The organism is Thioclava sp. JM3 (genome assembly GCF_002213185.1).
Lineage (GTDB): Bacteria > Pseudomonadota > Alphaproteobacteria > Rhodobacterales > Rhodobacteraceae > Thioclava > Thioclava nitratireducens.
The window spans coordinates 280,987-709,184 of sequence record NZ_NBOB01000001.1; the positions used below are offsets into that span (position 1 = coordinate 280,987).

A 428,198-nucleotide genomic window follows, 5' to 3' on the forward strand; every position below is an offset into this window, starting at 1 on the left:
CCAATTCCTTTTCCGGTTTGCGCCTGAGCGGAGGGTCTCAGGGCATATGCCCCAACCGGTGGACTTTTGGGGATGTCTCCCCCATCGGCCCGCCTCCGCCTGTGAAGTGCGCGCGATATAGACCCATCGCGCCGCCTTGGCAACCCCTACCGGTCATGGGCGTCCCCGGGAAAACCAAGGCGCGCGCGCCCGCTTCGGCTTGGTGTAAATATCCCGGGTGAATTCGCGTCAGCGAAGAGGGGCAGCGCCCCTGCCCCGTCTCCGGCCCGGCTTACAGCGCGCGGAACCGGTTGCGCTGACTGCCGGTCCATTCGACCTCGAAGGTCCACCCCTCTTCGGTCTGCGTCTCGCCGCGGATCACGTTCTGCTCGTGCAGCCAGGCGCGTTTGCGGCCATCCGCAAAGCCCAGCGTGATCTCTTCCTGATAGCGTTCTTCCGAAAGCTTCTCGTCGATCGCCGTCAGAAGCGCGTCGAGCCCCTCTCCGGTCAGCGCCGAGATCGCCTGCAGATCGGGCTCGCGTGCCTCCTGCACCAGCAGAGCGCGGCGCGGCTCGGGCGGTACGGCGTCCATCTTGTTCCAGACCTCGATCAGCGGCACTTCCTTGGCGACGCCGAGTTTGGTGAGAATGTCGTTCACATCCTCCGCTTGCTCCTCGGTCTCGGGATGCGAGATGTCGCGGACATGCAGGATCAGATCGGCTTCGAGCACCTCTTCCAGCGTCGCGCGGAAGGCGGCGACAAGCTGCGTCGGCAGGTCCGAGATGAAGCCCACCGTGTCGGACAGGATCACCTTGCGGCCCGTCGGCAGCTCCAGCCCGCGCATCGTCGGGTCGAGCGTGGCGAACAGCATGTCCTTGGCCAAAACTTCGGCCCCGGTCACGCGGTTGAACAGGGTGGATTTCCCCGCGTTGGTATAGCCCACCAGCGCCACGATCGGGAACGGCACCTTTCGGCGTGCGGCGCGGTGAAGCTCGCGGGTCTTCACGACCTTCGCAAGCTGGCGGCGCAGACGCACGATCTGCTCGTCGATGGCGCGGCGGTCGGCCTCGATCTGGGTTTCCCCCGGGCCGCCGACGAAGCCGAGCCCGCCGCGCTGACGCTCGAGGTGGGTCCAGGCGCGCACCAGCCGCGTACGCTGATAGCTCAGCGCGGCCAGCTCCACCTGCAACACACCTTCACGGGTGCGCGCACGGTCGGCAAAGATTTCGAGGATCAGCCCGGTCCGGTCGAGGAGCTTCACCCCCCATTCCTTCTCGAGGTTGCGCTGCTGCACCGGGGTCACCGGCCCGTCGATGAAGACGAGATCGACCTCGTGCTCCTCCAGCCGCGCCTTGATCTCGGCCAGCTTGCCCTGGCCGAACAGCTTGCCCGGCTCGGGCTTGCGCAGCTTCACGATCTCCTCGCCCACCACCTGCAGATGCGGCAGGGCGGCGGCGAGCGAAACCGCTTCGGCCAGCGCAAATTCGGGCAAGTGTCGCTGGCCCTCTCGCGACGGAATGTCGGGATGGATCACGTAGGCCCGCGTATCGGGCGTCTCGGTAGAGGTCGTTTCGCTCAAGATATGTATCGCTAAAGCCGCGCGCGGCGCCGCTTAGTCGTCGCCTTCGTAAAGCGAGATAGGTTGTCCCGGCATGATCGTCGAGATCGCGTGCTTGTAAACAAGCTGAGATTGCCCGTCGCGGCGCAGAAGCACACAGAAATTGTCAAACCAGGTGATGACGCCCTGCAGCTTCACCCCGTTGATCAGGAAGATCGTGACAGGAACCTTTGTCTTGCGCACATGATTGAGAAATGCGTCTTGCAGGTTCTGTTTGTCGCCAGCCATATTATTCTTGCCCTTGTTTTTCGTATCGCGTTTCGCATCGCGCGTGATCGGACGGGCCTGATTTGCCCTTTCTTCAAGTATGCAGCGCATAGCGGGAGATTCCAGCCCAAAAAACAGTTTGTTAGGCCCTGAGCCAGAAATTGCGTATCAAATCCGGGATTCAGGCGCGCCAGAATTCCGGGTTGAACAGGGCGATGATCGCCAATGTCTCGAGCCGGCCAAGCACCATGGCGAAGGCGAAAACGGCCTTGATTGGCTCGCTCAGATGGGCCCAGCTCAGTGGCACATCGGCCGCGATCCCCGCCAGCGGTCCGGTATTCGACAGCGCCGCGATGGTCAGGATCGTCGCGGGCTCGAACGACAGACCGAACAGCGACGCCGCCATCATCACCCCGGCGATGGAAATCGCGAACAGCATGAACACGATCCAGCTGATATAGGCGCCTTCGCGGCGCAGCCGCCTCGCCATCATGCCGCCGCCCGCGATGGAGTTCGGATAGATCAGCTTGTCGAGTTCGCGCTCGCCGTGACGCAGCAGCGCGTAAACCCGCAGCAGGCGCACCCCGCCCGCGGTCGTTGCGACGCCGCCCCCGATGATCGCAAGCCCCGCGAGGATCAGGCCCGGTGTGCCCAGCCCCGACCAGTCGCGCGCGTCGTGCCAGCCGTTCGATTCGAAGCCGGTCGTGGTCAGGAAGGACAGCGAGGTGAACAGCGACCCCCAGATCGAGCGGAAGATCGCACCGAAATCGCCCGGCGTGCGCACTTCCAGCGCCGCGATCCAGTGACGCAGGAACAGGAACAGCGGCACGAGGATCACCAGCCCCGCAGCCAGACGCAACTCTGGGTCGTCGATCAGCTTCGGCGAGGCGCGCAGCTCGCCGCCCCCCGGCCAGAGCCTGCGCGACAGCGCGGGCAGGAAGAACACGAAGATCACCATCTCGCCCGCCACCCCAGAGCGCGCATTGGCCATCCCGCCCACCGGCGAGATGCCGGAGGTCGAGAGCGTGGACATCGCATGGATCAGCGCCGTCAGCGACCGGTCCCCCGCCATCAGCAGGCAGACCCACAGCAGCACCGTCAGCCCGGTATAGATAGGAGCCAGCGAGACCGCGTAATGGGCGATGCGCTCGGACATCTCCGCGCCACCATCTGCGGCCGGGGCCGCGGCGGCCGGGGCGCCAGAGGGGCCACCCGAGAAGAACACTTCGAAGCCGCCAAGCCGCATCGGCGCCAGCACCGCGATTGCCATCACAAGGATGAAGAAGCCGCCCATCCACGCCACCAGCCCACGCCAAAGATGCACCGAGCCGACCAACCGGTCGGGCTCGTAAAGCGTGCCGCCCGTGGTGGTGAAGGCGGAGACCATCTCCCACCAGCTATTGAAAAACGACGTGTCGCGCACCGCGATATAGAACGGCACTGCCAGCATCACGGGCAGCACGGTGAAAGCGGCCAGCATGATCAGAAGGCTCGCCCGCCCCGCCCGCGCAGGCCGCGGGTTCGACCCGTTGGCCAAGCCGATCAGGGCGGTCGCGAAGAGAAACAGCGTCGCCGAATAGAAGAACGATCGCGCGGTATGGTGATGATGCGTCAGGAGCGCGTGGATCGCCGGCACATACATCGCCAGCGCCGAAACTCCCATCAGGAGTATCGGCAGCGGCAAGGCCTTGATCATGCGTTCCATCGCGGACCGGCCCTTAGAAGAAGTCGATGGAGACCTGCAACAGGCGCTCCACTTCGGGCACGTCGGAGGTCAGAGCGAAGAGAACCACGATATCGCCCTCCTCGATCCGGGTATTGCCGGTCGGTTTGACGATCTTGTCGCCCTTGCGGATCGCGCCGATCAGAACCCCTTCGGGGAAATCGACATCGCGCACCGCCTTGCCCGACATCGGCGAGGTTCCCATGACCTGCGCCTCGATCGCCTCGCCCTCGGCATCCCCGATCGAGTAGATCGCACGCACCCGGCCATGGCGGATATGGCGCAGGATCGACGACACGGTGGTTGCCCGGGGGTTGATATAGGCATCGATATCGAGCGCGCTCAGCAAGGGCGCCAGCGTCGGATCGTTGATCAGGCAGATCGCCATCCGGCAGCCCGCCTGTTTCGCGCGCACCGAAACGAGAATGTTCGTCTTGTCGTCATCCGTGATCGCCAGAACCGCGTCGGCGGTGGCGATATTCGCCTCCTCCAGCAGTTCCGAGCTCATCCCGTCTCCGTTGAGAACGATCGTACGGTCCAGCGCATCGGCGGCCTTCTCGGCCTGCGCGCGCGAGCGCTCGATGATCTTGGCACGCACGCGCTCGGTTCGCGCTTCGAGGGACTTGGCCACGCTGAGACCGACGTTGCCGCCGCCGATGATGACGATGCGTTCCTGCTTCTGCGTGGATTTGCCGAAGATATCGAGCGTGCGGTTCACGTCCTCGACATGGGCGAAGACATAGATCTGGTCGCCCGCGAAAAGCTGGTCACCCGGCTCGGGCGCGAACAGCCGCCCCTCGCGGCGAATGCCCACCACGACAGCGCGCAGCGTCGAGAACAGATCGGTCAGCTGCCGCAGCGGCGTGTCGAGCACAGGGCAATCAGCGTCCAGCTCGATCCCCAGCAACTGCAACTGCTCGTCGAGGAAGCTTTCGGTGTCGAAGGTCGAGGGCGCCGCCAGACGGCGCAGCGCGGCCTCGGCCACCTCGCGCTCGGGCGAGATGATGACGTCGATCGGCAGATGATCGCGGCGGTAGAGATCGGAATATTCCGGCTGCAGATAGCTTTGCGCCCGGATGCGGGCGATCTTGCGCGTGATCCCGAAGACCGACATCGCGACCTGGCAGGTCACCATGTTGACCTCGTCGGAATGGGTTGCGGCGATCATCAGGTCGCAATCGCGCGCCCCGGCCTGCTCGAGAATGTCCGGATGCGAGGCGAAGCCCACCACGCCCTGGACGTCGAGCGTATCGGCCGCGCGCCGCACCAGTTCGGGATTGGAATCCACGACCGTGACGTCGTTGCGCTCGCCCGCCAGATGGCGCGCGATCTGCCAACCGACCTGACCCGCACCGCAGATGATGACCTTCATGGCAAATGCCTCCGCGCCTTACTTGGCCCCTATCTAGGCCGCGTTGCCGGGGGTGGTCAAATGGCAAACACGCAAGCCGCATGTCAGCCTCGTAAACCTAAGCCCGTTCCTCTTGCCGAGAATGTCCTTGGGGGTGAGGCAGGATAAACGAACTTCAAGCGGACGGACGCCCCGCCGCACGCTCCGTAGCGCCAGAGAACGGCCGTGGCGAGCGGAGGCCGCCCCCCTGCTCAGCCCCCCTCGCAAAACCTAGCCGGTGCGCCCGCGCCGCGATCACCGGTCGCTCACGCAACATCCCATCCGCGTGTATCCGCGCCGGTCTCACTGAGCGGTGATGGCGCGTGAGCGGAACCGTCACCGAAGTGTCAAATGACGCCCCTAGCCAGAGGCCACGCCCCGTAACGCACGGGAAAGCTGCCATCTCAACGAGGGACTTCACATGATCGACACGCTCCGCCCGACCGGTGCCGTCAGCGCGCTCGCGCTGGCTTGCGCCGCCGCGACCGCCCAGGCTGCCACCGCCGCCGATACCCAGACCGCCACCCCGATCAAGCATCTCGTGGTGATTTTCCAGGAGAACGTCTCCTTCGACCATTATTTCGCGACCTATCCGAAGGCCGCCAACCCCAAGGGCGAGCCGCAATTCACCGCCGCGAAAGACACGCCCAAGGCCAATACGCTCGCAAGCGCCGGTCTGCTGAAGAACAACCCCAACAAGAGCAATGCCGTCAATGGCGCGAATGCCGCCGCCCCGTTCCGGCTCGACCGGACGCAGGCCGCGTCCGCCGACCAGAACCACGGCTACACCGCCGAGCAGGCCGCTTTCCACGGCGGCAAGATGGATGCCTTCCCGGCCAATACCGGCAAGGGCACGAAAGGCGGCACGGGCGCATTCGGCACCAAGGGCCAGGTGATGGGCTATTACGACGGCAATACCGTCACCGCACTGTGGAACTACGCGCAGGCCTACGCGATGAACGACAATGCCTTCTCGAGCACCTTCGGCCCCTCGACGCCGGGCGCGATCAACCTCGTCTCGGGCCAGACCAATGGCGCGGTGCTGCCAAAGGGCTACAAGCTCGAAGCCGACGGCACCTATGACAAGGGGCGCGTCGTACCCGACGGCAATGGCGGCTGGACCATGATCTCGGATCTCGACCCGACCGGCGATGTCTGCTCGAACCCGAAATACCCGACGACGCTTATGGGCGGCAAGAATATCGGCGATCTGCTGAACGCTAAACACGTTACCTGGGGCTGGTTCGAGGGCGGCTTCGACCTGACCGCGGTGAACGGCAACGGCACCACCGGCTGCGACCGCTCGTCGCTCTCGCAGGTGACCGGCGAGACCTCGAAGGACTACATCCCCCACCACGAACCCTTCCAGTATTACAAATCGACCCGGAACGTCGATCACACCCGTCCCGCCTCGGTCGATGTGATCGGCACGTCGGACGATGGCGGCGCGAACCACCAATATGACAGCAAGGATTTCTACGCGGCCCTGAAGAACGGCAACCTGCCGGCGGTGAGCTTCCTGAAAGCGCCCGCCTATCAGGACGGCCATGCGGGCTATTCCGACCCGCTCGACGGGCAGGAGTTCATCGTCAACGCGGTCAACGCGCTGCAGAAATCGAACGACTGGAAGGACACAGCGATCGTCGTGACCTATGACGACTCCGATGGCTGGTATGACCACGCGATGGCAGTGGTGAACGGCTCGAACATCCCGGTCGCGGGCTATGACGTGCTCAATGGCAGCAACTGCGCCAGCGACAAGACGCTGCCCGGGCTCGACGGCAAGCCCGCGCAGGGCCGTTGCGGCTACGGCACCCGCATCCCGATGCTGGTGATCTCGCCCTATGCGAAGAAGAACGCGGTGGATCACACACTGGTCGATCAGTCCTCGGTCACCAAGTTTATCGAGGATAACTGGCTGAACGGTCAGCGCATCGGTCAGGGCTCCTTCGACGCCCAGGCGGGCGAGCTGAACGGCATGTTCGACTTCTCGAAAGCGGCCAATGGCAAGCTGATCCTCGACCCGGCCACCGGCAACCCGAAAGGCTGAGGCGATGAGACTGCCGAACCTGAGATTGATCACTCCCAGAACGATCCGTTCGGCACAGGGGGCCGCGAGCATCACGCTCGCGGCTTTCCTTTCGGCCACCCCCGTCGGGGCAGCGTCCGACGCCGGTTCGAAAACGACCGCGCCCGGAGATGCCGATCTGAGCGCCGTGGCCACGATCGGCAAGGCGCTGTTTTCTGACCCCACGCTGTCAGCCAGTGGCCAAATGAGCTGCGCGAGCTGCCACGACCCGGGCAATCACTTCGCGCCCTCCAATGCCCGCCCGGTGCAGCTCGGCGGGGCGTATCTCGACCAGCCGGGACTGCGCGCGGTGCCATCGCTCACATACAAGCGCCAGACGCCACCCTTCACCTTCGGGATGCTCGACCCGACCTCGGAGGCGGGCGAAGCCGCGCCGCAGGCGGTCGCACAGCAAGGGACGGGCGCGAAAGGAGCCGCAGGAGCAAGCGCATCTACGCAGCCCGCGCCGCAAAAAACCGCCGGCACGCCCGCCGCCGCGAGCCCGGTGCCGCGGGGCGGTCTGTTCTGGGACGGGCGCGCGGATACGCTGCAAGAGCAGGCGCTGGCCGTCCTCTTCACTCATTTCGAGATGGCAGAGCCCGACCGCGCAACCCTCGCCGCGACCCTGCGAGCGCGCTATGGCGACCGCTTAGCGCGGCTCTTCGGCGAGGCGGTGCGTGACGACGACAAGATGCTGATCGACGAGGCCGCCTTCGCTTTGTCGCGCTACCAGACCGAGGCGGTGGAATTTCATCCCTATACCAGCAAATACGACGCCTTTCTCGCGGGCGAGGCGCAGCTTTCGCCGGCAGAGGCGCGGGGCCGTGCGCTCTTCGACGATCCGAAGAAGGGCAATTGCGCGGCCTGTCATCTCGACACCCGGTCCGCCGATGGTCGCCCGCCGCAATTCACCGATTACGAATACGAGGCGCTCGGCGTGCCCCGCAACCCGGCGATCCCGGCCAATGCCGATCCGCAGTATATCGATCTCGGTCTGTGCGGCCCGCTGCGCCACGACACGATTTCGACGCAGCCCGGCAATTGCGGGATGTTCAAGACCCCGAGCCTGCGCAACGTCGCGACCCGGCACGTGTTTTTCCACAACGGTGTCTACACCAGCCTGCAACAGGTCCTGCGCTTTTACGCCAAGCGCGACAGCGATCCCCGCGCGATTTACCCCACGCGCAACGGAAAAGTGGCGCGGTTCGACGACCTGCCCACTCGCTATCAGGGAAATATCGACCGCACCGACGCGCCTTTCGGACGCAAGCCCGGAGAAGGCGACGCGCTGACCAAGGCCGAGCAAGCAGATATCATCGCCTTTCTCGAGACCCTGACAGATGGCTACGCACCGCCGGAGGAGTAATCAGAGCCACTGGCGAGGGACCTCTTGCGAGGCCGCTTCCGCCTTCGAGCCATGCTGCACTCCGGCGACGGGGCAGCGCCCTATGCCTCTTAAGTTTTGTCGCCATCCGGCGACGGGGTCAGCGCCCCCTGCCCCGGTCACCGGAACAGAACGAGCGCTCCGGGCGACCATGCGACGCGGGTGCGGGTGCCGACTTCCAGCACGGGGCGGCCGAACACGTTGCGCATCGAGATACGGACCGGTTTTTCGGTGCCGTCGAGGCGCACGTCGTAATAGGTCATGTCGCCGTAATAGACGACCTCGTCGATCGTGCCGGGCGCTTCGCGGTCGGAGGCCTGTTGGCCTTCGTAAAGCAGCGTCAAGGTTTCCGGGCGGAAGCCCACCGCGGCGCCATCGCCCGCAGGTGCGATCGAGATCTGGCTCGGCGCGACTTCGAGCCGTCCGAGACCTGCGACCTCTGCGGTGACCGCTTCGCCGGGCCCATCCGTGACCGTCGCGGGCAGGAAATTCATCACCCCGATGAAATCGGCCACGCGACGCGAATTGGGGCGACCATAGAGCACTTCCGGGTCGGCGAGCTGGGCGATCTCCCCCTCGAACATTACCGCGATCCGGTCCGACATGACCAGCGCCTCTTCCTGATCGTGGGTCACGAGAACGAAGGTGATGCCGACCTCGCGCTGCAGCTTGATCAGCTCGACCTGCATCTGCTCGCGGATCTTGCGGTCGAGCGCGGAGAGCGGCTCGTCGAGCAACAAAACCTTAGGCTTAAGGATCAGCGCGCGGGCCAGCGCCACACGCTGCCGTTGCCCGCCCGAGAGCGCATGGGCCGCGCGGGAGCCGTAGCCCTTGAGTCCCACCATCTCGAGCGATTCCTCGACCAGCTTGGCCTTCTCCGATTTCGAACGCGGATCGCGTCGCAGGCCGAAGCCGACATTCTCGGCCACGCTCAGATGCGGGAAGATCGCGTAGGACTGGAACACCATATTGGTGGGCCGCTTGTTCGGCGGAACGCCCACCATCGTCTTGCCGTCGATCAGCACCGCGCCTTCCGATATCTCCTCGAATCCCGCGATGGTGCGCAGCAGCGTGGTCTTGCCGCAGCCCGAGGGACCGAGCAGCGAGAAGAACTCGCCTGCGCGGATCTCCGCGGTGATGCCGCGCAGCGCGTGATAATCGCCGTAATATTTATGAACGTCCTGAAAGGCGATCATCGGTTTATCGGTCACAGGAAACCTCCGGTATCCTTGGCGCCGGTCCGTTTGACCCCGCGCCGGCGGAAGAATTCGGCCACGCTCAGAAGCAGGATCGAGGCCGCGACGAGGCAGGTGCCAAGCGCCATGATGACCGGGATCGCTGACGGGAAACGCAGCTGGGAAAAGATATAGGTGGGCAGCGTGGGCTGATTGCCCGCGAGGAAGAAGGCCACGATGAACTCGTCGAGCGAGATCGTGAAGGAGATCAGGAAGGCCGAGATGATACCGGGCATTACCAGCGGCAGAACGATCAGGCGGAAGGTCGACATTCGCGTCTCGCCCAGATCGACCGCCGCCTCTTCCAGCGACTGATCCAGCGTCGCGAAAGCCGTCTGCAGGACCGCGATGGCATAGGGCAGCGAAATGATCACATGGCCGAGGATCACCGTCGCGATCGACAGGTTCACCTTCAGCACTTCGAGCATCACCAAGAGCAGCGACATCCCCATCAGGATATCGGGCAGCACCATCGGCAGCAGGATCAGCCCCATGATCCCGCCCTTGCCCTTGAAGCGGTAGCGCGTCGAGGCGCGGGCGGCGAAAACCGCGAGGATCGTGGCGCCCGCCGAGGAGGTCAGCGCGATGATCAGCGAATTCGACAGCGCGTGGCGCAGCGTGTCGTTCTCGGCCATTTTCGCGAACCAGTCGGTCGTGAAACCCTTCAGCGGAAAGGCAATGATCGTGCCATCGTTGAAAGCGAACAGCGGCAGCAGGAAGATCGGCGCGTAGAGGAAGATCAGGTAGGCGATCGCGTAAATCTTGAGGGACGGTATTTTCATGCGCGGCTCACTTTCCGACCTTCAGGAAGCGGCGGTTGAGCCACAGGAAGACCAGCGACAGGGCCGCGACCACGAGCAGCGAACTGACCGCAATGGCCGAGCCCAGCGGGCGATTGTCCAGGGGTAGCATCTGCGCCTGAATGAGGTTCGCGACCATCGGCATCTTGCCGCCCCCGATCAGCTCGGGCGTGACGTAATCGCCGACCGTCGGGATGAACACGATCAGCGTCGCGGCTACGACACCGGGCATCGCCAAGGGCAGTGTCACGCGCAGGAAGGTGCGCCAGCGGCTCTCGCCCAGATCCTGCCCCGCCTCCAGCAACGAGCGGTCGATCTTCTCGAGGCTCACGAAAATCGGCAGGATCGCGAAGGGCGCATAGGCATGGGCCAGCGTCAGCGCGATCGCCCCCACCGAATTGAGCATCTGCAGCGGATCGGCGATTAACCCGTTCGGCCCGATGATCCCGATCCCCTCCAACGCGGAATTGATCACGCCATTATAGCCAAGGATCACCTTCCACAGAAACACGCGGATCAGATACGACGTCCAGAACGGGATGGTGATCAGAAAGATCCAGCGCGCCTTGCGGTTCGGCGCCAGACCGAAGCTCAGATAATAGGCAATCGGGAAGGCCAGCGCGACCGTGACCAGCGTCACCAGCCCCGCCACCAGCAGCGAGCGAACCAGAATCACGCGAAAGATCGGATCGGTCCATGTGGCGATGTAATTCTGCACGGTGAATTCATGCACCACCGTCAGATAGCCATCCTTGAAGAAGGAATAGGCGAGGATCGTGACCAGCGGCGCGGCCAGCAAAAGAACGGCATAGAGGAAGGGGGGCGAAATCAGCGCATAGCCCTGCGCGGACTCGCTGCGCAGCCAGCTCTCCCCTTTACCCGCCATCCATCTCTCCCGATTTGCACCCGTCTCGGGCGTCGTTGGCTGTCACGAAAGCACAAGGGCGCGGGCGTGAAAAGAGGGCAAGCGCCCCTACTCGCGCAAGGGCAAGGCAGATGCCGTAATTTTGTGCAGCGCGCTTCGGCGGCGCGGCGTCAGGCCTCAGCCCTCAGACCGGCAGATCGTCGGGCATCCGCTCCAGCAGCCCCGTCAGCGTTCGCAGCGCGGTACGGAAGCGCTCTTCGGGGACCGAGCCCGCCATCGCGATGCGCACCGCGTTGGGCGCCTGCCCGTCCTGCACGACATATTCATCGGCCGAGCGCAGCAGCACGCCTTCCATCTCCGCCATGCGCGCGAAGGTGGAGCCACGCCAGCCCATCGGCAGCTTCAGCCAAAGGAAGCTCAGCCCCGGAAGCCAGTTGAAATCCTGTCCCGCCAGCGATTGCACCGTCATCTGCAACCGCCGACCCATTTCCTCCTGCGCGGCATAGCGCAGACGCATCGCCTCGCCGCTCTCGAAGAGCCGGGCGACCATGTCGGTGATCGGCCGTGCGAGGCCGAAGAAGCTGTGCTGGGCGGCTAGCCGCCCCACTTCGCCCATGCCTTCGGGGGCTGCGACGATGCCGAAGCGCATGCCCGCCGAGATCGTCTTCGACAGAGATGTGATATGCCAGCTGCGCTCGGGCGCGATCACCCGGAAGCTCGGCAGGCCGGTGACCGGCGCGGTGTAGCAATCGTCCTCTATGATCTGCAGGTCATGGCGGCGCGCGACCTCGACCAGCGCCTCGCGGCGCGCGACATCCATCCGGCCCGCCGTGGGGTTCTGTGCGTCGGGCGTGATGCAAACGATCTGGCCGCCATGTTTGCGGCAGGCCGCGTCGAGCGCATCGGGCATCATCCCCTGCTCGTCGATGGCCACGGGATGGACCTCTGCGCGGTTGAGCCGTGCGGCGTGACGGAAGCCGGGATAGGCCAGCTCCTCGATATAAACGCCGGGCCGATCGCCACGCAGGCAGGTCTGCATCACGAGGTTGATCCCGTTCTGCCCGCCATGGGTCAGCACAAGGTCATCCGCGTTCAGGATCGAGGCGAGCGAGCAATCTTTCGGAAACCAGTCGAGCACCGCCTCGCGGCAATAGGCGTCGCGGCGCAGACCGGGATATTGCAGGTAGGTCTTGCCGATCGAGCGCGCAGCTTCCTCCATCGCCCATTGTAAGGCTTTTGTCTGGCCGACATCGGGCAATTGTGGCGATCGAAGGTTGACCAGATCGTCCGGGGTTGCGTCGATCTCCTCCCCGGTATGGCGGTAAAGTGGCTCGCGCGGGCCGAGTCGCTGCGTTTGTGTCGATACAAAGGTGCCGCGTCCCACCTTGGCCTCCAGCAGCCCCTCCTGCGTGGCGATTTGGTAGCCCCGCGCGACCGTGCCGGGCGTCACCCCCAGTGACCACGCCAAGTCCCTGACAGTAGGGAGTTTTGCGCCCGGTTTCAGGTCTCCGCGACGGATCCCTTCGCGCAGCGCGCGCACCAGCGCGAGATATTTCGGTCCGGCGATATGGGCGAGTTGAGGAGACCAGCTTGTATCAGTCACAATATTTCTCTGGTTGCTTATTTTGAGATATTGTATCCCTCGTATAGCAACAAACGCCACTTTGTATCAATACAGAAAGGCATCGCAATGTTTACCCTGTCGCGGACTCGTCCCGTTCCCGCTCGTCATGGCCGCCTGAGCCTGATCGCGCGCGTTGCGCGCGTCCTCGAAGCGCGCCGTTCGCGGATGGCGCTGGAGAAACTCGATGACCATCTGCTCAAAGATATCGGAATCAGCCGGGAGATTGCCCGGCAAGAAGTGCGCCGCTTCCTGTGACGCGAACGATCCGGGCAATTCCCCTGACCGGAATCGTCTATTGGCCGGGCCTAAGTGCCCGGCTCTTTTTTGCGGTTGATGAAAATCACTCGGTGGGGTGCGTCTCGGGCAAGGCGGCCTCGGCGTCGCGCCGGGACAGATCGGGGCGCAGCGCCAGAAGCTCCGCCCGCTGCGCCGCATCGAAGCCCGCCAGCATCGCCAACTCCGGTCGGAAACTCTCGACCCATAGTCCGTCGCAGAGCAACATTTCCGGCGCGTCGAGTAGCAGTTGCAGATAGCGCACGCCGCCCGCCGCCCGCTCGGCCTCGACCCCGTCCAGCCCGACAAGCTCTTGCGCGGAAACGAGATTCCCCCGTAGCGGCGACATCAGACGGTGATTGGGTGATACGCACATATCCTGCACCGGATGCCCCTCGCCAAGCGCGCCCGCGCGGATACGCACCGGGCACAGCAGAGGATTGAGCGCGAGATCGGCAGCCGTGAACACTCGTGAACCGATCCAGCGCAGCGTCTGAACGCCGGACTCGCGCGTCACCAGCCGCGCACCGGGGCGCAAATCGCCCGCAGGAACACCGCCAGACTCGGTTGCGACCCGCGTCTCGGGCGTCACGCAGGGAATGGCCGCGCGAAACGCAGCGATGGAGCCGGAAAAAACCGTCTCTCCCGATGCGTCAAACCCACTGATGTGGCCGTCCGTCTCGTCATGGCTGTCGAATTCCAGGCGCAGCGACTCGGTGCGCGCCATCGCGGTACATCGCAGCCCCTGAGCCGGCGATTGCGCTAAAATCTCCGCGATATCCGTTGCGCGCATGCTCCGCGTCATCCGATCCTCCTGCCTCCCAGCAGTCGAGGCCCCCTTCCATCACACGATAGCGACAAAACCCTGAGGCGAAAACGCGTGATGGCGTCTCTACGTGCGGATTAGCGGAAACGAATTGTTCGAGTTGCGGAAACAACACGGCAGCGCCGCGCCCCGGAAACATCCCGGACGCGGTCGCAGTTATTGGGCTGGCGGGGCCTCTGACGAGGCCTGCGCGTCAGCTCATGCGCAGGACGTTGGCTTCATGCTTCTTGAGCGTCTTGCGCGCCGCCTGATAGGCCTCGCGGCCCTTCGCGGTCTGCAGTTCCGGGAAGATCTCGAAGATTTCCTGACGCTGCGAATTGCCCATCCCGCCGAGCGTCTGGTCGCCGGGCTGGAAGCTCTCGGTCCAGGCACCATTGGCGAGCAGGACCTCGTGGCGGTCGAACATGAAGTGCAGGTAGCTGGTACCCAGCGTCTCCACCGTGTCCACGCCCTGATTGCCGACGAGATGCTTGGCCGCGACGAGAACCTCGTGCTCTTCGAAATAGAGCGCAGTCTTGTCATTGGCGACGAGCATTCGGTGGTTCGGCGAGACCATCATGTCGCGCTCGGGCAGGTCGTTGCCGAGCGAGCCCTTGCGGATCAGCACCGGCTTGAGATGCGGTGCGCGCGCGAGCTGCTCATGCGTCATGTCGGCGCGGCCGGCCCAGCGGACCTCCTGAATGCCGTTATCGCGGGTCAGGACCTTGTCGCCTTCGCGCAGCGTCTCCACCGGAACCTCGCCACGCGGCGTCGCGATCAGAGTACCCGGCGTGAAGCAGGGGATGACCTCTTCCATGTTGGAGAATTCGAGCGTACCGGTGACATTGCCCGAGCCGTCGAGGAAGTCGACCGTCCCGGCATAGGTGCTGACACCCGAGACCGGATCGTAATCGGTGACCGTGGAATGAACACGCAGCGGCCCCGCGCCCTGCAGGTCGAGCGTGTCGTAATCGTCGCCGCCTTCGCCGCCGTCGAGCGTGTCTCCGATGCCATCGGTCGAGGACCCCACGATGAACAGATCGCGATCGTCGCCACCGGAGACGGTGTCCGCATCCGCGCCGCCATCGAGCGTATCGTTACCCTGGCCGCCATCGAGACTGTCCGATCCGTGACCGCCCTCCAGCGTGTCGTTGCCTTGCTGACCGTAGAGCACGTCATCGCCCAGACCGCCCATCAGGCTGTCGTCGCCGGGCTCGCCCGGATCATTTTCCACCGGGCAGGTGTCATAGGTCATGTCGGTGATCGAGATCGCCTGATCCGTCGCCCCGCCATTCGAATAGGCGATGCTCAGCTTTGCGGTCGGATCATTGATGGTGACCTTGACCGAACCGATCTTGTCGTCCTGATACAGGCTGCCGTCGTCCTGATCGCCACCGGTGATGGTGTAGGTGCCGTCGCCATTGTCGGTGACCGTCTGGTTGCCCTCGGGATCGATCGTGATCGCGACCGGGTTGCCGTCGGCATCGACGGCCGAGAGCGTCACGACATCGACATGGTCGTCATAGCTGTCCGAACGATCGAGATCGTTGATCCGGAAGCTCAGCCCCTGAACTTCACCGGTGTAATCGCTATTGTCCGAAGAGAAAGTCAGGACGGTCGTCGAGGTCGGCGACACACCGCCTTCGCAATCGCCGCCCGCACCGTAGAGCTGCAGCGCCGAGCAGCTGTCGAAGTTCTCGCCAGCTTCGGTATATTGCGCAGAGGTCGTCAGCGTCGCCTTCGCCCCGTAATCCTGCGACTGGAAGTCGAAATGGACCTTGGTCTCGCCCAGATCGACAGTCTGGTCCTTCACCTCGCCGCAATCGGTCTGGAAATGGCTCCAGTCCACGGTTTCCGAGACCGGATCGGCCGCGGGGCCACCGGCCGGATCGTTGTCGCCATAGATCGTGTCGTTTCCGGCATCGCCCGAGATCGTGTCGTTGCCGCCCTCGCCATAGATCAGATCGTCGCCCTGGCCGCCCTCGACGGAGTCGTCGCCCTGACCGGCATAGACCGTGTCATTGCCGTCGCCCGCGATGATGTAGTCGTCATTCGGCGCGGCGCCCGGGAGGATCGCGTCGTTATTGTCGACCATGTCGCCTTCGGGATCGCCGGTGTAATGATCGTCGATCAGGTCGCCGCCGGAGGTGCCTTCGACGATACCGTCGGGCGCGCTCACGTTGATCGTGACGGTCGCGGTGTCGTAACCGCCCTGCCCGTCATAGATCTTGTAGGTAAAGCTGTCGGTGCCGGAATAGTTGGGATCGGGCGTGTAGGTGATCGTGCCATCGGCATTCACCGTGACCGAGCCATGCGCCGGGTCGCTCGCCCACTGCACCTTGAGCGGGTCGCCATCGGGGTCGCTGTCATTCGCGAGAACGGCGATCGTCTGCGCGGTGTTGTACTTAACGCTCGCGCTGTCGTTGGTAGCATTCGGATCGGAATTCTTGTCGCAATCATCGTCGTCGTGATGATAGTAGAAATAAGTCATCCCCAACTCTCCTTTGCCGTCCGCTTGGCTCCCTGGCCCCGCGCCGTGGCGTATCTTCCCTAGGGCGCAAAGCGGCGGCGCCGTGACGTGTCCGGATCCGAAGTCCGAACGTGTTTTTTGAGAAGAATTGGCCAGCGTCGGCGCGCGCGGGCGCTGCCGGCAAAGTCGCCGCAGATCGCTCTGCGTCTCCTTTGCCCTCATGGTCGAGGCCGTTATGGATCGGTCCCCTTGGCAGCGCCGGGCGAGCTCTCTTTCGACAACTCTTCTCTTTGGCCACCCCCATGGCCAATCGCCCCCCAGCAGGGCTTGGCCTCAATCTGCCCTCGCGACCGCCACAAAGAAAAGGGGAATTTGCCGCTTTCTTGCCTCATTTCGAGGAAATGCCCGGGAAACGGTCATCAATAATCCGAATCGCGAAGTGACTGTTTTTAAACACCGTTTCCGTTTGCCAAAAGATCGACCTATCTTTTTGGACAGGAAATCTGCCTAAGTTTCGCCACATTTAAACCGGTGGTTGAAAGTTATTTCTCGGACCCGTTTCGAAAGGCGAAAAACTGTTTTCGATTTAGCGACAATAACCGGGCGAGTTTGTTTCCTGGGAGGCCCCCAATCGCAGCGATATTTCTCCCACGGATAAGTCTTAATTGTCCTCGACCGCGCCGCAATCCGGTATCTCACACCCGTTTGTTCTGAGAACGAAACGAGATTACTTCGAATCATCTTTTGCTAACCACGTTCCAAGACGCCGCTTTTCACCATGACGCCAAATTTGGACAAAATTTTGCGAGCCCGGAAAACGCGGGCCCGACAAGACATAGGAACGAAGATGCGCCGGCCGGGTCACCATCGGCGCGCGGATCTGTCATTTTGCGGAAGGTCTGGTGCCCGAGGTCGGACTCGAACCGACACGCCTTGCAGCGGCGGATTTTGAATCCGCTGCGTCTACCATTCCGCCACTCGGGCCCAGTCCGAATCCTCTAGCGCGCAGCCGCGCCCGAGGCAAGTACGCTTAGAGGTTACGCGTTGAAAACGTGTCGCATTGTTTGAGCTCACCGCTCAGATAGCCCCGCTCGAACCAGCGTTGCCGTTGAGCGGAGCTGCCATGGGTGAAGCTGTCGGGCATCGGCACCCGGCCGGCCTCGCGTTGCAGCGTATCGTCCCCGATCCGTGCCGCGGCATTGATGGCCTCCGCGATGTCGCCCGGCTCGATCGCGCCGATCTGATCTTCGGCGCGGCGCGCCCAGATTCCCGAGAAGCAATCGGCCTGCAACTCGATGCGCACCGAGAGCGCATTAGCCTGCGCCTCGGAGCTTTGCGCGCGCACTTCGTTAACTTTACCGAGAATCCCCAGCTCGTCCTGCACGTGGTGGGCCACCTCATGCGCCACGACATAGGCGGCGGCGAAATCGCCCCGCGCGCCGAGCTGCTGGCTCAGCGTGTCGAAAAACGCCGTATCGAGATAGATTTTCTGATCGCCCGGACAGTAGAACGGCCCCGTCGCGCCGCTCGCATTGCCGCAGGGCGATTGCGTGACCCCGCTAAAGAGTACCAGCACCGCCGGATCGTATTGCCGTCCCAGGTCGGATTGGAACACGCCCTGCCAGACCTCCTCGGTATCGGCCAGCGTCACCGAGACGAAATCGCCCATCGCCTTCTCGCGTTCGCTCAGCTCGCCCGATTGCGTGATCACCGGCCCCGAGCCCGACCCGCCATCGAGCAGCGGCGTCAGATCGACCCCGAGGAAATAGGCCACCACGATGATCGCGACCACGCCAAGGCCGCCGCCGCCCAGACGGATTGCGCCGCCCCCTGCCCTGCGCTGGCCGCGCCGGTCCTCGATATTGCGGCTGCCGCGCCGTCCACGCCATTGCATTTGCGAATGCCTCCCTCGCTTTTTCGTGAAGTCTAGCGCGAGGCCCGCAAAAGCAAAGGTGCGACGCGCGTGACTTGACCTTGCGGCCCGCGCGGGAGATGAAGCGATCCGAGCAGCAAGGAAAAGGATGCCGCCATGATCCGCCGCATCTACGACTGGACGATGGCCCGCGCGAGCCACCCGCATGCGATGTGGTATCTCGCCGCCGTCGCCTTCATCGAGGCCTCGGTCTTCCCGATTCCTCCGGATGTGCTGATGATCCCGATGATCCTCGCCCGGCCCTGGGCGGCGTGGCGCATCGCGCTGGTGGCGACGCTGTCGTCGGTCGCGGGCGGCTGTCTGGGCTACCTGATCGGTTATGGTTTCATGGACGCAATCGGCAGGCCGGTGCTGGACTTCTACGGCAAGGCGGACGATTTCAACACACTCGCCGCCCGGTTCAACCAGATGGGCGGCTGGGCCGTGCTGATCGCAGGTGTCACGCCTTTCCCCTATAAGGTGATCACGATCTTCGCGGGCGCCACGAACCTGAGCCCGGTTCTCTTCCTCGGCGTCTCCTTCATCGCCCGCGCGCTTCGCTTCTTCGTGGTCGCTGGCCTCCTTTGGAAATTCGGCGAGCCGATCAAGACCTTCATCGAACGTTGGCTCGGCCCGCTCTTCACTATCTTCGTCATCCTGCTGATCGGCGGGTTCTATCTTCTGAAATATCTCTGAGGCCTCCGATGCAAGATCGCCTGCAAACCCTGACCTCTTTCCGCGGCCTCGTCGGCCTCGCCGCCGCAGGCTCCGCCGTCGTGCTGGCCGGGGCCTTCGTGTTTCAGGCCTTGGGCTATGCGCCCTGCCACCTGTGCCTGCTACAACGCTGGCCGCATCTGGTCGCGATCCTGATCGGACTTGCGATCCTCGCCTTCCGCCTGCCCGGCTGGACTGCGCTTCTGGGCATGCTGGCGGCGCTGACGACCTCGGTGCTGGGCTTCTATCATTCGGGCGTCGAGCGGAAGATCTTCCAAGGTCCGACCGATTGCACCTCGAATGGCGTCGACACCACCGTCTCCGCCGCCGACCTGCTCAAGCAGATCAACGAGGCCCCGCTGGTGCGCTGCGACGAGATTCCGTGGGACATCTTCGGCATCACCATGGCGAACCTCAACGCAATCGGCTCGCTCGTTCTTGCGGGCATCTGGCTCTGGGCGTTCCTCAAGTCGCGCCGCGCCTGAGCCACCCGAGCGGGGGCCAAGCCCCCTTGCCCCGCTCCCGAAACCGCGCCAAGAACCGCGCATGAGCGAATCCAGACCTGATATTCTGTGCATCGGTTCGGTCCTGTGGGACATCATCGGCCGCGCCTCGGTGCATATGCACGAGGGCTCCGACGTGCCGGGGCGGATCGAGCGGCTGCCCGGCGGCGTTGCGATGAACATCGCGATGACGCTCCATCGGTTTGGGCTCAAACCGGCCGTGCTGACCGCGCTCGGGCGCGACAGCCAGGGCAACGACCTGATCCGGACCGCCGAGGTGCTGGGCGTCGATTGCAGCTATCTCTACCGCTCCGACGACCTTCCGACCGACCGCTACATGGCGATCGAAGGGGCGAACGGGCTGATCGCGGCCATCGCGGATGCGCATTCGCTGGAGGCGGCGGGCGAGAAGATCCTCGCACCGCTTTCCGACGGGCGGCTCGGCACGGAAAACGAGCCGTGGACTGGCGCCATCGCACTCGACGGCAACCTGACCGAGGCTCTGCTCAGCCAGATCGCGCATTCGCCGCTGTTCGCCAAGGCCGACCTGCGCGTGGCGCCTGCCAGCCCCGGCAAGGCGGAAAGGTTGATGCCGCTTCTGACGCATCCGGCGGCGACGCTTTACGTCAATCTCGAAGAGGCGGGCATCCTGTGCCAGGGCCGCTTCGACAGCGCCCAGCACGCCGCCGAAACGCTACTGGAGCGCGGGGCGCAGCGCGTGCTCGTGACGGATGGCGGCAAGGCGGCCGCCGACGGAAGTGCTGTCGCGGGCAACGTGATCGCCTCGGCGCCGCCCCCCGTCCTCGTGACCCGCGTGACCGGCGCGGGTGATACTTTCATGGCCGCGCATCTCGTGGCCGAACAGCGCGGCGCGGTTCGTGAGGAGGCGCTGGAGCGCGCTCTGACCGCTGCCGCGCGCTACGTTTCCGGAGAACTGGCCACATGACCGCCCCCCTCACCTTCGCCGCCGAAGTCGCTGATGCGAAAGCACAAAACCGTCCCATCGTCGCGCTGGAGTCGACGATCATTACCCACGGGATGCCCTATCCGCAGAATCTTGAAACCGCGCAGGCGGTCGAGGCCGAGATCCGCAAGGCGGGCGCGGTACCGGCCACGATCGCGGTGATGGGCGGCAAGATCCATATCGGGCTTGAGCCGGAGGAACTGGAGCAGCTCGCGCAGACCAAGGACGCGATGAAGGTGAGCCGCGCCGATCTGGCGGTGTGCCTCGCGAAGGGCGCGACCGGGGCCACCACCGTCGCCGCGACGATGATCTGCGCGAACCTCGCGGACATCGACGTCTTTGCCACCGGCGGGATCGGCGGCGTCCATCGCGGTGCCGAAGACAGCTTCGACATCTCCGCGGACCTTCTGGAACTGGCACAGACTCCGGTCAGCGTGGTCGCGGCCGGTGCGAAGGCGATCCTCGATCTGCCGAAGACGCTCGAAGTGCTGGAGACCCACGGCGTGCCGGTCATCGCCTACGGGCAAGACGCCTTCCCCGCTTTCTGGTCGCGCAATTCCGGCCTTCCCGCGCCTCTGCGCGCCGATAGCGCCGCCGAGATCGCCAAGTCACAACTCGCGCGCGCGTCGCTCGGTCTGCCGGGCGGCCAGCTGATCGCGAACCCGATCCCCGAAGAAGCCGAGATTGCCCGCGAAGAGATCGTGCCGGTGATCGAACAGGCGCTGAGCGAGGCCGAGGCGCAGGGCATCGCGGCGAAGGCCGTCACGCCCTTCCTGCTGTCGCGCATCTTCGAACTGACCGAAGGCCGCTCGCTCGAGGCCAATATCGCCCTCGTTCTGAACAATGCCCGTCTGGCTGCCGCAATCGCGGGCGAAATCATCACAGCTCGCGGCGCCTGATACGCGGACCATTGCTCATCGTGGCGGCGCTGCCTAGATAGCAGGCAACGCATCGCCACGAGAGGGCGCATCCTGACATGACCAAAGACGATTCCCATCCGCGCCGCCGCTCGCGTTTCGGCGCGCTGCGCGCCTCCTTCTTTACCGGGTTGATCGTCGTCGCGCCGATCGGCCTGACGATCTGGCTGATGTGGACGATGGCCGGTTGGGTCGACGGCTGGGTGCTGCCGCTGGTGCCGCCCGAGCTGCGCCCCGAACGCTATATCGGCATCAATGTACGCGGGCTCGGCGTCATCATCTTCCTGGTATTCACGGTCATCGTCGGCTGGCTCGCGAAGGGCTTCTTCGGCCGCACGATGATCCGCTTCGGCGAAAGCATCGTCGACCGGCTGCCCTTCGTGCGCACGGTCTATAACGGTCTCAAGCAGATCGCGGAAACGGTGCTCAGCCAGTCCGAGGGCAAGTTCGACCGCGCCTGCATCATCGAGTATCCGAGCGAGGGCCTGAAAGCGATCGCCTTCGTGTCGTCGACCGCGAAGGGCGAGATCGCGGCACAGGCCGAGGATGGCGACCCGCTGATCTCGGTGTTCCTGCCGACGACGCCGAACCCGACCTCGGGCTTCCTGCTCTTCGTGCCGGAATCGAAGGTCACCTATCTCCAGATGTCGGTCGAGGATGCGGCGAAGCTGATCATCTCGGCGGGTCTCGTCTATCCGCAGCCCAAACCGGTGAAGGAGCCGCGCAAGTCGAAGGCGAAGATTCAGTCGAACAACGCCTGAAGGTCGGTCGACGCCTCTTTGCCGATCTTGTCGGCGTGAGCTTCGAGCCAGCGATCCGCCGCCGCCCGGCCTGCCAGTTTCAGCTTTGCCAGCATCCCCCATTCGGGAAGGATCTTGGACTTCGCACCCAGCTCGGTCATGACGTCGTCATCGGCGATCATGTGGATCAGCACATCCTTCATCGACCCCTCCGGCAGCCGGTCTTCGCGGATCAGCCGATGCACGAAATTGATCGCGCGCAATTCCCGCAGCAGCGAGGTGTTGAAGCTGATTTCGTTGATCCGCTCGTCGATCTGCGCGGGCGTCCGGGGGATCTCGTCGCGCCAGAGGGGGTTGATCGAAATCACCACGACGTCGCGCGGATAGGCGGGTTCGAACAGCGGGAAAAGCGGCGGATTTCCGGTATAGCCGCCATCCCAATACGCCTCTTTGCGGCCCGTCTTCGGGTCGTCGATTTCGACCGCCTGGAAAATCTCGGGCAGGCAGGCCGAGGCGAGGATGGCATCCGCTGTAATTTCTTCGCCGGTGAAGACACGGACCTTGCCGGTGCGCACATTGGTCGCCGAGACATGCAGCCGTGGCCCCTCTTCCGCGCAGACATCGCGATAACGGAACCGTTCGACCACCGAGCTCAGCGGATTGACGTAGAACGGCCCTGCATCATAGGGCGAAAAGACGCGCGACATGCCGTCGATGAAGGCCGCAGGGGTGAAAGCGTCGAACCAGCGTTTCAGCGCCTCGGTGCCGGGCACTTGCGCGGGCATCAACCGCTCGAGCCGCAGATCGACGCTTTCGGCCACCTGGCTCCAAAGTTCGTCGAGCGACTCGCGCGCGCCCTGACGGCCAGCTCGCGCATAGCCCGCCTTGAACGCGGCCCCGTTCAGCGCCCCGGCAGAGGTGCCGGAGATCGCCGCGTAGTCCAGCCAGTCTTCATCCAGAAATCGGTCGAGAACGCCCCAGGTGAACGCGCCATGCGCGCCCCCGCCCTGCAATGCGAGATTGATGCTCTTGCGGTTCATCGGCTCGGCCCTTTCGCTGCCCGCCTCCCTGTCGCAGATTTATGCTGCGGCGCAGCAAAAGCAAGTCTCTCGCCCGGGCGGTCGCCTCAGCCTAGCAGATCGTGGCAGAGTTCCAGCGCGGAAATCAGCGCATCGGCCTCTTCGCGGGTGTTATACATCCCGAAAGACGCGCGCGCCGTGGCGGAAACGCCCAGCCATTCCATCAGCGGCCCGGTGCAATGTTGCCCCGCGCGCACCGCGACGCCCCGCTTGTCGAGGATGGTCGAGATGTCATGCGGATGCGCCGGCCCGTTCAGCGTGAGCGAGAAGATCGCGCCCTTGTCGGGCGCGGTGCCCTGCTGGTTGAGCCAGTTCAGCCCGCTCAGTTTCTCGGCCGTATAGTCGCGCAGATCGCGCTCATGCTCGGCGATGTTCTCCATCCCGATCCCCATCAGGTAATCGAGGGCGACGCCCATGCCGATCTGCTGCACGATGCCGGGCGTGCCAGCCTCGAATTTCATCGGCGGCGTATTGTAGATCACCGTATCGCGGGTAACGGTGTCGATCATGTCGCCGCCGCCAAGGAATGGGCGCATCTCGAGCATCCGGTCGCGGTGAATGAAGAGCGCCCCGGAACCGCTTGGCCCGTATAGCTTATGTCCGGTGATGACGTAGAAATCGCAGCCCAGATCGTCGATGTCGACGGGGCCATGCACTGCCGCCTGCGAGCCATCGACCAGCGTAGCGATCCCGCGGGCGCGCGCTGCCTGCGCGATCGGTTTCACATCGACCCGGGTGCCCAGCACGTTCGACATATGGGTGATCGCGATCAGCTTTGTACGCGGCGTGATCGCCTCCAGCACCTTTTCGGGCGGCAGCGAGCCATCGGCCTCGGGCTCCACCCAGACCAGCTTCACGCCCTGCCGCTCGCGCAGGAAATGCCACGGCACGATATTGGCGTGGTGCTCCATCACCGACAGGATGATCTCGTCGCCCGGCTCGAGGTTCGGCGCCCCCCAGGCGTAGCTCACTAGGTTGATCCCCTCGGTCGAGCCGGTGGTGAACACGATCTGCTCTTCATCTGCGACATGCAGGAAGCGCGCGACGATCCCGCGCACGCTCTCGTATTTCTCGGTCGCGATATTGGACAGCGTATGCAGCCCGCGATGCACGTTGGAATAGTCGTGCTCGTACATCTGCGTCATCGCGTCGATCACGACGCGCGGCTTCTGCGCCGAGGCCCCGTTATCGAGGTAAACCAACGGCTTGCCGTTCACTTCTCGCGTCAGGATCGGGAAATCCGCGCGGATTTTTTCGATATCATACATGGAGCACCTCAGAGTGACGCGGGGTCTGCGGGCATTTGCACGAGGCCGGTCGAGACCAGCACGATCCCCGCGATCATCGCCGAGCCCAGAAAGGTCAAGATAACCCCGAAGCCGGTCGCCAAGGGGTTTTCGAACCCGTGCAGAACCATCGTGAACTGCACCAGCAAGTAGAACATCAGCGCCACCAGCAGCACCGACATCAGAGTGGCCGAGATCGGGAAGAACACCATAAGCACGACCTGGATCATCTGACCAATCATCAGAACGAATTCAATCCAGGTCAGAAGCAGCAGCGCATCCGATAATTTCCCATTCCCGCCAAAGCGTTGGCCGACGAAAGACATAGCGAAGGCGCCATAGACCAGAAGGGCTGCCTGCAGCCCCACGACGGTCAGCGGCGGCGTCACCGTGCCGATATCGACCTTGGTGATGAACGAGAACACCAACTGCGCGAGCGTGCCGAGGATCGCCGTCATCACGACAACCAGCACCATCGCCATGAACCGCGCATTGCCGCTCAGATTCAGCCCGATCAAATCGCGCGCAACCGATTTGGGATCGGTGAAGCTGCGGATAAGCCATTCTTTAAGGTCGGGCTGCATCAGTTTGTTTTTCCTTCGAATTCCACCACCCGCAACGCTGCGCCCCATAGCAGGACGAAGGCTACGGTCACAAGCGCGGAGACGAGCGAAAGTTCCGCGCCGCGTCCGATGAACCCCGCGACCAGCCCTTGCAACAACATCAGCGGCGAGACCACCAGAAGCGACCAGAACAGCGCGACGCGCGCACCATACCAGCTTCCCTGCCCGCCAAGGAGGCGCAGCACAAGGTGGCTCAATGCCGCAATCGCGTAGAAAACGGGCACGGTGGCCAGCAGCGCCAGCACCGTGCCCATCATCAGCCCGACCATCGGCTGGTCGGGCATCTCATGGGCGATCCGCGACAACCGCGGCCATTGCGCGATGAAGATCACGGTCAGCGCCGCAAGCAGGAAGACCAGCGCGCGCGGCTCGGAAGCCGGGCGCGCGAGATGCTCGCGCATCACCACGCGCGGACGCCGGTAGCTGCGCCGGATATCGTCGGTCGCGGACATCGCGGCGCCTCAGCCGCGATGGCGCGAAAGCCACCCTTCCAACCGGGTGAGGATCGCATCGCGGAACCGCTCTTCCTCAATCTCTTCAATGGCATCGGCCACGAAGCTCAGAACCAGAAGCGCGGTGGCTTCCTCTTCCGGCACGCCGCGCGAGCGCAGGTAGAAAAGCGCCGTCTCGTCGATCGCGCCGGTGGTCGAGCCGTGCGAACACTGCACGTCATCGGCGTAGATCTCGAGTTCCGGCTTCGCGAGGAACTGGCTGTTCTCGTCGAGCAGCAGGGACTGGCTGATCTGGTAGCCATCGGTCTTCTGCGCGCCCGGCTTCACGAGGATCTTGCCCTGGAAGATGCCCTCGGCGCCGTTCTTCAGCACTTTCTTGAAGACCTGACGGCTCTCGCCGCGCTCGGCCCCGTGGGTGATGAAGACGGTGTCGTCGTGGTGGAACTTGCCGGTCTTGCCATCGCCAAGAGCCGCGCCCGCGACATGGGCGTTCGCGTCGTCGCCCACGATGTCGATCACGCATTCATTGCGCGTCAGCACCCCGTTCGAGGTCAGCGTGAAGCTCTTGAACAGGCCCTCTTCCGCGACGCGGGTGAAGATCGAGGTGATCGCACGACGCTCATGGTCGCGGCCCTGCACGCGGATGTGGTGGAATTTCGCGTGTTTCGCGACATCCACTTCCATCAGCTGGTTGAAGCGCGCCCCGGCCGGGCCGTTCTCCAGAACCGTGATCTCCGCGCCCTCTTCCAGCTTCACGAGGTGATGAAGGATCGGGTCGGAACTCTCTGACTCATGGGTATAAATCAGGCTCACGGGTTTCTCGGCGGCACCGGTCACGCGGATCAGCACGCCATCGGTCGCCGACGCGGTGTTGAGCGCCGCGAAGGGACGCTTCACCGGGTCCTGACCGTTGGCTTCCAGCGTGCCGTAAAGGCTGCTGGCCCAGTTCACGTCGGGCGCATCGGCAAGACGCAGGATTTCGACACCGGACATCGCCAGATCGTCGGAGGCCTCGGCATCGAAAACACCGTCGCGGAATACGATCTTCAGCCGATCGATTTCCCCGAAGATTTCGGGCTCGTCATCCGCGAAGGGCGCGGCGGGCACCGGATCGGGCGCGATGAAATCGGTCGGGTTGGTCCAGCGCCAGTATTCGTCGCGACGGCCCGGCAGGCCCATCGCGTTCAGACGGTCCAGCGCGGCGCGACGTTGCGGCCCGAAGCCCTCGGGCAGAGAAACGCGCGCCAGCCGCGTCTCGGCGGGGGTCATTTTCTCGACTGCCGACATTACGCCATCACCTCCGAGATCCCGTGTTTTGCGAGCAGGTCGGCATAGCCGTTCTTTTCGACCTCGAGAGCCAGTTCCGGCCCGCCGGTCTCGATGATGCGGCCATCCGCCATGATGTGGACGACATCGGGTTTGATATGGTCGAGCAGGCGCTGGTAGTGGGTGATCACGAGGAAGGAACGGCCCTCGTCGCGCAGCGCGTTCACGCCTTCGGCCACCAGACGCATCGCGTCGACGTCGAGGCCGGAGTCGGTCTCGTCGAGGATGCACATCTTCGGCTCGAGGATCGCCATCTGAAGGATTTCGTTACGCTTCTTCTCACCGCCCGAGAAACCGACATTGACCGGGCGCTTCAGCATATCGGCGTCGATCTTGAGCGATTTCGCCTTGCCGCGCACCAGTTTCAGAAAGTCGCCAGCGGAGATTTCTTCCTCGCCGCGCGCCTTGCGCTGTGCGTTGAGCGCGGTACGCAGGAAGGTCATGTTGCCGACGCCGGGAATTTCCACCGGATATTGGAACGCGAGGAACAGGCCTGCCGCCGCGCGCTCTTCGGGCTCGGAATCGAGCAGGTCGGTGTCGTTGAGATGCGCCTCGCCTTCGGTGACCTCGTAGCCATCGCGGCCCGAGAGCACGTAGGACAGCGTGGATTTCCCGGACCCGTTCGGACCCATGATCGCATGGACCTTGCCGGACTCGACGCTCAGGTTGACGCCCTTGAGGATCTGCTTGTCCTCTTCTTCCAGTTTGACGTGCAGGTTCTTGATATCAAGCATGGTTCTTCCTCAGGATACGGTTACAGCGGTGCCGGAGGCCGACACCATTAGCATGGATTGGCCGACGACCTCGTAGTCGAGATCGACGCCGACAACGGCATTCGCGCCCAGCTCGCGGGCGCGGTCTTCAAGCTCGCCAAGCGCCGTGGCGCGCGCGTCTTGCAATTTGGATTCGTAAGCGCCGGAGCGGCCACCGATGATGTCGGTGACCTGCGCGAAGATATCGCGGACGACATTGGCGCCCATGATGGCCTCGCCCACGACGATGCCATGATAGGTCGCGATCGGGCGACCCTCGATGGTGGGTGTGGTGGTGACGATCATGCGCTCTCTCCCCCTTGGCGACCCTTACGGGCCGCGGCGGGCGCGCATGGGGTCAGAAGCGGATCGTTGTCTCGGCGTAGCGCAGTGTGCGCGGCTCGAATTGCGCGGTCTGCTGCTCCACCCAGTCGGGCGTGAAGGCGAGCGCCGCCATATCCGGTTCCCAGAACGCGATATTGTGCAGCCCCACGAAGGCCAGCGCGACGCCCAGCAGCTGCACCGCCATCAGTTTCACCGAGGCGAGCCGCAGCACCATGCCAAGCCCGAAGGCCGTCAGCACCGCCGCGAACACGAGGACCAGATCCGGGTTGGAGCCGACCTTCTCGGCGAGTTCCGGCGTCAGAAAGCGCATCTTGAGCGCCGTCACGATCATCATCCCGATCGCGCCGACCATCAGCGCGGGCAGGACCTTGAACACGGCCAGCCGCGAGTGACGCGGCTTGGCGATGACCCGACGCAGCATCGCGGAATCGTTGGTCACCCAGGCTTCCTGATCGCCGATATGCAGCTGAATCCGGCCCTTCGCCGATTTCCGCGTTTTCTCGATCCGCGCGAGGCGATCGTTGAAGCTGGCGCTCGATATCGTCATGGTCCTCACCTATCCATTTGGACAGGTTAAGACATGCATAAGGATTATGCCCGAAATGGGGCAGATCCTCGGCAATTTCGATATTTGCGCGCGTGAAGATCACCCGACGCTCCCCTCCAGCGAGATCGCCACAAGGCTTTGAGCTTCCATCGCGAATTCCATCGGCAGCGCCTGAAGGACTTCGCGGCAGAACCCGTTGACGACAAGCGCCACGGCCTCTTCCTCGTCCATCCCGCGGGCGCGGCAGTAGAACAGCTGATCGTCATCGACCTTCGAGGTGGTGGCCTCGTGCTCGACCCGGCTCGAGTTGTTCTTCACCTCGATATAGGGAACCGTGTGCGCGCCGCATTTGTCGCCGATCAGCAGCGAGTCACATTGCGTGTAGTTGCGCGAGTCGGTCGCTTTCGGGTGCATCGAGACGAGACCGCGATAGGTGTTCTGCGCCTGACCAGCCGAGATGCCCTTGGACACGATCCGCGAGCGGGTGTCCTTGCCGAGATGGATCATCTTGGTGCCGGTATCGGCCTGCTGCCAGTTATTCGCGATGGCGATAGAGTAGAACTCACCCTGGCTTTCGTTGCCGCGCAGAATGCAGGACGGGTATTTCCATGTGATCGCGGAGCCGGTCTCGACCTGCGTCCACATCACCTTGGCGCGGTCGCCGCGGCAATCGGCGCGCTTGGTGACGAAGTTGTAGATGCCGCCCTTGCCGTCTTCATCGCCCGGGAACCAGTTCTGCACCGTGGAATATTTCACCTCGGCGTCTTCCTCGACGATGATCTCGACCACGGCCGCGTGCAGCTGCGCGGTGTCGCGCTTGGGCGCGGTGCAGCCTTCGAGATAGGACACGTAGGAGCCCTTGTCTGCGATGATCAGGGTGCGCTCGAACTGCCCGGTATTCTCCGCGTTGATGCGGAAATAGGTCGACAGTTCCATCGGGCAGCGCACGCCCGGCGGCACGTAGACGAAGGAGCCGTCCGAGAACACGGCGGAGTTCAGCGCTGCGTAGAAGTTGTCACCCTGCGGCACGACAGAGCCGAGATATTTCTTCACCAGCTCCGGGTGTTCCTGGATCGCTTCCGAGATCGAGCAGAAGATCACGCCCGCTTCGGCCAGCTTGTCCTTGAAGGTCGTGCCGACGGAGACGCTGTCGAACACCGCATCGACCGCGATCTGGCGATCTTCGAGGTTGATGTCCTCCGCCCCTTCGACGCCCGCGAGGATCATCTGTTCCTTCAGCGGAATGCCGAGTTTTTCATAGGTGGCGAGCAGCTTCGGGTCGACCTCGTCGAGCGACTTGGGCTTCTCGACCATGCTTTTCGGGCGCGCGTAGTAATACTGGTCTTGGAAGTCGATTTCCGGAACCTTCAGCAGCGCCCAGTTCGGCTTGGGCATATCTTCCCAGCGCGAGAAAGCTTGCAGACGCCATTCGGTCATCCACTCGGGCTCTTTGTTCTTGTCCGAGATCAGGCGGACGATATCCGTGTTCACGCCTTTCGGCGCGTATTCCATCTCGATATCGGTGTTCCAGCCGTATTTGTAGGTGCCCATATTCTGGACGGTCTCGACCGTCTCGCGATCGACGCCTTCACGTACTTCCACCTGATCAACGCCCGCCATATCCGGCTCTCCCATCTCTTACCCGCGCCGTGCGCGGTGTTTCGCTTCGCATTTCAGCCAGTGTTCGGCGAAACGCATGACATCTTCTTCGCGGCTCTGCGGCCCCAGCGAGACCCGCAATGCCGATCCCGCCTCGGTTTCCGAAAAGCCCATCGCGACCAGCGCGGCGGAGCTTTTGACCTTTCCGCTCGAACACGCGGAGCCTGCGGAGACCGCGAACCCGCCCAGGTCCATCTGCATCACCTGCGTCTCGCCCTTCCAGCCGGGCGTGATGAAGCAGGACGTGTTCGGAAGCCTGCGCGATTCATTCCCGACAAAAATAGTCTCGCTTGCCCGATCCGCAATGGCGTTTTCTAGAATGTTTCTAAGTTTTTCGATCTCGCGCCAGATTCCGCCCTCAAGATCACGCGAGGCTGCCTCGGCTGCCGCACCGAAGCCCGCGATGCCGATCAGGTTCTCGGTGCCGGCGCGGCGCCCCATCTCCTGACCGCCGCCCTTGAGCTGCGCCGCGATATCCGTGCCGCGCTTCACGATCAGCGCGCCGACGCCTTTCGGCCCGCCCAGCTTATGCGCCGAAACGATGCCGCAGGTGGTGCCGAGCCAGTTGAACGCAAACGGGAGCTTGCCAAACCCTTGGGTGAGATCGCTCAGATACAGGCCTTCGGGCAACTCCTGCACCACGCCGGTCTCGGAATTGGCCAGCTGCAGCGCCGAATTTGCGGGATCGGTGACGGTGATCCGCCCTGCCCGGTCCACAGGCAGATCCTCCACGCACCAGCTGCGCACCGCGTCATGCTCGACGCCCGCACAATGGACTTCGCGCCCGGCCAGCGCCAAGGCGGCGGCTTCCGTGGCGCCGGAGGTGAAGATCACGTCCTGTCCCTCTGCGCCCAAGGCGGCCGCCACCTGATTGCGCGCCCGCTCCATCAGTGCCTTCGCGGCACGCCCCTCGGAATGCACGGAGGATGGGTTGCCGACCACCTCCATCGCCTCGATCATCGCCGCACGGGCCTCGGGCCTCAGCGGCGTTGTCGCGTTCCAGTCGAGATAGCTGCGCGCCATGATACGCTCCGCGTGAATGAAATGTCGGATGCCTCCGGCGGGGATATTTGACCCAAGCCGAAGAAGAAAGGGCATGCCTTCGCCTCGGCGAAAATATCCCCCGCGAAGCGCCCGCGAGCGACCATCATGCCCGGACGGACGGGATCACTCGTCGACGACCGAAAACAGGCTCGGCACCGCCGGACAGGGTTTGAGCTGGTTCTTCACCACGTCTTCGAGCGTCGTCTGATGCAGGAAGACGAAGACCTGCGCCGAGAGGCTCTCCCAAAGACGGTTCGCCATCGACTGCGCCCGCGAACCCGAGATCGCGCCCGAGGCGCCGGCGCCGACATGCATCGCCGAGACGGTCTCGTCCACGGCCTCGAAGATCTCCGAGATGCGGATTTCCGCGGGCGTGCGCGCAAGACGGTAGCCCCCGCCGGGGCCGCGGACCGAATTCACCAGCCCCGCCCGGCGCAGCCGCACGAAGAGCTGCTCCAGATAAGGCAGCGAGATATCCTGACGCTCGGACAGCGCCGCCAGCGAGGTCCGGCTGCCTTCGCCCGCCAGCGCCAGATCGACCAGCGCGACCATCGCGTAACGGCCTTTCGTCGACAGTTTCATGCACCCTCCCCGGTCCGAGACCCATCCGAACCCGTATTTGACCGCAAATCGGCCCGAAAACTCTGCCCGCGCAGGAGTGAATCATTGCTAAAGCATTGACGCAAGCGCGAGGGCCGATTACCTCCACCAATGCCCGATCTCCCGGCATGGCGCCGGGGGTGGCTTTCTCCTAGGCCAGCCGCGCCGACCCGTCAAGAAAGGCGGATGCGCTGGCGGCCCCGGAACCCAGAGCTGGCGCAATAAAAACGAGAGACGATGCCCGAAGTCATTTTTCCCGGTCCCGAAGGTCGCCTCGAGGGGCGCTACCACCCGCAGCCCGCACCCGACGCGCCGATCGCGATCATCCTGCATCCCGATCCGCAGTTCGGCGGCACGATGAACAACCGCGTCGTCTACAACCTGCACTACGCCTTTTTCAAAATGGGCTTCACGGTTCTGCGCTTCAACTTCCGGGGCGTGGGCCGCAGCCAAGGCGAATACGATCAAGGCGTGGGCGAATTGTCCGATGCCGCCTCGGCTCTGGACTACCTGCAGGCGATGAACCCGAACTCGAAGCATTGCTGGGTCGCGGGCCATTCCTTCGGCGCGTGGATCGGCATGCAGCTGCTGATGCGCCGCCCCGAGATCACCGGCTTCATCTCCGTTGCCCCGCCCGGCCCGTCTTCGCCCGGCCCCGGCAATTACGATTATTCCTTCCTTGCGCCCTGCCCGTCCTCGGGTCTGATCATCAACGGCACGAACGACCGGATCGCGCAGCCGAAAGAGACCGAGCAGCTGGTCTCCAAGCTGCAGGAGCAGAAGGGCATCACGATCACCCATGAGGTCATCGAGGGCGCGGACCACTTCTTCAAGAACGAAGAAGCCCATATGCAGCCGATGATCGAGACCGTTCAGACCTATGTGCGCCGCCGGCTGACGGAGGGCACGCGCTGATGGCGCTGATCGACGAACTGGCCGAAAAGCTCGCCACCGACACGATGGAGGCGATGCGCAAATACGACGACGATCGCCTCTTCATGGAGGTGAGCAACTATATCGGCACGTCGTCGCCCTCCCTGCAGGAGGCCTACATGACCGCCTGTCGCCTGCACATGGCCGAGCAACGCGGCCGCGAATTCTTCGAGCGCAAGCTGGTGGAGTTGGAAAAACGCGCACAGGCGGCGGCGAAAACACCGGATTCCGGGACCGGGGCATGAGCCCGGGGGCGGCGCGCGTTCTCTTCGCGGCAGCCCTCTCCCTCGCCCTGTCGCTGATCATCGCGACGGCCTTTCATGCAGGCCAGATGCTCTGCGACGGCGACTGGGCCGGATCGCATTCGCGTGGCGAGGCGTTGCGGCTCGGGCTTGCAGACCTGCTCGCGCGGCCGCTGCACCTGATCGTCGTGGCGGTGCCGCTCTGGCTTGGCTGGACCGGGCTCCTGCTCGCCGCCGCGAACCGCGCGATCCCGCCGGTTCTGGGCATGGGCATCGTCGTTTTCTCTATCTTCGGCACGGTTCTGTTCTACGCTTTCGCGGCGCCGAACCTCGACTGTGCTGCCTATACCGATCGCGCGATGAGCTGGCGCGCGGGCGGTCTGTTCGCCTTCGTGGCGCTTCTTCTGCTTCTGCCCCGGCTCTGGAGACGTTCATGACCCGGCTCGATCAGCAATTCACCTTTCTCGCCGAAGCCGAGAAACTTAAATCGGTGACCCGCGCGACGCCGATCCACGACGCCTCGCGCCCCGAAAATTCCGGCGAGCATAGCTGGTCGCTCGCGCTTTATGCGCTGACACTGGCCGAGCAGGCGCCCGAAGGTGTTTCGATCGACCGGGTGATCCGCATGCTCCTGCTGCACGATCTGGTCGAGATCGACGTGGGCGACGTGCCGATCCACAGCCAAGGCGGCACGGCGCATGGCGCGGAAGACATCCAGAAGGCCGAAGCCGCCGCCGCCGAGCGCATCTTCGGACTGCTGCCTGAGGACCAGGGGGCAGCGATGCTGGCGCTGTGGCAGGAATTCGAGGCCAACGAGACCCCCGACGCGATCTTCGCGAAATCGCTCGACCGGGTGCAGCCGGTCCTGCTGAACCACCAGTCAGGCGGCGGCTCGTGGATCGATTACGATGTCAGCTTCACCCAACTCGAAGAGCGCATCGGCACCAAGATCTCCCGTGGCGCGCCCGCGGTGTGGGACTGGGTGCGCGATCGGGTCGAAGGCTGGTTCGCGGCGCGCAGCTGATGCGTGCAGCCCCTCAGCGCCCGTTGCATGGGGATTTCGGGCAACCTCCGTATACAATCGCATACCGTCTAGCCAAGCGCATCTGAATCGGGTAAGAGGCAGCAAACCGAGGCTTCAACCGAAGAGGGCTGTGCCATGAGCGACAAGAACACTCCTGACATCATTTACACCAAGGTCGACGAGGCCCCGGAACTGGCAAGCGCATCGCTGCTGCCGATCGTGCGCAAATTCGCGCAAGCGGCCGGGATTTCGGTGGGCACCAAGGATATCTCGCTCGCGGGCCGCATCCTCGCCACCTTCCCCGAAGCGCTTACCGAAGAGCAACGCCAGTCGGACGATCTGGCCTGGCTCGGCGATTACGTGAAAACGCCGCAGGCCAACGTCATCAAGCTGCCGAACATCTCGGCCTCGGTGCCGCAGCTGGTCGCTGCCGTCCGTGAATTGCAAGGCCAAGGCTACGCCCTGCCCGATTACCCGGAAGAGCCGAAGACCGATGAGGAAAAAGCCGTCCGCGCGAAATACGACTCGATCAAGGGCTCGGCCGTGAACCCGGTGCTGCGCGAGGGCAACTCGGATCGTCGCGCCGCCGCTGCCGTGAAGAAATTCGCGCAGAACAACCCGCACCGCATGGGCGAGTGGACCGCCGACAGCAAGACCCGCGTCGCCTCGATGTCAGAAGGCGATTTCTTCTCGAACGAAGTCTCGGCCACCCTGCCGAAGGCGGCCACCGCCAAGATCGTGCTGGAAGGCGCCGATGGCGAGACCGTTCTCAAGGACGGCGTGAGCTATCCCGAAGGCACCGTTGTCGACGCGACCTACATGTCGGCTGACAAGCTCGACGCCTTCCTCGCCGAGGAAATCAAGAAGACCAAGGACGAAGGCGTCCTGTTCTCGCTGCATATGAAGGCGACGATGATGAAGGTCTCCGACCCGATCATCTTCGGTCATGCGGTGAAGGAATGGCTCAAGCCGGTCTTCGAGAAATACGGTGACAAGATGAAGTCGCTCGGCGTCGATCCCGCCTCGGGCATGGGCGACCTGCTGGAGCGCGTGAAGGGCGAGCCGGAAATCCTGGCTGCGATCGAGGAAGTCCGCGACCAGCGTCCGCCGATGTATATGGTGAACTCGGACAAGGGCATCACCAACCTGCACGTGCCCTCCGATGTCATCATCGACGCCTCGATGCCCGCGCTGATCCGCGCCGGCGGCAAAGGCTGGGGCCCGGACAACAAGGAACACGACTGCGTCTGCGTGATCCCGGACAGCTCCTACGCGCCGGTCTATGACGCGACGATCGAGTATTTCAAAGCCAACGGCAAACTGAACCCCGCCACCGCAGGCACCGTTCAGAACATCGGCCTGATGGCGCAGAAAGCCGAGGAATACGGCTCGCACCCGACCACCTTCGAGATTCCGAACGACGGCACCGTGAAGATGGTTCTGGACGATGGCACGGTCCTGCATTCGCATGACGTGAAGAAGGGCGACATCTGGCGTTCGGCCTCGGCCCGCAAGGCGCCGATCGAAGACTGGGTGAACCTCGCCATCGACCGTCAGAAGGCGACCGGCTACCGCGCGATCTTCTGGCTCGACGAGACCCGCGCTCACGATGCGGAGCTGATCTCCTACGTGAAGCCGATCCTGGAAGCCAAGGGCGTGGCCGACAAGTTCGAGATCATGGCCCCGCGTGAGGCGACCATCGCCTCGCTCGAGACCATCACCAAGGGCGAGAACACCATCGCGATCACCGGCAACGTGCTGCGCGACTACCTGACGGACCTGTTCCCGATCCTGGAGCTGGCCACCTCGGCCAAGATGCTCTCGATCGTGAAGCTGATGCAGGGCGGCGGTCTGTTCGAGACCGGCGCTGGCGGCTCGGCCCCCAAGCACGTTCAGCAGCTGGTGGAGGAAAATCACCTGCGTTGGGACAGCCTCGGCGAATTCTGCGCCCTCGGCGAGAGCTTCAAGTTCTTCGCGGACCAGACCGACAACGCGAAAGCGCGCGTGCTGGGCGAGACGGTCGAGACCGCGACGCAGGGCATTCTCGACAACGACCGGTCGCCCTCGCGCAAGGTCGGCGAGCCCGACAACCGCGCCAGCCACTACTGGTTCGCCCGCTACTGGGCCGAGGCTCTCGCCGCGCAAGGCGACGATACCGAACTGGCCGCCGAATTCGCCCCGATCGCCAAGGCGCTGGCCGAAGGCGAGGCGAAGATCGTGGCCGAACTGGCAGAGGTTCAGGGCAAGCCCGCCGATATCGGCGGCTACTACCACGCCGATCCGAAAAAGCTCGCCGCGGTGATGCGCCCGAGCGAGACGCTCAACGCCATCATCGGCTGAGAGCACTGAGACCAGGGGGCGGCGCGGGCCGCCCCTTTCAATTCCCGGCCTCCCCGGCACACGAACCCGTGAATTAAGCCCGATCTGAAAAGGAACGCGCATGACCAAGATCAAGGTAGAGAACCCCGTCGTCGAACTCGACGGCGACGAGATGACCCGCATCATCTGGGACTTCATCAAGCAGAAACTGATCCTGCCCTATCTCGATATCGACCTGAAATATTACGACCTCGGCATCGAGAGCCGCGACGCGACCGACGACCAGATCACCGTCGATGCGGCCGAGGCGATCAAGCAGTACGGCGTCGGCGTCAAATGTGCGACGATCACCCCCGACGAGGCGCGCATGGAGGAATTCAACCTCAAGCGCATGTATCGTTCGCCCAACGGCACGATCAGAAACATCCTCGGCGGCGTCATCTTCCGCGAGCCGATCATCTGCAAGAACGTCCCGCGCCTCGTGCCCGGCTGGACCAAGCCGATCGTCGTGGGCCGTCACGCCTATGGCGACCAGTACAAGGCCACCGATTTCCGCTTCCCCGGCAAGGGCACGATCACGCTGAAATTCGTGGGCGACGATGGCGAAGTCATCGAGAAGGAAGTGTTCCAGGCGCCTGACGCAGGCGTCGTGATGGGCATGTACAACCTCGACAAGTCGATCATCGACTTCGCGCGCGCCTCGCTGAACTACGGCCTGATGAAGGGCTGGCCGGTTTATCTGTCGACCAAGAACACGATCCTCAAAGCCTATGACGGCCGCTTCAAGGATCTGTTCCAGCAGGTCTTCGAGGAAGAATTCGCCGAGAAGTTCAAGGAAGCCGGCATCTGGTACGAGCATCGCTTGATCGACGACATGGTGGCGAGCTCGCTGAAATGGTCGGGCGGCTATGTCTGGGCCTGCAAGAACTACGACGGCGACGTGCAGTCGGATACGGTCGCGCAGGGCTTCGGTTCGCTGGGTCTGATGACCTCGATCCTGATGACGCCCGATGGCAAGACGGTCGAAGCCGAGGCCGCCCACGGTACGGTCACACGGCACTACCGCCAGCACCAGCAGGGCAAGGAGACCTCGACGAATTCCATCGCCTCGATCTTCGCCTGGACCGGTGGCCTGAAGCACCGCGCCAAGCTGGACGGCAACGCGCAGCTTCAGACCTTCGCGGAAACGCTCGAGAAGGTCTGCGTGCAGGCGGTCGAGGATGGTCACATGACCAAGGACCTCGCGCTGCTCGTGGGCCCCGACCAGAAATGGCTGACCACGATGGGCTTCCTCGAGAAGATCGACGAATACCTGAACAAGTCGCTGTCGCTCTAAAGCGCGCGAAAGGGTTGAGGAAGGCGGGGTTCTCCCCGCCTTTTTCATTTGGCGAGCGACGCCCGACTGGCACGGGGCGACCAGCCCCGGGCCGCGCCCATTCGTCAGGCTTACGCCGCGCCACAGGCGCGACGGTCCCTCCTCATTCCCCCCGGGAGGGCGCATCGGCGGTGTCTCCGCAAGCACGCAGTCATTCGGGCTTGCGAGATAAGCCCCCCTCACACAGGCGGATCAAAGCGCCCACCCGAGGTCGGGCGCGCCCCTCATGTCCTTGCATGGGCCGGGCGCATCACACGCCCGACCCTTTCGTTTACCGCATCAAGCTCCACGGCTCTGGCGGAGGCTCAGCGGGCCCGAGCCCGATATCTCTGCGCAAGTGGTCGCTCAGCTGCCCGGCATCGAGCGGACGCGGCTTGTTTCCGCGGGAAATAAGCGCGAGCAGCGCCGAGCGCAGCACTTTACCTGCGCCGAACTTGGCGATCGTGGCTTCGATGGTGAAGGCGTCGTTCGGACGCTCGAGAGTCTGGATCATGTGATGTCCCGGCGCGGGTCCAATCCCGCAACCGGCCTTTCTTCGATTGATGTGAAAGAAGACCCGACAGGAACCGCGAGAGCGCGGCCAGGATGCGTCGCGACAGGATCGGGACGCGGAATTCGGGTCAGTTTGCGGGAGTGGGGCCTAGGCCCCGGGTCGGATCGGGACGGTCAGGCGAGGCGTCGTGCGACGCGGGCGGTGACCGAAAAACCGATACGGGTTTCGCAATACGCTGCGAGGGCTTGGTGATATGACATCATGGCGGCCCTCCTCTTGACTTGGGCGTTGCGAATGGCGCCACTTGGCCCGATCTCCGACAGCACGGCAACTCACGCGACGGTGTTTGGGAGGTATTGAGGCACCTCTGTTGCCGATGCGCCTCAGTTCTTGCGCTTGGCGTTGCCTCATGGCATCTGAGCGCCATGAGCCAGACCCGCATCCAAGACCCGCATCGTCATACCCTGCCCGAGGACACCCAAGGGCTTCTCTCCGGCACGCTGATGATGGCGCTCGCCGTAGCGCTGCTGCACGGCGCGGGCTTGTTTACCGGGCAGATCGCGGGGCTGTCGCTGGTGCTCTCCTACGTCACCGGGTGGAGCTTCGGTGCGATCTTCTTCACGCTCAACCTGCCCTTCTATTGGCTTGCCTTGCGCCGGATGGGGAAGCGATTCACGGTGAAGACGGTGATCGCAGTGGCCATCCTGTCTGTCTTTACCGAGATCTTGCCGCATCTTCTCAGCTTCGCCACCCTTCACCCCGGTGCGGCGGCTGTCTTGGCGGGGGTCGTCTCGGGCGCAGGGCTTCTGGCGCTGTTTCGCCACGGCGCGAGCCTTGGCGGCGTGGGGATCGTGGCGCTTTATCTACAGGACAAGACCGGGTTCAAAGCGGGCCGCACGCAGATCCTGTTCGATTGCGGCGTGTTCCTCTTCGCGCTGTTCGTGCTGCCGCTCGACAAGGTGCTGTGGTCGCTTCTGGGCGCGATGGTTCTGAACGTGATCATCCTGATCAATCACCGCCGCGACCGCTATATCGCTACCTGATCCGGACGCGATCGGCCGACCACGGGCCCGCGCGCCCTGCCCGACCCTTTCGAGCACTGCAAGGCGGACCTGCGCCCAGCGAGTTGGTAGGTCAGCGATTATGCCCTATTATTAGGTCATGACCACTGACGCACATATCACCGCCGACCAGATCGCAGCCAAAGAGGCGACCCGTCCGCATTACTCGAAGCTCGAGGATCTGCAGGGCCTTGTCGTGGCCGCTGCTCAAGCCGCGCTGGGAATTCACCTGCTGCGCGCCGCGGGCCTCGTGACCGGGGGCACCGCAGGCGCCGCGCTGATCCTGTCCTATATCACGGGGGTCAGCTTCGGGGTCGTGTTCTTCGTGATCAACATCCCCTTCTACGCCTTCGCCTATTACGCGCGCGGCGCAGGCTTTGCGCTGAAAAGCCTCGTGACCGTGACGCTCGTGTCGCTGATGGCCGAGGCGCTCAAACCCGTTCTGCATGTCGCGGATATCCACCCTGCCGTGGCCGCCGTGCTGTTCGGGATCTCTGCAGGCGTCGGCCTTCTCGGCCTCTTCCGTCACAAGGGCTCGCTCGGTGGCGTCTCCATCGTCGCCGTGATCTTGCAGGACAAGTTCGGCTTTCGCGCCGGCTGGACGCAGCTGATCCACGACCTGTGCCTCTTCGTCATCGCGAGCTTCATCCTCGCACCGCCTTTGGTGCTCTACTCGCTTCTGGGTGCAATCGTGCTGAATTTCGTCATCGCGATGAACCACCGCCGGGACTGGTATATCGCCGAGTGATCCGGCAGAGTGCCGGCCATGCTCAAGACCTATGTCATCCTGCTCATCGCGGTCGCTTTCGAGACCTTCGGCTCGGCCTGCCTGCAGGCCAGCCAGCAATTCACGCGGCTCTGGCCGACGGTGGGCGTGGCGGTGGGCTTCATCGGCGGGCTCTATTTCTTCACGCTGGTGCTGAAGGTGCTGCCGCTCGGGATCACCTATGCGCTGTGGTCCGGGATCGGCATGGTCCTGATCGCGGGCGTGGGCTGGCTGATGTTCAATCAGCGGCTGGATTTGCCCGCCCTGATCGGGATCGCGCTGATTCTGACAGGCATCCTCGTGATCAACCTGTTCTCGAAATCGCATTTCCACTGACACGATGCCGCATCGCGGCGAGATCGCCATGCTGGGGGCTAGCCGAGAGGCGATCTTTCCTTTATGGGCGGGGCAACTCAAGAACAGGACGACCTCCCATGGACCTTCGCAACATTGCGATCATCGCTCACGTGGACCACGGCAAGACGACGCTCGTGGACCAGCTTCTGCGCCAATCGGGCGCTTTCCGTGAAAACCAGGCCGTCGCGGAACGCGCGATGGACAGCAACGACATCGAGCGCGAGCGCGGCATCACCATTCTCGCCAAGGCCACCTCGGTGGAATGGGGCGGCACCCGCATCAACATCGTCGACACCCCCGGCCACGCCGATTTCGGCGGCGAGGTCGAGCGTATCCTCTCGATGGTGGACGGTGTCGTGCTGCTGGTGGACGCAGCCGAAGGCCCGATGCCGCAGACCAAGTTCGTGACCTCGAAGGCACTTGCGCTTGGCCTGAAGCCGATCGTCGTGCTCAACAAGGTCGACAAGCCCGCGGCCGAGCCCGACCGCGCGCTGGACGAGGTGTTCGACCTCTTCGCGAATCTCGGCGCCGATGACGAGCAGCTCGACTTCCCGCATCTCTATGCCTCGGGCATCGGTGGCTGGGCGGATACCGAGCTGGACGGCCCGCGCGAGAACCTCGACGCGCTGTTCGAGCTGATCCTGAAGCATGTCGAGCCGCCGAAGCAGGAATTCCGCGCCGACGAGCCGTTCCAGATGCTGGCCACCACGCTCTCGGCCGACCCGTTCATCGGGCGCATCCTGACCGGCCGTATCGAGGCGGGCACGCTCAAGGTCGGCGATCAGCTCAAGGCGCTCTCGCGCAAGGGCGAGCGCATCGAAGCCTTCCGCTGCACCAAGATCCTCGCCTTCCGTGGCCTGTCGCAGCAGCCGATCGACGAAGCCGTCGCTGGCGACATCGTCACCGTCGCAGGCATGACCAAGGCCACCGTCGCCGACACGCTCTGCGCGCCGGAAGTCGATACCCCGATCGACGCCCAGCCGATCGATCCGCCGACGATCTCCGTGACCTTCGGCATCAACGACTCGCCGCTCGCCGGCAAGGACGGCTCGAAGGTGCAGTCGCGCGTCATTCGCGACCGCCTGATGAAAGAGGCCGAAACCAACGTCGCGATCCGCGTCGAGGACACCCCGGGCGGCGAGGCTTTCGTGGTCTCGGGTCGTGGCGAACTTCAGATGGGCGTTCTGATCGAGAACATGCGCCGTGAAGGGTTCGAACTGTCGATCTCGCGCCCGAAGGTGATCTTCCGCGAGGAAGACGGCCAGCGCATGGAGCCGATCGAGGAAGTCATCGTCGACGTGGACGACGAGTATTCCGGCGTCGTGATCGAGAAGCTGACCGGCTACCGCAAGGGCGAACTGGCCGAGATGCGCCCGGCCGAGGGTGGCAAGACCCGCATCGTGGCCCATGTCCCCTCGCGCGGCATGATCGGCTATCAGGGCGAGTTCCTGACCGACACGCGCGGCTCGGGCGTGCTGAACCGCCTGTTCCATAGCTGGGCGCCCTACAAGGGCCAGATCGACGGGCGTCGTCAGGGCGTTCTGATCTCGATGGAGAATGGCGTCTCTGTCGCCTACGCGCTGTGGAACCTCGAGGAGCGCGGCAAGCTGTTCATCGGCTCGCAGGAGCAGGTCTATACCGGGATGATCATCGGCGAGCATTCGCGCGACAATGATCTCGAAGTGAACCCGCTCAAGGGCAAGAAGCTGACCAACGTCCGCGCCTCGGGCACGGATGAAGCGGTCCGCCTGACCCCGCCGGTGCGTCTGTCGCTAGAGGAGGCCATCGCCTATATCAACGACGACGAACTGGTCGAAGTCACGCCCAAGGCGATCCGCCTGCGCAAACTGCACCTCGATCCGCACGAGCGGAAGCGCGCAGCCCGCGAAGGCTGATCGGCTGCGGCACGGGCCGCGCCCCGATCGCCCTAACCTGACGTCACGAAGAAGGCCCCGCGCACCCGCCGGGGCCTTCTCCATGATTGCACCCGCCGCTTGCGGCCTTTATAAGGTTCCACAACAATATCTAGAATATCGAGGCGCGCGTGACCGACACTCCTGAACCGCCGGAAACCGAAGAAGAAGGCCCCGGGCGGCCCGCTTATCTCGGCCCCACCGTTTCCATCGCGGACGAGATGAAAACCGCCTATCTCGATTACGCGATGAGCGTGATCGTGAGCCGCGCGATCCCCGATCTGCGCGACGGTCTGAAACCCGTTCACCGGCGCATCCTCTACGCGATGCACGAGACCGGGAACACTTTCGACAAGCCCTATCGCAAGTCGGCGCGTCCGGTCGGCGACGTCATGGGTCAGTATCACCCGCATGGCGACGCCGCGATCTACGACGCGTTGGTGCGGATGGCGCAGCCCTTCTCGATGTCGCTGCCGCTGCTCGACGGTCAGGGCAACTTCGGCTCGATGGACGGCGATAACGCGGCGGCGATGCGCTACACCGAAGTGCGCATGGCGAAACCGGCCAATTACATTCTCGCCGATATCGAGAAAGACACGGTCGATTTCCAGGACAACTACGACGGCAAGCAGGAAGAGCCGACGGTTCTGCCCGCACGCTTCCCGAACATGCTGGTCAACGGCGCGGGCGGTATCGCCGTCGGCATGGCGACCAACATTCCGCCGCACAACCTCGGCGAGGTCTGCGACGCGACGCTGGCGTTGATCGAGAACCCCGACATGTCGGACGAGGCGATCATGGAGATCGTCCCCGCCCCCGACTTTCCGACCGGCGGCCAGATCATGGGGCGCGGCGGTGCGCGCAAGGCTTACCTCGAGGGCCGTGGCTCGGTCATCATCCGAGCGAAGACCCGCGTGGAAGAGATCCGCAAGGACCGCTTCGCGATCATCCTCGACGAGATTCCCTATCAAGTGAACAAGGCGGCGATGATCGAGAAGATCGCCGATCTCGTGCGCGAGAAGAAACTCGAAGGCATCTCGAACATCGCCGACGAATCCGACCGCGTTGGCGTGCGTGTCGTGATCGAACTGAAGCGCGACGCGACCCCCGATGTGGTGCTGAACCAGCTTTTCCGCTTCACGCAAATGCAGACCTCCTTCGGCTGCAACATGCTGGCGCTGAACGGCGGCCGCCCCGAGCAACTGACGCTGCGCCAGTTCCTCACCTATTTCATCAGCTTCCGCGAGGAAGTCGTCGCACGCCGCACCGCATTCGAACTGCGCAAGGCGCGCGAGCGCAGCCACATCCTCTGCGGTCTGGCCGTGGCGGTGTCGAACGTGGACGAGGTCGTGGCGACCATCCGCTCCTCGGCCGACGCGGCAGAGGCCCGCACCCGCCTGATGGAGCGGCGCTGGCCCGCGCATGACATCGTCGAATATCTCAAGCTGATCGACGATCCGCTGCATCCGGTCAACGATGACGGCACCTACAACCTGTCGGAAACGCAGGCCCGCGCGATCCTCGATCTGCGTCTTCAGCGTCTGACCCAGATCGGCGTGAAGGAAGTCACGGACGAGCTCGCCCAGCTGGCCGAGAAGATCCGCGAATACCTCGCCATCCTCGCCTCGCGCGAGCGGATCATGGGTATCATCGCCGACGAGCTGCGCGAAGTGCGCGAGCTGTTTGCCGTGCCGCGCCGCACCGAGATCATCGACTGGGCCGGCGACATGGCCGACGAAGACCTGATCGAGCGCGAAGACATGGTCGTGACGGTCACCCAGGGCGGCTACATCAAGCGCACGCCTCTGGCCGATTTCCGCTCGCAGAAGCGTGGCGGCAAGGGGCTGTCGGGTGGCGCGCTGAAAGATGACGACACGGTCACCACGCTGTTCGTCGCCAACACTCACACGCAGCTTCTGTTCTTCACGACCGAAGGCATGGTCTACAAGATGAAGTGCTGGCAGCTGCCGCTCGGCTCTCGCCAGTCGAAGGGCAAGGCGATCGTCAACATCCTGCCGATCCCCACAGGCGTGTCGATCGCCGCGATCACCCCGGTCGATCGCGACGAGGCGGAATGGGACGACCTGCAGATGGTCTTCGCGACCTCCAAGGGTACCGTGCGCCGCAACCGCCTGTCGGATTTCACCAACGTCATGCGAAACGGCAAGATCGCGATGAAGTTCGAGGACGAGAACGCCGGAATGCGCCTGATCAATGCGCGCATCTGTTCCGAGGACGACGACGTGATGCTGGTCACCGCCAGCGGTCGCGCGATCCGCTTCCCGGTGCCAGAAGTGCGCGTGTTCAACTCGCGCAACTCGGTCGGCGTTCGCGGCATCAAGCTGAAGGGCGATGACGAGGTCGTCTCGATGTCGGTGATCCGCCACTTCGAAGCCAGCTCGGAAGAGCGCGCCGCCTATCTCAAACAGCGTCGCCTGATGGCGGGCGTGACCGAGGACGAGGTCGAGCCCGACGAGGACGAGGAAACCGTGGCCGAGGGGCCGCTGTCGATGGAGCGCTATGCCGAGATGTCGGCGGCCGAAGATCTGATCCTGACGATCACCTCGAAGGGGTCGGGCAAGATCTCGTCGAGCCATGACTACCCGACCCGCGGTCGCGGCGGTCAGGGCGTGACGGCGATCGACAAGGCGATGCGGGGCGGCCCGCTGGTGGCCTCCTTCCCGGTCGAGATGAGCGATCAGATCATGCTCGCCACCTCGACGGGTCAGTCGATCCGCTGCCCGGTGGAAGACATCTCCTTCCGCTCGCGCTCTGCCGGTGGCGTGCGTGTGTTCAACACCGCCAAGGGCGAAGTCGTGGTCTCGGTCGCGCGGATCGCCGATCAGGGCGACGACGACGATCTGGATCCGGATTCCGATGGGTCGACCGATGGACCCGATGCACCCGATGCACCTTCCGCGCCGGACGCCTCCGGGAACGGCGGTGCGGAGGGTAGCGAAAGCTGATCCAGCGTAAGCTGCTCGCAATTCGCAACGGCTTCGCAAAAAAGCAATGAAATCAAGCCCCCGTTCCGCAAGGACCGGGGGCTTTCCCATTATGGCTTCCACGTTAGAAGAATAGTCGCGATGGCGAGTTCGATCTCTGGAACGTCGGCCTCCGCGTCACCCCTGGAAAAGGTTCGACCACGAACCTCTTCCGCCACAACCTCGCCTTCTGATCGCACGGAGTTTCGATGTTGCGGCTCAGCCACGTGCCGCACCGTTTCGACTCTTTGTTGCTCTCAATTCGCCATTTGCCCGGAACCACCCCTGAAGCCACCCGTTGCGGTTGCACTATTCAAAAAAGGGAGAGTTTCATGAAAGCCTTGGCAGATAGGCTCGGCCTAAGAACCGACCCGACGATTTTCTTCGTATCGGCAGGCTTCACGATCGTCTTCGTGCTCGCCCTTGTGATCTTTCCCGGCCCGATTGGCGACGCGTTCGCCGCGGGCCGTTCCTGGATCGTCGCCAATCTCGGCTGGTTCTTCATTCTCGGCGTCAATATCTGGCTGGGCTTCCTGATCTGGGCCGCGCTGTCGCGCCATGGCCATATCCGGCTCGGGCCGAAGGACAGCCGCCCGGAATATGGCAATCTGTCATGGTTCACGATGCTGTTCGCGGGCGGTATCGGCACGGTGCTGATGTTCTGGGGCGTGGCCGAACCGATCAGCCATTTCTCCGAACCGCCGCTGCCGGGCGTCGAGCCTTTTTCCGACGAGGCCGCGAAAGACGCGATCTCCATCGCGATCTATCACCTCGGCCTGCACACCTGGACGATCTTCACGCTGCCGGGGCTGGGGTTTGCCTATTTCATCAACCGCTACGACCTGCCGGTGCGGGTCTCTTCGGTGTTCTACCCGCTCCTGAAAGAGGGCATCAACGGGCCGATCGGAAAGGCGATCGACATAGCTTCGATCCTCGGCACGCTGTTTGGCGTCGCCGTCTCGCTCGGCCTCGGCTCCAGCCAGATCGCCGCCGGCCTCGATGCGCTTCTCGGTACGGGCGACGGCACCTTCGTCAAGATCGCGATCCTCACCGCGCTGACCGCCGTTGCGATCACCTCCATCGTCGCTGGGCTCGACAAGGGCGTGAAGCTGCTGTCGAATATCAATATCGGCATGGCGGTCGGTCTGATGGTCTTCGTGCTGATCTTCGGCTCGACCCTGTTCCTGCTGCGCGGGATCGTCCAGACCTTCGGGCTCTATTTCTCCAACCTGCCGCATCTGGCCTTCTGGAACGACATGCTGGCCAACGAGAACCCCGACACGCCCGGCTGGGGCTGGCAGGGCTCGTGGACGGTGTTCTACTGGGCCTGGACGGTGACCTGGTCGCCCTTCATCGGGCTGTTCGTCGCGCGCATCTCGCGCGGTCGCACGGTGCGCGAATTCGTCTTCGGCGTGCTGCTGGCGCCCTCGCTCTTCACCCTGATCTGGTTCGCGATCTTCGGCTGGCAGGCGATGGAGTTCGACGGCATCGGACAGGCGGCGCGCGCCGCGATGGGCGATCAGGCGGGGCAATTGTCGAAAGCGGTCTCCGATAGCGTTCCGCTCGCGATGTTCGCCTTCTTCGAGCATTTCCCCTTCGTCCATATCGTTCAGGGCATCGCCGTCGTCGTGGTGGCGATCTTCTTCGCGACGTCGTCGGACTCGGCCTCGCTGGTGGTCGACATGCTCTGCACCGGCACGCCGACGCCCGGCCCCGTCCATCAGCGCGTTTTCTGGGGCGCGGCCGAAGGTCTGGTCGCGGCGATGCTGATCGTACTCGCAGGCGATGCCGGGTTGACCGCGCTGCAACAGGTGATCACCGTCGTGGGCCTGCCGATCTTCATACTGGTGTCGATGATGATCCCTTCGATCATCAAGGGATTTGCGCTTGAAGACATCGACCATGTCTCGATCGGCAAGAGACCCAAGCTCGACGATTTCTGATCGCAAGAAACGGCCCGGGGATGCTCCGGGCCGTTTCCCGTTTTCCCTCCGCGGATCGGCCTTCCCTTTTGCCGCTTTGACCACTACATGAGCGGCCATGACAGAAGAACTCCATATCGTCGGCGGTGGCATGGCGGGCTCGGAAGCGGCCTGGCAGGCGGCGAATGCCGGCATCCGCGTGGTGCTGCACGAGATGCGCCCCAAGGTCGAAACCTTCGCGCACCAGACCGGTAACTATGCCGAGATGGTCTGCTCGAACTCGTTCCGCTCGGACGATCACGAACGCAACGCCGTGGGTCAGCTCCATTGGGAGATGGGCGCCGCGAACGGGCTGATCATGGAGACCGCGCGCAAGCACCGTCTGCCCGCAGGCGGCGCGCTGGCCGTGGACCGCGAGGCGTTTTCGCAATCGGTGACCGAGGCGCTTCGCGCCCACGAGAACATTTCCTTTACGGAGGAAGAAGTTACGGAGCTTCCTTCAGAGGGAAAATGGATCTTTGCGACCGGGCCTCTGACGTCTGAGAGCCTCGGCAAAGCTATCCTGCAAGCCACCGGCGAAGAGCGACTGGCCTTCTTTGACGCCATCGCGCCCATCGTCTATGCCGACACGATCGACATGTCCGTCGCATGGCGCCAGTCGCGCTACGACAAGGGCGAGACCGAGGAAGAGCGCACGGCCTATATCAACTGCCCGATGACGAAGGACCAATACGAGGCCTTCATCGACGCGCTGCTCGAGGCCGACAAGACCGAGTTCCACGAGGGCGAGACCGCGGGCTATTTCGACGGCTGCCTGCCGATCGAGGTGATGGCTGAACGCGGTCGCGAGACCCTGCGCCACGGGCCGATGAAACCGGTCGGCCTGACCAACGAGCACGATCCGCAGACCAAGGCTTGGGCGGTGGTGCAGCTGCGCCGCGACAACGCGCTCGGCACGCTCTACAATATCGTGGGCTTCCAGACCAAGATGAAGTACGGCGCGCAAGCTGCTGTTTTCCGGATGATTCCGGGGCTTCAGGATGCCAAGTTTGCGCGTCTCGGCGGGATTCACCGCAACACCTTCATCAATTCGCCGACGCTCCTCGATGCTCAGATGCGGCTCAAATCGCACCCGAACCTGCGCTTCGCGGGCCAGATCACCGGCGTTGAAGGCTATGTCGAAAGCGCCGCGATGGGCCTTCTGGCGGGTCGCATGGCCGCTGCGGAGCTTCAGGGCCGCGAGTTGCCGCCACCGGGACCCGAAACCGCGATGGGGGCGTTGATCACCCACATCACAGGGGGGGCCGAGGCGAAGACGTTCCAACCGATGAATGTCAATTTCGGGCTCTTCCCGCCGATCGACGCCAAGGGCGGGCGGCGTGGCCGCAAAGACCGCTACAAGGCCTATACCGATCGCGCCAAGACGGTCTTCGGCGACTGGCTGGCACATCAAGGAGAGACCGTATGAACTACGTTCTGGCCCTGTTTCTGCCACCGCTTTCGATCCTGCTGATCGGGCGCATCTTCCTTGCGATCCTCGTCTTCGTGATCTGGGTTCCGGCGATCATCTTCTCGGGCGGCCTGACGCATCCGATGTTCATCGCGCTCGCCTGGATCCTGATCTATCAGGCGCATGCGGATCGCCGCGCGGGCGGCTGATTTGGCAGGGTGCGCGCGTCGATGATCACACGCTTCGCCCCCTCGCCAACGGGCCCGCTGCATCTGGGCCATGCCTATAGCGCGATCCTAGCGCATGACATGGCGCGCAACGCGGGCGGGCAGTTCTTGCTGCGCATCGAAGACATCGACCAGAGCCGCGCGCGCCCGCACTGGGAACAGCAGATCTACGACGATCTACACTGGCTCGGGCTGTCTTGGGACGGGCCGGTTCTGCGCCAATCGGATCGCTTGAACCTCTATCGCGAAGCCCTTGAAAGACTTTGGGAAAGCGATCTTCTCTTTGCATGCTCCTGCACCCGCCGCGACATTGAGGCAGCCGCCTCCGCACCGCAGGAAGGCGCGCAATACGGGCCCGACGGGCTGATCTATCCTGGCACCTGCCGCGAGCGCGGCGCGCGCCGACCCGGGGCTCCGCTGCCTGAAAGCGCCTTGCGGCTGAATATGACCCGCGCCGCCCGCGATATCCGCTTCGAGGAAATCTGCGCGCTGCACAAAGGCACGCATCACATCTCTCGCGCCGATCTGATCGAGAAGGTGGGCGATGTCGTGCTTGCACGCCGCGAGATGGGTACGTCCTATCACCTCGCCGTGGTGCTAGACGATGCCGCACAGGGCATTACCCATGTCACACGCGGCGCAGACCTGTTCGACGCCACGCAGATCCACGTGCTGCTTCAGAGACTACTCGAACTTCTCACGCCAACTTATTGCCATCACGAGCTAATCCGAGACGAGAACGGCAAGCGCCTCGCCAAGCGCGACGACGCCCGCGCGATTGCGAAATACCGCGAGGATGGGGTCACCCCGGACGAGATTCGCCGCATGGTCGGGCTACCCGCTTCCTCTTGACGGAAATATCCTCCCCGAAGGGTCGCTCTCAATCTTCCATCGGCGTGAGGATCTCGACCTCCTCGCCATCGCGGATCGCGGTATAGAAGCACGACCGGCGATTGGTGTGGCAGGCCGGGCCTTCCTGCTCCACCAGCACCAGAAGCGTGTCGCGGTCGCAATCCACCCGCATCTCGCGCAGGCGCTGCACATGGCCCGAGGTCTCGCCCTTTACCCAGAACGATTGCCGCGAGCGCGACCAATAGGTTACGCGCCCTGTTTCGAGTGTTCTCGTAACGCTCTCAGCGTTCATCCATGCCATCATCAGGATATCGCCCGACAGCGCATCCTGCGCGATGGCGGGGATCAAACCGTTGGCGTCATAGGTCAAGCTGGCGGGATCGAATGGCATCTGCTCTTTCCTTCCTGTGGCTCAGGTCCTATCTACGCCGGACGGGCCGAAGGGGAAAGAGATGAGCGACACCGATCTGATCAAGCTCTATTCGCAGCGTATTCTGGCGCTGGCCGCCGATATGCCGGGCACCGATCCGCTGCCCGAGCCCGACGTGACCATGCGCAAGCGCGCGCCGCTTTGCGGCTCCACAGTCGAAGTCGCGCTGACCTGCGCAGACGGCCGCGTGACCGGCTATAGCCAGACCGTACATGCCTGCGCGCTGGGTCAGGCTTCTGCTGCGATCTTCGGGGCCCAGGTCGTGGGCCGCACGCGCGATGAGATCGCGAAGCTGCGCGATCAGCTGGCCGAGATGCTCAAGGGCGGCCCTGTCCCCGATGCGCCCTTCGGCGATTATGAAGTACTGCAAGCCGCGCGCGACTACCCCAACCGGCATGGCTCGATCCTGCTCGCCCCCGAGGCGACGCTCGAAGCGCTCGAGCAGTGCTGAGCCGCTAAACTCTCTTCTACGCGATAAAAAAAGCCGCCACTCGAAAGAGCGGCGGCTGAAGGTTGCGCTTTACGGACAGGCGGGCCTGGGGGACAGGCAAAGCCGCGGGTTTGGGACAGGTGCGGCAGCCAAAAAGCGCGAGGCAGTAACGATGAGACAGGTCGGGCTTAGAGGAGCCCCGGCAGCCAAAGCGCCATGATGAAGCTTGCGCAAAGCGCGATGCCCCCTACGGCGTCGGCCAGCAGCGTGCTGTGATTGCGGTCGAGAAGCTCCTTGATTTCCTTGGCCATCTGGCACCTCCATTCCCTCTGTTGCTACTTTGTTCTCATAATTGACGTCGCGTGTAAAGAACTTTTTAGGAACATTTGAGAACACTGGAGGAGAACGTGAGTCGAACCGGGCTCAGCCGATGCCGATCAGGCGGATCGCGCGGTCCTGTTCCATCAGCCACAGCAGCACCCGCGCCGCCTGTCCGCGCGGGCCGCTCAGCTCGGGATCGTCGGACAGGAGCTTGCGCGCATCCGACTGCGCCACCGCCATCAGACCGGCCTGACGTTCAAGGTCCGCCACGCGGAAACGCGGCAGGCCCGACTGCGCCGTGCCGATCACATCGCCCGCGCCCCGCATGGCGAGGTCTTCCTCGGCGATGCGGAACCCGTCCTCGCTTTCGCGCAGGATCGACAGGCGTCGTTCTGCCGTCTCGCTCAGCGGGCTCTGGTAGATCATCAGGCAGGTCGAGGCCGCAGCGCCGCGCCCGACCCGCCCGCGCAGCTGATGGAGCTGCGCGAGACCGAAACTCTCGGCCCGCTCGATCACCATGATCGAGGCGTTGGGCACGTTCACGCCCACCTCGATCACCGTCGTCGCGACCAGCACGCGTGTCTGCCCCTTCACGAAGGCCGCCATCGCGGCGTCTTTCTCGGCGGAGGGCATCTGGCCGTGAACCAGCCCCACGACATCGTCGCCAAGCGCTGCGCGCAGCGCCAGAAAGCGGTCGGTGGCGGAGCTCAGATCGACGCGCTCGCTCTCTTCGACCAGCGGGCAGACCCAATAGGCCTGCCGCCCCTCGGACACCGCCTTGCGCAGATGCTCGACCACCTCTCCCATCCGCTCCATCGCGACGAGCGCGGTCTTGACCGGCGTCCGACCCGGTGGCTTCTCGTCGAGAAGGCTCACATCCATGTCACCATATTGCGCCAGCGCGAGCGAGCGCGGGATCGGCGTCGCGGTCATGACCAGCACGTCGACCGCCTGCCCCTTGGCACCCAGCTCCATCCGTTGCGCCACGCCGAAGCGATGCTGTTCGTCGATCACGGAAAGCCGCAAATCCTGAAATTCCACGTCTTTCTGAAAAACCGCATGGGTGCCCACGAGGATACCGATCGCGCCCGAGGCCAGATCGACGAGCTTGCGCGCCCGCTCCGCCCCCTTGTCGCGCCCGGTCAGAATCTCCAGCCGGACGCCCGCCGCCTCGGCCAGCGGCGCCAGACCTTCCAGATGCTGGCGCGCGAGAATTTCCGTGGGCGCCATCATCACGCCCTGCCCGCCAGCCTCGACCGCCGTCAGCAGCGCCATGAAGGCGACCAGCGTCTTGCCCGCGCCGACATCGCCCTGCAGCAGCCGGTTCATTCGCCGCTCGGAGCCCATATCGCCCGCGATTTCGGCGATCGCGCGGGTCTGCGCACCGGTCGGCTTGTACGGCAGGCTGGCCAGAACCTGCGCCGAGAGCTTGCCCGTGCCGCGCGTCACCCGACCCTTCTTGCGCCGCGACTGGCGCCGGGCGAGCGCGAGTGTCATCTGATGCGCGAAAAGCTCGTCATAGGCGAGGCGCGCGCGCGCCGGCGCTGTGGCCGCGAGATCGTCAATCTTTTCAGGGTGATGCGCCGTTTGCACCGCGTCGCGCCAATCCGGCCAGCCCTCGCGGCGCTTGAGCGCAGCGTCGATCCATTCGGGCAGGTCCGGCGCACGCGCCAAGGCCCCCTCGGCCGCCTTCGCCATCAGCTTTTGCGTGACGCCGGCGGTGAGCGGATAGACCGGCTCGAAGCGGGGCATCTCGCCCGCATTTTCGGGTGGCAGGATGTAATCTGGATGCACGATCTGCGCCTGCCCGTCATAAATCTCGAGCTTGCCCGAAATGATCCGCCGCGCCCCGTTGGGCATCTGTTTCGCGAGCCAGTCGCCCCGCGCGCGGAAGAAGACCAGCGTGATGTCGCCCTGCGCGTCATGGCACAGAACCCGGTCTGGCGCGCCCTGTTTACGCGCAGGACTATGGGCTCCGATCGTCACTTCGACGGTGACAGTAGTGCCCGCGGGCACGCCTTGCACGGTCGCGACAGGACGGCGATCGATCACCGAATAGGGCAAGGTAAACAACACGTCGCGCGGGCGGGTGATCCCCAACCCCTCGAAATGCTTGGCCGTTTTCGGACCGACGCCCGCGAGACTGTCGAGCTCGGCGAAGAGCTCGAACAGTTCGGAGGGCCGGGTGCTCATGCGCCCCCCGCGAGCGCGATCCATTCATCCTCGTCGATGACGCGGATGTTCAACTCGGCCGCTTTCTTGGCTTTCGATCCAGCGCCCGGCCCCGCGACGAGCAGGTCGGTCTTGGCGCTGACGGACCCCGAGACCTTCGCGCCAAGCGCCTCCGCCCGCGCCTTCGCCTCGGCCCGGGTCATCTTCTCCAGCGTCCCGGTGAAAACGACGGTGAGGCCCGAAACCGGACTGTCGGATTTCGGCTTCTCGGCCTCCTCGACACTCAGATGCGCGGTGAGACGGTCGATCGAGGCGCGCTCGGCCTCTTGCTGGAACGTCGTCACGACCGAGGTCGCGAGCGTCTCGCCGACGCCGTCGATCGAGATCAGATCGTCCCATTCCGGGCCCTGGCCGCAGTCTGCCTGCGTCATCGCGGTCTCGAACGCGTCCCATGTGCCGTAATGTGTGGCAAGCATCCCTGCGCTCGTCTCACCGACATGACGGATGCCGAGCGCGAAGATCAGGCGTTGCAGCGGAATCCTGCGTTTCTCTGCGATGGCGGCAAAGAGGTTGCGCGCCGATTTCTCTCCCCAGCCCTCGCGGTTCTTGAGCTGCTGGATGCCCTGCCCGTAGCGCTCTTCCAGCGTGAAGATGTCGGCGGGTTCCTTGATCCAGCCATCCTCGTAGAATTGCTCGACCTGTTTCGCGCCGAGACCTTCGATGTCGAAAGCCGCGCGAGAGACGAAATGTTTCAGCTTTTCGACCGCTTGCGCGGGGCAGATCAGCCCGCCGGTGCAGCGGCGCACCGCATCGCCCTCTTCGCGGATCGCCTCGGATCCGCAGCGAGGGCAATGGGTCGGAAAGTCGTAGGGCACCGCATCTTCGGGGCGGCGCGCGAGATCGACATCGGCGATCTTCGGGATCACGTCCCCCGCGCGATAGACCTGCACCCAGTCGCCGACGCGGATATCCTTGCCGCCGCGAATTTCCGCGCCCTTGGAATCGCGCCCGGCGATGTAATCCTCGTTATGCAGCGTCGCGTTCGAGACGACCACGCCGCCCACCGTCACCGGCGTCAGCCGCGCGACCGGCGAGAGCGCGCCGGTGCGACCGACCTGAATGTCGATCCCTTCGAGCTGCGTCCAGGCAAGCTCGGCGGGGAATTTATGCGCGATCGCCCAACGCGGCGTGGTCGAGCGGAAGCCGAGGCGGCGCTGCAGCGCGAGGTCGTTCACCTTGTAGACGACGCCGTCGATATCGTAGCCGAGCGTGGCGCGCTTTGCCTCGATCTCGCGGTAATGGGCGAGCATGTCAGCAGGTCCGTCGCAAAGCTCGGTCAGCGGGTTGGTCTGGAAGCCGAGGGATTGCAGCCGCGCGATGGCCTCGATCTGGGTCTCGGCCAGCGGCGCGGAAAGCTCCCCCCAGGCATAGGCAAAGAACTTCAGAGGGCGCGACGCGGTCACTTTCGGGTCGAGTTGGCGCAAGGATCCAGCGGCGGCGTTGCGCGGATTGGCGAAACGCTTTTCGCCCGCGGCCTCGTTGCGGCTGTTGAGCGCGTCGAAATCGGCATGGCTCATATAGACTTCGCCGCGCACTTCCAGCACGTCCGGCGCATCCGCGATCGAGGTCGGAATGTCGTCGATGGTGCGTGCGTTCTCGGTCACGTTCTCACCGACCGCACCGTCGCCGCGCGTGGCGGCATGGATCAGCTTGCCCTTCTCGTAGCGGATCGAGAGCGACAGCCCGTCGATCTTCGGCTCGGCCGTGTAGTTCAGCTTTGCGTCGGATTTTAGACCGAGGAAGCTGCGGACACTTTCGTCGAACTCGGTCACCTCCTCGTCAGAAAAGGCATTGGCGAGGCTCATCATGCGGATCGCATGGGTGATCTTGCCGAAGCCTTCCGCGAGTTGGCCGCCAACCTGTTCGGTGGGCGATTGCTCGGATTTCAACGCGGGAAATTTCGCCTCGATCGCTGCGAGGCGTTGCTTGAGCGCGTCATATTCCGCATCCGAAATCTCGGGCGCATCATGAGTATGATAGGCGGTATTGGCCGCCTCGATCTTGGCGATCAGGCTGGGCATTTCTGCGCGGGCCTCGGCCTCGCTCAGCGCGTCGATCTCGGTGCGGCTTGGCTCGGACATGGAAAACCCCCTCGTGCTGACCTTGGTTTAGGCAAGCGCCGAGGGGGCGTAAAGAGCCGTGACGACGGAGATCGCCGGCTTTGTGAAGTCAGGCGCCCATGGCGATGCGCCGCTCCAACTCCGAAGGGTCGGGATCGCGCAGCACGTAGCCACGGCCCCAGACGGTTTCGATGTAATTCTCGCCTTCGGTGGCATCGGCGAGTTTCTTGCGCAGCTTGCAGATGAAAACGTCGATGATCTTCAATTCGGGCTCGTCCATGCCGCCGTAGAGATGGTTCAGAAACATCTCCTTGGTCAGGGTCGTGCCCTTCCGGAGGCTGAGCAGTTCGAGCATCTGGTATTCCTTGCCGGTCAGATGCACCGGCTTGCCATCGACCTCGACCGTCTTCGCATCGAGATTGACCGAGATCTTGCCGGTGCGGATGATCGATTGCGCATGGCCCTTGGACCGGCGGATGATCGCGTGAATGCGCGCCACCAGTTCCTCGCGGTGAAAGGGCTTCGTCATGTAGTCATCGGCGCCGAAGCCGAATCCCTTGATCTTGTTTTCGGTATCGTCGGCCCCGGTGAGGATCAGAATCGGCGTGTCGATCTTCGACAGGCGCAGCTGGCGCAACACCTCGTGCCCGTTCATGTCGGGCAGATTGAGGTCAAGCAGGATCAGGTCGTAATCGTAGAGTTTCGCGAGATCGATGCCTTCTTCACCCAGATCGGTGCAATAGACGTTGAGATTCGCATGGGTCAGCATCAATTCGATACTGCGCGAGGTCGTCGGGTCGTCTTCCACCAATAAAATACGCATTCTGGGTTCTCCGCATTAATCCCTCGATCAGGTCGAGACTTACATCAAATGGTTAACACCGGGTTACCTTCTCACGTTTCCGCGAGGGTGCAACCTAAAGCTGTTTGAGCTTCTGGATCGCGGTCACCTTAAGCCCTTGAATCCCGTGCCTTTCGATCGCTTCGATCCAGAGGTCGAGCTCCTCGTCGGAGAGCCCGTAGCGCTCCAGCACCTCATCGCGCGAGATCAGATCATGCGCGACCGCCTGCACGATTACGGCTTTTCGGCTGGCCACCCATCTTCGGGTTTTCGGAGAAGGCAGATCGGCACGGGTCAGGATCGTGCCGTCGGCGAGGGTCACCGCGCGCGGGCCGTCGACTTTCTTGAGATACATGGGCTCACCCCTTCAAGCTCTTCACGCCGGCCACATTGGTGCGCACGCCGTTAACACTGCGTGAAACGCGGGGTTGAGAGTGGGTCGCATTTTCCTATATTGCTGCACGTCTCGTTAAAGGACGCTTCATCATGCCCAAGGATCTGCCGCTCAATTCGCTCGGTTTCGCCAAACCGCCCGCGGACACCCGCGTCGTCGTCGCCATGTCGGGCGGCGTCGATAGCTCGGTCGTGGCCGCGAAACTCGCCGAGGAAGGCTATGACGTGGTGGGCGTGACGCTGCAGCTTTACGACCACGGCGCGGCGCTGGCCAAGAAAGGTGCGTGCTGCGCGGGGCAGGATATCCACGATGCCCGCCGCGTCGCCGAGGAGATGGGCTTCCCGCATTACGTGCTCGATTACGAGAACACGTTCCGCGAGGCGGTGATCGACGAATTCGCCGACGCCTATCTGGGTGGCGCGACGCCGGTTCCCTGCATCCGCTGCAACGAGCGCGTGAAGTTCAAGGATCTGCTGGAGACGGCGAAGGATCTCGATGCCGATTGCATGGCGACGGGCCATTACATCCAGCGCAAGGACGGCGCGGCCGGGCCCGAGTTGCATTGCGCGGCCGATCCGAACCGCGATCAGAGCTATTTCCTGTTCTCGACCACGCCGGAGCAGCTCGATTACCTGCGCTTCCCGCTGGGCCACCTGCCCTCGAAGGATGCGACGCGGGAACTGGCGGCGAAATACGGGCTGGCGGTGGCCGACAAACCCGACAGTCAGGATATCTGCTTCGTGCCGAACGGGAACTACGCAAGCGTCATCGAGAAGCTGCGCCCCGGCGCCGCCGATCCCGGCGATATCGTCGACATGGAGGGCAACGTGCTCGGCCAGCATCGCGGCGTGATCCATTACACGATCGGTCAGCGGCGCGGGCTCGGCATCGGCGGACTGGAAGATCCGCTTTACGTTGTGAAGCTCGACCCCGAGACGCGCCATGTCGTCGTCGGCCCCAAAGAGGCGCTGTCGACCCGCACCATCCCCGTGCGCGAGATCAACTGGCTAGGCGACGAGCCCTTCACCTCGCGCGCGGAATGGCACCTGAAGGTCAAGGTCCGCTCGACCCGCCCGCCGCGCGAGGCGATCATCCGCCCCGTCTCGGAGACCGAGGCCGAGGTCGAACTGGTCGTGCCAGAGGAAGGCGTCAGCCCCGGACAGGCCTGCGTGTTCTACGCGCCCGAGGACAGCCGCATCTTCGGCGGCGGCTGGATCTACAAGAAGTAAGCCCGCAAACTGGCCGCAAACGGCACTGCGCGCGGCGAGCCCCTCCGGCTTGCCGCGCCAACGCGTTTTCGGATCGCTCAGACCGGCACGCCGCCGAGGCTCACCCCGTGCTTGCCGACCCGAGGCGTCACTTTTTTCCGACCGCCTTGGCGAGCGCTTCGCCCTCTTCGGTGGCAGAGCGCACCGCGCGTTCCGCGATCCCCGTCATCGAGGTGGCGAGCTTGGTCATCTCGGCGGTGTAATCGCTGGCCGTACGCTGCCAGAACTCACCCCAGAGCGTCATCGCGCGCATCGGATCGGCAGTTTCCGACAGCTGGTTGACCATTTCCTGATCACGCTCGAACCGGGCTTTCAGGAATTCGAGCAGTTCGATGTTCTGCGCGATCATCGATTCCATCATTTTGAGCTGCGGTGCCATCACCGAGCTTACCGAACCCATATCCGGCACCGGCATGCAGCCGGCCATGTTCATGCCGGGTGGGGATTTCTTCTCTGCCATGTAAGCCTCCCTTGTGACTGGATAGCGTAACCCTAACATGGGCGCGCCGAAGATCGTTTGATTTGGAACAATCGTCGCGCGAAAAGCTTGCCCTAGGGCGATTGCCGAAAATTTGGGCCGGGCGCGCGCCCTCGCGTATGCATTTCGAGCGTTACCGTAAGTGAAAGACCGATGGCCGAGCCGCTTCTGATCCCGCGCCCCGAGGGGCTCTATTGCCCGAGCGGCAATTTCTACATCGACCCGAGTCGTCCCGTGGCGCGTGCGCTGATCACGCATGGCCACGCCGATCACGCGCGCGCAGGCCACGGGCATGTGCTGGCCACGCGCCAGACGCTGGAGATCATGGCGATCCGCTATGGCGAGGATTTCGCAGGACAGCGGCAGGCTTACGAGGGGCCGCTCTCGGTGGGGGGCGTGGATGTCAGCTTTCATCCGGCGGGGCATGTGCTGGGCTCGGCGCAGATCGCGATCACGCATCGCGGCCAGCGGATCGTGGCCTCGGGCGATTACGCGCGCGTCGCGAACCCGTCCTGCGCGCCTTTCGAGCCGGTGCCCTGCGACACGTTCATCACCGAGGCCACCTTCGCGCTGCCGGTCTTCAAGCATCCCGATCCTGCCGAAGAGATGGCGAAGCTGATGGCCTCGATGCGCGCAGCCCCCGAGCGACCGCATCTGGTGGGCGCCTATGCGCTGGGCAAGGCGCAGCGCGTCATCATGCTCGCGCGCGAGGCGGGCTATGACGCGCCGATCTACATCCACGGCGCGCTGCAGCGGCTCTGCGACTACCACCTGGAGCAGGGCATCCCCTTGGGCGATCTGCGCCCCGCCACGATGGACAAGGCAGAGGCGCGGGAGCTGCGCGAGGCGCTGGTGATCGCGCCGCCCTCGGCCTTTTCCTCACCTTGGGTACAGCGCTTCGCCGACCCGGTGATCTCTTTCGCCTCGGGGTGGATGCAAATCCGCGCCCGCGCCCGCCAGCGCGGCGTCGAGCTGCCGCTGGTGATCTCGGACCATATCGACTGGGTGGACCTTACGCGCACGGTGCGCGAGATCGACCCGTCCGAGCTGTGGATCACCCATGGCCGCGAGGAGGCGCTGATGCGCTGGGCGGAACTGGAGGGGCGCGTGGCCCGTCCGCTCCATCTTGTGGGCTACGAGGAGGAGCCGGAATGAAAGCCTTCGCGGTCCTTCTCGAACGTCTCGCCTTCACGCCCGGGCGCAACGCCAAGATCGACGCGCTGGCCGATTACTTGCGCCACGCGCCCGACCCCGAGCGCGGCTATGCGCTTGCGGCGCTCACCGGAGAACTGGAACTGGGCCGCGCGCAACCTGCGGTCCTGCGCGCGATGGTGGGCGAACGGGTCGATCCCGAGCTGTTCGCGCTGTCCTATGACTACGTAGGCGATCTGGCCGAGACGATCGCACTCATCTGGCCGCAGGAAAACACGCCCCAGGACCTCGATCTGGTGGAGATCGTCGAGACCCTGCAGGACACGCCCAAGACCCGCGTGGGGCCGCTGATCGCCGGGTGGCTGGACCGGCTCGAGCCCTCGGAACGCTATGCGCTCTTGAAACTCGCGACCGGGGGGCTGCGCGTGGGCGTCTCGGCGCGGCTTGCCCGGGTGGCTCTGGCCTCGCTCGGCACGCCCGAACTTGAGGAGATCGAGGAAATCTGGCACGGGCTATCGCCGCCCTATCAGCCGCTTTTCGACTGGATCGAGGGCGGCGAAAAGCCCGAGCGCGCAGGTTTTGCGCCGTTCCGTCCGGTGATGCTGTCGACTCCCACCGATCTCGACGCGCTCACCGATCTGACGCCCGACGACTTCGCCGCCGAGTGGAAATGGGACGGCATCCGCGTGCAGGCCGTGGCCGAGGGCGGCGAGAGGCGGCTTTATTCGCGCACCGGCGAGGATATTTCGGGGGCCTTTCCTGATGTAGTCGCGCATATGGCATTCGACGGCGCGCTCGATGGCGAGTTGATCGTACGGCGCGGCGATCAGGTGGCGCCATTCGGCGATCTGCAGAAGCGGCTGGGGCGGAAATCTCCGGGCAAGGCGATGCTCGCCTCCCACCCGGCGGCACTGCGGCTCTACGATATCCTGATCGCGGGCGAGGAGGACCTGCGCCCCCTGCCCTTCGAGGCCCGCCGCACCCGGCTGGAGGCGTTTGTTGCTGACCTCAACCCCGAGCGCTTCGACGTCTCGGAACTGCTGCCCTTCGACACTTGGGAGGATCTCGCCGAGTTACGCGAAGCGCCGCCCGAGGTGGTGATCGAGGGCGTGATGCTGAAACGTCGCGATACGCCCTACATGGCGGGCCGCCCCAAGGGGCCGTGGTTCAAGTGGAAGCGCGACCCGCGGATCATCGACGCAGTGATCCTCTATGCGCAACGCGGGCATGGCAAACGCTCGGGCTTCTATTCCGATTTCACCTTCGGCGTCTGGGAGGGAGAGCATCTCGTGCCCGTGGGCAAGGCCTATTCCGGCTTTACCGATGAGGAACTGCGCAAGCTCGACCGTTTCGTGCGCAATCACACGGTGGAACGCTTTGGCCCGGTGCGATCCCTGTCGCCCGATCTGGTGGTGGAGGTCGCTTTCGAGGGGCTCAACCGCTCCACCCGACATAAATCCGGCGTCGCGATGCGCTTCCCGCGCATCTCGCGAATCCGCTGGGACAAACCCCCAGGTGAGGCCGACCGGATCGAGACGCTGCGCGCGATGCTGCCCGAGGTCGAGCAGCGCTAGCGGGTCAGCACGTACGCCCCCGGCGCATCGCAGAGCGCGCGGTATTTGCGCCCCTTGCCCATCGGGGGCGGCGCGATCTCGGACCCGTCCCCGGTCTTGCGCAGCCATTTCGCCCAAGGCTCCCACCACGACCCGTCGCGGGGCGCACATTCCGAGGCCCAGTCCACGGCGGAGGGATGCGGCATGCCAGGGCGATGCTCCATCAGGCGGTAATGCGCCCGCGGCGCACCCGGCGGACGCACGATCCCGGTATTGTGCCCGCCCGAGACCAGCGCGAAATTCACCGCTCCCGGCAGAGACCATGTCAGCTTGAAGACCGAGTGCCACGGCGCGATGTGATCGGCCTCGGTCGCGACGGCGAAGACCGGCGTCTCGATATCCTGCAGGAAGACCGGCACGCCGCGCGTATCCATGCGTCCCTCTGCCAGATCATTGTCGAGAAACAGCCGGCGCAGATATTGCGAATGCATCCGGTAGGGCATCCGCGTCGCGTCGTGGCTCCACGAGGCCAGCGCGCTGTCCGTCTCGCGCTCGCCCATCAGGTAGGTATGAACCGCCTGCGACCAGATCAGATCCTTCGACTTGAGCATGGTGAAAGTACCCGCCATCGCGGTCTTGTCGAGATAGCCCTCCTCCCACATCATATCTTCGATCAGGCTCAGCTGGTCTTCATTGGTGAACAGGCTCAGCTCCCCGGCCTCGGTAAAATCGACCTGTGCAGCCAACATCGTCAGCGAGGCCAGCCGTTCGTCGCCATCGCGCGCCATCGCCGCCGCTGCGACCGACAGGAGCGTCCCGCCGAGGCAATAGCCCAGCCCGTGAACCTTCTCCGCACCCGTGATCGCACAGACCGCATCGAGCGCCGTCATCACGCCCTTCTCGCGGTAGTCGTCGAAGCCCAGATCGCGGTCGCCCTCGTCGGGATTTTTCCAAGAGATCGCGAAAACGGTAAAGCCTTGCCCCACGAGCCAGCGGATCAGCGAATTCGTCTCCTCCAGATCGAGGATGTAATATTTCATGATCCAGGCCGGCACGATCAGCAGCGGCACCGAATGGACCTTCTCGCTGCGCGGTTCGTATTGCAGCAGCTCGATCAGATCGTTGCGCAGCACCACCTTGCCCGGCGTCAGCGCCACATCGGTCCCCGGGATCAGCGTGGGTTCCGGCTTGGTATCGCCGGTGAGCGCCTTGACCGCATCCTCGCCCCAATAGCGCGCCCCGCGCAGGAGGTTCACCCCGCCTTCCTTCAACGTCCGCTCGATCACTCGCGGATTGGTCGCGATGAAATTCGTGGGCGCCACCATGTCGAGCCATTGGCGCGCGTAGAACTGCATCATCTGTTCGTGCCGGGCCTCGACCCCGCGCACGTCCGTCGTGGCGTTGTGCCACCATTGCTGGGCATGCAGGAAACTCTGCGCGTAGAGGGAGTACGGAAACTGCTGCCAGTCGGGCGCGGAGAAACGGCGGTCCTGCGGCAGCGGTTCGAGCGGCTGCGCCTCGACATCGTCGCTGCTGTGCGGCGCCATTGCGCGCAACAGGTGCATCCATTTGCGCCCGGCCTTCCAGCCAAGCTCGGCCTGTTTGCCGGGGCTGAGGGTCAGATGCGTCGCCCAATCGGCCCAGGCAAGGCTCAGCGAGATCGGAGACAGCCCGCCCTCGGCCCGGCCCATCAACGCGTGAGAGAGACGGTCGAGCGCCTCGAAGGAGGCCAGCGCCGCGCTGTGTTCCTCGGTACGGGGCTGATCGGCGCCCGCGAGCTTGCTCACCACATTGGCCGATCCCGCGCCCGCCGTCGCGCCCTTGCGCGGCGACCCCTTGCGTGACGTCCCCTTGCGCGGCGGCACCTTGTCCCCGGCCAGATCCTTCATCCCGCTGTCTCCTGCCTGTGCGATTCCACGCCAAACCTAGCGCAGAAAGCATGACATTGGTTTGACCTGACGCAAGGGAGGACGCGCCCGCGGCACCTCACGGAAAACCGGCGCGATCTCACATGAACGGGAGGCAAATGAAATATCGGAACTGCGGCATTGCTGCATCGGTTCTCCCTGCACATCTCGAGACGCAAGGGCATAGGCAAGATGGCAGGCCGGGATACGCCACCCCCCGGACATCGCCGTCGAGCGCAGATGCCTCGCGACATTCGGAAAGACCGGGTTTCTCTCTCTCCCCCTCCCTGCCCGGGTTTCCGCGACGACCTGCTTCCGGGTTCTCTCGTCTCTCCTGCCCGGAAGCAGGCCCCATCACTCCCAACTCCCCGCCCGTTCTCGGGCGGGGTTTTTCTTTACCGATCTCACCTGCGCGATAAAGCACGGCGCTCTGCGCGCGCCCGGCGGGGTGACACCGCGCGGCAAAGTGCTAGCTATGCCCGGTCATGCTGAGCAGGCTTCGCGAAAATATCATTCCGCTGACGGTGGCGCTGTCGCTCCTGATGGAGCTGATCGACGCGACCGTGCTGGCCACTGCGATCCCGGTGATCGCGCGGGACCTCTCGGTGCCGGTGCTGTCGCTCAAGATGGCGATGGCGACCTACCTGATCGCGCTCGCGGCCTTCGTGCCGATTTCCGGCTGGATCGCGGATCGGATCGGCGCACGACGAACGTTTCTGGCCGCGATGGGTGTGTTTCTCGTGGCCTCGCTCCTCTGCGCGATCCAGACGAGCGTGACGGGGCTCGTGCTGGCCCGCGCGCTGCAGGGCATCGGGGCCGCAATGATGAGCCCGGTGGGCCGGCTCATCGTGCTGCGCCACACCTCCAAGGAGGAGATGACCCGCGCGATGGTCTATGTCACCCTGCCCGCGCTGATCGGCCCGGCGCTGGGCCCCTTCGTGGGCGCGACGGTGACGACCTTCCTTGGCTGGCGCTCGATCTTCCTGATGAACCTGCCACTGGGCGCGCTGGCGATCTGGCTGACGCTGCGCCACATGCCCGCCGACGGCCCGCCCGAGCCGAAACCATTCGATTTTCCGGGCTTCGTGCTCTCTGCCGTAGGTCTGGCCTCCGTGATGACAGGGTTTTCCGCGTTGGGCGAGCATATCCTGCCGTGGCAGGCCGCAGTCGCCCTCAGCGTCGCGGGCGTGGCCCTGCTGGTCCTCTACTGGCTGCGCGCGCGCAATACGTCCGAGCCGCTTCTCGATCTGCGGCTGTTCCGGCACAGGACGTTCGACGTTTCGATTACCGGCGGGCTGATCTTCCGGCTGTCGAACGGGGCGATCTCGCTTCTGCTGCCGCTGTTCTTCCAGCTGGGGCTCGGCGCTTCCGTGATGGTCTCCGGCGCACTGACCGGGCTGAACGCGGTGGGCGCGGTCAGCCTGCGGACATTCGTGCCGCGCATCCTCGATCGGTTCGGCTTCAAATGGGTGATGATCTGGGCCGCCGTCATACGGGGCGCCACGATCTTCGGCTTCCTCACCGTGACCAGCATCCATGACTGGCAGTTGATCCCGCTTCTGCTGATCGGTGGCGCCGCGCAATCGGTGGTCTTCACCGCGATCAACTCCATCGGGTTTGCCGATCTCGACCTGCGCGAGATGAGCCCCGCCACCGCCTTCACCGCGATGAGCCGTCAGGTCTCGCTCGCGCTTGGCATCGCGCTGGCGGGCGTGGTGCTGGAACTGACCGCCGGGGCGGCCGCAACCACCACCGGGGCCGAGATGATCCCGATCCACGCTTTCCTCTGGGGATTTGCCATCGCAGGTGCGACGGGACCGCTCTCGGCGCTTTATTTCATGCGCTTGCGCCGGGGCGATGCCGACGGGCTGCGTCGCAAGCGCCGGACGGTCGAGCCCTACGGCTCCTCGCGCGAACGCTTCCACGCTCCGCAGTCGAAGGAGGCGCGCGAAGCGGCCGAGTGAGCCCCCAAGAGAGCAGCCGGAAAATCGGGGATGCACAAGGCGTTGAGCCGGTGTAGCGTGGCGCCATGATCAAGCTCGACCCCCGCGATATCGAAATTCTGCGCGTGCTGGCTCGCGAGGGCCGCATCACCAAGGCGGCGCTGGCCGAGAAGATCAACCTCTCGCCGACGCCCGCATGGGACCGGCTGAAAAAGCTGGAGAAGGCGGGCCTCATCGCTGGCTATCGCGCGACCTTCAACCTCAAGAAGCTCGGGCCGCATGTGACGCTGTTCGTGGCCGCCGAACTGGCCGATCACACCGCCGCCAGTTTCCAGACCTTCGAGCGGTCGCTCGATCAGCACCCTGAGGTCGTGGGCTGCTGGGCTCTGGGCGGCGGCTTCGACTACCTGATGCAGATCGTGACCCGCGACATCGACGCCTATCAGCGGCTGATCGACTCGATGCTTGACGCGCGGATCGGGATCGCGCGCTACTTCACCTATATCGTCACGAAAGAGGTGAAGAACGCCGCCATGCCGCCCTTCGACCTCTTCGCAGACCAAATGGACTGACGGTCGGCGGTATTTCAGCCCAAATGCGGGGCCCGCGCAGCCCATTTGGACTATTACTCTGTCAAAACGGGCGCAGAGTGATCTCAACCAAGGAGGTCTCTCATGCTCGATACCGCCATTTCCGCCCGCCCCGATATCGCCGACAAGCGCCTTCTGCGCAGCTTTGCCTATGTGAACGGTCGCTGGGTCGCCGGCGAGACGGGCGAGGTGATCCCCGTCACCAACCCCGCCAACTCGGAACGGCTGGGCGACATCACCGTACTCAGCCGCAGCCAGTCGCTAGAAGCCGTCGATGCCGCACAGCGCGCGTTTCTCGATTGGTCGACGACGCTCCCGCAGGAGCGCTCCGCGATTATGCGCCGCTGGTTCGATCTGATCATCGAGGCCAAGGATGACCTCGCGCGGATCATGGTGCTCGAACAGGGCAAACCGCTGAGCGAAGCCATGGGAGAGATCGACTACGCGGCGAGCTTCATCGAATATTACGCCGAAGAGGCCAAGCGCCCGAATATCGAGGGCGTCACCTCGCATCTGCATGACGCAGAGGTGGAGCTGTGGCTCGAACCCGTGGGCGTCGTGGGCCTCGTCACGCCTTGGAACTTCCCCGCCGCGATGCTCACCCGCAAGGCCGCCGCCGCCATCGCGGCTGGCTGCACCGTAGTCGCGCATCCCTCTCACGAGACGCCCTATTCCGCGCTGGCGCTGGCGGAGCTGGCCGAACGCGCAGGACTTCCCGCAGGCGTGTTCAACGTGCTTACCGGCCACGCCGCCGAGATCGTCGAGCCTTGGGGAGAAGACACCCGTGTTCGCGCGCTGTCCTTCACCGGCTCGACCGAAGTAGGCCGCCTGCTCTATCGCCAATCGGCTCAGACGGTGAAGCGACTGGTCCTCGAACTGGGCGGCCACGCCCCGGTCATCGTCTTCAAGGGTGCCGATCTGGACCGGGCAGTGGAAGAGGTCATCAAGGCGAAATTCGCAACCTCCGGTCAGGACTGCCTCGGCGCGAACCGCATCTATGTCGAGCGCCCCGTCTATGAAGAGTTCTGCCGTCGGTTCACCGAGGCCACACAGGCGCTGAGCGTGGGCATCGGCATGGACGACCCCGATATCGGACCGCTGATGAACGAAAAGGCCGTCGCCAAGCAGGAAGAGCATGTCGCCGACGCGCTGGCCAAGGGCGCGAAACTGGCCTGCGGTGGCAAGCGGCTCGACCGCGGCCCGCTGTTCTTCGCGCCGACCGTTCTCACGGATGTGCCCGACAGCGCGAAGATCATGCAGGAGGAAACCTTCGGCCCGGTCGCTCCGATCACCGTCTTCGACACCGAGGAAGAGGTATTCGATCGCGCCAACGCTACCGAATACGGGCTTGTGGCTTACGTCCATAGCCAGAACCCGAAACGCATCTACCGCGCCACCCGCGCGCTGCAATTCGGCATGGTCGCGGTCAACCGCACCAAGGTCACCGGCGCGCCGATCCCGTTCGGCGGCATGAAGCAGTCCGGCCTCGGCCGCGAAGGCTCGCGCCGCGGAATGGAGGAGTTCATGGAAATCAAATACGTCTGCCGCGACTGGGGCTGATCGCCCCGCCCGCCCGGACGCCCCAAGACAAGAAGAAGGAGAGAAAATTGCTGACCAATGACCAACTCGACAAGTGGGATCGCGAAAGCTTCTTCCACCCCTCGACCCATCTCGCCCAGCACGCGCGCGGCGAGTCCCCCAACCGCATCGTCACCGGCGGCAAGGGCGTCTTCATCGAGGATCGCGACGGCAACAAGCTGCTCGACGCCTTCGCAGGCCTCTACTGTGTGAACGCGGGCTACGGGCGCACCGAAATCTCCGAGGCTATCGCCGAGCAGGCGAAGGAACTGGCCTATTACCACGCCTATGTCGGCCACGGCACGGAAGCCTCGATCACGCTGGCGCATATGGTCCTCGACCGTGCGCCCGATCACATGTCGAAGGTCTATTTCGGCCTGTCGGGCTCGGATGCGAACGAGACCAACATCAAGCTGGTCTGGTATTACAACAACATCCTGAACCGCCCCGAGAAGAAGAAGATCATCTCGCGCTGGCGCGGCTATCACGGCTCGGGGCTGATGACCGGCTCGCTCACGGGGCTGGAGCTGTTCCACAAGAAGTTCGACCTGCCGCTGAGCCAAGTGGTCCACACCGAGGCGCCCTATTTCTTCCGCCGCCCCGATGAGGCGATGTCGGAAGAGGCCTTCACCGCCTATTGCGCCACGGAGCTGGAGCAGCTGATCGAACGCGAAGGCCCCGACACCATCGCCGCCTTCATCGGTGAGCCGGTTCTGGGCACGGGCGGCATCGTGCCCCCGCCGAAAGGCTACTGGGAGGCGATCCAGAAAGTGCTGAACAAATACGACATCCTGCTGATCGCAGACGAGGTCGTGACCGGCTTCGGACGTCTGGGGAGCATGTTCGGCTCGGATCACTACGGCATGAAGCCCGACCTGATCACCATCGCCAAGGGTCTGACCTCGGCCTATGCGCCGCTCTCCGGCACGATCGTGAGCGACAAGGTCTGGAAAGTACTCGAGCAAGGCACCGACGAGAACGGCCCGATCGGACACGGCTGGACCTATTCGGCGCACCCGATCGGGGCGGCGGCCGGTGTCGCGAACCTCGAACTGATCGACAAGCTGGGTCTGGTCGAGAATGCGGGCAAAGTCGGCAAATACCTCAATGACCAGATGCGCGCCGCCATCGGCGAGCACGCGAATGTCGGCGATATCCGCGGCGAAGGGATGCTCTGCGCGGTGGAATTCGTCTCGGATCGCGACAACCGCACCTTCTTCGACGCCTCCGACAAGATCGGCGCGAAGATCGCAGGCGCGATGGTCGAGCGTGGCGTGATCGGGCGCGCGATGCCGCAGGGCGACATCCTTGGCCTCGCCCCGCCGCTGTGCCTGACCGAGGCGGAGGCCGACAAGATCGTCGAAGTCACCGCCGATGCCGTGAAATCGGTGCTGGGCTAAGGCCCCTCGGCAGGGGTCGTCTTACGAGGCGAGCTCTGCCAGCCATGCGGCAATCGCCGCGCGGCTGTCGGGATCGGGCGAATGATGCGAGACGATGAAATCGTCGAGCCATTCGCGCCGCTCCTCCGGCGTCTTCGAACCGAGCGCCCAGCCGAGCCTTGCCATCAATCGCTCCGCATCGCGATGACAGCGCCCACAGGATTGCGTGAAAAGCGGCGCCGGATCGGGTTCGGCCAAAGCGCTTCCCGCCCAAAATATCAGCGTCATCACCAAAAAGACGCGCATCACGCCCTCCCGAGAAACTCCAGAACCGAACGCGCCGCACGAAGGCCGGGCGGTTCGCCGCCCTCGCCCAAACGGCGCATCACCTCTTCCATCGCGGCCATCTGCTCGTCACGCGCCGCGTCTTCTTCCAGCAACTCCAGCATCTTCGCCGAAATCTCGCGCGGCTTGCATTCTGGGCCGAGGAATTCCGGGATCACCCGCGTGTCCGAGACCAGATTGACCAGCGTCACCGTGTCGATCTTGAGCATCCGCGAGATAATATGCCAAGTCAGGAAATTCGCGTCATAGGCGATGACCATTGGCACCCGGTTCGCCGCCAGCTCCAGGCTGACAGTCCCCGAGGCCGCTAGCGCGATATCGGCGGCGGCGAAAGCCGCGCGCTTGTCATCGGCATTCTCGACCACGATCGGCGCGACCGGCCAGCGCGCCGTCATCTCGCGCACCATCGGCGCCACGCCCCGCACCGTCGGCAGCACGACGCGCAGCCCCGGCTCGCGGTCGCGCAGCTGCATCAGCGCCTCGTCGAACCGTGCCCCGAGCCGCTTTACCTCGCCGCGCCGCGAGCCCGGCAGACACAGCGCCAGCGGTTGATCCTCGCCGATCATATGGGTCTCGCGGAAGGCCGCCGCGTCCGCACCGGTCGCACGCGGTTCGGCGACGACGGGATGGCCCACGAAATCGCAACTCATCCCGGCGGCTTCCATATAGGGCGGCTCGAAAGGCAGCAGCGCGAGCACATGATCGACCACCCGCGCCATCTTCGCCGCGCGCCCCGGACGCCACGCCCAGACCGAGGGCGCGACATAGTGGACCACCTTGAGATCAGGGCGTTTTTCCTTCACCAGCCGCGCGACGCGAAGGCAGAAATCGGGACTGTCGATGGTGATCAGCGCTTCGGCGCCGCTATCGATCACATGATCCGCGGTCTCGGCGATGCGACGTTTCAGATGGCGGTATTTCGGCAGAACTTCCATCAGCCCCATGACCGAAAGCTCTTCCATCGGGAAGAGGCTGGTCAGGCCCTGCGCGCCCATTTCCTCGCCGCCAATGCCGGACCATTCGACCTGCGGCACAAGCTCGTTAATCCCCGCCATCAGGGCGCCGCCGAGCTTGTCGCCCGAAGCCTCGCCCGCGATGACGTAGAGCCTCATGACGCCCGCGCCCAGAGAAAGAGGCCCGCTTCCTCGGCGGCCTCAATGACCGCGTCGCGGTCGAGAAGCATCACGCCGCCCGCCTCGAAGGCGATGCCGGACAGGCCAGCAGCGGCGGCGTTCTTCACCGTCTCCACGCCAATGGCGGGCAGATCGGCGCGACGGTCCTGATCAGGCTTCGGCGCCTTGTAGAAGACTCCTTTCACCGCTTTAAGATCGCCGCGCAAGCCTTTGTGGTGACGCACGAAATCGAGCATTGCATCGGTGCCCGGCAGTGTCTCGACGGCAAGGCAAAGCCCGCGCCCAACGACCGCCCCTTGACCGATATCCGAAGCCCCAAGCGCGGCCACGATTTCGGCGCCACGCTCGGCGTCGTCTTCGTCCACGGCGGACGGTTTGCCGCACAGCACACCCGCCTCGGGCAGCAATGCCGGCACTATTTCATGCGCGCCGACGACCTCCAGATCGAACTCCTCGAAGACCTCGATCACCGCCCGCAACGTCGCATCGTCGCCCGCCTGCATCGCCATGGCGAGACGCGGCACCAGCTGCGCCGAGCGCGGATCGAACTGCTCGGGGTCGATCGCCGGTCGCTGCATCGCGCCGGCGAAAACCACCCGCTCGATCCCGCGATCGGCCAGTTCGTCGAGAAACGGCACCAGCCGCTCGATCCGGAATCGCAGGTGATCGCCGTCCAGATCGCAGGGCGCGCCGATCATCTCGCAAACGAGGATGTCCGGCACGGCTTCTTGCACGATCGCGGGCAGACGGCCAGAGCCGGCGATCAGCGCGGTATGCTTGCCCCCGCTCATTTGCCGGGCGTCAGGAAGCTGCGCTCGGACGGGCCGAGGATGAAGTCGAGCACTTCGCGTGCCAATTCGCCCTCGACACCCTCTTCGGAGAGGGTTCGCGCGCTTTCGCGGAAGCTGCCCTGACCGAGCGCCTCGACGGTCTTGCGCAATGCCGAGATTTCCTCGCGCGGGGTTCCACGACGCTTCAGTCCCACGAGGTTCAGCCCTTCGAGCCCGGCGCGCGGTCCTGCGACCAGCGCGTGCGGGATAACATCCGCCGTCACCATCGACAGCGCGCCGATGATTGCGCCGCGCCCGATGCGGACGAACTGGTGCACGCCCGAGAGGCCCCCGACGATCACGTCATCGCCCAGCACGCAATGCCCCGCCACCGCGACCGAATTCACCAGAATGACCCGATCGCCCAGCTTGCAGTCATGCGCGACGTGGCACGACGACATGAAGAGCCCGTCATCGCCGATCTCGGTCAGCCCGCCGCCGCCCTCCGTGCCGGTGTTCATCGTCACGTATTCGCGGATGCGGTTGCGCTTGCCGATCTTCAGCCGCGTCTTCTCGCCGTTGAATTTCAGATCCTGCGGGATCTGCCCGAGCGAGGCGAAAGGAAACACCTCCGTCTCGTCGCCGATCACGGTCGCGCCTTGCACGACGACATGGCTTTGCAACGACACGCCGCGGCCGAGCACGACCTCGGGGCCGACCACGCAGAACGGACCGATCCGGCAGTCCGGACCGATCACCGCCCCGGGCTCGACCACCGCGGAGGCGTGAATCTGCGCGCTTGGGTCAATGCTCATGCATTCAGCCCTGAAGGTCCATCATCGCGGTGAACTCGGCTTCGGCGGCCAGTTCGCCATTCACCGTACCCCGGCCCTCGAATTTCCAGATCTTGCCGCCGCCACGCTTCACGGAGACATGCAGCTCCAGCACGTCGCCCGGAACCACCTTGCGACGGAACTTGCACTTGTCGATACCCATGAAATAGGTCAGCAGCGGCTTGTCGATCACGTCGAGCGAAATCCCCACGACGACCGCCGAGGTCTGCGCCATCGCCTCGACGATGGTGACACCGGGCATGATCGGCTCTTCCGGGAAGTGGCCCTGGAAATGCGGCTCGTTCGCGGTGACGTTCTTGATTCCGACCGCGCCCTTGTTCGGAACGATGTCACGCACCTTGTCGATAAGCAGGAACGGATAACGATGCGGAATGATGCGCTTGATGAGCGACAGATCGGCTTCGGTATAGGGGGCGGGTTCGGTCATGAGCTGTCCTCGTTCTCGGGCAAATTGCGCCTGCGGCCGCATTAGGGCGCCGCATCACGCAATCGTCGCTTTTGGCTTGTTGCTAGCAATCGCGGCCTCGCTTGGCAAGCAGCGCGCGCCTGCTATTGCCCCGGCTTGGTGTCCGTCGGAGTGGCCTGAGTACCATCTACCACCGGCAGACCGAGCGGCAATCCGGGCGCATCGCGGGTCGCCCCGTCCAGCGTGGAATTGCCGTTGCCCTTGGGCTTCGTGTTCGGCGTCGTATCCACGAAAACGCCTGCCTCGCCACTCGAATCCGTCGTCGCGCCATTCGCAGGTTGATCCGGAGCGGGCTGGGAAGGCGCCGCCTGATCCGAAGGCGCGGGCGTATCGGTCGCCGCACCCGCGCTGTCATTGGAGGCGGGCGGGACCAGCGGTGTCACGCGCCCGGCCCCGTCGCCGATTTCCTTATCGACCCGCGCGCCGAGTTCCTGCGTCACGTCGGCCTGCGCGAGCCCGCGGATGATCGCGCGGGAATCGAGCACCACGACCGCACCGCGCGCCCGCAGTACCTCGTCGAGCAACGGCACCACCGTTTGGACGAAGGTCTGGTGCTCCTGATTGAGCTGGCGCTGGATCGCATCGGCCTTGGCCTTCTGGGCCTGACGAATATCGGTTGCCCGCTTGTCGAACGCATCGGCGGCTTTCTGGAACGCGTCCGAAGGCATCGTCAGCCGCTCCTCGGTGAGCTTTCGCTCCTCCGCCTCGAGCTGACTCGCGATCCGGTCGTTTTCCTTGCGTAGCGCGCTTGAGGCGGCCTGAATCTCGGATTGCACTCGCTTGCCCCACAGCGAGTTGTCGTAAAGCTTCTCCCAATCGAGGGTCAGAACCGCGCTCTGTTGTGCGCGTGGCCCCAAGGCCTGCGCGTCGGGAGGCTGACCTGCCGATTGCGCGACAGCCGCGCCGGGCCCGAAGGCCAGCGCGGCTGCGATAAGGGTGACGGAGATACGGCTCAGACGCATCGCGCGCCCTTAGAACTGCGTGGAAAGAGACAGATCGAAGTTCTGCGTCTTGTCGTAGCTTTCTTTCTTGATCGCGCGCGAGAAGTTCAGACGCAGCGGACCGATCGCCGATTTCCAGAACAGCGATACGCCGACCGCGGAACGGACATGCATCGAGTCGTCGACCTCGTTACCGCCAGTGCCGTTGGTGTCATCCAGACCCCAGACGGAGCCAACATCCCAGAACACGCCGCCGGTGATGCCGTATTCCTCGGGCAGACCGATCGGGAACTCCGCTTCGACCTTGCCGACCCAGTAGTAGTTGCCGCCGAGCGCGTCTCTGTTCGCTGCATTGAGATCACGCGGACCGATACCGTAGCTCTCGAAGCCGCGGATCTGGCTACCCGAGAAGCGTTGCAGGATCGTCGAACCATCCGTGGCATCGACCGCGCCGCCTTCGAGCGAGGCGCGCAGCGTCGCTTCCTCGTTGAAGATCTTGCGCTCGCCGACGATCTTCGCGGTGGTCTGGCCACCTTTCACGTCACCGCCCAGGCCCCAGAACTGCTGGTCGACGTTGAAGCGCCAGGTGAAGCGCGGGTCGATCTGTTCGCGCGAGGTGTCATAGCTGTAGCGAAGGCCCGGGCCGCTGTACCGCTGCGAGCCCTGGTTGGTCTCTTCACGCTGCAGGATTTCTGAGGAGTCGGTCGGCACGTTGTTCAGCGTGTCTTCGCCGATCTTGTAGCTCACCTGCAGCCGGCCGCGCTCGGAGACCGGGAATTCCAGCGCCGGTTCGATGCTGATACGGCGCGTGTCGTAATTGGTGTTCGTGGCCGAGCTGGACGTCGCATAGATCGCCGAGAATTTCAGCGCCACGTCACGGCCGAGGAAAGCCGGCTCGACGAAGCGGATGCTCGAGCTGTTGTTGTCCTTGGTCGTTCCGAGCGACAGGCCGAGATATTGCCCGCGGCCGAGGAAGTTCTTCTCTTCCAGCGAGGCGTTGAAGCCGATCCCGTCGGTCTTGGAATAGGACGCGCCGAAACCGAGCGAGCCGGTGGGTTGCTCCTCGACGTTCACGTCGACCACGACCTGATCGGAGTTGCTGCCCGGCTTGGTGTTCACGTCGACCGACTTGAAATAGCCGGTGCCACGGATCCGGTCAGCCGCGTTCGAGATCTCGCGCGGGTTGTAGGGGTCGCCTTCGACGGTGCGGAATTCGCGCCGGATCACCCGGTCGAGCGTCGCCGTGTTGCCTTCGATGTCGATGCGCTGCACGAAGACGCGCGGGCCACGGACCAGAACGAAATCGACATTGACCGACTGCGTGCGCGGGTCTTCGGTGATGCGGGGATCGACGCGGACAAATTGCACGCCCTTCTTGATCGCAAGCTGCTCCATCCGGGTCACGGCCAATTCGATCGCCTTTGGCGAGAAGGTCTGACCTTGGCGGATCTTGGTCAGCGGCGCGAACTCGTCAGGCGCAAGCCCATCGATCTCGGAGCTCGTGTTGATCGCGTTGAAGTGGTATTTCTGACCTTCGATAATGTTGAAGGTCATGAAGAACGCATCGCGCTGACGCGACATCTGCGAGGACACGCCGGTGACCTGCACGTTCTTGTAGCCGCGCGCCTGGTAGAACTCGATCAGCTTCTGACGGTCGACCGGAATGCGGCTTGCGTTGAACGTGTCGTTCTTCACGAAGGTGCGGAAAATCCCCGCCTGCTTCGTCTCGAGCACCTGACGCAGACGACGATCCGAGAAGGAGCGGTTGCCGGTGAAAGTCACACGTTCGATCGAGGTGACTTTGCCTTCCTTGATCTCGAAGGCCACGTCGACGCGATTGTTGTCGCGGCGAATGACCTTCGGCACGACACGCGCGGCCATGCGGCCATCCTCGGAATAGGCACGCGCCAGACGCTGGGCGTCGGCTTCGATCTGGGCGGGATTGTAGACACGGTTCGGCTTCGCCTGAATGATCGCGGCGAGCTGCGCATCCTTGATGATCTTGTTGCCTTCGAAATTGATCACGCTGATCGTAGGATATTCCGTCACAGCGATCTTGAGCGTGTTGCCCTGCGGCGTGATCGCAACGTTCTCGAACAGGCCGGAATTCGTCAGGCGCTGGTAAGCCGCGTTCAGATCGGCGGCGGTGACGGGCTGATTGCGGGCGATTCTGGCGAAGGACAGAATCGTCGCCGCGTCGACGCGCTCGTTACCGGTGATGACCACCTGCGAGAAGCTGTATTGCTGCGCCTGAGCGATCACGGGAACCGCGAGGCAACTCATTGCAACTGCTGGAAATACTACGCTGGCCCGCAGTGCCTTTCGCGTCGCACAGAGTCTCAGCATAGTTTGCACGCTCATCGACATCGCCCTCTCCCGCCGGAAGTTCACTTTTCCCTTTGGTTAGGGTGGTAGCGAAGGGCGTAACCGATGTCAAAGCTGGGATGGCCCCTCGGCCCCGAGATTTTGTGGACCGCGATCATCTTGCCACGAAGGAAAGGGCCGCGAAGGCGGCCCCGGGATCAAGGAAGAACGGATTTTGCGGGCGTTGCGCCCCTGTCGGCTCCGGCTCAGATGCGCTGGAAACTCGAAGCGTCGCCGCCGAGAATGTCGATCAGTTGAACACCGATCAGAGCCGCACCGAGAAGCGCGACCAGAACCGCCGCGATGAACAGCAGCCGGTCGCCGACGATATCCACCAAGGGGCGGAGTTCGCGATAGTGATGCGCGATGATCTCGGACATGGGTGGCCTCCTTCGCGCGAGTTGCGCCTAAAGGTTCCCTACCCGGCCTTCATGTCGGCATTGCGAGGCAAATGTGGCGAAACCGCGGCACCGCCCGCTCGCGCGCCCATCAGGCCCCGCTCAGTCAGTCCCCGCTCAGCAGGTCAGATCGTTCCACAGCCCGAAGACCATCAGCGTCAGCACCAGCGCCAGCCCGATCGACATGAAGACGTTCATCAACTGATCGGAGGGCGGCTTGCCCGTGATCGCTTCGTAGAGGTGGAACATCAGGTGGCCGCCATCGAGCACCGGGATCGGAAAGAGGTTCAGGAAACCCACAGCCGTCGACAGCACCGCGATGAACCAGATGAAGTCGAGCATCCCCGATTTCGCCGCCGCAGCCGAAGTCTCGGCAATGCGCAGCGCGCCGGTGAGATTACAGCTCGAAATCCGCTGCGCGATCATCGCCTGAATGCCCGAGACCGATTGCGTGATGATGCCCCAGGTCTGGGTCACGCCACCCACCAGCGCATCGACAGGGCCGACCGATTGGGTTACCGGCTCGAACATGAACGAGCCCGTGGCGCCGATCAGGAACCGGGTCTCGAATTGCCCGTCGCCCACCGGTAGATCGGTGCGGCGCGGCTCGAGCGTCACGGAGAACGTCTTGCCCGCATCCCCCTCGGGCCGCCAGATATCGAGCGCGACCGGCTTGCCCGCGCCCGCTTTCACCGCATCCTGCAGATCGATGAAACGATAGACCGGCTTGCCGTCGATCGCCGTGATCACGTCGCCGGCCCGCAGCCCGGCATCATAGGCGGCCGAGCCGGGTTGAACGCCCGCAAATCGCGCCGGGAAAAGCTGCGGTCCCGTGGCGTCGGTTTTGCTGCCGTCGCGGGTTACGGTGTAATCGAGCGTCGGCCCTGCGGGCAGTTGATCGACCACGTCGGAGAGCGCTTGATAATCCGGCGTCGGCTTGCCCGCCACCGCGTCGATCACGTCGCCCTGCTGCAGATCGCCTGACCCACCGGGCAGCGCCACGACAGTCTGGATCGCGGGCGTCTCGGTCGCCTTTCCGGCCCAGAGGCTCAATCCCGCGATCACGAGGATAGACAGAATGAAGTTGAAGACGGGCCCTGCCGCCACGGTCGCAGCCCGTGCCCAAAGAGGCGCGCCATGCATGGTGTGGCGGCGTTCCTCGGGGCTCAGGTGCTGCATCTCCTCGACATCGACCCCGGCCGAGGCCGCGTTCGCATCGCCCAGAAACTTGACGTAGCCGCCCAATGGCACCGCCGCGATCTGCCAGCGCGTGCCATGCTTGTCGACGCGGCTGATCAGCTTGGGCCCGAAGCCCAGCGAGAAGACCTCTGCCTTGATGCCGGAAATCCGTCCGATGATGTAATGGCCGTATTCATGCACCGCGACGATGATCGAGAGCGCGACGACGAAGGCCACCACGGTATAGAGCAGATTTCCGAATTGGGGCAGCAGGTCCAAAACTCAGATCCTTCCGTGTTCACAGATCGCCATTGCGCGCGCGCGCGCCTCGGCGTCGCAGCTCAGAACCATATCGAGGTCTTTCGCCGCGATTCCAAGCCCCTGATCCCGCGACATCTCGCCCAAGGTGGTCTCGACCAGCGCCGCCATGTCGAGAAATCCGATACGTCCCGCGATGAACAGATCGAGCGCCACCTCCTTGGCGGCGTTGAACACGGTGCCCGCCAGACCGCCCGTCTCCATCACCTCGCGCGCCAATCGCAGCGCGGGAAACCGCTGCAGATCGGGGGTGCGGAAATCGAGCTGTCCGATCTTCGCCAGATCGAGCTTCTCGACCGGAAGCGGCTTTCGCGCGGGCCAGTTGAGCGCATAGCCGATCGCATGGCGCATGTCGGGCACACCCATATGCGCCATCAGCCCGCCATCGTGGAACCCGACCAACGAATGGACGATGCTCTGAGGATGCACGAGGACTTCGATCTGCTCTGGCGCGAAACCGAAGAACTCTTTCGCCTCAATGACTTCCAAGGCTTTGTTGAACATGGACGCGGAGTCGATCGTGATCCGCTGCCCCATGTCCCAATTCGGATGCGCCGAGGCCTCTGCCACGGTCGCATGGGCCAGCTTTTCCATCGGCCAGTCGCGGAATGCGCCACCCGAGGCGGTGATGATAACCCTTTCGACCGCAGCGATATCCTCGCCCACGAGCCCTTGGAAAATCGCCGAATGCTCACTGTCCACCGGCAGGATCGTCGCGCCGTGGGTGCGCGCCTCGGCCATCAGGAGCGGCCCGGCGGTGACCAGCGACTCCTTGTTCGCCAGCGCCAACGTCGCCCCTTGCGAGAGCGCCGCGAAGCCGGGTGCGAGCCCCGCCGCGCCGACGATCCCCGACAGAACCCAATCTGCGGGGCGATAGGCCGCCTCGATCAAAGCCTGCGGCCCGGCGGCCACCTCGATCCCGGTCCCGGCCAGTGCATCGCGCAAGGCGGGCAGGCAATCGTCGAATGCGGTTACGGCCAGATCGGCTTTCAGCGCCACGGCCTGCTCGGCCAGTCGCGCAACATTGCGGCCCGCGCTGAGAGCCACGACGTCGTAGGCTTCCGCACCGCCCTGTGCCATCAGCAGATCAAAGCAGCTTTCCCCGATCGAGCCGGTCGCCCCGAAGACCGAAACCTTCCGCATCGTTCAGCCTTCCGTCAGCGGCAGGGTCGTCACCTGCGAGATCAGCATCAGGAACACGACGGCCCCGGTCAGCGCGTCGAACCGGTCGAGCACACCGCCATGGCCCGGGATCAGAGAGGAGCTGTCCTTCACCCCGGTCGCGCGCTTGATCGCGCTTTCGGCGATGTCGCCCAGCTGGCCCGCGAAGGCCAGAAGCGGCGAGATCCAGATCATCGCGAGACCGCCGCCCATCTGGGCAAAGACGAAGCCCACGAGCGCCGCGCCGACCCAGCCGCCGATCGTGCCCGACCATGTCTTCTTCGGGCTGACCTTGGGCCAGAATTTCGGTCCGCCGACCGTCCGGCCGACGAAATATCCCATGATATCAGAGACAACGACCACCGCGACGATCCATGTGATCGCACCCAGCCCCGCGCCTTCTCGCAGCGCCACCAGCCCGTATCCCGTCAGCATGATCGCCAGCGCATAGGCCGCGCCGATCCGGCGCCGCCCGGTGCAGATCACCGCCGCCATGATCGGTACGATCAGCAGGTAAATCAGCCCGTAAGGTTCGTGGATCACGAAGACGAAGGTCAGGGTCGCCGCCGCCACGAGCCCCAGACCCACGGCTTTGCCGGGGCGTTCGGGGCGCAGCATCTCGGTCAGCTCCCAGACCATCAGCCCGGTGACGAGCACCGAGAGCGCCGCGAAGACCGGCCCGCCCCACCAGATCGCGGCAAGCCCGATCGCGACCATTGCAAGCCCGGAGGCGAGCCGCGGGACGAGATCGCCCCATTTGCCGGTCCGCGGCTGACGGGTCACGAGGCGACCCCGCCGAAGCGCCGCTCGCGCCCGGCGAACCGCTCGAGGATGTCCGCAAGCTCGGCCGGGGTGAAATCGGGCCAGAGCGTGGGCGTGAATTCATATTCGGAATAGGCCGCCTGCCACGGCAGGAAATTCGAGGTCCGCGTCTCGCCCGAGCTACGGATCACCAGATCGGGATCGGGCATCCCCGCGCTGTCGAGCCGCGCCGAGATCAGGGCCTCGTCGACCGCATCGACATCGATCTTGCCCGCGGCCACGTCACGCGCGATGGATTGCGCGGCGCGCTTCAGCTCGTCGCGCCCGCCGTAATTGATCGCAACCGCCAGCGTCAGCTTCGAATTGCCCTTGGTGCGGGTCTCGATCGCGTCCATCGTCTCGCGCAGAAGCGGGTCGAGCGGCGTCCGGTCCCCAATGAAGCGCAGCTCGACGCCCTGACGCGACAGCTCCGCCGCCTCGCGTTTGATCATCAGCCGGAACATCTTCATCAGACCAAGAACTTCCTGCGTCGAACGCTTCCAGTTCTCGGTCGAGAAGGCGTAGATCGTCATGTAGCGGATGCCGAGGTCGGGCGCGGCCTGCACGACCTTCTTGATCTGCTCCGCCCCCTTGCGGTGACCGGCGAGACGCGGCCAGCCCCGCTGGGTGGCCCACCGCCCATTGCCATCCATGATGATCGCGACATGCAGCGGCGCAGGCGCGCCGCCGTCATGCCCCTGCGGGGTTTGGGCGATATCGGGAATGCTAGGGGCCATCGGCGATGTGATCCTTCTCGCGCTGGACGCAATGCGGGGCTGAGGCCGAGGCCTCAGACCTGCATGATCTCGGCTTGCTTGTCTTCCAGCGCCTTGTCGACCTTGGCGATATGCGCGTCGGTCATTTCCTGGACTTCGCTCTCCCAGAGCTTCACGTCATCTTCGGACATGCCGTCGGCCTTGGCCTTCTTGATCTGGTCCATGCCATCGCGACGTACGTTGCGGATCGCGACCCGGGCGTGCTCTGCATATTGGGCGGCGACCTTGGTCAGTTCGCGGCGGCGTTCCTCGTTGAGCTCGGGGATCGGCAGCATGATGATCGTCCCGTTGGTCTGCGGGTTGATGCCCAGACCCGATTCACGGATCGCCTTCTCGACCTTGCCGACGAGGCCCTTGTCCCAGACGTTGATCGTGACCATCCGCGGCTCGGGCACGTTGACGGTCCCGACCTGGTTGATCGGGGTCATCTGGCCATAGGCTTCGACCTGAACCGGCTCCACCATCGAAGCCGAGGCGCGGCCCGTGCGCAGCGACGCGAATTCATGCTTGAGCGAGCTCATAGCGCCATCCATACGGCGTGCCAGGTCATCGGTATCGATCTCGAAATCGTCGGACATTGGGTATTTCCCCGTTCTTGTTGAGCCTCGGGCCGAGCTTTAGCGCAGCTCGCAGGCGAAAACTAGCATTTGTGATCGTCGCGCGGCGCTCAGCCCTGCACTTTGGTGTAGGTGCCTTCGCCTGCCAGAATGCCGCGGAAGCCACCCGGCTCGTCAAGCGAGAACACGATGATCGGCTTGTTGTTGTCGCGTGCGAGCGCGATCGCCGAGGCATCCATCACTCCGAGATTCTTCTGAAGAACCTCGTCATAGCTGACGGTATCGTACCGCTTCGCATCGTCGAATTTCTTCGGGTCCTTGTCATAGACCCCGTCGACCTTGGTGCCCTTGAAGATCGCTTCGCAGGACATCTCGTTGGCGCGCAGCGTCGCGGCCGTGTCGGTGGTGAAATAGGGGTTGCCGGTGCCGGCGGCGAAGATGCAGACCCGCTTCTTCTCGAGGTGGCGTACGGCGCGGCGGCGGATATAGGGCTCGCAGACCTGATCCATCGGGATGGCCGAGATTACGCGGGTGAAGACGCCCAGGCCTTCCAGCGCCGATTGCATCGCCAGCGCGTTCATCACGGTCGCGAGCATCCCCATGTAATCGGCCGTCGTGCGCTCCATCCCCTGAGCAGAGCCCGCAAGCCCGCGGAAAATGTTGCCGCCGCCGATTACCATGCAGATTTCGACACCGAGATCGCGAACTGACTTCACTTCATGCGCTATACGCGACACGGTCGGCGGATGCAGGCCGTAGCCCTGGTCCCCCATCAGCGCCTCGCCCGAGATTTTCAGTAGCACGCGATTGTATTTGGCCGCGGGATGCGTCTCGGCGCTCATCTGATCCTCCGATGGGCTGTTGTCATTGGCGCGCAAAATGATCCAAATAGAGCCGGGGTTCAACCTCTTGCAGAAGCGTTGTTCCCCGAGCCCGACAGAAAGCCTGCAAGAGCCGCCGATGCCGCCTGCCCTGCCCGATATATCGCCGCGAACGCCCGTGCTGATCGCGGGCGCCACGGCGAGCGGAAAATCGGCGCTGGCACTGTCGATCGCCGAAGCCGCGGGCGGCATCGTGATTAATGCCGATGCGCTTCAGGTCTGGTCCTGCTGGCGGGTGCTGAGCGCGCGACCCTCGCCCGAGGAAGAGGCCCGCGCGCCGCATGCCCTCTACGGGCATCTCGATCCCGGCGCGGACTATTCCGTCGGCCATTGGCTGCGCGATGTCACGCCGCATCTGGAGGCATTTCACGCAGGCGGGCCGCGCCCGATCGTCGTTGGCGGCACCGGGCTCTATTTCACGGCGCTGACGCAGGGATTGGCGGAGATCCCTGAAACGCCACCGGAAATTCGCGCCGAGGCCGATCATCGGCGGCTCTCGGAAGGCCATGCGGGGATGCTGGGCGAGCTCGACGCGACGACCCGCGCGAAGATCGATCCGCAGAACCCGATGCGCGTCCAGCGCGCGTGGGAGGTGTTGCGCGCCACCGGCGAAGGCCTCGCCGTGTGGCAGGCCCGCACCCCGCCGCCGCTTCTGCCGCTCGAGACTGCGGCGCCCCTCCACCTCGATCCGGAGCGCGACTGGCTGGCCGAACGCATCGATCGCCGGTTCGATCTGATGCTTGAACAAGGCGCGCTCGACGAGGTTCGCAGGGTGGAGCCGATCTGGGATCCGGATGCGCTTTGGGCGAAGGCGATCGGAGCGCCGGAATTGATCGCGCATTTGCATGGCCAACTCGATCTGAGTGAGGCGCGCAAACGCGCGCAGGCTGCAAGTCGCCAATATGCCAAGCGGCAACGCACATGGTTTCGTAGCCGTATGAAGGCGTGGCACAAGATCACGTAGACTGTGACCCAATGGCAACTGCGCGTCCGCGCTTCTGTGGAAAATTCCTTGGTCGCTAAGCAGGTTGCGGGCTATCCTCCCGCCGTCATCGCTTGGGATCAACGCATCGTGAAGCTCTTTTCCACTCCGCCCCTGTCGCAGCTGTCGCAGGCCAAGACCGTAAGGCCCGGGTCGCAGTCCATGTCCGGCCCGACGCGCGGCGACGTCGGCCAGCCTTCGGAACTGCCCACCGTTCCGCGGGAGCCACGGCTGGTGCAGATCGCCCATCTGGCCAAGGGCGGGCGTTGGCGGGTCGAGGCAATGCGCGCCCATTCCGAACCTTGCCTTCTGTGGTTCTCTCGAGGGCAGGGCCGGATCACGCTGGCGGGCGTGACGCGCGGCTATGGGCCAAATAACGCGATTTTCATCCCGCCGGGCGTGATGCACGGCTTCGAGATTTCCAACCAGACCCACGGTCAGGCGCTGTTCTTCGGGCGCGACAGCGACATCGTCTTGCCGCCCGCCGCCCATCACCTGCGCATCCGGGAGGCGATCGCACAGGGCGAAATCGGCTCGATCTTGGAAGCGATCCAGCGCGAGAACGAGAGCACGCGTCCCGCCGCCGACCGGGCACTGCGCAGCCATCTGGGCCTGCTCAGCGTTTGGCTCGAGCGACAGATCGCGAGCAATGCGAGCGAGGCGATCCGCCCGAGCGCAGCGCGCCGTCTGGTTACGCGCTACGCCGTTCTGGTCGAGCGCGAGTATCGCGCGGGAACGCCGGTCGCGGATATCGCGCGCGAACTGGGCGTAACACCGACCCATCTGTCGCGCGCCTGTCGCGACGCCTGCGGGAAATCGGCTCTGGAACTGATGCAGGAGCGGCGCCTTTACGAAGCCCGCCGCTTGCTGCGCGATACCCCCGTTCCGATCAAGGAGATCGCGCAGCTTCTGGGATATCGCAGCGCCGGATATTTCTCCCGCGCCTTTCAGGCCGGCACCGGCAGTACCCCGATCGCTTTCCGCCGCGCCACCTGAGCGGCGTCTCGCGCCGCGCGGAAGGGCCGGCGGGCTTGCTTTCCAAGCGGGCCCCGGGCCGATCGCCCCGGGGGACTGCGACCGGCCGACGCGTGGGTCGCGTCTGGGCGAATTCGTCCCATCACGCCAAGGGCGACGATACCTCGCCGCCTCGATCCGTGCGCCGAGGCGGCGGGGAAATCGCCCTCGCGCGTTTGTCACACCGATGTGCGTCTTTGGAACGAGCCCATGGATCAGACGCATCATGCAGCGCTCGCGGTGCCATCGCGTTGCGGTAGGGTGAAACTCGAAACGGCGGCGATCAGCTGCGCGCTCTCGGACAGCATCGCGCGGCTGGCAGCGGCGCTGCGGTCGAACATCGCGGCCCCACGCTGCGTTGCCTGATCCAGTTGGTGCACCGCAGTGTTGATTTCGGCGATACCATTCGCCTGTTCCCCCGAAGAAGCCGCGATTTCCGAGACCCGGTCATGGATTTCGCGCACCGAGCCCACGATCCGCGCTAGAGCCGCACCGGTCTGGCCGACCAGACTCACGCCGGATTGCACCTGCCGGTCCGAGGAAGAGATCAGCTCTGAGATTTCCTTAGCGGCTTCGGAGGAGCGCTGCGCCAGCGCGCGCACTTCCGAAGCGACGACCGCGAAGCCCCGGCCCGCCTCGCCCGCCCGTGCGGCCTCGACCCCGGCGTTGAGCGCGAGCAGGTTGGTCTGGAAGGCAATATCGTCGATCACCGAAGTGATCCGCGAAATCGCCTTTGCAGAGGTCTCGATCTCCGCCATCGCGGCCACCGCGCTATCCACTACGTTGGAGCCGCTCTCGGCATGTCCGCGCGCGTCGCTGGCAAGATCGCGCGCCGACTGCGCCCCTTCCGCTGCCGATTGGACCGAGACCGTAAGCTCGTTGAGGGCCGCCGCAGTTTGTTCGAGCGTTGCGGCATTGCGCTCTGTCTGGGCGCTGAGTTCATCGGCGGAGTTTGCGATTGCGCGGGCCTCGCCGTCGATATGCCGTGCCCCGCTGTCGATCTGACTCAGCGAAGCGGCAAGCTGGGCCACGGCCGCGTTGAAATCGTGGCGGAGTTTTTCATATTCGCCGGGCAGTTCGTGATCGAGCGAAGCACCTAGATCGCCGCGCGCGAGCGCATCGAGCCCCGCAGCGAGCGTATTCACGATGGTCTTCTGATCCGCGAGAGCTTGCCGCGACTCTTCCTCGCGCTGGCGCAGGGCTGCCTGTTCCACGGCTTCGGCTTCGCGCTCCGCGCGTTGCGCGGCCTCTGCCTCAGCACGGCGAGCCTCCTCGGCCTGCGCGACCTCTTCCTGACGCGCGCGATCCGCCTTTCGGGCATTTTCCTCTTCGAGACGCAGGCTCTCCTGCATTTCGGCGTTCCGCTCGATATTCTCGGCGAAGACCTGAAGTGCCCGTGCCATCTCGCCCAGCTCATCGCGCCGCTTGGCGCCCGAAACCTTGACCTGCGTATCCCCTTTTGCAATCGCATCGGTCGCCCGCGCCAATGCGCCGATCGGGCGCGTGATCCGTCCACCCGCGATCCAGGCGATCACCCCGGAAACGACGAAGGCCGCGGCAATCAAGCCGAGCGAAATCTGCCAGATCATTCGCCGCAGAGCCGCCAGCTCATCGGCGCTCAGTTCCACAGTCGCGGCGCCGACGACGTCGCCGGAGAAATCCCGCACCGGTGTCGCGCGCAGCACGTAGTCCGCCCCGTCATGGGAGATCCACTTGTCGACCGTTTCGCCTGCGCGCAATGCCGCGAAATCCGCGTCGTTCAGCGGGTTCCGCTCATCCACGGTGAAGGCGAGCCGTTCTGGCTTCCCATCCCCGAGGAGACCGAAATATTCATACTCGGAGCCGGTCTGGGCCTTGAGCGCGTCGAAGAAGGTTTGTCCGATATTGAGGCCGATCTCGACCGAACCGACCTGCTTGCCCTCGTGGAAGACCGGGGCGACGCCCCGCGCGCCGATCCCCGCCTTGCCCGATTCCAGCGCCGCGACCGGCTTGCCGGTCTCGTTCACCGTGACCACGGTCTTGCGAAACCCCGACAGATCGTCGCCGCGTTTTTCCAGCTTGTGGATACGGATCAGCGACGTTGCAGGCGCCAGATGGAACTGAAACTGCGCCACGCCGGTCTCGTCGCGCAAGACCGGCCAGTTCGGCGCGAAGATCGCTTCCAGCGCAGCATCGTCGCGCGCAGCCATTGCTGCCTGTACCTGCGGCAATCCTGCGATCAGCAGCGCCCGGTCGCGCGCACCGACACTCGCGGCCTCGATCGCGCTACGCATCCGTTCCTCGGCCGCATTCAGATTGCGCACGCGCGAGACATCCTCGAGCTTGCCACCGACCCAGAACATCCCCGCTGCCATCAGCGCGCAGGCGATGAGCGAGATCACGATTGGCAACAACAGGATTTGCCGGCGAATGGACATGTCGGACCCTTTCTCAAAGTCAGTCGGATCCGGACTAGAACGATTCTCCTAACATCTCGTTCACGCGATACCGGCGGCCCGCCGCGCCGCATAGAAATGGGCCGCGCCCTTGCAGGCGCGGCCCGGGTTTCGGGGAGGTAAACCCTATCAGAAGAACCCGAGCTTGTTCGGGTTGTAGCTGACCAGCATGTTCTTGGTCTGCTGGTAGTGATCGAGCATCATCTTGTGGGTCTCGCGACCGATGCCCGACTGCTTGTACCCGCCGAAGGCCGCGTGGGCCGGATAGGCGTGGTAGTTGTTGACCCAGACGCGGCCCGCCTCGATCCCGCGACCGAAGCGATAGGCACGCGAGCCATCACGGGTCCAAACGCCGGCGCCAAGGCCGTACATCGTGTCATTGGCGATCTCGAGCGCCTCTGCCTCGTCCTTGAAGGTCGTGACCGACACCACGGGGCCGAAGATTTCCTCCTGGAAGACCCGCATCTTGTTGTGGCCTTTCAGGATCGTCGGCTGGATGTAGAAGCCGTTCGCCAGATCGCCGTTGAAGCGCGCGGCGTCACCGCCGGTGAGCACCTCGGCCCCTTCTTCGCGACCGATGCTCAGATAGGACATGATCTTGTCATGCTGCTCCTGGCTCGCTTGCGCGCCGACCATCGTCTCCATCACGCGAGGGTCGCCCTGCTTGATGGCTTCGACGCGGGCAATGCAACGCTCCATGAACTTCTCGTAAATGTCCTCCTGAATGAGCGCGCGGCTCGGACAGGTGCAGACTTCACCCTGATTGAAGGCAAACAGCACGAAGCCTTCGACCGCCTTGTCGAGGAATGCATCATCCTCGGCCATCACGTCGGAGAAGAAGATGTTGGGCGACTTGCCGCCAAGTTCCAAGGTGACCGGGATCAGATTCTCGGTCGCGGCCTGCATGATCTTGCGGCCCGTCGCGGTGGAGCCGGTGAAGGCGATCTTGGCGATGCGCGAGGAGCGCGCCAGCGCCGCGCCGACTTCCGCGCCGTAGCCGTTGACGATATTGAGGACGCCATCGGGCAGCAGGTCGGCGATGACTTCAGCCACGACCATGATCGCTGCCGGAGTCTGCTCGGCCGGTTTCAGCACCACGCAGTTGCCTGCCGCCAGCGCCGGCGCCAGCTTCCATGCCGCCATCAGAACCGAGAAGTTCCACGGAATGATCTGCCCGACGACGCCCAGAGGCTCGTGGAAGTGATAGGCGACGGTGTCGGCGTCGATTTCCGACATCGTCCCCTCCTGGCTGCGCAGAACGCCCGCGAAATAGCGGAAATGGTCGACGGCGAGCGGAATGTCGGCGGCCGTGGTCTCGCGGATCGGCTTGCCGTTATCCCAGGTTTCGGCGGCGGCGATCAAGTCGAGATTTTCCTCGATCCGGTCGGCGATCTTGAGAAGGACGTTCGAGCGTTCGGCGGCCGAGGTCTTGCCCCATGCGTCTTTCGCGGCATGGGCGGCATCAAGCGCGGCTTCGATATCCGCCTCGTTCGAATGGGCGACTTCGCAGACCTTGCCGCCAGTGATCGGTGTGATGTTGTCGAAATACTTGCCGCTTTTCGGGGGCACAAACTTGCCGCCGATGAAGTTGTCGTAGCGGTCGCGGAACGGCGACACGGAAACGCCTTTGAACTCGGGCGTCATATCATTGGCCATTGGTCTTCCTCCCAGTTTAGAGCGCAACCGACAGGGCCGCGCAGCATGGGGCTCAGCTTGCCTAATCGCGCACGCTACGCATAGCCGGCCTGCGCTGGGGGAATACGTCATCTGTATCAGACCTGAGACAGGTGCAGGCGCAGCATTCAGAGGAAGGAGGGGCGCCGCCCCGCACTCGCGGAACCGCCGGAATACTTTCAGGACCGAAGGGGAGCATCGCTAGCTCCGTCTCCACGTTTTCGACAGGTTGTGGCGGTGAATCTTGTGCATGCGAAGAGCAGACAGCGCACCAGAAGCCCTGTCGGCGCTCGCCGACCGACCGTGTCAGATACCGGCGCTACGACCCGAATTTCACGGTTGCGACGAGGCGACTTTTATCGTCGCTACGGGGACCGTTTTCACGAGTTTATATTGCGCGTTATAGTCTTGAATGACCTTCTTGCCTGCGCTTTGGCTCGCGAAGCTCCATTGCCCGGTCTCGGCGCCCTTCACGATCAGGGAATACACAGCAAGCTCCATGGCACGCCGCACCGCGAAGGTCTTGGGCTCGTTCCGCGTGACGCCGGTCTCGAGTTCGAGAATCTTGTCTGTCGCGACGAAACGGAAGACATCGCCCTGCAATTGAACGGAATATATCGTCTTGGTCGTCGTGACCGAGGTCAAGACCCGCCCAGTGGAGACGCTGACGGCCCGAAGCGCGACCGTGACGACGTTCTTGCGATATTCGTGGGTTCCGCCGATCCCGAGAAAACGAGCGCCAAATCCACCGGTCTGGACGCTGCTATCGTAACCGACGATCGAGCCTTCCATGATGATCCCGGCGAAGCGCAGAGGCGGCAGCGCAGCCTTGCCGCCATAAGCCTTCTGCGTCTGCTCGATTATGCTTCTTTCCTTGAGAAGATCGTCGACATTGTTGCGTTCGACGACGTTGAACCACTTTCCGTTACCTACTGAAGTGAGGACATCGGTGAGGATGTCCGCGCCGCCTTGGGTCACGGCCCGAGAGAAATCGGCAAAATCACTGTTGGGTTTGTTCTGACCAGTGAGATCGGGGAAATCGTAGACAGCGACATCGATCGGCCGCGCAGGGGGCGGAAGATAATCGAGGCTGATCTTCGTGCTCGAGTTTTCTTGGAGCACTGGCTTTTCCGCGAACATCATATCGCTTTGATGCGGAAAATTAGCCCCACAGCCTGACAAAGTGAAGCCAGCGACAACGGCGAACGCCAAACGTAATACTGATTTCATAACTTCCACTTTTTAGTTGCTCGCCCTGTTGGGGGCCTGCCGCACTGGAGTTTTCTTTTATTGGTTCGTCGTCGTCCCAGAGCCAATTCCTGCGGTCGGAGCCGTCGGCGTCCCCGTATTGATGGGGATGATGATCGTAGGACCGCCGATACTGCCACCGGTGGAACCTCCTCCACCGATCCCAGGGGTCGTCGTGCCGCCTCCGCTACTCTGGTTCAAATCGGTGATGGTCGCGGTCTTCTGGGTATCGGCAAGTCCGAAGAGAAAGCTGCCGTAATTCGGATTCCCACCGAAATCGGGGTTCTTGAACTTGAAGATGAGTTCCTGCGCAGACGCAGATCCAGCCGCGAGAGTGATCGAGAGAGCGAAAAGCCCCAATGCTGTCGAAAGTTTATTCATGCGTGCCTCACAGCAAAATTTTGCGTCACGTCAAAACCAATTGTTTCAGCAATGACATATTTTCGCAAAGAATTCCATTGCCGATCGCTTGAACCGGCAGCTTGGCGGGTCGTGTTGTTTTCGCGTCACGATCGAAAAACACCTCAAGATGAAACTCGATCATGGATTTATGACGATCGAGCCATCTGGCGCTCGCGCAATCGAGTAACTCGCCGGCGCGGATGAGCGTCCCTGGATCACACCGACCTTGAAGCGTCCCGTCGGCGACCGCGAATTCGTCGTCGGCGACGATGAAGAGCGAACCATCTGGTCAGAAACGTTAAGGGCTAGACGCTTCCCGACACCGAATTGTGACACGGATACGTCGGTGTCGTTCCCGGTGACGGTGACCGAAGACTGGTTCCAGACCCCTTGCTGGTAAAGACCGACCGTATTTCTATGGCCGTTGATCCCGATAAAGGATGAATTCAGACCGCCGACCTGCACCGCCAGCGCCGCGTTCAGGCTACCCTGGTTCACCGTGAGTGCCGAATTTTGGACACCCGCCTGAATAAGTGCGGAACTGTTTCGGCTGCCAGATGAGATCTGCGCGCCGACATTACGTTGACCGGCTTGGAAAACACTCTGCATGTGTTTTGCGCCAAAGGCGACGTTCGCAGCGCCATTGTGAGAGCCAATTTGCTGCAAGTAAGCTTCTTGAGCGACCGCGGACGAACTGCAGACTATCACGAATGCAGCCGTCATCAGCCACTGCGACGAGCGCGGCGGCATGATCCCCACCTCTCTTTTTTCAAGACAGCAGCCCTACGCCCGCACACACTCGGGCGGGCGTAGGAAAGAGTTTCAAATCAACTCAGTTCGAGGCGGGGATGGACGCGCTCGAGCCGTACGGGAAGCTCACATGGGCAACCGGCGACGGCAGCGATCTCGTACCAACCGACATACCGAAGGTCGGCGTCGTGATCGAACCGTAGGTCTTGCCCGCCATCCCGTTGGTGTTGCCTGTATTCTGCTGCCAGTTCACACCAGTGTTGTTGTTCCCTTCCTGGATGGTCTGCGCCCTGAAGTTGACGTGCTGGGCCCTTAGGCCGCCACCCAATTGAACCGTCACAGCTTTGTTGTTACCGAAGGTGTAGCCACGCGCACTCTGAATAATGAGCGAGTTCATCTTGGCACCCGAGCCTGTATCGCGAGTGCTGTTATGGGTAGCCTCTTGGGTGGAATTGTCAAAACCGGGATCGATTTGGTAGGTCATAGCGGAGTTGTCGCTACCACGGCTCAGGTTCGCTGCGCGGAAGCCAACACCCTGTTGCGCAATGACCTGTCTCACATTCGATCCGTTGCTATATTCGGAATAGTTAAGACCGGTCAGATTGTCGCCAAGCTGCGTGATGTATGCGTCTTGCGCATGCGCACCACCCGCGATGAGCAGCGCGGCTGCTGTTACTGCAAAAAGTTTCATGATCATCTTCCCCACTCAGTTAAAATTTGCCACTGGTCAAATCGTGATCAGAACAATGTCGCCAACCACAACGTACCGCGACGTCAGGTAGTAAACGCGCCGCATCTCAGTCTCGCAAGAGCAATGGTTAAAGAATGTGCCATTTTCTCGCCACATTCTAAACAAAATCATCAAATCAATTGAATTGTCGTCAATTATCGAATAGCGCCCCAGCTATATTTCAATTTCAGATTTAATTAGAATATATGTTTTCAACCAAAAATTGAATTTCGAATCTATGCTTTTTCGCGCATATAAGAATATTCGAGTCGACTGAGGCTTCGCATGCTTCGCAAACACCCACAACCAACGTGTTCGAAATAAGTTCGGCCCGGAAAGTTCGAGAGCGCGCAGCTTTGCTCGACGATTACTTGAAATCGAAATCTGACGGCAGCGCCTCCTGTCAGCAGGATCTCCGACTGCGAGCGTGAGACGCCTCCAGGCGCCGACCTTGCCGGACGCCCGTCAATTGACAAGAAACCAAATTGGAGGTCGAGGCGTGCTCGTGCCGTGCACATCACCCCGCCGCATCGTTAGCGCGGCAGCCCGCTCGACGTCTCACAGGCTGCCGGATCGTCGCCTAGCGTTGAACAACCAAAGCTCGATTATAGCTACCGGTCTGGCTGACGGATGCCATGGCTCGGTTACCGGTTTGATAAATGGATGCGCCGTTCCTCGTGCCGCTTTGCACAAGCGACGCCATGTTGAAGTTGCCGGTCTGCTTAATCGAGCCCGCCTGGACGCCTACCTGATAGAGCATGCTGGTATTGGACGTCCCCGTGCTCTGCACGTCCGCGAGCGCACCGGATGCCGGGGGAATCGCCACCGGAAAGCCGCTCAGGTCCACACTCGTGATGCTTGGCTCCAAATGGAGATTTGCGATCTGCAGCTGCACATCGGGAAGGGCCTGTACAATTTTCGGCTGTGGCACAGTCAGGGTCATCGGACCCGCAGACACTTGCGCCAAGTAAGCCTCGCCCGCCACACCCTGCACCGGGATGCTAAGAGCTAGCACCGCACTTGCAATTACCATTCTGCTCATCATTCGCCTCTGCCCTATGCTTTGCCTCAGGCACGCCGCTGGTATCGGAGCGATACGTGTCGGAGGATTCCGAAGTCTTCATGCCTCAAGGAATCATCGAACTGTGGCGTGTTTTGGACGTTCGGGCGGCGATTTTCGTATGATCTTTACAACTCTGGGGCGCAGATCGTGCCGATCGACACCGGACACGATCTATGTGGGAAACCGTTGCGAAAATGTGAGTGAAGCACTTTGCACAGCTAATTGGGCGCACGACGCCTTGCAGCTGTTACGACAAGACAGGCGCCCCACGGGGTGCCAGGCAAGAAACGGAGATCCGGAAACGCGATAGAATAGCGCCGTGATCGGTCGGCCAGCCCCCTGCCCGCCTCACCGCCACTCAAACGCCGAGGTTGAGCGCCTTGGCCTTGCGGTAGAAGGTCGCCCGACCGATGCCGAGATCGCGGGCGGCAGCCGAGACGTTGCCGCCGTTGCGGGCCAGTGCGCGGGCCATTTCGGCGCGTTGCGCTTCTTCGAGACCGTTGCGGATGCCATGCTCCAGCAGATCGGAAGCCGGAAGCTGGCCGATCTGCCCGGCCTCGATCCCGAGGTGCCGCCGGGCGGCGCGGGTGGCGCCGACGACGAGATCGTCGCGGTCGAGCGCCAGCAGCATCACGCCCTGCGCCCCGGTCTCGCCCGAGCCGGTCGAGAGGATGCGCGCGCCGTCATAGGAGGCGCGGAACAGGTCCGCCTCGATCCGGTGCGCTGCGTCCTGCACGGTCAGCGCCACGAGGCGCGCATAGCCCTCGGTCATGTCGGAGCGCGCGGAGCTGACGTCGATCACGCCGGCCAGATCGCCCTGCGCGCCGAAAATGGGCGAGCCCATGCAGGTCAGCACCGTGTTGCGGGTGCGGAAATGCTGATCGCGCCAGACGGTGACGGGGCGCGCCTCGGCCACGCAGGTACCGATGCCGTTCGTGCCCTCGACCCCTTCGGACCAGTCCGAGCCGGGCGCGAGGTTGGAGGAATGGAAATCATCCTTATCCGCGTCGCGCAAACGCTCGTCCAGCACGAGCCCGCCCGCGTCGGATAGAAGGACCGTGCAGCCCGCATCGCCTGCCGCCCGCGACAGACGGTCGAGCACCGGCGAGGCGATCCGCATCATCAGTTCCGCCCGCTCGCGCCGTTCGCGCATCTCGGCTTGGGTCAGGCGCTCGTTGCGCCCACCGGTTTCGGGGTCGATGCGGTGATGGATCATCGAGCGGCGCCAGCTCGCCGCGAACCCCGCCCGCGTGGCGGATTTCGGCGAAGAGACGACTTCGCGCACGATATCGGCATGTTGGCGCGGAACGCCCGTATGCAGTGACGGCATGCGAAAGCCTCCCTCTCTTGCGCAGCCTATGAAAGCCCACGCAGGTTAGGCCGATTCGAACCGTTCACAACGTAAATTCCCGCTGAGCGGGCAGGCACCTGTCTCGGGGTTGAGACAGTCGAGGCTCACGGCTCCTCGTGCCGCCGCCCGCGAAAACCTTGCGCCACCACGAATTTCTCCGAGCTGTCCGAGCGCGAGGCTGGCGGTTTCACATTGGCGACCTTGGTGAAGTTTTTCTTCAGGATCGTCATCAATCCCTGCTCTGCGCCGCCTGCGAGAACCTTGGCGACAAAGGTGCCGCCCTCTTCGAGCACGTCGAAGGCGAACTCTGCCGCCGCTTCGCACAGCGTGATGATGCGCAGGTGATCGGTGTTCTGGTGCCCCGAGGACGCGGCCGCCATATCCGACATCACCACATCCGCAGAGCCGCCAAGCCATTCCTTGACCTTGTCGTCGGCGCCTTCCTCGAGGAAATCGAGCACGTGGATTTCGGCCCCGGCGATCGGTGTGACCTCCTGCAGATCGACGCCCAGAACGGTGCCGACCTTCTTGCCGGATTTCTCGCCCAAGGCGTTCACACGCTTGACCGCCACCTGACACCAGCCGCCAGGCGCACAACCCAGATCGACCACGCGCGCGCCGGGCACGAGGAAGCGATACTTGTCGTCCAACTCGAGGATTTTGTAGGCGGCACGACCTCGATAGCCCTCTTTCTTGGCACGCTGAACGTAAGGGTCGTTCAGCTGCCGCTCCAGCCAGAGGGTCGAGGACAGCTTGCGCCCCTTCGCCGTCTTCACGCGCACGCGCAGGTCGCGCTGCCCGCGTCCCGAAGTGTTCTTGCCGCTGGGTGTCTTCGCCATCATTTAATCTCTTCTAACACGCCGTCTCCGGCCATTTGCGCATAGAGGAGCCCCTCGCGCAGGCCACGGTCGGCAATGGACATCTGGTCGGTGGGCCAGACCCGCATAAGGGCCTGGAGAATTGCGGCGCCGGACATGATCAAGGTGTGTCGGTCGCGCCCGATCCGCGGGTCGGAGCGCCGCCCGGCGGGCCCGAGTTGCAGGAAGGAGCGGATCACAGCGTCGATCTCGCCCGAGGTCATGGTCAGCCCGTCCACCCGGTTGCGGTCATAGCGCTTCAGGTTGAGGTGGCAGGCCGCGACCGTCGTGACGGTGCCCGAGGTACCGATGATCTGGAACCCGTCCTGCGGGCTGCCCGCCGCGTAGGGCGTGAAGTCCGCGAGCTTCTCCTCGAAGAACCAGCTCATAAGCGCAAAGCGTGCGGCATCGTCTTCGACATCGGCGAATTGATCCTTGAGCGTCGCGACCCCGAGCGGCACCGAAATCCAATCGACAACGCGTGCCGCCGGATCGGGCCCGTCGGGCTGGTTGAACCCTTGCGAGAGGCGCATGATCGCGCGGGCCCTGTCACCGGGCGGCACGTCTTCGAGGTCGATCCAGACGAGCTCTGTCGAGCCGCCGCCGATATCGACCACCAGAACCTGCTCGGAATTGGGCGACACCAGCGAAGCGCAGGAGATCACGGCCAGCCGCGCCTCTTCCTCGGGCGCGATGATCTCCAGCGGCAGGCCGGTCTCGCGGCGTACATAACGGATAAAGTCGCGCGCATTCTTGGCGCGCCGGCAGGCTTCGGTCGCCACCAGACGCATCCGGGTGACCCCGTGCGTTTCGATCTTGCGGCGACAGATTTGCAAAGCCTGAACGGTGCGCGACATCGAGCTGCGCGACAACCGGCCATAGGTTTCGAGACCCTGACCCAGCTGGACCGCTTTCGAGAAGCTGTCCACGACCTGAAACTGAGAACCCTTGGGACGGGCAATCAGCATCCGGCAACTGTTGGTGCCAAGATCGAGAGCGGCATATAGCCCCTCGCCGGACTTGGCGGATTTGGTCGCGGGGGACTCGACCTGAGCCGGTTTCACCGCCCGCGCGGGCGATGCAGCTGTCGGGAGCGCGCCCGCCGACCGGGGACGCTTGGGCGTCATCATTACGCCCTCCGATTTGAAGTTGCCATAAAGCTATCGGTTTGCGCGTCCCGGTTCAAGGGAGCGCGACGCGGAAGTGACAGAACGTCAGCGCATCTCGTCTGCCGAAACCGAACCGTACCGGCGCGCTCTCAGGCCGCAGGCAGGATCACCGTGAAGCAGCTGCCCTCGCCCTTCTTGCTGTCGACGCGGAACCGGCCACGGTGGCGCGCCACGATATGCTTGACGATGGCGAGCCCCAGCCCCGTTCCGCCCTTCTCGCGCGAGCGGTGGGTATCGACGCGGTAGAAGCGCTCGGTCAGGCGCGGCAGGTGCTGTTCGTCGATGCCCTCGCCGCGGTCGATCACATCGACGCGATAGGCTTTGCCGCGCAACACCGGCTCATGCGGGATCAGCGAGACCCGCAGCCGCACCTCGCCGCCCTGCCCGCCATATTTGATCGCGTTCTCCACGAGGTTCGAGAAGACCTGCGTCAGCTGATCGGGATCGCCCTGCACGGGCAAGGCCCCGGTTTCGCCCTCGCAGATCAGCTTGACGGACGCCGCTTCTGCCACGGGTTCGAGCGTCTGCGTGATCCCTTTGAGCACCAGCGCCAGATCGACCTTGCCAGTGGGACGCATCCGCTCTTCGCCCTCGACACGGCTGAGCGAGAGAAGATCGCCCACCAGACGGTTCATCCGCGCCGCCTCGCGCTCCATGATCGACAGGAACCGGTCGCGCGCCGCCGCATCGTCGCGCGCGCTCGAGCGGAGCGTCTCGATGAAGCCCATCAGAGCGGTCAGCGGCGTGCGCAACTCGTGGCTCACATTTGCAACGAAATCGCGCCGCATGGCTTCGGCAGATTCGAGAGCCGTGATGTCTTCGAAGCTTGCCAGAACCGAATTCGTCGCAAGCGGCCCTTCGGGCGCGGGCGGCAGCGGAGAGAAATGCACCAGCGTGATCGTCTCGGCCTGACCGGTGGGATGCAGCCGCAGGCGAACCGGATCGGGCCGCGCCCCGCGCAGCGCCGCGCTCACCGCCGCCCCGAAGCCGGGCTGGCGCAACACCGTCACATAGGGGCGCCCGAGAAACTGCGTGCCGAACAGCCGACTGGCTGCGAGATTGCCCTGCGCGATCCGCTCGTCGCGCCCGATCAGCAAAACCGCGCTCGGCAGCGCGTCGAGAACCTGTCCGATCGCCCCTTGGCTCATTGCCGCGCCTCCCCGCCTGCCATCTCGTTCGGAGCAAGGTTTGAGCGATGCGAGGCGAGCTGTAAAGGCTTGTCATAGACATGAAATCCAACCCTGCATCGGCATTGCAACTCACGCTTCGCGGTTCGCAATCAATGGGTTGTAGAATGGCTACCGAGGCGTTAAACCTAGGCGTGTATTTAGCGGAGCCCGGTCGGGTTCCGTCGAATACATCATCGGGGGCGATGAGGTTATTAAGAATTATGCCAAGAACCCCGAGTTCCCGCCTTGCGCTACAAGCTGTTCTCTTTCAATGCGTGAAAACGTCCGAGAGCAGCAACCTTCTGCTTGTAGACCCGGGCGGAAAGTTGCCCCCGTCGCTCAACGAGATTTCGGGCCAGGCGATTCAGGTACTGCAATACGACCAGATCACCGCGAAAAAGATGGCGGCTCTGCGCCCCGAACTGGTGCTGGCGCCGCTGCTGACCACGCGGTTCGACATTCTCGATCTGGCAAAGCGTCTCGAACGGTTCGGGTTTACCGGCAAGCTGCGAGCCTATTCCACACCGCTTCCGAATATCGACTTCATCCGGCAGGAGGTGCGCGCCGCGCATCCCCAGCTCGATTTCGATATATTCACCTTGCCGGTCGACAAGCGTCGCGACAATTAGCCGATCGCTTTCAACCCCTTGGCGAAACGCGCCGCATTCTCGCGGTAATGCGCGGCCGAGCCCAGAAGCGCCTTGCGCGCGCCCTCGTCGAGTTCGCGAACGATCTTGCCCGGCGCGCCCATCACGAGGCTGCCGTCGGGAATTTCCTTGCCCTCGGTGATCAGCGCGCCGGCGCCGATCAGGCAGCCCTTGCCGATCTTCGCCCCATTCAGAACCGTCGCCCCCATCCCGATCAGCGAGCCGTCCCCGATCGTGCATCCATGCAGCATCGCCTTGTGGCCGATCGTGCAATTTTCGCCGATGGTCAGCGGAAAACCCATATCGGTATGGCAGACCACGTTTTCCTGCAGGTTCGAGCCGCGTCCGACCCGGATTTCCTCGTTATCGCCGCGCAGGGTCGCGCAGAACCAAACCGAGGTTTCGGCTTCCAACACGACCTTGCCGATCACGTTGGCGTCGGCGGCGACCCATGCGTCTTCGGCGATTTGCGGGGCGATCCCGTCCAGTTCGTAAATCATCTTGCGTCGAACTCCCTGTTCAGTTTTCGCACGAATTCGCTGAGCCCGACCTGACGATCGCGGCGGTTACGCTCCGCAGTCAGAATGGTGCGCAGCATCTCCTCGGCGCGGTCGAGGTCGTCATTGACCAGAACATAGTCATATTCCGACCAATGGCTGATCTCGGCGAGCGATTTCTCCATCCGGCTGCGGATCACGTCGTCGCTGTCCTGCGCGCGGCTGCGCAGACGGTCTTCCAGCGCCGCGATCGAAGGCGGCAGAATGAAGATCGAGACCACGTCCTTGCCAAGCGTGGAGTTACGGATCTGCTGACCGCCCTGCCAGTCGACGTCGAAGAGCGTATCGCGCCCCTCGCCCATCGCCGCCTCCACCGGGCCTTTCGGGGTGCCGTAGAAATTGCCGAACACCTCAGCATGTTCCAGCATGTCGCCCTGCACCACCATCGCTTCGAACTCTGCGCGGGTCTTGAAGAAATACTCGACACCATCGGTCTCGCCCGTGCGCGGATCGCGCGTCGTGGCCGAGACCGAGAAGCGCAGCGTCGGATCCCAGCTCATCAGCCGTTTGGCGAGCGTGGATTTTCCAGCGCCCGAGGGCGAGGACAGGATGATCAGAAGGCCGCGGCGGGCAGTGTCGGGCATTGGTATCACTCTACGTTCTGGATCTGCTCGCGCAGCTGGTCGATCGCGTATTTCAACGCCAGACCGATCCGCGTCAACTCCGCATCGCCCGATTTCGAGCACAGCGTATTGGCCTCGCGCACGAATTCCTGCGCCAGAAATTCGAATTTGCGGCCCACGGGCCCGGTCTCGGCGAGAAGCGCGCGCGCGGCCTCGACATGGACGCGGAGCCGTTCGATCTCTTCGGTGACATCCGCCTTGATCGCGATCAGCGCCAGTTCCTGCGCGACCCGGTCGGGATCGGCCTCGGTCGCTTCCATCACCCGCGCGAGCGCCGCGCGCAGCGTCTCTGCAGCTTTCGGAGCGCGCGCTGCGGCGGCGATTTCCGCTTCATCGGTCAACGCCGCGATCTCGTCGATGCGGGAGGCCAGCAACGCCCCCGTCCGCGCGCCTTCCTCGCGGCGCATCGCGACGAAGCTTTCCAGAACGGGCGCAAAACTCTCCATCAAGGCGGCCAGCAGTGCGGCGGGATCCTCGATCGTGCTGCCCGAGTGGTCGATCACCCCGCGCATCGCCATCAGGTCGCTCGGCTTGAGCGGCGCCAGCGCCACGCCCTTGCGTTCGGCGGCGCGCTCGACCTTGTCGACGGCAGCAAGGGCAGCGTTCAGCACCTCCGGCTCGATCCGCATCGCGGCACTGCCTACGGCCTGCGTGAGCTTCAGGTTCAGCGTGACGTTACCCCGCGCGACCCATTCGCCGACCGCCTTGCGCAGCGCCGGCTCCAGCCCCTCGATATCGGGCAGCCGCAGCCGCAGGTCGAACCCTTTGCCGTTGACCGAGCGCAGATCCCAGCTCCAGTCATGCCCCGCGCCGCTCCCCTGTCCGGCGGCAAATCCGGTCATCGAGACGGTGGCGGCGGCGGGCGCCCCCTCCGGGCGCGGCTCTGGGGCGGGCTTAACCATTTAAGAGTTTCTTTCTCCATGTGACGAAAAAATGGCCTAACTTGGGGCCCGGTAAGAGTTCAGTAACGATTTCGTCCCGACGGTCAACCGCAAGGCGCCCCGCGCCACCGGCGCGCCGGGCGAGAGAAAGCGGCCCCGCGCCCGTGCCGCGCGGGACGAAACAAGGATGATAGAAATGGATCGCGAGACCGACAGCAACGCTGCATCCCCCGCCTCGGCCAAAGGTCGCCGGGTCGGCAACGAGCTGCACGCCTATTGGGAGGCGCTGCTCGACGGTCGCCCGATGCCCGCGCGCGCCGATATCGATCCGCGCGGCATCGACCGGGCACTGCAATTCGCCTTCATCCTCGAGCGCGTCGCGCCGGGCATGGCGCGGTTTCGCCTTGCCGGCCAGCATATCTGCGACCTGATGGGAATGGAGGTGCGCGGCATGCCCCTGACCTCGCTTTTCGCGCCCGAAGCCCGCAAACAGATCGCCGATCTGACCGAGGCCGTCTTCGCGCGTCCCGCCATCGCCGAGGCGCAGCTGGCCTCGGCCGCAGGGCTCGGAAAACCGGAACTGACGGGCCATCTGCTGATGCTGCCGCTGACGGACGATTTCGAGGCGGTGACGCGCGCGCTTGGATGTTTCGTAGCGGAACCTCTGCGCGCTCCGGACGCGGCGGACGGTAACCCCGACGCCGGACGCGCCCCGCGCCGCTTTACCGTGTCAGCCGCGCGGATCAAGCCTTTGGAGAAGCCGCCCCTGCGCGACCCGCAGCCTTCGCCCCGACCGACTGGGCGCAGGTCTCCTCCGGCGCACTCCTTCGAGCAGCCCGTGCCGACCGCCGCCACCTCCGGCTTCGCCGAAAGCCAGACGCCTTACACCCCGCGGCCGAAATCCCGCGCCGCACATCTGGCGGAAATGACCCCGGAAGAGCGCCGCGCGATGTTCCGGGTGGTGCGTCAGGAGGGTTAAGACCCGTGATGGATGACCTCTGCACCGCCGACAGCAATAAATAGGCCCGGACGCAAAGGTCCGGGCCGATCCATTTCGTAAACTGTGCCGCGGCGCGCGGGGCCTTATTGCGACGCCGCTTTCGCGAGCTTGCGGCGGTCCTGCAGCTCCTCGGCCACGAGGAACGCCAGTTCCAGCGATTGCGAGGCGTTCAGGCGCGGGTCGCAGGCGGTGTGGTAGCGCGAGGAAAGATCGCCGTCGGTCACCGCGCGCACGCCGCCGGTGCATTCGGTCACGTCCTTGCCGGTCATCTCGAAATGCACGCCGCCGGGGATCGTGCCCTCGGCTTTGTGAATCGCGAAGAATTCCTTCACCTCGCGCAGCACGGAGTCGAACGGGCGGGTTTTGAAGCCCGACGCGGACTTGATCGTGTTGCCATGCATCGGATCGCAGGACCAGACGACATTCGCGCCCTCGGCCTCGACCGTGCGGATCAGGCGCGGCAGGTGATCGCCGACCTTGCCCGCGCCGAAGCGCGCGATCAGCGTCAGACGGCCCGCCTCGTTCTCCGGGTTCAGCTTCTCCATCAGCACCTTGAGGTCGTCCTCGGTGGTGGTGGGGCCGCATTTCAGACCGATCGGGTTCTGCACGCCGCGTGCGAATTCGACATGTGCACCGTCGGGCTGACGGGTTCGGTCACCGATCCAGAGCATGTGACCGGTGCCCGCAATCGGCAGGCCGGAGGTGGAATCGATGCGGCAGAGCGCCTCTTCGTATTCCAGCAGCAGCGCTTCGTGCGACGTGTAGAAATCGACCGAAGCCAGCTCATTCGCGGTTTCCGAGGTCACGCCCGCAGCCCGCATGAAGTCCATCGCCTCGCTGATATGGTTGGCGACTTCGCGGTATTTCTCGGCCTCGTCGGCATCGGTGAAGCCGGCGATCCAGCTCTGGACGCGGTGGATGTCGGCGAAACCGCCCGTCGAGAAGGCGCGCAGCAGGTTCAGCGACGCCGCCGCCTGCGTGTAGGCCTGCAGCATCCGGTTCGGATCGGGCAGACGCGCCTCCGAGGTGAATTCGAAGCCGTTGATGATGTCGCCGCGGTAGCTCGGCAGCTCGGTGCCGTCGATGGTCTCGGTCGGCGCCGAACGCGGCTTGGCGAACTGGCCCGCCATGCGGCCGACCTTGATGACCGGAACCTTCGCGCCCCAGGTGAGCACGACCGCCATCTGCAGCATCACCTTGAACGTGTCACGGATATTGTCGGCGGAAAATTCCCCGAAGGACTCGGCGCAGTCGCCGCCCTGAAGCAGGAACGCCTCGCCACGCGCAGCTTTCGCAAGCTCCGCCTTCAGCGTGCGCGCCTCGCCCGCGAAGACCAGCGGCGGCATCCGCGACAGCTGTGCCTCGACAGCGTTCAGCGCCCCCTGATCGGGATAGTCGGGCATCTGAACCCGCGGTTTCGCGCGCCAGTCCGATTTGCTCCAACCCTTGCCCATCTGATCCTCCAAAAGCGTGGTCGTGTTCATTCGGCGCCGCTTATAGACGGCGCGGGTCTGGGAAACAAACCCGAATTTGCATTTCGACAAGTCTGCAGCGCCCACCTTGCCCCCCTCTTGCGGCGCGCGCCAATTTCCTGTTTCGGTGATTCACCACAGATGACGGATTGACGACATGCCTGATCCCCGCCCCACCCGTCGGCCAGCCCCTTCGCAAGGAATGATCCGGATTGGCCCGGACGCACGCCAGCGTTCGGTCGTCTTCCTGCTTCTAGAGCGATTCACGATGATGGCCTTCGCAAGCGCGATCGAGCCGCTGCGCCTCGCCAACCAGGTGTCCGGTCGCACGCTCTACACGTGGAAACTCGCCTCAGAGTCCGGCGCGGATGTCACCTGCTCGAACGGGACGACCTTCCGCACCGATATCGGTCTGGAGGAGCTGGGACGCGACACGATGGTGCTGGTCTGCGGCGGCATCGACGTGGCCGAGGCGGTCAGCAAGCCGCTGTTGAACTGGCTGCGGCGCGAGGCGCGGCGCGGCGCGGTGATGGGCGGCTTGTGCACCGGATCTTACGCGCTGGCCCGCGCGGGTCTGCTCGACGGCAAGCGCGCGACGATCCACTGGGAGAATATCGACGCCTTCGCCGAGGATTTTCCCGATATCGAACTGACCAAGGGCGTGTTCGTGATCGACGGCAACCGGGTGACGACGGCGGGCGGCACCGCCTCGATCGACCTGATGCTGCGGCTGATCGCCCGCGATCACGGCGAGGAACTGGCCAATACCGTCGCCGATCAGCTGATCCATTCCTCGATCCGCTCGGACCGCGACACCCAGCGGCTATCGATTCCCACCCGGATCGGCGTGCGCCACCCGAAGCTCGCGCAGGTGATCGGCCGGATGGAGCGCAATATCGAAGACCCGATCAGCCCCGCGACGCTCGCCACCGAGGTCGGCATGTCGGCGCGCCAGCTGGAGCGGCTGTTCCGCCGCTACCTCAACCGCTCGCCCAAGCGCTATTACATGGAATTGCGGCTGCAGAAGGCGCGTAACCTGCTGATGCAGACAGAAATGAGCGTGATCAACGTCGCCATGGCCTGCGGCTTCGCCAGCCCCTCGCATTTCTCGAAATGCTACCGCGCGCATTACCAGACCACACCCTACCGTGAACGCGGCGCGAGCGCTGCGGGCGAGAAGGAGATCCCGGACGCCGCCTCCGAGGTTGGACCGGAAGACTCGCTCGACTGAAAATTGCGCAATCCGCCCCCTCGCTTTTCACGAATTTGCACAACGGCCCAAATTGCCGTTACGTCGCATTGCGCGATGCTTGACCTTCGGGTCGGTTTTTCGCGTCATCGCGCCACTCGCGGTTCTTCACATTTGACGCACCGCGCACTAACCTCGCGCAAGAACGCGAGTTCCAACACGGGAGTGAACACATGAAAAAACTGCTTCTGGCTTCGGCTGCGATCGCGCTTGGCGCGACCGGCGCATATGCCGATGACGTGAAGATGGGCGTCCTGCTGGGCTTTACCGGCCCGCTTGAATCGCTCGCCCCGCCGATGGCGCAGGGTGCCGAGATGGCGATCAAGGAAGTCTCCGACTCCGGCAAGCTGCTGGGTGGCGACACCGTGACCGCAGTCCGCGGCGACTCGACTTGCGTCGACGCAGCAGCCGCAACCGCGGCTGGCGAAACGCTCGTCACCACCGACAAGGTGGCTGGCATCATGGGCGCGATGTGCTCGGGCGCGACCACCGCTGTCCTGCAGAACGTCGCCATGCCGAACGGCGTCGTGATGATCTCGCCCTCGGCGACCTCGCCGGCGCTCTCGGATCTCGAAGACGATGGCCTGTTCTTCCGCACCGCTCCGTCGGATGCGCGTCAGGGCGAAGTCATGGCCGATGAGCTGATCGAGAAAGGCATCAAGAACGCCGCCGTCACCTACACCAACAACGACTACGGCAAGGGTCTCGCGGACAGCTTCGAGAAAGCCTACAAGGCCAAGGGCGGCAACGTCACGATCTCGGCCGCGCATGAAGACGGCAAGGGCGACTACTCCGCCGAAGTCGCATCGCTCGCCTCCGCGGGTGGCGACGCGCTCGTCATCGTCGGCTATATCGACCAGGGCGGCTCGGGCATCCTGCGCGGCGCGCTCGACACCGGCGCCTTCGAGACCTTCGTCTTCCCCGACGGCATGGTCAGCCAGACGCTCGAAGACAATTTCGGCTCGGAAATCAACGGCTCCTTCGGTCAGCTTCCCGACTCCGCGGGCGACGGCATGAAGACCTATCTCGGCATGGCCGAGAAAGCCGGCTTCGACGGCTCGTCGGCCTATTCGGGCGGCGCCTATGACGCAGCGGCCCTGATGCTGCTGGCGATGCAGGCCGCCGACTCCACCGACCCGAAAGTCTACAAGGACAAGGTCATGGAAGTCGCGAACGGACCCGGCGAGAAGATCTATCCCGGCGAGCTGGGCAAGGCGCTCGACCTGATCAAGGAAGGCAAGCCTGTCGATTACGAAGGCGCGACCGCCGTCAACCTGATCGGCAATGGCGAAGCCGCGGGCACCTTCCGCGAAATCGAGATCAAGGACGACAAGATCGAAACGGTGAAGTACCGCTAAGCGATCATCAGACGCGAGACAGCCCGGAGAGATCCGGGCTGTTTTCAATTATAAAACAACAAGATGCGGCGTGAAGCTAACATGCCTACAACTCAGGGGACCCTATGATCCGGGTTGAAAACCTAGTCAAATCCTTCGGCGGATTCCGGGCGGTCGATGGCGCGAGCCTCGAGATTGAAACCGGCTCTATCACCGGGCTGATCGGACCGAACGGCGCCGGCAAATCCACGCTCTTCAACGTCATCGCAGGCGTGCACGAACCCACCGCGGGCCGTGTAACGATGGATGGCGAGGACATCACCGGGCTTGCCCCGCACGAGCTGTTCCACAAGGGTCTGCTGCGCACCTTCCAGATCGCGCATGAGTTTCCTTCGCTCACCGTGCGCGAGAACCTGATGATGGTGCCCACCGGGCAAGCCGGCGAGACGCTCTGGAACACGTGGTTCGGGCGAAAACACATCCGCGAGGAAGAAGCGGCGCTTCTGAAGAAAGCCGATGAAGTGCTTGATTTCCTGACGATTTCGCATCTCAAGGATGAGAAGGCAGGGAACCTCTCGGGTGGTCAGAAGAAGCTTCTGGAACTGGGCCGCACGATGATGGTCGAAGCCAAGATCGTCTTCCTCGACGAGGTCGGCGCGGGCGTGAACCGGACGCTTCTGAACACGATCGGCGACGCCATCGTGCGACTGAACAAGGAGCGCGGCTACACCTTCTGCGTGATCGAACATGACATGGATTTCATCGGCCGCCTCTGCGACCCGGTCATCGTGATGGCCGAGGGCAAGGTGCTGGCCCAAGGGTCCGCCGATCACATCATGGAAAACGAGGCCGTGATCGAGGCCTATCTGGGGACCGGCCTGAAGAACAAGGTCAAGGCCGAGGAAACCGCCGAGACCGCCGCGCATGAAGACCACGGCGCGCAGCCCGGTCTGGGCGACGAAGCAGGCCATGGAGGCGACAAATGAGCTACCTCGACGCCTCACACATGACCGGCGGCTACGGCAAGGCCGACATCCTGCACGACTGCACCCTGACCGTCGAAAAAGGCGAGATCGCGGTGATCGTCGGCCCCAACGGCGCAGGCAAATCCACCGCGATGAAGGCGGTCTTCGGCATGCTCGGCCTGCGCGAAGGCAAGGTCACGCTCGACGGGCAGGACATCACCGGCCTCTCGCCGCAGGACCGCGTCAAGAAAGGCATGGGCTTCGTGCCGCAGGTGAACAACGTCTTCCCGACCATGACGGTCGAGGAAAACCTCGAGATGGGCGCCTTCATCCGCGACGACGATTTTCGGGGCACGATGGATCAGGTCTTCGACCTGTTCCCGATCCTGAAGGAAAAGCGTCGCCAGAATGCGGGCGAACTGTCAGGCGGGCAGCGTCAGCAGGTGGCCGTGGGCCGCGCGCTGATGACCCAGCCGAAGCTCCTGATGCTCGACGAGCCGACCGCAGGCGTCTCGCCCATCGTGATGGACGAGCTGTTCGACCGCATCATCGAGGTCGCGCGCACCGGCATCTCGATCCTGATGGTCGAACAGAACGCCCGCCAAGCGCTTGAGATCGCGGATAAAGGCTATGTCCTCGTGCAGGGCGCGAACAAGTACACCGACACTGGCGAGGCCCTTCTGGCCGACCCGGAAGTCCGCCGCACCTTCCTGGGGGGCTGAGCAATGGAACTCATCAACGCGCTCGTCGCGGTTACCAATTACGTCATCATCCCCGCCACCGCCTATGGCGCGCAGCTTGCGCTCGGCGCGCTCGGGGTCACGCTGATCTACTCGATCCTGCGGTTTTCCAACTTCGCGCATGGCGATACGATGGCCTTCGGCACCGGGGTCGTGATCCTGATCACCTGGGGTTTCCAGGCGATGGGGATCAGCTTCGGGCCTCTGCCGACCGCCCTGCTCGCATTGCCCTTCGGCATCGTCATCACCTCGGCGCTGATGCTCGGGACCGACAAGGTCGTTTACCAGTATTACCGAAAGGTCAGGGCTGCGCCCGTGGTCATGGTCATGGTCTCGGTCGGCGTGATGTTCGTGATGAACGCGCTCACGCGCTTCCTGATCGGCGTCGACCAGATCAATTTCGACGACGGCACCCGCTTCGTCATCAACGCCCGGCAATGGCGCGACATGACGGGCCTCTCCGAGCCGCTGACGCTGCGCTCGACGCAGGTGATCACCGTCGTCACCGCGATCATCACCGTGGCCGCGCTGTTCTGGTTCCTGGGCAAGACGCGCACCGGCAAATCCATGCGCGCGTTTTCCGATAACGAGGATCTGGCGCTGCTGTCCGGCATCGACCCGAACAAGGTCGTGGCCGTGACCTGGATCATCACCGGCGCGCTCGCGACCATCGCAGGCACGCTCTACGGGCTCGACAAGTCGTTCAAAGCCTTCACCTATTTCCAGCTTCTGCTACCGATCTTCGCCTCGGCCATCGTCGGCGGCATCGGCAACCCGGTGGGCGCGATCGCGGGCGGCTTCGTGATCTCCTTCTCGGAGGTGGGCCTCACCTACGCTTGGAAGAAGGTGGCGACCTATCTGATCCCGAACTGGGAGCCGGACGGGCTCGTTCAGCTTCTCTCCACCGACTACAAATACGCAGTCAGCTTCACGATCCTGATCCTTGTCCTGATCTTCAAGCCGACCGGCCTCTTCAAGGGGAAAATCGTATGAGCAGCAATCGTCAGGCTGGTGAGACCAGCCGTCTCCGTGCGCCCCTCTTCTTCGCCATCATGGCCGCGCTCATCCTGCTCGAAGGTTTCACCTCGGGCTGGAACTCGGCGCTCGGCATTCTCAACATGGGACTGCTGTCGGCGATCATGGCGCTCGGCGTGAACATGCAATGGGGCTATGCGGGCCTGTTCAACGCAGGCGCGATGGGCTTCCTCGCGCTTGGCGGGCTCGCCCCGGTGCTGATCTCCATGCCGCCCACTCCCGGCGCTTTCTCGGGCGGCGGTCCGGGCATCATGGCGGCCTTCTTCGTGGCCATCGTCGCCGTGCTGGCGGCGGTCTGGATCTGGCGCAATCTGCGCGGAAAGACGCGCGGTCTCGCCGTGACGGCCGTGCTGATCGTCGGCTTCTTCACCTATCGCTGGCTCTTCGATCCGGCGGTCGAAGTGATCGAGGCGATCAACCCCTCGGCGCAGGGCAACCTCGGCGGGCTTGGCCTTCCGACGCTGATCTCCTGGCCCGTGGGCGCGGTTCTCGCCGCAGGCGCGGCTTGGCTGGTCGGCAAGACCGCCCTCGGCCTGCGCTCGGATTACCTCGCGATCGCCACGCTGGGCATCGCGGAGATCATCGTTGCGATCCTGAAGAACGAACAGTGGCTCGACCGCGGCGTGCTGAACGTCAATGGCATCCCGCGCCCCTGGCCGGTGCCCTACGAGATCGACCTGCAGAACTCGCCCGACTTCGTCGCGCAAATGCAGAGCTGGGGCCTCGATCCGCAGCTTGGCTCGACCATCGTGGTGAAGCTGGCCTTCCTCGTGCTGTTCGTGATCGTCATCCTCGCGCTGATCTGGCTGACCGAGATGTCGCTGAAATCGCCCTGGGGCCGGATGATGCGCGCGATCCGCGACAACGAGATCTCGGCGGCGGCAATGGGCAAGAACGTCACGCGCCGCCATCTGCAGATCTTCGTGCTGGGCTCGGCGGTGATCGGGCTTGCGGGCGCGATGATGATCTCGCTCGACGGGCAGATGACGCCGACCTCCTACAACCCGCTGCGCTACACCTTCCTGATCCTCGTGATGGTGATCGTGGGCGGCTCGGGGAACAACTGGGGTTCGATCCTCGGTGGCGTGCTGATCTGGTATGTCTGGGTCAAGGCAGGCGACTGGGGCCCGGATATCATGGGCGCGCTGGCGGCTCCCTTCCCCGATGGCGGGTTCAAGGATCACCTGATCCAGTCGGCCCCGCATATGCGGATGCTGGTGATGGGTATCATCCTGCTGATGGTGCTGCGCTTCAGCCCGCGCGGGCTCTTGCCGGAGAAATAAAAAAGAGGGGCTCTGCCCCTCGCCCGTTCCGGGCTCACCCCGGGATATTTCTTCCAAGCCGAAGACAAGACGCGCGCCCCGCAAGGAGCGCGCGTTTTTTTGGGTTACTCCTCGCCGCCGTCAAACTGGGCGACGCGGGCGCCGGCCTTGTTCGTGGTGACGACGCCGAGCGATTTGAGCTTGCGGTGCAGCGCCGAGCGCTCCATGCCGACGAAATTCGCGGTGCGCGAGATGTTGCCCCCGAAACGGTTGATCTGGGTGAGCAGATATTCGCGCTCGAACAGCTCGCGCGCCTCGCGCAGTGGAAGCGTTGCAAGCGCGCCGCCCAGAACGATGCGCCCCTCATCCGCCGGGCCTTCCTGGCCGGGCAATTCGCGCGCCTCGATCACGCCCGTGCCTTCCCCGAGGATAAGCACCCGCTCGATCACGTTGCGCAGCTGGCGGACGTTGCCGGGCCACTCCATCGTCTGCATCAGCGCCGCCGCCTCTTCCGAGATTTCTCGCAGCGGCAGGCCTTGGGTCTCGTTGAAGCCGCGCAGGAAATGGTCGGCCAGAAGCGGCACGTCCTCGCGGCGCTCGGAGAGCGGCGGCACCTCGATCGGCACCACGTTGAGCCGGTCGTAGAGCTCCTGCCGGAAATGCCCCTCGCGGATCTGTGCCGTCAGATCGCGGGTCGTCGACGAGATAACCCGCAGGTCGACGCGGACCTTGTCGGCCCCGCCCACACGCAGAAATTGCTGCTCGGTCAAGACGCGCAGGATCTTCGACTGCGTGCCGAGCGGCATCTCCGCCACCTCGTCGAAATAGATCACACCGCCATGGGCCTGCTCCAGCAAGCCCTTCTCGACGCCGCGCTCAGGCGTCTCGCGCCCGAAGAGGACCTCTTCCATCCGGTCGGGCTCGATCGAGGCGGAATTGACCGTGACGAAGGGCCCCGCCGCACGGGTCGAGAACTGGTGGATGTAGCGCGCGGCCATCTCCTTGCCCGAGCCCGGCTCGCCCGTCAGCATCACCCGGCCGTTGGACTTGGTCACCTTGTCGAGTTGATCCTTCAGCCGCCGGAACGCCGCCGAGTCGCCGATCATCTCGCCCGAGGACATGTCGCGGCGCTTGAGCGTCGAGTTCTCGCGCCGCAGCCGCGCCGTCTCCATCGCGCGGGAGATCACCACCATCAGCTGGTCGATGTTGAACGGCTTCTCGATGAAGTCGTAAGCGCCCTGCTTGATAGCCGCCACAGCGATCTCGATATTGCCGTGGCCCGAGATGATGATCACCGGCACGTCCGGATTGTCGCGCTTGACCGTCTTGAGGATGTCGATCCCGTCCATCTTGCTGTCCTTCAGCCAGATATCGAGGATCATCAGCGCCGGTTCCTGCGCGTTGATCTCGTCCATGCACTCGTTGGAATTCGCCGCGAGGCGTGTCTTGAAGCCTTCGTCGCGCAGGATGTCGGCGATCAGCTCGCGGATGTCTTTCTCGTCGTCGACGATCAGAATGTCGCTCATGTCACTTCCCCGGGGGCTTCGCCCCTCTCCTTGATGGCTCTGAGCGCTGCTCGGGCGCGTGGGAGCCTGATTTCGGCGAGCGCCCCGCGATGGGCGCCCTCTACGAAGGCGGGCGCGTCGCTCAGCGTCAACGTTCCACCATGTTCCTCGATGATCTTCTTGACGATGGGAAGACCCAGCCCGGTGCCTTTCTCGCGCGTCGTCACGTAAGGCTCGAACAGGCGCGAACGGTCCGGCGGCAGGCCGATCCCGTTATCCGCGATATGGATCGTCACGTGATCAGAGGCGACTTCCATATCGAGGCGCACCTCGGGCGCGTAGCCTTCCTCCACGTTCCCTTTTTCCGTATAGGATTCAATCGCTTCGCCCGCGTTCTTTACGAGGTTAGTCACCGCTTGCGAAATCATCGTCGCGTCCAGTTCGACGATCACCGGCTCGGTTGGGACATCCGTCACCAGTTTCGCGCCATGCAGGCTGTCTTGCTGCAAGGTCGCCGCATCGCGCACGAGCTGCGCAAGATCGTGATCGGCACGGTCGGGCTCGGGCATCCGGGCGAAGCGCGAGAACTCGTCCACGATGCGCCGCAAGTCATTGGTCTGGCGCACAATAACGCCGGTCAACTGATTGAGCGTTTCTAGGTCTTCGCCCTCGGTCATCTTGCCGAACTTACGCTTGATCCGTTCGGCCGAGAGCTGGATCGGCGTGAGCGGGTTCTTGATCTCATGTGCGATGCGCCGCGCCACGTCGCCCCAGGCCGCCATCCGCTGCGCAGAGACCAGATCGGTCACATCCTCGAACGCGACCACATAGCCTTCGGGCGTGCCCAGATCGTTGCGTCGAACGGCCATGCGCACCAGCAGGCTCTCCAGCCGCCCGCCGCGCGAAATCCGGATTTCCTCCTGCGCGACTTCATTAAGACCGTCCTGCAACTTGTTGTAAATCGACAGAAACTCTGGAACGGCGGTTGCAAGGTCGCGGGAATGATCGCTCACGCTATTGAGCGCCAGCAACTGCATAGCTGCCCGGTTCATGAAATCGATCCGCCCGTCGGCATCGAGTCCGATCACCCCCGAAGTCACCGAGGACAGCACGGAATCGAACAGGCGACGGCGTTCTTCCGTCTCGCGGTGGTTCTCCATCAGGGCCATGCGCTGGCCCTTCAGTTGCCCGGTCATGCGGTTGAACGCCTCGCCAAGCGTCGCGATCTCGTCGTCGCCCTCGGCCTCGATCACCCGCGCGTCCAAATCACCCGCGCCGACCCGCTCCGCGGCGGCGGCGAGCCGCCCGATCGGCCGAGACAGGCGCTCCGCGAACCACAGCCCCATCCAGAGCGCGGCGAGGATCAGGATCAGCGCGAAGCCGAAATAGACCAGCCCGAATTCGAAGATGACGCGACCGCGGGCGCTCTCCAATTGCTGATAGAGCGTCACTGTCTCGCGCGTCTTGTCCAGCAGCGCGAGAATCTGCCCATCCACCTTGCGCGAGATATACAGATACCGATCCACGAAAGCGTCGAGCCGGATCAGCGCGCGCAGTTCCGAGTTCGGCCAATCCTCGATCAGCACCGTCTCGCCCTTCTGCGCCTCGACGATGTCACGCGGAGAAGGTTCTTCGTAATCAAAGAGATAAGAGCGATCGCCGCGCGCGATGATGCGCCCCGTACCGTCGATCACATAGGCCTCTTTCACGCCGCGCTGGATGCCCGCCTGCCCGGTAATGAGCAATTCGCGCAGCTCGCCATCCGACATGAAGGTCGACGCCTGCCGCCGCAGGTCGAGGAAATTCGCGAGCGCCCGGCTGTCCTGCACCAGATCGCGCTTGTGCTCGGACTGATAGGCCTCGGCGGCCTGAAGCGAGGTGCCGACGACCGAGCGCACGCGGTCGGAAAACCACCCCTCGAGGCCGATATTCACGGTAAGGAACGCGAAGACTGCGACGAGGATCGTCGGCACCAGCGCAATGCCCGCGAAAACGCCCGTCAGGCGCAGGGTGAGCCGCGAGCCGGCGGAATGGGCGCGCCGGGCTGCGATGATCTGCACCAGCCGCATCAAAATCAGACCGGCGAGCAGCAGAAAATAGACGAAATCGGCGAGCAGGATCAGGCGCAGCGCGGTGCTGTCCGCCCCCTGTCCCAGGGGGCCGAGGACGATAAAGGTCGCAATCGCGAGCGCCGGGCCAAGCACCACCAGGCCGAAGGTGAACAGGTTGCGGACCCGCTTCTGGCGGCGAAAGCGCGCCAAACGGTCCCAGCCTGAGCGATATGCCGTGCTGCCCTGCACCAATGCCCCCTCATTCCGGGCTGAAGCTCGCGAATCCGTTAGACGGAAAAGCCACAGGCCCCTGTTGCGGGTTTACATCAGTTTGCGGCGCCGTGTCACCTGAATATCCAGATCAGTGATCTTTTTCCGCAACGTATTGCGGTTGATGCCGAGCAAATCGGCACATCTGGCTTGATTGCCGCCGGTTGCATCCAAGGCGATTTCGATCAGCGGCGCCTCCATTTCCTTCAAAATCCGGTCGTAGAGGCCCGGCGGTGGCAGCGTGCCGCCGTGAAGGTCGAAATAGCGCCGCAGGTGGCGTGCGATGGAGGAGGACAACTTCTCGCCCTCGCCGCCCTGACGTAGCGGCTCGATCGCGGGCTGGTTGCCCAGCACGAATTCCGCCTCGGCCCGGGTGATTTCCTCTTCGGGCGAGGTCACGGCAAGCCGGCGGATCGTGTTCTCCAGCTGGCGCACGTTGCCGGGCCAGGAATAGGCGCGCACGAGTTGCAGCGCCTCGGGCGTGAAACGGCGCAGCCCCAGCCCGTCACGCTCGGCGCGGGCAAGGAAATGCTCGGCCAGAAGCGGGATATCCTCGACCCGCTCGCGCAGGCTCGGCACGTTCAGCGTCACGCCGCCGAGGCGATAGAACAGGTCCTGGCGGAACTTTCCCGCCTCCATCAGCCCCGCGAGGTCGATCTGCGTCGTCGCCATGATACGCGGTGCGGGATCGGGCAGCGCGTCGAGCATACGCACGATCCGCGCCTGCGTCTCGTCGTCGTAATCGCCGACCTCGTCGAAAACGAGCGAGCCACCTTTGGCCTTCGCCACCAGTGCCGCGGGGCCGTCCGCGCCCTGCAGATCACCTGCCTGCGCCACCACGAAGGGAAGCGTGCGGCGGTCGGAAAAGTCGTGAATAGCCTTCGCGATGAGGGACTTGCCGGTGCCGCTCTCACCCGCGATCAGCACCGCGAGATCGGCATTCATCACCCGCGCAACGAGCCGGTAAAGCTCCTGCATCGCAGGCGTGCGCCCGACCAGCGGCAGATCGCCCGCATCGGCGCGTCCGTCGATCTCGCGCGGCGCGGTCGGACTGCGGCGTTTCTGCTCCAGCGCCTTTTGCGCACGCTTCATCAGGTCGGGCAGATCGAACGGTTTGGGCAGATAGTCGTAGGCCTCGGCCTCGGCCGCCTGAATCGCGGTCATTATCGTGTTCTGCGCCGAGATCACGATGACCGGCAGGCCGGGACGCTCCTCGGAAATCTTCGGCAACGCCTCCAGCCCGTTCCCGTCGGGCATCATGACGTCGGAAATCACCAGATCACCCTTGCCCTCTTCGACCCACCGCATCAGCGTCACGAGCGAGGCCGTGGCGTGAACCTTGCAGCCCGCACGGGTCAGCGCCTGGGTCAGAACGGTGCGGATTGTGCGATCGTCATCCGCGACAAGTACGGTGCCGTCCATGGATCAGGCCTCCTTCGGCGCAACGGGAAGTGAAATGCGAAACCGGGTCTTGCCCGGGACCGAGTCGAGCGTGACCCAGCCGTCGTGATCATTGATGATCTTCGAGACAAGGGCGAGACCGAGCCCGGTCCCGTTCTCGCGACCCGAGACGAAGGGCTCGAAGATCTCGTTGGAGATTTCCGGCGGAATACCGGGGCCGTCGTCGATGATCTCGATCTGCAGCGGCAAGGGCTGCCCCGATCCATCGGCGCGACGCAGACGCAGGCTGTGTTCGTAGAAGGTACGGATCTTGATATTCCCAGCTCCTTCAGAGGCTTCTGCGGCGTTTTTCAACAGGTTCAGGAAGACTTGAGTCAATTGATCCGCATCGCCCAGCGTCGGCGGCAGCGAGGGATCGTAATCCTCCGTGATCGCCATATGCGCGCCGAAACCCACACCTGCGGATTTGCGTGCGCGGTCGAGCACGTCATGGATATTGACCGGCTTCTTCTCGGGCGCACGGACATTGCCGAACTGTTCGACCTGCTCGAGTAGCTTCACGATCCGGCGCGTCTCGTCGACGATCAGGTCCGTTAATTCAAGGTCTTCTCCGGACAAGTTCATGCTCAGAAGCTGGGCCGCCCCGGCGATCCCGGCGAGCGGGTTCTTGATCTCATGGGCCAACATCTCCGCCATACCGATGGCCGAGCGCGCCGCCGATTTCACGAGGCTCGCGCGGCCCAGCCGGTCAGCCAGCTCGCGCGGCTCGATCAGCAGCAACACCCGGTCGGGGTCTTCGCCCACCGGCGCAGCCTGAAGGTTGCATTGCACCGGGGCTTTCTCGCCCGTCGTCAGCTCGACATCGTTAACGAAGAGAGAGGCGCGGTTCTTCCGAACCCGGTAGAAGATCTCCTCCAAAGGCGCGGAAATCGCGAGCCTTTCGCCGATCGCCTTACCCCTCAGCGCCTTGGCAGACAGGTTAAGGAACAGCTCGGCGGCCGGGTTCACCTCGTCGACAAGATCATCGCCGTCGATCAGCAAAGCCGGGGTCGGCAGCGAAGTCCAGATTATGCCGGGAGCCGGAAGGTTCATGCGGCGCACCTTTCGCCGAAAGCGCGCTCGATTAGCGCCAAGGTCGCCTCCGGCGTTTCGCTGACCATCATCTCGGCGCGCAGCGGCGCGTTCGCCGCCTCGCAATACCAGCCCAGATGCTTGCGCGCGAGACGCAACCCGAGATCACGGCCGTAGAAGCTCAAGATCGCCTCGTAATGTTCTGAAATATAATCGCAAAGGGCGTTTCCGTACGGAACCTGCGGCTTCGGCGATCCGAAGATTTCATGACCGATTTCAGCCAAGCGCCACGGTGCGCCCTGCGCCCCACGCCCGACCATCACGCCCGCCGCGCCGGATTGTTCAAGCGCAGCGCGAGCGGAACTCGCATCGACCACGTCGCCATTGGCGATCACCGGGATCGAGACCGCCTCGACCGTCTCGGCAATCGCCTCCCAGTCGGCGTTGCCTTTGTAGAACTGCATCCGAGTGCGCCCATGCACGACGATCATCTTCACGCCCGCAGCCTCTGCCCGGCGCGCGATCTCGGCCGCGTTATGCGTATCGTCACACCAGCCCAGCCGCATCTTCAGCGTCACCGGCAGATCGACCGCACCCACCGTCGCCTCGATCAGACGCAGCGCGTGATCTGGATCGCGCATCAGCGCCGAGCCCGAGGCCCCGCCCGTCACCTTCTTGGCCGGGCAGCCCATATTGATGTCGATGATCCGCGCCCCCATGCCGGCGACCATTTTCGCGGCTTCGGCCATCGGCTCGGGCTCACGGCCCGCCAATTGCACCGAGGTCGGCAGCTCCAGCCCCATCTCGACCCGCGCCTTCGCGCGCACGGAGGGCTTCGCCGTCAGCATCTCACCCGAGGCCACCATCTCGGACACGACGAGACCCGCGCCGAAGCGCGCCACCATCCGCCGGAACGGAAGGTCGGTGATCCCCGCCATCGGCGCGAGGAAAACCGGAGGGGTCAATGTGATATCGTCGAGAACCAAATTCTGCGGCACGGAGACTGTCCTGTTACGCGTCTTCCTTCGAATTAGGCGTTTGACCAAAGAATCACAATTGCGTCCAGCCTTTTTTAGGTGGGAAAATCAGCATCCGCCTATTTTTTAATCACCGGTCCGTGGCCAGTTGTCACATCCCGCAGCGTCTCGCGTCAAGCGGCACCGATTGCGCAAAGTCGCGTCTTCGCCTAAGCCCTTGGGCGATCAGGGAGGCGCCATGAGCATCGCCATCATCATCGTCGCCGCCGGGCGCGGCACCCGCGCCGGCGGAGAAACCCCGAAGCAATGGCAGAGCCTCGCGGGGCAGCCGGTGCTGGCCCATACCGTCGCCGCTTTCGAAGGCATCGGACGCATCGTCGTGGTGCTGCATCCCGAGGACATGGCGCGCGGCGTCGCGCTGTTTCAGGGCAAGGTCGCGCTGTGTGCGGGCGGTGCCAGCCGCGACGCCTCGGTGCGCAATGCGCTGGAGATGCTCGAGGGCTCGGGCGTCGAGAAGGTGCTGATCCATGACGGGGCACGCCCGCTGGTGAGCCGCGCAGTGATCGACGGCGTGCTAGAGGCGCTGGACAGCGCACAGGCGGCAGCTCCCGCCCTGCCCGTGTCGGATGCACTCTGGACCGGCGAGAACGGTCAGGTCACGGGCACGCAGGACCGCAACGGGCTCTACCGCGCGCAGACCCCGCAGGGCTTCGATTTCGACGCGATCCTCAGCGCGCACCGCGCCCATCCCGGCGGGTCCGCCGATGACGTGGAAGTGGCCCGGGCGGCGGGTCTATCGGTTGCGATCACGCGCGGCTCGGAGGACAATCTGAAGATCACCTACCCGGAGGATTTCGCCCGGGCCGAGAGACTGTTGGGAGACAAGATGGATATCCGTTTGGGTCATGGTTACGACGTGCACGCGTTCGAGCCGGGCGATCACGTGACGCTCTGCGGGGTCGCGGTGCCGCATGACAAGAAGCTCAAGGGCCATTCCGATGCCGATGTGGGCATGCACGCGCTGACCGATGCGATCTATGGCGCGCTGGCCGAGGGCGATATCGGGCGGCATTTCCCGCCATCGGACCCGCAGTGGAAGGGCGCGGCGTCCGAGATTTTCCTCGACCACGCGGTGAAACTGGCCGAAGCACGAGGCTTCCGTCTGGGCAATGCCGATGTCACGCTGATCTGCGAGCGTCCCAAGATCGGCCCGCATGCCACTGAAATGGCACAGGTTCTGGCGCGCATCATCGGGATCGAGCCGGGCCGGATCTCGGTCAAGGCCACCACCTCCGAACGTCTGGGCTTCACCGGGCGCGAGGAAGGCATCGCCGCCATCGCCACTGCCACGCTGATCAAGGAGTAACGCCATGCTGCGCGCCATCAACACGGTCGGATTTGTCGGCTTGCTGAAACCCGCGCCGGGCACCTGGGGCTCGCTGGTGGCGGTGCTGGTCGGTTGGGCGATCGAGCATTGGCTGGGCTTTATCCCGCTGGTGATCGCCACGGTCGCGGTCACCGCACTCGGCTTCTGGTCGGTGCGCGCGCAACTGGGCGACAGCAGCGACGACCCCTCCGAGATCGTCATCGACGAGGTGGCGGGCCAATGGGTGGCGCTCCTGTTCCCGGCCTTCGGCTTCTGGCAGCGCGGCCTCTCCACCGGCGTCGATCTGCATATGGTCTGGCCCGGCCCGGTCGCGGCCTTCCTGCTGTTCCGGCTGTTCGACATCTGGAAGCCGTGGCTCGTGGGCCGCGCCGATCGCCGCCATGACGCGACGGGCGTGATGCTGGACGACATCTGGGCGGGGGTCTTTGCCGGGATCGTGTCGATCATCCTCGCAGGGCTCTATCACATCGTCTTTCTGGGCATGATGGGATGAGCCGCGCCTCCGACGTTCTCGACGCCTGCAAGGCGCGCGGTCTCATGGTCGCCACCGCCGAGAGCTGCACCGGCGGCATGGTCGCCGCAGCCCTTACCGATATTCCGGGATCGTCGGCGGTGGTGGAGCGCGGCTTCGTCACCTACACCAATGACGCCAAACGCGAGATGCTGGGCGTCAGCGCGGAAAGCCTCGACGCCCATGGCGCGGTCTCCGAGGAGGTCGCGCGCGAGATGGCCGAGGGCGCGCTGCGCCACTCCCACGCCCAGCTCGCGGTCGCGATCACCGGGATCGCAGGCCCCGGCGGGTCGGAGTTCAAACCCGAGGGCCGCGTCTGCTTCGGCCTCGCCCGAAACGGCGCCGAAACGCAGGTCGAGACAGTCGAATTCGGCGCGCTCGGCCGCGACACCGTGCGCGAAGCGGCCCGCGATCATGCGCTGAGCCTGCTGCTGCAAGCCGCCAAAAGCTGACTCACTTCCGCCCATCAATCGCGCATACCGGGAAAAATCTGCCCAATTTGCGCGCAGTTTCCAAAGTGACGCGCATTTGAGCGGCCTGCGCGGAAATTGTCCCTTTATTGCGCGCGGCGCTTATGGCCCCTGCCCCTCCAGAGGGATTTCCGAGGAGGATGTGAGCAAATGGAAGCGGGGATGAACGCGGCCGATACCGCGTGGATCATGGTGGCGACGGCGCTGGTCTTGCTGATGACGCTGCCGGGGCTGGCGCTGTTCTACGGCGGGCTGGTGCGGGCGCGCAACGTGCTGTCGATCTTCATGCAGTGTTTCTCGATCGCCGCGCTGATGAGCGTGCTTTGGCTGCTGTTCGGCTATTCGATCGCCTTCGGGGACGCCAATGGCTACTGGGGCGGTCTGGGCAAATTTGCGCTGCTGGGCGTGACGCCCGACACGCTGTCGGGCTCGATCCCCGAGATCGTCTTCTTCGCTTTCCAGATGACCTTCGCGATCATCACGCCCGCCCTGATCGTCGGCGCCTTCGTGGAGCGCATCAACTATGCCTTCGTGATGGCCTTCACCGGGCTCTGGATGCTGCTGATCTACGCCCCGGTCACGCATTGGATCTGGGGGGGCGGCATGATGTCGGATGGCGGCATCTGGGGCGCGGTCGGCACCCGGGATTTCGCGGGCGGCATCGTGGTGCATGAAACCGCGGGTCTTGCAGCCCTCGTGCTGGCGCTGATGATCGGGCCGCGCGCCAAGCGCACCACCCCGCCGCACAATCCCGGCATGGTCGCGATGGGCGCAGGGCTCCTGTGGGTCGGCTGGTTCGGCTTCAACGGCGGCTCGGAGCTGGCGGCCGATGGCGTTGCCGGCATGGCGATTACCGTCACTCATATCTCCGCTGCCGCCGCCTCGCTGAGCTGGGCGCTGTGGGAGCGCATCAAGTTCGGCCGCGCCTCGATGGTGGGCCTCGTGACCGGCACGATCGCGGGCCTCGCCTCGATCACCCCAGCCTCGGGCTTCGTGGGTCCGATCGAGGCGCTGGTGATCGGCTTCGCCGCCGGGATCATCTGTCAGGAATTCGTCGTGCTGATCCGCGAGAGGCTTCATGTCGATGACAGTCTCGACGTCTTCGCGGTCCATGGCGTGGGCGGCATCTTCGGCACGATCATGATCGCGGTCTTCGGCCATGGCAGCTTTGTTGCCCAGCTTGGCGCGCTGGCGGTGGTGGGCGTCTTCACCGTCGCAGGCAGCTGGGCGCTGGCGATGCTGGTGCGGCTCGTCTTCCCGCTGCGCGTGAGCGAGGAGCACGAGACCAACGGGCTGGACCTTTCCACCCATGGCGAACGCGCCTACGACATGAATTCCTGATCGCGGGGCTTTGAACGGGAACGCAAAAAGGCCGCCCCGAGAGGCGGCCTTTTTCGTGGCGCGGAACGAACGGCGCGGCGCTCAGCCCTTCGGCCCGTACAACTCCTCTGCGCGCTTCTCGAAGGCACGCACGATCCGCTGCATCGCCTCGTTGAAGACGACCCCGATCACGCCCTGCAGGATCGCGTTCTTGAACTCGAAATCGACGTGGAAATCCACCTCGCAGGAGCCGTCCTCGCGATCGGTCATCCGCCAGTGGCTGTGCATGTATTTGAACGGCCCGTCGATATATTCGGTCTCGATATGATGCTCCTCGGGATGAAGCACCACGCGCGAGCCGAACTTCTCGCGGAACACTTTGAACGAGATCACCAGATCGGCCAGCATCAGGATCGAGCCGTCCGGACGCTCCTCGCGCGAGCGCACGCGGGCGGCGGAATTCCACGGCAGGAATTTCGGATAGCTCTCCACATCGGCCACAAGATCGTAGATCTGCTGCGCGCTATAGGGCATGACCCTGTTCTCGTGATGCTTAGGCATGTCTCTCCCGTTTTCTTGCGCCTCTTGATGCGCTAAAGCTAAGCCCGAGTTCAAGCCCTACAACCCGTTTCGAGGCCCGACATCATGACGCAGCGCCCCTATGTGATCGACCAGATGATTTCGGCCAAGCAGATCGCGGCCCGAGTCGAGGAATTGGCGGCCGAGATCACCCGGACCTTCAAGGGCACCGACAAGCTGGTCGTGGTGGGGCTGCTGCGCGGCTCCTTCGTGTTCATCGCCGATCTGGTGCGCGAGATCGACCTGCCCGTCGAAGTCGACTTCCTCGAGGCTTCGAGCTACGGCGACGCGATGACCAGTTCGCGCGAGGTCCGCATCCTGAAAGATCTGCGCGCGGGCATCGAAGGCCGCGACGTGCTGGTGGTCGAGGATATCGTCGACACTGGCTTCACTCTGCACCACGTGATGGGAATGCTGCGGGCGCGCGAACCGGGGCGGATCGAATCCTGCGCGCTGCTCGACAAGCCGTCCCGGCGCGAGGTCGATGTGCGCGCCACCTGGACCGGGTTCGAGATCCCCGATGAATTCGTCGTGGGCTACGGGATCGACTTCGCGCAGCGCAACCGCAACCTGCCCTATATCGGCAAGGTGCGCTTCACCGGGGAAGCTTCGTGAATTACACGTGGCTGCTGCGCATGGCGCGGTGGGCACGCCGCCCTCCGTCGATGACGCAGGTGAAGATCGTGGCGGTCGTGGCGCTCGCCGTGATCGCGATCGTTGTCATTGAAAAGCTTGGATATTGGCCGGACTGGGCGACGGTGAACCCGCGCGCCTTGCGCGCTCCCAGACCCTGAGGCCGCGGTCCATCTTCGGGCTTGTGAAATATCCCGGGGAGTGAGGCGGGAAAGGCGGCCTTCCAGTGGAAGAACGCCCCGCCGAACGCCCGACGCGCAAGCGACGGGCCGTGACGCGCGGGGGCAGAGCCCCCGCCACGCCAGTTTTACAGCGACGAAATGCGCAGCAGGCGCGCGATCTCGCCGACGATGCCGCGGCGGAACAGCAGCACGCAGGCGATGAAGGTCGCGCCGATCACCACCTGCACCCACGAGCCGATGCCCGACAGGAAGTGCTGCAGCGTGACCACGATGAACGCGCCCACGACCGGGCCGAAGATCGTGCCCATGCCGCCCAGAAGCGTCATCAGGATCACCTCGCCCGACATCTGCCAATGCGCGTCGGTCAGCGAGGCAAACTGGAACACCAGCGCCTTGGTCGAGCCCGCAAGCCCTGCCAGACCCGCAGACAGCACGAAGGCCAGCAGCTTGAACCGGTCGACGTTGTAGCCCAGCGACAGCGCGCGCGGCTCGTTCTCGCGGATCGCCTGCAGCACCTGCCCGAAGGGCGAATGCACGATGCGGTAGATCGCGAGGAAGCCGACCAAGAAGATCGCGGCCACGAAATAGTACATCGTGATCGGATCGCTGAGATTGAAAATCCCCAGCAGGTTGCCGCGCGGGATGCCTTGCAGGCCGTCCTCGCCGCCGGTGAAGGGCATTTGCAGCGCGAAGAAATACACGATCTGCGCGAGCGCGAGCGTGATCATCGCGAAGTAGATGCCCTGCCGGCGAATGGCGAGCGAGCCCACGACCCAGCCCATCGCAGCCGCTGCGAGCGTGCCAGCGATGATGCCCAGGATCGGCGGGAAGCCCCAGACCTTGAGGACATGGCCCGCGACATAGGCCGCACCGCCGAAGAAGGCGGCATGGCCGAAGCTCAGAAGGCCGGTGAAGCCGATCAGCAGGTTGAAGGCGGCCGCGAACAGCGCGAAGCACAGCAGCTGCATCACGAAGACCGGGTAGAGGAAGAAGGGTGCGATCGCGAGGAAGCCCAGCAACACCACCCAGAACACAGCCTGCACCATGCGGCCGCGCTTGTGGGTCTGGGGGCTGACGTCTTCCTGTTCGAATTCGCCGATTTCGCTCGTCGTGCTTGTCGTATTGCTCATGTCTTCACCCTCACCCTTGACGTCCGAAGAGGCCCGACGGGCGCACCAGAAGCACGATCACCATCAGCAGGAAGATCACCGTGTTCGCGGCAGGCGCGTAGAAGACCTTGGTCACGCCCTCGATCAGCCCCAGAGAGAAGCCGGTGATCACCGCCCCCGCAATCGAGCCCATGCCGCCGATCACGACGACCGCGAAGATCACGATGATCAGGTTCGCGCCCATCAGCGGGCTGACCGAGTAGATCGGCGCGGCCAGCACGCCGGCGAGCCCCGCGAGGCCGGTGCCGAAGCCGAAAGTCAGCATCACCATCAGCGGCACGTTGATCCCGAAGGCTTTCACCAGCTCGGGGTTCTCGGTGCCCGCGCGCAGCCGTGCGCCGATCCGGGTCCGTTCGATCACGTACCAGGTCACGAAGCAGACCACGATCGAGAAGATGATCACGAAGAGGCGGTATTTCGGGAACATCATGAAGCCGAGATTGGTCACGCCCTTCATGCTCTCGGGCATCCCCGGATAGGGCGTGCCGGAGGCGTTGAAGTAATTGATGAACAGGCCCTGCAGCACCAGCGTGATCCCGAAGGTCAGCAGCAGCGAGTAGATCGGGTCGAGCTTGTAGAGCCTGCGCAGCAGGAAGCGTTCGATCAGCATCCCGAAGCAGGCCACCAGGAGCGGCGCGAGGATCAGCGCCGGCCAGAAGCCGATATGCAGGTCCGCCATGCCGATCCACTGACCGACATAGGAATACAGGATCAGCGCGAGGAACGCGCCCAGCATGTAGAGCGCGCCATGCGCGAAATTGACCACGTTCAAGAGGCCGAAGATCACCGCGAGCCCGAGGCTCAGCATCGCGTAGAACACGCCGTTGTTTAGGCCCAGCATCCCCTGGGCAAGAATAAGTCGGATCATCGGATCCATCGGGGTTGTCCTCCCTGTCGGGTCTCGGGCGCCTGTGCCCGGCCCGGTTTCTCGTTACACGCTCAGGTAATGGTTCAGCCGGTCCATCGAGGCTTCGACCTGATCGGCTTCGATCACGTCGATCACCTCGCCATGTTCGATGACATAATGGCGGTCGGCGAGCGGGGCTGCGAAGCGGAAGTTCTGCTCCACCAGAACGATCGTGTAGCCGCGCGATTTCAGATCGCGGATCACGCGACCCAGCGTTTTCACGATCACGGGCGCAAGCCCTTCGGTGATCTCATCGAGCAGCAGCAGCCGCGAGCCGGTGCGCAGGATGCGCGCGATGGCCAGCATCTGCTGTTCGCCGCCCGAAAGCCGCGTGCCCATCCTCTTGCGGACATTGGCGAGGTTCGGGAACATCTCGAAGAGTTCCTCCACCGACATGCCGCCCTCGCCGACATTCGGCGGCAGCATCAGGTTTTCCTCGACATTGAGCGAGGCGAAGATGCCGCGCTCTTCGGGGCAATAGCCGATCCGTGCATCGGGCGAGATCTTGTGCGTGGGCTTCGTCAGAAACTCCTCGCCATTGATCTTGATCGAGCCTTCGCGGCGATCGACCATACCCATGATCGAACGCAGCGTGGTCGAACGGCCCGCGCCGTTGCGGCCCAGAAGGGTGATCAGCTGCCCCTCGCCCAGTTCGAGATTGATCCCGTGCAGGACGTGGCTCTCGCCATACCATGCGTGCAGATTCTCGATCTTGAGCATCGGTTTGGTCATGGTTGCGGTGCTCATGCGACCTCCTCCTGCTCGTCGGCGGAGACGCCCATGTAGGCCTCCATGACTTGCGGGTTCTTCGACACTTCGGAATAGGGCCCTTCGGCCAGCACTTCGCCGCGCGCCAGCACGGTGATCGTGTCGGCCAGTTCCGCCACGACGCCGAGGTTGTGCTCCACCATCACGATGGTACGCCCCTCGCGGACACGACCGATCAGCTCGGTCACGGCGCCCACGTCCTCGGTGCCCATGCCCTGGGTCGGCTCGTCGAGCAGCATCAGCTCGGGCTCCAGCCCCAGCGTCGTCGCGATCTCGAGCGCGCGTTTGCGGCCGTAGGGCAGCTCCACCGCTTTGAGATGGGCGAAGTCCTTCAGCCCCACCTGATCGAGTGCGGCGACGGCTTTCGCGTCGAGGTCGTGCAGCACCGATTTGGAGCGCCAAAACTGATAGCTCACGCCCAGCGAGCGTTGCAGCGCGAGGCGCACGTTTTCCAGCGCCGTCAGGTGCGGAAAGACCGCGGAAATCTGGAACGACCGAACGATGCCCATATTGGCGATCTCGGCGGGTTTGCGATTGGTGATATCGCGGTCGTTGAAGAGGATCTTGCCCGACGTGGGCGTGATGAATTTCGTCAGCAGGTTGAACATCGTGGTCTTGCCCGCGCCGTTCGGGCCGATGATCGCGTGAATGGCGCCGCGCTTGATGCGCAGGTTCACGTCATTGACGGCCACGAAGCCGCCGAAACTCTTGGTCAGGTTCTTGGCCTCGAGAATGATATCGTCGCTCATGGTCTCGCTTTCGGACTGATACGCAGGCGCAGGGCGGTCGCGATGCCGCCCTGCGCCAAGGATTTGTTCAGATCACTTGTTGACCAGCTTGCAGCCGCCCGCTTCGAGCGAAGCATAGGCCTCTTTGCCCGGAATGGTGCGCGCCACGTCGGCCACGTCCCACGGATCTTCGCCGCCTTCTTTGACCTTCAGCAGATACATGTCGTGCTCCAGCAGGCCGTCGGGACGGATGGTGCCGCCCTTGGCGAAGAAGTCGTCGATCTTCATCTTGCCGAGCTGCTCACGCACCTTGTCGGAATCGTCGGTGCCCGCCGCCTTGATCGCCTCGAGATAGGCCATGGTCAGCGAGTAGTCCGCAGCGTGCACGAAGGTCGGCGCTTCGCCGCCCGAGAACTTCTCGTACTCTTCCTTCCACTTGCGGCTCTCGTCGTCCATGTTCCAGTACCAACCGGTGGTGAACTGGAGGCCCTTGGCGACGTCGGTGCCGAGCGATTTCACGTCCGAGATCAGCACCAGCATACCAGCGAGCTGCTGGCCACCGGCGACGATGCCGAATTCATGCGCCTGCTTGATCGAGTTCACGGTGTCCTGACCGGCATTGGCCAGACCGATCACTTTAGCGCCCGAGCTTTGCGCCTGCAGCAGGTACGAGGAGAAGTCGGTCGATGCCAGCGGCACGTCCGAGCTGCCCACGACCGAACCGCCGAGGTTCTTCACGACTTCCGAGGTGTTGTCCTGCAGCGCATGGCCGAAAGCGTAGTCAGCGGTGATGAAGTACCAGCTGTCGCCGCCGTTCTTCACGACCGCCGTCGCGGTGCCGACCGGCAGCGCGTGGGTGTCGTAGCCGTAGTGGATGCCATATTTCGAGCAGTTCTCGCCGGTCAGCGCCGCGGTGGCAGCGCCGGTTGCGAAGGTGATGGTCTTCTTCTCGGAAGCGAGTTGCTGCACGGCAAGCGCCACGGCCGAGTTGGTCAGGTCGGCGATCATGTCGACATGCTCTTGGTCGATCCACTCGCGTGCGGTGGCCGACCCGACATCCGCCTTGTTCTGGTGGTCAGCCGAGATCACTTCGATCGGCTTGCCGAGAACTTCGCCGCCGAAGTCGCGTACGGCCATTTTCACCGCGTCGACCGCGCCCTTACCCGAGAAACCGGTCGAGTAGACGCCGGACATATCGCCGAGCACACCGATCTTCACCGAGCCGTTCGAAATCGCGTCCTGCGCCATCGCGCCGCCTGCGGCAATGCTAAGCGCCGCGGCACTTACACCTGCGTAAATAGCTGATTTCATCAACATTCCTCCCATTGGTTGATAGATTTGGCTCTCTTGCGCATCGCGCCATGAGAACACGCCGACGGGACGCTTCTCTGGTCCCTGCCGGATTACGATCCTGTTTTTCTCCTCACACGGCCGTCCCTGCTCCTCGACGCGACCGCTGGCGAATTCAGCTTGGAAACGAGGGGACATTCAAGTGCTTGCGCCACCGCAGTTCCCTTCAAGCCGATAAATTCATTGTCAGCGCTCCCATCATAGGCAGAAACCGGCCATGTGCAAAAGGCTAGGTGGGAAAATACGCGCGGCCATGCCACGTATCGCCAAACGCATGTGCAAGAATGCCCATATAGCCCGTTTTTACGACACACGACTGCAAAAAGGACCGGCAATGAGCTTCGATTGGGACGATCTGCGATTCTTTCTCTCGGTGGCCCGGGCCGGGCGCCTGACCGTCGCGGCCCGCGCGATGGGCACCGATCATGCCACGGTATCACGCCGGGTCAAATCTCTGGAGACCCAGCTTGGCGCGCAATTGTTCGAGCGCAGCCCGCGCGGCTATGCGCTGTCGGAACATGGCGAGCGGCTTCTGGCGAAGGCCGAGCAGATCGAGAATGTCGCGGCACGCGTGCAGGACGAATTGTCGGGCACGCTCTATGCGCTGTCCGGCACGGTGCGGATCGGCGCGCCCGATGCGTTCGGGGCGTTCTTTCTCGCGCCGCGGCTGGCGGATTTCATCAAGGCCAATCCCGAGCTGGAGGCGCAGCTGGTCGCCACGCCGCGCCTGTTCTCGCTCTCGAAGCGCGAGGCGGATATCGCGATCACCCTGTCGCGCCCCGAAAAGGGGCGGCTCGTGTCGCGCAAGCTCACCGAATACACGCTGCATTTCTACGCCTCCCCCGACTACCTCGCCCGCAATTCGGCGATCAACCGCAAGGAGGACCTGCTGAAGCACCCGCTGGTCGGCTATATCCCGGAACTGATCTACACGCCGGAGCTGGATTACCTGTCGGTCATGCTGGGCGATCACACGCCGCGCCTGTCCTCGACCAATCTCTTCGCGCACAAGCAGGTGGCCGAGGCCGGAGGCGGGATCGCGGTGCTGCCCGATTTCCTCGCCCGCCACTCGACGAAGCTGGTGCCGATCCTGCCCGACGAGATCGAGATTCGCCGCACCTTCTGGCTGGTCACTCATGAAGACCTGCACGAGATCGCCCGCGTCCGCGCCGCGATGCGCTTCATCGCCGAAGAGGTTTCCAAGAGCCGCGCCGAGTTCCTGCCCCGGATCACCGCCCTGTCGGATTGAACTGGGCGACGCGGCGGGCCGATTGGGTCAGCGATGGAGCGCGGTCGATTGAGCCGCGCTCATGATCTTGGCGCGGATTATTCCGATGCGCAGCGCTGGCCCAGGCCCCTGCCCGCCTGCTATCACCTGCCCCACAGTCACCGGCACGTCGCTCACCCGCGACGGAATGTCGAAAATCCACCGCGCCCGGCGTCGCTTTCGGGCAATTCTGGCCCCACGAGGAGAGAGATTCGCATGGCACAGATCACCTTGGTCTATTGGCGCGACATCCCGGCCCAGATCATCGCGGGCAAGGGACGCCGTGGCGTCAAGAAACCACTGCCCGAACGGTTCGAGCAGGCGATCGACCGCGCGGCCATGAAGATCGGCGCCCGCGACAGCGACGCCTATCTGGCCGAGTGGCGCAAGGTGCCCGAGGGCGAGGAGCCCGGCGACGATGCCGAGGCGGCCGAGGCCGTGCTGGCGCGTATCCTCTCTGACTACGACGACGCGCGGTTGCGCGCGTTGATTGCCAATGACGGCTGGAACCCCCAGCCCGACGCGTAAGGGAGAATAGGCGCATGGCTCTTGTGAATTTCCGCCGCGAGGCTGCGAAACCGGTCCGCCCGCCGGTGAACGCCAATATGGTGGCCCTGCTGGACGGCGCCTCGGTCGAGGTCATGCCGCGCACCGCCGCGAAGGTGGAAAGCTTCGCGCCTTTGTTCGCGAAGGGCTCCCGCGTCTATATCGCCCATATCGACGGCACGCCCTTCGAGGAAATGCTCGCCACGGCCAAGCGGCTGCGCGAAGAGGGTTTCGAGCCGATGCCGCACTTCCCGGCGCGCATCATCCGCGACGAAGCGCAGCTCAATGACTGGGTCTCACGCTACCGTGGCGAAGCAGGTGTCGAGCAGGCGCTGCTGCTGGGCGGCGGCGTGGCCGAGCCGAAGGGCGACTTCCACTGCGCCATGCAGATGATCGAGACCGGCGCCTTCGACGGCTTCGCCCGTCTTCATGTCGCCGGCCACCCCGAGGGCAACCGCGACATCGATCCCAATGGCGGCGAGGCAGAGGTGATGGCCGCGCTGAAGCTCAAGCAGGATTTCGCGAACCGCACCGATGCGGATATGGCGATCGCCACGCAATTCGCCTTCGAGGCCGGTCCGATCCGGGACTGGGCCAAGCGTCTCGAGGCCAACGGCATCGAAATGCCGGTCCATCTGGGCATCGCGGGCCCCGCGAAACTGCAGACGCTGCTGAAGTTCGCCATCGCCTGCGGCGTCGGCCCTTCGCTGAAAGTGCTGCAAAAGCGCGCCCGCGACGTGACGAAGCTGCTGCTGCCCTTCGAGCCGACCGAATTGCTGACCGATCTGGCCGCCGATCGCCCGTCGAATATCGAAGCCGTGCATTTCTTCCCGCTGGGCGGTATCACCGCCACAGCCAATTGGATCGCCGAACAGAGAGGCCATGAATGACCCGCACCGTCCTTGAGTCCAAAACCAAAACCGTCGTGATCGGCTTTGACGAGCCCTTCTGCGTCATCGGTGAGCGGATCAACCCCACCGGCCGCAAGAAGCTGGCCGCCGAGCTCGAGCAAGGCGATTTCTCGACCGTCGAGAAAGACGCGCTCGAGCAGGTCGCCTGCGGCGCCACGGTTCTGGACATCAATTCGGGCGCGGTGTTCTCGAACAAGATGGCCGAAGACCCGCGCTATGCGGATAACAACTTCGTCGAACCCTCGCTGATGCGCGATCTGATCAACTGCGTGCAGGGCGTGATCGACGTGCCGCTGTGCATCGACAGCTCGGTTCCGGCCGCGCTCGAGGCGGGTCTGGAAGCCGCCGAAGGCCGTCCGCTGCTGAACTCGGTGACGGGCGAGGAAGAGCGTCTGGAACTGGTTCTGCCGCTGGTGAAGAAATACAACGTGCCGGTCGTCGCGATCTCGAACGACGACACCGGGATTTCCGAAGATCCCGACGTGCGTTTCGCCGTGGCCAAGAAGATCGTCGAGCGCGCCGCCGATTTCGGCATCCCCGCGCATGACATCGTCGTCGATCCGCTGGTGATGCCGGTGGGCGCGATGGCCTCCGCGGGCCGTCAGGTCTTCACGCTTGTCAACCGCCTGCGCGACGAGCTGGGCGTGAACACCACCTGCGGCGCGTCGAACATCTCCTTTGGCCTTCCGAACCGCCACGGGATCAACGGGGCCTACCTGCCTATGGCGATCGGCGCCGGCATGACCTCGGCGATCATGAACCCGGTGCGCAATCAGGAGATGGAAGCGATCCGCGCCGCCAACCTGCTGATGAACCACGACCCGAACGGGATGGAGTGGATCCGCCTGTCGAAGACGCTCGACGCGATGAAAGAGGGCGGCATCAGCTTCGCCGAAGCCTCGGCAGCCGCGGCCACCTCCTCCGCCGGTGGGCGTCGTGGCGGGCGCCGTCGCCGCGCCTGATCCGACCCACAAAGACAGTCGAACGCCCGGGGCTCGCTCCGGGCGTTTCGCATTTTGCGCATCGCGTTTCTTCCACTCCGGATTTGAGGCCTTTCCAGCGGCTATTGTTGCGCAAACCGGCACAAATCGTCCGCAGTTCCACGACAATGGCGGTTATCACGGCGCGATTCGCGGAGTCGTGATCAATCAGAGCTCCCGCGCACAGAAGCCGTCTCATTCAGCATATTGCAGCCTCAGCCGCGCTGCGGACCGGCGGGATATCGCCGCTTCGCGCCCCGGGGCTCGAAAATTCCGATTGTAAGGCAAAGATTTACTGGCAGGGCTTAAACCCGTATGTGTACCTTGCGGCATCGAACTGGGAACACGCTGCCATGCGCTTAGCATTCAAACTGCTCAGCGCGGCCTCTCTGGCGCCTGCGCACCTTGAGACGGCATCGCGCACCGGCTTGTTGAAAGCCTCGTCCCCCGGACGCGCTGCGGCGCGGGCGGGCACGCTCGCCGCGCTGATCGTCGCGGGCGGTCTCGCCGCCTGCTCGACCAACAGCCCCGAGGTGACGACGACCCGTGGCACGGCCCAACTTCTCGATCTCTCCGCGCCCGATCTGGCGCCAGGGCTCGAGACCGCTCCCTCGTCTGAGCGGCTGCCCGATAACAGCCAACTGGGCGCCGACTTCATGGAGCTCAGCTTTTTCCTCGAATCCGGGCGCGCGCTGCCGCGCTTCACCCGGTTCGAAGGTCCCGTCTCGATCACGCTCGCCGGCAACGCCCCGCCCGTCGCGCAGACCGAACTGGGTCATCTGGTCCACCGGCTGCAGACCGAGGCGGGGCTGAACGTGTCGACCGAACCGGGCAATGCCAACACGATCTCTGTGCAATTCGTTCCCCAACGGCAGATGCGGCGCGAGGTTCCGAATGTCGCCTGTTTCGTGGTGCCCAATGTCGAAAGCTGGACGGATTACCGCAACTCGCATGGCGACGAGGCCAGCGATTGGGCCAAGCTGACGCAGCGCCATTCCGCCACCGTGTTCATCCCCGCCGACTCCACGCCGCAGGAAATCCGCGACTGCCTGCATGAGGAGGTCAGCCAGGCGCTCGGGCCGGTGAACGATCTCTACCGCCTGCCCGATACGGTCTGGAACGACGACAATTTCCACACCGTGCTGACCAAGTTCGACATGACGATCCTGCGGGCCTATTACGACCCGGCGCTGCATACCGGCATGAGCCCCGACGAAGTGCGCGCGGCCCTGCCCGCGATCCTGTCGAAGATCCACCCGTCGGGCGGCCAGATGCGCACCCTGCCCGCCGATCCGACACCGCGCGCCTATGTTAAGGCGATCACCACCGCGCTCGGTCAAGGCGCGAGCGACAAGCGCCGTCGTGCCGCCGCCGAACGCGCCACGGAGATCGCCACCAGCCGGGGCTGGCATGACAGCCGCGCGGCGTTTGCGTGGTTCGCGGTCGGGCGGCTGACGATGAAGACCGATCCCGAGAAAGCCGTCGCGGCCTACAAGAAGGCAGGCCGGATCTACCGCGCAACGCCGGGCGCGGAAATTCAGGCCGCCCATATCGACATGCAGCTTGCGGCCTACGCACTTGGCACGGGCCGCGCGCAGGAGGCGGTGACGCTGGTGAACCGCGCGCTGGCCTCCGATGTCTCGACCGAGAACGCCTCGCTGATGGCCACGCTCTACATGATCCGCGCCGAAGCCTATGGCCAGCTTGGTGACGCTACGCAGGAACATCAGGCTCGTCTCGACATGCAGCAATGGGCGCGCTATGGATTTGGCTCGGACGCGGCGGTTACACGCCGCGCGAAAGAGGTGGCGGCCCTCGCCAATGCGGGCGCTCGCGTGAACTGACCGCAAAAGGCGGGCCGGGCGCGCCCGGACCAAGACCGCAAGGGGGCGCAGCATGTATGTTCTGGCAGGGGTGGTGATCGGGCTGATCTGGGGCGACTGGAAGGCCCGCAAACGCGGCGGCAACAAGCTCGACCGGGCGCAATATGCCGCCGTTCACGCGATCGGGCTGGCGCTGGTGGGCCTCTTCGTCACCGTGATCATCAACCGCATCTGGGCATAATCGGAGGGCGGAGATGTTCCTGCCATTCTTCGATGCTCTGCGGCGCGGCGGTGTCCCCGTCTCTCTGCGCGAATATCTGAGCTTTCTCGAAGGGCTGGCCGCGGGGCTTTGCACCTACGACATCGACGGGTTCTACTATTTCGCCCGCGCCGCGATGGTGAAGGACGAACGCTTCCTCGACCGGTTCGACCGCGCGTTCTCCGAGGCCTTCTCGGGGCTGGAGACGATCACGCCGGACGATGTGCTCAACGCCGTCGATCTACCCGAGGAATGGCTGCGCAAGCAGCTTGAGAAACACCTAACAGACGACGAAAAAGCGCAGATCGAGGCGCTCGGCGGGTTCGACAACCTGATGGAAACGCTGAAAAAGCGGCTCGAGGAGCAGAAAGGTCGCCATCAGGGCGGCAGCAAATGGATCGGTACGGGGGGCACCTCGCCCTTCGGTGCTTATGGCTACAATCCGGAAGGCGTTCGCATCGGCCAGAAGGAAAGCCGTCACCAGCGCGCCGTGAAGGTCTGGGACAAGCGCGAGTTTCGCGATTTCGACGACACGGTGGAGCTGGGCACCCGCAACATCAAGGTGGCGCTCAAGCGCCTGCGCCAATGGGCGCGGCACGGCGCGAACGAGGAACTGGACCTGCCCGGCACGATCCGCGCCTCGGCCGAAGCCGGCTATATCGACGTCAAGACCCGGCCCGAGCGGCATAACGCGGTGAAGGTCGTGCTGTTTCTCGATGTGGGCGGCTCGATGGACGCCCATGTGCAGCTGGTGGAGGAACTGTTCTCCGCCGCCAAATCCGAGTTCAAGCATCTCGAGCACTGGTATTTCCACAATTGCCTCTACGAAGGCGTCTGGAAATCGAACAAGCGCCGCTGGAACGAGGCGACGCCGACCTGGGACGTGCTCCATCGCTACGGGCCCGATTACAAATGCATCTTCGTGGGCGACGCCTCGATGTCGCCCTATGAGATCACCCATCGCGGCGGCGCAAACGAACATTGGAATGACGAAGCGGGCCATGTCTGGCTGACACGCGCGCGCGAGCAATGGCCCGATCACACATGGCTCAACCCGATCCCGGAACGCGGCTGGGGTTATACGCCGTCGATCGAGATCATCCGCGAGATTTTCGAGAACCGAATGCATCCGCTGACCCTCGAAGGGATCACCGCGGCGATGAAGGAACTCGGATGAACCGGCTGCGCTACCTCTGGGGGCATCACAAGATCGCCTCGCTGGGCTTTATCCTCGCGGTCGCGCTGTCGCTGTTCTTCGGCGCAAGGTTCGTCTCGCGCGCGATCTACTGGTCGGACCCCGCCCATCTGCATCAAAGCCCAGAGGAATGGATGACGCCGGGCTATATCGCGCGCAGCTGGCATCTGAAGATCGAGGAAGTCGACGCGATCCTCGGCATCGAGGACGGCCACGCGCTGGTCGGCGACGGACGCCCGACGCTGGAACGTATCGCGAAGGCCAAGGGCGAGCCGCTGCAGGACCTGATGCGCAAACTCTCTCTCGGCCTGCCGAAGACGATCGCCGACAAAGAAGCGCGACCGCCGCAATGAGTTTCTCCGACCTTTCAGACTGGCTGCTCGCGCAGGTGCCGCTCTATGGGCCTTGGCTGTTAGGTCTGACGACCTTCCTGAGCTGCCTCGCGATCCCGGTCCCCTCCTCGCTGATGATGATCGCGAGCGGAGCCTTCGTGGCCTCGGGCGATCTGGACCTCGCGACGGTCGCGGGCGCAGCCTTCACCGGCGCGATCCTCGGCGATCAGCTGGGCTTTCAGCTCGGCCGCCGGGCCGAGCGGTTCCTGCCGCAGCCCGGCACCAGACGCGGCGCCCTGGTGGACAAGGCGATGGCCGCCCTGCGCAGGCGCGGCGCGGTCACGGTGTTCTTCACCCGCTGGATGTTCTCCGCGCTCGGCCCTTGGGTGAACCTCGCAGCCGGCGCCTCGGGCTTTGCGCATCGGCGTTTCACGCTGGCCGATCTGGCGGGCGAAGCGGTCTGGGTCACCGCCTATGTGGGCCTCGGCATCACTTTCGGGGCCAATCTGGACGCGGCCGCCGAACTTGCGGGCAACGCGCTGGGGCTGTTGGGCGCGGGTGCGGCCGCCTTCGCCTTCGGCTGGTGGCTCTGGCACGCGGCCAAGCGCGCGCCCAAAGCCCCCCATCCGACGCCTGATCACGACGCTTGATCACGGGCCCGCGAGCCGCCATATCCATCTCATGTTGTTCCGCCTTCTCCCGATCCTGCTGCTGGTCCTCTACGGCTTCGCCATGTGGCATTTCTCGACCTGGCAACTCAAACGCCAGCTGAACGGGAATTCGCGCCGGTTGCGCGACAGCAAGCTGGAGCCCTATCTCGACCGGCTCGCCGCCGCGCTCGAAGTCTCGGAAATCCCCGTCCATGTCTACCAGATCGAACCGGTCAACGGCCTCGCCGCCCCCGATGGCCGCGTCTTCATCACCGAAGGCTTCATGCGCAAATATCGCAACCGCGAAGTCTCGGCCGAGGAGCTGACCTCGGTGATCGCGCATGAGTTGGGCCATGTCGCCTTGGGCCATTCGCGCCGCCGCATGATCGACTTCTCGGGTCAGAACGCCCTGCGCGCCGTGCTGATGACAGTGCTTGGCCGCTTCATCCCGTTCATCGGTCCGTGGATCGCCAATCTGATCACCGCCGCACTCGCTGCCCGCCTCAGCCAGCGAGACGAGTTCGAGGCCGATGAATTCGCCTCGGCACTGATGATCAAGGCGGGCTTCGGCACCGCGCCGCAGGTCTCGCTTTTCCGCAAGCTCGATGCGCTGACCAAGAACGCGGGCCAGACCACGCCCGCCTGGTTGCTCACCCACCCCAAGACTGAAAGGCGCATCGCCGCGATCGAGGCGAACCAGTTGCGCTGGTCACGCGCAGAGCGCTGATTTTCCTTACTTTCGCCGCGCAGGGCCGCTAATCTGCCCGCGAGGAAGGGCAGCGAATGACAAGCGGGTCTAAAGGGCGGGTGCACAGGCGCCGGGTGTTCTACATTCCGGGCTACGACCCGATTCACCCCCGCCGCTACCGCGAGCTCTACCGCAAGGAAGGCGCAGACCAGGCCCGCATCTCGGGCTACCAGATCGCGCTGGCGCCCAAGCGCGCAGGCGGCCCCTATGGCTGGCACGTCACCTCCACCCAGGACGGCGCAGAGGTCGAGGCCGATGTCGAAGTGCTCGTCTGGTCCGATATCGTGCGCTCATCGATGGGCAAATCGATCCCCGCGACCTACGCGCAACTGATCCGCACCGCATGGGCCTATATCGCCTCCGGCGCGCTGTTCCGGCTGATGAGGCTGCGCAAAGGCCCGGTGATCGCCGCGCTCTACCCGATCGTGGCACTGATCGTGCAGGCGCTGATCGGGTTCGGCCTTGGCTGGGCTACCGCAGCACTCGCATTGACGCGCCTTCCCGGCTTCCCGCTCGACTGGCTCGCAGGCCTCATTCTCGGCGCCGCGATCCTTACCCTCACCCTGCGCTGGTTCCGAGGCAAAGACGGCAAGCTCTTCGCCTATTACCTGATGCATGACTACGCCTTCACCGCACGCTGGGGCGGCGCGAACCCGCCAGAGCTGGAAGCGCGCATGGCCGAGTTCGCCACCCGCATCGAAGACGCCATGCGAGAGGACTGGGATGAAGTCCTGATCGTCGGCCATTCCTCGGGCGCCCATCTCGCCGTCTCGATCCTCGCCGACCTGATCCGCGAGAACCGCCTCCCCAGTTCGGGCTTGTCGAAATATCCCGGGGGTCCGGGGGCAGCGCCCCCGGCGCTCGCCTTCCTCTCGCTCGGTCAGGTCATCCCGATGGTCAGCTACCTCCCCCGCGCCACCCGCCTGCGCGCAGATCTTCAGTTCCTCGCCACGCGGCCCGAGCTGTTCTGGCTCGACGTCACCGCGCCGGGCGATGGCTGCGCCTTCGCGCTCTGCGATCCGGTTGCGGTCTCGGGCGTGACCCCGGAGGGCCAGATCCACCCGCTGGTGATCTCCGCCGCCTTCACCCAGACTCTCAGCCCTGCACGTTGGAAAGACCTCCGCTGGCGCTTCTTCCGGCTGCATTTCCAGTACCTCTGCGCCTTCGACCGGCCAAGGGATTACGACTATTTCCGCCTGACCGCCGGACCGCTGACCCTGGCCGAACGCTTCCACGGTCGCCCGCCATCGAAGAGCCGGATCACGACGCCCGCGAACCGGTTCTCGAGCGTCACATGAGCCAGCCCTCCCGCCTACCCCCGAAACCGACCCCGCGCCCGGATCGCGTCTCTCTCTGGCGCTATTTCCGGCTGTTCAAATCCGACATCCTCTCCGCCCAGCCCGCGCGTCTCTATCGCGCGTGGATGGCGGAGTTCCGCACGCCGTTCTTCCGCTCCTACATGTGCAACGACCCCGATCTGGTCGATCTGGTGCTCAACAAACGCCCGATGGATTTCCCGAAATCCGACCGAGTGCGCGAGGGGCTGAAACCGCTTCTCCGCGAGAGCGTCTTCATCACCAATGGCGAACAATGGCAGCGCCAGCGCCGGATCATCGACCCGGCCTTCGAGGGCGGCAAACTGCGCGAGACATTCCCGGCGATGTGGGCAGCGGGCGAGGCTTGCGTCGAACGGCTGAAGATGAAGACCGGAACCGAACCGATTGATATTGAAACGGAAACCTCCCACGTCGCGGCCGATATCATCTTTCGCACCCTATTCTCGATCCCGATCGAGGATAAGACCGCCAGCGCCGTCTTCGCAGCCTTCAAGCGCCATCAGCGCGCCTCTCCGGTGGTCAATCTTGGCGCGCTGCTGCCGCTGCCGCGCTGGTTTCCGCGCTTTCATGCGCGCGAGACGAAGCGCACGGCCGCCCATATCCGCACGCTGATCAAGCGGCTGACGACAGAGCGCGCCGCCCGGATCGCCGCCGGCACCGCGCCCGACGATCTGGCGACCAAGATCATGACCACCGCCGATCCCGAAACCGGCGAGACCTTCGACACCGCCGAGATGGTCGATCAGGTCGCGATCTTCTTTCTTGCGGGCCACGAGACTTCGGCTTCGGCGCTGGCATGGGCGCTCTATCTGCTGGCGACGCATCCGGAATGGCAGGACCGAGTGGCCGAAGAGGCAACGACTGCACTGGCGGAAAGTCACAACTTTTCCGTGCTTTCCAAGCTGAAGTTGAACCGCGCCACATTCCGTGAGGCGATGCGGCTTTACCCGCCGGTGCCGATGTTCGTGCGCGAGGCGACCGGCCCGGAAACCTTCCGCAGGCGCGACGTCAAACCGGGCAGTCAGGTCGTCATCTCACCGTGGCACCTGCATCGCCACGAACGGCTATGGGACAATCCCGACGGGTTCGACCCGAGCCGCTGGGAGACCGAGAACGGCAAGTCCTGCCAGCGCCGCGCCTATATCCCGTTCTCCTCGGGCGCGCGGGTCTGCCCCGGTGCAGGCTTCGCGATGGCGGAGGGGCCGCTTCTGCTCGCGATGCTGCTGCGGGTGTTTCGGTTCGAGGCTGTCGAGGGCCGCGAACCGGTCCCTGTCGCGCATCTGACGGTGCGCGGCAAGGACGGGATTTATCTCAGGATTTCCATGCGTTGAGACGCGAAGCTCAGTCCCGCACGACGAGATCGGCGGCGCGGCTCTCGCGCGTGATGGTGCGGCCATTGGGCAAGTCGTTTTCCTCGACGCGGCGGCGCGTCTCGGCCAGATCGCAGCCCTGATCGCTCCAGCGTTGAGTCAGCCGCTCGCGCAGCACCTCTTCAGGCAGATCAATGCGGATCGTAAGATCGAAAAGCGGATAGAGATCGCTCCAACCGGGCCGCGTCAGCAGCAGGTAATTGCCCTCGACGATCAGGTATTTCGCCGAGCCCGGCACGTTTGCACCGCCCGGAACGGTGGCGTCCAGATCGCGGTCGAAGGTCGGCACCGCCTCGTCCTGACGGCTCGATTTCAGCCGTGCAAGAAGTTGTGAAAACCCCTCCGTATCAAATGTTTCCGGTGCGCCCTTCACGTTACGCAGGCCGCGTGCGTCGAGCCAGTCATTGTCGCGGTGAAACCCGTCCATCGCGACAATCGCCGATTGCTCTCCGAGCGCCTCGGCGAGTTCATGCGCGAGATGCGACTTGCCCGCACCGGGGCCGCCGACCAGCCCGATCAGCAGCCGCTCGCCCGGAAGCTGGCGGATATGAGAGGCCAGATCGGCGCGCGGCACCTGCAGCTCGCTCTCCATGAAGGCCCCGTAATCGCCCATCGGGCCGTCGCTATCGCCGAGCCAATCCGGCATCACGACATCGCCTTGATGAACCGTCCCAAAGCTGCGGCCGGGTCGTCTTCGCGCCAGACCTCGTCGCCGAAGGCGAACCAGTCGGTGACGGGGGCGAATTTCGTGACCAATTCCTCGGTCAGCGCGCCTTCGGCCACCACCGGGACTTCGATCACTTCCGACCACCAGGCGAACAGCTCGTGCTCGGCGGGTTCGGCCGTCCCCAGATTGGTCTCGCCGATCGGGCCGAAGCAGACATAGTCGGCGCCCGCCTCGCCCGCGTTCATCCCCTCATGGCGGGAATTGCCGCAGAAACTGCCGACGATCGCGTCGTCGCCCAGCTCCTTGCGGCCATAGCGGATCTGCTTCGCGCCATCGATGAAATGCACCCCGTCGAGCCCGTGGCGTTCAACGAGGGCGACATGGGATTCGATGACCAGCGCCACGTCGCGGGCATGGGCCACTTCGCGCATCGCGTCGGCGATCCGACCGATCTCGTATTCGTCGCGGCTGGCGAGCGACAGGCGGATGCAGGCGATCTCATGCGCATCGAGCACCGAGGCCAGTTTCGGCGCGAATTCCTCGGTGTCGAAAGCGGGCGGCGTGATCAGGTAAATCTGCGGGCGGTCTTCGGCCATGGGCAGGCTCCTTTGCGGGTCTTGGGCGCCTATTAACGCAAGCGGCGCGGCCTTGCCAGTGCCAGCTTGCGCGACTAGGAGAGGCGCGAAAGGACCGCCCATGCCCCATACGCCTGAAATTCCCGATCCCGCCCAGCCCGCCTTCATCCTCGTGCGTCCGCAGATGGGCGAGAATATCGGGGCGGCGGCGCGCGCGATGCTCAACTTCTCGCTGCGCAAGATGCGTCTGGTGGAGCCGCGCGACGGCTGGCCCAATCCGAAAGCGGTGGCGATGGCCTCGGGGGCGGCGGGGCAGGTGCTCGATTTCGCGGGCGTCTATGACAGCGTGGCGGACGCGGTCGCCGATTGCGATTACGTCTTTGCCACCACCGCGCGGGGCCGTGAGTTGCCCAAACCCATCTACACGCCCGAGGCGGCGATGGACGAGGCGCGCAAACGCATCGTCGCAGGCCAGAAGGTCGGCGTGCTTTTCGGGCCCGAACGCACGGGGCTGGAGAATGACGACATCCTGCGTGCCAATGCGATCATCACCGTGCCGGTGAACCCGGAGTTCTTCTCGCTCAACCTCGCGCAGGCGGTGCTGCTGTCGGCCTATGAGTATTCGCGCCACACGCTGGAGTCCGTCCCGATCGATCCGGGACTTGCGGGCCATGATCCTGCAAGCGCGGTCGAGGTCGAGAAGCTGGGCGATCACTTCGAGCAGCGGCTCGAGGAGGCGGGCTTCTTCCACCCGCCCGCGAAGGCCCCGATGATGAAGCGCAACCTGCGCAACATGTGGACGCGCTTCGCGATGACGCGCTCGGAGGTGCAGACACTGCACGGCGCGCTGCGACAAATCCTCCGCGGGCGCGACTGACGCTTGGTGAAAACCGTGGCATGCGCCATCTTGGCGGCATGTGGCGAGTGATCCGGGTCTCTCTATTGGCGCTTCTGGCGGGCGGGCTTCTGGGCCTGATCGCTCTCTTGTGGTTCTATCCGGTACTGGCGGCGGGGCTATACCCGCGCTGCTTCGGGCTGGACCGGGCCGCGCCGGGCATTTTCGTCGAGCATGAGATGAGCCGCGCAGAGCGCCGCGATCTGGTCGAGACGGTCGATGCGGCACGCGACACGGTGGGACGGTTCTATCCGAGGCGCGAAGCCCATATCCGCATTCTCGCCTGCACGAGCGACGCCTGCGACCGCCGCCTTGGTGGGCGGGGTGCGGCGGCAGTGACCTATTCGTTCGGGGCCTGGGCGGTGGTGCGCGTGGCCCCGCGCGGGCTGACCGAGACGATCCTTGCGCATGAGCTGACCCATACAGAGACCCATGCCCGGCTGGGGGTGCTGGGTCAGGTACGCGGACGCATGCCTGCGTGGTTCGACGAGGGGTTAGCGGTGCTGGTCTCGAACGATCCGCGCTATCTCGGGCCAGGCTCGGGCATCGGGCGCTGTCAGGCGCTGCCGCGCGCCGATCTGCCCAGCTCGCCCTTCGACTGGGCACCGCAGGCCGGGCGCGACAACCGACTTTATGCCGAAGCCGCCTGCGCCGTGCTGATCTGGGAGACGCATCAGGGCGGGCCGGAGGCCATCCTTGCGCGGCTGGACGACGGGCGCAGCTTTCCCTGAAACGCAGCCATGCGCGAGGCGTGCGCGGATTGCGCTTGACCTGAGGGCGTGTGCGCAGAAAAAGGGGCCATGGCACAGGCACATCTTCATATCGACCTCGACGCCGTGGTCAGCAATTGGCGCGCGCTCGACGCGCAATCGGGTGAGGCGACGCGCACGGCGGCGGTCGTGAAAGCCGACAGCTACGGCTTGGGCGCAGAGCGCATCGCCCCAGCGCTTTACCGGGCGGGTGCGCGGGACTTCTTCGTCGCGCTGGCCGAGGAAGGCGCGAAGCTGCGTCCGCATCTGGGCGAAGACGCGCGGATCTTCGTTCTTGGCGGTCATATGGCGGGCGATGCGGGTTTCCTGCGCGACGCGCGGCTGATCCCGATGCTGAACTCTGGCGAACAGGCGCAGCGGCATCTGCAGGCGATCCCCGAAAGCCCCGTGGGCGTACAGCTCGACACCGGGATGAACCGGCTCGGGATGGAGGCTGCCGACTGGCAGGCCGCCGCCCCGCAGCTGATGGAGCGCGGGATCGAATTGGTGATGAGCCATCTCGCCTGTTCCGACGAACCCGACCACGAGATGAACGCCAAGCAGCTGGCCGAGTTCAAACGCATGACCGACGGGATGGGGTTGAAACGCTCGCTTTCGGCGACGGGCGGCATTCTGCTCGGGCCGGACTATCATTTCGACGTGACACGCCCCGGCATCGGCCTTTACGGCGGGCGCCCCTTCGAAGAGGCGCGCCACGTCGTGACCCTCTCGCTGCCGGTGATCCAGACCCGGATCGTCGAGCCTGGCGAAACCGTGGGCTACGGCAACACCTGGACCGCCGAGCGCGAGACGAAGATCGCGACGCTCTCGGCGGGCTATGCCGACGGAATTCACCGCGTGCTGTCAAACATCACGAACCTTTACGCGGGCGACACGCCCTGCCCGCTTCGGGGCCGCGTCTCGATGGACCTGCTGACGGTGGATGTGACCGATCTCGATACGGTGCCCGACACGCTAGATCTGCTCGGGCCGCATCAGGGTGTCGACACGCTGGCGGATCTCGCGGGCACGATCGGCTACGAGATCCTGACCTCGCTCGGCCCCCGCTATGCCCGCCGCTACGCGGAGCCCGCCGCATGACTGCAACGGCGCTCAGCCGGCCGCTGGCCACGCTCGGCCGGGCCACGCTCGCGCTTCTGGCGGAGACGGGGCGGCTGTCGCGCTTCGTGGGCGAGACGCTGAGCCACCTGCTCCGCCCGCCCTTCTACCTGCGCGAATTCTGGCTCGCTTGTCTCAATATCGGCTGGCTGTCGCTGCCGGTTGTGGGGATGACCGCCCTGTTCACCGGCGCGGCGCTGGCGCTGCAGATCTACGCGGGCGGCGCGCGCTTCTCGGCAGAGCAGGTCGTGCCCTCGATCACCGCGATCGGAATGGTGCGTGAACTTGGCCCCGTCCTGGGCGGCTTGATGGTGGCGGCGCGTGTAGCCTCATCCATCGCGGCCGAAATCGGCACGATGAAAGTGACCGAGCAGATCGACGCGCTCACCACGCTCTCGACCAACCCGATGAAATATCTCACCGTGCCGCGCGTGCTGGCCGCGACGCTTTGCGTGCCGATGCTGGTCGGCGTGGGCGACGTGATCGGGATCATGGGCGGCTGGGTGGTCGGCGTGAACCGTCTCGGCTTCAACTCCGCCACCTACCTCAAGAATACGTGGGATTTCCTCGAGTTCTGGGACGTGGGATCGGGCCTCGTGAAGGGCGCGGCCTTCGGCTTCATCGTGGCGACGATGGGCTGCTATCACGGAATGAATTCGGGCCGCGGCGCGCAGGGCGTGGGCCGGGCGACGAAATCGGCGGTGGTCGCCGCCTCGGTCGCGATCCTCGCCGCGAATTACGTGCTGACGGAGGCGTTCTTCTCGGCATGATCACCCTCGACGCCATAACCAAGAGCTTCGGATCGAACCACGTCCTGCGCGGCGTCGATCTGGTGGTGCCGACGGGGCAATCGACGGTCATCATCGGTGGCTCGGGCACCGGCAAATCGGTACTGCTGAAGTGCATCCTCGGGCTGGTCAAACCCGATAGCGGGACGATCACGCTCGACGGGGTCGATGTCCGCACCGGGGAGCGCGACGCCTTCCTCGCCCGCTTCGGGATGCTGTTTCAAGGCGGCGCGCTGTTCGACAGCTTTTCCGTCTGGGAGAACGTCGCTTTCCGCCTGCTGCGCGGCGCGCTGAAGCGCCCCAAGGCGGAAGCGCGCGAGATCGCGGTGGAGAAGCTGCGCCGGGTGGGCCTGTCGCCGGATGTGGCGGACCTATATCCGGCGGAACTCTCGGGCGGGATGCAGAAACGCGTCGGCCTTGCCCGCGCGATCGCCGCAGAGCCCGAGATCATCTTCTTCGACGAACCCACCACCGGGCTCGACCCGATCATGGCGGGTGTCATCAACGAGCTGATCCGCGAGATCGTCACCGAGATGGGCGCGACCGCGATGACGATCACCCATGACATGACCTCGGTCCGCGCGATTGCCGACCGCGTTGCAATGCTCCAAGCGGGCAAAATTCGATGGGAAGGTCCGATCTCGGAAATGGACGCGACTTCAGACCCTTACGTCCAGCAGTTCATCCACGGACGTGCGGACGGACCGATCGAAACGCTTCGCTGACACACAGGCTGCGGAACCAAGCGAATTTCCGCGCATTCTCCCCAAGTGCTTGATCCGCCAACGAGACTCAAACTCGGACCGGTTCCGGCCAACATCTTCAACAAGGGGACCGGGGGGTTCAGACAATGCAAACCGAACACGTTGGGAGTGCCAATCTAGACCGTATCAACGCGGCGATTGGCCAAGCACTTACCGTCACCGTCGCAATCACCGCACTCGCCGCGATCGGCGCGGTCGCTGCGGCGTCGCTCGGCCTGATGCCGTGGCTCAGTCTCGAGGCGCAATTCGGCGACACTGTCCTGCCTGATTTCGGCGCCTGGCTACAGGTTGGCGCAGCGCTTCTGGCGCTGATCCTGTTGCTTTATCTACCCTCCTGCTCGCGCGTGTCGAAGCTCGAAGGCAGTCATCGGCGGTTCCACGTCGACATGGATGACGTGACCCGCGCCTATCGCAGCGCGCATGATGCGGACCGCGCAGGCGTTTTTGCGCTGTCGGGCGAGTTCGACGCCATGCGCGAACGCATCAGCTATCTGCGCCAACATCCCGACCTGGGAGGGCTCGAGCCGGAGCTGCTGGAACTGGCCGCACAGATGAGCCTGCAATCGCGCGACCTCGCGAAGGTCTATTCCGAGGAAAAGGTCAAACGCGCCCGCGCCTTCCTCGAACAGCGCCAACAGGAGGCGGAGACGCTGGGCGATCAGATCGCGGTCGCCCGTGGAACCTGCACGCAGCTTCGCGAATGGCTGACCGATGTCGAGACCGAGGAGCGCGAGGTGAACGCCGAGTTTCGCCTGCTGGAGCGCGACCTGCGTGACATCCTGCCGCTGCTGGGCTACGAAATCGAAGACGGCCCGCAGCCCAACGTGGTGCCGATCGCGAAGAAAGAATCCAAGTCGTAACGGGGCCGAAGCGTCCCTCGGGAAGAGCGCCGGTCGATGCTGAAATTCGCCAATCTGGCGCTCTTGCTGCTCTTTCCCCTCGCATGGGCCGCGCCGCTTCTGCGCGCGGGGCTCTTGCCCTTCTTCGGGCTGGAGGAAATCTCGGTGCTCAGCGGGCTGCAGACACTGTGGCGGACCGATGTGTTTCTCGCCCTGCTCGTCAGTTTTCTGGCCCTGTTTGCCCCCTATCTGAAGGTGATCGGCGTCGCGCTGATCCAGTTCGATCTGGCATCGCCGCGCCTGCTGCCGACGCTGAACGTCTTGGGCAAGCTGGCGATGGCCGACATCTTCCTGATCGCGATCTATATCGTCGTGGCGAAGGGCGTGGGCGTCGGGCGCCTCGAGACGGCCTGGGGGCTGTACCTGTTTACCGGATGCGTCGCGGCCTCCTTCGCGATCTCGCATCTGGAAATGAAAAAGGCGCCGCGAGGGTGATCCCCCGGGCGCCTTTCGCGTCCGTTCAACCGATCAATGGACCGAGACCGGGTCCAGATCGTTCTGCCGGGCCAGCGAGAAGGCCAGCTTGCGGTCCTTCACCAGCGCGAGCCGTTCGCCATCGCTGTCATGCACCGCATAGAGGTGATCGACATCGTCCAGTTCGGCCCGGATTTCCTCGGGCAGATCAACGACCGCCACTTCGCGAACATAGACGATGGGATGTTCGGCCTTATCGCCGAAATCGTATTCCGTATTCATTGCGCTTTTCCTTTCCTGCCTGATTATTTCCGCTCGATCGGGATGGTCTGCACGATCGTCTCGGGCGGCGCCCTGTTCAGATCGACATGCAGTAGACCGTTCTCGATCGTGGCGGCTGCGACCTCGACCCCTTCGGCGAGCACGAAGCTGCGCTGAAAGGCCCGTGCGGCGATCCCGCGATGAAGGAACAGGCGGTCGCCCTCCTCCTCGCTTTGACGGCCGCGGATCACCAAAGCCCGGTCTTCGAGCGTGATCGCGAGGTCTTCCTCTCGGAAGCCTGCCACTGCGAGCGTGATGCGGAACGCATCCTCGCCGCGTTGTTCTATGTTATACGGCGGATAGGCATCCGATCCCTTGGCGGTGCGTTCCACCAGCCGTTCCAGCTGGTCGAAGCCCAGCAGGTAGGGATGTGCGCCAAAACTCAGTTTCGTCATTCGGCAAGCCCTTGATCAAGCGACGTTGCAAGTTCGGGCCCCGATCTTCGGCAGCCCACTAGTCAAATATGGGCGGCGTGGAAGCCCCCTGCAAGCCCCCGCCGTCCATTTACGCTAAGGGCAAATTTTCTCCTAAGTCGTTCGAAACCTGTTATATTGACCCTCCCCCCTGACGGGCCCAGCCGAGTCGGGCGGAGGGTAAATCGCGCAACCAGAACCGGATGATACGGATATGAACGCCCATCTCGAGATGGATCATGAAGAAGTGCTGCGGGTGAAGCTGGAAGTGCTGCGGCGTGAACACCGCGATCTGGACGAGGCGATCTCTGCCCTCACGCAGGCGGTGCATTCCGATCAGCTGCGCCTCGTGCGACTGAAAAAGCAGAAGCTTGCCCTGAAAGACGAGATCGCGCGGATCGAAGACCAGCTCACGCCCGACATCATCGCCTGATCCCCGAATTGATCCCGATCCGATCGGCGCTGCAGCCCTGCCGGGGCTTGCCGGGGCTTGCCGCGACGGCACAGATTCCTATAGTGCGCGCTCCATCTGAAAAGGGGGCGTCATGAGCGTGAAAGTGGGAATCATCATGGGCAGTCAGTCCGACTGGACCACGATGAAAGAGGCGGCGGAAATCCTCGACGAACTCGGTGTGGAATACGAGGCGAAGATCGTCTCGGCCCATCGCACCCCCGACAGGCTCTGGTCCTACGGCAAGACCGCCGTGGAGCGTGGTCTGCACGTCATCATCGCAGGCGCGGGCGGTGCCGCGCACCTGCCCGGCATGATGGCCTCGAAAACCCGCGTGCCGGTGATCGGCGTGCCGGTGCAGACCCGGGCGCTCTCGGGCGTCGACAGCCTCTATTCCATCGTGCAGATGCCCAAGGGCTTCCCCGTCGCGACGATGGCGATCGGCGCGGCGGGTGCCGCCAATGCGGGCCTGATGGCCGCTGCCATCCTTGCGGTGTCGGACGAGGATCTGGCGAAGCGGCTCGATGACTGGCGCGAGAAGCTCTCGGCCTCGATCAAGGAGGAGCCGGAAGATGAGTGAGCCGCTGCCCTATGGGTCGGTGATCGGCATCCTGGGCGGCGGTCAGCTGGGACGGATGCTCTCCGTCGCGGCCTCGCGTCTGGGCTACAAGACCCACATCTTCGAGCCGGGCGCGAACCCGCCCGCAGGTGACGTGGCCCATGCGGTGACGACTGCGCCCTATGAGGACGAGGCCGCGCTGCGCGCTTTCGCCCAAGCCGTGGACGTCATCACCTACGAGTTCGAGAATGTCCCGACTTCGGCGCTCGATCTGCTGGAAACCCTCAAACCGATCCGCCCCAACCGCAAGGCGCTCGCCGTCAGCCAGGACCGTCTGGTTGAGAAAGCCTTCCTCAACGACCTGGGCCTCGCCACAGCACCTTTCGCCGCCGTGGACGATATCGAGGACCTCAAGGAAGCGATCGCCGAGATCGGCTGCCCCGCGATCCTGAAGACACGCCGCTTCGGCTATGACGGCAAGGGACAGGTGGTGATCAACGCGCCCGAAGAGGCTGCCGCCGCGCTGGAGGACATGAAGGGCGCGCCTGCGATCCTCGAAGGCTTCGTGGAGTTCTTCAAGGAAATCTCCGTGATCGGCGCGCGCGCCGAGGATGGCGCGATCTCCTGCTACGATCCGGGCCAGAACAAGCATGAGGGCGGCATCCTGCGCACCACGCTGGTGCCCGCCGCGATCACTGACAGCCAGCGCACCGATGCGGTACTGCTGGCGGCGAAGATCCTCAACAAGCTCGATTATGTCGGCGTGATGGGGGTCGAGCTGTTCGTCACCCGCGACGCGCTGATCGTGAACGAGATCGCCCCGCGCGTGCATAATTCCGGCCACTGGACGCAGGCGGGCTGCGCGGTCGACCAGTTCGAGCAACATATCCGGGCCGTGACCGGCTGGCCGCTGGGCGATGGCGGGCGCCATTGCGACGTCGAGATGGAGAACCTGATCGGCGACGACATGGACCGCGTGCCGCGGCTGGCGAAGCTCGCGCGGTATCAGATCCATCTCTATGGCAAGGCCGAGGTGAAGCCGGGCCGCAAGATGGGCCATGTGAACCACATCCTGTAAGTGAAAAAGGCGCCCATCGCGGGCGCCTTTCTCTTATGTCGCACGATCACTTCGCGGACCATGTGAAGCGCGTGCCCCACGGGTCTGCCACGCTGTCGCCATAGGCCTCGCGGAAGGCGGCGAGCGGCTCGGCATCGGCCTTCAGCCCCACCGCGGCCAGACCGGTCACGGGCTGGTGACGCTCCTTGGCGCCGCGGCTGTTCCAGATATTCGTGGCGAGGTGGTGGTGATAGCCGCCCCAGCCGTGGAAATTCGCTCCCGGATAGCGGGCCATCACATCCGCACCGAGCGTCTCTGCATAGAACGGCTCCGCCGGATCGAGCGCACCGACCTGCAGGTGAACGTGCCCGATCACCGAACCCTTCGGCGCGCCGCGCCACGGGCCGCGGGCCTGCGCCATCACGTCAGCCAGATCGAGCAGGTCGGTCACCATCGCGATCATCCCGTCCTTGCGCGGCCAGTCTTCGCGGGCACGGTCACGGTAGATCTCGATCCCGTTGCCTTCGGGGTCGTGCAGATAGACCGCCTCGCTCACGAGGTGATCGGACGCCCCGTCGAGCCGGATGCCTTTCTCGGCGGCGTGGTTCAGCCACGCGCCCAGATCGGCGCGGTCGGGCAGCAGAAAGGCGGTGTGAAACAGTCCCGCCTCTGCCCGGCTCGATTTGCGCGCCTCCGGGTCGGCTTTCAGGATCACGAGCACCTTGCCATCGACGCCGTAACGCGCCTCGGCAGTGTCACCCCCGATCCGCTCCAGCCCGAGCACGCTCTCGTAGAACGCGCCCACCGCCGGGAGGTCACGGACCACGAGGGTCACATGGCCGATTTCGACATTTGCATCACTGGTCGCCATCGTCTCCTCCTGTCATTTCCGGCTCAAAGGGCGCAGCGCATAGGCGCCGTCACCCAGAGCAGCGAGCGTGAATTGCACGATGGCCCACATCACCGGATATTCCCAGCCGCCGCCTTGGTTCGAGAATCCGAAGCCGTTGCCCCAGTGCGCCGTGAAGGCCGCGCCGAGCAGGATGAACCCGAGCCCGAAAGAGACGATCCGCGCATATATGCCGGTGAGCAAGGCGATACCGCCGAGGATTTCCGCCGCCATCGTCACGATGCCGAGCCAGCCGGGCAAACCCAGCGATTCAAAGAAACCCATCGTGCCGGCCGGAGTGAAAACGAAAAGCTTCGTCAGGCCGTGGGTGAGAAACAGCGCCCCGGTCAGAAGGCGCAAAACGAGGATGCCGTAGGGGGCGAGTTTGGTGTCGATCATGGTCTATCTCCTGCAACCGCACTCTGTGTGCGGTGTGTTCGCGTTACAGCGAGGAAATTAGCCGTTCCGTTAGTGAATAAAATGGATATTATCTGGAATGAATTTTACCATTTTGTTCTGAAAAGCGATGGATATCACCGAACAGCTCCGCGCCTTCGTCGCGACCGCCCGCGCCGGCTCTTTCACCGCGGGGGCGGAGCAATTGGGCATCTCCAATCGGCTCGCCTCGAAATACGTGGCCGAGCTGGAGGAACGCCTTGGCACGCGCCTTCTGCAGCGCACGACGCGGCGGATCGGGCTGACCCCTGCGGGCGAACGGCTGCTGGCCGATGCGCCGGGCGTGCTCGACGGGCTCGACGATCTCTTGGGCGCGGTGTCCGAACAGTCGCGGGGCTTTTCCGGCGTGCTGCGGATCTCCGCGCCGGTCACTTTCGGCGAGGTCTATCTGGCCGAGATGCTCGCGCGCTTCGCCGCACCGCACCCCGATCTGGTGATCGATCTGACGCTCTCGGATGCACCGACCGATCTGGCCGCCGAGGGGATCGACCTCGCTTTCCGGATCGGGCAGCTGCGCGATCAGGCTCTGCGGGCGCGCAAGCTGGGCGAGATCGGGATGCGCGTCGTGGCCTCTCCGGCCTATCTCGAACGGGTGGGCCGTCCTGCGAAGATCGCCGATCTGACCGATTACCGCTGCATCCATGACAGCAATCACAGCGCGATCCCGCATTGGCGGCATCGTGAGAGCGGCGAGATCACCACCCTGCCCGTTCCCGCGCAAATCCGCGTCAACAGCGCCCGCGCGGCCTGCGAGCTGGCGCTGGCGGGCCACGGCATCGCCTATGGGCCGGACTTCGTGCTGGGCCCCGAAATCGCAGCGGGGCGGCTGGTCTCGCTCTTTCCGGAGGAAATGCTGCTGCGCATCCCGATTCACGCGGTCTATCTCGACGGGCCGCGGCTGCCGCGCAAGCTGCGCGCGTTGATCGAGTTCGCCTACGAGGATACGCGCCCCTTCCGGGCCTGAGCGCTCAGCCCTTGACCGTCGCCGTCACGCCGCGCGTGGCCGACGTCTCGGACCGCTGTGCGCCTTGGGCGCGCTGGTCCATCATGTCCTCGACGAAAAGGCTCAGAAGCGCGCCGCGTCCGTTCACCCCGGCTTTGCGGTAGATTGCCGCGCTCTGCGCCTTGGCGGTGCCCTCGGAGGTCCCGCGAAGGGCCGCGATTTCCGCCGTGCTGAGCCCCTTTATCGCGAACAGCGCGACGTCGCGCTCTGCCGCCGTGAGGCCCCAGTCCGAGAAGCGTTCTTCCAGAAGGTCTTCGAAGGCCGAGGTCGCCCGGTCCAGGCGCGCCTGCGCCCGCGCCCCCTCACGTAGTGCCCCCGCCAGAGCGAACGCCCCGAGCGCGAGACCCAGAACGAGGCCGAGAGCGGCGCCGATTTCGAGGAATTCGCGGTTCTGCCAACTGATCGGCGCCGGGTAGAGACCGAAGATCGACAGCAGGATGTCGGAGATGAAGAACAGCGCGCAGACCGCTTGGAAGAGCAGGATCGCCCCCACAAGCACCGCCCGGCGCAGCCGCGACGTCATAGCGCCGCTCCCGTCGACCGCTGCGGGGCGTCAATCATCCGCACTGTCTCCGCCGCTATCGCTGCTATCGCTGCCCCCGCCATCGTCGCTGCCGCTGTCGTGGCTTCCGCCATCGTCGCTGCCGGCGCTGGACCCGCTGTCGGATCCGCTATCCGAGTCGCTGCCGCCATCGTCCGACCCGTCGTCGGAGCCGTCTCGTCCGGATGTGGCGCCCTGTCCGGCATAGGAGTTCGATCCGTTCCCGCCCAATGGCGTGTCGTTCAGGATCGGCCTGCGGCTGGAGCGTGACAGATCGCGCAGGATCTCGCCGCTGCGCGGATCGAGGACGATCTCGCGCTCGACACCTGCCCGGGTGCCGGTGATGCGCACGCGGCCCAACAGGGTCCGCTGTACGTCGATGCCATGATAGCCGTAATCTTCGAGCTGTCGGGTGACCGCCTCGCTGGCGCTCTCGGCACGGGCGAGGCCGGGCGCGAAAGGCACGCTCAACGCGCCGATCAACGCGGCTATCGCCAAGTCTCTGCGCAATCTCATCGGCTCCTCCTCCCGCGCGGATACGCGGCTCTTGCGGGGATTATGCCCGGCGCAGGGAGCGCCGGGCAAGTCCGTTCGGATCAATCATCGTTGCTGTCATGCGAGCCGCCGTCATCCGACCCGCTGTCATGCGAGCCGCCGTCGTCGGAACCGCTGTCATCCGAGCCGCCATCGTCCGAGCCGTGGTCGTCCGAACCGTGATCGGAATCCGACATGGTGTGATCGCCGTCGCTGCTGTCATCCATGCCCTGATCGTCGCTACCGTTATGGTCGTCTTCGCTGCCGTCGTAGAAATCTTCCGATTGCTGACGGACGCTGACGCCCTGCGTCATGTCCTCGCCCGCGCGCGTCCGGTAGGTTTCCTGTTTCTGGATCTTGCCGGTCTCGCGGTCATAGACCACTTCGATCTTGGTGCCGTCGGGGTTGTAGCCCTCGGCCTTGACCTGGGTCGGGCCGACCTTGATCTCGATGCTGGTGAAGCCATTGGCCTGAAGATCGGCGGCGATGCCGTCCGTGGACACTTCAGCCTGCGCCATATGCGCTGAGACCGCGAATGCCGCGAGTACGGCGAGGGTAGATTTCATCTTCATCGTCTCTCTCCTCCGATGGGAATTGCGCCGCGGGCTGCGACGTCGGGGGAGAGGGTCGGCGGACAGGGCCCGCCGGTCCATTGACAATTGGGTTATGTCAGCACATTCGGCCTGCCGTTGCAGGACATAAACCTGAGTTTATGCCTGCATATCGAAGCCGAGATGCTTCGCGACGGCGAAAATGTCCTTATCGCCGCGCCCGCACATGTTCATCACGATGATATGGTCCTTGGGCAGATCGGGAGCGATCTTCATCACATGGGCCAGCGCGTGCGAGGGCTCGAGCGCGGGGATGATCCCTTCGAGACGGCAGGAGAACTGGAACGCCTCCAGCGCTTCCTTGTCGGTGATGTTCACGTATTCGGCGCGCCCGGTGTCATGCAGCCAGCTATGCTCCGGCCCGATTCCCGGATAGTCGAGCCCGGCCGAGATCGAATGCCCTTCGAGGATCTGCCCGTCCTCGTCCTGCAGCAGGTAGGTCCGGTTGCCATGCAACACGCCCGGACGCCCGCCGGTGAGCGAGGCGCAATGCTCCATCTTCTCGTCGACGCCGTGACCGCCGGCTTCGACGCCGATGATGCGCACGGACTTGTCGTCGAGGAACGGGTAGAACAGGCCCATCGCGTTCGAGCCACCGCCGATCGCCGCGATCACGGTGTCGGGCAGACGGCCCTCGCCTTCCTGCTCTTCAAGCTGCCAGCGCACTTCCTTGCCGATGATCGACTGGAAATCGCGGACCATCGCCGGATAGGGGTGCGGACCGGCCACCGTGCCGATGCAGTAGAACGTGTCGCGCACATTGGTCACCCAGTCGCGCAGCGCATCGTTCATCGCGTCTTTCAGCGTGCCGCGGCCCGATTTGACGGGCACGACTTCGGCGCCCAGCAGGCGCATGCGGAAGACGTTGGGCGCCTGACGCTCGACATCGGTCGCCCCCATATAAACCACGCATTTGAGGCCGAATTTCGCGCAGACCGTCGCGGTGGCCACGCCATGCTGGCCCGCGCCGGTCTCGGCGATGATCCGGGTCTTGCCCATGCGCCGTGCCAGCAGGATCTGCCCCAGCACGTTGTTGATCTTATGCGCGCCGGTGTGATTCAGCTCGTCGCGCTTGAGATAGACCTTCGCGCCGCCCAGCTCTTCGGTGATGCGGGGCGCGAAATACAGCGGCGACGGACGGCCGACATAGTGCTTCCACAGATCGTCCATTTCCGCCCAGAAATCGGGATCGGTCTTGGCCTTCTCGTATTCCTCTTCGAGCGCGAGGATCAGCGGCATCAGCGTCTCGGACACGAAGCGGCCACCGAAAATGCCGAACCGCCCATTCTCGTCGGGCACATTCATGAAGGAATTGATCAGATCGTCAGCCATGGCTCACCTCGCGCTTTTCGTGACGACGGGTCTAGCGTCAAAGCGGGGCAAGATAAATCCCTGCCCCGGCCTCAGACCAAAAATACTCGATTGCGCCGGGCCCGGCTACGCCCCGTCGGCCCCCTGACGCGCGGCGTGGACGAAGGCGCGGATTTTCTCGGGGTCTTTCACGCCGGGCGCGCTTTCCACGCCGGAAGAGACATCGACCTGCCGCGCGCCGGTCAGCAGGATCGCTTCGGCCACGTTTTCGGGCGTCAGCCCTCCGGCCAGCATCCACGGTTTTTCCCATTTGCGCCCGGCGATCAGCCGCCAGTCGAAGGAAAGCCCGTTACCGCCCGGAAGCTCCGCCTCTTTCGGCGGCTTTGCGTCGAGCAGAATCTGGTCGGCCACCGCCTCATAGTCCGCGATCTTCGGCAGATCGGCCGCATCCGCGACGCCCACGGCCTTCATTACGGGCAGACCGAACTTGGCGCGGATCTCGGATACCCGCTCCGGCGTCTCGGAGCCGTGAAGCTGGATCATGTCAAGCGGCACGGCGTCCGTGATCTCGGTGAGAAGCTCGTCGCTCGGGTTCACAACCAACCCGACCTTGGCGATGCCGGGTTCCACCTCCTGCGCCAACTCGCGCGCCTCGGCGATCTCCAGATGACGCGGGGATTTCGGGAAGAAAACGAAGCCGACATAGCGCGCCCCCGCCTCGACGGCGGCGGCGATATCCTCGGCCTTGCGCAGCCCGCAGATCTTGACCCGGGCGAGACCCTGCGCGTTGCGGTCTATGGCGACGGTCGGCATCTCAGCGCGAGGGCTGGTCGAGCAGCGCCAGCACGTCGTCCTTCGGGCCGGTCTTGTCGTGGCGCAGGGTTTGAACCTCCGCCTCGAGCTTGCGGGCCTTGCGGTTCGACTGGCGGGCATCGCGGCGCAGACGCGCCTCGCGCGCCCATTCCCAGACGAAACCGATCAGCAGGCCGATCAGAACGCCCGCGAGGATCACGAGGAACAGCGGCACCTGAACAGCCCAGTCCCAGCCAAGGAAGCTGCCCGCCTCGAGCGGCAGCACCCGCAGCGTGACGATTTGACGATTGGCCAGCGCCAGTCCGATCAGGACCACGGCGAGCAGGCCGAGAAACAGCAGCCGAAGCGCTCGAATCATTAGCTCTTATTCCTCTTTCCCGTTCAGCCGGTCGCGCAGCAGTTTACCGGTCTTGAAGAAGGGTACATGTTTTTCCTCGACCTCAACCGCTTCGCCGGTGCGCGGGTTCCGACCGGTGCGCGCGTCGCGCTTCTTGACGGAAAAAGCCCCGAAGCCGCGCAGCTCGACGCGGTCGCCCGAGGCGAGCGCCTCGGTGATCTCGTCGAAGATCGTGTTCACGATTTTCTCGACATCCCGCTGGTAAAGATGCGGATTCTCCTCGGCAATCTTCGTGATCAACTCAGAGCGGATCATCTTGTTATCTCCCCCACGGGCTTGGCCGGGTGAGCTCCCGGCTCTCACATGCGTCAGAGTGCAATTATAGGACCAATCGGGTCAGCGCGGAACAGCAAAGACCCGGAAAATCCACGTAAAATCGAGCCCCTAGCGGTCTGCCGCCGATAGAACCGCCTTCGCAATCGCAGAAAATCGGCCGATCGCCCGCCCACGCGTCACCCTGTGCGCGAATCGCTGTTGCACATCGCCAAGCCTTTGCAGGAACGAAAAAGGCCCCGCCAAACGGCGGGGCCTCCGGATGGACCGAGCGGTCCGATCTCTTACTTGTCGCCCTTGAGCGCGGCGCCCAGGATGTCGCCCAGCGACGCACCCGAGTCCGACGAGCCATACTGTTCCACGGCTTCTTTCTCTTCAGCGATCTCGCGCGCCTTGATCGACACACCCAGCTTGCGGGTCTTGGAGTCGACGTTGGTCACGCGGACATCGACGTGATCGCCAACCTGGAAGCGCTCGGGGCGCTGGTCGGCACGATCGCGGGCGAGGTCCGAACGGCGGATGAACGACTTCATGCCGTTGTATTCCACCTCGACGCCACCGTCTTCGATCGCGGTCACGGTCACGGTCACGATCGAACCACGCTTCACGCCGTCAACGGCATCCGAGAACGTGTCGGCGTCGAGCGCCTTGATCGAGAGCGAGATACGCTCCTTGTCGGTGTCCACTTCGGTGACAGCGGCCTTGACCATGTCGCCTTTGCGGTAGTCCTGGATCGCATCCTCGCCACGCTGTTCCCAGCTGAGGTCCGAGAGGTGAACCATACCGTCGATGTCGTTCTCGAGGCCAACGAACAGACCGAACTCGGTGATGTTCTTGACTTCGCCTTCGATGACGGTGCCGACCGGGTGGGTCTCTGCGAAGACTTCCCACGGGTTGCGCATGGTCTGCTTGAGGCCAAGCGAGACGCGGCGCTTCGCGGTGTCGATCTCGAGGACCATGACGTCGACTTCCTGGCTCGTCGAGACGATCTTGCCGGGGTGGACGTTCTTCTTGGTCCAGGACATCTCGGACACGTGCACGAGCCCTTCGACACCCGGCTCCAGCTCGACGAACGCGCCGTAGTCGGTGATGTTGGTCACGCGGCCGGTATGCACCGAACCCAGAGCGTACTTCGATTCCACCGAGTCCCACGGATCCGACTGCAGCTGCTTCATGCCGAGCGAGATGCGGTGGGTTTCCTTGTTGATCTTGACGACCTGGACCTTGACGGTCTCGCCGATCGACAGGATCTCGGACGGGTGGTTCACGCGGCGCCATGCCATGTCGGTGACGTGCAGCAGACCGTCGACGCCGCCCAGATCAACGAACGCACCGTATTCGGTGATGTTCTTGACCACACCATCGACGACCTGACCTTCGGAGAGGTTGGCGATGACTTCGGCGCGCTGTTCGGCGCGGCTCTCTTCGAGGATCGCACGACGCGAGACAACGATGTTGCCACGACGACGGTCCATCTTGAGGATTTGGAACGGCTGCTTGAGACCCATGAGCGGGCCAGCGTCGCGCACCGGGCGCACGTCAACTTGCGAGCCGGGCAGGAACGCGACAGCGCCGCCCAGATCGACGGTGAAGCCGCCTTTGACGCGACCGAAGATGGCGCCTTCGACGCGCTCTTCCTTGGCGTAAGCTGCTTCGAGACGATCCCATGCCTCTTCGCGGCGGGCTTTCTCACGCGAGATCACGGCTTCGCCGCGGGCGTTCTCGACGCGGTCGAGATACACTTCGACTTCGTCGCCGACTTCGATCTGCGGAGCCTCGCCGGGGTTGGCGAATTCTTTCAGTTCGACGCGGCCTTCCATTTTGTAGCCGACATCGATGATGGCCTGGCCCGCCTCGATGGCGATGACCTTGCCTTTAACAACCGAACCTTCGTTCGGGGTGTCGATTTCGAGGCTCTCGTTCAGAAGGGCTTCGAATTCGTCCATGGTTGCATTTTGCGACATGCGTTCAGATTTTCCTTTTCATCTTCGGTTTTCTGGCCTTGCGGTTGGCTCCGCCGGTCTTTCGTTGGAATGTCCGTGCTGCAATAGCGCACAGGCCGGGTGAGTCCCGACCTGCCTCAGACCGCGCCGATATAGGCGCGATCAACCATTATCGCAAGCATTTATTGCGTCCTGAGCAGGCCGTGGCGGCCTCTCGCTCAACCGTGGCTCGCACTGGCGAGAGCGGCCTTGACGTCGCCCAGCATCCACGACGAAAGCGGGGAAGTGCTGGCGGGATAGGTCGCGATCACCGATCCGTCGCGACCCAGCAGCACCTTGTTGAAGTTCCAGCTCGGCTCGAACCCCTCGGTGTCATGCATGTAGCGGTAGAACGGATGCGCCTGCGGCCCCTTCACCTTGGCCAGCTGCGCCATCGGCAACTCGGCCCCGAAGGTCAACGCGCAATAGCGCTTGGCCTCCTGCGCGGTGGAGAGTTCCTGATGGAAATCGTTCGACGGCACGGTCAGAACGACCAGCCCGTCGCGTCCGTAGGTCTCGGACAGTTTCTGCAACTCGGTGAACTGGGGCGCGAAGCCGCATTTGGATGCGGTGTTGACCACGAGCACGACCTTGCCACGAAAATCGGAGAGCGACACTTTTCCGCCTTCGACCAGATCGAAGGACAGATCGCCCGGCACCGGCGTCGCGGAGTGCGCCTTGACCCGGAGCGGTTCGGGAAGCGGATTGTCGGCCCGCGCCGGAGCGGTCAGGGACGCGGCGCCAAGACAGATGCAGGCCAAAGCCAGGGGCAAGCGCATCGGACCTTCCTCATGTAGTTTCCACGTACCTCTAACGCAGCGAGGCGGGAAAAGGTTCACCATTTCGTGATTATATATTTCGGATGTTTCTTTTCCTCAATCGCAAATGCGATCGACGCGGCGATATTTCGGCACCGGGAATTCCGGTATTTCCATGGGATCACGGGGCTTTACGCCAGGGCGCACCGCTTCCGGTGCGGTGGTCACGCTGTCGAAATCGAGCGCGAGACGCTGGCAAATTCCGAGGCTTTTCTGCGCTATCGCCCCCAGATCGCTCAGATCGACCAGATGCCCGCCCTTTCGCGCGAAGCCCGTGACGCCGAAATCGAGCGGCGGATCGAGGCGCAAGCGCTCGGTGTCGGGACCGAAGAGCGTCGCACCGCCTTTCCAATCCCCGGCAGGTCCAAGCGCCACCTGCAGCTCGAACCGGCCCGGCGGCACCAGCAGGCGAAAGAACTCCCCACCCTGCGCATAGGCCCCCATCACGTCCTGCCCGGTCATGGCATCGCGCAGCACGATGTAGAGATCGCGATCCGGGGCGGATTTGATCTGCAACGGCATGGTGCGCGGCAGGTCCGTCTCGCTCCATAACAGGCCCTGCGGGCGCTCCTCGGCGGTCGCCTGAGAGGCTAGAACCAGCAAGAGGAGCCCCCAGCGAAGCATCGCCGCCCCCTAGTCCAGATCGCCCGCGCGGCGGGCCTCGATCTGATCGGCGGCGCGGGCGACCGCCTCTTCGATGCTGAGGTCCGACGTGTCGATCACGAGCGCATCCACGGCCGGGCGCAGCGGACTGTCGGCGCGGCCCATGTCGCGGGCGTCGCGCTCGCGCACCTGTTCGAGCACGTCGGCCTCATCGCCGCCGAGCTCGAGCCAGCGCCGATGCGCGCGCACCTCCGGCGAGGCGGTGACGAACAGCTTCACCTCCGCCTGCGGGCAGATCACCGTGCCGATGTCGCGCCCGTCGAGCACCGCACCGCCCTCTCGCGCCGCGAAATCGCGCTGAAACGCCACCAGAGCCGCGCGCACCTCGGGGATCGCGGCGACGATCGAGGCCGCCTGCCCCGCTTCCATCGTGCGCAGATCGTCGCGCTCCAGATCCTCGGGGCGGAGCGCCTTGGCCGCGGCGACGGGCTCCAGGCCCTCGGTCTCGGATTTCATGCCGACCGCGCGATAGAGTGCACCGGTATCGAGATGCGCCAGCCCAAACCGCTCGGCCACGGCGCGGCTGATCGTGCCCTTGCCAGCCGCGGCGGGGCCATCGATGGCGACGGTAAAGCGCATGAACGGTCCTTTCTTCTCACAGCGACGCGGACAGCCGCCCTGCCCGGCTCAACCTTCGCGGACGATCTCCGCACCCAGCTGCGCCATCAAATCTTCGAAGATCGGGAAGGAGGTTGCAATGGGCGAGCCGTCATCGACCGAAACCGGCTTCTGCGCAGCCATGCCCAGTACCATGAAGCTCATCGCGATGCGGTGGTCGAGATGGGTCACGGCGGTGCCGCCGCCCGGCACGCCTTCGGGGCCGCAGCCATGCACGATCAGCGTATCCTCGTCTTCCTCGATCTTGACGCCGTTGGCTTCCAGCCCGCGCGCCATCGCGTCGATCCGGTCGCTTTCCTTGACGCGCAGCTCATGCACGCCGGGCATGCGCGTCACGCCTTCGGCAAAGGCCGCGACGACCGAAAGAACGGGATATTCGTCGATTTGGGAGGAGGCGCGCTCGGCGGGCACGTCGATCCCGTGCAGCTTGGAATAGCGCACGCGCAGATCGGCCACCGGCTCGCCGCCCTCTTCGCGCTCGTTCTCGAAGGTCAGGTCCGCACCCATCTCGCGCAACGTGATGAAGATCCCGTTGCGGGTCGGGTTCTGGCTGACGCCCGGCACCACGATCTCCGAGCCCGGCACGATAAGCGCAGCGCAGACCGGGAAGGCCGCCGAAGACGGATCGCGCGGCACGGCGACCTCCTGAGCCTTCAACTCAGGCTGGCCCTGCAACGTGATCACATGGCCCTGATCGGTCACTTCGGTGGTGATCTCGGCACCGAAGCCGCGCAGCATCCGCTCGGTATGATCGCGGGTCGGGGTCTTCTCGATCACGACGGTCTGACCCGGCGCGTTCAGCCCCGCCAGCAGCACCGCCGATTTCACCTGCGCAGAGGCCATCGGCGTCGCATAGCGCACGGGCGCCGGGCTCGGCGCGCCGAGTATGGTCATCGGCAGACGACCGCCATGACGCCCGAAAGCTTGCGCGCCGAACAGACGGATCGGGTCGGTGACGCGGCCCATCGGGCGTTTGCGCAAAGACCCGTCGCCGGTGAAGGTCGCCACGATCGGCGAGGTCGCCATCGCGCCCATGATCAGGCGCACGCCGGTGCCGGAATTGCCGCAATCGATAACATCTTCGGGCTCGGCAAAGCCGCCCACGCCCACGCCATGCACCGACCAGCTGCCGGGGCCGTGCTGCGTGACCTCGGCGCCGAAGGCGCGCATCGCCTTGGCCGTGTCGAGCACGTCTTCGCCTTCGAGCAGGCCGGTGATCTTCGTCTCGCCCACCGAGAGCGCGCCGAGGATCAGCGCGCGATGGCTGATCGACTTGTCGCCGGGAACCTCCGCCGTGCCCTTGAGGGGACCGCAGGCGTGCGAGGTCATTTTGATCGGTGTGCCGTGGCCGGACATGATGCCTCCCTAATTTCAACGCGCCCCTGTTAGCGCGATCCGGCGGGAGGCGGAAGGGCTCAGATCCGCCGATAGGTCAGGTAATGCGGCTTGCGGCCCTCACGCAGCGCTTTCTGTTCGTAGCGCGTCGAGAGCCAGTCCGCCCACGGTGTATCCCAATCGCCGGAAACCGGCTGCGGATCGTCGAAATCGAAGGCGGCGGGCACCTCGAACAGCGGCTCGAATCCGGCCTGCGGGACTTCTTCGACCGTCTGGCGGACATAGTCGGGGATGTCGGTCGCCACGCGGAATTCCGATCCCGGTTTCAGCGCGCGGTGCAGCGGTTCGAGATGCTCCTGCGTCACGAAGCGCCGACGATGGTGCTTCGATTTCGGCCACGGGTCTGGATAGAGGAGAAACGCCTTCGAGATCGAGCCCTCGGGCAGCACATCCATCAGGTCGCGCGCATCGCCGGGATGGACCGAGACATTCGGTATCTTCTCGCGCCGCAGCTTACCCAAAAGCATCGCCACGCCATTGACGAAAGGCTCGCAGCCGATGAATTCCACGTCCGGATAGGTCTGCGCCATATGCGCCAGATGTTCGCCCCCGCCGAAACCCACTTCAAGCCAGACCGGCTTGCCCTTGAACCGCGTCTCCATGTCGAGCGGCTCGCGGTCGGGGTTCTCCTCCCAACCGACGGGACCGGGCAGACGGCCCGGCAGGTCCTCGCGCAGATATTCCTTCTGCGCCTTGTTCAACGTCTTGCCGTGGCGGCGACCATAGAAGTTGCGCCAGGGCTGTTCGGGGGTGTCATTCTCGCTCATGGGAGGGGCCTCTAGCGGCGTCTCTCGAAAGGTTCAAGCCTTCTGAATGAGGAACAGCCCCAGGCACATGAAGCCGATCCCCGCCCCACGCATCAGAGTGATCGGCCGGACCAACGCGCCAAACAGTCCGAACTGGTCGATCGCGGCGGCGGCGATCATCTGGCCCAGCAGCACGAAGAACACCGCATTGCCGACCCCGAATTTCGGCGCGATGAAGGTGATCGAGATCACGTAGAAGGCAACGAGGAGCCCCGCGAGAAACAGATACCAAGGCTGCCCCGGCAGACGTGCGAGCGGCGCGGGACCGACGGTGAAGAGCATCACGATCACCGCACCCGACAGCGCCACGCAGAACAGGACGACCGCCGCGACCGCAGGCGATGCGATCCGCGCGCCAAGCTGGGCGTTGAGCGCGGCCAGCACCGGAATCCCGATCCCGGCGGCAAGCATGATGGCGGCATAGCGCAGGGCGTCGGGCATGGTCTGTCTCCTGTTGTTTTGCGGCGGAGAGTGGCGCGGAAGGTCGGAAGGCGCAAGCTGGATCGCGAAGCGTTCGGTCTGCTCGTCTGCGCGCACGAACCGCGTTGGACGACCAGCCCCAAGGCCGCACCCGCCGCTCAGCACCATCCCCGCAAAAGCAAACGGGCAGAGGTTCCCCCTGCCCGTCGCAAATTCCTGAAAGCTCTCGCCTCAGACCGCCTTCTTCAGCGCCTCGACCAGATCGGTCTTCTCCCAGGAGAAGCCGCCATCGGCCTCCGGGGCGCGACCGAAATGGCCATAGGCCGCGGTGCGCTCGTAGATCGGCTTGCACAGATCGAGCGTCTCGCGGATGCCTTTCGGCGTCAGGTCCATCACCTGCGCCACGGCTTTCTCGATCACCTCGTCGGGCACTTCGCCGGTGCCGAACGTGTCGACATAGATCGACAGCGGTTTCGCCACGCCGATCGCGTAGGACACCTGAATCACGCATTTGCGCGCCATGCCCGCGGCAACCACGTTCTTCGCCAGATAGCGCGCCGCATAGGCCGCCGAGCGGTCCACCTTGGTCGGGTCCTTGCCCGAGAACGCGCCGCCGCCATGCGGGGCCGAGCCGCCATAGGTGTCCACGATGATCTTGCGCCCGGTGAGGCCCGCATCGCCATCCGGGCCGCCGATCACGAAGGTGCCGGTCGGGTTCACCCACCATTCGGTCTCGGGCGTGATCCAGCCTTCGGGCAGCGTCTCGCGGATGTAAGGCTCGACGATGGCGCGGATATCATCCGAGGTCTGATGCTCGTGGGCGTGCTGGGTCGAGAGCACGATCTGGCTCACGCCGACGGGGCGGCCATTCTCGTAGCGCACAGACAGCTGCGATTTCGCGTCGGGGCGCAGCTCGGGCTCGGCGCCGGATTTGCGCGCTTCGGCCAGACGGCGCAGGATCGCGTGCGAATAATGTATCGGCGCGGGCATCAATTCGGGCGTCTCGTCGGCGGCGAAGCCGAACATGATCCCCTGATCGCCGGCCCCGTCCTTGTCGACGCCCTGAGAGATATGGGCAGATTGCGGGTGCAGGAAGTTCGCGACTTTCAGCGTCGCCCAGTGGAACTCGTCCTGCTCGTAGCCGATATCCTTGACGCAATCGCGCACGATCTTGTCGATGCCTTCGAGATATTCGGCGAGCTTGGTTTTATCGGCCAGACCGACCTCGCCACCGACCACGACCTGATTGGTCGTCGCGAATGTTTCGCAGGCGACCCGCGCGTTGGGCTCTGCAGCCAGGAAAGTATCGAGAACGGCATCCGAAATCCGGTCACAGACCTTATCGGGATGCCCCTCCGAAACGGATTCGGAGGTGAAGACGTAATTCGCGCGTGCCATGAAAGGGTGCTCCGTTGTTGATATCCCCACCCCGTCAGGAAGCCGTTGGGGTGGTTCGGCTTTCTAGCTAGGAGCGCCTGCCGGTCGGGTCAATCGAAATACGCGTAAAGAGTGAAAGAAGCGCCAAAGCTGCAACAATCAGCGCAATGAACGGTGCGTCGCCCAGCTTGGAATAGAGCGTCGGCGGCAGGCTTGGCGGCAGCGCCACGTCGAGCTTGCCCATCCGGTCGAGTCCAAGGCTCGCCGTGATCCGCCCCTTGGCGTCGATCATCGCAGTGACCCCGGTATTGGCGTCGCGCGCAAGCGGCAGGCCCTGTTCGATCGCGCGGAGCCGCGCCTGCGCGAAATGCTGATAGGGCCCGCTGAGCGTGCCGAACCACGCGTCATTCGTGACCTGCAAGATCCAGTCGGGCCGCTGCGGGAAGCCGCGCAGATCCTGCGGGAAGATCGCCTCGTAGCAAATGAGCGGCGCAACATGGCCGAGCTTGCCCAGATCGAGCAGCTTCTCCCCCGGCCCGGACGAATAGCCATTGCCGACCTGTGCGGCGAAGGCGGTGATCCCGATCTTCGCCAGCGCATCGCCGAAGGGCATGTATTCGCCGAACGGCACCAGATGGGATTTGTCGTAAAGCGCCTCGATCCGGTCATCGGGGGTGATGACGGCGAGCGAATTGAAATAGCGGCTGCCTTCACTGCGCTGCACCCCCATCGCGAGCGGGATGCCACCCGCCGCCTCGGTCGACATCTCGAGCCCGCCCTGCGGATGGTCGAGCAGGAACGGCACCGCCGTCTCGGGCCAGACGATCAGGTCGGGCTTGGGCTGACCGGGCGCGGGATCGGCCTTCGTCAGGTCCAGCAGGCGCTGGAAGAATTTCATCCGGTATTGCGGCAGCCATTTCAGGTTCTGCGGCGCATTGGGCTGTACCAGACGCAGGGTGATCGGCTCGGGCCTCGGCGCCACCGGCGCGTTGAGCCGCGCCACCCCGCCGAGCCACAGCCCGACCAGCACGACCAGCGCCGCGCCCACGATCCCGAGGGCGGCAGGCATCCGCATCCCGCGCGTCATCGCAGGCGCGCTTGCGATCAGCAGGGTGATCAGGCTCAGCCCCAGCGGCCCGACAAAGGCCGCCGCCTGCGCGACGGGCGAGCCGATCCAGATATGGCCGACCAGCACCCACGGAAACCCGGTGAAGACGTAAGAGCGCAGCGCATCCGAGGCCGCCATGCCAAGCGCGATCCCGAGCGCACGCGAGCGCGGCCCCTGCCCCGCATAGGCCCCGAGCCCGTATCCGATCGCCCAGAATGCGCCCATCCCTGCGGCCATCAGCACCAGCGCGAAAGGCGCCATCCAGCCATAGACATCGGCCTCGACCATGAAGGGTTCGACGATCCAGAACATCGCGGCCAGCGCATAGCCGAAGCCGGTGGCGAACCCGATCCAGATCGTGGAGGCGCGCCAGCGTTCGGCGGAGGCGAACCAGACGGAGGCCGCCAAAGCGGGCAGCGCGATCCACCAAAGGCCAAGCGGTGCCTGTCCGGCGGCGAACAGCACACCGAAAAGCGCTGCCAGAGCCAAGCTCTGCCAGCGCGGGCGCATTGGTGCGCGAAAGCCTTCTCGGAGGGTCGCGATCATGGGCGCGTCATAGCCCGCTCACTCGGCGGGCGCCACTCCCGGCAGACGTACGCGCAGACGTTTGATCCGGCGCGGATCGGCATCGACCACCTCGTATTCGACGCCGTTCTCGGTCACCACGACCTCGCCGCGCGCGGGCACCCGGCCAAGCTGCATGAAAACCAGACCGCCCATCGAATCGATCTCGTCATCGGCCTCCTCGTCGGAGAGCCGCATCCCGATCTGCGCTTCGAACTCGTTGACCGGCGCGCGGGCCTGCACGACCCATTGGCCGGGCTTTTCCTCGCGCCAATAGGCGTCGTCGGCCTCGTCATGCTCGTCCTCGATCTCGCCGATCACCTGTTCGATCAGGTCTTCGAGCGTGAGCAGACCGTCGACCCCGCCATATTCGTCGATCACCAGCGCCATATGGGTGCGTTGCACCTGCATCTTCTGCAAGAGCACGCCGATCGGCATCGACGGCGGCACGTAAAGGAGCGGACGGATCAGCTTGCGCAGCGAGAACCGGCCATTGCCCGATCCGAAGCCGTATTCCAGCGCCAGGTCTTTCAGGTGGACGAGACCCAGAGGCGTATCCAGCGTTTCCTTGAAGACCGGCAGGCGCGAATAGCCGTGCTGGCGGAACTTCTCCACCAGCTCGTCGCGGGTGATGGAGACCGGAACGGCCTCGATCTCGACTTTGGGAATGGCGACATCGCCCACCCGCATCTTGCGCAGGTTCCCCAGCCCCAGCGGCGCTGGCGCGGGTTTGGGCGGCATTTCTACCTGTGGGGCCTCTTCTTCCATTGGGCGTTGCCCGAAAAAGCGGCTGAGCAACCCGCGCGAAGCGGGCTCCGAAGACTGACCGGGTTCTGCGTTTTCCGAACTACCGGTATTGGCGGAGGTAACTCCGTCGGCGACCTGTCCCATTGTTCCTTTCCGAAAGATGACGCGGAATGCGCCTAGTCTTACACATATGGGTTACGAATTCCTACGCTTTCAAGAAGCCGGATTTCGATTTGTTCCATAACTTGCGCATCTTCGTCGCGAATATGGTCATAGCCCAACAGGTGCAGCACCGCATGGATGAGCAGATGCAGCGCGTGATCTTCGACGGATTTGCCTTGTTCTTCGGCCTCCCGGGCGCAGGTTTCATAGGCGATCGCGAGGTCGCCGAGCTCGATCTCACCGAAGACATCGGGCGCGGGCGGTTCGGGATGCGCGCCGGGCTCTTCCGCGCCGCGTTCTTCGGCGGGCCAGCTGAGCACATTGGTGGGCTTCGCCTTGTCGCGATATTCGCCGTTCAGCTCGGCGATGCGCGCATCGTCGCAGGCGAGCACCGAGAGGCGGCAGAGCTCCGTCTCGATTCCGCGATCCTCCAGCACCAGTGACGCGGCGCGGGTCATCAGGTCTTCGAGCCCGACCGTCTCCCAGCGGGGGTCTTCGAGCTCGAGGTCAATTTCCATCGGAATTCCCGCCTTCCGTGCCAAGCGTCAGATCGCCCACCTTCTGCCCGGCCTTGTCATAGACCAACACCTGCCCCCCATCGGTCACCACCACTGTATAGTTGCGCGCGAAGGTCACGGCCTCGGCCTGTGCGCCCTCGGGCAGCGTGATCGCGGCGGGCAGTTGCGGCAGCGGATTGGGTTGCTGCAAGCGGATGACAAGCAGCGCCACGATCGCTACAAGCCCGACGATCATCACCGCCGCAAGCGTGGTCACCAGTATCTTGAGAAAGCGAAGATCGGGTGGCAGCGTGGTGGCAGGCTCTTCGTCAGGCAGGTCGGACATGAATAAGGAAATCCTCAGCATCGAGATCGGACCCGGCATGGGTCCCCGCCTTGATAAGGCCTTGGCGGCGGCTGTGCCAGAGGAAGCGGCGCTCTCGCGCTCGCGCCTGGCGAAACTGATCGCGGAGGGCTCGGTCAGCCGCGAGGGCGTGGCCGTGACCGATCAGAAGACCAAGGTCGCCGAGGGCGAGGTCTATCAGATCGCGCTGGAGCCTCCGAAAGAGGTCGAGACCGTCGCGCAGGACATTCCGCTGGAAGTGCTGTGGGAAGATGACGACCTGATCGTCGTGAACAAGCCCGCGGGCATGGTCACGCACCCCGCGCCGGGCACGCCCGAAGGCACGCTGGTCAACGCGCTGCTGCACCATTTCGGCGGGAATCTCTCAGGGATCGGCGGCGAGGCGCGCCCCGGCATCGTCCACCGCATCGACAAGGACACATCGGGCCTGCTCGTCGTCGCGAAATCGGACCGGGCGCAACACGGGCTCGCCGCGCAATTCGAGGCGCATACGGTTCATCGCCATTACCGCGCGCTTTGTCACGGCGTCCCGCAGGCTTCCGATCCGCGGCTGCGCGGACTGAACGGCGTCAGCTTCGAGCAAGGCGGCGTGCTGAAGATCGTCACGCAACTCGCCCGCCACAAGACCGACCGGCAGAAACAGGCGGTGGTGGCCCATGGCGGGCGGCATGCCGTCACCCGGGCCCGCACGATCGAGGATTTCAACGGAACGGCGGCGCTGATCGATTGCTGGCTCGAGACCGGGCGCACCCATCAGATCCGCGTCCATATGGCCTATGCGGGTCACGGGCTGATCGGCGATCAGACCTATGGCGGCAAGCGCAAGATCTCGGAAAAAGCGGTGGGCGCGGCTGCGGCAGAGGCCGTCCGCGCCTTCCCGCGTCAGGCGCTCCACGCGGCGACGCTTGGCTTCGTTCATCCCTTCACCGGAGAGGAACTGTCCTTCGAGGCGCCCCTGCCCGACGACATGACCGACCTGATCGACGCGCTGCGCGCCGCCTCCATGCCCCCTGCAGGCGGCACCGCCCCGTGAACGTCTGGTGGGCGGAGCTTCTGACGCTGCTGTTTCACTTCGGCAGTCAGGCGCTCGCGCTGCTGCGCGTGTTCACCCGTCCCGACAAGCCGCCCGCGGTGCGCGCAAGCTGGACGGTGCTGATCCTGTCGGTGCCGTTCCTCGGCGTCATCCTCTATATCCTGATCGGGGAGACGCGGCTCAACCAGCGCGTCGCGCGCAAGCTGCAGGCGACGGTCGCCGCCCTGCCCGCCCCCGATCCGGTCGAGCCCGCAGACCTCGAAGCCATCTCCCCGGCCTATCGCGCAGCCTTCGCCCGGGCCGCCGCGATCAACGGCTACGCGCCGAGTAGCGGCGATGCCATCGCCTTCCTGCCCGACCCTGCCGATCAGCTTGAACCGCTGATCGCCGATATCGACGCCGCCACCCGAAGCGTGCACCTCATCACCTATATCTGGCTGACAGACCTGACCGGCATCGCGATGGCCGAGGCGCTGACCCGCGCGGCCGAACGCGGTGTGACCGTGCGCGTCCTCGTCGACGGGCTGGGCGCGCGCGGCTTCATCAAGTCGCGCCACTGGAAGGCGATGAAGAAGGCCGGAGTGAAGACCGCGATCGCCTTTTCCTTCCGCTGGCCGCTGTTCAAGCTCGCGACGATGCGGATCGACCTGCGCAACCACCGCAAGCTCGCCGTGATCGACGGGCATGTGGCCTATACCGGTTCGCGCAACATCGCCGACCCGGAGTTCCGCATCAAGGCGCGCTTCGCGCCGTGGAAGGATGTCATGCTGCGGATCGAGGGGCCGCTCGCCGCCCAGCACCAGCACATCTTCGCGACCGACTGGGTGACGCATAGCCGGGAGGAAATCTCGGACCTCGTGATCCCCACTCCCGCCGCGCCGACCGCGCGGCCCGGAACGGCGGTCGCCTTCGCCACGGGGCCGATGCTGGACACGCGCGGGGTGCCGGATGTGTTCCTTGCGGTGATCGGGGCCGCGCGCGAGACGCTGACCCTCTCCACCCCCTATTTCGTGCCGGGCGAGGAAATCGCCTCCGCCCTGCGCGCCGCCAAGCGCCGGGGGGTGCGAGTGCAGGTGATCGTGCCGAGGCGCAACGACTCGCGCTTCGTCGCCCACGCCGCGCGCAGCTTCTACCCGGTGCTGGCCGAGGCGGGCGTCGAGATCTGGGAGCACGGGCCGGGCCTGCTGCACGCCAAGACCCTGCTGGCCGATGGCCGCGTCGCGATCCTCGGCTCGGCCAATCTCGACCGCCGCAGCTTCGAGCTGAATTACGAGAATTGCGTGCTGATCGAGGACCACGAACTCGGTCTCGAACTGGGCGAACGCCAGCGCCACTGGATCGCGCAGGCCCGCCGCGTCGGACCGGAGCGGATCGCGGAATGGCCCCTGCACTGGAAAATCATCAACAACCTGATGTCGGTGCTCGCGCCGATCTTGTGAAGCGTCAGATGTTTTTTTACACATCCGCGACGGAAATCCCGTTACGATACGTTGATCTTTCTATGCGACTGCGTCAGGGCGGCTTTCGGTGAACCAATCCGCACTGCCTTGCGTTTCTTGAAAGAACGGGGGGCGATCCCCATATTGAGCAGCCGCCAAAAGGGAGACATGGGAGACGATGACGAGCTACACGAACCTTCCGGCCCCGAGTCCTGAGCAGGGGCTGAACCGCTACCTTCAGGAGATCCGGAAGTTCCCGCTTCTGGAGCCGGAACAGGAATATATGCTGGCCAAGAGCTGGGCCGACCACCAGGACACCGATGCCGCGCACCAATTGGTGACGTCGCACCTGCGTCTCGCCGCGAAGATCGCGATGGGCTATCGCGGTTACGGCTTGCCGCAGGCCGAGGTGATCTCGGAGGCGAATGTCGGTCTGATGCAGGCCGTGAAGCGCTTCGATCCCGAGAAGGGCTTCCGCCTCGCGACCTACGCTATGTGGTGGATCCGCGCCGCGATCCAAGAATACATCCTGCGCTCGTGGAGCCTCGTGAAACTGGGCACCACCTCCGCGCAGAAGAAGCTGTTCTTCAACCTCCGCAAGGCGAAGTCCAAGATCGGCGCCTATGAAGACGGCGATATGCGTCCCGAGAACGTCAAACAGATCGCGTCCGATCTGAACGTGACCGAGGAAGAAGTGATCTCGATGAACCGGCGGATGTCGGGCTCGGACGCCTCGCTGAACGCACAGATCGGCGCGGGTGACGAAGGCGGGGCCGCACAGTGGCAGGACTGGCTCGAAGACGAGGATGCCGATCAGGCCGAGGCCTATGCCGAGACCGAGGAGATGGAAGCCCGCCGCGAGATGCTGATGGACGCGATGGACGTTCTCAACGACCGCGAGAAGGACATCCTGATGCAGCGCCGCCTGCGCGACGATCCCGTCACGCTGGAGGAACTCTCGGGCGTCTATGACGTCTCGCGCGAGCGTATCCGCCAGATCGAGGTGCGCGCCTTCGAGAAGCTGCAGAAGCGCATGACCGAACTGGCACGGGAAAAAGGCATGAACGTGCCCGCGTAACCCGCGAACAGTAACGAGTGTGAAAGTATGTCGCCGCTCCCTTCCCGGGGGCGGCGATTTTCTTTGCGCCGCGCCGCATAAGCATTACCTTCGCCCCGGATACGAGCACGAAAAGAGGGAGAGAGACGATGCAGGTGTTGAACTGGGGAATCCTCGGCGCCGCGAAATTTGCGCGCGAGCATATGGGCCGGGCGATCCACGCGGCCGAGGGCGCGCGGCTGGCGGCGCTCGCGACGTCGAGCCCGGAAAAAGCCGATCCGTTCAAGGCCTTCGCGCCCGATCTCAAGGTTCATGACAGCTATGACGCGCTGCTCGCCGACCCCGGCATCGACGTAGTCTATATCCCGCTGCCCAACACGCTCCATGTCGAGTGGACGAAGAAGGCGCTGGCGGCAGGCAAGCATGTGCTGACGGAAAAGCCGATCGCGATGAAGGCCGAGGAGATCGACGGGCTGATAGACGCGCGCGACGCCGCCGGGAAATTCGCGACCGAGGCCTACATGATCGTGCATCACCCGCAATGGCGGCAGGTGCGCGACTGGCTCGATGCCGGTGCGATCGGAGAGTTGCGCCACGCCGATGTGGCCTTCACCTTCAACAACCCCGACCCCACCAATATCCGCAACAAGGCGGATATGGGCGGCGGCTCGGTTCCCGATATCGGCGTCTATGCCTATTCCTGCGTGCGCTTCGCAGCCCGGGCCGAACCGGGCGATCTGCGCGCCGTCATCCATCGCGAGAACGATGTCGACACGTTCACGCAGGTCACTGGCGAGATGGTCAGCGACAAGGGCCGCTTCACCTATGGCGCGCTGACCTCGACCCGGCTGCATCCGCGCCAGGAAGCGGTCTTCCAGGGCTCCGAAGGTTTGATCCGCCTCACCTGCCCGTTCAACGCGAATGTCTTCGATCAGGCGGAGGTCACGCTGATCCGCAAGGGCAAGCCGGACGAGATGATCCGCTACCCGGGCGTGAATCAATATGTGATCCAGGTGGAGGCCTTCGTGCGTCATGTCACCGAGGGCGCGCCCTATGCGTGGACACTTGAAGATGCGCGCGGCACACAGGCGATGATCGACAAGGTGTTCGCCAGCGAACAGGGATAGCGCAGGCTCGCACAGGGAACAAAGCACGCGGGACGGGGTTCAGCACGAATGAAATCAGACAGTTCCCAAAGTGACGCGCAGGGCGGGTCCGACAACGGCAGCGGAAAAGCCCAGAACAACGCCGTGCGCGAACGGCACGAGGAGCGCTCGGTGAAGCAAGCCTCGCGCCTCTCCGCGCGGTTGATCTACGCCGTGATCCGGCATGACGGCGACGAAGAGCTGAACCGCCCGCTCACCTCTCTCGTGTGGTCGGGGCTCGCGGCGGGCATCCTGATCAGCCTCTCGGTCATCGCGCAGGCGAGCCTGCATGCGCGGCTGCCCGACGAAAGCTGGCGGATTCTGGTCGAGTCCCTCGGCTATTCGGCCGGGTTCATGGTGGTGATCTTCGGGCGGATGCAGCTGTTCACCGAGAACACGATCACCACCGTCCTGCCGGTGGTGGCAGAACGATCGCTGACATGCCTGCTGAAAATGCTGCGGCTCTGGGCGATCGTGCTTGCGTCGAACATTCTTGGCTGCGCGATCGCCTCGGGGTTCCTGAGCATTCCCCATGTCATCCCCAACGAGATGACCGACAGCCTGCTGGCCGTGGCGCGCCACGCGACCGACGGCGACATGGGACAGAACTTCTACCGCGCGATGCCGGCGGGCATCATCATCGCCGCCGTGGTGTGGATCATGCCCGCGGCGCAGGGCAGTTCGTTCCTCGTGATCCTCGCGATGACATGGCTGCTCGCGGCCTCGGGCTCTGCGCACGTCGTCGCGGGCTCGGTCGAGGCGGGACTGCTTGTCTGGAGCGGCCATATGAGCCTGACCGAGGCGATCAGCCGGTTTTTCTTCCCGGTTCTCGCAGGCAATGTCGCGGGCGGCACGGCGGTCTTCACGCTGCTGACATGGGGTCAGGTGAAGAACGAGGTGATCGGCGAGCACGACGAGGCAGACGACGAGTCCTGAGCCGCCCCGACCGAGTTTTTCAAACCATATGCGAAAACCGCCGGGCGCGCCTCAGCGCAGCTTCGGCGGCTTGCTCGGATCCATGCCGGGGGCGGAACCGGGGCGGAGTTCCTGCACCTCTTCCTCGACCGGCTCGGGGACATGCAGCACGAGCCCCTTGTCCAGCAGAAGCTGCGCGGCCTTGTCCTCGGGCTCGAGGAAGGTCACGTCCAACTCGCCCGCATCCAGCCCCGAGAAGGTCAGCGCCTCGCCCATTGCCTTGGCGATACCCGCGCGGAAATGCTCATGCGCACCGATCACCGCGAGCACATGGCCCCGGTGGCCGTCCTCGTAGGTGACGCCGCCCAGCACGGCAGCCTGCGCGATCCCGGCAAGCTGGTCCAGCTTGGCCTCGAAGGCGGGCAGCAGCAGCGCGATCACCGCGGGCGACAGGCCCGGAGCGGTGAATTCCACCGGACGGCCCTGCGCCTCCAACGGCGTATGCGCGAGCGTCTCGGTCAGCCAGTCCAGCGCCTCGGGCGGCAACAGCATCGCCGAGTCCGCAACACCGAGATTGACGCCCAGCCCGATATTCTCGCCCACCAGATGCTGCGCGATCACCCGCCCCGGCAGCGCCGCGTAGGGCTGCGGCCCGTCCGCGAATTCGCCGAGACGGTCTTCGGTATCGAAGACGAGAACGAACTCGCCCTCTTCGGTGGAGAACACCTGCGGCTTGATGTTTTCGTCCTCGGGCTCTTCTTCGAGCAGCAGGAACAACTCGGCATCGGCGAGACGGTCGAACACGGCAAGGCGCTTGGCCTCGTTCTCCGGTTCGGCTTCCATCGCGGCATGGGCGCGGTCATAGGGGGTCATGTCAGCTCCTTCACCCGGGCGCGCAGGACCGGCAGCAGGTCGGCCTCGAACCACGGGTTTTTCTTCAGCCATCCCGTATTGCGCCAAGACGGATGAGGCAAGGGGAAGAGGCGCGGCGCGTGGTCTCGCCAGCCCAGCACGGCCTGCGTCACGTTGCGTGTGCCCAGATGCCAGCGCTGCGCGGCGCCGCCCACAAGAAGCGTCAGATCGACCGGGCCGATTTCCTCCATCACCCGGTCGCGCCACGTCTGGGCGCAGATTGCGGGCGGCGGCAGGTCGGACCCCTTCGCGTCATAGCCCGGAAAGCAGAACGCCATCGGCGCGATCGCGATGCGCGAGACGTCGTAGAAGGTCTCGCGATCAACGCCCATCCAGTCGCGCAGCCGGTCGCCCGAGCGATCGTTGAACGGCACGCCGGTCTCGTGCACCCGGATTCCCGGCGCCTGCCCCACGATCAGCACGCGTGCGCCGGCGGCGAACCACGCGACGGGACGCGGCGAATGCCCGGTCGCGGTCGCGCGGAACCGCGCCGCGCAAAGGCGGCAGTCGCGGATCTCGTCTTGCACGGGGCGGGTCATCGTTTCTCCTCTAGTGTCAATGTGTTCGTCATTGCATAACCCTCCCACAACTGAACATAATGCTGCCCAAATCCAAGGTTAGGCGGGTTCTCACACTGCTGCCCCCGTGATTTAGTGGCGAGGCGCGCACAGATGGAGACCCGGGCCAAAAAGTAATGATCGTATTCGAGAACGTCTCCAAATCCTTCTGGACCGGCAAGCAGCGCAAGGTGATCCTCGAACGCGCCAGCTTCCGCGTGGAGCTGGGCCAGAGCCTCGGCATTCTCGCGCCCAACGGCACCGGCAAGACCACGATCATCAACATGATGGCAGGGCTGGAAAAGCCCGACGAGGGCGAGATTCGCCGCACCAGCCGGGTCTCGTTCCCGCTGGGCTTCATGGGCGGCGTCGTCTCGAAACATTCGGCGCGCGAAAACGCCCGCTTCATCGCGCGGCTCTACGGGCTCGATCCCGATTATGTCGAGGCCTTCTCGCGCTGGCTGACCGGGATCGCGGAATATTTCGACCAGCCCGTGGGCACCTACAGTTCGGGGATGCGCGCGCGGTTCACCTTTTCCCTGCTGCTCGCGCTGGAATTCGACATATACCTGATCGACGAGGGGATGCCCTCGACCACCGATGTGGAGTTCAACCGCAAGGCCGGCTCGATCCTGCGCGACCGGCTGCGTAATTCCACCGTGGTCGTGGTCTCGCACCAACCCTCCACGATCGAGAAATTCTGCAATCGTGCGGCGGTGCTGCGCGACGGGCAACTTTACCAGTTCGACACTCTTGAAGAAGCGAAGCGGTTGTATGACTACCAGTCCTAAGGCCCCGAAATTCCGTATCCGCCGCGATGGGCCGGTGATCACGGGGAGCGACGGCTCGCTGCAGCTGGGGGCGATGCCGCTGAAATCGGGCCCCGGGACGACGGGAGAGCCGACCACGCCGCGCGCCTCCAACGCCTCTGCGGCCTCCGCCGCGCAAGCCGCACCCTCTTCCGACACGCCGGAACCGCAACGGCAACGTCAACGGCGGCACAGAGACAGCGATCCCTCCAGCATGTTCGAGCCGCAGGATGACGGGTTCGGCGATCAAAAATTCCCGACGGCGGAGCGCAACGGCGCCGAGGTGATCGATGCGGGCCAGCGCACCCCCGAGGAAGAAATCGACGCGATCCGCGCCGAGGGGCTGACCGGCCGCCAGTTGCGCCTCGCCCGCCGGATGGCGCAGAAACACGGCGTGCAGGCCAGTTCCGATTTCGAGGCCGTGCTGCTCCTGCGCCGCCGCGGGATCGATCCGTTCGACCGCTCGAATATCGTGGCGATGGTGAAACCCGGCGAGGCGGAAGCGACTTCGCGGGCGCTGGCACGGACCGACGGGCCGGGCGCGGATACCCGCGTGCACCTGCCGCAGACGATCAAGAAAGGTCAGCTCCCCTCGACCGAGGTGATGACCGAGGATCGTCGCGCCGCCGAGATCCTGCGCATCCAGCGCGACATCGCCAAACGGCGCCGCCGCAAGCTGATGCTGCTGGGCGCGCGGCTGGGCTTCTTCGTCGTGCTGCCGACGCTGATGGCCGCCTATTACTATTTCGCGATGGCCACGCCGATGTATGCGACGAAATCGGCTTTCGTGATCCAGAAGGCCGAAGGGCTGGGCAATTCCGGGCTGGGGTCGCTCTTCTCGGGCACGCAGCTCGCCACCAATCAGGACTCGGTGACAGTGCAATCCTATCTGCAGTCGCGCGATGCCATGAAACGGCTCGACCGCGATCAGGGTTTCAAGAAAATCTTCGAGGATCCGAGCATCGACCCGCTTCAGCGCCTGCCGAAGGATGCCACCGACGAGCAGGCCTACCGGCTTTACTCGAAAATGGTCGAGATCGGCTACGACCCTTCCGAGGGCATCGTGAAGATGGAGGTCATCGCCCCCGATCCGCAGAAATCGCAGCAATTCTCCGAGTCACTGATCTCCTATGCCGAACAGCAGGTGGACCAGCTGACTTCACGGCTGCGCGACGACCAGATGAAGGGCGCGCGCGAAAGCTATCAGGATGCCGAGGCGAAGGTGTTCGCCGCGCAATCCAAGGTGCAGCAGCTTCAGGAGAAGGTCGGCGTCCTCGATCCCGTCAGCGAGAACTCGGTGGTGATGGGCCAGGTCGCCAATCTGGAAAACCAGTTGCAGCAGAAACGGCTCGAGCTGGGCCAACTGCTCGACAATGCGCGTCCCAACCAGGCGCGGGTTTCGGGTGTGCAGGGCGACATCAGGCGCATCCAGGCGCTTCTCGAAAAGACGCGTGGCCAACTCACGGCAGGGCGCCAGGCCACCGGGGGCGAGTCGCTCGCCGCCGTAACCGGCCAGTTGCAGATCGCGCAAGGCGAATTGCAGACCCGCCAGATGCTGCTCTCTGCCGCCGCGCAACAGATGGAAACCGCCCGGATCGAGGCCAACAAGCAGGTGCGCTATCTGGAGATGGGCGTACGCCCCGTCGCCCCGGACGAGCCCACCTATCCGCGCGCTTTCGAGAACACGCTGTTGGCTTTCCTGATCTTCTCGGGCATCTATCTGATGCTGTCGCTCACAGCGTCGGTCCTGCGCGAGCAGGTCTCGAGCTGAGCTAGAGCGGCCCGTCACAGGCTGCGGAGAGAGAAATGAAAGACGTGAAAATCGGCGGGCTGACCGTCTCGAACGATCGCCCGCTGACGGTGATCGCGGGTCCGTGCCAGCTCGAAAGCCGCGACCATGCGATGATGATCGCGAAGGAAATGGCCCGCGCCTGCGACCAGGCGGGCGCGCAGTTCATCTTCAAGGCGAGCTACGACAAGGCCAACCGCACCAGCCTCAAAGGCAAGCGCGGCCTCGGCATCGACGCGGGACTGAAGATCCTCGAAGAGGTGCGCGCAGAGATCGGCTGCCCGGTGCTGACCGACATCCACGACGCGGAACAGGCCCGGATTGCAGGCGCCGTCGTCGACGTGATCCAGATCCCGGCCTTCCTGTGCCGCCAGACCGATCTTTTGCTGGCCGCGGGCGAGACCGGCTGCGTGGTGAACATCAAGAAGGGCCAGTTCCTCGCGCCGTGGGACATGCCCAACGTGGCCGAGAAGGTCGCCTCCACCGGCAACGAGAAGATCCTGCTGACAGAGCGCGGCACCTCCTTCGGCTACAACACGCTGGTCGCCGATATGCGCGGCCTGCCCGAGATGGCGAAGACCGGCTACCCGGTGATCATGGACGCGACCCATTCGGTGCAGCAGCCCGGCGGTCAGGGCGGCTCCTCTGGCGGTCAGCGCGAATTCGCGCCGGTGATGGCGCGTGCGGCGGTGTCGCTGGGCATTGCGGGAGTATTCATCGAAACCCATGAGGCGCCCGATAGCGCGCCCTCGGACGGGCCGAACATGATTCCGCTCAACCAGATGCCGAAGCTGGTGCAGACGCTGATGGAGTTCGACCGGATCGCCAAGGACGACCCGATCCGGCTGTAATCGCGCATGAAAAGGGCGCGCGAGTGTTCCGCGCGCCCTGCCCTGTTCGCAAAGACCTGCCTCAGGCGTCGGCCACGACCTCGGCGCGCTGCTGGCCCAGTCCTTCGATCTCCAGCTCCACCACATCGCCCGGCCGCAGGAAGCGCGGGGTCTCCATCCCCATCGCGACGCCCGGAGGGGTGCCGGTCGAGATCACGTCGCCCGGATGCAGCGTCATGAATTGCGAGAGGTAACTGACCAGCTTCTTCACGCCGAAGACCATCGTCTCGGTCGAGCCGTTCTGCATCACTTCGCCGTTCACGCTCAGCTTCATCGCCAGCTTCTGCGGATCGGCCACCGCGTCGCGCGTCACCAGATACGGTCCGAGCGGGCCGAAGCTGTCGCAGCTCTTGCCCTTGGTCCACTGGCCCGAGCGGTCCTTCTGGTAGCTGCGCTCGGACACGTCGTTGGCGAGCACGTAGCCCGCGACGTAATCCATCGCATCCTCTTCCGAGACGTATTTCGCAGGTTTGCCGATGACGATGCCCAGCTCGACTTCCCAGTCGGTCTGCTCGGCGCCGCGCGGAATCACGATCGGATCGTTCGGGCCCTGGATCGCGGAAGTGGCCTTCATGAAGATCAGCGGCTCCGGCGGCACCGTCGCGCCCGATTCCGCAGCGTGGTCGGCATAGTTCAGCCCGATGCAGATCATCTTCCCGATGCCCGCGATCGGCGCGCCCAGACGCGTGCCTTCGGGCACGGCGGGCAGCTCGGACACGTCCAGCGAGCCGATCGCCGCCAACCCGTCATCCGAGAGCACCGCACCCCCGATATCGGCGACCTGGCCCGACAGGTCGCGGATCACACCCTGACCGTCCATCAGCCCCGGTTTTTCGGCTCCGATAAGCCCGTGACGCAGAAGTTTCATGTAATGTCCTCCATAATTTGGCGGCATCAAGCCTGTGCGGCGACGAAGATGCAAGAGTGTCAGGTGACATGCAGGATGAAAATCCCGAGCAGAACCAGAAGCGCGATCACCAGCGCAAACAGCACCAGCTCGGGCCAGTTGGTTCCTTGGCTGTCCGGGGCCTTGCCGCTTTCGATCGCGGCGCGCAGCATCCGCATGCGCACGAAGGCGAGGATCACCACGACCCCGCCGCTCAGCACCATCGCCAGATCGGACCATTGCGGAAGATCCGTCCGGGTCAACTTCGCCGCGGTGAGCCCGACCCCGACGATCGCGACGGCCGTGCGGAGCCACGCGAGGAAGGTCCGCTCGTTGGCGGCGTGATCCTTGAAGTTCTCGTTCACGGCCACTCTCGAGCCTGCCTTTCCATCGCATCTCGCGCGATCCGCTGCGACACGCCACGCAAGGCGGCGCGCACCGCGCGCTCCTGTATCGGAATCGCATCTGCGGCCCGATCGGTTCCCCTATCCCTGGAAGCGGTCTACCGCCCTGCCCCTTGGGGAACCCCGCCCCGCTTTCAACTCATCTCACGGCAATCGTGAGCCGCGGATCACGAGATCGTTGCCCCGATCAGCGCTGCGGGAGCGCCTCGCGAGCGTCCCGCCAGCGGATTTCCGCCCGAAAAACAAGGCCCGGCTAACGCGTGCGCTTTCCGCAGAGGAAGGCTCTCCGAGCGGCTCGTTCAACCAAGATCATCATCGCGTGAGGAGAGGTGGTCGCGCCCCCGTGACTGCATCATTCTGGGCGCTCGCGAACATCCGGCGCCCGCGCCACATGGTCGTGATCGTCCCTCGGCGGGCGTTGGTGCGCCCGACATCTGCATACATCTGAATGTTTGGAACAGATCACTCCGCCATGCATTGTTCGTGAAAACGACGTGAACAAGAACCGACCGACCGGGCTAAAGGGAGAATGGAACAGTGACGAGCATCCACGCGTCGCACCGGCTCGGCCCGGGTCAAACCTGACACCGGAGCCAGCCAATGCAAATCACCGAAACGCTCGGCCTGCTGCTCGCCCTCAGCTTCGTCATCTCGCTACTGGCGTTGACGATCCTGATCTGGGCGATCGCGAACAAGCAGGTCCACACGCCAGACGCCGACGACGCGCGGACCATCTTCGAGCCCGGCGAGGGCGCGGATACCGACGCGCCGAACGACCCTCACCACTTCAACGCGGCGCGCGCCGGTATCGACGCGAGTTCCTCCAGCGTCGTGATGTGGCTCATCGCGGCGGCGGTGTTCTGGCTGATCTACGGCTCGCTGCACGGGCTGGCCGCCTCGCTGGAACTGCACCTGCCCGATCTGATGTCGGGAACTGCGCAGATGACCTTCGGGCGGATGCGCACGGTGCACCTGAACTCGGTCGCCTATGGCTGGGCGAGCCAGGGCGGCCTCGCCGCCGTCTGCTGGATCCTCCCGCGTATCTTCCGCACCGAACTGCGCATGACGGGCCTTCTGAAGACCGGGATCGTGCTTTGGAATATCGGCCTCGCCGCAGGCGTGTTCGCCATCGCGAACGGCTGGACCGACGGGCTCGAATGGCTCGAGATCCCGTGGCAGATCGACATCGTCCTCGCAGCCGGCGCGGCCTGTTTCGTGGCCCCGCTGATCTCGACCGCGAAGCACCGGAACGTCCATCACATCTACGTCTCCGGCTGGTATTTCCTCGCCGCGGTGCTCTGGTTCCCGGTGCTGTTCGTCATCGCCAACATTCCCGGCGGCCATCACGGGGTCGAGCAGGCCACGATGAACTGGTGGTACGCCCATAACGTGCTGGGCCTCTGGTTGACGCCGCTGGGCGTGGGCGCGGCCTATTACTTCATCCCGAAGATCATCGGCAAACCGGTCTATTCCTACGCGCTCTCGCTGGTTGGCTTCTGGGCGCTGGCGCTGTTCTACAGCCAGGTCGGCATCCACCACCTGATCGGCGGCCCGGTCCCGACCTGGCTGGTGACGCTCTCGGTCGTCCATTCGGTGATGATGTTCGTTCCCGTGATCGCGGTGGCGATCAACCAGCACGTCACGGTGGCGGCCAATCTCTGGGCGCTCAAGGAGTCGATCCCGCTGCGCTTCATCTCCTTCGGGGCGGTGATGTACACGCTGGCCTCTTTCCAGGGCTCGATCGAGGCGCTGCGCTCGGTCAACACGATCACCCACTTCACCCATTACACGGTGGCGCACGCGCATCTGGGCGCCTATGCCTTCGTGTCGCTGGTGCTGATGGGCGTGATCTATCAGGTCGTGCCGCGCGCGACCGGGAAATACTGGCCCTTCCCGCGAATGATCGCATGGCATTTCTGGCTGAACGTGATCGGCTTCGCGATCTACTTCTTCTCGCTGACCATCGGCGGCGTGCTGCAGGGCCTTGCCCAGCTCGATGCGACGAAGCCCTTCGCCGACAGCGTGACCCTGCTCAAGCCCTATCTTGAAGGCCGTTCGCTCGGCGGCGGGCTGATGACGCTGGGCCATGTGCTGCTGGCGATCAACCTCATTGCGCTCGGCTTTTCCAAGAAGACCCGTGAGACCGAAACCGACAACATGGTGGCTGCAGAATGAACCGCTATCTTCCTCTCGCAATCACGGCGCTGGCGATCCTCGCGCTCGCGACCCTGTTCCTGGTGATCGCGCCGGGCATGCAGATCAGCGCACAGGGACCGACGACGGGGCTCAAGCCTTACACCGAGGCCGAGGCGCGCGGCCGTGAGGTCTATGTCTCACTGGGCTGCCTCTACTGCCACTCGCAGCAGCCGCGTTCGCTGGCACAGGCCCCGGATGCCGAGCGCGGCTGGGGCCGGGCCTCGGTCGCGGGCGACTACGCCTATGACGCCCCTCACCAGCTGGGCACGATGCGCACCGGGCCGGACCTGATGGATATCGGCGACCGCATGCCCTCGCAGGCATGGCAACTGACCCATCTCTATCAGCCCCGCGCGATCTCCAGCTGGTCGATCATGCCCGCCTATCCCTACCTCTTCACGCATAAGGACAAAGCCGGGCCTGACGATGTGGTGGTCAAGCTGCCCGCGAAATACGCGCCCAAATCCGGTGTGATCGTGGCCAAGCAGGATGCGCTCGACCTCGTGACGTATCTGCAAGGCATGACACGCCAATACGCTCCGCCGAAGGACGGTCTGCGCGACAACGGCTACGCGCTGATCGCCGAGAAGCAACGCGAAGCGACCGATGCCACCAAGGCCTCGAACTGAGACGACGGAGACAAGAATGACCGACAAGAAACCCGATCCCCGGCGTCCCGACGAGACTTTCGAGCCGTTCGAGGCAACCCGCCGCATCCCGTGGCCCGTCTATTCGATCGCGATCGCGCTCGCGATCTGGGGGGTGATCATGCTGGTCCAGACCAGCACCGCCGTCCAGGTCGCGGACAAGGCGCAAACCGAAGCGGCCAAGCAGGAGCCCACGAAACTCGCGCAGGCCGCCGCGCCCGATCTCGACGCGGGCAAGACGCTGTTCGCGGACAATTGCGCGACCTGCCATGGCGATGCCGGTGAAGGCGTCACCGGCGCCTTCCCCCCGCTGCACGGCTCTGACATCGTGAAGCTGGGCGGCGCCAAGGCGGTGACCCAGATCGTGATGCGCGGCATCGGTGGCAAGCTCAACGTCAATGGCGAGAGCTACGAGGGCGAGATGCCCGCCTTCGGCTCTGTTCTCAGCGACACCGAAATCTCCGAAGTCGCATCCTATGTTGCCACCGAGCTCAATGACGACGCCAAGACCATCAGCGCCCCGGAGGTCGCCGATATCCGCAAGGTGGCGGGCGACATGGACCCGCTCGATGGCGGCGCCGGCCTCGCGGGGCTGATCAACAACCTGCCCGCGCAGCCGGAATCCGCAGCTGCCGAGAAAGGCCCCGGGTCCGAGCGCGTCGCGCAGCTCGTCAGTCAGGGCTCGGACACGGTCTGGGCCTGCGCAAGCTGTCACGGCGACAAGGGCGAAGGCACCGAGACCGTGCCACGGCTGGCGGGCCTTCCGGCGCCCTATCTGGCCAAGCAGTTGCACGACTTCCAGAAAGGCACCCGGCCCAACGACTCGATGGCCTATGTGGCCAAGGGGCTGAGCGATCAGGAAATCGTCGAACTGGCGAACTACTACGCCACGATGACCAGCCCCTCGGGCGCGAAGCCTTCTCTGGAAGGCGATCTCAAGCGCGGCGCACAGCTTGCCAAGGAAGGCGACTGGTCGATCGGCGTTCCGGCTTGCTTCACCTGCCACGGGCCCTCGGGCGTCGGCGTCGCGCCGAATTTTCCCGGGATCGCCGCGCAGCAGCCGGCCTATGTCGCGCATCAACTCGCGATGTGGGCAGGCGGCGCGCGCCATAACTCGCCGCTCGGCCTGATGGCGGGGATCGGCAAGGCGCTGAACGATGCGGATCGGCGCGCGGTGGCCGATTACCTCGCCTCGCTCGCCCCGATGCCGGCGATGGACAAAACCGAACTGGCCGCGATGGAAAGCAACATCCCGGTGCGTGAAGGAGTGGATCAATGAGTAACAAGCACCCGTCCGACATCCCTCCGCGCGGAGAGACCGCCCCCTCCCGCGGCAAGACGGCCCTGCGCGCGATCCTCGCGGTAGGCGGTGGCCTCGCACTGGTCGTGCTGGGCTCGCTGCTGGTAAATTTCGGCCTCGCACCCAGCTGGTTGACCGGCGCCACGCGTGACCAGAGCGAAGCCGAGGCCGCCGCGCAGCAAAGCGGTGGCGACACGCAGCAGGCGAAGCTTTTCACCCCGCCTGCGGAGAGCACCATTCCCGACGACGATTTCGGCAAGTCGGTCCGCCGAGGCATGGCGATTTTCAACGATACCGGCACCAACGCGCATGACTTCGTCGGAAACGACCTGTCCTGCTCGAACTGCCACCTCGACGCGGGCCGCCAGGCCTTCTCCGCGCCGATGTGGGCCGCCTACCCGGTCTATCCGAAATATCGCGGCAAGAACAAAATGGTGAACACCATGGAGGACCGCATCAAAGGCTGCTTCACCTATTCGATGAACGCGCAAGGTTCGCCCTCGGGGGGACCGCCGCCCTATGGCTCGGATGTCTATCGCGATCTGCAGGCCTATTTCTTCTGGATGTCCAAGGGTCTGCCCACGGGCGAGAAACCGGAAGGCGCAGGCTTCGGCAAGATCGACAAGCCCGCGAAAGAGCCCTCGCGCCAGCGCGGCGAAGCGGTCTTCGCCCAGAACTGCGCGGTCTGCCACGGCGCCGACGGTCAGGGTCAGAAGGACATCAACGGCAAGGTCGTCTTCCCGCCGCTCTGGGGGCCGAACAGCTTCAACTGGGGCGCGGGCATGCACAAGATCAACGCCGCCGCCGCCTTCATCAAGCATAACATGCCGCTGTCGGAGCCGAACAAACTGACCGTGCAGGAAGCCTGGGACGTGGCCGCCTTCGTCGACAGCCATCCGCGCCCGAACGACCCGCGGCAGATCGGCGACGTGACGGTGAAGGACGCCGTCGACAAATGGCACCACAACCATCAGGGCTTCTACGGCAAAGAGGTCGACGGCAAGCTGATGGGTCCGGGATATCCCTCCAGCGATCAGGCCTCGGCGCCTGCGCAAAACGAAAGTTCGGGAGGCTAAGCCTTTCCATTAGACCTCCTAGAACGGGCCGGCGCAGCGATGCGCCGGTCTTTTCCTTTTGAGCCCTTCCCGCGGCGGCACGCGCTTGCCTTTGGCGATCTGCGCTGCAATATGTCTGATGAAACATATCGAAGGAGGCCCCATGTCCCTGCCCCGCATCCTCGCCCTTGCGCTTACGACGACGAGCCTCTCGCTACCCGCCCGCGCAGAGGAGGTCACGATCTTCGCCGCCGCCTCGATGAAGACCGCGCTCGATCAGGTAGCGAAGCTCTGGGAGACGAAGACCGGCGACGTGGCGCATATTTCCTTCGCCGGGTCCGGTGCGCTGGCCCGCCAGATCGCCGCCGGAGCACCGGCCGATATCTACATCTCCGCAAATCCCGGCTGGATGGAGACGGTCGCGAAGACGGGCCGCATCAAGGTGCAGGAGGACCTGCTGGCCAACCACCTGGTGCTGATCGCCCATGATCCGAAAGCGAAACCGGTGACGATTTCTCGCGATCTCGATTTCGACGCGCTTCTGGATGGCGGCAAGCTGGCCATGTCGCTGGTGAACGCGGTGCCCGCAGGCCAATACGGCAAGGCGGCGCTGGAGCATTACGGGCTCTGGTCCAAGGTCGAGCCCGAAGTCGCGCAGGCCGATAACGTGCGCGCGACACTTGCGATGGTGGCACTTGGCGCGGCACCCTACGGGATCACCTATGCGACCGACGCCGTGGCCGAGCCGCGCGTGCATGTCGTGGCGACCTTCCCCGAAGACAGCCACCCACCGATCCGCTACCCCGCCGCCCGCCTCACCGATAGCGACGCGGCGAAAAGCTTCTATGCCGAGCTGAAATCCGACGCCGCCGCGAAGATCTTCCACGAGCAAGGCTTCGAGACACTGAAATGAGCTGGCTGTCGTCCTCCGACTGGCAAGCAGTCTTTCTCTCGCTGAAAGTGGCAGGCTGGGCGACGCTGCTGTCATTGCCGCCAGGGCTGTTCGTCGCCTATGCGCTGGCCCGCTGGCGCTTTCCGGGGCGCAGCCTCGTCAACGGGCTGGTGCATCTGCCGCTGATCCTGCCGCCGGTCGTCACTGGCTACCTGCTGCTGATAGGCTTCGCGCCGAACGGGGTGATCGGGGCGGCGCTGGCGCGGGTCGGGATCACGGTGGCTTTCTCATGGCGCGGGGCAGCGCTGGCCGCCGGGATCATGGCCTTTCCGCTGATGGTGCGCGCGATCCGGCTCGCGATCGAGGCGGTGGACCCGAAGCTGGAACAGGCGGCCTCCACCCTCGGGGCCTCGCGCATCGCCAGTTTCGCAACGATCACCCTGCCCCTGATCCTGCCCGGCATCCTTGCGGGCGCGATCACCGCCTTCGCCAAGGCGATGGGCGAATTCGGCGCGACGATTACCTTCGTCTCGAACATCCCCGGCCAGACCCAGACCCTGCCGCTCGCGATCTACTCGCAATTGCAGGTGCCGGGCGGCGAGGTCGAGGCCGCGCGGCTGGTGGTGATCTCGGTCACGCTGGCGCTTGGCGCGCTGTTGGTCTCGGAGTGGCTGGCGCGACGGATCGCGGCGCGGATCGCGGGACAGAACTGATGCTGGAAATCTCGCTCAGCCATCGCCTGCCGGCGCTCGATCTCGACGTAGATTTCACCGCGCCTGAGGGCGTGACCGCGCTGTTCGGCCCGTCCGGCGCGGGCAAGACGACCGTGGTGAACGCGGTCGCGGGGCTGCTGCGGCCCGACCGGGGGCGGATCGTCGTCAATGGAGAGGTGCTGCTCGAGACCGAGGCCGGGATCTGCCTGCCGCCCCACAAGCGCCGCATCGGCTATGTCTTCCAGGACGCCCGGTTGTTCCCGCATCTGAGCGTCAGATCAAACCTACTCTACGGGCAGCGTTTCAACAAAACCAAGACCGCGCCGGAGTTCGACCACATCATCGATATGCTCGGCCTCGGCGCGCTGCTGGAGCGCCGTCCCGCCGCGCTCTCGGGCGGTGAGAAAAGCCGCGTCGCGCTTGGTCGCGCGATCCTGTCGAACCCGCGGATGCTGCTGATGGACGAGCCACTCGCCGCGCTGGACGCTGCGCGAAAATCGGAAATCCTTCCCTATATCGAGCGGTTACGGGACGAAGTTAAACTTCCCATCCTCTATGTCAGCCACGCACCGGCCGAGGTCGCGCGTCTCGCCACCTCCATCGCGCTGATCGAGGCCGGCCGGCTGCGCGGTTTCGGCCCCGCGCGCGAGATTCTGTCCGATCCGACACTCGCCCCCGCGCTCGGGCAGCGCGAAGCGGGGGCGGTGATTTCGGGACGTGTCATGGCGCAGGAAGCCGACGGCCTGACCCGGATCGACACCGCAGGCGGGCCGGTGCTGCTGCCCTATCGGGAAGGTCAGCCCGGCCAATCGCTGCGACTACGAATCCATGCGGGGGACGTGACTCTTGCGGTTGCGCGGCCCGAAGGCCTCTCTGCGCTCAACATCCTGCCGGTGACGGTCACGGAGCTGCGTCCTGCGGCTCCCCCCAGCGTCTATGCCCGCCTGAAGATGGGCGACGAGCATCTGCTGGCCCGGCTCACCACCCGCTCGGTCGCGGCGCTTGGCCTGACCGAGGGGAAGAGGTGCCACGCGATCATCAAGGCGATGTCGGTGGCCTCCGAGGATGTGGGCTAGCAGGCTAGCGGGGCTTACCCCGCCAGCAGCGCCGCGTTGCCGCCCGCCGCGGTGGTGTCGACGCACAGATGCCGCTCGTGGAGGACATCGGCCTTCTGCACCGCGCCGGTGGTCAGCGTCAGGATCGGCCCTTCGCGTTTCGCCAGCGCTTTCACAAGGGCGCGCGTATCGTGGCCCCACCAGATGGCGCCCGCGATATCCTCAAGCGTTTCAAGCACTTCCGGGGCGATCTTGCCATCGGCCCCGACGGCCACGCCGCCCAGCTTCTCGACTTCCTTGATCTGCGCCACCTGCGCAGCTTCGCCCGGCCCGAGGCACAGGATCGGCCCGCGCGGATAGCGACGCAGCGTGTTAGCCTCGCCCGTCGGGCCCGGCAGTTCCAGCGCCTCGAGCGGCCCCGCCGCCTCGGCCTTCGCCGCCGCTTTCGCAAGCTTTTTGCGCAGCGTGTCGAGATCGGCCTTGTGGCCCCATTCGCCGTTTTTCGACGACGCCTCAGGCGCCATCGCGAAGCGGGTCAGGTAAAGCGGTCCACCCGCTTTCGGCCCCGTGCCCGACAGACCTTCGCCCCCGAAGGGCTGCGAGCCCACGACCGCGCCAATCTGGTTGCGGTTGACGTAAAGGTTGCCGACATGCAGCGCGTCCGAGACCTCCTGCACGCGGTTGTCGATCCGGCTGTGCAGACCGGCGGTCAGCCCGTAGCCGGTGGCGTTGATCGCGGCGAACACCTTCTCGATATCCTCTGCGCGATAGGTCGCGATATGCAGAACCGGGCCGAAGACCTCACGCTCCAGCGCCTCGATGCCGGAGATTTTCACCAGCGTCGGCGCGATGAAATGGCCCTTCGACGGCGCGTCGAGCTTGTGCAGCACGCGGCCCTCTTTCTCGGCATTCGCGATATAGGCGGCGATGTCTTCCTGCGCCTCGCCGTCGATCACCGGGCCGACATCGGTCGACAGATACCACGGATCGCCCAGCGACAGTTCGTCCATCGCGCCCTTGATCATCGAAATCAGGTTCTCGGCCACGTCTTCCTGCACATAGAGGCAGCGCAGCGCCGAGCAGCGCTGACCCGCCGACTGGAAGGCCGAGGCGATGATGTCTCGCGTCGCCTGTTCGGGCAGCGCGGTCGAATCCACGATCATCGCGTTCAGACCACCGGTTTCCGCGATCAGCGGCGCGGTCGGATCGAGATTGTCGGCCATCGACCGGCGGATCATCTTCGCCGTCTCGGTCGAGCCGGTGAAGGCGATACCCGCGATCTTCGGGTTGGACGACAGGGCTGCGCCCACCGTCTCGCCCTGACCCGGCAGCAGTTGCAGCACGTCGCGCGGCACACCCGCCTCATGCATCAGGCGCACGGCGATGGCGGCGACGAGCGGCGTCTGCTCGGCCGGCTTCGCGATCACGCCATTACCGGCAGCCAGCGCCGCCGAAATCTGTCCGGTGAAGATCGCCAGCGGGAAGTTCCACGGGCTGATCGCCGCGAAGATGCCGCGCGCCGTCGGGTCGCTCTCTTCGGCCTGCGCCGAATAATAATGCAGGAAGTCGACCGCCTCGCGCAATTCGCCCACGGCGTCGAGCTGGCTCTTGCCCGCCTCTTTCGCAAGCACCGCGAAGAAGGGGCCGAAGTTTTCCTCGTAAAGCTCCGCCACGCGACGCAGAACGGCGGCGCGCTCAGCGACCGGGGCAGCCCACGGACGCGCAGCGTCGATGGCGGCCGCGACACAGGCCTCGTCGGCCTCGGTGACGCGGGCCACTTCTTCGCCGGTCGAGGGGTTGATGACGGCCACGGACTCGCCCGTCGCCTCGCCCGCCACGAGCGGGCCCGCATCCGGGATCGCCACATTGCGGGCGGCGTCGATGCGCGCCAGCGTGCCCTCGTCGGTCAGATCGAAGCCCATGGAATTCTCGCGGGACTCGGCGAACACCTCCGAGGGAAGCTTGAGCATCGCCGAACGCTCGGCCGTCTCGAGTTGCACGAACGGGTCTTCCGCGATGGTCTCGGGCGCCACGTCCTCATCGACGATCTGGTGCACGAAGGAAGAGTTCGCGCCGTTCTCCAGCAGGCGACGCACCAGATAGGCCAACAGGTCGCGATGCGCGCCGACGGGGGCGTAGATGCGGCAGCGGGTGCCCTCTTCGCGGTGGACGATCTCGTGCAGACGCTCGCCCATGCCATGAAGGCGCTGGAACTCATAGGGACGGCCCTCGGCCATCTCGAGGATCGCCGCGACCGAATGGGCATTGTGGGTCGCGAATTGCGGATAGATGCGGTCGGTATAGCTGAACAGCTTGCGCGCATTGGCAAGGTAGCTGACATCGGTCGCAGCCTTCGTGGTGAACAGCGGGAAGTCCGGCAGGCCTTCGACCTGCGCGAGCTTCATCTCGGTGTCCCAATAGGCGCCTTTCACCAGACGCACCATGATCTTGCGGTCGAGCTTTTCCGCCAGAGCGCCCAGCCAGTCGATCACGAGGCTCGCGCGTTTGCCGTAAGCCTGCACGACCACGCCGAACCCGTCCCAGCCGGCTAGCTCGGGGTCGGACAGAACCTCCTTGATGATCTTGAGCGAGATCACCAGACGGTCCTGCTCCTCGGCGTCGATGTTGAGGCCCATGTTCCCGGCCTTCGCGGCCTTCGCCAGATCCTTGAGCACCGGCACGATCTCGGCCATGGCGCGCTCTTCCTTGGCGACCTCGTAGCGCGGATGCAGCGCCGAGAGCTTCACCGAGATGCCGGGATTTTCGGCCACGGGGCGGTCCTTGCAGACCTTCGCGATGGCGGCGATGGCGTCGGCGTAATCCTTCGCGTAGCGCTTGGCATCGCGCGCGGTGCGAGCGGCCTCGCCCAGCATGTCGTAGCTGTAGGTGTAGCCGCGATCTTCGAGCTTCTTGGCTCGGCTCAGCGCGTCCTTGATCGTCTCGCCAAGAACGAATTGGCGCCCCATCTCCTTCATCGCGCGGCTGACGGCGGCCCGGATCACCGGCTCGCCCAGACGGCGCACGGCCCCGCGCAACACGCCTGCCATGCCGGGCTTTTCGTCTTCGAGCACGCGGCCCGTCAGCATCAGCGCCCAGGTCGAGGCGTTGACCATCGAGGACGACGCGGTGCCCATATGCTTGCCCCAGTCCGACGGCGCGATCTTGTCTTCGATCAGCGCGTCGATCGTCTCGGCATCGGGCACGCGCAGCATCGCCTCGGCCAGACACATCAGCGCCACGCCTTCCTGCGTGGACAGGCCATATTCCGCGAGGAAATGCTCCATCAGCGTCGGTTTGGCTTCGGTCCGGATACGGCGCACGAGCTTTGCCGCGCGGGCGGAGATCTGCTTGCGATCACTCTCGCTCAGTTCGGCCTGGCCCTTTAGCCGCTCCAGAAGCGCGGCTTCTTCGGCGAATTTCGCCTGTGTCGTGAACTGATCGAACGTGTCGCCCATGCGATCCTCCCTTGAGTCTGATTGTCCGATGCTATTCGATTTCCCCTAGGCGATTGGCGCAAAGATTTGCTAAGCGATGGTCTCTGGAACTTATTTTTGGAGACTCTGTAGCCCATGAGTGAAGAGATCGATGCGATCGACAGGCGAATCCTCAACGAGCTTATCGCCGATGCACGCCTTCCCGTGGCTGAGATAGCGCGCAGGGTCGGCTTGTCGAAGACGCCGGTGGCCGCGCGCATCCGCCAAATGGAGGAAACCGGGCTCATCAAGGGCTACCGGGCGATGATCTCGCCGATCAAGCTGGGCCTGACCCATGTGACCTATATCGAGCTGAAATTGAGCGATACGCGCGAGACCGCGCTGAAGGCGTTCAACGCCGCGGTGCGCGCGATCCCCGAGGTCGAAGAGTGCTACATGATCGCCGGGGGCTTCGATTATCTGGTGAAGATCCGCGCCCGCGACATGGCCGATTACCGGCGGATCATGTCGGAAGAGCTGTCCACCCTGCCCCATGTCCATTCCTCGTCGAGCTATGTCGCGATGGAGACCGTGGTGGAGGCCAGCGCGCCGCCCTTGGAGTGAGGTTACAGAGGGCAGCGCCCGATCGCCGGGCGGGCGTCCCTCGTCATGTGGTCCGTACTTAATCGCGGTCAAATCCGGATGACCTCGATCCGCGCGCTGACGTCACCCAAGCGCCCGCCCGAGGGGGCGGTCGGGCGCTGCCCGGGCCGCTTCGCGGCTGTTCCGGGCAAGCAGATTGCGTTCGTTCAGATCGAGGCCCTCTCTACGCTTCCCTGTCCCTGCACGCGCATATTGGCAATAGTTGTCCACTTGGCACAGGGCGACCAGCCCCGGGCCGCGCCCGACCCTCACCACATTAGGCGCAATAGAAAAGGCGGCAGGTCTCCCTACCGCCTCTCGATCCGATCAGGTCGAACTCACTCGCCCTGTTTCTTGATCCGCCCGTCGAGCTTGGGCGCGACCGTCCCCTTGCCCTCGATATAGGTCATCACGTCATTGGCCATCAGGTTGCCGTTCCCGGCATTCACGATGACCTTGCCGCCGCCGAGCGACGTGTAGCCGTCGCCGCCGCCCAGCATGTAATCGTTGGTCGCGACCTTGTAGACCTTGTCCTTGTCGAGCGGCTGACCGCCCACCTCGACCGAGACCACGCGCGACCCGGCCGGTGCGGAGGGATCGTAGACCACGCTCATGCCCGAGATCTGCGGGAAACGGCCCGCACCGTTCTCGACCTGGCTGAAGCCGTTCTCCAGCGCGCTCAGGATCTGCGAGCCGGGGATCTCGGTCACCACCGTCTTGTTGCCGAAGGGCAGCTCGGTCAGCACGTCCTTGCGGGTGATCTTGTGGCCCGCATCATAGGTCGTGTCGCCCCGGATGCCGCCGCCATTGATCAGCGTCACATCGGCCTTGGTCGCGTCGCGCAGCGCATCGGCGATCAGATCGCCCATCGTGCTCTCCTGCGAGCGCACCACGTTGCGCCGCGAGTCCAGTTCGGTCTCCGACGTGCCGATCTGCTGGCCGAGATTGTCGTCGAGTTGCTGCTTGAAGCCGTTGACCAGCTTCATCGATTCCGGATCCGGCGTCACATTCGCGGTGTCGATCCAGCGGAAATCCGGGGTCCAGCTGATCTTGCGCTTGCCGTCCTTCTCGGAGATGTCGACGGTCAGATCGACCGGCATCAGGTAGCGCGCGTCGATCGAGGTCTCCACATAGGCCGTGATCCCGTCATAGAACATCGCATTGAGGTGGTCGTCGCCCGAGATGATGACGTCGAAATCCTTGCTCGCGATCAGGTCGCGGTCGTTCGACTGATCGGTCTGCACGACCCCGATCACCAGATCCGCGCCATCGTCGCGCGCCTTCTTGGCTGCTGCGATCGCGCTGTCCACGGTCGGCCCGAATTTCAGATCGCCCGAATTGGCGACCTCGGGCGTCGTGTCCTGCGCGACCGGAACGAGCGCGACCTTGAGACCGGCGATCTCTTTCATCATCACGCCGCCCAGACCCTGAACCGGCGAGCCGTCTTTCTGGGTGATGTTGATCGCGGCCCACGGGTATTTCGAGGCTTCCATCTTCTTCTCGAAATTCTGCGGGCCGAAATCGAATTCATGGTTGCCCGGCACCGCGATATCGAAGGGCACGATATTGGTCAGGTCGATCGTGTTCTGACCTTCGTCGATCCCCGACAGAAGCGAGGGCGAGAGCATGTCGCCATCGAAGACATAGAGCGTGTTGGGATTGTCCGCGCGCTCCTTCTTGGCGACCGCGTTGAGCCGGGCGAACCCGCCGCGCTCGCCATCACCGTCGAAATTGTAGATATCGCCAACCCCGAGGATCGTGAGCTTCACCGTCTCGGCCTGAATGGGCCCGGCGGCGAGAAGCCCGGTCGAGGCGGCGCCCAGCATGAGGGCAGCCAGACGGCGCTTGAAATCGGACATTTCGGTCTCCCTGCGGAATGAATTTATTCATAGACCCCGAACGGCCGCATGGCCCGGGGCGTGGGAGAAAGCTTAGCCGCACTCTGTCATCGCGCAAACCTCAAGTCAGATGACCTCGCGTTCACGATCGGGCGCGCGCCTCTTTTCGCGTCACCCCGCGCAGATCAGCGCGCTGGGTACGCTTTCAGACCAACACGCCCGCCAAGTGCGCGAACAACGCATGCGCCGCCGCCTCGTCGATCAGGTCGACGGTGAATTGCGCGAAGGTCAGGCCGGTCTCCGGCGCGCTGGAGAACATGACGCGGACCTCCTCGCCCGACTCGGTGATCATGTCGAGCTGCCCGCCGAAGACGGTCGTGTAGCTTCCCGCGAATCCGGACATCATGGCCTCCAAAGCCTTGGCGCAGGCCACGATCTCGTCCGACGACCCTTTGACGGGCCGCAAGATCCGGTCGCTGGGGCCGATCCGCCCGGCAAGCTGCAGCCCCTCGGGCAACTCGATACCCAGTCGGAGCCGCGTGGTGGCGAGAAGCAGCGGGCTTTCCTGCTCCACCGGGGCCTCCCTCTCGGCCTCGGTTTCAGGCACGACGCCGCCGGTGACATTCGGCCCCGGCTTGAGCGCGGGCTCTCGAACGGGCTCGCGCGCAGGATCGCGAAGGAGTTTCGACGCCCGCGTGACACGACGTGGCGACACCTCGGGCGTGCGGTCGACGGGGTTCGGGTCCGGCCGATACTCGGGCTCGGCCCCGGGGGGCGCGACCGGCGCGACCGGCGCGCCCGAATTTGCGGGCTCGGAGCTGCGTTTACGCTCCCCGGGCGCGCGGAACGGCAAGATCGCCCCGCCATGTTCCGAGAGCAGCGGGGACGGCGCGTCATGGGCCCCGATCGCCAGATCCGCCTCGGTCTCGGGATCGAGCGCGTCGAGCCCGGCCACCGCGCGCCCTGTCATCGCCCCGAGCGCCGCGATCAGCGCCGCGCCGCCGCTACGCTGGAACGCTTCATCCGAAGTCTCGGCGGCGCGCAACAGATCACGCGATCCGTGCAGAAATGCGATCCGCGAGAAATACGCCGCCGACTCGCGCTGAACCCGTGCCTTCAGCTTCGCCCGGTCCCTGTCGTTGCGCAGCTTGTCGCCACGCGAAATCGCGAGCAGGCAATCGGACGGGCGCGCAGACCCCAGACATTCGATCAGAGTCTTTTCGGTCAGCCGCCATGCCTGCGAGGCGATCGTGACCCAAATCATCACGTCGCAGGTGGCGATCAGGCCGACCTGTCCTTCGTTGAGATCCTCGGCGCAGGTCAGCGGCACCTCGACGAATTCGAACCCCTGCAGATGCGGCTGAGCGGAATAGACGTAAATCTCGGAGGGCACGGCGCCGCCCTCTTCGACCTCCGCCGCGTCGATCTCCCGCCCCGTCGCGTCGCGCATCACCACGCCCGGCGTCGCACGGTAGCGCGCGACGACCGTGGGTCGCTCGGTCCGGCCCAGATTGTCGCCGATGCTGCGCGCGCGCAAAATCGCGTTGAGCACCGTGGACTTGCCGGAATTGACCTCGCCGCAGATCGCGACCCGCAACGGTGCGCGGACCGGATCGGGCGGTGCCTGATCGTGGCGGAGGTCTTGTTTGAAGATCATTTGCTTCCTTGTCCTCACGCCGCGCGGGATGCGGGCTTGCGCCGCGGCATCATCGTGCTGCTGACGGCGCTTTCGATCGCGCCGAGGTTGATCAGGCGCCGTTCCAGAACTTCCAGCTTGCTCTGGATGCGCGACGCCATCCGGCTTTGCTGGGCGGGATCACGCGCCAGCCGTTCCAACTCGGCCCGCTCCTGCTTGAGCTGCAGGGTCCGCTCGCGCACGACCATCTCCATCATCCGAACCATGACCCGCAGTCGCGACCCGCCCGCGGTCGCGCGCTCCACCAGCGTCTCGCCATAGGCTTGCAGGATCTTCTCCACCGCAGGGCGCAACTCTTCCGCCGCGACAACGCGCAGACCCTCGAGCGTCTTCTCGATATTCACGGTCGGTCCACGCCAGAAGGCCCAGCCGCGCTCCAACGCGAAATTGATGCGCAGCGCGCGCCGGGTCAGCGTCAAGGTCGAGGTGAACGTGTCATGCGGCATATCCGCGAGGTCGATCTCTTCGCTGGGATCGTCGAACCGGTCCACGATGGTCGTGCGGCAGGCATGGATCGCATTGTCGAGCAGCACGTCGATCGCGGCCCGCGAGCGGGCGTAGCTTTTCGTCACTTCGCGTTCGAGCGCGATCTGCAACGCGGTCGTATCGGTCTCGAAGCTGCGCGGCGGACGGCCGTCGCGGATCCGATTGGTGCGCAGAACCTCCTCGAACCGGGCACGCTGACTGTTGACGAAATCCTCGATGCTCTTGTTGAGCCGCGTCTCCAACGCCGACCAGCCTCGGTTCAGCACGGATTCGATCTGGTGTTCGGCGCTCTCGACATGGTTTTCGAGCGCGCCGCGCAGCGCCTCCGTCGCCTCGATCTCGCCGGTCATCTCCTCGATCGCGGCCTCCGCCACGTCCGAGCGAATGCTCTCGATCTGCATCTGCAGCGTATCGCGTTCGCGGCGGGCGACGAATTGCATCCCCGACAGCTCCGCGCGCAGATCGCCACGCAGCTGGGCGAGCTGCTGACGCCCCACCCCGCCATCGATCACGGCAGAGAGCACGTGTTTGACCTCTTCGACGCCCGAGGCCAGCAGAAGCCGATCGATCGGATCTTCGGGCACACGGCCGAAACGCGAATACAGATATTGCGCCAGCTCCATCGAATCCATCTCGGCGCGCGCCCAGGCGGCTTCCTCGTCGGAGCGCTGGGTGAGATCGGCGAGATAGGCACTGCCCGCGACGATCTTGAAGTCGATGTCGGGGATCGCCGCGCGCAGGCGGCGCGACACATCGGCAATCACGCGGGGCACTTCGACCGCGTAATCGTCCAACTCGTCGATCCGGTTGAGGAAGATCAGCACGTCCTTGTCGTCCTGCCGCGCGAGGATACGGATCAGGGCGAGGTCCACATCGGTCAGAGGCTGATGCGCCGAGAGCACCATGATGAACACGTCCGAGCGGTCGAGCGAGCGGCAGGTGAACTCGTCGCGCACGAGGAACGGGTCGTTCACGCCGGGCGTGTCGGTGATGATCGTGGGCACCTGGAATTCGGGCAAGCGCATGTAGATATGGGCGCTTTTCGTCAGCGCGGCGAACCGGCCGAGCGCCTCGCGATCCAGCCCGTCATCCGCGCCCGGCCCGGCACAGACATAGCGCTGCAACAGGTCGGGGGCGAGGAAGTCGTAGTCGTGCTGCTGCCCCAGAAGCGTGTGGTAATGCTTGCCGAGCCGCCGTTGCGCGCGCCGGCGCATCTGCTCGGACTGCTCGCGCAGGATGTCGGTATCGAATCCCGGCAGCAGCTCTTCGGTCAGTTGCCGGATGCGCGTGCCACCATTGATGATCTCGTCCCAATCGGCTTCCGAGAAGAACTCGAACCGGGCCCCCGTCACCGGATCTTCCGGCAGGTTGATGCGCATGTTCGTCACGACCGAGGTCCACGGGTTCACGTCCGAGGGCAGGAAGTCATGTTGGTGCAGGAAGGCGTTGAGGAAGGTCGACTTGCCCGCCTTCACCTGCCCGATCACCGCCACGCGCGCCGCCCAGTCATGCAGCCGCAAGCGCAGATCGCGGATGCGCGGACGGGCGCTGCGTTCGACGGCGGTTTCTATCTGGTCGAGCGTGCCGTCGAGAAAGTCGAGTTCCTTACGCAGTTGCGGGGCGATCTTCATGGCGTGCTCCTCCTCGTCGCGTAGGCCGGCTCGGGTTCGTCTGCGGCTCTGGCATCGAGCCGGTCAAGCAGATGTTCGACATGGGCGAGGACATCTGCGGCATCGGTAAAGGCGTGACCCGCCGTGAGTTCCTCCCACAGCGCGCGGGCCGGGCCCGACATCGTGGCGGGCTCTGCGGGCGGGTAGTCGGGCAGCGGCGAGTCGAGGATCAGCGGCTCGGCATCGGTCACCTCTGGCAGCTCCGCGCCCTCCGCCTTTATCAGGCGCGCCGAGCGCAGACGGCGCGGCTTGACCGGCATGCGCGGCTTCGGGAAAGCGATCACGTCGCGCTCGCGCACGAATTTGGCGACCGTCTCGTTGGTCTCTCCCGATGGTTGGCCGATCTGGCCGATCAGCCGCTCGATCTCGCGCCCGATCTGCGCGACGTCCTGCGCGTCGGTCAGTGCCGCCAGACGGATCGTCGGGAAAACTTCCCCCGCCTCGCGCTGAACCCGGCGCATCAGGCGCGCGCGGGTGCGTTCGTCGGGCAGACGGTCGCCATGGGTCACGACGAGCATCGGCTGCTCGAGAAGCGCCTGGGGCATCGCGTCCCAGACCGCCTTCTCGCTTTGCCGCCACGCCTGCGTCGCGTTGGTGCACCAGATCACGAGATCGGCATAGCGCAGCATCCGCTGCCAGCTTTCCATCGGCATGTTCGGGTCCGACGAACCGGGCGTGTCGATGATGTCGATCCGCTCGAGGATCGGCGCACCATGGGCGATCACGCAGTAGCGCGCCTTTTCCAGATTGAGCTGCGCCAGATCGCAAAGCGGGCGCGCGACCTCCTCCTTGTCGATCCAGATCTGCCCCCGGTCCCTGCCGTGCACCAGCCAAATCGGCGGCAGGGCGGTCGCGGTGACATGCGAGGGCAGCACCTTCTCGCCCAGCAACCCGTTTATGAGACTGGTTTTGCCAGCCGAGAATTCGCCCGCCACCAGCACCCGCAGCTTGCGCGGTTTCGCGGCGGCTTGCGGGCTCTGGGCACTCGTGAGGTCCGGCAAGGCAGGGCGTTCGCGTTTGCGCATCGAGTTCATGCAGAGAGCCTTTCCTTGTCGTGTCCCGCCGCGCCCGAGAGGCAGCGCTCGCGCACCGCCTTGCAGAACTGACCCTGATCGAAGACGAAGCGCTCCACGATCTCGCGGCTGCGCGCGATGGCGGGGTCGAAATACTCGGTCATCAAGTCTTCGATCAGCGGCGTGGTTTCCGCGATTATCACATCGCGGTAGCGCGCCTGTGCCGCGCCCTTGCGATTGAACCGCCAATAGCGACGCCACCACGCGCCCTGCATATCCAGCGTGATCATTCGCGCGAGCACCGTCGGCGCGCGATGTTGCGGCTGTTCGGGGAAGCGGCTCACATCGGCCTCGCGGATCACGCCGAATTCGGCAGCGAGGAAGCTGTCGATCCCGTCGCTGACCATGTCGAGCGCCGCCTCGCCCTTGCGCCGCAGCCGCGCGCAATTGGACGCGAAGGCGGTCTTCATCGCCATGCGCAGCGAAGTCGGATCATGGGTCCACGCGCCGATCTCGCCATAGGTGTCGATATGCGACTGCAGCGCCTCGAGCGCCGAGGCCACGAATTGCTCCTGCGCCCGGTCGAGCCGCTCGCGCAGCTCCGCGCGCAGGTCCGCGGCATCACGGTTGAAGGCGGAGACGGCCTCTTCCTCGATCTCGGCAAGGCGCATCATCAGTTTGGACTCGCTGAGGATGGTGGAGGGATCAGCCACGCGGGCGACGCTATCCACGGTCTCGGCGCGCTCGATGATGCGCTCCAGCTCGTCCTGCACATCGCCAAGCACCGCCTGCCCCGGCCCGTCGACGATCCGCTTGACCACCGCCTGCATCAACGCACCGATCCCGGACGCTTCCATCGCGCGCTGGCGCAACTCGGTCTCGCTGGTGGGCGTGGGGCCGGTCATCTTCTCCAGCGCCGCGCGGCTGGCGGGCGCCATCTCGTTCACATCGCCCATCGCGCAATTGGCCCAGTAGCCCGAGCCGAACAGGATCTCGATCTCCTCGCCCAGCCCCATGCGCCCCAGCGTCTTGCGGATCGAGCCGCGGATCGCGGCCTGCGCCCCGCGCGGGTCTTCCAACTCGTCGATGCGGTTGACGAAGATCACCACCTCGCGCGCGTCGATCGCGCAGATGATGCGCAGCAGCGCGAGATCCATCGTGGTCAGAGCCTGATGGGCGGAGAGCACGACGATACAGGCGCGGCTGTCGCCGATGGCGTTGAGCGTGATCTGCTCGCGCATCATGAAGGTGTCGTTCACACCCGGCGTGTCGCGCAGACACAAGCCGCGCGGCAGATGCGGCAGATCGAGGTAGAGATCGGCGGATTTCGTCAGATCGGCATAGGTGCCTTCGCTCGCGCCCTCGGCCAGATCATCGGGATCGCCGTAGCAGATATATTGATCCAGCACCGCCTTATCGAGCGTCGGGAAGGCGCGGCTGGTGCCGAGAAGTTCCTCGAACTGCTCGCCAAGCCTCGCCTCGGTCGCGTTGCGCATCGCGGTGACCTGCTTGCGCACGCTCTCGGCCTCGGTCTCGAAGCCCGCGCGGTTGGCCATCTCGCCCAGACGCCCGCCGGTCGCCACAAGCCGATCCCATTCGTGGCGGTCGAAGAAACGAAACAGCGCGCGCGTGTCCATCGGGCGGTGGCGCGCGTTCAGATGCAGCGCCGTGATCACCGAGGTCCAAGGGTTCACATCCGAGGGCAGCATCCCCGGCTTGCCGATCAATGCGTTGAGAAGTGTGCTCTTTCCCGCTTTGACCTGGCCGATGACGCTGACGGTCGGCTCGAACGCGTCGATCATCTCGAGCACGCTGTCGAGCTGGTCCTCGACGAAGCCGAGATCGGCGTCCGAGACATCCTTTACCGCCTGTTCGAGCTGGTCGAGCGTCTCCCAGTAAGAATTGAGCGCCTCGAAACCGCGGCGATGCCAATCAAAGATGGAATTCGCTTCATACACGAGGGGCACTCCTTTCCGCAGGGGCGATGCGGTCTTGGGCGGAAACGGTTCGGCACACCCCATGCCGCCCGGGACCGCCAACGTTACAGGGACGGCGCGCGCCCCCTTCTTGGCGACGCACCGGCTGGGTCGGTTCGTGCTTAAGTTCTGTTGTGCACTCTTGTCCGAAATGCGGCAGAGATTATGGCAGAGCGACCATAATTGCCGTTCGGGGCAGCGCGCAGCGCATTTCCCCGATCACGATTTTTCGCCTGTTTTCTTTGCTTTGCTGGGTCGATGCGAAATATGTGACGCAGGGGAAGTCTCGTTTCGGCCCTATTTCCCTGCGTATTCACGAATTTGTGAGCGTTTCCGGTTATCGCGAGTTACCGCAGGTTTTCCGTGGATTGTTTACACGTAATCCGTCTATCGCGCACCGTCATCAAAGCTTCACTTGATCCGACTCTCTTATTTCGTAAAACCTCGAAATATGGATGAGATGACACCCCGACGGCTCACCGTGCTGGGCCACGCGCAACGCCTAGCGATCTTCCGGCTGCTGATGCGCCGGTATCCCGACCGGCTGCCCGCAGGCGAAATCGGCGCGGCGCTGGGGCTGAAACCCTCGACGCTCTCGGCCTATCTCGCAGCCCTCGCCGAAGTCGGGCTGATCGGTCAGACGCGGGCCGGCACTTCGCTGCGCTACGGGATCGAGATGGAGACCGTGCGCAACCTCTTCGACGCGCTTCTGATCGACTGCTGTCAGGGACGCCCCGATATCTGCTCTCCCCTCACGCAACCCGGTCCCAGCGGAGACAGCCGCATGACGCAATCTGCAACGGGCCGAAAATTCAACGTGCTTTTCATCTGCACCGGCAATTCGGCGCGCTCCATCCTTGCCGAGACGATCCTGCGAGACCGGGCGGGCGACCGGTTCAAAGCCTATTCGGCGGGCACGAAACCCTATTCAGAGCTGAACCCTTTCGCGGTGCAGGTGCTGCGCGACAAGGGCCATGACGTGGAGCCGCTGCGCGCGAAGAACATCTCCGAGTTTCACGGAGAGGACGCGCCGGTACTCGATTTCGTCTTCACTGTCTGCGATCTCGCCGCCAACGAGGAATGCCCGCCCTGGCCCGGCCAGCCGATCAGCGGCCATTGGGGGATGCCCGACCCGGTAAAGGCGACCGGCACCGAGGCCGAACGCGCGCTGGCGTTCCAGCAGGCCTATGGCGCGCTTCACCGCCGGATCGAGGCCTTCGCCGCCCTGCCGCTTACCACGCTCGACCGCATCGCGCTGCAATCCGCCGTCGATGACATTGGCCGTAACTGAAGGACTGACCATGACCACCTACGCCCTCAATGGCCTCGGCCGCATCGGAAAACTCGCCTTGAAGCCGCTTCTGGAGTGCGGTGCGAAGATCGCATGGATCAACGACGCGGTGGGCGATGCGGCGATGCAAGCGCATCTGCTGGAATTCGACTCCGTTCATGGCCGCTGGGACGCGGAGTTTTCGAGCGACGCGAACAGCGTCACCATCGACGGCACCCGCCTGCCCTTCATCGGCACGCGCAACATCGAAGACCTGCCGCTCGACGGGGTCGACGTGGTGATCGACTGCACCGGCATCTTCAAATCCGAGGCCGCACTCGCCCCCTATTTCGCCGCCGGCGTGAAGAAGGTCGTCGTCTCGGCCCCGGTGAAGGACGGCCCGACGGCGAATATCGTCTATGGCGTGAACAATGACGCCTACGATCCGGCTGCGCATAGCATCGTGACGGCGGCCAGCTGCACCACCAATTGCCTCGCCCCGGTGGTGAAGGTGATCCACGAGAACCTGGGGATCAAGCACGGGTCGATCACCACGATCCATGACGTGACCAACACCCAGACCATCGTTGATCGCCCCGCGAAGGACCTGCGTCGCGCGCGTTCGGCGCTCAATTCGCTGATCCCGACCACGACCGGCTCGGCCACCGCGATCACGCTGATCTACCCCGAGCTGAAGGGCCGCCTGAACGGCCATGCGGTGCGCGTGCCGCTTCTGAACGCCTCGCTCACCGATTGCGTCTTCGAGGTCGAGCGCGAAACGACTGCCGAAGAGGTCAACGCGCTGTTCAAAGCCGCCGCTGAGGGCGATCTGCACGGCATCCTCGGCTACGAGACGCGCCCGCTGGTGTCGTCTGATTACACCAACGACATCCGCTCCTCGATTATCGACGCACCCTCGACGATGGTCGTGAACGGCACGCAGGTGAAGGTCTATGCGTGGTATGACAACGAGATGGGCTATGCCTGCCGGCTCGCCGATGTCGCGCTGATGGTGGGAGCCTCGCTGTGACCGACCACCCCGCCAGCCGCCCCGAAGGCTTCTCCGCCTATATCGCGGTGACGGCGGCCTATTGGGCCTTCATGCTCACCGATGGCGCGCTCCGGATGCTGGTGCTGCTGCATTTCCACACGCTGGGCTTCTCGCCGGTGCAGCTGGCTTACCTGTTCATCCTGTATGAAGTGGCGGGGATGGTCACGAACCTCTCGGCGGGCTGGATCGCGGCGCGGTTCGGGCTGGTTTCGACGCTCTATGCGGGGCTGTCGCTGCAGGTCGTGGCGCTGATCGCACTGGCGCAGCTGAACCCGGGTTGGGCGATTGGCGCGTCCGTCACGTATGTGATGATCGTGCAGGGCGTCAGCGGGGTCGCGAAGGACCTTGCCAAGATGTCCTCGAAATCGGCGGTGAAGCTGCTGGCGCCCACCGACAATGGCGGGCTCTTCAAATGGGTCGCGGTGCTGACCGGGTCGAAGAACGCGGTGAAGGGCGTGGGCTTCCTGCTGGGCGCGGCGCTGCTGGCGGCGCTCGGCTTCGATTACGCGGTGGTCGCGATGGCGGTGGTGCTGGCGCTGATCCTCGCCGCAATCGTCGTGGCGATGCCGCCGGGCCTGCCGCGCGGCCGCAAGGGCGCGAAATTCTCGGAAGTCTTCTCAAAATCGGCCAATGTGAACTGGCTCTCCGCGGCGCGGGTTTTCCTGTTCGGCGCGCGCGACGTCTGGTTCGTCGTCGGCATCCCGATCTATTTCTATGCGGTCCTGTCAGACGGAACGCATGGGGGCGACCGCGCGGCCTTCTTCCTCGTCGGCACCTTCATGGCGCTCTGGATCATCCTCTACGGCGCGGTGCAGGCCGCCGCCCCGCGCATCCTGAAGGCCAAATCCCGCCCCGAAAGCGCACTGATCGGGGCCGCGCGGCACTGGGCGCTGGCGCTGCTTGCCGTGCCTGCGCTCCTCAGCGCCGCCGTGCTGATCGACCCGACGCCATCGCTGTGGCTCAGCACCGTGCTGGTCGTGGGTCTGCTGGTCTTCGGCGCGATCTTCGCGGTGAATTCCTCGCTCCACTCCTATCTCATCCTCGCCTTCACACAGGCCGAGCGGGTGACGATGGATGTGGGCTTCTACTACATGGCCAATGCGGGTGGGCGGCTGATCGGCACACTCCTGTCGGGGCTGAGCTACCAGATGGGCGGGCTGGGTGCCGTGATGATCACCGCGACCGTGATGGTGGGGTTGAGCGCGCTCGCGGCGGGGCGGCTCTCAGCGCAAACACCCGCATAAGCCCGTGAGCGGAGATGGACATTCCCGGCTCTCCGCGCTTTTCTGAGCGGCGGAGGAAAGCGGCCCCCGCGCCGCTTGCAAAATGGGAGGAGAGCCGGTGCTGTCACGCGGCAAGGATTACGCGGCCACGCGGGCTGCGTTTCGATGGGACATACCCGAACGCTACAATATCGGCGTCGACACGTGCGACAAATGGGCCGCACGCGAGCCTGACCGCGTCGCGCTGATCGAGGTCGAGGAAGACGGCTACGGCGCGGTCCGCGAGACCACCTTTGGCGCGTTGCGCGAGGCGTCGAACCGCTTCGCCAATGTGCTGGCGGCGATGGGCGTAGGCGGCGACGGGCGCGAGACCGGCGACCGCGTGGCGATCCTGCTGCCGCAACGCCGCGAGACCGCCATCGCTCATATCGCGGCCTTCAAGACGGGCTGCGTCTCGCTGCCGCTGTTTACCTTGTTCGGCCCCGAGGCGCTGCTGCACCGGCTGCGCGACAGCGGCGCGCGGGTGCTGGTGACCGACCCGGCGAGTTTCGAGGTGATCGCCGCAATCCGCTCCGACTTGCCCGATCTGGAGACGGTTTTCGTCACCGATGGCGGCGGGACGCAACCGGAAGGCGCCGCGGATTTCGACGCCGCTCTCGCCGAGGCTTCGCCCAAGTTCACCCCCGTCGATACCAGCGCCGAGACCCCCGGCGTGCTGATCTACACCTCTGGCACGACGGGCAATCCGAAAGGGGCGCTCCATGCCCATCGGGTGCTGCTGGGCCACCTGCCCGGCGTCGAGATGAGCCATGATTTCCTGCCGCAGGCGGGCGACCGCATCTGGACGCCCGCCGATTGGGCGTGGATCGGCGGGCTCTTGGACGTGCTGCTCCCGGCGCTGCATCACGGTGTGCCGGTCGTGGCTTGCCGCTTCCGCAAGTTCTCGGCGCAGGCAGCGGCCGATCTGATCCGGCGTCTGGGCGTGCGCAACGCTTTCCTGCCGCCCACCGCGCTGAAGATGATGAAAGCCGACCCGGAGAGCCTGTCTTGGAGCCTCAATATGCGCTCAGTCGCCTCGGGGGGCGAGCCGCTGGGCGCGCAACTCCTCGACTGGGGGCGCAAGGCGCTTGGCGTCACGATCAACGAATTCTACGGCCAGACGGAGTGCAACATGGTGGTCTCGTCCGCCGCGAGCCTTGATGCGCCCGAACCGGGTGCTATGGGCTGGCCGGTGCCGGGCCACGAGGTCGCGATCGTCGACAGCCAGACGGGTCAGATCCTGCCCGATGGCGAGGAAGGCGCGATCGCGGTGCGCGCGCCCGACCCGGTGATGTTTCTCGGCTATTTCAATCAGCCCGAGGCGACAGAGGCGAAATTCGTGACCGGCCTCGACGGGCGCTGGCTGCTGACCGGCGACCGGGGCGTCAGCGGCGCAGACGGCAGGCTGCGCTTCATCGGGCGCGACGACGACATCATCTCGACCGGCGGCTACCGTGTCGGCCCCGCCGAAATCGAGGATTGCCTGATCTCGCATCCGGCGGTGCAGATGGCGGGCGTCGTGGGGCAGCCCGATCCGCTGCGCGGCGAGATCGTCGCGGCCTTCGTCACGCTCTGCCCCGGCCATGCCGATACCGAGGCGCTGCGCGACGACCTTGCCGCCCATGTCCGCGCACGGCTCGCGAAATACGAATATCCCCGCGCGATCTACGTGATCGACGACATGCCCGTGACCACCACCGGCAAGATCATCCGCAACGCGCTACGCGCCCGCTTACCCAAGGAGCCCGCCCAATGAGCCCCGTCCTATTCGAGACCCGCGGCAGGATCGCGATCATCACCCTCAACCGCCCCGAGCGGCGCAACGCGATCAATGCCGAAGCCGGCCACGCCCTGACCGAGGCGGTGGCCCGTCTGGAAGCGGATGACGCGCTGCAGATCGGCATCCTGCGCGGCGAAGGCGCGGTGTTCTGTGCGGGCATGGACCTCGCCGCCTTCACCGAAGGTAAGGTCGAGGAGTTACTATTTGCTGAAGGCGGTTTCGGCGGCCTGACCCAATCCCACCGCAGCAAGCCGATCATCGCCGCCTGCCACGGCGCGGCGCTCGCAGGCGGGTTCGAACTCGCCTTGGGCTGCGATATAATCGTGGCGGAAGAGGGCTGCCGCTTCGGCCTGCCAGAAGTGCTGCGCGGTCTGGTTGCGGGCGCCGGGGGCGCGTTGCGGCTGGCGAGCCTCATCCCCCCGGCCCGGGCGCGCGAATTGCTGCTGACGGGGCGGCTTTTCGACACGGCGGAGGCGTGGGAGCTGGGCCTGATCGCCCGCCGCGCCGAGGCCGGGCAGGCATTTGACGCGGCGCTGGCGCTGGCCGAGGAGGTCGCGAAGAACGCGCCTTTGGCCCTGCGCGAAACCCTGCGGCTGTCGCGCGAGATCGAGCGCCGCGCGGTCGACCCTCTCTGGGAGGAGAACGCGCGGACCTTGAAGGCCGTGATGGAGAGCGAGGACGCCGCCGAAGGCGCGCGAGCCTTCCTCGAGAAACGCGCGCCGGAGTGGTCCGGGAGATAAGGGCCGCACCCGAGCCTTGGGGTGAGCCGCGTCTCGGAAGGCTTCCAGTGGAAGGCTTCAGCGGCGAACGCGCCGCGCGGCGCGGCGCAGGGGGCGCCTGTGTTTCGCGGAAAGGGTTGCGCCCGAGCCTCGGGTGGGCGCTTCGTTCCCGTCGACGCTCGGCACTTTATCTCGCAAGCCCGGACGACGGTAATGCCCGCGATGACATCGCCAATGCGCCCTCCCGGGGGGAGGGTCGGGCGCGGCCCGGGGCTGGTCGCCCCGCGCCAAAATCAGACCTGAGAGCGTTTCGCAAAATGAAAAGGCCCGAGGCGCATCGCCCCGGGCCCCTTTTCTTAACTCCGAACGGCCCCTGAGGCGCCCGGCACTTATTTCTCCGCCGCGGCCAAGAACGCCTTGCGGCGTTCGACCCGCTCGCGGATCTTTTCGACATCGGCGATCGGCGTCGCGGCCAGCAGCGTCTTGGTATATTCGTGCTGCGGATTGGCGAAGATCTGATCGCGCGAGGCGTATTCCACCACCTCGCCCGCATTCATCACCATCACCTCATCCGCGAAATAGCGCACGACAGAGAGATCGTGGCTCACGAAAATATAGGACAGATCGAACTCGTCCTGCAGGTCTTTGAGCAGGTTCAGCACCTGCGCCTGCACCGACAGATCGAGCGCCGAGACCGGTTCGTCCAGCACGAGGATCTGCGGGTTCAGCATCAGCGCGCGCGCAATCGCGATCCGCTGGCGCTGGCCGCCCGAGAACATATGCGGGTAGCGGTTGTAGTGCTGCCGCTCGAGGCCGACCTTCTCCAGCATCTCCTCGGCGCGCTTGCGGCGCTCCTTGGCGGGGATGTCGGTATTGATGATCAGCGGCTCGGTCAGAACCTCGCCCACCTTCTGGCGCGGGTTGAGCGACGAATAGGGGTTCTGGAAGACGATCTGAACCTTGGCGCGCAGTTCGGACGTCACCTTGGTTTCCTTGATGTCGATCTTCTCGCCCTGGATATACAGATCGCCCGAATTGGCCGGGTCGATCAGCGTCAGGATGCGCGCCAGCGTGGACTTGCCGCAGCCGGATTCGCCGACGATGGCCAGCGTCTTGCCCTGCTCGAGCGAGAAGGAGATGCCGTGCAGCGCCCGGATCGTCTTCGCCCCGCGCAGGAACCCGCCCGAGACGATGTAGTCGCGCGTGATGTCGCGCCCTTCGAGGATCACACTCATTGCACGCCCTCCCAGCCATCGGCGACGGTCAGCAGACGGTCCCCGGTCGCGTTTTCCGGCAGCGCGGCCAGAAGCGCGCGCGTATAGGGATGCTGGGGGTTCTCGAAGAGTGAGAGCACGTCGGCCTCCTCCAGTTTGCGGCCCTTGAACTGGACCGAGACGCGGTCGGCGGTCTCGGCCACGACGCCCATGTCATGGGTGATCATGATCAGCCCCATGCCGTATTCTTCCTGCAGGCTCATCAGCAGATCGAGGATCTGCTTCTGGATCGTCACGTCGAGCGCGGTCGTCGGCTCGTCGGCGATCAGCAGGCGCGGCTTGCAGGCGATGGCCATCGCGATCATCACGCGCTGGCACTGCCCGCCCGAGAGCTGGTGCGGATAGCTGTTCAGCCGCCGCTCGGGGTCGGGGATGCCGACCTGTTCGAACAGCTCCAGCGCGCGTTTGCGGGCATCCTTGCCCTTCAGGCCAAGATGACGCGTCAGCACTTCCTCGACCTGGAAACCACAGGTGAAGGAGGGGTTGAGCGAGGAGATCGGCTCCTGGAAGATCATCGAGATTTCCTTCCCGATGATCTGGCGACGTTCGCGGCCAGACATTTTCAGCATGTCGCGCCCGTCATAGGTGATCTCGTCGGCGGTGATCGTCGCGGTGGGCGGCAGAAGTCCCATCACGGCGAGCATAGAGACCGATTTGCCCGAGCCGGATTCGCCCACGATGGCGAGCACTTCGCGGCCGGAGACCTCGACATCGATCCCGTCCACGGCGCGAAACGCGCCCTGAGCGGTGTCGAATTCGACGGTGAGATTGCGGATTTTCAGCAAGGACATTGGCTTAGCTCCGCTTCAGTTTCGGATCGAGCGCGTCACGAAGGCCGTCGCCCATCAGGTTGATCGCCAGCACCGTCACGAGGATCGCGATACCCGGGAAGGTCACGACCCACCATGCGCGCAGGATGAACTCGCGCGCTTCCGACAGCATCGTGCCCCATTCCGGCGTCGGCGGCTGCGCCCCCATGCCGAGGAAGCCGAGCGCCGCCACGTCGAGGATCGCGTTCGAGAAGCTCAGCGTGCCCTGCACGATCAGCGGCGCGAGACAGTTCGGCAGCACCGTGCGGAACATCAGGCGCATATGGCCTGCGCCCGCGACCTGTGCGGCCATGACGTAATCGCGGTTCTTCTCGGACAGCACGGCGGCCCGCGTCAGGCGTGCGAAATGCGGCTGGTAGACGATGGCGATGGCGATCATCGCATTGATCAAGCCCGGGCCGAGCACCGCCACGAAGACGAGCGCGAGCAGCAGCGACGGGAAGGCAAGGATGATATCCATCACCCGCATGATCACGGTATCGACCCAGCCGCCGAACCAGCCGGCGAGCAAGCCGAGGAGCACGCCCACGGAGAGCGCGAGCAGCACGACCATCACGCCGATGAACAGCGAGAAGCGCGCGCCGAACAGCAGGCGCGAAAGGATGTCGCGCCCGACCGCGTCGGTGCCCATCAGGAACGTCCCGTTCGCGTCATGGGTCAGCGGACCCGCCAGAAGCGCGTCACGGAACTGCGTATCGGGATCGAAGGGCGCGACCAGCGGCGCCGCGATCGCGGCCAGCGCGATCAGCACGAACACCACCAGACCCAGAACGGCCCCACGGTTTTCCTTGAAATAGAACCAGAACTCGGCGAATTGCGCGCGGCGCGTGCCGGCCGGGATATCGGTTTCGATCACTTCGGACATGTCACTCACCTATGCCGGATACGCGGATTGATCAGACCGTAGAGCAGATCCACGATCAGGTTCACGAACATCACGATCAGCGCGATCATCAACAGCCCGCCCTGCACGGAGGGGTAGTCGCGCCGCGAAATCGAGTCGACCATCCATTTGCCGATGCCCGGCCAGGAGAAGATCGTCTCGGTCAGGATCGCGCCCGCCATCAGCATGCCGACCTGAAGGCCGATCGTGGTGATGACCGGGATCATCGCATTGCGCAGCGCGTGGACGCCCACGACGCGGCGCGGCGGCATCCCCTTGGCGCGTGCGGTGCGCACGTAATCCTCGCCCAGCACTTCAAGCATGGCCGAGCGGGTCTGGCGCGCGATCACCGCGAGCGGGATCGTCGCCAGCACGATCGCGGGCAGGATCAGGTGGCTCAGCGCCGAGGTGAGCGCGCCGGACTGCCCCGACATCAGCGCATCCCAGATCATGAAGCCGGTGCCGTTGGGGAAGTAATACATCAGCGAGATGCGCCCCGAGACCGGCGTCCATTGCAGAATGCCGGAGAAGAGGATGATGAGCAGCAGGCCCCACCAGAAGATCGGCATCGAATAGCCCACCAGCGCCGTGCCCATCGTCGCCTGATCGAACCACGAGCCGCGCTTGATTGCGGCCATCACGCCGATCGGAACGCCGATCACCACGGCGAGGAACATCGCGCAGACGCCCAGCTCCAGCGTGGCCGGGAAGAGTGCGAAGAACTCACCGAGCACGGGTTTGTGGGTCACGAGGCTGTCGCCGAGATTGCCATGGGCGAGTTGCCAGATGAACTCGAGATATTGCTGCCAGAGCGGGCGATCGAAGCCCAGCTGATGCGCCAGCTCGGCATGGCGTTCGGGGCTCAGCCCGCGCTCGCCTGCCATCAGCAGCACGGGATCCCCGGGCAGCACCCGAACGAAGCCGAAGGCCACGATCGTGATGCCGATCAGCGTAGGGATCAGCCAGAGGATCTTGCCGATTATGAAACGTAACATGTCACCGGTCCTGTTTGCGGTTCTCTGCGGAACCTTCGTGGAGCCCCTGCCCGCCGCACACTGTCGCGCCCGCGGTCATCGGTCTCCGATGTTTGGCCCCTGAAAGTATTGCGAGGCGCCCGGTCTCCCGGACGCCTCAATCAGACGGGTATTCTCAGGATCACTCCGAGATGTCCACCCCATAGAAGTCGTGACCGCCCAGCGGGCTCATCACGTAGCCGGTGACCTTCTTGGACATCGGCATGAACACGGTCGAGTGGGCGATGGTGTCCCACGGCGCCTGTTCCTTGAAGACTTCCTGAGCCTCTTTGTAGAGCTTGGTGCGCTCGGCCTGATCGTTGCTCTGACGTGCCTTGGTGATCAGATCGTCGAATTTCTGATTGCACCAGAAGGCACGGTTCGCACCGCTTTCGGCCGCCGAGCAGCCCAGCAGAACCGCCAGGAAGTTGTCCGGGTCGCCGTTGTCGCCGGTCCAGCCGAGAATCACCGCGCCGTCACGGCTCGGGTCTTTCGACTTCTTCAGGTACTCGCCCCACTCGTAGGAGACGATGTTCGCCTTCACGCCGACCTTGGCGAGATCCGACTGCATCAGCTCCGCGGTGCGGCGCGCGTTCGGCATGTAGGGCCGCTGCACGGGCATCGCCCAGATGTTCATCTCGAGGTCCTTCACGCCGGCATCCTCGAGCATTTTCTTAGCCTGCTCAGGATCGTAGGCGTCGTCCTTGATGTCCTTGTTATAGGACCACATGGTCGGCGGGATCGGGTTCTTGGCAACCTGACCCGCGCCCTGGAAGACCGCGTCGATGATCGCATCCTTGTTGATCGCCATGTTCAGCGCCTTGCGGACTTCGACCTTGTCGAACGGAGCCTGCGTGGTGTTGTAGGCGAGGTAGGCCACGTTCAGACCGGGCTGCTCGTCGACCTTGATGTTCGAGTCGTCCTTGAGCGCCTGAATGTCGGCCGGCGCCGGGTAGGGCATGATCTGGCACTCGCCCGCCTGCAGCTTCTGCATGCGCACCGCCGGATCGGGGGTGATCGCGAAGATCAGGTCGTCGACCGGGGTCTTGCCCTTGAAGTAGTCCGGATTCGCCTTGTAGCGGATCACGGCGTCCTTCTGGTAAGCCACGAAGGAGAACGGGCCGGTGCCGACGGGCACGTTGTTGATGTCGGCCTTGCGGTCTTCGCCGGCGAGCTTGTCGGCATATTCCTTCGACAGGATCGACGCGAAGTCCATCGCGAGGTCGGCGAGGAACGGCGCGTTCGGCTCGGACAGGGTGAACTTCACCGTGTAATCGTCGACTTTCTCGATCGATTTGATGATCGTCGGCATATCCATGCCGGCATAGTATTCATAGGACACGCCCGGCGCGTAAGCGTAATAGGGGTTGTCCTTGTTGCCCTGACGGTCGAACGAGAAAATCACGTCATCGGCGTTGAAATCGCGGCTCGGGGTAAAGCCCTCGACCGAGTGGAATTTCACGCCCTTGCGCAGGTTGAACGTGTAGGTGAGGCCGTCATCCGAGACGTCCCAGCTTTCCGCGAGGCCCGGTTCGATCTCGGTCGTGCCCGGCTTGAATTCGACGAGCTGGTCATAGACCGGGTGCGACGAGGCGTCGAAGGTGGTGCCCGCGGTGTAAGGCGCGGGATCGAAGCCTTCCGGCGACGCTTCCGAGCAGTAAACGAGCGTCTTGGCGCCGGCCCCGCCTGCGGTCATCATCACCGCGGCAGCCCCCGCCAAAAGCATCGAGCGAATGGTCATGGTCTGTCCTTCCTGTTGGTTGGTCTTCTCGTGTGTGCCGCCGCCCCCTCACGGTCGCGCGGACGCGACATCGTGGGACGGTTCAAACACAAACTGGTGAGGAGTAAATCGTGCTTTGATCACGTGGTCAATGAATGCCGTGACGTCGCGGGTCACGAGCGGGTGAAGCTTTCGTGCGTCCGAGGCACGGGGTCACGCCGCAGCGCGCCGTTCACCGCCTCAATCGAGCGGGATCACGTCCACCGCCTGCGCGCTTTGCTGACCGCCCGCCCCGCGCATCGCGCCGCGCAAAGGCGGCACGTCGTCATAGTCGCGGCCATAGCCGACGGTGATGTAATCCTCGCCCGCATATTGATCGTTCGTGGGGTCGAATTCGATCCAACCGGTCTCCGCCCCCGCCCATGCGCGCACCCAGGCATGCATCGCATCCGCGCCTTCCAGACGCGGTTGGCCGGGCGGCGGATACGTTCGCAGGAAGCCCGAGACGTAGCCCGCAGGGATGCCCACCCCGCGCAGGCAGGAGATCATGATATGGCTGAAATCCTGGCAGACGCCGTGGCGGTTCGCGAATGCCTCCGCCGCGGGCGTGTTCACATCGGTCGCGCCCGCATCGAAGCGCATCTCCCGGTGCAGCGCACGCCCCAATGCCTCGATCGCGCCGCGCGCGGTCTGGCCCGGCTGCAACTGCGCCCGGGCAAACTCGGTCATCGCCTTGGTCGGCGAGGCGCGGCGCGAGGACGCGAGGAAGTGATGCGGCGCGTCGGGCGCGAGGCTGCGAAATTGCGCGATCTCCTGCGCCAGTTCCTCGCGCGGCGACGACAGGTCCAGCCCCGGCTCCGCCAGCCCGCGCTCAATCTTGGCGTTCAGCGTCACTCCGATCTCGGCGACCGGCGCGTGCCAGACCGCCGAGGTCATGCCATTGCCGAAGAAATCGCGCGACTCGTGACGCTCGTCGGGCGGAGGATCGAAGCTGAGCACCCGCGATGTGACGGTTTGCAGCCCCGCGATGTCCGAGGGTAGCACCCGCAGCAGGGTCCGCGCATGATCCGATGGCGCGTTATACCTGTAGGTCAACTTCAGCTTCACCTCGTAACGCATCGGATTACCTCAGATATTTCTGCGACACGAGATCGGAGAGCCGGAACAGGTCCGACCGGATCTGCTGTAACATCTGCAGCGTGACCTCCTCGGGCTCGATCACCGAGAGCTGGGTGCGCAGCGGCATGAGCGCGCGCAGCAGATCGCCCGGACGCCCGGCGACCTCCGCACCGGGGAGTTCAGCAAGAAGCGCTTTCAAACCGTTGATATGGAAAAGAATTGCGCGCGGATTGGCGGCGTCGAGCACCAGCAGGTCCAGCACCGTCTCCAAATTGGTGCGCACCCGGTAGCGGCGCTGGTGGGTGATGACGCTATCGGCCACCTCCACCGCCAGATCGAGCGCTCCTTCCGGTGCGTCCTCGGCGGTGAAACGGATCAGCAGCGCGGCCAGCCCGTCGGCGCGCTCCAGCGCCCGCCCGATCGACAGGAAGCGCCAGCCCTCGAAACGATACATGTTCTCGTGCACGAGCCCGGAGAACCCCGTGATCTTGCGCAAAAGCACTCCCATCGCGCGGGCCGCATCGTCGCCGGGGCGCGCGGTATTCACCATCTCCCGGGCGGTCTTCGACAGATCCTTCAGCGCGAGCCAGCCATCGGTCGAGAACCGGTCGCGTACTTTCGACGCGCAGGCCTGCGCCGCATCGAGTCGCTGCAACAGTGCGTCAGGCACGGGCTGGGAAATGTCGAAGCCATGCGCTCCGAGAAATTGCGCAAGCCGTGCCAGCCGCGGGTCTTCCGGGCTGCCTGTCGCGGCGAGGCGCAGGTGATAGGCGCGGATCACCCGGATCGAGTCTTCGCAGCGCTCGATATAGCGGCCGAGCCAGTACAGGTTGTCGGCGGCGCGCGCAGGCAGCGTGCCGGGGATCTTGCGCCGGAAGGTGCCAGTCTGGCGCGGCGCGATACTTGCCGAGGGCACCGGCTTATCCGAGACGATCCAGACATCGGCCACCGCGCCGCCTTGCTGCATCGAGAGCGCGGTCGCATCGCCTTCTGGCCCGATCCGGGCATAGCCGCCCTTCATGAACTGCCAGCCCTGCGGCGTGCGCGCCGCAAACACCCGGACCGTCATCGGACAGGGCCGGATCGCGCCGCCGCCCTGCCCGTCGTCATGCCATGCGGGCGTCGTCGACAGCGTCACCGCCTCCTGCCCCACGAGCTTGCCACCCTCGGCCTCCAGCCAATCCGCGATCGGCGCCTCCGCCCCCGAACGGAACTGCCCGCCCAGCGCGGTCGCGGCATCCAGATCGAACGGGAGATCCACCGCCATCGCGGGGCCGATCATCATGTTGGCCGCATTGGCGCGCACATGGGCACGCTCGGACGCGCCGCCGCACCACCATGTCGCGATATTGGGCATGGCGAGCGGCTGACCGGTCAGCACCCGCGAGATCTTCGGCAGGAAAGCCATCAGCGCGCGGGTTTCCAGCACCCCTGCGCCCAGCGCATTGACCATCGCGAGATTGCCCTCGCGCACCGCCTCCATCAGGCCGGGCGTGCCGATCTGCGTGGCGGGATCGAACTCCAGCGGATCGACGAAGCCCGCATCCATCCGCCGCCAGAGGGCACCCAGCGGCTGTGGCCCCTCGATCGTGCGCACCATCGCCTCGCCATTCTGCACCAGCAGATCCTCGCCTTCGAGAAGCGAGAGGCCGAGGTAGCGCGCGATATAGGTGTGCTCGTAGTAGCTGTCATTGGCCGGGCCCGGCGTCAGGATCGCGGCGCGGCGCATATCGCCATCGGCCCGCCCCGCCAGCGTCTCCAGCGCGGCGCGGAAATCACCGAAGAAGGTGGCGAGCTTGTGGATATGATCGCGCGGGAAGCTCTCGGGGAAGATGCGCCCCGTGGCCATCCGGTTCTCCAGCGCGAAGCCTGCCCCCGAGGGCGCCTGCGTCCGATCCCCCAGCACGAACCACGACCCGTCCGGCGAGCGCCCGATCTCGAAGGCGAGGAAATGCAGGTAGTTCCCCCCCTTGGGCTGCACCCCCACCATCGGGCGCATCCAGTGCTTATTGCCCGCGATGAGTTCCGGCGGCAGGTGTCCGTTGAAGACCAGCATGCCAGGCCCGTAGAGATCGGCCATCACCGCCTCGAGCAGATCGGCGCGCTGTGCCAGCCCCTCGCAGATACTCGACCATTCGCTTTCATGCAGCACGACGGGAATATGGCTAAGCGGCCATTCGCGTTCGGCCAGAACGTCGTTGGAATATTGCCGGTAATAGACGCCCGCGTCGCGCAGATATTGATTGCCGCGCTCGAACCGCTGGGGGATTTCCCCCGGTTCGAGCTGCAGGAACTTCTCCACGAAGGGCCGCCAGACCCGCCGCATCGCACCGGAGCGTTCGAACAGCTCGTCGGCCACGCCGGGCACAGGCGCATAGCCCGCCAGAAGTGGGTGCTGTTCGAGCGGGCTCGCAGCGTCGGGCGTATCGGGGCTTTGCATAGGGTCTCCGTTAGGCTCGGATCAACTCAGCCCGACAGGACGTCGCAGGTCAAGCGTCAGGGGAAACTCCGGATGCGGGGTCTCCGGTTCCGGACGATAGGCCCCCGGCGTGTGACCGTGCCCCTCGAAGCGCGCCAGTCGGCGGGCTTCCGCCTCGTTGCCGTTCACCGGGAAGGTATCGTAGTTGCGCCCCCCCGGATGGGCCACGTGGTAGACGCAGCCCCCGATCGCCCTGCCCGTCCAGTCGTCATAGATGTCGAAGGTCAGCGGCGCATTGACCGGCAGCGTCGGATGCAGCGCCTCTGCAGGTTGCCATGCCTTGAACCGTACTCCCGCGACAGAGACCCCGCTCTCCTGCGTCCGCGCCAGCGGCACGGGGCGACGGTTGCACATCACCCTGTAGCGGTCCTGATGGAGCGAAGTCATCTTCACCTGCAGACGCTCCACCGAGCTGTCGGTATAGCGAACCGTACCGCCAATGGCGCCGGTCTCCCCCAACACATGCCACGGCTCCAGCGCCTGACGGATCTCCAAGTGCACGCCTTCCGCCTCGATCTGACCGCAGAAGGGGAAACGGAACTCCGATTGCGCCTCGAACCATTGCGGATCGAGATCGAAACCGTGGCGGCGCAGATCGGCGAGAAGATCGGTGAAATCCTCCCACAGGTAATGCGGCAGCATGAAGCGGTCATGCAGCACCGTCCCCCAGCGCACCGGACGCCCCTCTACCGGCGCATTCCAGCACCGCGCGATGATGGCCCGCAACAGAAGCTGCTGGGCGAGCGACATGCGCGGGTCCGGCGGCATCTCGAAGCCGCGAAATTCGACGAGGCCAAGTCGCCCCGTGGGCCCGTCGGGCGAGAACATCTTGTCGATGCAGATCTCGGCGCGGTGGGTGTTCCCGGTGACGTCGGTCAGCATGTTGCGCAGCAGTCGGTCCACCAGCCAAGGCGGCGGGACGTTGCCTGCCTCGGGCGGATGGATCTGGCTCAGCGCAATTTCCAGCTCGTAGAGCGTATCGTGCCGCGCCTCGTCGATCCGCGGGGCTTGGCTGGTCGGACCGATGAACAACCCTGAGAACAGGTAGGACAGCGACGGGTGCCGCTGCCAGATCAGGATCAGCGATTTCAGCAGATCGGGGCGACGCAGGAAGGGGCTGTCGAGCAGCGTCTCCCCGCCGACAACCACATGGTTGCCGCCCCCCGTGCCGGTATGGCGCCCGTCGATCATGAACTTGTCGGCCCCCAGCCGGGACTGGCGGGCCTCCTCATAGATCGCCTCGGTGGTGGCGACGCAATCCTCCCAGCTATGAGCGGGATGGATATTCACCTCGATCACCCCGGGATCGGGCGCGACCCGGATCACGTTGAGGCGCGGGTCATGCGGCGGGGCGTAGCCTTCGATATGGATCGGCAGCCCCATCGCCTTGGCGCTTTCCTCGGCGGCGGCGATCAGTTCGAGATAGTCCTCCAGATCCTCGGTCGGCGGCATGAAGACGCACAGCCGCCCGTCGCGCGGCTCGACCGAGATCGCGGTGCGCACGACGCCGTCGATCGTATCCAGATCCTGCTCCACGATGGTCTGGCCCGGCTCGGCCGATTGCGCCTCGGAGACGGGCTGGCTGTGTTCCTCGGTGGGCTTGTCGACCAACCCCTTCGCGACGGCTTTCTCCATCTCGGCATGGAAATCGGGCAAATCGCCTTTGGGCAGCGAGGTATCGGTGACGTAGTGATAGGGATATTGCGCGGGCGGCACATAGGGCAGCGCGCCCAGCGGCAGACGGAACCCGGCAGGGCTGTCCCCGGGGATCAGGAACAGCTTGCCGCGCCGGGTCTTCCACTTCTCCGAGCGCCAGCGATGGCCGGGCTGCGCCTTGGCCTGCCAGCGCTGCACCGGCAGGATGTAGCCCGTGGGCGTCTCCAACCCGCGATTGAAGACCCGGGCGAAACGGGCGCGATCCTCGGGGTTCTTCAGCTTGCTGTCTTCGGGCGTGACGTTCTCCGGCAGGTTGCCTTCCTTGAGCATCCATTCAGCCGGGTCTTCATAGGCGGGCTGCGCGTGATCGGGCTCGATCCCCAAATGCTCCGCGATGCCGCGCATCAACGTGCCGGCCTCCTCCGGCCCCGCGCCGGTCTTGTCGCCCTCCTTGGCGATCAGATCTTCGTCGCGCCAGATCGGCTTGCCGTCGCGCCGCCAGTAGAGCGAGAAGGTCCAGCGCGGCAGGCTTTCACCGGGATACCATTTACCCTGCCCGTAATGCAGAAAACCGCCCGGCGCGAAGCGGTCGCGCAGCCGCCGGATCAGCTCATCGGCCAGCGCGCGTTTTTGCGGGCCCACGGCGGCGGTGTTCCACTCGTCGCTCTCGAAATCGTCGATGGAGACGAAGGTCGGCTCTCCCCCCATCGTCAGGCGCACATCGCCCGCCTTCAGGCTTTCATCCACCTTGCGCCCCAACGCATTGAGCCGCTTCCATGCCTCGTCGGAGAACGGCTTGGTGATGCGAGGATGTTCGGCCACCCGGTCCACCGTCATGTCGAAGGCGAAACTCACCTCCGGGCTGCCGACCGAGGAAAAGCCCCCCGAGATCGGCGCGGCGTTGCGGAAATGCGGAGTGGCGGCCAGCGGGATATGGCTCTCCCCGGTCAGCAATCCGGACGTCGGGTCAAGCCCGATCCAGCCCGCGCCGGGAATGAACACTTCGCACCACGCGTGTAGGTCGGTGAAGTCGTGATCGGTGCCAGACGGCCCGTCGAGCGCCTCCAGATCGGGCTTCAGCTGGATCAGATAGCCCGACACGAACCGCGCCGCGAACCCCAGATGCCGCAGTACCTGAACCAGTAGCCACGAGCTGTCCCGGCACGAGCCCGAGCATTTCTCCAAGGTCTCCTCTGGCGTCTGCACGCCGGGATCCATGCGGATCGTGTAATCGACGACCTTCGAGATATGCGCATTGAGCGCGACGAGGAAATTGACCGTCCCTTTGATCGTGTAGTCGATCTCGCCGATGAACTGCGCCAGACGCGGACCTTCCGGCTCGGGCGTGCGGTAGATCGACAGATCGTCGCGCAGCTCCTCGGGATAGTCGAAGGGCCATTCCTCGGCATATTCCTCGGTGAAGAAGTCGAACGGGTTGTAGACGGTCATATCCGCCGTGAGGTCCACTTCGATCTTCAGCTCGGTCACCGGCTCGGGAAAGACGAAGCGCGCAAGCCAGTTGCCATAGGGGTCCTGCTGGTGATTCACGAAATGCCCGCCGGGCGAGACCTTGAGCGAATGCGAGATCACCCGGGTGCGCGAATGCGGCGCGGGACGCAGGCGGATGATCTGCGGGCCGAGCGTCACCGGGCGGTCATATTGGTAATGGGTCAAGTGATAGATGCTGGCATGGATCGCCATAAGTCTCGCTCCCGCAATAGGATGTCGCGTTTCTTCACGATGACGGAGCGAGGGCATCGGTGAAAGGAACAATTTCGAAAAATACGCCCTGCCCCTGCTTATTGCGAAATCGAACGCCCAATAATGAGGCAGGAAGCGCGCCGGCAAAATATTTCCGATTATTTCACTCAGGCATTGACGTCTTCGTGAACCGCCGTTACCTCTTCGCTCACGAAAACGCGAATGGAGACTTCAATGACCCGGACCCTCGCCCTCGCCCTGATGGGCACGGCCCTCGCCACGCCGACGCTTGCGGATGTGAACATCTACTCCCACCGCCAGCCTGAATTGATCCAGCCCGTGCTCGACGCCTTCACCGAAGAGACCGGGATCGCGGTGAACATCGCCTATGTCGAGAAAGGCATGGTCGAGCGTCTCAAAGCCGAGGGCGACCGCTCCCCCGCCGATCTGGTTCTGACCGTCGATATCGCGCGGCTGAGCGAAGTGGTGAATGCCGACGTGACGCAGGCGGTCGAGGCCCCGGCGCTGCAAGACGCGATCCCGGCCGAATTCCGCGATCCGGAAAACCACTGGTTCGGCCTGACCTCGCGGGCGCGCATCGTCTATGCCTCGAAAGAGCGCGTGGCCGATGGCGAGGTGACGACCTATGAAGACCTCGCCTCCGAGAAATGGAAGGGCCGCATCTGCACCCGCTCCTTCACCTCGGATTACAACGTCGCGCTGACCTCCGCCTATCTCGCCCATCACGGCGAAGAGGCGACCAAGGAATGGCTCGAAGGGCTGAAAGCGAACCTCGCCAAGACGCCCGAAGGCAATGACCGCAGCCAGGTGAAATCGATCTGGGCGGGCGAATGCGACATTTCGCTGGGCAATACCTATTACATGGGCCAGATGCTCGCCGATCCCGAGCAGGCGCAATGGGCCAATTCCGTGCGCATCACCTTCCCGGTCTTCGAGGAAGGCGGTACCCATATGAACGTCTCGGGCATGGCGATGACCAAATCCGCGCCGAACCGCGAGGACGCGCTCAAGCTGATGGAATTCCTCGTCTCCGATGAAGCGCAGGAAATCTACGCTCAGACCAACCACGAATTCCCGATCAAGCCGGGCGTTGCGCGGTCCGAGCTGGTGCAAAGCTGGGGCGAGTTCACGCCCGATACGCTGGACCTCGCGAAGCTGGCGGAACTGCGCCCGACCGCGCTGAAGCTGATCGACGAGGTCGATCTCGACGGCTGATCGCAGGCGTGCCTCCGAAAAAAGAAAGCGGCGTCCAGAAGGCGCCGCTTTTTCATTCTCGCAAAGGAGCGAACCGAACCGTTTACTGGGCGGCGATCTGCAACGCTTCGTCGGGGCCGATGCGCACGCCGTCGATGGCAGCCATCTGCTCCAGGTCCTGCTCGTAGCGACGCTGCAGCGAGACCCGGTCGAGCGCGTCGAACTCCGCAATCGGCGTGCCCTGCGGCTGATGCTCGTGGAACCGCGCCAGACGGCGTTTCTGCTTCGGCCCGATCACGACGCCCGAATGATGCAGACGCTGCATCATCGCAATCACCGTATCGGAATGGTTGGGTTCGGCATCGGGCGCGGGCTCGAGCGACGCGCCCGGCACCAGCGCCGCCAGCGCCTCGCCGATCTGCGAGCCATGCGGCAAGACGATGATCTCGCGGGGATCGAGCCCCGCCTTCAGATCACGCACCACGTCGACCCAGCGACGCGGGCGCGCCATCAGGCGCGGCGTCAGCTCGGCGAAGGGCTTGAGCGGGCGGCGGGCGGCGAGGTCACGCCAGAGCGCCGGGTAATAGTCTTCGTAGCTCGGCGCGTAGAGCACCACGCGACCGACCGTCCCGGCCAGCGCTGCGCGAAACCGCTCGGCCCGTTCCTGGGCTCGGGCGAAGAGGTGATAGAGCCCCGCCGCCGCATCGCCGATCAATTGCGAATCAAGATGGACACGGCCACTGGCTGCTGCACCGATCACGGCCTGCCCATAGCCTGCGCGGGCCAGAGCGTCCTGTCCGCAGCCAAGCGTGCGGGCCATCCGGCCACTCATCCCCCCCGAAGCGGGCGCTGCAATGAAAACGTGATGCTGGTTCATGTCTGGGTGTCCTTCCCTGCAGCAATTTGTCTAAAGACCGAATGTGGCCAAATGTGGCCGGTGGCTGGAAAGCTTCGGGGCGAACACACGCATAGGTATTGTTGATTTGGTGCGCCTCACCGTCATCCGCCCCCATATCTGGACATCGCCGCGCCTCCGCGCCAAGGTCGCGCGGAACCCACGAAGGAGGCGAACATGGCGCGCAAGATCATCATCGACACCGATCCCGGACAGGATGACGCGGTGGCGATCCTGCTGGCTCTGGCCAGCCCCGAGCTGGAAGTCCTGGGCATCACCTGCGTCGCCGGAAACGTGCCGCTGCCTCTGACATCCAAGAACGCGCGCGTGGTGTGCGAACTTGCCGGACGCACGGATGTGCCGGTCTATGCGGGCTGCGACCGGCCGCTCGCGCGCGAACTGGTGACCGCGGAATACGTCCACGGCAAGACCGGGCTCGACGGGATCGAACTGCCCGAGCCTCAGATGCCGCTGCAGGACCAGCACGCGGTCGACTTCCTGATCGAGACCCTGCGCGATCATCCCGCCGGCAGCGTGACGCTCTGCCCGCTGGGCCCGCTCACCAATATCGCGACCGCCTTGCGCCGCGCCCCCGATATCGCCGAGAAGATCGCCGAGATCGTGCTGATGGGCGGCGCCTATTTCGAGGTGGGCAACACCACGCCCGCCGCCGAATTCAACATTCATGTCGACCCGCAGGCCGCCGAGATCGTTTTCAAATCCGGCGTGCCTCTGGTGGTGATGCCGCTCGACGTGACGCATAAGGCGCTCACCACCCGCGCCCGCGTCGAAGCGTTCCGCAATCTCGGCACCCGCGTCGGCCATGCGGTCGCCAGCTGGACCGATTTCTTCGAGCGCTTCGACATGGCAAAATACGGCTCGGAAGGTGCGCCGCTGCACGATCCCTGCGTGATCGCCTATCTGCTCAAGCCCGACCTGTTCACAGGGCGGCATATCAATGTCGAGGTCGAGACGACGTCGGAGCTGACCATGGGTATGACCGTCGCCGATTGGTGGCGCGTGACCGACCGGGCGCCGAATGCGATGTTCATGGGCGATCTGGATGCGGAAGGGTTCTACACGCTCCTGACCGAGCGCATCGCGCGGCTGTAAAAGCTGGGAGGGGCGCTGCCCCGCGCTGACGGCCCTTCGCTTGCGCTTCGGGCGTTCGCCGGGGCGTCCTTCCACTGGAAGGCCGCTGATCCCGCCTCACCCCCGGGGATATTTGGGCCAAGCCGAAAGTGACTGCCTGCGCAAGAGAAAGGGGGCCGTAGCCCCCTTGCCCGTCTTACTTGTCTTCCACCGTCGCCTTGACGATGTAATCGGGATCCTCGACCACGCCGTTGCGCGCCGCGTCGCCCTTCTTGATCTTGTCGACCACATCCATGCCGCTCACGACATGGCCCACGACGGTATATTGCCCGTCGAGATGGGGCGCGGGGGCGAACATGATGAAGAACTGCGAATTTGCCGAGTTCGGATCGGCGGAGCGGGCCATGCCCACGATGCCGCGCTGAAAGGAGATGTTCGAGAATTCCGCCGGAAGGTCGGGCAGATCGGAGCCGCCCATCCCGGCCATCGAGGTATCTCCGCCCTTCTTGCCGAATTGCACATCGCCCGTCTGGGCCATGAAGCCGTCGATCACGCGGTGGAAGACGACATCGTCGTATTTGCCTTCCTTGGCGAGCTTCATCAGGCGCTCGGCGGCTTTCGGGGCCTTGTCGGTGAGCAGGTCGATCACGACCTTGCCTTCGGTCTGACCGCCGATCTGCAGCACGAGCTTCGGCCCGCCGGTATCCGGCACGCCAGAGCTGTCTTGCGCGAAGGCGGCGGGCGCCGAGACGACGAGGCTCGCGGCGGCGGCGAGGACGGTGCGGCGCAGGATATTACGCATCGGCGGCCACCTTCACCGAGATCATCCGGTCGGGGTTCGCCGGCGGCTCGCCGCGCGCGATCTTGTCGACATGCTCCATCCCCGAAATCACGCGGCCATAGACCGTGTATTGACCGTTCAGGAAGTGGTTGTCCTTGAAGTTGATGAAGAACTGCGAATTGGCCGAGTTCGGGTTCTGCGAGCGCGCAGCGCCCAGCGTCCCGCGATCATGCGGCAGCTTCGAGAATTCCGCCGGAAGGTCGGGATATTGCGACCCGCCCGTGCCCGCACGGCCCGGATTGTAGTCCTTTTCCATATTGGCGTTCGCGACATCGCCGGTCTGGGCCATGAAGCCCTCGATCACGCGGTGGAAGGCCACGTTGTCATAGGCGCCGTCACGGGCGAGTTGCTTCATGCGCTCGGCATGTTTCGGGGCGACGTCGCTGAGCAGCTCGATCACGACCGGCCCGTCCTTGAGCTCGATGATGATCGTGTTCTCGGGATCCTTGATATCGGCCATTGGGTCCTCCGTTGAAATTTGGGCCGACCATAGGAGCGAGGCCCTTGCGCGGCAAGGACAAAGCGCCGCAGTTCGGTCCGCCGTGTTGACGCGACCCATCGCCGCAGGCAAGAAGAACGCAAGCCGCGGGAGCGGGCCACATTCGCGATGGCCCCCTGCGCAGATTGGGAGAGTGATATCATGGCTTGGAAAACCCTCGACGAGGTCGATCTGGACGGCAAGGTCGTGCTGGTGCGCGTGGATATCAACGTGCCCGTGGAGAACGGAAAAGTGACCGACGCGACGCGGATCGAGAAGATAGTGCCGACCGTGCAGGACATCATGTCGAAGGGCGGCAAGCCGGTGCTGCTGGCGCATTTCGGGCGCCCCAAGGGGCAGGTCGTGCCGGAAATGAGCCTCGAGCCGCTGGTGCCCGCGCTGGAGAAGGCGTTCGGCTTCCCGGTGAAATTCGCAAAGGACTGCATCGGCGGCCCTGCGAAGGAAGCCGTGGGCGCGCTGCAGAAGGGCGAGGTTCTGCTGCTGGAGAACACCCGTTTCCACGCTGGCGAAGAGAAGAACGACCCCATGCTGGCCGCCGAGATGGGCGCGCTTGGCGAGGTCTATGTCAACGACGCCTTCTCGGCCGCGCACCGGGCGCACGCATCGACCGAAGGCATCGCGAAGATCCTGCCCGCCGCGGCCGGTCGCCTGATGGAGGCCGAGCTGAAAGCCCTCGAGGCGGCGCTTGGCGATCCCGAGCGTCCGGTGACGGCAGTCGTGGGCGGGGCGAAGGTCTCGACCAAGCTCGACCTGCTCGGCAATCTGGTGGCGAAGGTCGATCACTTGATCATCGGCGGCGGCATGGCGAACACCTTCCTCGTGGCGCAAGGCATCGACGTCGGCAAATCGCTGGCCGAGCGCGACATGGCCGACACGGCGAAGGAGATCATGGAGAAGGCCAAGGCTGCGGGCTGCAAGATCCACCTGCCCGTCGACGTGGTCGTGGCGCGCGAGTTCAAGGCGGGGGCCGAGAACGAGACCGTGGCCAATGACGCCTGCCCCGCGGATGCGATGATCCTCGATGCCGGGCCGAAATCGGTCGAGGAAATCAGTAAGGTCTTCGAGAACTCGCGCACGCTGATCTGGAACGGCCCGCTCGGCGCCTTCGAGATCGCACCCTTCGATGCGGCGACCAATGCGGCGGCGGCGAAAGCGGCCGAGCTGACGCGCGAGGAGAAGCTGATCTCGGTCGCGGGCGGCGGCGACACGGTGGCCGCGCTCAACAAGGCCGGTGCGGCGAAGGATTTCTCCTATATCTCTACCGCTGGCGGTGCCTTCCTCGAATGGATGGAAGGCAAGGTCCTGCCCGGAGTGGCGGCGCTCGACCAGCAAAGCTGAGCCGCGCGCCCTGAAAACGGGCGGGAGACAGGAAAGAGCAAACGGATCGGGCCGGGGCTGCGAAAGCACCCCGGCCTTGTCTTTTCGCGCAGCGTTTCAAGGCGCGCGAGGGCGGGGCCGGCGAGGACACGCCAAAATGCGCGCCGTTTCGATATGTTAGCGTCACCAGCGTTGCATCGCCCCGGCGCGGAAACTATCCCTTCAGACGACCCTATATCCCGCAGGAGGAATTCCCATGTCCAACGCCAAGCAGACCGAGCAGATGCGCGAGGGCAACGGCTTCATCGCGGCCCTCGACCAGTCGGGCGGCTCCACCCCCAAGGCGCTGCGGCTCTACGGCATCGAGGAAGATGCCTATAACAGCGAAGACGAGATGTTCGACCTGATCCACCAGATGCGCTCGCGGATCATCAAATCCCCCGCCTTCACCGGCGAGAAAGTGGTGGGCGCGATCCTGTTCGAGCAGACGATGGATCGTGACATCGACGGCACCCCCACCGCCACCTATCTTTGGGAAAAGCGCGGCGTGGTGCCCTTCCTGAAGATCGACAAGGGCCTTGAGGCCGAGGAGCACGGCGTGCAGCTGATGAAGCCGATCCCGAACCTCGACGCTCTGCTGGAGCGTGCCGTGAAGGCGGGCATCTTCGGCACCAAGGAGCGCTCGGTGATCTCCGCGGCCAATGTCGGTGGCATCAAGGCGATCGTCGATCAGCAGTTCGAGCTCGGGATGCAGGTGCTCAGCCACGGACTCGTGCCAATCCTCGAGCCGGAAGTGACGATCTCGATCTCCGACAAGGACGAGGCCGAGCAGATGCTGCTGGCCGAGATCCTGAGCCATCTCGACGCAGTGCCCGAGGGCAAGCAGGTGATGCTGAAGCTCTCGCTGCCGACCGAGCCGAACCGCTACAAGCCGCTGGTCGACCACCCGAAGGTGCTGAAGGTCGTGGCGCTCTCGGGCGGCTATTCGCGCGACGAGGCGAACGAGAAGCTGGCCAAGAACACCGGCATGATCGCGTCCTTCTCGCGCGCGCTGACCGAGGGCCTCTCGGCCCAGCAGTCGGACGAGGAATTCAACGCGATGCTGGAAGATGCGATCACCTCGATCCATGCGGCGTCTGTGGCCGGGTAAGATCGGTTACCGATCAGGGGGCGCTGCCCGATTCATAGCTGCCGGTTGGACACCTCCGACGCCGTGTCGGAAAGGGGGCAACGGCACGCGCATACCCGCTGCCGCGCCGATGGGATCGGTGGGCAGACGATGAACGCTGAGAGGGCGCGGAACCTACCGCGCCCTCTTTTTCTTCCTACCAGACCTAAGGCGCGGCAGCCCCTTTTCATGCTCGGCGAGCCTCCATGCGAAGCCCGCGCAAAGCGGGTCTGTCGTGTCTCTTGCGGCGCGTTCGCCTTGGGGTTCGCACCGGTGAAACAGCGCAGGGCGCTGGCGTGGTCGCCGCCGCCACGCATATCCACTCCCCTTGCACCGCGTTTCCGCGCGGTTTCGTTTCTCCGATCGAGACGGCGGCAAATTCAGCGGCGTTTTTAGGAAAGCCTTAAGGCGGCGTTGCTATGCCTCGTATGACCGCTTTGTTCCCGGCCCAAGAAACACGAGGTCTCGTTCATGCAACCGACTCCCGATGCCTCCGGCTCGACGTTACGGGGCTGGCGCCTCCGCAACTTCCCCGATTGCGCGGCGATCTCGGTCGCGAGGCTCCGGTCATCTCTTTCCGCGCGCGCTTTCCGAGACGCCTTCGAATTCCGACTGAGGTTTCAATAGATGACACGCAGTATTCTGGTGGTCGACGACTCCCTGTCGGTCCGACAAATGATCGCCACGACCTTGAAGAGCGCTGGCTACGACGTGGCCACTGCGGTGGACGGGCAGGACGCGCTGGACATCAGCCGGACCCGTAGCTTCGATGCGGTCATCACGGACCAGAACATGCCACGGCTCGACGGGCTGGGGTTCTGCCAGGCATTCCGGGCACGCCCCGCCAACCTCGGCGTGCCGATCGTCTTCCTGTCGACCGAAACCGCAGCCGCGATCAAGGACAAGGCCCGCGCGGCGGGAGCCATCGGCTGGATGGTGAAGCCGTTCGACCAGCAGAAACTCCTTTCGGTAATCGGCAAGGTGGTGGGGACATGATGGACGAAGACTCTCTCGACACCTTCCGCGCGGAGGCCGAGAGCCTCGTGGAAAGCCTGGAGCAGCAGTTGCTGGCCTTGCAGGACGCCCCGGGGGACCGTGGGCTGATCGACGGGGTTTTCCGCGATCTGCATACCCTCAAGGGATCCGGCGCGATGTTCGGGCGCACCGACATCGCCGGTTTCCTGCATGACTTCGAGACGGCATTCGTTGCTGTACGTGAGGGGACGGTGCCGGTGGACGAAGACCTGATCACGATCAGCCTCGCGGCGCGTGATCACGTCGCTGGCCTGCTATCCGGGGCTGCGCGCGATGACGGCAACGCCATCCTCAAGCGGCTCGCCGACCATCTCACCTCCGACGCTCCGCCGGCCGCGCCCGGCAGGCACCTGCGTTTTTTCCTGCCACCGGACACGCCAACGCTGGGCGGCCGACCAGAACTGGTACTGGAGGAATTGCAATGCCTTGGCGCGGCGCAGATCCTTGCCTTGACCGACGAGATTCCGCCCCTCGATGCGCTGGACCCGCTGCAGCTCTACCTCGGATGGGAGGCGTGGATCGACTCAACCGCGACCGAGGACGATATCCGCGGCGTCTTCCTGTTCCACGAGAACGGCCTCCGCCTCGAACTCGAGTCGTCGGAGCTGGCGGCCCCCCTGCCCCCGCAACGCGCGAGCCAGGAATCTGCGGCTCCGGAACAGGAACCCGCAACCGATCCGGCGCCGGCCCGGCCCGCGGAGGGGGCTAGCCGCGGCTCCGGTGCGCTCATGCGGGTGCCGGCCGAGCGCCTCAACGACATGATGGACCGTGTCGGGGAACTGGTGATCGCAGAGGCCCGGCTGATCGAACTGGCCTCACAGTCCGGCGACCCCGGGCTGATCGCGGTGGCCGAAGACATTCAGCGCCTGACCACGGCGATGCGCGACACGACGATGTCGATCCGCATGACCCCGATCGGCGCGATCACGGGACGCTTCCGCCGGCTGGTCCATGATCTGACCGGCAGTCTGGGAAAGTCGCTCACTTTCACGGTCGAGGGCGAGGAGACCGAGCTGGACAAGACCGTTGTCGAGCGGTTGACGGACCCGCTCATGCATATCATCCGCAACGCCGCCGACCACGGCCTGGAGGATGCGGCGACCCGGCGCGCGATGGGTAAGCCCGAGACCGGAGAAATCCGGTTGAAGGCCCGCTACTCCGGGGCCGAGGTGCTGATCTCGCTTGGCGACGACGGACGCGGTCTCGACCGTGCCGCGATCCGCGACCGGGCCGTGGAGCGCGGGCTGATCGCCGAAACCGCCGAGCTGAGCGACGACGCGCTCTTCCAACTCATCTTCGTCCCGGGCTTCTCGACCGCCGCTACGGTGACCGAACTGTCGGGGCGCGGAGTCGGCATGGACGTGGTGCGGCGCACGATCGAGGCGCTGCGCGGGACGCTCGAGGTCACGAGCGAACCCGGCCACGGCACGACGGTTACCCTGCGCCTGCCGCTGACCCTCGCCATCGTCGACGGTCTGCTGATCGAGGTGGCGAACGAACGTTTCGTGATCCCGCTGGCCGCAGTCGATGAGATCGTCGAGCTTCCCGCCGAGATGGCCATGCCCGACAGCGGCAACGCATTTCTCGACATTCGCGACAGCCTGGTGCCCTTCCTGCGCCTGCGCCATCTGCTGGACAGTCCGGGCGCCCCCGGCCCGCATCAGAAGGTGATCGTCGTGACCAGCAGCGATGGCCGCGTCGGACTGGTGGTGGACCGCATCATCGGCACCAATCAGACCGTCATCAAGCAGCTCTCGCCGCTGCATGCCGGGCTCAAGGCATTCTCCGGCGCGACGATCCTGGGCGACGGCGCGGTGGCGCTGATCCTCGACGTCCCGCAACTGGTCGCGCGCGGCCATAGCGAGGCCGAAACCGGTCAGGAGGCGGCATGACCCTGAACAGCGACCCCCGCGCGCTTGACGGTGATCTCGTCACCTTTCACCTCGCCGGTGAAACACTGGCGGTCCCGACAGCGCAGCTACGCGAGGTACTCGAACCGGGCGCCATGACCCGCGTGCCCGGTGCGCCCGATTTCGTCGCCGGGTTGATCAACGTTCGCGGCGCCGTGGTGCCGCTCGCCGACCTGCGGGTTCCGCTGAGAATGCCGCGCGCCACCGGGGGGATCGCGGCCCGTGTTCTGGTCCTCGATCTCGATCTCGAAGACCAGCGCAGCATTGTCGGCATCCTCGCCGACAGCGTGCATGAGGTCACGCGCATCCCGCCCGAATCCATCGAACGCATACCTCCGGTCGGCAGCCGCTGGCCGCCCCGCTACGTCGCCGCCGTCGGACGCTGGTCCGGCCGCTTCGTCACGATACCCGACCTCTCGACGATCTTCGGCGATTTTCTCATCGGGCGAACCGCCCAACCAGAAAGGCCCGGCGCAACGTCCGCGGGGTCCACACCGCAACCGGAGCATGCCTGATGCGATTTACCTTGAAACTCAAACTGGCCGCCACATTCATTCTTCTGATTGCCCTCGCTGGCACTGGCCTCGCATTCGCGATCCGCGATCTCGGACGCCTCAACGATCGTTTGGGCGAGCTGGTCAACAACTCCGCGCGCAGGATCGAATTGTCCCAGCAACTGAATGCTGAGCAGTTGCGCATCCAGCGCAACGTGCGGGAATACCTGCTGAGCGAACGCGCTTCCATGCGGACCGAATTGCGCAGCGAACTCGCGGCCGGGCGAAAGGCCCATGACGCTTTGGTCACCGACCTGCTTGCCCTGGCAACATCCGAGGGCAAGGCGGAAATCGCCACCTATACCGACATCAACGCCAAGCTGCGCGACATCAACAATCGCGCGATGGGCATGGCCGACAACGACGGGGCTTTGTCGGGCTACCGGCTCGTGTCGAGCGATGGACAAGCCCAGTGGACCGAAATGCAGACAAGCCTCGACGCAATTTTGGCTTCCAACCATGCCATCATGGCCGAGGCGATCCGGAACACCGATGCGCTCTACGCCAAAGCGCGACAGACCGTGATCGGGTTGATGATCGCCGCCGTGGTGCTCGGCGCCCTGACAGCCACGTGGATCGTGATGACGATCTCGCGCGGGCTGAATCGCTCGATCGAACTGGCGCGCCGCGTCTCGGAGGGCGATCTGACGCAAACGGCCACGTTGCGCGGCAACGACGAGGTGACCGATCTGCTGCGCGCGCAGAACATCATGGTCGAGAAGCTGCGCGACATCGTCGGCGAAGTTACCGGCGGTGCCAGCAACGTCGCCTCGGGCGCCGGCGAGATGGCGAGCACGTCAGAACAACTCAGCCAGGGCGCGACCGAGCAGGCCTCTTCGACCGAGGAAGCGTCGAGCTCGATGGAGCAGATGACCGCCAGCATCAAGCAGACGGCCGAGAACGCGTCCGAAACCGAGGGCATGGCCAAGAAATCCGCCGAGGACGCCCGGGCTTCGGGCTTGGCGGTGTCGCGCGCCGTAACTGCGATGCAGACCATTGCCGAGCGCATCATGGTGGTGCAGGAAATTGCGCGCCAGACCGACCTCCTGGCTCTCAACGCGGCGGTCGAAGCCGCGCGCGCAGGTGAACATGGCCGAGGCTTCGCCGTGGTCGCTTCCGAGGTGCGTAAGCTGGCGGAGCGCAGCCAAACCGCGGCCGGGGAGATCAGCGGACTGTCTTCGGACACGGTCAAGGCTGCCGAGGATGCCGGCCGGATGCTCGACGGTCTGGTCCCCGACATTGAACGCACCGCCGAACTGGTCAGCCAGATCAGCGGCGCCAGTCAGGAACTGGCCACCGGCGCCACACAGGTGAATCTGGCGATCCAGCAGCTGGACAAGGTCACGCAGGAAAATACTTCGGCGTCCGAGCAGTTGTCGTCGACCGCCGAAGAGCTGTCGGCTCAGGCCGAGACGCTGCGCGCGACGATGTCGCTGTTCCGGCTGGCTGACGGGATGGCCGCTCCCGCCGGGCACGCGGCGTCGTCCACGTCCACCGGCCGCAAACCGCAACGACGGGCATCGGCCGCGCAGCCCAAATCGCCACCCAAGTCCGGTGGCTTCGATTTCGACATGACCGTCAGCGAGGACGAGCTGGATGCTCAGTTCACCCGGGCCGGCCGCAACGCTGCACGATCAGACACAAGTCCCACAGCAAGGATGTGAAGACATGACACAGAACCACCGTACCGTCGTCACCTTCGGACTGGCGGACACGCTTTTCGCTCTGCCCGTTGCGCCCGTGGTCGAAATTCTGGACGTGCGGCCAATCACTCCACTGCCCCGAACGCCCGCACATCTGCTGGGGCTGATCGACCGTCGCGGCGCTTCGGTACCGGTGATCGATCTGCGCCGTCTTCTGGGACGCCCCGACTGCGATGACGCGCCAGATACGCGGATCATTGTCTTGGGGCTGCGCGGCGATGGTGATGCCGATCACAGTGTCGGGCTCCGGGTCGACCAGGTAATCGAGGTGACAGAGCTCGACGAGGCTGTCACCCGGCCGCTGGCCGAGGCGGATTTGCTGAAATGGCACGAATCTATGGTGGCCGGCATCGGTCGTCGTGACGGCGCCTTCGTGACAGTGCTGGATGTCGAAGGGCTCTTCGCGGACGACGTCGCTGTTCTCGCGTCAGCCGCGCTCGCCGCCTGACAATGGTAGACGCGGCAACCAGCACCAGCCACGCCAGGCTCGATCGGTTCCGCGACCTCGTTCACGAGGTCAGCGGCATCCGGTTGCGGGAGTCTAAAAACGTGATGATCGAGTCGCGCCTGCGCAAGCGTATGGTCGCGCTCGGCCTCCCCACGCTGGACGCATATCTCGGTCACCTGTTCGACGATGGAGCAATGCGCGAAGAATTGCCCCAAATCATCGATCTGATAACCACCAACAAGACCGACTTCTTCCGGGAGCCGGCACATTACCGCTTTCTGGAGGAGCGTATCATTCCCGAATGCCTCGCGCCTGCGCCCGCTGGACGGACGGTCCGGTTCCGGCTCTGGAGCGCGGCCGCCTCGACCGGGGCCGAAGCCTGGTCGGCGGCAATGCTGCTGGCCCGCGCGGCACAGGCTGATCGCCGGCTGGATTGGGCCATACTCGGCACCGACATCTCTCACCGGGTGCTGCAGATCGCGCGAAACGCCGTCTTTCCGCTATCGGATCTGGAGCCGGTCCCCCCGGCACTGCGCGACGCCTATCTCATGCAGGGCAGGAAAGGCCCGGTTCGGCAGGCACGAATTGTGCCGGAACTCCGTGCGCGGGTCCGGTTCGCACCGATGAACCTGATGGAGATACCCTATCCGATCGAAACCGGTCTGGACGTTGTCATGCTGCGCAACGTCCTGATCTATTTCGACCCGCCGACGCAGCACCGGGTGCTCGCCGCGCTGGCCCGACACCTGCGTCGCGGCGGCTACCTGATCGTCGGCCATTCCGAGTCCATGATCGTGCAGGTGCCTTCGCTCGTTCAGATGGCCCCCGGCGTGTTCCGCAACGAAGGAGCAACATGATGGCGCAGATCAAGGTTCTGATCGTCGATGACAGCGCCTCCGCGCGAAAGGCGCTGTGCGAACTTCTGGGCGCGGATCCGGCCATTCGGGTGACCGCGACCGCCCGCGATGCTTTCGACGCGGCCGAGAAAATGCGCGATGCGCTGCCCGATGTGATGCTGCTGGACCTGGAATTGCCGCGTATGAATGGGCTGACTTTTCTGGCCAAGATAATGGCACAGCACCCGCTGCCCGTCGTCGTCTGTTCGAGCCATACCGATGCCGGCTCGCATGCCGCGATGCGCGCGCTGGAAATTGGGGCCCGCGAGGTCGTGGGCAAGCCGCGCCTGACCACGCCCGAGGCCCGGCAGGAAGCACAGATCCGGCTCTCCGATGCCGTACGCGCCGCCGCGAAGGCGGGCGGACTTCGCGGCTTCGGCGATCGCGCGTCCGCCCGCCTGAAGGCAGAGCCGACCCAGCTCTCGCCTGGGCCGAAACTTACGGCCGACGTCATCCTGCCTCCGCCACGTCCCGGCGCGCCGATTCCCTCCGGCGTCGGGCCGCTCGTGGTGATCGGCGCTTCGACCGGGGGGACGGAGGCTCTGGCGACGCTGCTTCCGCGGCTTGCCCCGACGACGCCACCGGTCGTGATCGTCCAGCACATGCCGGAGAAATTCACAGCGGCCTTCGCCCGGCGGCTCGATGGTCTCTGTTCGGTCAGTGTCAGAGAGGCGGTCGATGGCGACCGCCCCGTCCCGGGCAGCGTGCTGATCGCACCGGGCGATCGCCACCTCATTCTGCGGCGGCAAGGCGCGGGCTATCGCGTGGGGATTCTCGATGGGCCCTATGTCGCACGGCATCGACCTTCAGTGGATGTTCTGTTCCGCTCGGCGGCGATCGCCGCCGGGCCGGCGGCGCTTGGGATCCTGATGACGGGCATGGGCGATGACGGCGCGCGCGGGCTGGCCGAGATGCGGGCGGTCGGCGCCCAGACCATCGCTCAGGACAAGCCGACCTCGGTCGTGTGGGGGATGCCCGGTGAGGCGATGCGCATCGGCGCCGCTGAACGGGCGGTTCCGCTGCAGGGGCTGGCGACGGAGATCGCGCGGTACGAGATGCGGGTCGGTGCGGCATGACCGATGATATCACGCGGTCGCTTGCCGCTCTCCGAACAGTTTCGGCGCAGCTGGCGGGCGAGTTGGAAGCCGTCTTCCTGAATGCATCGACCGCGCTATTCGCACGGCTCGACGATCTCGGTACGATGCAGACCATGCTGGGACGCGTCTCCGAGGCGTCCGGCCAGGAGGGATTGAAGCGGCTCGACGAGGCGGCGCGCGACGTCGGGGCGCTCCTCGAAAAGGTCGAAGCCCAGTTCGGCATGCTCGACGAGGCGGCCGAAATGCTGCTCGGCAATGCCGCAGAGATCCGTGCTCTGATCCCCGCTCAGGTCCGCAGAATTCGGCTTGCGCGAATGATCGCGACCAATGCCCTCGTCGTCAGCCGCGCCATGAACGAGGGGTCGTTGGCACGCTTCGCCACGGAGGCCCGGACAATCCTCGACAGGATCGATCGCGCGGTGGCAGAGCTGGGGGAGGAACTGGCGCAGGGCGACCGGCAGCTGGCCCACCTCGCCCCGGAGATCCGCGGCATGAAACGGACCGCGCAAGACATCGGGGATGTTCGAAGGGAAATCTCTGCTCTGCTCGGTGCGCTGCGTGGCAATTCCTTGCCGCTCCGGGCCGTGGAACAGGTCGGAGATGCGCGGCAACGTCTCGGATCCGCCCTTCAAAGCGCGGTGACCCATCTTCAATGCGGTGACGCGGCGCGGCAGAGGCTGGAACATGTCGAGGCGATAGCGGCGCGCGGCGAGGCCGGTCCGGCGGGCGTAAGACCTGCCGCCCGGGCGCTCGCGCAGCGACAGCTGCACGCGGCGATCGACGACTTGGGGATGGGCATCGAGGCCGCCCTGCCGGAGTTCGATCGGATGGGAGTGCAGGTCGAAAACGCGCGCGTCGAACTCGCCGGCATCGCCGAGGCTCCCTTGGCAAGATCACTGGCCGGCGTGGCCGAACGCGCCCGCCGGCTGGCGACCGGGGCAGAGCAACTTGCAGCGCAGCGTGATCGGATCGCGCCGGACATGGCCGCTCTCTCGGCCCTTTACGCCCGCAGTGCCGCGTCCGCCGCGGAAATATCCCGTCTCGACGAACGCATCCAGCTGCTCGGGATAAACGCGACCCTGGTCTCCGGCCGTCTGGGGCCGGACGGCGGAGCGACGCTCGAAGTGTCGGAGCAGCTGCGCGACTGCACACTCGAGATCGCGGCCGGGATCGCCGGGATCGTCCGCCTGGCCCTGTTGCAGGAGTCGAGCGCCGCGGTCTTCCTTTCCCCGGACGAGCAGAGCGGCGCGGATATCTCTGCGGTCAGGGCCATGGAGAGCCTCGCGGCGGAACTCGGCGCCGCGTTGGACGGCATGACAGATATGGTCCGCGCCGACCGCGATGGTCCCCTGCGGGATAGCCGGGCCGCGTTGGTGCGCTTGCTGAGCGAAGCACGATCGGCGCTTCCCCCGAACACGAACAATGCCTTCCAGGGCGAGATTTCGAACGAAATCGCCAGCTTTTTGGACGCGGTCGAGGCGAGTTACACCATGCCCGCAGAGCGCGAGGTGCATGCCGGGGTCTTCCCGTCATCCTCGGCGGATTTCGTATCCGTGGCACAGGAGGCCGAGGACATCTTCTTCTGAAGGTATCCGCATATTCTGTCACCAGTGCCAGCGCCCGGGCGCTGAAGCGTATCGTGTGCCGATCTTCGCCAGCGTATCGTCGGTGCAGCCAGTGTCGTAGAGACAGGCGTGACGCGCGCCGGTCACCGTGTGCGTTTCCAGCCATTCGAGGATGTAATCACCGATAGTCTTCACGATAGCGACGAGGGCTTGCCCCCCGCGCCTCGGCGGCGGGGGACGCGGTGATGCCGAAGAGCCGAATCTTCTTCGATCCGATCGCCTCGATGAATCCGGAGATGCTCACATGCGCGCGTTTCCATTAGCGCCTGCGTAGCCAGATGCGCGGGTGGGAACAAGTTTGTGCGCGACCAAGGGCGGTGCATGCGAGACAATTCGCCGACACGCAACTCTGCGCGGAATCTTTGCAGAATTGATCGCAGGGGGGATTCCAATGACGAATCACATGTGACATGATTCGAGATACAGGGCCCGGCAGAGGTCAGGACGCGGCTCCGGGGGACGGAGCGCGGCCGATACGGAAGAGAGGCAGGACAATGGTTATGAGACGCCCCACGATCGGGCCTCTGATTTTCGTGACCGTGGCGGTGGTGCTCGGCGCCTATTTCGCCTTCGCCGCCGTACAGGGACGCTACGGCATTCTCAGCCGCGTGCAGATCGAAGCGGAGATCGACGCCAAGCGCGCCGAGCGCGATGCGCTGCGCGCCAAGGTCGACCGGATGGCCAACCTGACCCATCGCCTCTCCGACGATTACCTCGATCTGGATCTTCTCGACAGTCAGGCGCGCGAAGTGCTGGGCGCGATGCGCTCCGACGAGATCGTGATCCGCTGAGAGGCTACTCGGCCTGCCCGTTTTTGCGGCACAAACATCGCTCGAAAACTGCCTCACCGGCCCTAGTTGAAACGTGAGCGCCATTCCCGCCCTGCGATGCCGCGGGGTCATTGCCTTCGGCCCGGCATTGCTGTAAGGAATGGTTTAACGCTAAACTATTCCGGCCAAGGGAGGTCTGACCAATGGCAGCACGGAAAGGCTCGGCGAGCGGCGCCAAAGCGGGCGCGAATGTCTCGGCCGAGGAACTCAAGCAATATTACCACGACATGCTGCTGATCCGGCGCTTCGAAGAGAAGGCCGGTCAGCTTTACGGCATGGGTCTGATCGGCGGCTTCTGCCACCTCTATATCGGGCAGGAAGCGGTGGTCGTCGGCCTCGAGGCTGCGGCGAAGGAAGGCGACAAGCGCGTCACCTCCTATCGCGACCACGGGCACATGCTCGCCTGCGGGATGGACCCGAAAGGCGTGATGGCCGAGCTCACGGGCCGCGACGGCGGTTACTCGAAGGGCAAGGGCGGCTCGATGCACATGTTCTCGAAAGAGAAGCATTTCTACGGCGGCCACGGCATCGTCGCGGCGCAGGTGCCGATCGGTGCGGGCCTCGCCTTCGCGGATAAGTACAAGGGCAACGACAACGTCACCTTCACCTATTTCGGCGACGGTGCGGCGAACCAGGGTCAGGTCGCAGAGACCTACAATATGGCGCAGCTCTGGGATCTTCCGGTCGTTTTCGTGATCGAGAACAACCAGTACGCGATGGGCACCAGCGTGAAGCGCGCGACCAAGTCGCCCGACTTCTACGAGCGCGGCATTGCCTACGGCATCTCCGGCGAGGAAGTCGACGGGATGGACGTGCTGGCGGTGAAGCAGGCCGGCGAGAAGGCGGTCGCGCACTGCCGCGCGGGCAAGGGCCCCTACATCCTCGAGATCAAGACCTATCGCTATCGCGGCCACTCGATGTCGGACCCGGCGAAATACCGGACCCGCGAAGAAGTGCAGAAGATGCGCGAAGAGCGTGACGCGATCGAGCAGGTCCGTCAGCTTCTGCTGACCGGCAAGCACGCGACCGAGGACGAGCTCAAGCAGGTCGACAAGGATATCAAGGCGATCGTCAACGGCGCCGCCGATTTCGCCAAGGAGAGCCCGGAGCCCTCCGTGGATGAACTTTACACCGACATCTACACCGATGTCGCGCCGCAGAACGCCTGAGGGGGGAAAGACAGATGGCAACCAAGATTCTGATGCCCGCGCTCTCGCCCACGATGGAAGAGGGCACGCTGGCGAAATGGCTCAAGAAAGAGGGCGACGAGATTTCGGCCGGTGACATCATCGCCGAGATCGAGACCGACAAGGCCACGATGGAATTCGAAGCGGTCGACGAAGGCACGCTGGGCAAGATCCTCGTCGCCGAAGGCACCTCCGGCGTGAAGGTCAACGACCCGATCGCGGTGCTGCTGGAAGAAGGCGAAGACGCCTCCGCCGCGGAAGAGGCCGAAGAGCCCGACACCGGGTCGGACGCCGCCGAGAGCGACGACAGCGACGAACCCGCGAAAACTCCGGCCAAGGCGAAGTCCTCGGACGACGGCGACGACATGCCCAAGCCCGACACCACGCCGGATTGGCCCGAAGGCACGCCGATGAAGACGCAGACCGTCCGCGAGGCGCTGCGTGATGCAATGGCCGAGGAAATGCGCGCCGACGACACCGTCTTCGTGATGGGCGAGGAAGTCGCCGAATACCAAGGCGCCTACAAGGTCACGCAGGGCCTGCTCGACGAGTTCGGCGACCGTCGCGTGATCGATACGCCCATCACCGAGCATGGTTTCGCCGGTCTCGGCGTCGGTGCGGCCTTCGGTGGCCTGCGCCCGATCGTCGAATTCATGACCTTCAACTTCGCCATGCAGGCGATGGACCAGATCATCAACTCGGCAGCGAAGACGCTCTACATGTCGGGCGGCCAGATGGGCGCACCGATGGTGTTCCGCGGTCCGAACGGTGCTGCGGCCCGCGTGGCGGCACAGCACAGCCAGGATTACGGCGCATGGTATGCCCATGTTCCGGGTCTGAAAGTCGTGCAGCCCTACTCGGCGGCCGATGCGAAGGGCCTGCTGAAAACTGCGATCCGCGATCCGAACCCGGTGATCTTCCTCGAAAACGAGATCCTCTACGGGCGGAGCTTCGAGGTGCCGGATCTGGAGGACTTCACGATCCCCTTCGGCAAGGCGAAGATCTGGCGCGAAGGCGCGGATGTCACCATCGTCAGCTGGGGCATCGGTATGAGCCACGCGCTCGAAGCCGCCGACAAGCTCGAGAAAGAGGGCATCGACGCCGAAGTGATCGACCTGCGCACCCTGCGCCCGGTGGATTACGACACGGTGCTCGCCTCGGTGCGCAAGACCAACCGCTGCGTGACCGTCGAGGAAGGCTTCCCCGTCGCGAGCTTCGGCAACCACCTGTCGGCCGTGATCATGGAGCGCGCCTTCGACTGGCTCGACGCCCCGGTGATCAACTGCACCGGCAAGGACGTGCCCATGCCCTACGCGGCAAACCTCGAGAAACTGGCGCTCGTGACCTCGGACGAGGTCGTCGATGCGGTCAAAAAAGTCACCTACCGGTAAGGGGATAGCGCAATGGCAACCCAGATTTTGATGCCCGCCCTGTCGCCCACGATGGAGGAAGGCACGCTCGCGAAATGGCTCGTGAAAGAGGGTGACGAAGTCTCCTCGGGCGACATCATCGCGGAGATCGAGACCGACAAGGCCACGATGGAATTCGAGGCTGTGGATGAAGGCACGATCGGCAAGATCCTCGTCGCCGAAGGCACCTCCGGCGTGAAGGTCAACGACCCGATCGCGGTTCTGCTGGAAGAAGGCGAAGACGCTTCCGCCGTGGACGAGGCCGAAAGCCCTGCCCCGGCCGCGGCTCAGGCCGAAGCGGCCGAGGACGCGGAAGAGACCAAGGAAGCCGACAACGCCCCCGCCGAGAAAAGCGGCGCGAAAGCCGGCGGATCGAAAGGTGCGGGCGCCGCGCCGAAGACCGAGAAAGCGCCTGCCGCGCCGCAGGATGCGGATGGCAAGCGCGTCTTCGCCTCGCCGCTCGCGCGCCGCATCGCCGCCGACAAGGGCGTCGATCTGGCCTCGCTCAAGGGCTCGGGCCCGAAGGGTCGTATCGTGAAGGCCGATGTCGAAGCCGCCGAAGGTGGCAAGGCAGCCCCGGCCAAATCGGACGCGCCGAAATCCGCGGATGCGAGCCCCGTTCCGGCGCCCGCGCCGACGGTATCCTCCTCTGCCATCGCCAAGATGTACGAGGGTCGCGAGTACGAGGAGATCGAGCTCAACGGGATGCGCAAGACCATTGCCGCGCGCCTCACCGAGGCCAAGCAGACGATCCCGCATTTCTACCTGCGTCGTTCGGTCAAGCTCGACGCGCTGATGAAATTCCGCTCGCAGCTCAACAAGCAGCTCGAGGGTCGTGGCGTGAAGCTGTCGGTCAACGACTTCATCATCAAGGCCTGCGCGCTGGCGCTGCAATCGGTGCCGGATGCGAATGCGGTCTGGGCCGGCGACAAGGTGTTCAAGCTGAAGCCCTCGGACGTGGCCGTCGCGGTCGCGATCGAAGGCGGGCTGTTCACGCCGGTGCTGAAAGATGCCGAGGCGAAATCGCTCTCGACGCTTTCGGCGGAGATGAAAGACCTCGCGACCCGGGCCCGCGACCGCAAGCTCGCGCCGCATGAATATCAGGGCGGCAGCTTCGCGATCTCCAATCTCGGCATGTTCGGGATCGAGAATTTCGACGCGGTCATCAACCCGCCGCATGGTGCGATCCTCGCCGTCGGTGCAGGCATCAAGCAGCCGGTGGTGAATGACGAGGGCGAGATCGAGGTGGCGACCGTCATGTCGATGACGCTCTCGGTCGATCACCGCGTGATCGACGGCGCGCTCGGCGCGGAGCTTCTCAAGGCGATCTGCGAGAACCTCGAGAACCCGATGCTGATGCTGGCCTGACCGGTCCGCACGTTTCGAGACGTTGAAGAGGGGGGCGCTGCCCCCCTCTTCGCATTCGCGAACTCGCCCCGGGGAGATTTTCACCAAGGAAACGATGCGCAGTCATTCGAGAGGCCTGGAGGCTTTTCGCGAGGCAACAAAAAAGCGGGGCCGAAGCCCCGCCTCTCGATTCCATCTGAGATTTGCTCAACTGCCGTGCAGCAGCTGGTCCATCTCGCTTGCCGGACGCTCGCAGCCCGCCTCGCCGACGATCTTCGCGGGAACGCCGGCCACGGTCTTGCAGCAAGGCACGTCCGAGAGGACGACCGACCCCGCCGCGATCCGGCTGTTGTCGCCGACATGGATATTGCCAAGCACCTTCGCACCGGCGCCGATCAGCACGCCATTGCCGATCTTCGGGTGACGGTCCTCGTCTTCCTTGCCGGTGCCGCCCAGCGTCACCGAATGCAGCATCGAGACATTGTCTCCCACCACGGCCGTTTCGCCGATCACGATCGAATGGGCGTGGTCCATCATGATTCCGCGGCCGATCTTCGCACCCGGATGGATGTCGACGCCAAAAAGCTCCGAAGCGCGCATCTGCACGAAATAGGCCATGTCGCGACGCCCGTTCGTGAACAGCCAATGCGCAATCCGGTAGCTTTGCAGCGCCTGGAACCCCTTGAAGAACAACAACGGCTGGATCAGGCGGTGGCAGGCCGGGTCGCGCTCATGCACGGCGACGAGATCGGCGCGGGCCGCCTGCCCCAGATCGGGATCGGCCGCGAAAGCTTCCTCGGCGATCTCGCGCAGGATCTGCTCGCTCATCTCCGCCGAGGCCAGCTTCATCGAGAAACGGTAGGCCAGCGCGCGTTCCAGCGTCGGGTGATGCAACAGCCCCGCATGGATCAGCGCGCCCAGAAGTGGCTCGTCACGCACCGCTGCCCGCGCCTCGTCGCAAATCTGCGTCCAGACCGGATCGACGGTTGCAACCTTTGCCATCTGCTTGTTCATCGGATTACTCCCTCTTCGCGCGCAAGAACCTAACACATAGGTTTTTCGGCGGATAGAGGAAGGGGCGTTCGATCATTTCGGTTTACGGGCTGCCGCATGGATTGCCACGTGGCGAGCCCCGCGCAGACGCAGCCTAGCGCGGACAGATAGCGCGGATCGCCCGGCCCTGCCCGCGCCCGCGGCATCCTCAGCGCCATGCTCAGGATCGCGCCATTGCCCCAGCAGGGGTGCACACGACGCAACCTCTTGCAGTACCGATCGGCCGCATGGACTTGATCGAAAAGCCGGTGGAGTCGCTCCACGCGGCGCTCCTCCGGCCATAGCATCACCGCCCGTGCAAGCGTTATCAGATCGCCGTCGAGCACCGCGCGCATCTTATCCCGTCCAGATCAGCCGCGCCGGTAATCCCGGCCCGAACACATCCGAGATCTGCGCCACCTCGAAGGTCGGCGCCGCGATCATCCCGTCCTCCGCGCGCTCCGCAGCGCCATATGTCCATTCCGGCGTGCTCACGATCACTTCGCGCCGGATCGTCTGCCCTTCTAGAACCCGCACCCGGTAACGCTCGGACGCCTCCCCCAAAGGCACGTCCAGCGCCTCCCAGTCGTCGCCCCCGATCCGGGTCCGACGCACCCAACTCAGCCGCAGATCGCCGCCCAGCGCCCCTGCGTGCAAATGACAAGGCGACAGTGGCCGCAACCCGATCCCCGCGAAGGCCTGAACCGTGTGAATATAGGAAGGGTCGTCATAGCCCCGCCCCGCCGGCCCCACGCGGTAGTGGCGCGCCAGATTACGTGCCGAGGGCGCGACCTCGATCTGGCGCGGTGCCCCGTCGAGCATCACGACGACCGAACCCTCCGGCCAGACATCGGGCATCACCGCGTCGCTGCCCGCCTGCCCGCGCAGCCGGGTCGAGATATCCCATACCCCCGGCTCTACCGGCTCGGCGGTGACGAACTGGAAGATCTCCCACCGATCCGACGAGCCATCGCCGATCGCCATCGCGTTGAGCCCGGCGAGCACACTGGCCTCGCTGGCGCTGTGCAATTCCCCTGAGAGCATCTTCACCCGCAAGCCCGGACCACGGTCCCACAGACCGCTCTGCGCGCGCGGCAGGATCGCCTGCGTCACCCCGACCGCCGCCTGCGTCTCGACCTTCGTGTTGAGCGCATAGCCCGCATCCTCCAGCGCCGAATAGAGCGCGGCAGCCCCCGGCCAAGGGCTTGCAGTGACCGCAAGATGCGGCGCGTAAGGATCTTCCGCCCCGGTCAAAAGCGGCAGATCGAGAAACACAGGCGTCACCGGCACCGGGGGCGTGAAGCTCTCGATCCGCGCCACCTCGTCGGTCTCTTCCGAGGGGTCGTAAATTCCCGACTCCACTCGCACGGCCTCCACACGGATCGCTTCAGCGCGTTCCATCCGGTCGATCCGGTAGCGCAGCGCGCCCTCCTCGGTCTGCAGCACCACGACATCCCCCGGCCCGAGCCATCCCATCGAAGGCGGGAGCGTGAACTGCACCGTATCGCGCGCCACGCGCGCCTCGGCGAGCCAGCGATGGACGACACGCATTCCCTCGGCCCGGGTCAATGCCAGGGGCGCCTCGCTCGCGGAGGCCGGGCCATCCACCTCATCAGGAAAGATCGCCTCCACCGCGCGGGTCTCGAAACTGCCATCGGCCTCGACATAGGCGAGCCGGACCCGTCCCGCGATCTCTGCCTCCGGGACGCGCCGCGTCTCGAGGCTCTGATCCTCACCATCCAACGCCAGCAGCGGAGGCAAAACCTCCGCATCCACCGACGCATCGCGCATCCGGAACACCAGCACCCCGTCGCGCTCCAACGCATCGAAGCCGTAGATCAAGCTCAACGACTGCAATGCCCCGCGCGGCGTGATCCCCCCGGGCATCGCATATCCGCGCACCACACCGTGCAGCGCGCTCACGTCGAATACGGAAACGCCCGCAAGCGCACATATCTCGCCCACCACATGCGCCAGAGGCTGGGCCGTCGCCCGCCCCGAAATCCAATGTCCGCGCGCGTAATTCGCAGCATCTTCCCACAGGTCCGGCAACCCGGGAAATTGCGGATAAGGTCGCACGTCCCAAGCCCAGACATGGGCGTGCGACATATCCACCATCGGGCCGCCATAGAACTCCGAGACCGGGTTGCGCGCGTCATCCCCCCAATAAGATGTCATCGCCCGCAGATATTGCATCTGCATGTAGTCGTCCCGCCGCCCGTCCGAGTAATGCGGCAGCGCACTTTCCGAGCTTTTCGGATCGAGGAACTTGTTGGGCTCGTTGGTGCCCTTGTCGATCGCGGCGCAGCCCATCTCCGTAAACCAGATTGGCTTCGAGCGCGGCACCCAGGCCGTCGGCTTCTCAATTCGCACGCCGCCGATCCGCTCGTGATGGTCATGCTCCCACCAGCCGCGAATGTCCTTGTAGCGCCAGACCCAGGGCTCTCCGTGATCGCCATCGGTGATCTGCGTGCGGATCTGCGCGTCGCGATGCTCGGGCGAGGCGTAGTACCAGTCGAACCCCTCCCCGCCCTCGATATTCGACTGCAGGTAATCGAGATCGTAGATAGTGCCCCAATGCGCGTCCGCGTGGTGCTCGCCCTCCCGCCAATCCGACAGCGGCATGTAATTGTCGATCCCGATGAAGTCGATATCGTCATCGGCCCAGAGCGGATCGAGATTGAAGAACCGGTCGCCGTTACCCGGCTGGTAGCCGAAATACTCGGTCCAATCCGCCGCGTAGCCGATTTTGCACTCTGCCCCGAGCACCGCACGCACGTCCCGGGCCAACTGCACCAGTTGCGCCACCGCCGAGAAACTGTTGCCCGGCCCTCGGATCTGCGTAAGTGACCGCATTTCGGACCCGATGCAGAACACCTCCACCCCGCCAGCGAGTTTGCAAAGATGCGCATAGTGGAGAATGAAGCGCCGGAACGACCATTCCTCCGGCCCGCTATAAGTAACAGTCTCGCCCGACGCCGCGAAATCGGTCACCTGCGCCGCCCCAAAGAACGTCACCACCTCATCAACGGCAGCCGCCGCCCCATCCGGCGACCCGGCACGCCCCGGCGCCTCGGATGTCGTGATCCGCCCCCGCCACGGCAGCTTCGGTTGGCTCCGCGCATCGCTCCACGGATCGGGTAGCGCGTTACCCTCCAGCTGATCCATCAAGATGAACGGATAAAACGTCACCGCCTTGCCCGCCGCATGCAGTGCCGCAATCGCCTCGATCACCGCCGCATCCGCAGGCGTGCCTCCATAGATCGAGCGCCCGTCGAGCTTCGGCACCTCCGTAACCTCGTCGCGCCGCGCGCCAGACACACGCCAGCGCATCTCCCTGCCCTCGCGCCCGCGATCACCGACCTTCGGCCGCACCTGACACCGGTCGCAACGCAGATCGTCCCCAAACCAAGACACGACCAGCGACACGGCACCGCAACCGGGCAGTTCCTCGTCGAGCATCTCGACGCTCACGGCAAAATCCGTCCCGCCGTGCGGCGCATGCTGGTTTACCGGCTCCACCGCAGTGTCGATGCCCCATCCGCTGAAGAACGATAGCGAGGAGCCGGTCGGATACATCAGGTCCGACCCGGTGCCGTCCCCTCGCAGCTCCGCTTCGCTCACCCGCCGCGTCGCGAGCGAATACTCCCCCGTCCCCGGGATCAGCGCCACCGCCTCGATCGCCTGCGTCAGATCGGGCGCGCCGCGCACGCCTTTTCCCTGCGCCGGCCGCACCACCTCGAAGGTGAATTGCGGCACCCGGTTGCCAAACGGCTTGAGCTGCAGGTTTTCGAAGACGACATAGGCGATCCCGCGATAGCTCGGCACCGCGCCTGCACCCTCGACCGCCTCGATTTTCGGATCCGGCTGCTGATCCTCGGACCCTGTGTAGACCCGCATATTCAGATCGGACGGATCGAGCTCGGTCCCATCCGCCCAGATCCGACCGACGCGCAGGATCTCCCCCTCGCCCAGAGCCATCGCGAGGCTCACCGAATAGCTATATTCGACAAAGGTCGGCTCACCCTTGCCGCCGCCGCTCTTGTGCTTTGTTTCGATGAAACGCGTGGCCCAGATCACCTGACCTGCCACCCGCATGCGTCCCCAGTGCAGCCCGAGCCCATCGCCCTCGGACGCGCTCGTCAGGCGCAGCCGATCTACCCGGCCGGTCTCGACCGAGCCTGAACCGCCTCCCAGCAATTGCTGATCGATGGCCCGGCCCAAGGTCGCCCCGACCGCGCGTCCGATCACCGCGCCGGAGAGTCCCAGTATCGTGCCTCCGAACCCGGCCCCGATCGCGGCCCCTGCCGCTGACAGCAAAATCGTCGCCATTCTCCGGCTCCTTCATCGAAATTGAAAACGCGCCACGATGCGGCGCTGCCACGGCAGGCTGAGCGCACTCTCGCAGACCCCGTGCCCGGCATAGGCGTGAATGAAAGTTGGCTCCGCGCCGACCGCGCCCGCGATCCCGAGATGTTTCGCGACCGCTCCCGCACGCATCCGGAACAGCAGCACATCGCCCGACCGCTCCACGCCGTTCCATGCGGCCATCTGCGCGCTCAGACCGCGGAAGAACGCCTCATCGCACCCCGCCTCCCCCCAGTCCGGCGTATAGGCCGGGACGCCATCCGGCTCGCAGCCGTAAAGCTCCCGCCAGACCGCCCGCAGCAAGCCCAGGCAGTCGCAGCCCACACCGCGATGCGAGCCTTGATGCAGGTATGGCGTGCCGACCCAAACCCGCGCGATCGCCACCGCCCGCGCCGCCCGCTCCTCTGCGGTCACTTGAACAGGCTCCCACCCGTATTTCCGCCACCCTGCACCGGGTAGGAGGTCAACCAATCCTCGCCGGGAATATGCGGAAAGCCACGGAAATTCAGAAAGTTGGCGAACTTGCCCTTACAGGTCTCGGCCCGCTTGTCGCAGCCGGCCTCAAGTCGCACCACATCGCCCACCGCCACATCCGCGCCGATCCGCGCCCACAGTTCGATCTCGCGCCCCGCATCGCGTACCCGGTCCACCTTGATTACGCCGACCAGCCCTGCCGCGGCCCCCGAGATCACCCGAAACCGACCCTTCTCGAACCATCGCTCGGCAAAGCCACCCAAGCTGTCGAAGCCGAACACGACCGAGCCCTCGACAAAATCCACCGGCCCCTCGTGAAAGTAGCCCAGCTGCCCGGTATCGAAACGACACGCGCCATCGCCCAGCACCGCCGAACAGCGCGGATGATAGATCCGGCCCTTCTCGGCGCCCAACGCCTCGCTCAAACCCCGCAGTTCCGCCGTGAACGCCCCGGCCCCGCGCGCGATCTCGCCGAGATGCCCGCGAAACAACAGCGCACGCTGGCTCACATCCGCCCAGTTCACGATCCATGCGCGCACCTCGGCCCCATCATATCGCCCGGCCAGAATATCCGCTTCTGAGATCGCCTCCGAACTCAGCGCGCCATAGACCTCCGAGTTATCCACGGCCAAGCCAGTACCCTGTGCGACCGCCTTCGCCGTCATCCCGCTCTCCGGCTCGAACGCGATCCCGTCGAAAACCAGCCCTCCGTCGTGATCGGTGAAGCCAAGCACCACGCCATCGCGCCGCGCCACCGCCCAGGCCCGCGCGATCGTCGTTGTCCCGCTCTCGAGATGCGCCCGCAGCGCCTCCGGATAACCGCTCATATCCGCACCTCCACGACCGGCACCTGCGGCATGTCACCCGCCTGAAAACTCTGGACCGAAACCTGCACCGCATCGGTGTCGAACCGCACCGGCACGTCGAACTCGAACCCGGCGGTGATCGGCGCGCCGTCGGCGGGCGGATCGACGAAGGTCACCTGGCCCGTCTCCAGATCGACGGCCCAATCCACCGCTTCCGCCTGATAGCCGCCCTGAACACCCAGCTTCACCGTGCCCGCGACAGGCTTGGTGATCGGGCGGCGATACTCCGACCCGCCCGAGGCATAGAGCTTCGAGAGCGTGAACACCCGGCTCACCCCGTCGCCATGCCCGATCAGCTGGTCCTCGTAACCGACCGCCTGCGAGGGCGAACAGCTTTTGAAATCTGCCCAATCCTTCCAGCGAAACCCGTGCAGCTGCCCCCCGCGCGCCTCGAAGAAGGCCAGCAGTCGCTCCACGTCATCCAGCGACCGAAGCCCCACCCCCGCATCATAGCGCCTGCGCGAATGAGCCCAGGGGCTGTTGCGCTCCTCGAACCCGTTGGTCAGCGCCACGATCTCCGTGCGCCGCTCGGGCCCGCCAACCGAGCCGAAACTCTGATTCGCGGGAAATCTCACCTCGTGAAATGCCATATTCGCCCCCTCAGCGATTGCGCTCGCCACGCGCCAGCGCCCGGCTGACCTGCGCCGCGATCTGGCTCGACGAGCGTTGGAACCCGGCCACATCCGGCGTCGTGACATTCATCACCACATTGACCGCGCGGCCCCCGCCCTGCGCAGCCACACCCAGCCGCCCATCGGCCCCGCGGGTCAGCGGCATGATCGCCTCAGGCCCGGCCTCCCCCATCAGCCCGGTCGCACCGCGCATCGCGAAACGGGTCGGGCTCGACACAACGCCGCCCTTGGCGAACGCCCGCACGCGCCCCTGGCTGAACGCCCCGCCATCGGCAAAGGGAAACAGCCCGCTCACCAACCCGTTCACCCCGTTCGCCACCGCCCCGCCGATAGCCTGCTGCACCGGCCGCATCGCGACGTGATAGGCGCTGTCGGCCATGCTCCGCGCGACCTGCTGCAGCGCCTCCGACAGCCGCATCCCGTCGAACACGACCCCGTCGAAGGCGCTCCGCAGCCCCCGCCCGAACGCATGGCTCAATGTGCTCACCTCGCGCCCGGTGAAAGTCAGACTCTCCCGCATCGCGGACAGCTCCTGGTTGAACACCTCCGCCATTGCACTCGCCCCGCCAAGCGAGCGCTCCAGCTCCGCCGCCTGTCCACCAAGGTCATCCAACCCATCCGTCTCCATCATCGCTCCATCCTCTCCCTGTCGCCCGCGCCATCGGGAAACCGCGCCAGCAATTCATCGAGCCTCGCCCGTCTCATCGGACGGGCCCCCGCGCAGCCCGCGCCCAGCATCAGCGCCAACTCCGCCGGGCTCAGCGCCCAGAACTCCACGGGCTTAAGCCGCAACTCCTGCATCCCCACCCGCATCAACCCCGGCCAGTCGAGCCCGCTCACGCCGCCCCCTCGCCCGGCACCGAGAACGCCCGCGCCAGCAGTTCCGCCGCCTTGCGCGCGGCCGCCACCGGACCGCCGTCAATCTCAACGCTCCGCAGATCGCCCGCACAGCCCTGCCAGCCGCCGCCGCGCAGCCCCGCGACGATCACCGCCAGAACATCGCGGCTTGAGAACCGCCCCGCCTCGAACCTCTCGACCAGTGCGATCATCCCGCCCGTCTCGCCGATCTCGGCCTCCAGTTCCGCCAAGGCGCCCAGCGTCAGTTTCGCCACATGCCGCTGGCCGTTCAGCGCCAACTCGACCTCTCCTGCCCACGGGTTCGCCATCAGATCGCCCAGAAGCTCAGAGCACCGGCAGACGCCATTGCGACCTCGTAAGTCGCTTCGCCGTCATGGCTCCCCGCATAGTCGATCGAGGTGATCATGAACGGCCCCTGCACGATGCCGAAATCCGGGATGATCACCTGGAACTGCGGCACCTCGCCGTCGAAGAAGATCTGCCGCGCGCGCTCGTCGGTGCCCGCATCCTTGAACACGCCAGAGCCCGAGATCGCGGCCGAGCGCACCCCCGCGCCCCCCAGCAACTCGCGCCAGCGCCCCTCGCTCTCCAGAGAGGTCACATCAACCGTTTCCGCGTTGAAGGTGATACGCGTGGCACGCAGCCCCGCGATGGTCTCGAATGTCTGGTCCCCGTTCAGGTCCAGTTTGATCAGAAGGTCCTTACCGTTCTGCGCAACCATGGATTTTCTCCGCTTTTCGATATTTTGTTTCCGACAGAGCGACAATCGACCGGCCGAAAAGTTGCAAATGTGAAAGTGTACTCAGCCCTCGACCCGCGCGCGGAAGGTCAGATCGAGCCGCCGCGACGCCCCCTTGTCGACCCGCCGGGCGCGCGCCTTGAGGAACCACAGCCCCACGACGCACCCTCGAGTCAGGCTGAGCGGCCCCTCAAGAAGCGCATCCGAGATCGCCGCGCCAATCTCCTTGGCTGCATGAAACCCGGCCTCGTCGCTGACAACCGAGACGGTGAAATCATGCACCGCCCCGTCGCCCGTCATGTCCGAGGCATCGCGCGCGTTCTCCGGCCCGAGGCTCACATAGGTCCCGCTTGTCGCCCCCGCAGGCGCGGCGTCATAAACCGCCGCCCCGACGAGCGCCGTCACGACCGCATCGCTCTGCAAGCGCGCATAGACCGCCTCCTGCAAGGCGGCTCCGATCGCGTAGCTCATGCCACCACCTCCTCACGCGCGAAACAGGTCAGGTAATGCGCCCCGGCATCCGCCTCCGCCACCGCGAGGATCCGGAACACCCGCGTGCCCTCGCGAAACCGCTGCTCCGGCTTCGGTCTGCGCGGCGAGCCCTCGGGCGCGGCCCGCACCGTGATCTTCCACGGCACCGAGGCGAGCGTCACGAATTCACCCGCGCGCTCCACCCCCGTCCCCGGTTTCATCTGCGTCCAGAGGATGCCCAGCTCGGTCCAGTCTTCGATAAAGCCACCCGCCCCGTCCGGCACCCGCTCTGGCGTCTCCAGCACCAGTGCTCGGTTCAGAAACGGCGCCTTCATCGCCGACCTCCCAACAGGCGCACCGTGCGCCAGCGCTCGATCAGCGCGCCAACGCCATAGGGCATCTCTCGCCCGCCCGCGCCCTCGTCCCGGCGCTCATAATATTGCGACGCCAGCAGAAAGACCGCCTGCGCCAGATCGGTCGGCAGATCGGCCCAGCTCGCCCCAAACCCAGCCGTGAACCGAACTTCTGCCACACCGCCCGCCGGGATCGACGGCAGTTCGCCGCCACACGCCGCCAGTCGCGGGCGCTGCAGATCCTCGACCAACCGATACCCCTCCGGCGCGACCACCGTGACCACCTCAGCCGCATCGACCAAGCGGACCTCAGTCACCGCACTTACCGGAGCCACCGGCAATGGCTGCGCCACTGCATCGCGCCACGCCTCAAGGCTCAGCGCGAAATCCCGCGCCAGCAGCACCTTAGCGGTGCGTCCTTCGATCGCCGCCATCGCCGCGCGCAGGTAGCGCTCCAGCGCCGCATCCTCTTCCCCCATATCCGAAAACCCGGTGCCGAGCCGCAGATGCGCTCGAAACTCCGCGACGGGCAGCGCGCTCGCCGCCACCACCGTCTCTTCAGTCAACATCATGACATTTCTCCGCAATTCGCGTGGTTGCCCCCCCGGCCGGGGGTGCCGCCGATCATGTCGGGCGCGAGCCCCGCCGCCGCTCGAACGGAGGGAGCAGCTAGGCGACGGCCGTCAGCCCCGCGCCCGTCCCGAGACCGGCATCCCGGCCCCGGGAACCGGAAGGCGGAGCCCCCCGATCCCGCTCACGCATCTCAGGCGAGCGCGAATTTCAGCAGCTTGATCGCGGCGAAATCGCTGACATCGCCGCCGACGCGCTTGGAGGCGTAGAACAGGACATGCGGCTTGGCGGAGAAGGGATCGCGCAGCACCCGCAGGTCCGGGCGTTCCGCCACCGTGTAGCCCGCCTCGAAATCGCCGAAAGCGATCGCGAAACTGTCCGACGCGATATCCGGCATGTCCTCCGCGATCAGCACCGGATAGCCCATCAGGCGCGCAGGCTCGCCCGCAGCCAGACCGTCGGTCCACAGGAACCGCCCATCGGCATCCTTCATCTTGCGCACGGCGCCTGCGGTCTTCGAATTCATCACGAAGCTCGCATTGGCGCGGTATTCCGCCTCCAGCGCATAGACCAGATCGACCACCGCATCAGCCGGGTTCGCGCCCGAGAAATCCCCATCCGCGCCCGTCGCGACATAGCCGAGCGAGCCCCAGGTCCACGACCCGTTGCCAACCTGCGGATGGGTCAGAAAGCCCGTCGGCTTGTCCACCCCATCGCCCGAAATGAACGCCGCCGCCTCGGCGCGGGCGAATTTCTCGGCGATGCGCTGCGCCAGCCAGGTCTCGACATCGAAGGCGCTGTCATCGAGCAGCCGTTGCGACGCTTTCGGCATCGCGGCCAGCTCGTGCAGCGGGATCGAGATCCGATCGATCTGCGGCGTCGCAGTCTCGCTCAGCGCCGCACTCTCGGTGGCCCAACCCGAGCCCAACTCGCTGCGATCGACCAGCACGTCGAAAGAGGTCGCCTCGACATTGACCACATTCGCGATCTGGCGGATCGAGGCCGTCGAGGTCAGCACCGAGCGGATCGTGTCGGAGGTCTGCGGGTCAACCAGATAGCCACCTTCAGCCGCGACCGAGCTGTTGAGCGCCTTCCCCTCGAGGCTCAGCCCCCGCAATGCGTCGTCATCCCCCGAACGCAGGTAGGCCGCAAAGGCCTTCTGATGCGGCGCCTCCTCGTTCGCGGCGGCGGAAAGGGCGGGACGCCCGGCAGTCATGGATTTGCTCTGCTGCATGGTCAAACGCTCATCTTGTTGTTGCATCTTCACTTCAACTTCATCGCGGAAAGCTCTGACTTCCTTTACGAAACCGGCCAGCGCGGATTGCACCTCCGTGGCCGGATCGGGGCCTTCGGACATACCCGTCCCGGCCCGAGACTTGCTCTCGGTCTTCATCGTCACTCCATCTCCAATGGGATCTCTCGCCCGCCCGCCTCAGCGACCGGCCAGTTCCGCCGTGGCACCGCGAAGCGCCGCGGCCAGATCGCGCAGATCACGCGCGAGGCTTTCGCCCTTCGCCGCCACCCGCGCCTCGCGAAGCATCGGGAAGGTCACCAGCGACACTTCCCAAAGCTCCAGTTCCGCAAGCAGCCGCCGGCCTTTTGCGTCCTTCTCGGCGGCGACCGTGCGATAGCCGATCGACAGCCCGTCGATCGCCCTCGCCGCAATCAGCGCCGTCGCCTCCCGCGCCCGCGCCACGCCGGGCAACAGCCTGCCCTTGACGTATAGCCCGCGCGCGTCTTCCCGGATATCGTCCCAGATCCCGATCGGCTGCGCCGGGTCGTGCTGCCAGAGCATCTTCACAGTGCCGCCCCGTGCCAACAGCCGCTCCAACCCTTTCGCGTAAGCGCCTTTGCAGACGACGTCGCCACCTTGATCGGGCAGACCGAACAGGCTCGCATAGCCCTCGATCACCGTCCCATCGGTCAGTTGAACGGGATGCGCCTCGTTCGCGCAGAACTTCAACTCCAACCCGTAATCATATGTATTCATGTCTATTTCCCTATTTCGGACCGACCTCGACGACGCTGAGCACCGCCTGCGTCAGGATCACTGCCACCACGCCATAGACCGCCATCCAGAGCCGCCGCTCCAGCCGTTCGATCATCGCTTCGATCCGACCGAGCCGCTGTTCGACCTGCGAAAATTGCAGCTCCATGATCTTCTCGGTCGCCTGCATCCGTTCCTCGTGGACGGCAAAGGGCGCCTTGAGGTATCGCGATCCACCATCGGCCATCTCAGCCCTCCACCGCGTCCACGGGCACAGGCGGCAGGCCCAGCAGCGCGCGCTTCTCGGACGCGGTCAGGAAGGAGACCTCGCCGATCCGCTTCCATTGCTGATCGCGTTCGCTCGCCAAGGCCGGGATCTGGTCGAGATCGGGCCTCAGGCTCACCCGCTCGCCCGTCCATGTCGACAGCCACCACGCAACATCCGCGGCCACCTTGGTCGCGAGCGGTAGCACCGTCAGCCGATAGAAGGCCCGGTGCGCCTCGGCGTAATTGGCGTAGGTCGCATCGCCGGGGATTCCCAGCAGCATCGGCGGAACCCCGAAGGCCACCGCGATCTCACGCGCCGCGGCCAGCTTGGTCTCGTGAAATTCCATATCGGACGGTGAAAACCCCATCGGTTTCCAGTCCAGTCCACCCTCCAGCAGCATCGGCCGCCCCGCGTTGCGCGCGCCCTGATGATGCGTCTCCATCTCGAAGACGAGCCGGTCATACTGGTCAGGCGACAACGTCCCCTGCCCATCGGCGCCCTTGTAGACGATCGCCCCGGAAGGTCGCGCAGCATTGTCCAACAGCGCCTTCGACCAGCTCGACGCACTGTTATGGACGTCCACGGCCACCGCCGCCGCCTGCATCGGCGACAGTCCGTAATGATCGTCCTGCGGATGAAACGCCCGCAGATGGCAGATCGGATCGGGGCTTCCGGTCATATCGAACCGATGCTTGCGCCCGGACACCGTGTAGTCATAGGCGACCGGCCAGCCATCCGAGCCCGGCACGATGCTCATCCGATCCGCGCGCAGCACGTGCAGCTCGCGCGGCAGCCCCGGCTCCACCGCCACCGCCTCCAGGTAGCCGTTGCCCGACAGCAGCATCTGCCCGTAAAGCGCCTCGAAGAACGCACCCTTTCCCTGCGCCGCGTTGGGCCGCGCGATCAGCTCGAGCACGGGATGGACATCGTAACGCCGCTCCGCATCCTGGCAAACAAGCGGCAAGGCAGCCGCGGCCTCCGCGATCAGCTTCACGCAACGAAAACCGACCGGGTTGCCCGTAAACCCCGACCGCGTCAGCGAACCCACATCGCGAGGCGACCACACCACACGCCCCGACCCGCTCGCCATCGCCACGATCCGTCCCGTCGCCGAGGCCTTCACCTCCGACCGCCCCGCGCTTTCGGATTTGCGAAAGATGTTCCAACCCATTCCCGTCTCCTTCTCGCGGCCCCGTCGCGGACCGGCTGGCAAAGAAAAAGGGCCGGGGAATGCCCCAGCCCTTGCTCTCGAATTCAATTGTTGCGCGCCGGGGGTTTTGCACCCCCGGACCCCCGCAGGATATTTCGCCCAAGCCGAAAGAGGCTCAGAGCCCCCGCAGCTGCGGCCTGCGCCAATGCGCGGCCGGCTCGAGGATCAGTTCGGTGATCGCCCAGACCAGCGCATCCACGCGGTCGGGCGAGCCCTTGCCCTGATAGCCCTTCAGTCCCATCCGACACATCTGGTCTTCGAGCGCGTCGAGATCCGATGATCTCAGATGCGCCACCCGGCCCTGTTCATAGAGTGCCGCCACAGGTTCCGCGCGCGCCGATTTGCCCCGGCTGGCGCGCAACGCCTTGAACGGGATCAGCGGGTCGATCTGGCGCAGCACGCTCTCGATCAGATCGCCACCTTGATTGACCTCGGCCACCAGCCTCTCCGCGCCCCAGCGCTCCATCGCTGCGATCCCGGCGCGGGCCCAGTCCATCGGCTTGCCGCGAATGCTGGCATCCTCCAGCACCACCGCGCGCCAGTCCTGCACCGGGCCTTGGGTGCGCGCCCCCACGACCACGATCCCGCATTCGTCAGAGGCCGCCTTGCCGCTGACCGACGGATCGAGCGCCACCACGACCCGGTCCGGATCACCGGGATAATTGATCCGCGCCCGCTCCAGCATCGCCGTCGTCCAGAGCGCGTCCTCGACATCCTCCAGGAGCACCCCGTCCAGCTCCTGCCGCCCCAACCGCGTCCCGGCATAGCGCGCTCGAACCTCGGCGAGAAAACTCTCCGCCAGATGCGCCCGGTTCGCCTCGGTCGGCGCATGGCTGACCACGGTCGATCGCGTCTCCAAAATCTGTTTCAGCACGCCCACATTGCGCGGCGTCGTCGTGATCACCTGCTGCGGATGATCGCCCAGACGCAGCGCGAATTGCAGCATGTCCCAGACCTCCTCCGCCTTCTTCCATTTCGCCAGTTCGTCGACCCAGGCCGCGTCGAATTGCGGCCCCCGCAGCGCCTCGGGTTCATGCGCGGAAAACGCCTGCGCCGTGGCCCCGTTCGGCCAGACGAGCCGGCGCCGGGTCGCTTCCCAGACCGGTCTGCGGTCGGGCGGAGAGCAGGCGAGTATCCCGCTCTCCCCCATCACCATCACGTCGCGCACCTGATCGAAGGTCTCGCCGACCAGCGCAACACGTCGCGCCCTTCCGGGGTCGAGCGGGCGTGCGCCTTCCACCTGCGCACGCACCCACTCGGCCCCGGCCCGCGTCTTGCCCGCGCCGCGCCCACCCATGATCACCCAGCTTTTCCAATCCCCTTCGGGCGGAAGCTGATGATCGAGCGCCCAGAACTCGAAGATCCAGGGCAGCGCGAGCAATGCATTGTCATCAAGCCCGTCGAGAAACGCCTCGACACTCTCAGGCGTCGCGGAGGCGAGCCAGGCGGCGCCCGATTTCAACTCTGGCGGCATCGAAGTCGAGCGCGCCATCCCGCCCGGCGGCGACGCCTGCCAACTGTCTGCGGAGTTTCTCGACACGCGTTCGTTCCTCCATCACCAAATGAAAAGCGGTGCGGAGGTCCTTGACCGCCTGCACCGCCGCTTTCGCCTCGGATATCTCGCCGCACCGCACCCCCTGCAGCGCCTGCGCCAGTTCCTCGGCCACGTCACGATAGAGCGCTTCGGTCTGATCCAGAAGATCGACCGGCGCCCCCGCCTCGTTCATCATGTTGTCTTGCGTCACGTACGAACCCACCCGTTCCAAGTTGGTCCGTTCGAGAGACATGAAAAAACGCCGTCGGGTTGCCCCGCGGCGTTTGCCCACTTCTCCTAGCATGCCAAACCACTACCCGAGAGCGTTCGCAGAGTCAAGCTCTAAATTCCGGGTTGTGCGGCGTGGGCAAAAAAGAACCCCGGCGAAAACCGGGGTTCTTTGCGTGATATCAGTTACTTGATGCGTCTTCCTGACGCTGCTTCTCGATCTCGCGCCACTTCGCCACGTTCTTGTTATGCTCTTCGATCGTGCTCGAGAAGGCATGCCCGCCAGACCCATCTGCCACGAAGAACAGGTAGTCGGTCGAATCGGGATGCAACGCCGCCTCGATCGCCGCCTTGCCCGGGTTCGCGATCGGTCCGGGCGGCAGCCCGTCGATGACATAGGTGTTGTAGGGCGTCGCCTTGCGCAGCTCGGACTGCCGCAGCCCGCGGCCCAGCACACCCTTGCCTTCGGTCACGCCGTAGATCACCGTCGGGTCGGTCTGCAGCTTCATGCCCTTTTCGAGACGGTTGATGAAGACGCTTGCCACTTCGGGGCGCTCAGCGGGCACGCCGGTTTCCTTCTCGACGATCGAGGCCATGGTCAGCGCCTGCTGCGGATCGTCATAGGGCAGCCCCTCGGCACGTCCGTCCCAGGCATCGGCGAGGATCTTCGACTGCCGCTCGGACATCAGATCGATCAGCGCCTGCCGGTCGGCCCCGCGCGTCACCTCGTAGCTGTCGGGCGCGAGCGTGCCTTCCCCCGGCACCCCGTCGATCTTGCCCGACAGGAAGCTCGCTTCCTTCAGCCCCTGCACGATCTGCCAGCTGGTCACACCATCGACGACGGTCACGCGGGTGCGCACATCGACGCGGTCGGCCTTTTCCTCGAAGCCTTCGGGCGGCTTTTCGCTCTCGGGATTGTATTCCGCGACCTTCTGGTAATCGCCCGTGGTCGGGTCCAGCTCGCGCAGCAGCACCTCGTTGCCGTTCACGCCGATCCGGAACACCAGCTCCGAGCCGCAGGTCGAAGGTCCGCCCGACGTGATCTGCCCCACGATGGATTGCATCGAGGTGTTCGGCTCGATCAGGTAGGAGCCGAATTTCAGCTTGTCGGCCTTCTCCTCATACTGCGCACCGGTGCGGAAGAGATAGGAAGAGGAGATAGCCCCCTTCTCCTTCAGCTTCGACGACACGCCCTGCAGGCTTTCGCCGGGCGCGACGCGCAGGCACATCGCCTCGGCCAGCGGACCGGGCTCGACATATTGGTTCTTCGCCCAGGCGACCAAGCCGCCAAGCGCGACGAGAATGACGATCAGCAGCGTCAGGAAATTCGAGACGATGTTACGCCACATCAGCTATCCACCTTGCCCATCACGAGGCTCGCATTGGTGCCGCCGAAGCCGAAGCTGTTGGACAGCGCGACGTCGATCTTGCGCTTGACCGCGGTCTTCGGCGCGAGGTCGATCACGGCCTCTTCCGGCGGATTGTCGAGGTTCAGCGTCGGCGGTGCGATCTGATCGCGGATCGCGAGGATCGAGAAAATCGCCTCCACTGCGCCAGCCGCACCCAGAAGGTGGCCGACCGAGGACTTGGTCGAGCTCATCGTGGCTTTCGACGCCGCATCGCCCAGCAGGCGCTGCACCGCCCCCAGCTCGATCACGTCGGCCATGGTCGAGGTGCCATGCGCGTTGATGTAATCCACCTGATCGGGGTTCAGATCGGCCCGCTCCAGCGCCGCTTTCATCGCGCGGAAGCCGCCATCGCCATCCTCGGACGGCGCGGTGATGTGATAGGCGTCGCCCGACAGGCCATAGCCCAGCACCTCGGCATAGATCTTCGCGCCGCGCGCCTTGGCGTGCTCGTATTCCTCCAGCACGACGCAGCCCGCGCCCTCGCCCATCACGAACCCGTCGCGATCGGCATCCCACGGACGGCTCGCGGCCTCCGGCTCGTTGCCGCGCTTGGTCGAGAGCGCCTTGCAGGCGTTGAAGCCCGCGATACCGATCTCCGAGATCGGGCTTTCCGCACCGCCGGCGACCATCACATCGGCATCGCCCAGCATGATCAGACGCGCGGCATCGCCAATGGCATGCGCGCCGGTCGAGCAGGCGGTGACGACCGCATGGTTCGGCCCCTTGAAGCCAAACCGGATCGAGACCTGCCCCGAGACGAGGTTGATCAGCGCGCCCGGGATGAAGAACGGGCTGACGCGGCGGACACCCTTTTCCTTGATCAGAACGGCGGTATCGGCGATCGAGCTGAGCCCCCCGATCCCCGAACCGATCATCACGCCGGTGCGCAGGCGACCCTCTTCATCCTCGGGCTCCCAGCCGGAATCCTTTACGGCCTGCGTCGCAGCCGCCATCCCGTAGAGGATGAAATCGTCGACCTTGCGGCGCTCTTTCGGCTCCATCCAGTCGTCGGGATTGAACGTGCCGTCGGAACCGTCGCCCAGCGGAATTTCGCAGGCGTATTTCGTGGTCACGTTGGACGCATCGAAGCGCGAGATCGTCCCCGCCCCCGACTGACCCGCGATGAGCCGCGACCAGGTCTCCTCGACCCCGCAAGCCAGCGGCGTGACCATCCCCAGACCCGTGACAACTACCCGGCGCATGCGTGACCTCTTTCTCAGCAAAATATCTTGCCAGACCTGATACACGCGGGCGCGCAAAGGCGCAATCACAACCCAAAGCGGCAGGCGGGTTACCGTCCGGCGAATGGCTGCAGTTCGGACGGGTTTGCGCCGCGTCGCGCGACCGGTTCAGGCTGGCACGCAGACTTCAGCTTGAGCGCCTCGACCCGCGTGTCCGGCGCGACAAAGGGCGGCGCCGAGGCGCGGAGTTCGAAGGAGGGCTGCGCCAGCAGAACCCGGTTGCGCCCGCGGTTCTTCGCCGCGTAAAGCGCCCCGTCCGCCCGCGCATAAAGGCTCCGCAGTTCCTCGCCGCACTCCCATTCGGCGACCCCGATGGAGACGGTGACCCGCAGACCAGGCGCCTGCTGCCCCTCGAAACCCAGCGCGGCCACAGCGGCGCGAAGCCGCTCCGCCGCCTCGAGGCCCTCGGTCAGCCGCGCGCCGGGCAGGATCACCGCGAATTCATCGCCACCGATCCGTGCCAGCGTGTCCTCCAGCCGCAATTGCGCGCGCATCTTGCGCCCCGCGCGGCGCAGCACCAGATCGCCGAGCGCATGCCCACCGCGATTGTTGACCTGCCTGAAATGGTCGATATCGATCATCAGCGCGGTGAACGGGACCCCCTCGCCCATCCCCTGGCTAAAGGCTTGCTGAAACCGCCGCGACAGCATCTCGCGGTTGAAAAGCCCGGTCAGCCCGTCCCGCATCGCGCGGTTGAGAAGTTTCCGCTCCACGGCACGCCGCGCATGATCCGTCCGCTCCAGCGAGACCGCCATCAGGATGATCAGGCCGACATTCACCCCCACGATCGTCGCGAGCAGCAGCAGCATTTCCGCGCGCGTGGCCAATTCGGGATCGGCGAGCAGGTAGAAGGTTCCCAGAAGGATCGGTGCGACCACGCCCAGCAGCATCTGCGCCCGCGCTTGCCGGCCCGACGCGTGTTCGTTGAGCAGCACCCGCATCACCCCACGGTCGCCGCGGCAGATCACCCCGGCATAGGCCAGACAGAGGATCGCCACCGAGGCGCCGAGCGACATCTCCCCCGACAGATGATCGTGGACGAAAACATGCGAGAACAGATACATCAACGCGCCACCGAAAACCGTCATATGGGCAACGGTGCCGATCAGGTAGGCCCGCGCCTCGACCGCAAAAAACGCCGCCGCCGTCATCGCGAGAAGCGTCGCGGCGCTCGGCTCGATCACGGGTACGCCGTCCCACCGGTACAGCGGCGCGAGCGCGGGCACGCCCCGCCCGAGGCAAAGCAGCAGGCTCGCCGCGGCCAGCCCACGCGCCCCGATCCGTACCTCCCGGCCACAGGAGAGCGCCCCCGCCAGAGCCAGCACCGCGCCCGCCGTCCCGGTTCCCATCCCGATCCACCCGTTCAGCGCGCGCAACGGCTCCGGGCCGACGCCCGACTGAACGGCCAATCGGGAGATCAGACCCAAAGCGGCAAGCGTCGCCGCGAAAGACAAAAGGGGGCGGACCGCAACCTGCGCCCGGCGAAAGACTGACATGTGACTACCAAGATCTGCACGGGCATTGAGCGTTTGTCGTAAAGCGCCCGCGGTAGGATCAGGAGACCGCCCAATTCGTTAACAAACGATTAACAGCCACTCTCAAGAGCCGCGTTTTCGTTCACATCTTCCTTAATATATGTCTTATGACATAAAATAACTGGCAAGCATCTCGTGGCGCGGCGGCCCATGCCCAAGAGTCGAGCGGATCAGCGCCACGTGATCGGGGCCGAATCCCGGCAAGCGCACTGCCCCCTCGCGGGCCATGAATCGCCCCAGCCGGGCCAAATCCCCTGCTCCTGCCCGCTTGCCGAACCGTGCCAGCGTCACATGCGGGCGGAACCGTCGCCGCGGCAGGTCGATCCCCGCCGCTCGCGCCGCCGCCATCACCGCACGGTGCCAGCGGAGCAGCTCGGGATCGGCCTGTACACCCAGTACCAGCGCCTCGGGCCGCGCCGGGCTGCCGAAGGTCTCCAGCCCTGCCAACACCACCTCCGGCCCCGGCGCCCAGTCGATTTCGCGCAACCTGTCGTCCAGAGCCTCCAGCTGTCCGATGTCGATCTCGTCGAGAAAGGCCAGCGTCAGGTGGAGGTTCTGCGGTTGCACGATCCGCCCCGCGGCCAGATCGGCCTGCAACCGCTCGATCGCCTCGATATGCTCCCCGGGCAACTCGATCGCGACGAAACTCCGCATGCAATCCTCCCCGACACCCGCGCGTCTGGCGCAAAAGAAAAGCGGCGCTCCGGTTTCCCGAAGCGCCGCCCTTAACTCTCTCTCAGCGTCAGCCGTTAAGGCTTACTGCGCTTCCGAGATGAATTTAACCGCATCGCCGACGGTCTGAATGTTCTCGGCGGCGTCATCGGGGATCTCGATGCCGAACTCTTCTTCGAAGGCCATGACCAGCTCGACCGTATCGAGGCTGTCCGCACCGAGGTCGTCGATGAACGAGGCGCTCTCAGTCACCTTGTCCTCTTCCACGCCGAGATGCTCCACGACGATCTTCTTCACGCGATCAGCGATGTCGCTCATGTCAATTCCTCAAAGTTTATAGGGCCTAGCCCGTTCATGCTTGCTCGTTTACGAGCGTCTCAACCCGCGCGCCCCGGGTCAACCCGAAGACCGCAATTCAGAGCCGTGGCTGTTACGCCCGGCTCGTCTGCAGCGCTCTTAGCGATTGCCGTGGCCCATGGCAAGACGTTTCTCCACCCTAACAAAGGCGGCCATGCCGTTGGGTCACAAAGACGTCAGGCCATCGTCCCGCCGCCGTTGACATGCAGCACCGCGCCGGTGACGTAGCCCGCCTCGGGGCTCGCGAGATAGCGCACGGCGGCAGCGATTTCTTCGGGCGTGCCCATGCGCCCGGCCGGGATGCCCGACAGGATCGCGTCTTTCTGAGCATCGGTGAGCTTGTCCGTCATCGGCGTCTCGATGAAGCCCGGCGCCACGCAGTTCACCGTCACGCCGCGAGTCGCGACTTCCTGCGCGAGCGATTTCGACGCGCCGACGAGACCCGCCTTGGCTGCGGCATAGTTCACCTGGCCGGGATTGCCGGTCTGGCCGACCACCGAGGTGATGTTGATGATCCGGCCCCAGCGCGCCTTCATCATCGGGCGAAGAACCGCGCGCATCAGGCGGAACGCCGCCGTCAGGTTCACGTCGATCACCGACTGCCAATCCTCGTCCGACATCCGCATCACCAGCTGGTCGCGCGTGATTCCGGCATTGTTCACGAGGATGTCCAGACCGCCCATCGCATCGATCGCCGCTTTCGGCAGCGCCTCGACGCTTTCAGGATCGCTCAGGTTGGCCGGGCAGACATAGGCACCCTCGCCCAGCTCGGCGGCCAGCGCTTCGAGCGGCTCGACCCGCGTGCCCGACAGCGCCACGGCCGCGCCGCCCGCATGGAGCGCTCGCGCGATCTCGGCCCCGATCCCGCCGGAAGCTCCGGTCACCAGCGCGCGCTTGCCTTTCAAATCGAACATCATGCTACCTCGTTTCTAAGTCGACGCTCTCATATCAGCGAATGTGTCGTTAGGGAACTCCAAGTGCCACACGCCAAGGTTGCGCCCGCCGGAATAGGCGCTCCGCCGCGTGCGACGCCACATGGAAAGGCCGTCCGGTTCGATGGCGACCCCGGACGGCCTCGCCTTCCTCTTGGCGGAAATATCCCAGGGGGTCCGGGGGAGGATCCCCCGGCTCAGCCCTCAGTCCTTCAGCGCGGCGACCTCTTCCGGCGTGCCGATCGCCCGGCAGGTGATGTCCTTGGCGATCCGCCGGACCATCCCTGCGAGCGCCTTGCCCGCGCCGATCTCCCAGATTTCGTCGACGCCCTGAGCGGCCATCCACGCGACGCTCTCGCGCCAGCGCACCGAACCCGTGACCTGCTCGACCAGAAGTTCGCGGATCAGGGCCGGATCACTCACCGCCTCTGCACGGACATTGGCGACCAGCGGCACCACCGGCGCCTTGATCTCGACCTGCGACAGCGCGGCGTCCATCGCATCGGCGGCGGGCTGCATCAGCGCGCAATGGAACGGGGCAGAGACCGGAAGCATCACGGCCCGCTTCGCGCCCGCTTCCTTGGCGAGCACCGTGGCCCGCTCGACCGCCGCCTTGTTGCCCGAGATCACCACCTGGCTCGGATCGTTGTCGTTTGCAGCCTGACAGACCTCGCCCTGCGCCGCCTCGGCAGCGACTTTCGACGCCGCCTCGAAATCGAGCCCGAGGATCGCGGCCATCGCGCCGACGCCCACCGGCACCGCCGATTGCATCGCGTCGCCGCGCACGCGCAGCAGGCGTGCGGTGTCGGGCAGGCTCAGCGAACCCGCCGCACAAAGCGCGGAATATTCGCCCAGCGAGTGACCCGCGACATAGGCCGCATCTGTGACCGCAAAGCCCTCGGCTTCCAGCGCCCGCAGCGCCGCGATAGACGTCGCCATCAGCGCGGGCTGCGCGTTGGCGGTCAGCGTCAACTCGTCCTGCTCGCCTTCCCAGATGAGCGCGCTCAGCTTCTGCCCGAGCGCCTCATCGACCTCTTCGAAGACCGCTTTCGAGGCGGGATAGGCGTCGGCCAATGCCTTGCCCATGCCGATGACCTGTGCGCCCTGACCGGGAAATACGAATGCGCGGCTCATGCCTGATCCTCCTGATTGATCTTTGGTTTCCCTTAGCGAGAAGGGCGCGGCGGGGCAAGTTCGCTGCCCTTGGCCAACCCTGCACCGCCTCTCACGCTTTACCGATGATGCGCGCAGGATTGCCCGCGACCGTGGCACCCGCCGGCACGTCGCGCGTCACGACGGCCCCCGCGCCGATCAGCGCGCCATCGCCCACCGTGATCCCCGGCAGGATGATCGCCCCGCCGCCGATCCAGACATCCGCGCCGATCCGCACGGGCCGCCCGAATTCCAACCCGGTCCGGCGCGTCTCCGGATCGCGGGGATGATCGGCGGTCAGGATCTGCACCTTCGGACCGACCTGCGCCCGGTCGCCGATCGTGACCGCGACCACATCGAGGATGACACATCCGAAATTCAGAAAGACCCCGGCGCCAAGCCGGATATTGCTGCCGTAATCGCAATGGAACGGTGGGCGGATGCGCGTCCCCTGCCCCACTTCCGCGAACAGCTCCGACAGCAGCGCGTGGCAGTCCACGGCACTATGCGCGACGGTCGCGTTGAACCGGTCCATCCACGCCGCTGCCCGCGCCATATCGGCTTCGATCTCCGGCCCTTCGGCGCGATACAATTCGCCCGCCAGCATCTTGTCCTTTTCCGAGCGCATGATCCCTCCCCGCCATCTCGCCGGACGATCCTGCCCCAGCTACGCGCAAAGAAAAAGGGGCGCTCGATGCGCCCCTTCTCCTCAGTCCAGTTCGAGATGCGCGACCCCGTCGGAGCGCCGCCCGATCGAGCGCCCATCCGCGCCGATGGTCGCGCGCACGCGCCGCCGCATCGAGGAAAACGCAGCGCTTTCAACGACATCCACCGGCTCGTCCAGCGCAATTTCGATGTCGTAATGGGTCTCGCCCTTGCGCCGCAGCGCATGGACGCGGCCGCTCACCGGATGGCCCAGATAGCGCCCGCGCACCGCATCGCCCAAGGCATAGCCCTTCGCGTGTGCAGCCGGTTCGGCACGTCGCAGCGCCGCCACCATCGTGTTCCAGTCGGCATGACCCGCCGCCTGCGCGGTCAACTCATACGCCTTCGACAGCGCAACCGGATTGCCCGCCTGCGCCATCGCCTCGGCCAGACGGCGCGCCTGCGCCTTTACGTCTTTCACTGCATTTACAGTCATCGTTTCGTCTCCACGGGGATGATCCACCGCTTCGGGGCCCGCATTGCCGAAGAGCCCCCGAAAGTAAGGAGAGCGATCGTGAACCGGATTTCACCAAGGGAAACGCCCCGCGGGCGGCAGGCATCCGGCAGCCAAGGCCTAGAGATTGGCGGCGCGGACGCATCTGTCAAGGGATGCAGCCTTACCCGGCGTCCGGCGATGCGAAAGCGCCATAGCAGACGCCCCGAATGCGAAAGGGGCGCCCGACCGGACGCCCCTTCCCATCACTGTCCCTCTCCCGTTCAGCAGGAGTAGTAGTACTTGTATTCCACCGGGTGGGGGGTGTGCTCGAACGCGTACACTTCTTCCCACTTCAGTGCGATGTAGCCCTCGATCTGGTCCTTGGTGAACACGTCACCGGCCAGCAGGAACTCGTGATCCTTCTCGAGCGTCTCGAGCGCTTCACGCAGCGAGGCGCAAACGGTCGGGATCGAGGCCAGTTCTTCCGGCGGCAGATCGTAGAGATCCTTGTCCGAGGACGGGCCCGGATCGATCTTGTTCTTGATGCCGTCGAGGCCGGCCATCAGCAGAGCCGAGAAGCACAGATAGGGGTTCGCCGACGGATCGGGGAAACGGGCTTCGACGCGCTTTGCCTTGGGGGATTCCGCCCACGGAATACGGACACAACCCGAGCGGTTGCGGGCCGAGTAGGCGCGCAGAACCGGAGCCTCGAAGCCCGGGATCAGACGCTTGTAGGAGTTGGTCGACGGGTTGGTGAAGGCGTTGAGCGACTTCGCGTGCTTCAGGATACCGCCGATGAACCACAGGGCTTCCTGCGACAGGTCAGCGTATTTGTCGCCTGCAAACAGCGGCTTGCCGTCTTTCCAGATCGACATGTTCACGTGCATGCCGGTGCCGTTGTCGCCGGTGATCGGCTTCGGCATGAAGGTCGCCGATTTGCCATAGGCGTGCGCCACGTTGTGGATGACGTACTTGTACTTCTGGATGTCGTCGGCCTGCTTGGTCAGCGTCCCGAAGATCAGGCCCAGCTCGTGCTGGCACGAGGCCACTTCGTGGTGGTGCTTGTCGACCTTCATGCCCATGCGCTTCATGGTCGAGAGCATTTCCGAACGCAGGTCCTGAGCGTCATCCACCGGGTTGACCGGGAAGTAGCCGCCCTTGACGCCCGGACGATGGCCCATGTTGCCCATCTCGTAATCGGTGTCGGTGTTCCACGCCGCGTCGATCGCGTCGACCTCGTAGGAGACCTTGTTCATCGAGACCGAGAACTTCACGTCGTCGAACAGGAAGAATTCCGCTTCCGGACCGAAGAAGGCCGTATCACCGATGCCCGAGGCAACGAGATAGGCTTCGGCCTTCTCAGCGGTGCCGCGCGGGTCACGGGCATAGGGCTCGCCGGTGTCGGGCTCGACCACGGTGCAGTGCACGCACATGGTCTTCTCGGCGTAGAAGGGGTCGATATAGACCGAGGACGCGTCCGGGATCAGTTTCATGTCGGACTGATCGATCGACTTCCAGCCGGCGATCGAGGAGCCGTCGAACATGAAGCCTTCTTCGAAGAAATCTTCGTCCACTTCGGTATGCATCAGCGTCACGTGCTGCAGCTTGCCGCGCGGATCGGTGAAGCGCACGTCGACGTATTCGACGTCTTCGTCCTTCATCAGTTTGAGAGCGTCCTTGATGCTCATGTCACATTACCCTTTCGTTGAGCTTGGGTTGTCCCTGGACCCGCAACGGGGTCCGCCGGGAATGCCGGAGGTTACAGCGCGTCGTCGCCCGACTCGCCGGTGCGGATACGGATCGCCTGCTCCATCGGAGAGACGAAGATCTTGCCGTCGCCGATCTTCTCGGTGCGCGCGGCGTTCGTGATCGCCTCGATGGCGGCGTCGACGAGATCGTCGGGCAGCACCATCTCGATCTTCACCTTGGGCAGGAAATCCACGACATATTCGGCGCCGCGATAAAGCTCGGTATGGCCCTTCTGGCGTCCGAACCCTTTCACCTCGATCACCGAAAGGCCCTGAATCCCAACTTCCTGAAGCGCTTCCTTCACTTCATCGAGTTTGAAGGGCTTGATGATCGCCTCCACCTTTTTCATGCCGCCGACTCCTCCGTCAGGTCTTCGTTCCGACCCCCTCAGACCACTTTCCCAAAGCCCCCGCAATCGGCTAGGCTGGCGGAGCGCGGTTTTGAGGTCGGATATCCGAAAAGCGCGCCCGCAATTCGTGCAAGTAGCACAAAAATGCAGCAGTTTGAAAACGATTCCTTCGAAAACCCCGGGGACCATGCCTGAAATCCTGACCGCCAGCCAAATGCGCGAACACGAACAGACCGAGATCGCGCGCGGCGCGGTCACGGGGCTCGAGCTGATGGAGCGTGCCGGGGAAAGCGTGGTCACGGCGATTTTCTCGCGTTGGTCCGATCCGGGGCCTGCGCAGGCTGTGGTGCTGTGCGGGCCGGGCAATAATGGCGGCGACGGCTACGTGATCGCGCGCCTGCTGGCCGCGCGCGGCTGGGGTATCGCCTGTTACGCCTATGGCGATCCGGCTCGTCTGCCCCCCGATGCGAAAGCCAATCACGACCGCTGGGCGCAGATCGGGGACGTGCTGCCATGGGACGATGCTGCGATCGAAGGCCGCATCGACGATATGGAGAGCGGGCTGGTGATCGACGCGCTGTTCGGCACCGGCCTGACCCGTCAGATGCCCGAGGACACGGCGAAGACATGGCGCGGGATCTATCCGCGGCGCTTTTCCAATCCCTCGGGACCGCGTCCGCATTTCATCGCCGTCGATATCCCCAGCGGCATTTCCTCGGATAGCGGGCGCAATCTCGGGGGGGCATTCCCTGCCGACCTGACGGTCAGTTTCCACCGCGCGAAATGCGGCCATTACCTCGATCCGTCCGACGGGCCCGACCGCCCCGGCGGTGGCGCCTCGATGCGCGGTGCGCTGGTGGTCGCCGATATCGGCCTGCCGCAGGATGCGATCCCCGCGGCTGCGCGGCTGATCGACCGCCCCTCGAATTTCCTGATGAAGCGGACGGGCCACAAGTTCAGCCACGGCCACGCGCTGGTCCTGTCGGGTGGCGCAGGCAAAGGCGGCGCTGCGCGGATGGCTGCGCGCGCCGCTCTGCGGATCGGCGCGGGGCTGGTGACGCTGGCCTGCCCGCCCAAGGCGCTGGCCGAGAACGCCGCCCATCTCGACGCGATCATGCTGAGCGCCCTGCCCGACGCCTATAGCCTGCGCGGGATGCTGGGCGATGAGCGCCTCAACGCGCTCTGCCTCGGGCCCGGTCTGGGCATGTCCCGCGCACAGGAGATGGTGCCGGCGGCGCTTTGGGGCAAACGCGCGACGGTGCTCGATGCCGATGCGCTCAGCGCCTTTTCCGACGACCCGAGCCTGCTCTTCGGCCAGCTCCACGAGGCCTGCGTGCTGACCCCGCATCCGGGCGAGTTCAAACGGCTCTTTCCCGATCTGACCGAAAAGCTGTCAGGCGACGATCCGACCTATTCCAAACTGGACGCCACCCGCGAGGCGGCTGCGCGCGCGGGCTGCACGGTGCTGCTCAAAGGGGCGGACACCGCGATCGCGGCACCGGACGGGCGCGTGGCGCTGCATTCGGCGGCGCAGGACCGTGCGGCGCCGTGGCTCGCGACGGCGGGCGCGGGCGATGTGCTGGCGGGGCTGATCGCGGGGCTGCTTGCGCGCGGGTTCCAACCGTTCGACGCCGCGACCACTGCGGCATGGCTTCATGTCGAGGCGGCACGCAGCTTTGGCCCGGGTCTGGTCGCCGAAGACCTGCCCGAAGAACTCCCGAAAGTGTTGCGCGACCTGATGGCACGGGACGCTGAACGCGACTGAGCCGCGCCGTCGGGGGGGCACGCGGCGCGAAAGTTTCGGGCGGCGAAAGGCAGAGACCCCTCGCCGCCCGTTGCAGCTTATTGCGCCATCTGCTCGCGAGATTGGTTCTGGTTGCCGTTGCGCGCGCCCGGTGCCGTGTCCGTCGCATCCGCCGGAGCGGTGGCCGGGGCCGCCATGGCGGCTTCCGGAGTGTCGACTGCGTCGGTCCCAGCGGGCCCCGTCATCATATCGCACCCGGCCAGAGCGGCGGTCGCGCCCAGAATGATAAGCCAGTTCTTCATCCGTCTCTCCTTTTGTTGCAGTTCATCTAAGCTCCAATCCGCGGCGCGATTCCTTGATGTTGATCAACGTGCTAGGCGCATAGCGCGAATTTCCTGCAACTTCGTGTGGAAAGACGCTGAAAAGGCTGGCGCAACACGGTTTTTCGCCCCCGCGGCCCTCGCATCCGAACCTCACCCCGACTAAGCTCTCCCCTGCGACAGGGAGACGAGACGCGATGAACGAACACTCGAAGTCCGGAAAGCGGATCGAGATAGAGGGCGTAGTGGCGCAGGGCAAATTGCAGCGTCTGCTGGACGCGCTGCCGTCGGAGCTGCGCACCGAGATGATACCGCTCTGGCAGAGTATCCGTTTCGCGCCGGGCGACGTGCTGATCGAGGATGGCGAAGTCGCCGACCGGATCGGCTTCGTCGCGGACGGGTTTCTCGCGATGTCGAAAACGCTGCAGGATCGGCATCGCCACATCATCGGGCTGATCACGCCGTCCGACATGTTCGGACGCGCCTTCAACGGCCCGTCGGGCTACCGGATCGAGGCGCTCAGCGATGGCGCGGTCCTGACCTGCGACCGGCAGAAATTCGAAGCGATCCTCGCGCGTTCGCACGCGGCGGAGCGGCTGTTCCTGCTGAGCATCCTCGACGAGCTCGACGCGGCGCGCGAATGGGTGATGGTGCTCGGCAGTTCGAAAGTCGTCGAGCGGCTCGCCTCGCTCCTGATCATCCTGAGCCGCCACAAATACCGCACTCTCGAAAGCTGCGCGCGGGACAACATCCGGCTCGGCCTGCATATCCATATCAAGCGGGTCGATATCGCCCATTTGCTGGGCACCTCGCCTGAATCGCTGAGCCGGGCGTTTCATCAGCTCGAACGCGAGGGCGCGATCCGGATCGTTACACCCTACGATATCGAGATCTCGAATCTCGGAACGCTCGTCGATATTTCCGGCAATTCACTGGAGATGCGCGACGCCTGAGCGCACTCAGCTCGCCAGAAGCTCCTCCAGCCCCGCGGCCAGCGCGTCGAGATCGTTGAGCCGGAACTGGCGGGTGTTCAGTATGTCGATCAGCCCGTCCTTCTGGAACTGGTGCAGAGACCGGCTGACGGTCTCCTGCGTCGTGGCGAGCAGATCGGCGATGTCCTGACGCGGCAGCAGCATGGTCAAGACGCCGCCGCCATCGGGCAAGGCCTGCCAAGGCATGATATGGCGCGACAGCAGAAGAAGCGCGCGCAGCCGCGCCGCCGGCGCGAAGGCGCCGAGAAGCCAGCTCAACCGCCGCGCCTTCTCGACCCAGCTTTCCGCCTGACGGCACAGCGCCCGGCGCAGTTCGGGCTCCTGATCGATGAGCTGCGCGAAAGTCGCGGCTTCGAAGAGACACAGATCCGTATCGATCACCGCTTCGATCGCTGTGTCCCGATGGCCGTTGAGAAGCTGGCCGATGCTATCGCCCGGGCTGACCAGACCGGTGATCTTGCGACGCCCGGCGAGCGAATGGCTCTGCATCCGCAGCATGCCGCGTTGCACCAGCGCGATGTGCTCGCAGCTGACGTCTTCTTCGCAGAGCCGCTCATTGGCCGCGCAGGAAATCTTGCGCGCCCGTTCGGCGACCCTCGCCAGAGCACGATCCGATAGGGATCCGCAGACGCCTTGGTTGCGAGCGGTGCAACCCGCGCAATGCAAGATTGCCTCTGCATTTCGCAAAGGTGCCGTCATCGCAATCTCCAAAAGGGTTTACCCACACTCTTCGCAGCCACGCTGCGCACTCGTCCTTCGGTGCACGATCGAGCTAAGCAAATGACATACGCCCCTGTCAACACACGCGCTTGATCGTGAGCGGTAGCATCGAAATGCTACTACGAATGTGACGGCGAAGCGCATCACCCCCCTTGATACTGGCGGATATCGGTCGAAATCGCGTGCGGATCAGGCCTCGACGCCTGCGACCGCGGCGGCCATTTCTACGCCATCGACATAGATCACCTCGGGCGTCTCGAATTCCAGCACGAAGAGCCGCGCACGACCTTGCCCCAGCGTGACATAATGCCCGTCGACGACCGATTGCGCAGGCAGAAGCGCCTCGCGCTTGCCGTAGATCACCTGCACCCGCCAGTCGCGCATCATCAACTGCGCGCCCTGTGCGATGATGAGCGGCGCGCCGGGGCGATCATGGCCAAGCGCGCCGGGCGAGATGCGGATCAGCGCGCCCACGTAATCGCCGGCCCGCAGCGCCTTGAGCCTGCAGGTCCCGCTACGGGTCACGATCCGGTCGCCGGGCTCGAGAAACTCCACGGGAATCGCTCCGTCCAGCGTGTAGACCCGTGCCCCGGCGGCGATCCCGGCGCTGAGATCCGGCTTCGGTTTGCGCATCTCCAAAGGCGAGGTGCGCGCTGCCACCTCCGGACCGGCCGGGCCCGGCAGAGCGTGACGCGGATTGGATTCGATGATCTGGCGGAGCATGGCCATGCCATTCCCCCGCCGTGGTGCCTGTCCCATGGCGATACCTGCTCTTGCCCACTCGTAACCTCGGCCTCTGGCGTGCCGTTGCGTAAAGGCTAACTCTCACCAACACGTTAAGACGAGCAAAATCGCATCTTCCTCTTTCCGTACCCGCAAGCTGTTGCTATTACGCCCCTGATGCGGGTGTGGCGGAACTGGTAGACGCACCAGATTTAGGTTCTGGCGCCTTTGGCGTGGGGGTTCGAGTCCCTTCACCCGCACCACTCCCAACCTCCGGAATTTCCTACCATACCCTCGCCTTCTCCCGCGTGCACGCTAGTTTAAGATGGCTGCGCGGGCGGAATTTCCCCCGCTAGGATGACCGAATGCGTGGGAGAGGTGATGGTCGAAGGCCCGCAAACACCGCCTCGGCGGCCAGTCGAAGACACGTCGCCGGACTTGGGTTCGCAGACATCCCTTCCCATCCGCGGGCTCACCCGCGACACGATCGCCACCGATCCGAATTTCTTCGCCGCGCAGCAGGCGGTGGCGGCAATGCTGCTCGACGTGCAGGCGCAGACACCGCGGATCGCGCGCCACATGGCTTCGCATCGGCGCTGGCTCGTGAGCCAGACCAGTTTCGCGCTGGCGATGAGGGCGAAGATGGAGCCCGGCGCGCCGGAACTGACGCCGGGACGGCTTCTCGCGGCGCTGACGCCTCATGTCGAGATCAACCGCAAGACGCTGAGCCAGTATCTGGGCGAGATGGAGGCGCATGGGCTGCTCGCCCCGCCGGACGAGTACAAAGGCGACGGGCGGCTGCGCCCGGTGACCACCACGCCCCTGGCAGAGCAAGGGATGCGGCGCTGGTGCGAGGGCCACCTGCACTGTCTCGATATTCTCGATGGCGGCGCGCGGCTGGACGCGGCCCGGCGCGACCCCGACCTCGCCTTCGCGATGCAGCGGCAGATGGTCGAGATCATCCGGGTCGATCCCGAATGGCACGCCCCGCCCGCGGCGATGGCGCATTTCCTCGGGTCCGACACGGGCGGGATGATGCTGCATGCGCTCACGCGGATGCTGCGAGATCTGCGCGAAACGGACGGGCGCATCTATCTCGAACGGGTCAGCATCGCCGATTTCGCCGCGCAGTTCCTGATCTCGGTCTCGAAGATCAAGCGCATGGTCCAGAAAGCCGAAGAGACGGGCAACCTGGGATGGGAAGAGCCGCGCCGACGCGGCAGGCTCTGGCTCTCGCCCGATTTCATCCGCGCCCACTTCCGCCGGCAGGCAGTGAAGTTCGAAGCGGTCGAGCGCGCCTATCGCGCTGTCGCGTGAAAGTCACAGGCGGGTTGCGCGGGCGGGTGACGGGCGATCTGTCCGAAAATGACCGCTGAATTTCAAACACTTCTCGGTTAGGCTTACCTCTCGGGAAGATCGTGTCATTCTCGCTTCGGATCCGCGAACAAGGGGGCGGACCCTCCGAAGCTGCGGAAGATCACGACGGCGCGCCGGTTTGGCGCAATCCCGATTTCGCGGCCGGAGCGACTTCGTGGGGTGGTGCGCCCCGGCCGCAGCTTTCCGAGCCCGCGCGCACCAGACGTTCATCGCATCGCCCGCCGCGCCAACCGCTGCACCTTCCTCCGTCGCGTCAGCGCCCCCCTGCCCGCTCCCTATCCCGGGTTCCCGCCCTCGCCCACGCGTACACCCTGCCCGGGCGTCATTTCACCGCTCGCAGGCCGCTCTGCGGCCCCTTTTCGCCTTGCCACCATGGCTGAGGCTCAATAGAAGGACGCCTGAAATTCGAGAACCGGCCGCGATCCGCGCGGCGCCCAGAGACAAAGGACAAACCATGCAGGTCACCGAGACCCAGAACGACGGCCTCAAGCGCGGCTACGAGATCACCATCACCGCCAAGGAACTCGACGAGAAGGTCACCGCGAAGCTTTCCGAAGCGCAGCCCGAGATCGAGATGAAGGGCTTCCGCAAGGGTAAGGTGCCGATGGCGATGCTGCGCAAGCAATTCGGCCCGCGCATCCTCGGCGAAGCGATGCAGGAATCGGTCGACGGCGCGATGAGCGAGCATTTCGACAAGACCGGCGACCGCCCCGCGATGCAGCCGAAGATCGAGATGAAAGACGGCGAGAACTGGAAAGAGGGTGACGACGTGGTCGTGACCGTCGAGTACGAAGCGCTGCCCGACATTCCGGACGTCGATCTTTCGGGCGTCAAGCTCGAGCGTCTGGTCGTGAAGGCCAACGAAGGTGAAGTGAACGAAGCGCTGGAAAGCCTCGCGGCAACCGCGAAGAACTTCGAAGCCAAGGACGGCAAGGCCGAGAACGGCGATCAGGTCGTGATCGACTTCGAAGGCTTCGTCGACGGTGAAGCGTTCGAAGGCGGCAAGGGCGAAGGCTACCCGCTGGAGCTCGGCTCGGGCTCGTTCATCCCCGGCTTCGAGGAGCAACTCGTTGGCGCGAAAGCCGGTGACGACGTCGAAGTGACCGTGAAATTCCCCGAGGAATACGGTGCGGAGCATCTCGCGGGCAAGGAAGCGCTGTTCAAGTGCAAGGTCCACGAAGTGAAGGCGCCGAAGGCTGCCGAGATCGACGACGAGATGGCCAAGCAGTTCGGTGCAGAAGACCTCGCCGCGCTGAAAGCGCAAGTCGCCGAGCGTCTCGAAGCCGAGTACCAGGGCGCCGCACGTCAGGTGATGAAGCGCGGCCTGCTCGACCAGCTCGACGATCAGGTGAAGTTCGACCTGCCCCCGTCGCTCGTGGAAGCCGAGGCCAAGCAGATCGCGCACCAGCTCTATCACGAAGAGAATCCGGACGATCACGGCCATGACCACGGCGAGATCGAGACCACCGAGGAGCACACCACCCTCGCCGAGCGCCGCGTGCGTCTTGGCCTGCTGCTCGCCGAAATCGGCCGCAAGCAGGAGATCGAGGTCTCCGACGCCGAGATGACGCAGGCGATCATGAACCAGGCACGTCAGTACCCGGGTCAGGAGCGCGCCTTCTTCGAATTCGTGCAGCAGAACCCGCAGATGCAGCAGCAGCTGCGCGCGCCGATCTTCGAAGACAAGGTCGTCGATTACATTGCCGGTGAAGCCAAGGTGGACGACAAGGAAGTCACCAAGGAAGAGCTGCAGAAAGAGATCGAGAAGCTCGACGAGTTGTGATCTCCGGGCGCTCAGCCCAAAATTAGCGAAGGCCGCCTTTCGGGGCGGCCTTTTGCGTTTCCGGGCGTGGACCGGCGCGGAGCGCGGTCGCGCCGCATCACTCTGCGCCCGGCACCTTCAGGAATTTGGCGCTCGGAATGAGCGAGGGCAGCCCGGTCGCGGTCGCCACGTCGCGCAGGGTCTGCGCGGCCCGGTCGACCTGCAGGGACGCCGTGCGTTCCGCCGCCGGGTTGCCGGGTTCGATCCGGTCATGGATCGCGCTGCGCAGCACCTCGCCCACCGAGGCAAGCCGGTCGCGCGCGCCCTCGGGATCGTGCAGGTACAAAAGCCCGCCGGTCACGAGGATCGTGTGGGTCAGCGCGAAGTGCAGGATCGAAAACAGCCGCATCTCGGGGCCTCTTCAGGTTGCTTGCCCTCCGAGGATTCCCTGCAAAAGCGGCGAATTTTGGGCCTGCTTCAGGCCAGCCGCGCTCAGCGTTTGCGCGAGGGCGCGGGCGCCACGGCATCGGCCACTGCCGCGTTGCGCGCGCCCAAGGGAAGCGGCGCGCCAATGGTGCTGTCCTTCGCCGTCTGATGCTCTGCCTCGGAGTTGATCTCCGCGCCCACCAACACCGCCGTCGTCGAAAGCCAGATCCACATCATCAGCACCACCACCGCGCCGATCGAGCCATAGGTGCTCGAGTAATTCGCGAAGTTCGAGGTGTAGAAGGAGAACGCCGCCGAGACGATCAGCAGGAGCAGCGAGGCAACGATCGCCCCCGGGACGACCCAGATCCAGCGCGGCGCGTTGCGCGCGGGTGCGTAGCGATAGAGAAGCATCAGCATCCCCATCAGCACCAGTGCCATCACCGGCCAGCGTCCCCAGCGCAGCACCGCGTCAAAGGCGCCGCCCAGCGGGATGAAATCCAGCGCGACCGGCAGCACCGCCGCCACGAGGATCAGCGCACAGACCATCACGACCCCGGTAATCGTCATGCCCAGCCCGAAGAGATTGAGCTGCACGAAGCTCCGCCGCTCCCTCTCGCCATAGGCCACGTTGAGCGCCCCGATGATCGCCTTCACACCGCCATTGGCCGACCAGAGCGCCAGCAGGATGCCGAAGATCGAGGCGAGACCGAGCGCGTTGGAACTCGACCCGATCAACTGCTCGAGTTGGGTGCGGATCAGGCTCAGCGCCTCGGGCGGGACGACGTTCTTCAGCGCGTCGAGATCCTGCAGCATGGTCTGGCGGTCCGCGAAAATGCCGTAGATCGAGACGGTTGCGGTCAAGGCCGGGAACAGCGCGAGCAGCGCGTAGAAGGTCACGCCCGCCGCCACGGCCAGCACGCGATCCTCGTCGATCTGGCCATAGGCGCGCGCGGCGATGGCCTTCCAGCCTGCGCGGGGGATTGCGAAGGGGCTTTCTGCCTGACGTCCTAGCGCGCGATCGGCGGGCCGGTCGTAGCGGTCGGTGCGGGTGGCGGGAATATGCCGCGCGCTGCGGCCTTCGGTCGGGCCGTGGATCGCGGCCTGCCGATCCTCCTGATAACGCCGCCACATGAGGTAGGCGCCGAAGCCCAGAAGCCCCGCCTGAACGAGCCTGTCGCGTGTGCTGGATGTCGCGTCGCGTGGGCTTCGCCCCGGTCGTTTCGTCATGCGCGTCCCCTGTTTTCAAAGCTCTGGAGGCTATTTAGGGGCCAACGCCGGATTGCGGTACGCGGTTCCGGGATCTGCGCCGCGCGTCTCGGCCCGAATATGTCTTTAGACATAATTCGCTGAACCATCCGCACAGGCAAGCATGAAAAAACCGCGCCCCGGAAGGCGCGGTTCTCTGTCTTTCGACTGAAGGGTCTGAGCGACCGATCAGGCGTTGTTGTCGTCTTCGGCCGACTCCGGGGTGGCAACGGGGCCGCCCTCGTCGTCGGAGGTCGCGCCGCCGATATCGTCGAACAGTTCGGCGATCTCGAATTCGGCCGCAGCCTCTTCCTCGGCCGCCACGTCCTGGATCGACTTGCCCGACGCCTGCAGTTCGGCCTCTTCGGGCGAACGTGCGACGTTGAGCTTGATCTCGGCGACGACTTCGGGGTGCAGGTGCACTTCGACGTCATGCAGGCCGAGAACCTTGATCGGCTGGCGGATGATAACCTGCTTGCGGTCGACCGAGAAGCCCTGCTCGGAGGCGATGTTCGCCGCGTCACGGGTGGTGACCGAACCGTAGAGGTTGCCGCCGTCCGAGGCCGAACGGATCACGACGAAGGTCTCGCCGTCGAGCTTCGACGCCAGAGCTTCGGCTTCTTTCTTGGTTTCGAGGTTGCGTGCCTCGAGTTGGGCCTTGCGCTCTTCGAAAGCTTTGATGTTGCCTTCGTTGGCGCGCAGCGCCTTGCCCTGCGGCAGCAGGTAGTTGCGGCCGAAGCCGTCCTTGACGGTGACGACGTCACCCATCTGGCCGAGCTTGGCCACGCGTTCGAGAAGGATCACTTCCATCGGTCGGTCTCCTTATTTCACGGCGTAGGGGAGCAGGGCGAGGAAACGGGCGCGCTTGATTGCGCGGGCCAGTTCACGCTGCTTCTTCGCCGAGACGGCGGTGATGCGGGCGGGGACGATCTTGCCGCGCTCAGAGATGTAGCGCTGCAGAAGACGGGTGTCCTTGTAGTCGATCTTCGGCGCGTTCTCACCCGAGAACGGGCAGACCTTGCGACGGCGGAAAAACGGTTTTGCCATGGTGTCTACTCCTGTCTACCGATCAACGGCGCTCGCGACGGTTGTCGCGCTCGTCGCGTTTCTGCATCTGGACCGAGGGGCCCTCTTCGTGCTCGTCGACCTTGATGGTCATGACGCGCATCACGTCGTCGTGCAGACGGGCCAGACGCTCCATTTCCTGCACGGCGGCCGACGGGGCGTCGGTGCGCAGGTAGGCGTAGTGACCCTTGCGGTTCTTGTTGATCTTGTAGGCCATGGTCTTCACGCCCCAGTACTCGGAATCGACGACTTTGCCGCCGTTGTCCGACAGGACCGTGGAGAAATGTTCGACAAGGCCTTCGGCCTGCGCGTTGGACAGATCCTGACGCGCGATGAGGACATGCTCGTAAAGCGGCATGCGAACTCCTGTATTTCGAGGCGGCTTCAACGTTGGGCGATGATACTTCCGCATCCCAACACGAGAGGCTCCGCCGGTTCATAGCAAACGCGGAAGATGCGGCCTTATACGGGATGGGCGCAGGGATGCAAGGAAAAATCCGGGGGCCTGCGGGGCGCATTTGCGCCCTGCCCTGCCCGGCTCAGTCCAGCTCACCCGCGGCGAGGATGGGACCGGGCAGCGGGCCATGTTCGCTCGCCAGGGATTCCTGAACGATCACCACGGCGGGCGCGTCCCCGTCGACATCGACCGAGAGTGTAACCGGCTTGCGCCCGTCCCATTCGGCGATTCCGGTCAGGCTGGTGACGATGTTCTTGTAGGTCACCGTGCGCCCGGCATTCTCGCCGCGCAGGATGTCGACCGTGGCGGAGGGCTTGTAGCGCACGAGCTGCACCATAGCGGGCGTCTCCAGCGCGTCGACCGGGGTCAGCTCGATCTCGTAATGATCGCCCTCACCGGTGATCTTCAGATCGACCTCGGGATGGACATCGGTCTCGCGCAGGATCGCATTGTTGAGCGCCGCTTTCTGCGGTCCGACCAGCGTCTCGCGGCCGGCGATGATCATCTGCGGCGTGTAGACCGTGCGCTCACCGGCGGCGATCGCATAGGATTTCTGGCGCGCGGAGAATTCCGGCTTTCCGAAGGGATCCTTCCAGCCGAGGTAGTCCCAGTAGTCGACATGCAACGCCAGCGCGATCACGTCGTCGCGGTCGGCAAGCTCCTTGAGAAGCGCGTCCGCCGGCGGGCAGGACGAACAACCCTGCGAGGTATAAAGCTCGACCACGACGGGGTTTTTCTCCTCGTCGTCATTCGGGTCGGGATTCGCGGGCGCAGCCTTGGCGGAGGGCTCGGATTTGGCAGGCGCCATCTGATCGAGCAGCGCCCCGGACGCATCGAGACGCATCCCAGGCGGCGCATCTGCCGCCCCTTGCGCACAAGCGATTACCGCGGAGCTGACCAGCCCCACGGCACATGCAGCTCCGATCGCGGTCAAACGTCCTGCGCGCACTCGAAAAATTCTCCTCAATTCGCCGTCTTTATACTTAGCGTTTCTGCTCTGGCCATGCCTAATCAATGTTTTGAGAGTTTTCTTTCTGTCCGAACGCGCAAAACGATATAAATCAAACGTATCCGGCTCGGGATTGGATCAAAGTGACGCGAGGTCGCCTGAGAGGCCGCTTTTGTGTGCAACGGTATACAAAAAATGGTCCGACCCTCTTGAACGGATCGCGCGCTTGGGGCAAACACACGCCAGCGACACCCTTAGGACCCTTGAAGGGAGGCCATTCTCATGCCCATCGTTACCGGTAAGGATACCGCGAAGACCCGCCGCGAACTCAGCGTCGGCTCGAAGACCTATGCTTATTACTCGATCCCCGCCGCCACCGAGGCTGGCCTGGGTGATTTCTCGAAGCTGCCCGCCTCGCTGAAGGTGGTTCTGGAGAACCTTCTGCGGTTCGAAGATAACGGCTTCACGATCTCGACCGACGACATCAAGGCCTTCGGCGAATGGGCCGAGAAGGGCGGCAAAAACCCGCGCGAGATCGCCTACCGCCCCGCCCGCGTACTGATGCAGGACTTCACCGGCGTTCCCGCCGTGGTCGACCTCGCCGCGATGCGTGATGGCATCAAGGGTCTGGGTGGCGACGCGCAGAAGATCAACCCGCTCGTGCCCGTCGACCTCGTGATCGACCACTCGGTCATGATCGACGAGTTCGGCAACCCGCGCGCGTTCCAGATGAACGTCGATCGCGAATACGAGCGCAACATCGAGCGCTACAAGTTCCTCAAGTGGGGCCAGACCGCGTTCGAGAACTTCCGCGTGGTTCCGCCGGGCACCGGCATCTGCCACCAGGTGAACCTCGAATACCTCGCCCAGACCGTCTGGACCGACAAGGATCAGGACGGCACCGAAGTCGCCTATCCCGACACGCTCGTGGGCACCGACAGCCACACCACCATGGTCAACGGCGCGGCCGTTCTCGGCTGGGGCGTGGGCGGTATCGAAGCTGAAGCCGGCATGCTCGGCCAGCCGATCTCGATGCTGATCCCGGAAGTCGTGGGCTTCAAGCTGACCGGCGCGATGGTCGAAGGCACCACCGGCACCGACCTCGTGCTGAAAGTCGTCGAGATGCTTCGCGCCCATGGCGTGGTCGGCAAGTTCGTCGAATTCTACGGCGACGGCCTCGACCACCTGCCGCTGGCGCAGCGCGCGACCATCGCCAACATGGCCCCCGAATACGGCGCGACCTGCGGCTTCTTCCCGGTCGATGACGAAACCCTGCGCTATCTCGAGCAGACGGGCCGCGACAAGGACCGCATCGCGCTGGTCGAAGCCTATGCCAAGGAAAACGGCATGTGGCGCGACGCGGATTACGCGCCGATCTACTCCTCGACGCTCGAGCTGGACATGAACACCATCGTTCCGGCGATCTCGGGCCCGAAGCGTCCGCAGGACTATGTCGCGCTGACCAAGGCGGCCGACGCCTTCGAGAACGTCGTGGCCGACTATCGCGGCATCGACATCTCGGAAGACGCCAAGGACATGGCCGACGAAGGCCCGGCCGCGACCAAGTCGGTCTCGATCGGCAAGACCGCCAAGGTCGAAGGCGAGGATTACGAGCTGCGCGACGGCTCGGTGGTGATCGCCTCGATCACGTCCTGCACCAACACCTCGAACCCCTACGTGCTGATCGGCGCGGGCCTCGTGGCGCGGAAGGCGCGTGAACTGGGCCTCAACCGCAAGCCCTGGGTGAAGACCTCGCTGGCACCTGGCTCGCAGGTCGTGTCGGAATACCTCGAAGCCGCTGGCCTTCAGGAAGACCTCGACGCGGTTGGCTTCAACCTCGTGGGTTACGGCTGCACCACCTGTATCGGTAACTCGGGTCCGCTCCAGCCGGAAATCTCGAAGGCGATCAACGACAACGACCTGATCGCGACCTCGGTGCTCTCGGGCAACCGGAACTTCGAAGGCCGGATTTCGCCCGACGTGCGCGCCAACTACCTCGCCTCCCCGCCCCTCGTGGTGGCCTACGCGCTGGCTGGCGACATGAACATCGACCTGTCGAGCGAGCCGATCGCCCAGACGCCGGATGGCAAGGACGTCTACCTGAAAGACATCTGGCCGACCGACAAGGAGATCGCCGATCTCGTCGAGAAGGTCGTCACCCGCGAGAAGTTCCAGTCGAAATACGCCGACGTCTTCAAGGGCGACGAGAAGTGGCAGGCTGTGGAAGTCGAAGGCGGCGAAACCTATGACTGGCCCGCCAGCTCGACCTACATCCAGAACCCGCCCTACTTCAAAGGCATGTCGCCGGAAGCAGGCACGATCTCGAACATCAAGGGCGCGGGCATCCTCGCCGTGCTGGGCGATTTCGTGACCACTGACCACATCTCGCCGGCGGGTTCGTTCAAGCCCGACACCCCGGCCGGGAAATACCTGGTCGAGCGTCAGGTCGCGCCGAAGGACTTCAACAGCTACGGTTCGCGCCGTGGCAACCACGAAGTCATGATGCGCGGCACCTTCGCCAACATCCGCATCAAGAACGAGATGCTGGACGGCGTCGAGGGCGGCTTCACCAAGGGCCCCGACGGCGAGCAGACCACGATCTTCGACGCGGCGATGGCCTATGAGAAAGCCGGCAAGCCGCTGGTGATCTTCGGTGGCGAGCAATATGGCGCAGGCTCCTCGCGCGACTGGGCGGCGAAGGGCACCAACCTGCTCGGCGTCAAGGCCGTGATCGCGGAGAGCTTCGAGCGTATCCACCGCTCTAACCTCGTCGGCTTCGGCGTGATCCCCTTCGAGTTCACCGAAGGCCAGACCCGCAAAGATCTGAACCTGACCGGCGAAGAAGAGGTCTCGATCGAAGGTCTGGAAGGCGAAATCAAGCCGCAGTCGATCGTGCCTTGCACCATCACCTACAAGGACGGCACCACCAAGGAGATCAAGCTCAAGAGCCGGATCGATACCGCGGTGGAGATCGAATACCTCAAGAACGGCGGCGTGCTGCACTACGTGCTGCGCAACCTCGCCAAAGCCTGAGGCTGACGGTCACGAGATTGGAGAAGGCCCCGCGAGCGCGGGGCCTTTTTCGTTTGGGAGGAGCGATGCGACTTTCGCCCGGGCGGCCAGCCCGGGCCGCGCCCGACCTCCCCCCGGGAGGGCGCGACTGCACTGCACCACTGAGACTAGGCCGTCGGGGCGATGGAGAAATAAAGTTCCCTCGCCCACATCTCACGGGCGCCCACCCGAGGTCGGGCGCGGCCCTCACCGCGCGATTCCCGCCATTCGCCCGGTCTGTGCTATACTCGGCCTCTCACGAAGGGAGGACGACGCGATGAACAGACGCGAGATGTTGGCCCTGACAGTCGGAGCGATGACGGCGGGAGGCGCGTTGGGAGGCGCGCGGCCCGCGAGGGCGGAGGCGGTGATGGGCGATGGCGGGCTCTACCGGCAGCCCTTCTTCCACGAAGGGTTCCTCGATCTGGGAGAGGATCTTCAGGAGGCTGCGGATCAGGGCAAGGGGCTGATGGTGCTCTTCGAGCAGCGCGGCTGCCCCTATTGCCGCGAGATGCATCTGGTGAATTTCGCCAAGCCAGAGATTACCGGGCTGATCGAGAAGAGCTATCTGGTGGTGCAGCTCGATCTCTGGGGCGCGCGCGAGGTCACCGATTTCGACGGCGAGGCCTTGGAGGAGCGCGCGCTGGCGCAGAAATGGGCGGTGAACTTCACGCCGACGCAGGTGCTGATCCCCGCCGCGAACGCAGGCGCGCAATCCGTGCGCGAGGCCGAAGCCTTCAGAATGCCGGGCTATTTCAAGCCCTTCCATCATCTGGCGGGACTCGAATACGTGGCCAGCGGCGCCTATGCCGACCAGCCGTTCCAGCGCTTCTTGCAGGACAAGTTCTCTGAACTCAGCGCTAAGGGCATCGACCCGGATGTTTGGTAAGAGCCAAATGAAAACGGCCCGCGCGATTGCACGGGCCGTCTCAAACCGTCACACGGGCTCAGCTTACGCGAGCGCGAGGTTACCTGCCGACTGGCGGCCGTCACGGCCGGTTTCCAGATCGTAGGTCACTTTCTGACCGTCATCGAGACGCTGGATGCCAGCGCGCTCAACGGCGGAGATGTGAAGGAAGATGTCCTTGCCGCCATCGTTCGGTGCGATGAAGCCATAACCCTTGGTGCTATTGAACCATTTCACGGTGCCTTCGGCCATCGTGAGTCTCCTATTAAATTATGCTGCCTGCGAAATGCGTCAGCTCGGCGTAGTCAGTTCTTGAAAGCAAACTGAAGCCGTAAGGAGACAGTGCATCTGGGAATCAAACGTAGCGAGAGAAGACATAAGGCGAACGGGCGAAAATTGCAATCGTCAAAGCGGGCGCGCCTCCTTGCGCACCCAATATCTTCGACGGCGACGCGCGGCTTCCCGCCGACGCCCGTCCGGGCGAGAAATCGAAGAGATTTTGGACCTTTGCCAAGGCGCCCGCGTTACTCCCTAGCGAACACAGAGATCTTCAGCCGATGAAGACCCAGGAGGACCCCCATGACAGCAGCTCCGCTTGGCCCCGGCCAACTCAACGCAATCGACCATGGCGGCTCGGGTCGGCCCGTGGTCCTGATCCACGGCTGGCCGCTCTCGGGCAAGGCGTGGGAACGGCAGGTCCCGGCCCTGCTCGACGCCGGCCACCGCGTCATCACCTATGACCGCCGAGGCTTCGGTCTGGCGGAAAAACCCACTGAGGGCTTCGATTACGACACGCTCGCCGCCGATCTCGATGCCCTCATCACGGCGATGGATCTGCATGACGTGACACTGGTGGGCTTCTCGATGGGCGGCGGCGAAGTCGCGCGCTACATCCGCAATCACGGCGAAGGCAGGCTGCGCGCCGCTGTGTTCGCCTCCGCCGTGACCCCCTATCTGATGCAGAGTGACGACAACCCCGACGGCCCGCTGACCAAGGAGGCCGCCGAGGAGATGGAGCAGGGCCTGCGTGATGGGCGCGAGACCTTCTTCCCGCAATTCGTCGAGACTTTCTACAGCGCCGGCGGAGAGCTCAAGGCCTCGGACGAGGATTGCGAAAAGGCGGTAACGCTGTGCAACCAGTCCGACCAGAGCGCGGCGCTCGGCTGCATGGAAGCGTTCGGCACGACCGATTTCCGCGCCGACCTAGAGGCCGTGCGGGTGCCGGTTCTGGTGATTCACGGCGACAGCGACGAGATCGTTCCGCTCGAAGGCTCGGCCGCGCGGACCTACAAGGCGATCCCCGACAGCCAGTTCTTCACGATCAAGGGCGCGCCGCATGGCTGCAACGTCACCCATTCGGAAGAGTTCAACATCGCGCTGATGGAGTTCCTGAAGTAACGCCCCCCGGGCTTCGCCCTTCTTTTCGTCCGGCCCGCGATCCCTTGCGGGCCGGGTTTCTATTGTCTAAAATGTTCATGTTTTGTTTTCACCACCCCTCTCTGTCGCTGCGACCCGATGACCACGCCCCACCCTTTCCCCCTGCGCGAAGGCCGCACCCATGAGGTTTGCGGCATGGGCACCACGAGCTTCGCCTGCGCGGTCTGCGCCAGCACCACGGGGCCGATCCTCTGGGTGAACGAACGCCATCGCCGCGAAGGGCTCAATCCGCGCGGTCTGGTGAGCTTCTTCGACCCGGCGCGGCTTCTGCTGGCGCGCGGCAAGGACCAGACCGACACGCTCGCGGTGATGGAAGAGGCGCTACGCGACGGCTCGGTGCCGCTTGTGATCGGGGAATTGCCGCGCGAGATCGGGCTGACGGCGGGGCGGCGGCTGCAACTGGCCGCCAAGGAGGGCCGCGCGACGGGGCTGTGCCTGATCCTGCCCGATGGCGGCTCGAACGCGGCGGAGACGCGCTGGCACGCGATGCCGATCTACGACAAGCTGCTGCGCGAGGGCGTGGACTCGCCGCGTCTGCGCTGGCGGCAGCTGAAGAACAAATCCGGCCCCTGCCGCGCCTGGGAGGTGGAGTGGAACGCGAAGACCCGCACGCCCGAGATCCTGTCGGTCAATGACTGCGCACCGTCGAGCGTACCGGTGTAGCGCTGCGCTTCAGAGGTCGAGCTTGTCCTCGATCGCGCCGATCTGGGCGACCGGATCAACGGGCCATTGGCTGATATTCTGCAAGCCGCGATCTTCCAGCACCGCGCTTCCCGGATGATCTGCCAGCCACGCCTCGATCTGTGCATCGCGGGCGCGCAGAAGAGCTGCGAATTGCGGACGATAGAGCGTGACCATCGCGCTCAGCCAAAGGTTCACCGCCCAGTTCGGATGCGCCAGTTCGATCGCGAAATGATCGAGCAGCCGGATCATGTCCTCGGCGCGGTAGAGGCATTCATCCGTGACCCAGCGATTGGTGGTGAAAATGCGGATCGCCCGGCCCTTCGCATCCACGCTGATCGCGCCGATATGGACGAAGCGCGCGGACCTGTCCTCGGGGATTTTCGCACCGGGCAGATCCCACGGCTCCAACCCCGGAATGATCCCTTCGGGGCGCATGAACAGGTGGAAATGCCCGTTCTCTCCCTCGGCCATCTCGCGCGCGTCATGGGCATGGTAGAAATAGTGGCAATGCGTCTCGGTATCGAAGACATCGCCCTGCGGGTAGCGCGACCAGACAAGGAAATCCCCCTGCCCGCGCAGCACTTCCGAGACGACGCTCATTCCCGATTTCGCCAGCACCGTCTCGCATTCGAGCACGGTCTCGGCCGCGTCATGCATCTCTTCCAGTCGGGCACGAGGCAGCCCCTCGATCCCCGGATCGGCGATGCGCAGCGTGGGCGCTGGCGTCGCCGGGTTGGCACTGTCTGGTGACATCTCGGAGGATGTTTCGGGTCGAGTCATCGGTCTCTCCTCATGCGAACGGGGCCAGCCTAGGCGCTGACCCCGTCCTTGTCATCGCGGCATCTGTGCTCAGAGCGGCTCCATGCCGAGCATCTCACGCACAGCCGGTTCACGCGAGGTCTTCAGACCAATCTGGCGGCCTTCCTGCACGGCGATCTCGTTCGGAACGCCTTTCGAGGCACGGTAGAGCGCCCACATCGCGCCCACGCGGTTCGCGCTCTCGCAATGCAGCAGGATCGGGTAGTTCGCCGGGTCTTCGACGATCTTCGCGAATTCGGCGACCTGTTCCTCGGTCGGCGCCTTGGTCGGCACGGAGATCTGGATATAGTTCATCCCGGCCTTCTGCACGAGATCGCCCTCGTTCGGCGCGCCCTCGTCAGGCTTGAGCAGACTCACGACGGTCTTGAAGCCGAGCATCTTAAGCATCGGGATGCCCGTCGGGTCGATGAAGCCACCGGTGCCGACATAGGGCGTCGCGCGCAGGTAGTTGTCGACGATCGGGGGCATCTTGTCGCCATAGGGCGCCTGCGTGGCCTTGACGGTAGTGTCATAGGGCCCGCTGGCCATCGGTGCCGCGTCGTTGCCCGCATCCGCAGCCTTTGCCGCCGAGGGGGCGCAGGGGTTCGCCGCGGCGGGCGCGCAGGGGTTGGCCGCCGCCGGAGCGCAAGGGTTGGCCGGAGCGCAGGGGTTCGCGACCGCCGGCGCACAGGGGTTGGTCGCCTGCGCGCTGGAGGTGGCGGGAACCGCGGCGCTCATCGCGACCGCCGTCACCGGCACCATCGCGGCGCGCAACAGGCTCTTGCGTTTCTTGTGCAGTTTCATGGACTTTGTCCTCCCTAGGCTATCGTCCGTGTTAATACTGGTTACCCACGCGCGTTTGCTGATGTCAGGGCGAACTCGTCGGCCTCGTCATCCGGGGCGCAGACCTCTTCGGCGGTGAACGGACCGCCACGCGACCGCTCGAGGATCGTGCCGAGGCGGAAGCCCACAGCGGCGATGATGATCAGCGCCAGCAGGATCACCCATTCCGGCAGCCCGAAGAGCTGCGGCAGGGTCTGCGCCGTCGGCCCCTGACCTGCGAGGTAGAAATCCTTGATCGGGTCGAACACCCAGGCGAAGACCGAGGTGCCGAGCACCATGCCGATCGCGAAGACCACCGCATCGATCCGGCCCGAGGCCACACCGACCACGGAGGTGCCCGGGCAATAGCCGCCCACAGCAAATCCCGCGCCGATGAAGACGCCGCCCAGCAGGATCGCCCAGAAGAAGAGCGTCGGGATGAAGACCGCGGCCGGGCCCATCCAGCCCATCGTCCGCAGCACGTAGAGCCCCACGGCGCAGACGATCACCGCGGTGAACATCACCTTGAAGACCGAGAAGTCGCGCAGCGTGAACTGCCCCGTCAGCTTGCGCGGAGAGCCGAAGCCCGCCGCTTCCAGCGCATAGCCGAACAGGATGCCCGACAGGAGGCCCGAGGCTATGCCGCTATCGTAAAGAGGGATGCTCATTGCCAGATCCTCCGCATCATCATGGAGACGGCGAAGCCCGCCGCGAAGAAGCCGATCAGGAAGACGAAGCCCGCCACGGCGAGCGTCGCGCTGCCCGACAGACCCAGACCCGAGGTGCAGCCGCGCGCCAGACGCGCGCCGAAGCCCACCAGCGCGCCGCCCAGCAGCGCATAGACGAGGCGATTGCCGGAACTGGTGCGCGGCCCGCGCTCCACCTTGACCGAGATCCGGCCCGCGCCTTTGGCGCCGAGCCACGCCCCGATCAGGACGCCCACCACTTCCCAGGTGATCCAGCTCAGAAGCGGGCTGCCTGCAGCCATGAAAGGACCGAAATAGGAATTGCTGGCGGTCGCCTGCGGGGCGATCCAGTCATTGGCCTGCGCCGCGAAGCGGGTCACGAAGCCGGATGCGCCGAGCCCGTGCCCGGTCACGATGAAGGTCAACAGCAACGCGAGGCCGAGCGCAGTGCCGGCGGCGAGCGGTGACCAGAATGGTTTTGGAGCGTCTCTCATGAAAACCTCCGATCCTCCCATAATCATATTCAAAGATGATGATACAACACACCCGAACCGTTTCAACATTTTTAACCGCTGCAATGCGGCAAATGACATATTGTCGGAAAGCACCCTACCCGCCCGCCAGAGAAAACCACCGAAAGCCAAAGCCTTGCCCCAATCCCCCGCCTCCTTCACCGCGACGATTGATCGCGACGGTCGCTGCGAATTGGCGCGGTCGGGGGCGCGGCTTTTTCCCTATTGGAGCTTTACCAAACCGGTGATTGCGGCTCTGGCGCTGATGCTCGAGGCCGAGGGGGGACTCGACCTGCGCGCGCCGCTCGACCTGCCGGAGTTGCCCGGTGGCATCACCCTCGCCCGTCTGCTCGACCACAGCGCGGGCCTGCCCGATTACGGCACCCTGCCCGACTATCACGCCGATGTCGCCGCCGGACGCGCACCGTGGCCGCGCGATCTGCTGGTGGCACGGGTTTTGGCGCAGCACTCGCGCGACGAGTGGCGCTATTCCAACCTCGGTTACCTGCTCGCCCGCGAGGCGATCGAACGGGCAGCGTGCCGGGGCCTCGCGGAGCTGGTACGAGACCGGATCGCTGGACCGTTGGGGCTTGAAAGCGTGCGGCTCGCGGAGGCGCCTGCCGATTTCGCAGAACTTCACTGGCCCGAGGCGCGCGACTACCATCCCGGCTGGGTCTATCACCGCACGCTGATCGGCACGGCGGGCGATGCGGCGCGGCTGTTGCGCGGGCTGAGCGATCTGCTCTCGCAAGACGCATTCGCCCGCATGACCGCCTGTCGCGAGCTCGGCGGCGCGCTGCCGGAGCGACCTTGGACGCGGCATGGCTACGGGCTGGGGCTGATGTGCGGCGACTGGGGCGAGACGCGCGTTTTCGGCCATTCCGGCGCGGGGCTGTTCAGCGCCAACGCCGTCTATCACTGCCCCGAGACAGGCCGCACCGTCGCCGCCTTCACGCATGGCCCCTTCGAGGGGCCGGCGGAGATCGCAGTGGCAAAGCTCGTGGCGGGGCGGTGAGGGCTGCGCCCGACGCTGGGGGGGCGCATGCGCTCCCTAGCTGGATTTCCGTTTATCGCTCCACCTCTCCCAACCTGCGTTCGCGCGGCTCCGGTGCAGATGCGCCCTCCCGGAGGGAGGGTTGGGCGTGGCCCGGGCGAAGGCACGGTTTCAGACGCGTTCCGAAGCCTCCGGCGCATACCTCGTCGCCAAAAAGAAAGGCGGCAACCTCCGTCGCCGCCTCTCCCAAGATACCGAGAAATCTGACCTCACACGCCGCTGTCGAAGGGCTCGAACGCCTCGGCGCGGGCACGCTTCCAGCGCTTGAGATAGCCGAAGCGGTCGTCATCCTCGCGCAGAAGGAACCCTTCGGGCATGTAGTGATAGATCTCGTCGCCCACTTTGAAATCCCGCTCGCGGTCGCGCACCAGCAGGTGATGCGGCAGGAACTGGCCCGGATGGGTGAGGCCGGCAGCCCCCGTCATTTCGGCCAGCGCCTTCATCGTGTTGCGGTGGAAATTGGCCACGCGTGTCGCCTTGTCCGGCACCACCAGCGCGCGCTGACGGATCGGATCCTGCGTGGTGACGCCGGTCGGGCAGCGGTTGGTGTGGCACGACTGCGCCTGAATGCAGCCGATCGAGAACATGAAACCGCGCGCCGAATTCGCCCAATCCGCCCCGATCGCGAGCACCTTGGCGATGTGGAACGCGGTGACGACCTTGCCCGAGGCCCCGATCTTCACCTGATCGCGCAGCCCAGCACCGCGCAGCGTGTTGTGCACGAAGCTGAGCCCTTCCACGAGCGGGAAGCCCATGTGGTTCGCGAATTCCAAAGGCGCGGCACCGGTGCCGCCTTCCTTGCCGTCGACGACGATGAAATCGGGCGTGATACCGGTCTCGAGCATCGCCTTGACGATGCACATGAACTCGCGGCGATGCCCGACGCAGAGCTTGAAACCCACTGGCTTGCCGCCCGACAGTTCGCGCAGTTCGCCAATGAATTCCATCATCTCGATCGGCGTCGAGAAGGCCGAATGCGAGGCGGGCGAGATGCAGTCGCGATCCATCGGGATGTCGCGTGCCTCGGCGATCTCGGGGGTGATCTTTGCGGCCGGGAGCATGCCGCCGTGGCCCGGCTTCGCACCCTGGCTCAGCTTCAGCTCGATCATCTTGACCTGCGGGTCCTGCGCGCGCTTGGCGAATTTCTCGGGGTTGAAGCTGCCATCGTGATTGCGGCAGCCGAAATAGCCCGAGCCCACCTCGAAGATCAGATCGCCGCCCTCGCGGTGATAGCGCGAGATACCGCCCTCACCGGTGTCATGCGCGAAGCCGCCCATCTTCGCGCCTCTGTTGAGCGCCATGATCGCGTTCGCCGAGAGCGCTCCGAAGGACATCGCCGAAATATTGTAGATCGACGCCTTGTAGGGCTGTTTGCAGGTCTCGCCGCCGATCTCGACGCGGAAATCGCTATCCTCGATGTGGCGCGGCTTCACCGAATGGGTGATCCACTGATAGCCAGATTCCGACACACGCATCCGCGTGCCGAAGGGCTTGGCGTCCTCGATATCCTTGGCCCGCTGGTAGACGATCGTGCGGGTGGCACGCGAGAACGGCACCTCCTCGTCGTCGCCTTCGATCAGGTATTGCCGGATCTCGGGGCGGATTTCCTCGAAGAAGAAGCGCAGATGGCCGAGGATCGGATAGTTCCGGGTGATGGCGTGGCGGCCCTGGATCAGGTCGTAGATGCCGACCAGCGTCAGGAAACCGAAAAGGATCGCGGCGACCAGAAACCAATCTGTCAGGATCAAGCCGGAAAGCGCGAAGAGCGTCAGCAGGGCTGACAGGACGAGCGGAGAAAACCGTATGAAACGCGTGAACATGCCCCCTCCCGCGGGGTTTTTTGTCTTGTGTTCGCTTTGCCCGCCCACTCTAGCGTGCGCGGGTTCTATGTCGAAGAACAATTACGCCCGCAACCCCGGATCGGACCAGATAGCCGCCTCGAGCGCATCGAGCCCGTCGGTCAGCGCGGCGGGGCCCGGCTGCAGAATGAGGGTCGATTTGACCTCGTGCAGCCGGTTTCGCGCAACAGCCGGAACGTCCTGCCAGCCTGGCCTTGCGGAAACTTTCTCGGGGCGGAATTTCTTGCCGCACCAGGAGCCCACGATGACCTCGGGCGCGGCTGCGATCACTTGTTCGGGAGCGACAATGCGATCCTTGGCTTTGCCCTCTTTCGCCAGCTCGGCGAAGACATCGCGCCCACCCGCGATCTCGATCAGCTCCGACACCCAGCCGACGGCAGAGATCAGCGGCTCGTTCCATTCCTCAAACCAGACGCGCGGACGGCTCGGGCGCGGCTTCGCGGCGATCTCCGCCAGACGCGTCTCGTAGCCTGCGGCCAACAGTTCCGCCCGCTCGGTGCAGCCCACCAGCGCGCCCACCGTGCAGATCATGTCGAGGATGCCGGCGACCGAGCGCTGGTTGAACGCGTGCACGGCCACGCCCTCGCGCACCAGCCCCGCGACGATGTCGGCCTGAAGGTCGGAGAACGTCAGGACGAGGTCCGGCTCCAGCGCAAGGATCTTCGGCAAATCGGCGGAGATGAAAGCGGAGACGCGCGGTTTTTCCTGCCGTACCCGTTTGGGCCGCACCGCGTAGCCCGAGACGCCGACGATGCGCGCGTCCTCGCCCAGAAGGTAGAGCGTCTCGACCGTTTCCTCGGTCAGACAGACGATGCGTTCAGGAGGAAATGCCATCAGATCCCCAATGTGGAAAGTGGTTGAAAAACAGGGCCTTCCGACGTGATTTTAAAGTGCGCGCGGATGTGAAAGACCTGCGCCAGAAGCGTCTCGGTCAGGACCTCGCCGGGCGGTCCATCCGCCACAAGCCGCCCGCGATCCATCACCCAAAGCCGGGTGCAATGGCGCGCGGCCAGCCCCAGATCATGCAGTGAGGTGACGACCGCGCCGCCCGCCTGCGCGTGGGCGGTGAAGACCTGCATCGTCGCGATCTGCGCCGCCGGATCGAGCCCGGCGATGGGCTCGTCTGCGAGGATCAGCGGGCTTTCCTGCGCGAGCGCCCGGGCGATCAGCACCCGCGCCTGCTCGCCGCCCGAGAGCTGCGTGGCGGCGCGGTCTCGGTAAGTGTCGAGCCCCATCCGGCGCAGCGCTTCTTCCACCGCCGCCGCCCCGCGCGTCGCCTGATCGCGGCCATGCGGCAACCGCCCCAGCGCGACGAGATCGGCAACCGACAGCCCCCAGGCGATTTCGCGCGCCTGCGGCAGCCACGCCGCCGCCCGCGCCCGCGCCATCGGATCGAGCGCCGACAGCGAGCTGTCCCCGCGATGCGACAAGAGCCCCATCGCACCGCGCAGCAGCGAGGTCTTGCCCGCGCCGTTGGGCCCGATCAGCCCGATCAGCTCGCCCGGCGCGACCTGCGCCGAGACGTGATCGACGACCGGGCATTCGCCCCGCAGAACGGTCAGGTTTTCCAGCTCCAGCATCAGCCCTCGTGCCCCATCTTGCGGATCATCGACAGGAAGAACGGCGCGCCGACCAGCGCGGTCAGCACCCCCAGTTTCAGGTCGCGCTCGGGCGCTATCACCCGCGTCGCGATATCGGCCAGCGTCAGCATCGCCGCCCCGCCAAGCGCCGAAGCCGGAAGCAGCCGTGAGGGCCGCGCGCCCACGGATTTGCGCAGCAGATGCGGCACGACGAGGCCGACGAAGCCGATCGCACCCGCGACCGCCGTGGCCGCACCGACCATGAGCGCGGTCCCGAAGACGACCTGAAGCCTCAGTTTTTTCAAAGAGATACCAAGCGAAGCTGCAGCATCCTCCCCAAGGCTCAGCGCATCCAGCCCGGCCCCTGCGCGCAGCAGGATCAAAGCGCCCACGATCAGGAACGGCAGCGCCAGGGCGACATGGGTCATCGACCGATCGGCAAGCGAGCCCATCATCCAGAACACGATCTCGGCCGCGGCATAGGGCGACGGAGCGAGGTTCAGCACCAGCGCGGTCGCCGCCGCCGCCAGCGCGGAGACGGCGATGCCTGCAAGGATCAGCACCAGCGCCCGGCCTTCGCGCCCGGCAAGGATCAAGATCAGCGCGACGGCCACGCCCGCGCCCGCCAGCGCGGCGAGCGGCAGGGCCAGGGCGAAGAGCGCGTAGAGCCCGGTCTGGATCGCGATGACCGCGCCAAGCGCCGCCCCTGCAGAGGTGCCGATCAGCCCAGGCTCGGCCAGCGGATTGCGCAGGAAGCCCTGCATCGCGGCGCCCGATAGCCCCAGCGCGGCGCCAACGCCGATACCGAGGATCGCGCGCGGCAGGCGCAGCTCGCGCATTACCAGCCCTGCCGCGCCATCGCCGGAAATGAGCGCGGATATCCCGTCGAGCGGCGAAATCCCCGACGGTCCGATCAGCAGCGACGCTGCGAAAAGCACCGCGCAGAAGGCTGAGAGGAGAATGAGGATCGCGCGATAACTCATTGCCTTGACTTCTCTTTCTCGATCTTGCGCCCAAGCGTCGCCAGTTGCCCTACCGCATTCAGCATCGCCGGTGCGCCGCAGGTCCAGCTCGCATCGCGCAGGCCCCGCACGACCGGAAGATCGCGCAGCACCGGGTGCGCCAGCACCTCCTGCGCGCGGCTCGTGCCGGTGCCGCCTTGCGAGCCCCCCACGACCACCAGATCGGGGCGATCCATCACCAGATCTTCCAACGGCAACCGTCCGCCCCAGTCGAGCCCCGGCCCGCTGACGACGTTCTGAAACCCTGCCATTTCAAGGATTTGCCCTTCAAGGGTCCGCGGCCCGTAGCCATAGCCCGAAGGCCCGATGATTGCAGCTTTCAGCCCCGGCGCGGGTGTCTGGATCGCCGCCAGCCGCGCATCGAAATCCGCGAGCATCTTCGCCGCGCGCCCGGGATGGCCAAGAAGCTTCCCCATCGTCTCGATCCGGCCGCGGATCTCGGGTAGCGAGGTGCCGGGCGGCAGTTGCTCGACCCGGATTCCGAGCGTGCGCAACATGCGGATCGTGTCGGGGTTCGACCAGGTATCGGCCAGCACGAGGTCGGGATGGAGAATCGAGATTTCCTCGGCGCGCCCGAAGTTTACGGGAAGGTCTTCAGCCTGTTTCCAGTGCACCGACATCGACGGGTCGGTCGCGAAATGGCTGACCGAGACGATCTGCGACGGATCGGCCAGCGCCAGCGCCAGCTGATCGGTGCAGAGGTTCATGGAGACGACCCGCCGCGGCACATCTCCCGCAGGCTCTTCCGCCCATGCGGAGGAGGTCGCCGCCAAGGCGGCGAAAAGGGCGGCGAAAACCGCCCCTTTCAGATCAGAACCGCGCACGCAGCCCCACATAGGCGGCGCGACCCGAGGTTCCGTAGCCGGGCCAGAGCTGGTAATCGGTGTCGGTCAGGTTCTCGATGCGCAGATAGGCCTCCTTCTCGTTGCCCAGATCGTAGGTCATCTGCGCGTTCAGCAGGCCGTAGTCGGGCTGGCTCTGACGACCGGTGACCACACGCATATCGGCGGCGAGCGTGATCTTGTCGGTCACCTGCGCGTCGATGCCCGCGGTCAACGTATGACGCCCGAAGGCCGAGTTCCACGTCGATCCCGACGACAGCCCGTCGGGGTTCTTCCAGTCGAGATAGGTGTAGCCGAGGCTGTAGTTGATCTTGCTGGTGATCGGCCCTTTCAGCCCCAGCTCCAGCCCCTGCCGCTTCGCGGTGCCCGAGGTCTGGTAGTAGGTGCCGTCGTAGTCGATCAGGTCGTCCACCTCGATATGGAACAGCGTCGCGGTCAGCTTATGCGCACCGAAGTCACGCTCGACGCCGAGATCGTAGCTCAGCGATTTCTCGGGCTTGAGGTCGGGATTGCCCACGTAGCCGTCATAGAGTTCATAACCCGACGGCGCGCGGAAGCCATTGCCGATCGACGCCCGGTAGAGCGTCGCGGCGTCGGCCTGCCACGTCACGCCCAGACGACCCGTGGTGTTGCCGCCGAAATCCGAGTGATCGTCGTGGCGCGCGGAGGCGGTCACGTTCACCCCGTCCATCGGCGAGAAAGCATATTCACCGAAGATACCCGTATCCGCCGTGAGGACGTGGCCCGAGACATAGGTGCCTGCATAGGTTTCCAGCGTGCGATCCGCCCCGAAGGTCAGCCGCCCCGGCCCGAGATCGGTCGAGGCTTTCCAGTCGAGTTTGCGGCGCTTGCCCTCGTAGCCATAGTCATAGACCGGATACCAGCGCGAGGTCGTGTAATACGTCAGACCGAGCTCGTGATCGAGCGGGCCGGTCGCGAATTTCGCGAAGAGCCGCCCGCCACGTTCCTTATGGATGGTATAATCGTTACTGTCCGTGGGCAGCGGGCCGAAGCCGTTATCGAACTCGCCCCGATCGTTCTGCGCGAACCCGTTGAAGCCGATCAGCAGATTGTCGGAGATGCGCTTCTGCGCGCGCAGGCTGACACGGTCGGCGCGGTAGCCGTCCTTCTCGGTATTGCCGTTCTTCTTGTCGGCGGCCGAGAAGCCTGCAGTGTAAATTTTCGACAGCTGAATCGCGAGCTCGTCATCGCCCTTCTTCCAGCCGAAATTATAGGCCGCATTCGCGGTGTGGTAGGAGCCGAGCTCGAGCTTGACGCTTTGGCTCACGCCATCCTCGGTCGGGCGCGGCGTGTCGAGGTTGATCACACCTGCAACCGCCTGCCCGCCATAGACCGCCGATTGCGAGCCGCGCATGATCTCGACCCGGTCGTAGTTGAACGTGTTGAACCGGCCCAGGTCGGGCAGCACCTGCGTCGCCGACGGATCGGAGACGTCGATCCCGTCCACCATGACCTTCACGTAATTCTGCGACACGCCGCGAATGGTGAAGCCGGTCTGCGCGCCCATCGGCCCGCGCGACAGGATGCCGACGCCCGGCGACTGCGCGATCAGGTTGGCGAGACGGGTCTGGCCCGAACGCTCCAGCTCCTTGCGCGACAGCACGGTGACCGCCTGCGCGGTCTTGTCCGACGATTGCGGCTCGAGCGCGCCGTGATAGATCACGATCTCATCGAGTTGGTAAGGTTGCGCATCTTGCGCGAGCGCGGGGCCTGCCAGCGCTGTGGTGAGCATCAGGCCCACGGTCAAACGGGTGCGGATCATATCCAATTCCCTCGTGCCGCGACTCTGCGGTCGCGTGAACTTCGCATTGCAAGTCTTTGGAAATTTGGAATTTCCGCCGACGGTGAAAAATGTCACCACTGACGGAAGACCGCCTCCGCTGCGCGCCCCGCACAGGCAGAAAGGATGAGCGCCTCGGCAGGTCTCCTGGCTCGCGGGTCCTGGTTCCGGCTGGCCTTCCCGGGTCTCCCCAGTGGCTCAGTCAGCCGTCACTCGCCGCTCACAGTTGCGGGGGCAGCCCCGGAATGAATGCACGCATCGCACCGGGTTCCCTTTTCATCCGCTTTCGCGGAACCGAAGTGCCCCTGCTGTGCCGCGCGCGCCGCACTGAGTCAAGAATATTTCAGCTTTCCACGGCGCGCCGGCAGCGCCGGTTGAACCGGATCGAGGATAGCAGCGCGAGACCGATCAGCCCGGCCCCGATCAGGCCGGTGATCACCTCGGGCACTTCCACCAGCGTCTGCGCGAACATGACGACGGAGAGGATCAGGATCGACCAGAAGGCGCCGTTCTCGAGATAGCGGAATTCGCTGAGCGTGTTGCGCTCCACCAGCATCAGGGTCATCGAGCGCACATACATCGCACCGATCCCCAGACCGATCGCGATCAGGAACAGGTTCTGGGTCAGCGCGAAGGCCCCGATCACCCCGTCGAAACTGAAGGACGCATCGAGCACTTCGAGATAGAGAAACGCGCCAAGGCCCGCCTTGGCCGTCTCGGCGGCGATATTCGTCCGGTCGAGCACGTGGCTGAGCACCTCGACGCCGAGAAAGGTCGCAAGGCCGCAGATGGAGGCGAAGAGGAACTCGTCCTCGCGCCCCTCCGGCAGAATCCAGGTGAAAAGCAGAACGACGACCAGCACGAAGCCGATCTCCAGACCTCGGATCGACGCGAGCGCGCGCAACCGGCGCTCCAGCGCGCGGATCCAGTCGACCTCCTTGCCCTCGTCGATGAAATAGGTGAGCGCGACCATCATCAGGAAGGCGCCACCGAAGCCCGCGATCGACAGATGCGCGTCCTCGATGATCTCGGCATATTCGGCCGGGTGTTTCGCAGCCAGAAGAACCGCATCCCACGGTCCGATGCCGGCGGCGATCACGACGATCAGAAGCGGGAAGAGGATACGCATCCCGAACACCGCGATCAGGATGCCCCATGTCAGGAAACGACGCTGCCATTTCGGCGTCATCTGGTGCAGCTTGTTGGCGTTGACGATGGCGTTGTCGAAGCTCAGCGAGATTTCCAGCACGGCCAGCACGGCAGTGATCATCAGGAAAGAGACCGCGCCGCCAAGCCCTCCGGTCTGGGCGAACCCCAGCGCGAAGGACCCGACCAGCCCTGCCACCGTGACGGCGATGGCCCAGGAAAAATAACGATACATGATGGTCATGCTGGCTCCGGCTGCATGAGGCCTCACTTAGGCTTCGCCCCCTGTCTTCGCAAGGGAGCGCACTGTCAGAGTTGGTCTGTGTGACCCTACGGCGTGGGGCGGGTCGGCGGGAAAACGCGGCGCAAGATACCCTGCGCACGGCGGGTCGCGCCCGCTAGAGCCCGACCTCGTCGAGCCAGCCCTTGATCCGCGCCTCGTTCACCCCGAGATCGGATTTCCCGTAGACGAGGTGCCCGCGGATCTGCAGCGTATCGCCTTCGATCCAGAGCGTGGTGACATCGGGAAAGCCCCAGACGGCCGAGCGCGTCACATAGGCCGCGTAGCCCTCGTCGGCGCTGCCCGCGACGCGCTTGGTGCGCGCGGTGCCCCGGATGATCTTGTCGAGCGCGGCCATCTGCGCCGGCGGATCGGAGACGTCGCGCACGGCCTGAAACCCGCCTGTCTCCGGGTGGTCACCGGGCGCTTTCGCCAGCCCGTCGACATCGAAGCGCGCCGGATCGATCGGGGCGAGGCGCACCCATCCGTCGGCCGCCACCACGACGGCGAGCCCGAGCGCGAGGATCGTCACGGCCCGTTTCATGCCGCCCTCTCCCGCATCGCCCAGCCCGCAAGGGCGATCAGCTCGGTCGCGACATGGGCCCCGGCGATCGCCGTCACCCCGGTCGGATCGTAGGGCGGAGAGACCTCGACCACGTCGCCGCCGATCAGGTTGATGCCCTTCAGCCCGCGCAACAGCTCTGCCGACTGCCAGCTCGCCAGACCGCCCCAGACAGGTGTACCGGTGCCGGGCGCGAAGGCCGGGTCCAGACCGTCGATATCGAAGGTGAGGTAGCAGGGTCTATCACCCACCACCGCGCGGATGCGTTCGAGCGTGGGACCGATCCCTTCGCGATGCACGCTCGGCGCATCCACGATGTTCACGCCCAGCGTATCGGGATTGTCGGTGCGGATGCCGACCGAGACCACATTCTCCGCCCGCAAGACGCCCGACTTGATCGCCTTGTAGAGGAAAGTGCCATGGTCGATCCGGTCCATGTCGTCATCGGCCCATGTGTCGGAATGGGCGTCGATCTGGATCAGCGCGATCTCGCGATGCGCGGCGACTGCCGCGCGCAGGATCGGCAGCGTGATGAAGTGATCGCCGCCGAGCGTGATCGGCACCACGCCCGCCCCGAAGATCGCGCCGAGATGCGCCTCGATCCGGCCCGGCACCTCGGGCACATTGGCATAGTCGAAGGGCATGTCACCGTAATCGACGATCGCCAGCTCGGAGAGCGGGTCATAGCCCCAGCCATAGGGCGCATCGAAAGCCTGCAGCGTCGAGGCTTCGCGGATCGCGCGCGGCCCGAACCGCGTGCCGGGGCGGTTGGTCACCGCCTGATCGAAGGGGATGCCGGTCACGGCGATCTGCGCGCCTGCGAGGTCTTTCGTGTAGCGCCGCCGCAGGAAGCTGGTCGCGCCACCGAAGGTATTCTCGAAGCTCAGACCGCGCGCATCTGCGCGCGTAAAGGCCTGATCCACTTGGGTTTTCGCATCTTCCAGAGCCATGATCGCCCTCCCTTTCGCCCGCGAAATCTGCGCCAGCCCTCGCGGGAGGTCAAGTTGCCCCGCAAGGCGACGAGGGATGCGTCCGAGCTCGCGCACTCCGACAAGGGCCCGCCCGGGACGATCCGGGCCGGGCAGCGCCCGCAACCGCGCGAACCGGGCGCAGAAGACCGAAGCTCTCATTCGCTCACGCCACCGTGTGTCGCGACTTCACCGAATGGGCGCGCCCGCCGCGCCGGCCCGGCAGCCCCGCTTCACCCAACCGATATTGGCCCGCGTGACGACGGCGCGGCAAAATCTCGCCTCGGCGCGAAAATTTCCAATGAATGTGACATAGGTCAAACTTGCGAGGCAAACTTATCTATATCACCGCCGCGTGAGCTGGAGGAGTTACGATGCGTTTGACCACTCGAACCAATCTCGCGATGCGTGTGCTGATGTTCTGTGCGGTCAATCCGGACCGCACCGTGCGCAAGCACGAGATCGCGGAAGCCTGCAATGCGTCCGAGAACCATCTGGCGCAGGTGATCAACACCCTTGCGCATGAGGATTTCATCACCACCCTGCGCGGCCGCGCCGGTGGCATGAAACTTGCGCGCCCACCCGAACAGATCGGCGTCGGCAACGTGCTGCGCGCCTTCGAGGCCCGCCTGCCTTTCGCGGAATGTTTCGACACCGAGACCAACACCTGCCCGCTGCGCGACGCCTGCCTGTTCCGCGATGCGCTGAGCGAGGCGCTCGAGGCGTTCTACGGAACGCTCGACCGCAAGACCATCGCCGATCTGGTCGAGAACAACACCGCGCTGGAGGCGATGCTCAGCCTGCCCGGCCTGCAACCCATCCCGATCTGCACGGCGGCGCGAGCTGCGCGATAGCCCTTTGAAACAAGGCTCCGCGCAGGCGGCCACGATAGGTCCGAATTCTTGACGTACTCGCGCCAAAATCCGCGCTTTCGTGTCGGCGACGTCACAGTTTCATGACGGTCGCTCACGCCAATGCGACCAAAAATCAGTTTCGCTTGACCGACCCTTTTCTCGGCGAGAGCCTGTGGCTACTTGTCGCAGCAACGGGAAGACCCCGCTAGAACGCGACTCATCACAAGGCTTAGGTCATGCAACAGCAATCGGGCAATCAATCAGGCCAGCAACAGCAAGGCGGCACGAACCGCCCTGGCCAGCAACAAGGCCAAACGGGCAATACGACCCAACAGAACGGCACCGTATTCGACGATTGGGCGTCCATCTGACGCCCTCTCTCGCGCCGCGATGATAGCGGCCCAGGCAGGCCCCGCAACCGGCATCTTCATCCACCGCCGGTTTTCGCGCCGCCCGCCATTCGATCTCTCCTTCGCGCTGCTCTTGCGTGGCGCGAAGCCCAGCTTCAGACTGCGATGATCCGCCAATCCGTCGCGCTGCCCTTGCCGCGCGGCCCGAAGGACCGTCCGGCACGATGAGCACCTCTCTCACCTCCATCAAGGGGATCGGCCCCGCCACCGCCGAAGGCTTCATGCGCGCCGGGATCACCTCGGCGGAAGACCTGCGCGAGATCGGAGCGGACGCCGCCTATGCCGCCTGGATCGAGGCCGGGAACCCCGCCCATTTCATCGGTTACTACGCACTGCACATGGCGCTGCAGGGTCGGCCGTGGAACGACTGCCGCGGGGCGGAGAAGGCCGCATTCCGCAAGAAATTCGACGCGCTCAAGGCGCGGATCGCAGCGGAGGACAGCTCCGCGCCTTCCGCAAAAGAAAAGGGCCGCGCCCGGCTGGACGCGGCCCTCTCGGAAATTGGTCTGATCGCGAAACGCTAGATCAGCCGACGATCTCGAGACCCGAGAAGAAGAACGAGATTTCTTCCGCAGCGGTTTCCGGAGCGTCGGAGCCGTGCACCGAGTTCTCACCCACGGAGAGCGCGTATTCCTTGCGGATAGTGCCCTCGTCGGCTTCCGCCGGGTTGGTCGCGCCCATCACTTCGCGGTTCTTGGCGATCGCGCCTTCCCCTTCGAGGACCTGAACGACGACCGGCTCGGACGCCATGAATTCGCACAGTTCGCCGTAGAAGGGGCGCTCTTTGTGCACTTCATAGAACTTGCCGGCCTGTTCCATGGTCAGCTGGATGCGCTTTTGCGCGACGATGCGCAGACCCGCTTCCTCGAACTTGGCATTGATCTTGCCAGTGAGGTTGCGCTTGGTCGCGTCGGGTTTGATGATGCTCAGCGTGCGTTCGATGGCCATGTGTGACCCTTTCCTTGTGTTCGCGGCCGGAAAGCCGGTCCGAAATATCCCGCGCCTGCTATCATGCAGGGGCTGGCTTGAAAAGCCCTCATGGGCGGGCCCGGGGCGAGTCTAGCGCGGTTTCGTGACCGTTTGGTCAAGGCAGACCGGCGGGCCGCCGGGCGTCACGCGCCGAAGGACGCCTCCGGCGGGGATATTTTTGCCAAGCCGAAGGGGCGCGGCGCGCAGCAGCGATTGACTGTCGCGCGCCCCTGCGCCAAGTCAGGCCCCATGTTGCGCATCTCCGATATCTCTTTTTCGATCGAAGGCCGTCCGCTCTTTGCGAACGCCTCCGCTACGATCCCCGAAGGCCACAAGGTCGGCCTCGTCGGCCCCAACGGCGCGGGCAAGACCACGCTGTTTAGGCTGATCCGGGGAGAGCTGACGCTGGATGGCGGCGAGATCGCCCTGCCCTCGCGCGCCCGCGTCGGCGGCGTCGCGCAGGAGGTGCCGTCTTCTTCGACCTCGCTGCTCGACACCGTGCTGGCCGCCGATGAGGAACGCGCCAGTCTTCTAGCCGAGGCCGAGACGGCGACCGATCCGCATCGCATCGCCGAAGTGCATGCGCGGCTCGCTGATACCGACGCATGGTCGGGCGAGGCGCGGGCCTCCGCCATCCTGAAGGGGCTCGGCTTCGACATGGAGGCGCAGAAGCGCCCCTGTTCGGATTTCTCGGGCGGCTGGCGGATGCGCGTGGCGCTGGCGGGCGTGCTCTTCGCGCAGCCCGATCTGCTGCTTCTGGACGAACCGACGAACTATCTCGATCTCGAAGGCGCGCTCTGGCTGGAAAGCTACCTGATCCGCTACCCGCATACGGTGATCGTGATCTCGCACGACCGCGATCTGCTGAATCGCGCGGTGGGCTCGATCCTGCATCTCGAAGACAAGCAACTGACCCTCTATCAGGGCGGCTACGACACCTTCGCGCGCACCCGCAGGCTGCGCCGCGAAGCGCAGGCCGCGCAGGCCAAGAAGCAGGACGCGCGCCGGGCCCATCTGCAAAGCTTCGTCGATCGGTTCCGCGCGAAGGCCACCAAGGCCAAGCAGGCGCAGGCGCGGGTCAAGATGCTCGAGAAGATGGAGCCGATCACCGCGCCGGAAGAAGCGGCCAAGCAGGTCTTCACCTTCCCCGAGCCCGAGCAGCTCTCGCCGCCGATCATCGCGATGGAAAGCGCCGCTGTCGGCTATGGCGGCCCGGCGATCCTGAAGCGTCTCAACCTGCGTATCGATCAGGACGACCGGATCGCGCTTCTGGGTCGAAATGGTGAGGGGAAATCCACGCTTTCCAAGCTCTTGGCGGACAAACTTCAGGTGATGGAGGGCAAGATCACGCGGTCCTCCAAGCTTCGGATCGGCTATTTCGCCCAGCATCAGGTGGATGAGCTCGACCTTAAGGAAACGCCGCTGACCCATCTCAAGCGCGAGCGTCCCGACGAGCATCCCGCCAAGCTGCGCGCGCGGCTCGCGGGCTTCGGCCTCGGCGCGGATCAGGCGGAGACGGCGGTGGGCAAGCTCTCGGGCGGGCAGAAGGCGCGGCTGTCGCTCCTGCTGGCGACGCTCGACGCGCCGCATCTCTTGATCCTCGACGAGCCGACCAACCACCTCGACATCGAGAGCCGCGAGGCGCTGGTGACTGCGCTCACCGAATATTCCGGCGCGGTGATCCTCGTCAGCCACGACATGCACCTGCTGGGCCTGGTCGCGGACCGGCTCTGGCTGGTGAAAGGCGGCGCGGTCGCGCCCTATCAGGGCGATCTGGAAAGCTACCGCGCCGAGCTGCTGGCGCCGCCGCCCGAAGACAAGCCCGCGAAGCCCGCAGCACCGAAAACGGCCAAGCTCTCCCGCGATGCGATGACGGCAATGAAGCGCGAGGTGCGCGACTGCGAGGCCCGGGTCGAGAAGCTTAGCGGCATGCTGGAGAAGCTCGACGCGAAACTCGCCGATCCCGCGCTTTACGAGCCGGAAAAGGCAAAGGACCTCGCGGTCTGGCAAGCGAAGCACACCGAGGCGACGCAGGCGATGGAGAAGGCCGAAGCACTCTGGATGGCGGCCTTGGAAAAGCTGGAAACCGCTGAGCGAAATTAAGATCGTCGAAGGGGCCGCCCGCCCCTTCCTCTTGACCCAAATATCCCCGCCGGAGGCGCCTGCCCTTTCGGCAAGCGCTTCGGCTCACAGCTTGTAGATGCCTTCGAATTTCCGCGTGAGATAAGCCAGCAGCGGCGTCTCGGTCGGCTCGAACCCGCAGGCATGCCGGATCGTCTCGCGCGGCGTGCGCAACCCGCCGTGGACGCGCAGGTTTTCGTCGAGCCATTGTTTCGCGGGCGTCGCATCGCCCTCGGCGAGGGCTGCGTCGATCCCGGGCGTAACCGCGCGCATCGCCTCGTCGAGACAGCCCGCATAGACATTGCCGAGCGCATAGGTCGGAAAATAGCCGAACAGCCCCACCGACCAGTGTACATCCTGCAGGAAACCCTGGCTGGGCTTGGTGACCTTCACGCCGAAATCCTGCTCGAAGCGGGCATTCCACGCCTCTTCGAGATCGGCGACCTCCAGCTTGCCCGAGATCAGATCGCGCTCCAGATCGAAGCGCAGCATGATGTGGAGGTTGTAGTTCAACTCGTCCGATTCCGTGCGGATGAAGCCCATGTCGACGCGGTTGACCAGCGCGTGGAAGGCCTCCCTGTCCATGCCGAGATCGCCGAACGCATCGGTCATGCGCTGGTGCAGCCAGCCGGTGAACGGGGCCGAGCGGCCAAGCTGGTTCTCGTAGATCCGGCTCTGGCTTTCATGCACGCCCATCGAGACGCCATGGCCCAGCGGCGTGAAGCGATAAGCCGGGTCGATCGCCTGCTCGTAGGTGGCGTGGCCGACCTCGTGGATCGTCGAGTAGATATTGCCGAACGGGTCGCTTTCGGAGATGCGGGTGGTGATGCGCGCATCGTCGCCGCCGCCCGAGGAGAACGGGTGGACCGACATATCCAGCCGCCCGCGCGTCCAGTCATAGCCGAAGGCGGAGGCGCATTTACGCGCGAGCCGCAGCTGGGCGTTCTCGGGGAAGACCTTGTCGAAGGGCTGCGGCGAGACCTCCGAGCCCAGCACCCGGTCGCGCAACTCCACCAGCGGGCCGCGCATCCGGTCGAAGACGGTGGCGATTTCCTTGGACGTCGCGCCCGGCTCATAGTCGTCGAGCAGTGCGTCGTAGAGATTGCCCTCGGACAGGCATTCCGCCTCCTCGCGCTTCAGGCGCACAACCTCTTCCAGCGTCGGCAGGAAGTCGGAGGCATCCTCGTTGGCGCGGGCCTCGGCCCAGATGCCCTGGGACAGAGAAGTCAGCCGCGCCATCTCGGTCGCGAGGCGCGCCGGGATACGGGTCGCGCGGTTGTAGCTGCGCCCGACCAGATCGAGGATGCGCGCGCTCACCGCGTCGTCGGCCTCGGCGCGGGCCAGCCAGTCTTCGATACGCGGATCGGTGCGGCGCGCATGCAGCACCGATTCCAGCGCCGCGGATTCCTCGGCGCGCTGATCGGCGGCGCCGCGCGGCATCATCACTTCCTGATCCCAGCTCAGCAGCCCGGCGATATTGCCCAGCGCTTCGGTTTCGCGCTGATGCGCGAGCAGGTCCTGATAGGCGCTCATACGCGGCCCTCCCGGATGGAACGAACAAGGGGGAAGCGCGCCATGTGACGCGCGCGGATCACGAGGACCCATGTAATGACGGCGCCGAACTGATGGATGAGACCCAGCCACCAGTAATTCACCAGCTCAAGCGCGGTGCTGATGCCCAGCACCATCTGGAAGAAGATCATCGCGGCCATCAGCGCGAAGGCTTCCTTGGTGCGCGGATGGGCCGAGCTGCGCGCGCGCCATGCGGCATAAAGGCCCGAGGCGAAGACGAGATAGCCGACCATCCGGTGCATGAATTGCACCAGCGCCGGGTTCTCGAAGAAGTTGCGCCAGATCGGCGTGTAATCGAAGCTCTCCGACGGCAGGAACTGTCCGTTCATCGAGGGCCATGTCGGGAAAGCGAGCCCGGCATCGATGCCCGCGGTCAGCGCGCCGAGAAGGATCTGCACGAAAACCAGCCCGATCAGCACCGAGCCGATCCGGGTCAGGCGCGGTTCGGCCAGTCTACGTGCCTGCAACAGCGCCGATTCCGGGCGCGAGAGTTGCAGCGCGAACCAGGAGATCAGACCAAGGATGATGAAAGCGAGGCCGAGATGCGTGGCCAGACGATAAGAGGCGACCGACGTCATCCGCCCCACGAGGCCCGAAGACACCATCCACCAGCCGATCGCGCCCTGCAAACCGCCCAGTATCCCGAGACTGAACAGTCGACCCGTCCAGCCGGTCGGGATTTTCTTGGTCAGCCAGAAGCCGATGAAGCCGATGAACCAGACCATGCCGATCAGGCGGCCCAGCTGCCGGTGCCCCCATTCCCACCAGAAGATGCCCTTGAACTCGGACACGGTCATGTTCGGGTTCATGTATTTGAACTGCGGGCTCTCTTTGTAATGAGTGAATTCCGCCTGCCAGTCCGCATCGCTCATCGGCGGGACCGCCCCCGAGATCGGGTCCCAGCGCGTGATCGACAGACCGCTATCGGTGAGGCGCGTTGCCCCGCCTACCGCGATCATCGCCACGACCAGCGTGAACAGCACGAACAGCCACATCCGGATCGCGCGGCGCGCGCCGCGCGGTTTGGCGTCGATCATGCCTCCCTTGGGCTCGGCCCGTTTGGCACTGCCCTCGGCTCCGACTTCCTCGAAGATGCTGCGTTTTTCGGCCATGCGTGCGGACCCCCGGCTTGTCTGTCGGCTTTACTCGGCAAGAATTTGCGCGAGGGCAAACTAGGCCGCCCCCTTACCGGGGGCAAGGGGGCGGGAGAGCGCGGGATGCGCGGGCCGAGGCCACTTAGGCGTGATCGCGATGCGTCAGTCGAGATCTTCGCGGACGATGCGATCTTGCGAGACGCCGAGCTCTTTCAGCGTGGCCTCGAGCTCGTCCACCATTTCGTGGGGGCCGCAGACATAGAACTTGCCGCTCTCCTTCTCGACATAGGGCGCGAGGAAGCCGCGATCGATCTTGGCGGTTTGCACGCCCGCGCCGGGATCGTCCTGCTTGGTCACGGTCCAGACGGTCTCCAGCCCCGACATCGCCTCGAACTCGTCGCGCAGGATGATGTCGTCCTCGGTCTTGTTGGAGAAGATCAGGCGGCAACCCTCCAGCGTACCTTCGCGGGCCAGTCGCGCGCGCAGGATCGAGATGAAGGGCGTCACCCCCGCCCCGCCTGCGATGAAGGTGCCGGGGCCCTTGTCCTTGATAGCGCCCCACGGGTCGGAGACTTCCACCGCCTCGCCGGGCTTGAGCGTCGCGATCTGCTCTGTCACGCCGTCATGGTCCGGATAGGACTTGATGACGAATTCCAGCGTGTCGCCGTCCACCGGGTTCGTGAAGGTGAAGGGACGCTTCTCGTCGGTCCAGCCCTCCCGGGTGAGGTTCAGCTCGACCGCCTGACCGGGGTCGAAGTCGAACCCGTCGGGGCGCGGGAAGACGAGGTGATGCGTGTCATGGGTGACGGGGCTGATACTTTGCAATTCGAGACGGGTGCTCATGAACGGCTCCTTTCGTTGAAGATCGAACGCGAGGCTTTGCGCAGGCGTTCCCATCCGATCCGCGGAATGCGCAAAGAAAAGGGCCGCGCGATTGGATGTCGCGCGACCCTTGGGGTTTTCGAGGGGTAGCGGCGCGATCAGAAGCCGAGCGCCGCGCGGATCTGATCGACCACCCCTTCCACGAGTTGCGGATTGTCGCGGGCGCTTTGCACGGCCGTGCGCAACTGCGCCTTCGTGGCCTCGGGCAGCTCGGACGTATCGACGATGTCGATCACCCTGTCGGCGTCGAACCCTTCCACGGTCAGCGCCTTCGCGGCGCTCATCACGCCCTGGCCCTGCACCGGCGTCTGGGTATCGCCACCGCTCGCGGCGCCTGCGGGGGCTGCCGCCTGCGTCGCATTGGTGGCGGCGGCCGCGGCGTCGGCGGCGGCATTCGCGGCTTGGCTGGCGGCCTCGGCGGCTGCTTGCGCCGCAGAACTCGCCCCCTCGATCGCGGTCTCGCTCGCATCGGCCTGCGCGCCGCTGGCGGCGGACGCCGCCGCGTTCGCAGCCTTCGCGGCCGCTTCCGCTGCCGCCGTCGCGGCCTTCGCGGCATCGGTGGCGGCAGCACTGGCCGCATCGCTGGCGGAATTCATCGTGGCTTTCGCAGCCTCGTTCGCAGCCGAAGCGGCGTCCTTGGCGGCGCTGGTCGCGTCGCTCGCCGCCTGCTTGGCTGTATCGGTCGCTTTCGAGACGGTATCGGCAGCGCCCTGGGCGGCATCGGAGGCAGCATTTTGCGCCTGATCGGCCCCCTTCTTCGCGGCCTCTTTCGCGGCATCCGCCGCATCCGACGCCGCGTTCGAGGCGGCATCCGTCGCGCCTGCCGCCGTGTCCTTCATGCTTTCCGCGGCATCCGAGGCGGCCTGCGTCGCCTTGTCGGCCGCGTCGGAAGCGGCTTGGGTCGCCTTGTCCGCGGCGGCCTTCACCGACTCGCTTGCGGATTTCACCGCATCGCTGGCCTTGTCGGCCATGGTCTTTCCGGCGCTCTCGGCGCTCGTAGCGGCCTCCGGCGTCGCATCGGTCGCTTCGGTTCCGTCCGAGATATCGGTATTCAGGATGATCAGTCCGGCGGCCACCCCCAGCACCACGATCACTGCTGCCACAAGCTTGTTCATCACGCTATTTCCCTTGATTGTCTTGCTCTGCGGGCCCTCTTCGCCCGACCACGATATTCGAACGCAGCGGCCCGCGAGGCCCGCGATCGCGCGGCAAACGCCTTGGCCCTGCCCGGCGGGACACAACGCAGATCCTCCCTGCCCGGTTCCCGTGCCTTTGCGGTTGAATACGGCGGCACTCGGGACTATCTTTTCCGCCCGAAATTACTCAATGGCTACAGAAGGATTCCCACCATAGCCCGCAGACCCCACAACGCCCCGCCGACCCGTGATACCGGCCCCCGAGTGAACGGACGCATTCGCGCGCCCGAGATTCGCCTGATCGGTGCAGAGGGTGAGAATGTCGGCGTGGTTTCCCCGCGCGAAGCGATGGCCATGGCCGAAGAGGCCGGGCTCGATCTCGTGGAGATTTCGCCCAACGCCAACCCGCCCGTCTGCAAGATCATGGATTTCGGCAAGTTCAAATACGAACAGCAGAAGCGCGAAGCCGAAGCCCGCAAGAAGCAGAAGACGATCGAGATCAAGGAAGTCAAATTCCGCCCGGGCACCGATGTGCACGACTATGACGTCAAGATGCGCAACGTGGTGAAGTTCCTCGAGAACGGCGACAAGGTGAAGGTCACCCTGCGCTTCCGCGGCCGCGAGATGGCGCACCAGGATCTGGGTCTCGAGTTGCTCAACCGCGTCCGGAGCGACGTGGGCGAGTTGGGCAAGGTCGAGAACATGCCCAAGCTCGAAGGCCGCCAGATGGTGATGATGATCGCCCCGGCCAAATAAGCGGCCGAGCCTTCCGAGACGGTTTGAACCCTCCCCTCACCGGGAGGGTTTTTTCATGGCCCGTGGCGTGCGGCGGGCGATTTTCCAGAGGTTGAAAATTAAAGCGCCGCGGGAGGGAGACCCGCGGCGCGTTTGGGGAAAGACGAGGGAGAACGTCTGTTCCTCTGGTCGGGTTCTGTGCGGCGTCGACCGCGTCAGGGAGATCAAGAACCCGATGCACTTGTGATATGGGAGTATCCGTGTGCTGAACTTGACTTAGGTCAAAACTCATCGCGTTTGAACTGCGACAAACTGTTCCAATGGTCACGTTTCTGGCAGGCTCGGTGAGGCGGGCGTGAGGAGAACCACACCGGTCGCCGATCCACCCTCCTGCAAGGCTGTATTTTCGGGCTCTGAGAGCACACGACGCGCTCACGCAAGCGCCTCGCCCCGCGCCGTCATTGGGGGGCTTTTTTCGCGGTCTAATCCGCTGTCGCGCGCGCTCCGCCGCGATTGCCCCGGTTTCGCCATTCCCATCGCGCGAAATCGCCCCGTTCGGAGGCGACATCGATTCCCGGACGCGCGGGTTCGCGTGGCCTTTATCGCGTCGCCCCCTGCATGCTAGTTGCAACGAAAGGCAGTTTCGAGATCGACATGGGCAAGCAACGAGTGATCCTGCGCAGGATGGAGGCGCAAACGGGCAAGCCCGCGCTGCTCGACGCGGTGGGCTGGACCGACGAGACCGATCTCGGTCCCCGTCACCATCTGCGCGCCTTCTTCGCCGCCCCTTCGCAGGCCGAGGATCTGAACCTCGACCCGGTGCCCGGCGCCGCGCATCTGGCCGAGGCGCGCAATGTCGCGGGCGCGGTGATGGGGATCTATGAACCGACCGCGCCGGGACCGATCCAGGCCGCGATGGCCGGGCCTGATGGTCCGGAATTGCGTGAGATCACCCCTGTCGCGCCAGATTGGGACATGTTCGAGGGCCGCGACTGTCTGTTCGGGCTTCGGCTGGAGGAAAGCGTCGAGACGGTGCTCGATTGGCTCTGCTGGCATCACGACCATCACGGCGCAACGGGCGCGGTGATCGTGAACCGCGCGCCCGAGGGCAGTCCGGCAGGTAGCGGCGAAGCTTTCGCCGACGCGCTGGAGGCGGGCATGGCGCTGCGCGAGCTGGACCTGCCGGTCGCGATCCTTGAAAGCCCGCTGCCGCTCGGCAAGCCGGGGATGGGACCGGAGAACCATGTCTTCCTCGCGCCCGACGCCCCCGGCAAGGACCGGATGGAGCCGCCCGCCCCCGATCCGCAGCTGAGCCCGCTGGGTCAGGCGCTGATCTTCGAGATCGCGAAATGGCGGTTCTTCGCGAAGGCGGCCTCGGTGCTGGTGCTCGACGTGACCGATCTTCTGGCGGCGCGCGAGCCGGGCCAGCCCTCGGCTTTCGAGGCCACGCAACAGGCCGAGAACGGCGTGATCCTTCTGGTGGGTCGCCGAATCTACCCTTGGCGCGTGCGCAACGATCAGCCCGCGCGCTTTCCCGACCATATCTGCCGTCAGTTCGACGCCCGGCGCGGCATCGCGCGCTGGGGCTGCGCGCCGGCCAAGGCCGGACTGGACAATACGTGGCGGCTGCTGCGCGTCAGCTATTGCCGCCCCGATCCGGGGCTGACCTATGGCTTCTGGCGCGCGATGGCGCTGCGGGTGCCGGGCACCTCGCCCGCGGAACTCGCCCCCAAGACCTCGCTGGTGGAAGACCCGCGCCTGCTGCAGATGTCGCGCGATGTCTGGGGGTTCAAGCCGGTGCGCCCACCGGTCTCGAAGGTGAAGGACGCGCCCGCGCAGGCGGTCGAGGCGGGCCGCACCGCCGTCGTCACCACGATGAAGAACGAAGGCCCCTTCATCCTCGAATGGATCGCCTATCACCGCGCGATCGGGGTGGATGATTTCCTCGTCTATACGAACGACTGCACCGACGGCACCGATACGATGCTCGATCTGCTGCAGGCCAAGGGCTACGTCCAGCACCGCGAGAACCCGTTCCGCACGATGGTCGATATGAAGCCCCAGCACGCGGCGCTGGCGGCGGCGGAGACCGAGCCGGTGATCACCAAGGCGGGCTGGTCGATCTGCATGGATGTGGACGAGTTCATCAATGTGAAGATCGGCGACGGCACGCTGAAATCGCTGTATAAGGCGATGGGCGAGGCGAACATGATCTCGCTCACCTGGCGGCTGTTCGGCAATAACGACGTCCACGCATACGAGGACAGCTTCATCACCGGGCAATTCACCCGCTGCGCCCCCGAGATCGTGCGCAAACCGCATCAGGCCTGGGGCTTCAAGACGCTGTTTCGCAATATCGCGCTCTACAAGAAGCTGGGCGTTCACCGCCCCAAGGGGCTGAACCCGGACCTCTGGGATCAGGTGAACTGGCTCAACGGCTCGGGCCAGCCGATGCCGCGCGAGATGTTCCGCAATGGCTGGCGCTCGACGCTCGACACCTATGGCTATGACTGGGTGCAGCTGAACCATTACGCGGTACGCTCGGCCGGGAGCTTCCTCGTGAAGCGCGACCGCGGTCGGGTGAACCATGTCGATCGCGATCAGGGGCTGAACTACTGGTTCCGGATGAACCATAACGCGGTCGAGGATCGCTCGATCCAGCGGATGCTGCCTGCGGCCCGCGCCGAGTTCGACCGGATGATGGCCGATCCCGAGATCGCGGCGGCGCATCACCACGCTGTCGCCAGCCACCGTGCGAAGATCGCGGAGCTGATGGCGCGCCCCGACCAGCGGGAGTTCTACGAGACGCTGACATCGGAGCGGTTCGAGGCGCTCTCGCGGATGCTGCATGTCTTCGGCTCTGCCGTGTTCAACACCGGCCCGCACGTAATCCCCGACGACCTGCATGCCCGAGACCTGCCCGCGGATTTCTTCTTTACCGTCGAAGCTCCGGACGAGGCCGCGCACTAGGCGCGCCGCCTTTACCCAGGCGCGCCCTGACCTAGCTTTCCGGTCAAAGGAAAGGATACCAAACATGGCACGCATTTTCGTCATCGGCGCGACAGGCGGCGTCGGGCATCGGCTGGTCCCGCTTCTGATCGACGCAGGCCACGAGGTTACGGCGCTGCACCGCAAACCCGAACAGGCCGACAGCCTGCGCGCGATGGGAGCCACACCCGTTCAGGGCGATCTCATGGAACTCACCGCGGGCGATTTCGAACCGATGTTCGAGGGACAGGACGCGGTCGTCTTCTCGGCGGGGGCTGCAGGCTCCGGGCTCGAACGCACCACCCGGATCGACGGCGACGCGCCGCTCGACGTGATCGCCGCGATGAACCGGATGAGCGTGCCGCGGCTCTACCTCGTCTCGGTCTTCCCCGATGCCGGGCGCGGCAAGGAGATCAAACCGGGCTTCGAGCATTACATGCTGGCGAAGAAGACCGCCGATGCCGCCGTGGTGGCGAGCGGGGTCGACTATGTCATCCTGCGCCCCGGCACCTTGATGGATGAGGATGGCGACGGGCGCGTGGCGCTGGCCCATGCGCTGAATTACGGCTCGGTCGCGCGCGGCCATGTCGCGGCGGTGCTCGCGGCCCTGATCGACACCCCCGACGTGAGCCGTGAAATCCTCGAGCTGACCGACGGCACCGAAGAGATCGCTGCAAGCGTGGCAGCCCTGCCGCGCCGCGTCACCGTGTGATCCCAACCACTTGCGAGCGCGCGCGGCCCCTCTAGAGTGGCGCAATGCGTGCGCTCGCGATCACATCCGTCAAGAATGAAGGCCCGTTTCTGCTGGAATGGCTGGCCCATCACCGCGCCATCGGCTTTACGGATTTCCTTGTCTTTTCCAACGACTGCGACGACGGCACCGATGCGATGCTGGATCGGCTGCAGGAGATCGGCTGGCTGACCCATGTGCCCAATCCCGGCCCGTGGAAGGAAGGCCCCCAATGGGCCGCGCTGAAACAGGCCGATGCCCATCCGCTGGTGGCGCAGGCCGACTGGATCGCGGTGATCGACGTTGACGAATTCGTCACGATAAAGACGGGTGACGGCACGCTGGACGCGCTGATCGAGGCCGTCCCGCAGGCGACCGCTTTCGCGATGACATGGCGACTGTTCGGCAATTGCGGCGTGGTCGGCTTCGAGGATCGCCCCGTCACGCAGCAATTCCCCCGCTGCGCGCCGCCGGACATGCTGTGGCCGTGGCGCGCCTCGATGTTCAAGACGCTGTTTGCCAATACCGGCGCCTATACCAAGCTCGGCGTTCACCGCCCCCGCGCGCCACAGGACGACAAGCTGGCAGACACGCTCTGGGTCGACGGATCGGGCCGCAAACTGCCGCCGCACTATCAGCGCCAGAAGCTGTTCACCCCACCGGGTAGCGCGCCCTACGACCTCGTGCAGCTCAACCATTACCCGCTGGGGTCGATGGAAGGCTACCTCGTGAAATGCGACCGGGGCCGGTCGAACCGGCGGGCCGGCGCCTTCGACATGTCCTACTGGGTGGAGCGCAATTTCTCGGAGGTGGAGGACGATTCGATTCGTCGCCACGATGCGGGCACGCAGGACGCTCTTACAGAGCTGAGCGCCGATCCCGAGCTGACCCGCCTGCACAATGCGGCAGTTCTGTGGCGCAAGGAGCGGGCCCGCACGCTTTTGCGCGAAGAAGCCTACCGCGGGCTTTTCGGCCGGCTTCTCCTGTGCCCGCCGAGCCGCCCGCTCTCGCCTCAAGCCGCTAAGCTCATGGTGCGCCTTGCAAAAGCGGCCGCGGCCGAAAACCCGTAAACAAACATCCGAAAATGGGCCAATTGTCGCCGGTTAAGAAATGTGGCGGCAGATTCCTCGCTTGGCTCCTATTTGTGCCCCTTTCTTGCGGTGATACGTTGGGAGAGCAGAATTGGCGGTGTCCCGCCCGCATCCGCAACCCGCGAGATGCGCACGAAAGCTGAAAGAGGCGAAGGTGAGCAAGGCAGACACGGAGTGGCGCGCACGGCTGGAAGAGATCGCGGACGAGACCGGCTATTACGAGCCGCTCGGCACCGATCACGAGGTGCTGTTCCATGACGACTCGCCCGTCCTGATCGTCAGCTTCGAGACCCGAGCCCAGATCGAGGCCGATGCCGACGAGGCCCTGCCCTTCGGCTACAAGATCGCCCGCGACGAAGGCTGGTCCGCGCTCAACGTGATCGCTTCGGACGAAAGCTGGTTCCGGGATTCGGCGGTCTATGCCTATTTCGACCGACTCGTCGACGAGGCCTTCTTCGAAGATTTCGACCGGGTGGTCTTCTACGGTGCGGGCCCCGGCGGCTACGCGGCGGCGGCTTTCTCGGTCGCGGCGCCCGGCGCCACGGTGGTCGCGCTCGCCCCGCAGGCGACGCTCGATCCGACGCTCGCGGGCTGGGACGACCGTTTCCCGCAGACCCGCCGCATGTCCTTTACCGATCGCTACGGCTTCGCGCCCGAGATGCTCGACGGCGTAGCGCAGGCGTTCATTTTCTATGACCCGTTCGAGCGACTCGACGCGATGCACGCAGCACTGTTCGCGCGGCCTTGCGTATCCTTGATGCCCTGCCGGCATATCGGCCCGGACCCGGCGACGGCGCTGCTCGACATGGATATTCTCGACGAGGTGCTGATCGCCGCTGGCGCTGGCAAGCTGACCCCGTCGCTGTTCTGGACTTTCTTCCGCGCGCGGCGGCTGTCGAGACGCTATGTCTTCCGCCTGCTCGACCACCTGCGGAGGGCGCGCCGTCCGGTACTGGAGGCGATCATGTGCCGCGCGGTCGGGACGAGCCAGAACCGCCCGAAATTCCGCAATCGCTACGAAGCGCTCGCACAGAAGCTCGCCGAAGAAGGGATCGAGTTGCCCGAGCCGTTGCAACGCGCGGGCGCCGCCTGAAACCCCGAACAGTATTGCAGACATGTAAAAAGGGCGCGCCCGGCGGGGGGCACGCCCTTTTTCAATACGTGGCGCTTCGGCGCCCCGGACCGGGTTCAGATGTAGAAACGGTCGCGGAACACGTGGCGCACGATGCCGTCACGGGTCAGACCCATATCGGCAAGCTCAGCGTCGCTTTTCGCGTCGAGCGCGCGGATTTGGTCTTGGCGCGACTGGCGCTCCATGTAGGCGACGAGGCCTTGTGCGATTGCTTGGCCCATACGAGCGAAGATCGATTGTCCGCCATGGGCGGTGGTAACGAATGCCATGGAAACCTCCTGAGGGTTTAGCGTACAGGTTCGTTTCCTCCCTTGGCGATGAACTTAGGTCAGCCTCGCTGCCTCTACTACCGCCATCTGCGCATCCCCGCCATGCATATGCTGCAGCGCGGCATGCGCGCACCCTCTGGATTCGCGCGCGACCTCGGGCTAAGGACTTTTCCCATGAACTCGATCACCCTGCCCCGCCCCGATGACTGGCACCTGCATCTGCGCGATGGCGCGATGCTGGAAGGTGTCGCCCCCGAAACCGCCCGCGATTTCGCCCGCGCGATCATCATGCCGAACCTCGTGCCGCCAGTGGTGCGCGGGGACGATGCCGCCGCCTATCGTGAGCGCATCCTGAAGGCGCTGCCGGAAGGGAGCGATTTCGAGCCGCTGATGACGCTCTACCTGACCGAAAAGACCGACGCGGAAGACGTGGCCAAAGCCGCAGCCTCCGGGCTGGTCAAGGCGGTGAAGCTCTATCCGGCGGGCGCCACGACGAACTCCGATTCCGGTGTGCGCGATTTCGACAAGGTGCGCGGCGTGCTGGAGAAGATGGCCGAGATTGGCCTGCCGCTTTGCGTCCATGGCGAAGTGACCCGCCCCGAAGTCGACATCTTCGACCGCGAAGCCGTGTTCATCGAATCCGTGCTCGACCCGATCCGGCGCGCGACGCCCGGTTTGCGCGTGGTGATGGAGCATATCACCACCAAGGACGGCGTCGATTACGTCTCCTCGCAGAGCGAGGACATGGGCGGAACGATCACCACGCATCACCTGATCATCAACCGCAACCATATCCTCGTGGGCGGGATCAAGCCGCATTACTACTGCCTGCCGGTCGCCAAGCGCGAGACGCATCGGCTGGCGCTTGTCGCCGCCGCGACCTCGGGCAATCCGCATTTCTTCCTCGGCACCGACTCTGCGCCGCATGTCGACGCGGCCAAGGAAAGCGGCTGCGGCTGCGCGGGCTGTTTCACCGCGACCAACACGATGCCGCTTCTGGCGCATGTGTTCGAGGCCGAGGACGCTCTCGATAAACTGGAGGCCTTCGCTTCGCGTAACGGCCCCGCCTTCTACCGGCTTCCGGTCAACGAGGCGACGCTCACGCTCGAGAAGACCGACCAGCCCAACGACTGGCCCGCCAAGATCGAGACCGGCGCGGGCCCCGTCACCCTCTTCGATCCGGGTTTCCCGGTCCATTGGCATGTAAAACGCTGATCTTCGCCTTGGCGCAAATATCCCCGCCGGAGGCTCCCAGGCCCGCCGGCGGACGCTCCGAGGGGGATATTTAGACCAAGCCGAAGCCAGTCTTGATAAGGACGAGATGATGATCCCCAGCTCCTTCCCCAGCAAAGAAGAAATCGCCCGCCTGACCGCGCGGATGCTTCTGGAAATCGAAGCGGTGCATTTCAACGCCGACGAGCCCTTCACGCTCGCCTCCGGCCTGCCCTCGCCGACCTATATCGATTGCCGCAAGCTGATCTCCTTCCCGCGTATCCGCTCGACGCTGATGGATTTCCTCGCCGTGACGGTGATGCGCGAAGCCGGCTTCGAGGCGTTCGACAATATCGCGGGCGGCGAGACGGCGGGCATTCCCTTCGCCGCGATGGTGGCGGAGCGTCTGGCACTGCCGATGACCTATGTGCGCAAGAAGCCGAAGGGCTACGGGCGCAACGCGCGCATCGAAGGCGCGATGACCGAGGGCCAGCGCGTGCTCTTGGTCGAGGATCTGACGACCGATGGCGGCTCGAAGTTGAGCTTCGTCGATGCGATCCGCGACACCGGCGCGACCTGCGGCCATACCGCGGTGATCTTCTATTACGGAATCTTCCCCGAGACGGTCCCGAACCTGCGCGAGCATGGCGTCGAGCTGCATCACCTGTGTACCTGGTGGGACGTTCTGGCCGAGGCGCGCGAACAGGGCAGCTTCTCGAAAGAGACGCTCGACGAGGTCGAAGCCTTCCTGAGCGATCCGCGCCCGTGGCAGGACGCGCGCAAGGGCTGAAACGGCCCGAGATTTCTGTGGATGAAGCTGTGGATGCTCTGGGGAGCATATTCGCCCGCGACTCTCGCTAATCGCGCCCTCTCGCGAAATGTGGTAGGTTCGGTCGCGACCGCACACTATAAATTCCGGAGACTCCGCTGAAACAGCGGGGTTTTCCCCAATCTTATCCAGATTCCTATTCCCCCCGACTGCGGTTAAAAGACCGCCTGAGGGACGGGGACACCGAGGCAGGAACATGAACGATCAGGCACAACGCCCCGATGAGGGGCAGCCCGGAAATTTGCCCGCAGAGGGCACCGCGCTGCCCCATAATATCGAAGCCGAACAGCAGCTTCTGGGTGCGATCCTCACGAATAACGACATCTTCGACCGGATCGCTTCCGTCATCAAACCGGAGCATTTCTACGAGCCGGTCCACCAGCGAATCTACGAGGTGGCGGCGGCGAAGATCCAGAAGAACGCGCTCGCCTCGCCGGTGACGCTGAAAGCCTATCTCGAGGACGATGCGGGCCTTCAGGAACTGGGCGGGCCAGCCTATCTGGCGCGTCTGGCGGGGGCGGCAATCTCGGCCTATGCGGCGCGCGACTACGCGCTGATGATCTACGAGATGGCGGTGCGGCGCGGGCTGATCGAACTGGGTCAGGATATCTCGTCGCGCGCGGGCAAACCGCAGATCGACGACGATCCGAAAGAGCAGATCGCGGCGGCCGAACAGCGGCTCTACACCTTGGCCGAAGAGGGTCAGGCGCAGAAGGGCTGGACCTCGTTCCTGTCCGCTGTGACCGAGGCCGTGCAATCGGCCAATGCCGCCTATCAGCGCGATGGCGGTCTGGCGGGCGTCTCGACGGGGCTGCGCGATCTCGACAAGAAGCTCGGTGGCTTCCACCCTTCGGATTTGCTGATCCTCGCGGGGCGTCCCTCGATGGGGAAAACCTCGCTTGCGACCAACATCGCCTTCAACATCGCCAAGGCCTACAAGAAGGGCATGCGCCACGACGGGGTCGAGGGCGCAATCGAAGGCGGCGTTGTCGGGTTCTTCTCGCTCGAGATGAGCGCGGAACAGCTGGCCGCGCGTATCTTGTCCGAAGCCTCCGAAGTGCCCTCCGAGCGCATCCGGCGCGGCGACATGACGGAGAGCGAATTCCGCCGCTTCGTCGAGGCCGCGAAAGCGCTGGAGAAATGCCCGCTCTATATCGACGACACGCCCGCCCTGCCGATCGGTCAGGTCGCCGCGCGCTGCCGCCGGCTGAAGCGGACGCACGGGCTCGACGTGGTGATCGTCGACTACCTGCAGCTGCTGCGCGGCTCGGGCCGGGGCGATAACCGCGTGCAGGAGATCGGCGAGATCTCGATGGGTCTGAAGGCCATCGCGAAGGAATTGAACATCCCCGTGGTCGCGCTGTCGCAGCTGTCGCGGACGGTGGAAAGCCGCGAGGACAAGCGCCCGCAGCTTTCCGACCTTCGGGAATCCGGCTCGATCGAACAGGATGCCGACGTGGTGATGTTCGTCTATCGCGACGAATATTATCACGAACGCCTCAAGCCACCGGAAGACGACCCGAAATTCGCCGAATGGATGCAGAAGGCCGAGCGCGTGCACGGCAAGGCCGAGGTGATCCTCGGCAAGCAGCGTCACGGGCCGATCGGCACGGTGGAATTGGCCTTCGAGAGCCAGTTCACGCGCTTCTCGGATCTCGCCAAGCCTTGGCAGGGCGACGGCAGCGAAGGGTTCTGATCGGGGTAGCGGGGGGCTCTGCCCCCGTCCCTTGCGGGCCTCCCCCGGGATATTTGCGCAAGCCCGAAGGACGCCCTCCGAGATAGGAATAATCGAGCAGAAACGAGAAAGGGGGGCGAGCGCCCCCCTTTTTTACTGTCGGTCGGTTTTGACGCGTGGTGCGCTCAGTAGAGGCCGCCTGCCGAGAGCGAGCCGAAATCGGCCTTCTTCTTCGGAATGACCTTCTGCTGACCCGTCGAGGTGGTGACCGTGGTAGAGCCCGCGTCGTCACGCTCCCCCTGCGCGAAGAGCGGCAGGTTGGAGCCCATCGCGAAGCCGCCATCGACGACCAGCGAGCCGAGGCCCGACATGTCCTGACCGGGGCGCAGATATTCGGCTTGGACGAATTCGCCGGTGGCGGAGTCGGACAGACGCTCGCCGGTATAGCGGTTGAACTTGGCCCAGGTGCCACCCGGCGGAACCTTGAACTTCGAGCCGCCGAATTCCTTGATCGCCTCGCGCATGAACTCGTTGAACACCGGGACGCAGAGTGTACCGCCATAAGCGTGACGGCCCAGCGAGCGCGGGTTGTCGTAGCCCATGTAGCACGAAGCCACGATGTTCGAGCTGAAGCCGGTGAACCAGACGTCTTTCGCGTCATTCGTGGTGCCGGTCTTGCCCGCGATCGGAACCGGCAGGTCGACGCCGTAACCGGAGCCGCGCTTCACCACGCCCTCCATCAAGGAGATCATCTGGTAGGCGGTGATCGGGTCGATGATCTGGTCGCGGTGGCTGACGATCTTCGGGCCCTGCCCCTCGGGCAGGTTCGGATCGTCGCAATTGTCGCAGCTGCGCTGGTCGTGACGGTAGATCGTGCGGCCGTAGCGGTCCTGCACGCGGTCGACCAGCGTCGGCTCCACCCGCTCGCCGCCATTGGCGAACATCGCGTAGGCCGAGATCAGGCGGAACATCGTGGTTTCCTGCGCGCCGAGCGCGTTGGCGAGGAAGCGGCGCATATGGTCGTAGACGCCGAATTTCTCCGCATAGGCGGCGACCGTGTCCATGCCGATTTCCTGCGCGATCCGGATCGTCATCAGGTTGCGCGAATGCTCGAGACCGGTGCGCATCGGCGTCGGGCCGTAATACTTGTTCGAGGCGTTCTTCGGGCGCCACATGCCCTGCGGCGTGTTCACCTCGATCGGCGCGTCGACCACGATCGTCTCGGGCGAGAAGCCGGAATCAAGCGCCGCCGCGTAGACGAAGGGTTTGAAGTTCGAGCCCGGCTGGCGCATCGCCTGCGTCGCGCGGTTATAGACCGAAGCCTGATAGGAGAAGCCGCCCTGCATCGCCAACACGCGGCCGGTATTCACGTCCATCGCCATGAAGGCGCCTTCGACCTTCGGCACCTGGCGCAGCGTCCAGCGGATGAAGGAGCCGTCGCTATCGCTCGTCATCGCACGGACCTCGACCACGTCGCCGGTCTCAAGAAGGTCCTGCGCCTGCTTCGCGCGCGGACCGAGCTTGCCGTCATCTTTCAGCTTGCGCGCCCAAGTCACGTCTTCGGGCGGGATCCAGTGGCCGTCTTTGTCTTCCTCGATACCCTCGATGCCGATCCGGGCCGAACCGCCCTCGAAGCCCAGCACCACGGCCGGGTGCCATCCCTCGATGTCGCGCGGCGCCTTCGCGGTCGAGACATCGTCGAGCGCGGCGCGCCAATCGGCTTCTTTCTTCAGCTTGTCCTCGGCGATCTTCGCGCCGGTGCCGCGCCAGACGCCCTGCTCGCGGTCGTATTTCTCCAGCGCGTGCTGCAGCGCCTTCGTCGCATGGGACTGAAGATCAGGGTTCACGGTCGCGCGGATGGTCAGGCCACCGCCGAAGAATTCCTCTTCGCCAAAGCTTTTCGACAGCTGGCGGCGGATTTCGTCGGTGAAATAGTCGCGCGGCGGAAGCTGTGCGCGGAACGGGGCGTAATCGCCGTTCTGCACGGATTTCAGCGGCTTGTTCTGCTCCGCTTCCATCGTCGCCTTGTCGATGCGGCCATCCTCGTACATCCGGCGCAGCACATAGTTGCGGCGATCCACGGCGGTTTTGTAGTCGCGCACGGGATGCAGATCGGCGGGCTTCTTCGGCAGCGCCGCGAGATAGGCGGCCTCGCCCACCGTCAGATCGGCGAGCGGCTTGTTGAAATAGGTCTGCGCCGCGGCGGCGACCCCGTAGGAGTTCTGGCCGAGATAAATCTCGTTGAGATAGAGTTCGAGGATACGGTCCTTGCTCAGCACATGTTCGATGCGCGAGGACAGGATCAGTTCCTTGATCTTGCGCTCCACCGAGCGGTCCGAGGACAGAAGCAGGTTCTTCGTCACCTGTTGGGTGATCGTCGAGGCCCCGCGCACGTCGCGCCCGCCCGATTTCACGGCGGTGAACATCGCCGCGGCGATCCCGCGCGGATCGAAACCGGGGTGGATGTAGAAATTCTTGTCCTCCGCCGAGACGAACGCGCCCTTCACCCGGTCGGGAATGTCGCGGATCGGTACGAAAAGGCGGCGCTGCTCGGCGAATTCGTCAATCAGGCGGCCGTCGCCGTTATAGATGCGCGAGATGGTCTTGGGGCGGTATTGCGCAAGCTGGTCGTAGCTCGGCAGATCGCGCGAATAGATCCAGAAGATCGCCCCGATGGTGAGCGCCGCAAAGAACAGCCCGGTCACAACCCAGGAAAACACGCCGCCGATCGAGCCGAGAATGAAACGGATCACAGATACACCCCTTGCCTCGGGGCAGTTTACCCCATCGCGCCAGCCTATACATCGCGCCTTCGTGACGGTCAAAGTAATGTGCGCTCACGCTTCCGCGAAGACGCCGCATGGTCATAATCTCGCCGAATGGGCGGATGACCGCGCGTCAGACCAGGAAAAACACGCGATTACTGGCGCAAAAGCTTCGCCTCGGCGGCATCGGCCTGCGCCCAGGTCTCGACACCCTTGGTGATCGCCGCAGCCATCCGGGCGCGCCAGTCGGGGTCCTTGAGCCGCGCCCGATCGGCAGGCGACGACAGGAAACCCAGCTCCACGAGGACGGACGGAATATCGGGTGATTTCAGCACCGAGAAATTCGCGCCCTGCACCGGGCGTTTGTGCATATGCAGCCCCGCTCCCTTGATCGCGCCCGCCAGCACCTGCGACAGCCGGACCGAGCGCGGCTGCGTGTCACGCCGCGCCAGATCTACGAGGATATGGGTGATCGCATCGCCCTGCCCGTTCAGATCGACACCTGCAAGGATATCGTCGCGGTCGTGGCGCTGGACCAGCTTGCGCGTGGCCTCGGTCTCGGCATGATCGTCGAGCCGGTAGATCGTGGAGCCCGTCGCCCGCCCCTCGGCGATGGAATCGGCATGGAGCGAGATGAAGATATCCGCCCCCGCCGCACGCGCGACCGTCACGCGGGTCTCGAGCGGCACGAACACGTCCTGATCGCGCGTCATGACCACCTGCATCCCCGCGCGGCGCATCGCGTCGCGCAGCTGACGCGCGAAGCCGAGCACGATATCGGCCTCATGCGCGCCGCCATCCTCCGCACCCGGATCGATGCCACCATGGCCGGGATCGAGCACGACCTTCAGCGGCCGCGTCCCATCCTGACGGCGGTGCGGCGCGGGTGTCGGCGCGGGCTGCGGCAAGTCCCAGAGCGCGGAATCGGCTGCCCCCTTGCGCGGGGTGAACTTGGCAGCGGGCACTTTCTTTAGAGTCAGCGCGATTTGCGGGTCGCCCTTGGTGCGCTCTTCGGAGCTCACGAGGCGCATCGGATGGGCCAGCTCGGCCACCATCCGCGACCAACCGGGCCGGAACTTGCCCCAGCGCAGACCTTTGATCGCATCGCTGCCTTTCAGCAGATTTTCAGGTGGGTTGGCCCCGAAATTCAACTCGCGGAAGTCGATGACCAGCCGGTAGGGATCGGCCAGCAGAAAGGCGCGATACGGCACCGGCTGGCTGATCCCGAGCGTGATCGCGAGCTTGTCGCCGCTTTGCGCGATCTGGCTGCGCGCGGGTGCGTATTGCGCCAAGGCCGACAGATCCTGCGCGCGCGCAGGCAGAGCCAGCGCGAGAGACATCGCGAGAAGAAGAATGAACCGCCCGATCATACGCGCCCCGTTTTTATGCGCTTTCGTTTTGCGGGCACTATAGCGGCCGGGTTCGCGCGGAGCAAAGGGCGAATGGGGCCGCCCTTGGCAGGGGCGACCAGCCCGGGCCGCGCCCGTCCGGCCCTCCGCTTGCGCTACGGGCGTTCGCCGGACGTCCTTCCACAGGAAGGCCGTTTGATCCGGCTCACCCCTCCCCCATGGCAGGGCGCAATGGCGATGTCACCTCGCGCATGACCAACTTGCGGGCCTGCGGGATAAAGCGCCCGGCCACCAACGATACGACGCGCCCACCCAAGGGTCGGGCGCACCCCTCATCGCAATCTCAGCGGTTCTCCATGAAGCTCCGCAGCCGTTTGATCCCCTCCGCCACCCGCTCGGGGCTTTGCGCGTAGGAGAAGCGGATGGTCTGGGCGCCGCGATGGGGGTCGAAATCCATCCCCGGCGTGACCGCCACCCCGACGCTCTCGAGGATTTCCGCGGCGAAAGCGGCGCTATCCTCGGTCAGCTCCGACACATCGGCATAGAGGTAGAACGCCCCGTCGGGCGGCGCGATCCGGGTGAAGCCCATCTTCGGCAGCTCTTCGAGCAGCATCTGCCGGCTCTGCCCGTAGCGCGCGACATTCTCGGCCATCTCGTCGAGGCTCTCGAGCGCGCCCAAGGCTGCAACCTGACTCGCATGAGGGGCGCAAATGAACATGTGCTGCGCGAGACGCTCCACGGTGCGCAGATGGCTTTCCGGCACCACCATCCAGCCCACGCGCCAGCCCGTCATCGAGAAATATTTCGAAAACGAATTGATCACGAAGACGTCGTCGCTGATCTCCAGCGCCGAGACCGCACGGCCCTCATATTGCAGCCCGTGATAGATCTCGTCCGAGATGAAAGCGATGTCGCGAGCCTGACAATGCTCGATCAGCGCCTGCAGTTCCGGCTTGCCCAGCATCGTGCCCGACGGGTTGCCCGGCGAGGCCACGATCAGCCCGGCCAGATCGTCCGGGATTTCCTCGGGCGTCGGCTGGTAGCGGTTCTGCGCCTCGGTCGGAATGCCCACCGGCTCGATCGAGAGCGCCTTGAGGATCTGGCGGTAGCTCGGATAGCCCGGCTCGCCCAGACCCACCTTGTCGCCCACATCGAACAGTGCGGTGAAGGCCAGCTGGAACGCCCCGGACGACCCCGAGGTGATGACCACGCGCGCGGGATCCAGATCGATGTCGTACCAACGCTTGTAGAGCTTCGCGATCCCCTCGCGCAGATAGGGCAGCCCCAGCGCAACGGTGTAGCCCATCGGCTGGCTCTCCAGCGCCTCGGCCAGACGACGCTTGGCGGCTTTCGGTGCGGACGTTCCCGGCTGGCCCACTTCCATATGCACGATGTCGCGGCCCGCAGCCTCCGCCTCGGCTGCCATGCGCAGCACATCCATCGCGATGAACGGTTCCACCTGCCCGCGTTTCGACTGCCGCATCCTGCCAACTCCTTGCCGCTTGAGATTTCGCCCAAGGGGTTAGGCCGAAGCCGCCCGAGCGTCAATGCGCCCGCATTTCGCCCTGCGCGATAACGCCCACTTGATCCCGCGCGCCCGAGCGGTCAGTTTGCTTGCGAACCAACAGGACCCGATCCAAAGGAAATGCCCATGCTCCGCACGCTTCTGGCCGCGACCGCCTTCGCCGCGCTCGCCACGGCCGCCCCGCTCACCCCGGCAGCCGCCCAGGATTTCGACTTCGCCAATATGTCGGACAGCCAGAAATCCGCATTCGGCGACGCCGTGCGCGAATATCTGATGGCGAACCCGCAGGTTCTGGTCGAGGCGATCAACGAGCTGGAGGCCAAGCAACAGGCCCAGCAGGCCGACAATGACAAGAAGCTCATCCAGACCAATGCGAAGGACATCTTCGAGGACGGTCACAGCTGGGTCGGCGGCAATCCCGACGGTGACATTACCATGGTCGAGTTCATGGATTACAAATGCACCTACTGCAAGAAAGCCTATAGCGAGGTCTCGGACCTGATCTCGAAGGACGGCAATATCCGCTTCATCGTCAAGGAATTCCCGATCCTCGGCCAGCAATCCGAACTGGCGGCGCGCTTCGCAGTGGCGACGAAGCAGATCAACGGCGACGACGCCTATGCGAAGATGCACGACACGCTGATGACCGCGCGGGGCGACCTGACCGTCGAGAGCCTGAGCCAGATCGCGAAGGATCAGGGTCTCGATCCGCAGCCGATCCTGAAGCAGATGAACGACGACTCGGTCACCGAGGTTCTGCGCCAGAACTACCAGCTGGCACAGCGCATGGCGATTTCGGGCACCCCGGCCTTCGTGATCGGCGGCCAAATGCTGCGCGGATATGCCCCCGAAGCCGCGATGGCGAAAATGGTCGCCGAAGAGCGCCAATCCGAGTGATCCGCACCTGAAGAACGCCGTGCAAAGCCTTCTTCAGGTTAATTTTTCGAGATTGTCAGCGCCGCCCGATTCGATCACGATCCGGGCGGCGTTTTCCTGTCGCTTGCCGTGACTCTCCACAGCTTTTGCGCGTTAGGCGGTCCTCGGTGGGTCGCGCATCGCGGCGGCGCGGCGCACCAGCGCCAGCAAGGTAAAAATGCCCCCCATAAAAGAACCGGCGCGATGACGCGCCGGCTCTCATGTCGCTTTCCGTCTCGGGGCCTTACGAGGCCGGGACCACGTAGACGATCGCGCGATTGTCGGGATTCACGAAGACCGTGCGGTCGTTGATGTTGCCGTAGGCATAGGTGCTGTCGGGCACCGGCGTCAGCGTCACCACGTCCGGGACGACCTTGCCGGTCGCGACCTCGCCTTTCAGATAGACCGGTGCGACAGGGTGCTTCTCGACCCAGGTGATCGTGGTGGGTTCGGGCTTGGCGGCAGCGCCGACACCTGCGGCACCGACGAGCGCGCCGACCACGGCCCCCACGGGACCGCCCACGGCAGCGCCGGCCGCACCACCCGCGGCAGCACCGGTCAGCGCCGCGGCCCCCTGAGCGTCCTTGCTGGCGTTATCGCCCGGGACCTGAATCTGGTTCACCGTCACCGATTGCGGGTTCGTCGACAGAAGCGCCATCTGGCCGTCGACCATCACACCCAGCTGGCTGGCAGGGGCATAGCCGTTCATGCCGTCATAGGTAACCTGGCAGATCGTGCCGTCGGGCAGGCAGCCTTCGACCGGAATGGTCGAGCCGGCCATCACGGTCGCAACGGTTTTCGACGACGCTTCGACCCCTGCATGGATCGTCACGTCGCCCTGCGCCGTCGCCATAAGCGGCGGGCTGGTTTCAGCAAAAGCGGTGCCGGCGATCATCGTGGTGCTGGCAGCAGCAGCGAGAATAGTAGCGAGTTTGCGGGTCATTGGACTTACCTCCGTTATTACCCTGACCGTCATCAGCGACGGCCTCTCTCCGTTTGTGGAGAGGGAAATGTGGAGGGGGCCAAATCGTTCCGCGCCCACCTCATCACGCCAGCGTGAGGTGGGGCGAATTCAGGAGGCCGGAGGCGCTTTTCCGCTTACTCGGCGGCAGCTTTCTCGGCTTCGATCTCTGCCGATTTTTTCTCAACCAATTCAACGATATGGTCGATCATGTCCGCGTTGGACTGCTTGTGATCCTGCTTGCCGGCCATGTAAACCATGCCCGATCCGGCCCCGCCGCCGGTAAAGCCGATATCGGTCATCAGCGCTTCGCCGGGACCATTCACGACGCAGCCGATGATCGACAGAGAGATCGGCGTCTTGATGTGTTCGAGCCGTTGCTCGAGCTCTGCGACGGTCGCGATCACGTCGAACCCTTGCCGCGCGCAGGACGGGCAGGAGATGATCTGCACGCCGCGGGTGCGAAGCCCGAGCGATTTCAGGATCTCGAAACCGACCTTCACCTCTTCGACCGGATCGGCCGAGAGCGAGACGCGCAGCGTGTCGCCAATGCCCATCCACAGCAGGTTGCCCAGCCCGATCGCGGATTTCACCGTGCCGGAGGTCAGGCCGCCCGCCTCGGTGATGCCAAGGTGGATCGGCGCGTCGGTGGCCTCGGCGATGCCCTGGTAGGCTGCGGCGGCGAGGAACACGTCCGACGCCTTCACCGAAATCTTGTATTCGCGGAAATCGTGATCCTCGAGAATGCGGATATGGTCCATAGCGCTCTCGACCATCGCCTCGGGGCACGGCTCGCCGTATTTCTCCAGCAGGTGCCTCTCGAGAGAGCCCGCATTCACGCCGATCCGGATCGAACAGCCGTGATCCTTGGCGGCGCGCACGACCTCGGCCACGCGCTTCTCATCACCGATATTGCCGGGATTGATGCGCAGGCAGGCAGCTCCCGCCTCCGCCGCTTCGATCGCGCGTTTGTAGTGGAAATGGATGTCGGCAACGATCGGCACCGGGCTCTCGCGGCAAATCTCGCGCAGGGCGCGGGTGCTCGATTCATCCGGGGTCGAGACACGCACGATATCCGCGCCGACATCGGCCGCGCGGATCACCTGATCGAGCGTCGCGCGCACGTCCGAACTGTCGGTATTGGTCATCGTCTGCACCGAGATCGGCGCATCGCCCCCGACTGGGACATTGCCGACCATGATCTGACGGGACTTGCGGCGATAGATATTGCGCCACGGGCGGACCGGGTTGAGAGACATGCAAACGCTCCTTCGAGACCTCGGCTCCTGATACGCCAAGGCCCGCTGCGGTGCAACGGGCCGGGGCGGATCGTGATCTGCGGATTATTGCTGGTCGGTTGCGGCCTGCGTCGCAGCATCGCCCGCATCGGCCACGGCGATCATCTTCGCGAGGTCCTTGTCCTGCGAGAGATTGGCGACCGGATAGGTCTCGTCGAGCGCAGCCGAAGACAGCTTGATGTTCTTGGTGACCTGACCGCGCTTGCCGACCGGGCCATGCGTCACGCCGTTGACCGCGAAATAGATCGCGCCGGATTCACCCGTGCGCATCGTCGGCGGCTCTTCGAGCTTGGGCAGCACGTAGCGTTCGCCCGCATCCATGACCTTCTCGAACAGCGTCGCGCCATCGGCGGATTTGATCCGCACCCAGGACGGGCGCACGGCCAGCACGACGACGTCGGGCTGATCGGCTTCGAGCGCCTTGGCGACGGCGGATTGGATGTTGTTCTCGGGGCCCGCCGCGGAGGCGAGCTGTGTGCCTTTGGGCGCATCGTTGTTCTGCGCCAGACCGATCAGATTGGGCGTCAGGCCCGGAGCGGCTGCGCCTACCCCCTGCCCGGCCAGCGCGCCGGTCGCATTGGGGTCGATCGAGGCGATCGGCCCGTCACGCGAGACCAGCACCGGCGCGTCGAGCGCAGCCGGGCGGTAGATGCGTGCGGAGCGCTCGGGCTGGTTGACCTCGGGCAGCGTGTCATCGGCCTGCGCCATCTCCGGCCCGTCCTTGACCGAGTCGAGCGGGTCGAGATCGGCCATCACGCCGGGCGCCTGATCCACCGGGGTCAGCTGCACGCGCTGCACTTCCTGCAGCACGGTCCAGCCGCCATAGCCGATCCCGCCACCGATCAGCGCCAGCACGAAAAGCGCACCGACCGCGCGCGGTTCGATCTTGCTCCAGATCGATTCCTTGCGCGGAATGAAAGCGGGATTGGCGAGCGCCTCGGCCATGTCCTTCGGGTCGCGCTGCGGCTTGGGGCCGGAGGCGGCCTCCGACATGCCGTGGGCGGGCGAATAGCCAGCCTCGTTGCAGAAGCGCTGGAACGACCATTCCGGGTCGAGACCGAGGTAACGTGCATAGGAGCGCACATAGCCCGCGATGAAGGAGGGCGTGTCGAAAGCTTCCACATCGCAGGCTTCAATGGCCGCGATATAGGCTGCCTTGATCCGGAGTTCGCGCTGAACATCAAGAAGAGATTTGGCGAGCGTCGCCCGCTCGCCGCGCATCACATCGCCAAGACGAAGTTCGAAATCGTCAAACCCTTTGGGTTTGACTTCGTCCTCCGTCGAAGGTTTAGCCCTTCGCCCGATCATGCTGCCTGTCCCTGCCGTTTTCCCGCCTGCGTCGATTCGGAGCCAATAGCCCCTTCGATTAACAAAGGCTTATCACAAGCAAGCGAGCCGCGCACGCGCCTATGTCGCTCAGGCGCTCGCTTCGGCGCGATTTAGCTCACAGCGCGCCCAAAGCGCATCCATGCCCTTGACCAGAGCGTCAATCATACCGGTGTCGTGCACCGGCGAGGGCGTAAAGCGCAGACGTTCGGTCCCGCGCGGGACGGTCGGGAAGTTGATCGGCTGGACATAGACGCCGAACTCGTCGAGCAGCATGTCCGACAAGGCCTTGGTATGCTTGGGATCTCCGATGATCACAGGCACGATATGCGAGCCGTGGTCGATGATCGGCATACCCATGCCCTTCAGGCGCATCTTGAGAATCTTCGCGTGCAGCTGCTGCTTGTCGCGCAGCTCCTGACCGCCCTCGCCTTTCAGGAAAGCGATCGACGCGGCAGCGCCAGCCGCGACCGCCGGCGGGATCGAGGTGGTGAAGATGAAGCCCGGCGCATAGGAGCGCACCGCGTCCACCATCTTGGCCGAAGCCGCGATATAGCCGCCGAACACACCGAAAGCTTTACCCAGCGTACCGTTGAAGATGTCGATCCGGTCCATCTCGCCCAGCTTCTCGGCGATACCGGCCCCGCGCGGGCCATACATGCCGACCGCATGCACTTCGTCGAGATAGGTCAGCGCGCCGAATTCCTCGGCGAGGTCGCAGATGTCCGAGATCGGGCCGAAATCGCCATCCATCGAATAGACCGACTCGAAAGCGATCAGCTTCGGCGCGGCGGGATCGTCTGCGGCCATCAGTTCGCGCAGATGGGCGACGTCATTGTGGCGGAAGATACGCTTGGCGCCACCGTTGCGGCGGATGCCTTCGATCATCGAGGCGTGGTTCAGCTCGTCCGAATAAATGATCAGGCCGGGGAACAGCTTGGGCAGCGTGCTCAGCGTCGCGTCATTGGCGATATAGGCCGAGGAGAAGACCAGCGCGGCCTCCTTGCCGTGCAGATCGGCGATCTCATGCTCCAGCCGCTTGTGATAGACCGTGGTGCCGGAAATGTTGCGCGTCCCGCCCGAGCCTGCGCCGGTGGCGTCCAGCGCCTCGTGCATCGCCGCCAGCACAGCCGGATGCTGGCCCATGCCCAGGTAGTCGTTGCCGCACCAGATGGTGATGTCCTGCTTCGATCCGTCCGGCTTGGTCCAGACGGCATGGGGGAAATTGCCCTTCTCGCGCTCGATGTCGATGAAGACGCGATAGCGGCCTTCCTCGTGCAGCTTGTCAATCGCCTGATCGAGTGCGCGGTCGTAATCCATCTTATGCTTCCCTTGCATGACTGTTCGCTGGGTCTGCCCTAGAGGGCTCCACAAAGCGCGACATTGATAAATGTCAAATTCCTCTCCCTGAAGCGTAAAAATGTCGCAGATAGTCATGAAAAGCAAACATTCACTTTTCGCAATTTGTCGCACCCTTGCGTCACCCCCTCTGGACAGTCTCGCGCGCGGCCTTAGGCTGTGGCAAAAATAAAGGAGGCCTGCATGGCACTGAACGAGGTTCTCACCGAAATCGACAATGGTCTAGACGCCGCGATGGAGCGGCTGTTCGAGTTGCTGAAAATCCGCTCGATCTCGACCGATCCGGCCTATCGCGAAGAGACCCACGAAGCCGCGGAATGGCTCGTCAAGGAGTTGAAATCGCTTGGCTTCGACGCGGAACTCCGCCCGACCACGGGCCATCCGATGGTGGTCGCGCATTCCAAGGGCGACGGCCCGCGCCTGCTGTTCTATGGCCACTACGACGTGCAGCCGGTGGACCCGCTGGAGCTGTGGGACACGCCCCCCTTCGAGCCGCGCATCGAGGACACCGAGAACGGCCGCGTCATCCGTGGCCGGGGGGCCTCCGACGACAAGGGTCAGCTGATGACCTTCATCGAGGCCTGCCGCGCCTACAAGGCCGTGAACGGCGAATTGCCTGGCAATCTCGTGATCTTTCTTGAAGGCGAGGAAGAATCGGGCTCGCCCTCGCTGGTGCCCTTCCTCGAGAACAACCGCGAGGAACTGACCTGCGATCTGGCGCTGATCTGCGACACCTCGATGGTCTCCCCCGGCGTGCCCTCGATTGCGGGCAGCCTGCGCGGGATGCTGAAGGACGAATTCACCCTGCACGGTCCGCGCATCGACCTGCATTCGGGCCATTACGGCGGCCCCGCGCTGAACCCGCTGCGCGAGATTTCCAAACTGATCGCGAGCTTCCATGACGACAAGGGCCGCGTCGCCGTCGAGGGCTTCTACGAGGGCGTTCACGAAGTGCCTCAGGAGCAGCTCGAGGCCTGGAAGACCTGCGGCTTCGACGAGGAGGAATACCTTCACCACGCCGGGATGACCGTGCCGCACGGCGAAGAGGGTTACACGACGCTGGAGCAGCAATGGGCACGTCCGACGCTGGAGATCAACGGTCTCTGGGGCGGTTATCAGGGCGCGGGCTCGAAGACCGTGATTCCGGCCGAGGCGCATTGCAAGATCACCTGCCGTCTGGTGGGCGACATGGACCCCGCGCATGTGCGCAAGGTTCTGCGTAAACATGTCGAGGACCGCCTGCCCGTCGATGCGCGCATCACCTGGGACAACGATCTCGATGGCGCGCCGGCCTCCGTCATGGACACCTCGCGCCCGGAATTCGAAGCCGCGCGCCAGGCGCTGAGCGACGAATGGAACCGCGAGGCGGTTATCGTCGGCATGGGCGGCTCGATCCCGATCGGCTATTACTTCAAGTCGATCCTCGGCATGGATGCGATGCTCGTCGGGTTCGCCAATGACGACGACGCGATCCACTCGCCGAACGAGAAATACGACGTCAAAAGCTTCCACAAGGGGATCCGCTCCTGGGCGCGGATTCTCGACCGGATTGCGAAATAAGCCTGCGGCGAGGGCTTCGCGGCCCTCGCACAGCCGCGCTTCAGTCACCGGCCATTCGCCTCTCGCGAATGGCCGGAACCGTTTCAACTCCCGGATCGCGCCGGAGGCGGCCTCTACTGCCCGTCCCGCGCCGCCTGCACCGCCTGCATCCGCTCGGGCCATGTCGAGCGGATGAAGCCGAGGATGTCGAGGATTTCCGCGTCACTCAGCGTTCCGCCGAAACCCGGCATCCCACTCGGGAAATCGGCGACCCCACGCGCGGCCAAAGCTACCGCCCCGCCCTGCTTGACGTAATCGAACAGCAAGGCGGTCTCGTGGTGCCAAGTGTGGCCGGTGGCATCATGCGGCGGCGCCGGCAGAACCCCATCGGGCCCCGCCTCGCGCCAGTCCGGCTGCCCCTCAAGATCGGCGCCATGACAGCTCGCGCAATGGGTCGCGTAAAGCTGCTTGCCCCGAGCGATATCGCGCCCTTCAAGCGAGCTGGCGACCGCCGGAGACAGGGCAACGCCCCCTGTGATCGCGAGGCTGAGAAGGAATATCCGCCCCATCACGCCACCTCGATCCAGGATGTCATCCCCGCCGCCGCATGGGCTAGCATGTGACAGTGCAAAAGCCACTTGCCGGGGTTGTCGGCGGTGAAGGCGATCTCGTGGCTGCGCCCCGGGATCGTCAGCACCGTGTCGCGCATCGGGCCGAGGCTTCCATCCTCGCGCAGCTCGCGGAAATGCATTCCGTGCAGGTGCATCGCATGCGGGAAAGCGGTATCGTTGACGAAGCGCAGCCGCACCGGTTCGCCCTGCGACAGCTTCGCGAACGGCGTATCGCCGATTCCGGCCTGACCGGCCAGCGTCCAGAAATTGCCGCGCTGCATCAAGGCCTGCATCCGATTGCGTGACATTCGGCCCATCGCGCCGCCTTCGATCTTCATCTCCAGCGGACGGGCCTGTGTCAGATCGGGCGGGTCCATGTTCGGATTGGGCGGCAGAGCCGGAGGCGGATCGCGCCGCGTTCGGCTGGCCTCGCCCGAGATCGCGAAGCCGACCTGACGCTGCCATTGCTGGTCTTTGCCGAGCCGCTCGATCGCGGCCTCGGCGCCATCGCTGGTCACATCTACGATCAGGTCCACGCGCTGCGCAGGCGCGAGCACCAGTTCCTCGGGAATAGCCTCCGGCGCGGGCAGCGGCATCCCGTCGAGCGCCACCTGCCAGCCCGAAAGCCCGGTCAGGCGCAGCACGAAAATCCGCGCATTGGCGGCATTGATCAGCCGCAGGCGTAACCGTTCATGGCGCTTCGCCGTCAGGGTCAGGGCGTAATGCCCGTTGGTGCCCACTAGATTGCCGAAACGCCCGCCATGGCTGAGGTCCATCGGATGAGTGAAATCCGGCTCCAGCTGCGCAGTATCGGGGTCGAGCAGCCAATCGTCGAGCAACAGCACCTCGTCGCGATCGACATCTGGCGCCTCCGGCTCCTCGACGATCAGCGCACCGGAGAGACCGCGCGCGACCTGCTCCATCGACTTGGTATGCGCGTGATACCAATAGGTGCCCGCGTCCGGCACACGGAAATCATAGTCGAAGGTCTGGCCGGGCGGCACGGCGTCCTGCGTCAGCCCGGCCACGCCATCCATCGCATTGTCGATGCGGATGCCGTGCCAATGCACAGAGCTTGGCACGGCGAGCTTGTTGACGAAGCGGCGTTGCAGCCGCACGCCTTGGGCCACCCGAAGCTGCGGCCCGGGCAGCGTGCCGTCATAGGACCAGACCTCGGTCTGCGGATAGCCCTCGGGGGCGATCTGGGCCTTGGCCACCTGTGCGGTGAGCAGCGTCGGGGCGGTGGCCGCCCCTCCTGCACGCGCGGTCAGAGCAGACGCACCCATCCCGGCGAGGACGGCACGGCGGGTCAGTTGGAAGTTCCGCATCTCACTCGATCCCGTTGGCACGCTGCAATTCGCGTACGTAAGCGACGATATTCGCGACATCGCCGCGGGTCAGGCCCTCTTGCGGGGGCATGTTGCCGAAGCGCCAATGATGCGCCCGTACCCCGGTCTGAACGGCGGCCTGGAAGGCCATGTCGCCGTGATGGGAGGGTTCGTAGATCTTGTGCACGAGGGGCGGGCCGAAGCCCATCTTGCCCGTGGCATTCGCGCCATGACAGGCGGCGCATGTCGCATCAAATGCGCGTTTGCCCATCTGGGCCTGCTCGGAGAGCGTGTTCGGCAGGGAGACAGAGACAAGCGGTTCGCCCCGTGCGGGCGCAGCCTCCGCCTCGGTCGCGGTGTCGGGCTGCAGAACGAGCCAGCCGCCCGCAACGAGGGCCGCGACGACGACGGCAGAAAGTATGTAGCGTTTCATCAGGGTATCCTGTTCGATCATGCGTCCTTTGCACGGACGCGACAGACGAGCCCCCTCGGGGGCCAGCGACGGTGTGATCGATCAGATACGGGGCGGAGGAAGGTCGAGCTGCGGCTCATGCGCCACGGGTGCGGGCGTCTCCGCAGGACGGAGCGTCATCGACAGGTCGGCGCGGCTCAGAGAGAATTCCGGCGCATGATCGAGCCCGGCAGAGACCATCATCTGGGCATGGGGACAGGACTGGTCCTGCATCGGTCCCGCATCGTGATGGGTGTCGGGACAGGCCGCACAGTCGGTCACGGCGACCGTGTCCACCGCGTCCATCGCGCGTGCATGTGTCATCGCGGCAGCGGGCGCGCCCAACTGCGACAGACCGATCAAGCAGACCAGTGCGATCATCACGATATGCAGCGCTTTGCGCATGGCTCTCCCGGTTTCTCCCTGCCTCTATCTGGTGGGCTCTGACGCGGCTGTCAATTCCCGCGCAGTCCCATCAGGTCGTCGAGGATCGCGCAATCGGGCGCATCGTCGCCGTGGCATTGCGCGATCAAATGCTCGAGCCGCGCCTCCAACGCAGCGAGCGACGCGATCTTCTCGCGCACCGCTTCGAGGTTTTCCTGCGCCAGCGCGCGTACATCGCGGCTGGCCCGTCCCTCATCGGCGCTCAGCGCAAGAAGGCGGCGACATTCCTCGAGTGAGAACCCAAGGTGACGCGCCTGCGCCAGAAGCCGCAGCTGCTCCACGCAGCTTTCCGAGAAATCCCGGTAGCCATTGGCCCGCCGATCCGGCGAAATCAGGCCGATATCCTCGTAATAGCGGATCGTTTTGACCGGCAGCCCGGCCTGCGTCGCGGCGGTTCCGATATTCATGAGCGCGTGCCTCCTGCGACACATATAAACCTTCCAGCGGCTGGAGGCAAAAGTCACGCTCGCGTGAGAAATACGGGAACGGCGCCACGCGATCGAAGGTTGGCGTGGAAAGATCAATCAGGCTCTTGACCCTCCAGCTACTGGAAGCCCTATCTGATGGGGCGAAGTTGCCGAAAGGATGAACGGATGACACCGCAGCACGCCCATCATACCAAGGAAACCACCGACGCAATCACGCGCGATCCGGTTTGCGGCATGACGGTCGACCCGAATGCCGACAAACCCAGCGCCGAGCATGACGGGCACCTTTACCATTTCTGCTCGCAGGGCTGTCATGACAAGTTCGTGGCCAAACCGAATGACTACATCAAGGCGACCGACCCTGTCTGCGGCATGTCGGTCGAGCGCGCGACGGCAAAGCATATGGCCAAGCTCGATGGCGAGCGATTTTATTTCTGCTCCGAAGGCTGTCAGCACAAGTTCGAGGCCCGGCCCGAGGATTATCTGGGCGCGCGCCCGGCGGCGAAGCCGATGCCCGAGGGCACGCAATATACCTGCCCGATGCACCCCGAGATCGTGCAGGATCATCCCGGAGATTGCCCGAAATGCGGCATGGCGCTGGAGCCGATGAGCCCCACCGCCGATAGCGGCCCGAACCCCGAGCTTGTCGATTTCCGCCGCAGGCTCTGGATCATGGGGCCGCTGGCGGCGGCGGTCTTCGTGCTGGAAATGGGCGCGCATATCGGGCTGCCCGTCGCGGACTGGATCGGGCCGAAAGCCTTCCTCTGGCTGCAATTCGCGCTGGCGACGCCGGTTCTGTGGTTCGCGCGTCCCTTCTTCGTGCGTGGCTGGAAATCGGTGGTGAACGTCTCGCCAAACATGTGGACGCTGATCGCGCTGGGTACGCTCGCGGCCTACCTGTTTTCGCTCGCGGGCCTTCTGCTGCCGGGTATCTTCCCGGCAGAGATGCTCAACGAACACGGGCTTCCCCCGGTCTATTTCGAAGCCTCGGCGGTGATCCTCGTGCTGGTGCTGATCGGCCAGATCATGGAACTGTCCGCGCGTGAGAAGACCGGAGATGCGATCCGCGCGCTGATGGACCTCGCGCCGAAAACCGCGCGTCGCGTGGGCGAAAACGGTGACGAGGACGTGCCACTCGATCAGGTACAGACGGGCGACAAGCTTCGCGTGCGCCCGGGCGAGACCGTGCCGGTCGATGGCGTGGTCACGGAAGGCTCCTCCGCCATCGACGAGAGCATGATCACGGGCGAGCCGGTCCCGGTCGAGAAAGCCCAGGGCGATGCGGTCACCGGCGGCACGCTGAACAAGCAGGGCAGCTTCGTGATGGAGGCGCAGGCCGTGGGCTCGGAAACCACGCTCTCACGGATCGTCGAGATGGTCGGCAAGGCGCAACGCTCGCGCGCCCCGATCCAAGGCTTGGCCGATCGCGTGGCGCTTTACTTCGTGCCCGCCGTCGTGGCCTGCGCCATCCTCGCCTTCATCGCATGGCTCGCCTTCGGGCCGACCCCGGCCTTGGGCTATGCGACCGTGGCTGCGGTGTCGGTGCTGATCATCGCCTGCCCCTGCGCGCTGGGTCTCGCCACGCCGATGTCGGTGATGGTGGGCACCGGGCGCGGCGCGAGTGCAGGCGTGCTGATCCGCGATGCCGAGGCGCTGGAACGCTTCGCCAAGGTCGACACGCTCATCGTGGACAAGACCGGCACGCTGACCGAGGGCAAGCCCGCGCTGACCGATGTGATCGCGGACGGGGCCTCGGAGGAAGAGGTCAAATCGCTCGCCGCCGCGCTGGAACGCGGATCGGAGCACCCGCTTGCCGAGGCCATCGTGCAAGGCGCGGAAGGTGCGCCCAAACTCGAGGCCGAAGGTTTCGAGGCGGTGACCGGCAAGGGCGTCACGGGCCGCGTCGACGGCGCGCAGATCGCGCTCGGCAATGCGGCCCTGATGAAGCAGATCGGCGCGGATACCTCCGCCCAGTCCGACACGGTCGAGCGTCTGCAATCGGACGGCAAGACGGCGATGTATCTCGCCCGCGACGGTGCAGTGATCGGCGTGATCGCGGTGGCCGACCGGATCAAGGAGACCACCGCGGACGCCATTCGCGCGCTCCACGACGAGGGGCTGCGAATCGTCATGGCCACCGGCGACAGCGAGGGCACCGCGCGGGCCGTCGCACGCGAGCTGGGCATCGACGAGGTCCATGCCGGGGTCTCGCCCGAGGACAAGGCCGCGCTGGTCGACAAGCTGCGCAAGGACGGCGCCTCCATCGCGATGGCCGGTGACGGGGTAAACGACGCGCCTGCGCTGGCGGCCGCCGATGTCGGCATCGCCATGGGCACCGGCGCGGATGTCGCGGTGGAGAGCGCCGGGCTGACGTTGGTCAAGGGCGACCTGACCGGCATCGTCCGCGCGCGCCGTCTGGCCGAGGGCGTGATGCGCAACATCCGCCAGAACCTGTTCTTTGCCTTCGCCTACAACACCGCGGGTGTGCCGATCGCGGCGGGCGTGCTCTACCCGGTCTTCGGCCTGCTGCTCTCGCCGGTGATCGCGGCGCTCGCGATGAGCTTCTCCTCGGTCTCGGTGATCGGTAACGCGTTGCGGCTGCGGAGGCTGAAGCTGTGACATTCCCGAAGAAAGATGACAGGGTGACGCAAAACTCCGGAGGACTCATGACACGCTTTCTCAGCATTCTCGCCCTCGTGGCGCTGCCCACCCTCAGCTACGCGCACGGGGATGGCAGCGCGGATGGGGACACGCATGACATGATGTCGGGCGATCACATGATGATGGACGATGCGGAGATGGGCGACCACGCGCATATGGGCGCCGACCAGGACATGCCCGCCCATGACGACCACATGATGCCGGACGAGGCCCATGCCGACGGGCAGATGCCCATGACCGCGCCCGAGCAGATGCCCGGGATGCAGGCAGCGGGCGCGATTACCGAGCCGGGTCAATCCGCTTTCGCGGCGATCCAGGAGATCGTGGCCCATCTGCTCGCCGATCCCGACACGGATTGGAACCGCGTCGATATCGAGGCGCTGCGCCAGCATCTGATCGACATGAACAATGTCACCCTGCACGCCAAGGTCAGCGAGAGCGACATCGAGGGCGGTGCGCGCTTCGAGGCGACCTCGGACGATCCTGCGGTTACCGCCTCCATCCGCGCAATGGTGCCCGCCCATGTCGCGACGATGAACGGTATTCGGGGCTGGGAGATGAGAGCCGAGGAAATCCCCGGCGGCAGCGCGCTCACCGTGACCGGGGCGGATGCGCAGAAAATCCGCGCGCTCGGCTTCATCGGCATCCTGACGGTCGGCGCGCATCATCAGCCGCACCATCTGGCGATGGCGAAGGGCGAGATGACGCAGGGGCATTGAGCCCTCTCAGGTGACACGGAACGCGAAAGGCTGCCGAGGCATCGCCCGGCAGCCTTTTCTTTTGTCCCTCGCGCCTCAGCGCTCGGTCAGCTTCAACTCGATCCGGCGGTTCTGGGCGCGCGCCTCGGGCGTGTCGGCGGTGTTCACCGGGTCGAACTGCGCGAACCCGGCGGCGGCGAGCCGATCCGGCGGGAAGCCGAGGCTGTCCACCATGTATTTCACCACCGAAAGCGCGCGTGCCTGACTCAGTTCCCAGTTATCCTTGAACTCGCCCTGCCCCGACAGCGGCGTGTCGTCGGTATGGCCGTCGACGCGGATGATCCACGGGATGTCGCTCGGGATTTCCCCGCGCAGCTGATCGAGCAGCGCCGTGACCTGCTTGATCTGCGCGCGGCCCGCATCCGACAGCGTGGCCGAAGCCGGCGCGAACAGCACTTCGGAGGAGAAGACGAAGCGGTCGCCTTCCACCTTCACGCCCTGCTTGCCCTTCAGAAGCTGCGACAGCTTGCCGAAGAATTCCGAGCGGTAGTTCTGCAAATCCTTCGCCTTGGCCTCTGCTTCCTTGCGCAGTTTCTCCTGCAGATCGGCACGTTTCTTTTCCTCCGACGCCGCGCGGGCGAGCGCCGCGTTCAGCTGTTGTCCGAGGTTGTCGAGCTGCACCTTGGCCTCGGCATCCTTCTGCTGCGCCTCGTCGAGCACATTCTGAAGCTGCGCAAGCTGGCTGCGCAAAGCCGCGACCTGCTGATTGAGCAGCGCCACCTTCTTCTGCGCGCCCTCCGAGATCGCCTGCTGATCGGCCAGCGCCTTCTGCGCAGTGGCCTTCAGCGCGGCCTGCTTCTCGGCCTCCGAGAGCTGCTTGCCCAGCTGCTTTTCCAGATCGGCCTTCGCGGTCTGCGCGGCGGCGAGCTTGGTCAACGTGTCCTCGGCCTTCTTGCGTGCCTCTTCGAGTTGCAGCGTCATCGCCGCGACCTCGTCGCCCGATTTCGTCAGCTTGTCGCGCAGATCGGCGATGGTTTCCTTGCTCAGCCGGATCTCGTCGGCCTTGGCGCTCGCATCCTGCTGGGCGGCGTTGCGCTCGCCTACGAGTTGCGCGACGCGGGCTTCGAATTCTGTAATCTTCTGTTTCGCATCCGCCAGCGCGGCCTTCCGGTCATCGAGCTGCGAGGTCAGCGTGGCGATCAGCGAATCCTGCTGATCGGCCTTGTCCTTCGCGTTCTCCAGCTCGCCCGTCAGTTGCTGCGTCTTCGTCTGTTGCAGCGACAGCGCCTTGGCGAGGTTCGAGACCTGCTCGTTGAGCTGGATCAGCTCGCCTTCCTTGGTGCTCAGCGTGTCGCGCAGAACCGATTGCACGATCATGAAGATCGACAGCACGAACATCAGGACCAGAAGAAGCGCCGTCATCGCATCGACGAAACCCGGCCAGATGTTGGTCGAGAACCGATTGCCGCCGCGCCGTGCCAGAGCCATAAATTACTCCTCGCGATGCGGCTTGTAGCCGAGGATCGCCCGGGTGAGACCTGCGAAATCATGGCGCAGCTCGGCCATGCTTTCCTGCCGCCCGGCGCTGACTTCCTCTAGCATCCGCATCATCTGCTGATCGATCGAGCGCAGCCGCATCCGGGTCTCCATCAGCGCCTCTGCCTCGGGTGCCCCTTCAGCCGTGCGCTGCGCGAGATGATCGAGCGCGCCGATCAGCCGCTCCTGCCCCTCCGCCATCTGCTGCAGCGCGCCTTGCTGGCGGTTGCGCGCATCCATCTCCGCCGAGAGTCGTTCCGACAGGTCGTGGATCGCGTTCGACAGATGCGCGATGCGCGCCTCGGTCTGCACGCGTCCGGCATCGGAGCGCACGAACAGCGTCTGGATCTGGTCCATCTGCTCGGACATGTGATCGAGGACGCCCGCCACCATAGAGCTTTCGCCATCGCCCCCTTCAAGCGCGGTGAAGGACAGTCGCGTGATCGAAGAAATCCATTCCTCCAGCTCGCGGTAGAAGCGATTCTGACCGTGGCTCGCGAACAGTTCCAGCAAGCCGATCACCAGCGAGCCCGCAAGACCCAGAAGCGACGAGGAGAACGCCGTGCCCATGCCGCCCAGCTGCGCTTCGAGCCCCGTCATCAGATTGTCGAACACGCCGATCGCGCTCTCGCCTTCCTTCGGTGCGAGCGCGCGGATCGTCTCCACCACGGCAGGGACGGTGGTTGCGAGGCCGTAAAACGTCCCCAGTAGGCCGAGGAAGATCAGCAACCCCGCGATGTAACGGGTGATGTCGCGCGCCTCGTCGATCCGGGTCGCGACGGATTCGAGGATCGAGCGGCCGGAGGAGGACGACACGGCGCGGCGCGCCTCGCGCGAGCCCAGAAGGGCTGCGAGCGGCGCCAGCATCGACGGCGCGCGCACCTGCGGACGGCCCGGACGATCGGCGGCGAAGCTCTCGATCCAGTTCACCGCCTTGACCAGCTGCACCACCTGCCAGAAGCAGGCGAGGATGCCGAAGACGAAGACCGCGAGGATCACCCCGTTCAGCCAGGGATTGGCGAGGAAAATCGGGAAGATGCGCGAATAGGCGAAGTAGCCTCCCGCAGCGACCAAGCCGAGCACCAGAAGCATCAGGATCACCTGACGCACGGGTTGTGAGAATTGCGGCTCCAGCCGGATCGGCTCTTGCATCATTGCCCCTCTTGCCTGTTTGCGCAGAGCCTAGCGACGGCGCAGCCCTTCGCCAAGGCCTATCGCGACAAGACACGCAGCCGTGCCACCAATGCATCAAGATGGGGGTCGGGAATGCCCAATTCGTGAAGATGCTGGGCAGTATTGAACAGATAATCGCGGTTCGGACCGCGCCCGCCGGTGGCAGAGGCGATGATCCGGGCCTGCTCGTCATCGCTGAGGCCACCGCAATATTGGTCGTGATGGCGGTCGATCACGTAGGTCACGGCGCGCACGCGCCGCCCGTCATCCAGATCGACATCAATTTCTCGTTCCAGATAGGCCGCGGTCACCAGCTCGCGCTCGCGCAGGTAGGTCATGACCTCGTCTTCCTGTCCGGGCTTCACCGCGAAGGCGAGCCCCGCGCAGGCGCCCTGCCCCTCGTCGAGCGCCAGCACCAGTCCCGGCGCCTCGGGCGTGCCGCGATGCACCAGCGAGCGCATGCAGAAGCTGCGCTCCCAACCCGGCGCGCGGGCAAGCATCCGTTCGTCGAAATCGAAGCCGGGGTTCCAGATCAGCGAGCCGTAGCCGAAGACCCAGATCCTGTTGTCGTCGCTCTGGTCCTGCATGGGCTCAGGGCTTACATGGGGTTCACCCGATTTGCAAAGAGGCTACGATGCGCAAACTGATCATTCTGGTGCTGGTCGCGACGCTGGCCTATTGCGGCTACTGGTTCTACGGCGCGCACAAGATTGAGAACGGCGCGCGCGACATGCTCGCACAGGCCCGGCAGGAAGGCTGGGGCGATGCGCAATCGGTCTCGCTGGCGGGCTTCCCCTCGCGCTTCGATCTGACCTTCGACAAGCCGGAACTGAAGGATCGGGGCGGCCTGTGGCGCTGGAGCGCCCCCTTCGCGCAAATCTTCGCGCTGGGATATGAGCCCAACAAGGTGATCGCCTACCTGCCCTCGGGCCAGATGCTGCATCTGGGCGACAAGACCTACCGCCTGACGCAAGACGACATGCGCGCCTCGATGACGGTGGGCTATTCGACCGCGCTGCCGCTGGAAAACGCGGTCGCCGTGGTCGCGTCCCCCGTGCTGACGCCCCAGGGGGCCGCCAAGCCGGAGCTTTCGGCCGATCAGCTGCGCCTCGCCATCGCGCGCAAGGACAAGGCGCAGGGCGCGATCGGCGCCTCGGCCCAAGCCGCCGATCTGGTGATGCCCGCCGCCGCCTATCGTCTGGGCGCGGAAGCCAAGAAACTGAAACTGCCGGCCGATCTGCTCGAGCGGATCGACCCGAAGGGCACGCTGCCCGACACGATCACGCGCCTCCATTTCGACGCGCTCATGGGCACGCGGGAGCCGATCGACCAAAGCGCGCTCGAGGCAGGACTGCCGGGTCTGATGACATTCGCGATCTCGGACCTGTCGCTGAGCTGGGGCGATAACGACGTCTCGGTCGAGGGCAACCTGACCGTCGATCCCTCTGGCTATCCAGACGGCACGCTGACGATCCGCTCTGCCTCGTGGCGCAACTGGGTCGGCATCGCGCAGGGCATGGGGCTGATCGGAAAGGACGAGGTGAAACTCGTCACCGGGATAGGCGCAATGCTGGCCGCGAAGAATCCCGATGGCGCGCTGGAAGTGCCGCTGATTTTCAAGGACGGGCAGATGAGCCTCGGTCCGGTGCCGCTGGGCCCCGCACCGCAGCTGGTCGCGCAACGGCAGTGAAACACGGGGCGGACAGCAGGGCGCGGACCGCCTGCCCGCGTGCGCCTTACGCGTCTTTCTTCGGCGCGCCGCGGCCGAAATCGGGCGCATCCGTATCCTGACCCGCCTCGATGATGCCGCGACGGATCGCGCGCGTGCGCGTGAAATAGTCGTGCAGCATGTCGCCATCGCCCATGCGGATCGCGCGTTGCAGCATGAATAGCTCCTCGGTGAAGCGGCCGAGGATGTCGAGCGTCGCTTCCTTGTTGGTCAGGAAGACGTCGCGCCACATCGTCGGGTCCGAGGCCGCGATCCGGGTGAAATCGCGAAAACCCGTGGCGGAATATTTGATGACTTCCTCGTGGGTTACACGACGAAGATGATCCGCCACGCCGACCATCGTATAGGCGATCAGGTGCGGCGTGTGCGACACGACCGAGAGCACGAGATCATGGTGATCGGGCGCCATCTCGTCGGTATTGGCACCCATCGCCTCGACCAGCGTTTTCAACCGGGTCAGCGCCTCGGAGTCGGTGCCCTCGATCGGCGTGAACAGCCACCAGCGATTGGCGAACAGCGTGGCAAAGCCCGAGCGCGGGCCGGATTGCTCGGTCCCCGCCAGCGGGTGGCCGGGGATGAAATGCACACCGTCGGGCATATGCGGGCCGACCGCGTCGATCACCGCGCGCTTGACCGAGCCCACATCGGTGACGGTCGCGCCGGGGGCGAGATGCGCGGCGATCTCTTCGGCGATCTTGTCCATCGCACCGACCGGCACGCAGAGCACAACCAGATCGGCGCCCGCGACCGCCTCGGCGGCGGTCTCGTAGACGGCATCGACCAGCCCGATCTCCAGCGCGGTGTCACGCGTCTCGGCAGAGCGCGCGTGACCGACGATCTCGCCCGCCAGACCCTTTTCACGCATCGCATGCGCCATCGACGAGGCGATCAGGCCGAGCCCGATCAGCGCGACCCGCTGGTAGAGTTGGCTCATCTGGGCACCTCGATCCCGCCTGCCTTGAAGACGCCGATCAGATGCGCGACGCGGCGACACGAGGGTTCGTCGCCCACGGTGATGCGCAGGCAGTTGGGCAGGTTATAGCCCGCGACCCGGCGCACGATGATCCCTTCGGATTTCAGATAGGTATCGCAATCGGCGGCCTCCTGCTCGGAGGCCAGACGCGCAAGGATGAAGTTCGCCGTGGAAGTATCTGACGGAACGCCTTTTTCCGCCAACGCTTCTGCGAGCCACGCGCGCAGGCGCGTGTTGTCATCGCGGCATTTCGTGACCCAGTCCTGATCGCGCACGGCGGCCTCTGCGGTCTCCTGCTGCGCGGTCGAGAGGTTGAACGGACCACGGATACGGTTGAGCACGTCGATCACTTCGCGCGACCCGTAGCCCCAGCCGACGCGCAGCCCGCCGAGGCCGTAAATCTTCGAGAATGTCCGCGTCATGAAGACGTTGGGCAGGCGTGTCGCCAGCTCCGCCCCGCCGTCATAGCCTTCGACATATTCCGCATAAGCGCCGTCGATCACCAGCAGCGCGCCTTTCGGCAGGCCCGCGGCCAGCCGCTCCAGCTCCGCCAGCTGGATCATCGTGCCGGTCGGGTTGTTCGGATTGGCGAGGAAGACGAGCTTGGTCTTCTTGGTGCAGGCGCTCAGAATTGCATCGACATCGGTCGTGCGGTCGCGCTCTTTCACCTCGATCGGCGTGCCGCCCGCGGCCATGGTCGAGATGCGATACATCAGGAAGCCGTGCTCGGTGAAAATCACCTCGTCGCGCGCGCCGACATAGGCCTGGCACAGGAAGTGGATGATCTCGTCCGAGCCCACCCCGCAGATGATCCGGTCGGGATCGAGCTTGTGCACGTCACCGATGGCCGTGCGCAGCTTGCCGTGGTCGGTCGAGGGGTAACGATGCATCGAATGGGCGCATTTCGCGAACGCGTCCTTGGCCTTGTCCGAGGGGCCGAACGGGTTCTCGTTCGAGCTGAGCTTCACGGCATCGGTGCGCCCCGCCACATGGGAGGCGCCGCCCTGATAGAGCTCGATGTCCATAATACCGGGCTGGGGGCGAATATGCGTGGTCATTGTGCACTCCTGAATCGTGGCCCGAGTTCTATCCGCCATGGCGCGACAGGGCTAGTGAGAAGATCACCCGCATAGCAGACGCGGCAGGGATGCAACGGATGTCATAGCACGTCGATGAGAGATGTATTGCCCACGAGTGCCGGAGGGCAGCGCCCGACCGCCGGGTGGGCGCGCTTCATTCAGCGGTTGCCCCTTTATCTCACCACATCCGCACGACCTCGCCGCGCCGATGAGACCGAAGAGCGCCCGCCCGAGGGGGCGGCCGGGCGCTGCCCGGGCCGCTGCGCGGCTGTTCCGGACAAAAGCCCCCCTCGCCCATCGCCCAAAATAAAAAGGCCGCGCCCCGGGGGCACGGCCTTTCCAAATGATCGGCGAAGACTGAGGGATCAGTTCTTCGCGTAGAATTCGACCACGAGATTCGGTTCCATCTGAACTGCGAAGGGCACGTCGGACAGGGCCGGGGTGCGCACAAATTTGGCGGTCAGTTTGTTGTGGTCGGCTTCGATGTAATCCGGAACGTCACGCTCGGGCGACTGAACGGCTTCGAGAACCAGAGCCATCTGCTTGGACTTCTCGCGGACTTCCACCACGTCGCCTTCTTTCAGGCGATAGGAGGGGATGTTCACTTTCTTGCCGTTCACGAGCACATGGCCGTGGTTCACGAACTGGCGCGCTGCGAAGACGGTCGGGACGAACTTGGCGCGGTAGACCAGCGCGTCGAGGCGGCGCTCGAGCAGACCGATCAGGTTTTCACCGGTGTCGCCCTTCACACGCTCGGCTTCGGCGTAGATGCGGCGGAACTGCTTCTCGGTCAGGTCGCCGTAATGGCCCTTGAGCTTCTGCTTGGCGCGGAGCTGGATACCGAAGTCGGACAGTTTGCCCTTGCGGCGCTGACCGTGCTGGCCGGGGCCGTATTCACGACGGTTGACGGGCGACTTGGCGCGGCCCCAGATGTTCTCGCCCATGCGGCGGTCGATTTTGTACTTGGCAGACGTGCGTTTGGTCACGGCTGATCTCCTTCTTTAGCGTTTCGAAGGGCGTTGTCCTCCTCCGGGCCTTGCGGCGACCGGCGACAGGTTTCCTCTTGCGAGGTCCACCAACACCAATGAATAACCCCGGCAACTCGCGTTACCGGGATGGCGGGCTTATACATCGGCGCGCGCGGGTGTCAACCACTCCGGGTGAGACATCCGGGGAACGCGAACGATCCGGCCCGCCAGACTGCCTCTCTGCCCACCTCTCCGCCCACGAGGCGGCCGCCTGCCCGCCCCAGCAAATTTCCCATCAGGCTCCCGACGCTGCGTTCCGTCACGGTTTCGTGAGTAAATTTTGGCTTTCGCCCCCTGTTCAGAGCAACAATTCGCTCCATGATGGCGCTAACGGGGCGCGTGCCGGATGCGCGTCCCGGCGTTGTCCTGCCGGAGGTCGGCACGGGCGGCGCGCGGGAGTGAGGCGTTGCCCGCTCCACCGGGAGGAACCCCATCCGGCCTTAGGAGGATTACAATGAAAAACATTCGTCGCTCGACGTGCGGAACCGCCGCGCGTCTCGCCGGAACCAGCGTTCTCGCGCTCGGCCTGATTGCAGGTGCCGCGCAGGCCCAGAACATCACCGCCGACAGCTTCGGCGCCGACTTCTCGGCCATGAGCCAACTCAAGGACATCGCGTCCAAGGGCAAAGGCAAGGTCGGCGTGCTGCTGCCCGACACCGCCAGCTCCGCCCGCTACACCTCTTTCGACGAGCCCTACCTGAAGAAAGCCTTCGAAGCGGCGGGCCTGTCCTCGGACGACCTGATCATCACCAACGCGCAAGGCTCGGAAGCCGACCAGCTCACCCAGGCGCAGACCGATATCAGCCAGGGCGCGACGGTTCTGCTGATCGACCCGATCTCCTCGGGCGGCGGTGCCGCTGTCGAGAAATACGCGAAAGAGCACGGCGTCGCGGTCATCGACTATGACCGGATCACGCTTGGCGGTTCGCGCGACTACTATATCAGCTTCGACAACGAATATGTCGGCGAGCTGATCGGCAAGGGCATGGAACAGTGCCTGAGCGATTGGAACATCGAGAAGCCGAATATCCTCGTGATGGCGGGCTCCCCCGATGACAACAACGCCACGCTGTTCAAGCAGGGCTACATGAAGGTGCTTCAGCCGAAATTCGACGACGGCAGCTACACCAATGCGGGCGAGCCCGCGGGCACCTGGGACCCGTCTGTCGCACGGACCACCTTCGAGCAGCAGTTCACCGCGCATCAGGAGATGAACGCCGTCGTCACCCCGAATGACGACAACGCCAACGCGGTCATCTCCTATCTCAAGACGCTGAACGTGCCGGCGAAAGCCTTCCCGACCACCGGTCAGGACGCGACCGTCACCGGCCTGCAGAACGTGCTCACTGGCTACCAGTGCGGCACCGTCTACAAGCCGATCTATCTCGAAGCCCAGGCGGCCGCCGCACTCGCGCTCTACATGCGTGCCGGTGAAAACCCGCCCGACGGCCTCGTCAACGGCAAGGTCAATGACAGCCAGGGCGGCATGGACGTGCCCTCGATCCTGCTCAAGCCGATCTGGGTCACCCCGGAGAACATGGCCGACACCGTCGTGAAAGACGGCTTCGTCGACACCTCCAAGCTCTGTGCGGGCGACGCGGCTGACGCGTGCAAATCCGCTGGCATCGGGAACTGATAGCTGATGATGGACACGGGCAACGGCACCGGGTCCCAAGCGGAGGATCGCGACGCGATCCTCCGCATTCGGGGTCTGGAAAAGAGTTTCGGCGCAGTGCAGGCGCTCAGCGGGGTCGATTTCGACGTGCGCCCCGGCGAGGTGACGGCACTGGTCGGTGACAATGGCGCGGGCAAATCCGTGCTGACGAAAACCATCGCCGGCATCCATGAAGCCGATGGCGGCGTGATCGAATGGGAAGGCAACGAGGTCCGCGTCCGCTCGCCGCGCGACAGTGCGGAGCTGGGCATCGAGGTCGTCTATCAGGACCTCGCGCTGTGCGACAATCTCGACGTCGTGCAGAACATGTTCCTCGGGCGCGAGATCCTGACCAACGGGATGCTCGACGAGGACGCGATGGAGCGCGCCGCAGCAGAGACGCTGCAAGGCTTGCGCGTGACCACGCTGCGCTCGATCCGCGCGCCGGTCTCGGCGCTCTCGGGCGGTCAGCGGCAATCGATCGCGGTCGCCAAGGCCGTGATGTGGAATTCCAAACTGGTGATCCTCGACGAGCCCACGGCGGCGCTCGGCGTGGCCCAGACCGGTCAGGTGCTGCAACTCGTGCGTCGCCTCGCCGATCAGGGCCTCGCGGTGGTGATGATCTCGCACAACCTCAACGACGTCTTCGCAGTTTCCGACCGGATCGCGATCCTGCGTCTGGGCGAGATGGTCAGTCAGGGCCCGATCGAGGAATACGACACCCAGCGCGTGGTCGAGCTGATGACCACGGGCAAATCCGACCATGTGGTCGAGCCGGGCGCGATGCGCGCCGCCGCCTCGATCGCGGCAGAGAACGCCAAGGACGTCGCGGCGCAACGCGAGGCATCGGGCGAAAGCGGCCCCTCTGCCGTGGTGGGCGCCACGACCGAGGATCAGAGCTTCTCGAGCTACCTCTCGCGCACCTGGGCGAAGATCAAGGCAGGCGAAAGCGGCGTGCTCCCGGTTCTTCTGGGCTTCGTGCTGATCTCTCTGATCTTCCAGCTGCAGAACCCGAAATTCCTCTCGCCGGGGAACATCGTGAACCTGCTCGTTCAGGGCTCGGTCTTCATGATGATCGGGATGGGACAGGTTTTTGTCCTCTTGCTGGGCGAGATCGACCTGTCGCTCGGCTTCGTGGCCGGGATCGGGGCGACAGTGGCGACACTGCTGGTGGCACCGGGCTCCGACTGGCCCTGGTGGGCGGCGGTTCTGGCAGGTCTGGCCGTGCCGGCGGTTCTGGGCATCTTCCAGGGCTCGCTGATCACGCGCCTGAAACTGCCCTCTTTCGTCGTCACGCTGGCGGGCCTTCTGGGCTTCAACGGTCTGATGATCCAACTGCTGGGCGCCGGGGGAACGATCCCTGTCGCGAGTGACACGATCAACAACTTCGCCAATGGCACGCTGAGCCCGCTGATGGGCTGGCTGATGACCGGCGTCGTGGTTCTCGTTTTCGCGATCCTCACCTTCAGCAAGGATGCGAAACGTCGCAAGAGCGGCCTCGTCGCTCCGCCAATGGGCCTCACCATCGCGAAGATCGCCGCGGCCGTGATCGCGGGTATCGTGCTGGTGACGATCTCGAACATGAATCGAGGCGTCGCACGCTTCCCGCTCTCGGGCATGCCGTGGGTGATCCCGATCGTCTTCGCGGTGCTGCTGGCATGGTCCTTCCTGCTGGGGCGGCTCAAGTTCGGCCGCTATGTCCTCGCAATCGGCGGCAATGCCGAGGCTGCGCGCCGGGCGGGCATCAACCTGCGCCTGATCCGGACCGCAGCCTTTACGCTGGCGGCGACGACGGCGGGTCTGGGCGGCATCATCTACGCCTCGCGCCTGCGCTCGATCTCCACCAGCTTCGACGGCGGCACGATCGTGCTCTATGTCGTCGCGACCGCAGTGATCGGGGGCACCTCGCTGTTCGGCGGGCGCGGCCATCCAATCCACGCGATCCTCGGTGGCGTCGTGATCGCGGCAATCGTCAACGGCATGGCGCTTCTGGGTCTGCCGGCGGCGGTGCAGCTGATGGCGACGGCGGCGGTGCTGCTCGCGTCGATCACGGTCGACGTGGTGGTGCGCCGGCGCGGCGAGACGACGCGCTAGAGCCAAGCGAAACCCCTTGAAAACGAAACGCGCGCGAGACATCTCGCGCGCGTTTTTCATGAGGGCCAGCGCCCTGCCCGACGCCGAGCCGCGCGCCCCACCCGCGCCCGTTCGGCCCCACACGAGAGAAATCGCAAACCACCAGAAATTCCGTCGAAAAACCGCTTGTCTCCCCCCGAGACGATCCCTATACGGGTCCGCGGAGACGTGGCCGAGTGGTCGAAGGCGCTCCCCTGCTAAGGGAGTAGGCCCGGAAGGGTCTCGAGGGTTCGAATCCCTTCGTCTCCGCCATTACACATTCCAGTTATGCCTGCCGGGTTTCGGCCAGGCGATTGGTCGGCCCAAATTCCGCGAGAGCGGCAGAGCCACGCGGTCCCGCTTCGTCTCCCTCACCTTTGCATTTCAATGGCATAGCTCCCCCGGCGCGTCTGATCGCGGTCCTTTACCAACGCCGGCCTTGAAGAGCCGAGCCCAAGCAAAGAACTACCTGCGCATCCGAACGACATTCGGCCCGGCGATCTGCTCGCCGGGCCGAATGCCATTTCGCTAAGCCCTGCCCGAACCGGCGGGCCTCCTCAGCCCTGAAGGTCTTCGGGCAACAGCGCCTCGGGAATGTTCTGATAGCAGACCGGGCGCAGGAAGCGTCTGATCGAGAGCGTGCCGACGCTGGTTGCGCCGAAATTGGTCGATGCCGGATACGGCCCGCCATGCACCATCGCGTCGCAGACTTCGACACCGGTGGGGAAGCCGTTCGCCAGCACCCGGCCCGCCTTGCGCTCGAGCACCGGCAGCAGGCGGCGTGCGAGATCGGCGTCGGCGTCATCCATCTGCAAGGTCGCGGTCAGCTGGCCCTCGAAGCTGCGTGCGACCTTCACCATTTCGTCGGCATCCTTGACGGTCACGATCAGGCCGAGCGGGCCGAACACCTCCTCGGAGAGAGCCGCGTTCTCCAGCCAGTCGGCGGCGGAGACGCGGAACAGGTAGGGCTTCGCCTCGCGCCGGTCGCAGACTTGGGTCAGCAGCTCCTGCACGCCGCCGGATTCCTGCATCCGCGCCGCGCCCTTGCGATAGGCTTCGGCGATGCCGTCGGTCAGCATGACCTGCGCGCCGCTCGCCTCGAGGGCGGCCAGCGCGGATTTGACGAAGGCTTCACCCGCGTCGCCCTCCATCACCACCGCGATGCCGGGATTGGTGCAGAACTGGCCCGCGCCCATGGTGAGCGAGGCTGCCCAGCCGACGCCCAGATCCTCGCCGCGCGCCGAAGTCGCTTCGGGCAGCAGGAACATCGGGTTGACCGAGCCCAGCTCGCCGAAGAACGGGATCGGCTCGGGACGCTGGGCGCACAAATCGTAGAGCGCCTTGCCGCCCGCCAGCGATCCGGTGAAGCCCACGGCCTTGATCCGCGGGTGCTGCACCAGCGCCTGCCCCACATCATGCGAGCCACCCTGGACGAGGCTGAACACGCCCTTGGGCATGTTGCATTTCTCGGCCGCGGCCTTGATCGCTTCGGCCACGATCTCGCCGGTGCCGGGATGCGCCGGATGGCCCTTCACGACGACCGGGCAGCCCGCCGCGAGCGCCGCGGCTGTGTCGCCGCCCGCGGTCGAGAAGGCCAGCGGGAAGTTCGACGCGCCGAAGACCGCGACGGGGCCGATCGGACGCTGGATCATCCGCAGATCGGGGCGCGGCAGCGGCTGGCGGTCGGGGAGTGCTTCATCGTGACGCCGGTCGAGGTAATCGCCCTTTCGGATATGATCGGCAAAGAGGCGCAACTGGCCGACGGTTCGGCCGCGCTCGCCGTTCAGGCGCGCCTCGGGCAGACCGCTTTCCTGCGTCCCGATCTCGGTGATCGCCTCGCCGCGGGCGTCAATCTCGTCGGCGATGGTGTCGAGGAATGTCGCCCGGGTCTCGCGGCTCGAATAGCCATAGTCCCAGAACGCCTCCTCCGCCGCCTCGCAGGCAGCATTCACCATCTCGACCGTACCCATGCAGAACTCATGCGACGGCCCTTCGACAGGCTCCGATGTGAATTTCGGCTCGGTCTCGATCCAGTCGCCTGCGATCAGATGCTTGCCATGCGGGGTATAGGTCATTTCGGTATCCTTCAGAATTCGAAGTCTTCAACAGCGGTGCGGCGGCCCAGCAGGAACGCGTCGGCCACATGCACCATCGGCGCAAGATCCACATCGGATGCGCCTTGCCGCACCAGCCCTGCCATGCGGGCGTAGAGCGCGGGGTATTCTTCCATGATGCTCTCGGCACCCTCGGCTTTCGTACCGCCGATCTCAAGCACATTGCCGCCCAAACGCAGCGCCATCGCCCCGGCATCGGTGTCGATCTCGATATCCCAGGTCTGCGGGCCTTCCTGACGCCAGTCGAAATCCGCCTCGATGGAGCCGGTAAAGCTCAGCCGCGCGGCGATGGGGGCCTGCCGGTTGGCGGGAAATTCCAGCTCTGCCGCCGTAAGGTGAACCGGCGCGGGAAGAATTTCGGTCAGGATCGAGAGTGCGTTGATGCCCGGATCGAAGACGCCCATGCCACCGGGCTCGAACACCCATTCCTGCCCGGGATGCCATTTGCGCACGTCCTCGCGCCAGATGATCCGGCCCGAGTGAACCTTGCGATCCGCGAGCCATGATTTGGCGGCCGCCACCGCATGGGCCATGCGCGAATGCCATGTCGCGAACAGCGTGAGGCCCCGCGCGGCGGCCATCGCCTCGAGCGCATGCACCTCGGCCAGGGTCGCGCCGGGCGGCTTTTCGAGCATGACATGCCGCCCGGCCTCAAGGGCTGCGCGCGCCGCGAGGAAGCGCGGCACGGGCGGCAGGCAGAGGCTCACAACTTCGATTTCGGGATGGGAGGAGAGCATCTCCTCGATCCGGGTGTAGGCTGGCACCCCCTCGACCGTGCCATGCCGCGAAACCGTCGCTGCCAGTTCCCAATCCGGACTGGCGGAGATGGCGGGCACGTGTTGATCCAAGGCGATCTTGCCGATGCCGACGAGCGCGAGTTTCATCAGTGACTGTCCTTTCCGACCGGGTTGCCGCGGCAGCCGACGAGAAAATCGAGGTCCGCCCCGGTATCCGCGCCCATCACATGCGCCTGATGCAGCCACGCATAGCCACCTTCCGGCCGCTCATGGCTCGGCTGCCACTTGGCAAGCCGCTCGGCCAGTTCCGCGTCCGAGATTTCGAGCGTCAGGCTGCGGTTCGGCACGTCGAGCGCGATCATGTCGCCGTTCTGCACGACCGCCAGCGGACCACCGGCGGCGGCCTCGGGCGAGGTGTGCAGCACGACCGTGCCGTAAGCCGTCCCCGACATCCGCGCATCCGAGATCCGCACCATGTCGGTGATGCCCTTCTTCAGCACTTTCGGCGGCAGGCCCATATTGCCCACCTCGGACATGCCGGGATAGCCCTTGGGGCCGCAATTCTTCAGCACCATCACGCAGGTCTCGTCGATATCGAGCGCGTCGTCGTTGATCTTCGCCTTGTAGTCGTCGATATCCTCGAAGACGACGGCGCGCCCACGGTGGGTCAGAAGATGCGGGCTCGCGGCGGAGGGTTTGAGCACCGCCCCTTTCGGCGCGAGATTGCCGCGCAGCACCGCGATGCCGCCCTGATCGGTCAGCGGCTTGTCGGCTGGCAGGATCACGTCCTCGTTCCAGTTCACGACGTCCTTGACCTCGTCCCAGATCGCCCCGCCCGACACGGTCAGCGCGTCCTTGTGCAGCTGCCCCGCCTCGCCGAGACGCTTCAGTACGACCGGCAGACCGCCCGCGTAGAAGAATTCCTCCATCAGGTATTTGCCCGATGGCATCAGGTTCACGATGGTCTTCACATCGCGCCCGCAGCGGTCCCAGTCGTCGAGCGTGACATCGACGCCGACCCGGCCCGCCAGCGCCAGCAGATGCACCACCGCATTGGTCGAGCCCCCGATCGCGCCATTGGTGCGGATCGCGTTCTCGAAGGCCTGCTTGGTCATGATGTCGGAGGGCTTCAGATCGTCCTTCACCATCTGCACGATGCGCCGCCCCGAAAGCTGCGCCATCACGCGGCGGCGGCTGTCCACCGCCGGGATCGCGGCATTGCCCGACAGCGCCATGCCGAGCGCCTCGGCCATGCTCGCCATCGTGCTTGCCGTCCCCATCGTGTTGCAGGTGCCCGAGGAGCGGGACATCGACGCTTCGGCCTCAAGGAATTCGTCCTGCGTCATCTCGCCCGCTTTCACGGCTTCGGAGAATTTCCACAGATGCGTGCCCGAGCCCACCCGCTCGCCCCGGAAATAGCCGTTCAGCATCGGCCCGCCGGTCACGACGATCGAGGGGATATCGCAGCTCGCCGCCGCCATCATCAGCGATGGCGTGGTCTTGTCGCAGCCCACCAGCAGCACCGCCCCGTCCATCGGCTGGCCACGGATGGTCTCTTCGATCGCGAGGGCCGCGAGATTGCGAAACATCATCGCGGTCGGGCGGAAGGTGTTCTCGGAGGCCGAGAAGACCGGCACTTCGACCGGGAAGCCACCGGCCTCCCAGATGCCCGCCTTTACCTTCTCGGCCAGCTCGCGCAGGTGGCCGTTACAGGGCGTCAGATCGGACCATGTGTTCAGGATGCCGATGATCGGGCGACCGTCGAACAGGTCATGCGGATAGCCTTGGTTCTTCATCCAGCCGCGGTGGTAGATCGTGTCGCGCGTATTGCCGCCATACCATTCCTGCGAGCGCAGTTTGCGGGGCCAGGGGGCGGGGGTGAAAGCCATGTCGGACCTCAGAGGCTGGCGACGGCCACGGGGGCCGACGCGTCGGAATTGCGGGCGAGCGGATTGCGAAGCGCGAGACCGAACTGTGGGCATTCGATCTCGAAGACGTCCCCCGGCTCGGCGCTGATCCCGTCGGCGAAGCTGAGCGTGGCGGTGCCGAAGAAATGCACATGCACATCGCCCGGATCGCGGAACGGTGCGTATTTGAAGTGGTGATGCTCGAGATTGGCGATCGTGTGGGACATGTTCGCCTCGCCCGACAAGAAGGGTTTTTCCCAGACGGTCTTGCCACCGCGCAGGATGCGGCTGGTGCCCTCGACGCTGTCCGGCAGATCGCCCACCAGCATCTCGGGACCGAAGCTCGCCGGGCGCAGCTTGGAATGGGCGAGCCACAGGTAGTTCCCGCGCTCGGTGACGTGGTCGGAGAACTCGTTGCCCAGCGCGAAGCCCACGCGGACCGGCTGCCCGTCGGGCGCGATGACGTAGAGCCCCGCGACCTCCGGTTCCTCGCCACCATCGAGCGCGAAGTTCGGCGAGGTCAGCGCAGCGCCCGGCGCGACAGCGGCCAGACCGTTGCCCTTGTAGAACCACTCGGGCTGCACACCCACGGAGCCAGCGGCGGGCTTGCCGCCCTCCAGCCCCATGCGGAACATCTTCATGCTGTCGGTCATCTCCTCGGTGACCTTGGTGTGCATCGCGTCGCGGGTGGAGGCGGAGCCCAGATGGGTCAGCCCCGTCCCCGTCAGATGCAGATGCGCGGCATCGGGATGATCGAGCGGCACCAGCATGCGCCCCTCGGCATAGGCGGCCTCCAGGTCCACCTCGTCCCCCTGCCCGCGCGCGGCGATCTCGGCAGCCAGATCATGTCCGGCGGCGATGGCGGCCAGCGCCAGATCGCGCGTGGTGGAGACACCCGGCACCAGATGCGCGGGGCCGTCTTCACGCACGGCCACGGCGCGCGATCCGTCGGCAAGGGTCAATTGCGAGAGCAACATCTCAGGCTTCCTTGTTCTTGTTGTAGACATCGAAGAAGACCGCGGCGAGCAGCACGAGCCCCTTGATGACCTGTTGGTAATCGATGCCGATCCCGAGGATCGACATGCCGTTATTCATCACGCCCATGATGAAGGCGCCGACGACCGCGCCGATGATCTTGCCCGAGCCGCCCGACATCGAAGCGCCCCCGATGAAGACCGCCGCGATCACGTCGAGCTCCACCGCAAAGCCCGCTTTCGGGGTCGCGGTGTTCAGACGCGCGGCGAAGACGAGACCGGCGAGCGCGGCCAGCAGGCCCATGTTCACGAAGGTCAGGAAGGTCAGCCGCTCGGTGCGGATGCCCGACAGCTTGGCCGCCTTCGCATTGCCGCCCACCGCGTAGACCCGGCGGCCCAGCGTGGTGCGTTCGGTGACGAAGACATAGATGATCGTCAGGATCACCATCGATAGCAGCACGTTGGGCAGGCCGCGGAACCATGCGAGCTTCCACGTCACGAAGAGAAGGGCTGCCGCGACGATGGCGTTGCGCAGCACGAAGAGGCCAAGGGGTTCACCCTCGATCCCGTAGCGCGCATCGCGGGAGCGCGCACGGACACCCAGCCACACCAGCAGCACCACCGCGGCGACACCCACTGCCAGCGCCAGCGAATTGGGGCGGCCCACGCCGAACGGGTCCGCGATGAACCCGGTCGAAAGCGCCTGGAACGATTTCGGGAACGGCCCGATGGACTGCCCTTCGAGCAGCCAGAGCGACAGGCCGCGGAACACCAGCATCCCCGCAAGCGTCACGATGAAGGACGGGATCTTCCAATAGGCCACGAAATAACCCTGCACCGCGCCGATCGCCATGCCCATGACGAGGCACGCCGGGATCGCCACCGCGACCGGCAGGTCCATCGATACGATCAGCACGGCGGCGAAGGCCCCGATGAAGCCCATGACAGAGCCGACCGAGAGGTCAATATTGCCCCCCACGATCACCAGCAGCATGCCCAGCGCCATGATGATGATGTAGCTGTTCTGCAGGAACAGGTTGGTGATGTTGACCGGTTTGAGCAGCGTGCCGCCCGTCACGATCTGGAAGAACAGCATGATCGCGATCAACGCAAACAGCAGTCCGTATTCGCGGATGTGGCGCGCGATATAGGCGCCGATCCCAAGGCCACCGGAGGGCTCGGAATTCGCTTGTTCGATCTGGTCCATGACTTTTCCTATTCCCTAACGATCAAGGACATGATGCGCTCCTGGCTGGCCTCGTCGGCGTTCAACTCGCCCACGAAACTGCCCTCGTTCATCACGTAGATCCGGTCGGACATGCCCAGGAGTTCCGGCATCTCCGAAGAGATCATGATGACGGCCTTCCCGGCCGCGCTCAGTTCGTTGATGATCCCGTAGATTTCGTATTTCGCACCGACATCGATGCCGCGCGTCGGCTCGTCGAGGATCAACACCTCCGGCTCGGTAAAGAGCCATTTCGCGAGCACGACCTTCTGCTGGTTGCCGCCCGAGAGGTTCATCACCTTCTGGAACACCGAAGGCGTGCGGATATTGAGATCGCGGCGGTATTTCTCGGCCACCTCGGTTTCGCGATAATCCTCGACAACGCCGTTCTTCGCCACCGCGCCGAGATTGGCCAGCGTGGTGTTGCGCTGAATGGTCTCCTCGAGGATCAGCCCGAGGCTCTTGCGGTCCTCTGTGACATAGGCGAGCCCAGCCGCGATGGCGCGGTCGACGGTCGAGACATCGGCGGGCTTGCCGTGGATCAGCACCTCGCCCGAAATGTCGCGCCCGTAGCTGCGCCCGAAGACGCTCATGGCAAGTTCCGTGCGGCCCGAGCCCATCAGCCCCGCGATGCCCACTACCTCGCCGGCACGGACATGCATCGACAGGTCGCGGATCATCTGGCGGTCGCGGTGTTCGGGGTGGCGCACGTTCCAGTTCTTCAGCTCGAACAGCACCTCGCCCGCGCGCCGTTCCCGGTCGGGGAAGCGATGCGCCATGTCGCGGCCCACCATGTCGCGCACGATGCGGTCTTCGGTAAGATCGCCGCCGCGCGCGTCAATGGTGGAGATCGTGGCCCCGTCGCGGATCACGGTCACGCTGTCGGCCACGCGCTTCACCTCGTTCAGCTTGTGGCTGATGATGATCGAGGTCACGCCCTGCGCCTTCAGCTCCAGCAACAGATCCAGCAGCGCCTGGCTGTCGGATTCCGACAGAGCCGCAGTCGGCTCGTCGAGGATCAGCAGGCGCACGTTCTTCGACAGAGCCTTCGCGATCTCGACAAGCTGCTGCTTGCCCACGCCGAGGCTGTCGACCAGCGTTCCGGGCGCCTCGCGCAACCCGACCTTCTTCAGAAGGCCCTCGGTCTGCTGGAAGGTTTCCTGCCAGTTGATCACGCCGCTCTGGGCGCGTTCATTGCCGAGGTAGATGTTCTCGGCAATCGACAGAAGCGGCACGAGCGCCAGCTCCTGGTGAATGATGATGATGCCGCGATCCTCGCTGTCGCGGATGTCGCGGAATTCGGCAGCGGCGCCGTCATAGACGATCTCGCCCTCATAGCTGCCTGCGGGATAAACGCCTGAGAGCACTTTCATCAGGGTCGATTTTCCCGCGCCGTTCTCGCCGCAGATCGCGTGGATTTCGCCCTCGCGGACCGCGATCGAGACGTCGTCGAGCGCTTTCACACCAGGAAAGGTCTTGGTGATGTTGCGCATTTCAAGAAGGGTGGTCATCCGACCTCTCCGGCGTCAAATCGGGGGGAATTGGCCGCCCCGAAGGGCGGCCAGCGTGGCAAGTCGGGGCAGGCCCGGCTTACTCGATCTGATCCTTGGTGTAGTAACCGGAGTCGATCAGAACCTTTTCCCAGTTCGATTTGTCCACCGGCACCGGCTGGAGCAGGAAGGACGGGATCACCTTGACGCCATTGTCATAGGTCTCGGTGTCGTTGATCTCGGGCTCGCCGCCCTTGAGCATCGCGTTGACCATACCGACGGTGACTTTCGCCAGTTCGCGGGTGTCCTTGAAGATGGTCGAATACTGCTCGCCCGCGAGGATCGATTTCACCGAGGGGATTTCGGCGTCCTGACCGGTGACGATCGGCATCTTCATGTCGCCGGACCCGTAGCCCACGCCCTTGAGCGAGGACAGGATGCCGATCGACAGCCCGTCATAGGGCGACAGAACCCCTTGCACCTTCTTGTCGGTGTAGTTGGCCGAGAGCAGGTTATCCATGCGAGCCTGTGCGACCGCACCGTCCCAGCGCAGCGTGCCGACCGTGTCCATGCCCATCTGCCCGGACGGGATCACGATATCACCCGAGTCGATGAGCGGCTGCAGCACCGACATCGCGCCGTTGTAGAAGAAATAGGCGTTGTTGTCGTCCGGCGAGCCGCCGAACAGCTCGACATTCCACGGCTTCTGATCGGGGAAACGCTCTTCGAGGCCCTGCACCAGCGAATTGGCCTGCTCGACGCCGACCTTGAAGTTGTCGAAGGTCGCGTAATAGTCGACATCCGGGGTGTCGCGGATCAGGCGGTCGTACGCGATGACCTTGATATCGGCGGCCTTCGCGTTGGCCAGCGCGTTCGACAGTGTGGTGCCGTCGATCGCGGCGATCACCAGAACGTCCACGCCCTTGGTGATCATGTTCTCGACCTGGGCGAGCTGGTTCGGAATGTCGTCTTCGGCGTATTGCAGATCGGTGTCGTAGCCTGCGGCCTGGAACTGCTCGACCATCGAGTTGCCGTCGGAAATCCAGCGGGCCGACGATTTGGTGGGCATCGAGATGCCGACAGTTTCGGCCCAGGCGCCGGTCCCGAGCAATGCGGTGCCGATCGCCAGCGCTGCGGCGGCGGTTTTGATTTTCATGGTGTCCTCCCTATGACGGTGCGCGGTCCGTCGATCTCCTCGCGCAGCCCGATACCGGGCGTGGAAGAGACACTAGCAATGTCGGTGCATGATGATAAAATTACATTCAACGCGATCTGCATACCAATATTGATATGTCACTTTCCCACCTGATGTTGAAACCGGCGCAGCTGCGCCTGATCCGCGCCGTCGCTGAATCCGGCCAGTTGCAACTCGCCGCCGAAAGCTGCGCGATGACCCAGCCGGCCGCGTCGCGGATGCTGGCCGAGGTGGAGCGCCGCGTCGGCGCCCCCCTCTTCAACCGTCTGCCCACCGGGATGGAGCCGACCGAGATCGGGCTCACCGTCCTGCGCCGCGCCCGCGCGGTTCTGCGCGAACTGGAGAGCATGAGCTCCGACATCGAGGCGCTGCGCCACGGCCACGCCGGGCGGGTGCGGATCGGCGCGGTGACCGGCCCGGCGGTGGGCTATCTCGTGCCCGCGATCCGCGCGATCAAGCGCGCCTCGCCCGAGACCGACATCTCCGTGGAGGTTCTGCCTTCGCGCGATCTTCTGGGCTATCTCGCGGCGGGGGAGATGGATTTCATCCTCGCCCGGGTTCTGCCCGAATTCGACAGCGCACTGTTCGACATCACGCCGATGCGCGACGAGAAGGTCGTCTTCCTCGTGCGCTCCGATCACCCGCTGGCCCGCGCGCCCATCGTGACGATGACCGAGCTGGGCGAGTATGAATGGATCATGCAGCAGCGCGGCGCGCCGATCCGGGAGGCCACCTTCGAGGCTTTCGCCGCGCTCGGTCTGTCCGAGCCGCGCGACTGCGTGAACAGCCCCTCGCTTCTGTTCACCATCGCCTATCTCGCGCAGAGCGACGCGGTCGCCTCGGTCTCGGAAGAGGTCGCGCAACTGCTGATCCGCGCGCCGGTGAATGCGAGCTTCAAGATCCTGCGGATGCACCATCAGCTAAGCGTGTCGCCCTATTACCTGCTCTGCCTCAAGCGGCGCCCGCTGTCGCCACTCGCGCTCAGACTGCGCGACGAACTGTTGCGGCTGGCGGCGGAATAGCAGCTGCGCCGATGCCGACCAATTTCCGGTAACGCCTTGCCAAGCCCAGAACATTCCGCAATCTTGCGCGCGATTACGGGCATTTTTGCCAAATATGACTCCGGGAGGCTCTACCATGATCATTTCGCGTCGCGCGGCCCTTTTGGGCGCTGCCGCTGTTTCGCTTTGCAAGCCCGCTCTGGCACAGAATGCCAACTGGCCGAGCCAGCCGCAGCACGTATTCGTGGGCTTCCCCGCGGGCTCTTCGCCCGACCTGCTGGCACGGATCGTGACCGAGCCACTGGCCGACAAGCTGGGCCAGCCCATCGTGATCGAGAACAAGCCCGGCGCGGGCGGCGTGATCGGCATCCAGCAGATGCTGAACGCGCAGGATCAGAAGAACACCTTCGCCACCACGATCAACGGCCCGCTGACCACCGCACCGCGCCTGACGCCGAATCTCGGCTATGACGTCACCAAGGATATCGCGCCGGTCACGCTGATCGCGACCTCGCCGCTGGTGCTTGTCGTGGCTGCCGATTTCCCCGCCGACGATCTCGCGGGCTTCGTGAAAGCCGCCGGGAAAGAGCCCGAGGCGCTGGCCTACGGCTCGGTCGGCAAGGGCTCGGGCGCGCATCTGACAGCAGAGCTGTTCTCGGACCGCGCCGGCGTCGAGATGCTGCATATCCCCTTCACCTCCTATGCCGAGGTCACCACCGCGATCATCGCGCACGAGATCGATTGCGGCTTCATGGCGCCCTCGGCTGCGATGCAATATGTCGAGGCGGGCAAGCTGAAGATCCTCGGCATCACCTCCGAGAAGCCCTTCGCGCAGGCCCCGGGCGTCCCGGTCATGGCGGGTCAGGCCGGTCTGCCCGACGATTTCCGCGCCGAGCTGTGGAACGCCTTCATCGCCCCCGCAGGGACGGATCCGGCGATCATCGACACGCTCAACACCGATATCAACGCGATCCTCGCGGATGACGCCGTGCAGAAGCGGCTGCTGGACATGGGCTGGCAGGCGGCGGGCGGCTCGCCCGAAGATCTGAAACAGCGCATCGCCGAGGACACCAAGGTCTGGGGCGCGGTGCTCGACCGGATCGACGCGAAGAACTGATCGATGAAGCGCGACATTCCTGATTTGGCGGGTGGCGTCCTTCTGGTCGCCATCGGCCTCTTCGTCACCCTCTACGCGGTGGATCACTACGAGATCGGCTCGCTGCGCCGGATGGGACCGGGGTTCTTCCCGGCGCTTCTCGGCGGCGTGCTGGCGGTCTTGGGGGTGATGATCGCCCTACCCGCCCTCGCCCGGCGTGGTGAGGCGATCCGCATCGCGTGGAAGGAATGTCTCGCGGTGCTGGCGGCGATCCTCGTCTTTGCCGCAGGCCTCGACCGCGTGGGGCTGGTGCCGGTGACGTTGGCCAGCGTACTGATCGCGACGCTGGCCGCTCCCGACCGCCGGATCGGCTGGCGCATCGCGCTCGCGCTCGTCGTCACGCTCCTGTCGGTCGCGGTGTTCTCCTTCGGATTGAAAATGACTGTCCCGCTCTGGCCGGGACGATGAGAGGCATCTGGCTATGAGCGGTTGGGACGGGTTCCTTCACGGGCTGAGCGTCGCGGCGCAACCCGACGTGCTGATCTATTGCGTCTTCGGCGTGCTCCTCGGCACCTTCGTGGGCGTCCTGCCCGGGATCGGCGCGATGGCGACGATCTCGCTGCTGCTGCCGATCACCTATTACCTGTCGCCCGAGGCGGCGCTGGTGATGCTGGCCGGGGTCTATTACGGCTCGCAATATGGCGGCGCGGTGGCCTCGATCCTGCTGCGCCTGCCCGGGACGCCGCAATCGGCGGTGACCACGCTCGACGGCTATCCGCTGGCCCAGAGCGGCCGCGCGGGCGTGGCGCTCTTCACCTCGATGATCTCCAGCTTCTCCGGCTCGATGATCGGGATCGTCGTGTTGATCCTGCTGTCGGGCGCGTTGGCGCGGGCAGCGATCGCCTTCGGTGCGGCGGAATATGCCGCGATGATGATCCTCGGCCTCGTCGCCGCCTCGACGGTGGGGGCGAAATACCCCGCCAAGGGGCTGGCGATGGTGGTTCTGGGGCTGATCCTCGGCTGCATCGGCACCGATGTGAATTCCGGCGTTCAACGTTTCACCTTCGGCCAGACCGAGCTGATGGACGGCGTCAACCTCGTGGCGCTCGCAATGGGCCTGTTCGGGGTGGCCGAGGTGATCGCCAATATCCACGTCGCCGAGCGTACCGGCGTGCCGCCCCGCGTCGCGCTGCGCGAGCTGTTGCCCAGCCGGGCAGAGCTGCGCCGCATCCCCTTCCCCGCCCTGCGCGGCGCCAGCCTCGGCAGCTTCTTCGGCGCGCTGCCCGGCACCGGCTCGACGATCTCCTCCTTCCTCGCCTATGCTGCGGAACGCCGGATTTCACGCCGTCCCGAGCAGTTCGGCACCGGCGCGATCGAGGGGATCGCGGGGCCCGAGGCCGCCAACAACGCCGCCGCGATCAGCGCCTTCGTCCCCACGCTCGCGCTTGGCATCCCGGGCGATCCGATCATGGCGCTGATGCTGGGCGCGCTGGTCATTCACGGCGTACAGCCCGGCCCACTGATGCTCGATGCGAGGCCCGACATGTTCTGGGGCCTGATCGCGAGCTTCGGGATCGGCAACCTGCTGCTACTGATCCTGAACCTGCCGCTGATCGGCATCTGGGTGTCGATGCTGCGTATCCCGTTCCGCTGGCTCTATCCGGCGATCCTGATTTTCGTCTGCCTCGGCGTCTATTCGGTGCGGGGATCTAGCTTCGACATGTTCGCCGTCGCCGCGATCGGGTTGGTGGGCTACGCGCTCTCGCTGGCCCGGTTCAACCCGGCGCTTCTACTGCTGGGCTTCGTGCTGGGCCCGCTGATCGAGACCAACCTGCGCCGCGCCCTGCTCATCGCCCGCGGCGACCCGATGGTCTTTCTCGAGCGCCCGCTCGCCGCGACTTTCATGATCGCAGCTGCGGGGCTGATCGTGATGTCGCTGGTCCAGGTGATCCGGCGCCGCGCGCGTTCCGATAGCGCCTGATGGCCGACCGCCGCAGGCTGGGTACGAAAGGCGAACATTTCAAGTTCTCATTTCGTTCCCATTCCGTTAACTTTCCTCCACAGACCGGAACGGGGGACAGGGAATGCCAGAGGCAGGCTATCTCGACAAGCTGAACGACAACCAGCGGGCCGCGGTGGAATTCGGCGTCGGCGGCGAGGCGCTCTCGCCGCCGCTTCTGGTGATCGCGGGGGCCGGGTCGGGCAAGACCAATACGCTCGCCCACCGGGTCGCGCATCTGCTGGTCAACGGCGCCGATCCGCGACGCATCCTGCTGATGACCTTCTCGCGCCGCGCCGCGACCGAGCTGACGCGTCGGGTGGAACGGATCACCGCGCAGGCCATGGGCACAGCTGTCGCCGCCGAGGCCCTGACATGGGCCGGGACGTTCCACGGCATCGGCGCGCGGATCCTGCGCGAGCATGCGCTGTCGATCGGGCTTCACCCGGAGTTCTCGATCCATGACCGCGAAGACAGCGCCGATCTGATGAATCTCTGCCGTCACGGGCTGGGCTTTTCGAAAACCGAAAGCCGCTTTCCCGCCAAGGGCACCTGCCTTGCGATCTATTCCCGCACGGTGAATGCCGAAACGCCGCTGGGCGAGGTGCTGCGCGACAGCTTTCCGTGGTGCGCGCAGTGGCAGGAGGAGCTGAAGCAACTCTTCGGCGCTTACGTGCAGGCCAAGCAGGCGCAGAACGTGCTCGATTACGACGACCTGCTGCTGGCCTGGGCGCAGGTCATGGCGGATCCGGGGTTTGCCGCGCATATCGGCGGGGCCTGGGACCACGTTCTGATCGACGAGTATCAGGACACCAACCGTCTGCAGGCGCGTATCCTGAAGGCGCTGAAACCGGACGGGCGCGGCTTGACCGTGGTCGGAGATGACGCCCAGTCGATCTATGCCTTCCGGGCCGCCACCGTGCGCAACATCCTCGATTTTCCCGACAGTTTCGACCAACGCGCCGATGTCATCACGCTCGACCGCAACTACCGTTCGACCCAGCCGATCCTCGCCGCAGCCAACGCGGTCATCGGCCTCGCGAAAGAGCGGTTCACCAAGGATCTCTGGACCGAGCGCGCTTCGGGGCCGAAACCTCAGCTGGTGACCGTCCAGACGGAGACCGAGCAGGCGCGTTTCATGGTCGATCGTATTCTCGAGAACCGCGAGACCGGCATGAAGCTCAAGGAGCAGGCGGTACTGTTCCGCACTTCCAGCCACTCGGTGCAGATCGAGGCCGAGCTGACGCGGCGCAATGTGCCTTACGTGAAATTCGGCGGGCTCAAGTTCCTCGACAGCGCGCATGTGAAAGACCTGCTGTCGTTCCTGCGGCTGGCGCGCAATCCGCGCGACCGGGTGGCGGGGTTCCGGGTGCTGCAACTGATGCCGGGCATCGGGCCCAAGGCGGCGGGGCGCATTCTGGACGCGCTCGACCTCGCCCCCGATCCCCGCGCAGCGCTTGCCGATGTCGCGCCGCCAGCCCGCGCCGGAGCGGACTGGGAAGGCTTTGTCGAGGCCATGAGCACGCAGGCGGCATGGCCCGCAGCACTTGGCCTTGCCCGCGCATGGTACGACCCGCATCTCGACCGGCTGCACGAGGATGCCGAGGCCCGGCGCGCCGATCTGCTGCAACTCGAGCAGATCGCGACCGGCTACCCGTCGGCCGAGGCGTTCCTGACCGACCTCACGCTCGATCCGCCCGACGCCACCAGCGATCAGGCGGGCGTGCCACTCAAGGACGAGGACTACCTGATCCTGTCGACCATCCACTCGGCCAAGGGGCAGGAATGGAAATCGGTCCATCTGCTGAACGCCGTCGACGGCTGCATTCCGTCAGACCTCGGGACCGGTTCGAGCCACGAATTGGAGGAGGAGCGGCGGCTGCTCTACGTCGCGATGACGCGGGCGAAGGATCAGTTGACCCTGGGGCTGCCGCTGCGGTTCTACGTCACGCAACAGACCCGCAACGGCGACCGGCATGTCTATGCGATGCGGACGCGGTTCATCCCGCGGGAAATCCTGCACCATTTCGATTCCGTTCACTGGTCGCCGTTGCAACATGGCGGGGCGGCCCAACGTCCTGCCCCCGCCCCCATCGACGTCGCAGCGTCGATGCGACAGATGTGGAGCTAAGCTCCGGTGAGGTCCGCCCTGCCCGTCCGGACATCAGGGCGGACCCTTCGCTTCGGCTTCGCCTTGCTTACCACAGGGCGGATTGTTCACCGCCGAGCTTGGAATTGCTGAGGGGGCGATACTCCTCGACGAAGGAAGCGATTTCCGGCGCGTCAAAGAGCGACAGATACGCATCGGCCCAAGCCAGTTCGAAGCTTTTCAGCTTTTCGTCGCCGGTGGCGAAGGTCTGCTCCTCGCCGGCCTTCTCGGCGACCATGTCGAGGTTGTCGAAGGCGGCCGGGATGAATTTGACCGCGCGATGGATCGCGCCGTCGCACATGTCGAAGGTCGGATAGCCATCACCTTGCAGAAGCGCCGCGCCGACTACGAGCGGGGCGACGGCGTGAAGCTGATAGTGCAGCGCGCGGGGACCGCGCTCCATCTCCCATTTCAGCGCGCCGTCCTCGTCGGCCTGACAGGCGACGAGCGCGAAGCTCGTATTGGCCCAGGCCTTGAGGTAATCGTCGCCCGCGGCATTGCCGACGGCCGCCGCGGCGAGCCCTGCCCAGGCGCGCAGGTTGTTCTGACTCGCCATGTCCGGCGCCTCGGTGTCGAACCACTTGGCAGTGTGACGCGCCCGCGCCTTCAGCCAGTCCTCAATCGTTTTCGCCTTGTCGGGATCGACCTCCGTCGCGGATTCGGCCTGAAGATAGGCCAGCGCCATCGCGCCGAAGCGCGACGGGGAGGAGAGATTGGCGTTCATGCTCTGAAGATCGCTGAGCGCATCAGCTTTCGCCCAGACGTTAAGCGCGTCCACCACGCAGGCGGCGGCGTCCTCGGCGCCGTCCCCGCCCTTGGCGGCCTTGTTGGCCTTGCCGGTGAGATCCACGATGAAATCGTCGATCGGGCCCAGCGCCTCGTTCACCGCCGCGTTCGAGGCTTTGTCGATGTCCGAACGGTCCTTGCTGTCGTCCGTGTAGCGGCTGCCATAGTCGAGAGAGACGACGGGCTCTGGCACGTTCATGCAGGTGACGTCGCTTGCGTCCTGCGCCCAGAGGGCGGGCGCCGGCAAGGCAGCGACGAGCGCCCCGATGATAAGAAATCGTTTCATGACTCTTCTTTCGTGTCTCGCGTTACTGAATGAGGCGCGCCGTGGCGGCGGCCGTTTCGTTGCCCGCACGGGCGGCGGCGAGAAGCAGTTTCCGCGACCGCTCCATGGATTGGTCGACGCCAACCCCGTAGGCATAGGCCTGCGACAACAGATACATCGCGTCGGCGTTGCCCCCGTCTGCCGCGCTTTGCAGCAGCGAGGCGTAGCGCTCTGCCGTGTCGTCGGGTGCGTCGCTTTCGCGCACGATCCGGGCCAGTTCGAGCTGTGCCGCGGCATTCCCCTTCTTTGCGGCCTCGGCGTAAAGGGCACGGCGATCTACCTTCGCGTTAACGATCTCGCGCACTTTCGGGTCCGAATATTCGAGGAAATTGAAGATATCGGCGATGTCCTTGGGCGCCGCGATCTTCAGCAGGCGGACCGTCATCGCAGCCGTCTTTTCGGTGCTCATCTCGATCTTGCCGTCCTGGCGCAGCGACAGAAGCCGGCGCAGCGCAAGGGGATAGCCACGGTCTGCGGCAGCGCGGTAAAGCTTCATCGCGCGCGCCTTGTCGTCCTCGGTCGACCCCATTTCGCGCAGGGCGTCGGCAACGGCCACGTCTTCCCACCCGTCGCCTTCGGAAACCGCGCTCGCGATCTTGAGCCAATGATGCGCCCCATCCTTGGCGTCGATCTTGCGCAGGACATGTGCATAGTCGAGCGCCATGGACGTCGTGCAGTCGATGGTGCTGCGAATGCGGGCCCGGTAGGTCGCGACATCGCCGGCCTTCTTGAGATAGGGCAGCGCGAAGAGCATGGCCTTCACGTCCCCGTTTCGCGCGATGGCGTCGCGATAGGTTCGCCATGCCGTGTCGGAATCCATGATACCGTGATCGATCAGAACCCCGATCGCGGTGCCGTTGCCGTTCTTCGCAAGGTCGCGGGCAAGCGAGATCATCCGTTCACGCTGGGTCTTGTCGAGTTCGGTGCGGCTTCCCAGCACAGAGAGGTAGAGCGTCTTCGCCCCCGTCTCTCCCGCGTCGATGGCCTGCGCCAGAAAATCCTCGGCGGTGCCGACATGGCCGCGATTGAGCGCGAGTTTCGCTTCGGCCGTGTAGAGCGCGCCACCCGAGGCCTCTGTCATCCGACGCATCTTGTCGCCCGCGCCTTCGGGGTTCACGTCATGGAAATTGGCCAGCGACCGCGCGCGCATGTTGATCGCCTGCGATTGCAGCCGGGCCACCGTCAGCGGATCGTCTTGGGGGTTCACCGCGTCGAGCTGGCTCGGAGTGAGTTCGACCGTCGAGTCGCCGGCGAATTCTTCCATCTTCGTCCAGTATTTCGACTCCGAGAGGATCGGGGCATCCCGTGACCGGCACTGGAAAATGGCCTGGAGATCCTGCATCGGTTCGGTCTTGCCGTCGATATAGACCGCGTCACGCAGTTCCGAGACGATGTTGAGCAGGTCCTGCTCGCCGTCGGCATCGCGGATCTTGATCTCCGCAAGGTGCATCCGGGCCGCCGAGAGCGTCGGATCGATCTTCAGCGCCTCGGCGTAGAGCTTGGCGGCACGGTCCTCGCCGGCCCACCGCCCCTGCTGTTCGAGGACGAGATTGCCGCGCTGTGCATAGGCCCAGGCGGGAGTACCCGGCGCGTCGATCATCCGGTCCAGCGCATCCGCAAGACGCGCCCGCCCGCCGGGCTCGTTCTTATGGGCGCGGGCGATGTTCACGAGACGGATCCGCGCGGTTGGGTCGCCGTAACCGGCGGCCTCCTCGTAAAGCGCGCGGGCTTCTTCGGGATCACGCTCGGTCAGGGCACCGCGTTCGAGGATGCCCCCGAGGCGCAGCATCGCGTAGGGCAGATCGAAATCCGCCGCCTGACGCAGGCTCTTCATCATCAGGTCGTTGTCCCGGTCGACCTCGGTCGCCTCGCGGTTCATTTCGGCAAGGTTCCAGGCGGCGTTGGCCCCGCCCAGCCTGGCCGCGAAACGGTACCAGTCCTCGGCCAGCTTCGGATCTGGTGCGACGACCTCGCCGTCGCGGAAGATGGCGGCAATGCGGTTCACGCGGTCGCACAGAAGCGGATCGAGATCGCCCAGCAGGTTCCCGAGCGCCATGGTCACGGCCACGTTGGGCGCGATGTTCCAGTCGTCGATCTTCTGCTTGTAGGACAGCTCGACCATGCGCAGCAGCGAGGTACTGTCGCCCGCATAGGCGGCCTGACGCCAGAGTGCGATGGCCCGCTTGCGATCGCGCGCGACACCGGTGCCGTTATAGAGCAGTTCCGCCGCCGTGCGTTTGACCGAAGCCGACCCGGCCGGCGCCATGTCGAGCAGGCGCTTGACCAGACCTTCATCCGCGAGATCCTGCATCCGGCCCGCAGCGACGAGAAGGTCGATGCGGTCCAGAAGAAGGTTGGTCTTGTCGTAGCCGTCCCCGGCCTTGAGCAGGCGCTGGTCCGCCGCCTCGATGACGTCGAACCAGCGTTTCGCGTCGTTCTGGCGCAGCAGCCGCAGGTCGCGGCGGATGAGCCTCACGTCACGGTCGCCCAGTGGCCCGCCGTCATAGTCCTTCCACCTTTCGGTCAGGACGTGCTGCGGAGGCCGGGGGCTGCAGGTATCGCTGCCAGCCTCGACCTGGGGAGGATCGAACGGCACCGAGACCGGTTTTGCATGGACCGATCCGGTCTGGGCAATCAGGCCCAATGCTATGGCGGAAAGGATGCGTGTCAGAGACATGGTGATCTTCTCCAGGACGAGGCGTGTCAGTTTCAGTTCGCGTAGGTGCTGTCGGTGGCGGTCAGCGCGCCGTCGGCGCCGACGATCACCGTGGTCGCGGTACCGCGACGCAGCTCCAGCGGATCGAGGCTTGAGAGCGTCTCACCGTCCTGACGCAGCTCGAAGGTCAGGGTCAGCGGCGCCTTCAGGCCGACTGCCCCTTCAGTGCCGGGCGCTACATCGGACAGTGCCGCCGTTTTCGCCTCGGTTGCATAGAGATCGAAAGTCTTCATGTCGCTCAGGTTGTAGAGCAGCAGATCCGCCTGCGCGGGGCTTTCGGTTATGTCGTCCTTGATCATCGGTTCGTCCTTGACCGAAGACAGGATGGTGTAATGGGTGCTGGCGCCCACCTCGACGGAGCGTTCCTCGTCGCCGACGGTGAGGTCCACGTCGCCGGGGGAAACCTCGACATAGGGGGTCAGGCCCGCATCCGAGGTCTCGAGCCGCGTACCGTCGATCGACACCGAATCCGCATCGGGCGCGATCACGCGCAGGAAGGAGGCATCCGGCGAGGACGGCTCGGGGTAGAGCCCTTCATCCTGCGCGGCCGCGGGCAGCGCGGTCAGCAGCGCGACGGGGAGGGAAAGCAGAAGCGTTCGCTTGTTCATCATGTCTGGGATCCTTTCAAGGTACATGTGGAGAGCGTGGCGTCCTTCTCGGCCGGCTGGTCGAGTTCGACGCGCACATGGGTGTAGTCCTTGCGCCAAAGCGGGCGCGCATACTCGTAAAACCAACGGGTCGGCCCCACGCGCTCGGAGCGCTGGATCGTCGTGGAGCCGGTGAGACCATCGTCATTCGAGAACTTGAGCGTGGCGCGCACACCGTTCGCCCGGCCGGTATCGACACCGAGATAGCTCTCGGGCGTCCAACTGTTGGCGGGCAGGTCCGCGGTCAGCACGTTCGGGTCGGGATTGGCGGTCTTGAGAGGCGTGCAGTCGGCGCCGGCCGCCGCGATCAACTCGCGCAGGGGGCGTTCGCCGAACCCGCCGAGATTGTTGTAGATCGGGTTTTCCCAGATCAGCACGCGCGGCTTGTTCTCGCGGAAATCCTCCGACAGCAGGTAGGAGGTGATCGCGCCGAACTGGTTGCCGCCGGTCACCGAGTAGTTCGCGACCTGTGCCTGGGTCTCGTAGGACAGGGCATCTTCGAAGCTGAACATCTTCTCGGCGGACATCGAGGTGCCGACCAGCGCGATCGGCGGACCGGCGCTGTCGGCCGCGAAGATATCGCCCGCGTCGCCGCTGCCGCCGCCTTTTTCGGTGGCCTTGAACCGTTCGGTCCGCGGAACCGGCAAGCCGTCGCGGCAAAATTTCTGGATATGGCGCCGCAGCGCGGATTCGACCGGCTTGGTGCCCGTCGAGGTCAGCTCGATCTTGGTCGTTTTCATGTCGTCGAGCGATGGCGTCTGGTGAATCGTGTCGGCGATCGCCTTCGCCACGGAATGCGCGCCGTCCGGCGACCAGTGGAAATCGAGGCCGATGAAAGGCTGGCGATCGTCCGGCAAGGTATTCATCGCCGCGACGGTGTCGATGGCGGTGACATTCGCGTCGGCCAGCCGCGACAGGAACGCCTTGTACCCGGCCTGGGCGAGCGCCTTGTCATAGCCGTAATCCGCCGCTTCGGGCGGCAGGTGCTCCGGCATCGCGAGGCTCTTGGTCGGAATCGGCACGTAGATCAGCTTGGTGCCCCTCTCGGCCAGCACCCGCGACAGCGTGCCCACGGTTTTCGCGGCCGCCGCAGAGAGCGGGTGATAGGTCCGCATGTTGAGGTTGAGGCGGTAGAAAAAGCCGTCGCTGCCTTCGAGAACCGGCAGGTTATCCGCCGTGGCGAGCCCGTGGCAGTCATAGGCCGACTTCTGCTGTGCCAAGGCCGATCCGGTCCCGGCGGCCAGCAGCCCGGCGGCAAGTGCGAGTGAACGGAGTATCATTGCGTTTCCTTCTCGGTATCGTCGGAACGGGCGTCGAGCTGCGCGAGGATCGACTTTGCGGCCGTGCGCGTGCCCAGTTCATCCGCGTCCGAAGCGGCATGGGTGAGGATGGAATGCAGACGTTCGGGCGCGACGAGGTTCGGGTTCTGCAGGGCCTTGGAGCCGATCTGGATCGCGGCGGCGCCGTCGCCGGACTCGGCCAGCTCTAGCAGCAGGTCGCGGGCACGCTCGGGATGGTAGCCGAAGGGCTTGCCGGACTCGTAAAAGCCCGTCAGCGCCTCGCGCGCCTTGGTGTAGCCCTGCACCGCCAACGTCCGGATCGCGTTCTCGAGATGGTGGAGTCGCTTGTCCGAGACGTCGAGATCGGGCCGCTCGAGGATGCGGATCAGCGGCCCCAACGCGTAGTCGCGCCCGGTGAACACCGCAGAGGCGTAATAGAGCGCCGCATCTCCGACGACGCTCGGATCGTCGAGCGCCATCAGCCGGTTGGCATAACGGAACGCGGCCAGCCCGTCGCCCGCATCCGCGAGCGCGCGCATCTCGGCAAAGCTGAGATGCTGGTCGTGCAGCATCCGCTTGCGGTCGTGCTGCAACTTCCAGGTCGGCAGGTCGGCGGTCTCGGTGACGCGGTCGTCGATCACCGCCTGCCCGAACACCGGTCCGGCCAATACGACCGCGAGCAGGCCCGCCATGGTCGTCGCAAGACGCGGATCACGCATTTCCGGCCTCCTTTCCGTCGATGTATTTCGGCTCGCCGAGATAGCGGATCGGGAATTCCCAGATCACCCGCGCGGGCGGCGCATCGTCCAGTTTCGGCTCGGACAGGAACGCGTTCATCGGTTCGATCGGGCCGCGGCCTTCCTCGGCGAGGTTCAGGATGTCGCGCCCCAGCGCGATCTTGAGGGCGGGCACGAAGCTCCAGGACTTGTTGGCGCTGTAGCTCGTGCCGACCAGAACCGTGTCGATCGGCGCATCGTCGGAGGCGAAGATGCCCTTCTTTTCCGCGCCTTTCTCTTCGGCGACATAGGGCGTCACCCGCTCGGGGCCGAGCCCCACGCTCGGCGCGAAATCGTCGGTGGTGACGAAGGACACTAGGTCCCCCATGAATTCCTTGGGCCGCGCCGGGACCTTCTTGAACACCGTGTCGCCATGGGAAATCTTGCCCGATTGCGCCACGGCCTTGGCCACCCTCGCAGCCCCCTGCGGGGTCCAGTGCGTGTCGCGCGTCAAGAAGACCGGATCGGGCCCGGCATCGGCCAGCGCGGGCCGGGTATCGACGGTCGTGACGCCCTCATCGGTCAGCGCCGCGCGGAAGGCGCGATACTGGTCCTCCATCGCCTGCCCCGCCTGTTCGCCGCCGTGGTCGCGGTAGATGTCGATCTTCGCGGGCACCGGCACGACGACGAGCTTGGTCCCCAGCGCGTTGAGCTGCGCCTTGACGTCGGCGACGACCCCGGCGGCGGTCTTGATCTCGGACGGCGTGGCGCGATCGAATTCCTCATCGGTGAAGAGCCAACCGTCATCGCCCGCCGTCACGCCGTCACGGCCTTCGCCGATCAGCTCGTAGCGCGCAGCCCCGATCAGGCCGACCGCGGTCTTGCGGTGCGGCTGCGCCTTTCCGTAGAGCGCGCCGAGCGACGTCGCAGCCTTGCCGCTCACGAAGTCGCCCTTGACGGTTCCGGGCAGCCCCTTCTCGAAGATATCCACGTTCACGAACAGCGCGTAGCCGAGGAACAGGATCGGCACGCTGGTGCGTATGGCTTTCAGCATCATCTGCATGGGTCCGGTCCTTCAGAATTGGAAATAGAGGAAGGGCGAGAAGCTTTGCTCGGCCAGCTTCAGGATGGTCAGCGTCGCCAGCACGGTGACGGCCATCGGCGGCACGATGGCGCTCGTGGCGGTCAGCGTGCCGTCAGGGCGCGGCGAGAGCGGGCCCTCGACCATACGGGCCAGCCAGGGCTCGAGGATGGCGACGCCGATCGCGATGACGAGCACCGCGACACTTTCGCCGGTGATCTCGAAGGCGGAATCCGGCGACAGCCCGATCCCGTTGGCCCCCAGCATGCCGGCGAAGACCTGTCCCGCCTCGACGATCGAGGTGGCGCGGAAGATCACCCAGCCGATGAGCACGACCAGAAGCGTGCGCAGCAGCGCCGCGGTGGAGCGCGACTTGACCCAGCCGGAATAGCGTTCCCACATCAGCCAGCCGCCGTGCCACGTGCCCCAGATCACGAAGGTCCAGGCCGCGCCGTGCCACAAGCCACCCAGCACCATCACCGTCATCAGGTTGACGTAAGTGCGTGCCGGGCCGATGCGGTTGCCGCCGAGCGGAATGTAGAGATAGTCGCGCAACCAGACCGACAGCGAGATGTGCCAGCGCCGCCAAAACTCGGTGATCGAGCGCGAAATATAGGGCGTGTCGAAATTCTCGATGAAGCGGAAGCCCAGCATCATGCCCAGCCCGATCGCCATGTCGGAATAGCCCGAGAAGTCGAAGTAGAGCTGCATCATGTAGGCGATCGCCCCGCCCCATGACAGCGTCAGCGACGGATCGGGCGTCGAGAAGGCGAGATCGGCCAGAGGCGCCACCGCATCGGCCAGCAGCACCTTCTTCGCCAGTCCGACGAAGAAGCGCATCATGCCGTCCGAGAACATCTCGACCGAGTGGGTGCGGTGCCGGAACTGATGCGCGAGATCCTTGTAGCGCAGGATCGGCCCGGCAATGAGCTGCGGGAAAAGCGCGATGAAGGCCGCAAAGTCGAGCGGGTGCACGTCATCGGGCGCATCGCCGCGATAGGTGTCGACGATATAGCTCACCGACTGGAACACGTAGAACGAGACGCCGATCGGCAGAAGGATCTGCCAATGCACGCCGATGGCATCGGGCGTGGTCCCGAACAGCGCGGTCAGGCTGTCGATGAAGAAATTGAAATACTTGAAGAAACCCAGAACGGCGAGGCAGCTGGCGACGCCGATGCCGGTCCATATCTTCGCCATCCGCACATTCGCGGCATGGCGGATCGCCCGGCCGGTGAGCCAGGTCCAGGCGGTGGTGCCGACGAGCAGCAGCAGGAAATCCACCCGCCACCACGCGTAGAACACGTAGGAGACCGCGAGCAGCGTCAGCGACTTCCAGCGGCTCGGCGTCAGATAATAGAGCGCGAGCGCCAGAGGCAGGAAGAGAAACAAAAAGGTTTCGGATGAAAAGACCATCAGGTAGCGCCCTCTCCGGAACAGGTGTCAAAAGCTGCGCGCGCGGCATCGCGGCGCAGAGGTGCGGGATCGAGCGCGCGCACGCCGGAGACGCTGAGATCCCCCGCGCCGCCATCAGCGCTCGCGCGCAGGAAATCGGGCGTCAGCGCGTCGAGGTCGCCCGACAGAAGCCGGGGGCGCTGATCCGTGAAATCGTTGTCATGCAGGCGCAGGTCGGCAAGGCCGGTCGCGCGGATGCCCATCCGGTTGCCCGCAAAGCGGCTGTCGGTGATCAGCACCCGCGTTTCGGGGCGCTGGCGGTCGATCATCAGTCCGGGGCCTCTATTGTCGGCAAACCGGCTCTCGTTGAAGATCGTCGTGCCCGCACCGCGCTCGGCGAAGCCGGCGCCTTTATTTCCCGAGACCTCGATCCGGTCGAAGAGAACGCAGGTCGCGCCTTGCGCCATCGTCGCGCCGGAACCGTCGAAGCCGCGCACGGCGACATCGCGAAGCTGAAGCGCGCGGCTGTTGTCATCCACGCGCATGCCCTTGCCCTGCCCGCCATCGAGCGCGACATTGACGAGCCGCATGTCTGAGACGCCCGAAAGGTGCAGCGCCTGCTCGCCCCCGGTATCGCGGACGGTCAGATCGGTGATCGTGCCCCCGTCGATATCGCGCAGCATCAGGCCGCTGCCCCGCGCGTCGGCAATCTCGGTATCGGTAAGGTTCACCCCGTCGAGATCCTGCAGGACGACGCCGCGCAGATCAGTAAAACTGTTCCCGGTCATCGCGGCCGGGCTGCCGAAACTGAGCAACCCGCGCCCGCCGAGAAACAGCCCGGCGCTATAGGCCCGGTCGCCATAGCCGAGGCCGGTCAGCGTGGCATCTTTCAGCGACAGGCTCTGCGGTCCGAGCGCTGCGACAAAGGGGCGGAACCCCGCAATATCGGGATGCACGTCGGAGCCCGCGGCGATGGTGGCGTGATCGACGTCGAGCGCGCCGAAAGAGATCAGGTAGCTGCCCTCGCGACGCGATAGGTCCAGCCGATCGCCCTCGGACAGCGAAAGCGACGCGCCTTTCAGCACCACGATGGGCATCGAGGCCACAAACCGGTCATCCTTGCGGATCAGCGCATCGGGATGGCCGGAATCCGCCAGCAGGTCGTCGAGCATGGCCAAGGTCACATCGCCCTGGTTGAGGTAGATCGCCGAGCCGCCGCCCGGCGTATCGCCCAGAAGCTCCGTGTCGATTTCGACCCCGGCCCCGGCGGCAAGCTGGGTCAGCGCCAGGCGCACGTTGGACACCGACGCGCTGACCGCCTGCTGAGCAGCCGCCGGCGCGGTGAGCGCCAGCGCCAGCCCGCAGGACAGGCCAAGGCAACGAAGGTGTTCACTCACGTGCATCGCGCGTTCCCTTCGATGTCTCTTCGGCCTCGTCTTCCGAGAGGTCGATTTCGTAAAGGCTCAGCGCCCCGTCGCCGGTGTTCCAGACCTCGACCGACGAGCCGGGGCTTACGTTGATGCTATGACCCTGGCTGCAGGCATGGGTCGGCCCGCCGTTCTTCCAGTGGCCGCGACCGCTCGACACAGCGAGCAGCTTTCCACCCGGGGTCGGCCCGCGGAAGGTCGCGGTCTCGCCCGCGTCGAGGGTGAGACGCGACACGGCGGGGAAGGCCTCGCCGCCCTGCCCGATATCGTCGGTTGCGACCTCGGGATGGCGCGCCACTTCGCTGCGGTTCTGGGCCTTGAGCTCGGCGACGGCGTCTTTCACCTTCTGGGCGTTGCTGTGATTGGTCACGAGGAGCGCGTCGGGCGTGTCGACGACGATCACGTCCTCCATGCCGATCACGGTGACCAGCTTGTCGCCCGCGCGGATCAGCGAGTTGCGACAGTCGAGGGTCAGGGCCTGTCCGGTCGAAACGTTGCCGTCTTCGCCCTTGGGGCTGATCGAATGGATCGCGGTCCAGGCCCCCACGTCGTCCCAGTCGACCTCGACGGGGGCGACGGCGACGCGGTCGGAGCGTTCGAAGATCAGCCGTTCGGTCGGCTCGTTCGCGGCCTCGGCGAAATGCGCGCCGTCGAGGCACAGGCCGGTTTCGGTCTTTTTCGCGCCGTCGAGCGCGGCCAGAACGGCGGCCAGCGTCGCCGGGTCGTATTTCTCGAATTCCTCGATCAGGACGTCGGCGCGCATCAGGCTGATGCCCGACGCCCAGAACGTGTCGCCCGATGCGACGAGCCGTTGGGCTTTCTCCAATTCGGGCTTCTCGATGAAACTGGTGACCTCGTGGAGGCCTTCCTGGCCATCGACCAGCGCGCCGCCGGAGATATAGCCGAACCCGGTCTCGGCATATTTCGGCACCACGCCGAACAGCACGATCCGGCCCTGCTGCGCGCCCTCGCGCATCAGCTTTACGACCGTATTCATGTCGCCTTCGATCTTGTGATCGGACGGCAGGACCAGAAGCAGCGCCTCGGGATCCTCTTCCGCCAGCGTCAGGGCAGCGGCGAGAACCGCGGGACCGGTATTGCGGCCCATCGGCTCCCCCAGAAAGCGCCCGGTGACGCCGATCTCGGCCAGCTGATCGCGCACAAGACCCTCCTCGGAGGCGGCGGCGACCAGCAACGGGTCAGCGAAATCGTCATCGAGATGGCGCGCCACGGTGCTTTGCAGGAACGTCGGACCGCCATTGCCGTCGATGGACTGGAATTGCTTGGGCTGGGCGACGCGGGACATCGGCCACAAGCGGGTCCCCATCCCTCCAGACAGAACTACGGGATTAACGACACTATTCATGACTGGTCTCCAATTGCTTTGATACTACGGGTAAAGGCGCGCGCTTCTCCGAGCGCGTCGCGGGAAAGGCTGCCCCAATCGACCCCGAAGGCATCGCGGCTGACGCTGAGCGCGGCGACCTGCCCCGCCTCGTCGGGCGAAAGGTCGATCGAAGGGACGAGATTGGCGCGCACCAGCCCGTCGGAGCCGACAGCGCCCGGCGCGCGGAACCCGTCGCCGAGGGTCGCACGGAATTCGGTCCCGTCAGGCAGGGTCACGTTGACGCCGCCGGTCTGCTGCACTTCGAACAAAAGCTCCTGCGGCAGGCGCGCCTCGATGACCAGCGGGGCATCCGGAGCGGAGATCTCGAAGAGCGGCTCGCCGGCAAGAACGGTGCTGCCCTCGGCCACGGAAATCGGATGGACGGTGCCTTTGCTCGGCATGGCGATCGAAAGCGTCTCCCCGTCCACCGTGTCGAGCGCGAAGAGCACATCGCCCGGACCGGCATCGGGGTTGATGAAGCTGATCTGACCGTCGGCGGTCGCCCGGATCGTCTGGCCCTGCGCGACCACGCGGCCCGGGGCGGCGATATCGGTCGTGAACAGACGCGCCTGCATCAGGCTGACGGCCAGCGCGATGAGCGCGACGCTCAGGGCAAGCACGACGAGCGTGCCGAACGCGCTGCGCAGCCGCTTGCGGAACCCGGGCTTCGGCGCCGCTCCGGTGCCGCCCTTGGGTTGCGCGAGCGATCCGCTGCGGATCAGCCCGCCGGAGCTGGTCAGGTCACCCGAGATATAGTCATTCAGGATTTGCCGCAGCTGCGGCGAGTGATCGCCCGTCGGCTCGGTGAAGACCAGTACGCTGGAATTGTCGCCTTCCACCATGACCCGCGCGGTCGGCACGAGCGCCACCTGAAAGCCGGGAAAGTCGAAGATCAGGTGGACGATCTTTTCCGTGCCGTCGATCCGGCGGTCTATCAGGCCCGAGACCTGCGCCTCGGTCAGCGACAGACCGTCGCCTGCGTAGCGCCGTCCGTCGATGACCGCGGAAAACGGGATATCGATCAACGGGTGTTCGTTTCCGGCCGAAAGCGGCGCCGGTGAAGTATCGGGGGCGTGTGTCATGGTGCGTCCTGTCGGTCGTTTAGAGAAGTCCGGTCGAGAGCGCCGCGGAGAGGGTTAGCCACCCCAGCGCAAGGACCTGCATGTAAGTGGAAGTGGCCGAGCGCAGCCGCGCTCCGAGAGGCATGCGCGCTGCAGCTTTCTTGGCGGCCTGGCGCGTCCATTTCTGCCGGTCGAGACGGAACAGGGCCGAGCTCTTGACCGACGCGCCGAGGATCTGGCCGAAGTAGAGCAGCGGCGCGTAGATGATCGGGAAGCCGCCGCCGCGGAAGGTCGAGAGCATCCAGCAGAAGACGTAGCGGGTGAACATCACCCAGGCGATGTAGGCGGGGATCACCGCAGGCGTCGCGAAGAGCGCGGTCAGCGCGATCGAGATCGGCCCGAACAGCGTCGTCCAGATCGACACGCGCTGGTCGAGGATTGACCACCAGGTGAAGAACCCGATCCGCGACGGGCCCAGCGCCACCGCGCGGCCATTGGTGCGCAGCATGTTGCCGAACCACCGCTTCATCAGCGCCACGGCGCTTTCGACGAAGCCCGGCATCGGCTGCTCCTCGTAGGAGACGCAGCGCACGTCGGGCAGATAGGTCATCCGGTAGCCGCGGCTCAGCAGCCAGAACCAGGTCGATTTGTCGTCGCCGGTCAGGAAGTTGATCCGACCGAGCCGCCAGTGATCGATATGGTCCGATTGAACCTGTCGGATGAAGCTCGGGTCCACCGCCAGGTCGGCGCGGAAGACGGACATCCGGCCCGTCAGCGTCAGCACCCGGCCGCCGAACGCCATCGAGGACATCATCATCTGGCGCTGCATGAAGCGCAGATCGAACCAGTTCCGGAACAGCCAGTCATCCGGGATCTCGACGGATTCGTCGGTGGTCAGCGCCCCGACCCGTTCGTCGGTGAAGAAGGGCGCGGAGCGCTCGACGATGTCTGCTGGCACGGCGCTGTCGCCGTCGACGAACAACATGATGTCGTCGCGTCGCGGGGCCTCGCGCTGCATCAGCCGCAGCGAGCGGGCGATGGCGTCGCGCTTCCCGGTTCCCGGGATCTGGTCGATGATGAAGCGCACCTGCGGCATGTCATGCCTGCGCGCCTCGAAGAGATCGCGCAGCACCCTGAGGTCAGCGCCATCCACCACCGAGGCGACGATGGTCGCGCCGCCGGGCGAGCGGCGGGCCGCCTCGAAGATCGAGCTGTAGACGCGGCTCGTGACGCCCGGCTCGATCTTGTAGGTCGTGACCATGAAATACGCGTGCGCCGGAACGGGGCGGCGCGCATAGGCGGCCTCGGCCCGCGCGCGGCGCCGGGGGTAGAGCACCCGGACATAGGCGGTCGCGCGCAGGAAGTTCAGTGCCGCCCATCCATACCGCCACAGGCCGATCACCCCGAGCACCACGATGGCACTATCGGCGGCAGCCAGGCTGGTGTCGCGCACGGCAAGGCCCAATGCGACGAAAGCCGCGATATAAATGAGATGACCCAGCATTGCGGATTACCAGCAGATGCCCTGATAGCCAGCGTCGCTGACGAGGTTCGGGTCGATGCGGCCGAGATCCACCACGCGGCGGTTGCCCAGCGTCTCCTTCAGGCGGGCGGTCACCTCGGGATACTTGTTGCCCACCACGATGACCTCGCTGTCTTCGATCAGACGGTCCAGATCGTCTTCCATCCGTTCGAAGAGGTCGGGCACGACGGCGTTGCCGCGGCCGGCGGCGCCAGGATCGTTGACGAAGGCTGTGGCGACATAGGGATCGTAGATGCGCACGTCCTGACCGCTTTCGATCAGCCGCGCGGCCAGATCGGCCAGCGGGCTTTCACGCAGATCGTCGGTGCCCGACTTGAAGCTTACGCCGACGAGACCGACGGTCTTCTTCGAGGCGGAGCGCACCATGGCCTCGGCGCGCTCTATCTGCGCCTCGTTCGCCTCGAGAATGGCGTTCAGAAGCGGCGTCGCGACGCCCGATGTCTCGCCCACCGCCTTGAGTGCGCGCACGTCCTTGGGCAAGCAGGAGCCGCCGAAGGCGAAGCCGGGACGCAGGAAGGCCGGCGACATGGCGACCTTGGTGTCGCTGCACAGGACCGCCATCACCTTCTGACCGTCGAGGTCGTTGGCCTTGGCGATGTTGCCGATCTCGTTGGCGAAGCTGATCTTCGCCGCGCGCCAGCTGTTCGAGGTGTATTTCACCATCTCGGCGGTGCGAATATCGACCTTGTTCATCTCGCAGGGAAGATCCTGGTTGATCTCGGTCAGGACCTGTTCGGTCTGCGCGTCAAGGCTGCCGAACACGATCAGGCCGGGATCGGCGTAATCCTCGATCGCGGTGCTTTCGCGCAGGAATTCCGGAAAGTAGCCGACGCCGAAATCGCGCGCTGCGAGTTTGCCGGAGGCGCGTTCGAGCGTGGGAATGCAGATCTCTTCCATGGTGCCGGGGACGATGGTCGAGCGCATGATGACCGTGTGGCGGTCTGACTTGTTGGCGATCGCCTTGCCGATGTCCTGACAGACGGAGACCACGAAGGTCAGACCGACCGAGCCGTCGGGCGCCGAAGGCGTGCCCACGCAGACGAAGGAGGCGTCGGTCTTCGCGACGGCCTCCGCCGCGTCGGTCGTGGCCCTGAGCCGACCGCTCGCAGCCATCTCGGCCACCAGCTCGTCGAGCCCTTTTTCAACGATGGGCGCGCGGCCCGCATTCAGTCCATCGACCTTGCTCTCGTCGAGATCGACCGCAATCACTTCGTGGCCGTCACGAGCAAGGCAAGCCGCTGACACGACGCCCACGTAGCCGATCCCGAAAACACTGATCTTTGCCATAATTCTTTTCCTTCTCCCCTCGAAACGGGCGAATCGAAACGTGTAATGGGCAGAGGTACCGCCCGGTTCGACCCAAGGGATAAAGGAAGATTCGCAGCCCTTTCAGTCGGGAATACGGGCGAAGAGCGGAGGAATTTCGGAAAGGGGTCGGGAGCTTCCTGACCCCCCGTGTGGGGCAAAAACCCACCCGGGAGGTCGGACGGGCTCAGACGAGCCAGCCCCGCGCGCTCGCCATCCGGATCAGCGCGGGCCGGTCCGCGAGGCCAAGCTTGTTCATGCCACGCGCGCGGTGGCTGTCGACGGTCTTTCGGCTGAGGCCGATCTGGTCCGCGATGTCGCTGTTGGAATAGCCTTTGGCCCAGAGCCGCAGCACATATTCCTCGCGCTCGGTCAGCGCCTTGCCCTCGGTGGGACCCGGCATCTCGCCCTCGGCGGAGCGCGAAAGACCGCGGTCGACCAGGCTTCCGCCCGCAAGGGTGACGCGGATCACCCGCATCAGCGCGGGGCCCGAGATCGATTTCGCCACGACGGAGCTGAAGCCGATCCGCATGCAGAAGCTGACAAGCTCCTTTGTCGGCTGCGACGCCACGGCGATCAGCGCCAGCGAGGGACAGGCGGCCAGCATCTGCGGGACCAGATCTTCAAGGTTCGGAGTAAACTGCGGATCGATAAGGAGAACATCCCAGTCGGGATCGCGCAGGCGTTCTATGTCGGTGGCAGAAAGCGCGTCGCCATGCGTCCCCGTGTCGTCGAATGTCGACGCCGCGAGGTCGAGCACCGCTGACGCGAAAATCGGACTTTGGTCGGCCACGCCGATCCGGATCGGACTAACGCTTCGCATCTTCCACTAGACCCGGTTACACCGCCCAGGCGTTGCGCCGCGCAAAGGTTTCGAGCTCGCGCGCGCATGTGAGACCCATCTTTGACAGGGCGCGGTACTTATGCGTCTCGACGGTCTTGCCGCTGATCAGAAGGTCGTTTCCGATCGCGCGACAGCTTTTGCCGTCGACGAGCCCGCGCACGACCTCCCGCTCCCGGCTGGTGAGGGCTTCGGTGCCGACCAGAATGGGCGCGCTGGAATCGCTGCGCGCTTCGGCATAGCACCCGTCGACATACAGACTTCCCATGGAGACCGAGAAAACCGCGTCGATGAGCATTTCGATATTGCCGCTGCGGGAAACGACGCCGTCGTAATCCGACTGGAGACACTGGCGCGCGATCTCGAGTGCAGTTTCCGGCAGGTAGGCGATTGCGGCGACCGGACCGGCGGCCTCGCGGACGGCGCTCAGGGTCTCGGCAGGGTCCGCAGAGGTCTGGCTCGGGTCGAACACGACCACGTCGCAGGTCTCCATCGGGACGTCCTTCGAGGTCAATGCGGAGGGCACATCTTTGCATTCGCTGACAACCGCGATGCTTCCATCCGCAGCGAAGCTCCGCTCCACAGCATCCGCGAGAATGGCGTTGTCGTCGATGAACAGAACACGGGGGGTTTCGGTTGCGTTCGTGAAGTTGGCCATGTTGAGTTCTCCCGCTCACTTCGGTTAACAGCGAATTTACGGTCCGTTAACAGGTGCTTTGCGGGTTAGTTCCATCACGACTGACGGTCTTTTCGAGCGCTCAGCGGGAACCTGCCGCCGACTTTCGCGAAGGTTCGGATATTGTTGGCAAAGTTCGTTTCATGGCTGTCGGCGCGTTATCGCCTGAAGATTTTGCGACTACCGTTATGGTTGTATTAATTCCCGAAACTCAACCGAGTTCCCCTGCTATCATCGCGATTTCTCGTTGAGGCGCCTCGTCCGAAACCAGCCCCATCGCGTCAAAACACACGTCGAAAGCGAGGCCCAAAAGAGACTGTGCACGGACGCGTGTGAAAGTCTCCATCCCGCATGCTCGCGCGGCAGCGTCGTTGCGAGGCCTTCGCGGCGATACGCACGGGGCCTGAATGCAATGTGGCGCTCTTTGCGGGCGCCTATGTCGCTGCGCGACATCGGAGTGACGCTTATGCCCATTTCGAGCTCCGGAATTCGTCGTAGGGGCGAGGCTGTTTCAATCCGGGTACGCGCCCGGTCGCCACGAGGTTCATTTTCCGCCTCGAACTTCCCGGAGGCCATCATGGCACGCCAGACAAAGCTCATCCTCTGCCCCATCAACCTGCGCCACGCCCAAGTCGAACATCATGCCTACATGGAAGCCGTAGAGATGGCGCGGCGGCGCCAAGCCAAGCTGATCGTCGCGACGATCGCGCCCGAGATCGAGCGTAATCTCAACATCTACAACTCCGATACCTATTGGGGCCAGCAGCTGCGCAAGTTCGTCAACGACAATCCCGCCAGCGGGGTGCCCGAGATCGAGATGGTCGTGCGCAAGGGCGCCGTGCATCGTCAGATCGTCAAGCTGGCGGACGAGCGCAAGGTGGACCTCATCGTGATGGAAGCCGCCAACCCGAAGGTGAAGGACTATCTGCTGGGCACCACGGCGTCGCATGTCGTGACCCATGCGGAGTGCTCGGTCTACGTCGTGCGCAGCTAAGGACACGGCCCGGGATGCGACAGCACACCGGGCAGCGCGCACCCCGCTCCTGCGGCATCCCACGCTTATATTTGGGAAAAGCCCGCGCCTGTCGCGCGGCGGGTCGGACCCGCCCCAATACAGGGGCGGATTCCTTTCTTCTTACCTCTTGGCGGTTTCGCCCGAGGATTGCGCGGGCACCAGCGCGCGCATGATCGAGGGCATGGTGAGGCTGCCCACCGGCTCGCCCCCCATCATCACGCGGTAGCGGCGGTCGAGCGCCCCTTCCGCCTTGGCGATGACGCTCTCGAGGTTGTCGTTGCCGTCGATATCGCCGGACATTTCGCCTTCCGGCGCGCCACGCTCCATCACCGAGCGCACGCGCAGCACGCGGGCGCGGTTGATGTCGGCCACGAAGTCCTCGATGTAGGGATCCGCCGGGTTGAGAAGGATCTCCTGCGGTTCGCCCTGCTGGACCACCCGACCGTCATTCAGGATCACCAGGTGATCGGCGAGCTTGAGCGCCTCGTCCAGATCGTGGGTGATGAAGATGATGGTCTTGTGCAGCTCGGCCTGAAGCTCGAGCAGCAGGTCCTGCATGTCGGTCCGGATCAGCGGATCGAGCGCCGAGAAAGCTTCGTCCATCAGCATGATGTCCGAGTTCGACGCCAGCGCCCGGGCGATCCCCACGCGCTGCTGCATCCCGCCCGAGAGCTGGTGCGGGTGGTGGTCCCCGTAGCCCCCGAGCCCGACACGGTCGAGCCATTTCTCTGCCTCCGCGACATAGTCCGAGGCCGGAAAGCCGCGGGTGGCCAGCGCCATCGCCGTGTTCTCCGCCACCGTGCGGTGGGGCAGAAGGGCGAATTTCTGGAACACCATCGACATCCGCTCGCGCCGCAGCTTGCGCAGCTGCGCCTCGTTATAGTCGAGGATGTTCTCGCCATTGACGAGAACTTCCCCCGCGGTCGGCTCGATGAGCCGGTTGAGGTGCCGGATCAGCGTGGATTTACCCGAGCCCGAAAGCCCCATGATGACGGTGATCTCACCCTCTTTCATGTCCACGTTGATGTCGCTGAGCCCGAGCACGTGGTTGCGCTTCTCGAGCAGTTCCGGCTTGCCCATGCCTGCCTTCACGTCTTCCAGCGCCGCTTGCGGATCCGACCCGAAGATCTTGTAGAGATGTCGGATCGAGACCTTGATTTCCTTGGTCATGCCTGTCTCCTCACTTGCCGCTCTTGCTGGTGTCGATCCGCGCCAGCGAGGCTTTCGTCACGCGGTCGAGCAGGATCGCGATGATCACGATGCCGAAGCCCGCCACGAGACCAACACCCAGTTCGAGCGACCGGATACCGCGCAGCACAAGCACGCCCAGACCCGGGGCCGAGACGAGCGAAGCGATCACCACCATGGCGAGGCTCATCATGATCGTCTGGTTCACGCCGGCCATGATGTTGGGCAGCGCGAGCGGGATCTGCACGCCGAACAGCTTCTGGCGCTTGGTCATGCCGAAAGCGTCGGCTGCCTCGATCACGTCGGGATCGACCAGTCGGATGCCGAGATCGGTCAGGCGCACCACGGGCACGATCGCGTAGAGGATGATCGCGATACCGTAGAGCTTCGGCTCGGTCACCGAGAACAGGAAGATCAGCGGGATCAGGTAGACGAAGGGCGGCAGCGTCTGCAGCATGTCGAGGATCGGGATCACGGTGCGCTGGAGCCTGTCGCTCCGCGACATCGCGATACCTATGGGCACGCCGAAGAGAACGCATATGAACGCACAGACGAAGATGATCGCCAGTGTCTGCATCGCCGCGTCGTAATGGTTGATGAAGGCGAGGAAGGCGATCGAGACCAGCACGAAGACCACAAGTCTCCAGGACCGCGTTACCAGCCAGGTGATCAGCATCAGGATCGGCACCATCAGCCACCACGGCGTGTTGGTCATGATCCAGAGCATGTCGCGCAGCGCCCAGCTCAGCGGCTGGGTCAGCGGGTCGACGACGGCACGCAGACCGCCACGGATCGCGAGAAATCCGTCTTCGAGGCCCTGCGTCACGTCGCGCGAGGGCGGGATCGCCGCGCAGGCCTTGTTGAGGGCGTCGAGCGAGGGAAAGGGCCAGTTCCATAGGGAGGGGCCTTGCGTCGTGGTGCCGTCGGTCTGTGCGATCAGGTCGGCCATCGACGTCATGCCGCCGCCACCGTCACCGCCAGCCGAGCACCAGTCCTTCAGCCCCACGGCGTTAAAGAAATTCTCGTAAGCTGCCATTGGTTTTCCGGGTCATTGGGGAGGACCCGCCCCATGTTGTTGCGTGATGGATCGAAAAAGGACGGGGCCTGCCTCGGCCCCGTCCAAGGTGTGCGCATCAAGCGCGCGTCACGATCATCCGCCGATCAGCTTCGAAAGCTTCTTCTGGGCGTCTGCGTTGAGCCAGTTCTTCCAGGTGTCCTGGTAGTTCTTGATGAAGTAGACCGCGGTCTCTTCACCCGACGCCTTGTTCTCGTCCTGCCACGCGAGCAGTTTCGACATGGTGTCGGTCTTGAAGCTCATCTTCGAGAAGAACTCGGTCTCGGCCGGGTGGGTCTTCGCGAAGTCGCTCGTCACCGAGGTCAGCACGGGCGCTGCCGGGAAGTCGGAAACCTGCGGATCCTTGGTGTCCTTGTTCTGGAGCTTGTCGAACTTGGCCTTGTCGTAGTCACCAAGCTTGACGCGGGTCATGTCATAGTTGCCCATGACCACGGTCGGGCCCCAGTAGTAGCCGAACCACGGCTTCTTGTCGGCGAAGGCCGAACCGATCGACGAGGCGAGCGTCTGGCCGGAGCCGTGGTTGAACACCTCGATGCCCGAGCTCTTGAGGTCGAGCGCCTTGATCAGGTTGTCGCTCACGACGCGGCAACCCCAGCCGTCCGGGCAGTTGTTGAACGTGCCGCCGACCCAGTCGGGGTGCGCCATCACGCCCTCGATGGTCTTCAGCTCGGGGTGCTCCTTGGCGAGGTAGGTGGGGATCCACCAGCCTTCGACGCCGCCCGGCTGGAGCGTCTTGGCGACGCGCTTGATCTTGCCTTCGCTCTCGAGCTTCTTGTAGGCGTCGCCGGCCGAGTTCAGCCACAGGTTGGTGACGACGTCGGGGCGGCCGTTTTCGGCGATCGAGGTGATGGCCGGGATGGTGTCGGATTTGACCAGGCTGGTGTTACAGCCGTAGCCTTGGTCCAGCATGAATTTCGCGATGTTGGTGGTGACCTCGGCAGCGGCCCAGTTCATCTGGGCGATCGAGATGTCGCCGCACTGCTCGGCAGCGCGGGCAGTCCCGGTCTGAGCTGCAAAACCGGTCACAATTGCAGTCGCACCGGCGACCGCGAGAAGTGTCGTCTTCCGCATGTGTTTTCCTCTCATCCGTTGGATTGTTTGCGATCGTTGTCGGACCGCATTCGCTTTGCGCGTGATGAGACCGCCTGACCTCCCCGCACGGGCGTGTTTTCCCACCCGGAGGAGCGTCTCGGCCCATCGTCGACCATCAGGTTGCGCAATGCACGCGAATGCGCCCGCTCGACGATTGCCGCAAAACCTAGCCTCCACGGCCCCGATCAGCAATCGTCCGCCGGTAACATTAATTTGAGAAAAGCGTCACGGAACCCAATGATTATTGAGAAAAATTATGTAAACGCCGCCGCTTGCCCGACCTTCCGCCAGTACAACAGCCCGATCGCCAAAAGGCACCGGACTGCCGATTTCGGTGCCTTTGAACGGCGAGCTAAGGCCTGCGCCCTGCCCTGCGGCCCGGGATGAGCGCCCGGGCGCGCGCGGTTTCAGACCGCCATGCCGTCGGCGTCGAAGAACACCGTGCGGTCGGCCTCGAAGGCCAACCCAGAGACATCGCCCGGGCGCAGGTCGGTATCGCCCGCGACGCGCACATTGATCGCGCCCAGCGGTCCGCAATCGAACAGGATGAACGTATCGGCGCCCAGGAATTCCACCACATCGACGCGACCGTCGCATTGCCCCTCGCCTTCAGCCACGAGCGAGATATGCTCGGGCCGGATACCAAGCTGCGTGGTCTGCGGCGCGGGACAGGCCCCGCTGCGCCCGCCTTCGAGGCTGTAGCGGCCATCCGAGACCGCGCAGGGCATCACGTTCATCTTCGGGCTGCCGATGAATTGCGCCACGAACAGGTTCGCGGGCTTCTCGTAGAGCTCGCGCGGGGTGCCGACCTGCGCGATCTTGCCATATTCCAGCACCACGATCCGGTCCGCCAGCGTCATCGCCTCGACCTGGTCATGGGTGACGTAGATCATCGTGCGCTTGAGATTGCGGTGCAGCCGCGCGATCTCAAGCCGCATCTCCACGCGCAGCGCCGCATCGAGGTTCGACAGCGGCTCGTCGAAAAGGAACGCGGTCGGGTCGCGCACGATCGAACGCCCGATCGCCACGCGCTGACGCTGCCCGCCTGACAGGTCCTTGGGCCGCCGGTCGAGGAAGCTCTGCAGTTTCAGGATGTCCGCAGCCTCGTCGACCTTGGCGCGCCATTCGCCCTGCGGCGCCCCGGCCATCTTGAGCGAGAAGCCCATATTCTCGGCCACCGACATATGCGGATAGAGCGCGTAGGACTGGAACACCATCGCGAGGCCGCGCTTCGAGGGCGGCTGATCGGTGACATTCGCGCCGTCGATCTCGATCGCCCCGCGCGAGGTATCCTCAAGCCCGCCGATCATCCGCAGAAGCGTGGACTTGCCGCAGCCCGAGGGCCCCACGAAGACGACGAATTCGCCATCCTTGATCTCGAGGTCGATCCCCTTGATGACCTGCACCTCGCCGAACCATTTCTCGACACCGTTTAACGTGATCGAACCCATGTCAGCCCTCCTTGCCGGCCCAGGCGAGCCAGACGGCCGCCGTCCAGGTGAATGCCTTGCCGCCCGCAGCCGCGCCCGTCATCGGGTCGAAATACTCGACGAAACCGTAGCGCCCGATCACCTCGCGAGTGCGCTTGCGGACCTCTTCGCCAAGCGCGACGCCCCGTTCCGAGGCGCCCTCGCCGATCATCATGTTCATCATCCCCCAGGTCGGGCCGCGCCAGTAGCGCTTCGCGTCGAAGCGCGGATCGAACGGCGCGAGCGAGGGCACGCCATAGGGCGCGGCATCTAGCACGCGGGCGAGGTGTTGCTCCATCTGCGGCGCGTCGAGCCCGCCGAACCAGCACAGGAAGGAGGCGTTGCTCAGCGCGTTCGACCAGATGCCGTTGTTGCAGTTGTAGCTGTCGTAGAAGCCCATGCCGGGGTTCCACAGCGCCTGAGCACCGGCCTCCAGTTCGGCCAGCTGCGCGGCCATGTCGCCGGTATCGAGATCCTGCGCCTCACCTGCCGCCAGAAGGTCGCGCAGGCCCCGCATCAGGATGAAATGCATGGTCGGATCGGCCACCTTGAACGGGTTGTCCTCGGCGACCTTGGCATCGTCCCAATCCAGCGCCTTGGCGCGCTGCACCAGCCAGATATAGCGGTCGTAATCGTATTTCGTCGGGCGCATCGAGGCGTCGACATGCTGGGTGTCGCGGCGCTCGTAATAGCCCACGTCCTGCGGGTCGATCTTGCTCATCGCGTCGTCCCAGTCCGGCGCATTGTCGCGGCCGGATTCCCATGGATGGATCACGAAGATCGCGCCCTTCTCGTCACGGCGCCATTTCAGGAACCACTCCGCCCATTTGCGCATCTTCGGATAAAGGGCCGCGAAGCGAGCTTTCCCCGCCTCCGGATCGGCCGCCAGAAGCCGCGTCGCGAAGCTGAGTGCCACGGGCGGCTGGGTGATGCCCGAGGACGCGATCGGCCCGTTGCAACCCCAGACGTCGGGACCGGGGAAATAGCCCGGATCGGGTTTGTGGAAGATGATATGGGGGACCATGCCGCTGTCCCATTGCCCGGTGAACAGCGTCTCGATTTCCTGCCAGGCGCGGTCCAGGTCGAATTCGGCGAAACCGAGACTCGCAAAGGCGCTGTCCCAGTTCCACTGGTAGGGATAGAGGCCATCGGTCGGCACGGTGTAGCCGCCCCGGTCGTTCTGCGTGAGGATTTCGCGCGCCGCAGCGTCCCGGTCGGAGAAATCGGTGGCGGCCACAGTTTCGGTCATCATGTCTTATCCTTTCACCGCGCCGGCCGTCAGGCCGCGGGTCATGAAACGTTCGAGCCCGAGGAACAGCGCCATGATCGGCACCGTCGCGATGACGGCGCCCGCCATCAGGTGCTGGCGCGGGATCTCGGAGGAGTTGAGCGAGGCGATGCCTCGCGTGAGGGTGAATTTGCTGGGATCGTCGAGCAGCATGAAGGCGAGCAGGAACTCGTTCCACGCGATCATGAAGACATAGAGCCCGACCGAGGCCATCGCGGGCAGCGCCAGCGGCAGCGTGATCTTCCAGATCACCTTGAGCCGCGAGAGCCCGTCCATCAGCCCCGCCTCCTCGACCTCGACGGGGAGGCCGCGGAAATAGCCCTGCAGCATGTAGAGCGCGACGGGAATAGTGGTGACCGGATAGATCATCACGATCCCGAGGATCGAGTTGCGCAGACCCACCATCGAGTAGGCGATGTAGATCGGCAGCGCGAGCACGATCATCGGCACCATGTAAATCAGCAGGATACCGCGCGAGAACACTTTCTGCCCACGGAAGCGCAGCCGCGCCACCGCATAGGCGCCGGGCACCGAGAACAGCAGCGTCAGCAGCACGGTCAGCACCGAGACATAGAAGCTCGTCCAGAGGTAGCGGCCGAAATGGAACCGCGTCATCAGCTCGTAATAGCTGTCGAACAGGTGCCAGCCCCGGCTCAGGTCGATCGAGAAATCGAGCGGGTTGAGCATCAGCTGCTGCTGCGACTTCATCGAGGTCATGACCATCACGTAGAACGGGATGACCACGATCGCGGTGAAGAAGATGTAGCCGAAACCGGTCAGGAAGCGGATCACCGCATCCTCGAACTGGTGGCGGGTGAGCGCGCCGAATTGCAGCTCGCGCAGGATCGAGTTGAGCGGGATCGACACCGTGCCCGCGAGCACAACGCTGAGGACGAAGCGCCAGACAAAGTTGAAGCTTTCGTCGAATTGCAGCGCGCCGAGGCCGATGGCCATCAGCACCAGCGCCACGACCACCGCCACCGCATCCGCAGCCCAGCGATTGGCGATGCGCACGCGGGCAAACCCGGTCGCAAGCCCGAGGATCAGCGAGCCGATCAGAGCGGGCTTGGCCGCAGCCCCGGTGGCGAAGGAAATCGCGACCCCCAGCGTGACCGACATGACCAGCGCCCAGAGCGCTCCGATGATCGGTCCGGCGAGATAGCCTTTGTGCAGGATTTTCATAGCCCTTCCTCCCGGCTCATGGTGCGGAAGAACAGCCCCGAGAAGACGAGAAGGCAGGCGAAGATCACCACGGCGACCGCGGCTCCCGCACCGATATTCGACACCGCGAAAGCCTGTTCGTAGACATTGACCGTCAGAACCCGCGTGCCGGCATTACCGCCGGTGAGCAGGAAGATGTCGTCGAACTTGTTGAAGGTCCAGATGAAGCGCAGCAGGAACAGGACCGAGAGGATCCCCAGCAGCTGCGGCATCGAGAGATACCAGAATTTCTGGAACGGCGAGGCCCCGTCCATATCCGCCGCTTCGTACATATCCGTGTCGATGCTCTGCATCCGCGCGAGGATGAAAAGGAACGAGAGCGGGAAATAGCGCCAGATCTCGAACACCGTCACCATGATCAGCGCGAGCGGCTTGGCCCCGAAGAAGTTGATCGCGCCTTCGCTCACTCCCATCTGCACCAGCAGCGCGTTGGCGGAGCCGGAATAGGGATCGAAGAGCGTGATCCAGGTGAAGGCCACCGCGATCACCGGGGCCACATAGGGAAACAGGTAAAGCCCGCGCAGGATACCCTGCCCGCGGAAGCTCTTGTTGAGCAGCAGCGCCGCGAAAAGCCCCACGACCAGCGCACCCAGCGTGCCGAAGACCGTGTAGAACAGCGTGATGCCCAGCACGCTCCAGAACTCGCTGCCCGAAAAGAGCCGGCGGAAGTTCTCGAGCGTGAAGGTGGAATTCGTCAGGACGTTCGAGACGTGACCGGTCGCCGTGACCTCGGCGTCACGCATCGCGCGCTCTGCCGCGCGGGTATCGCCGGTCACCTGCGCATCGACGCGGAACCGCTCGTTCGCGCCGGGTTCGAGCGTGCCGAAATCGCAAGACAGGTCCTGCCCGTCCATCGCGCAGCCCTGAGGCAGATCGCCGGTCAGCGTTACGCCCTCGGGCAGGGTCACATTCAACCCCGCCTTGGTCATCTCCTGCTCGCCCGACGGATTGATCACGCGCAACTCGAGAAGCGGCTGATCGCCCCGCTCGCGCAGCGCCACCCGCGTGCGGATCTCGGCCGGACGCAGATCGCCCAACGTCACCGGCTTCACGGAGATCCAGAAGATCGCCAGCAGCGGCACGATCACGACGAGCGCCACGATCGCGATGGTCGGGAACAGCAGGCCCCAGGCGAGACGCGCTTCGCGACGGGCAAGCGCGCCGCGCCCCTTGGGCGGCGATATGTCGGTCATGACAGTCTCCAATCCATGCAGTCAGAGCGGGCTTCGACCCCGGGGCAAGGCGCGACCGCCCTGCCCCGGCCAGAGATCGGATCAGTTGATCTTGCCCAGCTCGTCGTTCATCTTCGCGACCGCATCCTCGGCCGAGATGTTGCCGTCGATGAAGTCGCGCACAACCCGGTTGATGACCTGGCTGTTGAGCATCTTCGAGGCCAGCGCGAGCTGCCCGTCTTTCACGCCCCAGCGCTGTGCAGTGTCGAGACCCTTGGTGATCTCGTCGACCACGGCCGGATCGTAGAGATCCTTGAGCGGCGCCTTGCGATCCACGCCCACCGGCAGGGTCGCCCAGAGCTTGGTGAACTTCTCCGGATCCGCGTCGGTGCCGCGACGGGTCGGGAACTTGCCCTCGGGCGCGATCGACAGGGTCTGCTCGTAGCCGTCATTCATCGAGTAATCGACGAATTTCTCGGCCGCATCGGTGTCGGCGTCGGCGGTGATGGTGAAATAACGCAGGTCCGCCCAGCTCGCACCGTCGGGATTCGACGGGCCCGCGAGGTTGGTCACGACGCCAGTATCCTTCGACAGCTCGGTAGAGGTCGGGTCATCGTTGATCATCGGCGGAGCGCTGTCACGCAGGCCGGCCAGCTCGTCGAGGATGAAGGGCGACCACATGATCATCGCCGCCTTGCCCGCGAAATACAGCTCGCGCGACTGCTTCCAGTAGTTCTCGCCGGGCGGGGAGGCGTCGGCCAGCTTCTTGTAGAAGTTCAGCACTTCGACCGTCTTCTTCTCGTCGAGCGGCTTGAAGCCGTCCGGCCCCACCGGCGAGACGCCGTTGGCGAGGAAGATCTGCTCGAGGATCTGGCTCATGTAGTTGTCGTCGACCTTGGTCGCTGCGACGAAACCATACATGTTCGGCGGATCGTTGAGCTTGTCGAGCGCGGCCTCGATCGATTTGAAATCGGTCGGCGGCGCGAGGCCCGCCTTGTCGAACAGATCCTTGCGGTAGAGGATCATCTGCGTCCAGCCATCGACCGGCACCGCGGCGTAATCGCCATCGGTCTCGACCATCTTCAGCGCGCCGGGCGCGAAGGTCGCCGGATCGAGCTTGTCGACCACGTCCGAGCTCGCCAGCGTGTCGAGAATGCCCGCATCGGTCCAGGGCAGCACGTTCTGCAGCGGCGTGTAGATCACGTCGGGCAGGTCCCCCGCCGCGAAGGCTGCGGTCGCGCGCTGGTTCAGGTCGCTTTCGGTGACCGGGATCACGTCGACGGTGATGCCGGTCTTGGCCTTGAAGTCGTCGGCCATTTGCTGCTGCTTGGCCAGACGCTCGGGCTGTTCCTCGGTGGTCCAGAACTTGATCGTCTGCGCCTGCACCGCGACGGCGCCCGCCATCAGCGCAAGCACGGTCGAGCCCATCAGCATCGCCGTTTTATGTCCAAGTATCGATTTCATTTACTTTCCTCCCGGTAGATTGCGTTACTCTTATGGGTCGACGGGCGGCCCATCGGAGCCTCCCGGTTCCAGTTGCGCCGCCACCAGTTCCGTCAGCTCACCGGGCGGCGCACCACGGAGCTGCGCGATCAGCAGCGACGCGAGACGCGCGCCCGCATGCTGACTGTCGACTGCGAATGTCGTGAGGGGCGGATCAACCATCCGGCCCTCGGGAATGCCGTCATAGGAGATGACCGACAGATCGCGCCCGATCGTCAGCCCCCGCTCGCGCGCCACGTCATAGGCGCCGAGCGCCGTCGCGTCGGTGGAGTAGACGATCGCCGTCGCGGGCTCGGCCAGATCGAGCAACTGGCGCGCGGCCTCGGCCCCTTCCGCGCGATTCGAGACCTCCATCACCTCGAGCGCGGGATCGAAGGGCAATCCGGCCTCTTCCAGCCCCTTTCGGTAGCCGTCTCGGCGCAACAGCGCGAAATTGTAGCTCGAATGCGACCCGGCGAAGGCGATGCGGCGATGGCCGAAACCCGCCAGACGCGCGACGGCAGCGCGCATCGCCCCCTCGCCATCGACGTCGAACCACGACAGGCCCGGATCGGGCTTGCCGTGACCGGTGCGGCCGAACAGAACGAAGGGCACATGTTTCGATTGCAGGAATTTCACCCTCGGGTCGACGACCTGCGTTCGCGGCAGGATGAAACCATCGACCTTGTGCTCCTGCAGAAGCCGCGTGACCGTGTCCTCCATCTCCTCGCGCGAATTCGACGAGGCGATCGTCAGGGTCCAGCCTTCCAGCGAGGCTTCCTGCGTGATCCCGCCCAGAAAATCCGTAAGGAACGGGCCGTAGCGGTCCGGTGCGTCCAGTTCGAGCACCAGCCCCAGCGCCCGCACCCGCCCCGTACGCACCGCCTGCGCATAGGGCATCGGCGCGTAGCCCATCTCGGCTGCCACCCGCGCCACGCGTTCGCGGGTTTCGGGCGAGATGTCTGAATAGTTGTTGAGCGCGCGCGACACGGTGCTCTTGGTCAGCCCCAGCGCCTGCGCAAGGTCAGAGATCCGAACCCGGCGCGGTGCCGGCTCGGACGGTTTCTTATCGGTGTCGCGAATCTCCTCCATGGCGAGAGACTAGGTTAACGAAACCGATTTCGTAAAGCCGAAACCGGTTTCGAAACACGAATTCGGCCTCAAGTCGCCGTGTGCCGCACTGCGGCGTCGCGGTCGCGGATCATTTCGGTTGGGGGCGCGCCGGTTTCGAGAAATCATTCAAAACCAAAACCCTAGGAGGCGACTTTAAAGTGAGAGTATGCCGCCGCAGGTTCCGCTCACGTGCCTGTCTTTCGTCGATGACGAAAGCTGACCGTGGAACCGATGCGCCAGCCAGCGATCACAGCTTGGTGTTGAGGTCGGAAAGCCGTGCAGTTCCAATCACAGAAAACCGCGCGTTTTCTGGCACCTATAAGGCGACATTAAACCTGGAGGATAACGTCGCGCGTCCCCGCTTTCTCCTCCTTGCGGCTGAACCAAACCCGGCTCCGGGCCGTTGTCTTACAGGGCAATCCAGCGCGCCCCCGAGATTTTCGAACAGTTTCCTCAAGGACTGACCAGCATCAGCCTTCAGCGAAAAGGAATTGCCATGTCAGTTTACCTCCACGGTCTCTCCACCGCCCTGCCTCCGCATTGCCTCGCGCAATCCGAGGTGCGCGAGCGGGCCGAGATCATCTTCGGCGAGACCTACCCGCAATTCGAGCGGCTCTCGAAAACCTTCGACACGGCGGGGATCGACCGGCGTTATTCGGTCGTGCCGATCGACTGGTTCTCGGAAGCCCACGGCTGGGCGGATCGCAACGCGGCGTTCATGGAGGGCGCGAAAGCGCTGTTCATCGACGCGGCGCAGGCGGCGCTCGACGCCGCAGGCTGGCAGGGTTCGGAGGTCGATTGCGTGGTCACCGTCTGCTCGACCGGCCTCGCGACGCCCTCGCTGGAGGCGCAGGTTCTGGGCGAGATAGGCTTTCGCGACGACATCATGCGGGTGCCGATTTTCGGTCTGGGCTGTGCGGGCGGCGTCTCGGGACTGTCGACGGCGCAATCCATCGCGGCGGGGCGTCCGGGGGCGAAGGTGCTGCTCGTCGTGGTCGAAACCTGCTCGCTTTCCTTCCGCGCGGACCGGATGCAGAAGGCCGATATCGTGGCGGCCGTCCTCTTCGCCGATGGCGCAGCGGCGGCCTGTATCAGCACCGAGGCGCCGGGCGCGGGTCAGGTGATCTCGCTCGGTCAGGGGCACCAGAAGACATGGCCCGACACGCTCGACATCATGGGCTGGGACGTGGACGAGATCGGCTTCGGCGTGATCTTCGACCGCTCGATCCCGGGCTTCGTCAATTCCGAATTCGCGACGGCGGCGGAGGGCGCGCTGCGGGCCGCGAACCTCGAACAAGCCGATATCGACCGCTATGTCTGCCATCCGGGCGGCGCGAAGGTCGTGGAGGCGATCGAGGCCGCGTTGCATCTGGAACAGGGCGTGCTGGATGCCGAGCGCAACGTGCTGCGCGAGGCGGGCAACATGTCGGCGCCGACCATGCTCTTCGTGATGCGCGCGGTGTTGGATGCGGGCAAGACCGGGCAGATGATGGGCTGCGCGCTCGGGCCGGGCTTTACCGCCTCGTTCCTGCCCTTCCATGTCGGCCCGCCCCAAATCGAGGCGGAGGCCGCGTGATGTCCCTCCCGAGCGTTCTCTTTCTGGCCTTCATCATCGTCCAACGGCTGAGCGAGCTTGTCATCGCCAGGCGCAACACTGCGCGGCTTCTGGCGCGTGGAGCCCATGAGGTCGGCGCGGCGCATTACCCGGTGATGGTCGCGATGCACAGCGCGTGGATTCTGTGCCTGATCGTCTTCGGCCTCGGCCAGCCCGTACACTTCGGCTGGCTCGCTCTCTTTGCGGTGCTGCAGGTGCTGCGCATCTGGATCCTCACCAGCCTCGGCGGACGCTGGACGACACGGATCATCATCCTCGAAGAGCCGCTGGTCGCGCGCGGGCCGTTCAAATACGCCTCGCACCCCAATTACATGCTGGTCGTGGCCGAGATCTTCGTCGCCCCGATGGTACTGGGCCTGCTCTGGGTCGCAGTTCTGTTCACCGTACTGAACGCCGCGATGCTCTGGGTGCGGATCGGGGTCGAGAACAAGGCCCTCGCCCCGATGCGCGCGGGGTGAATGCGAAACGGGGGGCAATTGCGCCCCCCGTTCCGTCTCATCCGCTTGTCTTGAGTGGATCAACCACCAAGCACGCGAGGCAGCCACAGCGTCAGCGCCGGGAAGCCTAGCAGAAGCGCGACGCGCACGAGCTCGGACAGGAAGAACGGGAAGACACCGCGGAAGGTGGTGCCCATCGGAACGTTCTTCGCCAGCGCCGAGATCACGAAGACATTCATCCCCACCGGCGGCGTGATCAGCCCCAGCTCCACCACGACAAGCGCAAGGATACCGAACCAGACCTTCAGCTCGTCGGTCGAGAGGCCGAAGCCCGAGCCGTCCGCCATCTGGTAGAGACCGCCATTGATCTCGACCAGCACCGGCCAGAAGAAGGGCAGCACCAGCAGGATCATCGACATCGAGTCCATCAGGCAGCCCAGCACGATCAGAGCGATCAGCAGGATCGCCATCACCATCATCGGCGGCAGGCCGGAATTCACCGCCATATCTGCAGCCGCCTGCGGCACGCCTGCCCGCGACATGAAGATCTTCAGAAGCTCCGCGCCCAGCAGGATCAGGTAGATCATGCCAGTGGTGCCCGCCGTCTCGAGGATGGACGAGCGCAGGGCTTCGCGCGACATCAGCCCGCGGAAGAGGCCATAGACGAAGACCGCGAAGACGCCGATCGCAGCGGCGGGCGTCGGGTTGTAGAAGCCCGCATAGATGCCGCCGATGACGACGCCGAAGATGCCCAGCACCGGCAGCACGCCGCGCGTCGCCGCCCAGAACTCGGCCTTGTCCGACACGCCCTGCGCAGGGCCCGCGCTCGGCACGAGGCGGACATAGATCGCGATGGTCAGCAGGAACAGAGCGACCGCGATCAGGCCGGGCACCAGTGCCGCCATGAACATCGTGACGATATTGGCCTCCACGATCACCGCGTAGATCACGAGGATCACCGAAGGCGGGATCAGGATGCCCAGCACGCCGCCTGCCGCGACCGAACCGGTCGCGAGCGCGGGAGAGTAGTTGTAGCGCTCCAGCTCCGGCAGGGCGACCTTGCCCATCGTCGAGGCGGTTGCGAGCGAGGAGCCGCAGACCGCGCCGAAGCCCGCGCAGGCGGCGATCGAGGCCATCGCGGTGCCGCCGCGCATCCAGCCGAACCACGCATTGGCGGCGCGGAACATGTCGCGCGACAGGCCCGTCTTGGTGGCCAGCGCCCCCATCAGGACGAACATCGGCACGACCGAGAGGTCATAGATCGAGAATTGACCGTAAGCGAGCGTCTTGAGCTGGCTCAACAAGATCGCCGGGCCGTTGATGATCGCGGTGCCGCCAGCGCCCACGAGGATCATCGCGTAAGCGATGGGCACACGCATGACGATAAGCGCCACGAGAATGGCGAGGCCAAGCAGGCCGAGAGTAATCGGGTCCATTAGGCACGCCCCGTCCAGTTGTCCCGCAGGCTCAGCGCTGCGGCGATGAAAAGTAGCGCAAGCGAGGCAAGCGCGGGAAGGTAAGCCCACCAGACCGGGATCTGCAGGATCGTGGTGGCGAGCGAATAGGATTTCTGATCGAGCATCCCGAAATACATCCGCCACAGCAGAAGCGCGGCAAACCCCAGCGCCAGCACCGAGCCGATGGCCGAGAAGCGACGCTGCACGGCGGCGCTCAGTTTCGAGGTGAAGATATCCGCCGTCACGTTCTGATCGGCCAATTGGCAGTAGGGCAGGAACATGAAGGCCGCGATGGCGACCCCCATCTCCGTCAGTTCGAAGTCCCCCGCGAAGGGCAGCCCGATAAAGCCGCCCAACACTGTCCAGACGTTTACGGCGACGATCGCTGCAAGCACCCCGCCTCCGGCGAGGGCCCAGGCATAGATCGCCTTGCGCAAGAAAGTCTCAATCGCAGAATGCATGATCGTCGCCGCTCCGTTGGTTACTGGCTCGCCAGGTTCTTTTCTTCTTCAGCGGTCAGCTCGCGGGCTTCTTTCACCAGCGCCGGACCGTCGATGCCCTGGCCCTTTACCTCGTCTTCCCAACGGGTAACGACCGGCTGCATCGCATCCTTGAAGGCTTGGGTCTCGTCGGCCGAGAGCGTGATCAGCTCGTTGCCATCCGCTTCGGCGGCCTTGATCCCGTTATTGTCGCTGGTGCGCCAGATCTGGCCGACTTCCTTCAGCCACTCCTCGTCGGAGGCCTTGCGGAACGCCGCCTTGACGTCATCGGGCAGGCTGTCCCATTTCGCCTTGTTCATCGACACCTGGAAGATCGAGGTGCCCAGACGCCAATGGTCCTGCCCTTCGATCTGGTACTGTGTCTGCTGCTGCAGCTTAAGCGCGGGGATGATTTCCCACGGGATCAGCGCCCCGTCGACGACCTTCTTCGACAGCGCCTGCGGCAGTTCCGGCACCGGCATCGCGACCGGCTGCGCGTTCAGCGCCTCGATCACCCAGGCCCCCGTGCGCGACGGCGTGCGCAGCTTCAGGCCCTTCACGTCGGCGGGGCTGTGAACCGGGGTATCCACGGTGTGGATGCCGTTGCCCGCATGGGCGTGCAGGAACATCACTTCGAGGCCCTTGTCCTCGTATTCCTGCTTCAGTTCCTTGTCGAACATGTCGCGCATCGCGAGGTTGGTCGCGGCCGGGTCGTTGTTATAGACCGTCGGCAGCTCGAACACCTCGGTGCGCGGGAAGAGACCCGGCGTGTAGCCGTTGAGCGTCCAGATCAGATCGACCACACCATCGCGCGCCTGCTGCACGAGTTCCGGCGGGCGACCGCCCAGCGTCATCGCCGGGTAGATGTCGATCTTGACCTTGCCGTTCGACAGCTCTTCGACGCGCTTGGCCCAGGGCTCCAGCATCTGCGTCTGCACCGGCGCCTTGGCACCAAGGAAATGGTGCAGCTTGAGGGTGATCTCCTGTGCGAAGCTCCCGCTTGCCCAGAGCATGGCTGCGGCGCTCAGGCCCAGCAGTTTCGTAAGTTTCATCGTTATTTCCTCCCTTTGTGCCCCTTGCGCGGGGGCGGTTCGGCCCGTCAGTAAGGCAGGCCCACGTAGTTTTCGGCAAAGCTCTTGCGTGCGGTCTCCGACATCTGGAGATATTCGAACTCCGCGCGCTGCATCCGGCGCTCGAACGCACCCGTTTCCGGGAAATCGTGCAGCATCGAGGTCATCCACCACGAGAAGCGCTCGCATTTCCAGACCCGCGACAACGCCGTCTCGGAATAGGCGTCGAGCCCTTCGGACGAGCCGTGGTTGTAGAACCGATCGAAGGCGCGGTGCAGATAATAGACATCCGAGGCCGCGAGGTTCAGGCCCTTCGCGCCGGTCGGCGGCACGATATGGGCGCTGTCGCCAGCCAGGAACAAACGCCCGTGGCGCATCGGCTCGGAGACGAAGCTGCGCAGCGGCGCGATCGACATCTCCAGCGGCTCGCCGGTGACCAGCGTCTCTGCCACATCGGCCGGGATGCGGGTGCGCAGCTCGTCCCAGAACCGCTCTGCGGGCCAGTCTTCCAGCTTTTCGCTCAGCGGCACCTGCACGTAATAGCGGCTCAGCGTGGGCGAGCGCATCGAACACAGCGCAAAGCCCCGATCATGGGCCGCGTAGATCAGCTCGGGCGCGGCGGGCGGCGTCTCGGACAGAAGGCCGAGCCAGCCGAACGGATAGGCACGCTCGAATTCCTGACGGTGGCTTTCCGGGATCGCCTTGCGCGACGGCCCGTGGAAGCCGTCGCAGCCCGCGACGAAATCGGCGGTCAGGGTCTTGGCCTCGCCCTCATGGGTGAAATGCACGGTGACGCCGTCGCCCTCGATCCCCTCGATTGCCGTTACCTCGGCCTCGTGCAGCACGGTGCCGCCGCGCGCATCGCGGGCGGTATAGAGGTCCTGGGTCACCTCGGTCTGGCCATAGACCATTACCCCTCGGCCCGTCAGGCTCTTGATGTCTATATTGAGCCGCTCGTCGTGCCACGAGATCTCGACACCGTCGTGGATTTCGCCCTGACGGTCCATTCGCGCGCCCACTTCGGCGGCGCGCAGCAGATCGACGGTGCCCTGTTCGAGCACCCCGGCCCGGATGCGCGACAGCACGTAATCGCGCGAGCGGCGCTCCAGCACGACGCTCTCGATCCCGTGCAGGTCGAGCAATTGCGAAAGCAGCAGCCCGGCCGGGCCACCGCCGATGATGGCGACTTGAGTCTTCATGCGTTTCCTCCGCAAAGGTCATTGCAGCGCTGCGCGAAAGCGCGCGCCTGCGCCGGGGCCTGCCCTGCCGCAAGAAGCGGATCGGTCAGGATGTTCCCGTCGAGTTCGGGATGGGCGGCCAGAAGCGCCGCCACGGGATCGGGTGCGGCCATCGCCTCTTGCACCGCTTTCTTCGCCGCGTTGCGCGGCAGCGTCTTCGCGAGCGTAAAGATCGCGCGCTCGGCATAGGGGCCGAAGCCCGCAGCCTCGAGATTGGCGCGCATCCGGGGGGCGTCGGCCTCGAGCCCTTCCAGCATCTCTCCGGCAAGGCGCAGCGACGTGCCACAGGCCACGAGGATCGGGCGCAGGCTCATCCATTCCAGCGCCCAGGCGGCGCCGTCGCGGAACTGACCATGGAGCGCGGATTCAAACAGGCTCCCCTGCAGATGCGCCGCGTGACGCGCCAGCGCCACCAGCGCCTCGGCGGCCACGGGGTTCGATTTATGCGGCATGGTGGACGAGCCCCCCCCCGCGATCCGCACCTCGTTGATCCCCGATTGCGCGAGGGTCACGACATCCGTGCCGATCTTGCCCAGCGAGCCGGTCAACAGCACCGCCTGCGCGCCCAGCCCGGCCATCGCGTCGCGGCGGCTGTGCCACGGCTGATCCTCGGCCTGAAGCCCCAGCGCCTCCGCCATGCGGTTACGTACCGCCTGCGCCTTGTCGCCCAGCGCCGCGTCGGTGCCGACGGCGCCATGTAGCGCGACCCGCCCAGCGCCCTGCATCACCGCCATGCGCGCCGCCGCGTCGATCAGCGGCTGGCCCCAGGACGCGACCAGCGCGCCGAAAGTCACCGGCAAACCGATCTGGCTGCGGGTTCGCCCGGCCATCACCGTCTCCGCCTCGCGCCCGGCCAGTTCACCGGTCACGCGGATCACGCGCCGCAGCCGCGCCGCGATCACGGCGAGCGCCTGCGTCATCAAAAGCGCCGTCGCACTGTCGATGATGTCCTGCGAGGTCGCGCCCCAATGGATCGCCTGCCCGGCCTCTTCCGACAGCTTGGCGCGCAGATCGCTCAGCAGCGCCGGAACCGGCACGCCGTCGCGCGCGGCGCCCTCGGCCAGTGTCGCCGGATCGGGCTGGTAACCGGTCAGCTTCTCGGCAATCTCGGTCGCCGCAGCCTCGGACACCACGCCTTCGGCCGCGCAGGCCTCGGCCAGCGCCACTTCGACGCGCACCATCGCCGCCAGCAATGCGGCATCGTCGAGCATCGCACCCAGTTCCGCATCGCCGTAGAGACCGGACCAGAGCGGGCTGTCGAGGGGAGAGAGGCTCATGCGGCCCCCTTCATGGGCAGCGCGAGGATTTCGCGCGCCTGCTGCCATGTGGCAACCGGACGGCCCGCTTTTTCACACAGATCGACCGTGCGCTGGACAAGCGCGGCGTTCGAAGGTGCGAGCGTTTCGCGATCCAGCCGAATGTTGTCCTCCAGACCGGTGCGGCAATGCCCGCCGGTCTCGATGCACCATTGGTTGACGACCACCTGCCCCGGCCCAACGCCTGCAGCGCACCACGTCGCCTCGGGCAAAACGCGGGCACGGGTCTCGCGCATGAAATCGAAGGCCGCGCGGTCGACCGGCATCGCGTTCTTCACGCCCATAACGAATTGTACATGGACATTCGCGGGCAGCCGCCCGTCGCCGACCAGTTTCGCGGCCTGAAAGATGTGGCTGAGATCGAAACACTCGATCTCGGGGCGCACATCGTAGGTCTTCATCTCCGAGGCCAGCCAGTCGACCAGATCCGGAGGGTTCTCATAGACCCGCGTCGGGAAGTTGTTCGACCCGACCGAGAGCGAGGCCATGTCGGGCCGCAAGGGCAGCATCCCGCCGCGCGTCTTGCCCGCGCCGGAGCGCCCACCGGTGGAAAGCTGCACGATCATGCCGGGACAATGTTCATGCAACCCCTCCATCAGTCGTGCGAAGCGGTCGGGATCGGAACTGGGCGAGCCGTCCTCGTTGCGGACGTGGCAATGCGCAATCGTTGCACCCGCCTCGAACGCGGCCTGCGTCGACTCGATCTGCTCGGAGATCGTGATCGGCACCGCCGGATTGTCGGATTGCTGCGGCACGGAGCCGGTGATCGCGACACATATGATGCAGGGGTCCTGGGTCATGGCTCAGATATCGAAGAAGACGGTTTCGCCCGCACCTTGCAGGCGGATGTCGAAGCGGTATTCGCCCGGGCCGGTCGCCTCGGCGACCATCGTGGCGATCCGGTCGCGATGCTCGATCCGCGCGAGAAGCGGGTCGCCCGAGAGATCGTCCTCGGGGAAATACATCCGGGTGTGCAGCCCGTGATTGATGCCGCGCGCGAAGATCCAGAATGAGATATGCGGCGGCGTCTCGCGGTCGCCCGAAAGCGCAATCGCGCCGGGCTTGATCGTTTCGAAAATGATCTCGCCCGTGCTGAAATCGGCGGGGATACGACCGAAGCCGGAGACCGCCGGATCTGCGCCCTCCTGCCCCGGATAGATCCCGGCGGCATCGGCCTGCCAGGTCTCCACCAGACAATCGCGCAGCGGCAGATCGCCGCCGTCGACGACGCGGCAGGTCACCTTGATCCGCTCGCCCTTCGCCTCCGGCCCGGCGATCTCGCGGCCCAGCGTCTCGAAAGGAGCCCCCTCGATGCCGCCCGCCTCGGGAGCGAGCCCGATATGGACGTAAGGCCCTGCCGTCTGCGAGGGCGTCAGGATCGGCTTGTCGAATTTCTGCACCATTACATGCCCTCCGGACGGTTCTCGAAATGGGTCTGGCGGTGGCCGCGCAGCACGATGTCGAAGCGATAGGCGATCGCGTCCATCGGTTTCGTCTCACTCATGTCGAGCGCCGCCACGAGCCGGTCGAGCGCGGCCTTGTCGGGGATCGTCTGCGCGATCGGGCAGCGTGCGATCAGCGGATCGCCCTCGAAATACATCTGGGAGATCAGGCGCTGGCCGAAGCTGTGCCCGAAGATCGAGAAGTGGATGTGGGCCGGGCGCCATTCGTTCGGACCGTTGGGCCACGGATAGGCGCCGGGCTTCACGGTCCGAAACGCGTAGGAGCCGTCCTCGCCCGTGATCGTGCGCCCGCAGCCGCCGAAATCGGGATCGAGCGCCGCCAGATAGCCGTCTTTCTTGTGGCGATAGCGCCCGCCCGCATTGGCTTGCCAGATTTCGATCAGCGCGTTCGGGATCGGACGGTTGTTCTCGTCGAGAAGCCGACCATGCACGATGATCCGCTCGCCGATGGCGCTGGTGCCGGGGCGGGCATAGTTCAGCAGCAGGTCGTTATCGAGCGCGCCGAGCTTCACATGGCCGAAGGTCGGCCCGGTCTCTTCGCTGGGCGAGCTGTCGAAGGCGATCAGCGCACGCTGCGGGCTGCGCAGCACCGAGGTCTTGTAGGCCGGCGTGAAGAGAGGCGGGTGGATACCGGCCTCGCGGGGGATCAAACGACCGGTCATTGGCCCATCTCCTTCAGCGTTTCCTTGATGATCTTGATCGCGTGATTGGCGCGCGGCACGCCCGCATAGACCGCGACATGCAGCATCGCTTCTCGCAGATCCGAAGGCGTGGCGCCGGTATTGGCGGTGGCGCGGGTATGCATCGCGATTTCCTCGTGATTGCCCTGCGCCGCCAGAAGCGCGATCGTCACGATGGAGCGTTCGCGCGGCGTCAGCTCAGGCCGCGACCAGACCGAGCCCCAGGCGCCCTCGGTGATGAACTCCTGAAACGGCGCGTCGAACTCGGTCTTGCTCGCATCGGCGCGGTCGACATGGGCGTCGCCCAACACACGGCGGCGCGTTTCCATCCCTGCTTCATATCGCTCAGACAAGCTCGTGCTCCTTCAGAAATTCAGTGATGAGACGCGCGACGTGATCGGGCGCCTCGATTGCGGGGATATGCCCCGCGCCTTCGATCAATTCGGCCCGCGCGCCGGGAATGTCGGCGGCCATCTCCATGACCTGTTCGGGCGGGGTCGCGCCGTCATGGCTGCCCGCGATCACCAGCGTCGGGGCGGAAATCTCGGGCAGAGCGTCGCGCAGATCAGCCCCGGCGAGCGCCTTGCAGCAATTCGCATAGCCCTTGGCATCCGTGCGCGCGACTTCCGTCACCCAGAGCGCGCAGTCGGGATGGGCGCGGAACGCGGGGCCGAACCAGCGCTCGATCACGCCGTCCGCCATCGCGGGCAGACCCTGACTTTCCACCGTGGCGATCCGCTCTGCCCAGCTTTCCTCGGTGCCGATCTTGGCGGCCGTATTGCTGAGCACCAACGCACGCACCCGCTCGGGGGCGATCCGCGCGATCTCCTGCGCGATCATGCCGCCGATGGAGCAGCCGACGAACACTGCCGCCTCGATACCCAGATGATCGGCGACCGTCAGCGCATCCTGCGCCAGATCGGTGATCGTGGGGGCGGTTTCGGAAGTAGCGCTCAACCCGTGACCGCGCTTATCCATGCGCACAAGACGATAGCCGGAGAGCGGGGCGACAAGGCCTTCCCACATCCGCAAATCGGTACCCAGCGAGTTCAGACATATAACCGGGACGCCCTGCGCCGCGCCGTCTTCGCGGTAATGGATATGCCCCCAGTCGCAATTAAGTGCGTGCATCCTCTTCCTCCCGCCATAATCTTTTCTGAAGTTTTCGCTTGAGCCAAATATAAAATGCACGTTAATCCATAACCCCATGGCTATGCATAAAGGTCTCAAGCTCCGTCACATCCGCGCCTTTCTCGACACGATCGAGGCGGGCGGGGTCTCGGCTGCGGCGCGTAAGCAGGGGATTTCACAGCCTGCCTTGTCGAAGACCCTCTCCGAGATGGAGGCAATGCTGGGCGGTGCGCTGCTGGAGCGACGCGGGCGGCGGTTGACCGTGACGCCGGCGGGAGAGGCATTTCGCCGCCATGCGATTCAGGCGTTGCAGGAACTGGAGGCCGGCGCGGCTGCGCTCAGCGGCGACGGGATCGGCGACGTGATCAATGTGGGCGCGCTGCCGACGGTGGCGGGCTCGATCTTTCCGGGCGTAGCCCTCGAGTTCAGCCGCGCCCATCCGGGCACGCGGCTCTCGATCAGCACCGGGCCCAACCTTTATCTGCTCGACCGTCTGCGCTCGGGTGCGATCGACCTGATGATCGGACGGATGCCCGCCGCCGCCGACATGCCGGGGCTGCGTTTCGATTTTCTCTACGAGGAAGAGGTCATTCTGGCCGCGCGCGCGGGCCATCCATTCGCGCACCGCCCCGCCCCCGAGGCGCTGCGCCAATGCGACGTGATCCTGCCTACGCGCGGCGCGATCATCCGGCGCATCGTCGACGATTATCTGGGCGCGCAGGGCATCACCGAGCCGCGCTGCCCGATCGAGACCGTGTCGCTCGCGACCGGACTCGGGCTGTTGGAAGGGTCGGATATGCTGTGGTTCATCTCGCGCGGCGTGGTCGCTCGCGAACTGGCCTCGGGGCTTCTGGTGAGCCTGCCGCTGGGCGCGCAGTTCATGTCGGGCGCTGTCGGGTTGACGATGAAGCACGAGATGACCGAGCGCCCCGAGGTCGCCCGGCTGACCGCGATGATGCATGAGGCCGCCCGGTTGCGCGCGGCCACGTCCGGCTGAGGCTTGGCCAAGCCGCGCTGCCCCAGTGCGCCAAGCCGCGTGCTGCAGGCTGGACCCCATTTGTGCTATCCGCCATATTGTGAACGATTTTTCATGATTTCTCGCCCCCGAGAGACGCCCGACATGGCCACGATTTCGGGCCCCGCCAAACCGCCGAGATAGGTTACACCAATGCCTGATACCGCCTTGAAAGACCGCCAGATCGCCTGGACTGGGCAGCTCGAACGGATCGGGGCGGATCATGGTTTCTACCGCCGCCTCGATGCCGAGCATAAGGCACTATTCGTCGAGGGCGACGACACGCTGGTCGTGACCTTCGACAATCTCGACGATGCGCGCCAGAAGGTCGAAGAGCGCCTGCCCTGGGGCGTGAATTTCATCAACTCGCAGGGCTGGTCGGCGCTTGGCATCGGGGCGCATGGCTGGACATGGTACCGCGCCGAAGCGGTCTATGATTTCTTCGACGAGATGCGCGAGACCGGATTTTTCGAGCGGTTCCGCCGCGTGGTGTTCTACGGCACCTCGATGGCGGGCTACGCGGCAGCGGCGTTTTCCTCGGCAGCTCCCGGCGCCACGGTGCTCGCGCTCTCGCCGCAAGCCACGCTCGACCGCGACGTGACCGGCGGCTGGGAAGGGCGCTATCGCGCGGTCTGGCGGCGCAATTTCACCGATCGCTACGGCTATGCGCCCGATGAGGCCGCACAGGCGGCGCAGATGTGGCTCCTCTACGATCCGACGGTGCGCGAGGATTCGATGCACGCGACCTTGTTCCGCGCGCCCAACGTGACCCGGATCCGCTGTCGACGCTTCGGCCATCGGCTGGGGTCATCGCTTACCGCGATGGGCGTTCTGAAACCTATCACGCAACGGGTGGTCGCGGGCGACGCGACCCCGGCGGAGATCTACGCTTTGCTGCGTGCGCGCCGCACCGTGCCCGCCTATCAGAAAACCCTGCTGAAACAGCTTCTCGCGATGAAGCGGCCGCGCCTGACCTATGACTATGCCCATGCGGTGCTGAGGTCCTCCCACCCCGCGCGGCGACCGCATTACCGCAAGGCGATGGACGAGATCGCCAAGCAATTCGACTGGCCCATCTACACCCCTCCCGCAGCCTGACCGCCGCGAAAGACCTTCCCAATCAGGAGCCTTCCCTTGTCCCAACTGCCGACGATCGCGACCCTGTGGATCGGTGACCGCCTGTCTTGGCTCGAACAGCTGAGCCTGAAATCCTTCGTCGATGCGGGCCATGACACCCTGCTCTATTGCTACAACCTGATCCCGAACGCCCCGCCCGGCGTGACGCTGCGCGATGCGCGCGACATATTTCCGGGCGACGAGATCATCCGCCACAAGCGCACCGGCAGCCCCGCTATCCATGCCGATCTGTGGCGGCTGCACCTGATGGAAAAGACCGATTACATCTGGGTCGATGCCGATGTGCTTTGCGTGAAACCCTTCGATTTCACCGATGATTACGTATTCGGGCTCGAGAAACCGCACCTGATCTGCAACGCGGTGATGCGCCTGCCGGCGGAGTCGCAGACCCTGCGCGGGCTGCTGGATTTCGTGGCCGACCCTTACGCGATCGGGCCATGGCTGAAGGAAGAGCAGCAAGAGGAATTGCGCGCAGCCCGCGATCGCGGCGAACCGGTGCATTTCTCCGAGCAGGAATGGGGACTGACCGGCCCGGCCGCGCTGAGCCACTTCCTGCGCGAGACCGGCGAGTGGGACCATGCGCTCTCGCAACAGGCCTTCTATCCGATCTCCTTCAAGGACCGGAACAAGATGATCATGTCGCGCTTCGACGTGGAGGCGGATTTCCTCACCGACGAGACCTATGCAGTGCATATGTGGGCGCGTCGGATGAAGCCGCGTCTGGAAGAGGCCGAGAACAACCGCCCCCGGCGCGGAAGCTACATGCACAAGGCGCTGCTGAAACACGGCATCACGCCCTCTGAAGCGCCGATCCCGCCGAAGGTGAAGCCCGTCGACGCCTGACGCAATGGCGCGTCGCCGCGTCGACATCGGCAACGCGCGCGCCCAAGGCGTGGCAGAGGGACATCATGCGCTGCGAGAAACGAATCCGGCCGAGCTACGCCATATTGCCCGAGCGGTGATTTGCGGCTATCGAACGGACAGGTGCCGGGCACCTGCCGCCTGCAGACAAACGTCACGGTGAAACCCGGAGCAAGATGACATCTCACCCTCGATGCATTTCGCAGGTGGGCAATGCAGGCACCCTCCCCATTCGGAATGCCTCTGCGGAGGAGTGAGCGATGTCTGTTGGACCCGCTTCGAACACTGTTGAAAACCGCTTTCTGACCCGCCCCGTCGGGCGATTGTTCCTCTCGAATGCGCTCCCCATGGCGGTTGTCATGTCCACCGGGGGGCTGTTGAACGTGATCGACGGCATCTTCGTCGGTCGTTTCATCGGCGCTGAAGCCTTGGCCGCCGTCAGCCTGGGCTTTCCGGTCGTCATGTTGCTCACCGCGCTGACCGCCCTGGGCGGCGGCGGCATGTCGAGCCTGCTCGCCCGCCATCTCGGAGCCGGCGATCGAAGCAAGGCGGGCGCCGTGTTCGCCCGCGCGCACGGCTTGGCGCTCGCGATCAGCGCGGGGTTGATCGCCACGGCGCTGACTCTCGGCCCGTCCGTCGTCTCCGCCCTCGCCGCCGGGAACGAAGCGGTCGCGGCGGAAACGCGCAGCTACCTGCTGATCCTTATCCTCGGCGCGCCGGTCCAGTTCACCTTGGGGCTGCACGCCGATGCCCTTCGCAACGAAGGACGCGCGGGGCTGATCGCGCTGCTCTCGGTGCTGGTGAACCTGCTGAACATCGCGGCGAACTATGTCGCGATCGTGCTCCTCGGGCTGGGCGTCGCGGGCTCTGCCGTCGGCACCGTGAGCGCGCAGATCCTCGGGCTGGCGCTGGTGCTGATCGTGCGGGCGCGCGATCGGGATCTGCTGCCGCTCGGGGCGCTCGTGCAGGCCAGTTGGCTGTCGGGATGGGGGCGGATTCTCGCGCTCGGCCTGCCGCTGTCGCTGACCTTCATCGGGATGGCGCTGGTCAGCAGCACGGTTCTTCTTCTGATCGGCACCACCTCCGCGGATCACGCGAGCTATGTCGCGGCCTATGGTGTGGTGACGCGCATCCTCGGGCTGGCCTTCCTGCCGCAGATGGCGATCGCGCTGACGACGCAGAGCATCACCGGAAACAATGTCGGCGCAGGCCGCATCGCGCGCGCCAGCGCAGCCCTGCGCCTCGCAATCGCCGTCGTGTCTCTCTGGTGTGCCGGTGTGGCGCTGACGTGTCTCGTCGCGGGTGAACCGCTTGGTGCGATGTTTTCGGAAGATCCGCAGGTCACGGCGGCAGTCGCGGCGATCCTCCGACCGATGACGGCGCTCTACGTCTTCACCGGGCCGATCCTCGTTCTCGCCATGCACTTTCAGGCGATGGGCCATCCGCTGCGGACGGCGGTGCTGACACTGGTGAAACCCTGGTTGTTGGTGCCGGCCCTGCTGGTCCTCATGGATGCGCTGGCCGGTATCGAGGGCCTGTGGTTCGCCTTTCCGATTGCGGATGCAGTTCTGCTTGGCCTCGCGCTGCTCCTGATCAGGCGGGTCCGTCCTATCGCCTCCCTCTCGGCGGCCCCGTCTGCCGAGAAAGCGGCCTGACATCGCCGCTCCCGAGATCGCGTCGCCCGAGGCCGGATGGCGTGGCTGCGAACGGACGCGCGCCCCCAACCGGGGCGCGTGCCTGCAGGTGACCCGACCTTTCCAAATGCGATCTGCCCGCTCGCCTTAGCGGCCCACCAGTCGGCGACGAGATCGCGTTATCAGCCGTCGGACCGGTTCCAGACGGCGCTGGAAGACGCGGGCCTCAGGTCGGGCGGCGCGGTCTCGAGATAACGCCGGAACTGCCGGACCAATTCGTCGGCGATCACCGGCTTTTCGAATTCCGCAACGATGTTCGGGAACTTGGATCGTTCGAAATTGACGACCTCCGCACCGCTGCCGACGATGACCGCGGGAATCCCGTGCCGTTTCAGCCAGGGAAGCGCTTTGGCAGCGGCGGCTTCGTGCAGCGTGACGTCAATCACCGCCGCCAGAATCCCGCCCGGGCCATACGCCTTCAGCTCACGCACATCGCACGTGGCGCAATGCGCGACGCGGAATCCGGCCTCCTCCAGCACCTGCTCGAAGTCGAGCGCGAGGACTGTTTCACTCGTAAAAAGCACAACAGGGCGAGAACGAACCAGATCGCCTTGATATGTCTCTGCGTTCTTCTGTTCCATGTGTGAAGTCTAGCATGAATCTGAAGTTTTCGGTATTCATTTCAATTACATAAACTTAACACCCTCGGCCACTTGACAACTTTGACTGCGAGCAGTTCGTGACCTCCCTGCCCTCAATTGACAAACTTCTCGAAGATATTAACCTTGGGTAAGCTGATTTAAGTTGAGTAAGTTTAGTCGGTCCGGAGGGTTTCATGGCGAACGACCACGGCAAGCGCCTGACCAGACTCCAGATCATGGTTTCGGACGACGAAATCAAAGCACTGGATGACTGGCGTTTTTCCCAGCGGATGCCGAGCCGTGCTGCCGCCATTCGCGAACTGCTCCGACGCGGCCTCGGGGCCGAAGGCTATATCGAAGAGGCCGGCAAGCAAGGCGATTCCAGCAGTTTCGGCGTCATAGACGTCAACCCTGATCGCCCGACATCGCGGTGATGCGCGCTCGGGCGCTGTCCGTCGTGACGCTCTGCGCGACGAGCCAGTCGCGGAATTTCTTCGCCTTTGCGGAGGCGCGCCGGTGAACCTTGATGTAGAAGCACTGCGGTGACACGACGCTTTCCGCCCCGAGCGTGACGAGCTCTCCGGCCTCGATCAAGTGACCCACGAGGCCGTCCCAGCCCAGCAAGGCGCCGATGCCTTCCTTCGCCATCTGCAACCCGATCATGTAATTGTTGACGGTGATCCGTTTGCCGGTCGGCTGCGGGCACCCAAGCTCGGACAGCCAGTCTGGCCATTCGGTCCAGCGATGGCGCTCGCGGGTGATGTGGATCAGCGGGACACGATGCAGGTCATGCGCGGAGGCGATGCCGTAACGCGCGGCAAAAGCCTCCGAGCCGACCGCGCAGATACGGTCCTGAAAGAGCTGCGTGCAGCTTTCGTCCCCTTCGGGGAACACGCCGTAATGCAGGCTCAGATCGACGGTCGCTTCCAAATCCACCGCGTCGCTCACGATCTGCGAGACGTTAATTTCCGGGTGGGTCAGCCAGAATTCCGTCAATCTCGGGGTGAGCCAAAGCGAACTCACCGCGGTCGAGGCCAGCACCATCACGTCGTCTTCCGCGACGGGCCCGCGCATGTCGCGTACCACGTCGGAAATGGCTTCGAAGCTGCGCTGCACCGCGTTGAAAAGATAGGCCCCGGCTTCGGTCAATTCGACGCCGCGATGCTGGCGGCGGAAAAGCTGCTGGCCAAGCTCCGTCTCGAGCGCCCGAATCTGATGGCTGACGGCCGTCGGGGTCACGTTCAGCTCTGAAGCCGCCGCCTTGAAGCTTAATTTTCGGGCAGCCGCCTCGAAACAATTCAGTGAGCTAAGCGAGGGAAGATCATAGGGGCGCTGCATGATGTCGGTTTCGAACCATTCCATGTCGAAATATGTCTTGGGTGAGTTCAACTCACCCCGGATGAATATTTATGACGTTGAGAGGCACAAAAAAGCAAATTTGAAATGAGGTGAAATCACGCTTGGATAGGAAAGGCCGCGCCCGTGACACCTCCTCTTGCCGATCTGCTCGCACATCGCAAACCCGGATATTCGCTCGACCGGGCCTTCTATACCGACCCGGGCATATTCGAGGCGGATCTCGAGCATATCTTCTATCGCCAGTGGCTCTTCGCCATTCCCGCCTGCCAGCTGGTCAAGACCGGCGACTATGCGCGCCTGAAGATCGGGGCCTATGACGTCGTTCTGGTCAAGGGCAGCGACGGCGAGATCCGGGGCTTTCACAACACCTGTCGTCACCGTGGTTCGATCCTGTGCAAGACGAGCGCGGGCCGCGTGGCCAAGCTGGTCTGCCCCTATCACCAGTGGACCTACGATCTCGATGGCAGCCTGCTCTGGGCGCGCGACATGGGGCCGGATTTCGACCCGGCAGCGCACAGGCTGCGCCCAGTTCAGACCCGCGACCTCTGCGGTCTGATCTATATCTGCCTTGCCGATGACGCCCCCGAATTCGAGGCCTTCGCCGCGATGGCCCGCCCCTATCTGGAGGTCCACGACCTGCACCGGGGCAGGGTCGCCTTCACCTCGTCGATCATCGAGGAAGGCAACTGGAAGCTGGTCTGGGAGAACAACCGCGAGTGTTATCACTGCTCGAGCAACCACCCCGAGCTGTGCAACTCCTTCCCGCTCGACCCGGAAGTCGCGGGCGTTTCCCCAGATGGCTCGATCTCGAGCCGGCTGCAGGGGCATTTCGACCGCTGTGAGGCATCCGGCGCCCCGGCGCAGTTCCGTCTGGGCGGCGACGGCCAATACCGCCTCGCGCGGATGCCGCTGCAGGACAACGCCGTCAGCTACACAATGGACGGCCGGGCGGCGGTGCGCCGCCCCCTCGGCCGCGTCGCCCTGCCCGATGCCGGCTCGCTTTTGAAATTCCACTACCCGTCGACCTGGAACCATTTCCTGCCCGACATTTCGCTGACCTTCCGGGTGATGCCAATCAGCCCCACGCAGACCGAGGTCACCACATGCTGGATCGTGGATCGCGATGCGGTCGAGGGGGTCGATTACGATCTGCAACGGCTGATCGAAGTCTGGATCGCCACCAACGATCAGGATCGCGAGATCGTCGAGGACAACCAGCGCGGCATCAATTCTCCGGCCTATACGCCGGGCCCCTACAGCCCGGACTGGGAATCGGGCGTGATCCAGTTCGTCGACTGGTATGCCGCCACCATGACCCGCGCGGTTGCCCCGCGCAGCCTCGCGGCGGAGTAGGCTCATGGCTGCAAATGCTCAACCGCTCCTTCAGTTCTGGACCGACGACGAACCGCTGGAATGCGTCAACTTCCTGCCCGAGGCCCCGAATACGGCGAGCTTCACCTTTCGCCCGCCCTCGGGCGCGCTGTTTCACTTCAATGCCGGGCAGTTCGTGACGCTGGAATTGCCGGTGGCGGGCGGCCCGCTGCACCGGACCTTCACGATCTCCTCCTCGCCGTCGCGGCCCACCTCGCTCACCGTCACGGTCAAGGCACAGCCGACCTCGCTCGGCACGCGCTGGATGCTCGACAATCTGCGCCCCGGCATGCGGATCAAGGCGTTGGGGCCTGCGGGGATGTTCTCGAACGTCGTGCATCCGGCGTCGAAATACCTGTTCATCTCGGCAGGCTCCGGCATCACCCCGATGATGTCGATGACGACGCAGCTCTATGATGCGGGCAGCGACCCGGACATCGTCTTCATCAACTGCGCGCGTCGTCCGTCCGAGATCATCTTCCGCGAACGGCTGGAGCATATGGCCTCGCGCCTGCCCGGCATCGCACTGACATGGGTGGTTGAAGAGCAGGATCCCTACGCGCCCTGGACCGGGATCAAGGGGCAGCTGAACCAGCTCATCCTTGGCCTCGCAGCCCCCGATTACCTCGAGCGCGAAGTGTTCTGCTGCGGCCCCGAGCCCTTCATGCGCGCGGTGCGCGAGGCGCTGACCGGGTTGGGTTTCGACATGGACCACTACCATCAGGAGAGCTTCAACGCGCCGGTCGCCGACCGCCCCGTCGAGCCCGAAGACGACGTGACCCCCGACGAGGATGCCGCCGTCGAGGTCACCTTCGCCAAATCCGGCAAGACCGCGAAAATCAAGGAGACCGAGACCCTGCTCGCCGCCGCGAAAGCTGCGGGCGTGCCGCTGCCGTCCGGCTGCACTTTCGGGGTCTGCGGCACCTGCAAGATCAAGACCAAGGGCGGTCAGGTCCACATGGTCCACAATGGCGGCATCACCGATGACGAGATCGAAGACGGCTACGTCCTCGCCTGCTGCTCGAACCCGATCGGGGATGTCTCGATCGACGCCTGAGCCCCCTGCCCTCAAGACCCGACCTCAAGGAGTCCGCCCATGTCCAGTGATCCGCTTCTGCAACCCTATCAGCTCAAGCATCTGACGCTGAAGAACCGCCTGATGATCACGAGCCACGAGCCCGCCTATCCCGAGGACGGGATGCCGAAGGAGCGTTACCGTGCCTATCACGTCGAGCGGGCCCGCGCGGGCGTGGCGCTGACAATGACGGCGGGCTCTGCCTCCGTCGCCCGCGACAGCCCGCCGGTCTTCAACAACGTCCTCGCCTGGAAAGACGAGGTCGTCGGCTGGATGAAAGATCTGACGGATGCCTGCCACGAGCACGACTGCGCCGTGATGATCCAGTTGACCCATCTCGGACGCCGCACCCGCTGGGACAAGGCAGACTGGCTTCCGGTCGTCTCGCCCAGCCACGAACGCGAAGCCTCGCACAAGGCCTTTCCGAAGAAGGCCGAGGATTGGGACATCTCGCGCATCATCGAGGACTATGCCGACGCCGCCGAACGCATGAAAGCGGCAGGGCTCGACGGGATCGAGCTGCAAGCCTATGGCCACCTGATGGATCAGTTCTGGTCGCCTCTGACGAACGAACTGGACGGGCCTTACGGCGGCAGCCTGGAGAACCGGCTGCGCTTTACCTTCGACACGCTCAAGGCGATCCGCGCGCGGGTGGGCGACGAGTTCATCGTCGGCGTGCGCTACACCGGCGACGAGGACCTGCCCGGCGGCATCACCCGCGAAGAAGGCTTGGAAATCTCGCGGCGGCTGAAAGACAGCGGCATGGTCGATTTCCTCAACGTGGTGAAGGGCCATATCGACACCGACGCGGGTCTGAGCGACGTGATCCCGGTGCAGGGCATGCGCAGCGCGCCGCATCTCGACTTCGCCGGAGAGATCCGCGCCGCCACCCAGTTCCCGACCTTCCACGCCGCCAAGATTCAGGATGTCGCCACCGCGCGGCACGCCATCGCGGAGGGCAAGCTCGACATGGTCGGCATGACCCGCGCCCACATGGCCGACCCCCATATCGTCGCCAAGATCATGCGCGGCGAGGAAGAGCGTATCCGGCCCTGCGTGGGCGCGAATTACTGCCTCGACCGGATCTATCAGGGCGGCATGGCGCTGTGCCTGCACAACCCATCGACCGGGCGCGAACTGGAAATGCCGCATGAGATTACCAAGGCCGACGCGTCGCGCCGGGTGGTCATCGTCGGCGCCGGTCCGGCCGGACTGGAGGCCGCGCGCGTGGCCGCCGAACGCGGTCATGAGGTCATCTTGCATGAAGCCGCCAACGATCCCGGCGGACAGGTGCGCCTGACCGCGCAATCCAAGCGCCGCCACGAGATGATCCAGCTGATCCAGTGGCGTTTCGCGGAATGCGAGCGTCTCGGCGTGAGCTTCCGATTCAACAGCTATGCCGATGCGGACACCATCCGCGCAGAACAGCCCGATGTCGTCGTGATCGCGACGGGCGGGCTGCCGCATACCGAGGTGCTGGCCGCAGGCGATGATCTTGTCGTCTCGAGCTGGGATATCCTCTCGGGCGACGCCCGCCCCGGCAGCAACGTGCTGATTTATGACGACGCTGGCGACTACGCCGCCCTGCAAGCCGCCGAGACCCTCGCCGCCGGCGGCGCCAAGGTCGAGATCATGACGCGCGACCGCAATTTCTCCTCCGAGGTCATGGCGATGTCGCTGACCCCGTCCTTGCGCGAATTGCAGGCCCGCGACGTGACCTTCACCGTGCTCTGGAAGCTGACGGGCGTGGCGAAGGAGGGCAACGGCCTGGTCGCGACCATCGGCAGCGATTACGGCGACTTCACCCGCGAGCGGCATGTCGATCAGGTCGTCGTCAATCACGGCACCCGACCGCTGGACGATATCTATTTCGATCTGCGCGATGGCTCGAGCAATCAGGGCGAGGTCGATTACGAGGCTCTGATCGCGGGCGAACCGCAGAGGGTCGCGCGGAACCCAGACGGCACCTATCAGCTTTTCCGGATCGGCGACGCGGTCGCGGCGCGCAACACTCACGCCGCAATCTACGACGCGCTGCGACTGGTGCGGACGGTCTGATGCGCTCGTGACGGCTCGATGGCGCGGGGCCGACAGCCGAGGCCCTTGCGCATCAAATCCGGGTCTCGCTGACGAGGCGCAGGCCCAGATGCGCGGGCGGGCTTCCGACGGCACAGCCGCCCCGCGCCGGATCTCGCACCAGAAACGGGATAGCTGCGACATGCTCGCCGCCCGCGAAAAAGGCCGCGCAGCGCTTCGGATCGACCGGGCCGCCGCCCTCCCCGCCATAGCAGTCCTGCGTCCATTCCCAGACCGACCCGTCGAGATCGACGATCCCCTCGGCGCTGGTCGAGAAGCTGCCCCGCGGCGACAGCTTGCGCGGCGCGAGACCGCTCGTCAGGTAGGTCGAGGCCCAGGTCAGGTCAGGATCGGTGAAGATCGGGTCTTCCTTCTCTGGCAGCACGTCCTTGGCCATGAACTGCCACTCGGCGATCGTCGGCAGCCGAAATTCGTGACGCGCCTTGCGGTTGATCCAGCCGAGATACTGCTCGACGTCGACATGGCTCAGCCCGGTCGCCGGGGTGGCCTCCGGCGCACTGCCGTGCGGCGCGCGCAAGGCAAGCTCGCAGGCGCCGTCCGCGTGGCAACGGTTCCACTCCGCGACGGTCACCTCGTATTTCTGAACGTAGAGCGGGTGGCCGTTGGGCAGCGTCACCGCCCGCTCGGCCATCTGAGGCACGTAATCGAGATCAGGGCCGCGCAGGAAACCCCACGCGGCCCCGAGGGCGAGGATCGCCGCACCCGCCGCAAGCACCTGACGAAGGGAAAGACGTGGTGCGCGCGAACTGGGCTTGGCGATCATCTCCGGTCTCCTTCGATCAGGTTTCCACCACGTGGGGCGGCATCACCTGCTCCATCAGGGCGTTGTCCCAGGCACCGTCCACCACGAAGTGGGCCGTCGCGCCCAGCAGGGCCGCCTCGATCAGGTTATGGTTGACGTAGGCATAGACGCCCGGCTGCAGGAAGGTGTACATCGCCGCCCCCGCGCTGCCGCCGCGGATGAACCAGGTCTCCTGATCCTTCTGCGGGGGATTGGCGAATTTGCCGTTCTCCCAGACATAGTCGCCATGACCGCCGATCAGGTGCGGACGGGTGTCGCGGTTCGCCTGATTGTGGATCATCAGAACCGTGTCGCCGACCTTGGCCTTGAACGCGTTCTCGCCCGTCAGAGCCCCGACCGAGCCGTTGAACACGGAGTGGGTCGGCGTGAGCGTGCGCATCGCCTCGACACTGTCGGAGAAGTCCTCGCCGGCGACCTCGTAGGTCTTGTAATCGCCGTTCTCGTCCATCGGCAGATAGAAGTCCTGCTCGCCGATATAGGCGATCGTGTCGTAGCGCAGCGGGTTGCCCTCGGCATCCTTGAGCCCGTCACGCGGCAGCACCATCAGCGTGCCGTTCATGCCGTGGGTGACGTGGTAGGGGATCATCGCCCCGCCCGGCGCGCAGTGATAGGTGAACACGCCCGGCCGCGTCGCCTTGAAGCGCAGCACCGTTTCCTCGCCGGGATAGACATGGGTCAGGCCACCGCCGCCCAGCGCGCCCGAGGAGGCGTGGAAGTCGATATTGTGCTCCATCTGCGAGTCGGCGGGGTTGGCGAGGGTCAGTTCGACATAGTCGTCCTGGTGCACGATGATCAGCGGGCCGGGAACCGAGCCGTTATAGGTCAGCGCCCAGATGCTCGCGCCGGTATCCTCGTCCACCGTCAGCAGAACCTCCTTGGTCTCCATCCGGATCTCGACGATTTTCGGGCCACCGGTCGCGACCTGTTCGTGTGCGGGAGCAAAAGGCGGCGCGACCAGCTCCTGGCGGACGCGGGTATAGCCCGACAGGTCCACCTTCGGAGCAGCGACCTGCGCCTCGGCTTCGGCGAGGATGAATTTCGGCGCGGCAGGGCGCGGCGCGACATGGGGCGCCATGCGCTTGGACGGGGTTCCGGCCATCCCGGCCCCTGCGGTCATCGCCGCGGCACCTGCCAGAAGCGACCCGCGCAGCACATTGCGCCGATTGGTTTTCACGAGAGCTGGATTGATAAATTTAGGCATTTTAGCCTCCGATGGTTAAAAGTAGCAGGAAGTTGTCGCGCGTTTCCTGCCGCGGGCGCTCACAGCGCGCCCAATTCCGCTTCGAAGCGTTCCTTGGCTTTCTTCGGCACACGGCCATCGAGGAACCCTTCGGGTGCCTTGGCGTCGCCCACCGAGATCAGCATCACCATGCCCATTGCGTAGTGCGGCTTGCAGCGCACCGCGTAGAGCCCTTCGGTGTCGAGCGTGACCTCGACGTCCTTGTTGACCTTGCCGGCGAAGCCCTCGGCCCCGTCCGGGATCATGCCGTCGATGGTTTCGGCGTTATGGCCCTTGTCGGTGGGAACGAAGCGGATCGTGTCGCCGGGGGCGGCCTTCACGAAGGCGGGTTCGAAGACCATCACGCCCTTTTCGCCCTTGTTGAGCATGTGGACTTCATAGGTCTCGGCGCTCGCCGCCCCGCCCAGAAGAGCGGTCATCGCGAGGGCGGAAATCAGGGTGCGGATCATCTCTTGTCCTTTCCTTGCATCCTTGGATTGCCCTTGGTTTAGCGATCTCCGCGCCGACGTTTTTTGTTCTGGCGCAAACTTCGCGGCGCTTTTCACGAAATCGCGATATTTTTTCACCCGCCGCTCGCGCGCGTGTGACTTTTCGTATTGGACGTGGCGGGGGCCGTATGTTTAGAGAAGGCATGAGCGCGCCTGCCCCCCGCAAGACCATGCCGCGGCTCGACGAGAGCCTGCTGACGCCGATGCCCCCGTTCTCCCGACTGGAGAAACGGCAAATTCGCGAGATTCTCGATCTCGCCAGCGTACGCCGCTTCGACGAGGGCGTGGCCGTCTTCGAGGAAGGCGCCCCGGCCGAACGGTTCTACATGCTGCTCGACGGCTATATCCGGGTGATGCGGATCACCCCCACGGGCGAGCAGGTGATCGCGCTGCATATCCCCTCGGGGCAGCTGTTCGGGATCGCGCAGGCGATCGGGCGTACCACCTACCCCGCCACTTCGGTCACCGCTTCGGAGGCGATCGTGCTGGGCTGGCCGATGCGGCTCTGGGATCAGTTCGTGGCGCAGTATGACGGCTTCGCGACAGAGACCTACAAGACGGTCGGACAGCGTCTTGGCGAGATGAACAACCGCATCGTCGAGATGGCCACCCAACAGGTCGAGCAGCGGGTCGCCAATTCGCTCCTACGACTGATCAATCAGACCGGGCGCAAGGTCGAGGCCGGAATCGAGATCGATTTCCCGATCACCCGGCAGGATCTCTCGGAGATGACCGGAACGACGCTGCACACGGTCTCGCGGCTGATGAGCGCGTGGGAAAAACAGGGGCTGGTCGCCAGCCGCCGCAAGCGGATCACCGTGACCGATGCGCATCGTCTGGTGCTGATCTGCCGCGGGGAGCTGCCCCCCTCTCGGTAGCTGCCCCGATAGTCGTCTAGGCAGCCGCCTCGATCGCCGCGCCCAGCTCGGCGATGAACCCATCGAGATCGAGGTGATACTCGGTGCAGGCATCGTCGATCGTGTGGAACGGGTTCACGAGACAGCCGACGCAGAGCATCTTGTGACGCATGAACACCTCGATCGTCGCGGGCCATTCGCGCATCAGCGCGTCAAGCGTGACATCCGGGTTCTTCCAGCTGGGTTTTGACATGGCGGGACCTCTCTGCCGACCACGTTAATCCCAGCAATCCCATCAAACGTTGTGCTGGCGCAAACTTCCCAGTCGCGAACGCCGCTATCCCTCGGGCCATCGACTGACCCCAAGGGAGGCCCCAATGGCTGAAATCCTGACCAAGTCGCGGGCGCGAAACATCTTTTACGGAGGATCCATTTTCTTCGTGCTGGTGTTCATTGCACTGACCGCGCAGAGCCACTTCTACATCGTGAACAACTCAACCGCCTCCGCCCCGCTGACCGAACAGGTCGCGCGCGGCAAGGCCGTCTGGGAACGCAATTCCTGCATCAACTGCCACACCCTGCATGGCGAAGGTGCCTATTTCGCGCCCGAGGTCGGCAACGTGATGACCCGCTGGGGCGTCGCCGACGATCCGCAGGGCGCCTACGAGACGCTCGACGCCTGGATCGCGGCGCAGCCTTCCGGCATCGAGGGCCGCCGCCAGATGCCGCATTTCGACATCAACGAAGAGGACATGCGCGCACTCGCGGAATTCCTCCGCTGGGCCGATCACACCGACACGCAGGGCTGGCCGCCCAATGATGCGGGCTGAGGAGACAAACAGATGAAATACCAATCCCAATCCGTGGCGAAAGCCTATTTCTACTGCGCGATGCTGCTGTTCGGCGTACAGGTTCTGGGCGGCCTTCTGGCTGGCTGGATCTACGTTTCGCCCAACACGCTGTCCGAAGTACTGCCCTTCAACGTGATCCGGATGATCCACACCAATGCGCTGATCGTCTGGCTGTTGCTGGGTTTCTTCGGCGCGGCCTATTTCCTCGTGCCCGAGGAAAGCGAGCGCGAGATCTTCTCGGTCAAGCTCGCCTATCTGCAACTCGCGATCCTGATGATCGGAACGCTGGGCGCAGTCGGCTCCTATCTCGTCGGTATCCATGGCGGGCGCGAGTTCCTCGAACAGCCCCTCTGGGTGAAGTTCGGCATCCTCGTCGCCGCGGTAATCTTCCTGATCAACATCTCGCTGACGGTGCTGGCGGGTCGCAAGACCGCGATCACCAACGTCCTACTGATGGGCCTTTGGCTGCTGTCGCTGCTGTGGATCTTCGCCTTCATCAACCCCGACAACCTGTCGCTCGACAAGATGTACTGGTGGATGGTCGTGCACCTCTGGGTCGAGGCGACCTGGGAACTGGTGATGGCCGCGATCCTCGGCTTCCTGATGCTCAAGCTGACGGGCGTGGACCGCGAGGTAGTCGAGAAATGGCTTTATGTCATCGTCGCGACCGCGCTGTTCTCCGGTATCCTCGGCACCGGGCACCACTTCTACTGGATCGGCACGCCGGGTTACTGGCAGTGGGTGGGCTCGATCTTCTCGACCTTCGAGGTGATCCCGTTCTTCCTGATGATGTCCTTCGCCTTCGTGATGGTCTGGAAGGGCCGCAAGAACCACCCCAACAAGGCAGCGCTCCTGTGGTCGCTGGGCTCGTCCACCGTGGCCTTCTTCGGCGCGGGCGTCTGGGGCTTCCTGCACACGCTGCACGGGGTGAACTTCTACTCCCACGGCACGCAGATCACCGCGGCGCACGGGCACCTCGCCTTCTACGGGGCTTATGTCGCGCTCAACCTCGCGGTCTTCACCTACGCGATGCCGATGCTGCGCGGGCGCGATCCCTACAACCAGGTCCTCAACATGGGCGCGTTCTGGCTGATGACCGGCGGCATGGCCTTCATGACCTTCGTTCTGACCTTCGCAGGCACGATCCAGACCCACATGCAGCGGGTCGTGGGCGACTACTACATGGATGTGCAGGACAGCCTGTCGATCTTCTACCTGATGCGCTTCGGCGCGGGGGCGGCGGTCGTGCTGGGGGCGCTTCTGTTCATCTACTCGCTCGTCGTGGTGCGCCGGCGTGAAGTCATCGCCCCGGGTCCCGCAACCCCCGTGGCAGGAGAATGACGATGTCCCTCGACATGACCAACGACCGCATCCCCTACTACCACCCCACCGGCCGCGAATGTGCCCTGTTCGAGCGCGCGCATGACAACGGTTTGCCCCTTCTTCTGAAGGGGCCGACCGGCTGCGGCAAAACCCGCTTCGTGGAGCATATGGCGGCGCGGCTGAACAAGCCGGTCTACACCGTCGCGTGCCATGACGACCTGTCGGCGGCGGACCTGATCGGGCGCTATCTGCTGAAGGGCGGCGAGACCGAATGGGTCGACGGGCCGCTCACCCGGGCGGTACGCGAAGGGGCGATCTGCTATCTCGACGAGGTGGTGGAGGCGCGCAAGGACGTCACCGTGGTGCTGCACCCGCTCACCGACTCGCGGCGCCGTCTTATCATTGACCGCACCGGCGAGGAGCTGGACGCGCCGGAGGGCTTCATGCTCGTGGCCTCCTACAACCCGGGCTATCAGAGCGTGCTCAAGCGGCTCAAACCCTCGACCCGGCAGCGGTTCCTCTCGATCGCCTTCGACTTTCCCGAACCCGATGCGGAAACCCGCGTGATCACCGCCGAGACCGGCCTGCCGGTGGCGCAGGTGGTGCCGCTGGTGCGCCTCGCCGGGCATATCCGCAAGCTCTCGGGCATGGATCTGGAGGAAGGCGTCTCGACCCGGCTTCTGGTCTATGCCGCGCGGCTGATCGGCGCGGGCATCGCGATCGAGGAGGCGCTGGAGACCGCCGTGGTCCAGGCGCTCAGCGACGAGGCGGACGTGCAGCAGGCGCTGCGCGACCTGATCGCCACGATCTACGGCTGAGGAGCACGCCATGAAACTGATGGACCTGATGGAGCCAGAGGAAACCGTAGGCGAAATCTGGCACGATCTGGCCAAGGATATCGGTCGGGACGATCGCCATCCCGACGCCGCGGTCGAGCTGGCTGCGTTGCGCCCCTCGCTCGCGCTGCTGCTGCGCGCGCTTGGCGGCGGTGCAGATGTCGAAATCGTCGAGGCCCCGGCCACCCCGGTCCGTCACCGCCAACCCGTCCGGCGTCGCCTTGGCGCCGGGCGCGAGACCGAGCGCATCGCCCGCTTCGACGGCGCGCGGCTGCGCCTGCCGCCGGTGATGGATGTCTTCCCCCGATCTGATCTCAACCGCGCGGCCTATTTCTGGCTGACCGCACTGGCTGCGCTCAGCCGCGACGCGATGCCCGATCTGCCCGACGAGACCGACGGCCCGGCGTTGGATTGCGCGCAGATCCGTGCCAATGCGCGAGCCTGCGATCTGGCCTATCGCCGCTGCATCGGGCTGCGCGCGCCCTACCACGAGATGGCGGCGCTCACCCTCGCACGTCGCCGCAGATTGTCGCGCCCGGCGGCCGAGGCCGCGCTGGAGGCCGCGCTCTGCGACCAGCTTTCCGCCGATGGCACCCCCGCCCCGCTGCCCGAGACTGCGGGGGGCGCACGCGGTTACATGCCGCTTGCCCCGGTGCCGATCTGGCTGCAATTTGCCCCCAACACCGCAGGCCGCAGCGCCGCCTCGGAAGAGGCCGATGCCCCCGCCTCTGCCCCGACCGCGATGGCCAGCACGCAGCGCAAGCATGGCGAGCGCCGCGATCTCGATCAGGCGCGCCGCCGCGACAGCTTCATCATCCACCGCTTCGAGTCGATCCTGTCCTGGGTCGAGGCGCTCAACGTCAATCGCTCGGTCGACGACGATGACGAGGACAACGCCGCCAAGGCCGCCGAGGATCAGGACCAGATCACCCTGACGCGGCATGATCGCAAGGCCGCGACGCGTCTGCGGCTGCATCTCGACCTCTCGCCCGCCGAGGCGGAGCACGAGGCGCTGGCGGGCGAGCATGTCTATCCCGAATGGAACCACCGCAGCCGCGCCTACATGGAGGGTCACTGCCGGGTGCTCGACGCGCCCGCGCGGCCCGAAGCCGCGCAAACCTTCCGCGCCGATCCGCGCTATATCCGCGCCGTGCGCCGTCAGTTCGAGGCGCTGCAACCGCGCCGCATCCTGCGGCCGCGCCAGATCGACGGGACCGAGCTGGACCTCGACGCCGTCATCGCGAGCCGCGCCGATCTTGCCGCGACCGGGCGGGGCAGCGACCGGATCTGGCAAAGCCTGCGCAAGGTCGAGCGCGACCTCGCCGTGGCCTTCCTGATCGACACCTCGCGCTCCACCGAGGCCGCGATCGGCGAAAGCTGCGTGATCGACATAGCGCGCGAGGCGATGTCCGCGCTGGCCGAGGGGCTGGACGCGGCGGGCGACCGTTTCGCGATCTGGGGGTTCTCGTCGCTCCGCCGCGACCGGGTGTTCCTGACGCGGGTGAAAGGCTTCGACGCCCAGATGGCCCCGCCGATCCACGCCAACATCGCGGCGCTGCGCCCGGGCCATTACACGCGCCTCGGGACCGCGATCCGTCACGTCTCGGCACAGCTCGCGCAGGAAAGCGCGAGCCGCAAGCTGCTCATCGTGCTGACCGACGGCAAGCCCAACGACCTCGACCATTACGAGGGCCAGCACGGCATCGAGGACAGCCACATGGCCGTGCGCGAGGCCCGCCACGCGGGCCAGAGCCTGCACGGCGTCATCATCGACGAGGACGGGCAGGACTGGTTCGCACGGATCTTCGGGCGCGGCGGCTTCACCCTGCTGCCCCGGCCCGAACGGCTGCTGCGCGCCCTGCCCGACATTTACCGCTCGCTCACACAGGAGACCTGACATGCGTAAACTGACCCTTCTTCTCGCCCTCGCCCCGCTCACCGCACAGGCGGCAAGCTTCGATCGCCCGATCCCGCAGGCGCAATCGGCCACCGCCGAGTTCTGGTTCGCGCTGGCGGCGCTCGCGCTCGTCGCGGCGCTGGCGGTGGTGGCGCGGGTGGTCGCCCGGCGATGAGTGCGCGCTGGTCCCCTGCCCGGATCGCGCTGCTGCTCTACCCGTTCGGCTGGGGCGCTTTCGCGGTCAACGTGTTCTTCGCCTCGCTGATCGGGTCGTGGGTCGGGCTGCCGGTCGCGACTCCGGTCGTCTCGCTGGGGTTGGGCGCGGTAGTTGCCGTGCCCGCGACCTACGCCTTCGCATGTCACATCCGGCGGCTGATGGACGCCGCCGAAAACTGAAAGGAGCCGATCATGGCCATGTCTTCCGCAGAGCAGATGCGCCGCTGGCAGGGCCCGGCGCTGCTGTCGGGCGGTTTTCGCCCGTTCTTCTTCTTCGGCGCCGTCTGGGCCGCTCTGGCGATGGCGCTCTGGGTGCCGGCACTCACCGGGCTGATCGTGTTGCCGACACGGCTCGACCCGGTCAGCTGGCACGCCCATGCCTTCCTCTTCGGCTATCTCGGCGCGGCGATCGCGGGCTTTCTGCTGACGGCGGTGCCGAACTGGACCGGACGACTGCCTGTCGTGGGCTGGCCGCTGCTTGGCCTCGTCACGCTCTGGGCGCTCGGGCGGCTGGGGTTGCTGGCCTCGGCGCATCTGCCTTTCGCGCTGGTCGCGTGCATCGATCTCGCCTTTCCGCTGGCGCTTGGTGGCGTCGTGCTGCGTGAGATCCTGGCAGGGAAGAACTGGCGCAACCTTCCTGTGTTGGGGCTGCTCGGCGTTTTCACCCTCGCCGACCTTCTGTTCCTGATCGAAGCCGCGCGTGGCGGTTATGCCGCCGACGGCATCGGGATGCGGCTGGGTCTTGCCGCGGTGCTGATGATGGTCGCGCTGATCGGGGGGCGGATCATCCCCTCCTTCACGCGCAACTGGCTGGTCAAGGAGAACCACCCGGCGCGACCCGCCCCGCCGATGCAACGCTTCGACAAGCTCGCGATGCTGGTCGCTGGCGCGGCACTGCTCGCGTGGGTCATTTCGCCAGAGACGCGGCTGACCGCCGCGCTGCTGCTCGCGACCGCCGTGCTGCATCTCGCGCGGCTGTGGCGCTGGAAAGGCGGGCTGACGCTGCGCGCGCCGATCCTTTTCGTTCTCCATCTGGCCTATGCCTGCCTGCCGCTCGGCGCGCTGGCGCTTGGGTTCGCGATCCTGTTTCCCGCCGCCCTCGCCCCCGCGACCGCGATGCACCTGTGGACGGCGGGCGCGCTTGGCGGGATGACGCTGGCGGTGATGAGCCGTGCCTCGCTCGGCCATACCGGTCGCCCGCTGGAGGCCGGGGTCGGCACCGTCGCGGTCTATGCCGCCCTCTTCGTCGCGATGATCGCGCGGCTCCTCGCGGGCTGGCTCGCCCTGAGCGCGCTTTATTCGGTCTCCGGCGTGGCGTGGTGCAGTGCTTTCCTCGGCTTCGCGATCCTCTATGCTCCGGTGCTGTGGCAACCCAGACGGAGGGCGCAATGATGTGGCTGGCTTATGGCGGAGTGTTCGCGGCGTTCCTCGCGACCCATTCGATCCCGACACGCCCGACGGTGAGGGCGCGGCTGGTGGCGGCCTTCGGACACGCAGGCTTCGGGCTGGGCTATTCGCTGCTGTCGACGGCAATGCTGCTGATCCTGATCCGCGCCGCCGCATGGCCGGACCCGATTTACCTTTGGCCCACCACCCTTTGGGCGATGGAGGCAACAAAGATCGGGATGGCGCTGGTCTGCATGTGGTTCGCCGTCGCGCTTGGCCATGCCAACCCGTTCTCCTTCGGCGGCAGACGCCGCAAAAGCTTCGACCCCGAGCGTCCCGGCCTCGTGCGGCTCACGCGCCACCCGATGCTGCTGGGCCTCGCGAGCTGGGCCGGGCTGCACCTGCTGCCGAACGGCGATCTGGCGCATGTCCTGCTGTTCGGGGCGCTCGGCGGCTTCGCCCTGCTCGGAATGCGCCTGATAGACCGCAAGCGCCGCCGGGAGATGGGTCCGGAGGTCTGGGCGGAGACGCTGCGCCGGACGAAAGCGGCGCCCCCCTTCGCGGGGCTTACGCTGGCCGATCTCGGGCGTGCAGCGCTTGGCTTCGTGGCCTATATGGCGCTGCTGCACCTGCATGAATATTTCGCAGGCGTCGCCTTGGTTTAAGCCCAGCGTCAGATGCCATTCGCCTCCGCCTTGAACCGCAGCAGGCGCAGCGCGTTCATCGTGACCAGCACGGTCGCCCCGGTATCGGCCATCACCGCGATCCAGAGACCGGTGAGACCGAGGAGCGTCGTCACCAGAAACACCCCCTTCAGCCCGAGCGCGATGGCGACGTTCTGACGGATGTTGGCCATCGTCGCGCGCGCCAGCCGGATCTGCTCGACGACATCGGTGACCCGGTCGCGCAGCAGCGCTCCGTCCGCGGTCTCGAGGGCGACATGGGTGCCCGATCCCATCGCGATGCCGATATGGGCGGTGGCGAGCGCCGGGGCGTCGTTGATGCCGTCGCCCACCATCATCACATGCGCATCCCGCGCCAGATCGCGCACTGCCGTCACCTTGTCCTCGGGCAGCAGCCCGGCACGGGCTTCGATGCCCAACCCGTCGGCAATCGCGCGGGCCGTCACCGGATTGTCGCCCGTCAGCATGACCGAGGAGACCCCCATGCGCTTGAGGGTGGAGACCGCCTCGGCCGCATCGGCGCGCGGCTCATCGCGCAGCGCGATGAGGCCCAGAAGGCGCTCGGGCGTGAAGACGGCGACGACGGTCTTGCCCGCGCTTTCCAGCCGGTGGACGGTGGCGCTGTCGGAGGCGCTGAGCACGCCTGTTTCGGTCGCCAGCCGCGGCGCCCCGACATTCCAGACCGCGCCGTCGATCTCGGCGCGCGCACCACGGCCCGGGATCGCCGTGGCTGCAGTGGCCTGCGGCACCGCGATCCCGCGCGCCTCTGCCCGGGCGAGAACCGCCTGTGCGAGCGGGTGACTGCTGCCGGTCTCGACCGCCGCGGCGGTGGCGAGAAGTTCAGCCTCGGTCCCGTCGAGCGGCAGAAGATCGGTGATCTGCGGCCGGCCCTCGGTCAGCGTACCGGTCTTGTCAAAGGCGACGAGGCTGGTTTTGGCCGCCGTCTCCATTACCGCGCCGCCCTTCATCAACAGCCCGCGGCGCGCCCCGGTCGAGAGCCCGGCGGCGACCGCGGCGGGAACCGAGATCACCAGCGCGCAGGGGCACCCGATCAGCAAGAGCGCGAGGCCTCGATAAATCCATGTCTCCCAGGGCGCGCCGAAGGCCAGCGGCGGCACGATCGCGGCCAAAAGCGCCACGCCCACCACCGCGGGCATGTAGACGCGGCTGAACCGGTCGATGAACCGCTCCACCGGGGCGCGCGCGCTCTCGGCCTCCTCGACGAGGTGCAGGATGCGCGAGATGGTGTTGTCCTCGGCGGCTTTCTCGACACGGATGCGCAGCTCGCCTTCGGTGTTGATCGCGCCCGCGAAGACAGCATCGCCGGGCTCTTTCAGGACCGGCACGCTCTCGCCGGTCACGGGGCTTTCATCGACGCCCGAATTGCCGGAGACGATTGTGCCATCCGCCGGGATGCGATCGCCCGGACGGGCCTGCACGATCTGTCCGATGGCGAGGCTGTCGGCCGGAACTTCGCGGATGCGCTCACCCGTGACCAGCCGCGCGGTCTTCGGCACAAGATCGGCCAGCGCCCGGATCGAGCCGCGGGCGCGCGACGCCGCAAGCCCCTCGAGCATCTCGCCCACCGCGAACAGGAAGACGACGAGCGCGGCTTCCTCCGCCGCACCGACGAAGAGCGCGCCGATCGCGGCGATGCTCATCAGCATTTCGATGGTGAAGGGCATCCGCGCCCGCGCCATCAGGGCGGCGCGCCGCGCCACGGGGGCTACGGCTATCACGGTGACGAGCACGAAAACCCAATGCGCGATCGGGCCGCCGACCAGCAGCTCCACCACCCAAGCCGCGGCCAGCAGAAGCCCGGTCGCGATCAGGTAGCGCCCCTTCGGGGTCGCATACCACGCGGGATCGGCGGGCGGCGTTGGCGCGCTCTCGACCGCAGGTGTCTCATCCGTCTCGCCCGCCGCCGGAAGGGCGCCCTCGGGAAGAACGAAGCCGCCCTTGGGCTTTTCCGGCGCAGCCCCCTTGGCCGAGACGCCGTAGCCGAGGCGGCGGATCGCCTTCTCCACGCTTTCGCGCGAGGTGGTCGCCGTATCGAGCCGCAGCCGCAGACGCTCGTTCATCAGCGTCACCTCGACCCCGTCGACACCGGGCAGAGCCTCGACCGCGCCGCGCACCTTCGCCGCGCAGGCGCCGCAATCCATGCCCGTCACGCGCCATTCCTGAAGGTCTGCTGTCTCGGTCATCTGCTGTCCTCTCGCGTGGTTTTCTCGACAGAGGGGAAGATAGGAGCTACAGCAACTATAGGTTCAAGGGGGAAATCCGCACTCACGCAACCGTGAAGGGAGGTGCAGCATGCATACGATCGGAACATTGGCCCGCCGCACCGGAACCAAAGTGCAGACGATCCGCTATTACGAGCAGATCGGCCTGATGCCCGAGCCCGGGCGGACCGAGGGCGGCCAGCGGCGCTACGGCGATTCCGATCTCGACCGGCTCGCCTTCATCCGGCACTCGCGCCAGCTGGGCTTCCCGCTCGAAGCGATCCGCGAATTGCTGGACCTGTCGGACCACCCTGCGCGCGATTGCGGGGCCGCAGATTCGATCGCGCGGCGGCAATTGCGCGAGGTCGAGACCCGGATCGCGCGGCTCGAGGCGCTCAAGCGCGAACTGGAACGGATGATCGGCGAATGTCGGGGCGGGCCGACCTCGGAGTGCCGGGTGCTCGAGGTGCTGCGCGACCATTCGGAATGCCTCGCCGACGACCACGACACGATCGGCTGACGCCGCGGCGCCGCGGTTCGATCTATGGGCCTTCGGGAAGAGGCTGGCCCGGAAAGCCCGAACGCTGCGCGCGTGGCGACCCGCCGCGACGAGACGAAAAAAGCTTGAGCCCGACGAGCGCGGCGTGATCGCTCGCTCAGCCCCGCGACGGTTTGTCAACGATTTCAATCGCATCACAATGCGCGCCCCCGAGGAGAGAGGCGCCCTGCAGCCTCTCATATCCGCAGCGGAGCCCCGGCTTGCGCCACCGGTCGCGTACGCTCGCAGGAACATTCTGGATCAGATCTTGTTGTTTTGAAGCTGATTTGATCGATAGGAATAGGAGGCAGACATGGCTGGCGAGAGCGGCAAAACGGTTCAAACTGACATTCCCGCCCGCATGGACCGCTTGCCGTGGTCTCGATTTCACCTGACGATCATCGTCGCGCTCGGCGTCACGTGGATTCTCGACGGCCTCGAAGTCACGCTGAAAGGGGCCGTCTCCAGCGTTCTTCAGGAACCCGAAAGCCTTGGCTTCACGAGTTCGCAGATCGGGATGATCGCGTCGTTCTACATCACAGGGGCGGTTCTCGGCGCGCTCCTGTTCGGCTATCTCACCGACCGCTTCGGGCGCAGGATGTTCTTCTTCATCACGCTCGCCGTCTATCTCGTCGGCGCGCTGCTGACCGCCTTTTCGTGGAACCTGTGGAGCTTCGTCGCCTTCCGGTTCATCACCGGGCTCGGCATCGGCGGCGAATATGCCGCGATCAACTCCACGATCGACGAGATGATCCCGGCGAGGGTGCGCGGCCAGGTCGCGCTCGGCGTGAACGGCTCCTACTGGCTCGGCGCGGCCCTCGGCGCGCTGTCGACGATCGTGCTGCTCAACCCGGACTACCTCCCGATCGATATCGGCTGGCGTCTGGGCTTCGGTATCGGCGCGGTTCTCGGCGGCATCATCCTCTACATGCGCCGCCATCTGCCGGAGAGCCCGCGCTGGCTCGCCACGCATGACCGGTTGGACGAGGCCGAGGAGGTCGTGAGCGACATCGAGAAGCGCACGAGCGAGCAAACCGGCGAGGAGCTTTCGGAGGTTCCGGACGACGACAAGATCAAGATCCGGCCGCAGAAATCCTTCTCTCTGATGAAGATCGTCAAGGCGATGTTCTCGACGCACCGCAAACGGGCGCTGCTCGGCCTCATCCTGATGAGCTCACAGGCATTTCTCTACAACGCGATCTTCTTCACCTATGCGCTGGTTCTGTCGAACTTCTTCGACGTGCCCTCGAAGAACACCGGGCTTTACCTCGTGCCCTTCGCCATCGGCAACTTCCTCGGCGTGATCGTTCTGGGGCGGCTGTTCGACAAGATCGGACGCCGCGTGATGATCTCGCTCAGCTACGGCCTGTCTGCCGCACTCCTGATGGCCACCGGCTACATGTTCGCGCAGGGCTACCTTACGGCGATCACGCTCACGGCGCTCTGGTCGGTGATCTTCTTCTTCGCCTCTGCGGCCGCGAGTTCCGCCTATCTCACCGTGAGCGAGGTCTTCCCGCTCGAGACCCGGGCGCTCGCCATCGCGATCTTCTACTCGATCGGCACCGCCGCGGGCGGCATAGTCTCGCCCTGGGTCTTCGGCGCGCTGATCGACACGGGCTCCGCCTGGAACGTGTTCTATGGCTACCTCTTCGCCGGTGCCCTGATGACGGTCGCGGCCGTCACCGAGGCGGTCATCGGGATCGATGCCGAGCAGGAGTCGCTGGAGAACGTGGCCGATCCGCTGTCCGCCGAGGGCGCGGAATAGGGGCAGGCCTCTGACGGTGGAGGTATTCCAGTCCTGAGATAATGCGTGCTGCGAGGCTCCTTAGATGGGGCCTCGCTTCGCTTTGTTACCGCCCTCCCCTTTGCGGGTTGGAGGCGGCGCATTGTCCGGTCCCCGATAGCAGCGCTCCGACCATTGGCGCAAACCCTTCGTTGCCGCCGTGGCGCACCGCAATCGTCATCTTTTGGCCGTCCGCGTAAGCGTGCCGCTGACATCAATCTATTCCACCGCTGATGCGATGGACCGCACTTGCCCCCGGGTCGAGCGCAACATGAGAAAGCCCCCCGCCGCGTGCGACGAGGGGCTCCGGGGAGGATTTAGGTGTCAGGGTCGATCAGGCGTTGCT

402 protein-coding genes, 3 tRNA genes and 2 riboswitches are annotated in these 428,198 nt (G+C 64.9%); of the genes, 163 read left to right on the forward strand and 242 right to left on the reverse strand.

Going from position 1 to position 428,198, the window contains the following annotated elements; genetic code table 11:
• Window positions 1-271: 271 nt before the first annotated feature.
• From hflX to trkA, 4 genes are all read right to left on the reverse strand, one after another.
• Window positions 272-1,558, reverse strand: coding sequence for a GTPase HflX (hflX, locus tag B6V73_RS01325; RefSeq protein WP_240504079.1), 1,287 nt, complete (start codon window positions 1,556-1,558; stop codon window positions 272-274).
• Between the two features lie 33 nt (window positions 1,559-1,591).
• Window positions 1,592-1,825: an RNA chaperone Hfq gene (hfq, locus tag B6V73_RS01330; RefSeq protein WP_038060695.1), complete on the reverse strand. Its 234-nt coding sequence runs from the start codon at window positions 1,823-1,825 to the stop codon at window positions 1,592-1,594.
• 160 nt (window positions 1,826-1,985) lie between these two features.
• Complete coding sequence (locus B6V73_RS01335; RefSeq protein WP_075774829.1) at window positions 1,986-3,509, reverse strand: potassium transporter TrkG; 1,524 nt, start codon at window positions 3,507-3,509, stop codon at window positions 1,986-1,988.
• A 13-nt stretch (window positions 3,510-3,522) separates the two neighbouring features.
• Window positions 3,523-4,899, reverse strand: a complete 1,377-nt coding sequence (gene trkA / locus B6V73_RS01340; RefSeq protein WP_075774830.1) for a Trk system potassium transporter TrkA — start codon at window positions 4,897-4,899, stop codon at window positions 3,523-3,525.
• Window positions 4,900-5,338: 439 nt separating this feature from the next.
• On the opposite strand from trkA, the gene B6V73_RS01345 reads away from it, so the two are divergent.
• Window positions 5,339-6,967 carry an alkaline phosphatase family protein gene (locus B6V73_RS01345; RefSeq protein ID WP_088724319.1) on the forward strand — a complete coding sequence of 543 codons (1,629 nt, stop codon included), beginning with the start codon at window positions 5,339-5,341 and terminating at the stop codon, window positions 6,965-6,967.
• Between the two features lie 4 nt (window positions 6,968-6,971).
• Window positions 6,972-8,351, forward strand: coding sequence for a cytochrome c peroxidase (locus B6V73_RS01350; protein WP_088724320.1), 1,380 nt, complete (start codon window positions 6,972-6,974; stop codon window positions 8,349-8,351).
• Between the two features lie 137 nt (window positions 8,352-8,488).
• On the opposite strand, the gene B6V73_RS01355 is transcribed toward B6V73_RS01350, so the two are convergent.
• The 4 genes from B6V73_RS01355 to B6V73_RS01370 all read right to left on the reverse strand — a co-directional run bounded on the left by B6V73_RS01355 (window position 8,489) and on the right by B6V73_RS01370 (window position 12,872).
• Entirely contained in the window at window positions 8,489-9,565 is a 1,077-nt protein-coding gene (locus tag B6V73_RS01355; RefSeq protein WP_088724500.1) for an ABC transporter ATP-binding protein, read from the reverse strand.
• 11 nt (window positions 9,566-9,576) lie between these two features.
• Window positions 9,577-10,386 (reverse strand): ABC transporter permease, encoded by an 810-nt coding sequence (locus B6V73_RS01360; protein WP_075774834.1) that lies wholly within the window; start codon window positions 10,384-10,386, stop codon window positions 9,577-9,579.
• A 7-nt stretch (window positions 10,387-10,393) separates the two neighbouring features.
• The gene (locus B6V73_RS01365) at window positions 10,394-11,290 is read right to left on the reverse strand and encodes an ABC transporter permease (protein ID WP_075774835.1); all 897 of its coding nucleotides are present in this window, start codon (window positions 11,288-11,290) and stop codon (window positions 10,394-10,396) included.
• Between the two features lie 163 nt (window positions 11,291-11,453).
• Window positions 11,454-12,872, reverse strand: coding sequence for a PLP-dependent aminotransferase family protein (locus B6V73_RS01370; RefSeq protein WP_088718589.1), 1,419 nt, complete (start codon window positions 12,870-12,872; stop codon window positions 11,454-11,456).
• A gap of 87 nt (window positions 12,873-12,959) precedes the next feature.
• Here B6V73_RS01370 and B6V73_RS20385 point away from each other — a divergent pair, with 87 nt between their 5' ends.
• Window positions 12,960-13,148: a DUF1127 domain-containing protein gene (locus tag B6V73_RS20385; protein WP_109171954.1), complete on the forward strand. Its 189-nt coding sequence runs from the start codon at window positions 12,960-12,962 to the stop codon at window positions 13,146-13,148.
• A gap of 85 nt (window positions 13,149-13,233) precedes the next feature.
• Here B6V73_RS20385 and B6V73_RS01380 read toward each other — a convergent pair whose 3' ends face one another.
• The 4 genes from B6V73_RS01380 to B6V73_RS01395 all read right to left on the reverse strand — a co-directional run bounded on the left by B6V73_RS01380 (window position 13,234) and on the right by B6V73_RS01395 (window position 18,335).
• Entirely contained in the window at window positions 13,234-13,971 is a 738-nt protein-coding gene (locus tag B6V73_RS01380) for a Hint domain-containing protein (RefSeq protein WP_088724321.1), read from the reverse strand.
• A gap of 214 nt (window positions 13,972-14,185) precedes the next feature.
• Window positions 14,186-16,462: a Hint domain-containing protein gene (locus tag B6V73_RS01385; protein ID WP_168174846.1), complete on the reverse strand. Its 2,277-nt coding sequence runs from the start codon at window positions 16,460-16,462 to the stop codon at window positions 14,186-14,188.
• A gap of 879 nt (window positions 16,463-17,341) precedes the next feature.
• A tRNA-Leu gene (locus B6V73_RS01390) sits at window positions 17,342-17,425 on the reverse strand.
• Window positions 17,426-17,471: 46 nt separating this feature from the next.
• A complete protein-coding gene (locus B6V73_RS01395; protein ID WP_088724322.1) occupies window positions 17,472-18,335 on the reverse strand; it encodes a neutral zinc metallopeptidase in 864 nt (287 codons plus the stop codon).
• 135 nt (window positions 18,336-18,470) lie between these two features.
• On the opposite strand from B6V73_RS01395, the gene B6V73_RS01400 reads away from it, so the two are divergent.
• The 5 genes from B6V73_RS01400 to B6V73_RS01420 all read left to right on the forward strand — a co-directional run bounded on the left by B6V73_RS01400 (window position 18,471) and on the right by B6V73_RS01420 (window position 22,212).
• Window positions 18,471-19,049, forward strand: coding sequence for a YqaA family protein (locus B6V73_RS01400; RefSeq protein ID WP_075774840.1), 579 nt, complete (start codon window positions 18,471-18,473; stop codon window positions 19,047-19,049).
• An 8-nt stretch (window positions 19,050-19,057) separates the two neighbouring features.
• A complete protein-coding gene (locus B6V73_RS01405) occupies window positions 19,058-19,552 on the forward strand; it encodes a disulfide bond formation protein B (RefSeq protein ID WP_199224636.1) in 495 nt (164 codons plus the stop codon).
• Window positions 19,553-19,613: 61 nt separating this feature from the next.
• Window positions 19,614-20,516, forward strand: coding sequence for a PfkB family carbohydrate kinase (locus B6V73_RS01410; protein WP_088724323.1), 903 nt, complete (start codon window positions 19,614-19,616; stop codon window positions 20,514-20,516).
• On the forward strand, window positions 20,513-21,433 hold the full coding sequence (locus B6V73_RS01415) for a pseudouridine-5'-phosphate glycosidase (RefSeq protein WP_088724324.1): 921 nt from the start codon (window positions 20,513-20,515) through the stop codon (window positions 21,431-21,433). Before B6V73_RS01410 ends, B6V73_RS01415 begins: the two co-directional genes overlap by 4 nt.
• A 77-nt stretch (window positions 21,434-21,510) precedes the next feature.
• Entirely contained in the window at window positions 21,511-22,212 is a 702-nt protein-coding gene (locus B6V73_RS01420) for a DUF502 domain-containing protein (protein ID WP_075774844.1), read from the forward strand.
• On the opposite strand, the gene B6V73_RS01425 is transcribed toward B6V73_RS01420, so the two are convergent.
• The 11 genes from B6V73_RS01425 to B6V73_RS01475 form a co-directional block, all read right to left on the reverse strand.
• Complete coding sequence (locus B6V73_RS01425) at window positions 22,194-23,231, reverse strand: patatin-like phospholipase family protein (RefSeq protein WP_088724325.1); 1,038 nt, start codon at window positions 23,229-23,231, stop codon at window positions 22,194-22,196. The two genes, B6V73_RS01420 and B6V73_RS01425, sit on opposite strands and share 19 nt — an antisense overlap.
• 86 nt (window positions 23,232-23,317) lie before the next feature.
• The gene (locus B6V73_RS01430; protein WP_075774846.1) at window positions 23,318-24,538 is read right to left on the reverse strand and encodes a cysteine desulfurase; all 1,221 of its coding nucleotides are present in this window, start codon (window positions 24,536-24,538) and stop codon (window positions 23,318-23,320) included.
• Between the two features lie 8 nt (window positions 24,539-24,546).
• Window positions 24,547-25,140, reverse strand: coding sequence for a YIP1 family protein (locus tag B6V73_RS01435; protein WP_088724326.1), 594 nt, complete (start codon window positions 25,138-25,140; stop codon window positions 24,547-24,549).
• Window positions 25,140-25,631, reverse strand: coding sequence for a Yip1 family protein (locus B6V73_RS01440; RefSeq protein ID WP_075774848.1), 492 nt, complete (start codon window positions 25,629-25,631; stop codon window positions 25,140-25,142). Before B6V73_RS01440 ends, B6V73_RS01435 begins: the two co-directional genes overlap by 1 nt.
• Window positions 25,632-25,640: 9 nt before the next feature.
• On the reverse strand, window positions 25,641-26,918 hold the full coding sequence (gene sufD / locus B6V73_RS01445) for a Fe-S cluster assembly protein SufD (RefSeq protein WP_088718583.1): 1,278 nt from the start codon (window positions 26,916-26,918) through the stop codon (window positions 25,641-25,643).
• Window positions 26,918-27,691 (reverse strand): Fe-S cluster assembly ATPase SufC, encoded by a 774-nt coding sequence (gene sufC / locus B6V73_RS01450; protein WP_075774850.1) that lies wholly within the window; start codon window positions 27,689-27,691, stop codon window positions 26,918-26,920. Before sufC ends, sufD begins: the two co-directional genes overlap by 1 nt.
• Window positions 27,692-27,700: 9 nt before the next feature.
• Window positions 27,701-28,015 (reverse strand): heavy metal-binding domain-containing protein, encoded by a 315-nt coding sequence (locus B6V73_RS01455; protein ID WP_075774851.1) that lies wholly within the window; start codon window positions 28,013-28,015, stop codon window positions 27,701-27,703.
• A 52-nt stretch (window positions 28,016-28,067) separates the two neighbouring features.
• A complete protein-coding gene (locus B6V73_RS01460) occupies window positions 28,068-28,601 on the reverse strand; it encodes a hypothetical protein (RefSeq protein WP_088724327.1) in 534 nt (177 codons plus the stop codon).
• Window positions 28,602-28,700: 99 nt separating this feature from the next.
• On the reverse strand, window positions 28,701-30,221 hold the full coding sequence (gene sufB, locus B6V73_RS01465; RefSeq protein WP_075774853.1) for a Fe-S cluster assembly protein SufB: 1,521 nt from the start codon (window positions 30,219-30,221) through the stop codon (window positions 28,701-28,703).
• A gap of 18 nt (window positions 30,222-30,239) precedes the next feature.
• Entirely contained in the window at window positions 30,240-31,283 is a 1,044-nt protein-coding gene (locus B6V73_RS01470) for a cysteine desulfurase family protein (RefSeq protein WP_088724328.1), read from the reverse strand.
• A 144-nt stretch (window positions 31,284-31,427) separates the two neighbouring features.
• Complete coding sequence (locus B6V73_RS01475) at window positions 31,428-31,886, reverse strand: Rrf2 family transcriptional regulator (RefSeq protein WP_075774855.1); 459 nt, start codon at window positions 31,884-31,886, stop codon at window positions 31,428-31,430.
• A 255-nt stretch (window positions 31,887-32,141) separates the two neighbouring features.
• Here B6V73_RS01475 and B6V73_RS01480 point away from each other — a divergent pair, with 255 nt between their 5' ends.
• The 6 genes from B6V73_RS01480 to B6V73_RS01505 all read left to right on the forward strand — a co-directional run bounded on the left by B6V73_RS01480 (window position 32,142) and on the right by B6V73_RS01505 (window position 37,758).
• The gene (locus tag B6V73_RS01480; protein WP_075774856.1) at window positions 32,142-32,819 is read left to right on the forward strand and encodes an alpha/beta hydrolase; all 678 of its coding nucleotides are present in this window, start codon (window positions 32,142-32,144) and stop codon (window positions 32,817-32,819) included.
• Window positions 32,819-33,082: a hypothetical protein gene (locus B6V73_RS01485; protein WP_075774857.1), complete on the forward strand. Its 264-nt coding sequence runs from the start codon at window positions 32,819-32,821 to the stop codon at window positions 33,080-33,082. The genes B6V73_RS01480 and B6V73_RS01485 overlap by 1 nt, the downstream gene beginning before the upstream one ends.
• Window positions 33,079-33,516: a hypothetical protein gene (locus tag B6V73_RS01490; protein ID WP_088722800.1), complete on the forward strand. Its 438-nt coding sequence runs from the start codon at window positions 33,079-33,081 to the stop codon at window positions 33,514-33,516. Before B6V73_RS01485 ends, B6V73_RS01490 begins: the two co-directional genes overlap by 4 nt.
• Window positions 33,513-34,103, forward strand: coding sequence for an HD domain-containing protein (locus B6V73_RS01495; protein WP_088724329.1), 591 nt, complete (start codon window positions 33,513-33,515; stop codon window positions 34,101-34,103). Before B6V73_RS01490 ends, B6V73_RS01495 begins: the two co-directional genes overlap by 4 nt.
• Before the next feature lie 135 nt (window positions 34,104-34,238).
• Window positions 34,239-36,443 (forward strand): NADP-dependent isocitrate dehydrogenase, encoded by a 2,205-nt coding sequence (locus B6V73_RS01500; RefSeq protein ID WP_088722801.1) that lies wholly within the window; start codon window positions 34,239-34,241, stop codon window positions 36,441-36,443.
• A gap of 100 nt (window positions 36,444-36,543) precedes the next feature.
• Window positions 36,544-37,758: an NADP-dependent isocitrate dehydrogenase gene (locus tag B6V73_RS01505; protein WP_075774861.1), complete on the forward strand. Its 1,215-nt coding sequence runs from the start codon at window positions 36,544-36,546 to the stop codon at window positions 37,756-37,758.
• 310 nt (window positions 37,759-38,068) lie between these two features.
• On the opposite strand, the gene B6V73_RS01510 is transcribed toward B6V73_RS01505, so the two are convergent.
• Complete coding sequence (locus tag B6V73_RS01510; protein WP_088724330.1) at window positions 38,069-38,290, reverse strand: hypothetical protein; 222 nt, start codon at window positions 38,288-38,290, stop codon at window positions 38,069-38,071.
• Between the two features lie 425 nt (window positions 38,291-38,715).
• Here B6V73_RS01510 and B6V73_RS01515 point away from each other — a divergent pair, with 425 nt between their 5' ends.
• The 9 genes from B6V73_RS01515 to gluQRS all read left to right on the forward strand — a co-directional run bounded on the left by B6V73_RS01515 (window position 38,716) and on the right by gluQRS (window position 49,822).
• Window positions 38,716-39,333: a YitT family protein gene (locus tag B6V73_RS01515; protein ID WP_088718578.1), complete on the forward strand. Its 618-nt coding sequence runs from the start codon at window positions 38,716-38,718 to the stop codon at window positions 39,331-39,333.
• A 118-nt stretch (window positions 39,334-39,451) separates the two neighbouring features.
• The gene (locus tag B6V73_RS01520) at window positions 39,452-40,099 is read left to right on the forward strand and encodes a YitT family protein (protein WP_088724331.1); all 648 of its coding nucleotides are present in this window, start codon (window positions 39,452-39,454) and stop codon (window positions 40,097-40,099) included.
• An 18-nt stretch (window positions 40,100-40,117) separates the two neighbouring features.
• On the forward strand, window positions 40,118-40,453 hold the full coding sequence (locus tag B6V73_RS01525) for an SMR family transporter (RefSeq protein ID WP_075774864.1): 336 nt from the start codon (window positions 40,118-40,120) through the stop codon (window positions 40,451-40,453).
• A 98-nt stretch (window positions 40,454-40,551) separates the two neighbouring features.
• Entirely contained in the window at window positions 40,552-42,369 is a 1,818-nt protein-coding gene (gene typA, locus B6V73_RS01530; RefSeq protein ID WP_075774865.1) for a translational GTPase TypA, read from the forward strand.
• A gap of 149 nt (window positions 42,370-42,518) precedes the next feature.
• Window positions 42,519-45,353: a DNA gyrase subunit A gene (gyrA, locus tag B6V73_RS01535; RefSeq protein WP_088724332.1), complete on the forward strand. Its 2,835-nt coding sequence runs from the start codon at window positions 42,519-42,521 to the stop codon at window positions 45,351-45,353.
• A 350-nt stretch (window positions 45,354-45,703) separates the two neighbouring features.
• Entirely contained in the window at window positions 45,704-47,314 is a 1,611-nt protein-coding gene (locus B6V73_RS01540) for a BCCT family transporter (protein WP_088724333.1), read from the forward strand.
• Between the two features lie 97 nt (window positions 47,315-47,411).
• Complete coding sequence (gene trmFO, locus B6V73_RS01545; protein WP_075774867.1) at window positions 47,412-48,761, forward strand: methylenetetrahydrofolate--tRNA-(uracil(54)-C(5))-methyltransferase (FADH(2)-oxidizing) TrmFO; 1,350 nt, start codon at window positions 47,412-47,414, stop codon at window positions 48,759-48,761.
• The gene (locus B6V73_RS01550) at window positions 48,758-48,952 is read left to right on the forward strand and encodes a hypothetical protein (RefSeq protein WP_075774868.1); all 195 of its coding nucleotides are present in this window, start codon (window positions 48,758-48,760) and stop codon (window positions 48,950-48,952) included. Before trmFO ends, B6V73_RS01550 begins: the two co-directional genes overlap by 4 nt.
• Before the next feature lie 21 nt (window positions 48,953-48,973).
• Window positions 48,974-49,822, forward strand: a complete 849-nt coding sequence (gluQRS, locus tag B6V73_RS01555) for a tRNA glutamyl-Q(34) synthetase GluQRS (protein ID WP_088724334.1) — start codon at window positions 48,974-48,976, stop codon at window positions 49,820-49,822.
• A 28-nt stretch (window positions 49,823-49,850) separates the two neighbouring features.
• Here gluQRS and hisI read toward each other — a convergent pair whose 3' ends face one another.
• The gene (hisI, locus tag B6V73_RS01560) at window positions 49,851-50,213 is read right to left on the reverse strand and encodes a phosphoribosyl-AMP cyclohydrolase (RefSeq protein ID WP_088718574.1); all 363 of its coding nucleotides are present in this window, start codon (window positions 50,211-50,213) and stop codon (window positions 49,851-49,853) included.
• Window positions 50,214-50,274: 61 nt separating this feature from the next.
• On the opposite strand from hisI, the gene B6V73_RS01565 reads away from it, so the two are divergent.
• Entirely contained in the window at window positions 50,275-50,703 is a 429-nt protein-coding gene (locus B6V73_RS01565; protein ID WP_075774871.1) for an iron-sulfur cluster assembly scaffold protein, read from the forward strand.
• Between the two features lie 167 nt (window positions 50,704-50,870).
• Here B6V73_RS01565 and B6V73_RS21310 read toward each other — a convergent pair whose 3' ends face one another.
• From B6V73_RS21310 to B6V73_RS01585, 5 genes are all read right to left on the reverse strand, one after another.
• Window positions 50,871-50,993 (reverse strand): hypothetical protein, encoded by a 123-nt coding sequence (locus tag B6V73_RS21310; protein ID WP_255266459.1) that lies wholly within the window; start codon window positions 50,991-50,993, stop codon window positions 50,871-50,873.
• 112 nt (window positions 50,994-51,105) lie between these two features.
• Window positions 51,106-53,196, reverse strand: coding sequence for an ATP-dependent DNA helicase RecG (gene recG / locus B6V73_RS01570; RefSeq protein ID WP_088724503.1), 2,091 nt, complete (start codon window positions 53,194-53,196; stop codon window positions 51,106-51,108).
• Window positions 53,193-55,316, reverse strand: coding sequence for an NAD-dependent DNA ligase LigA (gene ligA, locus B6V73_RS01575; RefSeq protein WP_088722807.1), 2,124 nt, complete (start codon window positions 55,314-55,316; stop codon window positions 53,193-53,195). Before ligA ends, recG begins: the two co-directional genes overlap by 4 nt.
• A gap of 88 nt (window positions 55,317-55,404) precedes the next feature.
• A complete protein-coding gene (locus B6V73_RS01580) occupies window positions 55,405-56,118 on the reverse strand; it encodes a response regulator transcription factor (RefSeq protein WP_075774873.1) in 714 nt (237 codons plus the stop codon).
• 94 nt (window positions 56,119-56,212) lie between these two features.
• The gene (locus B6V73_RS01585) at window positions 56,213-56,491 is read right to left on the reverse strand and encodes a DUF1153 domain-containing protein (protein WP_075774874.1); all 279 of its coding nucleotides are present in this window, start codon (window positions 56,489-56,491) and stop codon (window positions 56,213-56,215) included.
• Between the two features lie 131 nt (window positions 56,492-56,622).
• Between B6V73_RS01585 and mnmA the strand changes: the two genes are divergently transcribed.
• Window positions 56,623-57,759, forward strand: a complete 1,137-nt coding sequence (mnmA, locus tag B6V73_RS01590; protein WP_088724335.1) for a tRNA 2-thiouridine(34) synthase MnmA — start codon at window positions 56,623-56,625, stop codon at window positions 57,757-57,759.
• Window positions 57,760-57,886: 127 nt separating this feature from the next.
• On the opposite strand, the gene B6V73_RS01595 is transcribed toward mnmA, so the two are convergent.
• Window positions 57,887-58,258 (reverse strand): phasin family protein, encoded by a 372-nt coding sequence (locus B6V73_RS01595; protein ID WP_075774876.1) that lies wholly within the window; start codon window positions 58,256-58,258, stop codon window positions 57,887-57,889.
• Between the two features lie 171 nt (window positions 58,259-58,429).
• On the opposite strand from B6V73_RS01595, the gene B6V73_RS01600 reads away from it, so the two are divergent.
• Window positions 58,430-59,431 (forward strand): ligase-associated DNA damage response exonuclease, encoded by a 1,002-nt coding sequence (locus tag B6V73_RS01600; RefSeq protein ID WP_088724336.1) that lies wholly within the window; start codon window positions 58,430-58,432, stop codon window positions 59,429-59,431.
• Window positions 59,428-61,002 (forward strand): cisplatin damage response ATP-dependent DNA ligase, encoded by a 1,575-nt coding sequence (locus B6V73_RS01605; RefSeq protein WP_088724337.1) that lies wholly within the window; start codon window positions 59,428-59,430, stop codon window positions 61,000-61,002. Before B6V73_RS01600 ends, B6V73_RS01605 begins: the two co-directional genes overlap by 4 nt.
• Here B6V73_RS01605 and B6V73_RS01610 read toward each other — a convergent pair.
• The gene (locus B6V73_RS01610) at window positions 60,999-62,870 is read right to left on the reverse strand and encodes an alpha/beta fold hydrolase (RefSeq protein WP_088724338.1); all 1,872 of its coding nucleotides are present in this window, start codon (window positions 62,868-62,870) and stop codon (window positions 60,999-61,001) included. The genes B6V73_RS01605 and B6V73_RS01610 overlap by 4 nt on opposite strands.
• 503 nt (window positions 62,871-63,373) lie before the next feature.
• Between B6V73_RS01610 and B6V73_RS01615 the strand changes: the two genes are divergently transcribed.
• The 4 genes from B6V73_RS01615 to B6V73_RS01630 all read left to right on the forward strand — a co-directional run bounded on the left by B6V73_RS01615 (window position 63,374) and on the right by B6V73_RS01630 (window position 68,399).
• Window positions 63,374-64,852 (forward strand): MFS transporter, encoded by a 1,479-nt coding sequence (locus B6V73_RS01615; protein ID WP_088724339.1) that lies wholly within the window; start codon window positions 63,374-63,376, stop codon window positions 64,850-64,852.
• A gap of 68 nt (window positions 64,853-64,920) precedes the next feature.
• Window positions 64,921-65,403: an Lrp/AsnC family transcriptional regulator gene (locus B6V73_RS01620; protein WP_075775114.1), complete on the forward strand. Its 483-nt coding sequence runs from the start codon at window positions 64,921-64,923 to the stop codon at window positions 65,401-65,403.
• 102 nt (window positions 65,404-65,505) lie between these two features.
• Complete coding sequence (locus B6V73_RS01625) at window positions 65,506-66,981, forward strand: NAD-dependent succinate-semialdehyde dehydrogenase (RefSeq protein WP_088724340.1); 1,476 nt, start codon at window positions 65,506-65,508, stop codon at window positions 66,979-66,981.
• A gap of 47 nt (window positions 66,982-67,028) precedes the next feature.
• On the forward strand, window positions 67,029-68,399 hold the full coding sequence (locus B6V73_RS01630) for an aspartate aminotransferase family protein (protein WP_088724341.1): 1,371 nt from the start codon (window positions 67,029-67,031) through the stop codon (window positions 68,397-68,399).
• Between the two features lie 21 nt (window positions 68,400-68,420).
• Here the strand turns inward: B6V73_RS01630 and B6V73_RS01635 are convergent, their stop codons facing one another.
• The 14 genes from B6V73_RS01635 to pyrH form a co-directional block, all read right to left on the reverse strand.
• A complete protein-coding gene (locus B6V73_RS01635; RefSeq protein ID WP_088724342.1) occupies window positions 68,421-68,684 on the reverse strand; it encodes a hypothetical protein in 264 nt (87 codons plus the stop codon).
• A complete protein-coding gene (gene lpxB, locus B6V73_RS01640) occupies window positions 68,684-69,835 on the reverse strand; it encodes a lipid-A-disaccharide synthase (protein WP_088724343.1) in 1,152 nt (383 codons plus the stop codon). The genes B6V73_RS01635 and lpxB overlap by 1 nt, the downstream gene beginning before the upstream one ends.
• Window positions 69,832-70,647 carry a UDP-2,3-diacylglucosamine diphosphatase LpxI gene (gene lpxI, locus B6V73_RS01645; RefSeq protein ID WP_088724344.1) on the reverse strand — a complete coding sequence of 272 codons (816 nt, stop codon included), beginning with the start codon at window positions 70,645-70,647 and terminating at the stop codon, window positions 69,832-69,834. The genes lpxB and lpxI overlap by 4 nt, the downstream gene beginning before the upstream one ends.
• Window positions 70,644-71,441 (reverse strand): acyl-ACP--UDP-N-acetylglucosamine O-acyltransferase, encoded by a 798-nt coding sequence (lpxA, locus tag B6V73_RS01650; RefSeq protein WP_088724345.1) that lies wholly within the window; start codon window positions 71,439-71,441, stop codon window positions 70,644-70,646. Before lpxA ends, lpxI begins: the two co-directional genes overlap by 4 nt.
• 4 nt (window positions 71,442-71,445) lie before the next feature.
• Complete coding sequence (fabZ, locus tag B6V73_RS01655; protein WP_075774887.1) at window positions 71,446-71,907, reverse strand: 3-hydroxyacyl-ACP dehydratase FabZ; 462 nt, start codon at window positions 71,905-71,907, stop codon at window positions 71,446-71,448.
• A 122-nt stretch (window positions 71,908-72,029) separates the two neighbouring features.
• Window positions 72,030-72,908 carry an OmpH family outer membrane protein gene (locus tag B6V73_RS01660; RefSeq protein ID WP_088724346.1) on the reverse strand — a complete coding sequence of 293 codons (879 nt, stop codon included), beginning with the start codon at window positions 72,906-72,908 and terminating at the stop codon, window positions 72,030-72,032.
• 9 nt (window positions 72,909-72,917) lie between these two features.
• Window positions 72,918-75,170 (reverse strand): outer membrane protein assembly factor BamA, encoded by a 2,253-nt coding sequence (bamA, locus tag B6V73_RS01665; protein ID WP_088724347.1) that lies wholly within the window; start codon window positions 75,168-75,170, stop codon window positions 72,918-72,920.
• A gap of 287 nt (window positions 75,171-75,457) precedes the next feature.
• On the reverse strand, window positions 75,458-75,631 hold the full coding sequence (locus B6V73_RS20650) for a hypothetical protein (protein WP_157771582.1): 174 nt from the start codon (window positions 75,629-75,631) through the stop codon (window positions 75,458-75,460).
• Between the two features lie 135 nt (window positions 75,632-75,766).
• Window positions 75,767-77,107, reverse strand: coding sequence for an RIP metalloprotease RseP (gene rseP / locus B6V73_RS01670; protein ID WP_233243035.1), 1,341 nt, complete (start codon window positions 77,105-77,107; stop codon window positions 75,767-75,769).
• Window positions 77,108-77,110: 3 nt separating this feature from the next.
• The gene (dxr, locus tag B6V73_RS01675; protein ID WP_240496889.1) at window positions 77,111-78,289 is read right to left on the reverse strand and encodes a 1-deoxy-D-xylulose-5-phosphate reductoisomerase; all 1,179 of its coding nucleotides are present in this window, start codon (window positions 78,287-78,289) and stop codon (window positions 77,111-77,113) included.
• A 3-nt stretch (window positions 78,290-78,292) separates the two neighbouring features.
• Window positions 78,293-79,090 carry a phosphatidate cytidylyltransferase gene (locus tag B6V73_RS01680; protein WP_075774892.1) on the reverse strand — a complete coding sequence of 266 codons (798 nt, stop codon included), beginning with the start codon at window positions 79,088-79,090 and terminating at the stop codon, window positions 78,293-78,295.
• The gene (gene uppS, locus B6V73_RS01685; protein WP_088718561.1) at window positions 79,087-79,845 is read right to left on the reverse strand and encodes a polyprenyl diphosphate synthase; all 759 of its coding nucleotides are present in this window, start codon (window positions 79,843-79,845) and stop codon (window positions 79,087-79,089) included. The genes B6V73_RS01680 and uppS overlap by 4 nt, the downstream gene beginning before the upstream one ends.
• A gap of 53 nt (window positions 79,846-79,898) precedes the next feature.
• Entirely contained in the window at window positions 79,899-80,462 is a 564-nt protein-coding gene (gene frr, locus B6V73_RS01690; RefSeq protein WP_075774893.1) for a ribosome recycling factor, read from the reverse strand.
• A gap of 89 nt (window positions 80,463-80,551) precedes the next feature.
• On the reverse strand, window positions 80,552-81,283 hold the full coding sequence (pyrH, locus tag B6V73_RS01695) for a UMP kinase (protein WP_075774894.1): 732 nt from the start codon (window positions 81,281-81,283) through the stop codon (window positions 80,552-80,554).
• Between the two features lie 118 nt (window positions 81,284-81,401).
• Between pyrH and miaA the strand changes: the two genes are divergently transcribed.
• Both miaA and B6V73_RS01705 read left to right on the forward strand, forming a co-directional pair.
• Window positions 81,402-82,286, forward strand: coding sequence for a tRNA (adenosine(37)-N6)-dimethylallyltransferase MiaA (gene miaA / locus B6V73_RS01700; protein ID WP_088724348.1), 885 nt, complete (start codon window positions 81,402-81,404; stop codon window positions 82,284-82,286).
• Window positions 82,287-82,466: 180 nt separating this feature from the next.
• Window positions 82,467-83,300: an AraC family transcriptional regulator gene (locus B6V73_RS01705; RefSeq protein ID WP_077701379.1), complete on the forward strand. Its 834-nt coding sequence runs from the start codon at window positions 82,467-82,469 to the stop codon at window positions 83,298-83,300.
• 242 nt (window positions 83,301-83,542) lie between these two features.
• On the opposite strand, the gene B6V73_RS01710 is transcribed toward B6V73_RS01705, so the two are convergent.
• The 11 genes from B6V73_RS01710 to B6V73_RS01760 form a co-directional block, all read right to left on the reverse strand.
• Entirely contained in the window at window positions 83,543-85,735 is a 2,193-nt protein-coding gene (locus B6V73_RS01710; protein WP_088724349.1) for a methyl-accepting chemotaxis protein, read from the reverse strand.
• Window positions 85,736-85,882: 147 nt separating this feature from the next.
• Window positions 85,883-87,409, reverse strand: coding sequence for an aldehyde dehydrogenase (gene adh / locus B6V73_RS01715; protein WP_088718557.1), 1,527 nt, complete (start codon window positions 87,407-87,409; stop codon window positions 85,883-85,885).
• Window positions 87,410-87,760: 351 nt separating this feature from the next.
• On the reverse strand, window positions 87,761-88,657 hold the full coding sequence (locus B6V73_RS01720; RefSeq protein ID WP_088718556.1) for a CsgG/HfaB family protein: 897 nt from the start codon (window positions 88,655-88,657) through the stop codon (window positions 87,761-87,763).
• Window positions 88,658-88,714: 57 nt separating this feature from the next.
• A complete protein-coding gene (locus B6V73_RS01725) occupies window positions 88,715-89,056 on the reverse strand; it encodes a curli assembly protein CsgF (protein WP_088718555.1) in 342 nt (113 codons plus the stop codon).
• Window positions 89,057-89,215: 159 nt separating this feature from the next.
• Window positions 89,216-89,827, reverse strand: coding sequence for a hypothetical protein (locus B6V73_RS01730; RefSeq protein ID WP_088724350.1), 612 nt, complete (start codon window positions 89,825-89,827; stop codon window positions 89,216-89,218).
• Between the two features lie 82 nt (window positions 89,828-89,909).
• The gene (locus B6V73_RS01735) at window positions 89,910-90,518 is read right to left on the reverse strand and encodes a hypothetical protein (RefSeq protein ID WP_088724351.1); all 609 of its coding nucleotides are present in this window, start codon (window positions 90,516-90,518) and stop codon (window positions 89,910-89,912) included.
• Between the two features lie 619 nt (window positions 90,519-91,137).
• On the reverse strand, window positions 91,138-91,599 hold the full coding sequence (locus tag B6V73_RS01740; protein ID WP_168174847.1) for a hypothetical protein: 462 nt from the start codon (window positions 91,597-91,599) through the stop codon (window positions 91,138-91,140).
• Window positions 91,600-91,978: 379 nt separating this feature from the next.
• Window positions 91,979-92,950 (reverse strand): GAF domain-containing protein, encoded by a 972-nt coding sequence (locus B6V73_RS01745; protein ID WP_075774898.1) that lies wholly within the window; start codon window positions 92,948-92,950, stop codon window positions 91,979-91,981.
• Between the two features lie 125 nt (window positions 92,951-93,075).
• A complete protein-coding gene (locus B6V73_RS01750) occupies window positions 93,076-93,810 on the reverse strand; it encodes an RlmE family RNA methyltransferase (protein WP_075775117.1) in 735 nt (244 codons plus the stop codon).
• The gene (locus tag B6V73_RS01755) at window positions 93,810-94,955 is read right to left on the reverse strand and encodes a Ppx/GppA phosphatase family protein (protein WP_075775118.1); all 1,146 of its coding nucleotides are present in this window, start codon (window positions 94,953-94,955) and stop codon (window positions 93,810-93,812) included. Before B6V73_RS01755 ends, B6V73_RS01750 begins: the two co-directional genes overlap by 1 nt.
• A gap of 131 nt (window positions 94,956-95,086) precedes the next feature.
• Window positions 95,087-96,145 carry an ATP-binding protein gene (locus B6V73_RS01760; protein ID WP_088724353.1) on the reverse strand — a complete coding sequence of 353 codons (1,059 nt, stop codon included), beginning with the start codon at window positions 96,143-96,145 and terminating at the stop codon, window positions 95,087-95,089.
• Window positions 96,146-96,492: 347 nt separating this feature from the next.
• On the opposite strand from B6V73_RS01760, the gene B6V73_RS01765 reads away from it, so the two are divergent.
• Complete coding sequence (locus tag B6V73_RS01765) at window positions 96,493-96,795, forward strand: hypothetical protein (RefSeq protein ID WP_088718550.1); 303 nt, start codon at window positions 96,493-96,495, stop codon at window positions 96,793-96,795.
• On the opposite strand, the gene B6V73_RS01770 is transcribed toward B6V73_RS01765, so the two are convergent.
• From B6V73_RS01770 to B6V73_RS01780, 3 genes are read right to left on the reverse strand one after another with little or no spacing between them, the layout of a single operon-like run.
• Window positions 96,792-97,313 (reverse strand): gamma carbonic anhydrase family protein, encoded by a 522-nt coding sequence (locus tag B6V73_RS01770; protein WP_088718549.1) that lies wholly within the window; start codon window positions 97,311-97,313, stop codon window positions 96,792-96,794. The genes B6V73_RS01765 and B6V73_RS01770 overlap by 4 nt on opposite strands.
• Window positions 97,310-97,954: a guanylate kinase gene (gene gmk / locus B6V73_RS01775; RefSeq protein WP_075774902.1), complete on the reverse strand. Its 645-nt coding sequence runs from the start codon at window positions 97,952-97,954 to the stop codon at window positions 97,310-97,312. Before gmk ends, B6V73_RS01770 begins: the two co-directional genes overlap by 4 nt.
• A gap of 5 nt (window positions 97,955-97,959) precedes the next feature.
• Entirely contained in the window at window positions 97,960-98,895 is a 936-nt protein-coding gene (locus tag B6V73_RS01780; protein ID WP_240504080.1) for a YicC/YloC family endoribonuclease, read from the reverse strand.
• 175 nt (window positions 98,896-99,070) lie between these two features.
• Between B6V73_RS01780 and B6V73_RS01785 the strand changes: the two genes are divergently transcribed.
• Window positions 99,071-99,853 carry a PAS domain-containing protein gene (locus B6V73_RS01785; RefSeq protein ID WP_088724354.1) on the forward strand — a complete coding sequence of 261 codons (783 nt, stop codon included), beginning with the start codon at window positions 99,071-99,073 and terminating at the stop codon, window positions 99,851-99,853.
• A gap of 104 nt (window positions 99,854-99,957) precedes the next feature.
• Here B6V73_RS01785 and B6V73_RS01790 read toward each other — a convergent pair whose 3' ends face one another.
• Entirely contained in the window at window positions 99,958-101,328 is a 1,371-nt protein-coding gene (locus tag B6V73_RS01790) for a 3-deoxy-7-phosphoheptulonate synthase class II (RefSeq protein ID WP_075775120.1), read from the reverse strand.
• A 220-nt stretch (window positions 101,329-101,548) separates the two neighbouring features.
• Here B6V73_RS01790 and B6V73_RS01795 point away from each other — a divergent pair, with 220 nt between their 5' ends.
• From B6V73_RS01795 to B6V73_RS01820, 6 genes are all read left to right on the forward strand, one after another.
• Window positions 101,549-102,577, forward strand: a complete 1,029-nt coding sequence (locus tag B6V73_RS01795) for a GlxA family transcriptional regulator (protein ID WP_088718547.1) — start codon at window positions 101,549-101,551, stop codon at window positions 102,575-102,577.
• A 191-nt stretch (window positions 102,578-102,768) separates the two neighbouring features.
• Window positions 102,769-103,953 (forward strand): ABC transporter substrate-binding protein, encoded by a 1,185-nt coding sequence (locus tag B6V73_RS01800; RefSeq protein ID WP_075774905.1) that lies wholly within the window; start codon window positions 102,769-102,771, stop codon window positions 103,951-103,953.
• Between the two features lie 104 nt (window positions 103,954-104,057).
• On the forward strand, window positions 104,058-104,918 hold the full coding sequence (locus B6V73_RS01805; RefSeq protein WP_088724355.1) for an ABC transporter ATP-binding protein: 861 nt from the start codon (window positions 104,058-104,060) through the stop codon (window positions 104,916-104,918).
• Window positions 104,915-105,619 carry an ABC transporter ATP-binding protein gene (locus B6V73_RS01810; RefSeq protein ID WP_075774907.1) on the forward strand — a complete coding sequence of 235 codons (705 nt, stop codon included), beginning with the start codon at window positions 104,915-104,917 and terminating at the stop codon, window positions 105,617-105,619. Before B6V73_RS01805 ends, B6V73_RS01810 begins: the two co-directional genes overlap by 4 nt.
• Before the next feature lie 3 nt (window positions 105,620-105,622).
• Window positions 105,623-106,630 (forward strand): branched-chain amino acid ABC transporter permease, encoded by a 1,008-nt coding sequence (locus B6V73_RS01815; protein WP_075774908.1) that lies wholly within the window; start codon window positions 105,623-105,625, stop codon window positions 106,628-106,630.
• On the forward strand, window positions 106,627-107,955 hold the full coding sequence (locus tag B6V73_RS01820) for a branched-chain amino acid ABC transporter permease (RefSeq protein ID WP_088722827.1): 1,329 nt from the start codon (window positions 106,627-106,629) through the stop codon (window positions 107,953-107,955). Before B6V73_RS01815 ends, B6V73_RS01820 begins: the two co-directional genes overlap by 4 nt.
• A gap of 104 nt (window positions 107,956-108,059) precedes the next feature.
• Here the strand turns inward: B6V73_RS01820 and B6V73_RS01825 are convergent, their stop codons facing one another.
• The 5 genes from B6V73_RS01825 to dusB form a co-directional block, all read right to left on the reverse strand.
• The gene (locus tag B6V73_RS01825; RefSeq protein ID WP_075774910.1) at window positions 108,060-109,460 is read right to left on the reverse strand and encodes a sigma-54 dependent transcriptional regulator; all 1,401 of its coding nucleotides are present in this window, start codon (window positions 109,458-109,460) and stop codon (window positions 108,060-108,062) included.
• Window positions 109,457-111,739: a PAS domain-containing sensor histidine kinase gene (locus B6V73_RS01830; RefSeq protein WP_088719364.1), complete on the reverse strand. Its 2,283-nt coding sequence runs from the start codon at window positions 111,737-111,739 to the stop codon at window positions 109,457-109,459. The genes B6V73_RS01825 and B6V73_RS01830 overlap by 4 nt, the downstream gene beginning before the upstream one ends.
• A gap of 72 nt (window positions 111,740-111,811) precedes the next feature.
• The gene (locus B6V73_RS01835; protein ID WP_075774911.1) at window positions 111,812-113,182 is read right to left on the reverse strand and encodes a response regulator; all 1,371 of its coding nucleotides are present in this window, start codon (window positions 113,180-113,182) and stop codon (window positions 111,812-111,814) included.
• A 3-nt stretch (window positions 113,183-113,185) separates the two neighbouring features.
• Complete coding sequence (locus B6V73_RS01840) at window positions 113,186-114,253, reverse strand: ATP-binding protein (RefSeq protein ID WP_075774912.1); 1,068 nt, start codon at window positions 114,251-114,253, stop codon at window positions 113,186-113,188.
• On the reverse strand, window positions 114,250-115,230 hold the full coding sequence (gene dusB, locus B6V73_RS01845; RefSeq protein ID WP_276206788.1) for a tRNA dihydrouridine synthase DusB: 981 nt from the start codon (window positions 115,228-115,230) through the stop codon (window positions 114,250-114,252). The genes B6V73_RS01840 and dusB overlap by 4 nt, the downstream gene beginning before the upstream one ends.
• 217 nt (window positions 115,231-115,447) lie before the next feature.
• Between dusB and B6V73_RS01850 the strand changes: the two genes are divergently transcribed.
• The 4 genes from B6V73_RS01850 (at window position 115,448) to B6V73_RS01865 (ending at window position 118,918) form a co-directional block, all read left to right on the forward strand.
• Window positions 115,448-116,575: a bifunctional 2-C-methyl-D-erythritol 4-phosphate cytidylyltransferase/2-C-methyl-D-erythritol 2,4-cyclodiphosphate synthase gene (locus B6V73_RS01850; RefSeq protein ID WP_088724356.1), complete on the forward strand. Its 1,128-nt coding sequence runs from the start codon at window positions 115,448-115,450 to the stop codon at window positions 116,573-116,575.
• A gap of 4 nt (window positions 116,576-116,579) precedes the next feature.
• Window positions 116,580-117,089, forward strand: coding sequence for a phosphatidylglycerophosphatase A (locus B6V73_RS01855; protein ID WP_075774914.1), 510 nt, complete (start codon window positions 116,580-116,582; stop codon window positions 117,087-117,089).
• A complete protein-coding gene (locus B6V73_RS01860; RefSeq protein WP_088724357.1) occupies window positions 117,086-117,559 on the forward strand; it encodes a CinA family protein in 474 nt (157 codons plus the stop codon). Before B6V73_RS01855 ends, B6V73_RS01860 begins: the two co-directional genes overlap by 4 nt.
• A 180-nt stretch (window positions 117,560-117,739) precedes the next feature.
• The gene (locus B6V73_RS01865) at window positions 117,740-118,918 is read left to right on the forward strand and encodes an ammonium transporter (RefSeq protein WP_075775123.1); all 1,179 of its coding nucleotides are present in this window, start codon (window positions 117,740-117,742) and stop codon (window positions 118,916-118,918) included.
• 81 nt (window positions 118,919-118,999) lie between these two features.
• Here the strand turns inward: B6V73_RS01865 and B6V73_RS01870 are convergent, their stop codons facing one another.
• Window positions 119,000-119,458, reverse strand: a complete 459-nt coding sequence (locus tag B6V73_RS01870; RefSeq protein ID WP_088718543.1) for a type II toxin-antitoxin system RatA family toxin — start codon at window positions 119,456-119,458, stop codon at window positions 119,000-119,002.
• Between the two features lie 84 nt (window positions 119,459-119,542).
• Between B6V73_RS01870 and hpt the strand changes: the two genes are divergently transcribed.
• Together hpt and B6V73_RS01880 are read left to right on the forward strand one after the other, a co-directional pair.
• On the forward strand, window positions 119,543-120,091 hold the full coding sequence (gene hpt / locus B6V73_RS01875; RefSeq protein WP_088722830.1) for a hypoxanthine phosphoribosyltransferase: 549 nt from the start codon (window positions 119,543-119,545) through the stop codon (window positions 120,089-120,091).
• Window positions 120,088-120,270 carry a hypothetical protein gene (locus B6V73_RS01880; RefSeq protein ID WP_078550189.1) on the forward strand — a complete coding sequence of 61 codons (183 nt, stop codon included), beginning with the start codon at window positions 120,088-120,090 and terminating at the stop codon, window positions 120,268-120,270. The genes hpt and B6V73_RS01880 overlap by 4 nt, the downstream gene beginning before the upstream one ends.
• Window positions 120,271-120,416: 146 nt before the next feature.
• On the opposite strand, the gene B6V73_RS01885 is transcribed toward B6V73_RS01880, so the two are convergent.
• From B6V73_RS01885 to B6V73_RS01905, 5 genes are all read right to left on the reverse strand, one after another.
• Window positions 120,417-121,337, reverse strand: a complete 921-nt coding sequence (locus tag B6V73_RS01885) for a branched-chain amino acid ABC transporter permease (protein ID WP_075775124.1) — start codon at window positions 121,335-121,337, stop codon at window positions 120,417-120,419.
• A 94-nt stretch (window positions 121,338-121,431) separates the two neighbouring features.
• Window positions 121,432-122,337 (reverse strand): branched-chain amino acid ABC transporter permease, encoded by a 906-nt coding sequence (locus B6V73_RS01890; protein ID WP_075774919.1) that lies wholly within the window; start codon window positions 122,335-122,337, stop codon window positions 121,432-121,434.
• A 54-nt stretch (window positions 122,338-122,391) separates the two neighbouring features.
• On the reverse strand, window positions 122,392-123,099 hold the full coding sequence (locus B6V73_RS01895) for an ABC transporter ATP-binding protein (RefSeq protein ID WP_206184180.1): 708 nt from the start codon (window positions 123,097-123,099) through the stop codon (window positions 122,392-122,394).
• Window positions 123,100-123,110: 11 nt separating this feature from the next.
• Window positions 123,111-123,884 carry an ABC transporter ATP-binding protein gene (locus tag B6V73_RS01900; RefSeq protein ID WP_075774921.1) on the reverse strand — a complete coding sequence of 258 codons (774 nt, stop codon included), beginning with the start codon at window positions 123,882-123,884 and terminating at the stop codon, window positions 123,111-123,113.
• 72 nt (window positions 123,885-123,956) lie between these two features.
• On the reverse strand, window positions 123,957-125,174 hold the full coding sequence (locus B6V73_RS01905) for an ABC transporter substrate-binding protein (RefSeq protein WP_075774922.1): 1,218 nt from the start codon (window positions 125,172-125,174) through the stop codon (window positions 123,957-123,959).
• A 373-nt stretch (window positions 125,175-125,547) separates the two neighbouring features.
• Between B6V73_RS01905 and B6V73_RS01910 the strand changes: the two genes are divergently transcribed.
• The 12 genes from B6V73_RS01910 (at window position 125,548) to B6V73_RS01955 (ending at window position 136,592) form a co-directional block, all read left to right on the forward strand.
• On the forward strand, window positions 125,548-126,462 hold the full coding sequence (locus tag B6V73_RS01910) for a LysR family transcriptional regulator (protein WP_088724358.1): 915 nt from the start codon (window positions 125,548-125,550) through the stop codon (window positions 126,460-126,462).
• 234 nt (window positions 126,463-126,696) lie between these two features.
• Entirely contained in the window at window positions 126,697-127,008 is a 312-nt protein-coding gene (locus B6V73_RS01915; protein ID WP_075774924.1) for a virulence factor, read from the forward strand.
• Window positions 127,009-127,022: 14 nt separating this feature from the next.
• Complete coding sequence (locus B6V73_RS01920; RefSeq protein ID WP_075774925.1) at window positions 127,023-127,916, forward strand: 5,10-methylenetetrahydrofolate reductase; 894 nt, start codon at window positions 127,023-127,025, stop codon at window positions 127,914-127,916.
• On the forward strand, window positions 127,913-128,899 hold the full coding sequence (locus B6V73_RS01925) for a methyltetrahydrofolate cobalamin methyltransferase (RefSeq protein ID WP_075774926.1): 987 nt from the start codon (window positions 127,913-127,915) through the stop codon (window positions 128,897-128,899). Before B6V73_RS01920 ends, B6V73_RS01925 begins: the two co-directional genes overlap by 4 nt.
• Window positions 128,900-129,270: 371 nt before the next feature.
• On the forward strand, window positions 129,271-130,761 hold the full coding sequence (locus B6V73_RS01930) for a DUF2927 domain-containing protein (RefSeq protein WP_088724359.1): 1,491 nt from the start codon (window positions 129,271-129,273) through the stop codon (window positions 130,759-130,761).
• Between the two features lie 52 nt (window positions 130,762-130,813).
• Window positions 130,814-130,981: a hypothetical protein gene (locus B6V73_RS20655; RefSeq protein ID WP_165756950.1), complete on the forward strand. Its 168-nt coding sequence runs from the start codon at window positions 130,814-130,816 to the stop codon at window positions 130,979-130,981.
• A gap of 13 nt (window positions 130,982-130,994) precedes the next feature.
• Window positions 130,995-132,176, forward strand: a complete 1,182-nt coding sequence (locus B6V73_RS01935) for a VWA domain-containing protein (RefSeq protein ID WP_088724360.1) — start codon at window positions 130,995-130,997, stop codon at window positions 132,174-132,176.
• Entirely contained in the window at window positions 132,173-132,547 is a 375-nt protein-coding gene (locus B6V73_RS20660; protein ID WP_166504517.1) for a hypothetical protein, read from the forward strand. The genes B6V73_RS01935 and B6V73_RS20660 overlap by 4 nt, the downstream gene beginning before the upstream one ends.
• On the forward strand, window positions 132,544-133,176 hold the full coding sequence (locus B6V73_RS01940; RefSeq protein ID WP_075774929.1) for a DedA family protein: 633 nt from the start codon (window positions 132,544-132,546) through the stop codon (window positions 133,174-133,176). The genes B6V73_RS20660 and B6V73_RS01940 overlap by 4 nt, the downstream gene beginning before the upstream one ends.
• A 34-nt stretch (window positions 133,177-133,210) precedes the next feature.
• Complete coding sequence (locus B6V73_RS01945) at window positions 133,211-133,903, forward strand: M48 family metallopeptidase (RefSeq protein ID WP_088719358.1); 693 nt, start codon at window positions 133,211-133,213, stop codon at window positions 133,901-133,903.
• A gap of 56 nt (window positions 133,904-133,959) precedes the next feature.
• Window positions 133,960-135,222, forward strand: a complete 1,263-nt coding sequence (locus B6V73_RS01950; protein ID WP_088724362.1) for a hypothetical protein — start codon at window positions 133,960-133,962, stop codon at window positions 135,220-135,222.
• Window positions 135,219-136,592, forward strand: coding sequence for a cytochrome P450 (locus B6V73_RS01955; RefSeq protein ID WP_088724363.1), 1,374 nt, complete (start codon window positions 135,219-135,221; stop codon window positions 136,590-136,592). The genes B6V73_RS01950 and B6V73_RS01955 overlap by 4 nt, the downstream gene beginning before the upstream one ends.
• 10 nt (window positions 136,593-136,602) lie before the next feature.
• On the opposite strand, the gene B6V73_RS01960 is transcribed toward B6V73_RS01955, so the two are convergent.
• A complete protein-coding gene (locus B6V73_RS01960; protein ID WP_240504081.1) occupies window positions 136,603-137,277 on the reverse strand; it encodes an AAA family ATPase in 675 nt (224 codons plus the stop codon).
• Window positions 137,277-137,894, reverse strand: coding sequence for a thiamine phosphate synthase (locus tag B6V73_RS01965; protein WP_088724364.1), 618 nt, complete (start codon window positions 137,892-137,894; stop codon window positions 137,277-137,279). Before B6V73_RS01965 ends, B6V73_RS01960 begins: the two co-directional genes overlap by 1 nt.
• Window positions 137,895-137,994: 100 nt before the next feature.
• Between B6V73_RS01965 and B6V73_RS01970 the strand changes: the two genes are divergently transcribed.
• The 7 genes from B6V73_RS01970 to B6V73_RS02000 all read left to right on the forward strand — a co-directional run bounded on the left by B6V73_RS01970 (window position 137,995) and on the right by B6V73_RS02000 (window position 143,522).
• Entirely contained in the window at window positions 137,995-138,750 is a 756-nt protein-coding gene (locus B6V73_RS01970; RefSeq protein WP_088718535.1) for an RNA methyltransferase, read from the forward strand.
• A 20-nt stretch (window positions 138,751-138,770) separates the two neighbouring features.
• Window positions 138,771-139,499: a hypothetical protein gene (locus tag B6V73_RS01975; RefSeq protein WP_088724365.1), complete on the forward strand. Its 729-nt coding sequence runs from the start codon at window positions 138,771-138,773 to the stop codon at window positions 139,497-139,499.
• A gap of 69 nt (window positions 139,500-139,568) precedes the next feature.
• Window positions 139,569-140,618, forward strand: a complete 1,050-nt coding sequence (gene alr / locus B6V73_RS01980) for an alanine racemase (RefSeq protein ID WP_088724366.1) — start codon at window positions 139,569-139,571, stop codon at window positions 140,616-140,618.
• A complete protein-coding gene (locus B6V73_RS01985) occupies window positions 140,615-141,406 on the forward strand; it encodes an ABC transporter permease (RefSeq protein ID WP_075774936.1) in 792 nt (263 codons plus the stop codon). Before alr ends, B6V73_RS01985 begins: the two co-directional genes overlap by 4 nt.
• A complete protein-coding gene (locus B6V73_RS01990) occupies window positions 141,403-142,149 on the forward strand; it encodes an ATP-binding cassette domain-containing protein (RefSeq protein WP_088724367.1) in 747 nt (248 codons plus the stop codon). Before B6V73_RS01985 ends, B6V73_RS01990 begins: the two co-directional genes overlap by 4 nt.
• 125 nt (window positions 142,150-142,274) lie before the next feature.
• On the forward strand, window positions 142,275-143,048 hold the full coding sequence (locus tag B6V73_RS01995; protein ID WP_240504082.1) for a DNA repair protein: 774 nt from the start codon (window positions 142,275-142,277) through the stop codon (window positions 143,046-143,048).
• A 36-nt stretch (window positions 143,049-143,084) separates the two neighbouring features.
• Window positions 143,085-143,522 (forward strand): paraquat-inducible protein A, encoded by a 438-nt coding sequence (locus tag B6V73_RS02000; RefSeq protein ID WP_088718531.1) that lies wholly within the window; start codon window positions 143,085-143,087, stop codon window positions 143,520-143,522.
• 33 nt (window positions 143,523-143,555) lie between these two features.
• Here the strand turns inward: B6V73_RS02000 and B6V73_RS02005 are convergent, their stop codons facing one another.
• A complete protein-coding gene (locus tag B6V73_RS02005) occupies window positions 143,556-143,783 on the reverse strand; it encodes a DUF1150 family protein (RefSeq protein WP_075774940.1) in 228 nt (75 codons plus the stop codon).
• A 23-nt stretch (window positions 143,784-143,806) separates the two neighbouring features.
• A complete protein-coding gene (locus B6V73_RS02010) occupies window positions 143,807-144,217 on the reverse strand; it encodes an Hsp20 family protein (RefSeq protein WP_088724368.1) in 411 nt (136 codons plus the stop codon).
• Window positions 144,218-144,449: 232 nt separating this feature from the next.
• Here B6V73_RS02010 and B6V73_RS02015 point away from each other — a divergent pair, with 232 nt between their 5' ends.
• From B6V73_RS02015 to B6V73_RS02025, 3 genes are all read left to right on the forward strand, one after another.
• On the forward strand, window positions 144,450-144,668 hold the full coding sequence (locus B6V73_RS02015; protein WP_075774942.1) for a DUF465 domain-containing protein: 219 nt from the start codon (window positions 144,450-144,452) through the stop codon (window positions 144,666-144,668).
• Window positions 144,669-144,780: 112 nt separating this feature from the next.
• Window positions 144,781-145,266: a 5-(carboxyamino)imidazole ribonucleotide mutase gene (purE, locus tag B6V73_RS02020; protein ID WP_088724369.1), complete on the forward strand. Its 486-nt coding sequence runs from the start codon at window positions 144,781-144,783 to the stop codon at window positions 145,264-145,266.
• Window positions 145,259-146,323: a 5-(carboxyamino)imidazole ribonucleotide synthase gene (locus B6V73_RS02025; RefSeq protein WP_088724370.1), complete on the forward strand. Its 1,065-nt coding sequence runs from the start codon at window positions 145,259-145,261 to the stop codon at window positions 146,321-146,323. Before purE ends, B6V73_RS02025 begins: the two co-directional genes overlap by 8 nt.
• Window positions 146,324-146,369: 46 nt before the next feature.
• Here the strand turns inward: B6V73_RS02025 and B6V73_RS02030 are convergent, their stop codons facing one another.
• Together B6V73_RS02030 and B6V73_RS02035 are read right to left on the reverse strand one after the other, a co-directional pair.
• Window positions 146,370-147,173, reverse strand: coding sequence for a VOC family protein (locus tag B6V73_RS02030; protein WP_088724371.1), 804 nt, complete (start codon window positions 147,171-147,173; stop codon window positions 146,370-146,372).
• 12 nt (window positions 147,174-147,185) lie between these two features.
• Window positions 147,186-147,590 carry a DoxX family protein gene (locus B6V73_RS02035; protein WP_088724372.1) on the reverse strand — a complete coding sequence of 135 codons (405 nt, stop codon included), beginning with the start codon at window positions 147,588-147,590 and terminating at the stop codon, window positions 147,186-147,188.
• A 127-nt stretch (window positions 147,591-147,717) separates the two neighbouring features.
• Here B6V73_RS02035 and B6V73_RS02040 point away from each other — a divergent pair, with 127 nt between their 5' ends.
• Window positions 147,718-148,611, forward strand: a complete 894-nt coding sequence (locus B6V73_RS02040; protein WP_088724373.1) for a LysR family transcriptional regulator — start codon at window positions 147,718-147,720, stop codon at window positions 148,609-148,611.
• A 4-nt stretch (window positions 148,612-148,615) separates the two neighbouring features.
• Here the strand turns inward: B6V73_RS02040 and B6V73_RS02045 are convergent, their stop codons facing one another.
• The 19 genes from B6V73_RS02045 to B6V73_RS02135 all read right to left on the reverse strand — a co-directional run bounded on the left by B6V73_RS02045 (window position 148,616) and on the right by B6V73_RS02135 (window position 164,633).
• Complete coding sequence (locus B6V73_RS02045) at window positions 148,616-149,173, reverse strand: helix-turn-helix transcriptional regulator (protein ID WP_075774948.1); 558 nt, start codon at window positions 149,171-149,173, stop codon at window positions 148,616-148,618.
• 30 nt (window positions 149,174-149,203) lie between these two features.
• The gene (locus B6V73_RS02050; RefSeq protein ID WP_143597853.1) at window positions 149,204-149,707 is read right to left on the reverse strand and encodes a hypothetical protein; all 504 of its coding nucleotides are present in this window, start codon (window positions 149,705-149,707) and stop codon (window positions 149,204-149,206) included.
• An 80-nt stretch (window positions 149,708-149,787) separates the two neighbouring features.
• Window positions 149,788-150,297: a PepSY domain-containing protein gene (locus B6V73_RS02055; protein WP_075774950.1), complete on the reverse strand. Its 510-nt coding sequence runs from the start codon at window positions 150,295-150,297 to the stop codon at window positions 149,788-149,790.
• Between the two features lie 138 nt (window positions 150,298-150,435).
• Window positions 150,436-151,668: a tryptophan synthase subunit beta gene (trpB, locus tag B6V73_RS02060; protein WP_088718523.1), complete on the reverse strand. Its 1,233-nt coding sequence runs from the start codon at window positions 151,666-151,668 to the stop codon at window positions 150,436-150,438.
• Window positions 151,669-151,773: 105 nt separating this feature from the next.
• Entirely contained in the window at window positions 151,774-152,460 is a 687-nt protein-coding gene (locus B6V73_RS02065; protein ID WP_088724375.1) for a phosphoribosylanthranilate isomerase, read from the reverse strand.
• Window position 152,461: 1 nt separating this feature from the next.
• Entirely contained in the window at window positions 152,462-152,818 is a 357-nt protein-coding gene (locus tag B6V73_RS02070) for a LapA family protein (RefSeq protein ID WP_240497095.1), read from the reverse strand.
• A gap of 6 nt (window positions 152,819-152,824) precedes the next feature.
• A complete protein-coding gene (ihfB, locus tag B6V73_RS02075; RefSeq protein WP_075774953.1) occupies window positions 152,825-153,112 on the reverse strand; it encodes an integration host factor subunit beta in 288 nt (95 codons plus the stop codon).
• Between the two features lie 302 nt (window positions 153,113-153,414).
• Window positions 153,415-155,094: a 30S ribosomal protein S1 gene (gene rpsA / locus B6V73_RS02080; RefSeq protein WP_075774954.1), complete on the reverse strand. Its 1,680-nt coding sequence runs from the start codon at window positions 155,092-155,094 to the stop codon at window positions 153,415-153,417.
• Between the two features lie 197 nt (window positions 155,095-155,291).
• Window positions 155,292-155,891 carry a glutathione peroxidase gene (locus B6V73_RS02085; protein ID WP_088724376.1) on the reverse strand — a complete coding sequence of 200 codons (600 nt, stop codon included), beginning with the start codon at window positions 155,889-155,891 and terminating at the stop codon, window positions 155,292-155,294.
• A 96-nt stretch (window positions 155,892-155,987) separates the two neighbouring features.
• On the reverse strand, window positions 155,988-156,554 hold the full coding sequence (locus B6V73_RS02090) for a hypothetical protein (RefSeq protein WP_088722849.1): 567 nt from the start codon (window positions 156,552-156,554) through the stop codon (window positions 155,988-155,990).
• A 9-nt stretch (window positions 156,555-156,563) separates the two neighbouring features.
• Entirely contained in the window at window positions 156,564-157,172 is a 609-nt protein-coding gene (locus tag B6V73_RS02095) for a d(CMP) kinase (RefSeq protein WP_088724377.1), read from the reverse strand.
• A 48-nt stretch (window positions 157,173-157,220) separates the two neighbouring features.
• Window positions 157,221-158,567: a 3-phosphoshikimate 1-carboxyvinyltransferase gene (aroA, locus tag B6V73_RS02100; protein ID WP_088724378.1), complete on the reverse strand. Its 1,347-nt coding sequence runs from the start codon at window positions 158,565-158,567 to the stop codon at window positions 157,221-157,223.
• Window positions 158,568-158,626: 59 nt separating this feature from the next.
• Entirely contained in the window at window positions 158,627-159,373 is a 747-nt protein-coding gene (locus B6V73_RS02105) for a tRNA (guanine(46)-N(7))-methyltransferase TrmB (protein WP_075774958.1), read from the reverse strand.
• A 33-nt stretch (window positions 159,374-159,406) separates the two neighbouring features.
• Window positions 159,407-159,853, reverse strand: a complete 447-nt coding sequence (locus B6V73_RS02110) for a DMT family transporter (RefSeq protein WP_075774959.1) — start codon at window positions 159,851-159,853, stop codon at window positions 159,407-159,409.
• A 210-nt stretch (window positions 159,854-160,063) separates the two neighbouring features.
• Window positions 160,064-161,230, reverse strand: a complete 1,167-nt coding sequence (gene metK, locus B6V73_RS02115; protein WP_088724379.1) for a methionine adenosyltransferase — start codon at window positions 161,228-161,230, stop codon at window positions 160,064-160,066.
• A 7-nt stretch (window positions 161,231-161,237) separates the two neighbouring features.
• A riboswitch (SAM-SAH riboswitch) is annotated at window positions 161,238-161,287 on the reverse strand.
• 10 nt (window positions 161,288-161,297) lie between these two features.
• The gene (gene lnt, locus B6V73_RS02120; RefSeq protein WP_088724380.1) at window positions 161,298-162,863 is read right to left on the reverse strand and encodes an apolipoprotein N-acyltransferase; all 1,566 of its coding nucleotides are present in this window, start codon (window positions 162,861-162,863) and stop codon (window positions 161,298-161,300) included.
• 18 nt (window positions 162,864-162,881) lie between these two features.
• Window positions 162,882-163,649, reverse strand: a complete 768-nt coding sequence (locus tag B6V73_RS02125) for a hemolysin family protein (protein WP_232621786.1) — start codon at window positions 163,647-163,649, stop codon at window positions 162,882-162,884.
• Window positions 163,650-163,810: 161 nt separating this feature from the next.
• On the reverse strand, window positions 163,811-164,308 hold the full coding sequence (gene ybeY, locus B6V73_RS02130) for an rRNA maturation RNase YbeY (RefSeq protein WP_088724381.1): 498 nt from the start codon (window positions 164,306-164,308) through the stop codon (window positions 163,811-163,813).
• Window positions 164,298-164,633, reverse strand: coding sequence for a DUF6476 family protein (locus B6V73_RS02135; protein WP_075774964.1), 336 nt, complete (start codon window positions 164,631-164,633; stop codon window positions 164,298-164,300). Before B6V73_RS02135 ends, ybeY begins: the two co-directional genes overlap by 11 nt.
• On the opposite strand from B6V73_RS02135, the gene B6V73_RS02140 reads away from it, so the two are divergent.
• From B6V73_RS02140 to B6V73_RS02160, 5 genes are all read left to right on the forward strand, one after another.
• Window positions 164,632-165,684: an RluA family pseudouridine synthase gene (locus B6V73_RS02140; protein WP_088724382.1), complete on the forward strand. Its 1,053-nt coding sequence runs from the start codon at window positions 164,632-164,634 to the stop codon at window positions 165,682-165,684. The two genes, B6V73_RS02135 and B6V73_RS02140, sit on opposite strands and share 2 nt — an antisense overlap.
• A complete protein-coding gene (gene cls / locus B6V73_RS02145) occupies window positions 165,681-167,123 on the forward strand; it encodes a cardiolipin synthase (RefSeq protein WP_088718513.1) in 1,443 nt (480 codons plus the stop codon). Before B6V73_RS02140 ends, cls begins: the two co-directional genes overlap by 4 nt.
• A 178-nt stretch (window positions 167,124-167,301) precedes the next feature.
• Complete coding sequence (gene rpoH, locus B6V73_RS02150; protein ID WP_075774967.1) at window positions 167,302-168,201, forward strand: RNA polymerase sigma factor RpoH; 900 nt, start codon at window positions 167,302-167,304, stop codon at window positions 168,199-168,201.
• A gap of 128 nt (window positions 168,202-168,329) precedes the next feature.
• On the forward strand, window positions 168,330-169,307 hold the full coding sequence (locus B6V73_RS02155; protein ID WP_088724383.1) for a Gfo/Idh/MocA family oxidoreductase: 978 nt from the start codon (window positions 168,330-168,332) through the stop codon (window positions 169,305-169,307).
• 48 nt (window positions 169,308-169,355) lie between these two features.
• Entirely contained in the window at window positions 169,356-170,261 is a 906-nt protein-coding gene (locus tag B6V73_RS02160; protein ID WP_143597854.1) for a formate/nitrite transporter family protein, read from the forward strand.
• Between the two features lie 51 nt (window positions 170,262-170,312).
• Here the strand turns inward: B6V73_RS02160 and B6V73_RS02165 are convergent, their stop codons facing one another.
• Both B6V73_RS02165 and B6V73_RS02170 read right to left on the reverse strand, forming a co-directional pair.
• On the reverse strand, window positions 170,313-171,113 hold the full coding sequence (locus B6V73_RS02165) for an SseB family protein (RefSeq protein WP_075774969.1): 801 nt from the start codon (window positions 171,111-171,113) through the stop codon (window positions 170,313-170,315).
• Window positions 171,110-171,691, reverse strand: a complete 582-nt coding sequence (locus B6V73_RS02170) for a uracil-DNA glycosylase family protein (RefSeq protein ID WP_088724384.1) — start codon at window positions 171,689-171,691, stop codon at window positions 171,110-171,112. Before B6V73_RS02170 ends, B6V73_RS02165 begins: the two co-directional genes overlap by 4 nt.
• Window positions 171,692-171,846: 155 nt before the next feature.
• Between B6V73_RS02170 and B6V73_RS02175 the strand changes: the two genes are divergently transcribed.
• Genes B6V73_RS02175 through kdsA form a run of 3 tightly spaced genes read left to right on the forward strand, consistent with a single transcriptional unit; the run spans window position 171,847 to window position 175,158 of the window.
• Window positions 171,847-172,500 carry an ATP-binding cassette domain-containing protein gene (locus tag B6V73_RS02175; RefSeq protein ID WP_075774971.1) on the forward strand — a complete coding sequence of 218 codons (654 nt, stop codon included), beginning with the start codon at window positions 171,847-171,849 and terminating at the stop codon, window positions 172,498-172,500.
• Window positions 172,484-174,289, forward strand: coding sequence for a capsule biosynthesis protein (locus B6V73_RS02180; RefSeq protein WP_088724385.1), 1,806 nt, complete (start codon window positions 172,484-172,486; stop codon window positions 174,287-174,289). The genes B6V73_RS02175 and B6V73_RS02180 overlap by 17 nt, the downstream gene beginning before the upstream one ends.
• A 35-nt stretch (window positions 174,290-174,324) precedes the next feature.
• On the forward strand, window positions 174,325-175,158 hold the full coding sequence (gene kdsA / locus B6V73_RS02185) for a 3-deoxy-8-phosphooctulonate synthase (protein ID WP_088718509.1): 834 nt from the start codon (window positions 174,325-174,327) through the stop codon (window positions 175,156-175,158).
• A gap of 61 nt (window positions 175,159-175,219) precedes the next feature.
• On the opposite strand, the gene B6V73_RS02190 is transcribed toward kdsA, so the two are convergent.
• Window positions 175,220-176,065 (reverse strand): fumarylacetoacetate hydrolase family protein, encoded by an 846-nt coding sequence (locus tag B6V73_RS02190; protein WP_075774974.1) that lies wholly within the window; start codon window positions 176,063-176,065, stop codon window positions 175,220-175,222.
• Window positions 176,066-176,124: 59 nt separating this feature from the next.
• Window positions 176,125-176,454 carry a DUF202 domain-containing protein gene (locus tag B6V73_RS02195; RefSeq protein ID WP_240496886.1) on the reverse strand — a complete coding sequence of 110 codons (330 nt, stop codon included), beginning with the start codon at window positions 176,452-176,454 and terminating at the stop codon, window positions 176,125-176,127.
• Between the two features lie 633 nt (window positions 176,455-177,087).
• Here B6V73_RS02195 and B6V73_RS02200 point away from each other — a divergent pair.
• The 7 genes from B6V73_RS02200 to modC all read left to right on the forward strand — a co-directional run bounded on the left by B6V73_RS02200 (window position 177,088) and on the right by modC (window position 184,366).
• Window positions 177,088-178,662: a cbb3-type cytochrome c oxidase subunit I gene (locus B6V73_RS02200; RefSeq protein ID WP_240504083.1), complete on the forward strand. Its 1,575-nt coding sequence runs from the start codon at window positions 177,088-177,090 to the stop codon at window positions 178,660-178,662.
• Complete coding sequence (locus B6V73_RS02205) at window positions 178,659-179,312, forward strand: cbb3-type cytochrome c oxidase subunit II (RefSeq protein WP_088723379.1); 654 nt, start codon at window positions 178,659-178,661, stop codon at window positions 179,310-179,312. Before B6V73_RS02200 ends, B6V73_RS02205 begins: the two co-directional genes overlap by 4 nt.
• Window positions 179,313-179,328: 16 nt before the next feature.
• The gene (locus B6V73_RS02210; protein ID WP_168174848.1) at window positions 179,329-180,609 is read left to right on the forward strand and encodes a c-type cytochrome; all 1,281 of its coding nucleotides are present in this window, start codon (window positions 179,329-179,331) and stop codon (window positions 180,607-180,609) included.
• The gene (locus B6V73_RS02215; protein WP_088724387.1) at window positions 180,606-181,706 is read left to right on the forward strand and encodes a c-type cytochrome; all 1,101 of its coding nucleotides are present in this window, start codon (window positions 180,606-180,608) and stop codon (window positions 181,704-181,706) included. Before B6V73_RS02210 ends, B6V73_RS02215 begins: the two co-directional genes overlap by 4 nt.
• A 142-nt stretch (window positions 181,707-181,848) precedes the next feature.
• The gene (gene modA, locus B6V73_RS02220) at window positions 181,849-182,598 is read left to right on the forward strand and encodes a molybdate ABC transporter substrate-binding protein (protein ID WP_088724388.1); all 750 of its coding nucleotides are present in this window, start codon (window positions 181,849-181,851) and stop codon (window positions 182,596-182,598) included.
• A complete protein-coding gene (gene modB, locus B6V73_RS02225) occupies window positions 182,595-183,290 on the forward strand; it encodes a molybdate ABC transporter permease subunit (protein ID WP_088718504.1) in 696 nt (231 codons plus the stop codon). The genes modA and modB overlap by 4 nt, the downstream gene beginning before the upstream one ends.
• Complete coding sequence (modC, locus tag B6V73_RS02230; RefSeq protein ID WP_088724389.1) at window positions 183,290-184,366, forward strand: molybdenum ABC transporter ATP-binding protein; 1,077 nt, start codon at window positions 183,290-183,292, stop codon at window positions 184,364-184,366. Before modB ends, modC begins: the two co-directional genes overlap by 1 nt.
• Before the next feature lie 14 nt (window positions 184,367-184,380).
• Here modC and putA read toward each other — a convergent pair whose 3' ends face one another.
• The gene (gene putA, locus B6V73_RS02235; protein WP_088724390.1) at window positions 184,381-187,800 is read right to left on the reverse strand and encodes a bifunctional proline dehydrogenase/L-glutamate gamma-semialdehyde dehydrogenase PutA; all 3,420 of its coding nucleotides are present in this window, start codon (window positions 187,798-187,800) and stop codon (window positions 184,381-184,383) included.
• Window positions 187,801-187,914: 114 nt separating this feature from the next.
• Between putA and B6V73_RS02240 the strand changes: the two genes are divergently transcribed.
• Window positions 187,915-188,382, forward strand: a complete 468-nt coding sequence (locus tag B6V73_RS02240; protein ID WP_075774978.1) for an Lrp/AsnC family transcriptional regulator — start codon at window positions 187,915-187,917, stop codon at window positions 188,380-188,382.
• 356 nt (window positions 188,383-188,738) lie between these two features.
• Here the strand turns inward: B6V73_RS02240 and B6V73_RS02245 are convergent, their stop codons facing one another.
• The 5 genes from B6V73_RS02245 to B6V73_RS02265 form a co-directional block, all read right to left on the reverse strand.
• Window positions 188,739-190,259 carry a bifunctional UDP-sugar hydrolase/5'-nucleotidase gene (locus tag B6V73_RS02245; protein ID WP_088724391.1) on the reverse strand — a complete coding sequence of 507 codons (1,521 nt, stop codon included), beginning with the start codon at window positions 190,257-190,259 and terminating at the stop codon, window positions 188,739-188,741.
• Window positions 190,260-190,443: 184 nt separating this feature from the next.
• Complete coding sequence (locus B6V73_RS02250; protein WP_088724392.1) at window positions 190,444-191,895, reverse strand: GTPase; 1,452 nt, start codon at window positions 191,893-191,895, stop codon at window positions 190,444-190,446.
• A gap of 14 nt (window positions 191,896-191,909) precedes the next feature.
• A complete protein-coding gene (locus tag B6V73_RS02255; protein ID WP_088724393.1) occupies window positions 191,910-194,051 on the reverse strand; it encodes a dynamin family protein in 2,142 nt (713 codons plus the stop codon).
• Window positions 194,048-195,124 carry a dynamin family protein gene (locus B6V73_RS02260; RefSeq protein WP_088724394.1) on the reverse strand — a complete coding sequence of 359 codons (1,077 nt, stop codon included), beginning with the start codon at window positions 195,122-195,124 and terminating at the stop codon, window positions 194,048-194,050. The genes B6V73_RS02255 and B6V73_RS02260 overlap by 4 nt, the downstream gene beginning before the upstream one ends.
• Window positions 195,121-197,061 carry a dynamin family protein gene (locus B6V73_RS02265; protein ID WP_075774983.1) on the reverse strand — a complete coding sequence of 647 codons (1,941 nt, stop codon included), beginning with the start codon at window positions 197,059-197,061 and terminating at the stop codon, window positions 195,121-195,123. Before B6V73_RS02265 ends, B6V73_RS02260 begins: the two co-directional genes overlap by 4 nt.
• A gap of 469 nt (window positions 197,062-197,530) precedes the next feature.
• Here B6V73_RS02265 and B6V73_RS02270 point away from each other — a divergent pair, with 469 nt between their 5' ends.
• From B6V73_RS02270 to B6V73_RS02290, 5 genes are all read left to right on the forward strand, one after another.
• Window positions 197,531-198,370 carry a helix-turn-helix domain-containing protein gene (locus tag B6V73_RS02270; RefSeq protein ID WP_088724395.1) on the forward strand — a complete coding sequence of 280 codons (840 nt, stop codon included), beginning with the start codon at window positions 197,531-197,533 and terminating at the stop codon, window positions 198,368-198,370.
• A 10-nt stretch (window positions 198,371-198,380) separates the two neighbouring features.
• Window positions 198,381-199,379, forward strand: a complete 999-nt coding sequence (locus B6V73_RS02275) for an ArsJ-associated glyceraldehyde-3-phosphate dehydrogenase (protein ID WP_088724396.1) — start codon at window positions 198,381-198,383, stop codon at window positions 199,377-199,379.
• The gene (arsJ, locus tag B6V73_RS02280; RefSeq protein ID WP_088724397.1) at window positions 199,376-200,644 is read left to right on the forward strand and encodes an organoarsenical effux MFS transporter ArsJ; all 1,269 of its coding nucleotides are present in this window, start codon (window positions 199,376-199,378) and stop codon (window positions 200,642-200,644) included. Before B6V73_RS02275 ends, arsJ begins: the two co-directional genes overlap by 4 nt.
• Window positions 200,645-200,741: 97 nt before the next feature.
• Window positions 200,742-202,418 (forward strand): AMP-binding protein, encoded by a 1,677-nt coding sequence (locus B6V73_RS02285; protein ID WP_240504084.1) that lies wholly within the window; start codon window positions 200,742-200,744, stop codon window positions 202,416-202,418.
• The gene (locus B6V73_RS02290) at window positions 202,415-203,182 is read left to right on the forward strand and encodes a crotonase/enoyl-CoA hydratase family protein (protein WP_088724399.1); all 768 of its coding nucleotides are present in this window, start codon (window positions 202,415-202,417) and stop codon (window positions 203,180-203,182) included. The genes B6V73_RS02285 and B6V73_RS02290 overlap by 4 nt, the downstream gene beginning before the upstream one ends.
• A 368-nt stretch (window positions 203,183-203,550) precedes the next feature.
• Here the strand turns inward: B6V73_RS02290 and B6V73_RS02295 are convergent, their stop codons facing one another.
• The 8 genes from B6V73_RS02295 to B6V73_RS02330 form a co-directional block, all read right to left on the reverse strand.
• Window positions 203,551-204,396, reverse strand: a complete 846-nt coding sequence (locus B6V73_RS02295; RefSeq protein ID WP_088724400.1) for a dipeptide ABC transporter ATP-binding protein — start codon at window positions 204,394-204,396, stop codon at window positions 203,551-203,553.
• Complete coding sequence (locus tag B6V73_RS02300; RefSeq protein ID WP_075774990.1) at window positions 204,393-205,226, reverse strand: ABC transporter ATP-binding protein; 834 nt, start codon at window positions 205,224-205,226, stop codon at window positions 204,393-204,395. The genes B6V73_RS02295 and B6V73_RS02300 overlap by 4 nt, the downstream gene beginning before the upstream one ends.
• Window positions 205,227-205,230: 4 nt before the next feature.
• The gene (locus B6V73_RS02305; protein WP_075774991.1) at window positions 205,231-206,130 is read right to left on the reverse strand and encodes an ABC transporter permease subunit; all 900 of its coding nucleotides are present in this window, start codon (window positions 206,128-206,130) and stop codon (window positions 205,231-205,233) included.
• Window positions 206,131-206,135: 5 nt separating this feature from the next.
• On the reverse strand, window positions 206,136-207,143 hold the full coding sequence (locus B6V73_RS02310) for an ABC transporter permease subunit (protein WP_075774992.1): 1,008 nt from the start codon (window positions 207,141-207,143) through the stop codon (window positions 206,136-206,138).
• A 160-nt stretch (window positions 207,144-207,303) separates the two neighbouring features.
• Window positions 207,304-208,902, reverse strand: a complete 1,599-nt coding sequence (locus tag B6V73_RS02315; protein WP_075774993.1) for an ABC transporter substrate-binding protein — start codon at window positions 208,900-208,902, stop codon at window positions 207,304-207,306.
• Between the two features lie 219 nt (window positions 208,903-209,121).
• Complete coding sequence (locus B6V73_RS02320) at window positions 209,122-210,000, reverse strand: transglutaminase family protein (protein WP_088724401.1); 879 nt, start codon at window positions 209,998-210,000, stop codon at window positions 209,122-209,124.
• 4 nt (window positions 210,001-210,004) lie between these two features.
• On the reverse strand, window positions 210,005-212,440 hold the full coding sequence (locus B6V73_RS02325) for a circularly permuted type 2 ATP-grasp protein (protein WP_088724402.1): 2,436 nt from the start codon (window positions 212,438-212,440) through the stop codon (window positions 210,005-210,007).
• A 21-nt stretch (window positions 212,441-212,461) separates the two neighbouring features.
• Window positions 212,462-215,836 carry a transglutaminase family protein gene (locus tag B6V73_RS02330; RefSeq protein ID WP_088724403.1) on the reverse strand — a complete coding sequence of 1,125 codons (3,375 nt, stop codon included), beginning with the start codon at window positions 215,834-215,836 and terminating at the stop codon, window positions 212,462-212,464.
• A gap of 234 nt (window positions 215,837-216,070) precedes the next feature.
• On the opposite strand from B6V73_RS02330, the gene B6V73_RS02335 reads away from it, so the two are divergent.
• Window positions 216,071-217,072, forward strand: a complete 1,002-nt coding sequence (locus B6V73_RS02335) for a Fe(3+) ABC transporter substrate-binding protein (protein ID WP_233243044.1) — start codon at window positions 216,071-216,073, stop codon at window positions 217,070-217,072.
• A gap of 82 nt (window positions 217,073-217,154) precedes the next feature.
• Here the strand turns inward: B6V73_RS02335 and B6V73_RS02340 are convergent, their stop codons facing one another.
• Window positions 217,155-217,928 carry a hypothetical protein gene (locus B6V73_RS02340; RefSeq protein ID WP_088724405.1) on the reverse strand — a complete coding sequence of 258 codons (774 nt, stop codon included), beginning with the start codon at window positions 217,926-217,928 and terminating at the stop codon, window positions 217,155-217,157.
• Window positions 217,929-218,123: 195 nt separating this feature from the next.
• Here B6V73_RS02340 and B6V73_RS02345 point away from each other — a divergent pair, with 195 nt between their 5' ends.
• The gene (locus B6V73_RS02345; RefSeq protein WP_088724406.1) at window positions 218,124-219,059 is read left to right on the forward strand and encodes a nucleoside hydrolase; all 936 of its coding nucleotides are present in this window, start codon (window positions 218,124-218,126) and stop codon (window positions 219,057-219,059) included.
• Window positions 219,060-219,234: 175 nt separating this feature from the next.
• Here B6V73_RS02345 and B6V73_RS02350 read toward each other — a convergent pair whose 3' ends face one another.
• Both B6V73_RS02350 and B6V73_RS02355 read right to left on the reverse strand, forming a co-directional pair.
• Entirely contained in the window at window positions 219,235-219,840 is a 606-nt protein-coding gene (locus tag B6V73_RS02350) for a peptidylprolyl isomerase (RefSeq protein ID WP_075775000.1), read from the reverse strand.
• Window positions 219,833-220,339, reverse strand: a complete 507-nt coding sequence (locus B6V73_RS02355) for a peptidylprolyl isomerase (RefSeq protein WP_075775001.1) — start codon at window positions 220,337-220,339, stop codon at window positions 219,833-219,835. Before B6V73_RS02355 ends, B6V73_RS02350 begins: the two co-directional genes overlap by 8 nt.
• 180 nt (window positions 220,340-220,519) lie before the next feature.
• Between B6V73_RS02355 and B6V73_RS02360 the strand changes: the two genes are divergently transcribed.
• From B6V73_RS02360 to B6V73_RS02405, 10 genes are all read left to right on the forward strand, one after another.
• A complete protein-coding gene (locus B6V73_RS02360; RefSeq protein WP_075775002.1) occupies window positions 220,520-221,716 on the forward strand; it encodes a phosphoglycerate kinase in 1,197 nt (398 codons plus the stop codon).
• Between the two features lie 235 nt (window positions 221,717-221,951).
• On the forward strand, window positions 221,952-222,845 hold the full coding sequence (locus B6V73_RS02365; protein ID WP_088718484.1) for a fructose bisphosphate aldolase: 894 nt from the start codon (window positions 221,952-221,954) through the stop codon (window positions 222,843-222,845).
• A 645-nt stretch (window positions 222,846-223,490) separates the two neighbouring features.
• Entirely contained in the window at window positions 223,491-223,859 is a 369-nt protein-coding gene (locus B6V73_RS02370) for a response regulator (RefSeq protein WP_088718483.1), read from the forward strand.
• Window positions 223,856-225,790: a chemotaxis protein CheA gene (locus B6V73_RS02375; RefSeq protein WP_088724407.1), complete on the forward strand. Its 1,935-nt coding sequence runs from the start codon at window positions 223,856-223,858 to the stop codon at window positions 225,788-225,790. The genes B6V73_RS02370 and B6V73_RS02375 overlap by 4 nt, the downstream gene beginning before the upstream one ends.
• Window positions 225,787-226,323 (forward strand): chemotaxis protein CheW, encoded by a 537-nt coding sequence (locus B6V73_RS02380; RefSeq protein ID WP_075775006.1) that lies wholly within the window; start codon window positions 225,787-225,789, stop codon window positions 226,321-226,323. The genes B6V73_RS02375 and B6V73_RS02380 overlap by 4 nt, the downstream gene beginning before the upstream one ends.
• Entirely contained in the window at window positions 226,323-228,026 is a 1,704-nt protein-coding gene (locus B6V73_RS02385) for a methyl-accepting chemotaxis protein (protein ID WP_088724408.1), read from the forward strand. Before B6V73_RS02380 ends, B6V73_RS02385 begins: the two co-directional genes overlap by 1 nt.
• Window positions 228,027-228,030: 4 nt before the next feature.
• Window positions 228,031-228,513: a chemotaxis protein CheW gene (locus B6V73_RS02390; RefSeq protein WP_088723355.1), complete on the forward strand. Its 483-nt coding sequence runs from the start codon at window positions 228,031-228,033 to the stop codon at window positions 228,511-228,513.
• A gap of 2 nt (window positions 228,514-228,515) precedes the next feature.
• Window positions 228,516-229,370 carry a CheR family methyltransferase gene (locus B6V73_RS02395; protein ID WP_088724409.1) on the forward strand — a complete coding sequence of 285 codons (855 nt, stop codon included), beginning with the start codon at window positions 228,516-228,518 and terminating at the stop codon, window positions 229,368-229,370.
• A complete protein-coding gene (locus tag B6V73_RS02400; RefSeq protein WP_088724410.1) occupies window positions 229,370-230,485 on the forward strand; it encodes a chemotaxis response regulator protein-glutamate methylesterase in 1,116 nt (371 codons plus the stop codon). The genes B6V73_RS02395 and B6V73_RS02400 overlap by 1 nt, the downstream gene beginning before the upstream one ends.
• A gap of 62 nt (window positions 230,486-230,547) precedes the next feature.
• Window positions 230,548-232,092 carry a hypothetical protein gene (locus B6V73_RS02405; protein WP_143597855.1) on the forward strand — a complete coding sequence of 515 codons (1,545 nt, stop codon included), beginning with the start codon at window positions 230,548-230,550 and terminating at the stop codon, window positions 232,090-232,092.
• 18 nt (window positions 232,093-232,110) lie between these two features.
• On the opposite strand, the gene B6V73_RS20665 is transcribed toward B6V73_RS02405, so the two are convergent.
• Window positions 232,111-232,266, reverse strand: a complete 156-nt coding sequence (locus B6V73_RS20665) for a hypothetical protein (RefSeq protein ID WP_168174849.1) — start codon at window positions 232,264-232,266, stop codon at window positions 232,111-232,113.
• Window positions 232,267-232,625: 359 nt separating this feature from the next.
• On the opposite strand from B6V73_RS20665, the gene B6V73_RS02410 reads away from it, so the two are divergent.
• The 4 genes from B6V73_RS02410 (at window position 232,626) to B6V73_RS02425 (ending at window position 236,925) form a co-directional block, all read left to right on the forward strand.
• On the forward strand, window positions 232,626-232,922 hold the full coding sequence (locus B6V73_RS02410) for a septum formation initiator family protein (protein WP_075775013.1): 297 nt from the start codon (window positions 232,626-232,628) through the stop codon (window positions 232,920-232,922).
• A gap of 182 nt (window positions 232,923-233,104) precedes the next feature.
• A complete protein-coding gene (pdhA, locus tag B6V73_RS02415; protein ID WP_075775014.1) occupies window positions 233,105-234,130 on the forward strand; it encodes a pyruvate dehydrogenase (acetyl-transferring) E1 component subunit alpha in 1,026 nt (341 codons plus the stop codon).
• 14 nt (window positions 234,131-234,144) lie between these two features.
• The gene (locus tag B6V73_RS02420) at window positions 234,145-235,539 is read left to right on the forward strand and encodes a pyruvate dehydrogenase complex E1 component subunit beta (RefSeq protein WP_088724412.1); all 1,395 of its coding nucleotides are present in this window, start codon (window positions 234,145-234,147) and stop codon (window positions 235,537-235,539) included.
• Between the two features lie 12 nt (window positions 235,540-235,551).
• Complete coding sequence (locus tag B6V73_RS02425) at window positions 235,552-236,925, forward strand: pyruvate dehydrogenase complex dihydrolipoamide acetyltransferase (RefSeq protein WP_088718476.1); 1,374 nt, start codon at window positions 235,552-235,554, stop codon at window positions 236,923-236,925.
• Between the two features lie 186 nt (window positions 236,926-237,111).
• Here B6V73_RS02425 and cysE read toward each other — a convergent pair whose 3' ends face one another.
• The 29 genes from cysE to B6V73_RS02570 form a co-directional block, all read right to left on the reverse strand.
• Entirely contained in the window at window positions 237,112-237,918 is an 807-nt protein-coding gene (gene cysE / locus B6V73_RS02430) for a serine O-acetyltransferase (protein ID WP_075775017.1), read from the reverse strand.
• Window positions 237,919-238,293: 375 nt separating this feature from the next.
• A complete protein-coding gene (locus B6V73_RS02435) occupies window positions 238,294-242,268 on the reverse strand; it encodes a glycoside hydrolase/phage tail family protein (protein WP_088724413.1) in 3,975 nt (1,324 codons plus the stop codon).
• 12 nt (window positions 242,269-242,280) lie between these two features.
• Window positions 242,281-242,718 carry a peptidase gene (locus B6V73_RS02440; protein ID WP_206185214.1) on the reverse strand — a complete coding sequence of 146 codons (438 nt, stop codon included), beginning with the start codon at window positions 242,716-242,718 and terminating at the stop codon, window positions 242,281-242,283.
• Window positions 242,715-243,605, reverse strand: coding sequence for a DUF2163 domain-containing protein (locus tag B6V73_RS02445; RefSeq protein ID WP_088724414.1), 891 nt, complete (start codon window positions 243,603-243,605; stop codon window positions 242,715-242,717). The genes B6V73_RS02440 and B6V73_RS02445 overlap by 4 nt, the downstream gene beginning before the upstream one ends.
• Window positions 243,602-244,234, reverse strand: a complete 633-nt coding sequence (locus B6V73_RS02450; protein WP_088724415.1) for a DUF2460 domain-containing protein — start codon at window positions 244,232-244,234, stop codon at window positions 243,602-243,604. The genes B6V73_RS02445 and B6V73_RS02450 overlap by 4 nt, the downstream gene beginning before the upstream one ends.
• 10 nt (window positions 244,235-244,244) lie before the next feature.
• A complete protein-coding gene (locus tag B6V73_RS02455) occupies window positions 244,245-244,907 on the reverse strand; it encodes a phage tail tape measure protein (RefSeq protein ID WP_088724416.1) in 663 nt (220 codons plus the stop codon).
• Window positions 244,904-245,116: a rcc01693 family protein gene (locus tag B6V73_RS02460; RefSeq protein WP_075775022.1), complete on the reverse strand. Its 213-nt coding sequence runs from the start codon at window positions 245,114-245,116 to the stop codon at window positions 244,904-244,906. Before B6V73_RS02460 ends, B6V73_RS02455 begins: the two co-directional genes overlap by 4 nt.
• Window positions 245,113-245,442 carry a gene transfer agent family protein gene (locus B6V73_RS02465; protein WP_088724417.1) on the reverse strand — a complete coding sequence of 110 codons (330 nt, stop codon included), beginning with the start codon at window positions 245,440-245,442 and terminating at the stop codon, window positions 245,113-245,115. The genes B6V73_RS02460 and B6V73_RS02465 overlap by 4 nt, the downstream gene beginning before the upstream one ends.
• On the reverse strand, window positions 245,442-245,855 hold the full coding sequence (locus B6V73_RS02470) for a phage major tail protein, TP901-1 family (RefSeq protein WP_088724418.1): 414 nt from the start codon (window positions 245,853-245,855) through the stop codon (window positions 245,442-245,444). The genes B6V73_RS02465 and B6V73_RS02470 overlap by 1 nt, the downstream gene beginning before the upstream one ends.
• Before the next feature lie 81 nt (window positions 245,856-245,936).
• Window positions 245,937-246,344, reverse strand: a complete 408-nt coding sequence (locus B6V73_RS02475) for a DUF3168 domain-containing protein (RefSeq protein ID WP_088724419.1) — start codon at window positions 246,342-246,344, stop codon at window positions 245,937-245,939.
• The gene (locus B6V73_RS02480; protein WP_088724420.1) at window positions 246,341-246,679 is read right to left on the reverse strand and encodes a head-tail adaptor protein; all 339 of its coding nucleotides are present in this window, start codon (window positions 246,677-246,679) and stop codon (window positions 246,341-246,343) included. Before B6V73_RS02480 ends, B6V73_RS02475 begins: the two co-directional genes overlap by 4 nt.
• A complete protein-coding gene (locus tag B6V73_RS02485) occupies window positions 246,676-247,269 on the reverse strand; it encodes a hypothetical protein (RefSeq protein ID WP_088724421.1) in 594 nt (197 codons plus the stop codon). The genes B6V73_RS02480 and B6V73_RS02485 overlap by 4 nt, the downstream gene beginning before the upstream one ends.
• 191 nt (window positions 247,270-247,460) lie before the next feature.
• On the reverse strand, window positions 247,461-248,660 hold the full coding sequence (locus B6V73_RS02490; RefSeq protein ID WP_088724422.1) for a phage major capsid protein: 1,200 nt from the start codon (window positions 248,658-248,660) through the stop codon (window positions 247,461-247,463).
• A 39-nt stretch (window positions 248,661-248,699) separates the two neighbouring features.
• On the reverse strand, window positions 248,700-249,257 hold the full coding sequence (locus tag B6V73_RS02495; RefSeq protein WP_206185551.1) for an HK97 family phage prohead protease: 558 nt from the start codon (window positions 249,255-249,257) through the stop codon (window positions 248,700-248,702).
• Window positions 249,258-249,267: 10 nt separating this feature from the next.
• Window positions 249,268-249,501, reverse strand: coding sequence for a hypothetical protein (locus B6V73_RS02500; RefSeq protein WP_075775029.1), 234 nt, complete (start codon window positions 249,499-249,501; stop codon window positions 249,268-249,270).
• A gap of 1 nt (window position 249,502) precedes the next feature.
• On the reverse strand, window positions 249,503-250,693 hold the full coding sequence (locus tag B6V73_RS02505; RefSeq protein WP_088724424.1) for a phage portal protein: 1,191 nt from the start codon (window positions 250,691-250,693) through the stop codon (window positions 249,503-249,505).
• A 154-nt stretch (window positions 250,694-250,847) separates the two neighbouring features.
• The gene (locus B6V73_RS02510) at window positions 250,848-252,206 is read right to left on the reverse strand and encodes a terminase family protein (protein WP_088724425.1); all 1,359 of its coding nucleotides are present in this window, start codon (window positions 252,204-252,206) and stop codon (window positions 250,848-250,850) included.
• On the reverse strand, window positions 252,154-252,519 hold the full coding sequence (locus B6V73_RS02515) for a hypothetical protein (protein WP_240496882.1): 366 nt from the start codon (window positions 252,517-252,519) through the stop codon (window positions 252,154-252,156). The genes B6V73_RS02510 and B6V73_RS02515 overlap by 53 nt, the downstream gene beginning before the upstream one ends.
• Before the next feature lie 157 nt (window positions 252,520-252,676).
• Window positions 252,677-253,843: an endolytic transglycosylase MltG gene (mltG, locus tag B6V73_RS02520; RefSeq protein ID WP_075775032.1), complete on the reverse strand. Its 1,167-nt coding sequence runs from the start codon at window positions 253,841-253,843 to the stop codon at window positions 252,677-252,679.
• Window positions 253,843-255,105: a beta-ketoacyl-ACP synthase II gene (gene fabF, locus B6V73_RS02525; protein ID WP_075775033.1), complete on the reverse strand. Its 1,263-nt coding sequence runs from the start codon at window positions 255,103-255,105 to the stop codon at window positions 253,843-253,845. The genes mltG and fabF overlap by 1 nt, the downstream gene beginning before the upstream one ends.
• 89 nt (window positions 255,106-255,194) lie before the next feature.
• Window positions 255,195-256,640, reverse strand: a complete 1,446-nt coding sequence (locus B6V73_RS02530) for a GGDEF domain-containing protein (RefSeq protein ID WP_088724426.1) — start codon at window positions 256,638-256,640, stop codon at window positions 255,195-255,197.
• A 144-nt stretch (window positions 256,641-256,784) separates the two neighbouring features.
• Window positions 256,785-257,333 carry an RNA 2',3'-cyclic phosphodiesterase gene (thpR, locus tag B6V73_RS02535; protein ID WP_088724427.1) on the reverse strand — a complete coding sequence of 183 codons (549 nt, stop codon included), beginning with the start codon at window positions 257,331-257,333 and terminating at the stop codon, window positions 256,785-256,787.
• 102 nt (window positions 257,334-257,435) lie between these two features.
• Window positions 257,436-257,669: an acyl carrier protein gene (locus B6V73_RS02540; protein WP_075775036.1), complete on the reverse strand. Its 234-nt coding sequence runs from the start codon at window positions 257,667-257,669 to the stop codon at window positions 257,436-257,438.
• A 215-nt stretch (window positions 257,670-257,884) separates the two neighbouring features.
• Entirely contained in the window at window positions 257,885-258,622 is a 738-nt protein-coding gene (fabG, locus tag B6V73_RS02545; protein WP_075775139.1) for a 3-oxoacyl-[acyl-carrier-protein] reductase, read from the reverse strand.
• A 222-nt stretch (window positions 258,623-258,844) separates the two neighbouring features.
• Complete coding sequence (gene fabD, locus B6V73_RS02550) at window positions 258,845-259,774, reverse strand: ACP S-malonyltransferase (protein WP_075775037.1); 930 nt, start codon at window positions 259,772-259,774, stop codon at window positions 258,845-258,847.
• Between the two features lie 91 nt (window positions 259,775-259,865).
• Entirely contained in the window at window positions 259,866-260,420 is a 555-nt protein-coding gene (locus B6V73_RS02555; RefSeq protein WP_088724428.1) for a sugar O-acetyltransferase, read from the reverse strand.
• 81 nt (window positions 260,421-260,501) lie between these two features.
• Window positions 260,502-260,933: a glyoxalase superfamily protein gene (locus B6V73_RS02560; protein ID WP_075775039.1), complete on the reverse strand. Its 432-nt coding sequence runs from the start codon at window positions 260,931-260,933 to the stop codon at window positions 260,502-260,504.
• Window positions 260,934-261,214: 281 nt separating this feature from the next.
• Window positions 261,215-262,621, reverse strand: a complete 1,407-nt coding sequence (gene glnA / locus B6V73_RS02565) for a type I glutamate--ammonia ligase (RefSeq protein WP_075775040.1) — start codon at window positions 262,619-262,621, stop codon at window positions 261,215-261,217.
• Between the two features lie 71 nt (window positions 262,622-262,692).
• Entirely contained in the window at window positions 262,693-263,031 is a 339-nt protein-coding gene (locus tag B6V73_RS02570) for a P-II family nitrogen regulator (protein WP_075775041.1), read from the reverse strand.
• A 187-nt stretch (window positions 263,032-263,218) separates the two neighbouring features.
• Here B6V73_RS02570 and B6V73_RS02575 point away from each other — a divergent pair, with 187 nt between their 5' ends.
• A complete protein-coding gene (locus B6V73_RS02575) occupies window positions 263,219-264,796 on the forward strand; it encodes an NAD(P)H-hydrate dehydratase (RefSeq protein ID WP_088724429.1) in 1,578 nt (525 codons plus the stop codon).
• Between the two features lie 77 nt (window positions 264,797-264,873).
• Here B6V73_RS02575 and B6V73_RS02580 read toward each other — a convergent pair whose 3' ends face one another.
• Window positions 264,874-265,077, reverse strand: coding sequence for a hypothetical protein (locus B6V73_RS02580; RefSeq protein ID WP_088718460.1), 204 nt, complete (start codon window positions 265,075-265,077; stop codon window positions 264,874-264,876).
• 215 nt (window positions 265,078-265,292) lie between these two features.
• Here B6V73_RS02580 and B6V73_RS02585 point away from each other — a divergent pair, with 215 nt between their 5' ends.
• The gene (locus tag B6V73_RS02585; protein WP_088724430.1) at window positions 265,293-266,048 is read left to right on the forward strand and encodes a Crp/Fnr family transcriptional regulator; all 756 of its coding nucleotides are present in this window, start codon (window positions 265,293-265,295) and stop codon (window positions 266,046-266,048) included.
• A gap of 6 nt (window positions 266,049-266,054) precedes the next feature.
• Here the strand turns inward: B6V73_RS02585 and B6V73_RS02590 are convergent, their stop codons facing one another.
• Both B6V73_RS02590 and B6V73_RS02595 read right to left on the reverse strand, forming a co-directional pair.
• Window positions 266,055-266,786, reverse strand: coding sequence for a Crp/Fnr family transcriptional regulator (locus B6V73_RS02590; protein WP_088718458.1), 732 nt, complete (start codon window positions 266,784-266,786; stop codon window positions 266,055-266,057).
• Between the two features lie 210 nt (window positions 266,787-266,996).
• Window positions 266,997-267,536, reverse strand: coding sequence for a Hint domain-containing protein (locus tag B6V73_RS02595; protein ID WP_157771585.1), 540 nt, complete (start codon window positions 267,534-267,536; stop codon window positions 266,997-266,999).
• Between the two features lie 173 nt (window positions 267,537-267,709).
• Between B6V73_RS02595 and B6V73_RS02600 the strand changes: the two genes are divergently transcribed.
• The 3 genes from B6V73_RS02600 to tig all read left to right on the forward strand — a co-directional run bounded on the left by B6V73_RS02600 (window position 267,710) and on the right by tig (window position 270,690).
• Window positions 267,710-267,793 (forward strand) — tRNA-Leu (locus B6V73_RS02600).
• 175 nt (window positions 267,794-267,968) lie between these two features.
• Entirely contained in the window at window positions 267,969-268,847 is an 879-nt protein-coding gene (locus tag B6V73_RS02605; protein ID WP_143597856.1) for a hypothetical protein, read from the forward strand.
• A 514-nt stretch (window positions 268,848-269,361) separates the two neighbouring features.
• The gene (gene tig / locus B6V73_RS02610) at window positions 269,362-270,690 is read left to right on the forward strand and encodes a trigger factor (protein ID WP_075775047.1); all 1,329 of its coding nucleotides are present in this window, start codon (window positions 269,362-269,364) and stop codon (window positions 270,688-270,690) included.
• A 97-nt stretch (window positions 270,691-270,787) separates the two neighbouring features.
• On the opposite strand, the gene B6V73_RS02615 is transcribed toward tig, so the two are convergent.
• From B6V73_RS02615 to B6V73_RS02640, 6 genes are all read right to left on the reverse strand, one after another.
• Window positions 270,788-271,078 carry a hypothetical protein gene (locus B6V73_RS02615; RefSeq protein ID WP_088718455.1) on the reverse strand — a complete coding sequence of 97 codons (291 nt, stop codon included), beginning with the start codon at window positions 271,076-271,078 and terminating at the stop codon, window positions 270,788-270,790.
• Window positions 271,079-271,161: 83 nt separating this feature from the next.
• Window positions 271,162-272,325 carry a YihY/virulence factor BrkB family protein gene (locus tag B6V73_RS02620; protein ID WP_077701246.1) on the reverse strand — a complete coding sequence of 388 codons (1,164 nt, stop codon included), beginning with the start codon at window positions 272,323-272,325 and terminating at the stop codon, window positions 271,162-271,164.
• Between the two features lie 207 nt (window positions 272,326-272,532).
• A complete protein-coding gene (rplI, locus tag B6V73_RS02625) occupies window positions 272,533-273,153 on the reverse strand; it encodes a 50S ribosomal protein L9 (protein ID WP_088724432.1) in 621 nt (206 codons plus the stop codon).
• A 12-nt stretch (window positions 273,154-273,165) separates the two neighbouring features.
• The gene (rpsR, locus tag B6V73_RS02630) at window positions 273,166-273,390 is read right to left on the reverse strand and encodes a 30S ribosomal protein S18 (protein WP_038073027.1); all 225 of its coding nucleotides are present in this window, start codon (window positions 273,388-273,390) and stop codon (window positions 273,166-273,168) included.
• 22 nt (window positions 273,391-273,412) lie between these two features.
• Entirely contained in the window at window positions 273,413-273,766 is a 354-nt protein-coding gene (gene rpsF, locus B6V73_RS02635) for a 30S ribosomal protein S6 (RefSeq protein WP_075775050.1), read from the reverse strand.
• Window positions 273,767-273,947: 181 nt separating this feature from the next.
• Window positions 273,948-274,814 (reverse strand): DUF1223 domain-containing protein, encoded by an 867-nt coding sequence (locus B6V73_RS02640; protein WP_240496881.1) that lies wholly within the window; start codon window positions 274,812-274,814, stop codon window positions 273,948-273,950.
• Between the two features lie 282 nt (window positions 274,815-275,096).
• On the opposite strand from B6V73_RS02640, the gene acnA reads away from it, so the two are divergent.
• A complete protein-coding gene (acnA, locus tag B6V73_RS02645; protein WP_075775052.1) occupies window positions 275,097-277,847 on the forward strand; it encodes an aconitate hydratase AcnA in 2,751 nt (916 codons plus the stop codon).
• Window positions 277,848-278,142: 295 nt separating this feature from the next.
• Window positions 278,143-278,754, forward strand: coding sequence for a thioredoxin family protein (locus B6V73_RS02650; RefSeq protein WP_088724433.1), 612 nt, complete (start codon window positions 278,143-278,145; stop codon window positions 278,752-278,754).
• A gap of 63 nt (window positions 278,755-278,817) precedes the next feature.
• Here the strand turns inward: B6V73_RS02650 and B6V73_RS02655 are convergent, their stop codons facing one another.
• Window positions 278,818-279,024 carry a cold-shock protein gene (locus B6V73_RS02655; protein WP_075775053.1) on the reverse strand — a complete coding sequence of 69 codons (207 nt, stop codon included), beginning with the start codon at window positions 279,022-279,024 and terminating at the stop codon, window positions 278,818-278,820.
• A 327-nt stretch (window positions 279,025-279,351) separates the two neighbouring features.
• Between B6V73_RS02655 and B6V73_RS02660 the strand changes: the two genes are divergently transcribed.
• Together B6V73_RS02660 and B6V73_RS02665 are read left to right on the forward strand one after the other, a co-directional pair.
• On the forward strand, window positions 279,352-280,170 hold the full coding sequence (locus tag B6V73_RS02660; RefSeq protein ID WP_075775054.1) for an alpha/beta hydrolase: 819 nt from the start codon (window positions 279,352-279,354) through the stop codon (window positions 280,168-280,170).
• 117 nt (window positions 280,171-280,287) lie between these two features.
• The gene (locus tag B6V73_RS02665; protein ID WP_088718451.1) at window positions 280,288-280,872 is read left to right on the forward strand and encodes a hypothetical protein; all 585 of its coding nucleotides are present in this window, start codon (window positions 280,288-280,290) and stop codon (window positions 280,870-280,872) included.
• Window positions 280,873-280,881: 9 nt separating this feature from the next.
• Here B6V73_RS02665 and B6V73_RS02670 read toward each other — a convergent pair whose 3' ends face one another.
• The 4 genes from B6V73_RS02670 to B6V73_RS02690 form a co-directional block, all read right to left on the reverse strand.
• The gene (locus B6V73_RS02670; RefSeq protein ID WP_141104860.1) at window positions 280,882-281,673 is read right to left on the reverse strand and encodes a hypothetical protein; all 792 of its coding nucleotides are present in this window, start codon (window positions 281,671-281,673) and stop codon (window positions 280,882-280,884) included.
• Between the two features lie 69 nt (window positions 281,674-281,742).
• Window positions 281,743-282,495, reverse strand: coding sequence for a protein tyrosine phosphatase family protein (locus B6V73_RS20390; protein WP_077701248.1), 753 nt, complete (start codon window positions 282,493-282,495; stop codon window positions 281,743-281,745).
• Between the two features lie 41 nt (window positions 282,496-282,536).
• Window positions 282,537-283,181 (reverse strand): DUF6691 family protein, encoded by a 645-nt coding sequence (locus B6V73_RS02685; protein WP_088718449.1) that lies wholly within the window; start codon window positions 283,179-283,181, stop codon window positions 282,537-282,539.
• Window positions 283,178-283,693, reverse strand: a complete 516-nt coding sequence (locus tag B6V73_RS02690) for a YeeE/YedE thiosulfate transporter family protein (protein ID WP_088718448.1) — start codon at window positions 283,691-283,693, stop codon at window positions 283,178-283,180. The genes B6V73_RS02685 and B6V73_RS02690 overlap by 4 nt, the downstream gene beginning before the upstream one ends.
• A 154-nt stretch (window positions 283,694-283,847) precedes the next feature.
• Between B6V73_RS02690 and B6V73_RS02695 the strand changes: the two genes are divergently transcribed.
• A complete protein-coding gene (locus tag B6V73_RS02695; protein ID WP_240504085.1) occupies window positions 283,848-284,726 on the forward strand; it encodes a serine hydrolase domain-containing protein in 879 nt (292 codons plus the stop codon).
• Between the two features lie 248 nt (window positions 284,727-284,974).
• Here the strand turns inward: B6V73_RS02695 and B6V73_RS02700 are convergent, their stop codons facing one another.
• The 9 genes from B6V73_RS02700 to speB all read right to left on the reverse strand — a co-directional run bounded on the left by B6V73_RS02700 (window position 284,975) and on the right by speB (window position 294,807).
• Window positions 284,975-286,585, reverse strand: coding sequence for an FMN-binding glutamate synthase family protein (locus tag B6V73_RS02700; protein WP_088718446.1), 1,611 nt, complete (start codon window positions 286,583-286,585; stop codon window positions 284,975-284,977).
• Window positions 286,586-286,666: 81 nt separating this feature from the next.
• Complete coding sequence (locus B6V73_RS02705; protein WP_206185552.1) at window positions 286,667-287,458, reverse strand: cobalamin-binding protein; 792 nt, start codon at window positions 287,456-287,458, stop codon at window positions 286,667-286,669.
• Window positions 287,458-288,204, reverse strand: coding sequence for an ABC transporter ATP-binding protein (locus B6V73_RS02710; RefSeq protein WP_088724437.1), 747 nt, complete (start codon window positions 288,202-288,204; stop codon window positions 287,458-287,460). Before B6V73_RS02710 ends, B6V73_RS02705 begins: the two co-directional genes overlap by 1 nt.
• Window positions 288,204-289,187: an iron ABC transporter permease gene (locus tag B6V73_RS02715; RefSeq protein ID WP_088724438.1), complete on the reverse strand. Its 984-nt coding sequence runs from the start codon at window positions 289,185-289,187 to the stop codon at window positions 288,204-288,206. The genes B6V73_RS02710 and B6V73_RS02715 overlap by 1 nt, the downstream gene beginning before the upstream one ends.
• Window positions 289,184-290,050, reverse strand: a complete 867-nt coding sequence (locus B6V73_RS02720; protein ID WP_168174851.1) for an ABC transporter substrate-binding protein — start codon at window positions 290,048-290,050, stop codon at window positions 289,184-289,186. The genes B6V73_RS02715 and B6V73_RS02720 overlap by 4 nt, the downstream gene beginning before the upstream one ends.
• Window positions 290,037-291,851, reverse strand: a complete 1,815-nt coding sequence (locus tag B6V73_RS02725) for a TonB-dependent receptor (RefSeq protein ID WP_088724440.1) — start codon at window positions 291,849-291,851, stop codon at window positions 290,037-290,039. Before B6V73_RS02725 ends, B6V73_RS02720 begins: the two co-directional genes overlap by 14 nt.
• 137 nt (window positions 291,852-291,988) lie before the next feature.
• A riboswitch (cobalamin riboswitch) is annotated at window positions 291,989-292,183 on the reverse strand.
• Window positions 292,184-292,212: 29 nt separating this feature from the next.
• Window positions 292,213-293,259, reverse strand: a complete 1,047-nt coding sequence (locus tag B6V73_RS02730) for a DUF475 domain-containing protein (protein WP_075775064.1) — start codon at window positions 293,257-293,259, stop codon at window positions 292,213-292,215.
• Between the two features lie 154 nt (window positions 293,260-293,413).
• A complete protein-coding gene (locus tag B6V73_RS02735; protein ID WP_088718440.1) occupies window positions 293,414-293,839 on the reverse strand; it encodes a DUF1499 domain-containing protein in 426 nt (141 codons plus the stop codon).
• Complete coding sequence (gene speB, locus B6V73_RS02740) at window positions 293,836-294,807, reverse strand: agmatinase (protein ID WP_088724441.1); 972 nt, start codon at window positions 294,805-294,807, stop codon at window positions 293,836-293,838. Before speB ends, B6V73_RS02735 begins: the two co-directional genes overlap by 4 nt.
• Window positions 294,808-295,199: 392 nt before the next feature.
• Here speB and B6V73_RS02745 point away from each other — a divergent pair, with 392 nt between their 5' ends.
• Together B6V73_RS02745 and B6V73_RS02750 are read left to right on the forward strand one after the other, a co-directional pair.
• Window positions 295,200-295,679, forward strand: coding sequence for an Rrf2 family transcriptional regulator (locus tag B6V73_RS02745; RefSeq protein ID WP_075775067.1), 480 nt, complete (start codon window positions 295,200-295,202; stop codon window positions 295,677-295,679).
• Window positions 295,680-296,253: 574 nt separating this feature from the next.
• Window positions 296,254-296,613: a TfoX/Sxy family DNA transformation protein gene (locus tag B6V73_RS02750; RefSeq protein ID WP_088718438.1), complete on the forward strand. Its 360-nt coding sequence runs from the start codon at window positions 296,254-296,256 to the stop codon at window positions 296,611-296,613.
• Between the two features lies 1 nt (window position 296,614).
• Here the strand turns inward: B6V73_RS02750 and ndk are convergent, their stop codons facing one another.
• Complete coding sequence (gene ndk, locus B6V73_RS02755; protein WP_075775069.1) at window positions 296,615-297,037, reverse strand: nucleoside-diphosphate kinase; 423 nt, start codon at window positions 297,035-297,037, stop codon at window positions 296,615-296,617.
• A gap of 270 nt (window positions 297,038-297,307) precedes the next feature.
• On the opposite strand from ndk, the gene B6V73_RS02760 reads away from it, so the two are divergent.
• On the forward strand, window positions 297,308-299,161 hold the full coding sequence (locus tag B6V73_RS02760) for an ABC-F family ATP-binding cassette domain-containing protein (protein WP_088724510.1): 1,854 nt from the start codon (window positions 297,308-297,310) through the stop codon (window positions 299,159-299,161).
• An 84-nt stretch (window positions 299,162-299,245) separates the two neighbouring features.
• Here the strand turns inward: B6V73_RS02760 and B6V73_RS02765 are convergent, their stop codons facing one another.
• The 4 genes from B6V73_RS02765 to B6V73_RS02780 form a co-directional block, all read right to left on the reverse strand.
• Entirely contained in the window at window positions 299,246-300,712 is a 1,467-nt protein-coding gene (locus tag B6V73_RS02765) for a carboxypeptidase M32 (RefSeq protein ID WP_088724442.1), read from the reverse strand.
• The gene (gene ctaA / locus B6V73_RS02770) at window positions 300,709-301,863 is read right to left on the reverse strand and encodes a heme A synthase (protein WP_088724443.1); all 1,155 of its coding nucleotides are present in this window, start codon (window positions 301,861-301,863) and stop codon (window positions 300,709-300,711) included. The genes B6V73_RS02765 and ctaA overlap by 4 nt, the downstream gene beginning before the upstream one ends.
• Window positions 301,864-302,007: 144 nt before the next feature.
• Window positions 302,008-302,688, reverse strand: coding sequence for an FAD-binding oxidoreductase (locus B6V73_RS02775; RefSeq protein WP_088718435.1), 681 nt, complete (start codon window positions 302,686-302,688; stop codon window positions 302,008-302,010).
• Between the two features lie 137 nt (window positions 302,689-302,825).
• Window positions 302,826-303,842, reverse strand: a complete 1,017-nt coding sequence (locus B6V73_RS02780) for a hypothetical protein (RefSeq protein ID WP_088724444.1) — start codon at window positions 303,840-303,842, stop codon at window positions 302,826-302,828.
• A gap of 234 nt (window positions 303,843-304,076) precedes the next feature.
• Here B6V73_RS02780 and infC point away from each other — a divergent pair, with 234 nt between their 5' ends.
• From infC to B6V73_RS02805, 5 genes are all read left to right on the forward strand, one after another.
• Window positions 304,077-304,619 carry a translation initiation factor IF-3 gene (gene infC / locus B6V73_RS02785; RefSeq protein ID WP_075775147.1) on the forward strand — a complete coding sequence of 181 codons (543 nt, stop codon included), beginning with the start codon at window positions 304,077-304,079 and terminating at the stop codon, window positions 304,617-304,619.
• Window positions 304,620-305,252: 633 nt separating this feature from the next.
• Window positions 305,253-307,568, forward strand: coding sequence for a glycosyltransferase family 2 protein (locus tag B6V73_RS02790; protein WP_088724445.1), 2,316 nt, complete (start codon window positions 305,253-305,255; stop codon window positions 307,566-307,568).
• A gap of 64 nt (window positions 307,569-307,632) precedes the next feature.
• Window positions 307,633-308,298 carry an SDR family oxidoreductase gene (locus tag B6V73_RS02795; protein ID WP_088724446.1) on the forward strand — a complete coding sequence of 222 codons (666 nt, stop codon included), beginning with the start codon at window positions 307,633-307,635 and terminating at the stop codon, window positions 308,296-308,298.
• A 44-nt stretch (window positions 308,299-308,342) separates the two neighbouring features.
• Window positions 308,343-309,386 carry a glycosyltransferase family 2 protein gene (locus B6V73_RS02800; RefSeq protein ID WP_088724447.1) on the forward strand — a complete coding sequence of 348 codons (1,044 nt, stop codon included), beginning with the start codon at window positions 308,343-308,345 and terminating at the stop codon, window positions 309,384-309,386.
• 175 nt (window positions 309,387-309,561) lie between these two features.
• Window positions 309,562-310,500, forward strand: a complete 939-nt coding sequence (locus B6V73_RS02805) for a phosphoadenosine phosphosulfate reductase (protein ID WP_240504086.1) — start codon at window positions 309,562-309,564, stop codon at window positions 310,498-310,500.
• 95 nt (window positions 310,501-310,595) lie between these two features.
• On the opposite strand, the gene B6V73_RS02810 is transcribed toward B6V73_RS02805, so the two are convergent.
• Entirely contained in the window at window positions 310,596-310,808 is a 213-nt protein-coding gene (locus B6V73_RS02810; protein ID WP_075775077.1) for a DUF1127 domain-containing protein, read from the reverse strand.
• Window positions 310,809-310,982: 174 nt separating this feature from the next.
• Between B6V73_RS02810 and pyrC the strand changes: the two genes are divergently transcribed.
• The 3 genes from pyrC to B6V73_RS02825 all read left to right on the forward strand — a co-directional run bounded on the left by pyrC (window position 310,983) and on the right by B6V73_RS02825 (window position 314,545).
• The gene (gene pyrC / locus B6V73_RS02815; RefSeq protein WP_088724448.1) at window positions 310,983-312,023 is read left to right on the forward strand and encodes a dihydroorotase; all 1,041 of its coding nucleotides are present in this window, start codon (window positions 310,983-310,985) and stop codon (window positions 312,021-312,023) included.
• A gap of 109 nt (window positions 312,024-312,132) precedes the next feature.
• Window positions 312,133-312,810 carry an orotate phosphoribosyltransferase gene (locus B6V73_RS02820; RefSeq protein ID WP_075775149.1) on the forward strand — a complete coding sequence of 226 codons (678 nt, stop codon included), beginning with the start codon at window positions 312,133-312,135 and terminating at the stop codon, window positions 312,808-312,810.
• A gap of 235 nt (window positions 312,811-313,045) precedes the next feature.
• Window positions 313,046-314,545, forward strand: a complete 1,500-nt coding sequence (locus tag B6V73_RS02825; RefSeq protein WP_075775079.1) for a replicative DNA helicase — start codon at window positions 313,046-313,048, stop codon at window positions 314,543-314,545.
• Between the two features lie 164 nt (window positions 314,546-314,709).
• On the opposite strand, the gene B6V73_RS02830 is transcribed toward B6V73_RS02825, so the two are convergent.
• The 3 genes from B6V73_RS02830 to B6V73_RS02840 form a co-directional block, all read right to left on the reverse strand.
• Window positions 314,710-317,277 (reverse strand): PBP1A family penicillin-binding protein, encoded by a 2,568-nt coding sequence (locus B6V73_RS02830; protein WP_088723304.1) that lies wholly within the window; start codon window positions 317,275-317,277, stop codon window positions 314,710-314,712.
• A 167-nt stretch (window positions 317,278-317,444) separates the two neighbouring features.
• A complete protein-coding gene (locus B6V73_RS02835; protein ID WP_088723303.1) occupies window positions 317,445-318,659 on the reverse strand; it encodes an N-acetylmuramoyl-L-alanine amidase in 1,215 nt (404 codons plus the stop codon).
• Window positions 318,660-318,981: 322 nt separating this feature from the next.
• Window positions 318,982-320,121: an aminotransferase class I/II-fold pyridoxal phosphate-dependent enzyme gene (locus B6V73_RS02840; RefSeq protein WP_075775082.1), complete on the reverse strand. Its 1,140-nt coding sequence runs from the start codon at window positions 320,119-320,121 to the stop codon at window positions 318,982-318,984.
• A gap of 168 nt (window positions 320,122-320,289) precedes the next feature.
• Here B6V73_RS02840 and B6V73_RS02845 point away from each other — a divergent pair, with 168 nt between their 5' ends.
• Window positions 320,290-321,060: a DsbA family protein gene (locus B6V73_RS02845; RefSeq protein WP_088718428.1), complete on the forward strand. Its 771-nt coding sequence runs from the start codon at window positions 320,290-320,292 to the stop codon at window positions 321,058-321,060.
• Window positions 321,061-321,322: 262 nt separating this feature from the next.
• Here B6V73_RS02845 and B6V73_RS02850 read toward each other — a convergent pair whose 3' ends face one another.
• The 4 genes from B6V73_RS02850 to hemA all read right to left on the reverse strand — a co-directional run bounded on the left by B6V73_RS02850 (window position 321,323) and on the right by hemA (window position 325,983).
• Window positions 321,323-322,021: a DUF1236 domain-containing protein gene (locus B6V73_RS02850; protein WP_075775084.1), complete on the reverse strand. Its 699-nt coding sequence runs from the start codon at window positions 322,019-322,021 to the stop codon at window positions 321,323-321,325.
• A 155-nt stretch (window positions 322,022-322,176) separates the two neighbouring features.
• Window positions 322,177-323,298: a flavodoxin-dependent (E)-4-hydroxy-3-methylbut-2-enyl-diphosphate synthase gene (gene ispG, locus B6V73_RS02855; RefSeq protein ID WP_075775085.1), complete on the reverse strand. Its 1,122-nt coding sequence runs from the start codon at window positions 323,296-323,298 to the stop codon at window positions 322,177-322,179.
• Window positions 323,299-323,382: 84 nt separating this feature from the next.
• Window positions 323,383-324,645: a helix-turn-helix domain-containing protein gene (locus B6V73_RS02860; protein ID WP_075775086.1), complete on the reverse strand. Its 1,263-nt coding sequence runs from the start codon at window positions 324,643-324,645 to the stop codon at window positions 323,383-323,385.
• 108 nt (window positions 324,646-324,753) lie between these two features.
• A complete protein-coding gene (gene hemA, locus B6V73_RS02865; RefSeq protein ID WP_075775087.1) occupies window positions 324,754-325,983 on the reverse strand; it encodes a 5-aminolevulinate synthase in 1,230 nt (409 codons plus the stop codon).
• A gap of 222 nt (window positions 325,984-326,205) precedes the next feature.
• On the opposite strand from hemA, the gene B6V73_RS02870 reads away from it, so the two are divergent.
• Window positions 326,206-327,582 carry a dipeptidase gene (locus tag B6V73_RS02870; protein WP_088724449.1) on the forward strand — a complete coding sequence of 459 codons (1,377 nt, stop codon included), beginning with the start codon at window positions 326,206-326,208 and terminating at the stop codon, window positions 327,580-327,582.
• Between the two features lie 113 nt (window positions 327,583-327,695).
• Here B6V73_RS02870 and B6V73_RS02875 read toward each other — a convergent pair whose 3' ends face one another.
• The 5 genes from B6V73_RS02875 to B6V73_RS02895 form a co-directional block, all read right to left on the reverse strand.
• Entirely contained in the window at window positions 327,696-328,130 is a 435-nt protein-coding gene (locus tag B6V73_RS02875) for a c-type cytochrome (protein WP_088723299.1), read from the reverse strand.
• Window positions 328,130-329,500 carry a multicopper oxidase family protein gene (locus tag B6V73_RS02880; protein ID WP_088724450.1) on the reverse strand — a complete coding sequence of 457 codons (1,371 nt, stop codon included), beginning with the start codon at window positions 329,498-329,500 and terminating at the stop codon, window positions 328,130-328,132. The genes B6V73_RS02875 and B6V73_RS02880 overlap by 1 nt, the downstream gene beginning before the upstream one ends.
• 1 nt (window position 329,501) lies before the next feature.
• Window positions 329,502-329,933: a cytochrome c gene (locus B6V73_RS02885; protein ID WP_088724512.1), complete on the reverse strand. Its 432-nt coding sequence runs from the start codon at window positions 329,931-329,933 to the stop codon at window positions 329,502-329,504.
• Window positions 329,934-330,014: 81 nt separating this feature from the next.
• The gene (locus B6V73_RS02890; protein ID WP_075775091.1) at window positions 330,015-330,356 is read right to left on the reverse strand and encodes a hypothetical protein; all 342 of its coding nucleotides are present in this window, start codon (window positions 330,354-330,356) and stop codon (window positions 330,015-330,017) included.
• A gap of 50 nt (window positions 330,357-330,406) precedes the next feature.
• Window positions 330,407-330,802 (reverse strand): MerR family transcriptional regulator, encoded by a 396-nt coding sequence (locus B6V73_RS02895; RefSeq protein ID WP_088724451.1) that lies wholly within the window; start codon window positions 330,800-330,802, stop codon window positions 330,407-330,409.
• 186 nt (window positions 330,803-330,988) lie between these two features.
• Between B6V73_RS02895 and B6V73_RS02900 the strand changes: the two genes are divergently transcribed.
• Both B6V73_RS02900 and B6V73_RS02905 read left to right on the forward strand, forming a co-directional pair.
• The gene (locus tag B6V73_RS02900; protein ID WP_088724452.1) at window positions 330,989-333,442 is read left to right on the forward strand and encodes a heavy metal translocating P-type ATPase; all 2,454 of its coding nucleotides are present in this window, start codon (window positions 330,989-330,991) and stop codon (window positions 333,440-333,442) included.
• 47 nt (window positions 333,443-333,489) lie between these two features.
• On the forward strand, window positions 333,490-334,203 hold the full coding sequence (locus tag B6V73_RS02905; RefSeq protein WP_088724453.1) for a hypothetical protein: 714 nt from the start codon (window positions 333,490-333,492) through the stop codon (window positions 334,201-334,203).
• 75 nt (window positions 334,204-334,278) lie between these two features.
• Here the strand turns inward: B6V73_RS02905 and B6V73_RS02910 are convergent, their stop codons facing one another.
• Genes B6V73_RS02910 through B6V73_RS02920 form a run of 3 tightly spaced genes read right to left on the reverse strand, consistent with a single transcriptional unit; the run spans window position 334,279 to window position 337,478 of the window.
• Window positions 334,279-335,670 carry a peptidoglycan -binding protein gene (locus B6V73_RS02910; RefSeq protein WP_088718418.1) on the reverse strand — a complete coding sequence of 464 codons (1,392 nt, stop codon included), beginning with the start codon at window positions 335,668-335,670 and terminating at the stop codon, window positions 334,279-334,281.
• Between the two features lie 3 nt (window positions 335,671-335,673).
• A complete protein-coding gene (locus B6V73_RS02915; protein WP_088719347.1) occupies window positions 335,674-336,870 on the reverse strand; it encodes a biopolymer transporter ExbB in 1,197 nt (398 codons plus the stop codon).
• A gap of 59 nt (window positions 336,871-336,929) precedes the next feature.
• Window positions 336,930-337,478 (reverse strand): gamma-glutamylcyclotransferase, encoded by a 549-nt coding sequence (locus tag B6V73_RS02920; protein WP_199224640.1) that lies wholly within the window; start codon window positions 337,476-337,478, stop codon window positions 336,930-336,932.
• A 47-nt stretch (window positions 337,479-337,525) separates the two neighbouring features.
• Between B6V73_RS02920 and B6V73_RS02925 the strand changes: the two genes are divergently transcribed.
• Window positions 337,526-338,581 (forward strand): DUF2125 domain-containing protein, encoded by a 1,056-nt coding sequence (locus tag B6V73_RS02925; protein ID WP_088718417.1) that lies wholly within the window; start codon window positions 337,526-337,528, stop codon window positions 338,579-338,581.
• Between the two features lie 46 nt (window positions 338,582-338,627).
• On the opposite strand, the gene B6V73_RS02930 is transcribed toward B6V73_RS02925, so the two are convergent.
• The 3 genes from B6V73_RS02930 to rpsD all read right to left on the reverse strand — a co-directional run bounded on the left by B6V73_RS02930 (window position 338,628) and on the right by rpsD (window position 341,658).
• Window positions 338,628-339,554: a prephenate/arogenate dehydrogenase family protein gene (locus B6V73_RS02930; RefSeq protein WP_088724454.1), complete on the reverse strand. Its 927-nt coding sequence runs from the start codon at window positions 339,552-339,554 to the stop codon at window positions 338,628-338,630.
• A complete protein-coding gene (hisC, locus tag B6V73_RS02935; RefSeq protein WP_075775098.1) occupies window positions 339,551-340,651 on the reverse strand; it encodes a histidinol-phosphate transaminase in 1,101 nt (366 codons plus the stop codon). Before hisC ends, B6V73_RS02930 begins: the two co-directional genes overlap by 4 nt.
• A 386-nt stretch (window positions 340,652-341,037) precedes the next feature.
• The gene (gene rpsD, locus B6V73_RS02940) at window positions 341,038-341,658 is read right to left on the reverse strand and encodes a 30S ribosomal protein S4 (RefSeq protein ID WP_075775099.1); all 621 of its coding nucleotides are present in this window, start codon (window positions 341,656-341,658) and stop codon (window positions 341,038-341,040) included.
• A gap of 496 nt (window positions 341,659-342,154) precedes the next feature.
• Here rpsD and B6V73_RS02945 point away from each other — a divergent pair, with 496 nt between their 5' ends.
• The 3 genes from B6V73_RS02945 to B6V73_RS02955 all read left to right on the forward strand — a co-directional run bounded on the left by B6V73_RS02945 (window position 342,155) and on the right by B6V73_RS02955 (window position 345,739).
• Window positions 342,155-343,336 carry a substrate-binding domain-containing protein gene (locus B6V73_RS02945; RefSeq protein WP_168174852.1) on the forward strand — a complete coding sequence of 394 codons (1,182 nt, stop codon included), beginning with the start codon at window positions 342,155-342,157 and terminating at the stop codon, window positions 343,334-343,336.
• Between the two features lie 6 nt (window positions 343,337-343,342).
• Complete coding sequence (locus B6V73_RS20670; protein ID WP_088718414.1) at window positions 343,343-345,448, forward strand: ATP-binding cassette domain-containing protein; 2,106 nt, start codon at window positions 343,343-343,345, stop codon at window positions 345,446-345,448.
• Between the two features lie 201 nt (window positions 345,449-345,649).
• Window positions 345,650-345,739 (forward strand) — tRNA-Ser (locus B6V73_RS02955).
• 284 nt (window positions 345,740-346,023) lie between these two features.
• On the opposite strand, the gene B6V73_RS02960 is transcribed toward B6V73_RS02955, so the two are convergent.
• From B6V73_RS02960 to chvE, 7 genes are all read right to left on the reverse strand, one after another.
• Window positions 346,024-347,541 carry an aldehyde dehydrogenase (NADP(+)) gene (locus B6V73_RS02960; protein WP_088724456.1) on the reverse strand — a complete coding sequence of 506 codons (1,518 nt, stop codon included), beginning with the start codon at window positions 347,539-347,541 and terminating at the stop codon, window positions 346,024-346,026.
• Between the two features lie 11 nt (window positions 347,542-347,552).
• Window positions 347,553-348,464 carry a Gfo/Idh/MocA family oxidoreductase gene (locus B6V73_RS02965; RefSeq protein ID WP_075777072.1) on the reverse strand — a complete coding sequence of 304 codons (912 nt, stop codon included), beginning with the start codon at window positions 348,462-348,464 and terminating at the stop codon, window positions 347,553-347,555.
• Window positions 348,464-350,206 (reverse strand): L-arabinonate dehydratase, encoded by a 1,743-nt coding sequence (gene araD / locus B6V73_RS02970; protein ID WP_088724457.1) that lies wholly within the window; start codon window positions 350,204-350,206, stop codon window positions 348,464-348,466. Before araD ends, B6V73_RS02965 begins: the two co-directional genes overlap by 1 nt.
• Before the next feature lie 8 nt (window positions 350,207-350,214).
• Window positions 350,215-351,201, reverse strand: a complete 987-nt coding sequence (araD1, locus tag B6V73_RS02975) for an AraD1 family protein (RefSeq protein WP_088724458.1) — start codon at window positions 351,199-351,201, stop codon at window positions 350,215-350,217.
• Window position 351,202: 1 nt separating this feature from the next.
• Window positions 351,203-352,405, reverse strand: coding sequence for a multiple monosaccharide ABC transporter permease (mmsB, locus tag B6V73_RS02980; RefSeq protein WP_075777069.1), 1,203 nt, complete (start codon window positions 352,403-352,405; stop codon window positions 351,203-351,205).
• A gap of 8 nt (window positions 352,406-352,413) precedes the next feature.
• A complete protein-coding gene (mmsA, locus tag B6V73_RS02985; RefSeq protein WP_075777068.1) occupies window positions 352,414-353,934 on the reverse strand; it encodes a multiple monosaccharide ABC transporter ATP-binding protein in 1,521 nt (506 codons plus the stop codon).
• 79 nt (window positions 353,935-354,013) lie between these two features.
• On the reverse strand, window positions 354,014-355,069 hold the full coding sequence (chvE, locus tag B6V73_RS02990) for a multiple monosaccharide ABC transporter substrate-binding protein (protein WP_075777067.1): 1,056 nt from the start codon (window positions 355,067-355,069) through the stop codon (window positions 354,014-354,016).
• Between the two features lie 134 nt (window positions 355,070-355,203).
• Between chvE and B6V73_RS02995 the strand changes: the two genes are divergently transcribed.
• The 5 genes from B6V73_RS02995 to B6V73_RS03015 all read left to right on the forward strand — a co-directional run bounded on the left by B6V73_RS02995 (window position 355,204) and on the right by B6V73_RS03015 (window position 361,335).
• Window positions 355,204-356,130: a LysR family transcriptional regulator gene (locus B6V73_RS02995; protein WP_075777066.1), complete on the forward strand. Its 927-nt coding sequence runs from the start codon at window positions 355,204-355,206 to the stop codon at window positions 356,128-356,130.
• Window positions 356,131-356,245: 115 nt separating this feature from the next.
• Entirely contained in the window at window positions 356,246-357,226 is a 981-nt protein-coding gene (locus B6V73_RS03000) for a tripartite tricarboxylate transporter substrate binding protein (protein WP_168174853.1), read from the forward strand.
• 3 nt (window positions 357,227-357,229) lie between these two features.
• Window positions 357,230-357,673: a tripartite tricarboxylate transporter TctB family protein gene (locus B6V73_RS03005; RefSeq protein ID WP_088724460.1), complete on the forward strand. Its 444-nt coding sequence runs from the start codon at window positions 357,230-357,232 to the stop codon at window positions 357,671-357,673.
• Window positions 357,674-357,686: 13 nt separating this feature from the next.
• Complete coding sequence (locus tag B6V73_RS03010) at window positions 357,687-359,186, forward strand: tripartite tricarboxylate transporter permease (RefSeq protein WP_088724461.1); 1,500 nt, start codon at window positions 357,687-357,689, stop codon at window positions 359,184-359,186.
• 103 nt (window positions 359,187-359,289) lie between these two features.
• Window positions 359,290-361,335 carry an ATP-dependent helicase gene (locus B6V73_RS03015; protein WP_088724462.1) on the forward strand — a complete coding sequence of 682 codons (2,046 nt, stop codon included), beginning with the start codon at window positions 359,290-359,292 and terminating at the stop codon, window positions 361,333-361,335.
• Between the two features lie 67 nt (window positions 361,336-361,402).
• Here the strand turns inward: B6V73_RS03015 and B6V73_RS03020 are convergent, their stop codons facing one another.
• The 14 genes from B6V73_RS03020 to B6V73_RS03085 form a co-directional block, all read right to left on the reverse strand.
• The gene (locus tag B6V73_RS03020) at window positions 361,403-362,425 is read right to left on the reverse strand and encodes an alginate lyase family protein (protein WP_075777061.1); all 1,023 of its coding nucleotides are present in this window, start codon (window positions 362,423-362,425) and stop codon (window positions 361,403-361,405) included.
• Between the two features lie 22 nt (window positions 362,426-362,447).
• Window positions 362,448-365,141: an SEL1-like repeat protein gene (locus B6V73_RS03025; protein WP_088724463.1), complete on the reverse strand. Its 2,694-nt coding sequence runs from the start codon at window positions 365,139-365,141 to the stop codon at window positions 362,448-362,450.
• Between the two features lie 32 nt (window positions 365,142-365,173).
• On the reverse strand, window positions 365,174-365,791 hold the full coding sequence (locus tag B6V73_RS03030) for an alginate O-acetyltransferase AlgF (RefSeq protein WP_075777059.1): 618 nt from the start codon (window positions 365,789-365,791) through the stop codon (window positions 365,174-365,176).
• Entirely contained in the window at window positions 365,788-367,107 is a 1,320-nt protein-coding gene (locus B6V73_RS03035) for a hypothetical protein (RefSeq protein WP_075777058.1), read from the reverse strand. The genes B6V73_RS03030 and B6V73_RS03035 overlap by 4 nt, the downstream gene beginning before the upstream one ends.
• Complete coding sequence (locus B6V73_RS03040; protein ID WP_088724464.1) at window positions 367,104-367,826, reverse strand: hypothetical protein; 723 nt, start codon at window positions 367,824-367,826, stop codon at window positions 367,104-367,106. The genes B6V73_RS03035 and B6V73_RS03040 overlap by 4 nt, the downstream gene beginning before the upstream one ends.
• Window positions 367,819-368,886: a hypothetical protein gene (locus B6V73_RS03045; RefSeq protein ID WP_075777056.1), complete on the reverse strand. Its 1,068-nt coding sequence runs from the start codon at window positions 368,884-368,886 to the stop codon at window positions 367,819-367,821. The genes B6V73_RS03040 and B6V73_RS03045 overlap by 8 nt, the downstream gene beginning before the upstream one ends.
• Window positions 368,887-368,898: 12 nt before the next feature.
• The gene (locus tag B6V73_RS03050) at window positions 368,899-370,320 is read right to left on the reverse strand and encodes an MBOAT family protein (protein WP_088724465.1); all 1,422 of its coding nucleotides are present in this window, start codon (window positions 370,318-370,320) and stop codon (window positions 368,899-368,901) included.
• Window positions 370,320-371,702, reverse strand: a complete 1,383-nt coding sequence (locus tag B6V73_RS03055; RefSeq protein WP_088724466.1) for a right-handed parallel beta-helix repeat-containing protein — start codon at window positions 371,700-371,702, stop codon at window positions 370,320-370,322. Before B6V73_RS03055 ends, B6V73_RS03050 begins: the two co-directional genes overlap by 1 nt.
• Window positions 371,689-373,092 carry a sugar phosphate nucleotidyltransferase gene (locus tag B6V73_RS03060; RefSeq protein ID WP_088724467.1) on the reverse strand — a complete coding sequence of 468 codons (1,404 nt, stop codon included), beginning with the start codon at window positions 373,090-373,092 and terminating at the stop codon, window positions 371,689-371,691. Before B6V73_RS03060 ends, B6V73_RS03055 begins: the two co-directional genes overlap by 14 nt.
• Window positions 373,089-374,195 (reverse strand): HlyD family efflux transporter periplasmic adaptor subunit, encoded by a 1,107-nt coding sequence (locus B6V73_RS03065; protein WP_077701258.1) that lies wholly within the window; start codon window positions 374,193-374,195, stop codon window positions 373,089-373,091. Before B6V73_RS03065 ends, B6V73_RS03060 begins: the two co-directional genes overlap by 4 nt.
• Window positions 374,196-374,214: 19 nt before the next feature.
• The gene (locus tag B6V73_RS03070; RefSeq protein ID WP_088724468.1) at window positions 374,215-375,678 is read right to left on the reverse strand and encodes a glycosyltransferase; all 1,464 of its coding nucleotides are present in this window, start codon (window positions 375,676-375,678) and stop codon (window positions 374,215-374,217) included.
• A 6-nt stretch (window positions 375,679-375,684) separates the two neighbouring features.
• Complete coding sequence (locus tag B6V73_RS03075; protein ID WP_088724469.1) at window positions 375,685-377,004, reverse strand: nucleotide sugar dehydrogenase; 1,320 nt, start codon at window positions 377,002-377,004, stop codon at window positions 375,685-375,687.
• Between the two features lie 205 nt (window positions 377,005-377,209).
• A complete protein-coding gene (locus tag B6V73_RS03080) occupies window positions 377,210-377,815 on the reverse strand; it encodes a response regulator transcription factor (protein ID WP_168172984.1) in 606 nt (201 codons plus the stop codon).
• A 46-nt stretch (window positions 377,816-377,861) separates the two neighbouring features.
• On the reverse strand, window positions 377,862-378,521 hold the full coding sequence (locus B6V73_RS03085) for a response regulator transcription factor (protein WP_088723276.1): 660 nt from the start codon (window positions 378,519-378,521) through the stop codon (window positions 377,862-377,864).
• A 595-nt stretch (window positions 378,522-379,116) separates the two neighbouring features.
• Here B6V73_RS03085 and B6V73_RS03090 point away from each other — a divergent pair.
• Window positions 379,117-379,533, forward strand: coding sequence for a universal stress protein (locus tag B6V73_RS03090; protein WP_075777047.1), 417 nt, complete (start codon window positions 379,117-379,119; stop codon window positions 379,531-379,533).
• A gap of 141 nt (window positions 379,534-379,674) precedes the next feature.
• Here the strand turns inward: B6V73_RS03090 and B6V73_RS03095 are convergent, their stop codons facing one another.
• From B6V73_RS03095 to B6V73_RS03135, 9 genes are all read right to left on the reverse strand, one after another.
• The gene (locus B6V73_RS03095) at window positions 379,675-380,724 is read right to left on the reverse strand and encodes a betaine/proline/choline family ABC transporter ATP-binding protein (protein ID WP_075777046.1); all 1,050 of its coding nucleotides are present in this window, start codon (window positions 380,722-380,724) and stop codon (window positions 379,675-379,677) included.
• 10 nt (window positions 380,725-380,734) lie between these two features.
• A complete protein-coding gene (locus B6V73_RS03100; protein ID WP_075777045.1) occupies window positions 380,735-381,778 on the reverse strand; it encodes an ABC transporter permease subunit in 1,044 nt (347 codons plus the stop codon).
• 114 nt (window positions 381,779-381,892) lie between these two features.
• Window positions 381,893-382,888 (reverse strand): ABC transporter substrate-binding protein, encoded by a 996-nt coding sequence (locus tag B6V73_RS03105; RefSeq protein ID WP_088718383.1) that lies wholly within the window; start codon window positions 382,886-382,888, stop codon window positions 381,893-381,895.
• 428 nt (window positions 382,889-383,316) lie between these two features.
• A complete protein-coding gene (locus B6V73_RS03110) occupies window positions 383,317-384,360 on the reverse strand; it encodes an ABC transporter ATP-binding protein (RefSeq protein ID WP_075777043.1) in 1,044 nt (347 codons plus the stop codon).
• A 1-nt stretch (window position 384,361) separates the two neighbouring features.
• Window positions 384,362-385,630 carry a hypothetical protein gene (locus B6V73_RS03115; protein WP_233243052.1) on the reverse strand — a complete coding sequence of 423 codons (1,269 nt, stop codon included), beginning with the start codon at window positions 385,628-385,630 and terminating at the stop codon, window positions 384,362-384,364.
• Between the two features lie 3 nt (window positions 385,631-385,633).
• Complete coding sequence (locus B6V73_RS03120; RefSeq protein WP_088718381.1) at window positions 385,634-386,848, reverse strand: carbohydrate ABC transporter permease; 1,215 nt, start codon at window positions 386,846-386,848, stop codon at window positions 385,634-385,636.
• Window positions 386,845-388,080: a sugar ABC transporter permease gene (locus B6V73_RS03125; RefSeq protein WP_075777041.1), complete on the reverse strand. Its 1,236-nt coding sequence runs from the start codon at window positions 388,078-388,080 to the stop codon at window positions 386,845-386,847. Before B6V73_RS03125 ends, B6V73_RS03120 begins: the two co-directional genes overlap by 4 nt.
• Before the next feature lie 81 nt (window positions 388,081-388,161).
• On the reverse strand, window positions 388,162-389,523 hold the full coding sequence (locus B6V73_RS03130) for an extracellular solute-binding protein (protein ID WP_088723274.1): 1,362 nt from the start codon (window positions 389,521-389,523) through the stop codon (window positions 388,162-388,164).
• Between the two features lie 30 nt (window positions 389,524-389,553).
• A complete protein-coding gene (locus B6V73_RS03135; protein WP_088724470.1) occupies window positions 389,554-390,633 on the reverse strand; it encodes a LacI family DNA-binding transcriptional regulator in 1,080 nt (359 codons plus the stop codon).
• A gap of 517 nt (window positions 390,634-391,150) precedes the next feature.
• On the opposite strand from B6V73_RS03135, the gene B6V73_RS03140 reads away from it, so the two are divergent.
• Window positions 391,151-392,230, forward strand: coding sequence for a type III polyketide synthase (locus B6V73_RS03140; protein WP_088724471.1), 1,080 nt, complete (start codon window positions 391,151-391,153; stop codon window positions 392,228-392,230).
• Window positions 392,230-392,727: an isoprenylcysteine carboxylmethyltransferase family protein gene (locus tag B6V73_RS03145; protein WP_088724472.1), complete on the forward strand. Its 498-nt coding sequence runs from the start codon at window positions 392,230-392,232 to the stop codon at window positions 392,725-392,727. The genes B6V73_RS03140 and B6V73_RS03145 overlap by 1 nt, the downstream gene beginning before the upstream one ends.
• 59 nt (window positions 392,728-392,786) lie before the next feature.
• On the opposite strand, the gene B6V73_RS03150 is transcribed toward B6V73_RS03145, so the two are convergent.
• From B6V73_RS03150 to pcaD, 10 genes are read right to left on the reverse strand one after another with little or no spacing between them, the layout of a single operon-like run.
• Entirely contained in the window at window positions 392,787-394,142 is a 1,356-nt protein-coding gene (locus B6V73_RS03150) for a TRAP transporter large permease subunit (RefSeq protein ID WP_075777037.1), read from the reverse strand.
• A complete protein-coding gene (locus B6V73_RS03155) occupies window positions 394,142-394,624 on the reverse strand; it encodes a TRAP transporter small permease subunit (RefSeq protein WP_088724473.1) in 483 nt (160 codons plus the stop codon). Before B6V73_RS03155 ends, B6V73_RS03150 begins: the two co-directional genes overlap by 1 nt.
• A 20-nt stretch (window positions 394,625-394,644) precedes the next feature.
• Entirely contained in the window at window positions 394,645-395,694 is a 1,050-nt protein-coding gene (locus tag B6V73_RS03160) for a TRAP transporter substrate-binding protein (protein WP_075777035.1), read from the reverse strand.
• A gap of 47 nt (window positions 395,695-395,741) precedes the next feature.
• Window positions 395,742-396,911: a 4-hydroxybenzoate 3-monooxygenase gene (gene pobA / locus B6V73_RS03165; protein WP_088724474.1), complete on the reverse strand. Its 1,170-nt coding sequence runs from the start codon at window positions 396,909-396,911 to the stop codon at window positions 395,742-395,744.
• Window positions 396,908-398,227: a lyase family protein gene (locus B6V73_RS03170; RefSeq protein WP_168174855.1), complete on the reverse strand. Its 1,320-nt coding sequence runs from the start codon at window positions 398,225-398,227 to the stop codon at window positions 396,908-396,910. The genes pobA and B6V73_RS03170 overlap by 4 nt, the downstream gene beginning before the upstream one ends.
• The gene (locus B6V73_RS03175) at window positions 398,224-399,066 is read right to left on the reverse strand and encodes a 3-keto-5-aminohexanoate cleavage protein (RefSeq protein ID WP_088723270.1); all 843 of its coding nucleotides are present in this window, start codon (window positions 399,064-399,066) and stop codon (window positions 398,224-398,226) included. The genes B6V73_RS03170 and B6V73_RS03175 overlap by 4 nt, the downstream gene beginning before the upstream one ends.
• Before the next feature lie 3 nt (window positions 399,067-399,069).
• On the reverse strand, window positions 399,070-399,669 hold the full coding sequence (gene pcaG / locus B6V73_RS03180) for a protocatechuate 3,4-dioxygenase subunit alpha (protein WP_088718373.1): 600 nt from the start codon (window positions 399,667-399,669) through the stop codon (window positions 399,070-399,072).
• Window positions 399,669-400,391: a protocatechuate 3,4-dioxygenase subunit beta gene (gene pcaH / locus B6V73_RS03185; RefSeq protein ID WP_088718372.1), complete on the reverse strand. Its 723-nt coding sequence runs from the start codon at window positions 400,389-400,391 to the stop codon at window positions 399,669-399,671. Before pcaH ends, pcaG begins: the two co-directional genes overlap by 1 nt.
• Entirely contained in the window at window positions 400,388-400,762 is a 375-nt protein-coding gene (pcaC, locus tag B6V73_RS03190) for a 4-carboxymuconolactone decarboxylase (RefSeq protein WP_199224641.1), read from the reverse strand. The genes pcaH and pcaC overlap by 4 nt, the downstream gene beginning before the upstream one ends.
• Complete coding sequence (gene pcaD, locus B6V73_RS03195) at window positions 400,755-401,540, reverse strand: 3-oxoadipate enol-lactonase (protein WP_088724477.1); 786 nt, start codon at window positions 401,538-401,540, stop codon at window positions 400,755-400,757. The genes pcaC and pcaD overlap by 8 nt, the downstream gene beginning before the upstream one ends.
• Before the next feature lie 76 nt (window positions 401,541-401,616).
• Here pcaD and B6V73_RS03200 point away from each other — a divergent pair, with 76 nt between their 5' ends.
• The 4 genes from B6V73_RS03200 (at window position 401,617) to B6V73_RS03215 (ending at window position 406,208) form a co-directional block, all read left to right on the forward strand.
• Entirely contained in the window at window positions 401,617-402,537 is a 921-nt protein-coding gene (locus tag B6V73_RS03200; RefSeq protein WP_075777028.1) for a LysR substrate-binding domain-containing protein, read from the forward strand.
• Window positions 402,538-402,708: 171 nt separating this feature from the next.
• On the forward strand, window positions 402,709-403,653 hold the full coding sequence (locus B6V73_RS03205) for a phosphoadenosine phosphosulfate reductase (protein WP_088724478.1): 945 nt from the start codon (window positions 402,709-402,711) through the stop codon (window positions 403,651-403,653).
• Between the two features lie 36 nt (window positions 403,654-403,689).
• Window positions 403,690-404,535, forward strand: coding sequence for a hypothetical protein (locus tag B6V73_RS03210; protein ID WP_088724479.1), 846 nt, complete (start codon window positions 403,690-403,692; stop codon window positions 404,533-404,535).
• A 278-nt stretch (window positions 404,536-404,813) separates the two neighbouring features.
• Entirely contained in the window at window positions 404,814-406,208 is a 1,395-nt protein-coding gene (locus B6V73_RS03215; protein WP_088724480.1) for an MATE family efflux transporter, read from the forward strand.
• A gap of 161 nt (window positions 406,209-406,369) precedes the next feature.
• Here B6V73_RS03215 and B6V73_RS03220 read toward each other — a convergent pair whose 3' ends face one another.
• On the reverse strand, window positions 406,370-406,828 hold the full coding sequence (locus B6V73_RS03220) for a hypothetical protein (RefSeq protein WP_088724481.1): 459 nt from the start codon (window positions 406,826-406,828) through the stop codon (window positions 406,370-406,372).
• Window positions 406,829-407,022: 194 nt separating this feature from the next.
• Here B6V73_RS03220 and B6V73_RS03225 point away from each other — a divergent pair, with 194 nt between their 5' ends.
• Window positions 407,023-407,262, forward strand: a complete 240-nt coding sequence (locus tag B6V73_RS03225; protein WP_088724482.1) for a hypothetical protein — start codon at window positions 407,023-407,025, stop codon at window positions 407,260-407,262.
• Here the strand turns inward: B6V73_RS03225 and B6V73_RS03230 are convergent.
• The gene (locus tag B6V73_RS03230; RefSeq protein ID WP_240497773.1) at window positions 407,234-408,190 is read right to left on the reverse strand and encodes a LysR family transcriptional regulator; all 957 of its coding nucleotides are present in this window, start codon (window positions 408,188-408,190) and stop codon (window positions 407,234-407,236) included. The genes B6V73_RS03225 and B6V73_RS03230 overlap by 29 nt on opposite strands.
• Window positions 408,191-408,310: 120 nt before the next feature.
• On the opposite strand from B6V73_RS03230, the gene B6V73_RS03235 reads away from it, so the two are divergent.
• The 3 genes from B6V73_RS03235 to B6V73_RS03245 are packed head-to-tail and all read left to right on the forward strand — an operon-like array spanning window position 408,311 to window position 412,691.
• Complete coding sequence (locus B6V73_RS03235) at window positions 408,311-409,540, forward strand: aromatic ring-hydroxylating dioxygenase subunit alpha (RefSeq protein WP_088724483.1); 1,230 nt, start codon at window positions 408,311-408,313, stop codon at window positions 409,538-409,540.
• 4 nt (window positions 409,541-409,544) lie between these two features.
• The gene (locus tag B6V73_RS03240; RefSeq protein ID WP_088718364.1) at window positions 409,545-410,615 is read left to right on the forward strand and encodes a hybrid-cluster NAD(P)-dependent oxidoreductase; all 1,071 of its coding nucleotides are present in this window, start codon (window positions 409,545-409,547) and stop codon (window positions 410,613-410,615) included.
• A 39-nt stretch (window positions 410,616-410,654) separates the two neighbouring features.
• The gene (locus B6V73_RS03245) at window positions 410,655-412,691 is read left to right on the forward strand and encodes an NADH:flavin oxidoreductase (protein ID WP_088724484.1); all 2,037 of its coding nucleotides are present in this window, start codon (window positions 410,655-410,657) and stop codon (window positions 412,689-412,691) included.
• Between the two features lie 52 nt (window positions 412,692-412,743).
• Here B6V73_RS03245 and B6V73_RS03250 read toward each other — a convergent pair whose 3' ends face one another.
• The 3 genes from B6V73_RS03250 to B6V73_RS03260 are packed head-to-tail and all read right to left on the reverse strand — an operon-like array spanning window position 412,744 to window position 415,221.
• On the reverse strand, window positions 412,744-413,493 hold the full coding sequence (locus tag B6V73_RS03250) for an SUMF1/EgtB/PvdO family nonheme iron enzyme (protein WP_088724485.1): 750 nt from the start codon (window positions 413,491-413,493) through the stop codon (window positions 412,744-412,746).
• Between the two features lie 16 nt (window positions 413,494-413,509).
• A complete protein-coding gene (gene nirK / locus B6V73_RS03255; RefSeq protein ID WP_075777019.1) occupies window positions 413,510-414,733 on the reverse strand; it encodes a copper-containing nitrite reductase in 1,224 nt (407 codons plus the stop codon).
• A gap of 59 nt (window positions 414,734-414,792) precedes the next feature.
• The gene (locus B6V73_RS03260) at window positions 414,793-415,221 is read right to left on the reverse strand and encodes a pseudoazurin (protein ID WP_088718361.1); all 429 of its coding nucleotides are present in this window, start codon (window positions 415,219-415,221) and stop codon (window positions 414,793-414,795) included.
• A gap of 209 nt (window positions 415,222-415,430) precedes the next feature.
• Here B6V73_RS03260 and B6V73_RS03265 point away from each other — a divergent pair, with 209 nt between their 5' ends.
• Window positions 415,431-416,138 carry a Crp/Fnr family transcriptional regulator gene (locus B6V73_RS03265; protein WP_075777077.1) on the forward strand — a complete coding sequence of 236 codons (708 nt, stop codon included), beginning with the start codon at window positions 415,431-415,433 and terminating at the stop codon, window positions 416,136-416,138.
• Between the two features lie 16 nt (window positions 416,139-416,154).
• Here B6V73_RS03265 and B6V73_RS03270 read toward each other — a convergent pair whose 3' ends face one another.
• On the reverse strand, window positions 416,155-416,370 hold the full coding sequence (locus B6V73_RS03270; protein ID WP_088718360.1) for a DUF1858 domain-containing protein: 216 nt from the start codon (window positions 416,368-416,370) through the stop codon (window positions 416,155-416,157).
• Window positions 416,371-416,494: 124 nt separating this feature from the next.
• Between B6V73_RS03270 and B6V73_RS03275 the strand changes: the two genes are divergently transcribed.
• From B6V73_RS03275 to B6V73_RS03310, 8 genes are read left to right on the forward strand one after another with little or no spacing between them, the layout of a single operon-like run.
• A complete protein-coding gene (locus tag B6V73_RS03275; protein WP_075777016.1) occupies window positions 416,495-416,947 on the forward strand; it encodes a cytochrome c in 453 nt (150 codons plus the stop codon).
• 12 nt (window positions 416,948-416,959) lie between these two features.
• The gene (locus tag B6V73_RS03280) at window positions 416,960-418,309 is read left to right on the forward strand and encodes a cbb3-type cytochrome c oxidase subunit I (protein WP_075777015.1); all 1,350 of its coding nucleotides are present in this window, start codon (window positions 416,960-416,962) and stop codon (window positions 418,307-418,309) included.
• A gap of 2 nt (window positions 418,310-418,311) precedes the next feature.
• A complete protein-coding gene (locus B6V73_RS03285) occupies window positions 418,312-419,109 on the forward strand; it encodes a CbbQ/NirQ/NorQ/GpvN family protein (protein WP_075777014.1) in 798 nt (265 codons plus the stop codon).
• Window positions 419,110-419,119: 10 nt separating this feature from the next.
• Window positions 419,120-421,024 (forward strand): VWA domain-containing protein, encoded by a 1,905-nt coding sequence (locus B6V73_RS03290; protein ID WP_088724486.1) that lies wholly within the window; start codon window positions 419,120-419,122, stop codon window positions 421,022-421,024.
• Window position 421,025: 1 nt separating this feature from the next.
• Window positions 421,026-421,199 carry a protein NnrT gene (locus tag B6V73_RS03295; RefSeq protein ID WP_075777012.1) on the forward strand — a complete coding sequence of 58 codons (174 nt, stop codon included), beginning with the start codon at window positions 421,026-421,028 and terminating at the stop codon, window positions 421,197-421,199.
• Entirely contained in the window at window positions 421,196-421,420 is a 225-nt protein-coding gene (locus tag B6V73_RS03300; protein WP_075777011.1) for an NnrT protein, read from the forward strand. The genes B6V73_RS03295 and B6V73_RS03300 overlap by 4 nt, the downstream gene beginning before the upstream one ends.
• Before the next feature lie 12 nt (window positions 421,421-421,432).
• Window positions 421,433-422,632, forward strand: a complete 1,200-nt coding sequence (locus B6V73_RS03305) for an NnrS family protein (RefSeq protein ID WP_088724487.1) — start codon at window positions 421,433-421,435, stop codon at window positions 422,630-422,632.
• Window positions 422,629-423,291, forward strand: coding sequence for an NnrU family protein (locus B6V73_RS03310; protein WP_088724488.1), 663 nt, complete (start codon window positions 422,629-422,631; stop codon window positions 423,289-423,291). Before B6V73_RS03305 ends, B6V73_RS03310 begins: the two co-directional genes overlap by 4 nt.
• An 8-nt stretch (window positions 423,292-423,299) precedes the next feature.
• Here the strand turns inward: B6V73_RS03310 and B6V73_RS03315 are convergent, their stop codons facing one another.
• Window positions 423,300-425,513 (reverse strand): heavy metal translocating P-type ATPase, encoded by a 2,214-nt coding sequence (locus B6V73_RS03315; protein ID WP_240504087.1) that lies wholly within the window; start codon window positions 425,511-425,513, stop codon window positions 423,300-423,302.
• A 109-nt stretch (window positions 425,514-425,622) separates the two neighbouring features.
• Between B6V73_RS03315 and B6V73_RS03320 the strand changes: the two genes are divergently transcribed.
• On the forward strand, window positions 425,623-426,051 hold the full coding sequence (locus tag B6V73_RS03320; RefSeq protein ID WP_088724489.1) for a helix-turn-helix domain-containing protein: 429 nt from the start codon (window positions 425,623-425,625) through the stop codon (window positions 426,049-426,051).
• A gap of 331 nt (window positions 426,052-426,382) precedes the next feature.
• A complete protein-coding gene (locus tag B6V73_RS03325) occupies window positions 426,383-427,834 on the forward strand; it encodes an MFS transporter (protein ID WP_075777006.1) in 1,452 nt (483 codons plus the stop codon).
• The last annotated feature ends 364 nt before the right edge of the window (window positions 427,835-428,198 follow it).

Excerpts from the sequence above, each read along its gene's own strand:
- hfq (WP_038060695.1), bottom strand. The coding sequence starts at position 1,825 with ATGGCTGGCGACAAACAGAACCTGCAAGACGCATTTCTCAATCATGTG.
- B6V73_RS01335 (WP_075774829.1), bottom strand. The coding sequence starts at position 3,509 with ATGGAACGCATGATCAAGGCCTTGCCGCTGCCGATACTCCTGATGGGA.
- trkA (WP_075774830.1), bottom strand. The coding sequence starts at position 4,899 with ATGAAGGTCATCATCTGCGGTGCGGGTCAGGTCGGTTGGCAGATCGCG.
- B6V73_RS01345 (WP_088724319.1), top strand. The coding sequence starts at position 5,339 with ATGATCGACACGCTCCGCCCGACCGGTGCCGTCAGCGCGCTCGCGCTG.
- B6V73_RS01350 (WP_088724320.1), top strand. The coding sequence starts at position 6,972 with ATGAGACTGCCGAACCTGAGATTGATCACTCCCAGAACGATCCGTTCG.
- B6V73_RS01355 (WP_088724500.1), bottom strand. The coding sequence starts at position 9,565 with ATGATCGCCTTTCAGGACGTTCATAAATATTACGGCGATTATCACGCG.
- B6V73_RS01360 (WP_075774834.1), bottom strand. The coding sequence starts at position 10,386 with ATGAAAATACCGTCCCTCAAGATTTACGCGATCGCCTACCTGATCTTC.
- B6V73_RS01365 (WP_075774835.1), bottom strand. The coding sequence starts at position 11,290 with ATGGCGGGTAAAGGGGAGAGCTGGCTGCGCAGCGAGTCCGCGCAGGGC.
- B6V73_RS20385 (WP_109171954.1), top strand. The coding sequence starts at position 12,960 with ATGTTTACCCTGTCGCGGACTCGTCCCGTTCCCGCTCGTCATGGCCGC.
- B6V73_RS01380 (WP_088724321.1), bottom strand. The coding sequence starts at position 13,971 with ATGACGCGGAGCATGCGCGCAACGGATATCGCGGAGATTTTAGCGCAA.
- B6V73_RS01385 (WP_168174846.1), bottom strand. The coding sequence starts at position 16,462 with ATGACTTATTTCTACTATCATCACGACGACGATGATTGCGACAAGAAT.
- B6V73_RS01395 (WP_088724322.1), bottom strand. The coding sequence starts at position 18,335 with ATGCAATGGCGTGGACGGCGCGGCAGCCGCAATATCGAGGACCGGCGC.
- B6V73_RS01400 (WP_075774840.1), top strand. The coding sequence starts at position 18,471 with ATGATCCGCCGCATCTACGACTGGACGATGGCCCGCGCGAGCCACCCG.
- B6V73_RS01405 (WP_199224636.1), top strand. The coding sequence starts at position 19,058 with ATGCAAGATCGCCTGCAAACCCTGACCTCTTTCCGCGGCCTCGTCGGC.
- B6V73_RS01410 (WP_088724323.1), top strand. The coding sequence starts at position 19,614 with ATGAGCGAATCCAGACCTGATATTCTGTGCATCGGTTCGGTCCTGTGG.
- B6V73_RS01415 (WP_088724324.1), top strand. The coding sequence starts at position 20,513 with ATGACCGCCCCCCTCACCTTCGCCGCCGAAGTCGCTGATGCGAAAGCA.
- B6V73_RS01420 (WP_075774844.1), top strand. The coding sequence starts at position 21,511 with ATGACCAAAGACGATTCCCATCCGCGCCGCCGCTCGCGTTTCGGCGCG.
- B6V73_RS01425 (WP_088724325.1), bottom strand. The coding sequence starts at position 23,231 with ATGAACCGCAAGAGCATCAATCTCGCATTGCAGGGCGGGGGCGCGCAT.
- B6V73_RS01430 (WP_075774846.1), bottom strand. The coding sequence starts at position 24,538 with ATGTATGATATCGAAAAAATCCGCGCGGATTTCCCGATCCTGACGCGA.
- B6V73_RS01435 (WP_088724326.1), bottom strand. The coding sequence starts at position 25,140 with ATGCAGCCCGACCTTAAAGAATGGCTTATCCGCAGCTTCACCGATCCC.
- B6V73_RS01440 (WP_075774848.1), bottom strand. The coding sequence starts at position 25,631 with ATGTCCGCGACCGACGATATCCGGCGCAGCTACCGGCGTCCGCGCGTG.
- sufD (WP_088718583.1), bottom strand. The coding sequence starts at position 26,918 with ATGTCGGCAGTCGAGAAAATGACCCCCGCCGAGACGCGGCTGGCGCGC.
- sufC (WP_075774850.1), bottom strand. The coding sequence starts at position 27,691 with ATGCTTGATATCAAGAACCTGCACGTCAAACTGGAAGAAGAGGACAAG.
- B6V73_RS01455 (WP_075774851.1), bottom strand. The coding sequence starts at position 28,015 with ATGATCGTCACCACCACACCCACCATCGAGGGTCGCCCGATCGCGACC.
- B6V73_RS01460 (WP_088724327.1), bottom strand. The coding sequence starts at position 28,601 with ATGACGATATCGAGCGCCAGCTTCAACGATCGCCTCGCGCGGATCGAG.
- sufB (WP_075774853.1), bottom strand. The coding sequence starts at position 30,221 with ATGGCGGGCGTTGATCAGGTGGAAGTACGTGAAGGCGTCGATCGCGAG.
- B6V73_RS01470 (WP_088724328.1), bottom strand. The coding sequence starts at position 31,283 with ATGGCGCGCAGCTATCTCGACTGGAACGCGACAACGCCGCTGAGGCCC.
- B6V73_RS01475 (WP_075774855.1), bottom strand. The coding sequence starts at position 31,886 with ATGAAACTGTCGACGAAAGGCCGTTACGCGATGGTCGCGCTGGTCGAT.
- B6V73_RS01480 (WP_075774856.1), top strand. The coding sequence starts at position 32,142 with ATGCCCGAAGTCATTTTTCCCGGTCCCGAAGGTCGCCTCGAGGGGCGC.
- B6V73_RS01485 (WP_075774857.1), top strand. The coding sequence starts at position 32,819 with ATGGCGCTGATCGACGAACTGGCCGAAAAGCTCGCCACCGACACGATG.
- B6V73_RS01490 (WP_088722800.1), top strand. The coding sequence starts at position 33,079 with ATGAGCCCGGGGGCGGCGCGCGTTCTCTTCGCGGCAGCCCTCTCCCTC.
- B6V73_RS01495 (WP_088724329.1), top strand. The coding sequence starts at position 33,513 with ATGACCCGGCTCGATCAGCAATTCACCTTTCTCGCCGAAGCCGAGAAA.
- B6V73_RS01500 (WP_088722801.1), top strand. The coding sequence starts at position 34,239 with ATGAGCGACAAGAACACTCCTGACATCATTTACACCAAGGTCGACGAG.
- B6V73_RS01505 (WP_075774861.1), top strand. The coding sequence starts at position 36,544 with ATGACCAAGATCAAGGTAGAGAACCCCGTCGTCGAACTCGACGGCGAC.
- B6V73_RS01510 (WP_088724330.1), bottom strand. The coding sequence starts at position 38,290 with ATGATCCAGACTCTCGAGCGTCCGAACGACGCCTTCACCATCGAAGCC.
- B6V73_RS01515 (WP_088718578.1), top strand. The coding sequence starts at position 38,716 with ATGAGCCAGACCCGCATCCAAGACCCGCATCGTCATACCCTGCCCGAG.
- B6V73_RS01520 (WP_088724331.1), top strand. The coding sequence starts at position 39,452 with ATGACCACTGACGCACATATCACCGCCGACCAGATCGCAGCCAAAGAG.
- B6V73_RS01525 (WP_075774864.1), top strand. The coding sequence starts at position 40,118 with ATGCTCAAGACCTATGTCATCCTGCTCATCGCGGTCGCTTTCGAGACC.
- typA (WP_075774865.1), top strand. The coding sequence starts at position 40,552 with ATGGACCTTCGCAACATTGCGATCATCGCTCACGTGGACCACGGCAAG.
- B6V73_RS01540 (WP_088724333.1), top strand. The coding sequence starts at position 45,704 with ATGAAAGCCTTGGCAGATAGGCTCGGCCTAAGAACCGACCCGACGATT.
- trmFO (WP_075774867.1), top strand. The coding sequence starts at position 47,412 with ATGACAGAAGAACTCCATATCGTCGGCGGTGGCATGGCGGGCTCGGAA.
- B6V73_RS01550 (WP_075774868.1), top strand. The coding sequence starts at position 48,758 with ATGAACTACGTTCTGGCCCTGTTTCTGCCACCGCTTTCGATCCTGCTG.
- gluQRS (WP_088724334.1), top strand. The coding sequence starts at position 48,974 with ATGATCACACGCTTCGCCCCCTCGCCAACGGGCCCGCTGCATCTGGGC.
- hisI (WP_088718574.1), bottom strand. The coding sequence starts at position 50,213 with ATGCCATTCGATCCCGCCAGCTTGACCTATGACGCCAACGGTTTGATC.
- B6V73_RS01565 (WP_075774871.1), top strand. The coding sequence starts at position 50,275 with ATGAGCGACACCGATCTGATCAAGCTCTATTCGCAGCGTATTCTGGCG.
- B6V73_RS21310 (WP_255266459.1), bottom strand. The coding sequence starts at position 50,993 with ATGGCCAAGGAAATCAAGGAGCTTCTCGACCGCAATCACAGCACGCTG.
- recG (WP_088724503.1), bottom strand. The coding sequence starts at position 53,196 with ATGAGCACCCGGCCCTCCGAACTGTTCGAGCTCTTCGCCGAGCTCGAC.
- ligA (WP_088722807.1), bottom strand. The coding sequence starts at position 55,316 with ATGTCCGAGCCAAGCCGCACCGAGATCGACGCGCTGAGCGAGGCCGAG.
- B6V73_RS01580 (WP_075774873.1), bottom strand. The coding sequence starts at position 56,118 with ATGCGTATTTTATTGGTGGAAGACGACCCGACGACCTCGCGCAGTATC.
- B6V73_RS01585 (WP_075774874.1), bottom strand. The coding sequence starts at position 56,491 with ATGTATCTCAAGAAAGTCGACGGCCCGCGCGCGGTGACCCTCGCCGAC.
- mnmA (WP_088724335.1), top strand. The coding sequence starts at position 56,623 with ATGCCCAAGGATCTGCCGCTCAATTCGCTCGGTTTCGCCAAACCGCCC.
- B6V73_RS01595 (WP_075774876.1), bottom strand. The coding sequence starts at position 58,258 with ATGGCAGAGAAGAAATCCCCACCCGGCATGAACATGGCCGGCTGCATG.
- B6V73_RS01600 (WP_088724336.1), top strand. The coding sequence starts at position 58,430 with ATGGCCGAGCCGCTTCTGATCCCGCGCCCCGAGGGGCTCTATTGCCCG.
- B6V73_RS01605 (WP_088724337.1), top strand. The coding sequence starts at position 59,428 with ATGAAAGCCTTCGCGGTCCTTCTCGAACGTCTCGCCTTCACGCCCGGG.
- B6V73_RS01610 (WP_088724338.1), bottom strand. The coding sequence starts at position 62,870 with ATGAAGGATCTGGCCGGGGACAAGGTGCCGCCGCGCAAGGGGACGTCA.
- B6V73_RS01615 (WP_088724339.1), top strand. The coding sequence starts at position 63,374 with ATGCTGAGCAGGCTTCGCGAAAATATCATTCCGCTGACGGTGGCGCTG.
- B6V73_RS01625 (WP_088724340.1), top strand. The coding sequence starts at position 65,506 with ATGCTCGATACCGCCATTTCCGCCCGCCCCGATATCGCCGACAAGCGC.
- B6V73_RS01635 (WP_088724342.1), bottom strand. The coding sequence starts at position 68,684 with ATGCGCGTCTTTTTGGTGATGACGCTGATATTTTGGGCGGGAAGCGCT.
- lpxB (WP_088724343.1), bottom strand. The coding sequence starts at position 69,835 with ATGAGGCTCTACGTCATCGCGGGCGAGGCTTCGGGCGACAAGCTCGGC.
- lpxI (WP_088724344.1), bottom strand. The coding sequence starts at position 70,647 with ATGAGCGGGGGCAAGCATACCGCGCTGATCGCCGGCTCTGGCCGTCTG.
- lpxA (WP_088724345.1), bottom strand. The coding sequence starts at position 71,441 with ATGAGCATTGACCCAAGCGCGCAGATTCACGCCTCCGCGGTGGTCGAG.
- fabZ (WP_075774887.1), bottom strand. The coding sequence starts at position 71,907 with ATGACCGAACCCGCCCCCTATACCGAAGCCGATCTGTCGCTCATCAAG.
- B6V73_RS01660 (WP_088724346.1), bottom strand. The coding sequence starts at position 72,908 with ATGCGTCTGAGCCGTATCTCCGTCACCCTTATCGCAGCCGCGCTGGCC.
- bamA (WP_088724347.1), bottom strand. The coding sequence starts at position 75,170 with ATGAGTTGCCTCGCGGTTCCCGTGATCGCTCAGGCGCAGCAATACAGC.
- B6V73_RS20650 (WP_157771582.1), bottom strand. The coding sequence starts at position 75,631 with ATGTCCGAGATCATCGCGCATCACTATCGCGAACTCCGCCCCTTGGTG.
- dxr (WP_240496889.1), bottom strand. The coding sequence starts at position 78,289 with ATGCGGAAGGTTTCGGTCTTCGGGGCGACCGGCTCGATCGGGGAAAGC.
- uppS (WP_088718561.1), bottom strand. The coding sequence starts at position 79,845 with ATGGCCCCTAGCATTCCCGATATCGCCCAAACCCCGCAGGGGCATGAC.
- frr (WP_075774893.1), bottom strand. The coding sequence starts at position 80,462 with ATGTCCGACGATTTCGAGATCGATACCGATGACCTGGCACGCCGTATG.
- pyrH (WP_075774894.1), bottom strand. The coding sequence starts at position 81,283 with ATGAGCGCCGAGACGCATCCCGCGGCCAAATACAATCGCGTGCTACTG.
- miaA (WP_088724348.1), top strand. The coding sequence starts at position 81,402 with ATGCCGCCTGCCCTGCCCGATATATCGCCGCGAACGCCCGTGCTGATC.
- B6V73_RS01705 (WP_077701379.1), top strand. The coding sequence starts at position 82,467 with ATGTCCGGCCCGACGCGCGGCGACGTCGGCCAGCCTTCGGAACTGCCC.
- B6V73_RS01710 (WP_088724349.1), bottom strand. The coding sequence starts at position 85,735 with ATGTCCATTCGCCGGCAAATCCTGTTGTTGCCAATCGTGATCTCGCTC.
- adh (WP_088718557.1), bottom strand. The coding sequence starts at position 87,409 with ATGGCCAATGATATGACGCCCGAGTTCAAAGGCGTTTCCGTGTCGCCG.
- B6V73_RS01720 (WP_088718556.1), bottom strand. The coding sequence starts at position 88,657 with ATGAAATCAGTATTACGTTTGGCGTTCGCCGTTGTCGCTGGCTTCACT.
- B6V73_RS01725 (WP_088718555.1), bottom strand. The coding sequence starts at position 89,056 with ATGAATAAACTTTCGACAGCATTGGGGCTTTTCGCTCTCTCGATCACT.
- B6V73_RS01730 (WP_088724350.1), bottom strand. The coding sequence starts at position 89,827 with ATGCCGCCGCGCTCGTCGCAGTGGCTGATGACGGCTGCATTCGTGATA.
- B6V73_RS01735 (WP_088724351.1), bottom strand. The coding sequence starts at position 90,518 with ATGAAACTTTTTGCAGTAACAGCAGCCGCGCTGCTCATCGCGGGTGGT.
- B6V73_RS01740 (WP_168174847.1), bottom strand. The coding sequence starts at position 91,599 with ATGAGCAGAATGGTAATTGCAAGTGCGGTGCTAGCTCTTAGCATCCCG.
- B6V73_RS01745 (WP_075774898.1), bottom strand. The coding sequence starts at position 92,950 with ATGCCGTCACTGCATACGGGCGTTCCGCGCCAACATGCCGATATCGTG.
- B6V73_RS01750 (WP_075775117.1), bottom strand. The coding sequence starts at position 93,810 with ATGGCGAAGACACCCAGCGGCAAGAACACTTCGGGACGCGGGCAGCGC.
- B6V73_RS01755 (WP_075775118.1), bottom strand. The coding sequence starts at position 94,955 with ATGACGCCCAAGCGTCCCCGGTCGGCGGGCGCGCTCCCGACAGCTGCA.
- B6V73_RS01760 (WP_088724353.1), bottom strand. The coding sequence starts at position 96,145 with ATGAGCCAAGGGGCGATCGGACAGGTTCTCGACGCGCTGCCGAGCGCG.
- B6V73_RS01770 (WP_088718549.1), bottom strand. The coding sequence starts at position 97,313 with ATGATTTACGAACTGGACGGGATCGCCCCGCAAATCGCCGAAGACGCA.
- gmk (WP_075774902.1), bottom strand. The coding sequence starts at position 97,954 with ATGCCCGACACTGCCCGCCGCGGCCTTCTGATCATCCTGTCCTCGCCC.
- B6V73_RS01780 (WP_240504080.1), bottom strand. The coding sequence starts at position 98,895 with ATGGTTAAGCCCGCCCCAGAGCCGCGCCCGGAGGGGGCGCCCGCCGCC.
- B6V73_RS01785 (WP_088724354.1), top strand. The coding sequence starts at position 99,071 with ATGGATCGCGAGACCGACAGCAACGCTGCATCCCCCGCCTCGGCCAAA.
- B6V73_RS01790 (WP_075775120.1), bottom strand. The coding sequence starts at position 101,328 with ATGGGCAAGGGTTGGAGCAAATCGGACTGGCGCGCGAAACCGCGGGTT.
- B6V73_RS01795 (WP_088718547.1), top strand. The coding sequence starts at position 101,549 with ATGATCCGGATTGGCCCGGACGCACGCCAGCGTTCGGTCGTCTTCCTG.
- B6V73_RS01800 (WP_075774905.1), top strand. The coding sequence starts at position 102,769 with ATGAAAAAACTGCTTCTGGCTTCGGCTGCGATCGCGCTTGGCGCGACC.
- B6V73_RS01805 (WP_088724355.1), top strand. The coding sequence starts at position 104,058 with ATGATCCGGGTTGAAAACCTAGTCAAATCCTTCGGCGGATTCCGGGCG.
- B6V73_RS01810 (WP_075774907.1), top strand. The coding sequence starts at position 104,915 with ATGAGCTACCTCGACGCCTCACACATGACCGGCGGCTACGGCAAGGCC.
- B6V73_RS01815 (WP_075774908.1), top strand. The coding sequence starts at position 105,623 with ATGGAACTCATCAACGCGCTCGTCGCGGTTACCAATTACGTCATCATC.
- B6V73_RS01820 (WP_088722827.1), top strand. The coding sequence starts at position 106,627 with ATGAGCAGCAATCGTCAGGCTGGTGAGACCAGCCGTCTCCGTGCGCCC.
- B6V73_RS01825 (WP_075774910.1), bottom strand. The coding sequence starts at position 109,460 with ATGAGCGACATTCTGATCGTCGACGACGAGAAAGACATCCGCGAGCTG.
- B6V73_RS01835 (WP_075774911.1), bottom strand. The coding sequence starts at position 113,182 with ATGGACGGCACCGTACTTGTCGCGGATGACGATCGCACAATCCGCACC.
- B6V73_RS01840 (WP_075774912.1), bottom strand. The coding sequence starts at position 114,253 with ATGAACCTTCCGGCTCCCGGCATAATCTGGACTTCGCTGCCGACCCCG.
- B6V73_RS01850 (WP_088724356.1), top strand. The coding sequence starts at position 115,448 with ATGAGCATCGCCATCATCATCGTCGCCGCCGGGCGCGGCACCCGCGCC.
- B6V73_RS01855 (WP_075774914.1), top strand. The coding sequence starts at position 116,580 with ATGCTGCGCGCCATCAACACGGTCGGATTTGTCGGCTTGCTGAAACCC.
- B6V73_RS01860 (WP_088724357.1), top strand. The coding sequence starts at position 117,086 with ATGAGCCGCGCCTCCGACGTTCTCGACGCCTGCAAGGCGCGCGGTCTC.
- B6V73_RS01865 (WP_075775123.1), top strand. The coding sequence starts at position 117,740 with ATGAACGCGGCCGATACCGCGTGGATCATGGTGGCGACGGCGCTGGTC.
- B6V73_RS01870 (WP_088718543.1), bottom strand. The coding sequence starts at position 119,458 with ATGCCTAAGCATCACGAGAACAGGGTCATGCCCTATAGCGCGCAGCAG.
- hpt (WP_088722830.1), top strand. The coding sequence starts at position 119,543 with ATGACGCAGCGCCCCTATGTGATCGACCAGATGATTTCGGCCAAGCAG.
- B6V73_RS01885 (WP_075775124.1), bottom strand. The coding sequence starts at position 121,337 with ATGGTGCAGGCTGTGTTCTGGGTGGTGTTGCTGGGCTTCCTCGCGATC.
- B6V73_RS01890 (WP_075774919.1), bottom strand. The coding sequence starts at position 122,337 with ATGGATCCGATGATCCGACTTATTCTTGCCCAGGGGATGCTGGGCCTA.
- B6V73_RS01895 (WP_206184180.1), bottom strand. The coding sequence starts at position 123,099 with ATGACCAAACCGATGCTCAAGATCGAGAATCTGCACGCATGGTATGGC.
- B6V73_RS01900 (WP_075774921.1), bottom strand. The coding sequence starts at position 123,884 with ATGAGCGACGATATCATTCTCGAGGCCAAGAACCTGACCAAGAGTTTC.
- B6V73_RS01905 (WP_075774922.1), bottom strand. The coding sequence starts at position 125,174 with ATGAAATCAGCTATTTACGCAGGTGTAAGTGCCGCGGCGCTTAGCATT.
- B6V73_RS01910 (WP_088724358.1), top strand. The coding sequence starts at position 125,548 with ATGAGCTTCGATTGGGACGATCTGCGATTCTTTCTCTCGGTGGCCCGG.
- B6V73_RS01915 (WP_075774924.1), top strand. The coding sequence starts at position 126,697 with ATGGCACAGATCACCTTGGTCTATTGGCGCGACATCCCGGCCCAGATC.
- B6V73_RS01920 (WP_075774925.1), top strand. The coding sequence starts at position 127,023 with ATGGCTCTTGTGAATTTCCGCCGCGAGGCTGCGAAACCGGTCCGCCCG.
- B6V73_RS01925 (WP_075774926.1), top strand. The coding sequence starts at position 127,913 with ATGACCCGCACCGTCCTTGAGTCCAAAACCAAAACCGTCGTGATCGGC.
- B6V73_RS01930 (WP_088724359.1), top strand. The coding sequence starts at position 129,271 with ATGCGCTTAGCATTCAAACTGCTCAGCGCGGCCTCTCTGGCGCCTGCG.
- B6V73_RS20655 (WP_165756950.1), top strand. The coding sequence starts at position 130,814 with ATGTATGTTCTGGCAGGGGTGGTGATCGGGCTGATCTGGGGCGACTGG.
- B6V73_RS01935 (WP_088724360.1), top strand. The coding sequence starts at position 130,995 with ATGTTCCTGCCATTCTTCGATGCTCTGCGGCGCGGCGGTGTCCCCGTC.
- B6V73_RS20660 (WP_166504517.1), top strand. The coding sequence starts at position 132,173 with ATGAACCGGCTGCGCTACCTCTGGGGGCATCACAAGATCGCCTCGCTG.
- B6V73_RS01940 (WP_075774929.1), top strand. The coding sequence starts at position 132,544 with ATGAGTTTCTCCGACCTTTCAGACTGGCTGCTCGCGCAGGTGCCGCTC.
- B6V73_RS01950 (WP_088724362.1), top strand. The coding sequence starts at position 133,960 with ATGACAAGCGGGTCTAAAGGGCGGGTGCACAGGCGCCGGGTGTTCTAC.
- B6V73_RS01955 (WP_088724363.1), top strand. The coding sequence starts at position 135,219 with ATGAGCCAGCCCTCCCGCCTACCCCCGAAACCGACCCCGCGCCCGGAT.
- B6V73_RS01960 (WP_240504081.1), bottom strand. The coding sequence starts at position 137,277 with ATGCCGGATTGGCTCGGCGATAGCGACGGCCCGATGGGCGATTACGGG.
- B6V73_RS01965 (WP_088724364.1), bottom strand. The coding sequence starts at position 137,894 with ATGGCCGAAGACCGCCCGCAGATTTACCTGATCACGCCGCCCGCTTTC.
- B6V73_RS01970 (WP_088718535.1), top strand. The coding sequence starts at position 137,995 with ATGCCCCATACGCCTGAAATTCCCGATCCCGCCCAGCCCGCCTTCATC.
- B6V73_RS01975 (WP_088724365.1), top strand. The coding sequence starts at position 138,771 with ATGCGCCATCTTGGCGGCATGTGGCGAGTGATCCGGGTCTCTCTATTG.
- alr (WP_088724366.1), top strand. The coding sequence starts at position 139,569 with ATGGCACAGGCACATCTTCATATCGACCTCGACGCCGTGGTCAGCAAT.
- B6V73_RS01985 (WP_075774936.1), top strand. The coding sequence starts at position 140,615 with ATGACTGCAACGGCGCTCAGCCGGCCGCTGGCCACGCTCGGCCGGGCC.
- B6V73_RS01990 (WP_088724367.1), top strand. The coding sequence starts at position 141,403 with ATGATCACCCTCGACGCCATAACCAAGAGCTTCGGATCGAACCACGTC.
- B6V73_RS01995 (WP_240504082.1), top strand. The coding sequence starts at position 142,275 with ATGCAAACCGAACACGTTGGGAGTGCCAATCTAGACCGTATCAACGCG.
- B6V73_RS02000 (WP_088718531.1), top strand. The coding sequence starts at position 143,085 with ATGCTGAAATTCGCCAATCTGGCGCTCTTGCTGCTCTTTCCCCTCGCA.
- B6V73_RS02005 (WP_075774940.1), bottom strand. The coding sequence starts at position 143,783 with ATGAATACGGAATACGATTTCGGCGATAAGGCCGAACATCCCATCGTC.
- B6V73_RS02010 (WP_088724368.1), bottom strand. The coding sequence starts at position 144,217 with ATGACGAAACTGAGTTTTGGCGCACATCCCTACCTGCTGGGCTTCGAC.
- B6V73_RS02015 (WP_075774942.1), top strand. The coding sequence starts at position 144,450 with ATGAACGCCCATCTCGAGATGGATCATGAAGAAGTGCTGCGGGTGAAG.
- purE (WP_088724369.1), top strand. The coding sequence starts at position 144,781 with ATGAGCGTGAAAGTGGGAATCATCATGGGCAGTCAGTCCGACTGGACC.
- B6V73_RS02025 (WP_088724370.1), top strand. The coding sequence starts at position 145,259 with ATGAGTGAGCCGCTGCCCTATGGGTCGGTGATCGGCATCCTGGGCGGC.
- B6V73_RS02030 (WP_088724371.1), bottom strand. The coding sequence starts at position 147,173 with ATGGCGACCAGTGATGCAAATGTCGAAATCGGCCATGTGACCCTCGTG.
- B6V73_RS02035 (WP_088724372.1), bottom strand. The coding sequence starts at position 147,590 with ATGATCGACACCAAACTCGCCCCCTACGGCATCCTCGTTTTGCGCCTT.
- B6V73_RS02040 (WP_088724373.1), top strand. The coding sequence starts at position 147,718 with ATGGATATCACCGAACAGCTCCGCGCCTTCGTCGCGACCGCCCGCGCC.
- B6V73_RS02045 (WP_075774948.1), bottom strand. The coding sequence starts at position 149,173 with ATGACGTCGCGGCTGCGCCGGGCGGTGCTTGTGGGGGCGATCCTGCTC.
- B6V73_RS02050 (WP_143597853.1), bottom strand. The coding sequence starts at position 149,707 with ATGAGATTGCGCAGAGACTTGGCGATAGCCGCGTTGATCGGCGCGTTG.
- B6V73_RS02055 (WP_075774950.1), bottom strand. The coding sequence starts at position 150,297 with ATGAAGATGAAATCTACCCTCGCCGTACTCGCGGCATTCGCGGTCTCA.
- trpB (WP_088718523.1), bottom strand. The coding sequence starts at position 151,668 with ATGGCTGACGATCTGATCAATTCCTTCATGAATGTGCCCGACGAGAAT.
- B6V73_RS02065 (WP_088724375.1), bottom strand. The coding sequence starts at position 152,460 with ATGCCGACCGTCGCCATAGACCGCAACGCGCAGGGTCTCGCCCGGGTC.
- B6V73_RS02070 (WP_240497095.1), bottom strand. The coding sequence starts at position 152,818 with ATGATTCGAGCGCTTCGGCTGCTGTTTCTCGGCCTGCTCGCCGTGGTC.
- ihfB (WP_075774953.1), bottom strand. The coding sequence starts at position 153,112 with ATGATCCGCTCTGAGTTGATCACGAAGATTGCCGAGGAGAATCCGCAT.
- rpsA (WP_075774954.1), bottom strand. The coding sequence starts at position 155,094 with ATGTCGCAAAATGCAACCATGGACGAATTCGAAGCCCTTCTGAACGAG.
- B6V73_RS02085 (WP_088724376.1), bottom strand. The coding sequence starts at position 155,891 with ATGCGCTTGCCCCTGGCTTTGGCCTGCATCTGTCTTGGCGCCGCGTCC.
- B6V73_RS02090 (WP_088722849.1), bottom strand. The coding sequence starts at position 156,554 with ATGCTTCGCTGGGGGCTCCTCTTGCTGGTTCTAGCCTCTCAGGCGACC.
- B6V73_RS02095 (WP_088724377.1), bottom strand. The coding sequence starts at position 157,172 with ATGCGCTTTACCGTCGCCATCGATGGCCCCGCCGCGGCTGGCAAGGGC.
- aroA (WP_088724378.1), bottom strand. The coding sequence starts at position 158,567 with ATGTCCGGCCACGGCACACCGATCAAAATGACCTCGCACGCCTGCGGT.
- B6V73_RS02105 (WP_075774958.1), bottom strand. The coding sequence starts at position 159,373 with ATGAGCGAGAATGACACCCCCGAACAGCCCTGGCGCAACTTCTATGGT.
- B6V73_RS02110 (WP_075774959.1), bottom strand. The coding sequence starts at position 159,853 with ATGCCCGACGCCCTGCGCTATGCCGCCATCATGCTTGCCGCCGGGATC.
- metK (WP_088724379.1), bottom strand. The coding sequence starts at position 161,230 with ATGGCACGCGCGAATTACGTCTTCACCTCCGAATCCGTTTCGGAGGGG.
- lnt (WP_088724380.1), bottom strand. The coding sequence starts at position 162,863 with ATGATCGCGACCCTCCGAGAAGGCTTTCGCGCACCAATGCGCCCGCGC.
- B6V73_RS02125 (WP_232621786.1), bottom strand. The coding sequence starts at position 163,649 with ATGGAAGAAGAGGCCCCACAGGTAGAAATGCCGCCCAAACCCGCGCCA.
- ybeY (WP_088724381.1), bottom strand. The coding sequence starts at position 164,308 with ATGGAAATTGACCTCGAGCTCGAAGACCCCCGCTGGGAGACGGTCGGG.
- B6V73_RS02140 (WP_088724382.1), top strand. The coding sequence starts at position 164,632 with ATGAATAAGGAAATCCTCAGCATCGAGATCGGACCCGGCATGGGTCCC.
- B6V73_RS02135 (WP_075774964.1), bottom strand. The coding sequence starts at position 164,633 with ATGTCCGACCTGCCTGACGAAGAGCCTGCCACCACGCTGCCACCCGAT.
- rpoH (WP_075774967.1), top strand. The coding sequence starts at position 167,302 with ATGACGAGCTACACGAACCTTCCGGCCCCGAGTCCTGAGCAGGGGCTG.
- B6V73_RS02155 (WP_088724383.1), top strand. The coding sequence starts at position 168,330 with ATGCAGGTGTTGAACTGGGGAATCCTCGGCGCCGCGAAATTTGCGCGC.
- B6V73_RS02160 (WP_143597854.1), top strand. The coding sequence starts at position 169,356 with ATGAAATCAGACAGTTCCCAAAGTGACGCGCAGGGCGGGTCCGACAAC.
- B6V73_RS02165 (WP_075774969.1), bottom strand. The coding sequence starts at position 171,113 with ATGACCCCCTATGACCGCGCCCATGCCGCGATGGAAGCCGAACCGGAG.
- B6V73_RS02170 (WP_088724384.1), bottom strand. The coding sequence starts at position 171,691 with ATGACCCGCCCCGTGCAAGACGAGATCCGCGACTGCCGCCTTTGCGCG.
- B6V73_RS02175 (WP_075774971.1), top strand. The coding sequence starts at position 171,847 with ATGATCGTATTCGAGAACGTCTCCAAATCCTTCTGGACCGGCAAGCAG.
- B6V73_RS02180 (WP_088724385.1), top strand. The coding sequence starts at position 172,484 with ATGACTACCAGTCCTAAGGCCCCGAAATTCCGTATCCGCCGCGATGGG.
- kdsA (WP_088718509.1), top strand. The coding sequence starts at position 174,325 with ATGAAAGACGTGAAAATCGGCGGGCTGACCGTCTCGAACGATCGCCCG.
- B6V73_RS02190 (WP_075774974.1), bottom strand. The coding sequence starts at position 176,065 with ATGAAACTTCTGCGTCACGGGCTTATCGGAGCCGAAAAACCGGGGCTG.
- B6V73_RS02200 (WP_240504083.1), top strand. The coding sequence starts at position 177,088 with ATGCAAATCACCGAAACGCTCGGCCTGCTGCTCGCCCTCAGCTTCGTC.
- B6V73_RS02205 (WP_088723379.1), top strand. The coding sequence starts at position 178,659 with ATGAACCGCTATCTTCCTCTCGCAATCACGGCGCTGGCGATCCTCGCG.
- B6V73_RS02210 (WP_168174848.1), top strand. The coding sequence starts at position 179,329 with ATGACCGACAAGAAACCCGATCCCCGGCGTCCCGACGAGACTTTCGAG.
- B6V73_RS02215 (WP_088724387.1), top strand. The coding sequence starts at position 180,606 with ATGAGTAACAAGCACCCGTCCGACATCCCTCCGCGCGGAGAGACCGCC.
- modA (WP_088724388.1), top strand. The coding sequence starts at position 181,849 with ATGTCCCTGCCCCGCATCCTCGCCCTTGCGCTTACGACGACGAGCCTC.
- modB (WP_088718504.1), top strand. The coding sequence starts at position 182,595 with ATGAGCTGGCTGTCGTCCTCCGACTGGCAAGCAGTCTTTCTCTCGCTG.
- modC (WP_088724389.1), top strand. The coding sequence starts at position 183,290 with ATGCTGGAAATCTCGCTCAGCCATCGCCTGCCGGCGCTCGATCTCGAC.
- putA (WP_088724390.1), bottom strand. The coding sequence starts at position 187,800 with ATGGGCGACACGTTCGATCAGTTCACGACACAGGCGAAATTCGCCGAA.
- B6V73_RS02240 (WP_075774978.1), top strand. The coding sequence starts at position 187,915 with ATGAGTGAAGAGATCGATGCGATCGACAGGCGAATCCTCAACGAGCTT.
- B6V73_RS02245 (WP_088724391.1), bottom strand. The coding sequence starts at position 190,259 with ATGTCCGATTTCAAGCGCCGTCTGGCTGCCCTCATGCTGGGCGCCGCC.
- B6V73_RS02250 (WP_088724392.1), bottom strand. The coding sequence starts at position 191,895 with ATGATCTTCAAACAAGACCTCCGCCACGATCAGGCACCGCCCGATCCG.
- B6V73_RS02255 (WP_088724393.1), bottom strand. The coding sequence starts at position 194,051 with ATGAAGATCGCCCCGCAACTGCGTAAGGAACTCGACTTTCTCGACGGC.
- B6V73_RS02260 (WP_088724394.1), bottom strand. The coding sequence starts at position 195,124 with ATGAACTCGATGCGCAAACGCGAACGCCCTGCCTTGCCGGACCTCACG.
- B6V73_RS02270 (WP_088724395.1), top strand. The coding sequence starts at position 197,531 with ATGGATGAGATGACACCCCGACGGCTCACCGTGCTGGGCCACGCGCAA.
- B6V73_RS02275 (WP_088724396.1), top strand. The coding sequence starts at position 198,381 with ATGACCACCTACGCCCTCAATGGCCTCGGCCGCATCGGAAAACTCGCC.
- B6V73_RS02290 (WP_088724399.1), top strand. The coding sequence starts at position 202,415 with ATGAGCCCCGTCCTATTCGAGACCCGCGGCAGGATCGCGATCATCACC.
- B6V73_RS02295 (WP_088724400.1), bottom strand. The coding sequence starts at position 204,396 with ATGAGTGTGATCCTCGAAGGGCGCGACATCACGCGCGACTACATCGTC.
- B6V73_RS02300 (WP_075774990.1), bottom strand. The coding sequence starts at position 205,226 with ATGTCCTTGCTGAAAATCCGCAATCTCACCGTCGAATTCGACACCGCT.
- B6V73_RS02305 (WP_075774991.1), bottom strand. The coding sequence starts at position 206,130 with ATGTCCGAAGTGATCGAAACCGATATCCCGGCCGGCACGCGCCGCGCG.
- B6V73_RS02310 (WP_075774992.1), bottom strand. The coding sequence starts at position 207,143 with ATGTTACGTTTCATAATCGGCAAGATCCTCTGGCTGATCCCTACGCTG.
- B6V73_RS02315 (WP_075774993.1), bottom strand. The coding sequence starts at position 208,902 with ATGACCATTCGCTCGATGCTTTTGGCGGGGGCTGCCGCGGTGATGATG.
- B6V73_RS02320 (WP_088724401.1), bottom strand. The coding sequence starts at position 210,000 with ATGCGTTACGAGGTGAAGCTGAAGTTGACCTACAGGTATAACGCGCCA.
- B6V73_RS02325 (WP_088724402.1), bottom strand. The coding sequence starts at position 212,440 with ATGCAAAGCCCCGATACGCCCGACGCTGCGAGCCCGCTCGAACAGCAC.
- B6V73_RS02330 (WP_088724403.1), bottom strand. The coding sequence starts at position 215,836 with ATGGCGATCCATGCCAGCATCTATCACTTGACCCATTACCAATATGAC.
- B6V73_RS02335 (WP_233243044.1), top strand. The coding sequence starts at position 216,071 with ATGACCCGGACCCTCGCCCTCGCCCTGATGGGCACGGCCCTCGCCACG.
- B6V73_RS02340 (WP_088724405.1), bottom strand. The coding sequence starts at position 217,928 with ATGAACCAGCATCACGTTTTCATTGCAGCGCCCGCTTCGGGGGGGATG.
- B6V73_RS02345 (WP_088724406.1), top strand. The coding sequence starts at position 218,124 with ATGGCGCGCAAGATCATCATCGACACCGATCCCGGACAGGATGACGCG.
- B6V73_RS02350 (WP_075775000.1), bottom strand. The coding sequence starts at position 219,840 with ATGCGTAATATCCTGCGCCGCACCGTCCTCGCCGCCGCCGCGAGCCTC.
- B6V73_RS02355 (WP_075775001.1), bottom strand. The coding sequence starts at position 220,339 with ATGGCCGATATCAAGGATCCCGAGAACACGATCATCATCGAGCTCAAG.
- B6V73_RS02360 (WP_075775002.1), top strand. The coding sequence starts at position 220,520 with ATGGCTTGGAAAACCCTCGACGAGGTCGATCTGGACGGCAAGGTCGTG.
- B6V73_RS02365 (WP_088718484.1), top strand. The coding sequence starts at position 221,952 with ATGTCCAACGCCAAGCAGACCGAGCAGATGCGCGAGGGCAACGGCTTC.
- B6V73_RS02370 (WP_088718483.1), top strand. The coding sequence starts at position 223,491 with ATGACACGCAGTATTCTGGTGGTCGACGACTCCCTGTCGGTCCGACAA.
- B6V73_RS02375 (WP_088724407.1), top strand. The coding sequence starts at position 223,856 with ATGATGGACGAAGACTCTCTCGACACCTTCCGCGCGGAGGCCGAGAGC.
- B6V73_RS02380 (WP_075775006.1), top strand. The coding sequence starts at position 225,787 with ATGACCCTGAACAGCGACCCCCGCGCGCTTGACGGTGATCTCGTCACC.
- B6V73_RS02385 (WP_088724408.1), top strand. The coding sequence starts at position 226,323 with ATGCGATTTACCTTGAAACTCAAACTGGCCGCCACATTCATTCTTCTG.
- B6V73_RS02390 (WP_088723355.1), top strand. The coding sequence starts at position 228,031 with ATGACACAGAACCACCGTACCGTCGTCACCTTCGGACTGGCGGACACG.
- B6V73_RS02395 (WP_088724409.1), top strand. The coding sequence starts at position 228,516 with ATGGTAGACGCGGCAACCAGCACCAGCCACGCCAGGCTCGATCGGTTC.
- B6V73_RS02400 (WP_088724410.1), top strand. The coding sequence starts at position 229,370 with ATGGCGCAGATCAAGGTTCTGATCGTCGATGACAGCGCCTCCGCGCGA.
- B6V73_RS02410 (WP_075775013.1), top strand. The coding sequence starts at position 232,626 with ATGGTTATGAGACGCCCCACGATCGGGCCTCTGATTTTCGTGACCGTG.
- pdhA (WP_075775014.1), top strand. The coding sequence starts at position 233,105 with ATGGCAGCACGGAAAGGCTCGGCGAGCGGCGCCAAAGCGGGCGCGAAT.
- B6V73_RS02420 (WP_088724412.1), top strand. The coding sequence starts at position 234,145 with ATGGCAACCAAGATTCTGATGCCCGCGCTCTCGCCCACGATGGAAGAG.
- B6V73_RS02425 (WP_088718476.1), top strand. The coding sequence starts at position 235,552 with ATGGCAACCCAGATTTTGATGCCCGCCCTGTCGCCCACGATGGAGGAA.
- cysE (WP_075775017.1), bottom strand. The coding sequence starts at position 237,918 with ATGAACAAGCAGATGGCAAAGGTTGCAACCGTCGATCCGGTCTGGACG.
- B6V73_RS02435 (WP_088724413.1), bottom strand. The coding sequence starts at position 242,268 with ATGGCGACGATTTTGCTGTCAGCGGCAGGGGCCGCGATCGGGGCCGGG.
- B6V73_RS02445 (WP_088724414.1), bottom strand. The coding sequence starts at position 243,605 with ATGAGCGGTTATCCGGAGGCGCTGCGGGCGCATCTCGAGAGCGGGACA.
- B6V73_RS02450 (WP_088724415.1), bottom strand. The coding sequence starts at position 244,234 with ATGGCATTTCACGAGGTGAGATTTCCCGCGAATCAGAGTTTCGGCTCG.
- B6V73_RS02455 (WP_088724416.1), bottom strand. The coding sequence starts at position 244,907 with ATGATGGAGACGGATGGGTTGGATGACCTTGGTGGACAGGCGGCGGAG.
- B6V73_RS02465 (WP_088724417.1), bottom strand. The coding sequence starts at position 245,442 with ATGGCGAACCCGTGGGCAGGAGAGGTCGAGTTGGCGCTGAACGGCCAG.
- B6V73_RS02470 (WP_088724418.1), bottom strand. The coding sequence starts at position 245,855 with ATGGTTGCGCAGAACGGTAAGGACCTTCTGATCAAACTGGACCTGAAC.
- B6V73_RS02475 (WP_088724419.1), bottom strand. The coding sequence starts at position 246,344 with ATGAGCTACGCGATCGGAGCCGCCTTGCAGGAGGCGGTCTATGCGCGC.
- B6V73_RS02480 (WP_088724420.1), bottom strand. The coding sequence starts at position 246,679 with ATGAAGGCGCCGTTTCTGAACCGAGCACTGGTGCTGGAGACGCCAGAG.
- B6V73_RS02485 (WP_088724421.1), bottom strand. The coding sequence starts at position 247,269 with ATGATGTTGACTGAAGAGACGGTGGTGGCGGCGAGCGCGCTGCCCGTC.
- B6V73_RS02490 (WP_088724422.1), bottom strand. The coding sequence starts at position 248,660 with ATGAAGACCGAGAGCAAGTCTCGGGCCGGGACGGGTATGTCCGAAGGC.
- B6V73_RS02495 (WP_206185551.1), bottom strand. The coding sequence starts at position 249,257 with ATGAATACATATGATTACGGGTTGGAGTTGAAGTTCTGCGCGAACGAG.
- B6V73_RS02500 (WP_075775029.1), bottom strand. The coding sequence starts at position 249,501 with ATGGCCGATGGTGGATCGCGATACCTCAAGGCGCCCTTTGCCGTCCAC.
- B6V73_RS02505 (WP_088724424.1), bottom strand. The coding sequence starts at position 250,693 with ATGGGTTGGAACATCTTTCGCAAATCCGAAAGCGCGGGGCGGTCGGAG.
- B6V73_RS02510 (WP_088724425.1), bottom strand. The coding sequence starts at position 252,206 with ATGCCGCCAGAGTTGAAATCGGGCGCCGCCTGGCTCGCCTCCGCGACG.
- B6V73_RS02515 (WP_240496882.1), bottom strand. The coding sequence starts at position 252,519 with ATGTCTCTCGAACGGACCAACTTGGAACGGGTGGGTTCGTACGTGACG.
- mltG (WP_075775032.1), bottom strand. The coding sequence starts at position 253,843 with ATGTGGCGTAACATCGTCTCGAATTTCCTGACGCTGCTGATCGTCATT.
- fabF (WP_075775033.1), bottom strand. The coding sequence starts at position 255,105 with ATGCGCCGGGTAGTTGTCACGGGTCTGGGGATGGTCACGCCGCTGGCT.
- B6V73_RS02530 (WP_088724426.1), bottom strand. The coding sequence starts at position 256,640 with ATGTCAGTCTTTCGCCGGGCGCAGGTTGCGGTCCGCCCCCTTTTGTCT.
- thpR (WP_088724427.1), bottom strand. The coding sequence starts at position 257,333 with ATGCGGAGTTTCGTCGCGATCGAGTTGCCCGGGGAGCATATCGAGGCG.
- B6V73_RS02540 (WP_075775036.1), bottom strand. The coding sequence starts at position 257,669 with ATGAGCGACATCGCTGATCGCGTGAAGAAGATCGTCGTGGAGCATCTC.
- fabG (WP_075775139.1), bottom strand. The coding sequence starts at position 258,622 with ATGTTCGATTTGAAAGGCAAGCGCGCGCTGGTGACCGGAGCTTCCGGC.
- fabD (WP_075775037.1), bottom strand. The coding sequence starts at position 259,774 with ATGAGCCGCGCATTCGTATTTCCCGGTCAGGGCGCACAGGTCATCGGC.
- B6V73_RS02555 (WP_088724428.1), bottom strand. The coding sequence starts at position 260,420 with ATGCGCTCGGAAAAGGACAAGATGCTGGCGGGCGAATTGTATCGCGCC.
- B6V73_RS02560 (WP_075775039.1), bottom strand. The coding sequence starts at position 260,933 with ATGACTGTAAATGCAGTGAAAGACGTAAAGGCGCAGGCGCGCCGTCTG.
- glnA (WP_075775040.1), bottom strand. The coding sequence starts at position 262,621 with ATGAGCATCAAGGACGCTCTCAAACTGATGAAGGACGAAGACGTCGAA.
- B6V73_RS02570 (WP_075775041.1), bottom strand. The coding sequence starts at position 263,031 with ATGAAAAAGGTGGAGGCGATCATCAAGCCCTTCAAACTCGATGAAGTG.
- B6V73_RS02575 (WP_088724429.1), top strand. The coding sequence starts at position 263,219 with ATGCCTGAAATCCTGACCGCCAGCCAAATGCGCGAACACGAACAGACC.
- B6V73_RS02580 (WP_088718460.1), bottom strand. The coding sequence starts at position 265,077 with ATGAAGAACTGGCTTATCATTCTGGGCGCGACCGCCGCTCTGGCCGGG.
- B6V73_RS02585 (WP_088724430.1), top strand. The coding sequence starts at position 265,293 with ATGAACGAACACTCGAAGTCCGGAAAGCGGATCGAGATAGAGGGCGTA.
- B6V73_RS02590 (WP_088718458.1), bottom strand. The coding sequence starts at position 266,786 with ATGACGGCACCTTTGCGAAATGCAGAGGCAATCTTGCATTGCGCGGGT.
- B6V73_RS02595 (WP_157771585.1), bottom strand. The coding sequence starts at position 267,536 with ATGGCCATGCTCCGCCAGATCATCGAATCCAATCCGCGTCACGCTCTG.
- tig (WP_075775047.1), top strand. The coding sequence starts at position 269,362 with ATGCAGGTCACCGAGACCCAGAACGACGGCCTCAAGCGCGGCTACGAG.
- B6V73_RS02615 (WP_088718455.1), bottom strand. The coding sequence starts at position 271,078 with ATGCGGCTGTTTTCGATCCTGCACTTCGCGCTGACCCACACGATCCTC.
- B6V73_RS02620 (WP_077701246.1), bottom strand. The coding sequence starts at position 272,325 with ATGACGAAACGACCGGGGCGAAGCCCACGCGACGCGACATCCAGCACA.
- rplI (WP_088724432.1), bottom strand. The coding sequence starts at position 273,153 with ATGGAAGTGATCCTTCTCGAACGCGTGGCCAAGCTCGGCCAGATGGGT.
- rpsR (WP_038073027.1), bottom strand. The coding sequence starts at position 273,390 with ATGGCAAAACCGTTTTTCCGCCGTCGCAAGGTCTGCCCGTTCTCGGGT.
- rpsF (WP_075775050.1), bottom strand. The coding sequence starts at position 273,766 with ATGCCGCTTTACGAGCATGTCCTCATCGCGCGTCAGGATCTGTCCAAC.
- acnA (WP_075775052.1), top strand. The coding sequence starts at position 275,097 with ATGCCCATCGTTACCGGTAAGGATACCGCGAAGACCCGCCGCGAACTC.
- B6V73_RS02650 (WP_088724433.1), top strand. The coding sequence starts at position 278,143 with ATGAACAGACGCGAGATGTTGGCCCTGACAGTCGGAGCGATGACGGCG.
- B6V73_RS02655 (WP_075775053.1), bottom strand. The coding sequence starts at position 279,024 with ATGGCCGAAGGCACCGTGAAATGGTTCAATAGCACCAAGGGTTATGGC.
- B6V73_RS02660 (WP_075775054.1), top strand. The coding sequence starts at position 279,352 with ATGACAGCAGCTCCGCTTGGCCCCGGCCAACTCAACGCAATCGACCAT.
- B6V73_RS02665 (WP_088718451.1), top strand. The coding sequence starts at position 280,288 with ATGACCACGCCCCACCCTTTCCCCCTGCGCGAAGGCCGCACCCATGAG.
- B6V73_RS02670 (WP_141104860.1), bottom strand. The coding sequence starts at position 281,673 with ATGACTCGACCCGAAACATCCTCCGAGATGTCACCAGACAGTGCCAAC.
- B6V73_RS20390 (WP_077701248.1), bottom strand. The coding sequence starts at position 282,495 with ATGAAACTGCACAAGAAACGCAAGAGCCTGTTGCGCGCCGCGATGGTG.
- B6V73_RS02685 (WP_088718449.1), bottom strand. The coding sequence starts at position 283,181 with ATGAGCATCCCTCTTTACGATAGCGGCATAGCCTCGGGCCTCCTGTCG.
- B6V73_RS02690 (WP_088718448.1), bottom strand. The coding sequence starts at position 283,693 with ATGAGAGACGCTCCAAAACCATTCTGGTCACCGCTCGCCGCCGGCACT.
- B6V73_RS02700 (WP_088718446.1), bottom strand. The coding sequence starts at position 286,585 with ATGTTCACGCGTTTCATACGGTTTTCTCCGCTCGTCCTGTCAGCCCTG.
- B6V73_RS02705 (WP_206185552.1), bottom strand. The coding sequence starts at position 287,458 with ATGGCATTTCCTCCTGAACGCATCGTCTGTCTGACCGAGGAAACGGTC.
- B6V73_RS02710 (WP_088724437.1), bottom strand. The coding sequence starts at position 288,204 with ATGCTGGAGCTGGAAAACCTGACCGTTCTGCGGGGCGAATGCCCGGTC.
- B6V73_RS02715 (WP_088724438.1), bottom strand. The coding sequence starts at position 289,187 with ATGAGTTATCGCGCGATCCTCATTCTCCTCTCAGCCTTCTGCGCGGTG.
- B6V73_RS02725 (WP_088724440.1), bottom strand. The coding sequence starts at position 291,851 with ATGATCCGCACCCGTTTGACCGTGGGCCTGATGCTCACCACAGCGCTG.
- B6V73_RS02730 (WP_075775064.1), bottom strand. The coding sequence starts at position 293,259 with ATGACCATCATGTATCGTTATTTTTCCTGGGCCATCGCCGTCACGGTG.
- B6V73_RS02735 (WP_088718440.1), bottom strand. The coding sequence starts at position 293,839 with ATGAAACGGGCCGTGACGATCCTCGCGCTCGGGCTCGCCGTCGTGGTG.
- speB (WP_088724441.1), bottom strand. The coding sequence starts at position 294,807 with ATGGCTCTGGAAGATGCGAAAACCCAAGTGGATCAGGCCTTTACGCGC.
- B6V73_RS02745 (WP_075775067.1), top strand. The coding sequence starts at position 295,200 with ATGCGTTTGACCACTCGAACCAATCTCGCGATGCGTGTGCTGATGTTC.
- B6V73_RS02750 (WP_088718438.1), top strand. The coding sequence starts at position 296,254 with ATGAGCACCTCTCTCACCTCCATCAAGGGGATCGGCCCCGCCACCGCC.
- ndk (WP_075775069.1), bottom strand. The coding sequence starts at position 297,037 with ATGGCCATCGAACGCACGCTGAGCATCATCAAACCCGACGCGACCAAG.
- B6V73_RS02760 (WP_088724510.1), top strand. The coding sequence starts at position 297,308 with ATGTTGCGCATCTCCGATATCTCTTTTTCGATCGAAGGCCGTCCGCTC.
- B6V73_RS02765 (WP_088724442.1), bottom strand. The coding sequence starts at position 300,712 with ATGAGCGCCTATCAGGACCTGCTCGCGCATCAGCGCGAAACCGAAGCG.
- ctaA (WP_088724443.1), bottom strand. The coding sequence starts at position 301,863 with ATGGCCGAAAAACGCAGCATCTTCGAGGAAGTCGGAGCCGAGGGCAGT.
- B6V73_RS02775 (WP_088718435.1), bottom strand. The coding sequence starts at position 302,688 with ATGAGCACCCGTCTCGAATTGCAAAGTATCAGCCCCGTCACCCATGAC.
- B6V73_RS02780 (WP_088724444.1), bottom strand. The coding sequence starts at position 303,842 with ATGAACAAGCTTGTGGCAGCAGTGATCGTGGTGCTGGGGGTGGCCGCC.
- B6V73_RS02790 (WP_088724445.1), top strand. The coding sequence starts at position 305,253 with ATGGGCAAGCAACGAGTGATCCTGCGCAGGATGGAGGCGCAAACGGGC.
- B6V73_RS02795 (WP_088724446.1), top strand. The coding sequence starts at position 307,633 with ATGGCACGCATTTTCGTCATCGGCGCGACAGGCGGCGTCGGGCATCGG.
- B6V73_RS02800 (WP_088724447.1), top strand. The coding sequence starts at position 308,343 with ATGCGTGCGCTCGCGATCACATCCGTCAAGAATGAAGGCCCGTTTCTG.
- B6V73_RS02810 (WP_075775077.1), bottom strand. The coding sequence starts at position 310,808 with ATGGCATTCGTTACCACCGCCCATGGCGGACAATCGATCTTCGCTCGT.
- pyrC (WP_088724448.1), top strand. The coding sequence starts at position 310,983 with ATGAACTCGATCACCCTGCCCCGCCCCGATGACTGGCACCTGCATCTG.
- B6V73_RS02820 (WP_075775149.1), top strand. The coding sequence starts at position 312,133 with ATGATCCCCAGCTCCTTCCCCAGCAAAGAAGAAATCGCCCGCCTGACC.
- B6V73_RS02825 (WP_075775079.1), top strand. The coding sequence starts at position 313,046 with ATGAACGATCAGGCACAACGCCCCGATGAGGGGCAGCCCGGAAATTTG.
- B6V73_RS02835 (WP_088723303.1), bottom strand. The coding sequence starts at position 318,659 with ATGATCGGGCGGTTCATTCTTCTTCTCGCGATGTCTCTCGCGCTGGCT.
- B6V73_RS02840 (WP_075775082.1), bottom strand. The coding sequence starts at position 320,121 with ATGCGGCAGTCGAAACGCGGGCAGGTGGAACCGTTCATCGCGATGGAT.
- B6V73_RS02845 (WP_088718428.1), top strand. The coding sequence starts at position 320,290 with ATGCTCCGCACGCTTCTGGCCGCGACCGCCTTCGCCGCGCTCGCCACG.
- B6V73_RS02850 (WP_075775084.1), bottom strand. The coding sequence starts at position 322,021 with ATGACCCGCAAACTCGCTACTATTCTCGCTGCTGCTGCCAGCACCACG.
- ispG (WP_075775085.1), bottom strand. The coding sequence starts at position 323,298 with ATGTCTCTCAACCCGGTCCGCCCGTGGCGCAATATCTATCGCCGCAAG.
- B6V73_RS02860 (WP_075775086.1), bottom strand. The coding sequence starts at position 324,645 with ATGATCGGGCGAAGGGCTAAACCTTCGACGGAGGACGAAGTCAAACCC.
- hemA (WP_075775087.1), bottom strand. The coding sequence starts at position 325,983 with ATGGATTACGACCGCGCACTCGATCAGGCGATTGACAAGCTGCACGAG.
- B6V73_RS02870 (WP_088724449.1), top strand. The coding sequence starts at position 326,206 with ATGGCACTGAACGAGGTTCTCACCGAAATCGACAATGGTCTAGACGCC.
- B6V73_RS02875 (WP_088723299.1), bottom strand. The coding sequence starts at position 328,130 with ATGGGGCGGATATTCCTTCTCAGCCTCGCGATCACAGGGGGCGTTGCC.
- B6V73_RS02880 (WP_088724450.1), bottom strand. The coding sequence starts at position 329,500 with ATGCGGAACTTCCAACTGACCCGCCGTGCCGTCCTCGCCGGGATGGGT.
- B6V73_RS02885 (WP_088724512.1), bottom strand. The coding sequence starts at position 329,933 with ATGAAACGCTACATACTTTCTGCCGTCGTCGTCGCGGCCCTCGTTGCG.
- B6V73_RS02890 (WP_075775091.1), bottom strand. The coding sequence starts at position 330,356 with ATGCGCAAAGCGCTGCATATCGTGATGATCGCACTGGTCTGCTTGATC.
- B6V73_RS02895 (WP_088724451.1), bottom strand. The coding sequence starts at position 330,802 with ATGAATATCGGAACCGCCGCGACGCAGGCCGGGCTGCCGGTCAAAACG.
- B6V73_RS02900 (WP_088724452.1), top strand. The coding sequence starts at position 330,989 with ATGACACCGCAGCACGCCCATCATACCAAGGAAACCACCGACGCAATC.
- B6V73_RS02905 (WP_088724453.1), top strand. The coding sequence starts at position 333,490 with ATGACACGCTTTCTCAGCATTCTCGCCCTCGTGGCGCTGCCCACCCTC.
- B6V73_RS02910 (WP_088718418.1), bottom strand. The coding sequence starts at position 335,670 with ATGGCTCTGGCACGGCGCGGCGGCAATCGGTTCTCGACCAACATCTGG.
- B6V73_RS02915 (WP_088719347.1), bottom strand. The coding sequence starts at position 336,870 with ATGCAAGAGCCGATCCGGCTGGAGCCGCAATTCTCACAACCCGTGCGT.
- B6V73_RS02920 (WP_199224640.1), bottom strand. The coding sequence starts at position 337,478 with ATGCAGGACCAGAGCGACGACAACAGGATCTGGGTCTTCGGCTACGGC.
- B6V73_RS02925 (WP_088718417.1), top strand. The coding sequence starts at position 337,526 with ATGCGCAAACTGATCATTCTGGTGCTGGTCGCGACGCTGGCCTATTGC.
- B6V73_RS02930 (WP_088724454.1), bottom strand. The coding sequence starts at position 339,554 with ATGAGCCAACTCTACCAGCGGGTCGCGCTGATCGGGCTCGGCCTGATC.
- hisC (WP_075775098.1), bottom strand. The coding sequence starts at position 340,651 with ATGACCACGCATATTCGCCCCCAGCCCGGTATTATGGACATCGAGCTC.
- B6V73_RS02945 (WP_168174852.1), top strand. The coding sequence starts at position 342,155 with ATGAAAAACATTCGTCGCTCGACGTGCGGAACCGCCGCGCGTCTCGCC.
- B6V73_RS20670 (WP_088718414.1), top strand. The coding sequence starts at position 343,343 with ATGATGGACACGGGCAACGGCACCGGGTCCCAAGCGGAGGATCGCGAC.
- B6V73_RS02960 (WP_088724456.1), bottom strand. The coding sequence starts at position 347,541 with ATGACCTATACCCCGCATGGCAAGCATCTGATCGCAGGCGACTGGATC.
- B6V73_RS02965 (WP_075777072.1), bottom strand. The coding sequence starts at position 348,464 with ATGAAACTCGCGCTCGTCGGCATCGGCAAGATCGCCTTGGATCAACAC.
- araD (WP_088724457.1), bottom strand. The coding sequence starts at position 350,206 with ATGGCTTTCACCCCCGCCCCCTGGCCCCGCAAACTGCGCTCGCAGGAA.
- araD1 (WP_088724458.1), bottom strand. The coding sequence starts at position 351,201 with ATGTTGCTCTCGCAATTGACCCTTGCCGACGGATCGCGCGCCGTGGCC.
- mmsB (WP_075777069.1), bottom strand. The coding sequence starts at position 352,405 with ATGGACCAGATCGAACAAGCGAATTCCGAGCCCTCCGGTGGCCTTGGG.
- mmsA (WP_075777068.1), bottom strand. The coding sequence starts at position 353,934 with ATGACCACCCTTCTTGAAATGCGCAACATCACCAAGACCTTTCCTGGT.
- chvE (WP_075777067.1), bottom strand. The coding sequence starts at position 355,069 with ATGAAAATCAAAACCGCCGCCGCAGCGCTGGCGATCGGCACCGCATTG.
- B6V73_RS02995 (WP_075777066.1), top strand. The coding sequence starts at position 355,204 with ATGTCACTTTCCCACCTGATGTTGAAACCGGCGCAGCTGCGCCTGATC.
- B6V73_RS03000 (WP_168174853.1), top strand. The coding sequence starts at position 356,246 with ATGATCATTTCGCGTCGCGCGGCCCTTTTGGGCGCTGCCGCTGTTTCG.
- B6V73_RS03005 (WP_088724460.1), top strand. The coding sequence starts at position 357,230 with ATGAAGCGCGACATTCCTGATTTGGCGGGTGGCGTCCTTCTGGTCGCC.
- B6V73_RS03010 (WP_088724461.1), top strand. The coding sequence starts at position 357,687 with ATGAGCGGTTGGGACGGGTTCCTTCACGGGCTGAGCGTCGCGGCGCAA.
- B6V73_RS03015 (WP_088724462.1), top strand. The coding sequence starts at position 359,290 with ATGCCAGAGGCAGGCTATCTCGACAAGCTGAACGACAACCAGCGGGCC.
- B6V73_RS03020 (WP_075777061.1), bottom strand. The coding sequence starts at position 362,425 with ATGAAACGATTTCTTATCATCGGGGCGCTCGTCGCTGCCTTGCCGGCG.
- B6V73_RS03025 (WP_088724463.1), bottom strand. The coding sequence starts at position 365,141 with ATGTCTCTGACACGCATCCTTTCCGCCATAGCATTGGGCCTGATTGCC.
- B6V73_RS03030 (WP_075777059.1), bottom strand. The coding sequence starts at position 365,791 with ATGATGAACAAGCGAACGCTTCTGCTTTCCCTCCCCGTCGCGCTGCTG.
- B6V73_RS03035 (WP_075777058.1), bottom strand. The coding sequence starts at position 367,107 with ATGATACTCCGTTCACTCGCACTTGCCGCCGGGCTGCTGGCCGCCGGG.
- B6V73_RS03040 (WP_088724464.1), bottom strand. The coding sequence starts at position 367,826 with ATGCGTGATCCGCGTCTTGCGACGACCATGGCGGGCCTGCTCGCGGTC.
- B6V73_RS03045 (WP_075777056.1), bottom strand. The coding sequence starts at position 368,886 with ATGCAGATGATGCTGAAAGCCATACGCACCAGCGTGCCGATCCTGTTC.
- B6V73_RS03050 (WP_088724465.1), bottom strand. The coding sequence starts at position 370,320 with ATGGTCTTTTCATCCGAAACCTTTTTGTTTCTCTTCCTGCCTCTGGCG.
- B6V73_RS03055 (WP_088724466.1), bottom strand. The coding sequence starts at position 371,702 with ATGCACGTGAGTGAACACCTTCGTTGCCTTGGCCTGTCCTGCGGGCTG.
- B6V73_RS03060 (WP_088724467.1), bottom strand. The coding sequence starts at position 373,092 with ATGAATAGTGTCGTTAATCCCGTAGTTCTGTCTGGAGGGATGGGGACC.
- B6V73_RS03065 (WP_077701258.1), bottom strand. The coding sequence starts at position 374,195 with ATGACACACGCCCCCGATACTTCACCGGCGCCGCTTTCGGCCGGAAAC.
- B6V73_RS03070 (WP_088724468.1), bottom strand. The coding sequence starts at position 375,678 with ATGCTGGGTCATCTCATTTATATCGCGGCTTTCGTCGCATTGGGCCTT.
- B6V73_RS03075 (WP_088724469.1), bottom strand. The coding sequence starts at position 377,004 with ATGGCAAAGATCAGTGTTTTCGGGATCGGCTACGTGGGCGTCGTGTCA.
- B6V73_RS03085 (WP_088723276.1), bottom strand. The coding sequence starts at position 378,521 with ATGGCCAACTTCACGAACGCAACCGAAACCCCCCGTGTTCTGTTCATC.
- B6V73_RS03090 (WP_075777047.1), top strand. The coding sequence starts at position 379,117 with ATGGCACGCCAGACAAAGCTCATCCTCTGCCCCATCAACCTGCGCCAC.
- B6V73_RS03095 (WP_075777046.1), bottom strand. The coding sequence starts at position 380,724 with ATGACCAAGGAAATCAAGGTCTCGATCCGACATCTCTACAAGATCTTC.
- B6V73_RS03100 (WP_075777045.1), bottom strand. The coding sequence starts at position 381,778 with ATGGCAGCTTACGAGAATTTCTTTAACGCCGTGGGGCTGAAGGACTGG.
- B6V73_RS03105 (WP_088718383.1), bottom strand. The coding sequence starts at position 382,888 with ATGCGGAAGACGACACTTCTCGCGGTCGCCGGTGCGACTGCAATTGTG.
- B6V73_RS03110 (WP_075777043.1), bottom strand. The coding sequence starts at position 384,360 with ATGGGTTCGATCACGTTAAACGGTGTCGAGAAATGGTTCGGCGAGGTG.
- B6V73_RS03115 (WP_233243052.1), bottom strand. The coding sequence starts at position 385,630 with ATGATGACCGAAACTGTGGCCGCCACCGATTTCTCCGACCGGGACGCT.
- B6V73_RS03120 (WP_088718381.1), bottom strand. The coding sequence starts at position 386,848 with ATGAAAATCCTGCACAAAGGCTATCTCGCCGGACCGATCATCGGAGCG.
- B6V73_RS03125 (WP_075777041.1), bottom strand. The coding sequence starts at position 388,080 with ATGACCGACATATCGCCGCCCAAGGGGCGCGGCGCGCTTGCCCGTCGC.
- B6V73_RS03130 (WP_088723274.1), bottom strand. The coding sequence starts at position 389,523 with ATGAAATCGATACTTGGACATAAAACGGCGATGCTGATGGGCTCGACC.
- B6V73_RS03135 (WP_088724470.1), bottom strand. The coding sequence starts at position 390,633 with ATGGAGGAGATTCGCGACACCGATAAGAAACCGTCCGAGCCGGCACCG.
- B6V73_RS03140 (WP_088724471.1), top strand. The coding sequence starts at position 391,151 with ATGTCAGTTTACCTCCACGGTCTCTCCACCGCCCTGCCTCCGCATTGC.
- B6V73_RS03145 (WP_088724472.1), top strand. The coding sequence starts at position 392,230 with ATGTCCCTCCCGAGCGTTCTCTTTCTGGCCTTCATCATCGTCCAACGG.
- B6V73_RS03150 (WP_075777037.1), bottom strand. The coding sequence starts at position 394,142 with ATGGACCCGATTACTCTCGGCCTGCTTGGCCTCGCCATTCTCGTGGCG.
- B6V73_RS03155 (WP_088724473.1), bottom strand. The coding sequence starts at position 394,624 with ATGCATTCTGCGATTGAGACTTTCTTGCGCAAGGCGATCTATGCCTGG.
- B6V73_RS03160 (WP_075777035.1), bottom strand. The coding sequence starts at position 395,694 with ATGAAACTTACGAAACTGCTGGGCCTGAGCGCCGCAGCCATGCTCTGG.
- pobA (WP_088724474.1), bottom strand. The coding sequence starts at position 396,911 with ATGAAGACTCAAGTCGCCATCATCGGCGGTGGCCCGGCCGGGCTGCTG.
- B6V73_RS03170 (WP_168174855.1), bottom strand. The coding sequence starts at position 398,227 with ATGAGCCTCTCTCCCCTCGACAGCCCGCTCTGGTCCGGTCTCTACGGC.
- B6V73_RS03175 (WP_088723270.1), bottom strand. The coding sequence starts at position 399,066 with ATGACCCAGGACCCCTGCATCATATGTGTCGCGATCACCGGCTCCGTG.
- pcaG (WP_088718373.1), bottom strand. The coding sequence starts at position 399,669 with ATGGTGCAGAAATTCGACAAGCCGATCCTGACGCCCTCGCAGACGGCA.
- pcaH (WP_088718372.1), bottom strand. The coding sequence starts at position 400,391 with ATGACCGGTCGTTTGATCCCCCGCGAGGCCGGTATCCACCCGCCTCTC.
- pcaD (WP_088724477.1), bottom strand. The coding sequence starts at position 401,540 with ATGCACGCACTTAATTGCGACTGGGGGCATATCCATTACCGCGAAGAC.
- B6V73_RS03200 (WP_075777028.1), top strand. The coding sequence starts at position 401,617 with ATGGCTATGCATAAAGGTCTCAAGCTCCGTCACATCCGCGCCTTTCTC.
- B6V73_RS03205 (WP_088724478.1), top strand. The coding sequence starts at position 402,709 with ATGCCTGATACCGCCTTGAAAGACCGCCAGATCGCCTGGACTGGGCAG.
- B6V73_RS03215 (WP_088724480.1), top strand. The coding sequence starts at position 404,814 with ATGTCTGTTGGACCCGCTTCGAACACTGTTGAAAACCGCTTTCTGACC.
- B6V73_RS03220 (WP_088724481.1), bottom strand. The coding sequence starts at position 406,828 with ATGGAACAGAAGAACGCAGAGACATATCAAGGCGATCTGGTTCGTTCT.
- B6V73_RS03225 (WP_088724482.1), top strand. The coding sequence starts at position 407,023 with ATGGCGAACGACCACGGCAAGCGCCTGACCAGACTCCAGATCATGGTT.
- B6V73_RS03230 (WP_240497773.1), bottom strand. The coding sequence starts at position 408,190 with ATGGAATGGTTCGAAACCGACATCATGCAGCGCCCCTATGATCTTCCC.
- B6V73_RS03240 (WP_088718364.1), top strand. The coding sequence starts at position 409,545 with ATGGCTGCAAATGCTCAACCGCTCCTTCAGTTCTGGACCGACGACGAA.
- B6V73_RS03245 (WP_088724484.1), top strand. The coding sequence starts at position 410,655 with ATGTCCAGTGATCCGCTTCTGCAACCCTATCAGCTCAAGCATCTGACG.
- B6V73_RS03250 (WP_088724485.1), bottom strand. The coding sequence starts at position 413,493 with ATGATCGCCAAGCCCAGTTCGCGCGCACCACGTCTTTCCCTTCGTCAG.
- nirK (WP_075777019.1), bottom strand. The coding sequence starts at position 414,733 with ATGCCTAAATTTATCAATCCAGCTCTCGTGAAAACCAATCGGCGCAAT.
- B6V73_RS03260 (WP_088718361.1), bottom strand. The coding sequence starts at position 415,221 with ATGATCCGCACCCTGATTTCCGCCCTCGCGATGACCGCTCTTCTGGGC.
- B6V73_RS03265 (WP_075777077.1), top strand. The coding sequence starts at position 415,431 with ATGCCGCGGCTCGACGAGAGCCTGCTGACGCCGATGCCCCCGTTCTCC.
- B6V73_RS03270 (WP_088718360.1), bottom strand. The coding sequence starts at position 416,370 with ATGTCAAAACCCAGCTGGAAGAACCCGGATGTCACGCTTGACGCGCTG.
- B6V73_RS03275 (WP_075777016.1), top strand. The coding sequence starts at position 416,495 with ATGGCTGAAATCCTGACCAAGTCGCGGGCGCGAAACATCTTTTACGGA.
- B6V73_RS03280 (WP_075777015.1), top strand. The coding sequence starts at position 416,960 with ATGAAATACCAATCCCAATCCGTGGCGAAAGCCTATTTCTACTGCGCG.
- B6V73_RS03285 (WP_075777014.1), top strand. The coding sequence starts at position 418,312 with ATGTCCCTCGACATGACCAACGACCGCATCCCCTACTACCACCCCACC.
- B6V73_RS03290 (WP_088724486.1), top strand. The coding sequence starts at position 419,120 with ATGAAACTGATGGACCTGATGGAGCCAGAGGAAACCGTAGGCGAAATC.
- B6V73_RS03295 (WP_075777012.1), top strand. The coding sequence starts at position 421,026 with ATGCGTAAACTGACCCTTCTTCTCGCCCTCGCCCCGCTCACCGCACAG.
- B6V73_RS03300 (WP_075777011.1), top strand. The coding sequence starts at position 421,196 with ATGAGTGCGCGCTGGTCCCCTGCCCGGATCGCGCTGCTGCTCTACCCG.
- B6V73_RS03305 (WP_088724487.1), top strand. The coding sequence starts at position 421,433 with ATGGCCATGTCTTCCGCAGAGCAGATGCGCCGCTGGCAGGGCCCGGCG.
- B6V73_RS03310 (WP_088724488.1), top strand. The coding sequence starts at position 422,629 with ATGATGTGGCTGGCTTATGGCGGAGTGTTCGCGGCGTTCCTCGCGACC.
- B6V73_RS03315 (WP_240504087.1), bottom strand. The coding sequence starts at position 425,513 with ATGACCGAGACAGCAGACCTTCAGGAATGGCGCGTGACGGGCATGGAT.
- B6V73_RS03320 (WP_088724489.1), top strand. The coding sequence starts at position 425,623 with ATGCATACGATCGGAACATTGGCCCGCCGCACCGGAACCAAAGTGCAG.
- B6V73_RS03325 (WP_075777006.1), top strand. The coding sequence starts at position 426,383 with ATGGCTGGCGAGAGCGGCAAAACGGTTCAAACTGACATTCCCGCCCGC.